The following is a 393,754-nucleotide window of genomic DNA, read 5'->3' on the forward strand; positions in this document are numbered from 1 at the left end:
GGAATTTAATCTTGACGATGACCTACTCTCACATGGGGAAACCCCACACTACCATCGGCGATGCATCGTTTCACTACTGAGTTCGGGATGGGATCAGGTGGTTCCAATGCTCTATGGTCGTCAAGAAATTCGGGTACTGAGTCGTGGCCAGATGGCCTCGCTTCAGCAAATTGGGTATGTGACAGCTTTCGGTGTTTTCGTGAGATCGAACTTTCGGTTCTATCGTCTTCACACACCGCAATCTGATGCTCGTTAGAGTAGTCAAATTGCTTGGGTGTTATATGGTCAAGCCTCACGGGCAATTAGTATTGGTTAGCTCAACGCCTCACAGCGCTTACACACCCAACCTATCAACGTCGTAGTCTTCGACGGCCCTTCAGGGGACTCAAGGTCCCAGTGAGATCTCATCTTGAGGCTAGTTTCCCGCTTAGATGCTTTCAGCGGTTATCTATTCCGAACATAGCTACCCGGCAATGCCACTGGCGTGACAACCGGAACACCAGAGGTTCGTCCACTCCGGTCCTCTCGTACTAGGAGCAGCCCCTCTCAAATCTCAAACGTCCACGGCAGATAGGGACCGAACTGTCTCACGACGTTCTAAACCCAGCTCGCGTACCACTTTAAATGGCGAACAGCCATACCCTTGGGACCGGCTTCAGCCCCAGGATGTGATGAGCCGACATCGAGGTGCCAAACACCGCCGTCGATATGAACTCTTGGGCGGTATCAGCCTGTTATCCCCGGAGTACCTTTTATCCGTTGAGCGATGGCCCTTCCATACAGAACCACCGGATCACTAAGACCTACTTTCGTACCTGCTCGACGTGTCTGTCTCGCAGTCAAGCGCGCTTTTGCCTTTATACTCTACGACCGATTTCCGACCGGTCTGAGCGCACCTTCGTACTCCTCCGTTACTCTTTAGGAGGAGACCGCCCCAGTCAAACTACCCACCATACACTGTCCTCGATCCGGATAACGGACCTGAGTTAGAACCTCAAAGTTGCCAGGGTGGTATTTCAAGGTTGGCTCCACGCAGACTGGCGTCCACGCTTCAAAGCCTCCCACCTATCCTACACAAGCAAATTCAAAGTCCAGTGCAAAGCTATAGTAAAGGTTCACGGGGTCTTTCCGTCTAGCCGCGGATACACTGCATCTTCACAGCGATTTCAATTTCACTGAGTCTCGGGTGGAGACAGCGCCGCCATCGTTACGCCATTCGTGCAGGTCGGAACTTACCCGACAAGGAATTTCGCTACCTTAGGACCGTTATAGTTACGGCCGCCGTTTACCGGGGCTTCGATCAAGAGCTTCGCGTTAGCTAACCCCATCAATTAACCTTCCGGCACCGGGCAGGCGTCACACCCTATACGTCCACTTTCGTGTTTGCAGAGTGCTGTGTTTTTAATAAACAGTCGCAGCGGCCTGGTATCTTCGACCGGCATGAGCTTACGGAGCAAGTCCTTCACCCTCACCGGCGCACCTTCTCCCGAAGTTACGGTGCCATTTTGCCTAGTTCCTTCACCCGAGTTCTCTCAAGCGCCTTGGTATTCTCTACCCAACCACCTGTGTCGGTTTGGGGTACGGTTCCTGGTTACCTGAAGCTTAGAAGCTTTTCTTGGAAGCATGGCATCAACCACTTCGCTAACTAAAAGTTAGCTCGTCATCAGCTCTCGGCCTTAAGATCCCGGATTTACCTAAGATCTCAGCCTACCACCTTAAACTTGGACAACCAACGCCAAGCTGGCCTAGCCTTCTCCGTCCCTCCATCGCAATAACCAGAAGTACAGGAATATTAACCTGTTTTCCATCGACTACGCTTTTCAGCCTCGCCTTAGGGACCGACTAACCCTGCGTCGATTAACGTTGCGCAGGAAACCTTGGTCTTTCGGCGTGGGTGTTTTTCACACCCATTGTCGTTACTCATGTCAGCATTCGCACTTCTGATACCTCCAGCAAGCTTCTCAACTCACCTTCACAGGCTTACAGAACGCTCCTCTACCGCATCACTTACGTGATACCCGTAGCTTCGGTGTATGGTTTGAGCCCCGTTACATCTTCCGCGCAGGCCGACTCGACTAGTGAGCTATTACGCTTTCTTTAAAGGGTGGCTGCTTCTAAGCCAACCTCCTAGCTGTCTAAGCCTTCCCACATCGTTTCCCACTTAACCATAACTTTGGGACCTTAGCTGACGGTCTGGGTTGTTTCCCTTTTCACGACGGACGTTAGCACCCGCCGTGTGTCTCCCATGCTCGGCACTTGTAGGTATTCGGAGTTTGCATCGGTTTGGTAAGTCGGGATGACCCCCTAGCCGAAACAGTGCTCTACCCCCTACAGTGATACATGAGGCGCTACCTAAATAGCTTTCGAGGAGAACCAGCTATCTCCGAGCTTGATTAGCCTTTCACTCCGATCCACAGGTCATCCGCTAACTTTTCAACGGTAGTCGGTTCGGTCCTCCAGTTAGTGTTACCCAACCTTCAACCTGCCCATGGATAGATCGCCCGGTTTCGGGTCTATTCCCAGCGACTAGACGCCCTATTAAGACTCGCTTTCGCTACGCCTCCCCTATTCGGTTAAGCTCGCCACTGAAAATAAGTCGCTGACCCATTATACAAAAGGTACGCAGTCACCCAACAAAGTGGGCTCCCACTGCTTGTACGCATACGGTTTCAGGATCTATTTCACTCCCCTCTCCGGGGTTCTTTTCGCCTTTCCCTCACGGTACTAGTTCACTATCGGTCAGTCAGTAGTATTTAGCCTTGGAGGATGGTCCCCCCATATTCAGACAAAGTTTCTCGTGCTCCGTCCTACTCGATTTCATGACTAAGAGATTTTCGCGTACAGGGCTATCACCCACTATGGCCGCACTTTCCAGAGCGTTCCGCTAATCTCAAAGCCACTTAAGGGCTAGTCCCCGTTCGCTCGCCACTACTAAGGGAATCTCGGTTGATTTCTTTTCCTCAGGGTACTTAGATGTTTCAGTTCCCCTGGTTCGCTCCATACACCTATGTATTCAGTGTAAGGTAACCATCTTATGATGGCTGGGTTCCCCCATTCAGACATCTCCGGATCAAAGTCTGTTTGCCGACTCCCCGAAGCTTTTCGCAGGCTACCACGTCTTTCATCGCCTCTGACTGCCAAGGCATCCACCGTATGCGCTTCTTCACTTGACCATATAACCCCAAGCAATCTGGTTATACTGTGAAGACAACATTCGCCGAAAATTCGATAATACTCAAAACTGAGTAACTCACAAATTTTACCTTAGCCTGATCCGTTACCAGTGAAAGTAACGTTCAGTCTATCTTTCTATCACATACCCAAATTTTTAAAGAACGATCTAATCAAAGACTAGAAATCAACATTCACCATCATAACGATGGAATGCTCATTTCTAAGCTTTCATAACGTAGAAGCAGTAGTGGTGGAGCCAAACGGGATCGAACCGTTGACCTCCTGCGTGCAAGGCAGGCGCTCTCCCAGCTGAGCTATGGCCCCGTATTTCTACAGGCGTTTCCCACACAAAATTGGTGGGTCTGGGCAGATTCGAACTGCCGACCTCACCCTTATCAGGGGTGCGCTCTAACCAACTGAGCTACAGACCCAATTTCGGGCTGCTTCTTATCGTCTTCTTCAATGAATCAAGCAATTCGTGTGGGAACTTATGGAGCAGCTGATGTCGTCGATTAAGGAGGTGATCCAGCCGCAGGTTCCCCTACGGCTACCTTGTTACGACTTCACCCCAGTCATGAATCACACCGTGGTAACCGTCCTCCCGAAGGTTAGACTAGCTACTTCTGGTGCAACCCACTCCCATGGTGTGACGGGCGGTGTGTACAAGGCCCGGGAACGTATTCACCGCGACATTCTGATTCGCGATTACTAGCGATTCCGACTTCACGCAGTCGAGTTGCAGACTGCGATCCGGACTACGATCGGTTTTCTGGGATTAGCTCCACCTCGCGGCTTGGCAACCCTCTGTACCGACCATTGTAGCACGTGTGTAGCCCAGGCCGTAAGGGCCATGATGACTTGACGTCATCCCCACCTTCCTCCGGTTTGTCACCGGCAGTCTCCTTAGAGTGCCCACCATTATGTGCTGGTAACTAAGGACAAGGGTTGCGCTCGTTACGGGACTTAACCCAACATCTCACGACACGAGCTGACGACAGCCATGCAGCACCTGTCTCAATGTTCCCGAAGGCACCAATCTATCTCTAGAAAGTTCATTGGATGTCAAGGCCTGGTAAGGTTCTTCGCGTTGCTTCGAATTAAACCACATGCTCCACCGCTTGTGCGGGCCCCCGTCAATTCATTTGAGTTTTAACCTTGCGGCCGTACTCCCCAGGCGGTCAACTTAATGCGTTAGCTGCGCCACTAAAAGCTCAAGGCTTCCAACGGCTAGTTGACATCGTTTACGGCGTGGACTACCAGGGTATCTAATCCTGTTTGCTCCCCACGCTTTCGCACCTCAGTGTCAGTATTAGTCCAGGTGGTCGCCTTCGCCACTGGTGTTCCTTCCTATATCTACGCATTTCACCGCTACACAGGAAATTCCACCACCCTCTACCATACTCTAGTCAGTCAGTTTTGAATGCAGTTCCCAGGTTGAGCCCGGGGATTTCACATCCAACTTAACAAACCACCTACGCGCGCTTTACGCCCAGTAATTCCGATTAACGCTTGCACCCTCTGTATTACCGCGGCTGCTGGCACAGAGTTAGCCGGTGCTTATTCTGTCGGTAACGTCAAAACAATCACGTATTAGGTAACTGCCCTTCCTCCCAACTTAAAGTGCTTTACAATCCGAAGACCTTCTTCACACACGCGGCATGGCTGGATCAGGCTTTCGCCCATTGTCCAATATTCCCCACTGCTGCCTCCCGTAGGAGTCTGGACCGTGTCTCAGTTCCAGTGTGACTGATCATCCTCTCAGACCAGTTACGGATCGTCGCCTTGGTGAGCCATTACCTCACCAACTAGCTAATCCGACCTAGGCTCATCTGATAGCGCAAGGCCCGAAGGTCCCCTGCTTTCTCCCGTAGGACGTATGCGGTATTAGCGTCCGTTTCCGAACGTTATCCCCCACTACCAGGCAGATTCCTAGGCATTACTCACCCGTCCGCCGCTCTCAAGAGAAGCAAGCTTCTCTCTACCGCTCGACTTGCATGTGTTAGGCCTGCCGCCAGCGTTCAATCTGAGCCATGATCAAACTCTTCAGTTCAAACATCTTTGGGTTTTTAAGAAACCCTAAACTTGGCTCAGCAATCGTTGGTTACATCTTTGATTTCTCGCGGAGTAACTTGTGATGCTGATAATCTTGTTGACTATCAGTCTGACTCCACAAGCACCCACACGAATTGCTTGATTCAGTTGTTAAAGAGCGGTTGGTTAAGATCTTTCGTCTCAACCGAGGCGCGCATTCTACAGCAGCCTCATTTGCTGTCAAGTGATTATTTTCAGAAGTTTTCGAAGAATTCTTCAACAACTTCAACCACTTGCGCTTCCGATCTCTCGTTAGCGGGAGGCGAATTCTACAGCGTTACACGCTGCTGTCAACACCTCTTTTTCTCCGCTTTCGACCGAGAGGATCGAAACGTTAATAGAGCCAAACAACACTGCTCTACCAACTCCTTCTGGGCTTCGATGAACTGAAGCAACTCGCTGCCGAATCTCGCATAACTCTTTGTTTACCAAGGAGTTTTCCGTTTCGACTGCGCCGGAAGTGGGGCGAATTATAGACAGATATAAATCGCCGTCAACACTTAATTTCAGGTTTATTCGGATTTAAGCGTAATACGCGCAAATGCCTTCTTTCCAGCCTGGCAAACGTGGGTAGCGCCCAGCTCGTATATAAAGGTGCGATCTACAACCTCACCATCTATACGCACACCACCTGAACCCAACAGATCACGCGCAACCGCCGAGTTCTTCACCAAGCCCACCTTGTTAAGGACAGCAGCGATCGGCATCGCCTCGGCTGCGGACAGCTCAATCTCAGGCAGATCATCCGGCAGCTCGCCATCCTTCATACGGTTACCCGCCGCACGGTGAGCATTGGCCGCAGCCTCTTCACCATGGAAGCGCGCAACGATCTCTTCCGCCAGCTTGATTTTCACGTCACGCGGGTTAGCGCCCGCCTCTACCTCAGCACGCAGCGCGTTGATCTCGTCCATCGAGCGGAAGCTCAGCAACTCGAAGTAGCGCCACATCAGCGCATCAGGAATCGAAACCAGCTTGCCGTACATCACACCCGGCGCTTCCTGGATACCGACATAGTTACCCAGGGACTTGGACATCTTCTTGACGCCATCCAACCCCTCCAGCAACGGCATGGTCAGAATGCACTGAGCCTCCTGCCCATACGCACGCTGCAGTTCACGCCCCATCAAGAGGTTGAATTTCTGATCAGTACCACCCAGCTCAACATCAGCACGTAACGCTACCGAGTCGTAGCCCTGAACCAGCGGATAGAGGAACTCATGAATAGCGATCGGCTGGTTGGTGGAGTAACGCTTGTCGAAGTCATCACGCTCAAGCATGCGCGCAACGGTGTACTGGGAGGTCAAGCGAATGAAGTCCGCCGGCCCCATCTGATCCATCCAAGTGGAATTGAACGCCACCTCGGTCTTGGCCGGATCAAGAATCTTGAATACTTGTGTCTTGTAGGTCTCGGCGTTATCGAGTACCTGTTCACGGGTCAACGGCGGGCGCGTGGCACTCTTGCCACTTGGGTCACCGATCATCCCGGTGAAATCACCTATAAGGAAGATGACCTGATGCCCCAGCTCCTGGAACTGACGCAGCTTATTAATAAGCACGGTGTGACCCAGGTGCAGATCCGGCGCGGTCGGATCAAAGCCAGCCTTAATACGCAGGGGCTGACCACGCTTGAGCTTTTCGATCAGCTCAGCTTCGACCAACAGTTCTTCCGCACCACGTTTTATCAGCGCTAGCTGCTCTTCAACCGACTTCATAACAGACCCGCAAGGCTCAGATTCAAAAGGGAACCAACCATACAAGATCAGGGACTAATTACAAGTTTTGCCCTGCGAACGGACACCGTTCAGCAAGCCCAGCGTTCGCGAGCTTGCGCCACAGATGATTTGGTTATATTTTATACAGTTATTTCATCTTCATCATGTCATTCATCTTTTCCATTTCATCTTCAAAGTCAAAATTACCTATGACCACTGAACCGTCTAAAGCGCCGCCGCTTTACCCGAAGACCCACTTGCTCGCCGCAAGTGGCATCGCCGCCCTTCTCAGCCTGGCACTCCTGGTATTCCCTTCCAGTGACGTAGAAGCCAAACGAACATCCCTGAGCCTTGACCTGGAAAGTCCAGTTGAACAACTGACACAAGATCAAGACGCTTCCGACGCGCAACAAGCCACAAATGCACCCGCCGACTCACCGTTCGCCCAGATAGAAAACAGCCCGGAAGACACACAGCAAGCTGCCGCGACGCAGTCTGCGCCGACTGTTGAGGTGGCCAAGAGTCCTCAGCACCGCGAAGTCATCGTGGGTAAGGGCGATACACTTTCGACACTGTTCGAGAAAGTCGGCCTGCCTGCCGCTACCGTCAACGACGTACTGGCAAGCGACAAACAAGCCAAGCAATTCACCCAGCTCAAACGCGGTCAAAAACTTGAATTCGAACTGACCCCCGACGGCCAGCTCAACAACCTCCACAGTACCGTCAGCGACCTTGAAAGCATCACGCTGACCAAAGGCGCCAAGGGCTTTGCCTTCAACCGCATCACCACCAAACCGGTGATGCGCTCCGCTTACGTTCACGGCGTGATCAACAGCTCCCTGTCGCAATCTGCCGCCCGCGCCGGACTGTCCCACAGCATGACCATGGACATGGCCAGTGTGTTTGGCTACGACATCGACTTCGCACAGGACATCCGTCAAGGCGACGAATTTGATGTGATCTACGAGCAGAAAGTCGCCAACGGCAAAGTGGTCGGCACTGGCAACATCCTCTCCGCACGCTTCACCAACCGCGGCAAGACCTACACCGCCGTGCGCTACACCAACAAGCAAGGCAATAGCAGCTACTACACCGCCGACGGCAATAGCATGCGCAAGGCCTTCATCCGTACTCCGGTAGACTTCGCTCGCATTAGCTCGCGTTTCTCCATGGGTCGCAAGCATCCAATTCTGAACAAAATCCGCGCCCACAAAGGCGTCGACTATGCCGCGCCACGTGGCACGCCGATCAAGGCAGCAGGCGACGGCAAAGTGCTGCTGGCCGGCCGTCGTGGTGGCTACGGCAATACCGTGATCATCCAGCACGGCAACACCTACCGTACGCTGTATGGCCACATGCAAGGCTTTGCCAAGGGTGTGCAAACCGGCGGCACCGTGAAGCAAGGCCAAGTGATCGGCTATATCGGTACCACTGGCCTCTCTACCGGGCCGCACTTGCACTATGAGTTCCAAGTCAATGGCGTACACGTCGACCCGCTCGGCCAGAAGCTGCCGATGGCCGACCCGATCGCCAAGGCCGAGCGTGCACGCTTCATGCAACAGAGCCAGCCATTGATGGCACGCATGGACCAGGAGCGCTCCACCCTGTTGGCTTCGGCGAAGCGTTAAGGTATGGCGCTCTATTTAGGCGTGATGTCCGGGACCAGCCTCGATGGACTGGACATTGCCTTGATCGAGCAAGATCCGGCGATCAAGCTGATCGCCACGCACTACATTCCCATGCCGGAAACCCTGCGCGCGGAGTTGCTTGCTCTGTGCGCCAGCGGCCCAGATGAGATCGCCCGTTCAGCCATTGCCCAACAGAACTGGGTGAGTCTTGCTGCTCAAGGCATTCACACGCTGCTCGATCAACAAAACCTCAAGCCTCAGGACATTCGCGCAATTGGCAGCCATGGCCAGACCATCCGCCATGAACCCGCCCGGGGCTTCACCGTGCAAATCGGCAACCCAGCCCTGCTCACCGAGCTGACGGGTATCACCGTGGTCAGCGACTTCCGCAGTCGTGATGTTGCCGCCGGCGGCCAGGGCGCCCCGCTGGTGCCTGCATTCCATGAAGCACTGTTCGGTGAACACACCGGTAACCGCGCGGTATTGAATGTGGGAGGTTTCAGCAATCTCAGCCTGATCGAGACCGGCAAACCTGTAGCCGGCTTCGACTGCGGCCCAGGCAATGTCCTGCTGGATGCATGGATACACCAACAACGCGGCGAACACTTTGATCGTGATGGACAGTGGGCGGCGAGCGGCAAAGTAGAGCCTCAACTACTCAACGACTTGCTCAGTGACCCATTCTTCGTGACCAAGGGCCCTAAAAGCACCGGGCGCGAAGTGTTCAACCTGGGATGGCTGCACCAACACCTCGGCCACTTACCCGCTTTCGAGCCTGAGGATGTGCAGGCCACGCTGCTGGAGCTGACCGCCCTGACCATTGTCGATTCCCTACAGTCCGCCCAGCCCCAGACAGAAACGCTGCTGGTGTGTGGTGGCGGCGCTCACAACGCCACGCTGATGAGTCGGCTGGCCGCGTTGTTGCCATCAACCCAGGTCAGCAGCACCGCCACCTACGGCGTGGACCCCGACTGGGTAGAAGCCATGGCCTTCGCCTGGCTGGCCCATTGCTGCCTTGAAGGCATTGCCGCCAACCGCCCCAGCGTCACCGGTGCACGCGGGCTTCGGGTACTGGGCGCGATCTACCCTGCCTGACCGCTTCCAGGATCCGCAGACAGCAAAACGCCGCTTGGCCTATCACAGCCAAGCGGCGTTTTTGCATGCCCTGTCGATCAGATCGAGAACGAAGACCCGCAACCACAGGTGGTGGTAGCGTTAGGGTTCTTGATCACGAAACGCGAACCTTCCAGACCTTCCTGATAATCCACCTCGGCGCCTGCCAAATATTGGAAGCTCATCGGGTCCACGACCAAACTCACGCCTTCGCGCTCAACGATGGTGTCATCATCGGCTACATCTTCATCGAAGGTAAAACCGTACTGAAACCCTGAACAACCGCCGCCCGTAACAAATACGCGCAGCTTCAAGCGATCATTACCCTCTTCATCGACCAGGCTCTTCACCTTGTGCGCAGCACCGTGGGTGAATTGCAAAGCCGTGGGGGTGAAGGATTCAACGCTCATGCTGATAATCTCCCGGCGTACCGCCGCCATATGCGTAATGGCGGGCATTATCCGCTTCTCCTAGAAAAGCGGTCAACTATTGTTACGGTATATCAATCTGCGCTGCCGCCATTAAAAACACAAAAGGCCCGATCAACGGGCCTTTTGCTTAACCGCTGAACAGCGTTAAGGCAGCATGCCTGCGTGGGACAAGCCCAGCTTCTCATCCAGGCCAAACAAGATGTTCATGTTCTGCACCGCCTGGCCCGACGCGCCCTTGACCAGGTTATCGATCACCGACAGCACCACGACCAGATCGCCATCCTGCGGACGATGCACGGCAATCCGGCACACATTGGCGCCGCGCACGCTGCGGGTTTCCGGATGGCTGCCGGCGGGCATAACGTCGACGAACGGTTCGTTGGCATAACGTTTTTCGAACAGCGCCTGCAGGTCTACCGAGCGATCAACCACCGTTGCGTACAACGTAGAGTGAATGCCGCGAATCATCGGCGTCAGGTGCGGTACGAAGGTCAGGCCCACGTCTTTACCGGCCGCGCGACGCAGCCCCTGGCGGATTTCCGGCAAGTGACGATGCCCTTTTACCGCATAGGCCTTCATGCTTTCCGCCGTCTCGGAGTAAAGCGAACCGACCGCCGCGCCACGACCAGCGCCGCTCACGCCCGACTTGCAGTCTGCGATCAAGCGCGAAGCGTCCGCCAACCCAGCTTCCAGCAATGGCAGGAAACCCAGCTGAGTCGCTGTCGGATAGCAACCCGGTACCGCGATTAAACGCGCTTGCTTGATCTGCTCACGATTGACTTCCGGCAGGCCATAGACAGCCTCTTTCAGCAATTCCGGCGCACCGTGAGGCTGGCCATACCACTTGGCCCACTCATCAGCGTCCTGCAAACGGAAATCCGCCGACAGATCGATCACCTTGGTGCCCGCGGCCAGCAGCTCACCGGCCAAGGCATGGGCAACACCATGAGGGGTGGCGAAGAACACCACGTCGCAGGCACCCAGGGTCTTGATGTCCGGAACGCTGAACGCCAGGCCATCGTAATGGCCTCGCAGGTTCGGATACATGTCGGCCACGGCCAGGCCGGCCTCGGATCGGGAGGTGATGACCACCACCTCAGCTTGCGGATGTTGAGCCAACAGACGCAGCAATTCGACACCGGTGTAACCCGTGCCGCCGACGATACCGACCTTGACCATAAACCTGCCCTCAACGAACCACTGGAAAGCCGTCGATAATAGGGGCCGTATCGTCCTGCGACAACCGTCAACGTGACGTACGGGCGCATGAGCCACTACTATCTTCAGTTACCGTGAACCTGGGAATAACTAGAAATGCTCTATCTATGGATCAAAGCCTTCCACATTGTCAGCATCGTCTGCTGGTTTGCCGGGCTGTTCTACCTGCCACGCCTGTTCGTCTACCACGCCCAAAGCGAGGACACCGTCAGCAAGGAACGCTTCAGCGTCATGGAGCGCAAGTTGTATCGCGGCATCATGGGACCGGCGATGGTGGCCAGCCTGGTATTCGGTATCTGGCTGATCGCCCTTAACCCTGGCATCTTTCAATCGGGCGCCTGGATCCACGCCAAGCTGACGCTGGTGGTGTTGCTGATCGGCTACCACCATATGTGCGGTGCGCAGGTAAAACGTTTCGCCCGTGGCGAAAACACCCGCAGCCATGTCTTTTATCGCTGGTTCAATGAAGTACCCGTTCTGATATTGCTGGCTATCGTAATTTTGGTCGTGGTCAAACCGTTCTAACTTCAATTACCCGGGGTACCTCCAATGTCGCTGCCCGCTCTGCTTGAACAACGTCTGCGCCTGCCCGTCGTGGTTGCGCCGATGTTTCTGATTTCCAACCCGCAACTGGTCCTGGCGTGCTGTCGCAATGGGGTGGTCGGGAGCTTCCCGGCGCTTAACCAACGCGAAAGCAGCGGGTTCAAGGCGTGGCTGGAGGAAATCGAAGCGGGCCTGGCAGCGCTGGACAATCCTGCGCCCTACGCCGTCAACCTGATCGTGCACAACAGCAACCCGCGCCTGGAGGCAGACCTGGCGATCTGCGTTGAACACAAAGTGCCGATCGTCATTACCAGCCTGGGCGCTGTGAAGGAATTGGTAGACGCCGTGCACAGCTACGGTGGCCTGGTGTTCCACGACGTCACCACTCGGCGCCACGCTGAGAAAGCGGCCGAAGCCGGCGTGGATGGCCTGATCGCCGTAGCTGCAGGTGCCGGCGGCCATGCTGGCACTTGGAGCCCCTTCGCACTGATCGCCGAGATTCGCCAGTTCTTCGACAAAACACTACTGCTGGCCGGCTGCCTCAACCACGGGCACGAGATGCTCGCCGCCCAACTGCTCGGCGCCGACCTGGCCTATTTCGGCACTCGCTTTATCGGTACCACCGAAAGCCATGCCCCGGATGCCTATAAAGAGATGCTGCTCACATCGCGCGCCGCCGACATCGTGCACACTCCTGCTGTCTCCGGCGTCCCCGCCAGCTTTATGCGCCAGAGCCTGGAAAACGCCGGTTTCGACCTCGCAGCCCTGCAAGGCAAAGGCGAAGTCAATTTCGGCTCCAAGCTCAAACCGTTGAGCGACGAGGCTAAAGCATGGAAGACTGTATGGTCTGCCGGCCAAGGCGTCGGTGAAATTGATGATTTGCCAAGCGTCGATGAACTGGTTGCGCGCCTCGATGCCGAATACCGCAAGGCACGCGAACAGGCCGCTCAACTGCGCTGGCCACGCTGACCCAACCGCAAGTCCCGCCAATTGAGCGGGCCTGCACCACCTCCCTGAACAAGTGACAAGGAAGCCCGCATGAGCGACAACCGTTTCAAGATTGTGTTTGATGGGGCCTTGCTCCCGGGTGTCGAAAGCACCACGGCCAAACTGAACCTGGCCGAGCTGTTCAAGAGCGAAGTTGAAGCCATCGAGAAGCTCTTCACCGGCCGCCCGGTTGCGCTCAAACGTGACCTGTCGCGCCCGGATGCGGAAACCTACCTCACCGCGCTGAAAAACGCCGGGGTCGACGCACGCATCGAAGCCGAACAACCCGTAGCCTTCAGCCTCGCCGAAACCCATGAGACGGATTCCGGCGCTTCCGACTTCTCCCGCCCGGCCGCTTCACCCTATGCACCGCCGCGCGCTGCCGTAGGTGAAAACCTGCCGGAGTATTCCACTCTTAAAGTCTTCACTATCCACGGGCGCATCGGGCGACTGCGGTATCTCGCCTGGACCCTGGTGTTGACCCTAGCGATGCTGGTCGCGGGTGGCATCATCAGCACCGTCAGCTTTGCGGTAGCCACCGCCTCGCCAACCGCAGGTACCATCCTTGGGGTGTTGCTGGGTCTCGCGTTGTTTGTTGCGCTTGTGTGGGTCAGTGTACAAATCGGTGTGCAGCGCCTGCACGATCTGGGGTGGTCAGGCTGGCTGTATTTCCTCAACCTGGTACCGCTGGTGAACAGCGTCTTCCCGATCCTGTTGCTGGTATTGCCAGGGAATGCAGGCGCCAATCAATACGGCGCGCCACCACCCCGCAACTCCACGGCGGTAAAAGTCCTGGCCACGCTGTGGTTGGCGTTTATCCCAGTCATGCTCGCCATCGTGGTGACCCTGGGCATGAACGGTTACCTGAACCAACTCGAAGCCAACATGGACAGCAGCTACGAAAGCAGCTCCATCACCGCCGATGAAGATGCCGACCAAGCCACGGCCGTAGAAGAAGACGAAGCGCAAAGTGCTGACGAAGCGGGCGAACCTGTAGACTCTCCAGAACAGTAAAGAAACGCCCCGGCCTGTGATGCCTTTGTCACAGGCGCGGCGGTGTTGCGATGGAGAAAGGCATGACCCGTTACGCTCTGATCACCGGCGCCTCCAGCGGCATCGGCCTGGCCTTGGCCGAAGCGCTGGCCCGTCGCGGCCGCAGCTTGATTCTGGTGGCCCGCCAGCGTGATCAGTTGGAAAGCATTGCAATCGAATTGACTCAACGCTTCGGTGTCGAGGTGCTGTTCCGGGCCTGCGACCTGGGCGAGCCACTGCGCTTGTCCGGGTTCCTGCTGGAGCTTGAAGAAGGCGAACGGCAGATCGACTTGCTGGTGAACTGCGCCGGCATCGGCACCAGCGGCCCCTTCCTGGCTCAGGACTGGATGACCGAGCAGGACCTCATGGAGGTCAACATCCTGGCCCTGACCCGTATGTGCCATGCCCTCGGTAACACCATGGCCCTGCAAGGCGGCGGGCAGATTCTCAATGTGGCGTCCGTCGCGGCATTCCAGCCAGGCCCGTGGATGAGCACCTACTACGCCAGCAAAGCCTACGTACTGCACTTTTCCGAAGGTCTGCGCGAAGAATTGAAGACCTGCGGCATCAAGGTCTCGGTCCTCTGCCCCGGCCCGACACGCACCGCATTCTTCGGCACCGCGCAAATGGACACCGCCAAGCTCGACGGCAGCCAACAACTGATGAGCCCCGAAGAAGTGGCGCTTTATACCGTGCGCGCCCTGGAAAAGAACAAAGCCATCATCATTCCCGGCCGACGCAACCGCTGGATCGCCTTCAGCCCACGTTTCAGCCCCCGATGGCTGACCCGCAAGATCGCCGGCGCCATTAACAAGGCCTATTGCCCGCGCTGACCGGCTGAGTACACTCACCCTGCACATTCATAATGGAGAAACAGCTGTGGATACTCTGTTCACCAAGATCATCAACAGAGAAATACCCGCGAAGATTATCTACGAGGATGACCAGGTCCTGGCCTTCCACGATATTGCACCGCAGGCACCCGTGCATTTTCTGGTCATTCCTAAGAAACCTATCCGCACGTTGAACGACCTGACTGAAGACGACAAAGCCCTAGCAGGCCATATTCTGTTCACCGCCCAGCGCCTGGCCGTTGAGCAAGGCTGCGAAAAAGGTTTTCGTGTGGTGATGAACTGCAACGAAGACGGCGGGCAGACCGTTTATCACATCCATATGCACGTGCTGGGTCAGCGCCAGATGAACTGGCCGCCGGGCTGATCGGCCCTCGAGCAAGGGTCGTGCCCCAGGCTGCGACCCCATGCCCTTGACGCGGCGCAAACGCTTCCCCCTCTCTTGCGGTAAACTGGCCGCCGAGATTCTTCCCGGAGGTCAGCATGACTACCCAACGTCACTACTCGCCGATTGACCGTTTGTTGCTGCAAGCCGACACGGCCATGCGCACGCTGCTGCCATTCAGCGGCCAACCGTATCGCCCCTCGCCCGCCATCGTGCGCCCCGACGCCCAGATGAGTGAGACCGAGACCCGCCACGTCGCCGGCCTGATGCGCATCAACCACACCGGTGAAGTCTGTGCCCAGGCGCTGTACCAGGGCCAGGCGCTGACCGCCAAGTTGCCGCAGGTACGCGCCGCCATGGAACATGCCGCCGAAGAGGAAATCGATCACCTGGCCTGGTGCGAGCAGCGCATTCGCCAACTCGGCAGCCATCCCAGCGTGCTGAACCCGCTGTTTTATGGCTTGTCGTTTGGTATCGGCGCTGCTGCCGGGCTGATCAGCGACAAGGTCAGCCTGGGTTTTGTCGCGGCGACCGAGCGTCAGGTGTGCAAGCACCTGGATGAGCATCTGGAACAACTGCCGGCGGAAGACGAAAAGTCCCGGGCGATTCTTGAGCAGATGCGTATCGATGAAGAACACCACGCCGAAAGCGCACTGGATGCTGGCGGTTTCCGCTTCCCGGCGCCGGTAAGGTTAGGCATGAGCCTCTTGGCCAAGGTCATGACCAAAAGCACCTATCGTATCTAAGCGTATAAAATCCAGGCCAAAAAAAGGGCGCCGTCACAGCGCCCTTTCTTTTTGCCTGCCGATTGAGCGATCAGCCCAATTCGATGATTTCGTAATCATGGGTGATGGCCACACCGGCCGCGCCGAGCATGATCGACGCCGAGCAGTACTTCTCAGCCGACAGCTCGATAGCACGCTTGACCTGGGCTTCCTTCAACGCCCGGCCCTTCACCACGAAATGCATATGGATCTTGGTGAATACCTTGGGATCTTCGGTGGCGCGCTCGGCTTCCAGGAAGGCTTCGCAGCTTTCCACGGCCTGGCGAGACTTTTTCAGAATGCTGACCACGTCGAAATTGCTGCAACCGCCTACACCGAGCAGGAGCATTTCCATCGGGCGTACGCCCAGGTTACGGCCACCGGCTTCCGGCGGGCCGTCCATGACCACCACGTGGCCACTGCCCGACTCACCGAGGAACATGGCTTCGCCCGCCCATTGGATGCGTGCCTTCATCGCCCAGACTCCACTGCTAAAAAAGGGTCGCCAGCTTAGCACAGGGCCCGCACGCGTCAGCGTTTCACGCAAAAGCGATCAATAGCAGGGTTTGCGCTGAAAATGAGCTAATCGAGACAGGATGTGTCTGTTAAGCTGGCGCCAAATGAGTGGCGCATCGCCACCATTTATACAACGTGTATCAATGCCGATACCGACGAATACAACAACTCCAACTACCTCGCGCAGTTTTTTCGGGATACAACCATGGTTGCCCTTACTCCCATATCCAAGATCAAGAATCTCGACAAACTGTTGATGCACTGCCAGCGCCGTCGCCATCCGGCCAAGCACAACATCATCTGCGCCGGCGAACGTTCAGAAACACTGTTCTTCATTATCAAAGGCTCGGTCACCATTCTGATCGAGGATGAAGACGGCCGCGAAATGATCATCGCCTACCTGAACACCGGAGATTTTTTTGGGGAGCTGGGGCTGTTCGAACAAGCCGGCAAGGAACAGAAACGCAGCGCCTGGGTGCGTGCCAAGATCGAGTGCGAAGTGGCTGAGATCAGCTACGCCAAATTCCGCGAACTGGCCCAGCAGGATCCCGACATCCTCTACGCCCTCAGCGGGCAGATTGCCCAGCGCCTGCGTGACACCACGCGCAAGGTCGGCGACCTGGCATTCTTTGATGTCACCGGCCGAGTAGCGCGCTGCCTGCTGGAGTTGTGCAAACAGCCCGACGCCATGACTCACCCCGACGGCATGCAGATCAAGGTCACACGCCAGGAAATCGGGCGCATTGTCGGCTGTTCACGGGAGATGGTCGGTCGCGTGCTCAAGGACTTGGAAGAGCGCAGTCTGGTGCACGTCAAAGGCAAGACGATGGTGGTGTTCGGCACCCGTTAACCCGGCAGGACGCTGGCCAGCATTTGACGATACAAGGTATCCAGCCGGCTGATCGCATCCGGTGCTGGGAAGGCTTCGTGCAGAGCGATATGGCTGTCGGCGCGAACCCGCTGCTCGAGACCGCAGGCTTCGTTGAAGCGGTTGACCGCCGCGATCAACGCATCCCGGTCGTTATCCAGCAACAAGGCACCGTGCACCAACCCCACCGGGCGGCCACCGCTTTGGCGCCAGCGCTGCGCGGTGCCGACCATTTTGCGGCCGTTAAGGTTGACGTTGTAGCGACCGTCGCAAAATGCCCCGTCGATTTCGCCGACAGAGGCGTCGCCACCCAGCTCGATCAGCAAGTCGCAGATCGGCTGGCATAAACGCAAGTAGCCGGTTTCGATGCGGTTCTGATCGCCCTCGCTGCGCGGTGGCGCGTAGACCAGGGCGATATTGACCGTGGCACTTGATTGCGGCACCGGCTCACCACCGGTCTCGCGTAGCAATACAGGCCAACCGGCGGCGGCCGAAACCTGGCTGGCGGTTTCGAACGCCGGCAGCCGACTTAAACGACGCGGCATCACCAAGGCTTGATCGCTGGGTTGCCAGAACAGCAGGCCGAATTCCTGCTCACCAGCGCAAACGGCTGCCAGCAAGGCTTGCTCGGCGGCCAGCCCAGCTTCAACAGTCATCGACACCGGCTTAGCCATCAAACACCTATATCCCTAGGTAAACACAAAACCAGATGTGGGAGCCGGGCTTGCCCGCGATGCAGGCACCTCGGTCCTTCAGTTACTCCGAGGTGATGCTATCGCAGGCAAGCCAGCTCCCACACAAGCCCGCTCCCACATTTAGACCGCACTTCAAATCCTGACCGTGTTCACGTCAGTCTAATGTCGAACCACTGACCGCCACACCACGCTCCGGGAAGAACAGACGCTGCAACTCCGCCCCAGGGTTCTCGGCACGCATGAAGGTCTCACCCACCAGGAACGAATACACACCACTGATCTCCATCAACTCCACATCAGCACGGTTGGCGATGCCACTCTCGGTGATCACCAATCGGTCGCGCGGAATTCGCGGCAGCAGGTCCAGTGTGTTTTCCAGGCTGACTTCGAAGGTGTGCAGGTTACGGTTGTTGACGCCCACCAGCGGTGTGTCGAGGGTTTTAAGTGCGCGTTCCAGCTCATCGCCGTCGTGCACTTCCACCAACACATCCAGGCCGACGCTTTTGGCCACGGCCGCCAGTTCGGCCATCTTCACGTCATCCAGGGCGGAAACGATCAGCAACACGCAGTCAGCGCCCAACGCACGGGCTTCGACGATCTGGTACGGGTCGACCATGAAGTCCTTGCGGATCACCGGCAACTTGCACGCGGCGCGGGCTTGCTGCAGGAACAGGTCGGAACCCTGGAAGTAGTCGATATCGGTCAGTACTGACAGGCAGGTGGCCCCGCCCTTCTCATAGCTCTTGGCAATGTCTTCAGGAATGAAGATCTCGCGAATCACGCCCTTGCTGGGCGAAGCCTTTTTGATTTCAGCAATGACGGCGGGCTGCTTTTCCCTGGCCTGCTTGATAAGCGCATTGGCGAAGCCACGCGGCGCATCAGCGATCTTTGCCTGAGCTTCCAGTTCGGCGAGGCTCACTCGGGCGCGGCGCTCGGCGACTTCTTCAGCCTTGCGCGCCAGGATCTTTTCCAGAACGGTTGGCACACTCATCCTTCATTCTCCATCTTGAATACCGCGGTGAATGCTCCCAGCTCTTCCAGCTTCTCGCGAGCCAGGCCGGTGTGCAGCGCATCGTGGGCCAAGGCGACCCCTTCCTTAAGACTATAGGCATGGTCGGCTGCATAAAGTGCCGCGCCAGCATTCAAAACAATCATCTCAGCGGCTTTTTGACCATTCTCGGTCTTGCGACGCCCCAAGGCATCGCGGATCAGCTCGAGGGACGCCGCCGGGCTTTCCACTGCCAGGCCGTGCAGGCTCTGGCTCTTCATGCCCAAATCTTCCGGCTCGACCCAGTACTCTGTGACTTGGTCATCTTTGAGCTCCGCCACGAAGGTCGGTGCCGCCAGGCTGAATTCGTCCAGGCCATCCTTGGAATGCACCACCAGCACATGCTTGCTGCCCATGCGCTGCAACACTTCCGCCAACGGCCGGCACAGCGCCTGGCTGAATACGCCCACCACCTGGTGCTTCACACCGGCCGGATTCGTAAGCGGGCCGAGCATGTTGAACAGGGTGCGCAGGCCGAGGTCCTTGCGCGGGCCAGCAGCGTGTTTCATTGCGCCATGGTGGGATTGGGCAAACATGAAGCCGATGCCGACGTTATCGATGCAGCGCGCCACTTGGACCGGCGTCAGGTTCAGGTAGATGCCGGCAGCTTCCAGCAAGTCGGCACTGCCGCTCTTGCCAGACACTGCACGGTTGCCGTGCTTGGCCACGGTGCATCCGGCCGCCGCGACCACAAACGATGCGGCCGTCGACACGTTGAAGATGTTGGCACCATCACCGCCGGTGCCGACCACGTCGACCACGCCGTCGAGGGTCTTGAGCTCAACCTTGTCCGCCAGCTCGCGCATCACCGACACGGCGCCGACGATCTCGTCGATGCTCTCGCTCTTCATACGCATTGCCATCATGAAGGCGCCGATCTGCGCATCGGTGCATTGACCGGTCATGATCTCGCGCATCACATCGCTCATTTCAGCGGTGCTCAGGTCCAGATGGCCGACGATACGGCTCAGGGCAGTCTTGATATCCATGGAAAGTCCTTAGCGCGTGCCGCCGCTCTGCTTGAGAAAATTAGCGAACAGCTCGTAGCCCTGCTCGGTCAGGATCGACTCGGGGTGAAATTGCACCCCTTCGATATTCAGTGTCTTGTGGCGCAGGCCCATGATCTCGTCGACCGAGCCGTCTTCCAGCTGGGTCCAGGCGGTCAGTTCCAGGCACTCCGGCAGGGTTTCACGCTTGACCACCAACGAGTGGTAGCGGGTTACCGTCACCGGCAGGTTCAGCCCGTGAAACACACCCACGTCATTATGGAACACCGGGCTGGTCTTGCCGTGCATCACCTGGCGCGCGCGCACCACGTCACCGCCAAACGCCTGGCCGATGGACTGGTGGCCCAGGCACACGCCCAGGATCGGCAGCTTGCCGGCGAAATACTTGATCGCTTCGAGGGAAATACCCGCTTCGGTCGGCGTGCAGGGGCCTGGCGACACCACGATGCGCTCCGGATTCAGCGCAGCGATTTCAGCCACGGTCAGTTCGTCGTTGCGCACTACCTTGACCTCGGCACCGAGCTCACCCAGGTACTGCACAACGTTGTAGGTAAAGGAGTCGTAGTTATCAATCATCAGTAACATGGGGAAACCTCAAGAATTGGGGGTCTGTTCAGCCAGCGCAACGGCGCGGAACATCGCGCGGCGCTTGTTCAGGGTTTCTTCCCATTCGAGGGCCGGCACCGAGTCGGCGACAATCCCGCCACCGGCCTGCACGTGCAGCTCCCCGTCCTTGATCACGGCCGTGCGGATTGCAATGGCCGTGTCCATGTTGCCGTTCCAGGCGAAATACCCCACGGCGCCGCCGTAGACACCGCGCTTGACCGGCTCCAACTCGTCGATGATTTCCATCGCACGGATCTTCGGCGCGCCCGACAAGGTGCCCGCCGGCAGGATCGCGCGCAGTGCGTCCATCGCCGTCAAGCCGGCTTTCAGCTCGCCGGTGACGTTGGACACAATGTGCATCACGTTGGAATAACGCTCGATCACCATCTTCTCAGTGAGCTTGACCGAACCGATTTCCGAGACGCGCCCGGTGTCGTTACGGCCCAGGTCGATGAGCATCAGGTGCTCGGCAATTTCCTTGTCGTCGCTCAGCAGGTCTTCTTCCAGCGCCAAATCCGCCTCTTCAGTCGCGCCACGTGGGCGCGTCCCGGCGATCGGGCGCACGGTGATCAGGTTGTCTTCGACGCGCACCAGCACCTCCGGCGAACTGCCCACCACGTGGAAGTCACCAAAGTTGAAAAAGTACATGTACGGCGTCGGGTTAAAGCAGCGCAATGCGCGATACAGATCGATCGGCGCGGCCTTGAAGTCGATGGACATGCGTTGCGACGGCACCACCTGCATGCAGTCACCGGCGAGGATGTATTCCTTGATGGTATCGACGGCGCGCTCGTAGTCATCCTGGGTAAAGCTGGAGCGGAAAACCGGGTCGGCTGCCGGTGGACGACTGAGGTCCAGGCCGCGACGCGGGGTGATCGGCTGGCGCAGTTTTTCCAGCAGCGCTTCGAGGCTGGCCAGGCCGCTCTCGAAAGCGTCGGCCTGGGCCGGGTCGGCGAGCACAATCGCGTGCATTTTGCCGGCGAGGTTGTCGAACACCACCACCGCGTCGGAGACCATTAGCAGAATGTCCGGGACACCCAATGGATCCGGGTTCGGGCACTTGCCCAGGCGTTTTTCCACGTAACGCACACAGTCGTAACCGAAGTAACCCACCAGGCCACCGTTGAAACGCGGCAGACCCGGGATGGTCGGCACGTTGTAACGCGCTTTGAACGCCTCGACGAACGCCAGCGGGTCTTCTACATCGTGGCTTTCGATCTCGACGCCATCATGGGTAATGCTCACATGATGGTCGTGCACACGCAGCACGGTGCGGCACGGCAGGCCGATGATCGAGTAACGGCCCCACTTCTCGCCGCCCTGTACGGACTCGAGCAAGTAGGAATTGGGCTCGTCGGCCAGTTTCAGGTAGATCGACAGCGGCGTGTCGAAGTCGGCCAGCGTTTCGCAGGCCAGGGGAATGCGGTTGTAGCCGGCAGCGGCCAAACGCAGGAATTCTTCGCGGGTCATGATGTGCCTCGTGGCTTGAGGGTCTAACAGTCAGGTATGCAAACGTGCCGCATAGCGCGGCCAGGATCAGTCAGGCGCGCCAACGCCAGCGGGCCAGGGCCTTGATGACTTTCATCCAGAGTTTGCGAGTGACCACCACGATGGAATTTCCAGAAGGGGACGGATCGGTATCGGGCAACGTTATCTCAGCGCCCGCTCCCAAGCAACCGGGGATTAACAGGCGCAGGTCATCAATTACCAATGAAGGCGACTCTTCGGCAATCGGCCGGCCATGGTTGTAGCCGTAACTGAGGGCCACACACTGCACGCCCGCGGCCTTTGCCGCCAGCACATCACTGCGCGAATCACCCACAAACAGCGACTGCGAGGCCGGGATATTGGCCATTTTCATCACGAAAAACAGCGCCGCCGGGTCGGGTTTTTTCTGCGGCAAGGTATCGCCACCGATGATCCAGCGGAAATACCGGCCGATTTTCATCTGGTCCAACAGCGGCGCGACGAAGCGTTCCGGCTTGTTGGTGATGAGGGCCATTTCCACGCCCTGCTTGCTCAGCCACTTGAGGGTGTCGCGCACGCCGGGGTAAACCATGGTCAGTTCGTGGCCGTCTTCATAGGCGGCGTTGAACAGTTCCAGGGCGTGTTCGGCCTCCACCTCATCCACCCCTTGGGCATCAATGTTGTCGGCCAACGCCCGGCGCACCAGCATCTGCGCGCCGTTGCCCACCCACTCGCGCACCGACTCGATCCCGGCGGGCTTGCGTCCCAGCTTGAGCAGCATCTCGTCCACCGCCGCCGCCAGGTCGGGCACCGAGTCGATCAAGGTACCGTCCAGATCGAACATCACCAGCCGTGGCAATTTGCCGGGGAACAGTTGCTCAAAGCCACTCACGGACGTGCCAGCGCCAATTCGGCGCGCATCTTGGCGATGACTTCCTGGTAGTCCGGCGCGTTGAAGATCGCCGAGCCGGCCACAAAGGTGTCGGCGCCAGCCGCTGCGATTTCGCGGATGTTATTGACGTTGACCCCGCCGTCGATTTCCAGGCGGATGTCACGGCCAGAAGCGTCGATCAACGCACGGGCTTCGCGCAGTTTGTCGAGGGTGCCGGGGATGAACTTCTGCCCGCCGAAGCCTGGGTTGACGCTCATCAGCAGGACCATGTCGACCTTGTCCATCACGTATTTGAGCACGTCCAGCGGGGTGGCCGGGTTGAACACCAGGCCCGCCTTGCAGCCGCCTTCGCGGATCAGTTGCAAGGTACGGTCGACGTGCAGCGAGGCTTCCGGGTGGAAAGTGATGTAGGTCGCGCCGGCTTCCACGAAGTCACCGATGATGCGGTCCACCGGGCTGACCATCAGGTGTGCATCAATGGGTGCAGTGATGCCGTACTTGCGCAGCGCGGCGCAGACCATCGGGCCGATGGTCAGGTTGGGCACGTAGTGGTTGTCCATGACATCGAAGTGTACGAAGTCGGCACCGGCGGCCAACACCTTGTCCACTTCCTCACCCAGGCGGGCGAAATCGGCGGAGAGAATCGATGGAGCAATGACGAAGGGCTGCATGACGCACCTTTTTTGAGCTAAATCACGATGGCGCGCATTGTATACCTCATGCTTTGCCGCGCGCACCGTGACCTGGCTCAATGGCTAGTACGCGGCCCGATAGATTTTCTCGATATCGGTTGCGCTGAGCTTGCGCGGGTTGTTGCGCATCAGCCGTTCAATCCCCGCCGCTTCAACAGCCATGGCCGGGATGGCGTCCTCAGGCACCCCGAAACTGTGGAGCCCCGCCGGGATCTCGACAGCGGCACACAGCCGCGTCATTGCCTCGACGGCTTGGTCGGCGGCATCGTTGACGCTCAACCCCGTGACATTCACGCCCATGGCCTGGGCAATGTCCTGCATGCGCTCCACGCAGGCCAACTTGTTCCAGTGCATGACATAGGGCAGCAACAGCGCGTTGCTCACGCCATGGGCGATATTGAAACGTCCACCCAGCGGGTACGCCAATGCATGCACCGCGCCGACCCCGGCATTCCCAAAGGCCATGCCCGCCATCAGGCTGGCGGTGGCCATGTCGTCGCGGGCCTGCAGGTTAGCCGGGTTGGCGTAGGCCTTGGGCAACGCGTTGGCAATCAGCTTGATGGCGCCAATGGCCAATGCATCGGTAATCGGCGAGGCGTTCAGCGACAGGTAGGATTCAATGGCATGCACCAGCGCATCCACGCCGCTGGCGGCGGTGACACTGCGCGGGCAGGTCAGGGTCATTTGCGGGCTGATCAGCGCCACATCCGGCAGTAGATAATCGCTGACGATGCCCTTTTTCAGCTGCGCGACCTTGTCGGAGAGGATCGCCACATTGGTGACTTCCGAGCCGGTGCCGGCTGTGGTGGGAATCGCGATCAGCGGCGGCCCCTTGCGCGGTACCTGGTCGACGCCGAACAAGTCCGCCAGGGCGCCGTGGTAGCCGGCATAGGCGGCCACGCTTTTGGCAATGTCGATGGCACTGCCGCCGCCCAGGCCGATCAAGCCGTCATGCCCGCCGTCGCGGTAGACGCGCATGCAATCTTCGACAATGGCGATTTCCGGGTCCGGCAGCACGCGGTCGAAGATTTCATAGCTGCGTTCGCCCAGGTGTTCGAGTGCCAACGCCACGGTGCCGGACTTGACCAGCGCGGCGTCGGTGACGATCAGCGGGTTATCCACATCCAGGCGCGTGAGCTCAAAGGCCAGTTGTTCGATGGCGCCCGCGCCGGTCAGCAGTTTATGGGCGATCTTGAATGAGGAAGTACTCATGTGCGCGGCCTCTTATTCGGAAATGGGCTGGGACAAGAGTAGCTGATTGAGGCTGGTTGTCTTGCATTCAGCAACTGAATAGACACAGAACCAATGTGGGAGCAGGCTTGCTCGCGAATGCGGTCTGTCAGTCACTAAATGTTTAGCTGACACACCGCGTTCGCGAGCAAGCCCGCTCCCACATTTTGATTTCTGTGTGGCATCAGACCTGCGCAGTACGCAGTTTCTCGCTTCGCCCACGCAGCCATTCCAGGGTCAGCAACAGCAACACCGAGAAGGCAATCAACAAGGTCGCCGCAGCAGCAATCGTCGGGCTGAGGTTTTCGCGGATGCCGCTGAACATCTGGCGCGGCAGGGTCGCTTGCTCGGGGCCGGCGAGAAACAGCGTGACCACCACCTCATCAAACGAAGTAGCGAAAGCAAACAGCGCCCCGGAAATCACCCCTGGTGCGATCAATGGCAAGGTCACCCGGCGAAACGCGGTCAATGGCGAAGCACCGAGACTGGCCGCCGCCCGCACCAGGTTATGGTTGAACCCCTGCAAGGTCGCCGACACGGTGATGATCACAAATGGCACGCCCAACACCGCGTGCACCACGATCAGCGAGAAAAAGCTGTTGCCCAGGCCCAGTGGCGCAAAGAACAGGTAACTGGCCACGCCAATGATCACCACCGGCACCACCATCGGCGAAATCACCAGCGCCATAACCAGCGCCTTACCGGGGAAATTCCCACGGGTCAGGCCAATCGCTGCCAAGGTGCCGAACACCATGGCCAGCACCGTGGCCGCTGGCGCAACGATGATGCTGTTCTTGAGTGCACGCATCCACTCGGCCGAGGCGAAGAAGTCGTGGTACCACTGCAGCGAGAAGCCTTGCAGCGGGTACACCAGGAAACTGCCGCTGTTGAACGACAGCGGGATGATCACCAGCACCGGCAGTATCAAAAACAACAGGATCAAGCCGCAGAGGATCCGCAAGCTGTAGAACCAGACCCGCTCAACGGGCGACATATAAGGGCTCAGCATCGCAAGGTCTCCTTAGCTCAGGCGCAGGCGACTGGCGCCCACCAGCCGGTTGTAGATCAGGTACAGCACCACGGTCGCCAGCAGCAGCAAGCCGCCCAACGCCGTCGCCATGCCCCAGTTAATGCTGGTGTTGGTGTAGAACGCCACGAAGTAGCTGACCATCTGGTCGTTCGGGCTGCCGAGCAGCGCCGGAGTGATGTAGTAACCAATTGCCAGGATGAACACCAACAGGCAACCGGCGCCCACGCCGGCGTAGGTCTGCGGGAAGTACACGCGCCAGAAGCTGGCGAACGGATGGCAGCCCAGGGAAATCGCTGCACGCATATAAGTGGGCGAAATACCCTTCATCACGCTGTAGATCGGCAAGATCATGAACGGCAGCAGGATGTGCACCATGGAGATGTAGACCCCGGTGCGGTTGAATACCAGTTCCAGAGGTGTGTCGATCAGGCCCATGCCTATCAGTGCACTGTTGATCAGGCCGCCGGATTGCAGCAGTACGATCCATGCCGCTACCCGCACCAGGATCGAGGTCCAGAACGGCAGCAACACCAGGATCATCAGCAAGTTGCTTTTACGCGCCGGCAAATTGGCCAGCAAATAGGCCAAGGGATAAGCCAGCAGCAGGCAGATGGTGGTGATCACCAGACCCATCCAGAAGGTGCGCGCAAAAATGTCCAGGTAGATCGCTTGGTCTGGCGTGGCCGGCGCCACTTCGCCGAGGTCATCGATACGGTGATCGACGGCCGCCAACAAATAGAACGGCGTCAGGCTGCTGGTGTTACGCCGGATCGCCTGCCAGTACGCCGGGTCGCCCCAGCGTTCGTCGAGGTTTTCCAACGCTTCTTTATAAGAGGCCGGCGTTTCGCTGAACGGCAGCGCCCGCGCGGTTTTGGTCAGCAGGCTGCGGTAGCCGGCCAGTTCCATGTTCAGGCGCTTTGACAGATCGCCCAGGGTCTGGTTTTTGCGCGCTTCGCCCAGGTCTTCACTGAGGGCCTGGTACACCGGCTCGCCCGGCAGGCCGCGACCATCCCAGGCCGTCACCGCCACCACGGTGCGCGGCAGACCGCCCACCACTTCCGGGTTGCCCACGCTTTTGTAGAGCAGCGCAACGATCGGCACCAGGAACACCAGCAGCAAAAACAGCACCAGAGGCGCAATCAAGGCCTGGGCCTTCCAGCGGTTAAGCCGCTCGGCACGCGCAAGACGCTGCTTGAGGGTGGGGCTGTTGACCTCGTTCGAGGGAACGGCGATGGCCATGGCTGACTCCGAAAATCTGAAAAAAGACTACACCTATGGCTGGGCTCTGATTTGTAGTGAGCGGGCTTGCCCCGCGCTGGCGGCGAAGCAGCCCCTATTACAGTCACCGCTTTCCGTCAGACAGAATGCAGTGCCTGGTTTGGGGCTGCTTCGCAGCCCAGCGCGGGGCAAGCCCGCTCACTACAACAAGCCTATCCACCACAGCAGGCGGTGTTACTTGGCAGCCCAGGAATTGAAGCGCTGCTCGAGCTGCTCACCGTTATCCGCCCAGAAGCTCACGTCGATCTGCACCTGGTTGGCGATGTTCTCCGGGGTGGTCGGCATATCCTTGAGGATGTCCTTGGCCAGCAACGGTACGGCTTGGGTGTTGGCCGGGCCGTAGGCGATGTTTTCCGAGTAGATCTTCTGCTGCTGCGGTTGCACCGAGAACGCGATGAATTTCTTCGCTGCTTCGGCACGGTCCTTGGCCAGGCCTTTAGGAATGGCCCATGCGTCGAAGTCGTAGATGCCGCCGTTCCACACCACTTTCAGGTTGCTTTCTTTTTGCACAGCGGCGATGCGACCGTTGTAGGCCGAGCTCATCACTACGTCACCCGAGGCCAGGTATTGCGGCGGTTGTGCACCCGCTTCCCACCACTGGATCGACGGTTTGAGTTCGTCGAGTTTCTTGAACGCACGGTCCTGGCCATCTTTGCCGGCCAACACTTTGTAGACGTCCTTCGGCGCGACGCCGTCGGCCATCAAAGCGAATTCCAGGGTGTACTTGGCGCCTTTACGCAGGCCACGCTTGCCGGGGAATTTCTTTGTGTCCCAGAAATCCGCCCAACTGGTTGGCGCGGAGGTCAGTTTGTCAGCGTTGTAGGCCAGCACGGTCGACCATACGAAAAAGCCCACGCCGCAAGGCTGAATGGCGCCCTTCACGTAGTCGGCGGTATTGCCGAACAGTTTCGGGTCCAGCGGTTCGAACATGTCCTCGTCGCAGCCACGGGACAGCTCCGGGGATTCCACTTCCACCAGGTCCCAGGACACGCTCTTGGTGTCGACCATGGCTTTGACCTTAGCCATTTCACCGTTGTACTCACCGGCGACGATCTTGCCGTTGCCCGCGCTCTCCCACGGTGCGTAGAAAGCCTTGACCTGAGCGGCCTTATTCGCGCCACCAAAGGACACGACGGTCAGGTCCGGGCCTGCCATGGCCTGTGTCGCGCCCATCAAGCTCAAGGCCAGGGCTGAATATTTAAGGGATCTCAACATTGTTGTTCTCTCCACGTGCAGGGTTGGTGAAGCCATGGGGGCGATCAATTCGCCTCTAGAAGTGGGTCGAGTGCGCGAACGTGCTCGACTTGCCAGCCAATCGGTACCACGTCGCCGACCGCCAATGCTGGGTCCAGCTCGGCAATCGGTTGTTTCACAAAAAAATCGGCTTTGCCGCAGACTTCCAGGCGCACACGCACGTGGTCGCCCAGGTAGATGAATTCCGCCACCCGCCCAGAGAAGCGGTTGACGCAACTTTCGCTGGAACCATTGAGGCTGACGCGTTCCGGGCGCACCGACAGGGTCACCGGGCCGCCGATCTGGCCGACGTTGACCGCCAGTGCCTCGACCTTCTCGCCACGTGCCAGCTCCACCACGCAGCGCTCGCCGGTGTGGCTGTGCAGGCGACCATTGAGGCGGTTGTTCTCGCCGATGAAGTTTGCAACAAAGGTGTTCTTCGGTTCTTCGTACAAGGTGCGCGGCGCGGCGATCTGCTGGATTTCGCCCTGGTGGAACACCGCCACGCGGTCGGACATGGTCAGCGCTTCGCCTTGGTCGTGGGTCACGTACACCACGGTCACGCCGAGGCGCTGGTGCAGGTGCTTGATCTCCATCTGCATGTGTTCGCGCAGTTGCTTGTCGAGGGCGCCGAGAGGTTCGTCCATCAGTACCAGCTGCGGCTCGAACACCAACGCACGGGCCAGGGCCACGCGCTGTTGCTGGCCGCCGGAGAGTTGCGCCGGGTAGCGCTGGGCGAAGGCGTCGAGCTGGACCATGCTCAGCACGCGTTTGACCCGCTCACTGATATCGGTCTTGCTCAAGCCGCGCACCGACAGCGGGAACGCCAGGTTCTCGGCGACGGTCATGTGCGGGAACAGCGCGTAGTTCTGGAACACCATGCCGATGTCGCGCTTGTGCGGCGGCACGTTGTTGATGGAGCGACCGGCCAGCTGGATCTCGCCTGCCGTCGGCGTTTCAAAGCCGGCCAGCATCATCAGGCTGGTGGTCTTGCCCGAACCGGAAGGCCCGAGCAAGGTGAGGAACTCGCCCTTGCGAATCTCCAGGTTGAGGTCTTTGACGATCAGGTTCTCGCCGTCGTAGCTCTTCTGCACGCCACGAAAGCTGACCAGCACATCATTTGAATCCACCTCGCTCATACCCGCACCTTTGTATTTTGGACTGCTGTGAGACAAGCGTAGTCCAGGCGCGAGCCCCCGGAAATCGGGGGCCAGGAGAGAATCGCATCAGCCGGATGGAAGGTTTGGGGTAGGGATCGCCCTACACCGATGGCGGGGATGGGACAGTGCAACGGCGCCATGCGCCGGGAATGGGTTCAGCGCCTCTCACCGGTAGTCGCAAACAGGCATGTCATCACAACAACTTGTGCTCCATGGCGTACTTCACCAGTTCAGCCAGCGAAGTGATATGGAGTTTTTGCATCAACCGCGCCTTGTGGGTGCTGATGGTCTTGCTGCTCAACGCCAACTGCTGGGCGATATCGTTGACGTTGGCGCCCTGGGCCAAGCGTTCGAATACCGAGAACTCGCGCTCCGACAGCAGCGAGTGCAGCGGCCGGGTATCGGTGAGGCCGACTTCGAAAACCATGCGGTCGGCCAGGTCCGGGTCGATATAACGCCCACCGGCCGCCACCTTGCGAATCGCCGTGAGCAACAGCGCCGGATCGCTGTCCTTGGTGGCATAACCCGCGGCGCCGACCTTCAAGGCACGGGCGGCCATTTGCGCTTCGTCGTGCATCGACAGCACGAGGATCGCCGGCGGATTGTTCAGCGCACGGATGCGAGCAATCGCCTCCAAGCCGTTGACGCCAGGCATTGAGATATCCAGCAACACCACTTCACACGGCACATGGCGCAAGGTCTCCAGCAGTTGCTCGCCATTGCTCGCTTCGCCAACGACCAACAGGTCTTTGGCCAGGCCGATCAATTGCTTGATGCCTTCACGAACGATGGTGTGGTCTTCAGCTACCAGTACGCGGATCACAGGGACTTCCTCTTGGTGTTATGCATCCAACGGCACCGTGACACTCAGGGTGGTGCCCTCCCCCAATTCGCTGTCCAGGCTCAGTTGCCCGCCCATGATCAGCACCCGCTCGCGCATGCCCACCAGGCCAAACGACACCGGGCGCCCCTGGGCCTGGACGAAACCGACGCCATCGTCGCTGATGGTCAGCCGCAAATCGGTGCCCTCGACGGCGAGGGTCAGCTCCACAGTATGCGCCTGGGCATGACGCATCACATTGGTCAGCGCCTCCTGCAGGATCCGGAATAGGCCAATGGCCTTGGCATCGCTGAGGGCCGGCAGGTTATCCGGGACTTGTACCAGGCAGGGAATTTGCGTGCGGGCTTCGAAGCGCCGGGCCTGCCATTCGATGGCCGAGGCAATGCCGGCATCGAGAATCGGCGGGCGCAGCGCCGTCGCCACATCGCGCACCAGTTGGAATAGCTGCGCGATCAGGCGCTTCATGCTGTTCAAGCGATCATGCAAACCAGGGTCGAGTTGCGCATAGCTCAGCTCGCACATTGAGGTCTCGAGCTTGAGCACCGTGAGCATTTGCCCAAGTTCGTCGTGCACCTCACGGGCGATGCGCGCCTTTTCTTCTTCGCGCACGGTTTCCAGGTGGGCGGACAGCTCGCGCAATTGCGCTTCACTTTGCAGCAAGGCCGCCAGGGTACGGCGTAGCTCAGTGACATCGTTGAGGTAGACCACCAGGTATTCGGCCTCGGCAAAACGCAGGAAGCTCAAGGACACGTTTGTCGGCAGGATGCTGCCGTCTGCACGCAGGCAATCGGTGGCGAAATTCTGCGGACCGTCTTCGCTGGCCCGCGCGCGCTTCCACAGGTTGAGCCAGCGGTCCATATGCAGGCTTGGATCAAGGTCGACCAACGGCCGCTCGATCAACGCACCGGGGCCGTAGCCGAGCATGCTTTCGGCCGCCCGATTGGCGTAGCGCACATGGCTGTCCCAGTTGACCCAGAGGATGCCGACAGTGCTTTGGTCGATGGAAAACTGCGTCAAGCGCAAGGCTTCGGCACCGGCGGCGCGGGCCGCGCTTTCTTCGCGGGCGGCCAGCAAGCCGTGTTCCAGCACCCGCTGCTGGCGACGCTGCCAGAACACAGTGGCCAGGCTGGCGAGCAACAACAAGCTCAGCAACAGGCTTAGGTTTTGCCACAGTCCTGGGGATTCTGTGAGGTGTGGGTATTTGGGTTGCAGCCAGCGGCTGTGCAGTTGGTCCAGGTCGCGGGCTGGGATGGCGCGCAAGGCGCTTTCCATGATGCTGGCCAACTCTGGCCATTCCCGCCGCGTAGCCACCCGCAGCAATTGCGGCAGGCCAATATCGCCCACCACCGCCAGCCCGGCGAATTCCGCTTCGCCGGACAAACGGCTCAATTGCGCTTCGTCCACCACCGCGTAGCGTGCCTGCTGGCTCACCAGCAACTGCAGAGCCTGGCGCTCCATGGGCACGCCTTGCAGGTTGAGGCCGGGATAGGTGCTGCGCAGGTAATCGGCCACGGCGCTGGGCATGCGCACGGCGACGCGGGACTGCTCATCGAGTTTTTCCAACTCCACGGCCCCACCGCCATCGCGGATACCGACAATGTGCTGCGGCACGCGCATATAAGGGTCGGTGAACAACCACAGACGCAAACCGGCAGGGGTTTGTTGCAGGCCGGGGGCGATGTCCACTTCGCCGTCGCGTACGGCGGCCTCCAACTGCTCCTGATTGGGGAAGTTACGCCACGTCAGCTCGATGTTCAGCGCCTTGGCCAACCCTTGCATCAACTCGACATTGGCCCCGGACAGCCGCTGCAAACGCCGATCGTATTGCGCGTAAGGTGCCTGCAACACCAGGCCCACCCGCAGCTCCGGGTGTTGGGCCAGCCATTCGCGTTGCTGCACATCAAGCTGCGCCTGGGGAACGGCGGGCGCAGGGGCGGCGTTTGCCATCAAGGCAAGGCACAAACAGCCGATAACCAGCAGACAGCGAAAACCCATGATCCACGTCTCACATCACTGACAAACACTGACCAACCCATTAGGCTGCTGGAATCACTTCTGGCCGGGAATTAACGATGCCCTTTTTCCACCGTTCGGCACTGCCAGCATTGTGCCTGTCGCTGCTTTTTACCAGTGCCTTTTCTGTACAGGCCGCTGACGCCCCTGAGCCTGCCGCAGAAAAACCCGTCGAGCGCCAGCCTTTGCCTGAGCGCAGCCTCGCAGAAGCCAGCGCCCTGGAACGCAAAATCCCGCAACAGGAGCAGCAACAATTGCAGGCAGGCAGCGATTCATTCCTCGCCCTGTGGAAACCGGCCAACAGTGCCGAACCCGAAGGTGTGGTGATTATCGTACCGGGCGCCGGCGAGAATGCTGACTGGCCGCAAGCGATCAGTCCGTTGCGGCACAAATTGCCGGATGCCAACTGGGGTAGCCTCAGCCTGTCGTTGCCGGACGTGAGCGTGGATACCCTGCCGCCGCGCGTGATGGAAGCGCCCAAGGCCACCGTCGATACCAGCAGCAAGGAAGCGAGCACCGCCGACAAACCCATCGAACAGGCTGCCAGCGCTGAGGCCGAGGGCACTGACCCGGCAGTGGTTCCTGGGTCCGATGAGCAGGACAAAACCGATGCTTCGCGCATTTTTGCCCGCATCGACGCTGCCGTGGCCTTCGCCCAGACCCAGAGCGCGCGCAGTGTGGTGCTGGTCGGCCATGGCACCGGCGCCTGGTGGGCGGCGCGTTATTTGAGCGAGAAGCAGCCGTCCCAAGTGCAGAAGTTCGTCATGGTCGCGGCGCAGACGCCAACCGGGCGCCATCCGGACATCCAGCAGCTGGCCCCCGGCCTGAAGCTGCCGACCGCCGATGTGTTCTATCAAGATGACCCGCAGTTACGCAAAAACGCCCTGGCCCGCGCCCAGGCGGCCAAGCGTTTGAAGAATGACGGTTATAAACAGGTGTTGTTGACAGCCTTGCCCGGCAACAGCGCGGCTGAGCAGGAGCAGTTGTATCGACGGATTCGCGGGTGGTTGAGCCCGCAGGCGACAGCTGACTGAAACCGGATTGGCAACCCGGTCGAAATGTGGGAGCTGGCTTGCCTGCGATGGCGGGCTATCAGTGCCAAAGGCTTTGCTGACCCGCCGCTATCGCAGGCAAGCCAGCGCCCACAGTAGATCGGTTTTTCACGCAAAAATAATCAGCGAAAATCCCGCCGTTCGCGAATCAATGCATAGGCATTGTGCAGTTCGCGCGTGCGCTCGGTGGCTTCATGCACTTGCGCAGCGCTCGCGCCACTGCCGGCAACCTTGTCCGGGTGATGGCGGCTGAGCAGGCGGCGATAAGCGCGCTTGATCACCGACGGTTCGGTGGTGGCCGTCACACCCAGCAAGCGCAGCGCGTCCTGATAGGTGGGCCCACGACTGACCAGCGGCTTACGCTCCGGTGTGTAGTCGGCGGCCAGCGCCTGGAGCTGTTGCGGCGTCCAGCCCAGCCATTTGCCCCACAGGTCGATCAAGTCACGCTCGGCGTCATCCGCCTTGCCATCTGCCCAGACCATGCGCCAGCACGCGCGCAATACCCCTTCCGCCGCATGGGGTTGCGCCTTGAGCACACGCAAATAGCGGCGCACCCGATCGGAGCCGGCCTTGCCACGATTGAACGCTGCGATGGCACGGCGCTGGGCTGACTCGGTCATGTCCAGCGAGCGCATCTCCTGACGCGCCTGTTGAATATGTCCGTCCACCACTCGCCCATTGCTCTTGGCCAAACGCCCCAGCAACACAAACAACAGCTCGTCATTACGCAACGCCGGGCGCCCGCCCAGTCGCTCGCGCAACTGCGCCCAGCTTTGCAGTTGCAGGCGACGGTCCAGCGCCTGCCCCAACAGCGCACCCAACAAGGCCCCCGGAATACTGGCTATGGCAAAGCCAGCCCCCGCGCCGATCAGCGTCCCTGGCCACAGCATGTTACTGCCCCGCTGTCAGCAGGGTTTCGACTTGCGCCAGGCGCTCCAGCGTGCCGACATCAATCCAGCGTCCCGCCATGTGTTCCCCCGTTACCAGACCTTTAGCCATGGCCGCCCGCAACAGCGGCGCCAGCTTGAAGGCACCCGCACTGCAACCCGCGAACAGCTTGGGGTCGAGCACTGAAATGCCACTGAAGGTCAGGTTATCGGCACCGGCCGCAGCATCATGAAGCAAACCTTGATCAAGGTAGAAATCGCCACCTGAAGGGTGATGCGCCGGGTTGTCGACCATCACCAGATGGGCCAGGCCCTTGAGCGGTCGCTTGAGTTGGGTGAAGTCGTAGTCGGTCCAGATATCGCCATTGACCACCAGGAAGGGTTCGTCGCCCAACAACGGCAATGCCTGGAAAATCCCACCGCCGGTTTCCAGCGGCTCGCCCTCGGGGGAGTAACGGATGCGCAAGCCAAACTGCGCGCCGTCCCCCAGATAATGTTCAATCTGCTGGCCGAGCCAGGCATGGTTTATCACGATGTCAGTGAAGCCGGCCTTGGCCAACGCCTCCAAGTGATACTCGATCAGACGCTTGCCGCCGGCCTGCACCAGCGGCTTGGGCGTGTGCAACGTGAGCGGACGCATCCGCTCACCTTTGCCTGCGGCCAGGATCATCGCCTTCATACGCTTGCCTCGGCAGGTGGGCGCAGGCTGGCCAGCAATTCACCCAGTTCGCTCAACTCCGGGCGATCCGCCAATACCGCTTCTATATAAGCAAAGAAGCGCGGCACGTCGGCCAGGTAGCGTGGCTTGCCGTCGCGATGGCAGATGCGTGCGAAAATACCGATCACCTTGAGGTGGCGCTGCACGCCCATCAGGTCGCTGGCACACAGGAAGTCGTCGAAATCGGCCTGCACCGGGATGCCCAGTCGTCCCGCGCGCTCCCAATAGCCGCGCTGCCATTCCCGCACGCGGGCCTGGGGCCAACTGAGGAAGGCGTCCTTGAACAGGCAGGTGATGTCGTAGGTCACCGGGCCGTAGACCGCGTCCTGAAAATCCAGCACGCCGGGGTTCGGCTCGCTGATCATCAGGTTGCGTGGCATATAGTCGCGGTGCACCAGCACCTTCGGCTGCGCCAGGGCACTGTTGATCAGGTGGTCACTGACGCGCTGCCAGAGCGCCCGCTGTTGCGTATCGAGTTCGATACCCAGATGGCGACGCACGTACCACTCCGGGAACAATTCGAGCTCACGGCGCAGCAGAGCAACGTCATAGCTTGGCAATGGCGCGTCCATCGGCAACTGCTGGAAAGCCAGCAAGGCATCGATGGCTTCAGCAAACAAGGGGTCGGCGTTTTTGTCGTCAATCACGTCCAGATAGGTTTTTCTGCCCAGGTCATTGAGCAAAAGAAAGCCTCGCGGCAAATCTTCTGCATAAATTTTTGGAACATTTATCCCTGACTTCGCCAGCAAATGTGCGATATCGACGAAAGGTTTGCAGTTTTCCTGGGGGGGGGGCGCATCCATTACCACGAATGTATGACCGCCACCTTCCCAACGGAAATAGCGCCTGAAACTCGCGTCGCTGCTGGCCGCGGTCAATGTGGCCGGGGGTACGGCACCCCAGCCTTGAGCGTTGAAAAGGATCGGCAACTGCTCATCCAGCCAGACTTGCAGCTGTTGTAAACGTAGATCTTGCTCGGGCATTACAAGGGTCTCCGACGGCGCTAGCCGTCAAGCGGGGCATGCTTTATTATCACGCATCTTTTTCAGACCATCGAGAGGCGTGCGGCCCAAACCGCGGGCAGATGGCACGCAGGAAGCCCGGACTAATAAGATGGCATTGAAATCCCCCGCGTTTCGTAGAAAATTTCCGTTGCTGGTAACCGGCAGTCTGCTGGCCTTGCAACCCTTCGCCACCTCATTCGTGGTCGCCGCGGAACAGTATGACTGCTCAGTCTCTGCTTCGGGTGCCTGGGATTGCGCGCCGAAAACCGCCGCAGCCCCTCTGCCACCACGCCCGGTGCATGACGGCGCAGCCGTCAGCTCCGCCAACAGCACGGCGCAAGCCGATGCTGGCGGCAAAGCCGAGGCCGTGCCGCAGACCGCACTGGTCACCGATTCCAAGGGCCGTGGCCTGCGCTCGCGCAGCGCCGACTACAGCCACCTGGACTGGGTACCGCGCGACAAACTGACCGCCGCACAGTTGGCCGAAACCGGCCCGTACTGCGGCGGTGCGTACATCGAGCCGATTCGTCCTGGCATGAACGACAAGACGAACAAGAGCGATGCGCCCACCTTCATCGGTGCCAAAGCCTCGCGTTACGAGCAGGAGTCGCAAGTCGCGACCCTGGCCGGTGACGTCGTCATGCGCCAGGGCAGCATGCAGCTGGAGTCCGAAGAAGCCAGCCTGTACCAGGCCGAGAACCGTGGCGAGCTGAACGGCAAAGTCCGTCTGCGCGACAACGGTGCACTGATCGTCGGCGACCATGCCGAAGTGCAACTCGATACCGGCGCCGCCCAGATCGACAACGCCGAATACGTGCTGCACAAGTCGCGTATCCGCGGTAACGCGCTGTACGCCAAGCGTGCCGAAAACGCGATCATCCGTCTCAAGGACGGTACGTACACGACGTGCGAGCCCGACAGCAACGCCTGGCAGCTGCGAGGCAACAACATCACGTTGAACCCGGCCACCGGCTTCGGTACGGCTACCAACGCGACGTTGCGGATCAAGAACATCCCGATCCTGTACACCCCTTACATCTATTTCCCGATCGACGACCGTCGTCAATCCGGCTTCCTGCCACCGAGCTTCAGCAGCGGCAGCGAAACCGGCTTTACCCTGGTTACGCCGTACTACTTCAACCTGGCGCCAAACTACGACGCCACGTTGTACCCGCAATACATGACCAAGCGCGGCATGATGATGGAAGGCGAATTCCGCTACCTCACCAAGTCCAGCGAAGGCCAGTTCGGCGGCGCGTACCTGAACGACGACAACGACGAGCGCAAGCGTCAGACCGATTACGAAAAAACCCGCTACATGCTCAACTGGCAACACCAGGGCGGGTTGGATTCGCGTGTAATGACCCAGGTCGACTACACGACGATCAGCGACCCTTACTACTTCCAGGACCTCAAGTCCTACCAGGAAGGTGTCGAGAGTCGCGACTACGTCAACCAGCAGGGCTCCGTGACGTATCGCGGCGACACCTTCCAGGCTCGCTTGAACCTGCAGGCCTACCAGCTGGCGACGATTTCCCAGGTCACCCCGTATGACCGCCTGCCGCAGATCACCTTCAACGGTACCCTGCCGTACCATCCGGGTGGCTTGAACTTCAGCTACGAGACCGAAGCCGTACGCTTCGACCGCGACCTGGAGAACGGCAACTTCACCAATGAAAACGGGGACATCGAGCGTCGCCTGGACACCTACGTCCGTGGCCTGACCCGTGCCAACGGTACCCGCCTGAACGTGGCGCCGGCCGTTGAATACCCGATGAACTGGACCTACGGCTTCGTCACGCCGAAGCTCAAGTACGTGTACACCAAGTACGACCTGGACCTGGACAACATCGGCAAGAACCAGATCGTTGCGGATCAGGCTGCAGCAACCGCAGCCAACCCGTACGCGGGCGGCACCTTCAAAAGCTCCCAGGACCGTGCGGTTCCGGTGGCCAGCGTCGACAGCGGCCTGTACTTCGACCGCAATACCAACTGGTTCGGCAAAGACTATCGCCAGACCCTCGAGCCGCGTGCGTTCTACCTGTACGTGCCGAACAAGGACCAGGCGGACATCCCGGTCTTCGACACCAGCGAGTACTCGTTCAGCTACGCGTCGCTGTTCCGCGACAACCGTTTCAGCGGCTCCGACCGTATCGGCGACGAGAACAAGCTGTCGCTGGGCTTGACCAGCCGCTGGATCGAAGACAACGGTTTCGAGCGCCAGCGCGTATCCGTGGGCCAGGCGCTGTACTTCAAGGATCGTGAAGTTCAACTGCCGGGCATCCTGGCCTCCGACCGTGCCGATGCACAGTCGGACGTATCGCCAGTCGCCCTGGACTACGAGTTCCGCTTCAACCGCGATTGGCGCGCCACGGCCGACTACAACTGGGACACAGAAGAACACAGTCCTCGTTCCGGCAGCGCGATGCTTCACTACCAGCCGGAAGACAACCCGAACAAGATCATCAACGTCGGTTATCGCTATCGTAACGACCAGGTCGTCTACAACCAGCTGACCGGCAAATGGCAGTTCGGTGGTGACTACGGCCAGCCAGGCGACGCGAACTACGTGAAGGATTACTACAAAATCCAACAACACGACTTCTCGATGATGTGGCCGATCATTCCTCAGTGGAACCTGATCACCCGCTGGCAGTATGACTACGCCCGCAACCGTACCCTGGAAGCCTTCGGTGGTTTCGAGTACGACAACTGCTGCTGGAAACTGCGCCTCATCAACCGTTACTGGGTTTCCAACGACGAATACAGCCAGATCGCCCCGCTTAACGAAAAGGGTGACCACGGGCTCTTCCTCCAGATCGTCCTCAAAGGACTCGGCGGCCTGACCGGCGCCAAGGTAGAGAGCTTCCTCGACAAAGGCATTGAAGGTTATCGTGAACGTGAAAACCAAGCTTTCTGATTGTCTGCGCCCGCTAGTGCTGGGCGCGCTGTTCCTGGGGACCGCATCGGCACACGCTGCGGTTCAACAGCTGGATAAGGTAGTGGCCATCGTCGATAACGACGTGATCATGCAGAGCCAACTGGACCAACGCGTCAAGGAAGTCCAGCAAACCATCGCCAAGCGTGGCGGTGGCGTGCCACCGACCAGCGTCCTGGACCAACAGGTTCTGGAGCGCCTGATCGTCGAAAACCTGCAATTGCAGATCGGTGATCGTTCCGGCATCCGTATTTCGGACGAAGAACTGAACCAGGCGGTAGGCACCATTGCCCAGCGCAACAACATGAGCATTGACCAGTTCCGTGCAGCCCTGGCCCACGACGGTTTGTCCTATGAGGACGCCCGTGACCAGATCCGCCGTGAAATGATCATCAGCCGTGTGCGTCAGCGCCGTGTCGCCGAGCGGGTTCAAGTGTCCGAGCAGGAAGTGAAGAACTTCCTGGCGTCGGACCTGGGCAAGATGCAGCTTTCCGAAGAACTGCACCTGGCCAACATCCTGATCCCGACACCGGACAGCGCCAACTCCGAGCAGCTCAATGCAGCCGCCGCTAAAACCCAGGCTATTTATGATCGCTTGAAGGCCGGTGCCGACTTCGCCCAAATGGCGATCGCCCAGTCCGGCAGCGACAACGCCCTCGAAGGCGGTGACATGGGCTGGCGTAAAGCCGCTCAATTGCCGCCTCCGTTCGACCGCGAGCTGAGCGCTATGGAAGTGGGTGGCATTACTCAACCAGCCCGTACCCCAGGCGGTTTCATCATTCTCAAGTTGCTGGAAAAACGCGGTGGCGAGACCTCACTGAAAGACGAAGTACATGTTCGTCACATCCTGGTCAAACCAAGCGAAATCCGCACCGAAGCGCAAACCAAGGAACTGGCCCAGAAGATCTATGACCGCATCGAAAGCGGTGAAGACTTTGCCACCCTGGCCAAAAGCTTCTCGGAAGACCCGGGTTCTGCCCTCAACGGCGGCGACCTGAACTGGATCGACCCGAAAGCCTTGGTGCCAGAGTTCCAGCAAGTGATGGCCGATACTCCGCAAGGTGTGCTGTCCAAGCCGTTCAAGACCCAATATGGCTGGCATGTGCTGGAAGTCCTTGGCCGTCGCGCCACCGACAACACCAACCAGGCCCGCGAGCAACAAGCACTGAACGTATTGCGTAACCGCAAATACGACGAAGAGCTGCAAACCTGGCTGCGTCAGATCCGCGATGAAGCCTACGTTGAGAACAAGCTGCCAGGCGCCGAGCAAACAGGCACCGACCAGGCTACTCAGTGAAACCCCAGCGTTTCGCGGTGACACCCGGCGAGCCGGCCGGCATTGGTCCTGACCTGTGCCTGCTGCTCGCCTCGCAATCCCAGCCACACCCCCTGATCGCCATTACCAGCCGTGACCTGCTCCTCGAGCGGGCCGCGCAGCTGGGTGTGGCCGTCAATTTGCTGGACGTGGCGCCGGGTTACTGGCCCGACCTGCCCGCTCCCGCCGGCAGCCTGTATGTGTGGGACACCCCGCTGCAGGCCAAGGTAGTGGCCGGGCAACTGGACAAGGCCAATGCGGCGTTCGTGCTGGAAACCCTGACTCGCGCAGGGCAAGGCTGCATCGACGGCGACTTCGCCGGCATGATCACCGCCCCAGTGCACAAGGGCGTGATCAATGAGTCTGGCATCGCCTTTTCCGGCCATACCGAATTCCTTGCCGAGCTGACCCACACCGCTCAAGTCGTCATGATGCTGGCCACGCGCGGCCTGCGAGTCGCCCTGGTGACCACGCACCTGCCCCTGCGTGAGATTGCGGACGCCATCACTGCCGAACGTTTGGAGCGTGTGACGCGCATCCTGCATGCCGACCTGCAACAGAAATTCGGCATTGCCCAGCCGCGCATCCTGGTCTGTGGGCTCAACCCCCACGCGGGTGAAGGCGGCCACTTGGGCCATGAAGAAATCGACATCATCGAACCAACCCTGGAGCGTCTGCGCCAAGAAGGCATGGACCTGCGTGGCCCACTGCCTGCGGACACTCTGTTTACCCCCAAATATCTGGAGCACTGCGATGCAGTGCTGGCGATGTACCACGACCAGGGGCTGCCGGTCCTTAAATACAAAGGCTTCGGCGCCGCCGTCAACGTGACACTGGGCCTGCCGATCATCCGGACGTCCGTCGACCATGGCACCGCCCTGGACCTGGCGGGCAGCGGCAAGATCGATACCGGCAGCCTGCACGTGGCCCTGGAAACCGCCTATCAGATGGCCGAGACCCGTATATGACCGAGCATTACCAACACCGGGCGCGTAAGCGCTTCGGGCAAAACTTCCTGCACGACGCTGGCGTGATCGACCGTATCCTGCGCTCTATCCATGCCAAGCCCGAAGACCGCCTGCTGGAAATCGGCCCGGGCCAGGGCGCACTGACCAAAGGCCTGCTTAACAGTGGCGGCCAACTGGATGTGGTTGAGTTGGACAAGGACCTGATCCCGATCCTCAACCAGCAGTTCGCCGACAAGCCCAACTTCAACCTGCATCAGGGCGATGCACTAAAGTTCGACTTCAACAGCCTCAACGCAGCGCCCAATAGCCTGCGGGTGGTGGGCAACCTGCCATACAACATCTCCACGCCGCTGATCTTCCACCTGCTGAACAACGCCGGGATCATCCGCGACATGCACTTCATGCTGCAAAAGGAAGTGGTCGAGCGCCTGGCTGCAGGGCCTGGTGGTGGTGATTGGGGTCGTTTGTCAATCATGGTTCAGTACCACTGCCGCGTCGAACACCTGTTCAACGTCGGGCCCGGCGCGTTCAACCCACCGCCGAAGGTCGACTCGGCCATCGTGCGCCTGGTGCCTCACGCCGTGCTGCCCCACCCGGCCAAGGATCACAAATTGCTGGAGCGAGTCGTGCGCGAAGCGTTCAACCAGCGCCGCAAAACCTTGCGCAATACACTCAAGAACCTGCTGAGCACCGCTGAAATCGAAGCTGCTGGCGTCGACGGCAGCCTGCGCCCCGAGCAACTGGACCTGGCGGCGTTCGTGCGCCTGGCCGACCAGCTTGCCATCCAGCCTGCGCCAGCCGCGGACTGAAGCCGGCCGTACCTGGGCCAGACACCATGTCTGGCCTAGTGCCCCGTTCTTGGCCTAGACTGACCCGCATCTGCTGTCCTCCGCTTTTGCTTTTAAGGCCTCTTGCATGTCCGATCCTCGCTACCAGATCGACGTCAGCGTCGTCACCCGCTTCCTGGCGGATCAATCGCAACCTGAACAAAACCGCTTCGCCTTTGCCTACACCATCACGGTGAAAAACAACGGGCTGGTGCCGGCCAAGCTGCTGTCCCGCCACTGGGTGATCACCGACGGTGACGGCCAGGTCGAGGAAGTACGCGGCGCAGGCGTGGTAGGCCAGCAACCGCTGATCGACATCGGCGCGAGCCACACCTACAGCAGCGGCACGGTGATGACCTCCAAAGTCGGCACCATGCAGGGCTCCTATCAGATGAAGGCCACCGACGGTAAATTGTTCGACGCCATCATCCCGCCCTTCCGCCTCGCCGTGCCCGGAGCCCTGCACTGATGGCGACCTACGCGGTCGGAGACCTGCAAGGGTGCCTGGAGCCCCTCAAGTGCCTGCTTGACCGCGTAGCCTTCGACCCAGCGAAAGATCGCCTGTGGCTGGTCGGTGACTTGGTCAATCGCGGTCCCGAGTCCCTGGCGACGTTGCGCTACTTATATAGCCTGCGCGATTCCTTGGTGTGCGTACTGGGCAACCACGACCTGCACCTGCTCGCGGCCGGCCGTAACATTGAGCGTCTGAAAAAGGGCGATACCCTGCGGGAAATCCTCGAAGCACCGGATCGCACCGAGTTGCTCGACTGGCTTCGCCGGCAAAAAATCCTGCATTACGACGAAGGCCGCAATATGGCCTTGGTCCATGCTGGCATCCCGCCCCAGTGGACACTGAAGAAAGCGCTCAAGTGCGCCGCGGAAGTCGAAAGCGCCCTGGCCGATGACAACCTGTACACCGCCTACCTCGACGGCATGTACGGCAACGAGCCAGTGAAGTGGGACAACGATCTCACCGGCGTTGCGCGCCTGCGGGTGATCACAAACTACTTCACGCGCATGCGCTTCTGCACCGCCGAGGGCAAGCTGGACCTCAAAAGCAAGGAAGGCGCCGACACCGCATTGCCAGGCTACAAACCCTGGTTCGCGCACAAGGACCGCAAGGCCCGCGACACCCAGATCATTTTCGGTCACTGGGCGGCCCTTGAGGGCAAATGCGATGAGCCCGGCGTGTTCGCCCTAGACACCGGTTGCGTGTGGGGCGGCGCCATGACCCTGATGAATATCGATACCGGCGAGCGCCAGAGCTGCCAGTGCGAATCGCCCCAACCTATCACCGCCAAGCCCTAGGAGCCCGCCATGAGCGAATTCAAACGTATCCCTCCCGAACAAGCCCAGGCCCTGCGCGAAAAAGGCGCCGTAGTGGTCGACATCCGTGACCAGCCGACTTATCTGGCGGCCCACATCCGCGGCGCCCAGCACCTGGACAACGTCAACATCGCCGATTTTATCCGTGCCGCCGACCTCGACGCGCCCGTGATCGTGGCGTGCTACCACGGCAACTCCAGCCAGAGTGCAGCAGCCTATCTGATCAGCCAGGGCTTCTCCGACGTCTATAGCCTGGACGGTGGCTTTGAACTGTGGCGCGCGACTTATCCTGCGGAAATTTCTTCAGGCAATTCGCAATAATTTTTTTCAAACCCCGCTACCCCGCGTGACGCTTGGGCTCGCGCCGTTTCTGACGAACGGCGCAGCCAAACTAATTGCGCATCGCGCCTTGACCTCTCCGATTCCGAACTATCCTTAAGCGCAGGCCATCCGAATCAGGGGAGAGCCGGTACACCGGCGTGCGGGTCATCGGTAGTGTTTCAGGGTGTTTGGGGGGAAAACAGTCATTGGCGTCTGCCAATGTCTGCCAGCATCGACTGATTGATCCGGCGTCGGCTCCACGTATCGAGCGAGGTGACGACGTCATGAGTATCTTTAGCCACTTCCAACAACGCTTCGCGTCCACACAGCAAGAAGAACTCACGCTGCAAGAGTATCTCGAGCTGTGCAAACAGGACCGCAGCACCTACGCGTCTGCCGCCGAACGCCTGCTACTGGCAATTGGCGAGCCGGAGCTGGTGGAAACCGCCAACAACTCGCGGCTGTCGCGAATATTCTCCAACAAGGTGATCCGCCGCTATCCGGCCTTTGAAGACTTCCACGGCATGGAAGAATGCATTGACCAGATCGTCTCCTACTTCCGCCACGCCGCCCAGGGCCTGGAAGAGAAGAAACAGATCCTCTACCTGCTGGGCCCCGTCGGCGGCGGTAAGTCGTCCCTGGCCGAAAAGCTCAAACAACTGATCGAGAAGGTGCCTTTCTACGCCATCAAGGGATCACCGGTCTTCGAATCGCCCCTGGGCCTGTTCAACGCCACGGAAGATGGCGCAATCCTCGAAGAAGACTTCGGCATCCCGCGCCGTTACCTCAACACCATCATGTCGCCTTGGGCCACCAAGCGCCTGGCCGAATTCGGTGGTGACATCAGCCAATTCCGCGTGGTGAAACTCTACCCGTCCATCCTCAACCAGATCGGCGTGGCGAAGACCGAACCGGGTGACGAGAACAACCAGGACATCTCGGCACTGGTGGGTAAGGTCGATATCCGTAAACTCGAAGAATTCCCGCAGAACGACGCCGACGCCTACAGCTATTCAGGCGCACTGTGCCGGGCCAACCAGGGCCTGATGGAGTTCGTGGAGATGTTCAAGGCACCGATCAAGGTGCTGCACCCACTGCTTACCGCCACCCAGGAAGGCAACTACAACAGCACCGAAGGGCTGGGCGCGATTCCGTTCACCGGGATCCTGCTGGCCCACTCCAACGAATCGGAATGGCACACCTTCCGTAACAACAAGAACAACGAAGCCTTCATCGACAGGATCTACATCGTCAAGGTGCCGTACTGCCTGCGCGTCAGCGATGAAATCAAGATCTACGACAAGTTGCTGTTCAACAGCTCCCTGGCCAAGGCCCATTGCGCCCCCGACACCCTGAAGATGCTCGCCCAGTTCACCGTGCTGTCGCGCCTCAAGGAACCGGAGAACTCGAATATCTATTCGAAGATGCGCGTGTACGACGGCGAAAACCTCAAGGACACCGATCCCAAGGCCAAGTCGATCCAGGAATACCGCGACACGGCGGGTGTGGACGAGGGCATGAACGGCCTGTCGACGCGCTTCGCGTTCAAGATCCTGTCCAAGGTTTTCAACTTTGACCCCCACGAAATCGCTGCCAACCCGGTGCACTTGCTTTACGTGCTGGAACAGCAGATCGAACAGGAGCAATTCCAGGCGGAAACCCGCGAGCGCTACCTGCGCTTCCTCAAGGAGTACCTGGCGCCGCGCTACATTGAATTCATTGGCAAGGAAATCCAGACCGCGTACCTGGAGTCCTACAGCGAGTACGGCCAGAACATCTTCGACCGTTACGTGCTGTACGCCGACTTCTGGATCCAGGACCAGGAATACCGCGACCCGGAAACCGGCGAGATCCTCAACCGCGTCGCCCTCAACGAGGAACTGGAAAAAATCGAAAAACCGGCCGGCATCAGCAATCCGAAGGATTTCCGCAACGAAATCGTCAACTTCGTGCTGCGCGCCCGGGCCAACAACAATGGCAAGAACCCGACCTGGCTCAGCTACGAGAAGCTGCGAGTGGTCATCGAGAAGAAAATGTTCTCCAACACGGAGGATCTGCTGCCGGTCATCAGCTTCAACGCCAAGGCCAGCAAGGAGGATCAGCAAAAGCACAACGACTTCGTCACACGAATGGTCGAGCGCGGCTACACCGACAAACAGGTACGGCTGCTCTCCGAGTGGTACCTGCGGGTTCGCAAATCGCAGTAAGGCAGCGACAGGCGTGCGCTGCCGGGCCCCAGGCCTGGCAGCTGACCGCTTGTCTCTAAGCTTCCAGCTCGCGGCTTGAAGCTTGTAACGTGAAGCTGCCCGGAGGGCTCCCCATGAGCTATGTGATCGACCGACGCCTCAATGGCAAGAACAAGAGCACGGTAAACCGCCAGCGTTTCCTGCGGCGTTACCGTGACCACATCAAAAAAGCCGTCGAGGAGGCCGTCAGCCGCCGCTCCATCACGGATATGGAGCATGGCGAGCAAATCAGCATTCCCGGACGGGACATCGACGAACCGGTGCTGCACCACGGCCGGGGCGGCAAACAGACCGTCGTGCATCCGGGCAACAAGGAGTTCACCACCGGTGAGCACATCCAGCGCCCACAAGGCGGTGGCGGCGGTAAAGGCCCTGGCAAGGCGGGCAATTCCGGCGAAGGCATGGATGAGTTCGTGTTCCAGATTACCCAGGAAGAATTTCTCGAATTCATGTTCGAGGACCTGGAGCTGCCTAATCTGGTCAAGCGCAACTTGACCGGCACCGACACCTTCAAGACCGTTCGCGCCGGGATCAGCAACGAGGGCAACCCTTCCCGCATCAATATCATCCGTACCCTGCGCTCGGCCCATGCGCGGCGCATCGCCCTGTCAGGCAGCAGCCGCGCCAAACTCAGGGACGCCAAGGAAGAGCTGGCTCGACTGAAGCGTGAAGAACCGGACAACTTCGGCGATATCCAGGAAATAGAGGCGGAAATCGAGAAACTCAGCGCACGTATTCACCGCGTACCATTTCTCGACACCTTTGACTTGAAATACAACTTGCTGGTCAAACAACCCAACCCCAGCTCCAAGGCAGTGATGTTCTGCCTGATGGACGTGTCCGGCTCCATGACCCAGGCCACCAAGGACATCGCCAAGCGCTTCTTTATCCTGCTTTACCTGTTTCTCAAGCGGAACTACGACAAGATCGACGTAGTGTTCATCCGCCATCACACCAGCGCGCGGGAGGTCGACGAGGAGGAGTTTTTCTATTCACGGGAAACGGGCGGGACCATCGTCTCCAGTGCCTTGAAGCTGATGCAGGAGATCATGGCCGAACGCTACCCCGCCAACGAGTGGAACATCTACGCGGCCCAGGCCTCGGACGGTGACAACTGGAACGACGACTCGCCCATCTGCCGCGACATTCTGATCAACCAGATCATGCCTTTCGTGCAGTACTACACTTACGTTGAAATCACCCCCCGTGAGCATCAGGCCCTGTGGTTCGAATACGAGCGCATTGGCGAAGCCTTTGCCGACACATTCGCCCAACAGCAACTGGTCTCGGCCGGCGATATCTACCCGGTCTTCCGTGAACTCTTCCAGCGCAGGTTAGTGACATGACCGCCAAAAAAGAGCATAAGCGCCAACCCATATCCACGGGGTCCGAGTGGACCTTTGAACTGATCCAGGCCTATGACCGGGAAATCAGCCGCATCGCGGCGGGTTATGCCCTGGATACCTACCCCAACCAGATCGAAGTGATCACCGCGGAACAGATGATGGATGCCTACGCCTCGGTCGGCATGCCGTTGGGGTATCACCATTGGTCCTACGGCAAACACTTTCTCAGTACCGAGAAGTCCTACACCCGAGGCCAGATGGGCCTGGCGTACGAGATCGTGATCAACTCCGACCCGTGCATTGCCTACCTGATGGAAGAAAACACCATCTGCATGCAGGCGCTGGTGGTCGCACACGCCTGCTACGGACACAACAGCTTCTTCAAGGGCAACTACCTGTTCCGCACCTGGACCGATGCCAGCTCAATCATTGATTACCTGGTGTTCGCCAAGCAGTACATCATGCAATGCGAGGAACGCCACGGCATTGATGCGGTGGAAGACTTGCTCGACTCCTGCCATGCGCTGATGAACTACGGGGTCGACCGCTACAAACGCCCCTACCCGATTTCCGCCGAAGAAGAACGCCTGCGCCAGAAGGAACGCGAGGAACACCTGCAAAAGCAGATCAACGACCTGTGGCGCACCATTCCAAAACGTGCCGGCAAAAACAGCGACAAGGACAATGCGCGCTTCCCCGCCGAACCTCAGGAAAACATCCTGTACTTTCTGGAAAAACACGCACCACTGCTGGAACCGTGGCAACGGGAAATCGTGCGCATCGTGCGCAAGATCGCCCAGTACTTTTATCCACAGCGCCAGACCCAAGTGATGAACGAAGGCTGGGCGACGTTCTGGCACTACACGCTAATGAACGACCTGTACGACGAAGGCCTGGTCACTGACGGTTTCATGATGGAGTTCCTCACCTCCCACACCAGCGTGGTGTTCCAGCCGGGGTTCGACAGCCCGTACTACAGCGGTATCAACCCCTACGCACTGGGCTTCGCCATGTACCGCGATATCCGGCGTATGTGCGAACACCCTACCGAAGAAGACCGCCACTGGTTCCCGGAAATCGCTGGCACCGATTGGTTGTCCACCATCAAGTTCGCCATGAGCAGTTTCAAGGACGAGAGTTTTATCCTGCAGTACCTGTCACCCCAAGTGATTCGGGACCTCAAGCTGTTCAGCATCATGGATGACGACCTCAAGGATGACCTAGTGGTACCGGCCATCCACGACGAGCCCGGCTACCGCACCATCCGCGAAACGCTGGCGGCGCAGTACAACCTGGGCAACCGCGAGCCGAACGTGCAGATCTACAGCATCGATGTGCGCGGCGATCGCTCGTTGACCTTGCGCCATCAGCAACATGACCGCAAACCCCTGGGCGAATCCACCGAGGAAGTACTCAAGCACCTGCACCGCCTATGGGGCTTCGACATTCATTTAGAAACCCTGCAGGGCGACCAAGTGATGAAGACTCACCATGTACCGCCGCGCAGCGAGCATAGCGACAACGACTACGGCCGACTGGACCTGGCCGTCGTTCATCTCTGAAACAGCAAAGCCTCCATTGGCCAGGCACAGGCGGTATCCTGTGCTGCTAATGGAGGCTTTTTCATGAAAATCTATAAAGTCGGCGGTGCCGTGCGTGACCGCCTGCTGGGCATCAAGGTCACCGATGTTGACCGCGTCGTCGTGGGGGCGACCACCGAAGAGATGCTGGCCAAAGGTTTCAAACCCGTCGGCGCTGACTTTCCCGTGTTCCTCGACCCGAAAAATGGCGATGAATACGCCCTCGCCCGTACCGAGCGCAAGAGTGGCCGGGGTTATGGCGGTTTTGTGTTTCACGCCAGCCCCGAGGTGACCCTGGAAGAAGACCTGATCCGTCGCGACCTGACCATCAACGCCATGGCGGAAGACGATGATGGTAATTTGACCGACCCTTATCATGGCCAGCATGATCTTGAAGCGCGCATCCTGCGCCACGTTTCCCCGGCGTTCGCCGAAGATCCGCTACGAGTGCTCCGCGTTGCGCGCTTTGCTGCACGTTACGCGCACCTGGGTTTTACGGTCGCCCCGGAAACACTGGCGCTGATGCGTCAACTCAGCGAATCCGGCGAACTGGAAGCCCTGACACCTGAGCGCAGTTGGAAAGAAATCTCCCGAGCGCTGATGGAAGACCAACCTCAAGTGTTTATTCAAATACTGCGCGACTGCGATGCATTGAAAACCTTGATGCCCGAGGTCGATGCACTGTTCGGCGTACCGCAACCCGAAGCCCATCACCCTGAAATCGACACCGGCATCCACACCTTGAGCGTGCTGCAACAAGCCGCCGTGCACAAACAGCCGCTGACCGTGCGCTGGGCCTGCCTACTGCATGACTTGGGCAAGGGTCTGACGCCGGCGGATAAGCTGCCGCAGCATATTGCTCACGAACACACCGGCTTGAAGCTGATCAAGGCTGTCAATGAACGCTTCAAAGTACCGAAGGACTGCCAGGAGCTGGCGCTGCTGGTGGGCCAATATCACACCCACGGCCATCGGGCGCTGGAGTTGAAAGCCTCGACGTTGCTGGAATTGCTGCACAGTTTCGATGTGTACCGTCGGCCGCAGCGCTTTGAAGAATTTGTGGTCGCCTGCGAGATGGATGCCCGAGGCCGAAAAGGCCTGGAGCAGCGAAGTTATCCACAGGCGGATTATTTGCGCGGGGCGGCGAAGGTGGCGCGCGAAGTGGCCGTCGCGCCCTTGCTGGAGAAGGGCTTCAAAGGCCCGGAACTGGGTGAGGCGCTGAAGCGCGAAAGGCTTAAGGCGTTGAAGGCCTACAAAGAACAGCCCATTCTCTAGACGCTGCCCATCCGTGGCGAGGGCGCTTGCTCCCTCGCCACAGGAAGCTCGGCGCCTATAAGAGTGCGTCTGGGGTGAGTTGCTGGCCTTGCCATTCAAACCCGACAGGCGCGAGCACCTGGTCAATTTGCGCATTGCGCCATAACTCAGCCAGGGTCTTGCCCACCTCAGGGTGCACGCGCTCTGGCGCCATCAACGACAGCGGCCACAGCACAAACGCGTTTTTCAGGATCTCTGCACGCGGCAGGACCAAGCCATCGAAGTTACCCACCAGCTCGCCATACAGCAGCACATCGATATCCAGCGGCAGGCCCTTGCGGTCCGGCGCATAGCGGCCATTGTCGGCTTCGATGAATTTCAACCGGCGATCCAGTTCCATCAGCGGCAGGTCGGTGTAGGCCGATACCACCAGATTGAAAAACGGACCGCTCTTGATGCCCACCGGCTGGCTTTCGAACACTGGCGAGCAGCGCACATCCGTCAAAAAGCTCGCCAGCGCGTCAAGGCCGGCGCGTAGATGGGATTCGCGCTCGATATTGCTGCCTAGGCCAAGGTATACCTGAGTTAGCGACATCCGCGCTCGATCTCCACGCCCACGCCCTTGGCAGCCGGCACGGCGCCGGGCTTGGTCAACTTGAGGTGCAACCAGGGAATCTGGAACTCACTCATCAGCACTTGCGCCAGGCGTTCGGCAAAGGTTTCCACCAACTGGTACTGGGATTGTTCGGCAAACGCCTGGATGCGCGCGGAGACGCTGGCGTAATCCAGTGCCAAGGTCAGGTCGTCACCGGCGGCGGCCGGGCGGTTATCCCAGGCGAAGCTCAGGTCCAGGCGCAGGCATTGGCGGATTCCGCGTTCCCAGTCGTAGGCCCCGATGACGGTGTCGACTTCCAGGCCTTCGATAAACACTCTGTCCAAGCACTCTTCTCCGCAGCACGACAAGGGCGCAATGCCCCGTTAGAATCAGGGCGTCCTCGCCCGGAATAGTTAGCATGTTTTGGTCACTGGCGATCCTCGCCTACCTGCTCGGCTCGCTGTCCTTCGCCATTTTGCTCAGCCGCCTGACGGGAAACCCCGATCCGCGAATGAGTGGCTCAGGCAATGCCGGCGCCACCAATATGTTGCGCCTGGCCGGTAAGAAACTCGCCGTACTCACGCTGCTGGGCGACGTGTGCAAGGGCTTGCTGCCCGTGCTGATCGCCAGCCTCGCCGGCCTTACCCTGCAACAACAGGCCTGGATCGGTGTATGCGCCGTCCTCGGCCATCTGTTTCCACTGTACTTCCGCTTTCGCGGTGGCAAAGGCGTCGCAACGGCAGCCGGCATGCTGCTGGGGATTTACCCACCGGCGGCATTGCTGGCCGTACTTGCCTGGCTCCTGACGTTCTACCTGACCCGCACCAGCTCACTCGCCGCGCTGATCGCCACCCCGCTCACCCTGCCGCTATTGGCCTGGCAAGAACCGGCGGCGTTGTTGCCGATGAGCGCACTGACACTGCTGATCGTCTGGCGCCACCGGGGCAATTTACGCGACCTGTTTGCCGGGCGCGAACGGCATTTTTAAATACGTCCGATGAGCCCGGCTCACGTTGCGGCCCTAGAGCGGCGACAACTGCTCCATCGGCCAGCGCGCCTGCACGCTGATCGCCAGGCTTTCGTGCTGACCCGCCTGCAAGCGTTGGCAACCGGCATAGGCGATCATCGCGCCATTGTCGGTGCAGAACTCTGGCCGCGCGTAGAACACGTCGCCCTTCATCTCGCCGAGCATTTTTTCCAGTGACGTGCGTAAAGCCTTGTTGGCACTGACGCCGCCTGCGATTACCAGGCGCTTCATGCCCGCCTGTTTCAGGGCGCGCTTGCACTTGATGGTCAAAGTCTCTACCACGGCCTGCTGGAACGCCAGCGCGATGTCGCAACGGGCTTGCTCACTGTCGTCCCCGGCGCTGACGCTTTGCTGCCAGGTGTTCAGCGCAGAGGTTTTCAAACCACTGAAACTGAACATCAGGCCAGGCCGATCGCACATCGGGCGTGGGAAGGTATAACGGCCGGCAACACCTTTTTCGGCAAGACGGGCGATTTCCGGACCGCCGGGATAATTGAGGCCCATCATCTTCGCAGTTTTGTCGAACGCTTCACCGGCGGCGTCATCCAGGGATTCACCCAAAAGGGTGTATTGGCCGATTCCATCCACCTGAACCAGCTGCGTATGGCCGCCGGAAACCAACAAAGCGACGAACGGGAACTCTGGTGGTGTTTTTTCCAGCATGGGCGCCAATAAATGGCCTTCCATGTGGTGCACACCAAGGGCTGGAATGCCCCAGGCAAAAGCCAGCGCCTGGGCGCAAGAGGCCCCAACCAGCAGGGCTCCGACCAATCCGGGGCCAGCAGTGTAGGCGATCGCGTCGATCTCGGTCGGCACGCAGCCGGCCTCATCCAGCACCTGGCGAATCAGGGGCAGCATGCGTTTGACGTGATCACGGCTGGCCAGCTCCGGCACCACGCCGCCATAGGCGCGGTGCAGGTCGATCTGACTGAACAGCGCATCGGCCAAGAGCCCGCGTTCACTGTCGTAAAGTGCGACACCGGTTTCGTCGCAGGAGGTTTCAAGTCCCAGTACTAGCATGGGTTTGCGCCTTGTAGAGGCTAGATTCGAAGGCGCGCATAATAGTCGCCACTCCCCCTCCCGACTAGCGGTTTTCGATCAGAGGCTTTGCATTCCGGGCAATGAGGGGTTAACATCCGCAACCCTTAAAAACCGACGACCTCAGCCGCGAATTTTTTGCGACGAGAACGTTGATCCCGGTAATGAAAGAAGGTAGCTCTGGATGCCAGCCGTCAAAGTTAAAGAGAACGAACCCTTCGACGTAGCTCTGCGTCGTTTCAAGCGCTCCTGCGAAAAAGCCGGTGTACTGGCTGAAGTTCGTAGCCGCGAATTTTACGAGAAGCCAACTTCTGAGCGTAAGCGTAAAGCAGCAGCCGCTGTTAAGCGTCACGCCAAGAAAGTTCAGCGCGAACAGCGCCGCGCCGTTCGTCTGTACTAATACACAGACGTCCGTAGCAAGCTTCTGCCAAGCCCGGCCCTCAGCCGGGCTAATGGCATTTGCGGATATCGCTTGATGCTTCACTGTTGACGCCGCACATGCGACCGAGACAACTGCTTCACACGTCAGGACTGGCTCTTTTGCCAGCGGTGCACGTCTCTTCTGACGAGCCTAACAAGGCTACTGACGCGCACACTTATTATTCAAGCAGGCGATCAACTGTATCGACTGTGCCCGACAATGCGCTTCCGAGGCCCGCCATTGGCCAAGACCGGAGGCCGGGGCAACATTTCCATGCCGAAAACCTGATTGAAATTAACGTCAGTGAACCATCGGCAGATACACTTCCTGAAAGCCCAAGCAGACAACCGATGATCGAGCCAGACGATACGTGCGCTTGAGCACTTAGCGGGCCCTCATTTACACGCAGTGATGACGAGAACGCCATGGCCGGGCTGATTCCCCAGAGCTTTATTGACGACCTTCTGAACCGCACCGACATCGTCGATGTTGTCAGCTCGCGCGTGCAGCTGAAAAAAGCCGGCAAGAACTACACCGCCTGCTGCCCGTTCCACAAAGAGAAAACCCCATCGTTCAGCGTCAGCCCCGACAAACAGTTCTACTACTGCTTCGGTTGCGGCGCAGGCGGTAACGCTCTGGGCTTTCTCATGGACCACGACAACCTGGATTTCCCCCAGGCGATCGAGGACCTGGCGAAAGCCGCCGGCATGGAAATCCCTCGCGAAGAAAGCGGCCGACCGCACAAACCGCGGCAACCCACCGATTCGCCGCTGTACCCGCTGCTGACCGCCGCTGCCGACTTTTACCGTCAGGCACTTAAAAGCCATCCGCAGCGCAAGGCCGCCGTCGATTACCTCAAGGGCCGCGGCCTCACCGGTGAAATCGCCCGTGACTTCGGCCTCGGCTTCGCCCCGCCCGGCTGGGACAACCTGTACAAGCACCTGAGCAGCGATACCCTCCAGCAAAAAGCCATGATCGACGCCGGCCTGCTGGTTGAAAACGCCGAAACCGGCAAACGCTATGACCGCTTTCGCGACCGCGTGATGTTCCCGATCCGCGACAGCCGTGGCCGCATCATCGCCTTTGGTGGTCGAGTACTGGGAGATGACAAGCCCAAGTACCTGAACTCCCCGGAAACCGCGGTATTCCACAAAGGCCAGGAACTCTACGGCCTGTTCGAGGCGCGCAAGAACAACCGCAACCTCGATGAGATCATCGTGGTTGAAGGCTATATGGACGTGATCGCGCTCGCCCAACAGGGCCTGCGCAACGCCGTGGCCACACTCGGCACCGCCACCAGCGAAGAACACATGAAACGCCTGTTCCGCGTGGTGCCCAGCGTACTGTTCTGCTTTGACGGCGATCAGGCCGGCCGCAACGCCGCCTGGCGCGCGCTTGAGGCAACGCTGTCGAGCCTGCAGGATGGGCGTCGCGCACGCTTCCTGTTCCTGCCTGAAGGCGAAGACCCGGACACCTTGGTGCGCTCCGAAGGCACCGACGCGTTCCGCGCGCGCATCAATCAACATGCACAGCCCCTGGCAGACTATTTTTTCCAGCAACTGACCGAAGAGGCCGACCCGCGCTCCCTCGAAGGCAAGGCACACATGGCCACCCTCGCGGCGCCGTTGATCGATAAAGTCCCAGGCGCCAACCTGAAATCACTGATGCGCATGCGCCTGCTGGAAATTACTGGGCTGAGCGGCGAAGCCGTCAGCCAGCTGGTGCACAACGCACCGCAGGAGGCGCCGCCGGCCTATGACCCAGGCATGGATTACGACGCCATGCCCGACTACGCCGACTTCCACCAACCGCAGGAGGCCTACACGCCCCAGCAGGAGTGGACACCGAAGAAGCCCGGCGCCGGCGGCAAGAAATGGGACAACAAACCCTGGAGCAAGAACGGCAAGCGCGGCGATCGCGATGAGGCCTTCGCCCCGCGAACGCCTGTGGCCGTTGAAGCGCCAACGCTCATTGCGTTGCGCACGCTCATCCATCACCCGCAACTGGCGGGCAAGGTCGAGAGCGCCGACCATTTTGCCAATGCGAGCAATACCTATGCTCAGGTTCTGATCGCCTTGATCGAGGCGGTACAGAAAAATCCTAAGCTAAACTCAATTCAGCTGATGGCTCGCTGGCATGGCACCGAGCAAGGCCGCCTATTGAAAGCCCTCGCGGAAAAGGAGTGGCTAATTGACGGCGATAACCTTGAACAACAGTTTTTAGACACCATTACTAGGTTATCCGCGGGTCAGCACACGCAGACCCTCGATGAACTCATCAAGAGAGCAAGGCAGCCTGGATTATCGGCTGAAGAGCAAATTCAGATAGCAAAACAGATGCGCGACCTCTTAAAACAGAATGTTTCCGCATCAAACCCGACCTCAGCTGGCGTGTGAGGTCATAGCTCGGGTATAATCCTCGGCTTGTTTTTTGCCCGCCAAGACCTTCAGTGGATAGGGTGTTATGTCCGGAAAAGCGCAACAGCAGTCTCGTATCAAAGAGTTGATCGTTCTCGGTCGTGAGCAGGGTTACCTGACTTACGCGGAGGTCAACGACCACCTGCCTGAGGATATTTCAGATCCAGAGCAGGTGGAAGACATCATCCGCATGATTAACGACATGGGGATCAACGTATTCGAAGCTGCGCCAGATAAGGATTCTCTTATGCTGGCGGACGCCGATACCGACGAGGCTGCAGCTGAAGAAGCTGCTGCCGCGCTGGCTGCTGTGGAGACCGATATCGGTCGTACCACCGACCCTGTGCGCATGTATATGCGTGAAATGGGTACCGTCGAGCTGCTGACACGCGAAGGCGAAATCGAAATCGCCAAGCGTATCGAAGAGGGCATCCGTGAAGTGATGGGCGCAATCGCGCACTTCCCTGGCACGGTTGACCATATTCTCTCCGAGTACACCCGCGTCACCACCGAAGGTGGTCGCCTGTCCGACGTGCTGAGTGGCTACATCGACCCGGACGACGGCATTGCGCCGCCTGCCGCCGAAGTGCCGCCGCCTGTCGACCCGAAAGCGGTGAAAGCCGACGACGATTCCGAAGACGACGATGCTGAAGCCAGCAGCGACGACGAAGATGAAGTTGAAAGCGGTCCGGATCCGATCGTGGCTGCCCAGCGTTTCGGTGCGGTTTCCGATCAAATGGAAATCACCCGCAAGGCGCTGAAAAAGCACGGTCGCGGCAATAAGCTGGTCATTGCCGAGCTGGTGGCGCTGGCCGAACTGTTCATGCCGATCAAGCTGGTACCGAAGCAATTCGAAGGCCTGGTTGAGCGTGTTCGCAGTGCCCTTGAGCGTCTGCGTGCACAAGAGCGTGCGATCATGCAGCTCTGTGTCCGTGATGCGCGCATGCCGCGTGCCGACTTCCTGCGCCAGTTCCCGGGCAACGAAGTTGACGAAAGCTGGTCCGACGGCCTCGCCAAAGGCAAAGGCAAATACGCCGAAGCCATTGGTCGCCTGCAGCCGGACATCATTCGCTGCCAGCAAAAGCTGATCGCACTGCAGACCGAAACCGGTCTGACGATTGCCGAGATCAAGGACATCAACCGTCGCATGTCGATCGGTGAGGCCAAGGCCCGCCGCGCGAAGAAAGAGATGGTCGAAGCGAACTTGCGTCTGGTGATTTCCATCGCCAAGAAGTACACCAACCGTGGCCTGCAATTCCTCGACTTGATCCAGGAAGGCAACATCGGCTTGATGAAGGCTGTGGACAAGTTTGAATACCGTCGTGGCTACAAATTCTCGACTTATGCCACCTGGTGGATCCGTCAGGCGATCACTCGCTCGATCGCCGACCAGGCCCGCACCATCCGTATTCCGGTGCACATGATCGAGACCATCAACAAGCTGAACCGCATTTCCCGGCAGATGTTGCAGGAAATGGGTCGTGAACCGACCCCGGAAGAGCTGGGCGAACGCATGGAAATGCCTGAGGACAAAATCCGCAAGGTATTGAAGATCGCTAAAGAGCCGATCTCCATGGAAACGCCGATTGGTGATGACGAAGACTCCCATCTGGGTGACTTCATCGAAGACTCGACTATGCAGTCGCCAATCGATGTCGCCACCGTTGAGAGCCTTAAAGAAGCGACTCGTGACGTACTCTCCGGCCTCACTGCTCGTGAAGCCAAGGTACTGCGCATGCGTTTCGGCATCGACATGAATACCGACCACACCCTTGAGGAAGTCGGTAAGCAGTTTGACGTGACCCGTGAACGGATCCGTCAGATCGAAGCCAAGGCGCTGCGCAAGTTGCGCCACCCGACGCGAAGCGAGCATCTACGCTCCTTCCTCGACGAGTGATACCAGAACCCCCGGCCCAGGCCGGGGGTTTTGTTTTGTATCGATAAAACCTTCCGCAACACCCCTCCCCCCGTAATGCCCGTCTACACTCGAAACATTCCCCGTGCCATAACGAGACCGTTATGCCCAGACTGCCGGCTGTGTTTTTACTGTGGCTGCTGACCTGGACCGCAACGGCTGGCGCGTTGAGTCTCAGCGATGATGAGCGCGGCTGGCTGGCGGACCATCAGGAGTTGCGCCTGGGAGTGGACGCGTCATGGCCACCCTTTGAATACCGTGACGAAGATGGCCGCTACCAAGGCCTGGCGGCGGATTACGTGCGCCTGATCCAGGATCGCCTCGGCGTGCGAGTCAAGTTGATCGAGCCGGCGAACTGGGGCGCCGTGCTGGAGCTGGCCCGGAACAACCAAATCGACCTGCTGCCTGGCATCATGTCCACGCCGGAACGCCAGAGCTACATGGCGTTTACCCGCCCGTACCTTGATTTCCCCATCGTCATCCTGGCCCACGAAGGCGGCGCGAAACCACGCACCCTTAAGGACCTCTACGGATTGAAGATTGCCGTGGTGGAAAACTACGCGCCCCATGAGTTGCTCCGCACCCACCATCCCGACCTCAATCTGGTGGCCATGCCGAATGTCAGCTCGACCCTGCAAGCCTTGGCCACCGATGAGGTGGATGCGGTGGTCGGCGACCTGGCCTCAAGTGTCTGGAACCTGCGCCAACTCAAGCTCGACGGTTTGTACGTCAGCGGTGAAACGCCCTACCGCTACCAACTGGCGATGGGCGTACCGCGCGACAACAAAGTACTGGTGGGCATCCTCGATAAGGTACTGGCCGACCTCAGCCCGGAAGAAACCGATGCGATCCAACAACATTGGGTTGGCAGCCTTACCGATCACCGCACCTTCTGGAGGGATCTGCTGACTTACGGCCTGCCTGCGGTACTGTTGCTGAGTACCGTGCTGGCCGTGGTGATTCGGATCAACCGCCGGCTCAGTTCGGAAATTTCCCGCCGCGGCGCCCTCGAACAGGAACTGCGCAGCAGCGAATATCACTACCGCGGCTTGGTGGAAAGCCTGTCCGCCATCGCCTGGGAAGCCAGTATCACCGATTTCACCTACAGCTATGTTTCGCCCCACGCGGAGGAATTACTGGGTTATCCGCGTGCCCACTGGCTGATCCCGGGGTTCTGGCGCAACATCATTCACCCCGCCGACCTGACCCGCACCGAGGCCTACTGCTACCGGGAAACCCGCGCCAATCGCGACCACAGCATCGACTACCGGGTGATCACCGCCGACGGGCGCTGCTTATGGGTGCGCGACATCGTCAGCCTGATTGAGCACGGCCATGAGCCCGTACTGCGCGGCTTGATGATCGATATCAGCGAGGCCAAGCGCACTGAAGAAGCCTTGCAACTGTCTGAGCAAAAATTTGCCTCGGTGTTCCAGCAATGCCCAGACATGCTAGTGATCGCACGGCTGTCTGATGGCTGCTTGCTGGAGGTGAACAAGGCGTTCGAAGACCAGATTGGCCTGACGGCGCAACAGGTCGTCGGCAAAACCGCCACCGAACTGAATATCTGGGGCATCCAGGGTGTCGGCCCCGACCTGCTGCAACAGGTGCAGACCACCAGCATCCGCAATCTCGAAATGCCCTTTCTGCGCAGCAATGGCCAAGCCTTCACCGGGCTGATTTCCGCCGAGCCGTTCCAATTGGACACCACCGAGGCCATCGTGGTGGCGGTGCGAGACATCACTCAACTCAAGGAAACCCAGCAACAACTGCAAACCTCCGAAGAGAAATTCGCCAAGGCCTTCCACGCCTCCCCCGACGGCTTGCTGCTGAGCCGACAGCATGATGGACTGTTGATTGAAGTGAACGATGGTTTCAGCCGAATCACGGGGTTCACTAGCGCAACATCCCTCGACCAATCAACCCTGGACCTGGGCATCTGGGTCGACCTCAACGAACGCAAAGACATGCTGGAACTGATGCAGCGCGATGGCTTTGTGCGTGATTTCATCTGCCATATTCGTCGCAACGATGGGCAGATTCGCCTGTGCGAATTGTCCAGCCGCCCGCTGCCTATCGGCGACGACGACTGCATGCTGACCATTGCGCGGGACATCACCGAACGCCAACTGATGCAGGAAAAACTGCAACAGGCCGCCACGGTGTTCGAGAGCACGGCCGAAGGCGTCTTGATCACTGATATCCGGCAGAACATCAGCGCCGTCAACCGCGCCTTCACCGAGATAACCGGCTACAGCGAGGCCGAAGCCCTTGGCCATACGCCGCGCCTGCTCGCCTCCGGCCTGCATGACAGCGCCTTCTACGCGGCGATGTGGCACCAACTGACAACTCAAGGGCATTGGCAGGGCGAGATCTCCAACCGACGCAAGAACGGCGAGCTGTACCCCAGCTGGCTGACGATCAGCGCAGTGCGTAATCGCGATCAGTTGATCACGCACTTCGTCGCGGTGTTTGCCGACATCTCCAGCCTCAAACTGGCCCAGGCCCGCCTAGATTACCAGGCGCATCACGATCCATTGACCGGCCTGCCCAACCGCACTTTGTTCGAAAACCGACTGCAGGCCGCCCTCAATGGGCATCAAGAAACCGGCAAACAGGGCGCCGTACTGTTTCTCGATCTGGACCGCTTCAAACACATCAACGACAGCCTCGGCCACCCGATCGGCGACTTGCTGCTCAAGGACATCGCGGTGCGCCTCAAGGAACAACTGCGCGACATCGACACCGTTGCTCGCCTGGGCGGCGACGAATTCATCATCCTGCTCCCCGGCTTGCAGCACCCCAGCGATGCCCAATACCTGGCCAATAAACTGCTGGCCTGCTTCACCCCACCCTTCCAGGCAGGTGAACACGAGTTCTTCATCAGCGCCAGCATCGGCACCAGCCTGTACCCGCAGGACGGTACCGACGTCGCGACGCTGGTCAAAAATGCCGACGCTGCGATGTACCGCTCCAAGGCCAAGGGACGTAACCGGGTCGAAAGCTATACCCGCGACCTGACTGCGCAGGCCAACGAACGCGTGGCACTCGAACATGAACTGCGCCGCGCCATCGAGCGCGATGAACTGACCCTGTACTACCAGCCAAAACTGAGCCTGAATACTCAAGCACTGATCGGCGCCGAAGCGCTGATCCGCTGGCGCCATCCCACCTTTGGCGACGTGCCGCCCGAACACTTCATTGCCCTCGCCGAAGAGAACGGCATGATCCTGCAGATCGGTGACTGGGTGCTGGAACAGGCCTGCCGACAAATGCATGCCTGGCAAGGCACTTTCGACGAATTCGGCCCCCTGTCGGTCAACCTGGCCGGCGCCCAACTGCGTCACCCCGGCTTGCTGGCTCGCATCGAACAGCTATTGCGCGACTACCGGCTCGACCCAGGCTGCCTGCAACTGGAGATCACCGAGAACTTCATCATGAGCCAGGCCGAAGAAGCGCTGGAGGTACTGCACCAGCTCAAAGACTTGGGCGTACAACTGGCCATCGATGATTTTGGCACCGGCTATTCATCCCTCAGCTACCTCAAACGCCTGCCGCTGGACTTCCTCAAGATCGATCAATCCTTCGTCCGCGGCCTGCCCGACGACCCCCACGACGCAGCGATCGTGCGCGCCATTATCGCCCTGGGCCACAGCATGCAATTCACCATCATCGCCGAAGGCGTGGAGAACCCCGCACAGCAAGCCTTCCTGGCTGCCGAAGGCTGCGAACAGATGCAAGGCTACATCGTCAGCCTGCCGCTACCGCCCGAGCTTTTTGCCGCGACTTTTCTTCGTATGAGCATTGAGGATTTTTCGGATAGCACAGCGGGGAAACCATCGCTATAATCCGCGACCTACTGAGGGCCTATAGCTCAGTTGGTTAGAGCAGGGGACTCATAATCCCTTGGTCGTAGGTTCGAGTCCTACTGGGCCCACCAAACTAGAAAGCCGCGCAATGCGCGGCTTTTGTGTGTCTGGAAGACTGTAATATGCTCCCATCGCCGCCCTTATCGGAGCCCCCCCCTTGCCCGCCCTAGATGAAATCGACCGCCAGCTAATAGCCGCCCTGCAAATCAACGCGCGCGAAAGCGTGGCCATGCTTGCCCGGCAGCTCGGCATCGCGCGCACCACGGTAACGTCGCGCCTGGCGCGCCTGGAGAAAACCCAGGTGATCACCGGTTATGGTGTGCGTCTCGGCCAGCGGGTGGTGGATGGTGGTTTGCAGGCGTATGTTGGCATCACCGTGCAGGCACGCTCGGGTAAAGAAGTGTTACGCAGGCTGAGTGCCATGGCGCAGGTGCAACAATTGTGCGCGGTCAGTGGCGAGTACGATTACGTGGCCTGGCTTCGCACTGACTCGCCGGAGCAGTTGGACCAATTACTCGACCAGATCGGCAGTGTGGACGGCGTGGAGAAAACCACGACCTCAATCATCTTGAGTAACAAATTGGATCGCGGACAGCCAATTTGACCATCAACTTCGTCATTATGACTAAAAACAATCCAATACGACGACACTTTGCGTCTTATTAATGAACGCTACGCTCCCTAAACTGGCTGCCATCTTTTCCTATACTCAGCGGGCCACGTCCGCCCAGTCGCCAGTAAGGTCAGCCATGAGCATTCCGTCCAGCACCATCAGCAAGACCAATCGCCACCCTGCAGACGGTAAGAAACCCATCACCATCTTTGGCCCGGATTTTCCGTTTGCCTTTGATGACTGGATCGAGCACCCGGCCGGCCTGGGCAGCATTCCCGTCGCCAACCATGGCGCCGAAGTGGCGATCGTCGGCGCAGGGATCGCTGGCCTGGTTGCCGCCTACGAACTGATGAAACTGGGTCTCAAGCCGGTGGTGTATGAAGCTTCGAAAATGGGCGGCCGCCTGCGCTCCCAAGCCTTCGAAGGCGCCGAAGGCATCATCGCCGAGCTGGGTGGCATGCGCTTCCCGGTGTCGTCCACCGCGTTCTACCACTACGTGGACAAACTCGGCCTGGAAACCAAACCCTTCCCCAACCCGCTGACCCCAGCCTCCGGCAGCACGGTGATTGACCTGGAAGGCCAGACTCACTACGCACAAAAACTGTCCGATCTTCCTGCACTGTTTCAAGAAGTCGCCGACGCCTGGGCCGACGCCTTGGAAGCCGGCTCGCAGTTCGGCGATATCCAGCAAGCCATCCGCGACCGTGACGTGCCACGCCTCAAAGCGCTGTGGAATAAGCTGGTACCACTGTGGGACGACCGCACCTTCTACGACTTCGTTGCCACTTCCAAGGCTTTCGCCAAGTTGTCGTTTCACCATCGCGAAGTATTCGGCCAGGTCGGTTTCGGCACTGGCGGCTGGGATTCGGACTTCCCCAACTCGATGCTGGAAATCTTCCGCGTGGTGATGACCAACTGCGACGATCACCAACACTTGGTCGTCGGCGGCGTGGCCCAGGTGCCGATGGGCATTTGGCGCCATGTGCCGGAGCGTTGCGCCCACTGGCCGGCCGGCACCAGCCTCAGTTCGTTGCACCGTGGTGCGCCGCGGGCCGGGGTGAAACGCATCGCACACGCCGCCGATGGCCGCTTTGCCGTCACCGACAATTACGGTGACACCCGCGAATACGCCGCCGTGCTCACCACGTGCCAAAGCTGGCTGCTGACCACCCAGATCGAATGCGACGAAACCCTGTTCTCGCAAAAGATGTGGATGGCCCTGGACCGCACCCGCTACATGCAGTCATCAAAAACTTTCGTGATGGTTGACCGCCCGTTCTGGAAAGACAAAGACCCGGAAACCGGCCGCGACCTGATGAGCATGACCCTCACGGATCGCCTGACCCGTGGCACTTATCTGTTCGACAATGGTGACGATAAGCCGGGTGTGATTTGCCTGTCTTACTCGTGGATGAGCGATGCGCTGAAGATGCTGCCGCAGCCCATCGATAAACGCGTGAAACTGGCCCTCGACGCGCTGAACAAGATCTACCCGAAAGTCGACATCAAGGCGCGCATCATCGGCGACCCGATCACGGTGTCCTGGGAAGCCGACCCGCATTTCCTCGGTGCCTTCAAAGGTGCATTGCCCGGCCACTATCGCTATAACCAGCGTATGTATGCGCACTTCATGCAGAAGGACATGCCCGCCGAGCAACGTGGGATTTTTATCGCAGGTGACGACGTTTCCTGGACCCCGGCCTGGGTCGAAGGCGCAGTGCAAACCTCATTGAACGCGGTATGGGGCATCATGACCCACTTCGGCGGCAGTACTCATCCGGAGAACCCAGGGCCGGGTGATGTGTTCGACGAAATCGGGCCGATCGCCCTGGCCGAATAAGGAGCTGAGCATGCGCGTTGCCCTGTACCAATGCCCACCACTGCCGCTGGACGTGGCCGGCAACCTCAAGCGCCTGCACCAACTGGCGCATGAAGCGTCCGGCGCCGATGTACTGGTGCTGCCGGAGATGTTTCTCAGCGGCTACAACATCGGCGCTGAAGCGGTGGGCGCGTTAGCTGAAGCGCAAGACGGGCCGTCCGCACAGGCGATTGCCGAACTGGCCAAAGCCGCCGGGCTGGCAATCTTGTACGGTTACCCGGAACGTGCCGAGGACGGCCAGATCTACAACGCCGTGCAGTTGATCGACGCCCACGGCCAGCGCCTGTGCAACTACCGCAAGACGCATCTGTTTGGCGATTTGGACCACTCGATGTTCAGTGCCGGCGACGACGATTTCCCGCTGGTGGAATTGAATGGGTGGAAGCTCGGCTTCCTGATCTGCTACGACCTGGAGTTCCCGGAAAACACCCGGCGCCTGGCCCTTGCGGGTGCCGAGTTGATACTGGTGCCCACCGCCAATATGGTGCCGTTCGACTTTGTGGCCGATGTCACCGTGCGGGCGCGGGCCTTCGAGAACCAATGTTATGTGGCCTACGCCAATTACTGCGGGCACGAAGGCGAGATCCAGTACTGCGGGCAAAGTAGCATCGCGGCACCGAACGGCGAGCGTATAGCCCAGGCTGGCCTGGATGAAGCCTTGATTGTCGGTACGCTGGAGCGCCAATCGATCATCAATGCGCGCGCTGCCAATCACTATCTGCAAGATCGCCGCCCCGAGTTGTACGGCGCGCTGTACAAGCCCTGACCCGACGGGTTGGGTAGCGGTTTGTTAACATAGCCACTTCCTATGTTTCGGAAGTGCCCATGCCTGCGCCGGCCCACCCTCATCACCTTCACCTGACCCTGGCCAATGGCTTGCGGGTTTCCTTGCATCATGCCCCGCGTTTGAAGCGTTGCGCTGCCGTTTTGCGGGTGTCGGCCGGCAGCCATGACGTGCCATTGGCCTGGCCGGGGTTGGCGCACTTTCTGGAACATTTGTTGTTTCTCGGCACCGAGCGTTTTCCCACCACAGAGGGGTTGATGGCCTACGTGCAACGTCATGGGGGCCAAGTCAATGCGAGCACCCGTGAGCGCACCACGGCGTTCTTCTTTGAGCTGCCGGCGTCAACGTTTACCGGTGGCCTGGAGCGCTTGGCGGACATGCTGTCCCAACCACGCCTGGCGCTGGAGGATCAGCTACGCGAACGCGAGGTGCTGCACGCAGAGTTCGTCGCTTGGTCCAAGGATGTCGGGGCGCAGCAACACGTCGCGCTGCTGCAAGGCCTGGCCGCGGACCATCCGCTGCGGGGTTTTCATGCGGGCAACCGCGACAGCCTGCCGGTGGAGCGTGAGGCATTCCAGCAGGCATTGCGGGAATTCCACGCGCATTTCTATCAGAGCGGGCAGATGACGCTGAGCTTGGCCGGCCCACTGTCGCTGGATGAACTGCAATGCCTGGCACAGCAGTTCAGTGAACAACTGACCTCAGGACCTCTACGCCCACAATCTGCGCCACCGGCTTTGATGCAGGGTGAAGCGCGCAGCTATCAGCACATCGCCAATGACCACCTGCACCACGTCATCACGTGTGACGCGCCGCGTGAAGCACTGGATTTTCTCTGTGCCTGGCTGAATGCCTCGGCCCCCGGCGGATTGCTGGCTGAACTGAAAGCGCGGCAACTGGCGAGAGCACTGCAGGCGTCGGTGCTTTATCACTTCGCCGGGCAAGCTGTGCTGGATATCGACTTCACGCTTAGCGCCCAAGATAAGTCGGCTACGCAGATAGAGGCGTTGCTGCACGATTGGCTGAGCTTTTTCGCACAGAGCGATTGGACTTCACTACGGGAAGAGTTCGCGCTGTTGGCCGTTCGTCAACAACAGGTCCAAGGCGCGCTGGCATTGGCCAGACACGACAGCCAGGCTCTTTCGGAACAGGATGTCGTCGCCCTCAAGGCCATGCTTGATTCGCTGCGCCTGCCACCTTCCGCGCACACTTGGCAACTGCCGCCGAACAACCCGTTCCTACGACCATCAGTCAAGGAAGAACGCGCCGGCCTGATTCGCGGCCAGACCAGCGCCCACCGGGGGTTGCGCACCTTCGCCCAGGATCGCTCCCGCGGGCGTCGGGAGGTGTCGGCATTGAACTTCAGCCAGGCGCTGGCGGACGACAGTGGTGAAGGTGCCCTGTATGTGCAATGGCAGTCGGCCCCCACCGGCCTGGAGAGCGCATTGCAGGCGTTGTGTGAAAATGCGCGTCAGGCGGGTGTCGAATTGTCGTTCGAAAGCCTGGGCAATGACGCGCTGGTAAAAATGATAGGGCTGCTGGAACCCATACCCGCCGTGCTGGAGGTTTTGGCGCAGAGTCTGACTCAACCGCAAGAGGCGCAACCTGCCTCACCGCCGATGATCGCCATTCGAGAGTTCCTAAAGGCCCTGCCCGCTTGCTGCTCCGCCAGCACTCCTCGTTCTGAATCGTGGGCCACCGCACGTTGGAAAGGCCTGGGGATGGGTTTCCCCGCGACGTATGAATCCGCAATCAAAACAGCAGCGGCCCGCTTGCCAGGGCAGCCTGCGAGCCTCGATCAAGTACTCCCGTCCCTCAGCGGTCAACGCGTGTGGCATGAGGTGAAAATCGGCTCTGACGAAGCTGCGTTGCTGTTGTTTTGCCCAACACCCAGCCAATCCCTGGCAGACGAAGCCGCGTGGCGACTGCTCGGCCATCTGCTCCAAGGGCCGTTCTACCAAAAGCTGCGGGTAGAACTGCAAATCGGCTACGCCGTGTTCAGCGGCATCCGACAGATAAACGGCCAGACCGGCCTGCTATTCGGCGTACAGTCCCCCAGCGTTTCCCTGGAAGGCATCGCAGATCACCTGCAAACCTTCCTGGCGCAACTGCCAGCACTGATCAATGGCTGCGACGACCTCGGCAACCTGGATCTGGCGCAACAGTTTTCAGCCCAGGCACTGCCCAACGCTCAAGCTGCAGACCTGCTCTGGCATGCCCATCTGGCTGGCCATTCGTCGGGTTACCTGGAGCAGCTTCAATCCAGGATCCAAGCCTGTTCCCGCGAAATGCTGCAGCACGCCGCCCAGCAATTGAACGACGCCACAGGCGGCTGGCGCTGCGTCGCCAACGGCGCGCGCATCTCGGCGACCTGGCAAGCGGCAGACTGATCATTGCCGCCCCTGCAAAAGGCTTTTTCCACCAAGACAGCGCTAACTTGAAAATAATTGCGTAACATTCCCACGCACACCTCTGAACATCTCCGACTGGAGGTGGACTATATGTATTACTTGGTAGTGAACGTCCCATCCCTTCGTAGGAGTAAGAACATGACTTGGTCCAAACCTGCTTACACTGATCTGCGCATCGGTTTCGAAGTCACCATGTACTTCGCCAGCCGTTAATCCGCTGGGTAATACAACGCCTCGGTTCGCCCGGGGCGTTTTTGTTTTGAGCTTGATGGAGCGACCATGTTTGTCCAGATCTTAGGTTCCGCCGCCGGCGGTGGTTTCCCGCAGTGGAACTGCAACTGCGTGAACTGCGCTGGTTTCCGCGATGGCAGCCTGCGGGCGCAAGCGCGTACCCAGTCATCCATTGCGATCTCCGACGATGGCGTGAACTGGGTGCTGTGCAATGCCTCGCCGGATATCCGCGCGCAACTCCAGGGTTTCGCGCCGATGCAACCGGGCCGCGGCCTGCGTGACACCGGCATCAGCGCGATCATCCTGATGGACAGCCAGATCGACCACACCACCGGCCTGTTGAGCCTGCGCGAGGGTTGTCCGCACCAGGTGTGGTGCACCGACATGGTCCATGAAGACCTGAGCACCGGCTTCCCGCTGTTCACCATGCTGACCCACTGGAACGGCGGCCTGGCCTGGAACCGCATCGAGCTGGACGCCAGCTTCAGCATCCCGGCCTGCCCCAACCTGCGTTTCACCCCGCTGCCACTGCGCAGCGCCGCACCGCCTTATTCGCCGCACCGTTTCGACCCCCACCCCGGTGACAATATCGGCCTGATCGTCGAAGACCTGCGCACCGGCGGCAAACTGTTCTACGCCCCAGGGCTGGGCAAGGTCGACGCGCCACTGCTGGAAATCATGGCCGGCAGCGACTGCCTGTTGGTGGACGGCACGATGTGGGATGACGATGAAATGCAGCGCCGTGGTGTTGGCACCCGCACCGGCCGCGAGATGGGCCACCTGGCACAGAACGGCCCCGGTGGCATGCTCGAGGTGCTGGAGCAATTGCCCGAGCAGCGCAAGGTGCTTATCCATATCAACAACACCAACCCGATCCTCGATGAAGACTCCCCCGAGCGAGCGGAATTGGTGCGGCGCAATGTCGAAGTGGCCTACGACGGCATGAGCATTGAATTGTAGGAGCAGACAATATGACTGACGCACCGCTAACGCCCGCCGAATTTGAAGCAGCCCTGCGCGCCAAGGGCGCCTTCTACCATATCCATCACCCGTACCACGTGGCGATGTATGAAGGGCGCGCCACTCGCGAGCAGATCCAAGGCTGGGTCGCCAACCGTTTCTACTATCAGGTGAACATCCCGCTGAAGGACGCCGCGATCCTGGCCAACTGCCCGGACCGTGAAATCCGTCGCGAGTGGATCCAGCGCCTGCTCGACCACGATGGCGCACCGGGTGAGGACGGCGGTATCGAAGCCTGGCTGCGCCTGGGCCAAGCAGTCGGCCTCGACCCGGACCAACTGCGCTCCCAGGAACTGGTGTTGCCCGGCGTGCGTTTTGCGGTGGATGCCTACGTCAACTTCGCCCGCCGTGCCAGTTGGCAGGAGGCCGCCAGCAGTTCATTGACTGAGCTGTTTGCGCCGCAGATCCACCAGTCGCGCCTCGACAGTTGGCCACAGCATTACCCGTGGATCGACCCAGCCGGTTATGAGTATTTCCGCACCCGCCTGGGCCAGGCCCGGCGCGACGTGGAGCACGGCTTGGCGATCACCCTGCAGCACTACACCACCCGTGAAGGCCAAGCGCGCATGCTGGAAATTCTCCAGTTCAAACTGGACATCCTGTGGAGCATGCTGGATGCCATGAGCATGGCCTATGAACTGAAACGCCCGCCGTATCACAGCGTCACCGAGCAGCGGGTGTGGCATAAAGGGATCGCCCTATGAGCTTTGATCGCAGCAAAAAACCCACCTGGCGCCAGGGCTATCGTTACCAGTACGAGCCTGCGCAAAAAGGCCATGTGCTGCTGTATCCCGAGGGCATGATCAAGCTCAACGACAGCGCCGCACTGATTGGTGGTTTGATCGACGGCGAGCGCGACGTGGCCGCGATCATCGCCGAGCTGGATAAACAATTCCCCGGCGTGCCCGAGCTCGGCGAAGACATTGAGCAATTCATGGAGGTCGCCCGTGCTGAGCACTGGATCACCCTTGCCTGAGAAGCCAGCCATCGGCCTGCCGCTGTGGCTGCTGGCTGAACTGACCTACCGCTGCCCGTTGCAGTGCCCGTACTGCTCCAACCCGCTGGATTTTGCCGAGCAGGGCAAGGAGCTGAGTACCGAGCAGTGGATCAAGGTGTTTCGTGAGGCTCGCGAGATGGGTGCCGCACAACTGGGGTTTTCCGGCGGTGAGCCGCTGGTGCGCCAGGACCTCGCCGAGCTGATCGCCGAGGCGCGCAAGTTGGGTTTCTACACCAACCTGATCACTTCCGGCATCGGCTTGACCGAGCAGAAGATCAGCGATTTCAAGAAGGCTGGCCTGGACCATATCCAGATCAGTTTCCAGGCCAGCGACGAACAGGTGAACAACCTGCTGGCCGGCTCAAAAAAAGCTTTCGCGCAAAAATTGGAAATGGCCCGTGCGGTGAAAGCCCACGGCTACCCGATGGTGCTGAACTTCGTCACCCATCGGCACAATATCGACAAGATCGACCGCATCATCGAGTTGTGCATTGCGCTTGAAGCGGACTTTGTCGAACTCGCCACCTGCCAGTTCTACGGCTGGGCGCAGCTCAATCGTGTGGGGTTGCTGCCGACCCGGGAACAACTGGTGCGCGCCGAACGCATCACCAATGAATACCGCGCCAAGCTGGAAGCCGAAGGCCACCCATGCAAGCTGATCTTCGTCACCCCGGATTACTACGAGGAGCGTCCGAAAGCCTGCATGAACGGCTGGGGCAGTATCTTTCTGACAGTCACGCCAGACGGCACCGCCCTACCCTGCCACGGCGCCCGACAGATGCCGGTGCAATTTCCCAACGTGCGTGACCACAGCATGCAGCACATCTGGTACGACTCGTTTGGCTTCAACCGCTTTCGCGGCTATGACTGGATGCCCGAGCCGTGCCGTTCATGCGATGAAAAGGAAAAGGACTTTGGCGGATGCCGTTGCCAGGCCTTCATGCTCACGGGGGATGCGAGCAATGCCGACCCGGTGTGCAGCAAGTCTGATCAGCACGGCATCATCCTGCAGGCGCGGGAAGAAGCCGAACACGCCACCCAGACCATCGAGCAGTTGGCCTTTCGCAATGAGCGCAACTCACGGCTCATCGCAAAAGGCTGACGGCCTCAGCGCTTGGCGATGATGTACACCGCGTGGATAACGCCAGGGAAGTAACCGCACAGGGTCAGCAGGATGTTCAGCCAGAACGCGCCGCCGAGACCCACTTGCAGGAACACACCCAGTGGCGGCAGCAGAATGGCGATGATGATACGAATGATGTCCATGGGTAAGCTCCAAAAAATCGGCTCGTGCGAGCCGTGTAGCTAATCGACCTTGGGCGTTCGTGAGGGTTCAGTGGATTCTGGCGTTGAGCCATCTTGAAATGAAGAACCAAAAAAATGCCCCCAGCCAAAATAATCAGGCCGGAGGCGCCGCGTATGCCGCGAGACGGTTCAGGAACATAGGGGGTTAAACGGCGATGCCCTTGCGGCATTGCAGTTGCGCGGTGCGCACGCGGGAGAAGGCGCGGGCCAGGCGCAGGAGCATTTCGTCGATGTTGCTTTTGCTCACGGTTAAAGCAGGAGTGAATCGCAGGCAGTTGGGTTGTGGGGCGTTAAGGATCAGCCCTTCGTGCAGTGCTGCTTTTACGACAGCATCTGCGGAATCATCCGACAACATCAGCCCCCACATCAGGCCATCGCCGCGCAGTTGTCCATGGTCGTAGCGGTAGGCCAGGCGGGCGAGGCCTTCGCCGAGATAGACGCCGGACTCACGCACTTGCTCCAGAAAACCGTGTTGCAGCACCGTATCGAGCACCGCCAACCCCGCCGAGGCCATTAGCGCATTGCCATGATGGGTGCCTTCCAGCTCGCCCACTTCAAAACAGCACGCTTTGCCGCGTGCCAGCAGCGCTGCGAGGGGGACGCCGCCGCCCAGGCCTTTGCCAAGGGTGATGATGTCGGCGCGGACGCCGTATTGCTGTTCGGCGAGCAACGTGCCGCAGCGGCCAATGCCGGTTTGCACTTCGTCGAGAATCAGCAGGATCCCCAGTTCGCGACACAAACGTTCTACACCTTTGAGATAGTGCTCCGTCGCGGGAATCACCCCGGCTTCGCCCTGGATCGGCTCGAGCATGATCGCGACGGTTTGCGCGTCGACTGCGGCGTGCAGGGCTGGCAAGTCGTTGAAGGGGACATGGCTGAAGCCCGGCAACTGCGGTTCGAAACGGTTTTCTAAGGCACCCGCCGAGGCCGACATTGCCGCGAAGCTGCGACCGTGACAGGCACTGCTGGCGCTGATGATGCGGTAGGCACCGCCGCGATACAGCTGGCCCCACTTGCGCGCCAGTTTGATCGCGGCTTCGCAGGCTTCCGCACCACTGTTGAGCAGGTACGCCTGATCGCTGCCGGTGCGATGGCACAGGCGGTCGACGAGGTTGAGTTGGGCACGGTTGTGCAGGCCGTTGCCAGGGTTGATCAGTGTCTGAGTCTGGTCGGCCAGCGCTTTGATCAACACTTGCGGGCTGTGGCCGAGGCTGTTGGCGGCGCTGCCCTGGCTGAAATCCAGATAGGCACGGTCGTCGCTGTCCCACAACCAGGAGCCTTGGCCGCGCACAAATACTTGAGGCGGCCGGGCCACCGTGGGCATCAGAGCGGCGCTGGAAAGACTGTCGCGCGGGGCGTCGAGGATCAGGTCGTCCAGGCTCGGCACGGGGCGGCGCAGAGTGAACAGGTTCACAAGCCACCCCCTTTGGCAACCGGACCTTGGTCGGTACTCGCCGCGTAACCTGGTTGAAGATTGTTAGCCTTGCCTATGTAAACGCCATCAACATAAACACTGTTCATTGCCCGATCCGGCCCTGTAAGCCCTGCGAATAGGCGCTAGACTAGGCGGCTCGGGGGCCACCGGCCATTTCGTTTTTCCAGCTTTTTCGATAAGTAAGCCTTATGGATTTCAAGCAACTGCGTTATTTCGTCGCGGTGTATGAGGAAGGCCACGTAGGCCGTGCTGCGGAACGCCTGTCGATCTCCCAACCGGCACTGTCCCAGCAGATTCGCCAGTTGGAACAGAACCTCGATGTGAGCCTGTTCGAGCGCAGCAGCAAGCGGCTATTACCGACACTGGCGGCGCACACGCTGTACAACCATGCCCTGCCGCTGATTGATGGCTTGCAACAGGCGGTCGAGGCGTTGCGTAACTTCAAGGGCCAGGCAATGCGCACGTTGGCTATCGGTGTGCTGCAAACCGTGCACACCAGCCTGGTGCCGCAGATGCTCGAGCGCGTGCGCAAGGCCCAGCCGCACTTGGTGGTGCAGATCTACGAGTTGACCGGGATTGAAATTGAACGGCGCCTGCTCAACGGTTCGCTGGACATCGGTATCAGCTACCTGCCGCCCCGCCAGCCGGGGTTGCACGGCGTGTTGTTGTATGAAGACGAATTGAAGGTGGTCCTCCCGGAGGATCATCCCCTGCGGGAATTCAAGAAGGTTTCGCTGAAGCAGGCGGCGGAGTTACCCATGTTGCTGCTGGGCGAGGAGTTCCAGGTGAGGCAGATCTGGCAGGGCCAACTGGCCAACCTCGGCCGTCGCCCGCAAGTGCAGGCCGAGCTCAATACCATGGTGGGGATTCTCGACAGCTTGCCTCACACAAAGCTTGCGACAGTACTGCCAGGGCGCTCCCAGGACGAACACAACAGCCAGTCGCTGTTGTGGAAACCCTTGAGTGAACCCAGGGTGCCGCTGAAAGTGGGCTTGGTGTGTCGCGACGTGCAACGTCAGCAAGCGACAATGGCGTTACTGCGCACCTTGCTGGAAGACGTGATGAATGCACCGCAGGCACCGGCATGACTTTTTCGCAGGCAAAAGAAAACCCCGCCGAAGCGGGGCTTTGCAGACTGTTTCCCTGACATCCATTTCACTCCGCCGTCCTGGCAGAATCCTACGTGTCCGTGTTGTTGCTTTGCGCTTCCTGCGCGACGTCCATGTGAAGTAGATTATCCGTGGATCCAATATGGCGATAGAGGACGAATAGCAGCACGTCATGTAAGAGAATGCTTACACGCCCTCCATTCCCTTAGAACAGGGCTTCATCCAGCAGAAACAGCGATTCGCTGCCGGCTTTTACCGACGCACTCAGCGAATGGATACGTGGCAACAGGCGCGCAAAGTAGAAGCGCGCAGTGCCCATCTTGCTGGCGTAGAAGTCTTCTTCAGACTCCTTGCCCAGCGCCGCCTTGGCCATGCGCGCCCACATATAGGCGTAGGCCATGTATCCAAATGCATGCAAATACTCAACGGACGCCGCGCCGATTTCATTCGGGTCTGTCTTGGCGCGATCCAGGACCCAGGCGGTCAGTTCATCCAGGTTATCCACCGCCGCGCTCAGCGGTGTGGTGAATTCAGCCAGCTCGGCACCGGCCGAGGCAATGAACGCGCGGATCTCATCGGCAAACAAGGTGTAGAACGCCCCGCCGCTGCCGACGATCTTGCGCCCCATCAGGTCCAGCGCCTGGATGCCGTTGGTGCCTTCGTAGATCTGGGTGATGCGCACATCGCGCACCAGTTGCTCCTGGCCCCACTCGCGAATGTAGCCGTGGCCGCCAAACACCTGCTGGCCAAGCACCGTGGTTTCCAGGCCCAGGTCGCTCAAGAACGCCTTGGCCACTGGGGTCAGCAACGCCACCAGGTTATCCGCACGTTCGCGGGCCGCGGCATCGTCGCTGAACTTGGCGATATCCAGTTGCGTCGCCACGTAGGTGGAGAAGGCACGCCCGCCTTCATTCGCAGCCTTCATGGTCAGCAGCATGCGGCGCACGTCCGGGTGCACGATGATCGGGTCAGCCGCTTTGTCCTTGGCCTGCGCGCCGGTCGGCGCACGGCTTTGTAGGCGGTCACGCGCGTATTCAATGGCATTCTGGTAAGAGCGCTCGCCGGATGCCAGGCCCTGGATACCCACACCCAAACGCTCGTAGTTCATCATGGTGAACATCGCCGCCAGACCACGGTTCGGTTCGCCCACCAGAAAACCCACGGCTTCGTCGAAATTCATCACACAGGTCGCGGACGCCTGGATCCCCATTTTATGCTCGATCGAGCCACAGCTCACCGGGTTGCGTGCGCCCAGGCTGCCGTCGGCATTCACCATGAACTTCGGCACCAGGAACAGCGAAATGCCCTTGGGACCGGCCGGCGCATCCGGCAGTTTGGCCAGCACCAGGTGAATGATGTTGTCGGTGAGGTCGTGTTCGCCACCGGTGATAAAGATCTTGGTGCCGCTGACTTTGTAGGAACCGTCCGCCTGCGGCTCCGCCTTGGTACGGATCATCCCCAAGTCGGTACCGGCATGGGATTCGGTCAGGCACATGGAGCCTGCCCATTCACCGGAATACATCTTCGGCAGGTAGGCGGCCTTGAGTGCTTCGCCGGCGTGCGTGGCAATCGACACGCAGGCGCCGGAGGTCAGCATCGGGTACAAACCGAATGCCAGGCTTGACGAGTTGATCATCTCTTCGACCTGGGCTGACACGGCCTTGGGCATGCCCATGCCACCGAAGGCAGGGTCGCCGCCTACGCCAACCCAACCGCCTTCGGCGTAGGTTTTGTAGGCCTGCGGGAAACCGTCCGGCGTAAACACCGCGGTGTTGTCCCAGCGGCAACCTTGTTCATCGCCACCGCGGCTGAGCGGGGCGATGGATTTGGCGGTGACCTTGCCGGCTTCTTCGAGGATGGCCTCTACGGTTTCGGCGTCAACGGTGTCTGCCAATGCCGGCAATTGGGCCCACGTGTCGGCGACCTCAAAGACTTCGTTGAGGACGAAGCGCATATCACGCAGCGGCGCTTTGTAATCAGCCATGGCAAACCTCGTAAGAACGTGAAAAGTGATTCGGTAGGATCGGTTTTACAGGCTCCGAGTGTACCCGAACAACTTTTCAGACACATAGGGTCCACTTGTGACTGATAGGTATTTTTAAGTCATCACAGCGCAAATGCCTCCGCAGGCAGACTCATCAGGCATTCGCTGCCCGCCTCCACCGCCGCGCGGTGCGTGGCAGTACGCGGCAGCAGGCGCTTGAAGTAGAAGTCGCAAGTGGCCAGCTTGGCCTTGGCGAAATAAGCGTCTTGCTGGTCAAGGGCAGCAATCGCCATGCGCAGCCACAGGTAAGCGAGCACCACGTAGCCGCTGTACATCAAGTAATCCACTGCCGCCGCACCGACTTCATCGGGGTTCTTCATCGCGGCCATACCGACCTGGGTGGTCAGTTCGCCCCATTCCCCGTTCAGTTGATTGAGCTGCGCTACATAGGCCCTGAGTTGCGGATGCTCGGCATGCGCGGCGCAGAACTTGTGCACGATTTTGGTAAACCCGCGCAGCAACTTGCCCTGGCTGCCCAGCACCTTGCGCCCCAGCAAGTCGAGGGCCTGGATGCCGTTGGTGCCTTCATAGATCGGCGCAATCCGCGCATCGCGGGCCAGTTGCTCCATGCCCCATTCGCGGATGTAACCGTGGCCGCCGAAGACCTGCATGCCGTGGTTGGTCACCTCCAACCCGGTATCGGTCATAAAGGCTTTGCAGATGGGCGTGAGGAACGCCAACAGGTCTTCGGCGTCCTGGCGTTGGGCGGCGTCGCTGCTCAGGTGTGCGGTGTCGAGCAATTGCGCGGTGAAGTAGGTCAGCGCGCGGTTGCCTTCGTTGAAGGCTTTCATGGTCAGCAACATGCGGCGCACATCGGGGTGCACGATGATAGGGTCGGCGGCTTTTTCCGGAGCCTTGGCGCCGGTCAGCGAGCGCATTTGCAAGCGATCGTTGGCGTACTTGATCGCCCCCTGGAAGCTTGCCTCGCCATTGCACAGGCCCTGCATGCCGGTGCCCAGGCGCGCATGGTTCATCATGGTGAACATGCAGTTGAGGCCTTTGTTCGCCTCGCCTATCAGGAAACCTCTGGCACCGTCGAAATTCAGCACACAGGTGGCCGAGGCCTTGATGCCCATCTTGTGTTCGATGGAGCCGCAGTGCACCGCGTTGCGCTCGCCGGAATCGGCATGGAACTTGGGCACGATAAACAGCGAGATGCCCTTGGTGCCCGCCGGCGCATCCGGCAGCTTGGCCAGCACTAAGTGGATAATGTTGGCACTCATGTCGTGTTCGCCGGCCGAGATGAAGATCTTGCTGCCGGTAACCGCATAGCTACCGTCCGCCTGGGGCACGGCGCGAGTCTTGATCAGGCCCAGGTCGGTGCCGCAGTGGGCTTCGGTGAGGCACATGGTGCCGGTCCATTCGCCGGCGGTGAGTTTGTTCAGGAACGTATCTTTTTGCTCGGCGGTGCCATGGGCATGGATCGCCGACATTGCGCCGTGGGTCAGCCCTGGGTACATGCCCCAGGAGGTGTTGCTGGAGCCGATCATTTCGCTGAGCACCAGGCCCAGCGACTGCGGCAAGCCTTGGCCGCCATACGCCGGGTCCGCCGCCACACCGTGCCAGCCACCTTCCACGTACTGGGCGAAGGCTTCCTTGAAGCCCTTCGGCGTGGTGACGACGCCATTGTCGAAATGGCAGCCTTCTTCATCACCGCTGCGGTTGAGCGGCGACAGCACGTTCTCGCAAAATTTGGCGCCTTCTTCGAGGATCGCATTGACCATGTCCGGGCTGGCGTCGGTTGCTCCCAACGCGGCGTAGTGGCCGTGGAAATCAAATACGTTGTCGATCAGAAAGCGCATGTCGCGCAGGGGAGCTTTGTAGTCAGGCATGGCGATGTCTCCGGCAGCAGATGGTTTAAACCTACTGCCGGCCACGGCCCTCGACAATCACTGTAGGGCTGCTGAATACAGCACCATTACTCAACCGGCAGCGCTTTCCCGCACCGCGCCACGGCGGGTCTGGCCAGCCGCGACCACACAGTTACGCCCGGCGCCCTTGGCAGCGTACAGCGCCTGGTCGGCAGACTTGAGGACTTCCTCCGGTGTGCGCTGCTCAGCCTGGCGTTCGGCCACGCCGATACTGATGGTCACCGAAACACTCGAGGCGCCACTGCCCGCCCGCCGCTGACGGCCTTGGTGGTCGTCTTGAGGGCGGTCCAGGTTGCGTAATTTGATAGCGTAATCGGCGATGATCTCGCGGATTTCTTCCAGGTGCGGCAAGCATTCCTCCACCGTCTTGCCGGCGAACACCACGGCAAACTCTTCACCGCCATACCGGTAGGCGCGCCCGCCGCCGTTGACCTTGGACAGCTTGCTTGCCACCAGGCGCAGCACCTGGTCGCCGACGTCATGGCCATGGGTGTCGTTGAAGCGCTTGAAGTGGTCGACGTCACTCATCGCCAGCACATAGTTGCGCCCCAATCGCTGCATACGCTCGTTCAGCGCACGTCGTCCCGGCAAGCCGGTCAGCTCATCGCGGAAGGCCATTTGATAGGCCTCGTGGGCGACGCCAGCGGCGATCATCAGCATCACCTGGCTGCACATGATATTCAGGGTGAACGGCAGGATGAACGTCTGCGGCAACATCCAGAACAACCCCAGCAAACCCACCAGTTGCGCGGCGTGCAGCGGGCGCGGCTGGTACCAGTACTGTGCGGCCAGGGTCAGGAAGCCGATCAGGAACATCGGATACGACAATTGGATCAGGCTCATCCAGGCGCCATGCAGCACGGGCCAGCGAATCTCCGCCAGCCAGTTCAGCACCGCCACGGGGAAACTCTGCTCAAGTGCCAGCGCCACACTGCCTATCGCCAGCAACACAGCGCCACGGGCGACGAAATCACGGAACAGGTGGGTCTTCTCCTGCCACAGCGCGTAAATGCTGAACAACAACGGCAGCAACAAGCAGCACAGGTGAAACACCACGGCCGCGTCTTCGCGCACGCGGCCGTGGTCGCGGTAGAAGTCGGTCTGGGTATCGAGCAGGAAGTAGGCGATATACACCGTGATCATCAGGAACAGTTCACGCTGACGGCGGTACACCGCGCAGTACGAACCGCCGAGCAACAGCACCAAGGTCGGCAACACATTGAACAGTGACGTGAAGAAAACGCTGAGGTCTTTGATATATGCAGCCGAGAGCCCGGCCAGCAATAGCAGTAACGAAGGGAGGAAATGACTGAAACTGACAGCGGACACGCGCGACAAGGGTAAAACTCCGACCCGCAAAAAAATAATGGCAATGTGCCTCTACCCGGACAGTTAAGCACAACCCGTCGTGCATGTATCACATTGCCATCACTGTAACGGCAGCCGGCAGCAATCCCTGAGTGCTGTGCTGCGGTTTTTTATCGCGCACAAAAAAGCCGCTGCTCCTGTCACGGAGCAGCGGCTGTGGAAGTGAACCCGGTGAGGCTTAGTAAGCCAGGCCGAAGTCTTCTTCTTTCATGTCCATCAGGTTGTTGGCGCCCGACAGCATGGTGGCTTTATGGGTCTGGGTACGCGGCAGGATTCGCTGGAAGTAGAAGCGCGCGGTCTGCAGCTTGGCGGTGTAGAACGCCTCTTCGGTGGTGCCGGCAGCCAGTTTTTCGGCAGCCAGGCGCGCCATGTCAGCCCAGAAGTAAGCCAGGCACGCATAACCGGAGTACATCAGGTAGTCCACCGAGGCGGCACCCACTTCTTCACGGTCTTTCATCGCGGCCATGCCGACCTTCATGGTCAACTCGCCCCACTCTTTGTTCAGCGCGGCCAGCGGAGTAACAAACTCCTGAACGGCCTCGTTGCCTTCGTTGGCCTGGCAGAACTTATGCACGATCTTGGTGAAGCCCTTGAGCGCTTCGCCCTGGGTCATCAGCACTTTGCGGCCGAGCAGGTCCAGCGCCTGGATACCGGTGGTGCCTTCGTACAGCATCGAAATGCGGCTGTCGCGAACGTTCTGCTCCATGCCCCACTCGGCGATGAAGCCGTGGCCGCCGTAGATCTGTACGCCGTGGTTGGCAGACTCAAAACCGACTTCGGTCATGAACGCCTTGGCGATCGGAGTCATGAAGGCCAGCAGGCCGTCAGCCTGTTTCTTGGCTTCGTCGTCGGTGCCGTATTTGACGATGTCCACTTGCTTGGCGGTGAAGTACACCATCGCACGGTTGCCTTCGGCGAAGGCTTTCATGGTCAGCAGCATGCGGCGCACGTCTGGGTGCACGATGATCGGGTCAGCGGCCTTTTCCGGCGCTTTTGGGCCAGTCAGCGAGCGCATTTGCAGACGGTCGCGGGCGTATTTCAGGCCGCCCTGGAAGCCGATCTCGGCGTGGGCCAGGCCTTGCAGCGCGGTGCCCAGGCGAGCGGTGTTCATAAAGGTGAACATGCAGTTCAGACCTTTATTCGCCGGGCCGATCAGGAAACCGGTGGCCGCGTCGAAGTTCATCACGCAGGTGGCGTTGCCGTGGATACCCATCTTGTGTTCCAGGGAGCCACAGGTCACTGCGTTGCGTTCACCCACCGAACCATCGGCGTTTGGCATGAATTTCGGCACGATGAACAGCGAGATGCCTTTGGTGCCAGCCGGTGCGTCCGGCAGGCGGGCCAGTACGATGTGGACGATGTTGTCGGCCATGTCGTGTTCACCGGCCGAGATGAAGATCTTGGTGCCGGAGACTTTGTAGGAACCGTCAGCCTGAGGCTCGGCCTTGGTGCGCAGCATGCCCAGGTCGGTGCCGCAGTGTGGCTCGGTCAGGCACATGGTGCCGGTCCATTCACCCGACACCAGTTTGGTCAGGTAGGCCTCTTGCTGCTCAGGGGTGCCGTGCTCGGAAATGGTGTTCATCGCACCGTGGGACAGGCCCGGGTACATGCCCCACGACCAGTTGGCTTCGCCAACCATTTCGCTGACTGCCAGGCCCAGGGACTCCGGCAGGCCTTGGCCACCGTGCTCCACGTCGTGGGCCAGGCTTGGCCAGCCGCCTTCAACGAATTGTTTGTAGGCTTCTTTGAAACCAGCAGGGGTCTTAACGCCTGACTCACTCCAGGTGCACCCTTCGATGTCGCCCACGCGGTTCAGCGGTGCCAGCACTTGCTCACAGAACTTGGCGCCTTCTTCAAGGATGGCGTCAACCATGTCCGGGGTAGCGTCCTGGCAAGCCGGCAGGCTCTGATAGTGCGCTTCATAGCCGAGCAGTTCGTCACGAACGAAGCGAATATCACGCAAGGGGGCCTTGTAGTCAGGCATAGCGATAAACCTCTGCTGATGTATCTGGAATGAACAACCGCGTGGATGTGTTGTGGCGGTCAAACAGGTGTTTGAAACATACGTTTACCACCTAGGGATGTCAAGCGTCGTCCGGATGCCGTTTGTCATGACGTGGGTCAATGGCGCGCACGGCAACGATTGCGGCAAGACGCCACATGATTAGAAGAGAGTAGAAGTTCAAAAGGAGAACGCAGGGCAAATGTGGGAGCTGGCTTGCCTGCGATACAGGCGCCGCGGTGTATCAGGATAACTGGGTAGATGCTATCGCAGCGATGCGGCGACCCGACAAGCCAGCTCCCACAAAAGAGCCGGCATACCTTGGTAGAGGGAGTTAAGCGTAGGTATCGATCAACGTGCCGAGCATTTCATCCGAAGCCTTGGCGACTTTTACGCCGAGCTCGACTTGGAACTTGCCTTGGGCCATCTCCACCATGTTGCTGGCCGAGTTGGACGGCTGGGCGCGGTCGTTGGCTTGCAGACGGTCGCTTTGCGCATCCGATGGCTGGGTCGTCGCGGCGCTGGCAATCTTGCCCGCAGCCTGGTCGACACGGTTCTGCCCGGCCTGAATAGTGCTCAGCCCCGAGTAAAACGCGCTGCTTCCAGAGATTTCCATGGCGTAAGCCTGCCTTTAGAGAATCGTGAGCGGTGATTGAAGCAGAGTTGCCCACAAAACGCCCGACAAAAACCCTAATGGCATAATGCCTTAGCGATAGCCAAAATCAGTCAAGCAGGTCTAATTGCAGGTACTCCGCCACCGTTTCAGCCCCCGCATGCTTAAGTTTCGGCACACGGCCCAGGCATGGCGCAGGCAACCGCTCTGCCAAGGTGGCGAGGTTTTCTTCCAGACGGGAGGTCTTGGGGTCGATGATATTCGCCACCCACCCGGCCAACTGCAAACCGTCTCGCGCGATGGCTTCGGCGGTAAGCAAGGCATGGCTGATGCACCCTAGCCGCACGCCCACCACCAGGATCACGGGCAGTTTGAGCGCCATGGCCAGGTCCGACAAATTCGCCTGATCGGCCAATGGCACACGCCATCCGCCGGCGCCTTCGATCAGGGTGAAATCCGCTTGCCTGGCCAGAACCTGCTGCATAGGTTTGAGCAAAGAGTGAACGGTGAGCGAGACACCCGCCTCCCGCGCCGCCAGATGGGGCGCGATGGCCGGCTCGAATGCCACCGGGTTGACCTCGGCATAACTCAGGGGCAATGAGCATTCGGCCAACAGTGCCAATGCATCGGCGTTGCGCAAGCCTTTGGGGGTGACCTGGCAGCCGGAGGCTACCGGTTTGCCGGCGGCGGTGCTTCTGCCGGCTTGTCGGGCTGCATGGAGCAGGCCTGCAGCGATGGTGGTCTTGCCGACATCGGTGTCGGTGCCGGTGATGAAGTAAGCGGCAGTCATAGCGGTTTCTCCAGTACGGCATACACCACTTGGTAAGTCGCCGGCAGGCCCTGAGCCTGACGGAACTGCTCATACGCTCGCACCAGTGCAACAATCCGCGCACGCCCCGTCAAGCCTCCCGGCCGGCCGGGGTTGAGGTTGTGCGCGCCCAACGCTTTCAGCTCGTGGGTCAGGCTGCGTACGTCCGGGTAGTGCAACACATGGGGGCGGCGCTCCAGGCTCACTACTCGCAGGCCACTGGCCGCGCACCGCTGCTGATAAGCCTCGAAGGTGCGAAAGCGGTTGACGTGGACCAAGCCATCCGCGGCGCGCCAGCTTTCGCGCAGTTCTTCCAGGGTGCCCACGCAAAGACTGGCAAACGCCAACACCCCCCCCGGTCGCAGCACACGATAGGCCTCACTGAGCACCGCCTCGAAGTTCGCGCACCATTGCACCGCCAGACTGGAGAAGATCAGCCCGCAACTGGCGTCTTGCAGCGGTAAACGCTCGGCGTCCCCCGCAATGAAATGTCCGGCGCCACCCAACGGCCGCGCGTGCTTGAGCATGCCTTCGGCGATATCCAGCGCCACGCCTTGGCTGGCGGGCAACCGTTCACTCAACACACGGCTGAAATAACCGGTGCCGCAGCCCATGTCCAGCCAGCGTTGAGGCGCAATGCCTGCTGGCAGACGCGTCAGCAATTGGCTGCCCACCGCCCGCTGCAACTCGGCAACGCTATCGTAACTGGCCGCCGCACGGGAAAAGGAGGCCGCCACCTGGCGCTTGTTCGGCAAGCCACCCGGCAACGGGGCGTGGGATAAATCAGTCATCGACGCACTCATGCAAAAAGGCCTGGATGGCCCCCGCTACACCGTGGGGGTCTTCCAGAAGAAAAGCGTGGCCGGCCTGTTCAATCAGGCCGATTTCAACATCGGGGAGCAGGGCCAGCAGCGCGCTGGCAGCTTCGGCGGGCACCAGTTCGTCCATACCGGCAAACAGGTGCAACTGCGGGCCACGAAAGGCCAGCAAAGCGTCGCGGGTGTCGAGTTGGGCAAGCAACTCAAGCCCGGGCATCAACACACTCGAAGGCGTATTCGGCGCGCCACTGACCAGCAGGCGCGACAGCCCGCGTGGGTCCTCCGCGCCCTTGGCGCACAACAGGCCGAAGCGCTTGAGGGTGACCTGAGAGTCGGCATGGCAGCCGGCGAGGAAGGCGTCAAAGGTCTCGGCGGGCATCGCGCTCGGCCAGCCGTCATGGGCAACGAAACAGGGGTTGCTGGCCAGGGTCAGCAGGCCGCAGCAGCGCTCTGCGCGTCGCGCCGCCAGCTCCGAAGCCAGCATGCCACCCAGCGACCAACCGCCCAGCCAGGCGTTGTCCGGCAGCGTGGCGTCGAGTTCGTCGAGCCATTCATTCAGGTCACTGGCGTCCAGCGCCGGCAACGGCTCGATCTGCACCCGCAGGTGCTCGTCCAGGCCTTGCAAGGCGGCGGCCAAAGGTTCCAGCGGCGATACGCCAAGGCCCCAGCCGGGCAGTAATATCAGTCGATCACGCATGGCTGGGCTCCGAGGCGCCTAACAAGTGGAAACACTCTTCCAATGCATTTAACAATAGCCGCACCTGCGCCTCGCTGTGGGCTGCCGTCAAAGTCACGCGCAAACGCGCGCTGCCGGCCGGCACGGTAGGTGGGCGGATCGCGGTCACCATCAAGCCGCGTTCGCGCAGCATGTGCGACAGGCGCATGGCTTTGGCACTGTCGCCAATCAAGATCGGCTGGATCGGCGTAAAGCTGTCCATCAAGTCCAGGCCGAGCTGCTCCGCGCCCTGGCGGAACTGGCGAATGAGGTTGTTGAGGTGCTCGCGCCGCCAGTGCTCGGTACGCAACAGCTCCAGGCTTTTCAAGGTGGCGCAGGCCAGGGCGGGCGGTTGGCTGGTGGTGTAGATGTAGGGCCGGGCGAATTGGATCAGGCTTTCGATCAGTTCTTCGCTGCCGGCCACAAAGGCCCCCGCCGTACCGAAGGCCTTGCCGAGGGTGCCGACCAGCACCGGCACGTCGTCCTGGCTGAGGCCGAAATGCTCGACGATCCCGCCGCCGTGGGCGCCCAAAGGGCCGAAACCGTGGGCGTCGTCCACCATCAGCCAGGCGCCTTTGGCCTTGGTTGCACGGGCCAGCGCGGGCAAATCCGCCAGGTCGCCGTCCATGCTGAACACACCGTCGGTGACCACCAGCGTATTACCGGTCGCCTTCTCCAGGCGCTTGGCCAGGCTGTCAGCGTCGTTGTGCAGGTAGCGATTGAAGCGCGCACCGGACAGCAGGCCGGCATCCAGCAACGATGCATGGTTGAGCCGGTCTTCCAGCACCGTGTCGCCCTGCCCCACCAACGCCGTGACCGCACCGAGGTTGGCCATGTAGCCGGTGGTAAACAGCAAGGCGCGTGGGCGACCGGTCAGGTCCGCCAGGGCTTCTTCCAGTTCATGGTGCGGCGTGGCATGCCCGACCACCAGGTGCGAAGCGCCACCGCCGACACCCCAACGGGATGCACCGGCGCGCCAGGCTTCGATCACCTGCGGGTGATTGGCCAGGCCCAGGTAATCGTTATTGCAGAACGCCAGCAACGGCTGGCCGTCCACCACCACTTCCGGGCCTTGGGGGCTGTCCAGCAGCGGGCGTTGGCGATAGAGGTGTTCGGCACGGCGGGCAGCGAGGCGCGCGGCGAGATCGAAAGACATGCAGGCCTCGGATATATCTGGATAAACACAGTTTCAATGTGGGAGCCGGCTTGCATTCCAATAGAGAGATAGGCGTCAAACCACCGCGTTATAGAACTGCTCGCTGCTCTTCTGCTCCACCAACGCCTGCTCGATCGCGGCCTGATGCACCTCATCCGCGTGCTCTTCCCGCGCTTCCGGCAGGATGCCCAGGCGCGAGAACAGTTGCATGTCCTTGTCAGCCTGTGGGTTAGCGGTGGTCAGCAATTTGTCGCCGTAGAAGATCGAGTTGGCCCCGGCAAAAAACGCCAACGCCTGCATCTGCTCGTTCATCGCCTCACGGCCGGCCGACAGGCGCACGTGGGATTGCGGCATCAGGATGCGCGCCACGGCCAGCATGCGGATGAAGTCGAACGGGTCGATATCCTCGGCATTTTCCAGCGGCGTACCGGCGACCTTCACCAGCATGTTGATCGGCACCGACTCAGGATGCTCCGGCAGGTTGGCCAGTTGGATCAGCAAGTTGGCGCGGTCGTCGAGGGACTCGCCCATGCCAAGGATGCCACCGGAGCAGATCTTCATCCCCGAGTCACGCACATAGGCCAGGGTTTGCAGGCGCTCGCCATAGGTGCGGGTAGTGATAATGCTGCCGTAGAACTCCGGCGAGGTATCGAGGTTGTGGTTGTAGTAGTCGAGGCCAGCCTGGGCCAGGGCCTCGGTCTGGTCCTGGTCCAAGCGGCCGAGGGTCATGCAGGTTTCCAGGCCCATGGCCTTCACGCCTTTGACCATCTGCAGCACGTAGGGCATGTCTTTGGCCGACGGGTGTTTCCAGGCGGCGCCCATGCAGAAACGCGTCGAGCCGATGGCTTTGGCGCGAGCGGCCTCTTCCAGCACCTTCTGCACTTCCATCAGCTTTTCTTTTTCGAGGCCCGTGTTGTAGTGGCCCGACTGCGGACAATATTTGCAATCTTCCGGGCAGGCACCGGTTTTGATCGAGAGCAGCGTCGACACTTGCACACGGTTGGCGTCGAAATGCGCGCGGTGCACGGTCTGCGCCTGGAACAGCAGGTCATTGAACGGCTGCACGAACAGCGCTTTGACTTCGGCGAGGGACCAATCGTGACGCAAAGTGGCGGTGGTGCTGGCGCTCATGGGCGATTCCTTGATTATGCTTTGGCAAACGCTGTGGGAAGGGCAATACCCACAGGTACGACACGGATGCTCGGCATATTTAAGGAAGATTCATGCACTGTCAACCAGAGTACAAACACCAGGTTTACATCTGGTTAAAAACCGTACAAATCTGTTTAATCTGCGATGAAGCGACGGAATCAACCCATTGTGTGTGCAACGTCTGCGAAACCGAGCTGCCCTGGCTGCTGGAGCACTGCGACGTGTGCGCCCTGCCGCTACCGATGGAGGGTTTAATATGCGGCCAGTGCCAGAAACAACCACCGGCCTTTAAACAGGTGATCGCCCCCTGGTCCTACAGCTTTCCCATCGACAGCCTGATCAGCCGCTTCAAACACCAGGCGCGCTGGCCCTTCGGGCAGATGCTTGCACGACTATTGGCGCAACACCTGCAACACCGCCTGGACAACACTGAACTCACACGCCCGGATTGTTTGCTGCCGGTGCCCATGGCGCGCAAACGCCTGCGCGAGCGCGGCTATAACCAGGCCTTGATGCTGACGCGTTGGCTCAGCAGCGACCTGAACCTCCCCCACGATGAACATCTGTTGTTACGCCCTCATGATACGGTCGCCCAGCAAGCCCTCGACGCCAAGACCCGTAAACGCAACCTGCTCGGCGCCTTTGCCCTGGCACCCGGCGCCCAGGTGCAAGGCCGGCACTTTGCCTTGGTGGACGACGTACTCACCACCGGCGCCACCGCCCACAGCCTGGCGCAGCTGTTGATGAATGCCGGCGCGCGCCAGGTCGATGTGTACTGCCTGGCGCGCACGCCCAAACCAGGCAGTTGACTTGACTCCAGCCAACCTTGCCCGCAACGTTCGGCCCATCTCATCGAAGCGTACCCACATGTCTCTGCCAGCGTCCCTCAGCCAGCACATCATCCGTCGCCCACAGCGCATTGCCTTGCTGGCGCATATCGCCGAGCAAGGCTCCATCACTCGCGCGGCGAAAAGCGCTGGTTTGAGTTACAAGGCGGCATGGGATGCCATCGACGAGTTGAACAACCTTGCGCAAAAACCGCTGGTGGAACGCAGCGTCGGCGGCAAGGGCGGCGGCGGCGCCAAGCTGACGGCCGAGGGTGAGCGCGTATTGCGTCTTTACCAACGCCTGCAAGTGTTACAGGCCGAAGTGCTGGGCTCTGATGAAGCCGCCAGTGACTTCAACCTGCTCGGCCGCCTGATGCTGCGCACCAGCGCGCGTAATCAACTGCATGGCCAAGTCGTCGCCATCGAGCATCATGGCCGCAATGATCTGGTGCGCCTGCAACTGGCTGGCGGGCTGTCCCTGGATGCGCAAATCACCCACGACAGCACGCAGCGACTGGAGCTGGAAACTGGCGTGGAGGTGGTCGCACTGATCAAGGCGGGCTGGTTGGAATTGCTGGCACCCGAGGACTCTGCAACAACTGGACACAATTGCATGGGCGGCACCGTCGACGCCATTCTCGAGGCCGACGACGGCCCCAGCGAAGTCCGCATCGTGCTGCCCAACGGCCAGGTTCTATGCGCCCTGGCGCAACTCGACACGCTCAACGCCATCGGCGCCGCCAGAGGCCAGGCGATCCAGGTACAGTTCGCGCCGAGCAATGTGCTGCTGGGAACACCGGTGTAAGTCGCCACCTTCTTTTAACTGCAACAATTTCGTCACGCCCGCTCCTTAAGGTGTCTGCAAAAACCGCAGGGAGCCTGAGATGAGCCTATTAGAAGAAAACCAAGCCACCGACCTCGAACAGATGGTCGGCCTCACCCGCCGCCGCTTTATCGGCGCCGGCGCTTTGTGCGGTGCCGCGATGTTCCTGGGCGGCAACCTGCTGACCCGTAGCGCCCTGGCCGTCAACGCCGCCACCGCCAGCCCGCTGCTGGGTTTTACCAGCATCGCCGCCGCGACCAGCGACGCTATCACGTTGCCGCCGGGCTACAGCGCTTCGGTGTTGATCAGTTGGGGCCAGCCGCTGAGCAAGAGCGCGCCGGCGTTCGACCCGTCCGGCAACGGCACGGCCAATGCTCAGGAACAGCAGTTCGGTGACAACAACGACGGCATGAGCCTGTTCGCCTTCCCCGGCGACGACAACCGCGCACTGATGGCGATCAACAACGAATACACCAACTACCGCTACCTCTTTGCCCACGGCGGCGCGCCGCAATCGGCCGAAGATGTGCGCAAGGCGCAGGCCAGCGAAGGCGTGTCGGTGATCGAAGTGCGGCGCAAGGGTGACACCTGGCAGTTCGTCCAGGACTCGCGCTACAACCGGCGCATCCACGGCAACTCGCCGATCCGCCTGAGCGGCCCCGCCGCCGGTCACGAATGGCTGAAAACCAGCGCCGACAAATCCGGCAAGAAAGCCCTTGGTACATTCCAGAACTGCGCCAACGGTAAAACCCCGTGGGGCACTTATCTGACCTGTGAAGAGAACTTCACCGACTGCTTTGGCAGCAGCAACCCACAGCAAACGTTTGATGCCGGGCAGAAACGCTACGGCGCCGTCGCCGCCAGCAAAGACATCAACTGGCACCAGCACGACCCGCGCTTTGACCTGGCCAAGAACCCCAACGAGCTCAATCGCCATGGCTGGGTCGTGGAAATCGACCCGTTCGACCCGCAATCCACCCCAGCCAAGCGCACCGCCCTGGGCCGCTTCAAACACGAGAACGCCGCCCTCGCTGAAACCCGCGACGGCCGCGCCGTGGTGTACATGGGCGACGACGAGCGCGGTGAGTTTATCTATAAGTTCGTCAGCCGCGACAAGATCAACCACAAAAACCCCAAGGCCAACAAAGACCTGCTCGACCACGGCACCCTGTACGTGGCGATCTTCGACGCGGGCGACGGCAATGCCGACCACCCCAAAGGCAAGGGCCAGTGGGTCGAGCTGACCCATGGCAAAAACGGCATCGACGCCAGCAGCGGTTTCAACAGCCAGGCCGAAGTGCTGATCCACGCACGCCTCGCCGCCAGTGTGGTGAAAGCCACGCGCATGGACCGCCCGGAATGGATCGTGGTCAGCCCCACCGATGGCCAGGTCTATTGCACCCTCACCAACAACGCCAAGCGCGGTGAAGACGGCCAGCCCGTCGGCGGCCCCAACCCCCGTGAGAAAAACGTCTACGGCCAGATCCTGCGCTGGAAAGCCGACGCCGATAACCACGCCAGCATGGCATTTACTTGGGACCTGTTTGTGGTGGCCGGCAACCCTGGCGTTCACGCCGGCACGCCGAAGGGCGGTTCGTCGAATATCAACCCGCAAAATATGTTCAACAGCCCTGATGGCTTGGGTTTCGACAAGGCCGGGCGGCTGTGGATTCTGACCGATGGCGACTACAGCAACGCGGGTGATTTCGCGGGGATGGGCAATAACCAGATGCTCTGCGCTGACCCGACCACCGGGGAAATCCGTCGTTTCATGGTTGGCCCTGTGGCCTGTGAAGTAACGGGCATCAGCTTCTCGCCGGATCAGAAAACGTTGTTTGTGGGGATTCAGCATCCGGGTGAGACCGGCGGCTCCACCTGGCCGGAGCACCTGCCGAATGGCAAGCCGCGTTCGTCAGTGATGGCGATTCGACGGGATGACGGCGGTATCGTCGGCGCCTGATAGGGCCTCATCGCAGACAAGCCAGCTCCCACACTTGACCGCGTTGTCATGACTGACACGGACCAAATGTGGGAGCTGGCTTGCCTGCGATGGCGTCTGCACTGCCGCCCCCTATCTCAAGCCGTGTGCGTTACCATACCCGGCCGGACGCGGCGACCTGCTGCGCGCAGGAGTTCGCATGGCCCATCCGTTTGAAACACTCACCCCCGACCTGGTGCTCGACGCTGTCGAAAGTATCGGCTTCCTCAGCGATGCGCGCATTCTCGCGCTCAACAGCTACGAAAACCGCGTCTACCAAGTGGGCATCGAAGACTCGGAACCGTTGATCGCCAAGTTCTATCGCCCACAGCGTTGGACGAACGAGGCGATCCTTGAAGAACACCGTTTCACCTTCGAACTGGCCGAATGCGAAGTGCCGGTGGTGGCACCACTGATCCACAATGGCGAAAGCCTGTTCGAACACGCCGGCTTCCGCTTCACCTTGTTCCCACGCCGTGGCGGCCGTGCACCGGAGCCGGGCAATCTGGATCAGCTGTATCGCCTTGGGCAACTGCTTGGCCGTTTGCATGCGGTGGGTTCCACCCGCCCGTTCGAACACCGTGAAGCCTTGGGCGTGAAGAACTTCGGTCACGATTCCCTCACCACGCTGTTGGAAGGCAACTTCATTCCCAAGAGCCTGCTGCCGGCCTACGAGTCCGTGGCCCGCGACCTGCTCAAACGCGTGGAAGAGGTGTACACGGCCACGCCGCACAAGAACATCCGCATGCACGGCGATTGCCATCCCGGCAACATGATGTGCCGTGACGAGATGTTCCATATTGTCGACCTTGATGACTGCCGCATGGGCCCGGCGGTGCAGGACCTGTGGATGATGCTCGCCGGAGACCGTCAGGAATGTCTGGGACAGTTGTCGGAATTGATGGACGGCTATCAGGAATTCCATGACTTCGATCCGCGCGAACTGGCGTTGATCGAACCGTTGCGCGCCCTGCGCCTGATGCACTACAGCGCCTGGCTGGCACGGCGCTGGGATGACCCGGCGTTTCCCCACAGTTTTCCTTGGTTTGGCAGTGAGCGCTATTGGGGCGACCAGGTGCTGGCATTGCGCGAACAACTCTCGGCCCTGAACGAAGAACCCCTGAAACTCTTCTGACGGCTTCTCTGTGGGAGCCGGGCTCCCACAGAAAGCAGATCCCAATGCCTGAGAAATATCCCTACAATTGCGCTTTGTTAGCTGCCTAAGCAAGGATTCCGCATGCAAGCCGCCAACCCCCGCAAGGGATACATTCTAGGCCTGAGCGCCTATGTCATCTGGGGTCTGTTCCCGCTCTACTTCAAAGCCATCGCCAGCGTACCCGCCGCCGAGATCATCGTGCACCGCGTGCTGTGGTCAGCGCTGTTCGGCGGTTTGCTGCTGATGGTGTGGAAACACCCCGGCTGGTTCCGCGAACTGCGTGACAACCCCAAGCGCCTGGCGATCCTGGCCCTCAGCGGTTCGCTGATTGCGGCCAACTGGCTGACGTATGTGTGGTCGGTGAATACGGGGCGCATGCTGGAAGCGAGCCTGGGTTACTACATCAACCCGCTGGTCAATGTGCTGCTGGGCATGCTGATCCTGGGTGAACGCCTGCGCCGTCTGCAATGGGTCGCCGTCGGGCTGGCTGCAGCGGGTGTGGCGCAACAGGTGTGGCAGGTGGGCAGCTTGCCGTGGGTGTCGCTGGTGCTGGCGTTAACCTTTGGCTTTTACGGATTGATCCGTAAACAGGCGCCGGTGAAAGCATTGCCGGGGCTGGTGGTAGAAACCTGGATGCTGGTGCCCATTGCTCTCGCATGGCTGCTGTTCAACCCAACGGCCCACAGTGCGCAGCTGGCGTTTTGGAGCACCTCAGAAGCCTGGTGGCTGGTAGCTGCGGGCCCGGTGACGCTGATCCCGCTGGTGTGTTTCAACGCCGCCGCACGGCATTTGCCTTACACCGCGCTGGGCTTCCTGCAGTATGTGGCGCCGACGCTGGTGCTGCTGGAAGCCGTGCTGCTGTTCGGCGAACACCTGGCGCCGAGCACGTTGACTGCCTTCGCCTTCATCTGGGCGGGCCTGGTGGTGTACAGCGTGGATATCTGGCTGAGCGTGCGCAAACGCTGATCAAATAACGTACAAACCTCTGCAAGGCACGGTCGGCGTGACTTGCAGACACCCATCCCAAGGTTATCCACAACCTGATCCCCGCCATTTGTGCACAACCCCTTGAAACTGCTCGTTTTTTACTCAGTTTACGGAGAAGCCCGGCCGGTCTGGCCTGGCGCCGGGTCTCTACAGGTTATCCACAGGCCCATGCAAGATTTCCATGCATAACCTCGTGGAAAGATTATTCCTCGTGGTGCAGCTCCACCATCAGGTCATCCGCCAGGGTTTCCAGGGATAACTGCAATACATCCAGGGATAATGCTGTCGGCACCTGCAACAGCGCCTCGGCAGTGAACAACGGGTCACCGCTCATGGGAGCCGGGCGAACGTCAGTGCTCAGACTCGCCAGGTTGACCCCCTGCTGGCTCAGCAGCGCCGTGATCTCGCGCACGATGCCCGAACGGTCGTTACCCACCAGCGTCATCACAATCGATTTGGATGCTGAAGCCTGGCCAGTGCTGCCCTCACCCACCAGTACGCGAATGCCGTGTGTGGATAAATCCTCGAGCGCGCCCACCAAAGCCTGACGGCTCTCCGCCGGCACACTGACCCGCAGGATCCCGGCAAACTGCCCGGCCATGTGCGCCATGCGGCTTTCGAGCCAGTTGCCGCCGTGGGCGGCGATGTTCTGCGCAATGCGTTCAACCAGCCCGGGTTTGTCGGCGGCGATAATTGTGAGTACAAGATGGTCCATGGCAAAGCCCTCTGGAATTCAATCTACAAGGTGGACCCGGAAGCCCTTGAAAACAAATCGTGTACCATTTTTATATTTATCTGGAACAATCCAATAGTTTTTTGAGAACATCCGATTCTCCGCTGTGACCGTACGACCAAAGTGGGTCGCTAAACGACGTATTTAGTCTAATTTTCACAACCGCAAGTCATCATGTAGTATGCCCAACCGTGCACTACATAATGAAAATCTGAAAAAGCGCATTAGCTCCGCAGAGTGAGGCAAGCAATGACTGAACACGTTCAAGTCGGTGGCCTGCAGGTCGCCAAAGTCCTGTTCGACTTCGTGAACAACGAAGCCATTCCCGGTACGGGCATCACTGCCGACCAGTTCTGGGCCGGTGCCGACAAGGTCATCCATGACCTGGCACCGAAGAACAAAGCCCTACTCGCCAAACGCGACGATTTCCAGGCGCGCATCGATACCTGGCACCAGACCCACGCCGGCCAGGCTCACGACCCGGTGGCCTACAAAGCCTTCCTGCAAGACATCGGCTACCTGCTGCCAGAAGCTGCAGACTTCCAGGCCACAACCCAAAACGTCGATGACGAAATCGCCCGCATGGCCGGCCCGCAGTTGGTCGTGCCGGTGATGAATGCGCGCTTCGCACTAAACGCCTCGAATGCGCGCTGGGGTTCGTTGTATGACGCGCTGTATGGCACCGACGCCATCAGTGAAGCCGATGGCGCCGAGAAGGGCCAGGGCTACAACAAAGTGCGCGGCGACAAGGTCATCGCCTTCGCCCGCGCTTTCCTCGATGAGGCCGCCCCGCTCAGCGCCGGCAGCCACGCCGAGTCCACCGGCTACAAGATTGCCGATGGCAAGCTGATCGTCAGCCTCAAGGGCGGCAGCAACAGCGGCCTGCGTGACGACGCGCAGTTGATCGGTTTCCAAGGCCCTGCGGCTGAGCCGATTGCGATCCTGCTGAAACACAACGGCCTGCACTTCGAAATCCAGATCGACGCCAGCACCCCGGTCGGCCAGACCGATGCCGCCGGCGTCAAAGACGTGCTGATGGAAGCGGCGCTGACCACCATCATGGACTGCGAAGACTCCGTCGCCGCCGTCGATGCCGATGACAAGGTGGTGATCTACCGTAACTGGCTCGGCCTGATGAAGGGCGACCTGGCCGAAGAAGTAGCCAAGGGCGGCAAGACCTTCACCCGCACCATGAACGCCGACCGCGTCTACACTGGCGTGGATGGCAAGGACGTGACCCTGCACGGCCGTTCGCTCTTGTTCGTACGCAACGTGGGTCACCTGATGACCATCGACGCGATCCTCGACAAAAACGGCAACGAAGTGCCGGAAGGCATCCTCGACGGCCTGCTCACCAGCCTGGCCGCGATCCACAGCCTCAACGGCAACAGCAGCCGCAAGAACAGCCGCACCGGCTCTGTGTACATCGTTAAACCGAAAATGCACGGCCCCGAAGAAGCGGCGTTCACCAACGAGCTGTTCGGGCGCATCGAAGAGGTGCTGAACCTGCCGCGCAACACGCTGAAAGTCGGGATCATGGACGAGGAGCGCCGCACCACGGTCAACCTCAAGGCCTGTATCAAGGCGGCCAGCGAGCGTGTGGTGTTTATCAACACCGGCTTCCTCGACCGTACCGGCGATGAAATCCACACCTCCATGGAAGCCGGCGCGATGGTGCGCAAGGCCGCGATGAAGGCGGAAAAATGGATCGGCGCCTACGAGAACTGGAACGTCGATATCGGCCTGAGCACCGGCCTGCAAGGTCGCGCGCAGATCGGTAAAGGCATGTGGGCCATGCCCGACCTGATGGCCGCGATGCTCGAACAGAAAATCGCCCACCCACTGGCCGGTGCCAACACTGCCTGGGTGCCGTCGCCAACGGCAGCCGCATTGCACGCGTTGCACTACCACAAGGTCGACGTTTTCGCCCGCCAGGCCGAGCTGGCCAAGCGCGAGCGCGCCTCGGTGGACGACATCCTGACGATTCCTCTGGCCAGCAATACCGATTGGTCCGACGAAGAAATCCGCAACGAGCTGGACAACAATGCCCAAGGCATCCTTGGCTATGTCGTGCGCTGGATCGACCAGGGCGTCGGCTGCTCGAAAGTGCCGGACATCAACGATGTGGGCCTGATGGAAGACCGCGCCACCCTGCGCATCTCCAGCCAGCACATCGCTAACTGGCTGCGCCACGGCATCGTCACTCAGGATCAGGTGATGGAAAGCCTCAAGCGCATGGCGCCGGTGGTGGACCGTCAGAATGCGGGGGACAAGTTGTACCGTCCGTTGGCGCCGGATTTCGATAGCAATATCGCGTTCCAGGCGGCGGTGGAGTTGGTGGTTGAAGGGACCAAGCAGCCAAATGGATATACCGAGCCGGTGTTGCATCGTCGGCGGCGGGAGTTCAAGGCCAGGAATGGTCTGTAATTAATCGCGGATATGAAAAGCCTTGGTCGTAAGATCAGGGCTTTTTTCAAAACGGCCAAATCAATAATGGCTCAGTACTCATGACAAACTCCTGTTCATAGGGTTTCGAGGTACGGTCATCACACAATGCTCTCCAGACCACTGAACAAAAATTCCCTCTTAACGCCTACGGTCATAAATGACAGTCTCGACCAACGGTCCCTACTGCCCCATCCCCAACTCCCGCTTCACTAATTTCGCCAACTTCACGCTATCAATCGGCTTCAGCAAAAAGTCCACCACACTCAAATGCATCGCATCAATCACATCCGGCGCTTCCGCGTCCCCCGACATGATGATGATCGGCAAAGCCGCGCGAGTGGATTCGCGTACCTGCCTGATCAGCTCCAGGCCGCTGCTCGGCTGCATGCGCAGATCGGTGATCAACAATCCAATAGAGCTGCTGGACTTCAATAAATCCCACGCCGCCTCACCACTGTCGGCAGTCATGCAGCGAATACCGTCCAGCCCCAGGATCTCCGCCAACAATTCACGCGCGTCCTTGTCGTCGTCAACAATCAAAACGCGTTGTGGCGGTAAATCAGGCTCCAGCATCACGGCGCTCAGCGCCTCGCGCTCGGCATCGCTTAAAATATCGTGATCGGACATACGGTTCTCAGCAGTTCTCATCAATCCCCTCCGCTCAGACGTCAGACATCACAGGAGGGTCGAACAATGTGCACTTCGTCGGAAAGTTTGACTAGTGGGCGTTCTACGGGGTTTGGACGATAGTCATGTAAGGTTTTTCCCTAGGTTTGTGCGGTCTGTATCGACCTAGACTTACGTCCAATGGGCACCCGCCGCGCGGGAGTCGACCATGAGGGACGATAACGACAAAAAACGCGGCCACTGTTATGAGTAAAGCTGATGCCTTCGCCCAGGCGGGGAAAACTGCTGTGTTGCAGAACATTCACGGCACCCTGCAGTTCTTGCAACGCTTCCCGCCGTTCAACCAAATGGAAAACGCACACCTGGCGTTTTTGGTGGAACAGTGCCAGCTGCGCTTTTACGGCCCCGGAGACAGCATCCTTAAACCGTCGGGCGGGCCGGTTGAACATTTTTATATCGTCAAGCAGGGCAGGGTCGTGGGTGAGCGCCCGGACAGCGCCGAAACCACTTTTGAAATCGCGACGGGCGAGTGCTTTCCCCTCGCGGCACTGTTAGGTGAACGGGCAACCCGCACCGAGCACAAGGCGGCCGAAGACACCTTCTGCCTGCAACTGAACAAACCGGCGTTTATCAAACTGTTCGCGCTTTCCAGCCCGTTTCGCGACTTCGCCCTGCGTGGCGTCAGCAGCCTGTTGGACACGGTTAATCAACAGGTTCAACAAAAAGCCGTGGAAACCCTCGGCACTCAATACTCACTGAACACCCGCCTCGGCGAATTGGCCATGCGCCACCCTGTGATGTGCAGCCCAACCACGCCGCTGCGCGAGGCGGTGACGCTGATGCACGAACAACAGGTGGGCAGCATTGTGATCGTCGATGAGGGCCAGGCGCCCCTGGGAATTTTCACCCTGCGCGACCTGCGCCAAGTGGTGGCCGATGGCACCAGCGACTTCACCCAGGGCATCGAAGGCCACATGACCCAGGCGCCCTTCTTCTTGACCCCGGACCACAGCGCCTTCGACGCCGCCATCGCCATGACCGAACGGCATATCGCCCACGTGTGCCTGGTCAAAGACCAACGCCTGTGTGGCGTGGTGTCCGAGCGCGATCTGTTTTCCCTGCAACGGGTGGACCTGGTGCACCTGGCGCGCACCATCCGTAACGCGCCACGCGTGGAAAACCTAGTGGCGATTCGCGGCGAGATCGGCCAGTTGGTCGAACGCATGCTGGCCCATGGCGCGTCGTCTACCCAGATCACCCACATCATTACGCTGCTTAACGATCACACCGTATGCCGGGTGATCGAACTCACGCTGGCTGAAAAAGGCGACCCCGGCGTGCCATTCAGTTGGTTGTGTTTTGGCAGCGAAGGTCGTCGCGAGCAGACGCTGTACACCGACCAGGACAACGGCATTCTGTTCGATGCCAAGGACACCGCCGAAGCGGCGCAGATCCGTGGATTGCTGTTGCCGCTGGCACAGCAGATCAACCAGAGCCTGGCGTTGTGCGGGTTCAGCCTGTGCAAGGGCAACATCATGGCCGGCAATCCAGAGCTTTGCCTGTCCCGGGCGGAATGGGCGCGGCGGTTTGCAGCCTTCATTCGCGAGGCGACGCCGGAGAACCTGCTGGGCTCCAGCATTTATTTCGACCTGCGCGTGGTGTGGGGCGATGAGCGCGGTTGCGAACAATTGCGCCAGGGCATTCTTGACCAGGTCGCGGATAACCGCTTGTTTCAACGCATGCTGGCTGAGAACGCGTTGCGCCAGCGGCCGCCTGTGGGACGTTTCCGCGAGTTTGTGCTGACGCGTAAAGACGGCGAAAAAGCCACCCTCGACCTCAAGGTGCAAGGCCTGACGCCGTTTGTCGACGGCGCGCGCCTGCTGGCCCTGGCCAACGGCATCCACGCCAATAATACCCTGGAGCGCTTGCGCCAACTGGTGGTCAAGGAAGTGATCGAGCCCCTGGACGGCGCCGCCTATGAAGAGGCCTACCACTTCATCCAGCAGACCCGCATGCAGCAGCACCAACTGCAAACCCGCGAGAACCAGCCGTACTCCAACCGCGTCGACCCGGACAGCCTCAACCACCTGGACCGGCGCATCCTGCGTGAGTCCTTGCGCCAGGCTCAACGCCTGCAAAGCAGCCTGACATTGCGGTATCAGCTGTGAGCCTGTTCAGCTGGCTGCGTACGAAAAAGCCTGGGCTGGATACCGCGCAACAAAAACGCCTGGAGCAACTGCGCAAGCCCACCGCGCTGGGCGACGGTTCCTTGCGCAGTCAGCGCTGGGTGGTGGTGGACCTGGAAACCAGCGGCCTGAACCTCAACCGTGATCAGGTGCTGTCCATCGGTGCGGTGGTGATCGAAGACGGCGCGGTGGACTTTTCTCAATTGTTCGAGCGCACGCTGCAACGCGCCGACACCAAGCTCAGCCCCAGTGTATTGATCCACGGCCTCGGCCCCAGTGCCATTGCTGCCGGCAGCGACCCGGCCGAGGCGTTGCTGGACTTCATGGCGTTTGTCGGCGACAGCCCATTGTTGGCCTTCCACGCACCGTTCGATCAACACATGTTGTGTCGGGCGCTCAAGGACAGCCTGGGTTACCGCCTGACGCATCCGTTTCTTGATGTTGCCGACATCGCCCCGCTGCTGTGCCCCGAGGCGCATATACGCGAAGCCGGGCTGGACGACTGGATCAACCACTTCAACCTGCACGTGGGCGAGCGCCATCATGCCAGCGCCGATGCCCTGGCCACGGCGGAGCTGATGCTCATCCTGTTCAGCCGCGCACGCCAGCAACAGATCGACACCCCCCACACGCTGCAAGAGCGCTTGAGCCAATGGAAGCGGCGTAAACACGCGCCATCGTTTTAATACCATCTCCCGACAGACGCCAATTGCACCCACCCCACGGCTCTGACACAATCGCGAATAATTCTCGTTAGTTTAAACCTCCTGTTTATTCGGTGATGCCTTGTCGTCGGTCCAGAACCCACACAGTGAGCTTGTTGGCGCGTTGTATCGCGACCATCGTGGCTGGCTGCTGGCCTGGCTTCGACGCAACGTGGCCTGCCCAAGCCGCGCCGAAGACCTGAGCCAGGACACGTTCATGCGCTTGCTGGGCCGTGACGAGCTGCGCGAACCCCGCGAACCTCGGGCGTTCCTGGTCGCCATCGCCAAGGGCTTGCTGTTCGACTACTTCCGCCGCGCCGCGCTGGAACAGGCCTACCTCACCGAACTGATGCTGATCCCGGAAAGCGAGCACCCCTCGCCGGAAGAGCAGCAACTGATCCTCGAAGACCTCAAGGCCATCGACCGCCTGCTCGGTAAGCTGTCGAGCAAGGCCCGCGCCGCCTTCCTCTATAACCGCCTCGACGGCATGGGCCATGCAGAAATCGCCCAGCGCCTTGGCGTGTCCGTGCCGCGCGTGCGCCAGTACCTGGCCCAGGGCATTCGCCAGTGCTACATCGCCCTGTATGGCGAGCCGACGTGACAATGATCAGTTCCAGACCCGTCTCGGCCCGCGTGCTGGATGCCGCGATTGCCTGGCAACTGTCCCTCGATTCGGGTGATGGCAGCCTGGTTGAGCGCGAAGAATTCGATAAATGGCTGGCCAGCAACGAAGAACACGCCCGCGCCTGGCGCCAACTGGGCATGCTCGACCAGCGTTTCAGCGCCGCTTCGGGCCCGGCGCGGGTGGCGTTGTTGCAATCGCGGGAAGGCATTCGCCAGCGCGTGCGCAAGTTGGGCAGCGGCTTGGCGAGCATTGCACTGGTCATTGGCGTGGCGTTGTTTGCCGGTGAGCGCTATGTGCCGATCCACTATTGGCTGGCCGACCAACGTACCGCCACCGGTGAGCAGCGCACGCTGAAGCTGGCGGACGGTACGCTGATCAACCTCAATACCCACAGTGCTATCGACGTGCGTTTTGATCAGAAACGCCGGCTGATTGTGTTGCAGGAAGGCGAGATCCTCGTCGAGACCGGCCACAACGATGCGCGCCCGTTCTATGTACAAACCCGCGACGGCAGCCTGCGGGCGCTGGGCACGCGGTTTATCGTCAAGCGTGAAGACGACGCCACGCGCTTGAGCGTGTTGCAGTCCGCCGTGGCCGCACAGCCTGAGGCACTGCACCAGGAACAGATCTTCAAGGAAGGCCAGCAAGTGCTGATGCGCAGCGACGGCCTCGGCCCGCTGCTGGCTGTCACCCCCGCCACCGACGCCTGGACCCGCGGCATGCTGGTGGTCGACAACGCCCGCCTGGGGGATGTGGTCGAGGAGCTCGGCCGCTACCGCACCGGTTACCTGGGTGTGGATAAAGATGTGGCCGACTTGCGTATCACCGGCAGTTTCCCGTTGCACGACACCACGCTGGCGCTGAATGCGCTGCTGCCGACGTTGCCGGTGCAGATTGAGCAGCACACGCCGTGGTGGGTGACGGTGAAGGGCAAGCCTTAGGTTCGCGGTGCCCGTGCTATCGCTATTGCAGGCAAGCCAGCTCCCACCGTTGAAATGCATTCCAAGGTGGGAGCTGGCTTGCCTGCGATGAGGCCCTCAAGAACACCCTGGAAAAATATTTTCACCCCGCCCTATCACTTTTCGATTCTCGTTCGGCACCTAGGCAATTGAGAAATATTTCCATTCAGGAGCCGCCCTATGTCCCGCACCCTAGACACCTTGTTGCGCCCCAGCCTGTTAGCCGTGGCCATCGCCCTCAGCGCCCCGCTGACCAGCACTGTGCTGATCGCCGCCGAGCAGGCGTCCAGCGTGCGTGCTTACAACCTGCCGGCGGCGCCACTGGCCAGCACCCTGAACCAGATCGCCAGCCAGGGCGGCCTGGCGCTGACCCTCAGCCCGGCGCTCGCCGCCGGCAAGACCTCGGCACCGGTCCAGGGCCAGTTCGATGCGCCGGGTGCGCTGCGTGAAGCGTTGCGTGGGACGGGGTTGCAACTGGAGCAGAGCAGCGCGGGGACTTACACCTTGGTGGCGATTCCGGAGGGCGTGATGGCGCTGCCGGTCACCAACATCACTGGCCAAGACGGCAGCCAGGAAAGTGCCTGGGGCCCGGTGCAAGGCTATCTGGCCACGCGCACTGCCGCCGGCACCAAGACCGACACTGCGCTGGTTGAAGCGCCGCGCTCGATCTCTGTCGCCACCCGCGAGCAGATGCAGGACCGCAACGTGCAGAACCTGGATGACGCCGTCAAATACATGCCGGGCATCGTGTCTGCCAGCTACGGCAGCGACACCCGCTACGACTGGATGCGCGTGCGCGGTTTCGAACCGACCCAGTTCCTCGACGGCCTGCCGCTGCCACGCGGTGTGTACGCCAACCCGAAAGCCGAAACCTGGAACCTCGACCGCCTTGCCCTGCTGCGCGGCCCGGCCTCATCGGTGTACGGCCAGACGCCACCGGGCGGCCTGCTGGACATGGTCAGCCGGCGTCCCAGCGAAGAGTCCAGTCATGCCATCCAAGTGCAATACGGCAGTGACAACTACCGCCAGATCAACTTCGCCAGCACCGGCAAGATCGATGATGAAGGCCAGTTCCTGTATGGCGTCAGCGGTGTGGTACGCGATGCGGGCACCCAAGTCGACCACATCGACAACAAGCGCTACAACATTGCGCCGAGCCTGACCTGGAACATCGACACCGACACCAAGCTGACACTGCTCTCGCAGTTCACGCGTGACGATACTGGCGCCACCAGTCAGTTCCTGCCGATCGTGGGCACCAAGATCAAATCGCCATTGGGCGACGTATCACATCACAAGAACCTGGGCGATCCAGATTACGAGTTCTACGACCGCACTTACTACGCGCTGGGCTATGCCTTCGAGCATCGCTTCAACGATACCTGGCAGTTCAAGCAGAACCTGCGTTACACCAAGTCGGAGTTGTCGTTCCAGCAACTGACCGTGGGTTCCTATGCCTTCGCTCCAGTGGATGCAGCGGGCAACATGGATCGCCTCTCGACCAACGTCGACGAGAACATCGGACAGTTCGCGGTGGATAACAACTTCCAGGCCGACTTCGCCACCGGTGATGTCACCCACACCCTGTTGCTGGGACTGGACCACCAGCGGACCGACACCTCGTACCTGTCGATCTTCGGGGGTGCCGGGCGTGTCAATATCTTCAACCCGGTCAATACCACGCCGGTAGTGCGCCCGGCGCGCTCCGATGCGTTCTACGACTACAACCAGAAAACCGTGCAGACCGGCCTCTACGTGCAAGACCAGATGGCCCTCAACAACTGGCGCCTGACCCTCGGTGGTCGTGAAGACTGGGTGCACCAAGGCACCACGTACTTCAACAAACAAGACGCGACCAACACAGACCGCAACAAAAACTTCAGCGGCAACGCGGCAGTCAGCTATGTGTTCGATTCGGGCTTCGTGCCATACCTGTCCTACGCCGAATCCTTCCAGCCAGCAAGCAACGCCAGCGCCGACCCGGTCAAGTCGTATAAGCCCACCGAAGGTAAGCAATGGGAACTGGGAATCAAGTATCAGCCACCTGGCTCCAATACGTTGCTGAGTGCGGCGATCTATAGCCTCACGCAGAAAAACGTACTGGTCACCAGCACCGGAACGAGCGGCACCCCGATCACCGATCAGACCGGCGAAGTGAAAGTCAAAGGCCTGGAACTGGAAGCCGTTTCTGACGTGACCGAGAACCTCAAGGTTATCGCGGCGTACACCCTGGCCAAATCCGAAGTGCAAAAAGGCGACTTCAAGGGCAACCGCCTGCAACTGATGCCCAACCAGCAGGCTTCGCTTTGGACCGACTACACCTGGCACACCGGCGTACTCGACGGCTTCGGTATTGGCTTCGGCGCCCGCTACACCGGCAACACCTATGGCGACCAAGGCAACACCTGGCTGGGTAAGGCCAACGCCTACACCGTGTTCGACGGTGCGGTGCATTACGATTTGGGCCGCCTCGACAACAGCCTCAAAGGTGCATCGGTCAAACTCAACGCCACCAACCTATTTAACAAGGACTACATCTCCACCTGTGACGGTTCCTACTGCTACTTCGGCGACCAACGCAGCGTAGTCGCCAGCGCCACCTACCAGTGGTAATCGGCTGAGCCAACAACCAGGCCGCTCCCTTGAGCGGCTTGGGTGTGTCTGAAGGTTAGAAAATGAAAAGCAAAACCATCCGCCGCTGGTCCTTCATCCACACTTGGACCAGCCTGATCTGCACGGTATTCCTGCTGCTGCTCGCCCTGACTGGCCTGCCGCTGGTGTTTCACCATGAGATCGACCACCTGCTGGGCAATGAGCCTGAACTGGCGCAGATGCCCGCCGATACGCCACGGCTCAACCTCGAGCAGCTTGTGGCTAAAGCTCAGGCTCATCGCCCCGGCGAAGCCATGCAGTACCTGGCCTGGGACGAAGACGACCAGAACGGCGTGATCGCAATCATGGCCGCTACCGCCGGCACCGAACCCAACTCGTCGCACACTTTCATGCTGGATGCGCGCACCGGTGAAGCGGTGGAAACCCCGGCGGCCAACGGTGGGTTCACCCTGTTCCTGTTGCGTTTGCATGTGGATATGTTTGCCGGTCTGCCAGGCAAGTTGCTGCTGGCGTTCATGGGCATTCTGTTTGTGCTGGCGATTATCTCCGGCACGGTGCTGTACCTGCCGTTCATGCGCCGCCTGACATTCGCCACCGTGCGCCAGGACAAGTCCACCCGTCTGCGTTGGCTCGACTTGCATAACCTGATCGGTGTGGTCACGTTGACCTGGGCACTGGTGGTGGGCGTGACCGGCGTGATCAGCGCCTGCGCCGACCTGATCATCGCCGCCTGGCGCCAGGACAGCCTCAGCGCGATGATCGAGCCCTATAAAAGCGCGCCCCCCCTGACCCAACGCGCCCCGGCCACCGAGTTACTGACCATCGCAGCAAAGGCTGCGCCAGGCATGCAGCCGGACTTTATCGCCTTCCCCGGCACGCGCTTTTCCAGTGAGCACCACTACGCGGTGTTCATGAAGGGCAGCACCCACCTGACGTCGCACTTGCTCACACCGGTGCTGATCGACGCCAGTACCCTGGCCGTCACCGCCATCGCCGAACGGCCGTGGTACATGGACGCCATGGGCATGTCCCAACCGCTGCACTTTGGCGACTACGGCGGCATGCCGATGAAAATCCTCTGGGCCGTCTTGGATGTGCTGACCATCATCGTGCTGGTGAGCGGGATTTATTTGTGGATCGTGCGGCGCAAGGCGGGCAAGGCATGAAGCCGCGCCGGTCGAATTTCTGGAAGGTGTTTGGCATTCCCCTGGGGATTGGCGTGCTCAGCGCCGCCGGGTTGTTTGCGGCGTTGCTCGGGGATGGGATTTGGGATTCGCTCGGTTGGGTGGGTTTAGGGGTGCCAGCAGTTATAGGCGTGTACGCGTTGTTCAAACGGCGCGGCTAAGGGCCTCGCCAGCCGTCTTGCAACCCTCTAGGCTAGCCACTGCCCATCTTGAGGAATGCCCATGTCCGCTCCCAGCATGACCCTGTTCCACAACCCCGCTTCACCGTTCGTGCGCAAGGTCCGTGTGCTGCTGGCCGAAACCGGCCAGCAAGATCGCGTGACCCTGCACGGGTGCATGCCGACCCCGGTCAACCCGGACGCCCACGTGGTGCAAGGCAACCCGGTGGGCAAGATCCCGGCCCTGCGCCTGGCCGACGGCACGGTGCTGCACGACAGCCGGGTGATCCTTGATTACTTCGACCACCAGCACGTCGGCAACCCGCTGATCCCTCGCGACGGCTCGGCCCGCTGGCGCCGCCTGACCCTGGCTTCGATGGCCGACGGCATCATGGATGCCGCCGTGCTGGTGCGTTACGAGACCGCGCTGCGCCCAGCGGAAAAACACTGGGACCAATGGCTCGATGAGCAGCGCAACAAGATCCGTCGCAGCCTCGCTGAGTTAGAAGCGGATGCGATCGCCGAACTGACCAGCCACTTCGACATCGCCGCCATCAGCGTGGCCTGCGCCTTGGGTTACCTGGATTTCCGTCATCCGGATATGCAATGGCGCTCGGATAACCCGCAGCTTGCCGCGTGGTACGCCGAAGTCAGCCAGCGGCCTTCGATGCTGGACACCCAGCCGCCCATCTAAGATTCACCGTCATTCCCCTGTGGGAGCGGGCTTGCTCGCGAATGCGGTGGCTCAGTTGAAACATCTGTGGCTGACATACCGCCTTCGCGAGCAAGCCCGCTCCCACATTGTGCGGCGGCGTTATTGAGGAAGTCGACCATCCTCGCCTTCATTTGCTGGTCCTCTCGCAACCCGATCATTGCACTGCCTCCAGGTCAAACTGCAGTGGCTCGGCCTCTTTGCGCTTGCCCACGCCATACCAATCCAGTTTGCGCGTCAGCACCATCACCGTGCCCAACAAGCCGAACAGCAGCAACGACCCCATCAGCAACGCATAATCTTCGGCACTCAACAGCCCGTACAACAAGCCATACAACGCCGCCAACCCCGCCGAGAAACCCAACCCATGGGCCACGCTGCGCAGCACATGGCAAACGTAGAAACCAATCAACAACACACAGGCACTGGCGGAGATGAGGTAGGCCATGGCGAAGCCTATGTGCTCGGACAACGACAACAGCAGCAGGTAGAAAAACGCCAGCGCAAAGCCCACCAAGGCGTACTGGATCGGGTGCACCGCCAGGCTCTTGAGCACTTCGAACAGGAAGAAACCGGCAAAGGTCAGGGCGATAAACAGCAACGCGTATTTGATCGCACGGTCGCTCTTGAGGTACTGGTCCACCGGGTCGATGAAGTTGACGCCGAAGCTGCGGTTGTTGAAGTCGTCACAGCCTTGCCCGTCCAGGCAGGTCTGCAGGGCTTGCTCGAGGTTGGTGGAGAAGAATGAAGTCTGCCAGTTGGCGCTAAAGCCTTTGTCGCTGATCTCGCGTTGCGCCGGCAGGAAGTTGCCGATAAAGCTTGGGTGCGGCCAGTTGGACGCGAGTGACACTTGGCTGGTCTTGCCCACCGGCACCACTTGCAGTTGCTCGGTGCCTTGCAGGCGCAGGTCAAAGGCGAAATCCACCACGTAGGGCTTTTTAGTGTCCTGCTCCGGCAGCGCCACGTGAACGCCCTCACCGAGCCAGTCGACCTGGGAGCCCGGTTCGAACTCCAGCTGCTGGCTGCCCAGCTCAAGCTTCAATGCGTTTTCAATGCCGCGAATATCGCTGATACCCACCGCCAGAAATGCCGGCTCAAAACGGTAATCGGCAAAGCTCTCGGTGATCCCCAACTGCGCAGGCAGCTCGAAACGCCCGCTGATGCGGTTATCGGCATGGAACAGCCGCGCCTGGTAGATACCCCGCGCACGCAGTTCGGTCTGCACTTTGCCGTCGAGCTCAAAACGATCCGGCAGGAAATACAGACGACCACGCTCTTCGCGGATGACTTCGTAGCGCTTGTTGAGCTTTTCATTGAGCTTCCACTCGCGCACGGTCTTGCGATACGGCACCACCATCACTGGGCCGGTGAGGCGCTGGGCATAGCTGGAGCTGCGGGCGATGTCCATCAGTACGCCGTCGCGCAGTTGCTGGCGATCACTGATGATGCCGTTGATCATCAGCAACGGAATCAGCAACAGCAGGATCAGTAGCGCAATCGCGCCAAGTTTGAAAAGCAGGCTGCGGTTCATGGGTCTCTCCCTGTTTTGATGGGGAGAGTCTGAGCAGCCTGTGTGGGAGATTTATGTGGGCAATGTGGAGACTGTGTGGAGATGCAGCACCACTTGCACACCGCCTTGCACGTTGCCGATCTGCAACGCGCCGCCGTGCAGCTTCATCACTTCCTCAACAAAGTTGAGGCCCAGCCCGGTGCTTTTGCGCCCGCTGGACGGGCGTGGCAGCGAGTAGAAACGCTCGCTCAGGCGTGGCAGGGCGTAGTCGGGAATCGGCGTGGCCTGGTTGAACAAGCTCACCTGCACGTCGTTGTGACGCGTCTGCGCGCTGAATTTCAACTGGCCACCGGGCGGTGTGAAGTCCAGGGCGTTGTCCAGCAGATTGCCCAAGGCCTGACGCAGCAGGAAGGGCTCGCCACACACCTGCACATCCGCCGCAATCGTCTGTTCAACGCACAATTGGGCGCCTTCAATGCGCGCGCATTGGGCCTTGATGACCTCATCGACCATCGCGGCCAACGGGATACTCGCCTGCTCTTCCAGGCCTTGGCGTTGCTCGACTTGCGCCAGGTTCAGCAAGCGCTCGATCAACTGCTGCAGGCGCGCACTTTCGCTGTCGATGTTGCCGACAAAACGCTGTTGTTGTTCGCGGGTCATATCGCCCTGCAACAACTCCGCCGCGCCGCGTATCGCCGCCAACGGGCTTTTCAATTCGTGGGTCAGGGTGTGCACGTAATGTTCGACATAGGCCTTGCCCTCCAACTGCGTACGCATGTGCTCCACGGCAGTGGATAACTGCTTGAGTTCGCCGCCCCTATAATGCGGCAACTCGGCACGCCGGCCTTCGCTGACCGCTTCGGCATAAGCCGTCAACCGGCGCAGCGCGGCGCTCAACCACCACGACAGCAGTGCGCCCAGCAGCAGACCCAGAATCACCAGGCCCGCGCCGTACCACAGCAGGCGCCGCTCGGTGCGGTCGACATAGGGCTGCAATGAGCTGTTCGGTTTGGCCACGGTGACCACGCCGATGATCTGGCCGTTGTCACGGATCGGCGCGCCCACGTGCATCACCGATGAGGTGGCGTCATCCGCTGCGCTGCGAGTGGACCGGGCGCCGTATTCACCGCGCAGGGTCAGGTACACGTCGTTCCACTTGGAATAGTCCTGGCCCACCGCGTCGCCCGTGGAGTCGAGCAACACGGTGCCCTTGGCGTCGGTCACATAGATGCGGTGGTTGACCTGGTTTTTCGGCAGACCCCAGATGGTCGCGCCCGGCTGGCGACTGCCGTAGGCCTTGAGCAAGGCCGGCCAGTGGCTTTGGCCGAGGGTGCCGTTCTTGACGTCATCGCGCAGTATCTCGGCCAGCAGGTTGGCGGTGTCCACCAGGGTTTCTTCGGTGGACTGGCGCACACCGGGGCGGATTTCCTTCATGACAGTGCTGAGCACGAAGTAGCCGGTGAGGCCGATAAACAGCGCATACACCAGGAAAATCCGCAGCCCCAGGCGCATCAGCTATTGCTCGGGCTGTAGCTGTAGCCGAGGCCGCGATGGGTCTGGATCGGCTCGGCATCGGCAGCCACGCTGCGCAATTTGCTGCGCAGACTTTTGATATGGCTGTCGATATTGCGCTCGTAGCCGGCATCCGCCGCCACACCGACCGCGTCCAATAATTGCTCGCGGCTGAAGACACGCTCAGGTTGTTCCAGCAAGCTCTGCAGCAGGCGGAATTCATGGCGCGTCAGGCTCAAGGGCTGGCCGCGATAAGCAATCTGCATGCGTTCCAGATCAACCTGGAACACCGTGGGCGCAGCCCCTGGGCCAATCCGCTTGAGGATCGCCCTGACCCGCGCGGTCACCTCCCGAGGGCTGAAGGGCTTGACCACATAATCGTCGGCGCCGATCTCCAGCCCCACCACGCGGTCGATCTCGCCATCCCGCGCGCTGAGAAACATCACCGGTACTTCACTGAAGCGACGCAGTTGCTTGCAGGTTTCGAACCCCGTGATGTCCGGCAGGCCGATGTCGAGGATGACTAGGTCAGCCGGCGTCTGGCGCTGGTGGGCCAGCGCCTCCTGGCCAAGGCTCAGCCAGGTGGTGGTAAAGCCCTCGCCTTGCAGGGCGAATATCAGCGTGTCGGCTATCGCCGCTTCGTCTTCGACAATCAGGATATGCGCCATGGTGTTCCGTCAGCAGTCCGGTTTGTCAGCAGTGTAACGACGGGCCGGATTTACCGCAGCGCCGAATTCACGCAGGGCCTTGGCACCGATCAGCAACGGGTAGTTGAAGCTGCTGCGGTCGGTGAGGTTAACCTCGACGGTACGCTTGACGTTGCCCAGGCACATTTCCAAGTCGATCACCGGGCGCTTGGCCACGCTGGCTTCATCCTTGTCCTCGTCTTCGTCGGCGCGGCTCTTGATCTTGCTGATGCGCGAGACTTTGTGTTCGTAGACTTTGTTGGAGGCATCCTTGCCGCCGAGGCGGAAGCGCACCCAGTCGTCGCCATCACGGGTGAAGGTTTCGATATCACGCGCCGACAGCGAGGCGGTCAACGCGCCGGTGTCCATCTTGGCCTTGAAGGTTTCGCCGATCTCCGGCAATTGGATGTATTCGTAGCGACCGTAAAGGGTCGGTTCGGCGGCCATGACAGGCAGGGCAGCCAGGGCGAGGGAGGCAAGGAGCAGTTTCACGAAGTGATTTCCTCGGAAAGAAGTAGGCGGATTCTAGACCGCAAAGGCAGCACTTAGTTAGCTCGTCCCAGCATACCCGGCACATTGTGAAACATTCGTCCGGCCATTTGCGATTTGGCCTCTAGACTCAAGCTGCTTATCATGACCCGCCCACACGATTGCAAGAGTTGCTTATGCGCCGCCTGCTCACCGGCTGTTTTGTCTCATTGCTGTTATTGCTCAACACCCTGGTCCTGATCGGCCCGCTGATGGTGTTTGCCCTGCTCAAGGTGGCGGCCCCTGGTCGCGCTCGTGACGCCATGTCGTGGGCGGTCATGTGGATCGCCGAAACCTGGGCCGAGATCGACAAGCTGATCTTCGCGCTGTGCATCCCGACCCAATGGGACATTCGCGGTGGCGCAGACCTGCGCGGTGATACCTCCTACCTGGTCATCAGCAACCACCAATCCTGGGTGGATATTCCGGCGCTGATCCAAGCCCTCAACCGTCGCACGCCGTTCTTCAAATTCTTCCTGAAAAAAGAGCTGATCTGGGTGCCCTTCCTCGGCCTGGCCTGGTGGGCGCTGGATTATCCGTTCATGAAGCGCTACACCAAGGCATTCCTCGCCAAGCACCCGGAACTGGCCGGGCAGGATTTAAAGATCACCAAAGAGGCTTGCGAGCTGTTCAAGCGCCAGCCAGTGACGGTGGTCAATTATCTGGAAGGCACGCGGTTCACCGAAGCCAAGCGTAGGCAACAGGATTCGCCGTTTACCCGGCTACTCAAACCCAAGGCGGGTGGCGTGGCGTTTGTGCTGGCAGCCCTGGGAGAACAGCTGGATGCGGTACTCGACGTGACGGTTGTCTATCCGCAGCAAAAAATCCCTGGGTTCTGGGATTTGATCAGTGGCGCAGTGCCAAAGGTGATCATCGATATCCGTACCCGTGAGCTGGACCCGGCATTGTGGCAAGGGGATTACGAGAACGATCCGGCCTTTCGCCAGACCGTCCAGAACTGGGTAAACCAGCTCTGGAAGGAGAAGGATGCGCGCATCGAACAACTGCGCGCACAAAGTCGTTAGCTGCCAGTACCCCACGCCTGGGCCAACTTGCCCAGCAAGGAACTGTTGGCACCCTGCCCGCCGAGGTATTGCAGGATTACCGGCGCAAACTGGCTAACCATGCCGCTGTCCATGCCCAGGGCGCTGAACGCGGTGTTCAGGTCATTGGTGTTCTTCACGTTACCCAGCAGGCCGTCGAGGCCACTGGTCTTGCTGCCACCGGCCTGGCCGAGCATCCCGCTCAAGGCCCCGAGGCTGCCCAATGCGTTGTTGCCCGACAACTGGTCGAGGCCCGGCACACTATTGCCCAGTTGCGAGTAGTCATTCCCGCTCAGCTTGTTCTTGGCCAGGCCCAGCATGGCGCCAGTGCCGCCGACCGCTTGTTCGGGGGTGATGTTCAGTTGAGAGGTCAATGCACTCAGCAAACCGGCCGTCTCGGAAGACGGTGCGGCAGCGGCAGCCTTGTTGTTGCCACCCTGCATACCGGAAATGGCATTGGCCGCGTCGCCAAGGCTGAAACCTGCGGCGAGCACCGGGCCGGCTGCCAGGGTCATCAGGCAGGAAAGGGCGAAACCGCGTGAAATCTTCATCGAAACAACCTCTGGGTGTAGGGGTGAAAGCAGGCGTTTGACTGGGCATCCAGCCCATTGTTCCGGGCCGGCCGAGGAACCCAATGGCAGGGTGGCAGTCCATGGAATGAATTCAAAAAATGCCAGGAACAGCCGTATGAGCGCCAGCCGCCCCCAAGTGATTGAACAAAAACCCCCGTTCTGGAGCCGCCCGCGCGTGTTCATCGGCGTGTGCGTGGCCATCGTCACCGGGCTCGGCGGCGCGCTCTACACTCAGGACACCGTCAAATCCGCCGCGACCCTGGTGACCACCACCCAGCAGCCAGCAGCGCAGGTCATGGCGCACAAGGATTACCTCGAAATTGAACCCATTGCCGCGGCGGCGCCTGAACCCGACCGAAGCCTGGAACTGTGGGCCATGCCAGAAGACGGCGCACCGGTTTCCCTGGGGCTGTTACCGGAAGATGGCAAGGGCATCATTGGATTGAACCCACGCCAGCAAGCCAGCATTCGCAAGCCAGTGGAATTGATGGTGAGCTCGGAGACCAAGGGTGGATCGTTGAGCAAGCAGCCAACCGGCCCGACGGTGTACCAAGGCGCTCTGGCCAATCGCTGACACGCAAACCATGTAGTGCGTCATCCAGGCTGATCACCTGTACGCGCGTCGTTTTTTCATATCTGGCAATAAAAAACCGCACCTTAATCTCGATTTCTTCTAAATCACTGTCACTTCTAACAGTAGCTGCCGCCCGCACACCACCTGCAGCATAGGGCCTTCCACGCCCCACAGGAGGTGGGCTATGAAAAGTGCACTGCTTGCAGGCGTGTTAGCCATGGTGTCACTGATGGACAGTACCCACGCGGCGACTTCCACCTGCCCGCCGATCCAAGACATCAAACAAACGGAGATGGCCAATGGAGGTTACCGCTATGAAGCGTCATATCCCGATGGTCGCACCTGGGTAGGCGCAAACCCGCAGGCGACAGCGTCGTACCTTATTGATTCGACGTTTCACGATGCCCGCTACGATGCAACCGACCAATCCGTCACCTGCACCTACAAAGGGCCAATGAACAACGACGCGAGCTTTTCGGTCACGCTCAAACCTGTCTTCCATTGGAACCTTCTCCCGATAGGCGATTGGAAAGGCACGTATTGCGAAGCCATGGAAGTTGCCAAGTGCTCATTTACGCATCGGTGAAAAACGCTACCGAGACATTCCTACAGTTACCGCCCACAAACCCACAGTCAGCGGACCAGGTTGTGGCGGAACTCATCCATCCAGACAGCCCACTCAAGGCAGCCTTCCCATTCACTTTCAACGGAGAGGCTCGGCCACAAAACAAGGAGCTGTAACGATCATGATCGGATTGATACCCAATTTTTATGCTGTCTTCAGCGCAATCAACAACCTGCATTCTCGCACGCGAGACCAGGCCTCACCGCACCAGGCCACGGGCCTCGACCAATGCCCGGCCACTCGCGACCTTCAATCCAAACCCTATACAGACCCTGACCTTCCGGCGCCCTATGGCAAGGGTTATCAGTACACTGCCACGACCAACGACAAGGCGTGGACAGGGCAAACGGCAGCCACCAAGGACGACTATCTGGACCCGGAATACGCGCTCAAGGCCGAGGAGTTCAGTGAGCGCAACGGCAAGGTCTATTGCGACTACGGTGGCAAGCGCCTGATCAAAAACGGTGAGGTGGCCGATCCCTATCTGCGACTTTCAACCATCAGTGACCCATAAAAAATGGCGACCTCCGGGTCGCCATTTTTTTCAGCCTTGAACGTTATGCCGCGCTGAACAGCTTATGCGGATCAATCACAAACTTCTTCGGCACACCCGCATCGAACTCGCCATACCCGCGTGGCGCGTCATCCAGGCTGATCACCTGCACGCCCACGATCTCGGCAATGTTGATGCGGTCCCACATGATCGCCTGCATAAGAGCGCGGTTGTACTTCATCACCGGGGTCTGGCCGGTGTGGAAGCTGTGGGATTTGGCCCAGCCCAAGCCGAAGCGAATGCTCAGGCTGCCCATTTTCGCAGCGGCATCCACGGCGCCCGGGTCTTCAGTTACGTAGAGGCCCGGGATACCGATCTTGCCCGCCACGCGCACTACGCCCATCAGCGAGTTGAGTACGGTGGCCGGGGCTTCCGCCTTGACGCCTTCATGGCCGTGGCCGCGCGCTTCGAAGCCTACGGCGTCGACGGCGCAATCCACTTCCGGCTCACCCAGCAGCGCAGCGATCTGTTCGTGCAGCGGAGTGTCCGTGGACAGGTCGGCAATCTCGAACCCTTGTGCCTTGGCGTGGGCCAGGCGGATTGGGTTGACGTCGCCGATGATCACCACCGCAGCGCCCAACAGGCGTGCAGAAGCGGCAGCGGCCAGGCCGACCGGACCAGCGCCGGCGATGTAGACGGTGCTGCCAGGGCCAACACCGGCAGTGACGGCGCCGTGGTAGCCGGTCGGGAGGATGTCGGAGAGGCACGTCAGGTCGCGGATTTTCTCCATGGCCTTGTCGCGGTCCGGCAGTTTCAGCAGGTTGAAGTCGGCGTACGGCACCAGCACGTATTCAGCCTGGCCGCCGGTCCAGTCGCCCATGTCGACGTAGCCGTAGGCGCCACCGGCACGGGCCGGGTTGACGGTCAGGCACACGCCGGTGTGTTGTTCTTTGCATGAGCGGCAACGGCCGCACGCGACGTTGAAGGGAACGGAAACCAGGTCGCCGATCTTCAGGTTCTCGACGTCGCTGCCCTTCTCGATCACTTCACCGGTAATTTCATGACCAAGCACCAGGCCGGTCTGGGCAGTGGTACGGCCGCGCACCATGTGTTGGTCGGAGCCGCAGATATTGGTGGAGACCACGCGCAGAATGACGCCGTGCTCAATCTTCCTGCCACGGGGGTCCTGCATTTTGGGATAGTCGATTTTCTGTACTTCGACCTTGCCGTTGCCGAGATACACGACACCACGATTACCAGACATGCTTTCACCTCGCTGTTGTTTTTATGGAACCGCGTTGCCCGTTGGGTGGGCAGCGCGTTTAAGTGCTCGGGTACAGATGCTGTTTTTGCGTTGCTAGTGAGGGCCTCATCGCGGGCAAGCCCGGCTCCCACATTTGATTGGGTTTACATACTCCCAATGTGGGAGCTGGCTTGCCTGCGATAGCGTCAGTCAGAGCACCACAGTTCTATTGGCGTTCAAGAACACCCTTCGCTCAATGTGATACCCCACTGCACGGGCCAGTGTCAGCCCTTCAATATCACGCCCCTTGGCAATCAAGTCCTCGGGGTAGTGACTGTGATCCACCACCTCCACACCCTGGGCAATGATCGGGCCTTCATCCAGGTCGTTGTTGATGTAATGCGCCGTGGCGCCAACCAATTTCACGCCCTTGTTGTACGCCTGGTGATACGGCTTGGCGCCCTTGAACCCCGGCAACAACGAGTGATGGATATTGATGGCCTTGCCATCCAGCTTGCGGCACAACTCCGGTGACAGCACTTGCATGTAGCGCGCAAGGATCACCAATTCGGCGCCGGTGTCTTCCACCACCTGCCACACCTGACGCTCCTGGGACGGTTTGTCGTTGGGGTCGAGGGGGAAATGGTAGTAGGGAATCTGGTGCCAGTCGGCCAAAGGTTGCAGATCGGGGTGATTGGACACCACCGCCACCACGTCCATCGACAGTTGACCGATACGCTGGCGGTACAGCAGGTCGTTCAGGCAGTGATCGGCCTTTGAGACCATGATTACTACTTTTGGCCGGTAGTTCGGCGCCGTCAGCTCGAAGATCATGCCAAAGGCTTCACCGCGAGAGGCCAGGCCATCGCGAAAACCTTGCTCGTCAAAACCGTCGGGCTGGCGAAATTCGACGCGAATAAAAAATCGCCCGGAAAGCCGATCATCGAACGAGTGGTGCTCGGTAACGTAGCAGCCCTGCTCGAACAGGTAGCGGGTGACCGCGTCCACCGTGCCGAGCACGCTGGGGCAGTCGGCGGTCAAAATCCATGTATCAGGTGCGCGGCTCATGGGTCACTCCTCAGGCTTGGACGCTCAGACCGAATTCAGCCGAGGCATCCTGCAACCACAACCACCAGTAATCCGAGAAGCTGCGACGAATCAGCAGCTCCCAGGTGTCTTCAGCGGTGTGGCGGATCACCAGTTGCGACTTGGCGAACACCGTGCCCACTGCCTTGCCCACCGGGAAATTGTTGGGGTGCACGTCGTAGCTGGTGGACTTCATCAGCACCTCGCGCACGTTCGGGCCGCTGAGCTCAAGGATCTGCTGGCCGCCGCTGACGTTGACGATCTGGATATGCAGGTCACCCAGGGCGGCACGCAGGTTTTGCTCGGCGGCGAATTCTTCACCGCTTGGCACGATCAAAAGCCACTCATCCGGACCGAGCCATTGCAGGCTGGTTTCGCCTTTGACGATCACCGTCAAAGCGGCTGGCAGCTCAATACCGAGAGCCTTGTGCACGCCGGCGGCAAAAGCAGCGTCATGGCCGTCGCCGCGGATAGTCAGGTGGCCGAGAAGTTTCTTTTCACGCACGGTCACACCGGCGTTCTTGCGGCCCTTGCCGACCAAGCTGGCGAGGTCGGCATGGTGCAGCGACGACTCGGCCTTGGCGCCGGTAGTGGGGCGTTGTTGGTAAACGTTGGCTGCTGTCATAAAGCACCTTTCCTGAATTCTGTTGTGCGGCTACTGACGTCATCGGGAGCAAGCCCCCTCCCACATTCTTGAAGGGTGAATGCATTCAAGTGTGGGAGCTGGCTTGCCTGCGATGCCGTCGATCAGATGTTCTGACGATCGCCTTTCGGGTCGAAGAACACCGAAGACACAATCTCCGCCTCGATCACACTGCCATCCGCCTGCGGTGAGAAGACCCGCTCGCCGACGCGCTTCAAGCCGCCCTTCACCACGCCCATGGCAAACGAATAACCCAGGGAGTTGTGCGCATAACTTGAGGTGACGTGACCCACCATCTTCATCGGAATCGACTGCTTCGGATCGAACACCAGCTGCGCGCCTTCCGGCAGCCACACGGTCGGATCGATCGGTTTGAGCCCAACCAGCTGCTTACGCTCTTCACGCACGCAATCTTCACGGTTCATGCCGCGCCAGCCGATCCACGAGAATGGCTTGGTGCGGCCTACGCACCAGCCCATGTTCAGGTCGTCCGGGGTCATCGAACCGTCGGTGTCTTGGCCGACGATGATGAAGCCCTTCTCGGCCCGCAGTACGTGCATGGTTTCGGTGCCGTACGGGGTCAGGTTGTACTTCTTGCCGGCCTCGACGATTTTTTCCAGCACGCCCATGGCGTAGTCGGCCTGCACGTTGACTTCGTACGACAGCTCACCGGTAAACGAAATCCGGAACACGCGAGCCGGTACCTCGCCGACCAGGCCTTCCTTCCAGGTCATGAACGGGAAGCCGTCCTTGTCCAGGTCGATGTCGGTCACTTCGGCCAGCAGCTTGCGGCTGTTGGGGCCGGACAGGGTCATGGTGGCCCAGTGGTCGGTGACCGAGGTGAAGTACACCTTGAGGTCTGGCCACTCGGTCTGTTGGTAGATTTCCAGCCATTGCAGCACACGGGCGGCGCCGCCAGTGGTGGTGGTCATCAGGAAGTGGTTGTCGGCGAGACAGGCGGTTACGCCGTCGTCGAAGACCATGCCGTCTTCCTTGCACATCAGGCCATAGCGCGCCTTGCCCACATCGAGCTTGGTCCAGGCGTTGGAGTAGATGCGGTTGAGGAACTCGCGGGCATCCGGGCCCTGGATATCGATCTTGCCGAGGGTCGACGCATCGAGCAGACCAACGCTGTCGCGCACGGCCAGGCATTCACGTTTTACTGCGGCGTGCAGGTCTTCACCATTGCGCGGGAAATACCAGGGGCGTTTCCACTGGCCGACGTCCTCAAACTCGGCGCCGTTTTTCACGTGCCAGGCTTGCAGCGCGGTGTAGCGCACCGGCTCGAAGATGTGCCCACAGTGACGGCCCGCCACCGCGCCGAACGTCACCGGCGTGTAGTTCGGGCGGAACATGGTGGTGCCCATCTGCGGGATGGTCACGTTCAGCGAGCGCGCGGCAATCGCCAGGCCGTTGACGTTACCCAGCTTGCCCTGGTCGGTGCCGAAGCCCAGCGCGGTGTAGCGTTTGACGTGCTCAACCGACTCGAAACCTTCGCGGGTCGCCAGTTCGATGGCGGCGGCAGTCACGTCGTTTTGCAGGTCGACAAATTGCTTTGGCGCCCGTGCGGTGGGTTTGTCGTGCGGCACTTGGTAAACAGCCAGCGTCGGTTCTTCCAGGCGGCTCAGAGCTTTTGGCAGTGTGCCTTCCACCGGCGCAAAACCGGCTTCGCTGGCCGCGCGCACGCCGCCTTCAAAACCATCCGCCAGGGAATCGCCAAGGCCGTAGACACCGTTGATACCGCCGACGCACACGCGTTTCTGCGGTGCTTCGCCCGGTACAAAACCGAGGATATCTTCACGCCAGGTCGGCTTGCCGCCCAGGTGTGAGGCCAGGTGGACCACCGGGCTGTAGCCGCCGGAGCTGGCCACCAGGTCGCAGTCCAGCCATTCGCCTGGGCTGGTGACTTTGTGTGCTTTCAGATCAATCGCGGCCACGCGGGCAGCGGTCACATGCTTGCTGCCACGGGCTTCGATCACGGCGCTGCCGGTGAGGATGCGAATGCCTTTGGCACGGGCTTCTTCAACCAGCGCGCCGCGTGGGTTATGGCGCACATCGGCCACGGCCACCACTTGCAGGCCGGCGTCGAGCCAGTCCAGCGCAACGCGATAGGCGTGGTCGTTGTTGGTCGACAGCACCAGTTTCTTGCCCGGTGCCACGCCGTAGCGGCGCACGTAGGTGGAAACTGCGCCGGCCAGCATGTTGCCCGGCACGTCGTTGTTGCCGTACACCAATGGACGCTCGCACGCACCGGTCGCGAGGACGACACGCTTGGCACGCACACGGTGAATACGCTGACGCACCACGCCAATCGGCGCACGGTCACCGAGGTGGTCGGTGAGGCGTTCGTGGATGGTCAGGAAGTTATGGTCGTGATAACCGTTGACGGTAGCGCGGGGCAGCAGCACCACGTCCGGCAGGGCTTTGAGTTCAGCGATCACGCTGGCAACCCAATCAGTAGCGGGTTTGCCATCGAGGCTTTCACGCGAGTCGAGCAGCGAACCACCGAACTCTTCCTGCTCATCGGCGATGATCACACGTGCACCGCTGCGCGCAGCAGCCAGTGCAGCGGCCAAACCCGCAGGGCCTGCGCCGACCACCAGCACGTCGCAGTGACGGTTGAAGTTGTCGTAGGTGTCCGGGTCGTTCTCGGTCGGCGAGCGGCCAAGGCCAGCCGCCTTACGGATGTACTTCTCGTACGTCATCCAGAACGATTGCGGGTACATGAAGGTTTTGTAGTAGAAACCCGGTGGCATCAGCTTGCCGCCGACCTTGCCGAGAATGCCCATCACGTCGGTATTCACGTTTGGCCAGCCGTTGGTGCTGGTGGCGACCAAACCTTGGTACAGCGCTTGTTGCGTGGCGCGCACGTTGGGAATCTGGGTGGCTTCGGTGGCGCCGATCTGCAGCACCGCGTTCGGCTCTTCGGCGCCCGCGGCAAAGATGCCGCGTGGGCGCGAATACTTGAAGCTGCGGCCGATGATGTCGACGCCGTTGGCGAGCAAGGCCGCGGCCAGTGTGTCGCCTTCAAAGCCTTTGTAGCTCTGGCCGTTGAAGGTAAACGTGAGGACTTTATTGCGGTCGATCCGGCCACCGTTGGACAGGCGATTGGTCTGGCTCATACCTTCTCTCCAGCAGCCTTGGCGGTGAATTGCGGCTTGGTGCCGATCTTGTAGGTTTCAAGAATTTCGTAGGTCACGGTGTCGCGTGTGGCGTTGAAATACTGGCGGCAACCGGCGGCGTGAATCCACAGCTCGTGGTGCAGGCCGCGCGGGTTGTCACGGAAGAACATGTAGTCGCCCCACTCTTCATCGGTGCAGGCGTTCGGGTCCAGCGGGCGCGGGATGTGCGCTTGGCCGGACGCGTGGAATTCCTCTTCGGAGCGCAGTTCGCCACAGTGAGGACAGAAGATATGCAACATAGGGAATTTCTCCTGTTAGTGGGCGACGGCCGCAGCGCCGTGTTCGTCGATCAACGCACCGTTGTGGAAACGGTCGATGGAAAAAGGTGCAGCCAACGGGTGCATTTCACCCTTGGCGAGGCTGGCGGCAAACACGTTGCCTGAGCCCGGAGTCGCTTTAAAACCACCGGTGCCCCAACCGCAGTTGAAGAACATGTTCGGAACCGGTGTCTTGGAGATGATCGGGCACGCATCCGGCGTGGTGTCGACGATGCCGCCCCACTGGCGGTTCATGCGCACGCGGGACAGCACTGGGAACATCTCGACGATGGCCTGGATGGTGTGCTCGATCACCGGGTACGAACCGCGCTGGCCGTAGCCGTTGTAGCCGTCGATACCGGCGCCGATCACCAGGTCGCCCTTGTCGGACTGGCTGATGTAACCGTGCACGGCATTGGACATGATCACGCTGTCGATAATCGGCTTGATCGGCTCCGACACCAACGCTTGCAGCGGATGGGATTCGATCGGCAGGCGGAAACCGGCCAGCGAGGCCATGTGCCCAGAGTTACCGGCCGTGACCACACCGACGCGCTTGGCGCCGATAAAGCCCTTGTTGGTTTCCACGCCAATGCACACGCCGTTTTCCTTACGGAAGCCGATCACTTCGGTCTGCTGGATCAAGTCCACACCGAGCGCGTCAGCCGCGCGGGCGAAGCCCCAGGCCACGGCATCGTGGCGGGCCACGCCGCCGCGACGTTGCACGGTGGCGCCGAGGACCGGGTAGCGGGTGTTTTTCGAGCAGTCGAGGTACGGGATCTCGTCCGCTACCTGTTTGGCGTTGAGCAGCTCGCCGTCCACGCCGTTGAGGCGGTTGGCGCTGACGCGGCGCTCGGAATCACGGATGTCTTGCAGGGTGTGGCACAGGTTGTACACGCCGCGCTGCGAGAACATCACGTTGTAGTTCAGGTCCTGGGACAGGCCTTCCCACAGTTTCATCGCGTGTTCGTAAAGGTGCGCCGACTCGTCCCACAGGTAGTTGGAACGCACGATGGTGGTGTTGCGCGCGGTGTTACCGCCGCCCAGCCAGCCTTTCTCGACCACGGCCACGTTGGTGATGCCGTGCTCCTTGGCCAGGTAGTAAGCGGTCGCCAGACCATGCCCGCCGCCGCCGACGATGACTACGTCGTAGACCTTTTTAGGGGTCGGCGTGCGCCACATCTTCTGCCAGTTTTCGTGGTGGCTGAGTGAGTGCTTGAAGAGGCCGAAGCCTGAGTAGCGTTGCATAGTCATTACTCCAAAACCGCGCTCAGCGATAAACCGGGAAATCAGCGCACAGGGCAGACACGTGCTTGGCCACGTTGGCCTCGACATCGGCGTCGCCGAGGTTGTCGAGGATGTCGCAGATCCAGCCCGCCAGTTCGATGCACTGCGGCACTTTGAAACCGCGCGTGGTCACCGCCGGGGTGCCGATGCGCAGGCCCGAGGTCACGAACGGCGACTGCGGGTCATTCGGCACGGCGTTCTTGTTGACGGTGATGTGGGCGCGTCCGAGAGCAGCGTCTGCCTCTTTACCGGTGAGGCCCTGACGGATCAGGCTGACGAGGAACAGGTGGTTGTCGGTGCCGCCGGACACTACGTCGTAGCCGCGCTTGATGAACACCTCGGCCATGGCCTGGGCGTTGTCGATCACCTGTTGCTGGTAGACCTTGAAGCCAGGCTCCTGGGCTTCCTTGAAGCACACGGCCTTGCCGGCGATGACGTGCATCAGCGGGCCGCCCTGGGCGCCGGGGAATACAGCGGCGTTGAGTTTCTTTTCAATGGCTTCGTTGGCCTTGGCCAGGATCAGGCCGCCACGCGGACCGCGCAGGGTCTTGTGGGTAGTGGTGGTGACCACATCGGCGTACGGCAGCGGGTTCGGGTACAGGCCGGCGGCAACCAGGCCGGCGACGTGGGCCATGTCGACAAACAACAGCGCGCCGACTTTGTCGGCAATCGCGCGAAAGCGTGGGAAATCCAGGGTCTTGGAGTAGGCGGAAAAACCGGCCACCACCATCTTCGGCTGGTGTTCCACGGCCAGGCGTTCGACTTCGTCGTAGTCGATCAGGCCGGTGTCGGTGTTGATGCCGTATTGCACCGCGTTGTACAGCTTGCCTGAGGACGACACTTTGGCGCCGTGGGTCAGGTGGCCGCCATGGGCCAGGCTCATGCCGAGGATGGTGTCACCGGCGTTCAGCAGGGCCAGGTACACCGCGCTGTTGGCGGACGAGCCGGAGTGCGGCTGCACGTTGGCGTAATCGGCACCGAACAGCTGCTTGGCGCGCTCGATGGCCAGGGTTTCGACCTTGTCCACGTGCTCGCAGCCACCGTAGTAGCGCTTGCCCGGGTAGCCTTCGGCGTATTTGTTGGTGAGGCCGCTGCCCTGGGCTTCCATCACGCGCTTGCTGGTGTAGTTCTCCGACGCGATCAGCTCGATATGATCTTCCTGACGCTGCTCCTCGGCATTCATGGCCGCCAGCAGTGCGTCGTCATATCCCTGGATCTGGTCTTGTTTGCTGAACATCGCGTCTCTCCCAGCCTTTCGTATTGTTGAGGCCCGTGCAGAGCCCTTTGATGCGATGGTAGGGCTGACGCCAGCAGGTCAAATGCCTACGGACGCCACGCAAAGGTGCGTTTACGACATGGCGTGAACAACACCGAAACAAATGTGGGAATGGGTTTGTGTGGGAGCTGGCTTGCCTGCGATGCAGACACCTCGGTCTATAAGCAGAACCGACGTAATGCCATCGCAGCGGTTCGACGATTCGACAAGCCAGCTCCCACAAGGGTTACGCGATGATCTTGCGAACGAGCAGCAGCAGGAGGAAATGCAGGGGGTAGAGGGCGTAAGCCCAACGGCGCATGGCCGGGGGCGCGACATCTTTGGCATGTCGCAACAGGACTAATCCCGCCAATGGCGCGATCAGGCAGGCGGCCAACCCCATCAACGCGACAGGCGTGCCGCTATTGAGCAATACCTGCCATTGATTGGCGGCCACACACACCAACCCCGGCAACACGCTTAAATACCAGGGCCGGCGAAACACCAACAGCATCGCCAGCGGCAGCAACACACCAAAAAAACCGAACATCAGGTGCGTGGAAAATACAGCGCCGATTACGACGGCAATCAACGCCAATCCTCGATCAAAAAGCGCCTTCTGCTGCCATCCTCGCGCAACCAGCAACCCCAACGCCAAGGTTGGCAGCACGTTCAACGTATCGGCATCATCGATAAACATCCGATACGGCACTTCGCTGATCACGCTGAACAGCAACAACCATCCCAGATACCGCCACTGGCCCGTGACAGGCGCGATTCTCGTCCGATGCAAATTCGCCGCAATCGCCAGGCAAAACCACGGAAACGCCAGGCGCCCCGGCACATACAAGCCATCCAGGTTCAAACCGACATAACGCAGGTGGTCCAGCACCATGCTCAACAGCGCCAGCCACTTGAGCAAATCCAAGGCGCCATCACGGACGCGTCCGACAGGAATCGTTTCAGTAGCGTGCATAATTCCCCAGTGACTTTGCATTTACAGTGCGTGCGCACCCGCGACAATCTTGGTTACAGTGCGCACCAACATCGACCATAGGAATGGGCCATGACCGACAAGAGCCAACAATTCGCCAGTGACAACTATTCCGGCATCTGCCCGGAAGCCTGGGCCGCCATGGAACAAGCCAACCAAGGCCATCAGCGCGCCTACGGCGATGATGAATGGACCCACCGCGCCGCCGACGGTTTCCGCAACTTGTTCGAAACCGACTGCGAAGTGTTCTTCGCCTTCAACGGTACAGCGGCCAACTCCCTGGCGCTGTCCTCTTTGTGCCAGAGCTACCATAGCGTGATTTGCTCGGAAACCGCCCACGTCGAGACCGACGAATGCGGCGCGCCGGAGTTTTTCTCCAACGGCTCCAAGCTGCTCACCGCACGCACCGAAAACGGCAAACTGACCCCGGAGTCGATCCGCGAGATCGCCCTCAAGCGCCAGGACATCCACTACCCCAAGCCGCGCGTGGTCACGCTTACCCAGGCCACTGAAGTCGGCAGCGTGTACACCCCGGAAGAAATCCGCGCCATCAGCGCCACCTGCAAGGAACTGGGCCTGAACCTGCACATGGACGGCGCGCGTTTCTCCAACGCCTGCGCCTTCCTCGGCTGCTCGCCAGCGGACCTGACCTGGAAGGCCGGCGTAGATGTGCTGTGCTTTGGCGGTACCAAAAACGGCATGGCGGTGGGCGAAGCGATCCTGTTCTTCAACCACAAACTGGCGGAAGACTTCGACTATCGCTGCAAACAAGCGGGCCAGCTGGCCTCGAAAATGCGCTTCCTCTCCGCCCCCTGGGTAGGCCTGCTGGAAAACGACGCCTGGCTCAAACACGCCCGTCACGCCAACCACTGCGCACAACTGCTGAGCAGCCTGGTGGCGGATATTCCTGGCGTTGAGCTGATGTTCCCTGTGCAGGCCAATGGCGTATTCCTGCAACTCTCGGAACCGGCGATTGCCGCGTTGACCGCCAAGGGCTGGCGCTTCTACACCTTTATCGGCAAAGGCGGCGCACGCTTCATGTGTGCGTGGGATACCGAGGAAGAACGTGTAAGAGAATTGGCGGCGGATATTCGGAAAGTGATGGAGGCCTGAAACCACGGGGCTTTCAGCAGCGTTTCAGAGACTGTTTGTACGTATTTCTGACAGTATCTATCTACCCCCTTCCTTGAGTAGGATCTCGTCACCCCGAACAGACGGACGCGTTTTTCGGGGCTGACTGCCTGCCGAACAATCGGCTGGAAATGGAAATCCTATAGAGGGCAACATCATGGAAATTCAATGCTACACCACTGATTCTCAGCTGCGTGCCGACGTCGATGCTACATTCGTCAGCCTGGACGACCTCAGGAAGCTGGCCAACGTCGGCGACACCATCATCGAGCCGTCCAGAACCTTTACCGTGACTGGAAAAGAGTTCGAAATGACAGCATCCGGCGGATACATCATCAACCTTTTCGTGCGCTAACCACTAACGCCCGCGCCGCAGACTCATGACCTGCGACGCGGGACTGATGTGATTTCGCTCACAAGGCCTTCGGCTGAAGCGCTTGCCAATCATCAATGGGGCCGCGGTTTGTGAGAAAGGTCCCACCGTTGAATTTCAACGCCAGCTTATTGACGGCATTCAAGGCCGTCGTCACCGCTCCTTCTGCCCAGCCTCCCGTGAACGAAACGTCGTCACCCGCCAGAATGAACCCATCGGGTTTCGGACCCTGCACACCGTTCATAAACTGAGAAAACAGCAAGCGCTGGTACTCGTACTGGCCCGGCAGATTCATTTTGAACGCGCACAGGAAAAACGGCTGCTCCTCCCAGTTGATTTCGACAAAGGGGTTGGTCATGCCGAACTCAGCCGCCAGGTTCAACTGATGAGGGGCATACACGCTGTCCAGCAAGCTTGTGCACACCTGCACGTGGGACGGCTGCGGCGCACTGCGATCCCCCAGGAATTTGAGGCTGTCGTCATTCCAGGTATAAGACAAAAACATACCGCTCCCCCTGTAAGGCCCGAGGCCTTGACTGTAGTCCAGCAGGTAGGTGCCACGGGTGATGCGATCCGACAGGGTCACGCTCATCTTGTGTTGAAAATCTGCTTCCACATCAGTCCAGAAGGGCCGCTGGGTTTGCGCGAAGATTTTGGCGGATTGCATGTAGTGCGTGTACATCACCGCTTCCCATTCCTTTGGGGATAACAGGTCATTCATTTGATTGAAGCGGGCGGCCCCATCCATGTAGCGGAATTTGTCGAGGATCCGCTTGTGAGGGGTGTAGACCACGGCAGGAAAAGTGTATTGACGATCGTCTCCCAGATTATGGTCGTACACCCATACGTCGAACTCGCCATCCGGGCGACGTATAATCTGCCGCACCTCCTGCTTTAAAGGCTGGGCAATGACTTGGGTCGTCAGGCCTTGGACAGTGGTGCCCGCAGGCCAATGCGCCATGGCGTCACCAAAGGTATCCGGGGCGCGACTCCATAACCGTGTTGGCAGCTCGCTGGAACCGTCGAACATCAACTTATGGTTGGTATCCAGCCCGGTATACAGCACCCGCAGCACCTCCAGGAAACAATTGGGATAGTCGGTGTTCCAACCGCCGGTGCCGAAGCCGATCTGGCCGAACAGATCAATGTCTTCGCGACTCCACCCCGCCTGCTCGACCATCGCGGCAAAAAAACTGAGGTTGTCCCAACCCGCATCCAGGATTGCGTTCCACAAGGTCTTGATCTTGGCCTGATCAATGCTGCCCTCGGACATTGCCGCTTCCATCTCGGTGAACTTGATCGGGTCCTGCTCAAGGAACACCTCGAACAACAACCGCTCAATCTCGGCGTATTCCGGCGGCAGGTTATTGCCTTCGTAATAGGTCTGTTTTTGCTGGTAGTCGACTACCGTACTGGAGGTTGCCGCCGAACCAGGGTTGGGAAAATCCGCCGAGTTGGCCGTCATGCCGACCTTCTCGAAATAGTGCATCAACGCCTTGCCTGACACAGGAAAGCGCATCGCCCCCATTTCACAGATCACACTGTTCGCCGGATCTTGCGGATCACCCGCCACGTAGGAATACAGCCGCCCACCAATACGATCACTGGCCTCTACCACCACAGGGTGTAAACCCATGCGCATGGCTTCATAGGCCGCCACCATTCCCGCAACGCCTGCGCCGACGATCAACACCTTGCTGCCATACGCCAGGCTGGAAACCTGCGCCAACGGAGTGCCGTTACTCACGGCGGTATCAAGGAACCGACGGTAATGAAAAGGAAAGTCAGGAACCAGTGCACTGACATCGTTGGCAAGCAAGCGCGCAGCGCCTTTACTTCGGGAGGGAATAGCAGACATGGCAATCATCCTTGGTGTGCAAACAGGACGTCCACCTACTGCTTCACTGCGAAAGGTGACTACGACGAATGTGTTCTTCAGCGTAGTGACTCGTAGGAAATGTCTCTATATCCGTTGGAAATAAAAAAGTGAATCAGTAAGGCAAACCTTATTCCAGAGGGTTTTGCGCACTCAGTTCAGAGATTCATAAAGTGATTATTTGAAAATGCCGATTCAATTGTTTTTTTGCTTACAAGACTCTGCGCAACTCACTCAATAAAAACAGACCGTGATACCTATGAACATGCCCTCCGACCGATCGGCTGCTCCCGCCTCCAGCACGCTGAAAATCGAAACCCGCTCCATCGACTACGTGCCGCGCAATGAACGCCACGGCAAGGTGTGGCATCAGGCGCCGTTCTGGTTCACCGGCAACTTCGTGCTCACCACCATGGTCACCGGGTTTACCGGCGCAGCCTTGGGGCTGAGCCTGATGTACGCGATCCTGGCGATCGTAATCGGCGTGTGCCTGGGCACGTTCGCCATGGCGTTCCACGCCAACCAGGGACCGCGCATGGGCTTGCCGCAGATGATCCAGTCGCGCGCCCAGTTCGGCCTGCGTGGCGCCATCGTGCCGTTTGTCGCAGTGGTCTTCGTGTACATCGGTTTCAACGTGTTCAACGTCATCCTGGCCACCGACGCCATCAATACTGTGCTGCCCGGCCACCGCGCGCCCTGGTATGCATTGATGATCATCCTTGCGGTGGTGATCGCCGTCATCGGCCACGACCTCCTGCACACCGTGCAACGCTGGCTGACCTACGTGATGATCAGTGTCTTCGCGGTCCTGACCGTCGCGGCCTTGCTGCACCTGCAGGCCGATTCAGCCGTGGCCGACGCACATTTTTCCTGGTCGGCCTTCCTGATCCAATTGTCAGCCGCTGCGGGCTATCAGATCAGCTACGCCGTGTATGTCTCGGATTACTCGCGCTACCTGCCCCACAGCACGCCGTCGCGCAGTGTCATCCTCTGGACCTACCTGGGGGCTGCGGGCTCGGCGCTGTGGTTGATGTCGTTGGGCGCATTCCTGGCCTCGGCGCTGCCCTCACCCGACGCCATTGGCAGTGTCCAGGCCGTGGGCAACCAACTGTTGCCTGGGTTTGGCACCTTTACCGTGCTGATTGCCGTGCCGGCGCTGGTCGGCATCATGGCCGTCAACTGTTATGGCGCGATGCTCACCGGGATCAGCGCCATTGACGGTTTTGTCCCGATCAAACCCAGGATCAAGAGCCGCATCGTCGGGATCAGCCTGGTGGCCGCAATCATTTTCGTGATTGCCTTGAGCATCCCTGAGAGCTACCTGAGCAGCTTCAACACCTTCGTGCTCTTGATGCTGTATTTCCTGGTGCCCTGGACGGCCGTCAACCTCGCAGACTTCTACGTCGTACGAAAAGGGCACTACGCAATCAGCGACATATTCAACCCGGCCGGCATCTATGGGCGTTGGTCGGGTGCCGGGCTCACCGCGTACTTCCTCGGTTTAGCCGCTATGATTCCTTTTATGGCTCTGGATTTTTACCAAGGCCCCATCAGCACGATGTTGGGCGGCGCCGATATTGCGTTCGTGATAGGCCTGGCAGTCTCGGCGCTGGTTTACTGCGTGATGACTCGCCACCTCGACCACGCTGCCGAGTCGCTGGCCATGCAGGCCAGCGAACATCAATTAGAAGGAGACTAGTCATGGAGACGCTACGCGTCGTTTGCCATCAACTGGCGCCGCGTATCGGCGAGGCCGACTACAACCGCGCGCTGACCGAACGCTCGATCCGCGCGGCCGCCAACCTCAACGCCCACGTAGTTGTCCTACCAGAGCTGATCCAAAGCGGTTACGTATTCACCGACCAGGACGAAGCTCACACGGTCTCCGAGACACTTGACGGCCCGACCCTTAGCCTGTGGAAAAGCCTGGCGCTTGAGCTGGGAATCATCATCGTCGCAGGGTTCTGCGAGCGCCTGAGCGCGGGACGCGTTGCCAACAGTGCCGCACTGGTCGAACCCACCGGGCGGCTGACGGTATACCGCAAGGCGCATTTGTGGGACCGCGAGAAGCTGATATTCACCCCCGGCGACTCGCCGCCGCCAGTGGTCGACACCGCCGTCGGACGGATCGGCGTGATGATCTGCTACGACCTGGAACTGCCCGAGTGGGTACGTCTGCCAGCGCTGGCCGGCGCGGACCTGCTTTGCGCGCCGGTGAACTGGCCAGAAGGCGCGCGGCCTGCAGGTGAAAGGCCGGCAGAGATCGTGCGGGTCCAGGCCAACGCGGCAGTCAACCGCATGTTCATCGCCGCGTGCGACCGCTATGGCGAGGAACGCGGCGTCAACTGGGTGGGCGGCTCGGTCATCGTCGACGCTGACGGCTACCCATTGGCCGGCGCGACCTCCCATCCGGAGGAACACCAGCTAGTGGCTGACTTGCCACTGGCGCAGGCCCGGGACAAGTCAATCAGCGGCCACAATCACGTTCATCAGGACCGTCGGCCTGGGCTGTATTGAGCATCAGAACTCAATGCGCACATCCCCCTTCGGCACACTGCAGCACGACAGGATGTAGCCTTCGGCTTCATCTTCCTCGGTGATCCCGCCGTTGTGGTCCATCTCGACCTCGCCACCCAGCTTCATCACCTTGCACGTTCCGCAGATGCCCATGCCGCAGGCTTTCGGGATCAACAGCCCAAGCTTGGCCGCCGCCGCGTGCACGGTTTCGCCCGGTGCCACGCGAATGCTCTTACCCGACGCGATGAACTCCACTTGGTGCAGATCCGCCAGATCGATTTCCGGCGCGTCGGCGGCTTGTTCGGCTTGTTCCACCGCATCCGCACGGGCTTCCGCTGGCGTCGCGCCGAAGGATTCCTCGTGGTAACGCGCCATGTCGAAACCCGCAGCTTCCAGCAGGCGTTTCACCGCGTTCATGTACGGCGTAGGGCCGCAGCAGAACACTTCGCGCTCCAGGAAGTCCGGCACCATCAGTTCGAGCATCTTGTGGTTCAGGTAACCGCGATACCCCGCCCAAGGCTCACCCAACCCATGTTTCTCGCAGATCAGGTGCAGGCTGAAGTTGTCGATCCGCGATGCCATGTGCTCCAGCTCGCGGTGGTAGATGATGTCTTTGGGCGAACGGGCGCTGTGGATAAACGTCATGTCGACGTTGGCGTTGGTGTCATAGAACCAGCGCGCCATGGACATCACCGGCGTGATGCCGACGCCGCCGCTGAGGTACAACACTTTCGGGCTCGGGAAGTCGATGGCGTTGAACAAACCGACCGGCCCGTGCACCGCCAACTCTTGCCCTTCATGAAGGGTATCGTGCAGCCAGTTGGAAACCTTGCCGCCCGGCACACGCTTGATGGTCACCGAAAAGCTGTAAGGCACCGACGGTGAACTGGAAATAGTATAGGAGCGCATGATCGGCTGGCCTTCGATTTCCAGCTCCAGGGTGACGAACTGCCCTGGCTTGAAAAAGAACAGGATCGGCTGGTCGGCCATGAAACAGAAGGTGCGCACGTCCCAGGTTTCCTGGATGACTTTGACGCAACGGACAATGTGCCGACCATTGGCCCAGGTCTGGGTGGTTACCGGATTCAGGAAATTACTGGACATGTTGTTCTCCACCGCCGACGTCGGCCTTATGGTGGCGATTCTGCGTAACGCGAGAACCACCCATTTACCTATCTGCGACATTCACATACTTATCGCGACCAGCCCCCAACGACCTAGGCTTGCGCGTCGGGATCAGGTTGGGCCATGTCGCCCATGGATAAGGTTCGGCGCATCGGCGGCCCCACACTCGCTCCCAACACAGACGCTTTCTTTACGCCTTGCTGCAAACCTGATTAGCCACTTATCTCGGCCACACAGAATGGCCATGAGGACCCACACGATGGACGTCACCGCAACCTTAAGCTTGGGCGATCCGCTGGAACCCGCACGCAAGGCCACCGCGCAGATGCTGCAAGAGCGCGAGCGCACCTTTTCACTGCCACAGCCGTTCTACTCTGATGAACGGCTGTTTGATATCGACATGCAGGAGATCTTCCAGAAAGAGTGGTTGATTGCCGGCATGACCTGCGAGATCCCCACCAAGGGCAACTACCTGACCCTGCAAGTGGGCAAGAACCCGATCATCGTGATCCGTGGCGCCGACGGCGTGGTGCATGCGTTCCACAACGTGTGCCGCCACCGTGGTTCACGTTTGTGCACCAGCGACAAGGGCAAGGTTGCCAAACTGGTCTGCCATTACCACCAGTGGACCTACGAACTGGACGGCCGCCTGCTGTTCGCCGGCACCGAGATGGGCGCCGACTTCGACATGAAGCAATACGGCCTCAAGCCGGTGAACGTAAAGACCGCCGGCGGCTACATCTTCATCAGCCTGGCCGAGAACCCGCCGGCCATCGATGACTTCCTGTCGACGCTGAGCCATTACATGGAACCCTACGACATGGAAAACACCAAGGTGGCCATTCAGACCACCTTGTTCGAAAAAGCCAACTGGAAACTGGTACTGGAAAACAACCGCGAGTGCTACCACTGCAACGCGTCGCACCCGGAACTGCTGAAAACCCTGCTGGAATGGGACGACGTCACCGACCCGCGCGCCGACCAGGCCTTCAAGGACCACGTGGCCGCCTCCGCTGCCGCCTGGGATGCCGAGAAAATCCCTTACGCACACGCCAGCTTTGGCCTGCGCAACCGCATCGTGCGCATGCCGCTGCTCAAGGGCACCGTGTCGATGACCCTGGATGGCAAACAGGGCTGCGCCAAACTCATGGGCCGCATCAAGAACCCGGACCTGGGCTCGATGCGCATCCTGCACCTGCCGCATTCGTGGAACCACTGCATGGGCGACCACATCATCGTGTTCACCGTGTGGCCGATCAGCGCCCAGGAAACCATGGTCACCACCAAGTGGATCGTGCACAAGGACGCCGTGGAAGGTGTGGACTACGACGTGGACCGCATGCGCCAGGTGTGGGACGCCACCAACGACCAGGACCGTCGCCTGGCCGAAGAGAACCAGCGCGGGATCAACTCCACCGCCTACCAGCCCGGCCCGTACTCCAAAACCTACGAGTTCGGTGTGGTGAACTTCGTTGACTGGTACAGCGAGCGCATGTTGAGCAACCTGGGCGCGGCGCCGGCGCCTTACCTCAAAGGCGTTGCCGCCCACGAGTAATTGACACCCACAGATCAAACGGTGGGAGCGGGCTTGCTCGTTCCCACCGTTGAATGTCTTAACTGTTCAAAATTTGAGCAAGCCTCGCTAGCGCCTGTAGATACCCGCCCTCCAGCCTTTACCCAACAACTTATCCACAGAGCCACCCACAGCAATTGTGGGCAAGTACGTCTCCCGCCTAAAATTAAATGAAGAAAATCCGTGACTTATTCAAGCCAGCGGTTTTCACCCGCTCCTGATCACTTATTGATCAACTCACTGAAAGCCACGAATCACGTGCCCTGTAGCGGTAGGCGAACACCTTATCCACAGAAGCACCAACAGACTTTGGGGGCAACTTTGACAGCGCTGTGGAAAACCACCTCAAACCTTCATAAATCGCGGTATGCAGGGATTTTATTTGCGTAAAAGCTTAAATCGATCAGACTTTGATCAATCTCATGAACGCCTTTAATCATAAGGGCTGTGGCCGATAGCGAACACCTTATCCACAGAAGCGCCAACAGAGTATGGGGGCAAGTCTGATGTGTTAAATGGCGGAGTGCAGGGAAAAACCCAAGCAAAAACGGCCAGTTAGCTTGGTTGTTTTTCGTACAGAGGGCTGGAGGGCTTGATTGACAGGGGCTGTGGACAACCGCGAACAGGTTATCCACAGACGGGTCAACAGGGATTGTGGGTAAGCCCAAGGGACGTTAAGAAGTGGGCGCTGGCTTCCCTGCTATAGCCCTTGGAATCTACACATCCTTGTGGTGAGCGGGCTTGCCCGCGCTGGGGGGCGAAGCCGCCCCAAACTAGGCGACTTGGTTTTATCTGAAACTCAGCGGCGTATTTATTGGGGCGGCTTCGCCACCCAGCGCGGGCAAGCCCGCTCACTACAGGTACAGATACGCCAGCGCCCACAGGGGATCAGCGTACGACGCCTTCCTCAACCAACAACTTGAGAATGGCCTCGGCACCCGCTTCCGGGCTAAGGCCCTTGAGCACTTGCCCACCGCCGCCGCTGGCCTTGGCCGTGGCGGCTTTCATACGATCGGCGCCGCTCTTGGCCTTGATCACCTTGAGCCGCTTGGGGCGAGGCTTGGCCGGTTGCAGCACGGCCCCTGTGTATAACGCGTCCTGCTCGACTTCAACTTCGTGAGCCGCCAGTTCACCGCGCTGCGCCGGGCCATACGCACTTTGCCGAGGCTTGGGCGCGGCGTTATCCACGGTCGCCAGAAATGGCAAACGCACCTTCAACCGGCGCCGCTGGCCGCGTGGCAGGGCTTGCAGCACATGGGCCACGCCCGCTTCGATCGATTCAACCTGCGCCAGCCCGACTATCAGCGGCCAGCCCAACTGCTCGGCCAGCAAGAACGGCAACATGCCCGAGCCTTCACCGGTTTCGGCCTGGCTGCCGGTGAGCACCACCTGGGCACCGGCATCGCGCAAGTATTCACTGAGTACCGGCAACGCATCGCTGCCAGCCGGTTGCTCCAGTACATGTAACTCTGGCAAGCCCATGCCCAGGTAACTACGCAGGGTCGGTTCGGCGATGTTGCCGGCATGCAGCACCTGCAACTTATCCCCAGCCATCTGCAAACCCAGTTCGACAGCGCGGGCGTCCTGCTCCGCACGGCGCGGGCGCCCGGAGGTAGGGTGGGCGCCGATGGAAACCAAACTGATTACATTCGTGGTCATGGCCATATCCTTAAGCCGCATCGCGCTTGGCGCCGTTGCGGTAGGCCTCGACCGCATCGATCAAGGCTTGCAGTATCGCGTTACTTTCGCCAATGACCGAGAGGTCGGCCCGCTTGATCATGTCGCAGCCGGGGTCTAGGTTGATCGCCACCACCTTGTCGCAGGCACCGATGCCTTGCAGGTGCTGGATGGCCCCGGAAATACCCACGGCCACATACACCCGCGCGGTGACCCAGGTGCCGCTGGCGCCGACCTGGCGATCACGCGCCATAAAGCCGTCGTCCACGGCCACCCGCGAGGCGCCCTCGGTGGCACCCAATGCGGCGGCGGTCTGGTGGAAAAGCGTCCAGTCCTTCACGCCATTGCCGCCGGAGAAAATGAATTCCGCCTCGGCCATGGGAATCGCCGCCGGGTCAACCGCCACCGCGCCAAGATCTTCAATGCGCGGCAAGCTGCGCGCCAGGGCTGTGGATAACTCCACGGGCAACACTTCATGCCGGGTTTCGCTGACCGGTTCAGCGCACTCCACGGCCGCCAGGATCAGGCGCGCCAACGGCCGGGCCAAGTCTTCCTGGCCAGCCCCGGCGCGGCCGATGCACTCGTCGCCCTTGATCTGCCAGACCCGCGTGGCCGGGCGTTCCTTGAGGCTGGCGGCAAAGCGTCGGCCCAGTTCGCCACCACCGCTGCGGCTGTCCGGCAGCAACCAGTGGCGCGGGTTGAACTGGTTATCCACAGCGCGCAAACCTTGCACCCGTTGCTCCGGTGAATAACCGTCGAATTCGTGACCTTCCAGCACCAGCAGGCGGTCGACGCCCGCCGTGGCAAACGCATTTTCCTTGTGCTCGCCAAACACCACCGCCAACACCGCGCCATCGCTGCCAGCGAGTTGCCGCGCCAGGCCCAGCAGGTCGCGGTCGTGGCTGCTCAGGCGACCGCCGACCATGTCCGGCACCACGTTGATGTAGAACGCCGGCGCCGGCACCTGATGCAGTGGCAACTGCACTTCCACCGCTGCCGTACGCTTGGCCGCACCGCCCTGCTGGGCGCCGCTGCGGTCGATACGCTTGATGCCGTTGGGACCGATAAAACCAACACCGTGGACGTTCTTGCGGATGACGCCGTTAGGCCCCATCCAACTGTGTTGCACCGGCTGCATCGCCGCGTGCAGCGGGTGCAGACGGTTGCGGGCGATCCATTCGGCCCGTGGGTCGCGGCGGATAATGTCGCTCATCAATGCACCTCCGCAGACTTTTGTTGGACAGGGCGTTTAGTCGGCGAAGTGGCAGGCGCGGCGTCTTCCAATAAAGCGTCGGCCACCAATTCGGCGATGTCCTTGATCAATGGGCGCGGCTCGACTACACCTTCGAGCATTGCCGTGCACTGCGGGCAGCCCACAGCCACCAGCTCGGCGCCGGTTTCGCGGATGTCTTCCATGCGCATGTCCGGAATCCGTTGCTTGCCGGGAATGTCGGTGATCGGCGCACCGCCGCCGCCACCGCAGCAGCGTGAACGGAAGCCCGAACGTTGCATCTCTTTGACCTCAATGCCCAACGCCCGCAGCACTTGGCGCGGCGCCTCGTACTCGCCGTTGTAGCGGCCCAGGTAGCATGGGTCGTGGTAGGTCACGCTGTTGCCTTTGTGTTGGCCCAGGTTCAACGCGCCCTCGCCGATCAACTCGGCCATGAACGTACTGTGGTGTTGCACGAGGTAGTTGCCGTTAAAGGCGCCGTACTCGTTTTTCAGCACATGGAAACTGTGCGGGTCGCAGGTAACGATGCGCTTGAAGCTGTACTTGGCCAGGGTCTGGATATTGCGCGTGGCCAGCAACTGGAAGGTCGCTTCATCACCCAGGCGCCGCGCCACGTCGCCGCTGTCGCGTTCTTCCAGGCCAAGCACGGCAAAGTCGACGTTGGCCGCTTTGAGTACTTTGACGAACGCTCGCAGGGTACGTTGGTTGCGCATGTCGAAGGCACCGTCGCCAACCCAGAACAGTACCTCGGCGCTGCCCTTTTCGCTGAGCAGCGGCAGGTTCAGATCCGCCGCCCAGTTCAGGCGACCGCCCGGTGCAAAGCCGCCCGGGTTATCGGTGGCGATCAGGTTCTCGAGGACTTCGGCGCCCTTGTTCGGAGTCGCGCCTTTTTCCAGGGTGAGGTAGCGGCGCATGTCGACGATGGCGTCCACGTGCTCGATCATCATCGGGCACTCCTCCACGCAGGCGCGGCAGGTGGTGCAGGACCACAGGGTTTCGGCGTCCACCAGGCCGTTGACGATGGGCTGGTGCGGGTTGCCGCTGTGCTCGCCTACCGGTTTGCCTGGATAGGGGCTGCCGGCGAACTTGGCATCAGTGCCGCCAGCCAGGCCGACCACCATATCCTGGATCAGCTTTTTAGGGTTCAGCGGCTGGCCGGCGGCGAAGGCCGGGCACGCGGCTTCGCACTTGCCGCACTGCACGCAGGCGTCAAATCCGAGCAGTTGGTTCCAGGTGAAATCCTTGGGTTTTTCCACGCCCAGCGGCGCGGTTTTATCGCCGAGGTCCAGCGGCTTCAAACCGGTGGAACGGCCACCGCCAAAGCGCTCGGCGCGGCGGTGCCAGGCCAGGTGCAGGGCACCGGCGAAGGCGTGCTTCATCGGGCCGCCCCATGTCATGCCGAAAAACATTTCCGACACGCCCCACAGCACGCCCACACTGAGCAGCGCAGCCAACAGCCAGCCGCCGAAGTCGGCCGGCAGGATCCCGGCCACCGGCAGCGTCACCAGGAAAAAGCTCACCGAAAACGCCATCAGGCTTTTCGGCAGGCGCATCCAAGGGCCTTTCGACAGGCGTGACGGCGGGTTACGGCGGCGCAGATAGACAAACGTGGCGCCGACAAACATCAGCACCGAGGCCAACAGCAGGGCATAGCCGAGGATGCGGTTATGCAGGCCGAAACCGTGCACCAGAATCGCCAGCAGCGCTGACAGCACAAAGCCCAACGCCGTGGCGACGTGGGTGTTGGCGATGTATTTGTCGCGGGCAACCACGTGGTGTAAGTCGACCACGTAGCGCTTGGGCATGGCCAGCAGGCCACCGAGCAGGTCGACTTTGGAGGCGCGGCCACGGCGCCACATGTTCACCCGGCGCAGGGCGCCGAGGACGGCAAGGCCAAGGGCTGCGAATAATAAAATGGGAAGCAAGGTGTTCAACATGGTGAAGCTCCCAAAGACCATACAGGTCTACTGTGAAACTGGCCCCCAATGTGGGAGCGGGCTTGCTCGCGAAAGCGGTGGGTCAGCCACCGGATGTATCGACTGACACACCGCCTTCGCGAGCAAGCCCGCTCCCACATTGGGCCGAGTTCACCTCGTCAGAAATCCTTGCACAGGCGCAGGGCGTCGTAGATCGCAGCGTGGGTATTTCGCTGCGCCACACAATCACCAATGCGGAACAGCAAGTAGCCCTCGCCCGCCTCGCTCAGGCACGGCTGCGGCTGGATCGCGAACAAGGCTTCAACGTCGATCTGGCCCTTGTTGCGCGATCCGTCCTTGAGCCCGTAGTAAAGGGCTTCATCCGGACGCACGCCGTTTTCCACCACCACCTGGTCCACCACCCGCTCCTCTTTGGCACCGGTGTATTCGTTCTCCAGCACCGCCACCAGCTTGTCGCCTTCGCGGTAGACCTTTTCCAGCATCATGTCGCCGGTCATGATCACTTCCTTGGGGTACATGCTGCGGTAGTAGGTCGGGAATGACGTACCGCCGATGGCCACACCGGGCTTGATATCGTCAGTGACGATCTCGACCTGGCAGCCTTTGTCCGCCAGGAAATCCGCCACCGACATGCCGGTGAATTCGCAAATGGTGTCGTACACCAGCACGTTCTTGCCCGGCGCAACCTTGCCGTCGAGCACGTCCCAGCTACTCACTACCAAGCCTTCGGCGGCGCCCCAGTGTTCGTTCTGTTCGATAAACGGATGCCCGCCCACCGCCAGCACCACCACGTCCGGGCGCAGGTCGAGGATGGTCTCGGCATCAGCGGCCACGCCCAGGCGCAAGTCGACTTTCAAGCGTGCCAACTCCAGCTGGAACCAGCGGGTGATACCGGCGATCTGGTCACGTTGCGGCGCTTTCGAGGCGGTAGTGATCTGCCCGCCGATAAATTCTTTCTTTTCCAACAGGGTCACATCGTGGCCACGTTCAGCGGCGACGCGCGCGGCTTCCATCCCTGCCGGGCCGGCACCCACGACCACGACTTTGCGCTTGGGCCCGGTGGACTTCTCGATGATGTGCGGCACGCCCATGTATTCACGGGAGGTCGCGGCGTTCTGGATGCACAGCACATCCAGGCCCTGGTACTGGCGGTCGATGCAGTAGTTGGCGCCGACGCACTGCTTGATCTGGTCGATCTGGCCCATCTTGATCTTGGCGATCAGGTGCGGGTCGGCGATGTGCGCACGGGTCATGCCGACCATGTCCACATAACCGCCTTCGAGGATGCGCGTGGCCTGGTTCGGGTCCTTGATGTTCTGCGCGTGCAGCACCGGGACCTTGACCACTTCCTTGATCCCGGCGGCCAAGTGCAGGAACGGCTCCGGTGGATAACTCATGTTGGGGATAACGTTGGCCAGGGTGTTGTGGGTGTCGCACCCCGAACCCACTACGCCGATAAAATCAAGCATGCCGGTGTCGTCGTAATACTTGGCGATCTGCTTCATGTCCTCATGGGACAAGCCGTCCGGGTGGAACTCGTCACCGCACAGGCGCATGCCCACGCAGAAGTCGTCACCGACCTCGGCACGCACGGCTTTCAGGACTTCCAGGCCGAACTTCATGCGCCCTTCAAAGGTGCCACCCCATTCGTCGGTACGTTTGTTGACCCGTGGGCTCCAGAACTGGTCGATCATGTGCTGGTGCACGGCGGACAGTTCCACGCCGTCGAGGCCACCGGCCTTGGCACGACGCGCGGCCTGGGCGTAGTTGCCGATCACGCGCCAGATTTCTTCCGGTTCGATGGTCTTGCAGGTAGCGCGGTGCACCGGCTCACGCACGCCGGACGGCGACATCAGGGTCGGCCAGTTAAAACCGTCCCAACGCGAGCGACGGCCCATGTGGGTAATCTGGATCATGATCTTGGCGCCATGCTTGTGCATGGCGTCAGCCAGGTTCTGGAAGTGCGGGATGATGCGGTCGGTGGACAGATTGACCGAGCTCCACCACTCCTGCGGGCTGTCGATGGCCACCACTGAGGAGCCACCGCAGATCGCCAGGCCGATGCCGCCCTTGGCTTTCTCTTCGTAATATTTCACATAGCGGTCAGTCGTCATCCCGCCGTCGGTGGCATACACCTCGGCGTGGGCGGTACTGAGCACGCGGTTGCGGATGGTCAGTTTGCCGATTTGAATCGGCGCAAACATTGCTTCGAAAGCCATGGCACGGTCCTCGGCTTACAACGGCTTGACGGTGAACAGGCCGTCATCGTGGCCCTCTTCGGAGCCTCCGTAGACTTGTTCGGCGACGGTACGGATTTGGCTGCCACGCGCCTGCAGAATCTGGTCCATGGCACCGGCAAACCAGCCGGTGAACATGTAGTCGACCTTGCGCCCGACCTTGCCGTACACGTAGACAAACGCCGAGTGTTCAAGCGTGACGCTGGCAGTGCCTTTGTCGAGGTCGATGTCCTGGATCTTGAACAGGCCCCAGCCACGCTGCGACAGGCGCTTCATGTAGTGTTCGAACACTGCGACGCCTTCCAGGCCGTGGCATTCGGCTTCTTTTTCACACCAGTGCCAGGCGGACTTGTAGCCGGCTTTGTAAAGGATGTCGGCGTAGGCGTCAGCGCCGAGGACTTCTTCGATACCCATGTGGTTGTTGACGAAGAAATGGCGTGGCACGTACAGCATCGGCAGGGCGTCGGAGGTCCAGACACCGGTTTCGCTGTCGACTTCGATAGGCAATTGCGGGGCGATCTTGGCCATGGAAACTTAACTCCAGAAAATTCGTTGTGTTGATGTTCCGCGACAGTGCGGTGGCTTATTCGCCCCAGACGTCCTTGAGGACGTTGACCCAGTTCTCACCCATGATCTTGCGCACCACACGCTCAGGGTGACCGCGCTTGAGCAGGGTCTCGGTGAGGTTGGGAAACTCGCCCACAGTGCGGATGCCCAGCGGGTTGATGATCTTGCCGAAGCTGGTCAGGCGGCGCGCGTAACCCTTGTCATGGGTCAGCATTTCGAAGAAATCCTGGCCATGGCCCTGGGTGAAGTCGGTGCCGATGCCGATGGCGTCTTCGCCGACGATGTTCATGGTGTATTCGATGGCTTCGGCGTAATCGTCGATGGTCGAATCGATGCCCTTGGCCAGGAATGGCGCGAACATGGTCACGCCGACAAAACCACCGTGGTCGGCAATGAACTTGAGTTCTTCATCGGACTTGTTGCGCGGGTGCTCTTTAAGGCCCGACGGCAGGCAGTGGGAGTAGCACACCGGCTTTTTCGATTCGAGGATGACTTCTTCGCTGGTCTTGGAGCCCACGTGGGACAGGTCGCACATGATCCCGACGCGGTTCATCTCGGCCACGATTTCGCGACCAAAGCCCGACAGGCCGCCATCGCGCTCGTAGCAACCGGTGCCCACCAGGTTCTGGGTGTTGTAGCACATCTGCACTACGCCGACGCCGAGCTGCTTGAAGATTTCCACATAGCCAAGCTGGTCTTCAAAGGCATGGGCGTTCTGGAAGCCGAAGATGATGCCGGTCTTGCCCTGCTCCTTGGCTTTGCGGATATCGGCGGTGGTTTTCACCGGTATCACCAGGTCGCTGTTCTCACGGATCAGGGTCTGGCTGGCCACGATGTTGTTAATGGTGGCCTGGAAGCCTTCCCACACCGACACCGTGCAGTTGGCAGCGGTGAGGCCACCTTTGCGCATGTCCTCGAACAGGTCGCGGTTCCACTTGGCAATAATCAACCCGTCGATAACGATGCTGTCGGCGTGCAATTCGGCTGGGCTCATCAGGCGTCCCCTTATTGGCGATTCATGCGCCGAATCGTCTGCCGGCGCTTTGGGGCCAGCATATGCCCAGGGGCCGACAGAGCCGGGTGCAAAAACGACAGGGGAATTGCCGAAAGCGTCAATCCACGACAAAGGCTGTTAAGAGGTGTCTGACTGGCGGCTGTTATTTGTCTTACGCTTGGGCCAGAATTCAGCCATTACCTGATATGAGACGGCGCAATGAAATCGATTTTCCTGGCTTTGGCACTCATCGCAACCGGCGTCCACGCCGCCGAAGACACCGACAGCACGCCGTGCGACGGCATCGAAAACGACAAGCAAACCCTGGAATGCGCCACTTACAATAAAACCACCGCCGATCAGTTGCTCAAGGATAACTATCAGGGCCTGTTGGAACGCATGGCTTCGACCTACGGCAGCGACAAGACCAAGCTGGCGGACATTACCGCTCGTCTGAAGGATGCCCAACAGAAGTGGGAAAAGTTACGCGACGCCGATTGCGCCGTGGACACCTTTCCGGCGGTGAACGGCACCAAGGCGTACGCGATTGCGCAGAATGACTGCCTGGCGCGGATGAGTGATGAGCGGTCGGAGTTTTTGGAGTCGATTGGGCAGGAATAAGCAGGCTTTATCGTTTAACACCCTTGAAAAGGACTTCACATGTACTACCCACGCGAAGCGCAACGGGACTTCCTGTTCACGCGCGCCACGCTGCTGTTTTTCTTCATGCTCGTACTCTGCCTGATGCTATTTCTGTCCAAGGACCGGGGCGCACCCTACGCCTTGATCAAAGCGGCGCCCGTAGAAACAATGGGGCAGATCACCCAGCTTGAAAGTGTTGGCCCCCGAGCCTCTAGCACCAACGTTTATTACACGTTCACCCATGACGGCCAACGCGAAGAAGGCATGGTGAACAACAGCAGCTACGTTGACGACCCAGGCTACGTAGTGGGCGGCCCGGTGCCAGTGGTGTATTCGAAGTGGTTTCCGACAGTGCATAACATCAAGGCAAACCTCAAATCGAGCTCGCCCAATTTCTACATCATGAGCGCAAGTGCTGGCCTGATGATTTTATGCTTGATGCTAATGTTCTGGACGGTGCACCGGATCTACCAGCACAAAGAAGAAGATCGGCATTACTGACACCCTCTCATCCCCATAGGCTTGAACATGACTATCTGCGGCATCGAAATCAAAGGCAGCGAAGCCATCATCGCCGTCGCCGCCCTGGACAACCAGGTGTTGACTCACATCGCTCTGGCCACGAAAAAAATCGCCCTTGAAGACGACGATGAAGCGGCCAACGTCAAAGCCTTCGCCGCTCAGGTGAAGGCGTTTGTGCAGTCAAATGCTATCGAACGTATCGCGATCAAGAAGCGCAGCAAGAAAGGCGAATTCGCCGGTGGCCCGACCACGTTCAAGATTGAAGGGGTATTTCAGTTGCTGGACGGTGTTGAGGTGACGCTGTTGTCGCCGCAGACCATCAATGCACAGAACAAGAAGCACACCTTTGACTTGCCGGTGACGCTGAACAAATATCAGCATGAGGCGTACAAGGCGGCGTGTTCGGCACTGGTCAAGAAGTAAGCCACACTAAAAATCCACATTTGATCTCTGTGTTCTTCAGGCAGCTGTACGGCGCCGGTGCTGCAGCCAATCCCCGAAGGATTTGTCTTCCAGCGCATAGCCCCCCCGGCTCGACTTCCATACCAGCTCTTTATCGCGCAAGGCCTCGATACAGGCCTGAATGGTCTGGGTGCCCGGCACTACGTCGCTGCCCATGTCTTCCAACGCCTTGCTGACGGCCGTGATGGTGCTGTCGGTAAACGGCGCGAACGGTTCGTTGTTCTGGGAGCGCTCCACCATCACTTCCAGCACCGCACGCTGGGGAATGGTGAGGGCGTTCCAGGCACTTTCGAATTCGGTCCAAACGCCGGCGCGCAGCAGTTCGGCGCGACTGTGCAGCAGTTGGCCGAGATTGCTCGCCTCCCCCAGTTCCAATGCCACTTCACCAATAATGGTGCGCAACATTTCCGGGCGACGGCCCACCAGCTCGAACGCTTCATCGATGTCGGCCGCATTGAACTGGTTGGTCTTGGCCAGAAGGCCGTTGAGGTACACGGTGTAGGCCTGTGTGAATGCTTTGCCCAGCAGTGGAAATGGCGTGATGCTGGACCCGAAGAACGGCTGGCTTTTACCTAATACCAGATGGGCAAGCTTGTCGCGATTTGACCCCGTGAACACCAGGCGCAACCCGCTGCCCTCGCCTTCACGACCTTGGTTGAGCTGGTCTCGGGCGGCCTTGAGGGCAAACATCGCGTTAACACCCGCTTCGGTGGTGAGCGCGTGCTGGGCTTCGTCGATCACCAGCACGACGGTTTTCTCGGCAGCGCTGTGAAGCAGCTCCAGCGCTTGCGTCAGTGTCGCGCCTGCAGGCAATTGCGGCTTGGTGAAATCCCAGGACAAGGTGCGTAGGAAGCTGAGCTTTTCAATGCCGATATTCTTGGCCAGTTTGCGGATGCCCTTTTCAAACGGCACCAGGGCACCGGCAATGGCGCTGGAGATCAGGTCGGCGGGGTCTTTTTCCTTGTCGGCCCACAGGTCGACATACACCGCCAGCCAACCACGCGCCTGGCATTCAGGTACAAGGTCCTCACGCAAAAAAGTACTTTTGCCCGTGCGACGCGGCGCCGCGAGAAACAGGCCAGAGGTGAAATCCTGAATACCAGCCCCCACCAGGCCATCGGCAATGCTGCTTGCCAGGTCGGGGCGGCGGAACACAAAGCCGCTGTTCTTGGACATGCTTTTATACTCAATTATGGAAAGGGCTATAAATTATAGTCACGAGTATAATTGACTATAATCAGCCGTCAAACCACCTCCCGTCGCCGATCCTCCCTCGGGCATTTCGCAAACCGTGCCCGATAACTCCGCGTGAAATACGACGGTGATTCAAACCCGCAGGCAATACTCACTTCCAGCACACTCAGATCGCTCTGGCGCAGCAACTGCCGGGCTTTTTCCAGGCGCAGGCCGAGGTAGAAGTTGCTCGGGGTGTCGTTCAAATGCAGGCGAAACAGGCGCTCCAGCTGACGCCGCGTTACGTTGATCGCGTCGGCCAGCGCCAATGTGCTCAGGGGCGGCTCGGTGTGTTGCTCCATCTCGCCGATCACTTGCACCAGTTTTTTGTTGTTGATGCCGTAGCGCGTGGCGATCTGCATGCGCTGGTGGTCTTTGCGTGGGCGGATACGGCCGAGCACGAATTGTTCGGAAACCTGGATCGCCAGCTCCGAGCCATGAGCCTGGGCGATCAGGTCGAGCATCAGGTCGATGGACGCGGTGCCGCCGGCGCAGGTGATACGGCGACGGTCGATTTCGAAGAGTTCCTGGGTCACTGTGAGCTGCGGGTAGGATTCCTTGAACGCGTCGATGGCTTCCCAGTGCAGCGTCAGGCGGTGACCGTCGAGCAAACCTGCTTCGGCGAGCACGCAGGCGCCGGTGTCGATGGCGCCGAGGGTCACGCCGTCATGGTCGAGGCGGCGCAGCCAGTGTTCCAGCGTGGGCGTGGCGAACTGCAAGGGTTCAAAGCCCGCCACCACCAACAACGTCGCGCCTTTTTTCAGCGGTTCCAACGCGGCGTCGGCGTTGACCGACATGCCATTGCTCGCCAGCACCGCGCCGCCGTCCGCGCTCAATATGTGCCAGCGGTACAACTCGCCGCGAAAGCGGTTGGCCACTCGCAGCGGCTCCAGCGCGGAGATAAACCCGATGGCCGAAAAACCCGGCATCAGCAGAAAGTAGAAATCCTGGGACATGGTGGCGCTCTCGTAGTACGGGCAGCGTGCTCACTGTGATACGCCAGTTCAACGGGCCATTCAAGAGCACAGGTCGCTGCAGTGCAAGAGCGGGTCGCCGCCGTGCGTTTTGTCGCCCCCAAAGCTACGTAACGTGATCCCACGGCGCACAAAGACGCCGGCCCCCACAATAACGACCTGCCGAGGGATCCACCATGAACCGACTGATCCGCCGCTGCGTGCTCGCACTCAGCGCCAGCGCCATCTTGAGCACCCACGTAATGGCCGCCGATGCGGCGTCCTGCCAGAACGTGCGCATGGGTGTGGTGAACTGGACCGACGTAATCGCCACCAGCGCCATGACCCAAGTGTTGCTCGACGGCCTCGGCTACAAGACCAAACAGACCAGCGCCTCTCAGCAAATCATCTTTGCCGGCATCCGCGACCAGCGCCTGGATATGTTCCTGGGCTACTGGAACCCGCTGATGACCCAGACCATCACCCCATTCGTCGACGCCAAGCAGGTCAAGGTCCTCGACAAACCGAGCCTGGAAGACGCGCGCGCCACCCTCGCCGTGCCGACCTACCTGGCGGACAAGGGCCTGAAAACCTTCGCCGACATCGCCAAATTCGAAAAAGAGCTGGGCGGCAAGATCTACGGCATCGAGCCCGGCTCAGGCGCCAACACGCAGATCAAGGCGATGATCGCCAAGAACCAGTTCGGCCTGGGCAAGTTCCAACTGGTGGAATCCAGTGAAGCCGGCATGCTCGCCGCCGTCGACCGGGCGGTACGCCGCAAGGAGGCCGTAGTGTTCTTTGGCTGGGCGCCGCACCCGATGAACGTCAACGTCGCCATGACTTACCTCACCGGCAGCGACGACGCCCTGGGCCCGAACGAAGGCATGGCGACCGTGTGGACCGTGACCGCACCCACCTACGCCGAGCAGTGCCCCAACGTGCACAAACTGCTGACCAACCTCACCTTCACCGCCGCCGACGAGAGCCGGATGATGCAGCCGTTGCTGGATCACAAGGACGCCCTCGAATCCGCCAAACAGTGGCTCAAGGATCACCCGCAAGACCAGGCTCGTTGGCTGGAAGGTGTGACCACCTTCGATGGCAAACCGGCTGCGGCCAACCTGCAATTGACCAGCAAGTAACCCCTATTCAATCACCGTTTCGCAGCCACAAGCGGCTGCGAACGGCACCACTACGCCTGTAAGGAACCGCCCCATGAACCATGACGTCATCATCACCTGCGCACTCACCGGTGCTGGCGACACGACCAGCAGAAGCCCGCACGTGCCGGTCACCCCTAAACAAATCGCCGCCGCTGCGGTGGAAGCCGCCAAGGCCGGCGCCACCGTGGTCCACTGCCACGTGCGCGACCCCGAGACCGGCAAGTTCAGCCGTGACGTGGCCCTGTACCGCGAAGTGATGGAACGCATCCGTGAGGCCGACATCGACATCATCGTCAACCTCACCGCCGGCATGGGCGGCGACCTGGAGATCGGCGGCGGCGAGCACCCGATGGAGTTCGGCCCCAACACCGACCTGGTCGGCCCGCTGACCCGCCTGGCCCATGTGGAAGAGCTGCTGCCGGAAATCTGCACCCTGGACTGCGGCACCCTGAACTTCGGCGATGGCGACACCATTTACGTGTCCACCCCGGCGCAACTAAGGGCTGGCGCCAAGCGCATCCAAGAGCTGGGCGTTAAGCCCGAACTGGAAATTTTCGACACCGGTCACCTGTGGTTTGCCAAACAGATGATCAAGGAAGGCCTGCTCGACAACCCCCTGTTCCAGCTGTGCCTGGGCATTCCCTGGGGCGCGCCGGCCGACACCACCACCATGAAAGCCATGGTCGACAACCTGCCCGCCGACGCGGTGTGGGCCGGTTTCGGCATCGGTCGCATGCAAATGCCAATGGCCGCGCAAGCGGTGCTGCTGGGCGGCAACGTGAGGGTAGGCCTGGAAGACAACCTGTGGCTGGACAAAGGCGTGCTCGCCACCAACGGGCAACTGGTGGAGCGCGCGAGTGAAATCCTCAGCCGGTTGGGTGCTCGGGTCATGACCCCGGCGGAGGGCCGAATCAAGATGGGCCTGACCAAACGCGGCTGACTCCCAAACACCACAAAACCCTGTGGGAGCCGGGCTTGCCCGCGATTGCGGTACGTCAGCCGTCAAATACATCAACTGACACACCGCTATCGCAGGCAAGCCAGCTCCCACAGGTGATCACCGAACTCTTTAGGAATTTCCCATGCGTTTTATCACTGACATCAAAACCTTCGCCGCCCTCGGCAGCGGCGTTATCGGCAGCGGCTGGGTGTCCCGCGCCCTGGCCCACGGCCTGGATGTAATCGCCTGGGACCCGGCGCCCGGTGCCGAAGCCGCCCTGCGCAAGCGCGTCGCCAACGCCTGGGGCGCCCTTGAGAAACAAGGCCTGGCACCGGGCGCGTCCCAGGACCGCCTGCGCTTTGTCGACACTATCGAAGCGTGCGTGAAAGACGCCGACTTCATCCAGGAAAGCGCCCCGGAACGCCTGGAGCTGAAGCTGGCGTTACACAGCAAGATCAGCGCGGCAGCCAAGCCGAATGCGTTGATTGGTTCGAGTACCTCCGGCCTGTTGCCAAGCGAGTTCTACGAGAGCTCGACTCACCCTGAGCGTTGCGTGGTCGGCCACCCGTTCAACCCGGTTTACCTGTTGCCGCTGGTGGAAGTCGTCGGCGGCAAGAACACTGCGCCTGAGGCCATTCAGGCGGCAATCAAGGTGTATGAATCCCTCGGCATGCGGCCCTTGCATGTGCGCAAGGAAGTGCCTGGGTTTATCGCCGACCGCCTGCTGGAAGCGCTGTGGCGTGAGGCGCTGCACCTGGTCAATGACGGCGTGGCCACCACGGGCGAAATCGATGACGCCATCCGCTTTGGCGCGGGGCTACGATGGTCGTTCATGGGCACCTTCCTGACCTACACCCTGGCGGGTGGCGATGCCGGCATGCGGCACTTCATGGCGCAGTTCGGCCCGGCGTTGCAACTGCCGTGGACTTACCTACCGGCGCCGGAACTGACCGACAAGCTGATTGACGATGTGGTCGATGGCACCAGCGATCAGCTGGGTAAACACAGCATTTCTGCGCTGGAGCGCTATCGTGATGATTGCCTGCTGGCGGTGCTGGACGCGGTGAAAACCACTAAGGCCAAGCACGGCATGAGCTTCGCCGAATAACCAATGTGGGAGCTGGCTTGCCTGCGATAGCGATGTAAGCCTCACCACCGCTATCGCAGGCAAGCCAGCTCCCACATTTTTGACCGCGTACATCTTCGGAATTTATGTGATGCCTGCTCTGATGACCTACACGACCAAAATCCAGCCTGACTGGGTGGATTACAACGGCCACCTGCGCGATGCGTTCTACTTGCTGATCTTCAGCTACGCCACCGACGCGCTGATGGACACCCTGGGGCTTACCAGTGAAAACCGCGAAGCCAGCGGTCACTCACTGTTCACCCTGGAGTTGCACCTGAACTACCTGCACGAAGTGAAGCTCGGCGCCGACGTCGAGGTACGCACGCAACTGATCGCCCACGACGCCAAGCGCCTGCACCTCTATCACAGCCTGCATTCAGCCGGGGATGAGAAAGAGCTGGCCGGCAACGAACAGATGTTGCTGCATGTCGACCTCGCCGGTCCGCGCTCGACGCCGTTCACCGAGGCCACGCTGGCGCGGCTCTCATCCCTCATCGCGGCACAGGGCGAGCTGCCCAGGCCTGCCCTGCTCGGCCGCGTCATCGGTTTGCCGGGCCGATAAAAAAGCCCCGACCAGCCGTGACTGGATCGGGGCGCAAGTGCCTTGTGTGAGCGGTACATCTCGAGGGTGACCAAACCGTCAAGCTGTGTGCCTGGGTTCAGTGTGCCGGTAAGTGCCTTCGCTGCATGACCCGAAAACGACACATTCATAGCCATACGAGGCATTCGCGCATTCTGCCCTTGCCGACTGTTTGAGCGACTACCAGAATCAAGGTCGAACCCCGCTTCACTCACCAGGATTAAACGTCATGATGCACGCGGATTTGATTGACCAGGATGACCTGCTGGGCCAACTGCGCTCGCTGGGTTTCGAAGTGTCCAGTGGTGCCACCGCCGAGCAGGCCTGCGAGTGTGCGGTGCGCGGCTTGAGCCCGGCGCGGGCCAAGGCACTCAAGGGCATGGTTGAGCAGATGTACACCGGCAGCGCGACGATCTTGCCGGCGGTGCGGCAGGCGATCGACAAGCAGTTGTTGCCGGCTTTGGTGCAGTTCAAGCAGAACTCGGGCACCTGATAGTTCGCTATCGCAGGCAAGCCAGCTCCCACATTTGACTGTGTTCACAAATCAAAATGTGGGAGCGGGCTTGCTCGCGAATGCAGGCGACTCGGTCTAGAGCCTTACGCTGGCGAAAGTCGACTCGTTCCTGGCCTGGCTCAACGCCGACATCGGCCCCGACAACGGTGACAACACCAATGCCTGCGGAATCGGCATCATCGCCACCTGTTGGGTGGTGTTGGAGCCAACGCGCTCATCCCGTGGCGGAATGCCGAAGTATTCGCGGTAGCACTTGGAGAAGTGCGGCGTGGATACAAACCCGCATACCGACGCCACTTCGATGATCGACATCGGCGTTTGCTTGAGCAACTGCCGTGCGCGAATCAGGCGCAGCTTGAGGTAGTAGCGCGACGGAGAGCAGTGCAGGTACTTCTGGAACAACCGCTCCAACTGGCGACGGGACACGGCGACGTATACCGCCAGTTCGTCCAGGTCGATCGGTTCTTCCAGGTTGGCTTCCATCAGCGCGACAATTTCCTGCAGCTTCGGCTGGTTGGTGCCCAGCATGTGCTTGAGTGGCACACGCTGGTGATCCTGTTCGTTGCGAATGCGTTCGTAGACAAACATTTCCGAGATCGCGGCCGACAGTTCACGGCCGTGGTCGCGGCTGATCAGGTGCAGCATCATGTCCAGCGGCGCGGTGCCGCCGGAGCTGGTGAAACGGTTGCGGTCGAGGGTGAACAGGCGTGTGCTCATGGCCACGCGGGGGAAGGCTTCCTGCATCGAGGCCAGGCATTCCCAGTGCACGCTGCAATCAAAGCCGTCGAGCAGACCGGCGCAGGCCAGGGCCCAACTGCCAGTGCACACCGCGCCCAGGCGCCGGGACTGGCGCGCCTGGCTTTGCAGCCACGACACATGCTCACGGGTAACCGTGCGCTGGATACCCACGCCGCCGCAGACGATCACCGTGTCCAGGGCCGGGGCTTTGTGCATGGAGGCGTCGGGCGTGATTTGCAGACCGTCGCTGGCCCACACCTGGTTTCCGTCGACACTCAGGGTCGTCCAGCGATACAGCTCGCGGCCGGAGAGCTGGTTGGCCATGCGCAGGGGTTCGACTGCGGACGCCAGGGAAATCAGCGTGAAATTGTCCAGCAGCAAAAAGCCGATGGATTGAGGCGCACGGTTCTGGGGTTGGGCCCCTGAGTTGAACGACGTCATCGCGGTATCTCCTCACACAAAGCGGGTGATGGCCTCAGGCGAGGCTCTTGTTATGGCGCTCTTCATCCCTGCCTGTAAAAAACGGAGCGAGAGGCTTTGAATGGATAGAGCAAATGCCATGCCTAAAATTGAATGGCCGTCCAATAACTCCTAAAAACGACCTCATGACGCGTCTAAATAAGCCCGCGCAGCACGTACGGATATAGCCGGAATTAGTCGTAGGAGCGAACCTGCTCAAGGGCTGTGAGCAGTTCGGTAGCACTTGTGGGAAGGCGCTTTGCGGGTGTGGGAAACGTCTGTCACCACAAGCACGGGTGACAGGTGGTCAGGCGCGGAATCGTTTGGAGGCTACTTATCTGTTTGCGACGCGCTAAAAGGTGGCGTTTTTGGTTCGGGTGTTCACTTGTAGTGAGCGGGCTTGCCCCGCGCTGGGTGGCGAAGCCGCCCTAAAATCAGGCGACTCGGTATTAACTGACACTATGTGGTGCCTTTATTGGGGCGGCTTCGCCACCCAGCGCGGGCGGTGCGACGATTCGACAAGCCCGCTCACTACAAAACCATCAACACTCCACAGCACTCACCGCCAACCCACCCCGCGACGTCTCTTTGTACTTGTCATGCATATCCGCTCCGGTATCGCGCATGGTGCGGATCACCCGGTCCAGCGAGATAAAGTGCTGCCCATCACCGCGCAGCGCCATCTGCGCGGCGTTGATCGCCTTCACCGCGGCAATCGCATTGCGCTCGATGCACGGCACTTGCACCAGCCCGCCCACTGGGTCGCAGGTGAGGCCGAGGTTATGTTCCAGGCCGATTTCGGCCGCGTTGCACAGTTGCTCCGGCGTGGCGCCGAGGATCTCCGCCAGCCCGGCGGCGGCCATCGCGCAGGCCGAGCCTACTTCGCCCTGGCAGCCCACTTCGGCACCGGAGATCGAGGCGTTCTTCTTGCACAGGATCCCCACCGCCGCCGCGCCGAGCAGGTAGTCGACCACGTTGGCTTCGGTAACTTCCTCGCTGAACTTCATAAAGTAGTGCAGCACCGCCGGGATGATCCCCGCCGCGCCGTTGGTGGGGGCGGTGACCATGCGCCCACCGGCGGCGTTTTCCTCGTTCACCGCCAGGGCGAACAGGTTCACCCACTCCATGGCGCTCAAGGTCGAGCCGATCACGTTCGGCTTACCCAACTCTTGCAGGCTGCGATGCAACTTGGCGGCGCGTCGCCGCACGTTCAGGCCGCCAGGCAGGATGCCTTCGTGCTTGAGGCCCTGCTCCACGCAATCCTGCATGGCGCGCCAGAGTTTCATCAGGCCGCTGCGGATTTCTTCTTCAGAGCGCCAAACTTTTTCGTTAGCCAGCATCAACTCGGCAACGCGCAGGTTGTGGGTCTTGCACAACTGCAGCAGCTCCACCGCGCTGGAAAAGTCGTAAGGCAACTCGGTACGGTCCATATCGGCCACGCCGCTTTGCGCCTGGGCTTCATCCACCACAAAACCGCCACCTACTGAATAGTAGGTATCGCGGTGCAGTTCGCCGTTATCGCCGTGCACCACCAGGGTCATGGCGTTGGGATGGAACGGCAGGTTTTCGTCGAGCAGGCGCATGTCCCGCGCCCACACAAACGGCACCGGCAAACGCCCGTCCAGCAACAGGGTGTCGGTCTCGCGCAGGGTGTGGATACGGCCGCCGATTTGCGACGGATCAATTGCGTCCGGCCATTCGCCCATCAGGCCCATGATGGTCGCAGTATCGCTGCCGTGACCGATGCCGGTGGCCGACAAGGATCCGTACAGCTGAACTTCGACGCGGCGAACCTGTTCCAACAGTTCACGTCCACGTAATGCCTGGACGAACAACGCCGCGGCGCGCATGGGGCCGACGGTGTGAGAACTCGAAGGCCCGATGCCGATCTTGAACAGGTCGAAAACGCTGATAGCCATTAACGTGGAACTCCGCAGGTGAGCAGGCCGGACACCAAGGAGCTGCTACGCTCAGATCGCCCAGATGGCGGCATCATCAAGCTTTTACTGGCCGTCACGGCGTCTCACACCGACGCACTCATGCTCACGAGCGTCGCTTGCGTACGATCACTGGTTTTGGCCGTTTTTAACGGTGCAGATGGGCAAAAACTGCAGTTTTGCCTCGTGAAAAATCTGTAAGCGACGTCACCGACACTGGATACGACCATCCCTGTACTGGATACGACGCCCCCTGTAGGCGTCAGATTTTCACTGGTACATGATCAGTCTCGACTCGTTTGCAAGGCACCGTGCCAGAGCTGTTGTCGCACGCACCAACCGCAACACTTATAAAGCGCGGCAGATGCCGCCAGAAAAAACACAGGAGTCTACCCAGATGAAAGGTTCACCCCAGTTGTTGTTGGCCGCCATGCTGAGTTTGCCAGTCGTGGCGCATGCTGCAGAACCGGCACAATGTCAGACCGTCAACTTCTCTGATGTCGGCTGGACCGACATCACCGTCACTACCGCGACTACCAGCGAAATTCTCAAGGGCCTGGGCTACAAGCCACGCACCACGATGATTTCGGTACCGGTGACCTACAAGTCACTGGCCGACGGCAAGAACATGGACATTTTCCTCGGCAACTGGATGCCGACCATGGAAAACGACATCAAGCAGTACCGTGATGCCGGCACCGTGGAAACCGTGCGCGCCAACCTGGAGAACGCCAAATACACCCTCGCGGTCCCGGAAGCGCTGTACAACAAAGGCCTGAAGGACTTCGCCGATATCGCCAAATTCAAGGATGAGCTGGGCGGCAAGATCTACGGTATCGAGCCGGGCAACGACGGTAACCGCACCATCCAGACACTGATCGACAAAGACGCCTTCGGCCTGAAAACCGCCGGTTTCAAAGTGGTCGAGTCCAGCGAAGCCGGCATGCTCTCCCAGGTTGAACGCGCGACCAAGCGCGACCAGGCCATCGTGTTCCTCGGCTGGGAGCCGCACCCGATGAACACCCGTTTCAAGATGAAGTACCTGACCGGGGGTGACGATTCGTTCGGCCCCAACTACGGCCAGGCCACCATCTACACCAACGTTCGCAAGGGCTACACGCAGGAATGCAGCAACGTTGGCCAGTTGCTGAAAAACCTGTCGTTCACCCTGAACATGGAAAGCACCCTGATGGGTAATGTCCTGGACGACAAGATGAAACCCGACGCCGCCGCGAAAGCCTGGCTGAAGAAAAACCCTCAAGTACTCGACACCTGGCTCGCCGGTGTCACCACCGTTGACGGCAAACCTGGGCTCGACGCCGTGAAAGCTTACCTCGCCAAATAGCAACCGCTGACCCCGGGGCGGTGCGCTGCCCCGGGATGTTTTCCCTCTTCGCATGTGGACATTCACTACCATGCTGACTGAACAGAAAATCCCACTAGGCCAGTACATCGCTGCCTTCGTTGAATGGTTGACCCAACACGGTGCCAACTACTTCGACGCGATCGCATCGACACTGGAAACGATGATCCACGGCGTGACGTTCGCGCTGACCTGGTTCAATCCGCTGGCATTGATCGGTCTGATTGCGCTGTTGGCTCACTTTATTCAACGTAAATGGGGACTGACTGTTTTTGTCATCGCCTCGTTCCTGCTGATCCTCAACCTGGGGTACTGGCAGGAAACCATGGAGACCCTGGCGCAAGTGCTGTTCGCCACCCTGGTCTGCGTGGTCATCGGCGTGCCGCTGGGCATTGTTGCCGCGCACAAACCGATGTTCTACACCATGATGCGGCCGGTGCTCGATCTGATGCAGACCGTACCGACCTTCGTCTACCTCATCCCTACCCTGACCCTCTTCGGGCTGGGTGTGGTGCCTGGGCTGATTTCCACGGTGGTATTCGCGATTGCCGCACCGATCCGCCTGACCTACCTGGGTATCCGAGACGTACCGCAAGAGTTGATGGACGCCGGCAAGGCCTTTGGCTGCTCGCGCCGTCAGTTGCTCTCGCGCATTGAACTGCCCCACGCCATGCCGAGCATTGCCGCCGGCATTACCCAATGCATCATGCTGTCGTTGTCGATGGTGGTAATCGCGGCCCTGGTCGGCGCCGACGGCCTCGGCAAACCGGTGGTCAACGCACTCAACACCGCGGACATTGCCCTGGGCTTTGAAGCCGGCCTGGCAATCGTATTGCTGGCGATCATGCTCGACCGCATCTGCAAACAACCCGACGCTAAAGTAGGGGGTGATGCATGAGCATTATCCGATTCGACAATGTCGACGTAATCTTCTCCAAAGACCCACGCGAAGCGCTCAAGCTGCTGGACCAGGGCATGAGCCGTAACGAGATCCTGAAAAAGACCGGGCAGATTGTCGGCGTTGAAAAAGCCAGCCTGGATGTCGAGAAAGGCGAGATCTGCGTGCTGATGGGTCTCTCCGGCTCCGGCAAATCCAGTTTGCTGCGCTGCATCAACGGCCTCAACACCGTGAGCCGTGGCCAATTGTTCGTGGAGCATGAAGGACGCCAGATCGACATCGCGTCCTGCACGCCCGCCGAGCTGAAAATGATGCGCACCAAACGCATCGCCATGGTGTTCCAGAAGTTCGCCCTGATGCCTTGGCTGACCGTGCGCGAGAACATCAGCTTCGGCCTGGAAATGCAGGGTCGTCCGGAGAAAGACCGGCGCAAGCTGGTGGATGAAAAACTCGAGCTGGTGGGCCTGACCCAGTGGCGCAACAAGAAGCCGGACGAACTCTCCGGCGGCATGCAGCAACGCGTTGGCCTGGCCCGCGCATTGGCAATGGACGCCGATATCCTGCTGATGGACGAACCCTTCTCCGCGCTCGACCCGCTGATCCGCCAAGGCTTGCAGGATGAATTGCTGGAGCTGCAGCGCAAGCTGAGCAAGACCATCGTGTTTGTGAGTCACGACCTTGATGAGGCGCTCAAACTGGGCAGCCGAATCGCGATCATGAAGGATGGCAAGATCATCCAGTACAGCGTGCCGGAAGAGATCGTGCTGAACCCGGCGGACGACTATGTGCGCACGTTTGTCGCGCATACCAACCCGCTGAATGTGTTGTGCGGTCGCAGCCTGATGCGCACGGTGGACAACTGCACCCACGTCAACGGCTCGATCAGCCTGGACCCGGGCGGTGACTCGTGGCTGGACCTGACTGAAGGCAACGTCATCAAGGGCGCACGCCAGAATGGCACGCCGTTGAACCTGCAGAACTGGGCGCCGGGGCAACCGGTGGAAGGTTTGGGTCGAGTGCCGACGCTGGTGGACTCGAACATCGGCATGCGTGATGCACTGCAGATTCGCTATCACACGGGGAATAAGTTGGTGTTGCGGGACAATGACAAGGTGGTGGGGATTCTGGGGGACAGTGAGTTGTATCACGCGCTCTTAGGCAAAAACCTGGGTTAAGCCACACCGCAAAGCAAATGTGGGAGCGGGCTTGCTCGCGAATGCGGTGTGTCAGTCAGCACATCTGCCACTGATACACCGCATTCGCGAGCAAGCCCGCTCCCACATTTTGATCTATGTACGACATAAGAAAGCGGTGCCAGTGAGGGCGCCGCTCGTTTCAACTATCAGCTATAGACCCGGCCAAGGAGTTGCCGATGGCTTTCAAACTGATCGAGCACATCCCGGGTGATCTGTTCCTGGGTGAAGCCCATCAGGTCGTATTCCTGAGGCCCGTTGTGCAGGTAAACCTCGGCGCGGTAGTAACGCGTACGCTCCTCCTCAGGCACATCGTTGGGCGCCGACGAATAAGCATCAAGGCTCACTTCGTAAACAAACGGGTTGCCCTCCTCCATCTCGATCCGCACCCCGATGCACCGCTTGGATTTACCCAGCAACGTCTGCACTTCCAGCCCCTGATCACGCAACGCAATCGCCGCTTCGTCCAGCGCCGGCGTGACGTGCTTGTCCATAAAGCGTTGCACGGTGCCCTGGCTCGGTTGCAGGTCCAGCGCGGTCAAACGCTCGCTGAAACCACGGCGGCCACGCTCGGCCAATTGCGCCTGCTCCTGTTCCATCGCCACGTCCTGGCGCATGGCTTTGTGCAAGCCGAACATAAACAGGATCAGCACCACCGAGAACGGCAGCCCCGCCAGCACCACCATGGTCTGCATGGCTTCGAAGTTGCCGGCAAACAGCAGGCCGATAGTCACCAGGGTGATCACCGCCGACCAGAAGATCCGCAACCAATGCGGCGCGTCTTCGTCCACATTGCCGCCTTTGCAGGAAAGGTTGGCCATCATCACCGCGCCAGAATCCGCCGGGGTCAGGAACAGCACAAAGCCCACAAAGATCGACACCCCGATGACGATTTTCGACGCAGGGTAATGCTCAAGCAGTTGGTAGATAGCCATCGACGGCTGCTCCAACGCCGTCTTGCCCAGTTCCACCGCACCGTGATTCAGCACCAGGTCCAACGCCGAGTTGCCGAAGATCGACAGCCACGCCAGGGTAAAGCCCAGCGGGATCAGCAACACGCCGGCGACCAGTTCACGCACCGTGCGACCACGGGAAATACGCGCGATGAACATGCCCACGAATGGCGCCCAGGAAATCCACCAGGCCCAATAGAACAGCGTCCACAGGCCCATCCAGCGTTCGGTCTTGTCGGCGTCGCCTTCGTACACGTAGAGGTCGAAGGTTTTCAGGATGATGCCGTTGAGGTAGTCACCGGTGTTCTGCACCAGGCCGTTGAGCAAGTGCAGGGTGGGGCCGAACAACAGCACGAAAATCAGCAACCCGCTGAACAGCACGATGTTGAGGTTGGACAGGCGGCGAATGCCGTTCTCCACGCCCGACACAGCAGCGATGGTCGCCACCGTGCTCATCACGATGATCACGATCAACAGGTTGGTGTTGCTGTGCTGCATGCCGAACAGGTTTTCCAACCCGGACGACACCTGCATCGCGCCGATCCCCAGGTTGGTCACCAGGCCGAGCAGGGTCACGAACATACCGAAACCGTCCACCGCGTGGCCGGCCGCGCCTTTCACCCAACGCTCGCCCACCAGCGGGTACAGCGCCGAGCGCAAGGCCAGCGGCTGGTTGTGACGGTAGGCAAAGTACGCCACGGCCAGGCCGACCAGGGCATAGATCGCCCAGCCATGCAGGCCCCAATGCAAGAAAGTCAATTGCAACGCCTGGCGAGCGGCGCCATTGCTGGCCGCTGCGCCTTCAGGCGGGTTGAAGTAGTGGTCGAGCGGCTCCGAAGCGCCGAAATACAGGAGCGAGATGCCAATACCCGACGAGAACAACATGCCGGCCCAGGCGCCGTAGCTGAAGTCCGGGGTGTCGTCCTTGCTGCCCAGTTTCAACTTGCCATAGGACGAAAACGCCAGGCCGACCACAAACACCAGGTAGGCGGCGATGACCACCATGTAATACCAGCCGAAGCTTTTCGACAGCCAGGCCTGGGCGATGCCGAGCATGCGCCCGGCCTCCTGCGGGGCGATGATCAGGATGGCAGTCAACAGCAGAATCAGCGCGGTGGAGGTGTAGAACACCCAACCGTTGACCCTGACCTTTTCCGGCGGGGTCTTTATAAGAGAGGCAGAACTCATGGCGCAGATGCTCCGGGCAGTGCGAGAGAGAAACACAAGGCAACGGTTATCCCGGAACATCGATTTTTCGGCAGTCGACGGACGGGTGTTATAAAGACACCCCGAAAATCCTTGTGCCCCGCCGAGGCGGTGCCAGGCCCATATATGGCCCGTTTCAGGGGTTTTCGCAGGTGTCAGATGTCGCCGCCCATTTGTAGGAAATACCTGTAGGCAGCGACCATTTGTCGCAGAGCTTATTCTTTGTTGATTGAACGTTCAATCAAAACAAAATAGACTGGCCTTCAAGTCGACGAACGTTCATCGCTCGTCGGCAGGCCTAAGGAGAGGTGCTACATGCCCAAGGTCGGTATGCAACCCATACGCCGCCAGCAGTTGATCGAAGCCACGCTGACGGCGATCGATCAGGTCGGGATGGGAGATGCCAGCATTGCGCTGATCGCCCGTTTGGCCGGCGTCTCGAACGGCATCATCAGTCACTACTTCAAGGACAAGAACGGCCTTATTGCAGCGACGATGCGCTATTTGATGAACGCGCTGATCGAGAACGTCCACGAACGCAGGCTTGCGCTGAAGGACGACAGCCCACGGGCGCACCTTCGGGTGATCATCGAGGGCAACTTCGACGCCAGCCAGGTCAACGGACCGGCAATGAAAACCTGGCTGGCCTTCTGGGCCACCAGCATGCATCACCCGTCATTGCACAGGTTGCAGCGGATCAACGATCAACGTCTGTATTCCAACCTGTGCTGCCAGTTCCGCCGAGTGCTGCCACTGCCGCACGCACGCAAAGCAGCCAGAGGCCTGGCAGCCCTGATCGACGGTTTATGGTTGCGCGGCGCCCTGTCGGGAGACGCTTTCGACACGGAACAGGCGCAACGGATCGCTTACGAATACATGGATTTCCAATTGGCCAAGCAGGTGAGTTAGAGCACACATAACCGCTCAACCCCTGAACTGCTGCCGCTCAGTGTTGCCACACCCTTATGGCTCACTTTTCGGCGGTTAACGCCAACCACTTATGCACTTGCGAGGACTTTATGGCCCGTTTCGAACTGCAAAAACTCTACATTGACGGCGGCTACAGCGACGCTGGCAGCGATGCCACCTTCGAAGCCATCAACCCGGCTAACGGTGAAGTTCTCGCCCAAGTGCAACGCGCAACCAAAGAAGACGTTGAACGTGCCGTGGTCAGCGCCGAAAAAGGCCAGAAAATCTGGGCGGCGATGACCGCCATGGAGCGTTCGCGCATCCTGCGCCGTGCCGTCGACATCCTGCGCGAGCGCAACGATGAACTGGCCGCCCTGGAAACCCTGGACACCGGCAAATCCTTCTCCGAAACCAAGTACGTCGACATCGTCACTGGCGCTGACGTACTGGAATACTACGCAGGCCTGGTGCCGGCCATCGAAGGCGAGCAGATCCCACTGCGCGACACGTCGTTCGTCTACACCCGCCGCGAGCCGTTGGGCGTGGTCGCGGGTATCGGCGCGTGGAACTACCCGATCCAGATCGCCCTGTGGAAATCCGCACCGGCCCTGGCCGCCGGTAACGCGATGATCTTCAAGCCCAGCGAAGTCACCTCGCTGACCACCCTGAAACTGGCCGAGATCTACACCGAAGCCGGCGTTCCGGCTGGCGTGTTCAACGTACTGACCGGCAGCGGCCGTGAAGTCGGCACCTGGCTGACCGAGCACCCGCGCATCGAGAAAGTCTCGTTCACCGGCGGCACCGACACCGGCAAGAAAGTCATGGCCAGCGCTTCCAGCTCCTCGCTGAAAGAAGTGACCATGGAACTGGGCGGCAAGTCGCCATTGATCGTGTTCGAAGACGCCGACCTGGATCGCGCGGCTGACATCGCGATGATGGCCAACTTCTACAGCTCCGGTCAGGTCTGCACCAACGGCACTCGCGTGTTTGTACCCAAACACCTGCAGGCGGCGTTCGAAGCCAAGATCGTTGAACGTGTTGCACGTATCCGCGTTGGCAACCCGGAAGACGACAACACCAACTTCGGCCCGCTGGTCAGCTTTGCCCACATGGAAAGCGTGCTGGGCTACATCGCCAAGGGCAAAGAGCAAGGCGCCCGCCTGCTGTGCGGCGGCGACCGCCTGACCGACGGCGACTTCGCCAAAGGCGCCTTCGTGGCCCCAACGGTGTTCACCGACTGCACCGACGACATGGTCATCGTGCGTGAAGAAATCTTCGGCCCGGTGATGAGCATCCTCACCTACGAGACCGAAGAAGAAGTGATCCGCCGCGCCAACGATACCGACTTCGGCTTGGCTGCCGGCCTGGTTACCAAGGACCTGAACCGCGCCCACCGCGTGATTCATCAACTGGAAGCGGGTATCTGCTGGATCAACGCCTGGGGCGAGTCCGACGCCAAGATGCCAGTGGGTGGCTACAAGCAATCCGGTGTGGGCCGTGAGAACGGGATCAGCTCGCTGAACAACTTCACCCGCATCAAATCGGTACAGGTTGAGCTGGGCGATTACGCCTCGGTGTTCTAAACCCGAGCCTGGTGTTGCCTGCGAGGCCGCCATCGCAGGCAAGCCAGCTCCCACATTTGGAATGCGTTCCCCTGTGGGAGCGGGCTTGCCCGCGATGAGTGCGAAGCCCTCGCCTCTCCTGACCATCTCAATAGAGGGTGCATTTATGTCCCAAGAATACGATTACATCATTGTAGGTGCCGGTTCCGCCGGTAACACCCTGGCGACCCGTCTGACCGAAGACGAAGGCGTCACCGTTCTGCTGCTGGAAGCCGGCGGCCCCGACTACCGTCTTGACTTCCGTACCCAGATGCCAGCCGCCCTGGCCTTCCCGCTGCAAGGCCGCCGCTACAACTGGGCCTACGAGACCGATCCAGAGCCACACATGGACGGCCGTCGCATGGAATGCGGTCGCGGTAAGGGACTGGGTGGTTCTTCGCTGATCAACGGCATGTGCTACATCCGTGGTAACGCCATGGACTACGACAACTGGTCGAAACTGCCAGGTCTGGAAGACTGGACGTACCTGGACTGCCTGCCGTATTTCCGCAAAGCCGAAACCCGTGACATCGGCCCGAACGACTGGCACGGCGGCGATGGCCCGGTCAGCGTGACCACCCCTAAAGCCGGCAACAACCCGCTGTTCCACGCGATGGTTGAGGCTGGCGTACAAGCCGGTTACCCGCGTACCGAAGACTTGAACGGCTACCAGCAAGAAGGCTTTGGTCCGATGGACCGTACCGTGACGCCTAACGGTCGTCGCGCCAGCACCGCGCGCGGTTACCTGGACACGGCTAAAAAGCGTTCGACCCTGACCATCGTCACCCACGCCCTCACCGACAAAGTGTTGTTTGAAGGCAAGCGTGCGGTTGGCGTGCGTTACCTGATCGGCGCAGCCGAAGAGCGCGTTGAAGCCCGCGCTCGCAAGGAAGTGCTGGTGTGCAGCGGCGCAATCGCTTCGCCGCAACTGCTGCAACGCTCCGGCGTTGGCCCGGCCAAACTGCTGGAAAGCCTCGACATCCCGGTGGTACACGACCTGCCGGGCGTCGGCGAAAACCTGCAGGACCACCTTGAGCTGTACCTGCAATATGCGTGCACCCAACCGGTGTCGCTGTACCCGTCGCTGCTCTGGTACAACCAGCCGGCGATCGGTGCCGAATGGCTGTTCAACGGTACCGGCATCGGCGCCAGCAACCAGTTCGAAGCAGGCGGATTCATCCGTTCACGCCCGGAATTCGAATGGCCGAACATCCAGTACCACTTCCTGCCGGTCGCGATTAACTACAACGGCAGCAACGGCGTAAAAGAACACGGTTTCCAAGCGCACATGGGTTCCATGCGTTCGCCAAGCCGCGGCCGCATCCAGTTGAAGTCGAAGAACCCACGGGACTACCCGAGCATCCTCTTCAACTACATGGCTACCGAGCAGGACTGGCAGGAATTCCGCGACGGCATCCGCCTGACCCGTGAAATCATGCAACAGCCGGCGCTGGACCCGTACCGTGGCCGCGAAATCAGCCCGGGCATCGACGTGCAAACCGATGAGCAACTGGACAAGTTCATCCGCGAGCACGCCGAAACCGCGTTCCACCCGTCCTGCTCGTGCAAGATGGGCACCGACGAGATGGCTGTAGTGGATGGCGAAGGCCGCGTGCATGGCATGCAGGGTCTGCGTGTGGTCGATGCGTCGATCATGCCGATCATCACCACCGGCAACCTGAACGCGCCGACGATCATGATCGCCGAGAAAATCGCCGACAAGATCCGTGGCCGCCAGCCGCTGCCGCGCAGCACCGCCGACTACTACGTGGCAGGCGATGCGCCGGTGCGTGGCAAGCCGATGCGTGAAGTGGGCCCGACTGCGCAGTAACTGATACACCGCGGTGCTCCCTTCGCGAGCAAGCCCGCGCCCACATTTGATCGGGTTCACACGGTCAAAATGTGGGAGCGGGCTTGCTCGCGAAGGGGCCCGACCATTCACTGCAAAACCTCTCCTTGATCAGCTACTCTGTCTGCCTGCCCGCGACGAGCCGCCCACAAGGAAGGCCCCATGTTCGACCACCACGCCACACTCAAACAGCATTTCAGTGCCCTGCGCACCACCGCCGAATTTTTCTCCCTGCGTTACGTGCGCGAGTCCGGCCACTACCTGGCCGTACGCAAGAACGTCGCCGAACCACCCCACCTGAACCACGACGAAGGCGCCATGCTCACCGTGCGTCTCAATGGCGTGGAAGCCTACGCCGCGACCCACGACATTTCCCTGCCTGGCCTGCAAGCCGCCCTTGCGCGTGCCGAACAGCAAGCCCGGTTGATCAAGCCCCACGCGCTGCTCGACCTGCGCGACCAGCACGTCTCCAGCGATGTGGCGGACTACCTGTCCCCCGACCTTGACCAACCCTTCCCGTCCTTGAGCGACTGTTACCAACTGCTGGGTGACGAATCCGCCGCCGTGCCCAAGGACGAGCGCCTGGTGAACTGGGAAGTCAGCCTCGGCCTGACCCACGTCGAGCAGATCTACCTCAACAACGCGGGCGCCGAACTGCGTCAGGCCCAGCGCTTCGTGTTCCCCGGCGTCAACGTCACGGCCTATGACGGCAATGACAGCCAGAGCCGCACCCTGGGCGGCAGCAACTTCGGCCAACAAGGCGGCTTTGAGGTGATCAGCCGCTTCGGCCTGATCGGTGCCGCGCCACGCATCGCCGACGAAGCCCTGCAACTGCTGCTCGCACCGAACACCCCCAACGGCCCGCGCGACCTGCTGCTGATGCCCGATCAGATGATCCTGCAGATCCACGAATCCATCGGCCACCCGCTGGAGCTGGACCGCATTCTGGGGGACGAGCGCAATTACGCCGGCACCAGTTTTGTGAAGGCCAGCGACTTCGGCCATCTGCAATACGGCTCCAAATTGCTCAATGTAACGTTCGACCCAGACATCCCCGAGCAACTCGCCAGCTACCGCCATGACGACGACGGCACCCGCGCCAGCAAGCAGTTCCTGATCCGCGAAGGGCGGTTGCTCAAACCGCTGGGCGGGGCGCTGTCGCAATACCGCTCCGGCATGCCAGGCGTGGCCAACAGCCGGGCCAGCAGTTGGAACCGTGCACCCATCGACCGCATGGCCAACCTCAACATCGAAGCTGGCGACAAGAGCCTTGCACAACTAATCGGCGGCATAGAAAACGGCATCCTGATGTCGACCAACCGTTCATGGTCCATCGACGATGCGCGCAATAAATTCCAGTTCGGCTGTGAATGGGGCCAGTTGATCGAAAACGGTGAGCTGAAAGGTGTGGTGAAGAACCCCAACTACCGGGCTATTTCCGCACACTTCTGGCGCAATCTCAGTGCGGTTGGCGATGCCAGCACCTTCAAGGTCCTGGGCACACCGAACTGCGGCAAAGGCGAACCTAACCAGGTGATCCGCGTCGGCCATGCGTCGCCCGCCTGCGTATTCAGTGATGTCGACGTATTTGGGGGAGACGCCTGATGAACAACTTCAAGGCATTGGTGGAGTGGCTCAAGCACGCCATCACCGATCGCGAACAATTCCACCTGGGCTATGCGGATGAAGCGTCCGAGTTCGTACGCTTCAACCACGCCAAGGTGCGCCAGGCCGGCCAGGTGCAACAGGCCAGCGTCAACCTGAAACTGATCAACGACGGCCGCCACGCCGACCTGGGCATCACCCTCGCCGGCGAGCCGGAGTTGGACCGCCAACGCTTGGCCGCTGGCCTGAAACAGCTGCGTGAAACCCTGCCGTTGCTGCCCCAGGATCCGTACCTGTTGCTGAACCACAACGCCTGGCAAAGCAACAACGCACACCCCCGACCGCTGCCGGCACTGGCTCAGGTACTGGAAGAGATCAGCCAGGCCGCGCAAGGCGTCGACCTGGTCGGTTTCTATGCGGCGGGCCCCATCAGCCGAGGCTTCGCCAGTTCGTCGGGCGCCTTCGGCTGGCACCAGGCCAATAGTTTCAACTTCGATTTCAGCCTGTTCCACGCCAATGGCGAAGCGGTGAAAGCCAGCTACGCCGGACACACCTGGGACAGCGCCGAGTTTGCCGCGCGCTTCCAGCAGGCCCGCGAACAGCTTGAGTTCCTCGGCCGCCCACTGCACAAGCTGGCACCTGGACAATACCGCGCTTACCTCGCCCCGGCGGCGATTGAAGAAATCATCAGCCTCATCACCTGGGGCGGGTTTTCCGCCCAGGCCATCGCCAGCAAGGGCAGCTCGCTGCAAAAGCTGTATGCCGGCGAACAGTCCCTGAGCCCGCTGGTGACGGTGGCTGAACAGATCAGCGGTTCCCTGAGCCAGGCGTTTTCCACCGAAGGTTACCCACGCGGCGATGTCACGCTGATCAAGGCGGGGAAAGCCGATGGCCAACTGGTCAACTCACGCAGCGCTGCCGAATACGGCTTGAGCACCAATGGCGCGAGCAGTGATGAATCGCCCAGCGCCTTGCAGATGGCTGCCGGTAGCCTGGCCCAGGCCGATATTCTCAAGCAGTTGGGCACCGGGCTGTACATCAGCAACCTGTGGTACCTGAACTACTCGGACCTGCCGGCGGCACGCCTGACCGGCATGACGCGCTTCGCCACCTTCTGGGTGGAAGACGGCGAGATCAAGGCGCCGGTCAGCACCATGCGCTTTGATGACAGCGTCTACAACCTGCTCGGCTCGCAGTTGGAAGCCCTGACCGCCGATCGGGAACTGCTGTTGTCGGCCAGCACCTATGGCCAGCGCAACACCGCTTCCAATCTGCTGCCGGGCGCCCTGATCAAACGCTTGACCCTGACCCTCTAGACCCATCCCTTGCAGGAACCGGCATCCCGGCTCCTGCAAGGGATTTCTCCTGCATCGAGATATAGGCAAACACCCCTGCATCTCGGAACAGTCTTATTTCAAAATATCCGATCATTCACCTCCGGTAACGCATCACCTCACAGGCAACCGGAACGCATCACTGCCACTGGCCACTGACTGAGCGTCACTCCATCGGTCAGAGAACGCCCATGCACTTAGGAATATCACCGCTCTTCAGCGGCTACTCGTCACAACCCAGTCGCTTTCAGCACGCTCCCATGACTTATCAGCGTTACGCGTCAACTTCAGACACGTCACGGTTTCCGCCAGCGGAAAAAACATTCTTTTCTGATAAAGGCAAACATCAGCCACCCGATGACCTCTGGTCAGGGTTGTATGCAACGTATGAGCATTATCCCTTTATGGGCGCTGACGACCACGATGATTGGGTGGCGGGAATCAAAGCCGCCATGTCGGGACTCGGCCAAAGCCCGTTGAGTGTCTTCGATGAAGTAGCCGCCACCGGACAGGGTTACAACATCACCATGAAGGATGGCTTCAAACTGCATATCTCCCACAAAGAGTTAACGCAGGCAGGAGACTATGCGAAGTTCTCAGGCAATGACGCGGGGATGGTAAAAGACGCACGCTTTATGTTTGCAGTCATGATTAAGCGCAAACACGTCGAAGCCGAACTCGATCAGGAAAAAATTGGCTATCGCATCGACCTGCATAAAAAGAGTTTCGGGGCGACGCTGCAAGCAGCCGACGACGGCATCGGCGGGCATGCGGCCCTGACACTGTTGGGACTCGGCTACCAGCTGCAACACGTGTGGTCTCAGACCGCTGGAAACCAGGTCGCCGTGCCGGCCATGAAAGTGTTCGGGCATAAGCGCGGCATGATAAAGGACGGCGCCATGGAATCGTACGGGCATAAGCAGCCGGTGCCCAAATGGATAGAGAGTTTCATAGTACTCAAGGAGCCGCCCCGCTCACCGCCGCCCCTGGCCCCCACTGCCGCCGTTAAACCGTTCACCTTCGAGCTGGATCCTGAGCCCGATGCCGAGGTTGAGACCGCCAAGGCGCTTCCTGACCTGTCTTCAAAAAGGAACGGACAGAAACCCGATGACCCCTTGCTGGGGTTCCACACACAAAGGCCTTATGGCTTCCAAGGCGAGACAGCCACTCATGCCGATGTCATCAAGCTACTGATGTCCCGATTCGGGCAAAGCCCGACCGATGTCTTTTCACGCGTGACGTTCACAGACAATAGTTACCAGGTCACTTTCAGGGATGGATTTGAACTGCAGCTCTCCCGCGCGGAACTGGAACTTGCCAGTGAGCAGTCGTTATTCCTGGGCAAGGACGAAGGGCTGCTCAAGGATGCACATTTCATCTTCGCTGCGTATATCAAGCGCCAACAACTTCAACCGCCCCGCCCTTCCTTCGGGCTCAGTTTCGAGGCAGCACTGGAGGGCAACCTTCACGGTCGTACCGTCAAAAACATTCTGGAAGGCATGGGCGTCACTCGCTCCATTAAATACGTAGAGCGGGCGGGTGATGCACAGGGCCTGGTGTTGATGATTGGAAGCAACGCCGGCGGGTTATTCCAGGACGGCCTATTGGCCAAAGAAGGGAAAATACTGCCCGAGCAAGGTGCAACCCAAACACATGGGTACCAACTCGTGTAATCAACGGTTATGCCAAGGTCTCTCAATCCAACATCATTCATGGGCCACTCACTTATGCAGCTCAACATCGCTTCGCCTGTTAACTCAAACTTCGCCATCCCCTACGACAATAGTCGCGTCAATAACCGCCACATGAACAACGGTCAGTACGAGGCTTATTACACTCAAGGAGATGAAAACCCAGCCATCCCACCCCGCTCCGTGACCGATTCGGGTATTCGACCCAAAAATATATGGGGCGACTTCTTTCAAGTCGCCGAGGGAAATTGTGTCACCGTCTCTGCCATCAAAGCGGCAATGGTCAAGTTCGGCAGTCACCCGAGGGGGATTTTCAACCAGGTGACAAAGACCCCAGCAGGCTACGAGATCTTGATGAAAGACAACGTCAGTGTCTCCCTCACCCATGAAGAGCTTAGGCAGGCAGGAGACAAAGCAGGATTCCTCGGCAGGGGCACGGTCTTGCAGCATGCGATTTTTTTGTATGCCGCCAGCGCAAAGCGCGCCCAGCTCGAAAATAATGACGGCCGGGCCGTGCGCAGTTTTGACGCCGCGATGCAGACACTCAACGACGGTGAACACCCTGGCGAAGCGTTAACGCGCCTGGGGCTCAAGCAGCACTTTCGCCGGGGCACGGTGGAGGCATTGAAAAACGGTGCAATCGGCACGCTCGCCGACGCCAGGCATTCGGTTGCCGTCGTTGATGGTCATATGGATCTGTGGGGCATTAGGAGACGACTTGCCAACTCGGATTGGGAAAGCGCCCCGGTTGCATTGATCCTGGTTTGAATATCCCCGCTTGCCTGCTGGGGCGTTGTGTCCGACAGGTAATTTCCTTGCGCCTGGAAGAACCGTCTCATCCTCCGAAAATTGGCCGCTTGCCCGGTTGTTCGCCTCCAGATTCCCCGTTATAACGGTTGGTGGCATCCCGCCAACCACCCCACGTGCCCGCACGTGATGCATGACCTTGCCTGGTAAACGGCAAGCTGGAGCGTTGACATGAACCATGGAAGTTTTGTCATTGAAAAGCTGTTCAAGCACTACAACGTTCATGTTGAGCAGCTAGGAAACGATTCGGAAAAGAAGACCGTACTGATGGTAAACGGTGCGCTGTCCACCACGCGCTCATTTGCGCGCACCAGCAAATGCCTGGCGGAACACTTCAATGTGTTGCTGTTCGACTTGCCATTCTCCGGCTACTCACGCGAGCACAACACTGACCTCGACCTGGTGACCAAGGACAACGAGGTGCAAATCCTGCGCGCCCTGGTCGAGCGCTTCCAGGTCAACCATCTGGTGTCGGCCTCGTGGGGCGGTATCTCCACGCTGCTGACCCTGGCGCACAACCCACCCTCCATCGAAAGCTCGGTAGTGATGGCCCTGGCGCCCAACCTCAACCAAGCCATGCTCGACTATGTGGAGCGTGTACGCGTACTGATCGAGGCCGACGACAAGTCTGCCGTCGGCCACTTGCTCAATGAAACCGTGGGCAAATACCTGTCACCTCGGCTCAAGCGCAACAACCATCGGCACCTGTCGAGCATGGCGACCACCGAATATCGCCAGGCGCGTTTTCATATCCACCAGGTACTGGCTTTGGGTGATGGCAACTACCTGCCGGCACTCAAGCAGATTGAAACACCGGTGCACTTCCTCAACGGCGCGCTGGACGAATACACCCCCGCCGCCGAGGCGCAGCTATTCAAGCACTACGTGGGGCGCAGCAGCTTTGCTGTGGCCGAACATACTGGGCATTTGCTCGACCTCGAGTCCAGCGAAGCCGCCGTGGCGGTGCACCGCGAACTGCTGGATTTCCTGGTGGGAAAAGGAGCGACGGATGGCGCATAATCGCCAACACATAGCCTGCTAACAAAAGGTTTTCCATGCCCAACCGCGTTCCGCTTGATGCCAAGACCGCCCGCTGGCTGCCGTGGGTAGTAGCGATTGCCTTCTTCATGCAGTCGCTGGACGGGACGATCCTGAACACCGCACTGCCGGCCATGGCCCGGGACCTCGCGGAAAACCCGCTGCGCATGCAAGGGGTGGTGATCGCCTACATGCTCACCGTCGCCTTGCTGATCCCGGCCTCGGGCTGGATCGCCGACCGCTTCGGCACCAAGAAAATCTTCTTCGGCGCAATCATGCTGTTCAGCATTGGCTCGCTGCTGTGCGCCTTGTCCAGCAGCTTGAGCATGCTGGTGGGCGCACGGGTGATCCAGGGGTTGGGCGGTGCGCTGATGCTGCCGGTGGGACGGTTGGTGGTGTTACGCGCGTACCCCCGCTCCGAACTGGTACGTATCATGGGCTTCATTACCATCCCCGGGCTGCTCGGCCCGTTGCTCGGGCCGACCATGGGCGGCTGGATGGTGCAATACCTGACCTGGCACTGGATCTTCTTGATCAACTTGCCGGTGGGCATGATCGGCTGCTACGCCGTGTGGAAATTTATCCCCGACCTGCGCGGCAGTGAGCGCACGCGATTCGATGGGATCGGCTTCCTGTTGTTTGGCGCCGCGATGGTGCTGATCACCATCGCCATGGAAGGCCTGGGCGAATTGCACCTGCCGCACCTGCGCGTGATGTTGCTGCTGTTCGGCGGGTTTGCCTGCCTCGCGGCGTATTGGCTACGCGCCGGGCATATCGATAACCCGTTGTTTTCGCCGGTGCTGTTCAAGACCCGTACCTTTGCCGTGGGCATTCTCGGTAACCTGTTTGCGCGCCTGGGCAGCGGCGCCCTGCCGTTCCTGGTACCGCTGCTGTTGCAGGTAGCGCTGGGTTATTCGCCGTCGGAAGCCGGGATGAGCATGTTACCCCTGGCGGCGGCGGCGATGTTTGCCAAGTCCGTCGCAAGGCCGCTGATCGAACGCCTGGGCTACCGCATCGTGCTGACCGGCAACACCCTGGCGCTAGGCATCATGCTGGCGAGCATGGGGCTGGTCACTGAAAACACGCCGTACCCGCTGCTGCTGGGGATGCTCGCGGTGCTGGGCGCGATCAACTCCCTGCAATTCACCGCCATGAACACCGTGACCCTGATCGACCTTGATGACGCCCAGGCCAGCAGCGGCAACAGTTTGCTATCGGTGGTGGCGCAACTGTCGCTCAGCCTCGGGGTGGCGTGCGCCGGTGCATTGCTGGGTGGGTTTACGGCCGAAACCGGCAACGATGGTGTGGAAAGCGTACTCGGCGCCTTCCAGCTGACCTTCCTCACCGTGGGCATCATGGCGATGCTGGCGGCGGCGATCTTCCTGCAATTGTCGCCAAAAGACGGCAAACGTGTGGCCAGCCCGGAGCAGCACATCGAGCATTAACAGGCTTCTCGTCTAGAACTTGCAGGGAAATTCCCACGAGGCTGGTACACTGCGCGACATTTTGTTTTGCAGAGCCAGTCCCGTGACTACCATCGCCACCGCTTTTAATACTTTGCCCCTGTCCGCCGCCATGCTGGCTAACCTCGACTCGCTGGGTTATGTCGAGATGACGCAGATCCAGGCGCAAAGCTTGCCGGTGATCCTCAAAGGGCTGGACCTGATTGCCCAGGCCAAGACCGGCAGCGGCAAGACCGCCGCGTTCGGCATCGGCCTGTTGAACCCGATCAACCCGCGCTACTTCGGCTGCCAGGCGCTGGTGATGTGCCCGACCCGTGAGCTGGCCGACCAGGTCGCCAAGGAAATCCGTCGCCTGGCCCGTGCCGAAGACAACATCAAGGTGCTGACCCTGTGCGGCGGCGTGTCCCTCGGCCCACAGATCGCTTCCCTGGAACACGGCGCCCACGTCATCGTCGGCACCCCGGGCCGTATCCAGCAGCACCTGCGCAAGGGTTCGCTGGTACTCGACGGCCTGAACACGCTGATCCTCGACGAAGCCGACCGCATGCTCGATATGGGCTTCTACGACGCCATCGAAGACATCATCAGCAAGACCCCGCCGCGCCGCCAGACCCTGCTGTTCTCGGCCACCTACCCGGTGAGCATCAAGCAGTTGGCCTCGAAATTCATGCGCGCGCCGCAGCAAGTGAAGGCCGAAGCCTTCCACTCCGACGACCAGATCGAGCAGCGTTTCTACGAGATCTCGCCGGAAGAGCGCATGGACGCCGTGACCAAGGTACTGGCGCACTTCCGCCCGGCATCGTGCGTGGCGTTCTGCTTTACCAAGCAGCAAGTGCAGGAAACCGTGGATCACCTGACGTCCAAGGGCATTTCCGCCGTTGGCCTGCATGGCGACCTGGAACAGCGCGACCGTGACCAGGTGCTGGCGATGTTCGCCAACCGCAGTACCTCGGTGCTCGTTGCCACCGACGTGGCCGCCCGTGGCCTGGACATTGACTCGCTGGACATGGTGATCAACGTCGAACTGGCCCGCGACTCGGAAATCCACATCCACCGCGTCGGCCGTACCGGGCGCGCCGGTGAGACCGGCATCGCGATCAGCCTGGTGGCACCGTCCGAAGCGCACCGCGCCCAGGCGATCGAGCAGTTGCAGAAGTCGCCGTTGAACTGGGACCAACTGGACAACCTCAAGCCGCAAAGCGGTGGTCCGTTGCTGCCGGTGATGAGCACCCTGTGCATTGCTGCCGGGCGCAAAGACAAGGTTCGCCCAGGCGACATCCTCGGCGCGCTGACCGGTGATGCTGGCATTCCGGGGGCCCAGGTTGGCAAGATCGCGATCTTTGATTTCCAGGCATTCGTGGCCGTGGAGCGCGGGATCGCCAAGCAGGCATTGCAGCGTTTGAATGACGGCAAGATCAAAGGCCGTTCGTTGCGCGTGCGGATCCTGTAAAGCTCTCAAGCTATATAGAGATCAAAATGTGGGAGCTGGCTTGCCTGCGATAGCGGTGGCACATTCACTGAATAGGTTGAATGGGCCGCCCTCATCTCAGGCAAGCCAGCTCCCACATTTGATTGCATTTCAGATCGATATTTTGTGAGGACATTGCTGTGCGCTCGACCGAAGTTGTGATCATTGGCGCCGGCGCCGCAGGCTTGATGTGCGCACTGACCGCCGCCGGGCGTGGGCGCAAGGTGATGCTGATCGACCATGCAAACAAGGCCGGCAAGAAGATCCTGATGTCCGGCGGTGGCCGCTGCAATTTCACCAATATGTACACCGAGCCGGCCAATTTCCTTTCGCACAACGCGCACTTCTGCAAGTCCGCCCTGGCGCGCTACACCCAGTGGGATTTTATCGGCCTGGTGGCCAAGCACGGCGTGCCGTACCACGAGAAAAAGCTCGGCCAGCTGTTCTGCGATAACAAATCCAGCGACATCCTCGGCATGCTGCTCGACGAGTGCATCCAGACGGGCGTGGAGATGCACCTGGACACCTCGATCCAGGAGATCGCCAAAGTCGACAGTGGTTACCAGTTGCAGACCACGCTGGGTGAGCTGCGCTGCGAGTCGTTGGTGATTGCCACGGGCGGCTTGTCGATTCCAACCCTCGGCGCGACCGGTTTCGGCTATCAAGTCGCCAAACAATTCGGTCATGAGCTGCTACCAACCCGCGCCGGGCTGGTGCCGTTCACCATCACCGACCAGCTCAAGGACTTGTGTGCAGAGCTGTCTGGCACCTCGGTGGATTGCCTGGTCAGCTGCAACGACCAGAGCTTTCGCGAGAACATCCTGTTTACCCACCGCGGCCTGAGCGGGCCGGCGATTTTGCAAATTTCCTCGTACTGGGAGTCCGGCGACACGGTGGAGATCAACCTGCTGCCCGACCACGACGCCCACAGCTGGCTGCAACAGCAACAGACCGAGCGCCCTAACAGCGAGCTGAAAACCCTGCTGGGTGAGATCTTCACCAAGAAGATGGCCAACCTGCTGGCGGAAACCTGGTTTGTGTCCAAGCCGATGAAGCAGTACACCCATGCCGAGATTGCCGATATCGCGCAAAAGATTGGCAGTTGGCAACTGGTGCCGGCGGGCACCGAGGGCTATCGCACCGCCGAGGTGACGCTGGGTGGGGTGGATACGCGGGAAGTGTCTTCCAAGACCATGGAGTCGCTGAAAAGCCCTGGTTTGTACTTTATTGGTGAAGTGTTGGATGTAACCGGTCACCTGGGTGGCTTTAACTTCCAATGGGCGTGGGCCTCAGGTTACGCGGCCGCACAGTACGCCTGACGAAAGGATGTACTCGGTCAAAATGGGGTGTGGCTGGAATAAATTTTGCTGTTAGATGTGATCGCTACGCTTGCCGTGGCGTCCTTGATAGCTCAATTTAACGGCATCGTCCCGGAAGACTCCAGACTTCATGTCATCGACCTCGTTCAAGCAGTCCATGCGGCGCCTGTGGGCGCTGGATAAATTCAGCTACAGCATTCGGGTGTTCATCGCCCTCACCGGCAGCATGGCGTTGTGCTGGTACCAAGATGAAATGACGCTGCTGATCCCGCTGTTCCTGGGGATTATCGCCAGTGCACTGGCCGAGACCGATGACAGTTGGCAGGGCCGCCTCAACGCCCTGGCAGTCACGCTGGTGTGTTTCAGCATCGCCGCACTGTCGGTGGAGCTGCTGTTCCCTTATCCCTGGATCTTCGCGATCTCCCTGGCACTGGCCACCTTCTGCCTGACCATGCTCGGCGCCTTGGGCGAACGTTATGGCGCGATTGCCTCGGCGACATTGATTCTGTCGGTGTACACCATGATCGGTGTGGACCAGCGCGGTGGCGCCGTCTCGGACTTTTGGCATGAGCCGCTGCTGTTGGTGGCCGGCGCCGCCTGGTACGGCGTGCTGTCAGTCCTGTGGCAGGCGCTGTTTTCCAACCAGCCGGTGCAGCAGAGTCTGGCGCGGTTGTTTCGCGAACTGGGGCGTTACCTCAAGCTCAAGTCGTCACTGTTTGAACCGATTCGCCAGTTGGATGTAGAGGCGCGACGCCTGGAACTGGCCCAGCAAAACGGCCGGGTGGTGGCGGCGCTCAATGCGGCGAAGGAAATCATCCTGCACCGCGTGGGCAATGGCCGCCCAGGCTCGAAAGTCAGCCGTTACCTGAAGCTGTACTTCCTCGCCCAGGACATCCACGAACGCGCCAGCTCATCCCACTACCCTTACAACGCGCTGGCCGAAGCCTTCTTCCACAGTGACGTGCTGTTCCGTTGCCAGCGCCTGCTGCGTCAACAGGGCAAGGCCTGCCAGGCCCTCGCCGAGTCGATCCAACTGCGCCAGCCGTTCATCTATGACGACAGCTTCGCCGAAGCGCTGGGCGACTTGAATGCGTCCCTGGAACACCTGCGCATCCAGAGCAACCCCGCCTGGCGCGGCCTGCTGCGGTCGTTGCGCGCCCTCGCGGCCAACCTGTCCACACTCGACCGCCTGCTGGGCGACGCCAGTAACCCCGACAGGCTGGCTGATGCCACCGACAGCAACCTGCTGGACCGTGCGCCGCGCAACCTCAAGGAAATGTGGACGCGGTTGCGCACCCAACTCACGCCAACATCACTGCTGTTCCGCCATGCCTTGCGCCTGTCCCTGGCGTTGACCATTGGCTACGGCACCCTGCATGCCATCCACGCTTCCCAGGGCTACTGGATCATCCTCACCACGCTGTTCGTGTGCCAGCCCAACTACGGCGCGACACGGCGCAAGCTCGGCCAACGGATCATCGGCACCGCCATCGGCCTCACTGTGGCCTGGGCACTGTTCGACCTGTTCCCGAGCCCCCTGGTGCAGTCGATGTTCGCCATCGCCGCCGGCCTGGTGTTCTTTATCAACCGTACGACCCGCTACACGCTGGCCACGGCCGCCATCACCCTGATGGTGCTGTTCTGCTTCAACCAGGTGGGTGATGGTTACGGGCTATTCCTGCCACGCCTGTTCGATACCTTGCTCGGCAGCTTGATTGCGGGCCTGGCGGTATTCCTGTTCCTGCCGGACTGGCAGGGCCGACGCCTGAACAAGGTGCTGGCCAACACCCTGACCTGCAACAGCATCTACCTGCGTCAGATCATGCAGCAATACGCCGCCGGCAAGAGCGACGACCTGGCCTACCGCCTGGCCCGTCGCAATGCGCACAACGCCGATGCGGCGCTGTCCACCACCTTGGCGAACATGCTGATGGAGCCTGGGCACTTCCGGAAGGAGGCGGACGTAGGATTCCGCTTCCTGGTGCTGTCGCACACCTTGCTCAGTTACTTGTCAGGGCTGGGTGCGCATCGCGAAACACAGTTGCCGGCCGAGGTGCGCGAGCATCTGATCGACGGCGCCGGCAATACCTTGGCGGCGAGCATCGATGAAATCGCTACAGGGCTGGCGAACAAACAGCCGATTGCGATTCAAAGCGATGCCGAGGAAGCGTTGGCGGCCGATCTGGAGCAGATGCCGGATGAGATTGATGAAGGGCAGCGGTTGGTGCAGACGCAGTTGGCGTTGATTTGTCGGCAGTTGGGGCCGCTGCGCACGTTGGCGGCGCATCTGATCAAAGATACCAGCGCGGTCTAAACCGCTTGCTCGCGAAGAGGCCCGCGGGAGCCCTACATCCCATGCTGCTTCATCAACCGCGCATAACTCCCATCCGCCTTCATCCTGGCAATTTCCCGATCAAAGCTGGCGACAATCTGCGCATGCTCAGGGTTTTTCAGGCTGACCAGAATATGCAGGCTGTTTTCACTTAGCGGCTTGGGTAAAAACTCCACCGCATCGCGCACCCGTGCCGACTCCCGGGAAAGGAAAAAACGCGCCACATATTCATCCTCCACCGTCATCCGAACCCGCTGCGCCGCGAGCATACGCACGGCCATGGCGAAGTTATGCACTGGGACTTTCTGCAACTGCGCATCCCCATCGAACGCCGCCGAATAGGCATACCCGCGCACCACAGCGATGGGATAGTCGTGCAGCTGCTCTAGGTTCTGGAAATCGATGGGGTCGTCCCGGCGCTTGATGAAACGCACGCGGTTGAGCAGGTACTCGCCGGAGAACTGCCCCAGTTGAGTGCGAGCATCGTCGTACCAGGCGTTGACCAGCACGTCGTAGCGCCCATCGCCCACGCCCATCAACGCACGGGCCCAGGGCACCTGTTCAAAATCACTGGCATAACCCGCACGGGCCAACGCGGTGCTGACGATATCGGTGGCAAGCCCGCCGTTGATCAATGTGGCGTCAGTAAAAGGTGGCCATGCATCCGCTACCAGGCGCAAACGCTGTGCAAATGCAGGCTGGGCCAGCAACAACACTCCAATCAAAGCAACGGCACGAGAGAATCGCGGCATGCTCAAGTCCTAGGCAGGCAGGCGGTGGCCTTAGCTCAGGCAGCGCCTGAGGTTCTAACAGTAGCTCAGATTACACAAAGAAACCGGTGCCGAGCGCACTCAATGATGGCAATTTGATTTCACTCACAAAAATAACGGATTTAGACACACACGGCGGTCGCGCTTACTATCCGGAACAGACATTTATAAGAGAACACGTCATGACAGTTGAATGGGTCTGCAAACATCACGACGACTTGGGCAAGGAGCAGCTTTACGCCATCTTGCGCTTGCGCAACGAGGTCTTTGTCGTGGAGCAAAAATGCCTTTACCAGGATCTTGACGGGCAGGACTTGTCGGGCGACACCCACCACCTGATGGCCTGGCAGGATGATCAACTCGTGGCGTACCTGCGCCTGCTGGACCCGGAGTCCCAGGGCGGCGATGTGGTGATCGGCCGAGTGATTGTGGCGCCCGTGGCGCGCGGCACCGGGCTGGGGCATCGGATGATGGAAGAGACGCTGGAGCGGATTGCCGATATATGGCCGCAGACGCCGATATTTCTGTCAGCCCAGGCGCATTTGCAGGGGTACTACGGGCGGTATGGGTTCGTGGTGGCGGGTGACGAATACCTTGAGGATGATATTCCACACATTGGTATGCGGCGCGCTTGAGGGCCTCATCGCAGGCAAGCCAGCTCCCACACTTGAGTGTACTCACACGTCAAAAATGTGGGAGCGGGCTTGCCCGCGATAGCGTCAGCCCAGTCGCCGCCGACCTTCAGGGATAACCCAACACCTGCTTGATCACCGCCAGATTCTTCTCGATCCAAACCCGATCAATCGCCCCCCAGTTGCGAATCCGATAGTGCCCCGCATGATTGCGCGCACCGTCTTCCTGCTCGAACTCACACACGATATCCAGATCGGCCAACGCCGCAATCGTATCCTGCGCCGTGCGCCGGGGCATGCCGGTGGCGTCGGTCAGCGCCGGGACGTTGCTCGCCTGCCCACTGTCGATCAAGTAGGCCACATACAGGCGGCGGTAAAAGCTGCTCTTGGTCTTGCTCACATCCATGGTCGGTCACCTTGTGCGGTCAGGGTTTGCCCTGCAGGTCGCGGTACGTGAGGTAGACCCGCAGGTCGAATTCCACCTGATGGTAGCCCGGCATCATGTACTCACAGAGTTTGTAGAACGCCTTGTTGTGGTCCGATTCCTTGAAGTGGGCCAGTTCGTGCACCACGATCATGCGCAGGAACTCTGGCGCGGCCTCCTTGAACAGCGCGGCAATGCGGATCTCTTTCTTGGATTTCAGATTGCCGCCCTGTACCCGCGAGATCGTGGTGTGCAGGCCGAGGGCGCGGTGGGTCAGGTCCAGGCGGTTATCGAACAACACTTTGTCGATGGCCGGCGCATTACGCAGGTGTTCCTGCTTCAAGGCCAACGCGTACGCGTACAGGGCCTTGTCGCTCTGCACGGCGTGGCGTTCAGGGTAACGTTGCTCCAGGTAAGCACCCAACTGGTCCTTGGCGATCAGCTGGCGCACTTGCTCTTGGAGAGCTGTGGGATAAGCCTGGAGGTACTTCAGCGCGGTCATGGGGTCTGCAACAGGGTTCGGATGGGCGCCAGTGTAGCGAATTCAGCGCACGCGAGCGCGCGACCAGTTGGCGACTTCCTCGGCCATCAATGGCTGCGCCGCCAATGGGCCCTGGATAAACGTGCACCCATTGGCCTTGAGCCATTGAGCTTGTTCTTGGGTTTCTACGCCTTCGGCGATCACCAGTACATCGAAATGCCCGCATAGCTCGATAATGCTACGGGCCATCACCGCGTCCCGTGCGGAGCCCGGCAGGCGCGCGACCAATTGCGGGTCGAGCTTGAGGGTGTCGAACGCTAAATCGCGAAGATGCGCCAGGGAACAGTTGCCTAAACCAAAATCGTCCAGCGCAGTGCGCACACCGAGCTGGCGCAGCAACTTCAGTTGCTTGGTCGACTCTTCCAGGTTACTCATCAGGCTGTCTTCACTGATTTCCACCTCCAGCTGGCGCCCCTGCAACCCATGTCGTTCGAGTACCTGCTGCAGTTGGGTCGCCAGGTTGGGCATATTGAACTGGTTACTGCTCAGGCTCACGCTCAGCACCAGCTCATTATCAAAGCTGGCCTGCCATGCCTGAAGCTGGGCGGCGACCTGCTGGTAAATCCAGGCGCTCAGTTGGCTGATCAACCGCGCTTCTTCCAGCAATGGCAAGAACAACCCAGGCGGCACATCGCCAACACTCGGATGCTGCCAGCGCAACAGTGCTTCGACACCGCGCAAACGCCCGTCATCCAGGGACACCTGAGGCTGATACACCAAGATGAAATCCTTGTTGTGTATCGCCGTGCGTACGCTGTCTTCCAGCATCAGGCGCGAACGGGCGCGGCCATTCATTTCCTGGTCGTAATAGCGATATTGCTGACGGCCCGCACGCTTGGCCTCGTACATGGCGATGTCGGCGGCGCGCAGCAGGCCATTCAAGTCCGAGCCGCAATCCGGAAAAGTGGCGATACCAATACTGACGCCGAGCATCACTTCCAGGCCGTCCACCTGATGGCAGATCGACACGCGCTCGATCAGTTTTTCCGCAATCTTCGCCGCCTGTTCTGGGAATTCCAGCTCCAGCAGCGCGGTAAATTCATCGCCGCCCATGCGCCCGAGAATGTCGTAGGAGCGCAGGCAACCTTGCAATTGCTCCGACACCCAACGCAGTACCCGGTCGCCTGCGTCATGCCCAAGGGAGTCGTTGACGCGTTTGAAGCCATCCAGGTCCAGGTACAGCAACACCAGGGCCTGGTCAGTTCGCTCGCTGCGCAGCAGGGTGTTCTCCACTGCCTGGTGGAAACCGCGCCGGTTCAGCAGCCCGGTCAACGGATCCGTAACTGCCTGGAACTCCAGTTGCTGATGCAGGTGGCGCACCTCGGACATGTCCAGCACCGTCACTACCATCGCCTTCTGCTCGGCGGGCAACGGCGCGCAAGACAACGCCACCGGCACCTGCTGGCCACGATTGGTACGCAGGAGCGCATCGTGCAGGCGCCAGGTGTCACTCTGGCGGTAAGCGGCATACATCAGCGAGTCCGGCCAGGTCTGAACATGAGGCTTTTGCAGGAACCCCAGGAATTCCTGGCCCTGCAGTTCGTCCATCGGGGCATTGAGCAAACGTGATATCGCCGGGTTGGCGTACTCGATCACGCCCTCCTCACTCACCACTAGGATGCCTTCGGCGGCGTTGTCCAACACCGAGGCATTAAAGGCGCGAGCGGACTCCAAATCATGACTCAGGCGCTGCAAGGCCCGGCGATTGCGCTGATGCTCCAGTAACGCCTGGACCTTGGGCTTGAGGATGTGCGGGTCAAAGGGTTTGAACAGGTAATCGATGGCGCCGATGGCGTAGCCTTCCTGCACGGCGGCAGGCGACTGGACGTTGGCGCTGAGGAAGATGATCGGCGTCATCCGCGTACGTTGGCTGCCGCGCATCAGGCGGGCCACTTCAAAGCCATCCATGCCGGGCATCATCACATCCAGCAACACCAGGTCGACTTCGTGCGCCAGCAACAACTCCAAGGCCTCTACGCCGGAGCTCGCAGTGACGACCTTCCAATCGTCACGCTGTAAAAGTGCACGCATGCTGATCAGGTTTTCCGGATAGTCATCGACCACCAAGAGAACCGAACTGCCATCGCCGTGGTGTGGAGCGCATTCCATGCTACGAATCTTCCTTAGGAGCTGCTCCGGTCACTTCTGGGAAAAAACCCGGACATACAATGAGGCCTCACTCTATCCCCGGTTCCGAAAAATCAGAAGTAACCGCAGTGCCATCATTGCGTCAAAGTTCAGGAAGCCGACTAACGGTCAGTGCCTGGAGGCCACGGCCCATGGGAAACATGGCTTTTTGGCATTCCCCTGGCGCCAATAATTTGCCAGCGTTTAATTAACAAGCGGGTGGCGACCGCCTATAAAGAACCTGTCTGGCCCAAGGGCCATAGCCTACACCCCTCTGTAAAAAGGCCTACGCCCATGATTGACCTTTCCACCTGGAACCTGAGCATCCCCGTCGGCTCCCCGCCCGCGACCATCGACACCCCCAAGCTGATGAGCGGCTTCAAAGACCAATACTTCCAGGCCGAAGGCAGCAACGTGCAATTCTGGACCCCCGTCACCGGCACCCGCACGGAAAACGCCGTGTACCCACGCAGCGAACTGCGCGAAACCTACGCCGACGGGCGTCTGCGCAACTGGACCTACCCGGATGCCGACAACTTTTTGCGTGCCACCCTGACGGTCAACCAAGTGCCCTCCACCGGCAAGGTCGTGATTGGGCAGATCCACGCCTATGACAGCCAGAAACCGTTGATCAAGCTGGAGTACCAATTCAAGGAGAAGACCCAGGCCGGCAACATCGTCGCCAAGGTGCGCATGCGCCCGGATGACGGTGAAGGTCGGGTGATTACCGTCGCGTCGAATGTGCCGCTGGAGAAGAGCTTTACCTATGTGATCAATCTCAACAAAGCCGGGCTGCTCAGTGTGTATGCGGCGGATGGAGAGTGGAATGAACGCATTGGTGCGGCGTGGGGGTCAAAGCCGTTGTACTTCAAGGCCGGGGCGTACGTACAGGACAACAGTGGGAATACCAAGGAAGGCGCGCGGGTGACGTTTGCTAAATTGGATATTGATCACGAGTAAGCATCGACTCCTGTCTTGCAGGCCTAGTCCTAACGAGCCCACAGATCATTCGCACGCTTGAATACGCCAATGATCCGTGTGGGAGCCGAACTTTGGCGAGCGCGACCTGAACAACGTAGCCAATACGGCGCGGATTCTGGTGCAGGACGTGAGTGATGCGTTTCGCGTAATCGAATACCGTGGTTTTGATAAGCCCACCGCAGCCTGATCAAATTCCAGGCAAAAAGAAGCCCGCATCACTGCGGGCTTCCTTTTAAACGCCTAGGCTCAATTCACCTTAGCGTTCAACTCACCTTTCAGGTAACGCTGATACATCGCCTCCAACGAAACCGGCTTAATCTTCGAAGCATTCCCCGCCGTGCCAAACGCTTCATAACGCGCGATGCACACATCACGCATAGCGGTCACGGTGGCACCGAAGAACTTACGCGGGTCAAACTCGCTTGGGTTGGTGGCCATCAGGCGACGCATCGCACCGGTGGAGGCCAGGCGCAGGTCGGTGTCGATGTTGACCTTGCGCACGCCGTACTTGATGCCTTCGACGATCTCTTCAACCGGTACGCCGTAGGTTTCTTTGATGTCGCCGCCGTACTGGTTGATGATCGCCAGCCACTCTTGCGGCACCGAAGAAGAACCGTGCATCACCAGGTGGGTGTTGGGGATGCGTTTGTGGATTTCCTTGATGCGGTCGATGGCCAGCACGTCGCCAGTGGGCGGCTTGGTGAACTTGTAGGCGCCGTGGCTGGTGCCGATGGCGATGGCGAGGGCATCAACTTGGGTCTTCTTGACGAAGTCGGCGGCTTCTTCCGGGTCGGTCAGCATTTGGCTGTGATCCAGCACGCCTTCGGCGCCGATGCCGTCTTCTTCGCCGGCCATGCCGGTTTCAAGCGAACCCAGGCAGCCCAACTCGCCTTCAACCGACACGCCGCAGGCGTGAGCCATGGCGACGGTTTGTTGGGTAACGCGTACGTTGTACTCGTAGTCGGTTGGGGTCTTGCCGTCTTCGCCGAGGGAGCCGTCCATCATCACCGAGCTGAAGCCCAGTTGGATGGAGCGCTGGCACACGTCAGGGCTGGTGCCGTGGTCCTGGTGCATGCACACCGGGATGTGCGGGAATTCTTCGATCGCGGCGAGGATCAGGTGACGCAGGAACGGTGCACCGGCGTATTTGCGCGCACCGGCCGAAGCCTGGACGATCACGGGGGAGTCGGTCTTGTCAGCGGCTTCCATGATGGCGCGCATCTGCTCAAGGTTGTTGACGTTAAAGGCTGGGACGCCGTAGCCGAACTCGGCTGCGTGGTCCAGCATTTGACGCATGCTGATAAGTGCCATTGTGTTGTCTCTCCCGGTCGAGGGTCGTTAATCGTGCAAGCCTGCCGTAGCGGCGGCTGCTATTCAAGTTATTGCGGGTCAGGGTTTGCATGCCTGGCCTGCTGAATCGTTATTGCAGTGTCCGGTTCGCAACTTATGTCACTGTGGAACCGGATTAATGTGCGAGCTGGCTTGCCTGCGATAGCGGTGTATCAGTCAATATTTTTTTTGCTGACCCTCCGCCATCGCGGGCAAGCCCGCTCCCACAGTTGGATCTCATCAAATTTGAGACCTTATTGGGCTTTGCAACCGCGCCCGATCAAATCATCAGTCGCGACCCAGTAAACCAGGCCTTCCTCACCCTTTGTGTGAAACGCCAATTGGTCGTTGGCATACAACACGCCCGAGGCGGCAACGTCCTGTTTGAGGCGGTAGACCTGATCAGAACCGCCGAGGCGTACATCCACCTCACTGCGGGCCTGGTTGGCAAAGCGCCAGTTGACCTCGGCCTTGCTGTCGCAGGTCCAGGTGGTCCACTTATCGGCCGTTTCTGCCTTGTTGAACATATTCATGCTGCTGCAGCCGGCCAACAGGGCCAGGGCTGCCAGGGCGAAAACACCTTTCATTGCCAATCCTCACACGGGGGCCTTGGGCCACCGATGCAGTCGGTTAGTTGATCAGACCCGTCAAGGGCAACCCTGTTCCTGACCGTTGGGCGCGGAGTCGTATTGCTCCAGCCGCTCGTTGCCAAGGCGCTTGTTAATCACCGGCATGGTCTCGGCTTGCCAGTCAGCCTGGTAGCAGCTTTTTTTCGGCTGCGCTCCCGGCTTTCCAGGCTCAGGCGCAGCGCTTGGCGTGCTACCGCAGCCGGCCAGCAGGCCCGCTGCGATCACCAATGCCAACGACTTGATCATGGGAATACTCCTTTTCCGGATCACGCGCCTTAACCTTTGGCTCGGGTTTCCAGCACTTCAACGGCAGGCAGCACTTTGCCTTCGACGAATTCAAGGAATGCGCCGCCACCGGTAGAAATGTAGGAGATCTGGTCAGCAACGCCATATTTATCGATGGCGGCCAGGGTGTCGCCGCCGCCGGCGATGGAAAATGCCGAGCTTTCGGCAATCGCCTTGGCCAGCACTTTGGTGCCGTTGCCGAACTGGTCGAATTCGAACACGCCAACCGGCCCGTTCCACAGGATGGTTTGGGAGGCTTTCAGCAATTCGGCGAAGTTGGCGGCGGTTTGCGGGCCGATATCCAGGATCATATCGTCGTCAGCCACGTCGGCGATGAGCTTGACGGTGGCTTCGGCGCTTTCAGCAAACTCCTTGGCAACCACCACGTCGACCGGCAATGGCACGCTGACTTTGGCGGCAATGGCGCGGGCGGTGTCGAGCAGGTCCGGTTCGTACAGGGACTTGCCCACCGGATGACCGGCGGCAGCCAGGAAGGTGTTGGCAATGCCGCCGCCGACGATCAGTTGGTTGCAGATCTGGCTCAGGCTGTTGAGCACGTCCAGTTTGGTGGACACCTTGGAGCCGGCAACGATGGCAGCCATCGGTTGCGCCGGAGCCCCCAGCGCCTTGCCCAGTGCATCCAGTTCAGCGGCCAGCAACGGGCCAGCAGCGGCGACCTTGGCGAACTTGGCCACGCCGTGGGTCGAGCCTTCGGCGCGGTGGGCAGTGCCGAACGCGTCCATCACGAACACGTCGCACAGCGCAGCGTATTGCTGGGCCAGTTCGTCGCTGTTCTTTTTCTCGCCTTTGTTGAAGCGCACGTTTTCGAACAGCACGATGTCGCCGGCTTTAACGTCGACGCCACCCAGGTAGTCAGCCACCAGCGGTACGTCGCGGCCCAGGGCTTTGCTCAGGTAATCGGCGACAGGCTTGAGGCTGTTTTCCGCGCTGAACTCACCTTCGGTCGGGCGACCCAGGTGGGAGCAAACCATCACGGCCGCGCCTTTTTCCAGGGCCAGCTTGATGGTCGGCAGCGAGGCCAGGATTCGCGCATCGCTGGTGACAACACCGTCCTTGACTGGGACGTTGAGGTCTTCGCGGATCAGTACGCGCTTACCTTGCAGATCGAGGTCGGTCATCTTCAACACGGTCATGGGTCGCAGTTCCTGAATTACTGTTGAGGTTGTTTAGAGGCAATGTGCAGATAATGTTCCGCAACATCCAGCATTCGGTTGGCAAAGCCCCATTCGTTGTCGAACCAGGCCAGGATGTTCACCAGCCTCGGGCCGGAAACGCGGGTCTGGCTGGCATCGACAATCGCCGAATGCGGGTCATGGTTGAAATCACAACTGGCGTGGGGCAACTCGGTGTAGGCCAGCAAACCTTTGAGCGGACCGCTGGTGGCGGCGTCGCGCAGGATTCGGTTGACCTCCGTCGCATCGGTGTCGCTGACGGTCTGCATCGTGATATCCAGACAGGACACGTTCACCGTCGGCACCCGTACGGCTTTGGCCTGGATTCGCCCGGCAAGTTCCGGCAGCAGTCGCTCGATGCCACGCGCCAGGCCTGTAGACACCGGAATCACTGACTGAAACGCAGAACGCGTGCGGCGCAAGTCTTCGTGGTGATAGGCGTCGATCACCGGCTGGTCGTTCATCGCCGAGTGAATCGTGGTGATCGACACGTAATCCAGGCCAATCGCCTGATCCAGCAGGCGCAACAGCGGCACGCTGCAGTTGGTGGTGCAGGAGGCGTTGGACACCAGCAACTCGGCGCCGGTCAGGCAATCCTGGTTGATGCCGTAGACGATGGTGGCATCCACGTCCGCCTCGCTGGCCATCGGCTGGGAAAACAGCACACGCGGTGCGCCGGCGTCGATAAAACGCTGGCCGTCGGCGCGGGTGTGATAGACACCGGAGCATTCCAGCACCAGGTCGACGCCCAGTGCTTTCCAGTCGATGCCTTCGGGGGTGGCACTGCGCAAGACTTGCACGCAGCTGCCATTAATATGGAGACAGTCGTCCTCAACCCGCACTTCGCCGGGGAACCGGCCGTGGGTGGAGTCAAAACGTGTCAGGTATTCGATGCTGGCCATGTCGGCCAGATCGTTGATCGCGACAATTTCAAACCCGGCTGCCGCCCCTCGCTCGAACAGCGCACGCAAGACGCAACGACCAATGCGGCCGTAGCCGTTGAGTGCAACTTTGTAGGGACGCGGTTGAGGCATGGGGTTCTCGATCAATGTGAGTTCGGTGTTGAATGTTCTGACGCCATCGCGGGCAAGCCCGCTCCCACATTAGACCGCGATCCAAATGTGGGAGCGGGCTTGCCCGCGATGGCGCCAGTACAGACAACGCAGACTGACTTAGTCTTCCAGCAGCTCTTCAGCCTGACCCAGGATGTTTTCCAGGGTAAAGCCAAACTCTTCGAACAATGCTGGCGCCGGCGCCGACTCACCGTAGGTGGTCATGCCGATCACGCGGCCTTCCAGGCCCACGTATTTGTACCAGTAGTCGGCGTGCGCCGCTTCGATAGCGATACGCGCGCTGACCTGCAACGGCAATACCGACTGCTTGTAGCCCGCGTCCTGGGCTTCGAACACGCTGGTGCACGGCATGGACACGACGCGTACGTTGCGGCCTTGCTCGGTCAGCTTGTCGTAGGCCTGAACGGTCAGGCCGACTTCGGAACCGGTGGAGATCAGGATCAGCTCCGGCTCGCCAATGCAGTCCTTGAGTACGTAGCCACCACGGCTGATGTCGGCGATCTGCGCATCGGTACGCACTTGGTGTTGCAGGTTCTGACGCGAGAAGATCAGCGCCGAAGGGCCGTCCTTACGCTCGATCGCGTGCTTCCAGGCCACCGCGGATTCGACGGCGTCGGCTGGGCGCCAGCAATCCAGGTTGGGCGTGGTGCGCAGGCTGGTCAGTTGCTCGACCGGCTGGTGCGTCGGGCCATCTTCGCCCAGGCCGATGGAGTCGTGGGTGTAGACATGAATCACGCGCTTCTTCATCAGCGCGGCCATACGCACGGCGTTGCGCGCATATTCCATGAACATCAGGAAAGTCGCGCCGTAAGGCACCAGGCCGCCGTGCAGGGACACGCCGTTCATGATGGCGCTCATGCCGAACTCACGTACGCCGTAGTACATGTAGTTGCCGCTGGCGTCTTCAGCCGAAACACCTTTGCAGCCTTTCCACAGGGTCAGGTTGGAACCGGCCAGGTCGGCGGAACCGCCGAGGAACTCAGGCAGCAGCGGGCCAAAGGCGTTCAGGGTGTTCTGGCTGGCTTTACGGCTGGCGATGGTCTCGCCCTTGGCCGCGACTTCGGCGATGTAGGCCGAGGCTTTTTCCGAGAAGTCGGCAGGCAAGTCACCGGCCAGGCGACGTACCAGTTCGTTGGCCAACTCAGGGAATTCGGCAGAGTAGGCAGCGAAACGCTGGTCCCACTCGGCTTCGGCGGCCAGGCCTTTTTCCTTGGCGTCCCACTCGGCATAGATGTCGGCCGGGATGTCGAACGGGCCGTGGTTCCACTTCAGCGCTTCACGGGTCAGGGCGATTTCCGCGTCACCCAGTGGGGCGCCGTGGCAGTCTTCTTTACCTTGCTTGTTCGGCGAACCGAAACCGATGGTGGTCTTGCAGCAGATCAGGGTCGGCTGCGCGCTCTTGCGGGCGGTGTCGATGGCGATCTTGATCTCTTCCGGATCGTGGCCGTCGACGTTGCGGATCACCTGCCAGTTGTAGGCTTCGAAACGCTTAGGGGTGTCATCGGTGAACCAGCCTTCGACTTCGCCGTCGATGGAGATGCCGTTGTCATCGTAGAAAGCGATCAGTTTGCCCAGGCCCAGGGTGCCGGCCAGGGACGCGACTTCGTGGGAAATGCCTTCCATCATGCAGCCATCACCCAGGAACACGTAGGTGTGGTGGTCAACGATGTCGTGACCAGGGCGGTTGAATTGTGCGCCCAAGACTTTCTCAGCCAGCGCGAAGCCAACGGCATTGGCCAGGCCTTGGCCCAGGGGACCGGTGGTGGTCTCGACGCCTGGGGTGTAGCCGAATTCCGGGTGGCCCGGGGTGCGGCTGTGCAGCTGGCGGAAGCTTTTCAGATCGTCGATGGTGACGTCATAGCCAGTCAGGTGCAGCAGCGAGTAGATCAGCATCGAACCATGGCCGTTGGACAGCACGAAGCGGTCGCGGTCGGCGAACGACGGGTTGCTCGGGTTGTGTTTCAGGTAGTCACGCCAAAGTACCTCGGCGATATCCGCCATGCCCATCGGGGCACCGGGATGGCCGCTGTTGGCTTTTTGCACGGCATCCATGCTGAGGGCACGAATGGCGTTGGCACGCTCACGACGGCTGGGCATCGCTGATCTCCTGAGGTTTGAATATAAAGAAACGGAAAAAAGGACCGGCATTTTCCCTCAGCCACCGCTTGCGGGCAATGACAGATACTCACTTGGGCGGTTTTTCCTGTGCTTTGGGCGCCAATCCCTTGCATAAACCTTTAACCGGTTCGTCTAAAGGTTATAGCGGCTGCTTGTAACCACCACTTATCGACCAATATCAAAACTTTTTGATATTGGCCTTGCGGGGTTATCCACCCATCACTAGACTGCTGGCCTTATGAATCTACCCATGCCCTCACTGCGCCCCGACGACGGCGATGAACTGGCAGCCTTGTGCAAGGCCGCTGGCGATCCGCTGCGTTTGAACGTATTACGCGCGCTGGCCAACGATTCCTTCGGCGTACTGGAACTGGCGCAGATCTTCGCCATTGGCCAGTCCGGCATGAGTCACCACTTGAAGGTATTGGCCCAGGCCGACCTGGTGGCCACCCGCCGTGAAGGTAATGCGATTTTCTACCGCCGCGCCCTGCCCCACACCGAACTGCTCGGTGGCAAGCTGCACGCCGCCCTGCTTGAAGAAGTGGACAGCCTGCTGCTGCCGGGGGATGTGCAGTCCCGCATCGGCCAGGTCCACGGGCAGCGGGCTGCCGCGAGCCAGGATTTTTTCGCACGGGTTGCCGACAAGTTTCGCGCCCAGCAAGACCTGATTGCCGGCCTTGCCCAATATCGCGACAGCGTACTGGCGCTGCTCGACAAGCTGAGCTTCAGTGATGAGGCCACGGCACTCGAAGTCGGCCCAGGCGATGGCGGTTTCCTGCCGGAACTGGCTCGGCGTTTTCACCAGGTCACGGCGCTGGACAACAGCCCGGCGATGCTCGAACTGGCGCGCCAGCTCTGCGAGCGCGAGGCACTGGGCAATGTGCGCCTGCAACTGGCTGATGCATTGAATAGCACAGCGATTAAAGCCGACTGCGTGGTGTTGAACATGGTCTTGCACCATTTCGCCGCCCCCGCCGACGCGCTCAAACAAATGGCCGGGTTGCTGCACCCCGGCGGTAGCCTGTTGGTTACGGATTTATGCAGCCACAACCAGAATTGGGCCAGGGAGGCCTGCGGTGATCTCTGGTTGGGTTTTGAACAGGACGATCTGGCCCGTTGGGCCACCGCTGCGGGACTCGTTCCCGGGGAAAGCCTCTATGTAGGTTTACGTAATGGTTTCCAGATCCAGGTCCGCCATTTTCAGCGGCCGGCTGGCGACACTCACCATCGGTAAAATCAGGAAAACATCGAGATGAGCGAATACTCCCTTTTCACCTCCGAGTCCGTGTCTGAAGGGCATCCGGACAAAATCGCCGACCAGATTTCTGACGCGGTGCTGGACGCCATCATTGCTGAAGACAAGTTCGCCCGTGTGGCGTGCGAGACTCTGGTGAAAACCGGTGTAGCGATCATCGCTGGCGAAGTGACCACCACTGCCTGGGTTGACCTTGAGCAGATCGTTCGTGACGTGATCACCGACATCGGCTACAACAGCTCCGACGTCGGCTTCGACGGCGCGACCTGCGGCGTGATGAACATCATCGGCAAGCAATCCCCGGACATCAACCAGGGTGTCGACCGCGCCAAGCCGGAAGACCAGGGCGCAGGCGACCAGGGCCTGATGTTCGGTTACGCCAGCAACGAAACCGACGTGCTGATGCCAGCACCGATCACCTTCTCGCACCAACTGGTGCAGCGCCAGGCCGAAGCCCGTAAATCCGGCCTGTTGCCGTGGTTGCGTCCGGATGCCAAGTCCCAGGTGACCTGCCGTTATGAAGGCGGCAAAGTCGTCGGTATCGACGCTGTGGTTCTGTCGACCCAGCACAACCCGGACGTGTCCTATGCCGACCTGCGCGAAGGCGTGATGGAGCTGATCGTCAAGCACGTGCTGCCTGCCGAACTGCTGAGCAAGGACACCCAGTTCCACATCAACCCGACTGGCCAGTTCATCATCGGCGGCCCGGTAGGCGACTGCGGCTTGACCGGTCGCAAGATCATCGTCGACAGCTACGGCGGCATGGCCCGTCACGGCGGTGGCGCGTTCTCGGGTAAAGACCCTTCCAAAGTTGACCGTTCGGCCGCCTACGCCGGCCGTTACGTGGCCAAGAACATCGTCGCAGCCGGCCTGGCCGAGCGTTGCGAGATTCAGGTTTCCTACGCCATCGGCGTGGCCCAGCCTACGTCGATCTCGCTGAATACCTTCGGCACCGGCAAGATCGGCGATGACAAGATCGTGAAACTGGTGCGTGAGATCTTCGACCTGCGCCCTTACGCGATCACCACCATGCTCGACCTGCTGCACCCGATGTACCAGGAAACCGCAGCCTATGGCCACTTCGGTCGTACCCCTGCGCAGAAGACTGTCGGCGACGACACCTTCACCACCTTCACCTGGGAAAAAACCGACCGCGCCAACGACCTGCGGACTGCCGCCGGCCTGTAATCGCTCCTGGTACACAAAAGCCCTGCCGGGTTCGCCTGGCGGGGCTTTTTATTGCACGGCAATTCGCGCGACGACCTTCACATTTTTTGGATCCAAACCTTGCAGGCACAATGATGGCGCTCTAGAATCCGCGCCCTCTCGGGCCCTCTACCTTATTTGGATATTGCCCTGCGCCAGCCCGGGATAGACACGTGCGCAGGCAATCGAACATTGAGGTTTTTCATGCGCATCTCCACGCTCGCCCCTGCCGCCCTGCTGCTCAGCCTGTTCGCCCTGCCGGTAAACGCCGCCGACCTGAGCGCACTGAGTGGCGCCCTGGGCGCCCAACTGGGTGGCGGCAATTCCGGCGACTGCCAGAAGCAATCTGCAGACCTGCAAACCAAGATCGATGTCGCCGAAGCCCAAAAGGACAAGCTGACAGTGAAGGCTTTCAAAGCCGCGCAGGACCAGATCAACAAAGGTTGCAACAAACTCTCTGAAGCCCAGGCCAAAGCCGACGCCAAGCAGCAAAACCAGGAGGCCAAGGCCGATAAGCCCGACGCAGTGAAAGCCCTGGGCGGTCTGTTCAAGTAAATAGAAACACCCAGTAAAAAGCCTCGCACTGTCGGGGCTTTTTTGTGCCCGCGAGGATCATTTAGGCTGGGCACCCTTTCCGAGCAAGGATGCTCATGATGCGTTTATTGTTTGCCCTTTTACTCAGCGCATTACCCTTCTGGGTGTGGGCCGAAGGCTGCCCGGACGAAGCCCGCTCGCAGGTCGGCACCCTGGCCGAACAGATCCGCCAGTGGGATGACAGCTACCACCGGCTTGGCCAATCCCCGGTCGGCGATGAACTCTACGACCAGGCGCGCCAGCGCTTGGCCCACTGGCGTCGGTGCTTTCCCGAACCCACTGCGACGCCCAACACCCCTCTCGCGAGTTCACGCGGAACCCTGCCTCACCCCGTTGCCCACACCGGCCTGGAGAAACTGCTGGATGAACAGGCAGTCGGTATCTGGCTGGGTACACGCGAGGATGTCTGGATTCAACCCAAGGTAGACGGTGTGGCAGTGACTGTGGTGTATCGCCAGGGGCGCCTGAGTCAAGTCATCAGCCGAGGCGATGGCGTCAAGGGCCACGACTGGTCTGCCTCCGCGCGAAAAATCCCCAGCATTGTCCAGCAATTGCCAGAGCCTATCGACGTGGTGCTGCAAGGCGAACTCTATTGGCACCTCGACGACCATGTGCAATCGGCAAGCGGAGGGCTTAATGCCCGCAGCAAGGTGGCCGGGCTGATGAACCGCAAACAATTAAGCGACACCGACGCCGCCGGCATTGGTCTGTTCGTCTGGGCCTGGCCCGAGGGGCCGGCAGGGTTCACCGAGCGCCTGGCCACGCTGGCAAGTTGGGGTTTCACCGATAGCCGGCGATACAGCCAGCCCATCCGCGACATCAACGAAGCCACGCACTGGCGTGCCTATTGGTACAACCACCCTCTACCGTTCGCCAGCGATGGGGTGGTGTTGCACCAGGCGCAGCGCGCACCCGCCGATCGCTGGCAGGTCAGCGCGCCCTACTGGGCGGTTGCCTGGAAGTACCCGGCGGCCAAGGCCTTGGCGCTGGTGCGTAACGTGCAATTCAAGATCGGCCGCACCGGGCGCGTGACCCCCATGCTGGAGTTGGAACCGGTGCGATTGGATGACCGGCAGATCAGCCGGGTGAGCGCGGGCTCATTGAGGCGCTGGCAAGCGCTGGATATCCGCCCCGGTGACCAGGTTTCCATCAGCCTGGCGGGCCAAGTCATCCCTCGGTTGGATGAGGTCATTCTGCGCAACACCACAAGGGCGGAGCTGCCAGTGCCCAACCCAGGAAAATTCCACGCGTTGAGCTGCTGGCAACTGGACCCCGGTTGTGAAGAACAATTGCTGGCACGCCTTACCTGGCTGAGCGGCAACGAGGGCCTCGCTTTGCCACACATAGGCCGCGAGACCTGGAACGTATTAATCCAGGCCGGTCTAATCGCAGGCTTTCTCGATTGGTTGACCCTGGATGCGGCAGAGCTTGCTAACATTGATGGCTTCGGTGATCGCAGCCGCGCGCGCGTCCTCGAAAGCCTTCACAGCGCGCGGCAACGGCCCTTCGCACAATGGCTCAAAGCCTTGGGGGTACCGCCTGCGGCACGTAACAACCTGGAAGGCGACTGGCAGACGCTGGTCGCCAGAGATACCCAAGCCTGGCTGGCCATCGAGGGCATCGGCCCGGGCCGCGCAGCGCAATTGAGCGCCTTTTTCCGCGACCCGCAAGTACAGGCCTTGGCAGACACATTACGCGCGGCCGGCATCGACGGGTTTTAGACCGCAGCCGGCCACCAGATTGCGACCTTGGAGCCCCACATGAAATTTCTAGCACCGCTTGCCCTATTGACCGTCGCAAGCTTCATGACCACTCCGCTGCTGGCTGCGGAGGACGTACCGCAGCTCACCGGCTGCGCCGCCAAGCGCCAAGCCATCAGCACCCAGATCGAACAGGCCAAGGCCCACGGCAACAGTGCGCAACAAGCCGGCCTGGAAAAAGCCCTGAGCGAAGTCACCGCCAACTGCACCGACGCATCCCTGAAGAAGGAGCGGGAAAACAAGGTGCTCGACGCCAAGCATGAGGTCAGCCGCCGTCAGGCCGATCTGGACAAGGCCATGAAAAAAGGCGACGCGGACAAGATCAACAAACGTAAGGACAAGCTCGCCGAGTCCCGCAAGGAACTGCAGGATGCCGTGGAGGAGCTCGACCAGTAAAACCGATCAGTGGTCGCGGAACTGCTTATGGCAGGCGCTGCAGGCATCTTCAACTTTTTGCACCGCTGGCCCCAGGTTGCTCGCCTTGTAAGGCTGCACTTGGCTGGCGGTCACCAATTCACCGGTGGCCGCCTCAAGGTCGCGGGCCAATTGCTGGAATTGCGCCTGTTTCTGCCAGACATCGTCCTTGGCGCTGGTGTGATCTTCTTCGCGCACGCTTGGAAAATGCTTCCACGGCTCGTGGGACAACGCATCCAGTTTGACCGCACCTTCGGCAAATTTCGCGCCGTCGAACGGGAGGCGTCCACGCAACATGCCGCCCAGGTCTTCGCCGGTCTTGAGCATCTGCTTGAAGATCGCCTTGCGTTGGCCCAGCGGCGAATTCGGATCAACGCCGCCACAGGCGGACAGTGTCAGGCAGGCCAGCAGTACAACGGTCAGTCTTTTAAAAGTCATGGTGGCTTCGAGGTCACGGGAAACGGCGGCCAGTATCCTCGCCCCGCCCGCAAAGACCAATAGCCCTATTATTAATAAGGGTTGCCAAAAAGCGCTGCGACGTGGGCAATCGCTTCAGGAATTATTTGTATGAATGTCAGCTTGAAACCCTGGAGCCGCCGCCTGGCGTGGGCTCTACCGATGATCGCGCTACTGGCCGGCTGCGACGCGGGCAAAGAAACAGCCAAGGATGAAACGTCCAAGCCTCACGCCGTCGCCACCTATGTCAGTGCGCCGTGGGAAGCCTTGCCAGCAGTGTCCGACAGCGACCTGCTGGCCGGCTTCGAATCCTGGCGCAGCGCCTGCCAACGCCTCAAGGCCGACCCGGTATGGGGCGCGACCTGTGCGGCAGCCGCCACGGTCCCGAGCAACGCAGTGGCAGTGCGCGGTTTTCTAAAAGAGCGCCTGGATGTGTTCGGTCTGCGCTCGGCCGACAACACCCCGAACGGTTTGATAACCGGCTACTACGAACCGGTCTACCCCGGCAGCCTGACCAAGACCGCCAAAGCCAACGTGCCTGTGTACGGCGTGCCAGACGACCTGATCATCGTCAACCTGGAAAGCATCTACCCCGAGCTCAAGGGCAAGCGTCTGCGGGGTCGCCTGGAAGGTCGCGTACTCAAGCCCTATGACGATGCCAGCGCCATCAACGGCCAGGGTTCAACCGCCAAACCGATTGCCTGGCTGACAGACCCGATGGACCTGCAATTCCTGCAAATCCAGGGCTCGGGCCGGATTCAACTGGCGGGCGGGCGCCAACTTCGTGTCGGTTACGGCGACCAGAATGGCTACCCTTACCGCCCGATCGGTCGCTGGCTGGTGGAGCAAGGCGAGTTGAAGAAAGAAGACGTGACCATGGATGCCATCAGCGCCTGGGCCAAGGCGCATCCGCAGCGTATTCCGGAACTGCTGGCGAGTAACCCGAGCTATGTGTTCTTCAGCGCCCGCCCCGATAGCAACGAAGGCCCGCGCGGCTCCTTGAACGTGCCGCTGACCCCTGGCTACAGCGTAGCGGTGGATCGCAAGGTGATTCCGTTGGGCAGTCTGTTGTGGCTGTCGACCACCAAGCCGGATGGCTCGCCGATCACGAGACCCGTGGCCGCACAGGACACCGGCGGAGCAATCACCGGTGAAGTGCGCGCGGACCTGTTCTGGGGCACCGGCGATGCAGCCGGTGAACTGGCGGGCAATATGAAACAGCAGGGCCAGATCTGGATGCTGTGGCCCAAGGGCGCAGCGTTGCCGCAAGTGCCGGATGCACCTGTCGGAAGCTGACAGACACTGAAGATCAAATGTGGGAGCGGCGGTGCGACTTGCTCGCTCCCACAGCAGGATTCGCGTCAACCGTTAGATCGAGACAAAGAAGAAGCTCGCAATCAACGCCATGCCCACCGCCCACACCACCGAGCGCAGCATCGCCCAGTCCGCCAGGTAGCAAATGATGTACAACAAGCGGCTGGTGATAAACAGCACGGCCAGCACGTTAATGGTCACCAATTCAGCCGTACCGGCCAGGTGCGCGACGATAACCGCCGCCGCAAATGCCGGGGTGACTTCAAAGCTGTTGAGTTGTGCACTGTGGGCTCGCTTGGCAGCCCCGTCGAGCGTCTCGAGGAATGCACGCGGGTCGTGGTTGTGGCGCGGCCGAAACTTTCCGCCGCTGAACTTGGCCACGCCGGTACACAGGTAAGGCAGAAAAATTGCGATCAACACACACCAGAAAGCGACCGTCATGACTCATTCCTTTTTTAGTTTTAAACAGCGATTAGAGTTTTAGCGCTAAAAACACCAGGCCGCACCCTACCGCTATGAACCGTAGCGTGTGGAAAGGTTCTATGGCCTTTTACCTCGCAGTTTGCAACATCCCGCCGTCGCGGCGGTCCATCCCCTCACCCACGTTTCCCCCTCAACTTCCAAGGACCCCGGATGCTTGAACTTGTCGCCGCCTTCATTTGCCTCACCAGCCTGCTCACCTATGTGAACTTCCGATTTATCGGCCTGCCGCCCACCATCGGCGTGATGGTCACGGCCCTGATATTTTCCCTGTTCTTGCAAGGCTTGAGCCTGCTCGGCTACCCAGGACTGGAAGAGCGCATCCAGCAGTTGATCGGCCAGATCGACTTTGGCGATTTGCTGATGAACTGGATGCTCTCATTCTTGCTGTTCGCCGGCGCGTTGCACGTCAACCTGAACGACCTACGCAGTTACCGCTGGCCCATCGGCCTGCTGGCGACCTTTGGCGTATTGATCGCCACCGCGGTGATCGGCAGCCTGGCGTATTACATTTTTGCCCTGTTCGGCTGGCACGTCAGTTTCCTCTACTGCCTGCTGTTCGGCGCACTGATCTCGCCCACCGACCCGATTGCGGTGCTCGGTGTGTTGCGTACCGCCAATGCCTCAAAACCGTTGAAAACCACCATCGTCGGCGAATCATTATTCAACGACGGCACTGCAGTGGTGGTCTTCACCGTGCTATTGGGCATCGCACAGCTGGGCGAAACGCCGACCGTGGGCGCCACCGCGATGCTCTTCGCCCATGAAGCCATTGGCGGCGTGGTGTTCGGTGGCCTCATCGGCTACCTGGTGTACCTGATGATCAAGAGCATCGAGCAGCACCAGATTGAGGTAATGCTGACACTCGCTCTGGTGATCGGCGGCTCAGCGATGGCCACCGAGCTACACGTCTCCGCTCCAATTGCGATGGTGGTAGCCGGCCTGATCATCGGCAACCTGGGCCGCCAGTTGGCGATGAACGACATGACCCGCCGCTACCTCGACGGTTTCTGGGAATTGCTCGATGACATGCTCAACGCCCTGCTGTTCGCCTTGATCGGCATGGAGCTGCTGTTGCTGCCCTTCAACTGGCTGCACGTGTTCGCTGCCAGCTTGCTGGCGGTGGCAATCCTGTTGTCACGCCTGTTGACCGTGGCCCCGGCGATCCTGTTGCTGCGGCGCTGGCGCACGGTGCCACGCGGCACCATCCGCATCCTCACCTGGGGTGGTTTGCGCGGCGGAGTTTCCGTGGCACTGGCATTGGCCTTGCCGCTGGGCCCGGAGCGCGACCTGCTGCTGAGCATCACCTACATCGTGGTGCTGTCATCAATCCTGTTGCAGGGTTTGAGCATCGGCAAGCTGGTCAAGCGCGTAACCCGGGACGAGCCCCAGGCTACGCCTGACGCTCACTGATCCTTGTTGATCTGCTGCGGATGCCTAGGGTCCGCAGCTTTCTTGCCCGGCAGGCTGCCTTCGCTGCGAATCTGCGCATGACTGATCAGCGCAAAGATAAAGCTGCCACCAATGATGTTGCCGGCCAGGGTCGGCCCGGCAAACACCAACCAGAAATCCTTCCACGGCAACTCGCCTGCAAATACCAGATACGAGACCTCTGCCGAACCCACGACGATGTGAGTGAAGTCCCCCAGCGCCATGAGATAGGTGATCAGGATAATGATGAACATCTTGGCGCTTTCCATGGAGGGGATCATCCAGACCATGGTGGCGATCATCCAGCCGGAAATGATGCCCTTGGCAAACATCTGACCGGCATCGTTTTCCATGATCTTGCGCCCAATGTCGAGGAAGGCCATGTCGGTCTTGGTGTCAAAGATCGGCAGGTGCAACATCACGTAAGCCACCAGCAAAGTGCCACACAGGTTGCCCACCAGCACCACGGTCCATAACCGTAACAGGCGTCCCGCGTTGCCGAGGGTGGGCTTGCTCATCACGGGCAGCACGGCGGTCAGCGTGTTTTCGGTGAACAGTTGCTGGCGCGCCAAAATGACCGCCAGGAAGCCCGCGCAGTAGCCGAAGCTGGCAATAACCTTGAATCCTTCGCCGTCCGGCAGGCGCGAATTGAGTAGCCCCATCGCCATCAATGAAAGGCCCATGGTCAGGCCAGCAGCCAACGCCGACCACCACAACGCAGCCACATTACGCTCCAGCTCCTGGTCGCCCTGAGTGCGGATGATTTCATGCAGCACCGCCGCACGGGGCGGCTGGTTTTTGTCGACGTCCTGCTGCTCTTCCTGCGACAGATTAGCGGTTTTGCCTGATTCGTCAGTGGCCATGATTATCCAGAGTCCAAGGGGTGCCTGTAGCTACGACACGCCGCCACAGTGGCTGTTCAGTGGCCAAGCAACTAAACCTGCACACGCCAGGCCTTGGCCATCTCCACAGTGGTCGAACTGGACGCCTTGTCCCAGGGTTTGTTACGCGCTTTGTAGCCGTCACTGAGGGTATCGAGCACCCGGTTGAATTCGGCGGGCGTGTCTGCCCGCGCCAGGTCTTGAGCTGTGCGGTACAACAGCTCCACGTTGGACTCGGGTTGGCCCGGCCGAAACAACGAGGGATAAATGACTTCCCGTGTGAAGTTCTCAGCCTTCATCGCTATATCACGCAGTTTCATCTCGGCGACAGCGCCGCCGATGACGTTGGACATCGGCACCGCATCGCTTGCGATCTGCCTGGCCGCCACTTGCAGCAACTGCTGGAAATTGCGCTGGCCTGCAACATTGAGGCGCCGCGCCAACCAATCGATCTGCTCAGGCCGTTGGGCGAGGGCATCCAGATTACGCAATGCCGTTGATATTTTCGGCGTGAACACCAACACGACCTGTGACTGATTGGCCTCGCCAATCGCGTCATCCAGGGTTTTCAACACCTGCTGCGCGCTCTTTCGAAACATGAGGACATCAGCAGCGGCCGGGTCCTTGTGCAGTGTCGGTTGCACACTGGCGAGCATTTCATCATCCATGGCCAGCACTGCCTCATCCAGCGAATGGAACGCGTGATGCTCAAGTGCCGTCGTGCGACGTTCCAAATGTGCCCCCACCGCTTGACGCGCCTTTGCCTGCAGGTGTTGCTTCTGTTCATCCAGCATAGTGAAGTTGACCGTGCCCGTGAGCAGGCCACGAAAGTCACCTTTTTCGGTCTTGAGGGGCAATGTCACAATCTGATCGGCAAACGCTTCGAGCTTTTTGTCTTGAAAGGCGCCAGCGGCCGAATGCGCAACGCCTGTAATGCGGTCGGCCACACGGCTGAAAAAACTGCCACTGCGCACTGGCGCATCAGTGATGCCAGCCTCGAACTTGACGATCAACGATTCAGATTTGTTCAAGGGGCTATCAGGAAATAACCGTTCCACCACGCCTGGCGCCGGGGTATTGAGCAGCAAGCCGCCGTCTTTGAACGCGGTGGTTTCAGCTGACGCCTGGAAACCATGACCTTGCTCCACCGGGTTCTTGAACAGCACCGGCAGCGCACCCGAAATATGCGCCGCCCTGGCGATGTCCATCTGCGGGGTCAGACTGGCATTGAACATCACCAGCTGCGGGCGGCCGCCAAACATGCCGGTACCGGTGATATTGAGTTGCTTGATCGCAGGAATATGCCGGCTCAACACCTCGAGATCACCAAACGTGGGAGCGCCACCGGCACTCAGTTTGTCAGCAATGTCGATGACTTCGGCGGGCCGGGTTTCCCGAGGGGTTTGCGCGATGTGGCCAAGAATCGACTCGCGCGTCTCTTTGCGGATCAATTCTTCCAGGGGCAAGGCTTCAGTCTGGAAGCGGGGCAGCAAGGTCATCAACAACTGAGAAACAGTGCCGACGGAGCCGGGCAAGTGGCCAGCGAGTTTGCCAAGTGTCGTACTGACCTCCTGCATCCAGGCTGTCACGGCACCTTTGCTGTTCAACAGGCTTGGCAAATTGATGCTGTCCGACAACCTGTCGAACGCCGCAGCCCCCATTCCGCTAGCAATCAGCGCCGCTGAAATCGCACCGGCAGATGAGCCGGAGGTCGATTGGATACCTTGCAGCTGTCCGACGTCCTCAAGTGCCTGCACCACCCCCGAAAAAGCGATGCCCTTGGCCCCACCACCACTGAGCACCAAGCTCGTGACGGGCGGTGCCGATAAAATCACCTCTACCCGTCCCTGGTTATCACGCAGGAGCGTCAGGTTGCGCTCGCCAACGCCCTCCACCAGAGGCGTCTTCTCAGCTTGATGGGGCGGGAAATGACCCTCTTCACCCAATGAGGGATGAATCTGCGCAATCGAATTAAACACTTTCATCCACGGGCTCTCTCTACAGGGTGTGGTCCTGAGTGATGAGCGCGCCGCGCAACGATCCATGCGGAATGATTTGGTAAAGCAAATCAAACCGCGGCGTGGTTATTCGGGAAGGCTGTCGTCCTGAAACTGATCCTTCACGTATTTGATCTCGGTGCGGCCGTGAGGTGCAGGCAACCCATCTTCACCGAGGTTGACGAAGACCATTTTCTCGACCGTCAGGATGCTTTTGCGGGTGATCTTGTTGCGCACTTCACAGGTCAGGGTGATGGAGGTGCGGCCGAACTCGGTGGCGGTGATGCCCAGTTCAATAATGTCGCCCTGGCGCGAGGCGCTGACGAAGTTGATTTCGGAGATGTACTTGGTCACGACGCGCTGATTGCCCAATTGCACAATGGCGTAGATCGCCGCTTCTTCGTCGATCCAGCGCAGCAGGCTGCCGCCGAACAGGGTGCCGTTGGGGTTGAGGTCTTCGGGTTTTACCCATTTGCGGGTGTGGAAGTTCATGGTCACTCCAAAGCGTGTTGCGAAATGATGGGCAACATCATGGCAGAGCCCGCCCCCAAGCTCTATGAGCCATTGCCTATCAACCCCATGAGCGATCTTCATATGGCCGACAGAAAGGCTTGGGAAGTCTGGCGCACACAGCTATAATCGCCTCCGTTTCAAAACGGTCATCTCTGGTTGATACCGTTCTCCCGCCACCTGTCCGAGGGGCGCTGCAGCAGGTTCAACCTGTCAGGCTCGGATGGGGCGTTGTCCGGCCTGGTTTATTCGGCCTGATACTAAACGCACAACGGCGCCCATTCGCACACTACGAATGGAGGCTCTTCATGAGCGCTGTCAACACGCCTGCAGATTTCACCGACTACAAAGTCGCCGACATGTCCCTCGCCGCCTGGGGCCGTCGCGAAACCTTTATCGCCGAATCCGAAATGCCTGCCCTGATGGGCCTGCGTCGCAAGTACGCCGCTGAGCAACCGCTCAAAGGCGCGAAGATCCTCGGCTGCATCCACATGACCATTCAGACTGCCGTGCTGATCGAAACCCTGGTAGCCCTGGGTGCCGAAGTGCGTTGGTCGTCCTGCAACATTTTCTCGACTCAAGACCAGGCCGCTGCCGCTATCGCTGCTGCCGGTATCGCGGTTTACGCCTGGAAAGGCGAGACCGAAGAAGAGTACGAGTGGTGCCTGGAGCAAACCATCCTCAAAGATGGCGCGCCTTGGGATGCCAACATGATCCTCGACGACGGCGGCGACCTGACCGAGCTGCTGCACAAGAAGTACCCGCAGATCCTCGACCGCGTCCACGGCGTGACCGAAGAAACCACCACCGGCGTACACCGCCTGCTGGACATGCTGGCCAAGGGCGAGCTGAAAATCCCTGCCATCAACGTCAACGACTCGGTGACCAAGAGCAAGAACGACAACAAGTACGGCTGCCGTCACAGCCTGAACGATGCCATCAAGCGCGGCACTGACCACCTGCTGTCGGGTAAGCAAGCCCTGGTGATCGGCTACGGTGACGTGGGCAAAGGTTCGTCCCAGTCCCTGCGCCAGGAAGGCATGATCGTTAAAGTCTCCGAAGTTGACCCGATCTGCGCCATGCAAGCCTGCATGGACGGCTTCGAAGTGGTTTCGCCGTTCATCGATGGCGTCAATGACGGCACCGAAGCAAGCATCGACAAAGCCCTGCTGGGCAAAATCGACCTGATCGTGACCACCACCGGCAACGTGAATGTTTGCGACGCAAACATGCTCAAAGCCCTGAAGAAGCGCGCCGTTGTCTGCAACATCGGTCACTTCGACAACGAGATCGACACTGCTTTCATGCGCAAGAACTGGGCATGGGAAGAAGTGAAGCCGCAGGTGCACAAGGTTCACCGTACCGGCGCTGGTGATTTCGACCCGCAGAACGATGACTACCTGATCCTGCTGGCCGAAGGCCGTTTGGTTAACCTGGGTAACGCCACCGGCCACCCAAGCCGCATCATGGACGGCTCGTTCGCCAACCAGGTACTGGCGCAGATCTTCCTGTTCGGCCAGAAGTACGCCGACCTGTCGCCAGCCCAGAAAGCCGAGCGCCTGACCGTGGAAGTACTGCCGAAGAAACTCGACGAAGAAGTGGCCCTGGAAATGGTCCGTGGCTTCGGCGGCGTAGTGACTCAACTGACCAAGACCCAGGCCGATTACATCGGCGTGACCGTTGAAGGTCCGTTCAAGCCGCACGCTTACCGCTACTGAGTCACAGCCCCCTGCTTTGCTGGGGGCGGGCTTGTTGTGGCGAGGGAGCTTGCTCCCTCGCCACATCAAGCTCGCTCCTACAGGGGGGCACCGTCGGCCTTCTGAGTTTCAAAGGGTATTACCATGTCCCAAGACCGTCGCTACAGCTTCGAGTTCTTCCCGACCAAGACCGATGCTGGGCATGAAAAACTGATGGCGACTGCTACGCAGCTGGCCAGCTACAACCCCGACTTCTTTTCCTGCACCTACGGCGCCGGTGGCTCGACCCGTGATCGCACGATCAACACCGTGTTGCAGCTGGAAAGCCAAGTCAAAGTTCCCGCCGCGCCGCACTTGTCGTGCGTGGGCGACAGCAAGAGCGACCTGCGCGGCCTGCTGACCCAATACAAGGCAGCCGGCATCAAGCGCATCGTTGCCCTGCGTGGCGACCTGCCGTCCGGCATGGGCATGGCCAGCGGTGAGCTGCGCTACGCCAATGACCTGGTGAGCTTCATTCGTGAAGAAACCGGCGATCACTTCCATGTCGAAGTGGCGGCTTATCCGGAGATGCACCCGCAGGCACGCAATTTCGAAGACGATCTGCAAAACTTCGTCCGTAAAGCGAACGCCGGTGCCAATAGCGCAATCACCCAGTACTTCTTCAACGCCGACAGCTACTTCTACTTCGTCGAGCGGGTACAGGCCATGGGTGTGAACATCCCGATCGTGCCGGGCATCATGCCGATCACCAACTACAGCAAGCTGGCGCGCTTCTCTGACGCCTGCGGTGCCGAGATTCCACGCTGGGTGCGCAAACAACTGGAAGCCTATGGCGACGACGTCAAGAGCATCCAGGCGTTCGGCGAACAGGTCATCACCAATATGTGTGAAGATTTGTTGCAAGGTGGCGCGCCAGGCTTGCACTTCTATACCCTTAACCAGGCTGAGCCGAGCCTTGCGATCTGGAACAACCTCAAGCTGCCGCGCTGAGGTCGTTTGAGTAGCATCCAGGCCCTCGTTCATACGGGGGCTTTTTTTGTTCAAACATCCTTGGAATGGAAGCCCGCAGTAAATGAATACAGCGTCCCCGACACCTCGCCCGCAGTTGGTTTACCTGGTATTCGGCGCCGAGACCTACCATCAGGAAGCCGTATTCAGCATCGCCAGCGCGCTGTCTCATTTGGGCGGTGCCCAGGACATGCCGCTGGACATTCAGGTGTTCAGCGACAACCCGGCGCCCTACGTGGGCTTGCCGGTGCAGGTCCGCACACTAGACGAAGCCACGCGCAAACAGTGGAGCGAGCCCCACGGCTACCACTTTCGAACCAAGCATGTGCTGCTGCGCCAGGTACTGGAAACGGCGGAACAGGCGCTGTTGATCGACACCGACACGTTTTTCCACGACTCGCCCATGGCGCTGTTCGAACGCGTCGCACCCGGCACCTTGTTGTGCAACGCCTTCCACGCCAAGTACGGCGATAACCGCGAAAGCGTGCTGTATGAAACCCTGGCCAAACACCTCGCAGAACAAGGCGCAGCCGACGATGAGATGTGGCTGCTCAACTCCGGCGTCATGGGCATGGCCCGGCAGGATGCGTACCTCCTTGACCGCTCGATCGCGCTGATGGACGAGCTGTTCCCGATGGCCCGCGGCGCCTACACCTTGGAAGAGTTCTGCCTGTCGGTGGCCGCGTACCGTGCGCTCAACGTACGCCAATGCCCGGACCTGATCCATCATTACTGGAGCCGCAAACAGCTGTTCCGCGCCAAGGTCCTGGCGTGGGTCGCCAAGCACGCCGCCGCCCCCACCAGCGCCGTGGCACTGGCCGATACCCGCAAGGTATCCGCCCACCTGCCACGCCCGCCGCGCCTGCAACGCCAAATGTACAAGCTGATCACCCTGGCTTTGCCCAAGCGTAAGCAGCAGTTCATCCGCGAGATTCTCTACGGCTGCTACGAGCACGAAAACGAATTCGACCAGGCGTGCGGCCCGGTGTGGTGGGACAAGGCCCTGCAAAATCAGGAAGAACGCCAGAAATGCCCGGTCGACGCGCACCAACTGGAGCACTGGTTCGCCAACCCCCTGGTGCGCTTGATACTTGGCAAGCGGCGCTCGGCCATCTACGAACACCTGATGACCTCAGAGGCCAAATAGCAGCGTCCGCAGATGCGTGTGCCAGAGCTTCTCTTTAATGCAGGAGCGTCGTAACCTCAGGGCATGTCCATCATTTTGAAGCTTGCGACCGCTGCCCTTTTTACTTGCCTGAGTCTGGCCGCTTATGGCGAGAAATTGCGCATTGTGACCGAGCCCTGGGCACCCTACGTGTATGAGGAACACGGCAGCATGCAGGGGCTGGACTACGAAACCACAGTCATCGTGTTCCAGCGCCTGGGGGTCGAGGTGCAATGGCAATTCCTGCCCTGGAAGCGCTGCCTGGCGATGCTGGACCAGGGACAGGCCGATGGCGCCTTGGACATTTTCCACAGCCATGAGCGCGACGCCTTGCTGCTCTACCCCAGCGAACCGCTGTCGGAGGTGGAGTTCGTGCTGTTCTACGCCAATGAGCGCCCTCATCCCGCCGAAAGCCTCGAAGCGCTGCGCGGCCTTACCGTCGGTACGTCACCGGGCTACCTGTACGGCGCAGAATTCAGCGATTCGACCCTGTTCAACCGCGAAGCAGCCCCAAGTCATGAGGCCAACTTCGGCAAATTGATGCTCGGGCGCATCGATCTGCTGATTACCGATCGCCGGGTGGGTCAGCATGTGATCAAGGCACTGGGCCTCGAGGGCAAGGTCAGCCAGGCGCCGGCAGTGGTCAGCCGCCAGCAGCAGTACCTCGCCGTGCGCCGTGGCGCGGGCATGGACCTGCTGGTACAACGCTTCGCCGCAGAACTTAAACGCTTCAAACAAGAGCCGGCCTACACCGCCTTGAGTGCAAAATATGGTGGAATCCAAGCGATTACGGGGTCTGTACACACCGTTGAGCAGCAGGAAAGCAGCGCGCAGTGATTGCTCTGTTATACTCCGGCCTTTCCGCCAGGCTTACGCCCGGCCGCTGAGGTCTTGAAAAAGGCACCCAACCCCGCTACTGCGCAGCTTTCAGCCCGCGCGAGCCGGTGGAGTGCCCGCCAGACGCAGCAGGACCGGACGGGATTGCGCTCCCCTAAGCGCCATTCACGCCCGGCAAGATTATCCCTTTGGGCCAAGCCCTAACTAAAACAGGATTACTCATGTCCTTTGCTTCCCTCGGTCTCTCCGAGGCTTTAGTCCGCGCCATCGAGGCAGCGGGCTATACCGAGCCTACTCCGGTGCAACAGCGGGCCATTCCCGCCGTGTTGCAAGGTCGCGACCTGATGGTTGCGGCTCAGACAGGTACTGGTAAAACCGGCGGTTTCGCCCTCCCGATTCTGGAGCGGTTGTTCCCCAACGGTCACCCGGACAAATCCCAGCGTCACGGCCCGCGCCAACCGCGCGTACTGGTCCTGACCCCAACCCGCGAACTCGCCGCCCAGGTGCACGACAGCTTCAAGCTGTATGCCCGCGACTTGAAGTTCGTCAGTGCCTGCATCTTCGGCGGCGTTGGCATGAACCCACAGGTTCAGGCCATGTCCCGTGGTGTAGACGTGCTGGTGGCGTGCCCGGGTCGTTTGCTCGACCTGTGCGGCCAAGGCAGCGTCGATTTGTCCCACGTGGAAATCCTTGTGCTGGACGAAGCCGACCGCATGCTCGACATGGGCTTTGTCCATGACGTGAAAAAAGTCCTCGCCCGCCTGCCGGCCAAACGTCAGAACCTGCTGTTCTCGGCAACGTTCTCCCAGGACATCACCGCCCTGGCCGGCAAGTTGCTGCACAACCCGGAGCGCATCGAAGTCACGCCGCCGAACACCACGGTCGAGCGTATCGAGCAACGCGTATTCCGCCTGGCCGCCAGCCACAAGCGTTCGCTGCTTGCCCACCTGATCACCGCCGGCGCGTGGGAACAGGTGCTGGTGTTCACCCGCACCAAGCACGGCGCCAACCGTCTGGCCGAGTACCTGGACAAGCACGGCCTCACCGCCGTCGCCATCCACGGCAACAAGAGCCAGAACGCGCGCACCAAAGCCCTGGCCGACTTCAAGGCCGGTAGCGTACGCATCCTGGTTGCCACCGATATCGCCGCTCGCGGCCTGGATATCGACCAGTTGCCACACGTGGTCAACTTCGAGCTGCCAAACGTCGACGAAGACTACGTGCACCGTATCGGCCGTACCGGCCGCGCCGGTCGCTCGGGTGAAGCCATTTCCCTGGTTGCACCGGACGAAGAAAAACTGCTGAAAAGCATCGAACGCATGACCAAGCAGAAAATCGCCGACGGCGACCTGATGGGCTTCGATTCCAGCGCCGTGGAGGCTGAAAAGCCTGAAGCGCGCGAGCGCCCAGACGTGCGTAACCCACGCAACCCTCGCGGTCCGAAGGGCGATGGCCCGAACGGCGGCGGCGGTGGCGGTGGTCGTCGCGACAAGGGCAAAGACAAAGGCGGCAAGGAAAAAGCGCCAACCAACGGCCGTGGCGAGCGCCCAGCCCGCGAGCAAAAGCCCCGTGAAGGTACCCCAGCCCGCGAACAGCGCCAGCCGAGCCAGCCGCCACGCGCCGCTGCCGATCGCGCCCCGGACGAGTTCCTTGACGACGATATCGATAACTTCGGTAACCGCGCTGACTACGTACCTCAGGCAAAACCCGCCCAAGGTCGTGGCCGTCGCCCAGGTGCTCCGGCACAGGGCGCAGGTACCGGCGCACCACGTGGCGGCCAGCCTCAGGGCGGTCGTCAGAACGGCCCGCGCAACAGCAGCGGCGGTACCACCGGCACGCCACCTGCCAAGCGCAGCGGCCCGCGCAATGGCGCACCGCGTGACGGTCAAGCCCGTCGCGAAGACTCGCGCAGCAACAACCGCCGCCCAGCCCGTGACGACCAGCCTCGCTCGTCCGAACCAGCCGTGCAGAACCCGCGCGGTGGCCCGGCGCCGAAGATCATCCACAAGGAGTCGAAAGCGGATCGCTTCCCGACACCTGAGCAGTTGGATCAACTGCCAGGCCGCCCTCGTGGTGAAAAACCAGCGCTGCTGACTCGCAACCGCTGATTTTCAAAGCCTCATAAAAAATGCCCTGCATCGAAAGATACGGGGCATTTTTTTGGACGTCACATAAATCGAATGTGCCTTTCTGTGAGAGCTGGCTTGCCTGCGATAACCATAGGTATCTCCACGTCTAGAACGAGCCCTCTGCGTAGCAGCTGTCGAGCCCTGGCGAGGCTGCGTCAGCGGTGTGTCAGACAGGCCGCCAACGCAGCCTCGCCGGGGCTCGACAGCTGCTACGCACTCTCACATTGAAAATGTGTAGATACCTATGCTGCGATAGCGGTATCGCAGGCAAGCCAGCTCTCACACTGACCACATTCCAGGCATAAAAAAACCGGATACTGAGATCCGGTTTTTTTTGTGCAGGCAAAAATTACTTCTGCTTAACACCTTCCAGCGAAATTTCCAGGTCTGCCGTCTGGGAAGTCGGACCTGGGCCTTTGATCCCGAAGTCGTTCAGGTTCAGCGTGGTGGTGGCGTTGAAGCCAGCACGTTCGCCGCCCCACGGGTCCTTGCCTTCGCCGTTGAACGTGGCCTTGAAGGTCACAGGCTTGGTCACGCCGTGGAAAGTCAGGTCGCCCGTCACGTCAGCGGTTTTCGCGCCGGTGGACTTAACAGCGGTGGAGACGAACTTGGCGTCGGCGAACTTGGCAACGTCCAGGAAGTCTTTGCTGGCGATGTGCTTGTCACGCTCTGCGTGGTTCGACCACAGGCTGGCGGTTTTCACGTCGACCGCGATTTTGCTGGCTTCTGGCTTGGCGGCATCCCAGCTGAACGTACCGTCCCAATCCTTGAAGGTGCCGTGAATGTAGCTGTAGCCCAGGTGGCTGATTTTCCAGTCGATGAAGGCGTGCTGGCCTTCCTTGTCGATCTTGTAGTCAGCAGCCATCACCTGGCCTGCGGACAGCAGGGCAGTACCGATTGCCAGAGCGGCGAGGGTCTTTTTCAACATGCTTTCTATTCCTTGTGAGTCGAGGTTGAACATCAGGCTTTGCGCCCCAGCATTCGCGTGAGGGTCACATCACGATCGATAAAGTGGTGTTTCAACGCAGCCACGCCATGCAAACCGGCGAAGACCACCAACACCCAAGCGAGGTACAGGTGTACCAAGCCGGCGTTATCTGCCTGGTCCGGTAGCCCGGAAACCACGGCAGGAATCTCAAACAGGCCAAACACCGGGATACCGACACCGTCTGCGGTGGAAATCAGGTAACCGGCGATCATCACGGCAAACAACCCGAGATACAGGAACGCGTGGCCAAACGCGGCACCCATACGCGTCATGCGGCTGTAGCTGGTCAACGGTGGTGGTGGTGGGCTGACCAAGCGCCAGACGATACGCACCAGCATGATTGCGAATAGCGTGATGCCAATGCTCTTGTGCAGGTCCGGAGCCTCTTTGCGCCAGGCGCTGTAGTAGTCGAGGCCGACCATCCACAAGCCCAGAGCGAACAGGCCGAACACCACCAAGGCCACGCCCCAGTGCAAAACGATGCTGACCCAGCCATAGCGGGCCGGTGAATTGCGTAACTGCATGTACTTAATCCCGTAATAGCTGCGCCCAAGACTAGCGATTTACCTATCGAATTAAAGCGGAAAATCCTGCTTTGAAATATCGAGAAATACGATCTTGAGGGTATGAAGAGTAAATTAACAACGGATTAAGGACTATCCAGAAGAAACGTGACAGACCGTCCTGCGTTTACAACCAATTCACAGGTAATGTCTTGTGACACAGCCGCCCATTGCATAGGCTTGCGCGATTGTTTTACCTGCGCCAGCCGCAGGACCGCTTCGAGGAGATAACCGATGGGCTTGAACAACCAGTGGATGCAACGCGACCTTGCGGTGCTTTGGCATCCCTGCACCCAGATGAAAGACCATCAGCAATTGCCGCTGATCCCGATCAAGCGCGGTGAAGGGGTTTGGCTGGAAGACTTCGAAGGCAAGCGCTACCTCGATGCCGTCAGTTCCTGGTGGGTCAATGTGTTCGGCCACGCCAACCCACGCATCAACCAGCGCATCAAAGACCAGGTCGATCAGTTGGAGCACGTGATCCTCGCCGGTTTCAGCCACCAGCCGGTGATCGAGCTGTCCGAACGCCTGGTGCAGATGACGCCTGAAGGCCTGACACGCTGCTTCTATGCCGACAATGGTTCGTCGTGTATCGAAGTCGCGCTGAAAATGAGCTTCCACTATTGGCTCAACCGCGGCCTGCCTGACAAAAAGCGTTTCGTCACCCTGACCAACAGCTACCACGGCGAAACCATCGCCGCGATGTCGGTGGGCGACGTGCCGCTGTTTACCGAGACCTACAAGGCGCTGCTGCTCGACACCATCAAGGTGCCCAGCCCGGATTGCTACCTGCGCCCCGAGGGCATGAGCTGGGAAGAACACTCGCGCAACATGTTCCTGGCCATGGAACAGACCCTGGCGGACAACCACGACACCGTCGCCGCCGTCATCGTCGAACCGCTGATCCAGGGCGCCGGCGGCATGCGCATGTACCACCCGGTGTACCTCAAGCTGCTGCGCGAAGCCTGCGACCGCTACGGCGTGCACCTGATCCACGATGAAATCGCCGTGGGCTTCGGCCGCACCGGAACGATGTTCGCCTGTGAGCAGGCCGGTATCCGCCCGGACTTCCTGTGCTTGTCCAAAGCGCTCACCGGCGGCTACCTGCCGTTGGCCGCCGTGGTCACTACCGATGACGTGTACGACGCCTTCTACGACGACTACCCGACATTGCGCGCGTTCCTGCACTCCCACAGCTACACCGGCAATCCGCTGGCGTGCGCGGCGGCGTTGGCGACGCTGGATATTTTCGAAGAAGACAACGTCATCGAAAACAACAAGGCCCTGGCCCAGCGCATGGCGACCGCCACTGCGCACCTGGTGGACCACCCTCACGTCTCGGAAGTGCGCCAGACCGGCATGGTGCTGGCCATCGAGATGGTCCAGGACAAAGCCACCAAGACCGCCTACCCGTGGCAGGAGCGCCGTGGCTTGAAGGTGTTCGAGCACGCCCTGGAACGTGGCGCCCTGTTGCGACCATTAGGCAGCGTGGTGTATTTCCTGCCGCCGTACGTGATTACGCCGGAGCAGATCGACTTCCTGGCTGAAGTCGCCAGTGAAGGGATCGACATCGCCACCAATAGCAACGTCAGTGTCGCTGTGCCAAAAGACTTCCACCCAGGCTTCCGCGATCCAGGTTGATTGCCTAACCCACCTTTCCAGAGAACAGAAATGAGACTGTCCCGCTTTTTCACCGACACCCCGCTGAGCCTCGGCGACCACGAATTACCCGAAGCCCAGGCGCATTACATCAGCCGCGTGCTGCGCATGGGCGAAGGCGATGCCGTGCAACTGTTCGACGGCTCCGGCCAGGAGTTCCTCGGCAGCTTGCTGGAAGTCGGTAAGAAACGCGTCACCGTGCAACTCACCGAGTGCTTCGCTGGCCAGACCGAATCACCGCTGCATATCCACCTGGGCCAGGGCCTGTCCCGGGGCGAGCGTATGGATTGGGCGATTCAGAAAGCCACCGAACTGGGCGTTAATGCGATCACGCCGATTTTCAGCGACCGCTGCGAAGTACGCCTCAAGGATGAACGCGCCGACAAACGCCTGCTGCACTGGCGCCAGGTGGCCATCAGCGCCTGCGAGCAATGTGGTCGCTCAACGGTGCCGGTGATTCACCCGCCACTGTTGCTGGCGGACTGGTTGAAACAGACCGAGGCGGATTTGAAGCTGGTGCTGCACCCGGTGGCCGAGCCGATGGTCAGCCATGCCAAGCCCTCGAGCCTGGCCTTCTTGATCGGGCCTGAGGGTGGGCTGACCGACCAGGAAGTCGAAACCGCGCAAGCGGCCGGCTACCACGCCGCCCGTCTGGGGCCGCGGGTGTTGCGTACCGAAACGGCGCCGGTAGTCGCGCTGAGTGTGGCCCAACAACTCTGGGGCGATTTTTAAACCTCTTCCGTTGCAACCCCAATCAAAACTGTGGGAGCTGGCTTGCCAGCTCCCACATTTGGAATGGGTTACCACGCCATTACATCACTCCACCGGGTCGCTGACTGGCTTGGCAATAATCGCCTTCAACTCACTGGTCATCGGGAATTCCAGGTTCAAGCCCTTGGGCGGAATGGGGGACTCAAACCAGCGCTGGTAAATCCCGTTGATCTCCCCACTGCGATAAAGGTCGCCAAGTGTCTCGTTGACCACTGCAAGAAACTGCGGGTCGTCCTTGCGCACCATGCAGCTGTAGATTTCCCGCGACTGCTCCTCCCCCACCACCACCCAATTGTGCGGGTCCTTGGCCTTGGCGCGCTCGCCGTAAAGCAACGCGTCATCCATATAGAACGCCGCTGCACGGCCGGTCTCTAGCATCTTGAAGGCTTCGCCATGGTCCTTGGCGCTGATCACGAACATATTGGCCTTGTGCTCGGCGTTGTAGCTTTTGAGGAAACGCTCGTTGGTGGTACCCGCGGTGGTCACCACGTTCTTGCCCGCAAGATCAGCAAAGCCTTGGATACCACTGTCCTTGGCGGTCAGCAATTGCCCCTTCACATAGATAAACCCGTAGGAAAACGCCACCTGCTTCTGCCGCTCGGCCGTCACCCCGGTAGAACCGCATTCCAGGTCGACAGTGCCGTTCTGCACCAGCGGGATACGGGTTTGGGAGGTCACCAGGTTGTACTTCACATTGAGCGTGCCCTCCCCGATTTTCTGCTGAATGCGCTCGACGATCTTATCTGCCAGCTCCACCGAGTAGCCCATGGGCTTGCCACTGTTATCCCCCACGTAGGAAAACGGCACCGACGCATCGCGATAGCCCAAAGTGATGGACTTGGCGTTAGCGATCTTGCCCAGCGTGCCGTCCAACGGCGCTTGGTTCGCATGGGCTTGTGCGCCCAGCAAAAGCGCCAGGGTGCAGCCGGTCAACAGGATTTTTTTCATTGTTATTCTCCGTTGGTTTTTCGATTATTTACGTACAGCAATCACGCTGATTTCCACCAGCACACTCGGCCGCGCCAGTTCCGCTTGAAGGGTCGTGCGCGTCGGCGCCATGCCCGGTGACAGCCAGGCGGACCACACCTCGTTCATCGGTGCAAAACCGCTGCCGATATCTTTCAAATAGATCGTTGCGTTGAGCAGATGATCCTTATCGCTGCCCGCCTGGGCCAGCAGCGCATCGATCCTGGTCAGCACCTCCTGGGTTTGTGTCGCCACGTCCTTGCCATCACCGGGCACCTGGCCCGAGAGGAACACCAGGTCCTTGAAGGTCACTGCGCCCGAGAGGCGCTCATTGCTGCGGATTCGGCTGATGGTCATCCATACATCCTCATGCGGCGCGGGGCGCAAGGCCCTGCATATCAATGGAAGGCGCGTGTTGCCCAATCAACTCAGCCAGCAACTGGCCGCTGCCGCAGGCCAGGGTAAAACCAAGGGCGCCGTGGCCCAGGTTCAGCCACAGGTTGCGATACACACTGGCACCAATCAGCGGCACGCCAGTGGGGGTGGCCGGGCGCATACCCGCCCACTCCACCGCATGGGCGTAATCGCCGGCCTGCGCAAATGTCTCCAGTGCCTGGCGTTTCATCAGCGCCAGGCGCTTGGGTTCAAGGCTGGCGTCGAAGCCGACGATGTCCACCATGGCCGCCACCCGCAGTTGTTCGCCGATGCGCGCATAGACGATCTTGCGGTCGTAGTCGGTAATGCTCACGTTCGGCGCCTGGTGCTGCGCGCCAATCGGCACACTGAGGCTGTAACCCTTGAGCGGGTACAGCGGCAGCGACACACCCAACTCGGCGCTGCGATAGCCGGCCGCCAGTACCAGATGCTCGACCGGCACCACCTCAGCGCCCAGTTCGATAGCCTGCACCACACCGTCAGCGTGGCGAATGCCGGTGACTTTGCGCCCCAGCAAAAAGTGGCAGCGGCCGGACGCTTCCAGGCGCGCCGCCAAGCGCTGGCAGAAAGCATGACAATCAGCCACCTCCTCATTCGGCGTGTAGATCCCGCCGACAAAACCACCGCCCGCCAGCGCCGGCTCCAGGCGTGCGCAATCGGCGGCCGACAGCACCTGCTGTTGAAGGATATCGGTGACCTTGCTGCGGGCATGCGCAAAGGAGCTGGCGTTGCGGAAGGTGACCAGTTTGCCGTTGCGCCGCCAGTCGAAGCCGTCCAGGTGATCATCCTCGCGCCATTGCTGCAACGTGTCCTGGCTCAGGGAGGCAAGTCGCAGCAGGTGGGCGGCATTGCGTTTGTTCACCGAGCTACGGCATGCACCGAGGAACGCGGCCATCCAGCGCCATTGCTGAGGGTCGAGGCGTGGGCGCAGCTTTAACGGCGAGTCACCGCGCAACAGCCAACCGATGGCCTGAAGCGGCACGCCGGCATCGGCCAGCGGCGCCACGTAGCGATAGGACAACTGCCCGCCATTGGCAAAGCTGGTTTCACTGCCCAGGGTCTCGCGTGCGTCGATCACCGTCACCTCGTGGCCCGCACGCACCAACGCATACGCGCTCGCCAGACCAATCACCCCACCCCCAATGATGTGCACCATTCCCGCCGCCCGCCGCTGAATCAAGAAGCCACAAGCCTAGGGGCAGGTGACAGGCCACCGACAATGAATAAAGATGGGTCACCCATAAACAAAGGTTATGGACTTGCCATGCGTTTGCGTCATATCGAAATCTTCCAGGCCATCCGCCAGACCGGCTCCGTCAGCGCCGCCGCGCAACTGCTGCATGTGTCGCAACCGGCGGTGACCAAGGTGTTGCAGCACGCCGAATTGCAGCTGGGCTTCCCGCTATTTCTGCGCGTGCGCGGCAAGTTGCAGCCCACGCCGGAAGCCCTGGCGCTGGAAAGCGAAGTGGAAAAAGTCACAGAAAGCCTGCAAGGCGTGCGGCGCCTGGCCAAGAGTTTGCGCCGTGCACCGGGCCAGAGTGTGCGCATCGGCGCGATCCCGGCGTTGGCCTTGTCGCTGCTGCCGCCAGCCATTCTTGAGTGGAAGCGCGATTACCCGGACATGGCCTGTGAGTTGTCCAGCGACCACAGCCGCGAGCTGGTGCAGAAGCTGCTGATGCGTGAGATTGACCTGGCGCTAACCCTCAACTTTTCCGGCCATCCAGGGCTGACCACGCAAGTGCTGGCCAACGGGGTGTTGGTGGCATTGGCGTCCAAAGGCTATTGGTCTGATGCGGAGCTGAGCAGCCCACTGCCCCTGGCTGATCTGGCGGGTACGCTGCTGATAGGTCTTTCCAGCGCCGACCCGCTGGCGGCTAAACTCGACAGCTACCTGGAAAACGTCGATCCGCCGCCAAGGGTGACGATCTCCGTACAAACCTACTCCCTGGCCCGTGCGATGGTGGAATCCGGCGCCGGCCTCACGGTGATCGACCCCTTCACCGCGCTCGGTGCTTCGACCGCCACCACCTGCATCCGCACGCTCACTCCGCCGCTGCCGATCACGCTGTACGCCCTGACCCGCGCCGATGAACCGCCGCCGCATATGTTGGCTAATCTGCTGGAGATTTTCGGCCACCGCGCCCGAGAGCTGCTGGAACGGCTCTAACAGCGTACCGATGATCAAATGTGGGAGCTGGCTTGCCTGCGATGAGGGAGTGTCAGTCACAAGGTTATTGACTGAAACACCGCAATCGCAGGCAAGCCAGCGCCCACAGGGTTACAGCACGTAATGCATGATCGCCACAAAGTGCAGCAGGCTGCCGCCAATCACAAACAAATGCCAGATCCCATGGGAGTGCCGCAGGCGGTCCTCCAACGCAAAAAAGATGATGCCGACGGTGTACAACACCCCGCCCGCCGCCAGCCAGGTAAACCCTGCCGTGCCCAGCGCGGCGATCAGCGGCTTGACCGCCACCAGCACAATCCAGCCCATCACCGCATAAATCACGATCGACAGGATGCGCGCCTCGGAGCGCGGCTTGATCTCTTGCAGGATGCCGATCACCGCCAGCCCCCACACGATGCCGAACAGCGTCCAGCCCCACGGCCCTCTCAAGGTCACCAGACAAAACGGCGTGTAACTGCCGGCGATCAACAGGTAGATCGAAAAGTGATCAACCTTCTGCATGATTTCTTTACGGCGGCCCTGCACGCTGTGATACACGGTGGACGCGCTGTACAACACCAGCAGCGTAAAACCATAAATTGCCACGCTCACGATCTTCCAGGGACTGCCATCCAGGCTCGCCACCACCAACATCCACACTGCGCCTACAAACGCCGCGATTGCACCGAGCAAATGGCTCCAGGCGTTGAATCGTTCCCCGTGGTACATCGTTCATCGACCTCCCGTAACCGTTATGGGTTGGCCGCCAAGCGTCCAGCCTTGCGCATAAGAGTGCAAGCGGCTTATGACGTTCCGGGGACGCCGGGCGGTTTTGCGGGCACAATTGTCGGCATTCGAACAAGAGCCCACGGCCATGCTGATCGACGAAGAATTCACCCTCAAAAAGCTCGAAATCTTCCTGGCGTTCATGCGCACCGGCAACCTGGCCCGCGCCGCCGCCGAGCTGCAAACCAGTAACGTCAGCGTGCACCGCGCCATCCACTCCCTGGAAAATGCGCTGCGCTGCCCACTGTTCAAACACGAAGGGCGCAACCTCACCCCGCTGGAAAGCGCCTACGTGTTGGAAGAGCGCGCACAGAAACTGGTGGCCGATGTGGTCGACAGCGTGCGCCTGACCCGCGAGGCCGCAGGTTTCTCCGCCGAACGCTTCAAGCTCGGCTCGCTGTATTCGCTCACGGTGAAGACCGTGCCGCAGCTGATCATGGGCCTGAAAATCCGTCGCAGCGAACTCAACATCGACCTGATCCTGGGCTCCAACTTCGACCTGCTCTACAAGCTCAAAAACATGGAGGTGGACGCGATCCTCATCTCGCTGGATGAGCACGCCAACGACCCCGACTGCGAACAGATCGCGCTGTTTACCGACGACATTTTCCTCGCCACTCCGGCCGAATCACCGTTCGACCGCGAGCAGGAAATTGACCTGGCCGATGTGCGCGACGCCACGTTCATCACCCTCACCCAAGGCTTCGCTACCCACCAGGACGGCAATCGGGTGTTCAAGCAGGCGGGGTTCGAGCCGAAGGTGGCGATGCAAGTGAATGACATCTTCACCCTGCTGAGCATGGTCAGTTCAGGGGTGGGCTATGCGTTGCTGCCGGGCAGGATTGCGGCGGTGTATGAGAACCGCGTGAAGCTGATACCGCTGCAACCCAGGTATCGGTTGCAGCAGCAGATTGGCGTGGTGTTCTTGAAGGCCAAGGAGCGCGACCCTAACTTGCTCGCGCTGTTGGCGGAGTGTCGGATGTATGCCAACCGGGGCGCTAACCCACCAGCCCGCGCATGATCAGAAACAACAGCGAAGGCCCCAGCAAACAGCCCAGCGCGGTATAAAACGCCGCGGTCAGGCAGCCGTAGGGCACCAGTTTCGGGTCGGTTGCGGCCAAGCCGCCAGCCACACCGCTGGAGGTGCCCATGAGCCCGCCGAAAATCACCGCGCTACGAGGGTTATTCAAACCGATAAGCGGGGCAACGAACGGCGTCATCACCATCACCAGAATGGCCTTGATCAACCCGGCGGCGATCGACAGCGCCATCACTTCGGAACTGGCGCCAATCGCCGCACCGGTCACCGGGCCGACAATGTACGTCACGGCGCCGGCGCCGATGGTGGTCAGGCTCACGGCATCGGTGTAGCCAAACGCCATGGCCACCCCGACGCCCGCGATGAACGATGAGCCCACGCCCACGAACAACGCCAATACCCCGACGTATCCTGCCCGTTTCAGCTCATCGACACTCACGCCAAACGCCGTGGCAACAATGGCAAAGTCGCGCAGCATCGCCCCGCCCAGCAGGCCAATACCCGACAACAACGGAATATCCACCACCCCCTTGGAGCCACCGGTAAACGCACCGCCGACGTAAGACAGCACCAGACCCAACAGAATAGCGATGGCCGAGCCGTGCAGGCGGCCTTTGGTGAAGGTGTCAGAGATCCAGTAAGAGACCCACATGGTCAGCCCGATTACCGCAAAGCCACTGATCAGGCCGTAGCCAGTGATCACTTTCATCATTGATTCGTACATGGCAATCACCCGGCTTCTTTGGTGGGGACAACCGCGCTTGGCTCACGGTTGCCGATGCGCACCAGCACTGGCACCAGGGCAAAACCCAGCACCACCGCGAGTGTCCCAGCCAGAATCGCCATCGGGCCGCCACTGATTGCACCGTAGACGTTTTGCTGGGCAGCCATGGCCACCACGATCGGGATATAAATGGCCGCCCAGAAGCTCACGCCCTGCTCCGATTTACCGGTGAACAAGCCGCGCTTGGCGAGGTAACTGCCCAGCCCGATCAACAGCAACATAGCGATACCCACCCCGCCGACGTTGGCCGGAATGCCCATCCATTTGCCCAGCAGTTCACCGACGAACAGGCCGGCCAACGTACAGAGCGCCAAAAACGCCACACCGTAAATAATCATTGTTGTTGTCCTCAAAGTGCTCGATCGAAATTGTTGTTTTTGTGCTTCGACAGCCTTGGGTGGTGCTTTATCGGTGGCGGCGTTCCTCCTCTTGCAGCAGGGCCTGCAAGGTATCCAGGCGGGCGCCTTCATAGGCGATCACCGTGCCTTGTTCAAACACGCGGCGCGACAGGCCGGTGAGTACGGCGCCGGGGGGTAGTTCGATTTGCAGGCGCACGCCGCGCTCATAGGCGCTTTGCACGGTGCCGCGCCAGTCGACGACGCGGCACATATTGAGGGCCAGGTCGTCGCGTAGCTGTTCCGGGTTGTGAATAGGCCGCGCGCGCGTGCTGCTCAGGTAGGTAATGCGCGGCGCCTTGAGCGTAACGAATGCCTCGGCCAGCTCCTGCGCCGGTTGCTCCAGCAGCGCGCAATGGGACGGCACGCTGACGGCCAGGCGTTTGGCGATGCCGTTGCCTTTGATGCGGCTGGCGACCTGCCTCATGGCGGCGTCGCTCCCGGCGATCACGGTTTGGTTGTCGGCGTTGATATTGGCCAGGTACACCGGGGTTTCGGGGCTGTGGATATCGGCCAACAGATGTTCGACTGTGGATAACTCCGGGCCAATCAGGGCGGTCATTCCGTAGCCCTGTGGATAAGCGTTTTGCATCAGCTCACCGCGCAGGCTGACCAGTTTGATTGCGTCGTTGAAGTCCAGCGCGCCTGCGATCACCGCCGCCGGATAGGCACCGATGGACAGGCCCGCGACATAATCCGGGGTGTGTTGCAGCAGGCGCGCGTGGGCCACGCCAGCGATCAGCAGGCAAAGCTGAACAGCGCGGGTATTCACCAGGGCTTGCGCCGAATCCAATGCGCGAACGTCCTCACCCAAGGCATCGCTGGCTTGCTCCAACACAGCGGCCGGCAACGCCTGGAGCATGCCTGGGCGTTGGGCGCCCTGGCCGGGGAAGACGAGAAGGCTGCTCATGCCACGGCCTGCCAGGGATCAAGCACGAGGTGCGCACCGCTGACGGTTTTGAGCAGCACACGGCGTGACCCGCTCGCCCATTCGCGCAAGGCGACTGCACCGAAAGGGGTTTGCAGTTGCAGGTCCACGGCGCACTCCGCCGTTTCAAGAATCGCCAGCAAATCTTCGGCATCACCTCGCGCCAATGGCTCGGGCGTGCGCACAATCAAATCCAGGTCGCTCTGGGCATGCAGCGCTTCGATACCCGTGGCCAGTTCGAAACCGGCGCTGCCAGTGACGCCCCAAGTTTCGTTCGCCAGCACCGTCTGCAGCGCCGCAAGTGCTCGCAGTGCGGGCAAGTTCCGTGGCGACACCACGGCGCGCAAAGCTTCCGGTACTACGCACCGCTGCACCGCCGCGAAGGGCATTTCAGCAGTAAGCCGCTGCTCACGCAAACGCCCGCGCACACCCACTGCAACCAGGCCCGGCTCGACGATGGCGCGACGCACCACCACCGGGTGACCGGCACCAATCACCTCCACTGCCCAGGCCGGCGCATCAGCAGGCAGGTGCGCCGGGGTCATGCCCCAGAGCAGGTCGTGCGCGTTCACCATTGTTCCCGCAGCAGTTGGCGAACATGGCTGGACGCAGCGCGATTGGTTGCACCAAGGCGCCCGCTCAAATCACTGCCCCCGATATCCTTGATCGCACTCACCAGGCAATCGCTGACGCGCGCCACGTCTTCCGCCGTTGGCTGTTCGATCTGGCTGACCGACAAGGTCTCCCAAAGCAAACCGAGGCTGGCATAACTGTCGATGTCATAGGCCATCGGCGGCACGCTGGCGGCCAAGGCTTCCAGTTCTTCGACACTGCGCAGGGTCACCCGCGCCGCCGACGCCTTGCCCATGGCGTGCACCATCACACCGGGGTCGCGCAGGGCGATCAGGCGGTTGGCCTGGTACCCGTGGGCGAGGAATGCACCGGACATGGCTTTACCTACCAGCAGCGCAATCACCGGATGCCCGGCCAGTCGCGCGCGGGCGTAGCTGTCAGCGGCGGCGGCCAGCGCCTGGTGGATGCCGAGGGCTTCTTCGCGACGGCCGTAGGCTTGGCTCGGCACATCGACGATGGCGATCAGCGGGCGTTTGTCGCCTTTCTCGATGGCTTCATCCACCGCCTTAGCGAGCCCCCAACCTTCCAGCAACCCGACTTCACCACTGCGTGCGCGGGGGAACCGATTGTGTTCGTCGGTGACCACGGCCAGAAAGCGCACGGCGTGTTCGCCCACTACGCCGTCGGCCACTTTCAGAGAATCCGGCAAACCCGAAACAGGCGTCGCGCCGACGCTCAATGCGTTGAACCACTGCAAACCTCTCATGAGCGTTCTCCTTGATACAGCTCGCGCACCGCCGCCGGGTCGATTTGCGGTGTGGTGTCCAATTCGGCCAGGCGCGCCAGGTAATATTCGGCCTGACGGCTGCGTTGCTGGGCGGGCAGGCCTTGTTCCAGCAGTGCGCTGACGGTCTGCTGAATCTGCGCCACATCGTCTGCCACATAACGGTCGGCCAGGCCGCTGTTGAAGCGCTGCTCACCGCCGGTAAGGCTCCAGATGAAAGGCCGGTCGCGGGAGTCATATTCTTCAAGCCCCGCTTCCTGTTCGATCACTTGCGGGCCATTCAGGCCCAGACGCGCTTCACGGGTGACCACGAGATAACTGCACAGCCCGGCCGCAATCGACATACCGCCAAAGCAACCGACACTGCCCGCCACCACGCCAACTACCGGCTGGTATTGGCGCAGGTCGACAATCGCCGCATGGATATCCGCAATCGCCGCCAGGCCCAGGTTGGCCTCCTGCAAGCGCACGCCACCGGTTTCCAGCAGCAGGATTGCGCGGGTCGGAATGCCCTTGCGATTGTCTTCAGCCGCCAGCTCCAGAGCGCCTGCGATTTTTGCACCGCCGACTTCACCCAGGCTGCCGCCCTGGAAATTGCCTTCGATCGCCGCGATCACCACCGGCAAGCCAGCGATGCAGCCCTTGGCGATCACCACGCCGTCATCGGCTTGCGGCACCACGCCTTGACGGCTGAGCCACGGCGACATAACGCGCTGGAACGGGTCGATCAATTCGCGATAGGAACCTGCATCCAGCAGCGCCTTGGCCCGCTGCCGCGCACCCAATTCAACAAAGCTGTGTTTAGCGAGCAAGTCAGTCATGACCAACCTCCTCGAAGCCTTGTTCCAGACGCAAACGCACCACGCCGGGGGTCGCGCCGAAATCGTGGATATCAATCTTCAACGCCGGTGGCGTCTGCTCCTGGAAGATGCGTTCGAACAGATGCTGCCAGCGTTGCTCGGCGCCCTTCACCGAAGTCTGCACCTGGATGGTCAGCGTGCCCGGCGTGCCTGGTTCCAGCAGCACTTCCAGGTCGCCCGAGCCGACACAACCCACCAGCGCGCGGCCTTTTGGCGGCTGCCCGGCGGGGAATTCAAAGGATAAGGTTTCCATCAAAACGCTCCGTCGAGACGATCGATAAACAGGCAGGCGGCCAACAGGTCAGCGGCGCCACCGGGGGAGGCATTCAGGGCCAGCAACTGGTTGTCCAGTTCGTGCAAGCTGCGACGCCCAGCGAGGCTTGCGCTGCCACCGGCGTCCAACACCTTTTGAGCGCCTTTTTGCATGGCGTTCAACCCCTCGATACCCGCGCGGTAGAGCACGCAGGTGTCGGCCAGGTCAGTCATGATCGCGAGCAAGGCATCCAGGCGAGCGTTCTGTTCGCCGGTATTTTGCTGACGGCTTTTGCGCAGTTGCGGCAGGCCACGTTGCATCACGGAGGGGAAGCCGAGTTGCGCTTCCTCGCGGGCGCCGCGGGCGCCGTAGCGTTGGGCAACCTGGGCGCCATGGCTCATGGGTTGGGGCGCGAAGCGGTCGTTGAGCAAGGCTAATCTGGCGGCGGTCAGCGTTATGGCGCGTGGTTCCAGAGCGGCGGCGGCGGTCAGCAAGCCGAGCGCCCAGATGGCACCACGATGGGTATTCACGCCGTTGGTGGTAGCGAGCATCGCCAACTCCCCTTCCCGGCCAATGCGCCCAAGGGCTTCGCGCAGGGGTAAACCGACCTCACCGAATTCGATAGCCGCCTCGGCCATCTCCTTGAACATCGGCCACAGCGACAGTGCCGAGGCGTGCATCAGGCCCAGGTGCAGATCGCTGTGGGCGCCGTTGCCACGCCGGTCCACCAACGCAGGTTTGGGTGACAGGTCCGCCTCGTCGATCAGCGCATCGACGGCCATATCCGCCAGGCGTTCAGCCAGGCTCAGTTCATGCAGTTTGAGGGCGCGCATTTACCAGCTCCTGAATTTGGCGGGCGGGTTGTACAGGCCACCGGACCACTCCACCAAGTCAGCCACGCTTTTGGCGGCCAACAGTTCGCGGGTGGCGTCGGTGCGACGGATGCCTAAGTCTTCGGGCAAGGCGATCAAGCCTTCGCGGCGCATGCGTGCGGTGTCCTTGGGGTTGTGGCGCATGCCAATGGCAGTCACCCCCGCAACGGCGGCGATCATCGCCTGGCGCTCCTCAAGGGAACGCGCCTTGTACAGGTAGGCAATGCCTTCTTCGGTGAGCAGGTGAGTCACGTCGTCGCCGTAGATCATGATCGGCGCCAGCGGCATGCCGCTTTTGCGCGCCACTTCCACCGCGTCGAGGGTGTCGACGAAGGTCGGTTTACCGCCTTCCTGGAAGGTCTCGACCATTTGCACGACAAGCTTTTTGCCGCGTTCTAGCAAAGCTTCCGGGGCGTCGCCGTGGCGCATATCGAGCCAGGCTGGCGTGCCATGGCGACGGCCGCGCGGGTCGTGCCCCATGTTCGGCGCGCCACCAAAACCGGCGAGGCGGCCACGGGTCACGGTGGAAGAATGGCCGTCGCCGTCGACTTGCAGGGTGGCGCCGATAAACAGGTCCACCGCGTATTGGCCGGCGAGTTGGCAGAACATCCGGTTGGAGCGCATCGAGCCGTCGCGTCCGGTGAAGAAAATGTCTGGCCGTGCGGCGATGTAGTTCTCCATGCCCAGTTCAGTGCCGAAGCAATGCACGCTTTCCACCCAACCGCTTTCGATGGCGGGGATCAGGGTTGGGTGCGGGTTGAGGGTCCAGTTGCGGCAGATCTTGCCCTTGAGGCCGAGGGATTCGCCGTAGGTCGGCAGGATCAACTCGATGGCGGCGGTGTTGAAGCCGATGCCATGGTTGAGCGACTGCACATTATGTTTTTCGTAGATGCCGCGGATCGCCATCATCGCCATCAGCACGTGGACTGGCTTGATGTGACGCGGGTCGCGGGTGAACAGCGGTTCGATGTAGAACGGCTTGTCGGCCACCACCACAAAATCCACCCAGCTCGCCGGGATGTCGACGCGGGGCAAGTCGGTGACGTCGTCGACCAACTGGTTGACCTGCACGATGACGATGCCATCGCTGAACGCGGCGGGCTCGATCAACGCCGGAGTGTCTTCGGTGCTGGCACCGGTGTAGATATTGCCGGCGCGGTCGGCCATGAAACCGGCGGAGAGCACCACGTTGGGGATCAGGTCCACCACCAGCCGTGCGTAGAGTTCGATATAGGTATGGATCGCACCGATTTCCAGCAGACCGTCTTCCAGCAGCTGGCTGATGCGCAGGGATTGGGTGCCAGCAAAGGAGAAGTCGAGCTTGCGTGCGATACCTTTTTCAAACAGGTCCAAGTGCTCGGAACGGCCGACACTGGGCATGATCATGTGCAAATCGTGGAGCTTGGCCGGGTCGGCCTTGGCCAGGGAGCGCGAGAGAAAATCCGCCTGCTTTTGGTTGTTGCCCTCCAGCACCACGCGGTCGCCGGGCAGGATCAGCGCCTCAAGCGCCTCGACGATCCTGTCGCTGGGCAACACCGCCCCGTCTGCGTATTTTTTGACCAGCCCGAGCCGCCGTTGCTTCTCGTCGCGCCGCCGCGTCCAGCGCGAGTCGGGGGTGATTGTTGTTGTCATGGTCGCTCCACGGAGGTTGCTGTCGTGGGGCTTACCTTAGGAGTGATCCGGAGGACCATCAATCAAGCTGGATGTTGGACTGTTACGTCTGGGTTAATGATAAGCCAATGAACGCGGGTTCAGGTTCTGCGCCACTCGACCCGGTGGAACCATAGGGTCCTGAACAATGCCAACGCCGCAAAAACGTGCAGCCCCAACACGGCTGCCCAACTCCAACTCCACAGGCCCGAGAGCGACTGCGCGTAAACCGGCAATAGCAACAAGAGCAGCGCCACCATCGCACAGGCCCCCAGTTGCTCCCAGTTTTTCAAGCGACTAGGATGGGACCCTATCGCGTAACCCAGCAATGCGCCCAGGCACACAAGCAGCAGGCTCAGCAGGTCATGCTCGCCGACGGGAGGCCACCCCAGCAGATTGAGAGGCAGGCAGACCGCGAACAACGTGAACGAGCAGATCGCGACATACACAAAGGCGTACTCAAGCGCATCCAGCAGACGATCACGGATAAACCCACGGGCCTGTTTGTCTTCATCCGGAGTCGGCCCCCGGGATATCGCAACCGCCAACAGACCTGACCCGAGACCACCCAGGGTCATGACCACTAAGTTGCTGACTACGCCCTTGATCGCCTTATCGTCATCGATCAGCTTGAGGCTTTCTAGATACATCAAAATAAACACCGCACCTGCGGAAGTGATTACGAACCCCCACAGCTTCCCACGATTGGACTGCACGTTCATGGTTACAGCCGCCGTGAGCACCAGCACCCCAAACCACATCAGCAACGCGCCAGTGAAACGGTTGAGGTCGTACATCCAGGCAAACCCATCCAAAAGCCACATTGCGTCGATCTTCTGTCGAAAAATTCCCCTCGCTATCGGCAGTGGAGCGGGGATCTTTACGATGGGGAAGCAAGTGTTCCGTGGCTCGTCGCAATTCCCCAAGACGTCCTCCCCACACTTTGACCCAGTCACCCCCACTGATAGCTAGCCAACAGGTCCTCCACATTTCCCAGCAAGGTAGTGCCGCCGTCAATCAAAATGTGGGAGCGGGCTTGCTCGCGAATGCGGTGGGTCAGTAATAGTTGCATGGACTGACACCCTGCCTTCGCGAGCAAGCCCGTTCCCACATTTGCCCGGTGTTGTTTGTTAGATAGCAGTCCCATTAAGGGACCGATCAGTCCCTTTTTGGGACCACCTCCGGCGACGGGCTGACTTGCTCCAACGCCCTTTCGACCAACAATTGTCCGAACTCAGCCATTTGCTGAATCCCCAGCATGACTGCGCGCTGGGAAGCGTCCAGATCGAAAGCCAGGTTGCAGGTGAGTGCGTTGAGGGAGGATAGGGTTTCGCTGGCATTGACCAGCAGGGTTTCGGTGTTTTGGGCGGGGTTTACAGTGAAGAGGGGCGGATTGGGGGGTAGGTTTGACCATGATTTACAGCTCCGATATGTGATGGAGACTGCCCTCTTTCACTTGCACGCAAATTAAGGTGGCAGCCGTGCGCAGGTGTGCAAGACCGGGCATATCGGACCCCGGCAGACCCCGAAGGATCTCCCACGCACAGCCGCCATAACAAATACAGCAGGCATAAAAAACGCCCGTTGGTTGGCTGGGCGTTTGCACGCCTAAACAGTTTCGTCGGACTTGCACGTCCGTGTCACCGTTTTTTGCGATGACGGGACGAAGACTAGGTGCGCTGACCGCACACGACAAGTTCACGCACTGCCCAAAATCTTGCAGGAAAAATCCGAAGCCAGCCGCTCTACAACTTCATGTCTATGCTCACAGCCCCCAAACCTTCAAGCGGATAGCTGCGGTACTCATAAACCTCACCACGAACAATGAGGTGGATGACGCCATCCTGCCGGATCACTTGAACATCCGGCGCGTTGGTTTTCAGAAAAGGATATTTCGAGACCAGCCCGGTAAGTATCTCCTGATCAGTATCCATGTCCTCATGAATGTAATACCTGTAGGAAAATCCGACCGTCGCACCACCCTGACCATCCCGAACCCCGTAGATCGACTTGCCGTTACTCAGAGAGTACTTGAGCACCACCTCATCCAACTCCGGCGCTCCAGGGCTCATCAGCCAACCAAAGCCCAAATAGCCCAGACACACCACCAACAGCCCATTGAGCAGACCTTGCACCATCCACTTAGTACCCTTGGGCCCTGGCATATTCGATACCCTCCTTTATCCAGTGCTGGTCACTATGATCGTCGCCATAAGGCGCATCACCCCACCAGTCTCCAAACTCTACCCGAGACGTACCCGCCGCTTTTTGCGCTGCTCCTGCCGCTCGTAACAACACACCCTCGGGAATACCCAACACCGTTCCGGTAACGCCATAGTTGAAGTTACCGAATGCCTCGTACTCACGGCTTTTCTGTTTATAGTCCCAAGGACCGCGCCCCCTGACCTGTGAGTAAAACCACGAATAGGTGAACGCCGAGCCCGGCTTAAGATGCATCCTACGGTTGTTGGCCAAGGCGATGTTGTCTTGCAGCGAAACGCCCGAAGGCATGGGAGGGACGGCCATTTGCGAATCCTTGCTGATGGGGTTGAGCGATAAAAACTAGCACTCAAAAATCAGTAAAAATACGGAGGTGAGACTTACAGAAATTTCAGACACGCTATCAGTCCGAGCCCTACATTGATGGCGCACGATAAGGAACGATCAAACAAAAGCGGCGGTAGGTTTTGGGGCCGCTTCGCGCCCCAGCGGGAGCAAGCTCCCTCGCCACAAAAGAGGTATGCAGGAAGCGGTTTGCGCGGATTGAGTGAATATCTGAGACGAGCGCAATCCAGTGTGGGAGCGGGCTTGCTCGCGAATGCGGACTGACAGTTGATACTTGTGTAGCTGACCCACCGTATTCGCGAGCAAGCCCGCTCCCACATTTTGATCTCCACAGGGTTTGAGGGTGGAGGCTCAGGCCAGGCCGGACTCTACCAATAGCGCTTCAAGCCCCATCAAATCCGGCACCTTCGCCACATGTTCCCCCACTTGCACCGCCGCCAACTCCAGCGGGCACAGCGGCACATCCACGTAGCTCAACTCGCTGTCGAGCTTGTAGGAGCGCGGAATCCCCTGGATCACCAGCGCAATAAACTTCAATGTCGGCCGGCCGCCCAAGGCATTCAACACCACAATCCGTGAGCGTTCGCCGGTCACACTGGCTTCACCGCACACCGCTTCAAAGCTGATCAATGGGATTTGCCGGTCCCGCCACGTCACTTGCCGCAAATACCACGGCGGCGCATCGCTGGCCGGTTCGCCGCGCTGGAAGTCGATCAACTCGGCGATGGCGACGTTGGGCAGCACCAGGTGGCGGTCGGCCAGGGGCAGGAGCAGGCCGGTGAGTTGGCTGGTGCGGTGGTCAAGCATGGGACTTGCTCCAGTAGGCGATGCTTTCCAGCAGCACCGACTCTTGATACGGCTTGCCGAGGTAGTCATTCACGCCGATGGCCATGGCGCGGTCGCGGTGTTTCTGGCCGGTGCGCGAGGTGATCATGATGATCGGCAGGCGCATCAGCCGCGGGTCATTGCGCACCTGGGTCGCCACTTCGAAGCCGTCCATGCGCGGCATTTCGATGTCGAGCAGCATCAGGTCCGGGGTGTGTTCTTCAAGCACAGCGAGCGCGTCGATGCCGTCTTTGGCAGTGAGCACGTTCATGCCGTTGCGCTCCAGCAGGCGACTGGTGACTTTGCGCACGGTAACCGAATCGTCCACCACCAACACCAGCAGCGGGCGCTTTTTCAGGGGGTCGTTGAGGATCAGCGGCACGTCAGCCGCTTGAGCCGGCAACGCGGGTTGACGGGCGCGGATAGGTGCCAGCAAGTCGATGATCAATACCACACGCCCATCGCCCAGAATCGTCGCGCCGGACAAGCCCTGTACACCTGCAAACTGCGGGCCGAGCCCCTTGACCACGATTTCCCGCGTGCCGGCCATGGCGTCCACATGGATGGCAACGCGCCGCTCATTGCACTGCACCAACAGCACCGGCACCGGCTGGTACTGGCCTAACAGTTTCGGGCGGCTGACGGTCTGCAACAAGTCGCCGAGATAGAACAACTCATGGCGCTGGCCGGCGTACTCATAACACGGCGGATCCTGCTGATAGTGCCCGGCCAACTCATGCGGCAGCACGCGCACCAGGCCTTCGATGGTGTTGAGCGGGATCGCGTATTGATCGTCCGCACACTGCACCATCAGCGCGCGGTTGACCGACACGGTAAATGGCAGGCGAATGCGGAAATGCACACCCTCGCCCGGCGTCGAGTCAATGACCATCGAGCCACCCAACTGACGCACTTCCTCATGCACCACGTCCATGCCCACGCCGCGCCCGGAAATCTGGGTGATCTTCTCCGCCGTGGAGAACCCAGGCTGCAGGATGAACTGCAACACGTCGCGGTCGCTGATCTCTTGATTGGGGTCGAGCAAGCCACGCTTGATCGCCTTGCGCCGCACCGCTTCCAGCGGCACACCGGCACCGTCGTCACGCATGTCGAAGACAATGTCGCCGCCTTCATGGGTCAGGTCCAGGGTGATGCGACCCTTTTCCGGCTTGCCGGCCAGCAGCCGCACATCGCGGGGTTCCAGGCCATGGTCGACGGCATTGCGCAGCATGTGTTCCAGCGGCGCCGCCATGCGCTCCAGCACGTTGCGGTCCATCTCGCCCTCGGCGTTGCCGACGATGAACTCCACGTCCTTGCCCAACTCGCCCGCCACCTGGCGCACGATGCGCTTGAGGCGCGGCAGCATGCGTTCGAACGGCACCATGCGCGTGCGCATCAGGCCTTCCTGCAACTCGGTGTTGATGCGGGCCTGTTGCTGCAACAGGTCGTGCGCATCCTCGTTGCGGCGCTCAAGGGTGTCCTTGAGGTCGAGCAGGTCGGAGGCGGATTCGGACAGCGCACGGGACAGCTGCTGCAACTGCGAATGGCGGTCCATTTCCAGCGGGTCGAATTCTTCGTAGCCCAGGCGTTCGGCCTCGGCTTGCTGACGGCTGAGGATGCGGCCCTGGGTTTCGGTGTCGAGACGGCGCAGTTGATCGCGCATGCGTTCGATCGTGGTTTCCACTTCCGTCAGGGCAATGCGTGCGTCGTTGACTTGCTGCTCGATTCGGCCACGGAAGATCGAGGTTTCACCGGCCAGATTGACCAAGTCGTCGAGCAGCTCGGCGGAGATTTTCACCATGTCGGCCGCCGGGTCGACGACTGCTTCCGTCTTGCCGGCTGGCAACGCCACGGGCGTTACCGGCTCTACGTTTGGGTGCACCAGGCCTTTGATGCGTTCGATGAGTTTGTCCACCGAGCCTACAGGCAGGCCATCCGCCACAGCGTCGATCATCTGCGCCAGGCGGTCATGGCAACCTTGCAGCAACGCGAACAGCTCCGCAGAGGGCGCGAGCAAGCCGGCGGACAGGCCCTCGTAGAGAAATTCCAGCTCATGGGCCAAGTCGCCAATGGGCGCAATTTCGACCATGCGTGCGCCGCCCTTGAGGGTGTGCAAGTCGCGCAGCAAAGTTTCCACTTCCTGTCGATTACCGGGCTCGGCCTGCCAGCGCAGCAATGCGCTGCCTGAGCTGTCGAGAATGTCGGCGGCTTCTTCGAGGAAAATATCCAGTAATTCAGGATCAGCGCCCGACGCTTGAGGCGCCTCGGCCGGTGCGGAAGGTGTGCTGTTCTGGCGGAACTCACGCAACGGGGCGATCAGCTCATTGGCATCGCTCAGGGGCTGGTGCTGTTGCAGTTCTTCAAGCTGCAAGGCCAGCCGCTCATGACTGGCCATCAGCAACAGGGACAGCTCGGGGGAGTAGCTGTAGCGGCGGTCCACCAACCCTTCGTACAGGCACTCCAGCTCATGGGCCAAGTCACCCACCGGCCCGATTTCGGCCATGCGCGCACCGCCCTTGAGGGTGTGCAAATCGCGCTGCAACGACGACAACGGTGCGGCGCTGTCGGGCTCCAGCAACCAGCGTTTGAGCGACTGCCCGGCGCTGTCGAGGATGTCCACGGCTTCTTCGAGGAATATTTCGACAATCTCGTCGTCTATCGCCGTTTCATGCTCCAACTGCTGCGTGGCGGCGCCCAGCTCGGAAATGCTCAGCGTGCGGCTGCCGTCGCTTTTGATCAGGCCGGTGGCGGACGGATCGAGGGCTTCGTCCAGCAGACCGCGCAGGGCGTGGACCCGTGCCGGGGCCGGGCTGACTTCCTGGCCGGCGGCCAACTGGTCGAGCATGCTGATCAGCGCTTCATGGGCTTGCTCAGCTTCTTGGAAAAACCGCTCGCTGACGGCCAGGCTGCTCTCTTCCACGGCACCATAGAGGTCGAGCAGGGCTTCGCAGAGTTCGTCGATGGCGTGCAGGTCGGCAACGTGCGCGCCCTCCCCCAACGTGGTCAATTCGTCCAGCAGCGCGGTGAGTTCCTGGCGCTCGCCGGGGTGCTCTTGCCAGCGGCGCAGCAGGCTTTCGGCGTCGAGCAGGATGTCCATGCCCTGGGCCAGAAAGTTGGCGATCAGTTGCGGGTCACGCTTGATGTGCAAGCCGGTACTCGGCGCGTCGAGCAGTGCTTCGAGCTGGTGATCCAGCAGGCGTTGGGTGCGGCTGATCAAGTCCTCTGCGCCTTTGATCGGCGCCAAGGGATCGCTGCCCAAATCACGCAGCCCGCGTTGGAACAGGTCTTCGGCTTCCAGCAACAACTCCACTTCGTCCAGGTCCAGCGGCAGGCGGTGAGCTTTATATTCGCGGGTCAGGTGGTCGAGGGGGCGCACCAGTTCGGCGATGGGCAACACGCCGGCCATGTAGGCGCTGCCCTTAAGGGTATGCAAGGCGCGTTGCAGCTCATCGCTGACTTGCAGCGGCACATGCTCGGCAGCCTGTTGCAGGAAGTGGTTGAGGCTGTCCAGATGGCTTTGGGCTTCGTTGCGGAAGATCTCCAGCAACATCGGGTCGTGGGACTCTGCGACCGGCGCTTGCGTACCGCTGGCGAAGGCGTGGGCACGTGCAGCCAGGGCGTCGACTTCATCGCGCTGGTGTTGGTCGTCGGTGGCGAAGTCGGCGATCAGCTCCGGCAGCAAGGCCACCGCTTCATCAAGCACCTGTTGCACCTCGGGGCCCAGGACAACGCTGCGTTCCAGCACGCGGTTGAGCAAGTTTTCCACGGCCCAGGCCAGCTCCGCCAGGACCAAGGCGCGCACCATGCGGCCACTGCCTTTGAGGGTATGGAAAGCACGGCGCATTTCGCCCTGGGCGGTTTTGTCGGTGCTGTTGGGCAGATTGCGGTGCAGCGCCTCGAGGACTTCGTCGGTTTCTTCGAGGAAGACTTCGCGCAGCTCATCGTCGATGGGTTCTTCATCGGCCGGTGGCGGCAACAGGCTGCCGGGGCGTTGCAGGGCCGGCGGGTTCAGGCGCGACGTTGGACTGGCCAGTGCATCGAACTGGGACTGGCTGGGCGTTATCTCACCCGAGAGTGCGCCATCCGGTGCAGCCAAGGCTTGGCGCCAGGGCTTCTCGGCGGGCAGGTAACCCAGTGCGGCCAGGCCTTGGGTGGCCAGTTCCAGCACCCGTTCGCCGACGGCGTCCGGGTCTTGGAGCATACGTTCGAGGTAGTACTCCAGGCTGCTGATCACGTCAGCAAAATGCGCAAGCTGCATCTCGGACGGCGGCGCATCGGTGCCCATCAATTGCTCGTCGACGTAATCAGTGCATCCGCGCATCAGGCTCGCCGCGCGGGGCAGCGGGATCATCGCAAGGGCGCCGCGCACCTGACTCAGCAGTTCCGGTAGGGACTCAAGGCGCTGGCGGTCCCAGTCGGCTTCGATGCAGTCGATCACCAGTTCCTTGGCTTGCTTGAGGCACTGGCAGGACTCGCGGATCACCAGTTGGTGGATCTGGGTCAGGTCGGTAGTCGGCAGGCGGCTTTCTTCGCGGCTTTCCGGCTCGACGGTACCGACCATGCCGGCCAGTGTGGCTTCGACATAGAGCAAGGCTCCAGCGACGTCCATCAACACGGCATCGTTGGGCTCGCGCTGACCTTGAGCCAGGCTCAGCACCACAGCAAGCTGGTCGATGATGACTTTGCGCGGTTGGCCGAAGCCCAGCACGGCCAAGGTGTCGGCGATCTGCCGCAGCGGCGCGAGCAGCGCATCCAAGTCATTGGTGTGCTGGCGGTCGCTGCGTACGAACAAGTCGAGGCGTTCTTTTACCCGTACCAACTCCTCACACAACGCGCCGAGTACCGAGCCCATCGCATTGCGATCCGGCCCGGCCAGGCGGGCGCGCTCGGCGTCGACCACCGCGCTGTCAGGCAAGGCCTCATCCAAACCGTAGCGTTCCTTGAGGCTTTGCATGCGCGGCGTCGGTCGGGTGACCTTGGCGACATAGAACAGCAAGCTTTTGAGCAACTCATCCGGCGCCGGCTGGTTGACCCCGCCGATCCCCTGGGCGAGCAGGCGCTTGAGCTGTTTGTCGCTGGCCTTGAGCAAGCTGCGCAGGGCCGGGCTGTTGGCGATCACACCGGTGAGCATCCCTTCGACCAAGGCCGAGGTGACTTGCCACAGTGGCAACAGCGGCGCGCCCTGGCACAACGCTTCAAGACGCGCGAACACTCGCGCCATGTCTTCCAGGTTGCTTGGGCCGTGGTCTTCGCGCAACAAACCCGCCAAGGCTTGTTGCAGCAGTTGGTGCCACCGGCGCAGTTGCTCTTTCAGGTCAGGCGCCGCGCGTTGCGCCAGCGTTTCGTCGGGCAGCGGCGCAATCGACAGCAGTTGCGGGCTGAACAGGCTGGTCTCCGACAGCAGGCTTTCGCCGCGTGCGCTGCGCAGGTCGTTGAGCAGCGGCAACACCACCAGCGGCAGGTCGCGTCGGGCGCTGTGCACACGCTCCAGATACAGCGGCAATTGGTTGAGGGCCTGTTGCAGCAGACGGATGCTTTCATCGTGCTGGCTGACGCGCCCGGCTTGCAGGGCCAGGGCGAGTTCTTCGATTTCCTCAGCCAGCAGCGCTGCGCCGTAGAACTCGACCATTAGCAGCGCGCCATGCACCTGGTGGATGCCGGCCAGGCACTCGCTTATTGCGTCGCCGTCAGTGGTTTCGACATACGCGTCCAGCGCCGAACGGGCCTGTTTCAGGGTTTCGGCAATGTCGCCCTTGACCCATTCGAGGGCCACGTAGTCGTGCCGATCAACCATAACTGCTCCGCTTAGAATTCGTGGGTTGCTGGTGCTGCCAAGAACAATGGAGATCAACTGTGGTGTTCTTTAGAAAGCATTTCAATCGTCGACTTGCTTGGGGGGCGGGAGGGTGAAACCCGACACCGACCGGCGCAACTGGCTGGCCATTTTTGCCAGGTTACCGATACTTTCGGCCGTAGCCGTGGAGCCCGACGAGGTCTGCGTAGTGATCTGCTGAATCACATTCATCGTCAGCGAAATCTGCCCCGCCGACGAGGTCTGTTGCTGCGCCGCGTTGGATATGCTCTGGATCAGCGCCGCCAGGGTCTTCGACACGCCTTCGATTTCTTCCAGCGCCACCCCGGCGTCTTGCGCCAGCCGCGCGCCGCGCACCACTTCGGTGGTGGTCTGCTCCATGGAGATTACCGCCTCATTGGTATCGGCCTGGATCGCGCGCACCAGGGTTTCGATCTGCCGGGTCGCGGCCGACGAACGTTCGGCCAGGCGCTGAACTTCATCCGCCACCACGGCAAAGCCGCGCCCTGCATCCCCAGCCATGCTCGCCTGGATCGCGGCATTGAGCGCGAGGATGTTGGTCTGGTCGGCAATGTCGTCGATCAGGCTAACGATGTCGCCAATCTCCTGGGACGATTCGCCCAGGCGCTTGATGCGCTTGGCGGTGTCCTGGATCTGCTCGCGAATGTTGTCCATGCCGTGGATGGTGTTGTGCACCACCTCGTTGCCTTTGTTGGCAATCTCCACCGAACGCTCCGCCACTGCCGACGATTCGGCGGCGTTGGCCGAGACCTGATCGATGGACTGGGCCATCTGGTTGATCGCGGTGGAGGCTTCGGCGATCTGCTGGGCCTGATGCTCCGACGCCTGGGCCAGGTGCATGGCGGTGGCCTGGGTATCCTGCACCGCTCCGGCGACTTGCCCGGCGGTGAGGTTGATGGTGGCGACGAGATCGCGCAACTGATCCACGGAATAGTTGATGGAGTCGGCGATGGTACCGGTGAAGTCTTCGGTCACCGATGCGGTCACCGTGAGATCGCCGTCGGCCAAGTCTTCGATTTCATCCAGCAGACGCATGATTGCGTTCTGGTTGCGCTCGTTCTTCTCGGCGGTTTCATGCAGTTGACGGTTGGTCTCTCGCACCATCACCAGGCCGATCAGGATGATCGAGGTCAGCGCCAGCAAGCCCAGCACATAGCCACCGATGGTGTCCAAGCTGCGCCCATCGGCGAGATTTTCAAACCCGGTGGCCAGGTGTGAGGCTTCATCGAGCAGGGTTTGCGACAAGTTGAAGATGTTGCTCGCCGATGCGCGCACTTGGAACAGTTGCGGCGAGGTCTCAAGAATTTCATCCACGGAGCCGGAGACAAACTCAAACAGCTCGGCAATTTCCGCCAGCCGCGCGCGGGCGTCGCGGTCTTCGACCTGGGTGATGCGCAGGCCGGGGTTGCCCTGGAGCATGCCGTTGAGCACCTGCCCAAATCGGTTGGCATCGCGGCCAAAGGCGTCGGCGGCCTGCGCGGCGGTTTCGTCGCCGGCGAGCACGGTGTTCACCGCCCCCAGGATACGTTCAGCCAGCAATGACTGGCGCTGGGCCAACGCCACTTGGCTGGCCGGGGCGCCACGTTGCAGCAGGATGTCGACGACCTTTTCCGACTCGATCTGCAATTGCGGCACGGTCTCGGCCAGCGTCGCGGCAACTTGATGCAACGACAGCACGGTCTGTTCGCTGGCGAGAATCGCATCGGTATTTTTCAGCAGCGCCTCCCAGTCGGTCTGTACGGCGCGCATTTCGGCACGTACCGCACTGGGCGCGGCGGGCAGCCCGGTTTGCGGGTCGCCTTTTTTCAGGTAGCCCCAGCGCTGGGCGAAATCGTTGCGCGCCTCGCCCAACAGCTTGAACGCAGCCGCCTTGCCGGCGGCGGCTTCGGTGGCGTTCTTGGCAATGCGCTGGGACAGCACGCGCAATTCACCGGCGTGGCCGATGTACTGTTTGTCATAGGTCGACTGGGTGTTGAGGTACGCAAAGTTGGCGAACAGCAACATGATGAACACGATCAGTGCAATAAACAGCACGATGATCTGCGAGCGGCTGCGCGAGCCGGCCTGGGGTTTGGGCGTGGTGGCGGTGGTCATGCGGCAACGTCCATGAAGCCTGGGGCCTGGGCCAGGGCGAAGGGGCTGAAAACCTGCCACTGCTGGTCGCCGTCGAACCAGCCTTGGATATACGGTGCGTCGGGTGCGGCGTTCGCCAGCCACGCGTCTTGTGCAAAATGCTGCATCCCCACCACCTCGTCCACCAGCAGCCCGACAAACAGGTCGTTACATTCCACCACCAACACCCGCCGCTGTTTGCGCGCCTTGGACAGTTCAAGGCCGAGGAACCCACCCAGGTCCATCACCGGCAATAATCGCCCACGCAGATTAGCCACGCCTTTGACCCAGGCCTTGACCCCGGGCATTAAAGTGCAACGCGGCTCATGCAGGACTTCGGCGACTTCACCCATGGGCGCCACATACCAGTGCTGCCCCAGGCGAAAGCCGATACCGCTCCAACGTTGCAGGCGGGTTTCCTGGGACGGCAGGTCGGCGGCCAGCAGGCGGCAGCGGCGGTCGATGTCCAGCAACAGCTCAAAGGCGGTTTGCGACTCGGTCATGATGACGTGCCGTCAGCCGGCCAGCACCTTGTTCAGGGTGGCGATCAGGGTTTCTTCATCCACCGGCTTGGTCAGGTAATCCTTGGCGCCCTGGCGTGCCCCCCAGATCTTGTCGGTTTCCTGGTCCTTGGTGGTGATGATGATGATCGGGATGCCGTTGGTTTCCGGCTCCTTGGACAGCTGGCGCGTGGCCTGGAAGCCATTGAGGCCCGGCATCACGATGTCCATCAGCACGGCGTCGGGTTTTTCCTGGCGGGCCAGAGCCACGCCGTCCGCACCGTTTTCAGCCTTGAGGACTTGGTGGCCATGCTTTTCCAGCATGCCGGTGAGTTTGTACATTTCGGTCGGCGAATCGTCGACGATCAGAACACGTGCCATGGTTTTCCCCACTACATAGGTGGACACCGGCCCTTGTGAGGCGGTGTCAGTGTGCTTGTTCTACTGCGGCGAAGGCAGGCACGTAGGCCTTGATTGCGCCCAGCAGTTCTTCCTTGCTGAAAGGTTTGGTCAAAAACTGATCGACACCCACGGTACGGCCCTTGGCCTTGTCGAACAGGCCGTCCTTGGAGGACAACATGATCACCGGGATCGACTTGAACGCCGGGTTGTTCTTCACCAGCGCGCACGTCTGATAGCCATCCAGGCGCGGCATCATGATGTCGACAAAAATAATGTGCGGGTGATGATCAACAATCCGGGCCAGGGCATCAAAACCGTCGATGGCCGTGATGACATCGCACCCCACGTTCTTCAACAGGGTCTCGGCGGTGCGGCGGATCGTCTTCGAATCGTCGATCACCATCACTCTCAAGGCGTTGGATTGCTGTTCCATATCTGCTCTGCCATCGCCACAGCGAATCGGTTTTCGGTGTGTACTGCCTGATGTTGCACAGGATGAACGCCGCAAGCCTTGGAATTCAAGGGCTGCTGCGCTGTGGCAGTCTTTTTAGCACAGTCTCCGGGCGCAATCTATCGAGCAACCGGCCGGGTGGTTTTTCCTTGACCCACAACAGCCGCAGCGCCACTCTGACGCCACTTTTGTGTGCCCTTATTTGCTAGAGGAAATCCCCCATGAGCGTTCGCGTCGGCATTGTCATGGACCCTATCGCCAGCATTTCCTATAAAAAGGACAGCTCGCTGGCCATGCTCCTGGCCGCCCAGGCCCGCGGTTGGACGTTGTTCTATATGGAGCAGCGCGATCTTTACCAGGGCGACGGCGAAGCCCGCGCACGCATGCGCCCGCTGCAGGTGTTTGCCAACCCGCAGAAGTGGTTCGAGCTGCAAGATGAAATCGACAGCCCGTTGAGCGATCTGGACGTGATCCTGATGCGCAAGGACCCGCCGTTCGACATGGAATTCGTGTACTCCACCTACCTGCTGGAGCAGGCCGAACGCGCTGGCGTGCTGATCGTCAACAAGCCGCAGAGCCTGCGCGACTGCAATGAAAAGCTGTTCGCCACGCTGTTCCCGCAGTGCACGCCGCCGACCGTGGTCAGCCGCCGCGCCGATGTGCTGCGTGAATTTGCCGCCAAACATGGCGATGTGATTCTCAAGCCGTTGGACGGCATGGGTGGCACCTCGATCTTCCGTCACCGCGCGGGCGACCCGAACCTGTCGGTGATCCTGGAAACCCTGACCGCCCTGGGCACCCAGCAGATCATGGGCCAGGCCTACCTGCCGGCGATCAAGGACGGCGACAAGCGCATCCTGATGATCGACGGCGAGCCGGTGGATTACTGCCTGGCGCGTATCCCGGCAGCCGGCGAAACCCGTGGCAACCTGGCGGCCGGTGGGCGCGGCGAAGCACGGCCTTTGTCGGACAAGGACCGTTGGATCGCCTCCCAAGTCGGTCCAACGCTGCGTGAAAAGGGCTTGCTGTTTGTCGGCCTGGACGTGATCGGTGAGAACCTGACTGAAATCAACGTCACCAGCCCGACCTGTATCCGCGAGATCGACAATGCATTTGGCACGAACATCGGCGAAATGCTGATGGCCGCCATTGAGCGCAAGCTACAAGCCAAGTGACATAGAACAGCCGGACACATACCAACATTGCGTTATCATGCGCCACCTGTGAAACGCGCGATGTTGGTTTTTTTGTCATGACACTCCCGTCCGAACTGCCCCCCGAACTCTCCCATAGCGGCGTGCGCCCGGCTGATCGGCTCGGATTTACCCTGTTCCTGGCGGCCTTGATTCACCTGGCCCTGATCCTCGGCGTGGGGTTCACGATGGTCGAACCCAAGCAGATCAGCAAAACCCTGGAAATCACCCTCGCCACGTTCAAGAGCGAAAAGAAGCCCGAGAAGGCCGACTTTCTCGCCCAGGACAACCAGCAAGGCAGCGGCACCCTGGACAAGAAAGCCGTGCCCAAGACCACCGAAGTGGCGCCGTTCCAGGACAACAAGGTGAATAAAGTCACCCCGCCGCCGACGCCTAAGCCCGAGGTCAAGCAAGCCGCACCCAAGCCTGCGGTGACTACTGTCGCACCCAAACCGCAAAAAGCCCCGACCCAGCGCGAAAAGGCCAAGACCGAACCCACGCCCGAGCCCGTAAAGCCAGCACCGACCTTCGACAGCTCGACCCTGTCCGACGAAATCTCCAGCCTCGAAGCCGAACTGGCCAACGAACAGCAGCTGTACGCCAAGCGCCCGCGCATCTACCGGCTAAACGCCGCCTCGACCATGCGCGACAAAGGTGCCTGGTATAAGGACGAGTGGCGCAAGAAGGTCGAGCGCATCGGCAACCTCAACTACCCCGAAGAAGCCCGACGCCAGCAGATTTACGGAAATTTGCGACTATTGGTATCAATCAACCGTGACGGCACGCTATATGAAGTGCAGGTTCTGGAGTCCTCCGGCCAGCCATTGCTGGACCAGGCTGCCCAGCGCATCGTGCGCCTGGCGGCACCGTTTGCCCCGTTCAGTGGGGATTTGAACGACGTCGACCGCCTGGAAATCATCCGCACCTGGAAGTTCGCCAAGGGCGATCGGCTTTCCAGCAATTGATGACAATTGCCGGATGCGGCACATCCCCACCTTGTCAGTTCGCCCCTCCAACGCCACACTAGCGGACATGAAAAATGTCAGCCCGACCTACCTCAAGCACCAATTCCTGATCGCCATGCCCCATATGGCCGACCCGAACTTTGCGCACACCTTGACCTACATTGTCGAGCACACGGCCAATGGTGCTATGGGACTCGTGGTAAACCGCCCGCAAGAGCTGAACCTGGCGGATATCCTCGAACAACTGCGACCAGACGTCGACCCGCCGGCCCGTTGCCAGGACGTGCCGATCTACATCGGCGGGCCGGTGCAGACCGATCGCGGTTTTGTACTGCACCCCACCGGGCCGAAGTTCCAGGCCACGGTTGATCTGGAAGGCGTGTCGCTGTCGACCTCTCAGGACGTGTTGTTCGCCATCGCTGACGGCGCTGGCCCCGAGCAAAGCGTGATCACCCTGGGCTATGCGGGCTGGGAAGCCGGGCAACTGGAGGCTGAGTTGGCGAGCAATGCCTGGCTGACCTGCCCCTTTGACGCCGACATCCTCTTCAACACCCCCAGCGAACTGCGCCTGGAAGCCGCGGCGGCGAAGCTGCGGGTCAACCTCAGCCTGCTGACCAGCCAGGCGGGGCACGCCTGATGGCCTTGCGTCTGATCCTCGGCTTTGACTACGGCACCAAGCAGATCGGCGTAGCCGTCGGCCAGGTGATTACCGGGCAGGCCCGCGAGCTGTGCACCCTCAAGGCCCAGAACGGTATCCCGGACTGGAGCCAGGTCGAGGCCCTCATTAAAGAGTGGAAGCCCGACGCCGTGGTGGTCGGCTTGCCTTTGAATATGGATGGCACGCCCAGCGACATGTGCCTGCGCGCCGAAAAGTTCGCACGCCGCCTCAATGGCCGCTACAACATCCCCTTCTATACCCACGACGAGCGCCTGACCACTTTTGAAGCCAAGGGCGAGCGGCGCGACCGTGGCGGGCAGAAAGGCAGCTACCGCGACAACCCCGTGGACGCCATTGCCGCCGCCCTGCTGTTGCAGGGTTGGCTGGACGAAAACACTGCTTTATTTGAATCCTGACTGACGCGGCTTGCCGCGTCTTTTTACGTTTACGCCCGGACCTTGCCCCCGCCAAGGCCTTGAAGGAGCCACCATGAGCTTGCCGAACCCCGCCGAACTGATCAGCCAGATGGCCAAAAGCCTCACGACCCATCTGCAACACCGCGCCATCAGCGAACCGCGTTTCATCGGCATTCGCACGGGCGGTGTGTGGGTGGCTCAGGCACTGCTGGAGGCGCTCGGCAGCGATTCGCCCCTGGGCACCCTGGACGTGTCCTTCTACCGCGATGACTTCAGCCAGAACGGCCTGCACCCGCAAGTACGCCCCTCGGCCCTGCCCTTCGAGATCGAAGGCCAGCATCTGGTGTTGATCGATGACGTGCTGATGAGCGGCCGCACCATTCGCGCCGCCCTGAACGAACTGTTCGACTACGGCCGCCCGGCCAGCGTGACCCTGGTGTGCCTGCTGGACCTGGAAGCCGGCGAATTGCCGATCAGCCCGGATGTGGTCGGCGCCACACTGTCGCTGGAAGCCCACCAGCGGGTAAAATTGTCCGGTCCCACGCCGCTCGAACTCGAACTGCAAGACCTTGCCCTTTAAACCGCCTTGTACAGAGTCCCCGCGATGACGCCTCTAGATGCCAAGCGCCCGCTGCAGCTCAATGCTCAGGGCCAGTTGCAACATTTCTTGTCCCTCGACGGTTTGCCCCGCGAACTGCTCACCGAAATCCTCGACACCGCCGACTCGTTCCTCGAAGTCGGCGGCCGCGCGGTGAAGAAGGTCCCGCTGCTGCGCGGCAAGACCATCTGCAATGTGTTCTTCGAGAACTCCACGCGCACCCGTACCACCTTTGAGCTGGCCGCCCAGCGACTGTCGGCCGACGTAATCACGCTGAACGTGTCGACCTCGTCGGCGAGCAAGGGCGAAACCCTGCTCGACACCCTGCGCAACCTGGAAGCCATGGCCGCCGACATGTTCGTGGTGCGCCACGGCGATTCCGGCGCTGCGCACTTCATCGCCGAGCACGTGTGCCCGCAGGTAGCGATCATCAACGGCGGCGACGGCCGTCACGCCCACCCGACCCAGGGCATGCTCGACATGCTCACCATCCGTCGGCACAAGGGCAGCTTTGAAAACCTCTCGGTGGCCATCGTCGGCGACATCCTGCACTCGCGGGTGGCGCGCTCGAACATGCTGGCCCTGAAGACCCTGGGTTGCCCGGACATCCGCGTGATTGCACCGAAAACCCTGCTGCCGATCGGTATCGAGCAGTATGGCGTGAAGGTCTACACCGACATGACCGAAGGCCTCAAGGACGTGGACGTGGTGATCATGCTGCGCCTGCAACGCGAGCGCATGGCCGGCGGCCTGCTGCCGAGCGAAGGTGAGTTCTACCGCCTGTTCGGCCTGACCACCGCGCGCCTGGCCGGTGCCAAGCCGGATGCCATCGTGATGCACCCGGGCCCGATCAACCGCGGGGTGGAGATTGAGTCGGCGGTGGCCGACGGCAACCAGTCGGTGATCCTTAACCAGGTGACCTACGGCATCGCCGTGCGCATGGCGGTGTTGTCCATGGCCATGAGCGGACAAACCGCGCAACGTCAATTCGAGCAGGAGAACGCCCAGTGAAGCTCAGCATTCTCGGCGCCCGAGTCATCGATCCAGCCAGTGGCCTGGATCAAGTTACCGATCTGCATCTGGAAGCCGGCAAGATCATCGCCATTGGCGCTGCCCCTGCTGGCTTCAGCGCGGTTGAAACCATCGACGCCAAAGGCCTGGTGGCCGCGCCTGGCCTGGTGGACCTGAACGTCGCCCTGCGCGAGCCGGGTTACAGTCGCAAGGGCAACATCATCAGCGAAACCCGCGCCGCTGCGGCCGGTGGCGTGACCAGCCTGTGCTGCCCGCCGCATACCAAGCCAGTCCTGGACACCTCGGCGGTGACCGAACTGATCCTCGACCGCGCCCGCGAAGCCGGCAATTGCAAAGTGTTCCCCATTGGCGCCCTGAGCAAAGGCCTGGACGGCGAACAACTCGCCGAGCTGATCGCCCTGCGCGACGCCGGTTGCGTAGCCTTTGGCAACGGTTTGGAGAGCTTTCGCAGTACCCGCACCCTGTGCCGCGCCCTGGAGTACGCAGCCACCTTCGACCTGACGGTGATCTTCCACTCCCAGGATCGCGACCTGGCCGAAGGCGGCCTGGCCCATGAAGGCGCCGTGGCCAGCTTCCTCGGTTTGCCGGGCATTCCGGAAACCGCCGAAACCGTGGCCCTGGCCCGTGACCTGCTGCTGGTGGAACAAAGCGGCGTGCGCGCGCACTTCAGCCAATTGACCAGCGCACGCGGTGTCGCCCTGATCGCCCAGGCCCAGGCCCGTGGCTTGCCGGTGACGGCGGATGTGGCGTTATATCAGCTGATTTTGACCGATGAGGCGCTGATCGACTTCTCCAGCCTGTACCACGTGCAACCGCCGCTGCGCACCCGTGCCGACCGTGAGGGTTTGCGCGCGGCGGTGAAGTCGGGTGTGATCTCGGCGATTTCAAGCCACCACCAGCCCCACGAGCGCGATGCCAAGCTGGCACCGTTCGGCGCGACAGAGCCGGGTATCAGCAGCGTTGAGCTGTTACTGCCGTTGGCGATGACGCTGGTGGAAGAGGGTTTGCTGGACTTGCCGACATTGCTCACACGACTGAGCGCCGGCCCGGCCGAGGCATTGCGCTTGCCGGCGGGTAAGTTGGCGGTAGGTTCGGCGGCGGACTTGGTGCTGTTTGATCCGGCCAGCTCCACGGTAGCTGGGGAGCACTGGCTGTCCAAAGGTGAGAATTGCCCGTTCATCGGGCATAGCCTGCCGGCGACGGTGCGCTACACCTTGGTGGATGGGCGGATCAGCTACCAGGCCTGACGCTGGCCTAGGGGTGGGCACAGTAAGTGTGGGAGCGGGCTTGCTCGCGAATGCGGTGGATCAGTCAGCATATTCGTTGGCTGACACACCGCTTTCGCGAGCAAGCCCGCTCCCACATTTGGCTTTGTATCGACCTCTAGGGACTTATCGCCCGTTATTGCGCTCCGCATTCCGAATCGAAATCTGCGTATTCAGCGTCCAGAAGTCATACAGCACGCCCACCAGGAACAAACCGCCGGTCAGCAGGTAGATCAGGCCGGAGATCCATTTGCCCTGATACATACGGTGCACGCCAAATACGCCCAGGAACGCCAACAGGATCCAGGCCACGTTGTATTCGATAGGCCCGGCGGTAAAACGCAGGTCCGCTTCACGGTCCATGGCCGGGATCAGGAACAGGTCGATCAGCCAGCCAATCCCCAGCAAGCCCAAGGTGAAAAACCAGATCGTGCCGGTCACCGGCTTGCCGTAATAGAAGCGATGCGCGCCGGTAAAACCGAAAATCCACAACAGGTAACCGATCACCTTGCTGTGGGTGTCTTGTTGCTGGCCAATCTGTTGATAGGTGTTCATCGCGTACCTCTTTTGCCTCGATAGAAAAAAATTTTCACTTTCTTTGTGACTTTTTTACAGGCGCCCGACGTACGGCAAATGGTATCTTCCCTGCCCTGAAAGCCTTATGCCACCTGCCTTGTGTAGGACAATTGCGGCGAATCGTCGCGTTTTTCCTGATTTTGACGTCAAGGTTCAGTCGACAAACGGCCTGAGAACGACACTAAAACCTGTTATAAAGTTGCGCGCAAACCCATAAGAGCCACGCCTAATGCGACCATTTTTCAAGACATGGCTAACCATTTGCCTATTAATGCCACTGGCCGCCCACGCCACCAATCGTGAGCAACGACTTCCTAACGTTAACGGTTTCACCCCTAAAGTCCACAGCACGCCAGGTACTACCAAGTCGGTAAAGCTGACTGTCAACCGCCCGACTCAACTGAGCAAGGCCCACAACGGCAAAGCAGTACCGGGCCTGGTAGGCGTCAACACCAAGCAGAGCAGCACCGTCCTCAGCCGCGCCGTCAACGTGCTCGGTACTCCTTATCGTTGGGGCGGTAGCAGCCCAAGTAAAGGGTTCGACTGCAGTGGTTTGGTGAAATATGCGTTTAATGATGTTGCAGCGGTGGACTTGCCGCGCACGTCCAATGCCATGGCCGCCGGCCACGGGCAGAAGGTTGATCGCAAGGACCTGAAACCGGGTGACCTGTTGTTCTTCAAACTGAAGAGCCGCCAGGTGAACCACGTTGCCATCTACCTGGGCAATGACCGTTTTATCCACGCACCGCGCCGTGGCAAATCGGTGAGCATCGACACGCTGAAAAAGCCGTTCTGGGATAAGAACTACGTGATTGCCAAGCGGGTTCTGCCGAAAGAGCAGAACAACTTGCGGATCGTTCAGCGCTAAGTTCAATGCCACCAGACTCCCCATTTGGAATGCAGCCAAATGTGGGAGCTGGCTTGCCTGGGATAACGGTGTGTCAGTCGCAAAAATATCGTCTGACAGTGCGCTATCGCAGGCAAGCCAGCTCCCACACTGATCTCACTGCTCTCTAGATATCTGCAGGCACCCTCGCCTTCTCCCGCGCTTCCTCCCTGCTGATCACGCCCTCCCCGACCAACGCCTTCAAACTCATATCCAGCGTCTTCATCCCCAACGCGCCACCCGTCTGGATCGCCGAGACCATCTGCGCCACCTTGTCCTCGCGGATCAAATTCCGAATCGCCGGCGTGCCCAGCATGATCTCGTGAGCCGCCACCCGCCCGCCGCCCATCTTCTTCACCAGCACTTGGGACACCACCGCCTGCAACGACTCCGACAGCATCGCGCGGACCATGGCTTTTTCCCCGGCCGGGAACACATCCACCAGCCGGTCTACGGTCTTCGCCGCCGAGCTGGTGTGCAATGTGCCAAACACCAGGTGCCCGGTCTCCGCCGCCGTCAGCGCCAGGCGGATAGTTTCCAGGTCGCGCAGTTCACCCACCAGGATCACGTCAGGATCTTCCCGCAGCGCCGAGCGCAGTGCGGTGGAAAAGCTATGGGTGTCGCGGTGCACCTGGCGTTGGTTGATCAACGCCGTTTTCGGTGTGTGGATAAACTCGATCGGATCTTCGAGCGTAAGGATGTGCTGACGCCGATGCTGATTGAGAAAATCGATCATCGCCGCCAAGGTTGTGGACTTGCCCGAGCCAGTGGGGCCAGTCACCAACACCAAGCCGCGTGGTAGCTGGGCGATACGCTGAAATACATCTCCCAGGCCAAGGCTTTCCAGGCTCTGCACCTCAGAGGGGATGGTGCGAAACACGGCGCCCATGCCACGATCCTGCTGGAACACATTCGCCCGGAACCGCGCCACGTCGGGTAGCTCGAAAGCAAAATCCGTTTCAAGAGATGTTTCGAAATCCTTTTGTTGGTGCTGATTCAGTAAGGGGCTCAATAAGTCCGCAACTTGCGTAGGTGAGAGCACCGGCCAATCCAGCGGCCACACCTCGCCATCCACCCGCAACATCGGCGCCAGGCCAGCCGACAAATGCAGGTCGGAGGCGCCACGGCGCACGCTGGCCGTGAGTAATTCAGTGATATCCATAGGGCTTTCCATTTCCAGTAGAATGCCGCGGACTCCATATCCACGGGCGCATCTTGAATGTCGACGATAGCAGACAACATCGGCCTGGTTAGCCAGCGCATCCGCGCCGCAGCCGACGCCGTGCAACGTGACGCAAGCAGCATCCACCTGCTGGCCGTGAGCAAGACCAAACCCGCACTCGCAGTGCGCGAAGCCTATGCCGCCGGGATGCGCGATTTTGGCGAAAACTATCTACAGGAAGCGTTGGGAAAACAGGCGGAATTGACCGACCTGCCCTTGAGTTGGCACTTCATCGGCCCCATTCAATCGAACAAGACTCGTGCGATCGCCGAGAACTTCGCTTGGGTGCATTCCGTGGACCGTTTGAAAATTGCTCAACGTTTGTCCGAACAGCGCCCGGCCAACCTGCCGCCGCTGAATATCTGCATTCAGGTCAACGTCAGTGGCGAAGCCAGCAAGTCCGGCTGCACACCCGCCGACCTGCCGGCCCTGGCCAATGCGATCAGCGCCCTGCCGCGCCTGAAACTGCGTGGCTTGATGGCGATCCCCGAGCCGACTGAAGATCGGGCGGCCCAAGATGCGGCGTTCGCCACCGTACGCGAGCTGCAAGCCCGTTTGAATCTGCCGTTGGACACACTTTCCATGGGCATGAGCCACGACCTCGAGTCGGCCATTGCCCAAGGCGCCACCTGGGTGCGGATCGGTACCGCCCTGTTTGGCGCCCGCGACTACGGCCAGCCTTGAAAATGGCTGACTTCTATTTAACCAAGGACCTGTCATGACAGACACGCGTATAGCTTTTATCGGCGCCGGCAACATGGCGGCCAGCCTGATCGGTGGCCTACGGGCCCAAGGCCTGGGCAGCGCGCAAATTCGCGCCAGCGACCCGGGCGCCGAGACCCGTGCCCGCGTCAGCGCCGAGCACGGCATTGAAACCTTTGCCGACAACGCCGAGGCCATCCAGGGCGTCGATGTGATCGTGCTGGCAGTCAAGCCGCAAGCCATGAAGGCCGTGTGCGAAAGCCTGCGCCCGAGCCTGCAGCCGCAGCAACTGGTGGTGTCCATCGCCGCCGGGATCAACTGCGCCAGCCTGAAGCAATGGCTCGGCGCCCAGCCGATCGTGCGTTGCATGCCCAACACCCCTTCGCTGCTGCGCAAAGGCGTGAGCGGCCTGTATGCCACCGCCGAAGTCAGCGCTGCCCAGCGTGACCAGGCCCAGGAGCTGCTGTCCGCCGTGGGCATCGCCCTGTGGCTGGAACAGGAGCAGCAACTGGACGCGGTCACCGCTGTGTCCGGCAGCGGCCCGGCGTATTTCTTCCTATTGATCGAAGCCATGACCGCCGCCGGCGTGAAACTGGGCCTGTCCAAGGACGTTGCCGAGCAACTGGCTGAACAGACCGCCCTGGGCGCCGCACATATGGCGGTGGCCAGCGACGTGGACGCGGCCGAGTTGCGCCGTCGCGTGACCTCCCCTGGCGGCACCACACAGGCAGCCATCGAGTCGTTCCAGGCCGGGGGCTTTGAAGCCCTGGTTGAAAAAGCATTGGGCGCCGCTGCGCACCGCTCGGCCGAACTCGCCGAACAACTTGGCAAATAAGGAGCCAACATGATTGGTTTGAACACCGCAGCCGTCTACGTGCTGCAAACCATCGGCAGTCTGTACTTGCTGATCGTATTGATGCGCTTCGTGCTGCAACTGGTGCGCGCGAACTTCTACAACCCGCTCTGCCAGTTCATCGTCAAGGCCACCCAGCCGCTGCTCAAGCCATTGCGCCGGATCATCCCGAGCCTGTTCGGCCTGGACATGTCATCGCTGGTACTGGCGATCCTGGTGCAGTTGGCCTTGATGGCGCTGACCCTGCTGCTGACCTACGGCACCACCGGCAATTTCGTCCAGTTGCTGGTCTGGGCAATCATCGGCGTGACCGCGCTGTTCCTGAAGATCTTCTTCTTTGCCCTGATCATCAGCGTGATCCTGTCCTGGGTTGCTCCGGGCAGCCATAACCCTGGCGCTGAGCTGGTGAACCAGATCTGCGAGCCGGCCCTGGCGCCGTTCCGCAAGCTGCTGCCGAACCTGGGCGGCCTGGATATCTCGCCGATCCTGGCGTTCATGGTGCTCAAGTTGCTGGATATGCTGGTGATCAACAACCTGGCGGCCATGACCTCAATGCCGGACATCCTGCGAGTGCTGATCTAACACTTGGCGCAGCAACGTGTGGGAGCTGGCTTGCCAGCGATAGCGGTGTATCAGTCAACGGATTGGTCGACTGGCACACCGCTATCGCAGGCAAGCCAGCTCCCACATTTTGTATCTGGGTATCGAATTCAATCCGTGCAGGCCTTTGCTTGCCGCTAGGTGCAGCGGTCTTTAGACTTACGCCTCATTTAAACGAGAGCAGGGTCGATGCCAACTGCCTTTCCCCCCGATTCTGTTGGACTGGTCGTGCCCCAAGTGGCGCACTTCAGCGAACCGCTGGCCCTGGCCTGCGGCCGTTCGCTGCCTGCCTATGACCTGATCTACGAAACCTACGGCCAACTGAACGCCACGGCGAGCAATGCCGTGCTGATCTGCCACGCCTTGTCCGGCCATCATCATGCAGCCGGTTTCCACTCCGTCGACGAGCGCAAGCCTGGCTGGTGGGACAGTTGCATCGGCCCTGGCAAACCCATCGACACCAACAGATTCTTTGTCGTCAGCCTGAATAACCTCGGCGGCTGCAACGGCTCCACCGGCCCCAGCAGTATCAACCCGGAAACCGGCAAGCCGTTCGGCGCCGACTTCCCGGTGCTGACCGTGGAAGACTGGGTGCACAGCCAGGCGCGCCTTGCCGACCTGTTGGGTATCAATCAATGGGCAGCGGTGATCGGCGGTAGCCTGGGTGGCATGCAGGCGCTGCAATGGACCATCACTTACCCGGATCGCGTGCGCCATTGCCTGGCTATCGCTTCGGCGCCCAAGTTGTCGGCGCAGAACATCGCCTTCAACGAAGTGGCGCGCCAGGCCATCCTCACCGACCCCGAGTTCCACGGTGGTTCGTTCCAGGAAGCGGGTGTGATTCCCAAGCGCGGCTTGATGCTGGCGCGCATGGTCGGGCACATCACCTACCTGTCCGATGATTCCATGGGTGAAAAATTCGGCCGTGGCCTCAAGAGCGAAAAGCTCAACTACGACTTCCACAGTGTTGAGTTCCAGGTGGAAAGCTACCTGCGTTATCAAGGCGAGGAATTCTCGGGACGTTTCGACGCCAACACGTACTTGCTGATGACCAAGGCCCTGGACTACTTCGACCCGGCCGCCAACCACGACGACGACCTGGCAAAAACCTTCGAAGGCGCCACGGCCAAGTTTTGCGTGATGTCCTTCACCACCGACTGGCGCTTCTCGCCGGCGCGCTCGCGTGAGCTGGTGGATGCGCTGATGGCTGCGCGCAAAGACGTCTGCTACCTGGAGATCGATGCTCCGCAAGGCCACGACGCCTTCCTGATCCCGATCCCACGCTACTTGCAGGCCTTCAGCAATTACATGAACCGCATAACTTTGTGAGAACGCCATGAGAGCCGACCTGGACATCATCCAAGACTGGATCCCCGCCGGCAGCCGCGTGCTCGACCTGGGCTGCGGCGATGGCGAACTGCTGAGTTGGCTGCGCGACCACAAGCAAGTCACCGGCTACGGCCTGGAAAACGACCCGGACAACATCGCCCAGTGCGTGGCCAAGGGCATCAACGTGATCGAACAGGACCTGGACAAGGGCCTGGGCAACTTTGCCAGCAACAGTTTCGACATCGTGGTGATGACCCAGGCGCTACAGGCGGTGCACTACCCGGACCGCATCCTTGACGAAATGCTACGCGTGGGCCGCCAGTGCATCATCACCTTTCCCAACTTCGGTCATTGGCGTTGCCGCTGGTACCTGGCCACCAAGGGCCGCATGCCGGTATCGGACTTCCTGCCCTACACCTGGTACAACACGCCGAACATCCACTTCTGCACTTTCGAAGACTTCGAAGCCTTGTGTAGCGAGCGTGAAGCCAAGGTGATCAACCGCCTTGCCGTCGATCAACAGCATCGCCACGGTTGGGCGAGTAAGCTATGGCCCAATCTGTTGGGTGAAATTGGTATTTACCGGGTCAGTAGTCCTGGCCTGACCGACCACAAAATTGCCGTCTAATCATCTTTCAAGAGGGACGTTCATGAGTCGTTTGGCTGTTTTTCTATTGACCGCTTGCCTGGGTGCCAGCGCCATGGCCGCGGACGCTATCGACGCAAATCGCAAGAAAGACTTCGGCGATATCACTGTCCACTACAACACCTTCACTTCCAGCTTCCTGCAGCCGGAAACCGCCCAGAAGATCGGCGTGGTGCGCAGCAAGGAGAAGGGTTTGATCAACGTCACCGTGATCAAGGGCGTAACCCCGGTGGCGGCGCAAGTAACGGGCACCATCAAGGATTTGGGCGGTAAGAGCGAGATACTGACGTTCAAGCAAATCGAAGAAAAAGGCGGGATTAATTACCTCGCGCCTTACTCCGTGACGCAGCGCGAATACAAGACGTTTACCATCAATGTTGAAACCGGTGGCAAAGCCCATAGCTTCCAATTCAACCAGGAACTGTTTCCGGCGCAATGATGAACCTAACCCAACTCGTACTCGCCAGCCACAACGCCGGCAAGCTTAAAGAACTCCAGGCAATGCTCGGCGAATCCGTGCAATTGCGCTCGATTGGCGAGTTCAGCCAGGTGGAGCCGGAAGAGACCGGCCTGTCGTTCGTCGAGAACGCCATCCTCAAGGCACGCAATGCGGCACGTATTTCCGGCCTGCCGGCGCTGGCGGATGACTCGGGCCTGGCGGTGGACTTCCTCGGCGGCGCCCCCGGCATTTACTCGGCACGCTACGCCGACGGCAAAGGCGACGCGGCCAACAACGCCAAGCTGCTCGACGCCCTCAAGGATGTACCGGACGCGATGCGCGGCGCGCAGTTCGTGTGTGTGCTGGCCCTGGTGCGACATGCCGATGATCCATTGCCGATCCTGTGCGAAGGCCTGTGGCACGGGCGCATTCTGCATGCGGCCAGCGGCGAGCATGGTTTTGGCTATGACCCAGTGTTCTGGGTGCCGGAACGTAATGTCTCGAGCGCCGAGTTGAGCCCTGCCGACAAGAACCAGATCAGCCACCGTGCTCGCGCAATGGATTTGCTGCGCCAACGCCTGAGCCTGAAATGACCCAGAACACCTCCGCGCAGCCGCTGATCCATGGCGGCGCGCAAACACCCCGGGCGGCCCTGCCTGTGCTGCCGCCCCTGGCGCTGTATATCCACATCCCGTGGTGCGTGCGCAAATGCCCCTATTGCGACTTCAACTCCCACACCGCCAGCAAGGTGCTGCCGGAAGAAGAGTATGTGGACGCCTTGCTGGCCGATCTCGATCAGGACCTGCATGCGGTTTACGGTCGCGAACTGAGTTCGATCTTCTTTGGTGGTGGTACGCCCAGCCTGTTCAGCGCCGCAGCGCTGGGCCGCTTGCTTGAGGGCGTGAAAGCGCGCATCCCGTTTGCCAGCGATATAGAGATCACCCTGGAAGCCAACCCCGGGACGTTCGAGCAAGAGAAGTTCGTGGCTTATCGCAAGCTGGGGATCAATCGCCTGTCCATCGGCATCCAGAGTTTCCAGCAGGAAAAGCTCCAGGCCTTGGGACGTATCCACAATGGTGATGAAGCCGTGCGTGCAGCGGGCATGGCGCGCCTGGCCGGGTTTGATAACTTCAACCTGGACTTGATGCACGGTTTGCCCGATCAGTCCCTGGACGACGCGTTGAGCGATTTGCGCCAAGCCATCGCGCTCAAACCCACGCACTTGTCGTGGTACCAACTGACCCTGGAGCCCAACACCGTATTCTGGAACCAGCCGCCCGCGCTGCCGGAAGACGATACGCTGTGGGATATTCAGGAAGCGGGCCAGGCGCTGCTTGCTGAACACGGTTACGCGCAATATGAAGTCTCGGCCTATGCCCAGCCAGGTCGTCCGGCGCGGCATAACCTGAACTACTGGAGCTTCGGTGACTTTATCGGCATCGGCGCCGGCGCCCACGGCAAACTCAGCCATCCGGACGGGCGCATCGTGCGCACCTGGAAGACGCGAGCGCCGAAGGACTATCTCAACCCGGCTAAAAGCTTTCAGGCTGGGGCGAAAGAGCTGACTAACGAGGAACTGCCGTTTGAATTCCTGATGAACGCTTTGCGCCTGACCGACGGTGTCGAAGCCAAGCTCTACGCCGAGCGCACCGGCCTCGATCTGGCAAGCCTGGATGACGCACGCACGGATGCAGAACAAAGCGGCTTAATGCAGGTCGAACCGTCACGCCTGGCGGCGACCGACCGCGGGCAACTCTTTCTCAATGACCTGCTGCAAAAGTTTTTGAGCTGACGCTCTAAGGAAATCGAATGGATTTGGTACTCGACCTGCTCGCCACCGTATCCCGCTGGAGCCGCAGCAACCTGTCGGAAATATCCTTGGCCCTTGTCGGCTGTTTGCTGGTGCTGTTTGGCGCTGATATCAAAGGCTGGGTAGAAGCCCGCCTGGGCAGCGTCGCCGGCGCATTGCGCGTACCGTTGATGGCGCTGCTGTGCATGATCGGCAGCGGCGCAGCGTTGATCTATGCCACGCCGTGGATTGTGCGAGGGTTGAGCCAGTTCAATAACTACAGCCTGGCACCGGTGTTGGTGGTGGTGCTGGTGTTGATTGGCGTGGTTGCCGACCGTCGCTGACCTCAGCTACAACACAAAAGCAAATGTGGGAGCGGGCTTGCTCGCGAATACGGTGGATCAGTCGACATTTTCAGTGACTGACACACCGTATTCGCGAGCAAGCCCGCTCCCACATTTTTGACTGCATTCCAAGCTAGTGGCCTGTCAGTCAACCTTCTCGAACTTCAAATCCCAAACCCCATGCCCCAATCGCTCGCCGCGACGTTCGAACTTGGTGATCGGGCGTTCAGCCGGGCGTGGCACGCATTTGCCGTCTTCGGCCAGGTTGCGGTAGCCAGGGGCCACGCTCATGACTTCAAGCATGTATTCCGCGTAAGGTTCCCAGTCGGTGGCCATGTGCAAGATGCCGCCGACTTTGAGCTTGCTGCGCACCAGCTCCGCGAAGGACGCCTGGACGATACGACGCTTGTGGTGACGGGATTTATGCCAAGGATCAGGGAAGAACAGCATCAGGCGATCAAGGCTGTTGTCGGCGATGCAGCGGTTGAGCACTTCGATCGCGTCGCAGTCGTAGACCCGCAGGTTGGTCAACCCTTGGGTCAACACGCCGTTGAGCAGCGCGCCAACACCCGGGCGGTGCACTTCAACACCGATGAAATCCTGTTCTGGCGAGGCTGCGGCCATTTCCAGCAGGGAGTGGCCCATGCCGAAGCCGATTTCCAGGGAACGCGGGGCCGAACGGCCGAATACCTGGTCGTAATCCACCGGCGCGTCGGCCAGGGGCAGCACAAACAATGGCGCGCCTTGCTCCAGGCCCTTTTGCTGGCCTTCGGTCATGCGACCGGCGCGCATCACAAAACTCTTGATGCGGCGGTGCTTGGACTCGTCGGCTTCGTCCAGAGTGTTCGGCGTTTCGTTTGATTCAGTCATCAATGGCTCTTACTTGATCAGACCATCCAGCGGCGAGGAGGCGCTGGCGTAGAGTTTTTTCGGCATGCGACCGGCGAGGTACGCCAGGCGGCCCGCGACGATGGCGTGTTTCATGGCTTCGGCCATCATGATTGGCTGTTGGGCATGGGCGATGGCTGAGTTCATCAGCACCGCGTCGCAGCCCAGTTCCATGGCGATGGTAGCGTCGGACGCAGTGCCTACGCCCGCGTCCACCAGTACGGGAATCTTGGCTTCTTCGAGGATGATCTGCAGGTTGTACGGATTGCAGATACCCAGGCCGGAACCGATCAGACCGGCCAGCGGCATTACGGCGATACAACCGATTTCGGCCAGTTGGCGCGCGATGATCGGGTCATCGCTGGTGTAGACCATCACGTCGAAGCCTTCCTTGACCAGCGTTTCAGCAGCCTTGAGGGTCTCGATCACGTTGGGAAACAGGGTTTTCTGGTCGGCCAGCACTTCCAGCTTCACCAGATTATGGCCGTCGAGCAGCTCACGGGCCAGGCGGCAGGTGCGCACGGCTTCGATGGCGTCATAGCACCCGGCGGTGTTCGGCAAGAAGGTGTAGCGATCCGGCGAGAGGACTTCGAGCAGGTTCGGCTCGCCTTCTATCTGGCCGAGGTTGGTGCGGCGCACGGCGAAGGTGACGATCTCGGCGCCCGAGGCTTCGATGGCCAGACGGGTTTCTTCCATGTCGCGGTACTTGCCGGTACCCACTAACAGGCGGGACTGGTAGGTACGACCGGCCAGGACGAAGGGCTTGTCGCTACGAACGATGCTCATGGGAAATCCTCGAAATGGGGGTGAGGTTCTGCAGAATTCAGCAAGCTGCGCGACTAGCCGCCGCCGATGGCGTGGACCACTTCGACCTGGTCACCGTCGGTGAGCGCGGTCTCGGCGTGCTGGCTACGCGGGACGATATCCAGGTTGAGTTCCACTGCGACGCGACGCCCGGTCAGGTCCAGACGGGTCAGCAGGGCCGCAACGGTTTCACCGTCGGGCAGTTCAAGGGATTCGCCGTTCAACTGAATGCGCATGCCAGGGGCCGCCATCGTTTTTAGGGGCCAGCATTCTAGCCCGATTGACGTAGCGGGCCCAAGTCCCTCGGTCAGATCGCCTGCAAACGCCAGGCAGCCAAACCAAGGAAGAACCAGCCGAGCAGAAAAGCCAGGCCACCAAATGGCGTGATGATGCCGAGCTTGCTGATACCGGTCATCGTCAGCACATACAGGCTGCCGGAGAACAGCAGGATGCCAATGACAAAGGAGATGCCCGCCCAGGTGACCAGCCGACCCGGAATGTGCGCAGCCAACAGTGCCACGCCAAACAGGGCCAGGGTGTGCACCAGTTGGTAGGTCACGCCGGTATGGAAGATCGCCAGGTATTCGGCGCTCAGACGATTCTTCAGGCCGTGGGCGGCGAAGGCGCCAAGGGCGACACCGGTGAAGCCGAAAAAGGCAGCCAGCATCAGAAAGCTACGCAGCATGAGGAACTCCAGTCAGACTCATCGGGCAGGGTCTGTATAATGGCCCGCTCAACGGGTTCGGCCAAGCCATCTCTATGCTGCGTGTCCTCTTCAAACGCTTTCTCAACGTCGTCAAATGGTTCGCCATCGGCAGTGTGCTGTTGGTGCTGCTGTTTCGCTTCGTCCCGCCGCCCTTCACTGCGCTGATGGTGGAGCGCAAGGTCGAATCCTGGTTTGACGGCGAGCCCATCGACCTGCAGCGCAGCTGGGTGCCGTGGGACGAGATCTCCGATGACCTCAAAATGGCGGTGATGGCCGGTGAAGACCAGCGTTTCCCGCAGCACTGGGGCTTTGATTTCGGCGCAATCCAGGCGGCGATCCAGCACAACGAGCGCGGCGGTTCGATACGCGGCGCCAGCACATTGAGCCAGCAGGTGTCGAAAAACCTGTTCCTGTGGGCCGGCCGCAGTTATTTGCGTAAAGGCCTGGAGGTTTGGTTTACCGGGCTGATCGAGGTGTTGTGGCCCAAGCAGCGGATTCTTGAGGTGTACCTCAACAGCGTTGAGTGGGATGAAGGGGTGTTTGGCGCAGAAGCGGCAGCGCGGCATCACTTTGGGGTAAGTGCCAAGGGGCTTTCGCGTCAACAGGCCAGCTATTTGGCCGCCGTACTGCCTAACCCTCGGGTCTGGAGTGCCAGCCACCCGACGGCGTATGTGGCAAGGCGCGCGGCGTGGATTCGGCAGCAGATGAGCCAGCTGGGTGGGGAGGGTTATCTGGTTGAGTTGAATAACTCGCGCAAAGCCCCCTGGTCCGACTGACACCACACGGTTCCTGTGGGAGCTGGCTTGCCTGCGATAAGGGCCTGCCAGATAACCCTTTGGAAACTGACACACCGCTATCGCAGGCAAGCCAGCTCCCACAGTGAACCGCGTTGAGCTTCAGGTTTTCTAATACATACAAAAATGCCCCGATCTTTCGATCGGGGCATTTTTTTGGCTTTTCGCAGCGTTTTAGGCGGCGATCGACAACTTTAGCTTATTCATCGCGCTTTTCTCAAGCTGACGAATCCGCTCGGCCGACACGTTATACTTCTGTGCCAGGTCGTGCAGCGTGGCTTTTTCTTCTGCCAGCCAGCGCTGGTAGAGGATGTCACGGCTGCGGTCGTCCAGCACTTCCAACGCTTCGTGCAGGTTGTGGTTGGAATTGTCGCTCCAGTCCGCATCCTCCAGTTGACGCGCCGGGTCGTACCGGTGGTCTTCCAGGTAATTGGCCGGCGATTGGAAAGCGCTGTCGTCGTCCGCTTCGGCGGCCGGGTCGAAGGCCATGTCATGGCCGGTCAGGCGGCTTTCCATCTCGCGCACTTCACGAGGTTCCACGCCGAGGCTTTCGGCCACGCGGTGGACTTCCTCGTTGTTCAACCACGCCAAACGCTTTTTCTGGCTGCGCAGGTTGAAGAACAGCTTGCGCTGGGCCTTGGTGGTCGCGACTTTCACGATGCGCCAGTTGCGCAGGATGAACTCGTGAATTTCCGCCTTGATCCAGTGCACAGCAAACGACACCAGACGCACACCCATCTCAGGGTTGAAGCGCTTTACAGCCTTCATCAGGCCGACGTTGCCTTCCTGGATCAGGTCAGCCTGGGCCAGGCCGTAGCCACTATAGCTACGGGCGATATGTACGACAAAACGCAGGTGGGCGAGCACCATCTGCCGAGCCGCCCCCAAATCCTGCTCATAGTAGAGACTCTCGGCCAGTTCACGCTCCTGCTCAGGCGTCAGCAATGGAATGCTGTTCACCGTGTGCACATAGGCTTCCAGGTTCGCACCTGGCACCAAGGCATAAGCAGGTTGCAAAGAAGTGGTCATACGAAAAAACCTCCGACTCACATAACTCGTGCAGTTCAGCACTGCGAAAATTGACCGGGAACCGTAGGACAAGTTCCCTAAACCACTGATACGGTCAATACAACGTAACCACATTAATCTGACATTAACTACTTCGGTGCCAACTCACGTAAGTGCCGCGCAACCGCAATCCACGCACCGATATACCCCAACAATACTGCGCCAAGCAAGAGGCTCAAACCATCGGCGACCGGCACACCGGCCAAGGCGAAATCACTGCCATACAGCCCAGCAAGCCCGACAACCGCGTCGTTCAGCCAATCAAGGCCAAACGCCAGTACGCCCCAGGACAAAATCCCGGCACCGAAGCCATAAAGCGCGCCCATGTACAGAAATGGACGACGCACATAGCTGTCCGTGCCGCCGACCAGTTTAATCACTTCTATCTCGGTGCGACGGTTTTCAATATGAAGACGAATGGTATTACCTATCACCAAAAGTAATGCAGAGACCAACAGCACCGTCAAACCGAACACAAACCGGTCGCCCAGCTTAAGGATCGCCGCCAGCCGCTCAACCCAGACTAGATCAAGTTGCGCCTGTTGCACCTTGGGCATCTCTGCGAGTTTTTGTCGCAGGGCTTCCAGCGCTGGCTTATCGACTTCATTCGGCGTTACCAGAACCACGCCCGGCAGCGGGTTCTGCGGCAGCTCCTTGAGCGCCTCGCCCAGGCCGGACTGCTGCTGGAACTCCTCAAGGGCCTGATCGCGGCTGATGTACTCAGCCTCTGCCACGCCCGGCATATTCTTGATGTCATCGCGCAAGGACTCGCCGTCTTTGGCGCTGGCGTCGATGTTCAAGTACAGGGAAATCTGCGCCGCGCGCTGCCAGGAACCGCCCAGGCGCTCCACATTGTTGAGCAACAACGACAAACCCATCGGCAGGCTCAAGGCCACGGCCATCACCAGGCAGGTGAAAAAGCTGCCAATCGGCTGCTTGCCCAGGCGACGCAGGCTGTCGAGCAAGCTGGCGCGATGGCTTTCGATCCAGGCACGCAGCAAGGTGCTGAAGTCCGGGCCGTCATCGTCGTCGTGTTTTTTCTTCTTCTGCGGTTGCGGGTCGGCCGGTTTCGGCGCCACGCGCTCGGAGACTTTAGGGCTGCGTGTCGCACTCATACGCCGGCCTCCCCGTCACCGATCAGGCGGCCGCGTTGCAGGGTCAGCATGCGATGGCGCATGCGTGCGATCAGCGCCAGGTCATGGCTGGCGATCAGCACGCTGGTGCCCAGGCGGTTGATGTCTTCGAATACCCCCATGATCTCGGCCGCCAGTCGCGGGTCGAGGTTACCGGTGGGCTCATCCGCCAGCAGCAAGGCCGGGCGATGCACAATGGCGCGGGCGATACCGACGCGCTGTTGCTGGCCGGTGGACAGGTCGCCGGGGTAGAGGTCGGTCTTGTCCGACAGCGCCACGCGCTCGAGGGCCGAATCCACACGTTTGACGATCTCGGCCTTGGACAGCCCGAGGATCTGCAACGGCAGCGCGATGTTATTGAACACCGTGCGGTCGAACAGCAACTGGTGGTTCTGGAACACCACGCCGATCTGGCGGCGCAGGAAGGGAATCTGCGCATTACTGATGGTGGCCAGATCCTGGCCCGCCAGCAGCAGTTTGCCGGTGGTTGGGCGCTCCATGGCCAGCAGCAGGCGCAGCAAGGTACTTTTGCCTGCACCGGAATGGCCGGTGACAAACAAGAATTCGCCGCGACGCACTCGAAAACTCAGCTCATGCAAGCCGACATGCCCGTTGGCATAGCGTTTACCGACCTGTTCGAATCGAATCATGAACGCTCCCGCTCGGCAAACAGTGCCTGTACAAAGGGTTCGGCTTCAAAGGTGCGCAGGTCGTCGATGCCTTCACCGACGCCGATGTAACGAATCGGCAACCCGAACTGTTTGGCCAGGGCGAAGATCACACCGCCCTTGGCCGTGCCGTCGAGCTTAGTCAATGCCAGGCCGGTCAGTTGCACCGTCTGGTTGAATTGTTTGGCTTGGCTGATGGCGTTCTGGCCGGTACCGGCGTCGAGCACCAGCAGCACTTCGTGCGGGGCGTCTGCATCGAGCTTGCCGATCACGCGGCGCACTTTCTTCAGCTCTTCCATCAAATTGTCTTTGGTGTGCAGGCGACCGGCGGTATCAGCGATCAGCACGTCGATATTGCGCGCCTTGGCGGCTTGCACGGCATCGAAGATCACCGAGGCGGAATCGGCGCCGGTATGCTGGGCGATGACCGGGATCTTGTTGCGCTCGCCCCAAACCTGCAATTGCTCCACCGCGGCAGCACGGAAGGTATCGCCCGCGGCCAGCATGACCTTCTTGCCTTCCGACTGCAGTTTCTTGGCCAATTTACCAATGGTGGTGGTCTTGCCGGCGCCGTTGACGCCCACGACCAGGATCACGAACGGCTTGTTCGGGGTGATCACCAGCGGCGCTTCCACCGGCTTGAGCATGGCGGCCAGCTCGGCCTGCAGGGATTTGTACAGCGCGTCGGCGTCGGTCAGCTGCTTGCGCGCGACTTTCTGGGTCAGGCTCTGGATGATCACGGCGGTGGCTTCGACACCCACGTCGGCGGTGAGCAGACGGGTTTCGATGTCTTCCAGCAGTTCGTCATCGATGACTTTTTTGCCGAGGAACAGGCTGGCCATGCCTTCGCCGATGCTGGCGCTGGTTTTGCTCAGGCCTTGCTTGAGGCGGGTGAAGAAGCCGGCTTTGCTGGTTTCTGCAGTGGCGGCGACAGGCTCGGGCTCGACGGCGGCAGGCGCGGCAACTGCAACGGCAACAGGCGCGGGTTCGACGACCACTGGCGCAGGCGCTTCAACGACGGGCGGCGCTTCGACCACAACGTCAACCGGCTCAACCACGGCCGGAATCGGCGGTGCCACATGCTCGGCCTGCACATCTTCAACCAACGCCACAGGCTCTTCGGCCACCGGCAACTCAGGCCACGGCTTGTGCTCTGGCTCGGGTTCCACCTCTGCCACCGGCTGCAACACCGGCTCAGCCATCGGCAATACCACCGGCGCTGGCGTTTCAGCGACCGGCTCGGCTTCTACTATAGGGTCGGGGATCGGTTCAGCTGGAACCTGCGGCTGTTCGACGACGGTTTCCTGCGGCTTTTTGCGCAGCCATCCGAACAGGCCTTTCTTCTCGCCAGCCGCAGCTGGGGTCTTCTTGTCGTCGTTGGAACCAAACATGGAGACGGCTATCTCAAGGTAGCGACGCGCCAAGGGGCGCTTCGGTAAATAAAATTCGATGCGTAACAGACTGTTTTTTAGCCAGCTCGTTCATGCGCAACATTTTGTAAGGCCTAAATAGGGCCTCATCAGGACCGCCGCAGTGGCCGTCCCTTAGTCGGATCAGTATCCTAGCACCTCCTCGCCCGCCGACGCTAAGACCAAGCGGGCAGCCCAACAGGTTTAAAAACGAATGAATGCTCTAGCCCGCCGCGCCGCAGGCCTGCTGTTCGGTACAGTTTGTCTGCCTCTTTCAGCCTTGGCTGCCGATCCACAACCCACCCATGAATTCACCCTGGATAACGGCCTCAAGGTGGTCGTGCGCGAAGATCATCGCGCGCCAGTGGTGGTTTCCCAGGTTTGGTACAAGGTCGGTTCGAGCTACGAAACCCCGGGCCAGACTGGTTTGTCCCACGCCCTGGAGCACATGATGTTCAAGGGCAGCGCCAAAGTCGGCCCTGGCGAAGCCTCGCTGATCCTGCGCGACCTCGGCGCCGAAGAAAATGCGTTCACCAGCGATGACTACACCGCCTACTACCAAGTGCTGGCGCGTGACCGCCTGGGCGTCGCCTTCGAGCTGGAGGCCGACCGCATGGCCAGCCTGCGCCTGCCGGCCGACGAGTTCAGCCGCGAGATCGAAGTAATCAAGGAGGAGCGCCGTCTGCGCACCGATGATAATCCGATGTCCAAGGCCTATGAGCGCTTCAAGGCCATGGCCTTCCCGGCCAGCGGTTATCACACGCCGACCATCGGCTGGATGGCCGACCTGGACCGCATGAAGGTCGAAGAGCTGCGCCACTGGTACCAGTCCTGGTACGTGCCGAACAACGCCACCCTGGTGGTGGTCGGCGACGTCACCCCGGACGAGGTAAAAAACCTTGCCCAGCGCTACTTCGGCCCGATCCCCAAGCGTGACGTACCACCGGCCAAGATCCCGATGGAACTGGCCGAACCCGGCGAGCGCCTGCTGACGATGCATGTGCAGACCCAACTGCCGAGCGTGATCCTGGGTTTCAACGTCCCTGCCCTGGCTACCGCCGAAGACAAACGCTCGGTACAAGCCCTGCGTCTGATCTCGGCCTTGCTGGACGGCGGCTACAGCGCACGCATCTCGGAACAGTTGGAACGTGGCGAGGAACTGGTCTCCGCCGCCTCCACCAACTACGACGCCTACACCCGTGGCGACACCCTGTTCATGCTGACCGCCACCCCCAACCAGCAGAAAAAGAAAACCGTGGCCCAAGCCGAAGCCGGCCTGTGGCGCCTGCTGGAAGAGCTGAAAGCCAAACCACCGACCGCCGAAGAACTGGAACGCATCCGCGCCCAGGTCATTGCCGGCCTGGTCTACCAGCGTGATTCCATCACCAGCCAGGCTACGGCCATCGGCTCGCTGGAAACCGTCGGCCTGTCCTGGAAGCTGATGGACAGCGAACTCGCCGACCTGCAAAGCGTGACCCCGGAAGATATCCAGAAAGCCGCGCGCACCTATTTCACCCGCGAACGTCTCAGCGTCGCCCATGTCCTGCCCCAGGAGACCGCTCATGAGTGATCGCAAAAACAGCCGCCTGATCTTTCCCGGCCTGATCGCTGTCACCTTGATCGCCGCCAGCGCCGTGTACTTCCTGCGCCCGACTGAATCGGTTGCGAGCCCGGCGCTGGAAAAAGCCCAATCGGGCAACACACTGCAATCCCTGGCGGAACTGGACGGCAAGGCGCCGACCAACCGCAAGCTCGACGTGCAAACCTGGAATACCGCCGAAGGCGCCAAGGTGCTGTTCGTCGAAGCCCACGAACTGCCGATGTTCGACGTGCGCATCCTGTTCGCCGCTGGCAGCAGCCAGGACGGCGACGTGCCTGGCCTGGCGCTGATGACCAACGCCATGCTCAACGAAGGCGTGCCGGGCAAGGACGTGAGCCAGATTGCCCGCGACTTTGAAGGCCTGGGCGCGGACTTTGGCAATGGCGCATTTCGCGACATGGCGCTGGTTTCCCTGCGCAGCTTGAGTGACAGCGACAAACGCGACGCAGCCTTGACCCTGTTTGATCAAGTGATCGGCAAGCCCACTTTCCCGGCCGATTCCCTGGCGCGGATCAAGAACCAGATCCTGGCCGGCTTTGAGTACCAGAAGCAAAACCCAGGCAAGCTGGCGAGCCTCGAGCTGTTCAAGCGCTTGTACGGTGACCACCCTTACGCTCACCCGAGCGAAGGCACGCCGCAAAGCGTGCCGAAGATTACCCTGGCGCAGTTGCAGGCGTTCCACGCCAAGGCTTATGCAGCGGGCAACGCAGTGATTGCGGTGGTGGGTGACCTGACCCGCGCCGAAGCTGAAGCCATGACGGCCAAGATTTCCTCATCGCTGCCCAAAGGCCCAGCCCTGGCAAAAATCGCCCAGCCGACCGAGCCCAAGCCCGGCCTGACCCGTATCGAGTTCCCGTCCAAGCAGACGCACCTGCTGTTCGCGCAACTGGGTATCGACCGCGCCGACCCGGACTACGCAGCCTTGTCCTTGGGCAACCAGATCCTCGGCGGCGGCGGTTTCGGCACTCGCTTGATGAGTGAAGTGCGTGAAAAGCGCGGCCTGACCTACGGCGTGTACTCTGGTTTCTCGCCGATGCAGGTGCGCGGACCGTTCATGATCAATCTGCAGACCCGCGCCGAAATGAGCGGCGGCACCCTGCGCCTGGTTGAGGATGTGGTGGCCGACTACCTCAAGACCGGCCCGACGCAAAAAGAACTGGATGACGCCAAGCGTGAGCTGGCTGGCAGCTTCCCGCTGTCTACCGCGAGCAACGCCGATATCGTCGGGCAGCTGGGCGCGATGGGTTTCTACAACCTGCCGCTGAGCTATCTGGAAGATTTCATGAAACAATCCCAGGCCCTGACCGTAGAACAGGTCAAGGCTGCAATGAATAAACACTTGAGCGCCGACAAGATGGTCATCGTGACCGCCGGCCCGACGATTGCGCAAAAGCCACTACCGCCCCCCACTGATAAACCCGCCGAGCAGCCGCTCGGGGTTCCGGAGCATTAATGGCCAGTTCATCTCGCCCGAAAAAACCTGTCCACAACGTGCATAACGGTGTGGGCCAGCTGCGCATCATTGGCGGCGAATGGGGCAGCCGCAAGCTGAGCTTCCCCGACGTCGTAGGCCTGCGCCCGACGCCGGATCGCGTGCGCGAAACCCTGTTCAACTGGCTCGCGCCTTACATCGCGGGAGCCAAGGTGCTGGACCCGTTCGCGGGCAGCGGCGCGCTGTTCCTGGAGGCGCTGTCCCGTGGTGCCGCCCAAGCGCAGGCACTGGACGCCAGCAATGTGGCCGTCTCCAGCCTCAAGGAACACTTGGGCACCCTGCGTTGCACCAACGGCCAGGTGCAAACCGCCGACGCGCTGCGCTACCTGGAAACCCAAGCCGCCAGCGAGTACGACGTGGTGTTTCTCGACCCACCGTTCAACCAGAACCTGCTGCCGACCGTGTGTGCGCTGCTGGAAGAACGCCAATGGCTGGCGCCGGATGCGTGGATCTACACTGAAAGTGAGACTGCGCCGTCGACGCTGGGCTTGCCGGGCGCGTGGCGCCTGCACCGGGAGCAGAAGTCCGGCCGGGTGTATTACGCGTTGTGGCACCGTGTGGTCGAAACCGCCGCCTGATCTTTCTGGCTGGATTCAATTGGGGTGAAAGGGCTTGTTGTGGCGAGGGAGTTTGCTCCCGTTGGGCTGCCCAGCAGCCCTAATACCTGCAACTGAGTTCTGACTGAAGAACCGAGGTGTTCTTGATGGGGCTGCTGCGCAGCCCAACGCGAGCAAGCTCGCTCGCCACCGTTAAATGTGCCTGCCGCAGAGAGTGTCATGACCCCTTCCGCCGACCCGTTCACCCCCGCCTTCGGCCTCGGCAACCCACACTTGCAAACGCTGTGGGGGCCGCTGTGCCGCCCCACCACTCATATCGAACGCCAACGCGAACGCCTGTGGCTGGACGACGGCGACTTCCTCGACCTCGACTGGCACGGGCCTCATGACACGCAAGTACCTCTGGTGCTGGTGCTGCACGGGCTGACCGGTTCGTCCAACTCACCCTACGTAGCGGGCTTGCAAAAAGCCCTCGCCGCTCAAGGCTGGGCCAGCGTGGCGCTGAACTGGCGCGGTTGCTCGGGTGAGCCGAACCTGCTGGCACGCAGTTACCACTCTGGCGCCAGCGAAGACCTGGCGGCAGCGATTGCTCATCTGCGCGCCAAGCGGCCTTTGGCGCCGTTGTACGCGGTGGGTTATTCCCTGGGCGGCAATGTGCTGCTCAAGCATTTGGGCGAAACCGGAAAGGCGTCGGGGCTGCAAGGCGCGGCGGCGGTGTCGGTGCCGTTTCGCCTGGACCAATGTGCAGACCGGATCGGCCTGGGCTTTTCGCGGATTTATCAAAAGCACTTCATGCGTGAAATGCTCGCGTATATCCGCGTCAAGCAAAGCCGTTTTCTACAGGATGGTCGGGCTGACGGGCTTAAAACCCTGGAAGCCCTGGGCTCACTGGAGAAGATGCGCACATTCTGGGACTTCGATGGCCGCGTCACCGCGCCGCTGCACGGCTACCTGAGTGCAGAGGATTATTACCGCCGCGCATCGAGCCGTTATTACCTGGGCGGTATCCGCACGCCGACCCTGATTATCCAGGCGGCGGACGATCCGTTTGTGTTTGCCCATAGCCTGCCAGAGGCCGGCGAACTGTCGGACTGCACTGAGTTTGAGCTGACGGCCAAGGGTGGGCATGTGGGGTTTGTGGAGGGTTCGCTCAAACGCCCAAGCTACTACCTCGAGCGCCGCATCCCCCAATGGCTACTGACACAACACAGTTAAAAAATGTGGGAGCTGGCTTGCCTGCGATAGCGGTGGGTCAGCCAACCCACCGGTGACTGACACTCCCTCATCGCAGGCAAGCCAGCTCCCACATTTTGATTGGGTTACATCCCAACAGGCTCAGTCGCCGGTAGCAATCGCCCGCTGCGGATCCGTAATCCACTCACTCCAAGACCCCGCATACAACTTACCTAACGGGTAACCCGCCAGGCTCAGCGCAAACAAGTTATGGCACGCCGTCACCCCCGAACCGCAATACGCCACCAGCTCATCCGGCGAGCGGCCTTGCAGGTGTGCGGCGAAACGCTGCTTAAGCTGATCAGCCGGCAGGAAGCGACCGTCGCTGCCCAGGTTTTCGTTAAACGCCGCGCATTGTGCGCCAGGGATGTGCCCGGCAATCGGATCGATAGGCTCCATTTCGCCGCGAAAGCGCGGTTGAGCGCGCGCATCGATCAGCGTCAATCCCGGCTGGCCCAGGCGTTTTTGCAGGTGTTCGGCATCGAGCAGCAGGCGATTGTCCGGCGTACCCGCGAAAGTCCCAGCTTCAACGACCGGCGCATCCAGGCTCAACGGGAAACCCGCGGCGTGCCAAGCCTTAAGGCCACCATCCAGAATAAACACGCCATCACGCTTGCCCAACCAAACCAACAACCACCATGCCCGCGCGGCGTAGGCGCCAGGACCGTCGTCATACAGCACCACATCGGTGTCAGCGCTGACGCCCCAGGCCCGTAATTGCCGAGCGAATGTCTCCGCCGCCGGCAACGGATGACGCCCGGTCACGCCCTTGGTCACCGGCCCGCTCAGATGCCGTTCCAAGTCAGCATACTGCGCGCCCTCGATATGCCCTTCGGCGTAGCTGCAGCGCCCGTAATCCGGGTCTTCCAGGGCAAAGCGGCAATCCAGGATCACCAACCCGCCAGCCTTCTGGCGCTCGGCCAGTTGCTGGGGACTGATCAGTTGGGCAAGCGGCATGACGGCCTCCTATGAATAGATTCGAGAAAGGTCCTACTTCACTTCTTCCAATGCCTGATTCAACGGCACGTAAAACTCTTTGAATAAGGCGTCCACGGCTTCTTTCGCCTGGGGCGTGACAAACCCAGCCTCCAGCACCAACACCTGATACACCCCGCGCTTGATGGCCTCGGCGCTCAAGTGGGCGGAATTTTCGTTGGTCGTGCACAAAAAACGCACCCAGGAGGTCAGGATAATCCACGCATTGAGGGTCAGCGCCTCGGTTTGCACCGGGTCCATATTCAGGATGCCGGCATCGACAAACCCCTGGTAAATCGCGCCGCCCTGGATCAGGCAGCGCTGGGAAAAACGCCGATAGCCGGTGGCCAGTTCTGGATCGCTTTCCAACAGGTGTTCGAGGTCGCGGTGCAGGAAACGATAACGCCACATGCCGGCCAATACGGCTTGCAGGTAGAAGCGCTTATCCGCCACGGCCATGGCGCGACCTTGAGGCGGGCGCAAGAAACTGTCCACCAGGGCTTCGTATTCGCGAAACAGTACGGCGATGATCGCCTGCTTGTTGGGGAAGTGGTAGTACAGGTTGCCCGGCGAAATTTCCATATGGGCGGCGATGTGGTTGGTGCTCACACTGCGCTCGCCCTGCTGGTTAAAAAGCTCCAGGCTGGTTTGCACAATGCGCTCGCTGGTCTTTACTCGTGGTGCCATAGGGGATCAGCTTCTGTACACGTGATGGGGCATCTTACGGCCTATCCTTGCCAGGATAAATCTGCATGTGGCTGCAATGTTATTTGACAATTTAGAGTAATGACTCTAAAAACCCAGGCAGACCTATAACAATCGGGAACGCCGCCATGTCTGCCAACGTTGCCTACTTGCAAGATTCCCAGGCGCTGGATCAACTCCAGACCCTGTTCGATGCGCAACGCTGCGCCTACGCCGCCAACCCGATGCCACCGGCCGCACAGCGCCAACAATGGCTGAAGGCGCTGCGTGATTTGCTCAGCGACGAGCGCCAGGCGTTGATCAACGCGATCAGCCAGGACTTCAGCCACCGCAGCGCCGACGAAACCCTGTTCGCCGAACTGATGCCCAGCCTGCATGGCATTCACTATGCCAGCAAACACCTGAAGGGCTGGATGAAACCGTCCCGGCGAGCTGTAGGCATTGCCTTCCAACCGGCTTCGGCCAAAGTTATCTACCAGCCCTTGGGCGTTATCGGCGTGATCGTGCCCTGGAATTACCCGCTGTACTTGGCCATCGGTCCGCTGGTCGGCGCGTTGGCGGCGGGTAACCGGGTGATGCTCAAGCTCAGCGAATCTACCCCCGCGACCGGCGAACTGCTCAAGGCGCTGCTGGCAAAGGTCTTCCCGGAGGATTTGGTGTGCGTGGTGCTGGGTGAAGCCGAAGTAGGCATGGCGTTTTCCAAGCTGCCCTTCGACCACCTGTTGTTTACCGGTGCCACCAGCATCGGCAAGCATGTAATGCGTGCAGCGGCCGAACACCTCACGCCGATCACACTCGAGTTGGGCGGCAAGTCGCCAGCCATCGTGTCCGCTGATGTACCGCTCAAGGACGCTGCCGAGCGCATTGCCTTCGGTAAAGCGTTGAACGCCGGCCAGACCTGCGTGGCGCCCGACTACGTGCTGGTGCCGGAAGATCGTGTCGAGGGTTTCGTCGAGGCCTACACCCAGGCCATTCGCGGGTTTTATCCGACCCTGGCCGACAACCCGGACTACACCGCCATCATCAACGAGCGACAACTGGCCCGGCTCAACGCTTACGTGAAAGACGCCACCGACAAGGGCGCCACCCTGATCCCGCTGTACGACCAGGGCCAGGCGCGGCGCATGGCTCACAGCCTGCTGCTGAATGTCAGCGATGATATGACCGTGATGCAGGACGAAATCTTCGGCCCGGTGCTACCGATCGTGCCGTATCGCGGCATCGACCAAGCCTTTGCCTACATCAACCAGCGCCCTCGCCCACTGGCCCTGTATTACTTCGGCTACAACAAGGGCGAGCAAAACCGCGTGCTCCACGAAACCCATTCCGGTGGCGTGTGCCTGAACGACACCTTGCTGCACGTGGCCCAGGACGATATGCCGTTTGGCGGCATCGGACCGTCGGGCATGGGCCATTACCACGGTCACGAAGGTTTTCTTACCTTCAGCAAAGCCAAGGGTGTGTTGGTGAAACAACGCCTGAACGCGGCGAAGTTGATCTACCCGCCCTACGGCAAATCAATCCAGAAGTTGATCCAGAAGCTGTTCGTTCGCTGATACCGCCACCCACGGGATAACAATAACAATGAACCCTAGCCTGACTGATTCACCTGCGCTTTCACGGCGCGGCGTCTTGAAAATCGGCTTGTGTGCCAGCGCCTTCCTGGCCACCGCCGGGCTCGGCGCCAGCCTCAGCGGTTGCTCCAGCAGCACGCCGGCCAGCGGCTTTGCCATGTTGCGCAGCAGTGACTTGCCCTTCTTGCGCGCGGTTATCCCAGTGCTGCTCGAAGGCGTCGCCAGCGCCCAGGAAGTCGCCCGCGGGATTGAAGACACGCTTAAGAAGCTCGACTTCAGCCTGCAGCGCCTGTCGCCGGAGATGTTCAAGCTCACCCAGCAACTGTTCGACGTGCTGGGCATGGGCATTACCCGTGGGCCGTTGACCGGGATCTGGGGCAGTTGGGAAAACGCCAGCGGCGAACAGATCCGCAACTTTTTGCACCGCTGGGAAAACAGCTACCTGAACCTGCTGCGCATGGGCCAAGGCTCGCTGCTCAAGCTGGTGATCATGGCCTGGTACTTCCAGCCGGCGTCCTGGGCGCATTGCGGCTATCCGGGCCCGCCGAAGATTTAGCCTTGATAACCCAATCAAATGTGGGAGCTGGCTTGCCTGCGATAGCGGTGGATCAGCCATAAATGCACTGCCAGACAGACCGCCATCGCAGGCAAGCCAGCTCCCACATTGACCGCAACTCCGTACAAAAATAAGAGTGCATACCTATGCCCGTACCTGATCTGTTCCGCGACGGCATGGCCCGTGGCTGGAAAACCTATAACGGCGCCGCCCTCGACAGCGACCTGACCCTGGAAGCCGACGTGGCGATCATCGGCAGCGGCGCAGGTGGCGGCACCACCGCCGAAATCCTCAGCGCTGCTGGCTACAAAGTGCTGCTGATCGAAGAAGGCCCGCTCAAGACCAGCAGCGATTTCAAGCTGCTCGAGGACGAGGCCTACACCAGCCTGTACCAAGAGGGCATCGGCCGCATGAGCAAGGACGGCGCGATTACCATCCTGCAGGGTCGGGCGGTAGGTGGCACCACCTTGATCAACTGGACGTCGAGCTTTCGCACCCCGGACGCCACCCTCGCCCATTGGGCCAGCGAATATACGGTGAAGGGTCACAGCAGCGCCGAGATGGCGCCCTGGTTTGAAAAGATGGAACAACGCCTGGGCATCGCGCCCTGGGCCCTGCCGCCCAACCCGAACAATGATGTGATCCGCAAAGGTTGCGAAAAGCTCGGCTACAGCTGGCACGTGATCCCGCGCAATGTGCGCGGCTGCTTTAACCTGGGCTATTGCGGCATGGGCTGCCCGGTCAACGCCAAGCAGTCGATGCTGGTGACCACTATTCCCTCCACCCTGGAAAAGGGCGGCGAGCTGCTTTACCTGGCACGCGCCGAACGCCTCGTCTACAACGGCGACACCATCAACAGCCTGGAGTGCGTAGCCCTGGACGACCTGTGCGTGGCGCCGACCGGACGTAAGATCACGGTAAAAGCCAAGCATTACGTACTCTCGGGCGGTGGTATCAACAGCCCGGCACTGCTGATGCGCTCAAGTGCTCCGGACCCGCATTCGCGGTTGGGCAAGCGCACCTTCCTGCATCTGGTGAATTTCTCCGCGGGTCTATTCGATGAGGTGATCAACCCGTTCTACGGCGCCCCCCAGTCGATCTATTCCGACCATTTCCAATGGCAGGACGGCACCACCGGCAAAATGTCCTACAAGCTAGAGGCGCCACCCTTACACCCCGCGTTGGCGAGCACCCTACTCGGCGGCTATGGCACCCAGAACGCTCTGGATATGAGCCAATTGCCCAACACCCACGCGATGCTGGCGTTACTGCGCGACGGCTTCCACCCCGACAGCCCGGGCGGCCGCGTGGAATTGCGCGGCGACGGTACGCCAGTGCTCGACTATCAGGTCTCGGATTACGCCTGGGACGGCCTGCGCCGCGCGTTCCACAGCATGGCCGAGATCCAGTTCGCGGCGGGCGCCAAGTCAGTCAAGCCGCTGCACCACGACGCGCGCTACGTGAAAACCCTGGCCGAAGCGCGCAGCCTGATCGACGGCCTCAACCTGGAACTGCACCGCACCTGCCTGGGCAGCGCCCATGTGATGGGCGGTTGTGCCATGGGTGAAGACCCGAAAAACGCCGTGGCCGACAGCCTCGGTCGTCATCACCAACTGCGCAACCTGTCGATCCACGATGGCTCGCTATTCCCCACCAGTATTGGGGCCAATCCACAATTATCGGTGTACGGTTTGACCGCGCAACTGGCGACGGCTTTGGCCGAACGTCTGAAAACAGCATGAAAAAACGCGCGATAAGCGGCATGTATCTACATAAGTCGACTTGGCCGACCGGGATGGCTGCGATACCATCCGGTTCCCCAACGGACTCCGCCAGGACGACGCGATGAACCGAGTGTTGTACCCAGGTACCTTCGACCCGATTACCAAAGGCCATGGCGATCTGGTCGAACGCGCCTCACGCTTGTTCGACCACGTGATCATCGCGGTCGCGGCCAGCCCCAAGAAAAACCCGCTGTTTCCCCTGGAACAGCGCGTGGAGCTGGCGCGTGAGGTCACCAAACACCTGCCCAACGTGGAAGTGGTGGGCTTTGCCACACTGCTGGCGCACTTCGCCAAAGAGCAGAACGCCAATGTGTTCCTGCGTGGCCTGCGCGCGGTGTCGGACTTCGAATATGAATTCCAGCTGGCTAACATGAACCGCCAATTGGCGCCGGACGTGGAAAGCCTGTTCCTCACGCCGTCGGAACGTTATTCGTTCATTTCCTCGACGTTGGTCCGTGAAATTGCCGCTTTGGGCGGCGATATCACCAAGTTCGTGCACCCGGCCGTGGCCGATGCGCTGACACTGCGCTTCAAGAAATAAGACCGCTGAATCGGCGCCTGCTCGCACTGCGGGCGCCAATGCGGCACAATTGCGCGCATTAGTTTTCAGATGCCTTGGCTGACAGCCCTGGCAGGAGTTTCCATGTCCCTGATCATCACCGACGATTGCATCAACTGCGACGTCTGCGAACCCGAGTGCCCGAACGCCGCGATTTCCCAAGGCGAAGAGATCTACGTGATCGACCCTAACCTGTGCACCCAGTGCGTCGGCCACTATGACGAACCTCAGTGCCAGCAAGTGTGCCCGGTAGATTGCATTCCGCTGGATGAAGCCCATCCGGAGACGGAAGAGCAGTTGATGGAGAAGTACCGGAAGATTACCGGTAAGGCTTGAGCTTTTTCAGGGCCTGGAAGGGCCTCATCGCAGGCAAGCCAGCTCCCACATTGGATGTGTGAACACATTCAAATGTGGGAGCAGACAGGCCTGAGATGGCGATTTCAGCCATCACACAGGTTCAGCGCTGACACTTGGGGCAAAACACACTCGCCCGCTGCCCCAGCACCACATTGCGCAACTCAGTCCCGCAGACCTTGCACGCCTCGCCGCCGCGGCCATAAACGAACAGCTCCTGTTGGAAATACCCCGGCTGCCCATCACCGCCGATAAAGTCCCGCAGCGTCGTACCACCGCGCTCGATAGCGGCGGCCAGGATGCGCTTGATCTCAATCGCCAGCTTCAAATAACGCGCTCGCGAAATGCCGCCCGCCTCGCGACGCGGATCGATCCCCGCTGCAAACAGCGCTTCCGTCGCGTAAATATTGCCCACGCCCACCACCACCGCGTTGTCCATGATGAACGGCTTCACCGCCATCGACCGTCCACGGGACAGTTGAAACAAGCGATCGCCATCAAACAGGTCCGTCAGCGGCTCTGGCCCCAGGCGAATCAACAGCTCATGGTTGTGCGGGTCCTGGCTCCACAGCATCGCGCCGAAACGCCGCGGGTCGGTGTAACGCAGGGCCAGGCCGGATTCGAGCTCGATATCCACATGCTCATGCTTGGCGGCCGGCATGCCGACTTCCACCAGGCGCAGGTTGCCCGACATGCCCAGATGGCTGATCAGGGTGCCCACTTCGGCATTGATCAACAGGTACTTGGCCCGCCGCTCCACCAGCACGATGCGCTGCCCGGACAGGCGCACATCAAGGTCTTCCGGGATCGGCCAGCGCAGGCGCCGTTCACGCACCACCACACGGCTGACGCGCTGGCCTTCCAAGTGCGGTGCAATGCCGCGCCGGGTGGTTTCGACTTCTGGTAACTCGGGCATGTGTACCTCGTGAAGGAAGGGTCAGTGCGCGCCCAGCTCGCGGATCGACAACTTCATGCTCTCGAAGTCGTAGTCCGACAGCCCCACGTAGTCCAGCACCAGGTGGCCGATGGTATTCCACTCATGGTCGACCGCCTGGTTGCCCAGCACGCGGTAGGACGAGCAGACGTGCTCGGCCATTTTCAGGATCGCCAGCAGGTTTTTCAGTTGGGAATTGCGCGACGACTCATCGCTGAAAATCGCCAGGGCATTGTGGTGGTTGGCGATGGCATCGGTTACATGTTCCGGCAGGCGCCAGGACTTGGCGGTGTAGTAACCCACCACCGCATGGTTGGTGTTGAACGCGTTGTTCTCGGTGTCGACCACGCGGGAGTCGGGGCCGGCGTTGGCGTATGCCTGTTCCAGCACCGTCATATAGTTGGGGAAGCGCTTGAGCATCAGCGGCACGCCGCAATCGTGGAACAGGCCCAAGGCATATGCCTCGTCTACGGCTTGCGACCCGGTGCGCTTGGCCAGAGTGAGGCAAGTCATGGCCACATCCTGGGCGGTGTCCCAGAAGCGGTTGAGGGTGACGATGGTGTCGTCGCTCATCTCGCCTTTGATCGACAAGGCGTTGATCAGGTTGATGATCGAACGGCTGCCCAGCAGGTTCACTGCGCGCTGGATCGAGGCGATCTTGTTGCTGAGGCCGTAATAGGACGAATTGACAATCTTCAGCAGCGCGCCGGACAGGCCCGGGTCCTGGGAGATCAACCGCGCGATCACCTCCAGGTCCGGGTCGGGCATGTACTGCTCCATCTGCAAATCCACCATGATCTGCGGTTGAGGCGGCACGCTGATGCCTTGCAAGGTCTGCTGGATCTGTTCGGCGGAAAGCTCTTGGGACATAAGTACATACTCCGGGCTAGGCGGGGATTCTAACCCCTATGAAGACTTGACCGACACCTCAAAAACCCGAACTGAAACCCGATTCAATGTGGGAACCGGGTTATGTGGGAGCTGGCTTGCCTGCGATAGCATCTCCTCGCAGTAACAGACATACCGAGTCGCCTGCATCGCGGGCAAGCCCGGCTCCCACAGGGGCATCACAGCCCACATGTCCGGCGGCGTCACAGAGTCCTGTGCAACACGGTATACTCCCGCTCTTTTTTCCGGAGCGACGTCATGTCCCTGCCAAGCCTGCGCCTCAAACCCAACGCTGATCGCCGTTTGCGCAACGGCCACCTGTGGGTCTACAGCAACGAAATCGACGTGGCGGCCACCCCACTTCACGGCTTCCAGGCAGGCGACCAGGCTATCCTGGAAGCAGCCGGCGGCAAGACCCTGGGCATCGTGGCCATGAGCCCGAACAACCTGATCTGCGCCCGCCTGCTGTCGCGCGACATCAAGCTGCCTTTGGACAAGTCGCTGCTGGTGCACCGGATCAACGTGGCGCTGTCACTGCGTGATCGCCTGTTCGACAAGCCGTTCTACCGCCTGGTCTACGGCGATTCCGACCTGCTGCCGGGCCTGGTAGTCGACCGTTTCGGCGACATCCTGGTGGTGCAGATCGCTTCGGCGACCATGGAAGCGCATAAGGAAGACGTGATCGCTGCGCTGACCCAAGTGCTCAAGCCGAGCGGCATCCTGTTCAAGAACGACTCCGCCGCGCGCGACGCCGAAGGCCTCAACCGCTACGTCGAAACCGTGTTCGGCCTGGTACCTGAATGGGTCGCCCTGGAAGAAAACGGCGTGAAATTCGAAGCCCCGGTCATCCAGGGCCAGAAAACCGGCTGGTTCTACGACCACCGCATGAACCGCGCCCGCCTGGCCCCGTATGCCAAAGGCAAGCGTGTACTCGACCTTTACAGCTACATCGGCGGCTGGGGCGTGCAAGCAGCAGCTTTCGGCGCCAGTGAAGTGTTCTGCGTCGACGCCTCCGCCTTCGCCCTCGACGGCGTGGAGCGCAACGCGGCACTGAACGGCGTTGCCGAGAAGATGACCTGCATTGAAGGCGACGTCTTCGAAGCCCTCAAAGAGCTGAAAGCCAGCGAAGAACGCTTCGACGTGATCGTCGCTGACCCACCGGCCTTCATCAAACGCAAAAAAGACATGAAAAACGGCGAAGGCGCCTACCGCCGCCTCAACGAGCAAGCCATGCGCCTGCTCAGCAAGGACGGCATCCTGGTCAGCGCGTCGTGCTCCATGCACTTGCCGGAAGACGACCTGCAAAACATCCTGCTGACCAGCGCCCGCCACCTGGATCGCAATATCCAGATGCTAGAGCGTGGTGGCCAGGGTCCGGATCATCCGGTGCACCCGGCGATTGTCGAGACGCGGTATATCAAAAGCATTACGTGCCGGTTGTTGCCCAATAGCTAAGTAACACGCAGATCAAAGGTGGGAGCGGGCTTGCCCGCGATAGCGGTGTATCAGTTACAGATTTTTAATCTGTTACACCGCTATCGCAGGCAAGCCAGCTCCCACATTTTTTTGTGTTGTGCCAGAAGGATTTTTCCTACCGCCGCAAACCACGTGGATCCAAGAGGCCTCCCACAATAGTTTTAATTGAATTCCATTTTTCGCAGACTAGTATCGGTTTCTGGTGTTACTCCGGAAAACAAAAACAATGTCTGGCTCCATGCGCTCCCGCTTCATCCTGATCACCTGCATTTCCCTGATCAGCTTCTTCCCGATCAATATCCTGCTGCCCTCATTCCCCGCCCTGGCCGCCAGGTTCGACACACCTACCGCAGACGTCGCACTGTCCATCAGCCTGTTCACACTGGTCTTTTCGATCTCTCAATTGGTCGCCGGCCCGTTATCGGATAAATGGGGCCGCAAGGAAGTCCTGATCGGCTGCATCACCCTTTCTATCCTGGGTGCTATCGGTTGCGCGCTGGCGCCGGACTACCTGACCTTCCTGCTGTTTCGCAGCGTCCAGGCAATGGGTTGTGGCTTCTTCGTACTCGGCCACGCACTGGTAGAAGACCTGTTCGACGAACAAGACCGCGCTCGCGTACGACTCTATTACATGACCCTCAGCGGCTCATTTGTCGCGCTGTCACCGCTGATCGGCTCATGGCTGCAAACCACCTTCGACTGGCAAGGCAGCTTCTACGGCTTTGCGCTGATGGCGCTGGGCATGTTGATCCACGCGTTCTGCATCCTGCCGTCCAAGTCCGCCAGCCCGCACCGCGCGCCTGTATCGATCTTCGGCACGCTGAAAGCCGTCGCACGTCATCGCGACTTCCTGCGCTACTGGTGGATCGCAGCGCTGGTGTTTGCCTGCTACTTCGCCCTGATCAGCGTGACACCGCTGATTTTCATGGATGCGTTGAAGCTCTCCGAATACCAGTACGCGCTGGTGCTGATGGTGTACGGCGTGGCCTATTTGCTCGGTGGCGTGGCGGCCTCCTATCTGCAAAAACACATTCCATTGGCCCGGCAAATCAATATCGGTCTCGGATTGTTACTTATCGCGGGGGTGCTGCTGACGCTGATCGTCAGCCTTGATGCCATCAACACCGTGAGCCTGTTGATCCCCATGCTGATCAGCGCACTGGCCGTGACGCTGGTTCGGCCCGCGGCGATTTCAGCGGCGATGCTGCTGTTTTCCAGCAGCGCAGGGACGGCGGCATCGGCGGGGAACAGCATCATGTTCCTGACCGCAGCCGCCAGCAGCGCTGCGCTGGCGCAAACCGGGACTCATTTGTTGTTGACCATCGGCGTGAGCTTCATTGTCTTCAGCCTGTGGGGTTGGATGACAAATGCGCGCTCCTGCGGGTAGACGGCCATTCCCTCCAGCCGCCAGCGGTGTAGAATCGGCCTATTCATCGCCAGTCATCCCCCGGCGGGTTTATGAGCTCAAGGCCAATGCGCACGGCGATCCCGTCACGTTTGCGGCAACTTCCGGACACCAGTGCCATTTTTCGGGTGTTCCAGACGTCAATAGAAGCTCACTCCCCTTTGATACCGATTAGCCGCCCGGAGTGCTCCAATGCCTGATTACCGCTCGAAAACATCCACCCATGGCCGCAACATGGCCGGCGCGCGCGCACTGTGGCGTGCCACGGGGATGAAAGATGACGACTTCAAGAAGCCGATCATCGCGATTGCCAACTCGTTCACTCAGTTCGTACCCGGCCACGTCCACCTCAAGGACTTGGGCCAACTGGTCGCCCGCGAGATCGAGCGCGCTGGCGGCGTAGCCAAGGAATTCAACACCATCGCCGTGGATGACGGCATCGCCATGGGCCACGACGGCATGCTGTATTCCCTGCCGAGCCGCGAGATCATCGCCGACTCCGTGGAATACATGGTCAACGCTCACTGCGCCGACGCCATCGTGTGCATCTCCAACTGCGACAAGATCACCCCTGGCATGTTGATGGCCGCCCTGCGCCTGAACATCCCGGTGATCTTCGTCTCCGGCGGGCCGATGGAAGCCGGCAAGACCAAACTCGCGTCCCACGGCCTCGACCTGGTCGACGCCATGGTGATCGCCGCCGATTCCAGCGCTTCTGACGAGAAGGTTGCGGAATACGAGCGCAGCGCTTGCCCAACGTGCGGTTCGTGCTCCGGCATGTTCACCGCCAACTCGATGAACTGCCTGGTGGAAGCCCTGGGCCTGGCCTTGCCGGGCAACGGTTCGACACTGGCCACCCACAGCGACCGCGAGCAGCTGTTCCTGCAGGCCGGCCGCACCATCGTCGAGCTGTGCAAGCGTTACTACACCGAGAACGATGAATCGGTGTTGCCGCGCAATATCGCGAACTTCAAGGCGTTCGAAAACGCCATGACCCTGGACATCGCCATGGGCGGTTCCACCAATACCATCCTGCATTTGCTGGCCGCGGCCCAGGAAGCCGAGATCGATTTCGACCTGCGCGACATCGACCGTCTGTCCCGTCACGTGCCGCAGCTGTGCAAAGTCGCGCCGAACATCCAGAAGTACCACATGGAAGACGTGCACCGCGCCGGCGGGATCTTCTCGATCCTTGGCTCTCTCGCCCGTGGCGGCCTGCTGCACACCGACCTGCCAACCGTGCACAGCAAGACGCTCGCCGAAGGCATCGCCAAGTGGGACATCACCCAGACTGACGATGAAGCCGTGCATCACTTCTTCAAGGCAGGCCCAGCGGGCATCCCGACGCAAACCGCGTTCAGCCAGTCGACCCGTTGGGACACCCTGGATGACGACCGTGAGAACGGCTGCATCCGCAGTGTCGAGCACGCCTACTCCCAGGAAGGCGGCCTGGCCGTGCTGTACGGCAACATCGCCCTCGATGGCTGCGTGGTGAAAACCGCCGGTGTGGATGAATCCATCCACGTCTTCAAAGGCCGCGCCAAGATCTACGAAAGCCAGGACAGCTCGGTTCGCGGCATCCTCGCCGACGAAGTGAAGGAAGGCGACATCGTGATCATCCGCTACGAAGGCCCGAAAGGCGGCCCGGGTATGCAGGAGATGCTGTACCCGACGTCCTACCTGAAATCCAAAGGCCTGGGCAAAGCCTGCGCGCTGCTGACCGACGGTCGTTTCTCCGGCGGCACCTCGGGTCTTTCCATCGGCCATGCTTCGCCAGAAGCCGCTGCCGGTGGCGCGATTGGTTTGGTGCAAGATGGCGACAAGGTGCTGATCGACATTCCGAACCGTTCGATCAACCTGTTGATCAGCGATGAAGAACTGGCGGCACGCCGGGTCGAGCAGGACAAGAAAGGCTGGAAACCGGTGGAGAAGCGTCCGCGCAAAGTCACCACGGCGTTGAAGGCGTATGCGTTGTTGGCGACCAGTGCCGACAAGGGCGCTGTGCGTAACAAAGCGATGCTCGACGGCCTGTAAGCCTCGCGCATACAAATGCCCCGCCATGTGCGGGGCATTTTTTTGCCTGGCCGAATCTCCAATCTACCGGAGATCAAATGTGGGAGCTGGCTTGCCTGCGATGCAGACACTGCGGTGTACCTGATACACCGGGGCGATGCCATCGCAGGCAAGCCAGCTCCCACACTGACCGCACTTCGACTGAAGACGCTTACTGAATATCCTCAGGCTTCACAATCACCCAATTCTTGTCCGCCGTCACCGGCAACCCTTCCTTGGCCTGCGCCGCTGCGTGCTTGGCGATCATGCCGTTAAGCTGCGTCATGTACTTGTCCTTGCGGTTGATCCACAGGTGGATGCCGCCTTTGGCTACGTCCACATCGTGAAACAGCATGTAGCCGTCGCTGGTCGGGGTATCGCCGCCGACGATCACCGGTTTTTTCCACTCATCGATGTAGGTGAGGATCGCCGCGTGCTTACCGGCCATCCAGGTGGCCGGGGTCCACAGGTAGGGGGTCAGTTCCAGGCCGAGGTTGGCCTTCTCGTCATACTTACCGGCGCTGATCTGTTTGCGCGCGGTGGTCAGCTCGCCGGTCTTGCGATCCTTGAGCAAAGTGGTCACGCCGATGACGTTCTCGGGTTTGACGTTGTAGCCGTACTTCGGATCGGCGGCGACCATGCGCACCAGCTCTTCCGAAGCCGCGGTCATCACATACACCTCGATGCCATTTTCCATCAGTTTGTTGTACAGCTCGGCCTGGCCGGTGAAGACTTTCGGCGGTTGCACCTCGGATTTCTTCACCACGTCGCCTTCGAAATAGCTGACGGGCACGGGCTTGCCGGAGGCCATCAGCTCATCGACCTGCACCTTGAGCTCCTTGAGGGTAAAACCCGAAAACACTTGGGCGACCCATGGGTAGCAGACCATGTCGTCCACTTCGCAAAGGCGATAGTAGTAACTGAACAGGCTTTCCTTATGGTCGGCCGTGTCTTTGAACGGCATCAGTTTGAGCGATGGATCAAGGCTGTCACGGGTGATCAGGCCCTTGTTTTCCATGTAGGGCAGCAGGGATTCTTCGAGGTCGTAGCGGTAGCTGGTGTTGTCCATGTCGAACACCGCGAAATTACCCTTGTTGGCGTTGGCGGCGATCATTTCATTCAGTTGCTTGGCCGCCGGCGCGGGCCAGTGCTTCAGCTCGGTGGCGGCGAACGCCTGGCTGACGAGTCCGAGGCAGAATGCGGCGGCGAGTAATTTCGGCACGAACTTCATAGGCGTTGTCTCCCTGAGTGAAAGACGTCGACGCTAACAAATCCCTGTGACAGTTCCCACTTCGAGCACGACCGTGCGCGTCCTGATCCCGTCACACTCATACGCCTGAGCGGCAAATGCTTATTCCAAAAACGACACTGACCATTCCATATCGGTATTAAATCAATATATTTCAAGCTGTTAGGCTTGCCGGTTCGCAATCGCAGGCTCACGCGATTGGCTGCCTTCTCAACGGAGCTCTAATGAATCTGCCCCTGATTCTCAACTTACTGGTGTTCGTGGCCCTGTTGCTGGGCCTGGCACAAACCCGTCGCACACACTGGAGCCTCGCCAAGAAGGTTCTATTCGCCCTGGTTCTCGGCGTGGTGTTCGGCACCGTGCTGCACACGATCTACGGCGATGGTAATCCGGTACTCAAAGCGTCCATAGGCTGGTTTGACCTGGTCGGCAACGGCTACGTGCAACTGCTGCAAATGATCGTGATCCCGCTGGTGTTCGCCTCGATCCTCAGCGCCGTGGCGCGTCTGCACAATGCCTCGTCCCTGGGCAAGATCAGTTTCCTGACCATCGGCACGCTGCTGTTCACCACCGCGATTGCCGCGCTGATCGGTATTGGCCTCACCAACCTGTTCGGCCTCACCGCCGAAGGCCTGGTGGCCGGCACCCAGGAAATGGCACGCCTGCAGGTGATCCAGAGCGATTACGCCGGCAAGGTCGCCGACCTGAATATCCCGCAATTGCTGCTGTCGTTCGTGCCGGCCAACCCGTTCGCCGACCTCGCGCGCGCCAAGCCGACGTCGATTATCAGCGTGGTGATTTTCGCGGCCTTCCTGGGCGTTGCCGCGCTGCAGCTGCTCAAGGATGACGTGGAAAAAGGTCAAAAAGTACTCAACGCCATCGACACCCTGCAAGCCTGGGTGATGCGCCTGGTGCGCCTGGTCATGAAGCTGACGCCCTACGGCGTATTGGCGCTGATGACTAAAGTGGTCGCCGGCTCCAACCTGCAAGACATCATCAAGCTCGGCAGTTTTGTGGTGGTGTCGTACTTGGCGCTGGGCCTGATGTTTATGGTGCACGGCCTGCTGCTGTCTTTAGCCGGGATCAACCCGCTGCGTTTTTTCCGCAAGGTGTGGCCGGTATTGACGTTTGCCTTCACCAGCCGCTCCAGCGCCGCGTCGATCCCGCTGAGCATTGAAGCGCAGACCCGTCGCCTGGGTATCCCGCAGTCTATCGCCGGTTTCGCCGCCTCGTTTGGCGCGACCATTGGCCAGAACGGTTGCGCGGGCCTTTATCCCGCGATGTTGGCGGTGATGGTCGCGCCAACCGTGGGCATCAACCCGCTGGACCCGCTGTGGATCGCGACGCTGGTGGCGATTGTGACCTTAAGTTCGGCAGGTGTTGCAGGCGTGGGCGGCGGGGCGACATTTGCCGCGCTGATCGTACTGCCGGCCATGGGGTTGCCGGTGTCACTGGTGGCGCTGCTGATTTCCGTGGAGCCGCTGATCGACATGGGCCGCACGGCGTTGAACGTGAACGGTTCGATGACGGCGGGGGCAATTACCAGCCAGATCATGGGCCAGACGGATAAGGAATTGTTGAATGCGGATGAGCATGCGGAATTAGCGCAGGCCTGAAGCCAAGAACTGTAGTGAGCGGGCTTGCCCCGCGCGGGGCGGCTTCGCCACCCAGCGCGGGGCAAGCCCGCTCACTACAAGAAGTTAGATTTTTTCCCAGACCTCGAAGTTGTACGCTGGCTTATCGCCTTCAGCTGGGTTCTCCAGATTTGAAACCAGCTTCCACTGGTCCGCATCAAACTCCGGAAACCATGCGTCCCCTTCCGGGCTCAACGCCACCCGCGTCAAATACAACCGATCCGCCTGCTCCAGCCCCTGCGCATACAACTGCGCCCCACCGATCAGCATCAGCTCATCCACGCCCTGCTCCAGCGCCCACGCCTCAGCGCGTTCAACCGCAGCCTCCAATGACGGAAAAACTTCCGCACCTTCAAGCGCCAGATCGGTCTGACGGCTAACCACAAGATTCAAGCGCCCCGGCAGCGGTCGGCCCAGAGAATCCCAGGTCTTGCGCCCCATGATGATCGGCTTGCCGAGCGTAGTGGCTTTGAAATATTTGAAATCCCCCGGCAAGTGCCAGGGCATGCTGTTGTCGACGCCGATCATGCGGTTTTCACCGAGGGCTGCGATCAGGCTTAAAGGGAGAGTTTTTTTCATGGCGACGAGAATACCAGAGGCGCAGGCCAGCGGTTATGCTCCACGTTCACTTGCTCAACAGGACGGCGCGTGACTGCACTGAACCCCCTGCAAAAACTCTGGCTGACAGAAACCGTGCGCCTGCGTGAAGAACACGCCGGCCCGCTGGAAGACCTGGAAGCCAACCGCCTGGCCCGCTCGGCCGGTGGCGACTTGCCGACGCGCATTCAACAGCGCGCCCTGCACCTGGCCGAGCGTGATGGCCTGACCGCCGCGCTCACGCGCTGGCTGCAAGGTGCGCGACTGGCGCTGGTGCTGCTGGTGATCGTCGCCGTGATCAGTGGCGCCGGCCTGGCCTTTGCGGCAATGGGCAACGGCCTGACCCCGGTGAATGTGTTCTGGGCCTTGGGCAGCCTGCTTGGTTTGAACCTCATCCTGTTGATCAGTTGGGCCCTGGGCCTGCTGTTTGCCGGCGAACACAGCGCCAGTCTTGGGCGCCTGTGGCTGTGGCTCAGCGAGAAGCTCGCGCGTGACGCCAAGGCTGCACAGCTGGCACCAGCGCTGTTGCTGCTGTTGCAGCGCCAGAAACTCAATCGCTGGGCGGTCGGTGTGCTGGTCAACAGCCTGTGGTTGTTGGCGTTGCTCAGCGCCATGGTGATTCTTCTTACGCTACTTGCCACCCGCCGTTACGGCTTCGTGTGGGAAACCACCATTCTTGGCGCCGACACCTTCGTCGCCGTCACCCAGGCCCTCAGCACCTTGCCGGCTATGCTGGGTTTCAACGTGCCGACCGTCGATATGATCCGCGCCAGCGGCGATTCCGCGCTGAATATCGAAAGCGCCCGCCAAGCCTGGGCCGCCTGGCTGGTGGGCGTGCTGCTCGTCTATGGCCTGCTGCCTCGCTTGGCCCTCGCCCTGCTGTGCCTGTGGCGCTGGAAACGCGGGCGCGCCGCCCTGCGCCTGGACCTCAACCTGCCCGGCTACAGCCAGCTGCGCGAACGCCTCATGCCGAGCAGTGAGCGCCTCGGGGTCAACGACGCAGCGCCGGAACAACTGCACCACGTCAGCGGGGGTGTCAGTGAATTGGAAAGCGAAGGCGCGCTGCTGGTCGCCATCGAACTGGACGACCGGCACACTTGGCCGCCCAAACTGCCCGCCAGCGTGAAAAACGCCGGCATTCTCGACAGCCGCGAATCACGCAACAAGCTGCTGGAGCAGCTCACGCGCTTCCCTCCTGCACGCCTGGCCATCGCTTGCGACCCGCGCCGCTCGCCGGACCGTGGCAGCCTCGCGCTGATCGCCGAACTCGCGCGCAGCGCCACCGCCACCCGCGTCTGGCTGCTGCAAGCACCGCCCGGCCAGGCGCTGGACGCCGAGCGCCTGGGCGATTGGCACGCCGCACTGCAACAACTTGAACTGCCCTTCGCCGACTGCGCGCCGCTGAACTGGCTGGAGACCGGTCATGACTAAGCCACTGAAACTCGCCGTGGTGGGCCACACCAATGTCGGCAAGACCTCGCTGCTGCGTACGCTGACCCGTGATGTCGGCTTCGGCGAAGTCTCCCATCGCCCCAGCACCACGCGGCATGTCGAAGGGGCGCGCTTGTCGGTGGATGGCGAAGCCTTGCTGGAGCTGTACGACACGCCCGGCCTGGAAGATGCCATCGCCCTGCTCGACTATTTGGAACGCTTGGATCGCCCCGGCGAACGCCTCGACGGCCCGGCCCGGCTGGCGCGCTTCCTGGAGGGCAGCGAAGCCCGCCAGCGTTTCGAACAGGAGGCCAAGGTGCTGCGCCAACTGTTGGCGTCTGACGCGGGCCTGTATGTGATCGACGCCCGCGAGCCGGTGCTGGCCAAGTACCGCGATGAGCTTCAAGTACTGGCCAGTTGCGGCAAGCCGTTGCTGCCGGTGCTCAACTTTGTCAGCAGCAGCGACCACCGCGAGCCGGATTGGCGTGAAGCCCTGGCCCGCCTCGGTCTGCATGCGCTGGTGCGTTTCGACAGCGTCGCGCCACCGGAAGACGGCGAACGGCGACTGTATGAAAGCCTCGCCCTGCTGCTGGAAAACGCCCGGCCACAATTGGAACGCTTGATTCTTGATCAGGAGGCCCAGCGTCAGGCCCGCCAGCAAAGTGCTGCCCGCTTGATCGCCGAGCTGTTGATCGACTGTGCAGCGTGCCGACGCAGCGTGGTGACTGAAGATGAGCCGCAAGCCATCGGCGACCTGCGCAAAGCCGTGCGTCAACGTGAGCAGAAGTGTGTGGAAGCGCTGCTCAAGCTGTTCGGCTTCCGCCCGCAGGACGCCGCCGCCAGCGACTTGCCGCTGCTGGATGGCCGCTGGGGCGATGACCTGTTCAACCCGGAAACCCTCAAGCAGCTCGGCGTGCGCGTCGGCGGCGGGATCGCCGCAGGCGCGGCGGCGGGTGCAGGCGTGGATTTACTGGTCGGAGGGTTAACGCTGGGCGCCGCCGCACTGGCCGGTGCAATTGCTGGTGGTGCACTGCAAACCGCACGTAGCTACGGCAGCCGCCTGTTGGGCAAGATCAAGGGCCAGCGTGAGCTGACCGTCGACGACGCCGTGCTGCGCTTGCTTGCCCTGCGCCAACGCCAGTTGCTCAAGGCCCTGAACCTGCGCGGCCATGCGGCTATGCACAGCATCAAGGTCGACACGCCCCAGGACAAAACCTGGCGCGAAGGCAAGCTGCCTGACGCGCTGCACAAGGCTCGCGCGCATCCGCAATGGTCTTCTCTTAACCCCCACGCCAAACTCAGTCAGGCCGAGCGTCAGGACCTGGTAGAAAGCTTGGCCACGCAGCTCTGATTTGCGCCAAGGGGTAATTGCTCGTACCACAGCATGGCCAGGAAAGAAGTGGCAAGCGCCCGAACCCACTCTTTGTCCGCTTTGTCTGCGACACCATTTCTATCGACATCACTGTTGGTGAATGACTCAAGCACCCCATTCCCATCAGCGTCATAAGCGGCTGCACTGTAAGCCAGGCTTTGCTTGCGGATAGCGCCCAGCACATCGTGAAACTCCAGTTTTACGGCGTTCGGTGAGCTGGTCTTACCGTAATGATCAACATACACAGACAAACTCCGTTGAGCACTTTCACCCTGGTTAAACCAGTTAAGCTTCAAGAACGTATTCGCAAACTCCTTCAGTAATTGCTTATCCCGAATGTTGCACCGCCCATCACGGTTGATGTCTCCCGCGCACTGCATATCAATAACACCATCGGCGTTCATATCAACGGCCAAGGCCTCGTGACTTAACTCATCCGGCCCGCCTTCATGGCTCTCATAAAAATGCAATATGACCGTATCGGCCCTGCAGTTTCCGCTACGGTCCTGAGCGATCGCTTTTAAATAACGCATACGCCTGTCTCAATAAAGGGATGAGACAAGAACTTAAATCACCCCCATCGACCGGCACAGGTAACAACACCACAGCACACTGTCAGAAATCGCGACGCGGCATCAGTAACTTGCGCGCCTTGGCCTTGAGCACTTCAAGGTCGAGCACCGGCACATGGATTTTCTTGGCCTGCTCATCCCAATAACGCATACGCAAGCTCACCGCGCACAGCGGATCCTGTTCGAAAGCCACGGCCTCTTCGGCGTTCATCACCCCGCCCTGGTAAGCCAACGTACGGCGGCTTGCGTCGCTCAGGCGGGCGTAATAGCCCGGCTGGCTGAAGGTCAGGTAGCGCTTGGCCTGCACGTGATACTCCACCAACCTGGTCATGCGTTCGCTGAACCCTGCACGGCGCAGATAATCCGCCCCCAGCCGCTCATGGCTGACCACGCCATAACCGCCCATGTTCGCGTCGCCCCTGCCGCAGAGATGGCCGATGTCATGGAAAAACGCCGCCAGTACCACTTCGTCATCAAAGCCTTCGGCCATGGCCAGTTGCGCGGCCTGGGACATGTGTTCGATCTGCGACACCGGCTCGCCGATGTAATCCGCCGTGCCGTGCGCCTCGTACAGGCCGAACACTTCGGCTATCGCCTGCTCCGGGCTCATCACGCCGCGCCCCACAATGCAGTGATATTTCGCTCGGCCATCGCCGGCCCCACGCTCATGCCGACACCGGTGTGCATCAATGCCGCACTCACTCCAGGCGCCGCGCGCAGGAACGAGAACGGCGCCGGCCCCCGCGAGCCGTACACACCCTGCCAGCGTTCCAGCACCTGGATCTTGCAGCCCAGGGTCTGCTCAGCCAGTTCGATCATCCAGTCATCGACCTGCTCGGCATTGAACGGCGAAGCATCGCTGCCGTAGTCATGGGAGTCGCCGATGATCAGCTCGCCGTGAGGCGTCGGGCTGATCAGCAGGTGAATCCCGTGTTCATGCAGGTGCGGTGCTTCACGCAGGATCTGCGCCTGTACCGGCGCGGCTTCCGGCAGATCGGCGAATGCGCCGTAGTGCACGCAACTCAGGCCGGTGAGCAACGCGTGTTGCAGGTTCAGATTCACGGCTGGCCGCGCGCGCAGCATTTGCAGGCGGCAGATACTCGGGTTGAGTTCGGCCATCGCTTCGGCCAGCAAGGTTTGGTAGTCGTGACCGGAACAGACAATGATCTGCTCGCCACGAAAGCTGCCCGCCGTGCTGTGCAACTGGCCCGGTTCGACGTCGCGCACCAAGGTGGAAAAGTAAAAATCCACGTTCAGTTCCTGCGCCAGGTAGTTGATCAGCGCCGGGATCGCTTCGCGGGAATACAGTTGCTGATCGTCCTTGCCATGCAGCGCGGCGCGGTGATGGCGGAACTGGCCGCCGTACAGATCCCGCATTGCTGAACCTTGCAGCAGTTCGACGTTGTAGCCGTATTGTTTTGCACGACCGGCGCAGAACGCTTCCAGCAGATGCTCCTCGGCTTCGGTGCGAGCGAACAGGTACGAACCGTTGCGCTTGAGTTGCAGCCCGGCTACCTGGGCCCAATGCCCCCAGATGTCTCGGCTTTCCCGCGCCAGGTCGAGCATCGGTCCCGGCGGTTGGCCGGTGACCAGGGCTTGGCCGAAGTTGCGCACCGAGGCGCCCAATGGTGTGGCGCTACGTTCGAAGACTTTGACCTTGAGGCCGCGCTTGGCGGCAGCATAGGCGTGAGACAGGCCGAGGATGCCGGCACCGATAATCAGCAGGTCGCTGTGGTGTGTCATTGAATGATGTCCTGAATTCGAGACCGCTATCGCAGGCAAGCCAGCTCCCACACGTTGACTTGCGAACACCTTCAAATGTGGGAGCGGGCTTGCCCGCGAAGAGGCCATCAGCCCAAACGAAAATATTACTGACCCGCCACCTTCTCCGACTTGCCGTCATAGCGCTTGCGCCACTCAGCCAAAATGCTGTCGCGGTTTTTCGAGGCCCAGGCAAAGTCGTTCTTGATCAGGCGCTGCTCGTAATCGGCCGGCAATTCAGTCTGCGGCTTGGCAATTCCCGGCTGGGCAAGGACGGCGAAGTTGTCCTTGTACAGGTCCATGGCAGCAGGGCTGGCCGAGAAGTCGGCGAGTTTTTTCGCCGCGTCGGCATGGGCAGAGCCCTTGAGCACGGCGGTGGCTTCAATGTCCCAGCCCAGGCCTTCTTTGGGCAGGATGATATCCAGCGGCGCACCCTGGCGTTTCAGTTGTACGGCCGGGTACTCGAACGAAATCCCGATCGGGAACTCACCCGACGCCGCCAACTTGCACGGCTTGGAGCCGGAGTGAACGTACTGGCCGATGTTCTGGTGCAGGTCGTCCATGTACTGCCAGCCCTGTTTCTCGCCGAAGGTTTGCAGCCAGGCGCTCACGTCCAGGAAACCGGTGCCGGACGAGGCCGGGTTGGGCATGACGATCTTGCCCTTGTATTCAGGCTTGGTCAGGTCCTGCCAGCTCACCGGCTTGGTCAGGCCCTGTTTCTCGGCTTCGACGGTGTTGAAGCAGATGGTCGCGGCCCACACATCCATACCGACCCAGGCTGGTGGGTTGGCAGCGTCGCGGTAGTTTTTGCCAATCTTGTCCAGGTCCTTGGGCGCGTAGTTATCCAGCATGCCCTGCTGATCGAGGATCGCCAGGCTCGACGCGGCCAGGCCCCAGACCACATCGGCTTGCGGGCGGTCTTTCTCGGCCAACAGCTTGGCGGTGATGATCCCGGTGGAATCACGCACCCACTTGATTTCAATGTCCGGGTTGGCCTGTTCGAAGGCTTTTTTGTAGGTCTTCAACTGCTCGGCTTCGAGGGCCGTGTACACCGTCAGCTCGGTTTTGGCGAAGGCATTCAGACTGAATGCGGTCAGTACGGCAGCGACCAGCGCCAGGGGCTTGAACATGGAGCACCTCCTTCAGGGATGTTTATTGGCCGGGCGCGGTCTGGCGCCAGGCTTGGGACCGGCGCAACGCGCTACGTGAGGCCCACGCCAGCAGCAGCGAGACGCCGGCCGACGTGAACAGGATCAGGGTCGACATGGCCGCCGCACCGCCCACGTTGCCGGCGTCGTCCATGTTCAACACGGCAACGGCGGCAAGGATGGTGTCGGGGCTGTAGAGGAAGATCGCGGCGGACACGGTGGTCATCGCCGACACAAACAGGTAGCGCACGATGTCCAGCAGCGCCGGCAGGCAGATCGGCACCGTGACGTTCAAGTAATGGCGGTACAACGGCGCCTTGAGCGACAACGCAGCGGCTTCGAATTCGGCGTCGAGCTGGCGCAACGCCGTGGTCGCGGTCATTTGCGCGGTGGTCAAATAGTGAGCAATGGTGCACACCACCAGCAGGGTCATGGTCCCGTAGAACACATGCAGCGGGTTGCCGTTAAGGTTGAAAAAGAACACGTAGCCAAGGCCCAGCACCAGCCCAGGCACCGCCATCGGCACAAAGCTGAGCATGCGCAGCGCCAGGTTCAGGCCCTTCTGGCCCTTGGTCTTTTCCATCAAATACGCGCCCGTGAAGATCAGCACGCTGCCGATCAACGCGGTGCACAGCGCCATGGTCAGGCTGTTGCGATAGGCCAGCCAGCCGCCGCCGGCGGTATCTTCGAACTGGTAGTGATTGAGCGACAGCGACAGGTTGTACGGCCAGAACTTCACCAGCGAGGAATACACTGCCATGCCGAATACCAGCAGCAACACGGCGCAGATCAGCAGCACGATGGCCAGGTAGCAGCCATCTCTTGGGCGCGATGGCAACGGTTGGAAGACTTGGGCACGACCGCTCATGGAATCGCCGTGGCGACGGCGTAGCCAGGCATCCACACCAAAGCTGAACAGTGCTGGCAGCAGCAACACCATGCCGATCAGCGCACCGCGGCCGAACTGTTGTTGACCAACCACAGCCTTGTAGGCTTCCAGGGCCAGCACCTGATAATCGCCGCCGACCACGACGGGCACGCCGAAGTCGGTGATGGTCAAGGTGAACACCAGACAGAACGCAGCGAACACCGCCTGGCGTGTGGCCGGCCAGGTAATGCTGCGGAACGCCCGGGCCGGGCTGGCCCCCATGCTCGAGGCCGCATCAAACAGCCGCGCATCCGCCAAGGACAGCGCCGACAGCAGAATCATCAAGGCCTGTGGGAAGGTGTAGATCACCTCGCCCAGCACAATGCCCCAGAAGCCGTAGATATTGTCCGAGAGCAGCCCGCGCAACATGCCCTGGTTGCCGAACAGATACACCAGCGCAATGCCCGGCAACATCGACGGCGCCATCAGTGGCAGCAGCGACATGCCGCGCCAGATCGCCTTGCCGGGAATCAACGTACGCTGCAATGCGTAGGCAAACAGGTAGGCCAGCGGTACGACGATGGCCCCGACGCTGAGGGAAACTTTCAAGCTATTGCCCAGCAGCCAGTGGAAGTTGTCACTGGTGAGCAGTTCCCGCGCCGCCACCAGGCCGCCGCCCTGCCCGGCTTCGCTGCTGAAACCGCGCCAGAAGATCGCCAGCAATGGCAGCAGTACGGCAACACCCAACAGGCACAGCCAAAGCAATTTGCCGCCGACCACAAAAACACGATCACCCAGCTCGGCGCGGGAGACCTGACGCGGCTCAGGCAATGTCATGACAGCAGCCATCTCAGGCAAACACCTGCAGGCTGCGCGGCGGCAAGGCGACCCAGATATGCTGAGCGCCCAGGCGTGGCATGGCTTCCGGAGCCACTTCGGCCAGCAGCGGATGGCCGGGCAATTGCTCCAGCTCGAAGCTCATGCGGCAGCGGTTGCCGAGAAAGGTGATCTCGCGGACCTTGGCCGGGAACAGGTTTTCTTCGTGCACTGGCGGGTTGACGCTGATCGCTTCCGGGCGGCAAAACAGACGGCCGGACTTGGCGATGCCAGCATCGTCGGCCAAGCGCATGTTCATCCCGCCGACCTGCGCGTGGCTGGCACTGTTGCGACTGAACGGCAGCCAGTTGCCCTGACCGACAAACTCCGCCACGAACGGGGTGGCCGGGCGGTCATAGATCTCCTGGGGCGTGGCGTATTGCTCGACCTTGCCGTTGTTCATCACCGCGATGCGGTCGGCCATCAGCATGGCTTCGTCCTGGTTGTGGGTGACCATCAGCGTGGTGATGCCCAGGCGGCGTTGCAGTTGGCGCAGCTCGGTGCACAGATGTTCGCGCACGCGGGCATCGAGGGCCGACATCGGTTCGTCCAGCAACAGCAATGAGGGCGCCGGCGCCAATGCCCGGGCGAGCGCAACGCGTTGCTGCTGGCCGCCGGAGAGTTGGCCCGGGTATTTCTTTTCACTGCCGACCAGGCCGACCAGTTCGAGCATCTGCCCGACGCGCTTGCGCACTTCATCGCGGCCGCTGCCGGCGAGGCCGTAGCCGATATTCGCTTCGACAGTCAGGTTGGGAAACAGCGCGTAGGACTGGAACAGAATGCCGTAGTCCCGCGCCTGGGGTGGCAGCAGGGAAACATCGCGACTGCCCAGGTAAAGTTCGCCGCTGTCCTGGCGCTCCAGGCCGGCGATGCAACGCAACAAGGTGGTCTTGCCGCAGCCGGACGGGCCCAGCAGGCACACCAGCTCGCCAGCGGCGACGTCCAGGGAGACGTTATCCAGCGCGGTAAAAGCGCCGAAGCGTTTCTGGATACCGCGCACCTTCATTGGCGCGCCGGGTTGGGTCAGGGCTGTGTTCATGGAGGCACCTCATCAAACTGATGAAGGCCATGCTAGGCAGGCAATGCGTCGCTGGTGTGGCAGGAAGGCAAAAGGCAGTGATAGTGGTATTCGTGGATTTGTGTAGGACTGATGGAGATGGGCTGCCTGGGCAGGCCTCATCGCGGCATGGGTATCTACACATTCTAAATGTGATATCGCGTAGCAGCTGTCGAGCCTTGGCGAGGCTGCGTTTGCGGTCTGTCTGACACACCGCTGACGCAGCCTCGCCAAGGCTCGACAGCTGCTACGCAGAGGCTCGCTCTAGATATGTAGATACCCATGCTCATCGCGGGCAAGCCCGGCTCCCACAGTGTTGATCGGTGAACACATTCAACTGTGGGAGCTGGCTTGCCTGCGATGGCGATTCAAAGGCCACCACACAACCTTAAATCGGTGACATTTCCTGCGCCAACCCCAGAAACGCCGCCGGCAGCCGCGCGCCTTTGCGCTCCTTGAGGCAGTACAAATACTCCGGGATCTGCGGCGCATTCTCGATGGTCAACACCCGCAACTGCGGATCATGCGGCACTTCCTGGCGAGCAATGATGCTGATGCCAATATTGCGCAGCACCGCCTCGCGAATCGATTCCCGGCTGCCGATTTCCAACAGCGGGCCGTAACTTACGCTTGCGCCCTGTAGCATTTCTTCGGTCAGGCGCCGCGTGGTGGAGCCGGCTTCACGCATCAACAAGGTATGCCCGGCCAACGCAGTGAGCGGTACATGATCGAGCTTGGCCAGTGGATGATTGCGATGCACCGCCAGCACCAAAGGGTCGGTGCCCAGCACGCGGCGAATAAGGCGCGGGTCTTCCAGCAGCTGCGACGACGCAGCGACATCAACGCGGTAATCGTCCAGCGCTTCAAGCACCTGCTGGGAGTTGCCGATTTCCACCGACACCTCCACCTGCGGCAGGCGTTCGCGAAAGGCTTTGACCAGGTCGAGGATGTAATACGGCGCCGTCGCGGCGATCCTCAGCGCACCCTGGACCTGGCCACTGTTGCGCAGGAAAAACTCGATGTCCGCTTCCTGCTGCAACAGCGCCTTGACCATCGGCAGCAGGCGCGCACCTTCGTCGCTGACAGTGAGGCGACGGCCGCCCCGGTAGAACAGCTCAACACCGTATTGGCTTTCAAGGTTGCGGATCTGGGTGGTAACGGTGGGTTGGCTCAGGCCGAGTTTCTTCGCCGCCTGGGTAATACTGCCCAGGCGGGCGACCATGAAAAAAGCCTTCAACTCGGCACTCAGCACACCACCCTCACCTCAATTATTTGCGCAACAGGCGCAGGCCGTTGAACACCACCAGCAGGCTCACGCCCATGTCGGCGAACACCGCCATCCACATGGTGGCCATGCCCAGGAAAGTGACCGCGAGGAAGATCGCCTTGATCACCAGCGCCAGGGCGATGTTCTGCTTGAGGATACTCGACGTTTGCCGCGACAGACGAATGAATGCCGGAATCTTGCGCAAATCATCGTCCATCAGCGCCACATCGGCGGTCTCAATGGCCGTGTCGGTGCCGGCTGCAGCCATGGCAAAACCGATCTCGGCGCGAGCCAGGGCTGGCGCATCGTTGATACCGTCGCCGACCATGCCCACGCGGAACCCTTGGCCATACAGGGCTTCAATGGCTTGCAGCTTATCCGTAGGCAACAGGTCGCCCTGGGCCTGGTCGATGCCGACCTGGGCAGCAATCGCCTGGGCGGTGTGGGTGTTGTCGCCGGTGAGCATCAGGGTTTTGATGCCCAGGTCATGCAACTGCTGGATCGCTTCACGGCTGCTGTCCTTGACCGTGTCGGCGACGGCGAACAGCGCCAGCGGGCCGGACTTGTCGAGCAGCAGCACCACGGACTTGCCCTGTTTTTCCAGGGCGAAGAGTTTCTCTTCCAGCTCCGGTGAGCACAGGCCCAGGTCTTCTACCAGGCGGTGGTTGCCCAGGTGGTAGGTTTCGCCGTTGATATCGCCACGCACGCCACGCCCGGCCAAGGCTTCGAAGTTATCCACAACGTGCATCGGCAGGTTTTTATCCACAGCCGCGTTGGCAATCGCCAGCGACACCGGGTGATCGGAACGCACGGCCAAACTGGCGGCCAGCGCCGGTGCGCTGTCTTCGATGTTGGGGAAGAGCGCCAAGTAATCGGTTTGCACCGGTTTGCCGTGGGTGATGGTGCCGGTCTTGTCGAGGGCCAGGTAGTCGAGCTTGTAACCACCCTCCAGGTACACGCCGCCCTTGATCAGGATGCCTTTGCGCGCCGCCGCCGCCAGGCCACTGACGATGGTCACAGGCGTGGAAATCACCAAGGCACAGGGGCACGCAACCACCAGCAGGACCAGGGCGCGGTAGATCCAGTCGAACCACACGCCGGCCATGAACAGCGGCGGAATCACCGCTACGCCCAGCGCGAACAGGAACACGGCCGGGGTGTAGATCTTCGAGAAGCGGTCGACGAAACGCTGGGTCGGTGCCCGTGCGCCTTGGGCCTGTTCCACCGCGTGAATGATACGCGCCAAAGTGGAGTTGTTCGCCGCTGCGGTGACTTTGTATTCCAGGGAGCCGGCCTGGTTGATGGTGCCGGCGAAGACTTTATCGCCCACGGTCTTTTCAATTGGCAGGCTTTCACCGGTGATCGGTGCCTGATCGATGGTGGATTGGCCAGCGGTGACTTCACCGTCCAGGCCGATGCGCTCGCCGGGCTTTACCCGCACGATTGCACCCAGATCAATGCTTTTGACCTCTTTTTCAGCCCATGATCCATCAGCCTGCTGCACCGTGGCCTGCTCTGGTGTCATCTGCATCAAGCCACTGATGGCGTTACGCGCTCTGTCCAGGGACTTGGCTTCGATCAACTCGGCCACGGTGAACAGGAACATCACCATCGCCGCTTCCGGCCATTGGCCGATCAGGATCGCGCCGGTCACGGCGATGCTCATCAGGGCATTGATGTTCAGGTTGAGGTTTTTCAGGGCAATCCAGCCCTTTTTATAGGTGGTGAGGCCGCCGCTGAGAATCGAGATCAGCGCCACCACCGCGATCACCCACGTGGGCGCGGCATTGGTGAAGTGCAGCACTTCGGCGCCCAACGCGCCCACACCGGACAACGCCAGCGGCCACCAGGGTTTCTTGGCGGGCGGCGCGGCGGCCGGAGTGCCTTCCTCAATGGGATCAGCCTGCATGCCGATGGATTTGATCGCGTCGATGATCGGTGCAGTGCTCGGCAGGTCATGGGTGACGCCAAGGATGCGGTTGATCAGGTTGAATTCCAGCTGCTGCACACCGGCCAGCTTGCCCAGTTTGTTCTGGATCAGCGTCTGCTCGGTGGGGCAGTCCATGGCTTCGATGCGGAAAGTGCTCAGGCGCGAGCCGGCGGTGGGCGCTTCGCTCAGTTGCACCCGCGCAGGTGCGGGTGTACCGGAGCAGCACGCGCCGCCGTGGCCATGGTCATGCACAGGCGTGAGTTTTTTCGGGCCATGATCGTGGTCATGGTCGTGTTTATGCGGGGTGTGGAGGGAATCGCTCATTCTGTCGCGTCCATAAAGGTGCCTGTTGCCAAGTAAAGACCCTGTAGCCACTATAGGGTCAAGCACCCATTTGGAGATTGCCGCAATGAAGATCGGCGAACTGGCCAAACTGACCGACTGCCCGGTTGAAACCATCCGTTATTACGAGAAGGAAGGCCTGTTGCCGCCCCCGGCACGCACCGAGGCCAACTACCGTGTGTACACCCAGGCACACACCGAGCGGCTGATCTTTATCCGCAATTGCCGCAGCCTCGACATGACCTTGGAAGAAATCCGCAGCCTGCTTGGGCTACGCGACAGCCCCCAAGACCAGTGCGAAAACGTGAACGCGTTGATCGATGAGCATATCCACCACGTGAAAGCGCGGATTGATGGGTTGTTGGCATTGCAGGAGCAGTTGCTGGACCTGCGCCAACGCTGTGGCGGCGGGCCGGAATGCGGGATTCTGCAGCGGCTGGAAGTCAGTGGGAGTGTGGCGGCGAGCGAGGCTGAGCCCTCACATGTGGGCAGAAGCCACGGCCATTAACTCAAGTGAGCACGGACCAAATGTGGGAGCGGGCTTGCTCGCGAAGGCGGTGTGTCAGTAACTGAATGTGTATCTGATGTACAGCTTTCGCGAGCAAGCCCGCTCCCACATTTGATCGAGATAATCTTTAGATCGCGACGTCGGCCTTGATGCTTGGGTCGGCGTCGTAGCCCACGATCTCGAAGTCTTCGAACTTGTAGTCATAGATCGACGCAGGCTTACGCTTGATCACCAGTTCCGGCAGCTTCTTCGGCGTGCGCGCCAGTTGGGTCTTGATCTGCTCCATATGGTTGCTGTACGCGTGAGTGTCGCCGGTGGTGACGATGATCTCGTGGGGGATCAGGTCGCATTGCTGGGCCAGCATATGGGTCAGCAATGCCAGCGCGGCGGTGTTGTACGGCAGGCCGAGGAATACGTCGGAACTGCGGATATACAACTGCATCGACAGGTGACCGTCGTGCACGAATGCCTGGTACAGCAGGTGGCACGGCGGTAAGGCTTGTTTGCCATTGCGCGCGTTTTCCTGCGGGCTCTTGGTCTCGTCCGGCAGGTACTCGACGTTCCAGCCGTGGAACAGGATGCGGCGGCTGTTCGGGTTGGTCTTGAGCGTGTGGACCATGTAGTCGATCTGGTTGATCGTGCCGCCATCCTTGGTCGGCCAGGCGGTCCACTGCTCGCCGTACACCGGGCCCAGGTCACCTTCTTCGGTCGCCCATTCGTCCCAGATCTTTACGCCGTTTTCGTTGAGCCACTTGATGTTGGTGTTGCCACTCAACATCCAGATCAGCTCGTTGGCGATGCTTTTGAAGTGAAGCTTCTTGGTGGTCAGCAGCGGGAAGCCGTCGGCCAAGTTATGCCGATACTGACGGGCAAACACGGCCTTGGTGCCGGTGCCGGTGCGATCGCCCTTGGTCAATCCATTGGTCACGACGTCGTTCAGTAGTTCGAGATATTGCTTCATTTGTTTACCCGTATCGTTGAAGCCGAGACCTTGCAGGCCTCGGCATTCGAATTTAAAGCGCGGTGTTCTTCAAAGGCTGCGGGCGATTGTACGCCCACCACAGCAAGCCCAGGCCGCCCAGGATCATCGGCAGGCTGAGGATTTGACCCATGGTCACCCAACCGAACGCCAGGTAGCCCAATTGCGCATCCGGCACGCGCACGAACTCGACGATGAATCGGAAGATCCCGTAGAACAACGCGAACATGCCGGACACGGCCATGGTCGGGCGCGGCTTGCGCGAGAAGAGGTACAGGATAAGGAACAGTGCCACGCCTTCCAACGCGAACTGGTAGAGCTGCGACGGGTGGCGCGGCAATTGCGCCGGGTCGCTGAACGGCGGGAACACCATCGCCCACGGCACGTCGGTCGGCTTGCCCCAGAGTTCGGCATTGATGAAGTTACCGATACGCCCAGCGCCCAGGCCGATCGGCACCATCGGTGCGATGAAGTCCATCAGTTGGAAGAACGACTTGCCGTTACGCCGGCCAAACCACCAGGCGGCGATCATCACGCCGATAAACCCACCGTGGAACGCCATGCCGCCCTTCCACACTTCGAAAATCAGCGTCGGGTTGGCGATGTACGCGGAGAGGTCGTAGAACAGCACATACCCCAGGCGCCCGCCGACGATAACGCCCATCGACAACCAGAAGATCAGGTCGGAGAGCTTCTCCTTGGTCCAGGTCGGATCGAAACGGTTCAGGCGTCGGGAAGCCAGAAACCAGGCACCGCCGATGCCGATCAGGTACATCAACCCGTACCAGTGGATTTTCAGCGGACCGATAGCCAAGGCCACCGGGTCGATCTGCGGGTAAGGCAGCATTGCGACTCCTCGTTAAATCATTCGTTATAGCGCCCGGACCATGCCCGGGCGCGATTAAGCCTGCATTACAACAAAAAGTTTAAACCGACACAGAACAGCAGCCCGGCGAACAACCGCTTGAGCAAACGCGGCGACAACCGATGCGCCAGGCGTGCGCCGAAACGGGCGAACACCATACTGGTCAGGGCAATGCCCAACAGTGCCGGCAAATACACGAACCCTAGACTATGAGCGGGCAACAGCGGGTCATGCCAGCCCAGAATCATGAAACTTAATGCACTGGCCAGCGCAATCGGCAGGCCACAAGCCGATGAAGTGGCCACAGCCTGCTGCATCGGCACGCTGCGCCAGGTCAGGAACGGTACGGTCAGCGAGCCGCCGCCAATCCCGAAAATCGCCGAAGCCCAGCCGATAAATGTGCCGGCGATGGTCAGGCCAACCTTGCCCGGCACCGTTCGGTTGGCCTTGGGCTTGACCTCCAGGGCCAGTTGCACGGCCACCAACAAGGCAAACACGCCGATGATCTTTTGCAGGTGGGGGCCGGAAATCGCCTCGGCGGTCAGTGCACCAAAGCCTGCGCCGATCAGGATACCCACGGTCATCCACACAAAGATCGGCCAACGCACCGCGCCACGCCGATGGTGCTCACGCACGGCATTCACCGAGGTAAAGATGATCGTCGCCAGGGAAGTGCCCACGGCCAGGTGGGTCAGCACTTGCGGATCAAAGCCCTGCAAGGTGAAGCTGAACACCAGCACCGGCACGATGATAATCCCGCCGCCCACGCCAAACAGCCCGGCGAGCACGCCCGCACAGGCGCCGAGCAGCAAATACAGCAGAAATTCCATGGGAGCCCCCAGACCAAGTCCGGCATGTTAACGGATGGAAGGCATGCAACCCAACTGGATACGATGGAACGCCTGCGTTGCTGCCGGTAGAGTGGCAAAAAACACAAAAGGGAATCGCCTGATGTGCCTGATTGTTTTCGCCTGGCGGCCGGGCCACGCCCAACCGCTGATCGTCGCGGCCAACCGTGATGAGTTCTACGCCCGCCCCAGCCTGCCGCTGGCCCAATGGCCGGACGTGCCCGAAGTCTTCGCCGGCCGCGATCAGGAAGCAGGCGGTACCTGGCTGGGGGTGAATGCCGACGGGCGCTTTGCCGCCTTGACCAATATCCGCGACCCGCACCAGCCGCCGGCACGTAAGTCGCGCGGGGAGTTAGTGGCGCGGTTTCTCAGTGGTTCGTTGCCGATTGAAGCGTATCTGGCCGATGTTAACGGTCGATCGATTGAATATGCCGGGTTTAACCTGCTGGTGGGTACGCGCAATGAGTTGTGGCACTACAACGCTAATCACACTGAGCCGACGCGTTTGGAGGCCGGGGTGTATGGGTTGTCCAATGCCGGGCTGGACACGCCGTGGCCCAAGCTGATCAAGGCCAAAGCGGCGTTGAGCGAGATGCTGGAGGACCCGCAGCCTGAGGCGTTGTTGGATATTTTGAGTGATCCGCAGACGGCGCCGTTTGCGGATTTGCCGGATACCGGGGTGGGCTTGGCGACTGAGAGTTTGTTGTCGAGCGTGTTTATTGCCAGCCCGAGTTACGGCACGCGGGCGAGTACGGCGTTGATTGTGAATGCAGATGGGTCGCGGCGGATGGTGGAGCGCAGTTTTGGGCCGCATGGTGGGCGACTTGGCGAGGTAGAACTCAGCTTGTAGTGAGCGGGCTTGCCCCGCGCTGGGTGGCGAAGCCGCCCCAAAACCAGCTAACCGGCTCTATCTGAAAGCATGCGGTGATTGTATTAGGGCTGCTTCGCAGCCCAGCGCGGGGCAAGCCCGCTCACTACAAAAGCCCACCATCTGAAGTCAGAGGCTCTTCGCGGAGCCCGGGTTGATCATCCGCGTCAGCCCCAGGTTCTTCAGCGCCAGTTGCAGCGAGCTGTGGATAACTTGCGGGTTATCGATGGTCATCAGCTCTGCCAGCAGATCCTTGGCCATGCTCAGTTCGACCTGACGCAGCATCCACTTCACCTTCGGCAAGTTGGTAGCGTTCATCGACAGGCTGTCAAAGCCCATCGCCATCAACAGCACCGCCGCCGCGGGGTCGCCGGCCATTTCACCGCAGATGCTCACCGGCTTGCCTTCGGCATGGGCGTCGCGCACCACGTGTTGCAAGGCTTGCAGCACCGCCGGGTGCAGGTAGTCGTAGAGGTCGGCCACCCGTGGGTTGTTACGGTCCACGGCCAGCAGGTATTGGGTCAGGTCGTTGGAACCCACCGAAAGGAAATCCACCTGCCGCGCCAGCTCTTTAGCCTGGTACACCGCCGCCGGGATTTCGATCATCACGCCAATCGGCGGCATCGGTACGTCGGCGCCTTCATCGCGCACTTCGCCCCACGCACGGTGAATCAGGTGCAGCGCCTCTTCCAGCTCATGGGTGCCGGAAATCATCGGCAGCAGGATGCGCAGGTTATTCAGGCCTTCGCTGGCCTTGAGCATGGCGCGGGTTTGTACGAGGAAAATTTCAGGATGGTCGAGCGTGACGCGAATGCCGCGCCAGCCAAGGAAGGGGTTGTCTTCCTTGATCGGGAAATACGACAGTGACTTGTCGCCGCCGATGTCCAGGCTGCGCATGGTCACCGGTAGCGGGTGGAAGGCCTGCAGTTGCTCGCGATAAATCGCCAGCTGCTCCTTCTCGCTCGGAAAACGCTGATTGATCATGAACGGCACTTCGGTGCGGTACAGGCCCACCCCTTCGGCGCCGCGCTGTTGCGCACGGGCTACATCCGCCAGCAAGCCCGTGTTGACCAGCAGCGGCACACGATGCCCATCGGTGGTCACGCACGGCAGTTCGCGCAATGAGTCGAGGCCCAGCGCCAGCTGTTTCTCTTCTTCAACCACTTCGGCGTATTGCTTGCGCAGCACGTCGCTGGGGTTGGTAAACACTTCGCCGCGATGGCCATCGACGATCATGTCGATGCCATCCACTTTTGAATACGGCAGGTCCACCAGGCCCATCACCGTCGGGATACCCATGGCACGGGCCAGGATCGCGACGTGGGAGTTACCCGAACCGAGTACCGAGACCAGGCCCACCAGCTTGCCCTCCGGCACTTCGCCGAGCATGGTGGCGGTCAGCTCCTCACTGATCAGGATGGTGTTGTCGGGGTAGACCAGGTTGGTGGTGCGGTCTTCCTGCAGGTAGGCCAGCAGACGGCGACCGAGGTCACGCACATCCGAGGCGCGCTCGCGCAGGTAGGCGTCGTCCATCATTTCAAAACGGTTGACGTGATCGGTGACCACTTGGCGCAACGCGCCCTGGGCCCACTGGCCGGTCTTGATCACAGTCTTGACTTCGTTACCCAGGGACGCGTCATCGAGCATCATCTGGTACACGTCGAACAGCGCGCGCTCTTCGGGCCGCAGCTGGGTCGCCAACTTGGTCGAGAGGTTGCGCATGTCGGCGCGCACGCCTTCCAGGGCGGTCTTGAACAGTTTGATTTCGGCGTCGATGTCTTTGACGGTCTTGTCCGGCACCACATCCAGGTCCGCCGGCGGCAACATGACCACCGCCGTACCAACCGCAGCGCCCGGCGAGCCCGGCACGCCGACGAACTTGGCTTCCTGGATGCCCTTGCCTTCACGCCCCAGGCCGCGAATCGAGCCCGTCGCCTCGGCGTGGGCGATAACTCCGGCCAATTGCGCACTCATCGTCACCAGGAAGGCTTCTTCACCTTCGTCGAACTGACGGCGCTCTTTTTGCTGGATGACCAACACGCCCACAACGCGGCGGTGGTGAATGATCGGTGCGCCGAGGAACGAGGCGTAACGCTCTTCGCCGGTTTCGGCAAAGTAGCGGTAACGCGGGTGATCGGCTGCATGTTCGAGGTTCAGGGGTTCTTCACGCGTCCCCACCAGGCCCACCAGACCTTCATTGGGCGCCATGCTGACCTTGCCGATGGAGCGCTTGTTCAGGCCCTCGGTGGCCATCAGCACAAAACGGTTGGTCTCGGGGTCCAGCAGGTAAACCGAGCAGACCTGGCTGCCCATGGCTTCCTTGACGCGCAACACAATAATCCCCAACGCCGCCTTGAGATCCTTGGCGGAGTTAACTTCCTGGACGATCTTGCGCAGCGTATTGAGCATGGCTCGGGGTCGAACTCCGTCGTCAGTCGCGCGCTAAAAGGCGCGGGGCAAGCTCTTTGAGAGCGCGACGATACACTTCGCGCTTGAATGTCACCACCTGGCCCAACGGGTACCAATAGCTGACCCAGCGCCAGCCATCGAACTCCGGTTTACCGGTCAAATCCATCCGCACCCGCTGCTCGTCGGAGATCAGGCGCAGGAGAAACCATTTCTGCTTCTGGCCGATGCACAGCGGTTGGCTGTGGGTACGCACCAGGCGTTGCGGCAAACGATAGCGCAACCAGCCACGGGTACAGGCCAGAATCTGCACATCTTCACGCTCAAGGCCGACTTCTTCATTCAACTCACGGTACAAGGCGTCTTCAGGGGTTTCGTCGGGGTTGATTCCGCCTTGAGGAAACTGCCAGGCATCTTGGTTGATTCGGCGAGCCCATAGCACCTGTCCGGCATCATTCGTAAGAATAATCCCGACATTAGGACGGAAACCATCGGGGTCGATCACGGCAACAACCTCGCAAACGCATGTCGCCGCATTGTTCCACAAAGGTTGTTCCAGCGGCAACGAGGCTTCTTACCTTATGTGCACTCTTGTGAAAAGACCGTATTCTGGACGCCTTTTTACAGACTTTTCAGCGAGTAACTGCAATGCGCCTGGCTTTATTCGACTTGGACAACACCCTTCTTGGCGGTGACAGCGATCACGCCTGGGGCGATTACCTCTGTGAACGCGGGATTCTCGACCCCATCGCCTACAAGGCGCGCAACGACGAGTTCTACCAGGATTACCTGGCCGGCAAGCTGGACAATGCCGCCTACCTGAACTTCAGCCTGGAAATCCTCGGCCGTACTGAGATGGCCCAACTGGATGAGTGGCACAATGACTTCATGCGAGACTGCATTGAGCCGCTGATGCTGCCGCTGGCCGCCGAACTGCTGGCCAAGCACCGCGACGCCGGTGACACGCTGGTGATCATCACCGCCACCAACCGTTTCGTCACCGCGCCGATTGCCGCACGCCTGGGCGTGGAAACCCTGATCGCCACCGAGTGCGAGATGGAAAACGGCCGTTATACCGGGCGGAGCACCGACGTGCCGTGCTTTCGCGAGGGCAAGGTGACACGTTTGAATCGCTGGCTGGCAGAGACCGGGTTCAGCCTGGAAGACAGTTACTTCTACAGCGACTCGATGAATGATTTACCGCTGCTGGAGCAAGTGACTCATCCGGTGGCAGTGGATCCGGACCCGAATTTGCGGGCCGAGGCCGAGAAGCGTGGCTGGCCGGTCATCACGTTGCGCAGCTGACCTGTAGTGAGCGGGCTTGCCCGCGCTGGGCTGCGAAGCAGCCCTAATACAGACAATACCGAATTCCAGATGAATCCAATTCGCCTGGTTTGGGGCGGCTCCGCCACCCAGCGCGGGGCAAGCCCGCTCACTACATAGGCTTGGCCACCATCAAGTAGAAAATCGCCATAAACGCCAGGAACGCCGGCCACCCCAGGCCAAACCACCAGCGCATATAGGTCGTGGCCTTGATCGGCATCGCCGTCCCCTCCCGCAACGCCCGCTCCGCCATCTTGTGTACGCGAATCTGCAACCACACCACCGGCAGCCAGCAGATCCCCGCCAGCACATACAAACCGAACGTCCACTGCAACCAACTCTGCTGCAGCGACCAGCCCGCCAGATGCATCAAGCCAATCCCGCTCAACGGCTGGAACACCGCCGTGGTCGCGGTAAACGCCCAATCGGCGAACACCAAGTGCTTGAAGGTCACGGCGATCACTTCCACGTTGCCGGTGCGCCAGGCGCGTAACGCGTAGTAAGCCGAGCCCGCGCCCAGCCCGAACAGTACGGTCGACGAGAGAATATGCAGGGTTTTCAGCAGCAGGTAGGCACTCATTCAGACAGGCTTGGCACCCATCAAACCGGCAATCGCCACAAACCCCACCAGGCTGATTACCGCCAGCACCAACGTGAAGTTCAAGCTGCCGCCCTCGCCCTTACGCAGGCGATTAAGCCGCGCCACCAGCCAGAACCACGCCAGCGCCGCCACGGTGTAGAGGATGCTGGAACCGAGGATCCAGGTCTGGCCCAGCGGCCAGCCGGTCAGGTGCACCAGCCACCAACCGGTAAACGGCATGCTGACGACGCAAATGCCCATCAACAACCAGACAAACGCCCACGGGCGTTGCACGGTCACCGCCGGGCCGGCGCTGCGCTTGCGCCAGGCCAGCAACGCCAAGCCCAGGCCGCTGAGCAGCAGCAATACGGTGGCCGCGATGTGGATAACTTTCAGGGTGGTCAGGGTTTCCATGTGTCGTCTTCCTTAAGGCCGCCCCAATCAGCGTAGTCGCTCATCCGAGGAACAGTGTGTAGGCCGGGTTATCGCTTTCATCCCAGTACGGGTAGCCGATGGCTTCCAGGGCTGCCGGTACCAGGTGGCGCTCGTCCGCCGGCACTTGCAGGCCGGCGACCACACGGCCGTCTGCTGCGCCGTGGTTGCGATAGTGGAACATCGAGATGTTCCAACGCCCGCCCAATTTGTTAAGAAAGTTGAACAAGGCGCCCGGACGCTCCGGGAATTCGAAGCGAAACACCACTTCATTGCTGACGTGGGCCGCATGGCCGCCGACCATGTGGCGGATGTGCAACTTGGCCAGCTCGTTCTCGGTCAGGTCCAGCACCGGGAAACCCTGGCTGGTGAGGCTGGTGATCAGCGCGCTGCGCGGGTCGGTTTCCGGGTGGGTCTGCACGCCGACAAAAATGTGTGCCTCACTGCCGGAGTGGAAGCGATAGTTGAATTCGGTGATCTGGCGCTTGCCCACAGCCTCGCAGAACGCCTTGAAGCTGCCGGGCTTTTCGGGGATGGTCACGGCGATGATGGCTTCGCGGCCTTCACCCAACTCCGCGCGCTCGGCCACATGGCGCAGGCGGTCGAAGTTGACGTTGGCGCCGGAGTCGATCGCCACCAGAGTCTGCCCGGTAACGCCACGGGTCTCGACGTATTTCTTGATACCTGCCACGCCCAAGGCGCCCGCTGGTTCGGTGATGGAGCGGGTGTCGTCGTAGATATCCTTGATCGCCGCACAGATTTCATCGGTGCTCACGGTGATCACTTCATCGACGTAGTCCTTGCAGATGTCGAAGGTGTGCTGGCCGATCTGTGCCACCGCCACGCCATCGGCAAAGAGGCCCACGGTCGGCAGCACCACGCGCTCACCCGCCGCCATCGCGGCTTGCAGGCAATTGGAATCGTCCGGTTCGACGCCGATGATTTTGATCTCTGGGCGCAGGTATTTCACATAGGCCGCAATACCCGCGATCAGCCCGCCGCCGCCCACCGGTACAAAAATCGCGTCCAGCGGCCCCGGGTGCTGGCGCAGGATTTCCATCGCCACGGTGCCCTGCCCGGCAATGGTGTGCGGATCATCGTAGGGGTGAATGTAGACGTAGCCTTTTTCGTCGACCAGTTTCAGCGAGTAGGCCAGAGCTTCCGGGAAGGAATCGCCATGCAGCACCACTTTGCCGCCACGCGAGCGCACGCCTTCGACCTTGATCTCCGGAGTGGTCTTGGGCATGACAATAGTGGCTTTCACCCCCAGTACCTTGGCCGCCAGGGCCAGGCCCTGGGCATGGTTGCCCGCCGACGCCGTGACCACACCGCGCGCACGCTCTTCGGCGCTCAGTTGGGTCAGCTTGTTGTAGGCGCCGCGAATCTTGAACGAGAACACCGGCTGCAAGTCTTCACGCTTGAGCCAGACCTTGTTGCCCAGCCGCTCGGAAAGCTGGCGGGCGGTCTGCAACGGGGTTTCTACGGCAATGTCGTAAACGCGCGAGGTGAGGATCTTTTTGACGTACTGTTCAAGCATCGGCGGAAATCACTGGGCGGGATGGGCAGGGCCAAGGAGTCTAACCCAGCGTTCGGCCGGGCGACCACACGAATCCAGAGGTTTTGTTGGGTTATACTCGCGCCCCTCTTTACTCCCCGCCCGTTCCGGAGCCCGCATGACCCAGGATCAACTCAAACAGGCAGTGGCCCAGGCCGCCGTCGATTTAATCCTTCCTAAACTCGACGACAAGAGCATCGTCGGTGTCGGCACCGGCTCCACCGCCAACTGCTTTATCGATGCACTGGCTCAGCACAAGGGCGCATTCGACGGCGCCGTGGCCAGCTCCGAAGCCACCGCCGCGCGCCTCAAGGGCCATGGGATTCCGGTGTATGAGCTCAACACCGTGAGCGACCTGGAGTTCTACGTTGACGGCGCCGATGAAAGCGACGAACACCTGAACTTGATCAAAGGCGGCGGCGCAGCCCTGACCCGCGAGAAGATCGTCGCGGCCGTGGCCAAGACCTTTATCTGCATCGCGGACGCCAGCAAGCTGGTGCCGGTACTCGGCGCGTTCCCGTTGCCGGTTGAGGTCATCCCGATGGCCCGTAGCCACGTGGCCCGCGAGTTGGTGAAACTGGGCGGCGACCCGGTGTACCGCGAAGGCGTGTTGACTGACAACGGCAACATCATCCTCGACGTGTTCAACATGCAGATCACCAATCCGGTGGCGCTTGAGACGCAGATCAACGCGATCGTTGGTGTAGTCACCAATGGTTTGTTCGCGGCGCGTCCGGCGGATGTGTTGTTGCTGGGCACTTCCGACGGTGTGAAAACCCTCAAGGCCTAACCCCACCGGCTGTGCTTTATGTGGGAGCAGGCAAGCCAGCTCCCACATTTGGTTCTGTGGTGCTTCAGGGATTTGGCTTCTTGAACACGTAGAACAGGTTCGGCTCGCTGGTCAGGTACAAGTTACCGTCATCATCCATCGCGATCCCTTCCGCCTGGGGCACGCGCTTCTTCAGGCCATGGCGCCCGTTCAGCAGCGACAGACTGCTCAACGGGCGACCGTCGATATCCAGTTCCAGCACCAGAAACGACTCATCCGACAGCGCCAAGAGATGGCCGCTGCGCTCGTCGTATTGCAGGCTCGAGAGGTCACGCACAAACAGCCCGGCGTCACGCTTGGGGTTGTTGATCACGTGCACCGAGTAGGTTTTTTCCGGTTTGAAATGGGGAAAGCCATGGACCTCATAGATCAGCATCGGGTCGCGCTCCTTGGCGACGAACAGGCGCTTGCCCACCGAGTCGTACGCCAGGCCTTCAAACCCCTTATTGCCGCCAACGTGCAGGCCCAGCGTCATTTGCTCCGCATCGGCGGCGTCGAGGAATTGGGTGTCGTCATCCACATGGACCTTGATCAAGCGCTGCTGGCGCTCATCGCTAATGACATAAGTGTTGTCGCTGATAAATTCCACCGCCTCGGCATCGCCAAATCCCACCAAGGGAATACGCCGCAGGATCTTGCCCTCCAGCGACAACTCGATCAGTTCGGCGTTTTTATTGGTGACGGTAAACAGGCTTTTGCGCACTGGGTCGTAGGTAAGAGCCGAGACGTCGTCGTTGAGCCCCTCGATCACCTGGGCCTCCAGGGCTACCCGATAGTCCGCCAGGCCGATGGAGCGCTCATTCACCGGCTTGCGCCACACTTGCCAGTTGAACCAAGCGCGCTCGAACAGGCGAAAATGCTGCGCAACGACCCCGGCGCTGACCAGGGCGATCAGTGCAAGAATAAAGAACATAGGTTTGGGGCGGGCTAGTCGTCGCATCGGAGGGGCTCAAGTTCAAAAGTAGCGAATGAATATCACGCCTGTCTGAATTTAAACTTAAACGCAGCCCAGTGTCTGGCGAATGCCGCTGATAGAGAAATATCCGACGCAATCTGTCCGTTATTTCTGTTTTTCGAAGCGATAGAACAAGTTTGGCTCACTGACCATGTACAGCGTGCCGTCGTCGCCCATGGTCACGCCCTCTGCACGGGGAATGGTGTTTTTAAGGCCGTTGAAACCGCCGAGCAAGGTCATGAAGCTGACTTGCCCGCCCTTCTCGTCCAGCTCCAGCAACAGGTGGGAATCAGCCGACAGCACCAGTAAATGGCCGGTCCGCGGGTCGACGGCCAGGGCCGAGAGGTTACGCATATCCAGCTCGGTGCTGGCGAGCTTTTGCTTGCTGCCGACCAGGGCCTGGCTGCCGTCGCTTTTCCAGGTAAACAGTGCCGGCGGGCGTTCCTCACCGAACACCAGTTGCTGGTTAGGCTTGTCCCAAGCCACGGCCTCAAACGCTTTGTTTTGATCCTTGGAGGGGCCCAGGTCGTAACTCGGGAAGTCAGCCTTGTTCAATTGCTGGGTGGTGGCGACGACCTTGACGAGGGTCACCGTGTGCTGGCGCTCATCGACCACCGCCATCAAACCGTTTTCCATCACGGTGATACCTTCCGGGTTATCCCAGCCATTGAGCGGCATCTTGCGCAACACATCGCCTTGCAGGCTCAACTCGACGAGGAATGGGTTTTTGCCCATCACGGAAAACAGGGTTTTGGTCTGAGGGTTGTAGGAGACGTCCGAAGCCTCGTCCTTCTCCATCCCCGGCAAAAGCTTGCCATCGATGACGGCATGATAGTCCGGCAGCCACACGCTCTCTTGGCGCTCGGCGGGGGTTTCGAAGCGTTCCAGCATCCACAGTACGCCGCGATCATCCCAGTGCATGGCCCAGGCAACGCCGTACACAATCACGCCCGCCAGCAATAGCCAGGAATACCAGCGCAGGGCAAGGCGGGAACGCAGCTTGGGGGTGACGGTAGGCAGGGGCACGGCCATTGGGTGCTTTTTCCGGAAAGTCAGCGTTAGGTGATAGCACAGGATCGAGGTGCCCGTGTGCAAGTGGCTGAGGATTATCCGGATGATGTGTGAAAAAAATGCAAAAAACTGGAAACTCCAGGCGCACACAAAACCCTGTGGGAGCCGGGCTTGCCCGCGATGCAGGCGACTCGGTACGTCAGATGACCGAGGTGCCTGCATCGCGGGCAAGCCCGCTCCCACATTTTTAACCGCGTTTCGCCAGGGTTTAGCGAACGCTGCTTTCGAAGCGATTCACACCCGACAGCTCCAGCACCAGCTCATCACCCACATTCAGCGGGCCCACGCCGGCCGGGGTGCCGGTGAGGATCACATCACCCGCTTGCAGCGAGAAGCAGCCGGCCATGTGCTGGATCATCGGAATGATCGGGTTGAGCATTTGCGCGCTGTTGCCATCCTGGCGCACTTCGCCATTGATGGTCAGGCGGATGCCGATATCGGTCACGTCCGGGAACGTACTGCCCACCACGAACGGTGCGATGACTGCCGCGCCGTCGAAAGACTTGGCGATTTCCCACGGCAAGCCCTTGGCTTTCAGCTCGGCCTGCTTGTCGCGCAGGGTCAGGTCCAGGGCCGGGGCGAAGCCGGAGATGGCGTCGAGCACTTCTTCACGGCTGGGCTTGTTCGACAAAGGCTTGCCGATCAATACCGCGATTTCCGCTTCGTAATGCACCGAGCCGCGCTCGGTTGGAATGCTGAAACCGCCTTCCAACGGCACCACGCAACTGCCCGGCTTGATGAACAGCAACGGCTCGGTAGGCACCGGGTTGTCCAGTTCCTTGGCATGTTCGGCGTAGTTACGCCCGATACACACCACTTTACCGACCGGAAAGTGGATGTTGGTGCCGTCGACATACTTGTGCTGGTAGCTCATGAAACGACTCCTTCAGGGGCGGTTAAACAGCGAAAATCTTGCCGGGGTTCATGATCCCGTTCGGGTCGAACACCGCTTTCACTGCTTTCATGTATTCGATTTCAACCGGCGAGCGGCTGTAGGTCAGGTAATCGCGCTTGGTCATGCCCACGCCGTGTTCAGCGGAGATTGAGCCGTTGTACTTCTCGACGGTTTCAAACACCCACTTGTTCACGGTGGCGCACTTGGCGAAGAACTCATCCTTGCTGAGGTTTTCCGGCTTGAGGATGTTCAAGTGCAGGTTGCCGTCGCCAATGTGACCGAACCAGACAATTTCGAAATCCGGGTAGTGTTCGCCGACGATCGCGTCGATTTCCTTCAAGAAAGCCGGTACTTTGGAGACGGTGACCGAGATGTCGTTCTTGTACGGCGTCCAGTGGGAAATGGTCTCGGAGATGTACTCGCGCAGTTTCCACAGGTTGTGCAGTTGGGTTTCGCTCTGGCTCATCACGCCGTCCAGCACCCAACCCTGCTCGACGCAGTGTTCGAACGTTTCCAGCGCATGGTTGGCGACTTCTTCGGTGGTGGCTTCGAATTCCAGCAGCGCATAGAACGGGCATTCGGTTTCGAACGGCGCCGGCACGTCGCCACGGCCGAGGACTTTGGCCAGGGCTTTGTCGGAAAAGAACTCGAAGGCGGTCAGGTCCAGCTTGCTCTGGAACGCGTGCAATACCGGCATGATCGAGTCGAAATCGGTGGTCCCCAGCACCATGGCCGTCAGGTTTTTCGGCGCACGGTCCAGGCGCATGGTGGCTTCGACCACAAAGCCCAAGGTGCCCTCGGCGCCGATAAACAGCTGGCGCATGTCGTAGCCGGTGGCGTTCTTGATCAGGTCGCGGTTCAGTTCAAGCACATCACCCTTGCCAGTGACGACCTTCATGCCGGCCACCCAGTTACGGGTCATGCCGTAGCGAATCACCTTGATCCCGCCGGCATTGGTGCCGATATTGCCGCCAATCTGGCTGGAACCGGACGAAGCGAAGTCCACCGGGTAGTACAGGCCTTTTTCTTCGGCGACGTTCTGCAATTGCTTGGTAACCACGCCCGGCTGGCACACGGCGGTGCGGTCAGTGAGGTTCATGTCGAGGATCTGGTTCATATAGTCGAATGACACAACCACTTCGCCGTTGGCCGCCACAGCGGCTGCCGACAAGCCAGTACGCCCACCGGACGGCACCAGCGCCACCTTGTGCGCATTGGCCCAACGCACGATGGCCTGGACCTGCTCAATGGTCTTGGGAAAGACGATGGCGGTCGGCGCGGGTGCGAAATGCTTGGTCCAATCCTTGCCGTAAGCCTCCAGGGAGTCTGCATCGGTCAGCACTTTGCCGGGCTCAACCAGGGTCTTCAGCTCATCAATCAGGGCAGGATGGGTCATCGACAGAACTCTCGAACAATTCATGGTCATCCTGAGAACGCTTCACGTCGCAGGAATAGGTGTTTAGCGGGGCGCGTATGCTAGCATACCGCCCCCGCAGGACAGAGCCCAAGGGCGTTTCTGCGGTGACGGCTTTCCTGCCGTCCGGGTCAGCTTACTCGATCCGATTCCCTGCCATTTTTCTCCGGGATACAGGTTTACGCAGATGAGCAAGACTTCTCTCGATAAGAGCAAGATCAAGTTCCTTCTTCTGGAAGGCGTCCACCCATCGGCTGTCGACGTTCTGAAAGCTGCCGGGTACACCAGCATTGAGTACATCACCAGTTCTCTGCCGGAAGCCCAGTTAAAGGAAAAGATCGCCGACGCGCACTTTATCGGCATTCGCTCCCGCACTCAGCTGACCGAAGAGATCTTCGACCACGCCAAAAAGCTCGTGGCTGTCGGTTGTTTCTGCATCGGTACCAACCAGGTCGACCTCAACGCAGCGCGCGAGCGCGGCATCGCGGTGTTCAACGCACCGTACTCCAACACCCGTTCCGTTGCGGAGCTGGTGCTGGCCGAGGCCATCCTGCTGCTGCGTGGCATTCCTGAGAAGAACGCTTCCTGCCACCGTGGCGGCTGGATCAAGAGCGCAGCCAACTCCTTCGAAATCCGCGGCAAGAAGCTGGGTATCGTCGGTTACGGCTCGATCGGTACGCAGTTGTCGGTACTCGCGGAAGGCCTGGGCATGCAGGTGTTCTTCTACGACACCCTGACCAAGCTGCCATTGGGCAACGCCACGCAAGTGTCGAGCCTGACCGAGCTGCTGGGTATGTCCGACATCGTGACCCTGCACGTTCCGGAAACCACTGAAACCCAGTGGATGATCGGCGAGAAGGAAATCCGCGCTATCAAGAAAGGCGGCATCCTGATCAACGCAGCGCGCGGCACTGTGGTCGAGCTGGACGCCCTGGCCGACGCGATCAAGGACAAGCACCTGATCGGCGCCGCTATCGACGTGTTCCCGGTGGAGCCGCGCTCCAACGACGACATCTTCGAAAGCCCGCTACGTGGCTTGGACAACGTGATCCTGACCCCGCACATCGGCGGTTCCACCGCTGAAGCCCAAGCCAACATTGGCCTGGAAGTGTCGGAAAAACTGGTCAAGTACAGCGACAACGGTACGTCCGTGTCCTCGGTCAACTTCCCGGAAGTGGCGCTGCCGGCCCACCCTGGCAAGCACCGTCTGCTGCACATCCACCAGAACATTCCTGGCGTGATGATGGAGATCAACAAGGTCTTCGCTGAAAACGGCATCAACATCTCCGGTCAGTTCCTGCAGACCAACGAGAAGGTCGGCTACGTGGTCATCGACGTCGACGCCGAGTACTCGGACCTGGCGCAAGAGAAGCTGCAGCACATCAACGGCACGATTCGTAGCCGCGTGTTGTTCTAAGGTTTCGATCGCACCACGAGAAAGGGAGCCCCTCGGGGCTCCCTTTTTTTCATCTGAACAAATCTTACTTAACGTTAACCGTGATGACTTTCGACGCTACAGTCGGGTTGAACTGCATGTGCAGTTTGTCGCCGGCCACCAGTTGCAAGGTGTGCTTGCCTGGGGTGAGGGTCAGTTCGGTTTCGGTCTGGGCCTTGCCGTAGTGGATCACGGTGTCGGTGGCCGGGATGGGCACGCTGGCGTCAGGCAGTTCTTTTTGGTCGATCAGCAGATGGTGGTGGCCAGTGCCTGGCGCCTGGTCAGTGGCAGGCGCGAGTTTCAAACCTTCCATGCCGAATTTGACGGTGAAGGTTTTATCGACAGTGGCGCCGTCTTTTGGCGACACGATGAATACTTTGGCGCCTTCAGGCGGCGCACTGCGCGGAATGCCGTCTGCGGCGGTAGCCAACATAGACGCACCCAGCATCAAGGAGGCCAGGGTGGCACGGGACAAAAAGGCTTTCATTCGCTTCTCCAGTTTTTCCATGAAATCTGTAGGTTGATGACAACTTCGCGACAAATTGCTGTCCAAGGCACTCAACACCATAGCAAAGCGATGCTGAACGGCGCCTCGCACATTCGAATTCTCTAGGAGTGACCATGCGCTTTTCGCCTGGCCTGTTACTTTTGCTTCCCCTTCTGAGCCCTTTGGCTCATGCCGAACTGATCGACGACGTCAATGACCGTGGCGAACTGCGCATCGCCCTTGAAGCCAATACCCCGCCCTTCAACTTCAAGGAAGGCGACAAACTCACCGGCTTCGAAGTGGAACTGGGTGAACAACTGGCTAAAGAGATGGACGTGCGCCCGTCATTTATCACCACCGATGATGCCGACCTGTTGCCAGGTGTGGAAAGCGGCAAGTACGACGTAGCGATCAACCATATCGCTATGACTGCCGAGCTGCAGGATCGGTTCGATTTCAGTGAGCCTTACAGCGATAAGCCTGAGTTGGCGATCCCGTTCCAGAAAGGTAACCCGGCATTCAAGGCGAGTCTGGATAAGGCGCTGGGGCGGGTGAAGGCAGATGGCCGATTGAAGGCATTGGCCCAGAAGTGGCTTGAGAGCGAGACCCCGGTAGCCAAGGCACAGTGATTTTTCGGATTTGACTCGGTCAGCCCCCACATTTTGACCTACACAGGTTTCGATAGCTGCGCCAGCGCTACTAACGCCTCAGGCAACTCCAACTCACTGAACACCTGCACGCCATGCTGTTTGAGCAGCGCTGCCGTCACGCCTTCGCCGCTCACCTTCACGCCGCTGAAGGTGCCGTCGTACGTCAGCAAGTTTCCACAAGACGGACTATTCGCCTTGAGCACGGCGATGCGGATGTCATGGCGCTGCACCAGCGCCAAGGCCTGGCTCGCGCCATCGAGAAAGGCAGCGCTGAAGTCTTCGCCCTCGGCGGTCAACACCTGGGCGCGGCCTTCCCACACCTCTGCACCCTGCCCGCCCGAGATCTCGGCGGGTGGGCGCGGCGTTGGCAAGCCACCGGACACTTCCGGGCAGATCGCAACCACTCGCCCTTCGGCTTGCCACGCCGCCAGTTGGTCGAACGGCCCGCTCGCCGCGCCGTCGTAGCGCACCTTGTGCCCAAGCAGGCAACGGCTGACCAGAATCTTTTGCATGCTCAAAACGGCTCGTTGCCCCGCCGGCGAAACCAGCCAGTGAGGGACAGGCGTTCGCGCGTAGCGGGCATGACTTCGTGGGGCACCTCGCCCGACAGGAACACCACCAGGCTACCACCGGTGGGCACCACATCGTATTCGACGCCGTCCTTGAGGTACATGCGCAACTGGCCGCCATGCTCGGGCAGCCAGGCGTTGTTCAAGTAGATCACCGCCGAGACCATGCGCCTATCATCGTCACGGAACCGGTCCAGGTGCTTGAGGTAAAACGCGCCCGGCGGGTACATCGCGAAGTGGCTTTCGAAGTCTTCGAGGCCGAGAAACAGGCCACGGTTCATTGCCAGGCGCAGGCTGTCCATCAACGCCATATAGGTGTCGCAGACTGGTGCATCGCCCTCTTCCAGCCATTGGATATGGTCACCGCGAATACCTTCGCGAATCTCTTGGGCCGGTCCGCGCCCGACCGCCGCCGGGGCCAATTCACCTTCGGCCGCACGTTTACGGCACTCAGCCGCCAGTTCCAGGGTCAGAGCCTGGGGCAGAAAGCCGTCTTGTCGGGACCAGCCTTTTTCGGCCAGGTCGTCGACAATGCGTTGCAACAGCGGGTGATCGAGGGGTATTTGCATGGCGCGCATAGTATCCATACGCCTGTGAATCCGACAGAGCCGCCGAGCGTCTGAATACACTTTAGTCAGGTGACCGATAGGACTTCTCGACAAATCCTACGCCCGACACGGACAATAGTGGCCGACTGACAGGAGTCCATATGCGTCGTTTGTTTTTTTCCTTGCTGATGTTCTGCGTTTTGCCCGCCTGGGCAGACGGCCATGACCAGTTGTACAAGGTCGCCGGCTGGGCCGAACAACGTGCGCATTTCAATGACGCCCTCAGTGCGGCCCAGCAGCGCTACCGCAACAGCCTGCCGCCAGCGGTGTATCAGGCGCTGGTGGACAACAGCAATAAACGCTTTGCCGCCCAGGCCATGGACCAGCGTGCCGAGGCGCAATTGCGCAAGAACCTGGCGGACCCGAAGCCTGCCCTGGCGTTTTTTCAATCGCCCTTGGGCCGCAAGATTGTCGCCGCCGAGTTGCTGGCGACGCGCCGCGACCAACTGGCGAAAAACGCTCAGGGCCTGCCAAAAATCCAAGCCGACGCCACCCGCAGCCTGATCATCGGCCACCTGGCCCAGGCCTTGCCAGCCCGTGAGGCCGGTGCGGAAGTCAGCCTGGCGATTGCCGGCGTGGCGGCCGACAGCCTGAGCCAGATGATCCCCGGCCTGTTGGGCGGCGGTCAGGCCCAGGGCATGTTGAATGGCCAGCGTGAGCGGTTGATGCAGCAGATCGACAAGGATCTGAACAACACGCTGCTGTACGTTTATCGGGATTTATCTGACCCGGAGTTGGAAGAATTCGCTACGTTTGCGGAGTCGTCGGAAGGTAAGGCGTATTACCAGGCGGCGTTGGCGGCGATTCGTGCAGGGCTGGCAGTCGGCCAAAGCACTTCAAGCTTGGCACCGTAACAAGTGTGGGAGCTGGCTTGCCTGCTCCCACATTTGCATCGCGTTACTTCAGGTGGTCCGTTAAATAGCGGAAGTACGCCTCACGAATCTCCGCAATCTCATTCGCCAAATGATGCCTGCCACGCGGCAGCATCAACACCTCGGGCCTGTCGAACTTGCCGCGCAGCACCTGCAGGTTGTGCTGCCAGTCCACCGTCATGTCTTCCTCACCCTGCACAATCACCGGGCGCCGCAAACTGCGCGGTGCAGCCTCGATACGCTTGATCCAGCGCGCCAATGCACCGACCCAGGCGGTAGGCAGTTGGCGCGGCTGTAGCGGATCAGCCTCAAGAAACGGCTTGAACTCGGGATCGTGGGTGTTCTCGCTGAAGCGCCGCGCAATGCCTTTGACGAACGGCCGCAGCACGTAATAGCTGACTTGCGACCAACCCCAGGCACGCGGTCGCACCAACGGTGACAGCAGAAAGGTCTTGCCCTGGGCCGGGCTGTCGGCGCCATGGTTGAGCAAGTGATCCACCACCACCGCCCCGCCGGTGCTTTGCCCGAACAGGTGCCAGGGTTGCGGCAGTTGCAGCGCTTGGGCCTCGACGAACAGTGCCTGCACCACATGCTGGTACACCGCAAAATCATCAATGCTGGCGCGCTCGCCACTGGACAACCCGTGGCCCGGCAAATCGCACGCGATCACCACAAACCCCTGGTCCAGCGCCCAGTCCACCACATGGCGATACAGCCCCATATGGTCGTAGAAGCCGTGGAACATAAACATCGTCGCCACAGGCTTGGGCGGCCACCACACCTGCGCGACCACCTGAAACCCATCCACCTCGAAACGCCCCAGACGGCTGACCGCCGGTACTGCGCGCGCGGCCAGATCCAGCCCGTAGAAACGCTGGTAGACCCGCGCCTCAGCTGAAAGCGGTTGCGCATCCACCAGGGGCCGCAAGCTTTCGCGCAGATGATCGGGGTCAAAGGTCACAGGCATAAAGGGTTCCAGACTTACGGCAGAGATGAATATCGAGCTGCGATATTCATCTGTCAGGACAAGCATGGCAAGCTACGCGACCTCTGAGGATACATCTGAATGCGACAGCCCTACCGCACCGCCCTGTTCGCCAGCCTTATCGTGGTTATCTGCACCGGCGTGCTGTGGGCCGCGTATGACTGGTTCCAGGGCCGCTACCTGCGCGCCTTCAGCGAACACACGGCGGTGTTTTCCGGCGACCCATTGAAGCTGCCGGCCGAGCTCGCCGGCCCAGGCCCGATCCGCTTGGTCCACTTTTGGGACCCGGCCTGCCCGTGCAATGTCGGCAACCAACAACACCTGGGCGAACTGATCGAGCACTACGCCCCCCAAGGCGTCGAGTTCTATGCGCTGCAAAAACCCGGCAGCCACGGCCAACTGCCTGACAACCTGCGCACAATGAAAACCCTCACCGCCCTGCCCGGCGCCGACCAAGTGCCCGCCAGCCCGGCGGTGGGCATTTGGGATCGCAGCGGCAAACTCGCGTATTTCGGGCCCTACAGCGAAGGCCTGACGTGCAATTCCAGCAACAGTTTTATTGAGCCGATCTTGAAGGCCCTTGGAGCGGGGCGCGAGGTGAATGCCACGCACACCCTGGCGGTGGGCTGCTATTGTTCCTGGCCAAAAGGCTCGTAACTCGCCACCCCTCTCTTGGTAAGGAATGTTCATGAAGCGCGTCTTGCGGACTCTCGCGGTTCTTGTAGTGCTGGCGGCTCTCGGCGCCGGCTGGTACGTGTACAGCAAGCAGCCAACCCGCCAGGGCACGGTTGAGCTGGCCAACCTGCAAGGCTCGGTCACCGTGCGCTACGACGACCGTGGCGTGCCGCATATTCGTGCCGAGAACGAAACCGACCTGTATCGCGCCCTGGGCTACGTGCACGCCCAGGACCGCTTGTTCCAGATGGAGATCATGCGGCGCCTGGCCCGTGGCGAGCTGGCCGAGGTGCTTGGGCCCAAGCTGCTGGAGACCGATAAGCTGTTCCGTAGCCTGCGCATTCGTGACCGCGCCGCCACTTATGTGGCGCAGCTGGATCATGATTCGGCGCACTGGAAGGCCCTGCAAGCCTACCTGGACGGGATCAACCAATATCAAGACAGCCACGCCCGCCCGATGGAGTTCGACGTGCTGGGCATCCCCAAGCGGCCGTTCACCGCCGAGGACAGCATCAGCGTCGCCGGGTATATGGCCTACAGCTTTGCTGCCGCATTTCGTACCGAGCCTCTGCTGACTTACGTACGCGATCAACTGGGCAGCGACTACCTGAAAGTCTTCGACCTCGACTGGCAACCTCAGGGCGCCCTCAACCTCGCCGCCAGCGATTGGCAAACCCTCGGCGCCATCGCCGCCCTGAGCGAACAGGCCTTGGCCGACAATGGCTTGCCGCAGTTCGAAGGCAGCAACGCCTGGGCCATCAGCGGCAACCGCACCAAGAGCGGTAAACCGTTGCTGGCCGGTGACCCGCATATTCGCTTCTCGGTGCCGTCGGTGTGGTACGAGGCGCAGCTGTCGGCGCCGGGCTTTGAGCTGTATGGCTATCACAACGCGCTGGTGCCGGTGGCGTTCCTGGGGCACAACCTGGATTTCGGCTGGAGCCTGACCATGTTCCAGAACGATGACCTCGACCTCATCGCCGAGAAGGTCAACCCGGAAAACGCCAATCAGGTCTGGTACCACGACCAGTGGGTCGATATGACCAGCACCGAGCAACAGATTGCGGTGAAAGGCCAGGCGCCCGTCACGCTGACCCTGCGCCAATCACCCCACGGCCCGGTCATTAATGACGTGCTCGGCGAAAGTGCCGGCAAGACGCCGATTGCCATGTGGTGGGCGTTCCTCGACACCCAGAACCCGATCCTCGAAGGTTTCTACCAGCTCAACCGCGCCGACACCCTGGCCAAGGCGCGCGCGGCGGCGTCGAAGGTGTCTGCGCCGGGGCTGAATATTGTGTGGGCGAATGCCAAGGGCGATATCGGCTGGTGGGCGGCGGCGCAATTGCCGATTCGTCCGGCCGGTACCAATGCCGGCTTTATCCTCGACGGCAGTAGCACACAGGCCGACAAGCTGGGCTTCTACCCCTTCAGCGCCAACCCCCAGGAAGAAAACCCCGCGCGTGGCTACGTGGTGTCGGCCAACGCGCAACCCGTCTCGCCCACCGGCATGGAGATCCCCGGTTATTACAACCTGGCCGACCGTGGCCAACAGTTGAACGCGCAGTTGAGCGACAAGAGCGTGAAGTGGGATGTCGACAACAGCCAGGCCTTGCAACTGGGCACCGCCACCGCCTTCGGCCCGCGCCTGCTGGCGCCGCTGTTGCCGGTGCTGCGTGAAGTGGTCAAGGACCCGGCGCAGTTGAAACTGGTGGAGCAACTGGCCGCCTGGAAAGGTGACTACCCGCTGGACTCCACCAGCGCCACGCTGTTCAACCAGTTCCTGTTCAACCTGGCCGACGCCGCCTTCCATCCGAAACTCGGCGACGCCATGTTCAAGACCCTGCTCAGCACCCGCGTGATCGACGCCGCACTGCCACGCCTGGCCGCCGCGCCAGATTCGCCGTGGTGGGACGGCAAGCGCGCCGACACCGTCAAGCTCGCCTGGGACAACAGCCTCGCACACCTCAAAGCCACTTTCGGCGATGACCCAAGCCAATGGCAGTGGGGCAAGGCCCACACCCTGACCCATGGCCACCCGCTGGGCTCGCAGAAACCGTTGGACCTGATCGTGAATGTCGGCCCGTTCCCGGCGCCGGGAACCCACGAAGTGCCCAACAACCAGTCGGCCCCTATCGGCCCGGCACCGTGGCCCGTGACCTACGGGCCTTCCACCCGCCGCCTGATCGATTTCGCCGATGCGGCTCACGCACTGACCATCAACCCGGTCGGGCAAAGTGGGGTGCCGTTCGACAAGCATTATGGCGACCAGGCAGAAACCTACATCGAAGGTGGCTATGAGCAGGCGCATTTCAGTGATGAGGAAGTGACGGCGAATATGCGAGGCACTCTTAAATTACTCCCTGCGAGATAGCGGCCTGTAAACCCGATCAAGCCAGCTCCCACACTTTGACCGGTGGTGCGGCGGCTACCGTGCCCGCACCCGCCCCGGCGCCTCACCATAGGTTTCCTTGAATTTCTTGCTGAACGCCGCCTGGGACTGGTAACCCACCTGGGCGGCGATATCCAACAGGCTCAGGCGTGACTGGCGCAGCAGGTTGAATGCCCGCTCCATGCGCAACTGGGTCAGCAACACCCAGGGCGATACGCCCGCCACTTTTACAAACGCGCGCATGAACGTAGCGCGCGACATCGTCGCGGCGGTGGCCAGGCTGTCGATGGTCCACTCGTGCCCGGGGTCGGCCAGCATCGCCTGCCAGGCCTTGCTCAGGCGCTTGTCGGCAAGCAGCGCGAAGGTGCCGGCAACTGGCGCCTGGCGGTTCAGCCAGGCACGCAGGATCAGGGTGAACAGCGCTGAAGAGAGCGCATCGATAAACGAACGTGCGCCGAGTTGCTCGCCGTCCGCTTCGCTGCGCAGCAACGCAATCAACGCAGCCAATTGCCCATCAGCCTGCCATTCGCGGCTGGACACCACCAGGTAATCGGGTAATGCACCGAACAACAGCGATTGGCGGTTGTAGTGAAAGCTGCCGCAGAGCATGTCCAAATCCGGCTGGTCACCGCCCAGGCGGTGCACCTTGAGTACGCCGCCTTCGATCACCCGCGGCTGCATCGGTCTGATACTCGCGCCCTGGCTGCGCAGCAAGTGCGTGGCGCCGCCAGGCATCAGCAGGATGTCACCCTCTTCCAGAGTCACCTGCTGGCCGCCCGACAATTCGGCGCGGCAGGTGCCTCTGAGCACGATGTGATACGGCGCCACACCGAGATTCTCGGGTGCATGCTCCAGCGCCCAGTCGCCCTGGAACTGGCACCGCAAATCCAGACTGCCGCGCAGGTTGGCCAGCGCGATAAGGGTGTCGATCGAATTCATTTGCGAGCATCGGTCAAAAAGATGAGCGGATTGAACAATTACCCCAACCTCAAACAGAACAGACTGGCTTCACACCCAACCTGTTGAGGAGTTACCGCAATGTTCAATAACTGGTCCGACTTGCTGCCCACCGTGAAGAATGCCTTTGGCGCGCTGGGCAAGAGCAACCCGAAGATGGTCAAAGCCTACATGGCACTGGGCGAGGCTGCCGAGGAAAACAATGTACTCGACGCCAAGACCCGTGAGCTGATTTCTATTGCCGTGGCCATCACCACCCGCTGCGACGGTTGCATCGGCGTGCATGCCGACGCCGCAATCAAGGCCGGCGCGACCCGCGAAGAGGTAGCCGCTACATTGGCCACCGCGATTTCGCTGAATGCCGGCGCGGCATACATCTACTCGCTGCGTGCGCTGGAAGCCTACGACACGCTCAAACCGGCGCCGCAAAGTTAAGCCGGAACTGTTGTGGCGTCACGCCCAGCCGGCGGTTGAACACACTGCGCATGTGCTGGGCGTCGCGAAACCCGCATTGATAAGCCACCGTCTTGAGAGGTGCGTGGCTGCTTTCGAGCAGCACCCGCGCCGCGTCCACCCGCGCCCGCTCGACAAACTCCGCCGGCGTAATCCGCGCCTCACGGGCAAACACCCGAGAGAAATTGCGCGGGCTCATATTGGCCGCCTCGGCCAGGTCGGCAATGCTCAGGTCGCCGGTCAGGTTCGCCAATACGTACAGCTGCACCAACGCCACCGCCGAGGTGGTTTCGGCGTGGGGCGTGAGGAACGGGCTGAACTGCGACTGCCCGCCCGAACGCTGGGTAAACACCACCAAGCGCTTGGCCACGCTCAGCGCGACTTCCGGGCCGTGGTCCTGAGCCAGCAAATAGAGCGACAAGTCGATACCCGCCGTGACCCCGGCCGAGGTGTAGAGGTTGCCGTCCTGCACGTAGAGGCGGTCGGCCTCAACCTGGGCGGTGGGGCACAGGCGCGCCAGATCAGCCGCGTCGTTCCAATGGGTGGTGACGGTTTTCCCATCCAGCAGCCCGGCTCGGGCCAGCATGAACGCGCCATTGCAGATCGAACCGAAGCGTTGTGCCCTTGCAGCGGCGCCCCGCAACCAATCATCGAACTGCGTGCCGAAGTCTTCGAAGGGTAACTGCGGGCCGCCAGCGACCAGCAGCAGGTCATAGGCGTGCAGGGCTTCGCTGTAGTGCCGGTGGGCCTGCAATGACAGACCGTTGGAGGCGGCCATGGTGCCGAGGCCAAGGCCAATCACTTCAAGCTGGTAATGGTCCTCAGGCGCTAGAAACCGGTTGGCCTCGCAAAACACATCCAAGGGGCCGGTCACGTCCAGTGACTGGACGCCGGGGAAAATCAGGATGGCAACGGTTTTGCCCATGAACAACACACCTTTGATTGGATGAACACAAGCCCGCTCCCACATTTTTGATTTTCGCAGGCTTCAAAGGATCAATCGCCTGCTACACCCTAGCTGATTTTGCCTTGGCACGATGTGGCTGCACATTGGCCGACATCGCTCCCTCGCCGTGCTAGCCCCTCCACGGGCACACGACCAGACTGGATGCTTCCCAGAGGAGAACGACCATGACCACCACCATCGCCGGCATCCAGATCCCTGACAGCGCCCTGGCCAAGGCCACCACCGAATACATCCGCGACGTCGAATCCGACCTGCTCTACCACCACTCTCGCCGGGTGTTCCTGTTTGGCGCATTGAGCGGTGAACGCAAGCAACTCGCCTACAACCCGGAGTTGCTCTACGTTGGCGCAATGTTTCATGACCTTGGCTTGGTCGAAGGCCATCGCAGTGACAACGAGCGCTTTGAAGTGGACGGCGCCAACGCAGCCGCGGCCTTCCTCAAGCCTTACGGCCTGAGCGATGACGACATCGAACAGGTGTGGTTATCCATCGCCCTGCACACCACACCGGGCGTGCCGCAGCATCTGCGCCCGACCGTGGCGCTGGTGACGGCCGGCGTGGAGATGGACGTGCTGGGCATGGACTACGCCGCGTTTTCCAGCGTGCAGCGCGAAGCCGTGGTGCATGCGCATCCACGTGGAGAAGGGTTCAAGGAGTGCATCATTTGCGCGTTTGCCGACGGCTTGCGCCATCGCCCGCAGACCACGTTTGGCAACGTGAAGACTGACGTGTTGGTGGATCAGGAGCCGGGGTTCAAGCCGATGAATTTTGTGGAGGTGATCCGCAAGTCGCCGTGGGTGGCTTAGTTGACCTGAAATGCAATCAACTGTGGGAGCTGGCTTGCCTGCGATAGCGGTGTATCAGTCGACAGATGAGTCGACTGGCACGGCCTCATCGCAGGCAAGCCAGCTCCCACATTTTTTACCGCGTTCCGTCAGTTAGACCGGTGCAGGCGCCCGGCGCTTGTCCGGCTGTTTCCAGCCATCCGCCGCCGCTTCTTCAATCGCTTGCTGGATAGCCTTCTTGCGGTGTTCTTCGGCACGGCGGCTGAAGAACCACACCAGGAAGGTCACCAACGACACCGCCAACAGGATCAAGCTCGCCACGGCGTTAATCTCGGGCTTAACCCCAAGGCGCACCGCCGAGAACACTTCCATCGGCAAGGTGGTCGAACCCGGCCCCGACACAAAGCTGGCCAGTACCAAGTCATCCAGCGACAGCGCGAACGACATCATGCCGCCCGCAGCCAGCGACGGTGCAATCATCGGGATGGTGATCAGGAAGAACACCTTCCACGGCCGCGCACCCAAATCCATCGCCGCTTCTTCGATCGACAGGTCCAACTCACGCAAGCGCGCCGACACCACCACCGCCACATAGGCTGCGCAGAACGTGGTGTGGGCGATCCAGATGGTGACGATGCCACGCTCTTGCGGCCAACCGATCATCTGCGCCATCGCCACAAACAGCAGCAACAGCGACAGACCGGTGATCACTTCCGGCATCACCAACGGCGCGGTCACCAGGCCGCCGAACAGCGTGCGGCCCTTGAATTGGCTGATGCGAGTCAGCACAAACGCTGCCAACGTGCCCAGCGCTACCGCAGCCACCGCCGTGTAGCAGGCGATTTCCAGGGAGCGGGCCACCGAGCCCATCAACTGGGTGTTGTCGAGCAGGCCCACGTACCACTTGATCGACCAACCGCCCCACACCGTCACCAGCTTGGATTCGTTGAACGAGTAGATCACCAGGATCAGCATCGGCAGGTAGATAAACAACAACCCCGCTACCAGCATGAAACTCGAGAAACTGAAGCGCTTCATATCTTGCCCTCCAACTCTTTGGCTTGGCTGCGGTTGAACAGGATGATCGGCACAATCAGGATCGCCAGCATCACCACCGCCAGGGCAGACGCCACCGGCCAGTCACGGTTGTTGAAGAACTCTTGCCACAACACTTTACCGATCATCAGGGTTTCCGGGCCGCCCAGCAGTTCCGGGATCACAAACTCGCCCACCACCGGGATGAATACGAGCATGCAGCCGGCGATGATGCCGTTCTTGGACAGCGGCACGGTGATTTTCCAGAAGCTATTGAAGGTGCTCGAACCCAGGTCCGATGCGGCTTCCAGCAGGCTCTGGTCATGTTTCACCAGGTTGGCATACAGCGGCAGGATCATGAACGGCAGGTACGAATAGACCACGCCGATGTACACCGCAATGTTGGTATTAAGGATCTGCAGCGGTTCGTTGATAAACCCCATGGACATCAGGAAGCCATTGAGCAAACCGTTGTTGCTGAGAATGCCCATCCACGCGTACACGCGGATCAGGATCGCAGTCCAGGTCGGCATCATGATCAGCAGCACCAGCACGGTCTGCATCTCTTTGCGCGCAGAAGCAATGGCATAGGCCATCGGATAGCCGATCAGCAGGCACAGCAGCGTGCTGAAAAACGCCATCTTGAGCGAGCCCAGGTACGCGGCGATATACAGCTCATCGCCCGCCAGCAAACTGTAGTTCGCCAGGTTCAGCACCAGTTGCAGCTTCTGCTCAACGTAGGTGTAGATCTCGGTGTACGGCGGGATCGCCACATCGGCTTCGGCAAAGCTGATTTTCAATACGATGAAAAATGGCAGTGCGAAAAACAGGAACAGCCACAGGAAAGGAATCCCAATGACCACCTGCTTGCCACTGGGGATTATGCGATCCAAGCGCCGCTTGAACTTCTTCATATTCATGAGCGAAGTACCACGCCGCTGTCGTCTTCCCACCAGACGTAGACCTGGTCACCCCAGGTCGGACGCTGCCCACGGCGCTCGGCGTTGGCGACGAAAGACTGCACCAGCTTGCCGCTCGGCAGCTCCACATAGAACACCGAGTGGCCGCCCAGGTAAGCAATGTCGTGCACCTTGCCGCTGGACCAGTTGTGCTCGCAGGTCGGCATTTCGGTGGTGACCAGCAGCTTTTCCGGGCGGATGGCGTAGGTCACCGACTTGTCTTCCACCGCGGTGGCGATGCCGTAGCCCACGTAGATGTCGCGGTCCAGGTCCGGGCACTTGAGCACCGCGTGGCCTTCGGCGTCATCCACCACTTGGGTGTCGAAGATGTTGACGTTGCCGATGAACTCGCACACCAGGCGGCTGGTGGGGGTTTCGTAGATGTCGATCGGGCTGCCGATCTGGGCGATCCAGCCCAGGTGCATGATCGCGATGCGCTCGGCCATGGTCATGGCCTCTTCCTGGTCGTGAGTCACCATCACGCAGGTCACGCCCACGCGCTCGATGATCTCCACCAGTTCCAGCTGCATCTGCGAGCGCAGCTTCTTGTCGAGGGCGCCCATGGGCTCATCGAGCAGCAGCAGTTTCGGGCGCTTGGCCAGCGAACGCGCCAGGGCCACACGTTGGCGCTGGCCACCGGACAACTGGTGCGGCTTGCGCTTGGCGTACTGGCTCATCTGCACCAGCTTGAGCATCTCGGCCACGCGGGCGTCGACTTCGGCTTTGGGAATCTTGTCCTGTTGCAGGCCGAACGCAATGTTCTGCGCCACGGTCATGTGTGGGAACAAGGCGTAGGACTGGAACATCATGTTGATCGGCCGCTCGTAGGGCGGCATGTCGGTGATGTCCACACCGTCGAGGTAGATGCGCCCTTCAGTCGGGCGCTCGAAACCTGCGAGCATGCGCAGCAAGGTGGACTTGCCCGAACCCGAACCGCCGAGCAAGGCGAAGATTTCGCCTTTCTTGATTTCCAGGGACACATCGTCCACGGCAATCGTCTCGTCGAACTTCTTTGTGACCCGGTCGATTTTGACCAGCACCTTTTTCGGTGTCTGGTCGCCCTCGAGGGCTTTCTTATAGGCGCCGGAGGCAACTGCCATTTACGAAACTCCCAAAAAAAAACAGTGCAGTTCGCCAGAGGCGGGCGAACCTTGGATAGTTTGAGCCTTACTTGCCCGTCTTGACCTTGGTCCAGCTACGGGTCATCAAGCGTTGCACTTTCGGGGGTAGCTCGAAGTTGACGAATGTCCGGTCGAGAACCGCCTGCGGTGGGTAAACCGCTTCGTCGGTGCGTATCGATTGCTCCATCAGTTTGTCCGCCCCTGGGTTAGGGTTGGCGTAACCGACGTGATCACTGACCTGAGCGATCACCTCAGGCTGCAGCAAATAGTTGATGAAGGCGTGGGCTTCCTTGACGTTGGCGGCATCCTTGGGGATCGCCAGTACGTCAAACCACAGGTTGCCGCCTTCTTTCGGAATCGCGTAGGCGATGTTCACGCCCTTGCCCGCCTCGGCCGCGCGGGCCTTGGCCTGGAACACATCACCGGAAAAACCGGCGGCCACGCAGATGTTGCCGTTGGCCAGGTCGGAGATGTATTTGGACGAATGGAAGTAGGTCACGTAAGGACGCACTTTCAGCAGTTTTTCCTCGGCTTTCTTGTAGTCGGCCGGGTTTGTGCTGTTGGGGTCCAGGCCCATGTAGTTGAGCACCGCGGGCAGCATCTCATCCGCCGAGTCCATGAACGACACACCGCACGTGGCCAGCTTCTTCATGTTCTCCGGCTCGAACAGCACGGCCCAGGAATCGATCTTGTCGACACCCAGCACTTCCTTCACTTTATCGACGTTGTAGCCAATGCCGTTGGTGCCCCACAGGTACGGCACGGCGTACTGGTTGCCCGGGTCGTTTTTTTCCAGACGCTTGAGCAGCACCGGGTCAAGGTTGGCGTAGTTCGTCAGCAATGACTTGTCGAGCTTCTGGAACGCCCCGGCCTTGATCTGCTTGCCGAGGAAGTGGTTGGACGGCACCACCACGTCGTAGCCGGTACGCCCGGCCAGCAGCTTGCCTTCCAGGGTTTCGTTGGAATCGAACACGTCGTACACGGGCTTGATGCCGCTGGCCTTTTCAAAGTTGGCCAGGGTGTCGTCGCCGATGTAGTCCGACCAGTTATAAATATGCACAGTCGGTGCGGCCTGCACGCTGACAGCCAGCGTGATACCTGCACCCACCAGCAAGGCTTTGCGAAATAAAGAAATTGGCAAGTGGAGGTCCTCTTAAATAGTTGGGCCTTAAAGTTGTTGCACGGCAACAAAACCGGCGCGCAACTTACCCTCGATAAACCGATCCGGCAAAACTTTCTGTCATTTATTTGTTTCATTAACCACCGCGCCAGGCGCGGTGGTTAATGAAGACCGGTTACTTACCGGACTTGATCTTGGTCCAGCTGCGTGTCATTTCACGCTGGGTCGCCGCCGGCAAGTCAGCAATAGCGTAGAGCTTGGCCTGCACCTCTGCTGACGGGTAAATGCCTGGATCGCTTGTGATGTCCTTGTCGACCAGTGCGGTCGCCTTCTCGTTACCGTTCGGGAAACGTACGCTGTTGGTGATCGAAGCCATCACTTCCGGCTTCAGCAGGTAGTTCATGAACTTGTAGGCCGCGTCGACGTTTTCGGCATCTTTAGGGATGGCGACCATGTCGAAGAAGCTGCCGGCGCCTTCTTTAGGAATGTCGTAGGCCACTTTCACCTTGCCACCGGCTTCAGCCGCGCGGGACTTGGCCTGCTGGATGTCACCCGAGTAACCCACGGCGACGCAGATGTTGCCGTTGGCCAGGTCCGAGATGTACTTGGACGAGTGGAAATAGCCGATCGAAGGACGGATCTTCAGGAATAGCGCCTCGGCTTGCTTGAGGTCGTCTTTCTTCTGGCTGTCAGTCGGCAGGCCCAGGTAGTGCAGCGCGATCGGCAACATTTCGGTAGGCGAATCAAGGAAGCTCACGCCGCAGCTTTTCAGCTTGGCGATGTTCTCAGGCTTGAGCAGCACATCCCACGATTCGATCTTGTCCACGCCCAGCGCGGCCTTGACCTTCTCCGGGTTGTAGCCGATGCCGATCGAGCCCCACATGTACGGGAAGGCGTGCTTGTTGTCCGGGTCGCTGACCGACACGGCCTTGAGCAGGGATTTGTTCAGGTTGTCGTAGTTGGTCAGCTTGGACTTGTCCAGCTCCTGATACACACCGGCCTTGATCTGCTTGGCGAGGAAGTTGTTCGACGGTACGACGATGTCGTAGCCGGACTTGCCTGCCAGCAACTTGGCTTCCAGGGTTTCGTTGCTGTCAAAAACGTCGTACACCACTTTGATGCCCGACTCTTTTTCAAAGTTGGCGATGGTGTCCGGTGCAATGTAGTCGGACCAGTTGTAGACGTGCAGCACTTTATCGTCTGCCTGGGCCGCGCCCGCCATTGCGCCCATCAGGGACAAGGCGAGGAGGGTCTTGCCAGCGTTCTTCAAACCTAATGCCTTCATTTGGTGATGCTCCAATTTTTCTTTTTTGGGCCACGTTCTTACAAGGTTCTGCGGCCCGTCTAAAGGGCAACAAAACAGGGCGACAGTCTGGCAAGTTCTGAGGCCAGCTTTCAACCAAAGCCTCATTTATAACTACTCGATGCGCAACGCTCGAAAGCCGCTGCGCACTGAGCCTAGCACTTAGCCCTGCAATGCCGCCAAAGTCAGGTCCAGGCAGTGGCGAGCCTTGGTCACCAGCTCGTCAATTTCGGCCTTGCTGATCACCAGCGGCGGCGAAATGATCATGGTGTCGCCCACGGCGCGCATGATCAGGCCATTCTCGAAGCAGAACGTGCGGCAGATCATGCCGGCGCCCTTGCCTTCGTAACGTTTGCGCGTGGCTTTGTCCTGCACCAGCTCAATCGCACCGAGCATGCCCACGCCGCGCACTTCACCCACCAGCGGATGATCAGCCAGCTCCCTCAGACGTTTCTGCAAATACGGTGCCGTTTCGTCATGAACGCGACTGACGATTTTTTCATCGCGCATGATGCGGATGTTCTCCAGCGCCACCGCAGCAGCCACCGGGTGACCGGAATAAGTGAAGCCGTGGTTGAAATCACCGCCTTCGTTGAGTACTTCCACCACGTCATCGCGCACGATCAGGCCACCCATGGGGATGTAACCCGAGGTCAGGCCCTTGGCGATGGTCATCATGTGCGGCTTGAGGTCGTAGAAATCGCTGCCGAACCACTCGCCGGTGCGGCCGAAACCGCAGATCACTTCATCGGCCACAAACAGAATGTCGTACTTGGCGAGGATTTCCTTGATGCGCGGCCAGTAGCTGGCGGGCGGTACGATCACGCCACCGGCGCCCTGGATCGGCTCGGCAATAAAGGCACCGACGTTGTCCACGCCCAGTTCAAGGATCTTCTCTTCCAACTGATTGGCCGCCCACACGCCGAATTCTTCCGGGCTCATGTCGCCGCCTTCGCCAAACCAGTACGGCTGGGCGATGTGGGTAATGCCCGGGATCGGCAAGTCACCCTGCTCATGCATATAGGTCATGCCGCCCAGGCTGGCGCCGGCCACGGTAGAGCCGTGGTAGCCATTCTTGCGGCTGATGATGGTTTTCTTGTTGGGCTGGCCTTTGATCGCCCAGTAGTGGCGGACCATGCGCAACATGGTGTCGTTGCCTTCGGAGCCGGACCCGGTGAAGAACACATGGTTCATGCCGGCAGGCGCGATGTCGGAAATCGCCTTGGCCAATTCCAGCACCGGCGGGTGAGCGGTCTGGAAGAACAGGTTGTAGTACGGCAGTTCTTTCATCTGCTTGGCGGCGGCGTCAGCCAGTTCATCGCGACCGTAACCGATCGCCACGCACCACAGGCCGGCCATGCCGTCGAGGATCTTGTTGCCTTCGCTGTCCCACAGGTAAACGCCATGGGCTTTGGTGATGATCCGTGGGCCTTTCTCTTTCAATTGCTTGAAGTCGCTGAACGGCGCCAAGTGGTGATCGCTGCTCAAGGCTTGCCATTCACGGGTTTGCGGGTTGTTGCTGGACATACCAATCTCCTAGACTTTTCAGTGAAGGGCGCGCGGGTTGCCCCACACGCCCGGCGCATCAGACGGCAAAGAGCAGGAATTCCCGCTCCCACGAACTGATCACGCGCTTGAAGTTTTCATGCTCGGCCCGCTTGACCGCGACGTAGCCTGTGATGAATTTCTGACCCAGGTATTTTTCGATGGTCTTGCTGTTTTCCATACGCTCCAGGGCGTCCTCGATGGTCAACGGCAGGCGCAGGTTGCGTCGCTCGTAACCACGACCCACCACCGGCGCGCTCGGCTCATGGCCTTCGACCATGCCGATGTAGCCACACAATAAGCTGGCGGCAATCGCCAGGTACGGGTTGGCGTCGGCGCCCGGCAGGCGGTTTTCCACACGGCGGTTCTGCGGGCCGGCATCCGGTACGCGCAGGCCGACCGTGCGATTCTCTTCGCCCCATTCCACGTTCACCGGCGCCGAGGTGTCGGGCAGGAAGCGGCGGAACGAGTTCACGTTGGGGGCAAACAGCGGCAGCAATTCAGGAATGAATTTCTGCAGGCCGCCAATGTGGTTGAGGAACAGCTGGCTCATGCTCCCGTCTTCATTGGAGAAGACGTTCTTGCCGGTGGCGATGTCGATGATGCTCTGGTGCAAGTGCATCGCGCTGCCAGGCTCGCCGGTCATCGGCTTGGCCATAAAGGTGGCGGCCACGTTGTGCTTGAGTGCGGCCTCACGCATGGTGCGCTTGAACACCAGGATCTGGTCGGCCAGGGACAGGGCATCGCCGTGACGGAAGTTGATTTCCATCTGCGCCGTGCCGTCTTCATGAATCAGCGTGTCGAGGTCCAGTTCCTGCAGCTCGCACCAGTCGTAGACGTCTTCGAACAAAGGGTCGAATTCGTTGGCCGCTTCTATAGAGAAGGACTGCCGACCAGTCTCCGGGCGACCGGACCGGCCAATCGGCGGTTGCAGCGGGAAGTCCGGGTCTTCGCAACGTTTGGTCAGGTAAAACTCCATCTCCGGTGCCACGATGGGCTGCCAGCCTTTGTCGGAGTAAAGCTTGAGGACTTTCTTGAGCACGTTGCGCGGCGACAGCTCGATCGGGTTGCCTTGCTTGTCGTAGGTGTCGTGGATCACCTGGGCGGTGGGCTCGATGGCCCAGGGCACCAGGAATACCGCGTTCTGGTCGGGGCGGCAGATCATGTCGATGTCGGCCGGATCGAGCAATTCGTAATAGATGTCGTCTTCGACATAGTCGCCAGTCACGGTCTGCAACAGAACGCTCTCGGGCAGGCGCATGCCTTTTTCAGCAATGAATTTGTTGGTTGGCGAGATCTTGCCACGGGTGATACCCGTAAGGTCGCCAATCATGCATTCGACTTCTGTGATCTTGTGGTCTTTCAACCAATCGGTGAGCTGGTCGAGGTTGTTACTCATAAATGCCTCTGGGCTGGGTTTCCTGGCATCCGTTAAAGGCCAGGCGTTGTTTGACGCAGCATCCGCGTCGTTTTTTCATTCAGGGTAGGAGCTTACCTGCCATTTGCTGCAGCGTTGCATTCCTCAGGCCAAACTCGTGCAGAATCATGAGCAGCACCCTGCACGGGAGCCGCTCAGAAGCAGGCAAGAGGAAAGCGAATGGGCAAAGACGAGGTCAGCCGAGGCGTCAAGAATATTGACCGGGCTGCGGGTGTTTACACAGGAAGAATGGAATGATGACAAAGCCTGTCTGAAGCAGGCAGAGACGCCAAGTGGAGGCAGGCGAAACATGAAGCACCCCGGTATTATTGCTGTTATGGGTTTGAATCGAGCTTAGCCTTGTTCATTTTTTTACACAACACCCCCGTAAAAAATACAACACGGCCCGCTCAAGCCTGCGAGTCCCAAGCCTTTCAAACCCAAAAAACCGCCCCAAAAAGCCTCAAAAAAGCCCTCAGGGCGCTTTTTTAGGGCAAAAAAGGCCTCGCTTGACTTCGGCATGCCGTTCGGGTTGACTGAAACCAGAAAAGATCAATGATTGATATTTTTAACAACAAAGGTGTTGCATCATGTCGGTACCCCCGCGTGCCGTTCAGCTTAACGAAGCGAACGCGTTCCTTAAGGATCATCCTGAGGTTCTGTACGTAGACCTTCTAATTGCGGATATGAATGGTGTGGTGCGCGGCAAGCGCATCGAACGCACCAGCCTCCACAAGGTTTACGAGAAGGGCATTAACCTGCCTGCCTCTTTATTTGCCCTGGATATCAATGGCTCTACGGTGGAAAGCACCGGCCTGGGCCTGGACATCGGTGATGCTGACCGAATCTGTTATCCAATCCCCGACACCCTGTGCAATGAGCCGTGGCAAAAGCGCCCTACCGCGCAACTGCTGATGACCATGCACGAACTAGAAGGTGAGCCGTTCTTCGCCGATCCGCGCGAAGTGCTCCGGCAAGTTGTCAGCAAATTTGACGACCTCGGTCTGACCATCTGCGCTGCCTTCGAGCTTGAGTTCTACCTGATCGACCAGGAGAACGTGAACGGCCGCCCGCAACCGCCCCGCTCGCCGATCTCCGGTAAACGCCCGCATTCGACACAGGTCTACCTGATCGACGACCTCGACGAATACGTCGACTGCCTCCAGGACATCCTGGAAGGTGCCAAAGAGCAAGGCATCCCGGCCGACGCCATCGTCAAGGAAAGTGCCCCGGCGCAGTTCGAAGTGAACCTGCACCACGTGGCCGACCCGATCAAGGCGTGTGACTACGCCGTATTGCTCAAACGCCTGATCAAGAACATCGCCTACGACCATGAGATGGACACCACCTTCATGGCCAAGCCTTACCCAGGCCAGGCAGGCAACGGTTTACACGTACACATTTCGATCCTGGACAAAGACGGCAAGAACATCTTTGCCAGCGAGGATCCCGAGCAGAACGCCGCATTGCGTCACGCGATCGGCGGTGTGCTGGAGACCCTACCCGCTCAAATGGCGTTCCTGTGCCCCAACGTCAACTCCTACCGTCGATTCGGCGCACAGTTCTACGTGCCGAACTCGCCGTGCTGGGGCCTGGATAACCGCACCGTGGCGATCCGCGTACCGACTGGCGCGGCCGATTCCGTGCGGATCGAACACCGTGTGGCTGGCGCCGACGCCAACCCTTACTTGCTGATGGCTTCGGTTTTGGCAGGCGTGCATCACGGCCTGACCAACAAGATCGAGCCGAACGCACCGGTGGAAGGCAACAGCTACGAGCAGAACGAGCAAAGCCTGCCGAACAACCTGCGCGATGCCCTGCGCGAGTTGGATGACAGCGAGGTGATGGCCAAGTACATCGATCCTAAATACATCGATATCTTCGTTGCCTGTAAGGAAAGTGAGCTGGAGGAGTTTGAACACTCTATCTCCGACCTTGAGTACAACTGGTACCTGCATACCGTGTAAGCGGTGGCTGCAATAAGAGAACGCCGCAGGCTTAATGGCCTGCGGCGTTTTTTTATGGGTTTATTCCGGGAGACCGAGTTGGCCCCTTCGCGAGCAAGTCGAATCGTCGCACCGCCGCTCCCACATTTGACCGAGTTCTCCTGAAGAAACCGGTTCGAATGTGGGAGCGGGCTTGCTCGCGAAGGCGGCCTGGCAGACAACACACCTCCCTGCTCATACAATGCCCGCTGCCTTGTAGGAGACTTCCATGACCACCCGCCCCGCCGCCCCTCGCAAACCCCGCGCCCGTAGCCAGGCCCGGATCGACGCGATCCTCGACGCAGCCCGCACCTTGCTGGCCGCTGAAGGCGTGGCCGGTTTGTCGATCTACAGCGTGGCCGAACGGGCGCAGATTCCCCCTTCGTCGGTCTATCACTTCTTCGCCAGCGTGCCGGCATTGCTGGAAGCGTTGACCGCTGACGTCCACGCCGCTTTCCGCGCAGCCATCCAGGCGCCCATCGAGCATGACTCACTCAAACACTGGCGCGACCTGTCCTGCATCGTCGAACAGCGCATGCTCACCATCTATGATCATGACGCCGCCGCGCGACAGTTGATCCTGGCGCAGCACGGGCTCACCGAAGTGACCCAGGCCGACCGTCAGCATGATCTGGAATTGGGCGACCTGATGCTCACCGTGTTCAACCGTCACTTTGAAGTGCCGACGTTGCCCAGCGATGTGGATGTGTTTGCGTTAGCGCTGGAGCTGAGCGACCGCGTGTATGCGCGCTCAGTGCATCAACATGGGTTGATTACGCCGCGCATGGCGGAGGAAGGGATGCGGGTGTTTGATGCGTATGTGGGGCTTTATTTGCCGGCGTATTTGCCTAAGCGCCAAGTCCTGGTTTGACAGGGCCGGCTCTATCGCAGGCAAGCCAGCTCCCACATTTGAATGCATTCCAACCTTGGAACTCGGTCAAATGTGGGAGCTGGCTTGCCTGCGATAGCGGCCTCAAGAACAACGCCAATTACAACTTGGCAATCGACACCTCGGTGGACTTAACAAAGGCAATCACTTCGCTGCCAATCACCAGCTCCAGCTCTTTGACCGAGCGAGTAGTGATTACCGAAGTAACGATGCCGGACGCCGTTTGCACATCGATTTCCGACAGCACGTCGCCTTCGACGATTTCCTTGATCGTGCCTTTGAACTGGTTACGCACGTTGATGGCTTTAATAGTCATGGTGTTCTCTCTTCGTAGGACAAGTGAGTTATTGAGCCCAACGCAATTGCGTAGGCAGCGGTGAAACAGGTTCAGGTTCCGGCGGCGTGCCGGGTAACGACAACACACGGTTGAGCACTTCGGCTTCCAGCGCCGCCAAGCGATGCGAGCCGCGGGCCCGTGGGCGTGGCAGGTCGACGATCAGGTCGAGGCCGATTTCGCCGTCTTCGATCAGGATCACCCGGTCGGCAATGGCCACGGCTTCGCTGACATCGTGGGTCACCAGCAACACGGTAAAGCCGTGCTTCTGCCAGAGGTTTTCGATCAGTTGCTGCATCTCGATACGAGTCAGGGCATCCAGCGCGCCCAAGGGCTCGTCAAGCAACAGCAGGCGCGGTTGATGGATCAAGGCGCGCGCCAGGGCCACGCGTTGCTTCTGCCCACCGGACAGCGCCGCCGGCCACTCATTGGCGCGTTCGGCCAGGCCGACTGCTTCCAGGGCTTCCAGCGCTTTGGGGCGCCAGTTGCCTTTAAGGCCCAGGCCGACGTTATCGATAATCTTTTTCCACGGCAGCAGGCGCGCTTCCTGGAACATCAACCGCGTGTCTTCAATCGCTTCGCTCAGCGGCGCGGAGCCGGCCAGCAGCTCGCCGCCGCTGGCTTTGTCCAGGCCGGCCAGCAGGCGCAATAACGTACTTTTGCCGCAACCGCTGCGACCGACCACCGCCACGAACTGGCCGGCAGGAATGTGCAGGTCGATTTCCTTGAGCACTTCGCGCGCACCAAAAGCCTTGCGCAGTTTACGCACCGCCAAGGGAATCCCCTTCAGCAGGCGCGGGGGTTGTTGAGCTGTCATGCCGCACCTCCTTTATTCACTTGATACGCCGGGTGCCAGCGCAGCCACACACGCTCCAGGCCACGCGCGGCCAGGTCGGCCAGCTTGCCGAGGATCGCGTACATCACAATCGCGAGTACCACCACATCGGTTTGCAGGAATTCACGGGCGTTCATCGCCAGGTAACCGATACCGGAACTGGCCGAGATGGTTTCCGCCACGATCAGCGTCAGCCACATAAAGCCCAGGGCAAACCGCACCTCCACCAGGATCGACGGCAGCGCGCCGGGCAGGATCACCTGACGGAACAGGCTGAACCCGGACAAGCCGTAGCTGCGCGACATTTCCACCAGCGCCGGGTCGACATTGCGGATGCCGTGATACGTGTTGAGGTAGATCGGGAACAGCGTGCCAAGGGCGACCAGGAAAACCTTCGCCGTCTCGTCGATGCCGAACCACAGGATTACCAACGGGATCAGCGCCAGGTGCGGCACGTTGCGGATCATCTGCACCGAGCTGTCCAGCAGGCGTTCGCCCCACGCCGACAGGCCGGTGATAAAGCCCAGGGCCAGACCGATGCTGCCGCCGATCACAAAACCCAGGCCCGCACGCCAGCCGCTGATGGCCAGGTGTGTCCAGATTTCGCCGCTGGCCACCAGGTGGACGCCGGCTGCAATCACGGCGCTGGGCGCCGGCAGAATGCGCGTCGACAACCAGCCCGCCGACACCGACAACTGCCACACCGCCAGCAAGAGAATCGGCAGTACCCAGGGCGCCACACGATGGCTTAGTTTTTCAAAGTTCATGGCGCTGCCTCAGCTCTGTGACGCAGCTTTGGGAAGGATGTCGTTGGCGACCATCTCGCCGAACGGGCTGACGTACCCGGCGCTTTTTGGCAGCTCGGGACGCTCGATATCCAGGTGTGGGAACAGCAGCTCGGCGACGCGATACGACTCTTCCAGGTGTGGGTAACCAGAGAAGATAAACGTGTCGATGCCGAGCGCTGCGTATTCCTTCACACGTTCAGCAACCGTTGGGCCATCGCCCACCAGCGCCGTACCCGCGCCGCCTCGGACAAGGCCAACGCCGGCCCACAGATTGGGGCTGACTTCGAGGTTGTCGCGGTTGCCGCCATGCAAGGCAGCCATGCGTTGCTGACCGACGGAATCGAAACGCGCCAGGGAGGCCTGGGCACGAGCAATGGTGTCGTCGTCCAAATGAGAGATCAGTTTGTCGGCGGCTTTCCATGCCTCATCGTTGGTTTCACGCACGATCACGTGCAAGCGAATACCAAAGCGCACAGTGCGCCCGAGCTTCGCGGCCTTGGCCCGTACCTGCTCGATCTTTTCAGCGACGGCAGCCGGTGGCTCGCCCCAGGTCAGCACCATTTCCACTTGTTCGGCAGCCAGGTCCTGGGCGGCCTCGGAGGAACCGCCGAAGTACAGCGGCGGGCGTGGTTGCTGGATCGGCGGGTAAAGCAGCTTGGCGCCTTTGACGCTGATGTGCTCGCCGTCGTAATCCACGGTTTCGCCTTCCAGCACGCGGCGCCAGATGCGGGTGAACTCCACAGAAGCCTGGTAGCGCTCTTCATGGCTGAGGAACAGACCGTCGCCGGCCAATTCCTCCGGGTCACCACCGGTGACCAGATTGAACAACGCACGGCCGCCAGACAGGCGATCCAGGGTCGCAGCCTGACGCGCGGCCACCGTCGGGGAAATGATCCCGGGGCGCAACGCGACAAGGAATTTCAGACGCTGGGTCACCGGAATCAGCGAGGCAGCCACCAGCCACGAGTCTTCGCAGGAGCGACCGGTAGGGATCAGCACCCCGCCGAACCCCAGGCGGTCAGCGGCCTGGGCCACTTGCTGCAGGTAACCGTGGTCAACGGCGCGAGCGCCTTCGGCGGTGCCAAGGTAATGGCCGTCGCCGTGGGTAGGCAGGAACCAGAAAATAGTGAGGCTCATGGAGTTGTCTCCTGAAAAATCGGATTACGGCGCTTTGGCAACGGCGGCGGGTGGTGTCCAGATCACGTCCTTGATGCTCAAGGGCTTGGGGATCAATTTGAGTTGGTAGAAGGTGTCGGCGATTTTCTGCTGGGCAGCGACCACTTGCGGGGTCAGGAACAGCGCACCGTAGCCTTGGCGTTTCACCGAGGTCAGGGTGATGTCAGCCGGCAGGCCGAGCAGCGGAGCGACTTGTTCAGTCACTTCCTGCGGGTTGGCCTTGGACCATTCGCCCACGGCGCGCACTTCTTCGATCAACGCCTTGATCACTTCCGGATTTTTTTCAGCGTACGGCTTGGTCGCCAGGTAGAACTGATGGTTGTCGGCAATGCCGGTACCGTCACGCAGGGTGCGTGCTTGCAGTTGTTTCTCGGCGGCAGCCTGGTACGGGTCCCAGATCACCCACGCATCCACGCTGCCACGCTCAAAGGCGGCACGCGCATCGGCGGGCGGCAGGAACACGGTCTGCACGTCGGTGTATTTCAGGCCGGCGTCTTCCAGCGCACGTACCAGCAGGTAGTGCACGTTGGAGCCTTTGTTGAGCACGATTTTCTTGCCCTTGAGCTCGGCCACGGATTTGATCGGCGAATCTTTCGGCACCAGGATCGCTTCGCTGGTCGGCGCGGGCGGTTCGTAGGCCACGTAGAGCAAGTCGGCACCAGCCGCCTGGGCGAACACCGGTGGGGTTTCGCCGGTCACGCCGAAGTCGATGGAGCCGACGTTCAGGCCCTCGAGCAATTGCGGCCCACCGGGAAACTCGGTCCATTGCACGTTCACGCCTTGGGCGGCCAGGCGTTTTTCCAGGGTGCCCTTGGCTTTGAGCAGCACCAGCGTGCCGTACTTCTGGTAACCGATACGCAAGGTCTCGGCGGCTTGAGCTTGAACAATGGCGCCGAAGGACACAGCCGCAGCAAACAGTGCGACCAGACCACGACGCAAGATGACAGTGCGCATGGCGCTCTCTCCAAATATGCGAATAGGGTTTTGGCTGCACCTGCTTGGCCGTTGGCGGCTGAGTAAGGTGAGTGTTACTTGATGTCGGGTACCGCTTAAATGCTCCAGCGAGCACTCAACAAACGTTCATTCAACACATGCGGGTCCAGCGGTTTCGGGCGACGAGCCATGGCGCTGAGGAGCTGCTCAAGAGCTTCGTGCAACCGGTGTTCGAGCACCGGCACCAGCTGCGCTTGTGCGCTGCCTTCGGCATAAGCGATCTGGCTGTCCTCGGCAAAAATTCCGTGGAGCAATTCCTGGGCTTTCAGCGCCGACAACACCGGCTTCAAGGCGTAGTCCACCGCCAGCATGTGGGCGATGCTGCCGCCAGTCGCCATCGGCAACACGATCTTGTGGGCCAGGGCGCGTTCGGGCAGCAGGTCGAGCACGGTTTTCAGCGCGCCGGAAAACGAAGCCTTGTAGACCGGCGTGGCAATCACCAGGCCATCCGCATTCGCCACCTGTTGCAGCAGGTCGATGACCTTGGGGCTGTCGAAGCGAGCGTGCAGCAAGTCTTCAGCCGGGAAGTCCCGTATCTGGTAACTCACCACTTCCACGCCTTTGTCTTGCAACCACTGTCGGGTTTTATCCAGCAACACCCCGGAGCGCGAACGCTGGCTGGGACTGCCTCCAAGTGTTACGACCAACATGCAGGTATTCCTTGAGCAGGTGTCAGCGGTTCGCTGTGTGGCGACGGCGCCAAGATGGAACAGACCTTATCAGCAGATTTATATATCTTTAAATCTTATTTTTTCATTTGTTTATTCTTTAAATGCATATGCGGGTGATGAATCTCCGGGCGAAAAAAAAGGCCGTAAAAACGGCCTGAAAACCCCTGCTGTGTGTTTTGGTTCCAACTCAAATGCTGTGGTGCATGTACCGACGCCATCGCGGGCAAGCCCGGCTCCCACAGTTGAGCGCATTCCCCTGTGGGAGCGGGCTTGCCCGCGATTCGGTATCAACGGTTAGGCTGAGGTGTCAGGCGCAGATACGGCTTCACCGCCCGATACCCCTTCGGAAAGCGCTTCTTGATCTCGTCCTCATCCTTGAGCGACGGCACGATCACCACCTCATCACCGTCCTGCCAATTGGCGGGCGTGGCGACCTTGTGGTTGTCGGTCAGCTGCAGCGAGTCGATGACCCGCAGGATTTCGTGGAAGTTACGGCCGGTACTGGCCGGGTAGGTGATGGTCAGGCGGATTTTCTTGTTCGGGTCGATCACGAACAAAGAGCGCACGGTGAGGGTGTCACTGGCGTTCGGGTGGATCAGGTCGTAGAGGTCGGACACTTTACGATTGGCATCCGCCAGGATTGGGAAGTTGACGATGGTGTTCTGGGTTTCGTTGATGTCTTCGATCCACGTGTGGTGCGAGTCCACCGGATCGACCGACAGGGCAATTGCCTTGACGCCGCGCTGAGCAAATTCGTCCTTGAGCTTGGCGGTGAAGCCCAGCTCGGTGGTGCACACCGGGGTGAAGTCCGCCGGGTGAGAAAACAACACACCCCAACTATCGCCCAGCCATTCGTGGAAACGAATCGTACCGGCGCTGGAATCCTGTTCGAAGTCGGGGGCGATATCGCCCAGTCTTAGGCTCATGGTGGTGCTCCTGGTGAGTGCTTATGGATCCCACTGTGCATGGATTGCGAATTATTTAAAAAGAATAAATATCGATTTATCTAGACGATAAAGGAATATTAAAAATCTGTTCATTGGACGTGGGAGCAGGCGAGGAGCAACATCGATTCCAAGGTTCGAGAAGGCCTTGAGACGCTGTACACAGAGGGGTTCAGGAAGGGCTTGCGGGGGTTTAGCCCGACTTGAAAGTAAGACACCTTGCCCGGTGTTGCACCGGGCAAGGTTTTACACAGTTACAACAGCTTCACACTACTAGAACAGTGGCAGCGAGTAGCTGACGATCAGGCGGTTTTCGTCCTGGGAACGGGTGTTCGCCAGGTCGGTACGCCACATCGCGTTTTTCCAGGCGACGCCGAGGTTTTTCAGCGGGCCTTCTGGGATTACGTAAGCAACGGTGATGTCGCGTTCCCACTCGGACTGGCCGGTAGTTTCAGCACGACCAGCGTTGTTGGCGATGGTGTCGATGTCGCTACCTTTGAGGTAGACAACACCAGCGGTCAGGCCAGGTACACCGACTTTTGCGAAGTCGTAAGCGTAACGTGCTTGCCAGGTACGCTCGCCAGCACGGGCGAACTTCTGGATCTGCATGTCGGTAGTCAGGTAAGCCGACGAACCATCGCCCTGGTTCAACCAAGGGAAGTCGCTGCTGCCATTGCTGACTTGATAACCACCACCGAAGGTGTGACCGGCAACGGTGTACAGGAACAGGCCGCTGTACAGGTTGTTGTCGACCTTGCCTTTACCGGCGTTGAAGTTGTTGTAGTTACCGCTGGAGAAGTAAGCGGCGGTGTCGCCGTTTTTACCATCGTCCGAGCTGTTGAAATAACGCAGGTCAGACTTCAATACGCCCGGGCCGATCGACCAGTTGTGGGTCAGACCCAGGAAGTGCTGTTTGTAGAAGTCTTCCAGATTGCCGTAGTAGTACTGGGCAGTCAGGTCCTTGGTGAGCTTGTAGTCACCACCGGCGTAGTAGAACTTGTTGCTGAACTTGCCGGCATTGTAGTTGGAGCCACCGTTGGCGCCGCCGATCGACAGGTTTTCGTTGTTGCTGGAGTTACGACCCTTGGCCTTCTCGACTTGGCCGGCAACCAGGGTCAAGTCCTTGATGTCGTTGGTGGTGATCTGACCGCCTTGGAAGGTTTGCGGCAGCATACGACCATCGTTGGTCACGATAACTGGCAGCTTAGGCTGCAAGGTGCCCAGCTTCAGCTCGGTCTGGGAGACCTTCACCTTACCGGTCACGCCCAGGCTGGCGAAATCGTGGACCGCACGGTTGCCGTCGCTTGGGAACACAGTGCCGCCGGACGAAGTACCGGCGATGTTACCGCTGGTGCCACGGCCCGAATCGAGGCGAACGCCGTACAAGCCGATGGCATCAACGCCGAACTGAACGGTGCCTTGGGTATAGCCCGAAATAAAACGCAGATCGAAGCCTTGGCCCCACTCTTCGTTCTTGGACGGGTTTGCAGAGCCGTCACGGTTATCCGTGTTGATGTAAAAGTTACGCAGACCCAGGGTGGCCTTGCTGTCTTCGATGAAACCGGCAGCGCCTGCTTGCTGGGCGATTGCGCCCAAAGCTACAGCCAAAGCCAAGGTGGACTTATTCATGTACCGCTCCTCTCGTTTCTAATTTTTGTATTTCTTTGGTCTCGGGTCTGACGCCCTCGATCCACAGATGCGCGATTAGCGCCGCATAGTGACTGACAAGTCAATCGTAACCTTGTGTGTCTACTACCTTCGTCTAATCGCAGTTGATTTGGTCCCTGCAGGGTAATGAGTTTTTCATACACCCAAAAAGAATTATTTCATTCTTTTTCATACGATTCAGGAATAAGCATTTTCGCGAAACGACCCAATCTACGTAGACTGAACGTTACACAAGCTATTCCTAAAGGGTATTTACCAGCGCTTTTTTAGACCGTTTAGTCTGACTGTACGGCTTCATACGTCACTCACGATCAAAAAAGCGACGCCATGATGGCGAAACGCACATCCTCCCGTCAATTTGTTACAGTTTTTGTATCGCTAATACTTTCTTTTGATGTCAACACCGCTGGTTTCACGGTGTGCCTGCCATCGTATCGGCCCTGATCAATACTTCTGAAGGAATAGAAATGAGAAGGGGCTTGCTCCCGATAGCGGTGAGCCAGTCAAGTACTATCGACTGACACTCCGCCATCGGGAGCAAGCCCCCTCTCACACGTTGACCTGCTTGACCGCCGAAATCGGGCCTACAACGCCTTCTCAAAAATCTTCGAATTACGCTGGTAGTTGTACAGCGAAGCCCGCGCCGACGGCAGACGATCCACGCTGCTCGGTACAAACCCCCGCTCACGGAACCAGTGGGCGGTACGGGTGGTGAGGACAAACAACGTCTTCAAGCCCTGCGCCCGCGCTCGGGTCTGGATGCGCTCCAGCAACACATCACCCCGCGCACCGTGGCGATATTCCGGGTTCACTGCCAGGCACGCCAGCTCACCCGCATCCGAATCCGCGATCTGATACAGCGCTGCACACGCGATGATCATGCCTTCGCGCTCAACCACGCTGAACTGCTCGATCTCACGCTCCAGCACTTCCCGCGAACGGCGCACCAGGATGCCCTGCTCTTCCAGCGGGCTGATCAGGTCGAGCAAGCCGCCCACGTCTTCAATCGCCGCTTCGCGCACCAGTTCAAATTGCTCCTGGGCCACCAGCGTACCGCCGCCGTCACGGGTAAACAGCTCGGTGAGCAAAGCGCCGTCTTCGGCGTAGCTGACGATATGGCTGCGCCCTACTCCACCCCGGCAAGCTTCTGCGGCGGCGTCGAGCAATTCGGCCTGGTAGTTGCTGCCCAGGCGCTGCAGGTGGGCCGGCACTTGTTGCGGGCGCAGTTCACGCACCAGGCGACCATTTTCATCGATCAGGCCCAAGTCGGCGCCGAACAGCAGCAGCTTGTCGGCACCCAAGTCGATGGCGGCGCGCGTGGCGACGTCTTCGCAGGCCAGGTTGAAGATCTCACCAGTGGGCGAATACCCCAGCGGCGACAACAGCACGATGGAGCGCTCGTCCAGCAGGCGATTAATACCCTTGCGGTCGACCCGGCGCACTTCGCCGGTGTGGTGATAGTCCACGCCGTCCAATACGCCGATAGGGCGCGCGGTCACGAAGTTGCCGCTGGTTACGCGCAGGCGCGAGCCCTGCATCGGCGACGAGGCCATGTCCATCGACAGGCGCGCTTCAATGGCGATACGCAGGTGGCCGACCGCGTCGATCACGCACTCCAGCGTCGCCGCGTCGGTGATGCGCATGCCTTCGTGGTAAGTAGGGGTCAGGCCACGCGCTTCAAGGCGCACTTCGATCTGCGGGCGCGAACCGTGCACCAGCACCAGCCGCACGCCCAAGCTGTGGAGCAGCACCAGGTCGTGGACGATATTGCCGAAGTTGGGATGTTCCACACCATCGCCGGGCAGCATGACTACAAAGGTGCAGTCGCGGTGGGCGTTGATGTAAGGGGACGCGTGACGAAGCCAATTAACGTAGTCGGGCATAGAACCTGGGCCTGTAATAAAAAGCAGCCGAAAAAGGATGAATCGTGAAAGCGCACAGCGGGCTGATGGTTATCGTCGGAACAGGCTTGGCGACACGCTCACTCTCCTTATGTACGAATGGGCAGAGGTTAATTTATGCAGGTTTCAGGCAGTAATGTTCGATCAGTTCCCGTAATAGACGCACTGTAGGCGTCAAGCGTGACATTTCGAGGTACTCGCCCGGCTGATGGGCGCAAGCGATGTCGCCAGGGCCAAGTACCAGGGTTTCGCAACCAAGGCGCTGAAGATAAGGCGCTTCGGTGCCGAACGCTACTGCTTCAGCACGATGACCGGTCAATCGTTCCGCAACCCGCACAAGCTCGGCGTCTTCGGCTTGCTCAAACGGCGGCACCTCGGGGAACAACGGCGCGTAGTCAATCTTGACCTTATGCCGCTCGGCCAAGGGCTCAAGCTTCTGCCGGATGGCCGCGCGCAACACTTGCGGGTCCATGCCCGGCAAGGGCCGCAGGTCGAACTCCAGGGAACACTGGCCGCAGATGCGGTTGGGGTTGTCGCCGCCATGGATGCAGCCAAAATTCAGGGTCGGCTGCGGCACACTGAATTGCGGATTGCGGTACTCACGTTGCCAGGCCAGGCGCAGCCCGCGCAGTTCGCCCATGGCGTCGTGCATGGCTTCGAGGGCACTGTGGCCCAGGCTTGGGTCCGACGAATGGCCACTCTGGCCGAGGATGTCGATGCGCTCCATCATCACGCCTTTGTGCAGGCGGATCGGCTTGAGCCCGGTCGGCTCACCGATCACCGCCGCGCGGCCCAACGGGCGCCCTGCCTCGGCCAGCGCGCGGGCGCCGGACATAGAGCTCTCTTCATCGCAGGTGGCGAGAATCAGCAGCGGTTGCTTGAACGGTTGATCCAGTAGCGGCAGCACCGCTTCAATCGCCAGAGCAAAAAAGCCCTTCATGTCACAACTGCCCAGTCCTACCCAGCGGCCGTCGACTTCCGTCAGTTTGAGCGGATCAGTCTTCCACAGCGCGGCGTCATAAGGGACGGTATCGCTATGACCGGCCAGCACCAGCCCACCGGGGCCGCTGCCGTAACTGGCGAGCAGGTTGAACTTGCCAGGGCTGACTTGCTGGATGTCGATGGCGAAACCCAGGTCACCCAGCCAACTGGCGAGCAAATCGATCACCGGGCGGTTGGTCTGGTCGAGAGCCGCTTGGGTGCAACTGACCGAAGGCGCGGCAATCAGCGCGGCAAACTGCTCTTTCATGGAGGGTAACGGCATGCGCGGTCTCTCAACTTCACGGATGAGCCCCACTATAGAGCCATCTGCACGACACAATAAACCGTTGCGGCACGTTGCCGGGCTCAGTCCTGTACACTGCACGACCTTGGCAGCCACTCTTTTTCCCGGCTGCGCTCCCGATCCTGGATTTTCCGGCCATGCAGAAAGAAACCGAAATCAAGCTCCGCGTCAGCCGCGAAACACTCGCCGCGCTGCGTGAGCACCCGCTACTGAAAAAACGCAACAAAAGTGGCTGGGAACGCCGTGAGTTGATGAACCAGTATTTCGACACCCCTGAGCGCGACCTGGCCCAGGCCAAAGTCGCCCTGCGCCTGCGCAAGGACGGTGACGAAATCATCCAGACCCTCAAGACCCGTGGTCAGAGCGTCGCCGGTTTGTCGGAACGTAACGAATACAACTGGGACCTGCCCAAAGCCAAGCTCGACGTGAAGAAACTCGACGGAGAATGCTGGCCCGAGCAACTGGCTGAGCTGGACAAAAAGACCCTCAAGCCGATCTTCACCACCGATTTCGTGCGTGAACGCGCCGAGATCGCCTGGGGCCGTGGCAAGGCCAAGGTGGTGATCGAAGCCGCCCTGGACCTGGGCCACGTGGTAGTCGGCAAGCAGAAAGAAGAAATCTGCGAGCTGGAACTGGAACTGCGCGAAGGCGATCCGGCTGCCCTGCTGGAACTGGCCGCCGAACTGGCCGCGACCCTGGCGCTGATGCCTTGCGACATCAGCAAGGCCGAGCGTGGCTACCGTCTGTATGACGCCAGCAGCTACTCGTTGAGCCTGCCGGCGCCGCAGATCCACGCCGAAATGCCGCTGGACGATGCCTTCGCTGCGATCATGTGGCACCTGCTCGGCAGCAGCCAACGCCTGGCCGAGCAATACCGTTTCAATGGCCACTGGCGCCTGTTGCAAGACTGGGTCGACACCCTCGGCGAACTGCGTGCCCTGATCGGAAGCCTCGGCCAGGCCGCGCCGCGTCAATCCACCAGCGAACTGCGCAGCGCACTCGATGCTCTTCTGGAAGACTGGCGCCCACTGGTACAAGCCGGTGACGACGATGAAGACATCCGTAAAGCCGCGCCGGAACAGTTCGCCGAAGAACTGGAAGACGTGCGTTGGGGCCTGTTCTCACTGAGCACTTCGCGCTGGCTGCTGGCCCGCACCTGGACCGCCGACCGCAACGTGCGCGGCAATCGCCAGGGCGCTGCGCAAATCACCAACTGGCTGCCGCGCCTGCTGGCCGACGATGCTGTCGCCCTGCAACTGCCGCGCTACCAGCAGCAGCCGGAAGACCTGGCTGAGCAACTGCCGCGTATCGAACGCATCCAGGCCTGGCTGCACCATGCGCGTAACGTGGTCGACGTTCCGGAACTGGACCGCCTGTATGGCGAGCTGAACAAGTTGGCGCAACTGGCCAACCAGCCGATCACCGATGAGTCGCTGGATGCGCGGATGCATCAGGCGATTGCGGTGTATCAGAACCGTGCCTGGAAGACCCTTCTGCGTCTGTAATATCGCCATCGCGGGCACGCCCGGCTCCCACATTTGGAATGCATTCCCTGTGGGAGCCGGGCTTGCCCGCGATGAGGCCGGCTCGATCAGCGCAATACTGGCAGGCTGGTCGTGGACTTGATCTCGGATAGCGCCACAATCGAATTAACCTCCTGAATCCCCGGCACCATCGACAACTTCTCGAAGAAAAACCGCTCATACGCCTCAATGTCCGAAGTGACAATTCGCAACAGAAAATCCACCGCCCCCATCAGCACATAACATTCCAGCACTTCCGGAAAGCCGCGAATCGCGTCGGTGAACTCAGTGAAGTTGGAACGGCCGTGGGCGTTGAGTTTGACCTCGGCGAATATCTGCGTATTGAGACCGATCTTCTTGCGATCGAGCAAGGTGACCTGGCCGCGAATCACCCCCTCTTCCTTGAGCCGCAGGATGCGCCGCCAGCAGGGCGACTGGGACAGGCCCACCTGTTCGGCAATTTGTGCACTGGAAAGCGAGGCGTCCTCTTGCAGCAGGGCCAGGATACGGCGGTCGTAGGCGTCCAGCTCGCTGTGCATATAAATACCTTCTATGGCGCTTATCTTGAATTGATTGATTCGATTATTCGCAAAACAGGCTCATCTTAGATAAGAAATCTCCCATGGCGAATGTAAAAATTTCTCCAGTCGAATCTGGAGCTTTCCCATGCACGCCGTCGAAACCACTCACCCTGTCACTCGCGTCGACGCTTGGGCCGTCAACAACGCCCATTGTCAGGCGCATTACCAGATCGTCGCCGAGGCGGAGCCGGATGTGCTGTGCCGAGTGCTCAACTATTTCGCGCTGCAGTTTTTGACACCGCGACACGTCACAGTGAACAGGGAGCATGACCTGCTGAACATCGGCATTGTGATGGACGGCCTGAGCTGGCACCGCGCTCAGGTAATCGGTGAAAAGATTCGAAACCTGATCAACGTGTGCGCGCTGAATGTGTGGTCAGCTGACTCTACGGGGCCTCAAGCGATGGTGGCGGTCGCTCGGTAAAAATCTGCAATACACCCTGAGAGGCAGATATTCAGGGGCTGGCTAGCCTGGGATTTACGCCCACTGCCATCCAGGAAAATCTTCATGCCCGCTGACCAACGATTGGAACTGCACCAGCTGTTGCCGGCTTTGGTCGACGGAAAACTGATCACACCCGAGATAGCGCAACGCTTGTCGGCGCTACCGGCCAGCAACACCCAGCATCCCTTGGAAAGCATCGCAGCCCTTGGCCCCAACCTGGAAACACTGACCGAATGGCTTGCCCAGCATGCCGGGCAACCTTACCTGCGCATCGACCCGTTGAAGATCGACGTCGCGACGGTCGTGCCGCTGATGTCCCACGCCTTCGCTCAACGCCATGCCATCCTGGCGGTGGCGGTGGACGCACAGACCGTCACCGTCGCCAGCGCCCAGCCTCACATCACCAGCTGGGAAGCCGGGCTCGCCCAGGTACTCAAGCGCTCGATCAAGCGGGTGGTCGCCAACCCCCAGGACATCGCCCGCTGTATCGGCGAGTTTTACCGGCTGGCCAAGTCCGTCAGCGGCGCCGATCAAAAGGTCGCGGCCCCTGGCAATGTCGACCTGCTCAACCTTGGCGCCAGCGACCAGGAGCCGGATGCCAACGATGCGCATATCGTCAACATCGTCGACTGGCTGCTGCAGTACGCCTTTGCCCAGCGCGCCAGCGATATCCATATTGAACCGTGCCGTGAACAGGGCCGTGTGCGCTTTCGCATCGATGGGCTGCTGCATGATGTCTATCAGTTTCCGCCACAGGTCACGATGGCCGTGGTCAGCCGCCTGAAGAGCCTGGGCCGCATGAACGTGGCGGAAAAACGCAGGCCACAGGACGGCCGGGTCAAGACCAAAAGCCCGACGGGGGCTGAAGTCGAACTGCGCCTTTCCACGTTGCCGACGGCATTTGGCGAGAAACTGGTGATGCGGATTTTCGACCCGCAAGTGCTGCTCAAGGGCTTTGACCAGTTAGGCCTGTCCAGTGAGGACCAACAACGCTGGCTCGCCATGACTGGCCAGACCAACGGCATCATCCTGGTCACCGGCCCTACGGGTTCGGGCAAGACCAGCACCCTTTACACCACGCTCAGGCAACTGGCGACCCGGGAGGTCAACCTGTGCACCGTGGAAGACCCGATCGAGATGGTCGAACCCGCGTTCAACCAGATGCAGGTGCAACACAACATCGACCTGACCTTTGCCAGCGGCATCCGCGCCCTGCTGCGTCAGGACCCGGACATCATCATGATCGGCGAAATCCGCGACCAGGAAACTGCGGAAATGGCAATCCAGGCCGCGCTGACCGGGCACTTGGTGCTATCCACACTGCATACCAACGATGCACCCAGCGCCATCAGCCGTTTGCAGGAGCTAGGCATTGCTCACTATTTAATCAAGGCTACCTTGCTGGGCGTAATGGCGCAGCGGTTGGTGCGGGTTTTGTGCCCTCACTGCAAACGTGCGCAGGGTGAGGGCCATGAGGCCGTCGGGTGCGTTGAATGCCGAAACAGCGGTTATCGGGGGCGAGCCGGCGTTTACGAAATCATGGTGTTGAACGAAGCGCTCAAGGCGCTGATCACGCCCGGCGCCGACGTGCAGGCCCTGCGCCAGGCAGCGGTTGCACAAGGCATGTGCAGCCTGCGCCGCGCTGGCTTGCAAAAGGTCGAAGCGGGGCTGACCACTCTGGCGGAAGTATTGCGGGTGACGCCTGGGGATTCGGTAACAAATCCTTTGTTTGTTACGCGGTGAAACCGTTCTTATCGGTGACAACACCGTTACAATCGGCCGAACGTCGTTTCACTGACACCATCAGATAGGGAATCGCTATGCAGATCGGAACCGTACTGCTTCTTTTTGTGGGCTTGGCCATCGCCATCCTGTTCATGGGCTTCAAGGTCGTCCCCCAAGGGTACCAGTGGACAGTCGAGCGTTTTGGCCGATACACCAACACTCTCAAGCCTGGCCTGAACATCATCATCCCGGTCATGGACCGCATCGGTCGCAAGATCAACGTGATGGAGAGCGTGCTGGACATCCCGCCCCAGGAAGTGATCACAGCCGACAACGCCACCGTGCAGATCGACGCCGTGTGCTTCTTCCAGGTGGTCAACACCGCCCAGGCGGCCTATGAGGTCAATAACCTCGAACACGCCATCCGCAACCTGCTGCAAACCAATATCCGTACTGTGCTCGGCTCCATGGAGCTGGATGCCATGCTCAGCCAGCGTGACGGTATCAACGAAAAACTGTTGCGCACCGTTGATGAAGCTACTGCGCCATGGGGCATCAAGATCACCCGTATCGAGATCAAGGACATCAGCCCGCCCGCCGACCTTATGGCAGCCATGTCTGGCCAGATGAAAGCCGAGCGGATCAAGCGCGCGCAGATCCTGGAGGCCGAAGGCCTGCGGGCGTCGGCGATCCTGACAGCAGAAGGCAAGAAGCAGGCACAAATTCTTGAGGCCGAAGGTGGGCGCCAAGCTGCGTTCCTGGAGTCTGAAGCCCGTGAACGTCAGGCTGAAGCTGAGGCTCGTGCGACTCAAGTCGTTTCCGAGGCGATCGCCACCGGTAACGTTCAAGCCATCAACTACTTCGTCGCGCAAAAATACATCGACGCACTGGGCAAGCTGGCGTCCGCCAACAACAGCAAGGTCATCCTGATGCCGCTGGAAGCCAGCCAGGTGATCGGTGCGGTCGGCGGTATCGGCGAGATCGTCAAGGCGACGTTCGACAACAAGAAAGGCTGAGGCCAGCACCATGTGGGATTTCCTGCAGCATTTGTCGTTCTGGGATTGGCTGGCACTGGGTACGGTGCTGTTGATTCTTGAAGTATTTGGCGCCGGTGGGTACCTGTTATGGATGGGTATCGCAGCGGCTGCCGTGGGCGTGATCAAGTTCCTGGTGCCGCCCCTGGGGCTGGAGTGGCAGTTGCTGCTGTTTGCCGTGTTATCGATCCTGACGGCGGTGTATTGGTGGAAGCGTCAGCGCAGCAGCGCCAAGGCAAGTGACCAACCCGGGCTGAACGAACGGGGCTCGGAGCTTATCGGCCGTATGTTTATCGTGCATCAGGCGATCGTGGACGGCCGTGGCAAAGTGAAAGTCGGCGATGGCGTGTGGATGGTGACCGGCCCGGACAGCCCTGTAGGCGCCCAAGTCCGTGTGGTTAGTCAGGAGGGCGTGGTGTTAAAGGTTGAAACTGTTTAGTCAGTGATGGAACTCGGCTGGGCTATCTACAATCATAATGTACAGATAACCCACCGGAGTCACCCATCATGCGTCTCAAATATGCTGTCGCAACCCTTGCTGTGCTTTCCCTTCCTGTCGGTTCAGCCATGGCCGACAGTTTCTGGCGCAATGTCATCTCGTCGGGCGCCACTACTGGCTCGACGTACCTGACCTTCAAGGACCACAAGCTGGTGGTTGCCGCACAAGACGACGCCGGCAGCTTTGTTGCCAGCGACGGCGGCATCCGTGGTCCATACCTGGAAGCCGCAATGCAGAAAGTCCGCGCCGATAACCCTGGCCTACAGGCCACGGATATGGAGCTGGCCAACGCCATCCTTGCGAAAAACGCCGTTACCGAGTGATTTCATCGCTCTGAAAAATGCCGCTGTTGAAGCGGCATTTTTTTGCCCGCGTTTTAACCCGCAGTATGACAATTCATTCACGGACGACAGGCTATATTCAGTCAAGCCGTGCAACCATGCCGTACTGATACCTCGCTCACTCATCGCCAATCTGAAACGGATGCCTTCGTCGTCATGAGCCAACAGCCCTTCCTGCCGTTTTCCAAAGCTACCATTGACGAAGCCACCATCTCGGCGGTTGGCGATGTATTGCGCTCGGGCTGGATCACCAGCGGGCCGAAAGTGCAGGCATTCGAGGCTCAGTTATCGGAATACTTTGGCGGCCGCCCGGTGCGTACCTTCAACTCGGGCACCTGCACCATGGAGATTGCCTTGCGCATTGCCGGTATCGGGCCGGGCGATGAAGTCATCACCACGCCGATCTCTTGGGTTGCCACGGCCAACGTGATCCTGGAAGTCGGCGCTACGCCAGTGTTTGCCGATATTGACCCGATTACTCGCAATATCGACCTGGCCCAGGTAGAGGCTGCGATTACCCCGCGCACCAAGGCGATCATCCCGGTGTACCTCGCTGGCCTACCCCTGGACATGCCGATGCTGTATGCACTGGCCAACAAGTACAACCTGCGTATCGTTGAGGATGCTGCCCAGGCGCTGGGTTCAAGCTGGGATGGCGAGCGTATCGGCGCCACCGGGGATTTTGTGTCGTTCAGCTTCCAGGCCAACAAGAACATCACCTCTTCCGAAGGCGGCTGCCTTGTGTTGAACAATGCCGAAGAAGCGCGGCTGGCAGAAAAATACCGCCTGCAAGGCGTTACCCGCACAGGCTTCGACGGCCTGGATGTGGATGTGCTGGGTGGCAAGTTCAACATGACCGACATCGCCGCAGCCATCGGTTTGGGGCAATTTGCCCATATCGAAAAGATCACCGCTCACCGCCAGAACCTGGCGCAGCACTACTTCAAATGCTTTGGCGATGACTTTGAAGCGCAATACGGCGCGCAACTGCCGCCGGCGGATTTCGAAAACAGCAACTGGCACCTGTTCCAACTGGTACTGCCGGAGCGTCAGGACGGTCTGCCGGCCCGCGCCACCTTCATGGAGCAGATGCAGGCCCACGGCGTCGGCATTGGCTATCACTACCCGCCGATCCATCTGCTGAGTCTTTATCGGGCGCAGGGGTTCAAGGAAGGCATGTTTCCGGTGGCGGAAAAGGTTGGGCGCTTGATCGTATCATTGCCAATGTTTACGGCGATGACAGAGGCGGATGTGGAGCGGTCGGTGGCAGCGGTCAAGGCAGTCTTGAACGCAGGCTGAAAAATCTGGCTCACCACAATAAGATGTGGGAGCTGGCTTGCCTGCGATGGCATCACTGCGGTGTACTGATACACCGAGGTGTCTGCATCGCAGGCAAGCCAGCTCCCACACTGATTTGCATTGTTGTAACTCTTTGCGTTTACTCGCCGATGGCGGCTTTGTAACCGGCAGCATCCAGCAGTTTTTCCAGATCAGTCGGGTTGCTTGGCTTGAGCTTGAAGATCCACGCGCCGTACGGGTCAGAGTTCAGCAGTTCAGGGCTACCGCTCAGCTCCTCATTGACTGCAATCACTTCGCCTGCAACCGGGGCGTAGATATCCGAAGCAGCCTTCACCGACTCAACCACACCCGCCTGGCCTTCGGCTTCAAACGTAGCGCCAACTTCAGCCAGTTCAACAAACACCACATCACCCAACGCTTCCTGGGCATGGTCGGAGATCCCGACGGTCACGGTGCCGTCAGCTTCCAGGCGTGCCCATTCGTGGCTTTCGGCAAAACGCAGGTCGGCAGGGATATCGCTCATAGTCTGTGTCCTCAAGAAGTAATGTCAGCGGCCTTCGGCCTGCCGGGAATAGGTTAGATCAAGGTCTTGCCATGGCGCACGAAGGTCGGTTTGACCACTCGAACCGGGTACCACTTGCCGCGGATTTCCACTTCGGCCCGATCGGCGGTGGCCGTCGGTACACGCGCCAGGGCAATGGATTTGCTCAGCGTAGGAGAGAAACTACCACTGGTGATCTCCCCTTCGCCAATATTGGCGATACGAACCACCTGGTGAGCACGCAGAACCCCGCGTTCCTCCAGTACCAGCCCGACCAGTTTGAACTGCACACCCGCCGCTTTTTCCGCTTCCAGCGCGGTGCGACCAATGAAATTTCGCTCGGCAGGTTCCCAGGCAATACTCCAGGCCATGTTCGATGCCAGGGGCGAAACGTCCTGGTGGATGTCCTGACCATACAGGTTCATGCCAGCCTCCAGGCGAAGGGTATCCCGGGCGCCGAGACCGATGGGTGAAATACCTGCGCCCACCAGATCGTTGAAAAAGCCTGGCGCCTGATCAGCAGGCAGGACAATCTCCAGGCCATCTTCGCCGGTGTAGCCCGTGCGCGCGATAAACCAATCGCCATCGGCGTGGCCTTCGAAGGGCTTGAGTTGGTGAATCAGGGTGCCGCGGGACTGGGTGACCAACTCGGCAATTTTCTGCCGGGCGTGGGGGCCTTGAATGGCGAGCATCGCCAATTCGGGCCGCTCATGCAGCTGCACCTGATAATTACCCAGTTGCGCGTGCATCCACGCCATGTCCTGATCGCGGGTGGCGGCGTTGACCACCAGCCGATAGGCGTCCTCGGTGCGGTAGACAATCATATCGTCCACCACGCCGCCCTTTTCGTTGAGCATGGCGCTGTACAACGCACGGCCGCAGCCATGCAGACGTTCGACATCATTGGACAGCAAATACTGCAGCCATTCCTTGGCCTGGGGGCCGCTGACATCGATCACGGTCATATGAGATACATCGAACACCCCGCAGTCGCGTCGCACCTGGTGGTGTTCTTCAACTTGCGAGCCGTAGTGCAAAGGCATATCCCAACCGCCAAAATCGACCATTTTCGCGCCGAGGGCGAGATGCAGGTCGTACAGAGGCGTACGCTGTCCCATGGGTTTCTCCTTCCGGGCGTGGCGAAGGTGCGCAGCGTTGCCGTTCGTGCCAAACACCTTGAATTACAAGGCCCGCAGCCACGCCCAGCGACTCGACCCGAAAGACGGGCCGCACCGAATGCCGCGCATTGTAGCTGCAAGCTGTAGGACTGGCACCTAACCGATTTGCCGGGCAGAGCGTCGGATCAGCCCGATCACCGGTAACAGGCCCACCAGCACCAGGGTCAACGCCGGCAAAGAAGCCCGTGCCCACTCGCCTTCGCTGGTCATTTCGAAAATACGAACCGCGAGGGTGTCCCAGCCGAACGGGCGCATCAGCAAGGTGGCGGGCATTTCCTTGAGCACATCGACGAACACCAGCAGCGCCGCACTTAAGGTCCCCGGCAGCAGCAACGGCAGATACACTTTGCAAAACAGTCGCGGGCCGCTGACGCCCAGGCTTCGGGCCGCTTCCGGCAAGGACGGGCGGATGCGCGCCAGGCTGTTTTCCAGCGGCCCATAGGCCACCGCCAGGAAACGCACTAGGTACGCCAGCACCAATGCCGACAGGCTGCCCAGCAGCAACGGCTTGCCCGCACCACCGAGCCAACCAGACAGCGGCACCACCAGCTCACGATCCAGATAACTGAACGCCAACATGATCGATACCGCCAGCACCGAGCCCGGCAAGGCATAGCCGACATTGGCCAGGCTGATGCCGGAGCGGATCGCCCGGGTCGGCGCCAGGCGGTTGGCAAATGCCAGCAGCAACGCCACGCTTACGGTGATCAACGCTGCGATGCCGCCCAAGTAGAGCGTGTGGACGATCAGGCCCGAATAGCGCTCATCCAGGTCGAAGCGGCCGCGCTGCCAGAACCAGACGACCAGTTGCAGCATCGGGACGACAAACGCACAGGCGAACACCAGCCCGCACCAGCCGCTGGCCGCCGCTGCCTTGAGCCCACGCAAGTGATACAGCGCCTTGCCCCGTGGCCGCTCATTACTCGGCCGGCTGGCACCGCGTGCGCGACGTTCGCCGTACAGCACCAACATCACCACCAGCAGCAACAGGCTGGCCAACTGTGCCGCGCTGGAAAGGCTGAAGAAGCCGTACCAGGTTTTGTAGATGGCGGTGGTGAACGTATCGAAGTTGAACACCGAGACCGCACCGAAATCCGCCAGGGTTTCCATCAGCGCCAACGCCACCCCGGCACCAATCGCCGGCCGTGCCATGGGCAGGGCCACGTGCCAGAACGCTCGCCATGGCGATTGTCCCAGCACCCGCGCCGCTTCCATCAAGCCTTTGCCCTGGGCCAGGAACGCGGTGCGTGCCAGCAAATACACATACGGGTAAAAGACCAGCACCAGAACGATGATCACCCCGCTGGTCGAGCGCACGCGCGGCAGCCTCAAACCACTGCCAAACCATTCGCGCAGCAGGGTTTGCACCGGGCCTGCAAAATCCAGCAGGCCCACAAACACGAAAGCCAGCACGTACGCGGGAATGGCGAAGGGCAACATCAGCGCCCAATCCAGCCAACGCCGTCCGGGGAATTCGCAGAGGCTGGTCAACCAGGCCAGGCTGACGCCCAACAAGGTCACACCGACACCGACGCCCAACACCAGGGTGAGGGTGTTGCCCAGCAGGCGCGGCATCTGGGTTTCCCAGAGGTGGGACCAGATTTGCGCGTCGATGCTTTGCCAGGACAGCAACATCACGCTCAGCGGTAGCAGCACCAGGGCAGCGACGGTGAAGACCGGCAGGTACCAGCGGCGTTGGGCGGGGTGGGCCAAGGAAAAGCTCTCAGAGAAATGAAGGTTTTGAAGTCGCCGCTAACCAATGTGGGAGCTGGCTTGCCTGCGATGCAGACACCTCGGTATATCAGTCATACCGAGGTGATGCTATCGCAGGCAAGCCAGCTCCCACATTTGGACTGCAGTGTTTTTAAACTTGTATCAGTTCCAGCCAGCCCTATCCATCAACCGAATGGCCTCAGCCTGGCGCTTGCCCGCCACTTCCACCGGCAAGGTGTCCGCCACGAATTTACCCCAGGTTGCCACTTCGGCCGACGGCGGTACCGCCGGGTTCGCCGGGAACTCCTGGTTCACGTCGGCAAAGATCTTCTGCGCCTCAGGCGTGGTCATCCATTCCACCAACGCCTTGGCGGCTTCCGGGTGTGGCGCGTACTTGGTCAGGCCAATGCCCGACAGGTTCACATGCACGCCACGGTCGCCCTGATTCGGCCAGAACAGCTTCACCGCCAGGTCCGGCTTCTGCTTGTGCAGGCGACCGTAGTAGTAGGTGTTGACGATCCCTACGTCGCACTGGCCGGCATTGATGGCTTCGAGCACGGCGATGTCATCGGAGAATACGTCGGTGGACAGGTTGTTGACCCACCCCTTGACGATTTCTTCGGTCTTGGCCGCGCCGTGGGTTTCGATCAGGGTGGCGGTCAGCGACTGGTTGTAGACCTTTTTCGCCGTACGCAGGCACAGACGGCCTTCCCACTGTTTGTCGGCCAGGGCTTCGTAAGTGGTGAGGTCACCCAGTTTTACCCGGTCGGTGGAATAGGCGATGGTCCGCGCGCGCAGGCTCAAACCGGTCCAGGCGTGGGCCGACGAGCGATATTGCAGCGGAATATTCTTGTCGATCACACTTGAGGTGAACGGTTGCAGGATGCCCATTTGCTCGGCCTGCCAGAGGTTGCCGGCATCCACGGTGAGCAGCAGGTCGGCGGTGGCATTCTCGCCCTCGGCCTTGATGCGCTGCATCAGCGGGGCTTCCTTGTCGGTGATGAACTTCACCTGCACGCCGGTCTTCTGGGTGTAGGCGTCGAACACTGGCTTGATCAGTTCGTCGATGCGCGAGGAGTAGACCACCACTTCGTCGGCGGCCTGCACGGTGGTGCTGCCGATCAGGGTGAGTGCCAGGGCAGTCAGGAGGCGCTTGGGTGCCAACATGGGTGCGGTCTCTCATTTGCAAAAAGAGGGCAAATGATAAGGACTCACATTTGGTGGTGCTTGCTGGAGGCGTTACCAGATGTTGCATAGTCAACTTTTTGCGGTGGAGCTGATGGCCTCTTCGCGAGCAAGCCCGCTCCCACAGGGGACCGGGCGTCAATGTCAGGGTTTTGCCAGGTCAGGAAGATCGCCGGTCAGGCCCAGCGCCTGGCGTACAAACACGGCCTTGGCTTCGGGCATCTGGTCGACCAGCTTCAACCCCGCGTTGCGCAGCCAGCGCAGCGGCAATTGGTCGGCCTGGAACAGTCGCTCAAAGCCTTCCATTGCCCCCATCAACGCCAGGTTGTGCGGCATGCGTCGGCGTTCGTAGCGGCTCAGCACTTTCACATCCGCCAGGCGCTCACCGCGCTCGGTCGCCGACAACAGCACTTCAGCCAGTGTCGCTGCGTCAAGAAAGCCCAGGTTCACGCCCTGCCCCGCCAATGGATGGATGACGTGGGCCGCGTCGCCGATCAATGCCAGGCCTTCGGCCACGTAGCGTTTGGCGTGACGCTGGCGCAACGGCACACAAACGCGCGGGTCGGCGCTCAGCACTGTGCCGAGCCGGCCTTCAAAAGCCCGCTCCAGTTCACGGCAGAAGCTTTGATCATCCAGCGCCATCAGGCGCTCAGACTCAGCGGGCGTGGTCGACCAGACAATCGAGCACCAATCCTCCTGCCCATCCCGCACAAGTGGCAGGAACGCTAGCGGGCCGGTATCGGTAAAGCGTTGCCACGCCGTACGCTGGTGCGGCTCGCTGCTACGCACGCTGGTGACGATGGCGTTATGCAGGTAATCCCATTCGCGGGTCGCCGTGCCGGTCAGGCGGCGCACGGCGGAGTGGGCGCCATCGGCGGCAACCACCAACGGCGCAAGCAACTTGCGCCCATCGGCCAGGGTCAGCAGCCAGTCATCGCCGGAGCGGCGCATCTGTTCAAGACGCGCGTTGGCCAACAGGCCCAGGTCGCAGTCGTGCAGACGGTCGAGCAAGGCATCCTGAACCACGCGGTTCTCGACGATATGCCCGAGCACCTCAGCGTGCACGCTGGCCGCCGAAAAGTGGATCTGCCCGGTGCCACTGCCGTCCCATACCTGCATCTCGCCGTAAGGGCTGGCACGGCGCGACACGATGCCGTCCCACACACCCAGGCGCTCGAGGATGCGCTGGCTGGCGGCCGACAAGGCGCTCACCCGCGGCTCGAAAGTCGCGTCAGGGTCGAACGGTTTGACACTCAGCGGGCTGCCATCGAGCAGCAGCACCTGCAGGCCACTGCCCTGCAACGCCAGCGCCAGGGCGCTTCCGACCATTCCTGCCCCGACAACCAGCACATCTGCGCGCATGTCCATGCTTTAAGCCTGTCTCGCTGGCGGCTTGCGCCGCACGTAAAGGGTTTTGTCGACCCGCGCCACCAGGGTGCCGGAGCCGTCATGTATCTCGACCTTGAGGTGGGGCAAGTACTTCTCGCCACCTTCGGTGTGTCGACGCACCTCATCGAGCAAGGCGTCGTCGATGGAAAACTCGGCGTACACCGGGCCTTTGCCCGGCGAGATGAAATCGATGCTCGCGGCCTTGTCCCACACAATGTAGTCGCGGCCCAGGTTCTCCATCAGCATCAGCATGTAGAACGGGTCGACCATCGAATACAGGCTGCCGCCGAACTGTGTGCCGACGTAATTGCGGTTGTACCAGCCCAGGCCCATGCGCACTTTGACGTGGCGAAAATCGGCGCTCATCTGCTGCACGCTGATCCCGGCGCCCAAATATGGCGGATACAGGGTCATGATCCAACGCAACAACCGCGCCTTGCCCAGGCGCTCGATCAACCCCTTACGCATCGGGACGCGTGCCCAGGCCCATGGCCTGACGGGCGAACCAGCGCTTGGCCGGCGGTAACAGGTCCAGGCCCAGCAGGCCCATGTTGCGGCCCAGCGCCACCAGCGGTTGGGCGCTGCCAAACAGGCGCGTGACCTGGTCGGAGAAGCCCACGGTGAGTTTCTGGTCGAGGCGCTGACGCTCGCGATAGCCCTGCAAGGTTGCCAGGTCGCCCGGTACTTGCGGCCCGGCCAGCAAGGCCTCGGCCAAGGCGTTCGCATCGCGCAGGGACAAGTTGAAGCCCTGCCCGGCAATCGGGTGCAGGCTGTGGGCGGCGTTGCCAAGGATTGCCAGGTGCGAACGCACTTGTTCCTCGGCCTCAACCAACGTCAGCGGATACAGATGACGTGCGCCGACTTGCTTCAGGGTGCCCAGGCGGTAACCGAACACGCCCTGCAATTCACTCAAGAAGCTGCGTTCATCGAGGTTGGCCAGGCGCTGGGCATCCATACCGATGCGCGTCCACACCAGCGCGCAACGGTTGTCCGGCAGCGGCAGCAAGGCCATTGGGCCTTCATCGGTGAAACGCTCGAATGCTTCGCCGTTATGGGCTTCGCTTGGGGTGATGTTGGCGATCAGCGCGCTCTGGTTATACGGGCGGGTTTTAACGCCGATGCCCAGTTGCTCGCGCAAGCCGGAACGGCCGCCATCGGCCAGCACCGCGAGGTCGCATTCCAGCACGGTTTCATCGTTGAGGGTAAGACGGTAGCCATCGGACAGCGGCTCCATGCGCGTGACTTCCGCCGGGCAGCGCCAACTGACCACGTCTTTATCCAGGCCTTGCCACAGGCACTGGCCCAGCCAGGCGTTTTCCACCACGTAACCAAGGGCGGGCACGCCCTCTTCCATGGCCGACAAACGCGCCGTGGAGAAGCGCCCACGGTCGGACACATGGATCTGCTTGATCGGTTCGGCGCGGCGGGAAATGTCCTGCCACAGGCCCAAACGCTGATAGATCTGCCGGGCGCCGAAGGACAGCGCCGAAGAGCGCGCGTCGTAGCTCGGCTGGTAGCTGTCGCCCGGCGCGAACGGTTCGATCAGCACGATCTTCCAACCGCGCGCCTTGGCCCCCGCCTGCAACGCCAACGCCAGGCTGGCACCGACCAGGCCGCCGCCGATGATCGCCAGGTTGACCCGGCTCATCGCGCAGCCGCCATCAGCGCTTCAATATCGGCGACGGTCTTGGGCACGCCGCCGGTCAGGATTTCACAGCCTTGCTTGGTTACCACCACGTCGTCCTCAATGCGTACGCCAATGCCACGCCATTTCTTTGCCACGTTCTGATTGTCCGGCGAGATATAGATCCCCGGCTCAACGGTCAACGCCATGCCAACTTCCAGCACACGCCATTCTCCGCCCACTTTGTACTCGCCCACATCATGCACATCCATGCCCAGCCAGTGGCCGGCGCGGTGCATATAGAAGGGTTTGTAGGCTTCACTGGCGATAAGTTCGTCGACGTCGCCCTGCAACAACCCCAGCTTCACCAGCCCGGCGGTAATGACGTGCACTGTGGCCTCGTGGGCCTGGTTCCAATGCTTGTTGGGGGCGATCTGGGCAAAGGCGGCTTCCTGGGAGGCCAGCACAATCTCGTAGATTGCCTTCTGCTCGGGCGAAAACTTGCCGTTGATCGGCCAGGTACGGGTGATGTCACTGGCGTAGCAGTCGATCTCGCAACCGGCGTCGATCAGCACCAGATCACCGTCCTTGAGCAACGCGTCATTCTGCTGGTAATGCAGGATGCAGCTGTTGCGCCCGGCGGCGACGATGGAGCCATAAGCCGGCATTTTCGCGCCGCCCTTGCGAAATTCGTAGTCCAGCTCGGCTTCCAGGCTGAACTCGTGCAAACCGGCCCGGCTGGCCTGCATCGCCCGCACATGGGCGGCGCAGGAGATTCGTGCGGCCTCGCGCATCACCTTCACTTCTGCCGCCGATTTATACAGACGCATGTCGTGGAGCAGATGATCCAGAGCAACGAATTCGTTCGGTGGCTGGGCGCCGAGGTGCGCTTTAGAGCGGATCACGTTGATCCACTCCATCAGGTGCCGGTCGAATTCGGCGTTGCTGCCCATGGCCGAATACACCCGGTCGCGGCCTTCGATCAGGCCGGGCAGGATGTCGTCGATATCGGTGATCGGGAAGGCATCGTCGGCGCCAAAGTCGCGGATTGCGCCTTCGGTGCCGGCACGCAGGCCGTCCCACAGTTCGCGTTCGGCATTGCGTTCGCGGCAGAACAGCACGTACTCGCCGTGCTGGCGGCCGGGCATCAGCACGATCACCGCTTGCGGCTCGGGGAAACCGCTCAGGTACTGGAAATCGCTGTCCTGGCGGTACACGTGTTCGACATCACGGTTGCGGATCGCCACGGCGGCGGCCGGCAGGATCGCGATGCTGTTGGGTTCCATCTGCGCCATGAGCGCCTTGCGGCGCCGCGTGTATTCCGCTCGGGGGATATGAATCATGGACAGATGGGCTTCCTTTCTTAATGCAGCGACGGCTTGGGTGCAGCGGGTTCAGCAGACTTCTTGGTCTCTGTGAACAGCAGCAGCGGCGCGACGCGCAGGTATTCCATCACCTCCATGTAGTCGCCTTCACCGTCCTCGGATTCTTCCAGAGCGTCTTGCACCTGGGAGATGGCTGCCAGGTCCTGCAACACTTCCTTGGCGTCGGTGCTCAGTTCCAGGCCGCCGGCGTTTACGCCAAAGCCGTGGAGGAAACCTTGGCACCATTGGCCCAAGGCAGCAGCGCGTTCGGTGAGCGGCGCGTCGTCAGTCGGCAGCAGCAGGACCACGGTGACGTCATCACCGGTTAGCTCGCCCTTGACCATCTCTTGCAAGCCGATCAGCGCGTTACGCACGTTGTCGGTCGGCTCGGTTTCGAGCAGCTCGGCCACATCGGCCAGCCAGTTATCAGCGTCAAAGCCAACGCCGGTGCAACTACGGCCCAGCAGCACGCCGTGCAGTTCGGCAGGCGAGCAGGGGTGGCCGCTGGTGCTCAGCAGTTTGGAAAAAGCATCGTACGGGGAGTTCTGAATAGGCATGGTGAGCTAGGCGCCAGACGGCGCAATGTCTAGAATGGAGCGTTGTATCCTAGCACCGGCAGACGTACCAAGACTATCAAGGGCGTCAGATCGTTTATCCTGCAGTTGCCATTCATCAGACAAATCCAGTGGAACCCAATGGAAGACACCGACCTGCAAGCGCTGATGGCCAGACTCGAATTGCTAATTACCCGGGTCGAGCAACTAAAGAGTCAAAACGGACTCCTATTAGCTCAGGAAAAGACCTGGCGCGAGGAACGCGCTCACCTCATTGAAAAAAACGAAATCGCCCGGCGTAAGGTCGAATCGATGATTTCGCGCCTGAAGGCCCTGGAGCAAGACTCATGAGTTCAAGCAATAGCGTCACCGTGCAGATCCTCGACAAAGAATATTCGATCATCTGTCCCCAGGAAGAGCGCAGCAACCTGGTGAGCGCCGCCCGCTACCTGGATGGCAAGATGCGTGAAATCCGCAGCAGCGGCAAAGTCATCGGCGCCGACCGCATCGCCGTGATGGCCGCGCTGAATATTACTCACGATTTACTGCATAAGCAGGAACGCCCTGACGTGCAGGCCAGCGGCTCCACCCGTGAGCAGGTGCGTGACCTGCTGGAGCGTGTTGATCTGGCGCTTTCCAGCGACACAGACGCACCCAAGGGCTGATTGCCGCGACTCTTTAAGGTATACTCGCCCCACTCCCTGGCGTGTTTGCCAGTCGGCGATGTCCCTGAGCCGATTCGCACTACCCTGGAAGTTGCACGTTGGGCTGGTGTGCATGTCCGCTAGACGGAAAGCCTTAAAGCCTACTGCATCTTCCACCTTGAACTTTCGGGTTCAAGGGCTAAGTCGACAGCGGCTCTGTCGGGGAGCCTGAATTCCCAAACTCAATGCCAGTCCTCGGACTGGCATTGTTTTATGAGCCGGAAACCATGACCGAACCTGTGCCGCTTTCCCGTCCGCAACTTCGACGCATGTTGCGCCAGGCCCGCCGCGCCCTCACGCCGAGCGAGCAGCGCAAGGCCGCCCACGGCCTGTATCGGCAACTGGCACAGCACCCGCTGTTTCGCCGGGCCAAACATATCTCTTTGTATCTACCGACGGACGGTGAAATCGATCCGCGCTTGCTGCTGCGCGCAGCCCAGCGCCGGGGCAAGGCCACGTACCTGCCGGTACTCAGCGCCTGGCCGCGGACCAAGATGGTGTTCCAGCGCGTAAGGCCTGGGGAAAAACTGCTGCCGAACCGTTTTCGCATTCTGGAGCCACGGGTGAATATCAGCCGCCAACGCAAGGTCTGGGCATTGGACCTGGTGCTGCTGCCGTTGGTGGGGTTCGATGATGCCGGTGGGCGACTGGGCATGGGCGGCGGGTTTTACGACCGTAGCCTGGCCTACCTGGCGCGCCGCCAGAGCTGGCGCAAGCCGACGCTGCTGGGCCTGGCCCATGAATGCCAGAAAGTCGATCGTTTGGCGCAAGCGAGCTGGGACGTGCCGTTGGCTGGCACCGTAACAGATAAGACTTGGTATATCGCACAGACGCCACTGGAATCAGCGGCGCCTTGAGGAAGAGTTAACGCTTGAACGGTTGCGGCTGCTGCTGAGCCAGTTCAACGGGAGCATCGGTCTTGTTCGACCACAAGCTTTGGGCATACCCGGTGGTCACGACGCCCAGACCAAACAAAATCACCAAAATCCATAGTAAATCCGGTTTACGTTGCATCGATTGCCCCCCTGCAGGCACCTCGTACACGATGACAACAACGTTCCAAAGAAGTCCGTTGCAGCTGCGCCAAGCTTTAAAAGCCGGCATTCTGCGGTAACGTGAACCAACACGCAAACCTTGGCGCCAACCGACTGTCGGTTTGTCATCAAATTGCCTGACAACTTACCCACTCCCTGTTTCAGGAGCCCAAAAATGGCCTATTGGCTGATGAAATCCGAGCCCGACGAACTCTCGATCAACGGCCTGGAAAAGCTCGGTGAAGCGCGCTGGGACGGGGTGCGTAACTACCAGGCACGCAACTTTTTGCGCGCGATGGCGGTGGGTGACGAGTTTTTCTTTTACCACTCCAGCTGCCCCGAGCCTGGCATTGCCGGCATCGGCAAAATCGTCGAGGCGGCCTATCCGGACCCCACCGCGCTGGAACCAGAAAGCCACTATTTCGACGCCAAGGCCACCTCGGAAAAAAACCCGTGGAGTGCGATCAACGTCGCGCACCTGCAAACCTTTCCCAAGGTACTGGGCCTGGGCTACCTGAAACAGCAAGCCGCCCTCGCCGAACTGCCCCTTGTGCAAAAAGGCAGCCGGCTTTCGGTAATGCCGGTGACCCCTGAACAGTGGACGGCAGTGCTGGCGCTGCGTTAACCCCCGCATCAGCAGGAACGAGCTTGCTCGCGAAATAAGCGGACTTACACCTGTCCGAACGGCCAGTCGTCGCGCTCGCCAGGTTGGGGCAGAATCAGTGCCCCACCCACTGAGCAAAGGAAGCCCACGTGTCCTGCCCCACCTCCACCTACAGGCCAGCCATCGACGGCTTGCGGGCAATCGCCGTGCTGAGTGTGATCGTCTTCCATCTGGATTATTTCCAATGGCTGCCGGGCGGTTTTACCGGCGTGGACATGTTCTTCGTGATTTCCGGGTATGTGATCAGCCAGTCGCTATGGGAGCGGCGGGAGCTGACCTTGGGCCGCTACCTGGCAGATTTCTACCGGCGTCGTATGCTGCGCATCATGCCAGCTCTGCTTGTGATGCTGTGCGTCAGCGGCGTGCTCTCAGCGATGCTGATGCCGCCCTTCTGGCTCAGCGACCTGTTTAACCGCACCGGCCTGGCGGCGTTTTTCGGCCTGAGCAATTTTGTGCTGGCCTGGAACACCGATACCTACTTTTCGCCGAGCGCCGAACTCAATCCCTACCTGCATACCTGGTCGCTGGGCGTTGAAGAACAGTTCTACGTGATCTTCCCGGCACTGTTTTTCATCTGGCTGCGCGCCAGACCGCGCGCGTTGCTGCCGTTGGCGGCTCTGGTGTCGCTGCTGGTCGCTGCCTACCAGGTGAATGACCAACCGCTGGCAGCGTTTTACCTGCTGCCAGGGCGATTCTGGGAACTGGCTGCCGGGGCAATGTTGTTTCAGCTGATGTGCACGCGGGCTCCGGCGGCGCGTATCGCGCCCTGGTTACTGGGCGGTGGACTTGTGCTGGTCGTAATGGGCTTTATCTTTGCCGATCCGCGCCAATTTCCGTTTCCCTGGGCGCTGGTGACGGTTGCGGGCACGCTGCTAATGATCGCAGGGATTGTGCAGCAAGGTGACGCATCGCCGGGCCCCTTGCAGCGTCTGCTGCAAACGTCGTTGTTCACCTACATCGGGCGGCTGTCTTATTCGCTGTACCTGTGGCACTGGCCGGTACTGGTGTTCCTACGCTGGACCACCGGGCTGGAATTGCTGGCGGTACAGCTGCTCTATCCTTGCCTGGTGCTGGCGCTTGCCGCAGCGTCCTACCACTGGATCGAGACGCCGATCCGCAGCAGCAGGTCCGTGACCCAGCGCAGCGCATGGCTGACGTTGGCCACGACCGTGCTGGTGACCGGCCTGCTCTGGCGCGGCGCGATGTGGGTAGCGGAGGATCCTGCCGTACTGTCGATCAGCCAGACCCGCGATACCTACACTTGGTACGCCTATAAACATTATCCCCGGGAAGACTTCGAGGTCCTCAAGGACCCGCACCTGGCCGGTCGCCAGTTGTTCGTCATCGGCGACTCACACACGGCGGCCTATCGCACCCTGCTGAACCTCGTGTCGCTGAAGCTGGGCATCAAGGTGCATGACTATGAACAAGGCGGCTGCGGGGTCGTGAGCCTGATAGGCCCCGATCCGAAACACTGCGCGGCCTCCCGCGAAGTCCAGTTGAAGGAGATCGAAGCGCGGGCCAAGCCAGGTGACATCGTGTTTCTGGCCTCATTGCGCATGCCGGAGCTTGCGGGCCGCGAATGGAGAGAGGGTGAGCAGGCGATGGTCGATAAGGCGCTGACCGAACTGACCGCTTCAACGATGGAAGCGGCGCGCATTGACGCCCAAACCCTGTTGAACCGATTGCAGGCGGCACGCCTGACTGTGCTGATCGATGCGCCCAAGCCTCTGTTCAAGGCCGCGCCCAATCGTTGTTCCGATGGGTTCAACCGCATGAACCCGGTATGCGCGCCAGGTCTGACAATGCAACGCGCACAGCTTGAACGACTGCGCGCACCGCAAATGCAACTGTTGCAGGAGCTGAGCGCCGAGTATCCGGCGCTGAGGGTGTGGGACCCGCTGCCGCTGCTGTGCCCCGGCGTGACCTGTTGGGCCTATGACCAAAACGCCAAGCCGCTGTATTTCGACTCCAACCACCTGAGCGGCCACGGCAACCGCGTGCTGGAGCCCGACTTCATAGCGACCTTGCTCAAGATCTGGAGAGCGACACCGCCTGCTACTGAATGATCAGGTTATTGAACAACAAGTCTTCCACTACCGGTTTACCGGTCTCGTCATTCATTACCTGCTGAGTCTGCTTCAGCGCTTCCTGACGCAGTTTTTCCTTGCCTTCAACGGTGCTCATGCTCTCGTTGGTCTGCTGGGTGAACAGCGCCACCAGTTGGTTACGAATCAACGCGTCGTTGGCTTTGACCGCAGCGGCAGCTTCAGTGCCGGTCACGCGCAGCGCGATGTCGGCCTTGAATACTTTGAGCTTCGCCGTGCCATCCAGGCCGTAGTTGCCCACAAACGGCGGGCTTAGGCTGATATAGCTGACCTTCGGCGCCTCGCCTTCTTTGGCCTCTTCGGCCTGGGCTGCCATCGGCAAGGTCAGGGCCAGCATCAACAGGATCCACGCTTTCACAGTTCATTCCTCACATTCGGTTGCCAGGTAGCATAACGCTAGCAAGGCTGAGCACAAGCTTATGGCGACTTATCAGGCCCGGGCATGCTCGTTGACCCACGGGCGTACCCTCCTACACTTATCGGCCACGACGCCAAAAGGAATAGTCCGATGAAAGCTGTGCTGTGCAAAGCCTTCGGCCCTGCCGAAACCCTGGTGCTGGAAGAAATCGCCAGCCCGGCGATCAAGAAGAACGAAATCCTGCTGGACGTGCATGCCGCCGGGGTCAACTTCCCGGATACCTTGATCATTGAGGGCAAGTACCAGTTCAAGCCGCCCTTCCCGTTTTCGCCGGGCGGCGAGGCGGCGGGCGTGGTCAGTGAAGTGGGCGAAAAGGTCAGTCACCTGAAAGTCGGTGACCGGGTCATGGCGCTGACCGGCTGGGGCAGCTTTGCCGAACAGGTCGCGGTGCCGGCCTATAACGTGCTGCCGATCCCGCCGAGCATGGACTTCAACACCGCTGCCGCTTTCAGCATGACCTACGGCACCTCGATGCACGCGTTGAAACAACGGGCCAACCTGCAACCTGGCGAAACGCTGCTGGTGCTCGGCGCTTCGGGTGGCGTGGGCCTGGCCGCCGTTGAAATCGGCAAGGCCATGGGCGCGCGGGTGATCGCTGCCGCCAGCAGCGCCGATAAACTTGCGGTGGCCAAAGCCGCCGGCGCCGATGAGCTGATCAACTACAGCGAAGCCAGCCTGAAAGACGAGATCAAGCGCCTCACCGACGGCAACGGTGCCGATGTGATCTACGACCCGGTGGGTGGCGACCTGTTTGACCAGGCCATCCGCGCCATCGCTTGGAACGGGCGTTTGCTGGTGGTGGGGTTTGCCAGCGGGCGTATTCCGGAGCTGCCGGTGAACCTGGCGCTGCTCAAGGGCGCGGCAGTGGTCGGGGTGTTCTGGGGTTCATTTGCGCAGCGTCAGCCGCAGGAGAATGCGGCGAATTTCCAGCAGTTGTTCACGTGGTATGCCGAGGGTAAGTTGAAGCCGCTGGTGTCGCAGGTATACCCGCTGGAACAGGCCGCCCAGGCGATCAATGATTTGGGGCAGCGCAAGGCGGTGGGCAAGGTCGTCGTCCAAATCCGCTAATGGACTTGAATGCGGTCAATGTGGGAGCTGGCTTGCCTGCTCCCACGTTAGTTAATCAGTGGTCTCTAGACCCAATCCCGACCAGCACTTATCTATTCGCGACATGTTCATAAGAGAACATGCAATTGCTCTGATTTCCTGTGTTTGCAGATAAGAGGCGATGCTATTTTCGGTAACGAAACTGTAACATTCGCATCCGCAGTCAAAACAAGAAATCTGGAGCTCTTGAATGTTTGCTTTCTTTCGTCCTGCCGCACATCAGGCGCCCCTGCCTGAAGAAAAAATAGACAGTACCTACCGACGCCTGCGCTGGCAGATCTTCGCCGGTATCTTCATCGGCTATGCCGGGTACTACCTGCTGCGCAAAAACTTCTCCCTGGCCATGCCCTACTTGATCGACGAGGGTTACACCCGTGGTGAACTGGGCCTGGCGATGTCGGCCATCGCGATCGCCTACGGCCTGTCCAAGTTCCTCATGGGCCTGGTGTCCGACCGTTCCAACCCGCGCTATTTCCTGCCCTTCGGCTTGCTGGTTTCAGCTGGGGTCATGTTCATTTTCGGTTTCGCACCTTGGGCGACGTCCAGCGTGACCATGATGTTCATTTTGCTGTTCATCAACGGCTGGGCTCAAGGCATGGGCTGGCCGCCCAGTGGACGGACCATGGTGCACTGGTGGTCGCAGAAAGAACGCGGCGGCGTGGTGTCGGTATGGAACGTGGCGCACAACGTCGGCGGCGGCCTGATCGGCCCGCTGTTCCTGCTGGGCATGGCCTGGTTCAACGACTGGCACGCAGCGTTCTATGTACCGGCGACGGTGGCATTGGCAGTGGCGGCGTTTGCCTTCATCACCATGCGCGACACCCCGCAATCGGTCGGCCTGCCGCCGATCGAGAAGTACAAGAACGACTACCCGGAAGGCTACGACGCGAGCCACGAAGAAGAATTCAGCGCCAAGGAAATCTTCGTCAAGTACGTGCTGCGCAACAAAATGCTGTGGTACATCGCCTTCGCCAACGTGTTCGTCTACCTGCTGCGCTACGGCGTACTGGACTGGGCGCCGACCTACTTGAAAGAAGCCAAGCACTTCACGGTCGACAAATCGTCCTGGGCGTACTTCTTCTATGAGTGGGCAGGTATCCCGGGCACGCTGCTGTGCGGCTGGATGTCGGACAAGATCTTCCGTGGCAACCGTGGCCTGACCGGTATCGTGTTCATGGCACTGGTGACCGTGGCGACCCTGGTGTACTGGCTCAACCCGCCGGGCAACCCGATGGTCGACATGATCGCGCTGGTCTCCATCGGCTTCCTGATCTACGGCCCGGTAATGCTGATCGGCCTGCAGGCGCTGGAGTTGGCACCGAAGAAAGCCGCCGGCACCGCGGCGGGCTTCACTGGTTTGTTCGGTTACCTGGGGGGGTCGGTAGCAGCGAGTGCGGCCATGGGCTACACCGTGGACCACTTCGGCTGGGACGGTGGTTTTGTGCTGCTGATCGGCGCGTGCGTGTTGGCGATCGCCTTCCTGATCCCAACGTTGTGGCACACCAACAGCGTCAGCTCGGCGCGTTAACCGCCGCCTGAGCAATCCTTTGCACAACGCTTGAGCCGCGCCTCCAGGTTTTTATCTGGCATGGCGTGGCTACGCAGGGCGTTGACGGTCTGCTCGACATAATCGCGAGTTGTGCCGTAACGCCCGCAAGCGCTTTGCAGCACGTGGTTCAGCACGATATCTGGCAAGTTGCCGGCGTAGCTGGGCAAGTGCCGCTCCAACACAAACCCCAATGCCTGCACCGTGCTGCCATCTTCCAGGCGACAGCTGAGCCAGTGCGGCCGGTAAGAGGGGTAAGGCATCTCGCGCTGCCACAAGGCGTAAAGCGAGGCCTCCAGCTGATCTTCCGGCAAGCGGTAGGCAAACCCGCTGCAAGAGCCGCCGCGATCCAGACCAAAGACCAAACCTGGTAATTCCGGCGTACCCCGGTGCTCGTGGGACCACAAGTAAAGACCCCGGTGATAACCATGGACCCGTGCCCGCATGCGCTCGGTCGACGAGCATTCAGGGCGCCAGATCAGCGAACCATACGCAAATAGCCAGACCGGCCCACCCTTATGCCGGGCCATGGTGGCCTGCATCGAGCTCATCAATTGTTCGTGAGTGAGTTGCGGCCCAAGATCGAGACGCGGAGGGTAAGCCAATTGCAAAAGATCAGTTTCAATGGCGGTCATGGCGAAAAGCGGTACGCCTCCTATGTATTACCAGTTGTAAGCAACTCTACCGTAATAAAACCCGCAGCAATAAGCCGCCCGTCTCAGATATAGCTTAAGGACATTTGCCTGAGACACTAAATACCGTAAGCGAATAAGTACGAATATAAGCGCCACTGCCATTCGTCAGCATTACCCGTGCCAATCCCGTCGCTTTCAGCCCCGGTTCAGCCTGGGCACCCGCCAACCCATCAAAATAGCGCACACATCACGACCCACTTAGCCGCCCACCAAATCGACTATCGAGGTCGCACCCATGAAAAGATTCCGACTGCCTGGCCTTTTGTTCCTGGCCCAGGCCACCACCGCACTGGCTGGCGAAACACTCGCGAGCGAGGACGACAAAGGCTTCTGGTACGCGCAGACCAGCGTCTACACCCGGCATTTCGCGCCCGCCCCGGAGCACAACAACAACCAGGACCTGATCGGCCTGGAGCGCAACGAAGCGTCAGGTTTTGTGTATGGCGGGGCGACATTTCGCAATTCGTTCAGGCAGCGCTCGTATTACGCGTACGCGGGCAAGCGCTACGACATGGCGAACTATCCGGTGTATTTGAAGCTGACCGGCGGAGCGATCCAGGGTTATCGCGGCAAGTACCGTGACAAGATCCCATTGAATCGTTACGGCGTGGCGCCGGTGATCATTCCGTCGGTGGGCACGCATTATGGGCCCGTGGCGGCGGAGGTGGTGTTGCTGGGGTTTAATGCGGCGATGGTGACGACTGGATTACGATTCTGACCGCAACGCAAAATACTGTGGGAGCTGGCTTGCCTGCGATAGCGGTGTGTCAGCCACCTATTTGCAACTGATACACCGCTATCGCAGGCAAGCCAGCTCCCACATTAGATTCCGGTCAGATCAGGGCCGGGGGGCGTAGGCGAACACATCGGCACGCATCTGGTGCGCATCCATACCGGCATCCACCAGCGCGTCCAGGGTGCCGTAGATCATGGCCGGTGAACCGCTGGCGTAGACATGCACCGACTTGAGGTCGGTGATGTCTTCGCACACCGCTTCATGCAACAACCCACAGCGCCCTTCCCAACCACACAAGTCGCTGACGACTTTGTGCAGGAACAGGTTGGGCAGTTGCAGCCACTGGTCCCAATGCTCAATGTCGTAGAAATCTTCCGGGCGACGTACGCCCCAGTACAGGTGCACCGGGTGCTTGAAGCCAGAGGCGCGGCAATGTTCGATCAGGCTGTGCATCTGCGCCATGCCGGTACCGGCGGCGATCAATACCAGCGGCCCATCCGGCAGCTCGGCCAAGTGGGTGTCACCAAAGGGCATTTCGATCCGAGCCATCTGGTTGCGCTGCAGTTGCTCCAACAGGGTGCGCGCACTGTCCTCGCGGACCAGCACATGCAGCTCCAGCTCGCGTCCAGCATGGGGTGCCGACGCCAGGGAGAATGCCGATTTCTCGCCATTGTCGCGCTCGATCATCAAGTATTGCCCGGCGTGGTAACGCACCGCCTTGCCAGCCGGCGCGCGCAGGCGCACGCGCCATACATCGCCACCGACTTCTACGCATTCACTCAATTGGCACGACAACTTGCGCAATGGCAACTCTCCCGGCGCCAGCACGCCATCCCACAGCACAATGCAATCTTCCAACGGCTCGGCGATGCAGGTGTAGAACTCCCCGTGGTCGCGCACCTCACCGGCTTGCTGCACCCGACCTTCCACCAGCAGCGCGGCACACACGTGGCATACGCCGTTGCGGCAGGCCTGAGGGCAGTCGTAGCCCAGGCGGCGAGCGCCTTCGAGGATTCGCTCACCAGGGACTAGCTCCAGCACGGCGCCGGAAGGTTGCAGGGTTACACGCATCAATCTATTCCCAATTCTTTCCAGATCGCATCGACACGGGCGGTGACGGCTTCATCCTTGACGATTACCCGGCCCCATTCGCGGGTGGTTTCACCCGGCCATTTGTGGGTGGCGTCCAGGCCCATCTTCGAACCCAGGCCCGACACTGGCGAGGCGAAATCGAGGTAGTCGATCGGCGTGTTGTCGATCATCACCGTATCGCGCTTGGGGTCCATGCGCGTGGTGATGGCCCAGATCACGTCGTTCCAATCGCGGGCATTGATGTCGTCGTCGGTGACAATAACGAACTTGGTGTACATGAACTGTCGCAAAAACGACCACACACCGAGCATTACCCGCTTGGCATGGCCTGGGTACGACTTCTTCATGGTCACGATGGCCATGCGGTACGAGCAGCCTTCCGGCGGCAGGTAGAAGTCGGTGATCTCCGGGAATTGCTTTTGGAGGATCGGCACGAACACTTCGTTCAGCGCCACACCCAAAATAGCCGGCTCATCTGGCGGACGGCCGGTGTAGGTGCTGTGGTAGATCGGCTTGATCCGATGAGTGATGCGCTCGACGGTGAACACCGGGAAGCTGTCGACTTCGTTGTAATAGCCAGTGTGGTCGCCGTACGGCCCTTCATCGGCCATCTCGCCCGGATGAATCACGCCTTCGAGGATGATTTCGGCAGTGGCCGGCACTTGCAGGTCGTTGCCACGGCACTTCACCAGTTCGGTGCGGTTGCCGCGCAGCAGGCCGGCGAACGCATATTCGGAGAGGCTGTCCGGCACCGGGGTCACGGCGCCGAGGATGGTGGCCGGGTCGGCACCCAGGGCCACGGAAACCGGGAACGGCTTGCCGGGGTGCTTTTCACACCACTCGCGGAAGTCCAGGGCGCCGCCACGGTGGCTCAACCAACGCATGATCACCTTGTTGCGGCCGATCACTTGCTGACGGTAGATACCGAGGTTCTGGCGGTCTTTGTTCGGGCCTTTGGTGACGGTCAGGCCCCAGGTGATCAGCGGGCCAACGTCGCCTGGCCAACAGGTCTGCACGGGCAGCATGCCGAGGTCGACGTCATCGCCTTCGATGACGACTTCCTGGCACACCGCGTCCTTGACCACCTTGGGAGCCATGGCAATGATCTTGCGGAAGATTGGCAGCTTCGACCAGGCATCCTTCAGCCCCTTGGGCGGCTCGGGCTCCTTGAGGAAGGCCAGCAGCTTGCCGATCTCGCGCAGTTCGCTGACCGCCTCGGCACCCATGCCAAACGCCACGCGTTCAGGCGTGCCGAACAGGTTGCCGAGCACCGGGATATCAAAGCCGGTCGGGTTCTCGAACAGCAGCGCCGGACCCTTGTTGCGTAGGGTACGGTCGCAAATCTCAGTCATTTCCAGCACCGGGGAAATCGGCATCTGGATACGTTTCAACTCTCCGCGCTGCTCAAGTTGCTGCACGAAATCCCGAAGATCCTTGAATTTCATTAACCATGCCACCCGTAAAATAGGCGTACATCCTACCTGCTATGACGGCGGCTGGCAGCTTATCGCGGTGCATTTGGGTACAGAGAATGCTTAAAAAACCGACGAAAAAAAATGGCGCCCCTGAGGGCGCCATTCTTTCGGACCTGAAACGTCGTATTACTTACGCTTCATCGACAAGAAGAACTCGTCGTTGGTCTTGGTAGCTTTCAGCTTGTCGATCAGGAACTCGATGGCGGCGACTTCGTCCATCGGGTGCAGCAGCTTGCGCAGGATCCACATGCGCTGCAGTTCGTCGTCGGCGGTCAGCAACTCTTCGCGGCGGGTGCCGGAACGGTTGATGTTGATCGCCGGGAACACGCGTTTTTCCGCGATGCGACGGTCCAGGGGCAGTTCCATGTTGCCGGTACCCTTGAACTCTTCGTAGATCACTTCGTCCATCTTCGAGCCGGTTTCAACCAGCGCGGTGGCGATAATGGTCAGCGAGCCGCCTTCTTCGATGTTCCGCGCGGCGCCGAAGAAACGCTTCGGTTTCTCCAGGGCGTGGGCATCGACACCACCGGTCAATACCTTGCCGGAGCTCGGGATCACGGTGTTGTAGGCACGGGCCAGACGGGTGATGGAGTCGAGCAGGATCACCACGTCTTTCTTGTGTTCGACCAGGCGCTTGGCCTTCTCGATCACCATTTCGGCAACCTGCACGTGGCGGGTTGGCGGCTCATCGAACGTGGAGGCAACCACTTCGCCGCGCACGGTGCGCTGCATTTCGGTTACTTCTTCCGGACGCTCATCGATCAGCAATACGATCAGGTGAACTTCAGGATTGTTACGTGCGATGTTCGCTGCAATGTTCTGCAGCATGATGGTCTTACCGGCTTTCGGCGGTGCGACGATCAGGCCACGCTGGCCTTTGCCGATCGGGGCGCACAGGTCGATCACACGACCGGTCAAGTCTTCGGTGGAACCGTTACCGGCTTCCATCTTCATGCGCACGGTCGGGAACAGCGGGGTCAGGTTCTCGAAGAGAATCTTGTTTTTCGCGTTCTCTGGACGATCGAAGTTGATCGTGTCGACCTTGAGCAGGGCGAAATAACGCTCGCCTTCCTTAGGAGGGCGGATCTTGCCAACGATGGTGTCACCGGTGCGCAAGTTGAAGCGACGGATCTGGCTCGGCGAGACGTAGATATCGTCTGGGCCGGCAAGATAGGAGGCGTCTGCAGAGCGGAGGAAGCCGAAGCCGTCCTGGAGAATCTCCAGCACGCCATCACCGGAGATTTCCTCGCCGCTTTTCGCGTGCTTCTTGAGCAGGGAGAAAATCACGTCCTGCTTGCGCGAACGGGCCATATTTTCTATGCCCATTTCTTCGGCCAGTTGGAGCAGGTCGGTAATCGGCTTTTGCTTGAGTTCAGTCAGATTCATATAGGAATGACGTAATCATTTATGGAGGGGGGAAATTAAGCTTTTGGCTTAATGAGGCCGCGCCGCAGAGAAGGCGACAGGATCGCGTACTAATCGAAAAGGAATGCGTCGGCGACGGCTTGCAGGGGGCAGTGGAGAAACCAGTGCGGGGCCGAATGTACCACCTGAATTTCGGAGCGTCTAGCCCTGTTTTACGAAAAAGCCCCGCGATTTGCGGGGCTTTTTTGACGACGCTTAGATGTTCGCGTCGAGGAAAGCTTGCAGCTGAGACTTCGACAGCGCGCCTACTTTAGTGGCTTCGACGTTGCCGTTCTTGAACAGCATCAGGGTCGGAATACCACGCACGCCGTGCTTGGCCGGGGTTTCCTGGTTGTCGTCGATGTTCAGCTTGGCAATGGTCAGCTTGCCTTCGTAAGTGGTTGCAATGTCGTCCAGGACTGGAGCGATCATTTTGCAAGGGCCGCACCACTCAGCCCAGTAGTCAACCAGCACCGGGCCTTGAGCCTTGAGTACTTCGGCCTCAAAGGTCGCGTCGGTGACGTGCTTGATAAGATCGTTGCTCATGGATGTCTCCGGATTGTAAGCAAAAAAAACGTGGCCCATCATAGCCGCCCTTCCCCCGTTCAGGAAGCCGCCTCTGATTGAGTCTTGCTATGGTGCCGCATGAGTTTGGGTATCGCCCCACTCAGGGGGTTACGGGAGTCACGAAAGCGATACCCGTGCGCAACGCCGCATTGCGCACGTGTTCCTGCATGGTTTTCTGCGCCGCCGCACTGGCGCGCCGGGCCAGGGCACGCACTATCCTGCGGTGCTCCTGCCAGGTTTCCATGGCCCGCTCCGGCCGGATGAACGGTAGTTTCTGGCTCTCCAGGAACACTTCGGCACTCGCACTCAAAATACTCACCATCGCCTGGTTACCGCTGGCCAGCAGGATGCGTTGGTGAAATTCGAAGTCCAGCCTGGCAGCCGCTTCGAAGTCGCCGGCCTTGAGCACCTTGCGCATCGCTTCGACATTGTCTTCCAGGCTGTCCAGCTCATCGAGGGTCAAGGTCACCGCCGCCAACCCCGCTGCAAAGCCTTCAAGGGCGTAGCGCAACTGAAAGATATCCAGCGGCGTGGCCTGTGCCGCGAACGGCCAGGCAAACCCCGGCGACTCGTCAGCAGCCTGTACAAACACGCCCTTGCCCGGCTGCACATTGACCACGCCCAATGCGCTCAGGGACGACAACGCCTCGCGCAACGACGCCCGGCTCACGCCCAACTGCAGCGCAAGATCGCGCTGGGACGGCAAGGCATCGCCCGGCCCGAAGCCTTGCTCCTTGATCAGTTTGCGGATGGCCTGCAGGGCCGCTTCCGGTACGGCTTGGGCGATGGAATTCATAGAAAACTCAATGTTCCAGTCAACTGAGCGGCTAGTTGTAAAGCTATTCGGGGCGGGCGGCAAGCCACGCCCCAAAGGGGCTCGCCAGGTTTTACCGGCGCTCGAAAAGGGTGCGAAACGCCGAGTCACTGTTCAGACCAGTAAGACCACGGCAGCTCAACAAATCCCGGCCTCGCAGACGATTCCAGAGGTAATGGCATGGGCTGTGCACTGAGCAAATCCAGAAAAGTCCTTCGCCCTTCTCGGAGAGTTGCCATGACCAAGCGCTACAGCGCCCTGCTTACTGCCCTGTTTGCCAGCCTGATGCTGAGCCAGGCACCCGCCCAGGCCAATGGTCTGGACGACATCGTTGCCCGTGGCACCCTCAAGGTCGCCGTGCCTCAGGACTTCCCGCCGTTCGGCTCGGTCGGCCCCGACATGAAGCCGCGTGGCCTGGACATCGACACCGCCAAGCTGCTGGCCGACCAACTCAAGGTCAAGCTGGAACTGACCCCGGTCAACAGCACCAACCGTATCCCGTTCCTCACCACCGGTAAGGTCGACCTGGTGATTTCCAGCCTGGGTAAAAACGCCGAGCGCGAAAAGGTGATCGACTTCTCCAAGGCCTACGCACCGTTCTACCTGGCTGTGTTCGGTCCGCCTGATGCCGCCGTCAGTACCCTGGACGATCTCAAGGGCAAGACCATCAGCGTGACCCGTGGCGCTATCGAAGACATCGAGCTGACTGCCGTCGCGCCCAAAGAGGCGACCATCAAGCGCTTCGAAGACAACAACTCGACCATCGCCGCCTACCTGGCCGGCCAGGTCGACCTGATCGCCAGCGGCAACGTGGTGATGGTGGCGATCAGCGAACGCAACCCGAAACGCGTGCCTGCACTGAAAGTGAAGCTCAAGGACTCGCCGGTGTACGTGGGCGTGAACAAGAACGAGCCGGCGCTGCTGGAGAAGGTCAACCAGATCCTGGTCGCTGCTAAAGCCGATGGCAGCCTGGAAAAGAACGCGATGCAGTGGCTCAAAGAACCATTGCCTGCCGACCTCTAAAAGCGGAGCTGATTCATGGCGTATCAATTCGACTTTTTGCCGGTGCTGGCCAATACCGACCTGCTGTTGCGCGGTGCGCTGTTCACCCTTGAACTGACAGCCATTGGCGCGATTCTCGGCGTAGCGTTGGGCACCGTAGGCGCGGTGGTGCGGGCCTGGAAGATCCAGCCGTTTGCGTGGTTCTTCGGTGTGTACGTCGAGTTGATCCGCAACACGCCGTTCCTGGTGCAGTTGTTCTTCATCTTCTTCGGCCTGCCGTCCCTGGGACTGAAGATCACCGAATGGCAAGCCGCCGTACTGGCGATGGTGATCAACCTGGGGGCCTATTCCACCGAGATCATCCGCGCCGGCATCCAGGCGATTCCACGCGGGCAGTTGGAAGCTGCCGCAGCGCTGGCGATGACACGCTTCGAAGCGTTCCGCCACGTGGTGCTGCTGCCGGCGCTGGGCAAGGTGTGGCCGGCCCTGAGCAGCCAGATCATCATTGTGATGCTCGGTTCGGCAGTGTGTTCACAGATCGCCACTGAAGAGCTGAGCTTCGCCGCCAACTTTATCCAGTCGCGCAATTTCCGCGCTTTTGAAACCTATGCCCTGACCACCTTGGTGTACCTGTGCATGGCGCTGATGATTCGCCAGTTGCTCAACTGGATCGGCCGCCGGTTTGTGATGAGGAACAGCCGATGAGTGATTTCTCTTTCTGGGACATCGTGCGCAACCTGCTCACGGGCCTGCAATGGACGCTGTTGCTGTCGCTGGTGGCGTTTGTGGGTGGCGGCGTGATCGGCTTGCTGGTGATGACCATGCGCATCAGCCGCAAGGCGTTCCCGCGCAACGTTGCGCGCACCTATATCGAACTGTTCCAGGGCACGCCGCTGCTGATGCAGTTGTTCCTGGTGTTTTTCGGCGTTGCTCTGCTGGGTGTGGATATCTCGCCCTGGCTCGCGGCGGCAATCGCCCTGACCTTGTTTACCAGCGCCTACCTGGCTGAAATCTGGCGCGGCTGCGTCGACTCCATCGCCCACGGGCAATGGGAAGCGTCGGCCAGCCTGGCGCTCAACCCGCTTGAACAACTGCGCTACGTGATCCTGCCCCAAGCCCTGCGCATCGCCGTGGCGCCCACCGTGGGCTTCTCGGTGCAGGTGGTCAAAGGCACCGCCGTGACCTCGATCATCGGCTTTACCGAACTGACCAAGACCGGCGGCATGCTCGCCAATGCCACCTTCGAGCCCTTCATGGTCTACGGCCTGGTAGCGCTTGGTTACTTTTTGCTCTGCTACCCCCTATCCCTCAGTGCGCGCTACCTGGAAAGGAGACTGCATGCCTCTGCTTAGAATTTCCGCCCTGCATAAGTATTACGGCGATCACCACGTACTCAAGGGCATCGACCTGACCGTTGAAGAAGGCCAGGTGGTGGCGATCATCGGTCGCAGCGGCTCGGGTAAATCCACACTACTGCGCACCCTCAACGGCCTGGAATCGATCAACGACGGCGTGATTGAAGTCGACGGCGAATACCTCGACGCCGCCCGCGCTGACCTGCGCAGCCTGCGGCAGAAAGTCGGCATGGTGTTCCAGCAGTTCAACCTGTTCCCGCACCTGACCGTCGGCGAAAACGTGATGCTCGCGCCGCAAGTCGTCCAAAAAGTGCCCAAGGCCAAGGCTGCGCTGCTGGCCAAGCAAATGCTGGAACGCGTCGGGCTGGGGGAGAAATTCGACGCCTTCCCCGATCGCCTGTCCGGCGGACAGCAGCAACGTGTGGCGATTGCCCGCGCACTGGCGATGTCGCCCAAGGTGCTGCTGTGCGATGAAATCACCTCGGCCCTCGACCCAGAACTGGTCAATGAGGTGCTCAGTGTGGTGCGCCAACTGGCCAAGGACGGCATGACCCTGATCATGGTGACCCACGAGATGCGCTTTGCGCGGGAAGTCGGCGACAAGCTGGTGTTCATGCACCAGGGCAAGGTGCATGAAGTGGGTGACCCAAAGCAGCTGTTCGCCAACCCGCAAACTGCCGAACTGGCCAACTTCATCGGCTCTACGGAACAGTAGGACTGACCAGTACGAATTGGCCATGCCCCTCCAGCAGCACCTCCCGGCGCACCGAGAGGGCATCGGCGGGCAAGTGAACCTCAACCTCTACCTGGGCCGTCAACCGGCGGCCCATCATTGGCACACCGGCTGCGCTCGCAACCAATGTGCGGCCAGGTAACAGCCGCCCGTCAGCCGTTTCATCGGTTTGCCACGCCACCGGCCTGCCGTCGACCTGAGCCCGCCTCAGGCTCAACATGAAGCGTCCTTGTCGGCCAAACTGAAAACCCTGGGCATCGGCAGGCGCACCACTGAAGCGCAATGCCATTGCCGCCGGGTTGGCGCAGAGCACGCTCAGGTGCAGCGTACGCTGCGTATCCAGCCTCAGCGTCGAGCGACCGGACGACGTTTGCGAGGGACGAATTACCCCGTAATCGACCCGGGGCTCGCTCAAGGTCATCCGGCAGTCTTCAGCCCGTGCCTGGTTCACCAGCAGGGCGACTACCACCAGACACACGCCAGCGGCACGCGGGCCGTACATCCGTTCAGCGAACATGGCATACCACGGGTGCGGTGTCGTAGAGTTGGTCATCGTCAGGCTCTTGCTCCGGGTTGACTTGCAGCAGGCAGGATTGCGAATCCGGCAATGAAACCTTCAGGGTTTGCGGCCCATCAATGTTGCTGAGGAAAATCATGCCCTCACCCACCACGCTGGTTACAAAGTTGTTGTCCTGGCCAAACACAGCAGCCCCTTGAGGCAAGGGCCGACCTTGTTCATCCTGAGCTTCAAGCAACAGGCGACGGACTTTCACCACATCAAAGTTGAGGATGTTGACTGAGCCACGACCAGCGGCGAGCACCTTGGTCCCGTTCTTCAAGTCGACGCGCTTGGGCAGCGACTGGGTCTGTACCTGCAGATGGTTGTTGCTGTAGGCCTGCAGCCCGGAGATCACCGCCTGGCCGCTGAAATCCGTCCATACCGGCCCTTGGGCCGTGGAGACCTTGGCCTTAGCAATATCGCCCACCGAGACGATGCCAAACGTGTCCTGCACTGCATACGGCGAGAACGTCACGCCGTGTTCATGGGCGACAATGCCGCCTTGCAGTTGCCCGGAATAGCTGGTGCTTGACGGATCACGGCTGGCACCGAGGCTCACGCGGGTATAAAGCGGCAATACGTCCACCCGGCCGCGCACGCTCTGCTCCCGCTCGTTCACGTCTCGATCAACACCGACCTCGTAGTTCACATAGTCGTTGGCCCGCTCGCTTAGAGCGGTACCCGCATCCAGTCGGTCGCCTCGACGACTGACGTAAGAACTGACTCGGCGATCACCGCCCAGGGGCACCGTGACCTGCAGCCTGAGGGAGGTGTCTTCGTCCAGCCGGTCGTCGCGTCGGCCACCCGCAACCGCGTCACGGCGTCGAGGCCTGGCCCCACCGACCTGGGCGTCGGCGATCAGCGCCACCCCCACACCGTTAAACGTATTGTTCCACGAGGCAAAGAGGTGATCGGCGGACTGCCCGTCAAACTGCGAGCTACGCGTGAAACTGATGGAAAAACCACCCACAAACGGATCCGCCCAGCTTAACCCTGCCGTGTACTGGCGCTTGAAACGCGCATCGAAGTCGTACCCACGCGACGCCTGGCCTGCGTCCAGCACCTCCCGATAGCCTCGGCTTTGCGTAGAGGCGCTCAGGTTCATGTCGAGGTTGGCGAACAACGGGCTGCCCACAGAGAGTGTGCTGCGTGCGCCCCCTACGCCATCTTGGCCATCACGGGACAGGTTGTGGCGCATGCCCACCGTCATTTGATGGAAAAACACACTGCTCAGTGAGCCACCTGCCGACTGATACTCGTCGGTACTCAGCAAACCGAAACCCAGTGACGCGTTCTGGCCCAGCCCCCAGGTGCCGCTGCCCATGGCAACAACGGGCGCTTCCCGGCTGTCGAAGGACGTGTCACGCACCTTGCCGACGGAAAAGTAATACCCCGGCGTAACAGGAGCCCCACCTCGAAAGGACGCAGCGGGTACGACAAAACTGCGCTTTGCGCCCCGCACGTCAATCACGCTCACATCGAGGTCGCTGGTGCTGTTGAGCAACGGTAATCCGGTGAGCCTGAACGGCCCCTCCGGTACCAGCGTGGTATGGATCAATGCACCCGACTGACGCACCTCGACCCGTGACTGGCTTTGGGCCAGCCCTTCAACCACTACCTCGCTGCTGCCCCCGCCCGCGCGTTGTTGACCATCCGGAAAAAGCTGCAAGCCAGCCAGTTGTACCCCGCCAAATATCGGGTTGTTGCTGGAAATCTGCCCGACCTGGAAAGTCGACTGCAACGCCGCGATATCGCGCTGGGCGTAGGCGTCCACCTGCTCGGTTCGAGTCTGGCCATTGTCAGAGATAAAAAACTGGCGGCTACGAACAATCCAGTTACCCAGATTGAACCCTGCCTCGGTATAGGCCGATACAAAGCGACTTGGCCCACTTCGCGAGCGGGTATCGAAACCCAACACGTCATAGTTGAAGATGGCTGCCGCGCCGCCCTGAGAAAAATTCCCGGCCTCCCACTCTGGCGCGCGCAGGGACTGGGTCGGCACTACCAGGGTGACCTCATCGCTGCTCGGGCGCAGCCGTACCATGGTCGCCGGGTATTCCCCAACGAAATCATGGCAGGCCTGGTCAGGACTGATGCCTTCGCGTAGCACACGGGAGGGTGTGACCAGACCCGCCTTCGCCAGTAACGCCTCGGTGAAGCACAACTGGCCCTGGTAATCGAACCGCGCGTCCACCAACCCCAGCGGGGTGCCATTGACCCGCAGCCCGACCACATGCACACCTTCGCGAAAGCGCGCCGCGCTGCGAAAGTATTCGGACACCTGCGGGTCGATCCCAAGGGTTGTCAACGCGGCCAGGTCAAAACCTTCTCCGAGCTCCAAGGCCGCGCTGGAGCCTGGCAACCCCCACAGCGTCGCGAGCCCCAGCAAGACCCTGGAACGCGCCTGTAATACCTTGCCAGGCGCGCTTTTGGCAGAGCGACCTGAGTGCCTGATCTTTTTCATAGGCTCGTCAGTCCGCATCTGCCGTAACGGGTGCGCGGTAGCTGTCCACCGTAAACCCGTAGACCGTGGCCGGTTGAATCTCCACCGCGACCACTCCCGCCACTGAGTCGTCCGTCACGACTGTGAGCACTTCACCCGGCAGAATGTAGGTACGCGGTAACTTTCCCAGACGCGCCAGCGGATGCAGTTGGACTTCGAGTGCCATCCGCACAACGTAAGCGCTGTTGTTATAAGCCTTTATCTGGTCACCTTCGCGCTTCCAGGTGAGCAACTGCCACGGCGCATCGTGCTTGGGCAGGCCTTTGGGATGCAGGATCAACGGCAGGTTCTGGCGCAGGGTGATACCAATGGTCGCACCGCCGGGCGTGCGAGCCTGGGGGATACCTTCAAAGGAGACTCGCTTCAGGCGCTGGGTCTTGAGCGGTGCCTTCGCGGTCATGATGAAGCGTACAAGTTGAGTGTCGCCCGACTCGACCCGAGTAATGGGCGGCGTAACGATCAATAAGGATTCCAAATCTTCTGGTATGTTTTGTATGACCGAATGCAATAACGCCGCGCCAGGATCAGTGTTTTTTATATTAAGTGTCGCTTCACCGTCCTCTTCATTCAAAATCACAACTGTTGTCTCGGGTTGCATCCCGTCAGCTACTGCCATACCACACAAGCAAAGGCACACGCTTATATACCGTAGAAACGCCATCACTATTATTGAAAGAGCCTTCACTGAGTTTCCTCACAGCCATAAAGCCAACAATTAACGAACACCCACGCAAAAACAGCCGACACTTAACAGAGACGCGTCACTGCCTGTGCATTAAGGTCGGCCGTTAATAACGTATTTAGATGTAACTCAATTCCAGAGTGGCGCGGCCGTCCAGTGTCGTATCGCGGGTCAGGTCCAGATCTTGCGTGCGGTTGATAACGGCTTTCACAGCCAGAGTGCCCGTAAGTTGGGTGATGGATGCGGGTTGCAGGCTGGAGCCGTTGCCCCACGAATATTGACTCGGCTTTTGCGCGACTTTGCCGTCACTGCGCTGCCAGGAACCTGTGGTACCAACACGCACGAGAGGGCTCAGGGCCCCGGTGGACGAGCGTAGATTCGTCAGAGTCACGGAGTAGCCACCCGTACGCTTGCCGTTGGCAAGGCCAAGCCCGAAGTTCTGCGCCTCGGTGAACCCGGAACCGAGAATCCCGGTCACCTTGCTGCCCGATTGCAGGTCAGTCAGCGCCAGGCCGAACTGGGCTGGCGTCTTGCCGCAACTGACGGACAAGGCGACAGGTTTCTCTGTTAGAGGATTGAAGTTAGTGGCGGACAGACTTCCGGAGGGAATTATTCCGTAATCCACGATGCCGCCACCGGCGAGGCTGAGGTTGCAAGCCAACGGCTTGATCGTCCCTCGTACAATCAGTTCAGCAGCCGTTGTTGCATGAGCGCCGATACTCGCGACCAGACACAGAGTACTGACTGTCAAACCAAGCATTTTTTTCATGTTTATCCTGTCATCTATAGTGGGCAGGTGCGTTTACGATGGGCGGGTATCCTTTACCCCTCTCTTCATCCTTTAACATATGACCACACATAAATAACACCACGGCGAAATTGCCGAGTGACAGTCTGTCGCTTTACCCCCCGAATAAAGAATGAGAGAACACGCCACTCTTCGTGGGAGGTGTAGATAGAGAAAGTGGGCCAGAATTCATCGTCGAGTAAGCTTAAGTACAAAACCAACTAGTGAATATCCAACTCAGTGTAGGCAAAATCATAAACAGCCTGAAAACAACAAACGCTTAATTACGCCTACAAAAATGAAACATCATTCGCTGCGGGCCTAGAAAACCGCCCTACATTCCCCACAAGAATTCCTTACAGACAGTCAAAGGAAAATTACCGAAGCCGTACGCGTTGGCACCAAAGGTCGATCGTGGCACGATGGCTGGGTTATCGACCGAGACCCCCTAACCATGCCGCAATCCCAAGCCAAGAATCTGTCCCTGATCGCCGCCATCGACCTGGGCTCCAACAGCTTTCACATGGTCGTGGCCAAGGCCCAGAACGGCGAAATCCGCATCCTTGAACGGCTCGGCGAAAAAGTGCAACTGGCTGCCGGAATCGACGATGAGCGCCAACTCAACGAAGAATCCATGCAGCGCGGGCTCGATTGCCTCAAGCGGTTTGCACAATTGATCAACGGCATGCCCCTGGGTGCCGTGCGAATCGTCGGCACCAACGCCCTGCGCGAAGCCCGCAACCGTGGCGAATTCATCCGCCGCGCCGAGGAGATCCTTGGGCATCCCGTCGAAGTCATCTCTGGCCGTGAAGAAGCGCGCCTGATCTACCTCGGCGTGTCCCACACCCTGGCCGATACGCCCGGCAAACGCCTGGTCGCCGACATCGGCGGTGGCAGTACCGAATTCATCATTGGCCAGCGCTTTGAACCGCTACTGCGCGAAAGCCTGCAGATGGGCTGCGTCAGCTACACCCAGCGTTATTTCAAGGATGGCAAGATCACCCCGGCGCGCTATGCCCAGGCCTACACGGCGGCGCGACTGGAGATCATGAGCATCGAGCACGCCCTGCACCGCCTGACCTGGGATGAGGCCATCGGTTCATCCGGCACCATCCGCGCCATCGGCCTGGCCCTGAAAGCCGGCGGCCACGGCACCGGCGAGGTCAACGCCGAAGGCCTGGCGTGGCTCAAGCGCAAACTGTTCAAGCTGGGGGACGCCGAGAAAATCGACTTCGACGGCATCAAGCCCGACCGTCGTACTATCTTCCCGGCCGGCCTGGCGATTCTCGAAGCGATCTTCGACGCCCTCGAGCTGCAACGCATGGACCACTGCGACGGTGCCCTGCGCGAAGGTGTGCTCTACGACCTGCTGGGCCGACACCACCACGAGGACGTGCGGGAGCGCACGCTCACCTCGTTGATGGAGCGTTACCACGTCGACCTGGAACAAGCCGCCCGTGTGGAGCGTAAAGCCCTGCACGCCTTCGACCAGGTGGCCGAGGACTGGGACCTGGAAGACGGCGTATGGCGCGAGCTGTTGGGCTGGGCTGCCAAGGTGCATGAAGTGGGGCTGGATATCGCCCACTACCATTACCACAAGCACGGCGCCTACCTGATCGAGCACTCGGACCTGGCCGGTTTCTCACGCGAAGACCAGCAAATGCTCGCCCTGCTGGTGCGTGGCCATCGCCGTAACATCCCCAAGGATAAATTTGCTGAGTTCGGCGACGAGGGCATCAAGCTGATTCGCCTGTGCGTGCTGCTGCGCTTTGCAATCCTGTTCCACCATATCCGTGGCACCCAGGAAATGCCCCAAGTGACCCTGCGCGCCGACGGCGACAGCCTGGACGTAGTGTTCCCGAAAGGTTGGCTGGATGAGAATCAGCTGACCCAGGCGGATTTCGCCCAGGAAGCGGAGTGGCTGACGCGGGTGGGGTTCAGCCTGAACCTGCGTTAACCCGGCCCAAAGAACACTGCAAAAGCAAATGTGGGAGCGGGCTTGCTCGCGAATGCGGAGTGTCAGTCACTAGATGTACTGACTGATCTACCGCATTCGCGAGCAAGCCCGCTCCCACATTTGGTTTGTGTCGGCTTCAGTTCACCGACAGGATCGGGCTACCCAACTTCTCCAGCAACGTCGCCTGCGCACTGCGCGGGTTCTGGTTGCCGGTCGGCGTGTTGCGAATATAGCGGCCGTCCGACTGCAGGCTCCAGCTGTGGGTGTTGTCGGTGAGGTAGCTTTCCAGCTCCTTCTTGACCCGCATGATCAGCTTCTTGCCTTCCACCGGGAAGCATGTTTCCACACGCTTATCGAGGTTGCGCTCCATCCAGTCGGCACTGGAGAGGAACATCTGTTCTTCGCCACCGTTGAGGAAGTAGAAGACCCGCGTGTGCTCCAGGAAGCGGCCGATGATCGAGCGCACGTGAATGTTGTGCGAAACCCCGACAATGCCAGGACGCAGGCAGCACATGCCGCGCACCACCAGATCGATGCGCACGCCTGACTGGCTGGCCTTGTACAGCGCGCGAATGATCTTCGGATCGGTCAGCGAGTTGAACTTGGCAATGATGTGCGCCGGCTTGCCGTCGAGGGCGAACTGGGTTTCGCGGGCAATCATGTCGAGCATGCCCTTCTTGAGGGTGAACGGCGCGTGCAGCAGCTTCTTCATGCGCAAGGTCTTGCCCATGCCGATCAACTGGCTGAACAACTTGCCGACGTCTTCACACAAGGCATCGTCGGACGTCAGCAGGCTGTAGTCGGTGTAGAGCTTGGCGTTACCGGCGTGGTAGTTACCAGTGCCCAAGTGTGCGTAGCGCACGATCTCACCGGCTTCGCGGCGCAGGATCAGCATCATCTTGGCGTGGGTCTTGAAGCCGACCACACCGTAGATCACCACCGCGCCGGCTGCTTGCAGGCGACTGGCCAATTGCAGGTTGGACTCTTCGTCGAACCGCGCACGCAACTCGATCACCGCCGTGACTTCCTTGCCGTTACGCGCGGCGTCGACCAGGGCGTCGACGATTTCCGAGTTGGCGCCGGAACGGTACAGGGTCTGGCGCACGGCCAACACGTGTGGGTCTTTGGCGGCTTGTCGCAGCAGGTCGACCACTGGCGTGAAGGACTCGAACGGATGCAGCAGCAGGATGTCCTGCTTGCTCACCACGCTGAAGATATTCTCGCTGTTTTGCAGCAATTTCGGGATCTGCGGCGTGAACGGGGTGTATTGCAGTTCCGGATGGCTGTCCAGGCCGGTGATGCTGAACAGGCGTGTCAGGTTCACCGGGCCATTGACCTGGTACAACTCGGATTCGGCCAGGTTGAACTGCTTCAGCAAGTAGTCCGACAGGTGTTTAGGGCAGGTGTCGGCCACTTCCAGGCGCACCGCATCGCCGTAGCGCCGGGAGAACAGCTCGCCGCGCAGGGCACGGGCCAAGTCTTCGACGTCTTCGGAGTCCAGCGCCAGGTCGGCGTTACGGGTCAGGCGGAATTGGTAGCAGCCCTTCACCTTCATGCCCTGGAACAGGTCATCGGCGTGCGCATGGATCATCGACGACAGGAATACATAATTATCGCCAGCGCCCCCCACCTCCTCCGGTACCTTAATGATCCGTGGCAACAGACGCGGTGCCGGGATGATCGCAAGGCCTGAGTCACGACCGAAGGCGTCGATACCTTCCAGCTCGACAATAAAGTTGAGGCTCTTGTTCACCAGCAACGGGAACGGGTGCGTCGGGTCGAGTCCGATCGGGGTGATGATCGGCGAAATCTCGTCACGGAAATAACGGCGCACCCAGGTTTTGATCTTGGTAGTCCAGTGACGGCGACGGATGAAGCGGACCTGATGTTTTTCCAGTTCCGGCAACAGAATGTCGTTGAGGATCGCATATTGGCGGTCCACATGGCCGTGTACCAGTTCGCTGATGCGCGCCAGTGCCTGATGCGGCTGCAGGCCATCGGCGCCGGCTTGTTCGCGGGCAAAGGTGATTTGTTTCTTGAGGCCGGCGACGCGGATCTCGAAGAACTCGTCCAGGTTGCTGGAGAAGATCAACAGGAACTTCAGCCGCTCCAGCAACGGATAGGACTCATCCAGCGCCTGTTCCAGCACGCGGATGTTGAATTGCAGTTGTGACAGCTCGCGGTGGATGTACAGGCTGCTGTCATCCAGGTTGGTCACAGCGACCACCGGGACCGGCGCGGGCGGCTCAGCCACCACGACAGGCACGGCGGGCTCGTGCTCCGGCGGCGTTTCGGTGACTTGTTCAACCACCGGGTGAGCGTCTTTTACGGCAACTTCTGTGAGTCCTTCGGTATTCATCGAGTGTTCCTGTGAGGGCTATTGTTGCTCTCTAAGCAATTGGGCGGCGCGGGCGGCGAAGTAGGTCAGAATGCCATCAGCCCCGGCGCGTTTAAAGGCTGTGAGGGATTCAAGGATCACCCCTTCACTCAGCCATCCATTCTGTATTGCTGCCATGTGCATGGCGTATTCGCCACTGACCTGATACACAAAGGTCGGCACCTTGAATTCTTCTTTGACCCGATAAAGGATGTCCAAGTAGGGCATCCCCGGCTTGACCATCACCATGTCAGCGCCTTCGGCCAAGTCGGCCGCCACTTCGTGCAGGGCTTCATGGCTGTTGGCCGGGTCCATCTGGTACGAAGCCTTGTTGGCCTTGCCCAGGTTAAGCGCCGAGCCCACCGCATCGCGGAACGGGCCGTAATAGGCGCTGGCGTACTTGGCCGAATAGGCCATGATCCGCACGTTGACGTGGCCAGCCAGCTCCAGGGATTCGCGGATCGCCTGGATGCGGCCGTCCATCATGTCCGACGGTGCAACCACCTGGGCACCGGCTGCTGCGTGGGACAGGGCTTGCTTGACCAGGGCATCCACGGTGACGTCATTTTCAACATAGCCGTCCCGGTCAAGAATGCCATCCTGGCCGTGGGTGGTGAACGGGTCCAACGCCACGTCAGTGATCACCCCCAGCTCCGGGAAACGCTCGCGCAGCGCACGCGTGGCACGCTGCGCGATCCCTTCCGGGTTCCAGGCTTCGGCAGCGTCCAGGGACTTGAGTTCAGGAGGCGTGACCGGGAACAGCGCCAGCGCGGGAATCCCCAACTCAACCCAGCCCGCGGCTTCTTCAAGCAGCAGATCAATGCTCAGGCGTTCCACACCTGGCATCGAAGCCACCGCTTCCCGACGATTTTCACCGTCCAGCACAAACACCGGCAGGATCAGATCGTCGGTCGTCAGTACATTTTCACGCACCAGACGACGAGAAAAATCATCACGACGATTGCGACGCAGACGAGTGGCGGGAAACAGGCGATTGGCAGGGGTAAAGCTCACGACAGACTCCTGAGCCCGGGTTCACGGGCGAGCGTTGCAGTTATAAGCGGCCATTATGACGAAGGTATGACAGTTGTGCTTAACGATGCGACCTGTAGTCGCATTCGCGATTTACGTAGGAATTGTTCACTTCGTGACACATCTCGATACTTTCATGAATCTTCGTGAAGGCGTAGGCTGCGCGTTCATTTCGCCAGCACCCAGACCATGCTTCAACAATTTCTGCATGACTTCGGCTACTTTGCCCTCTTCCTAGGCACCTTCTTTGAAGGCGAGACCATTCTTGTTCTCGCAGGCTTCCTGGCGTTCCGTGGGTACATGGATATCAACCTGGTGGTGGTGGTTGCCTTTTTCGGTAGCTACGCCGGCGACCAGCTTTGGTATTACATGGGCCGCAAGCACGGCCGCAAGCTGTTGGCGCGCAAGCCGCGCTGGCAATTGATGGGCGACAAAGCCCTGGAGCATATCCGCAAGCACCCGGATATCTGGGTATTGAGCTTTCGCTTCGTCTACGGGCTGCGCACGGTCATGCCAGTGGCGATTGGTCTTTCCGGCTACCCACCGCTGCGCTACCTCATCCTCAACGGTATTGGTGCCGCGATCTGGGCGGCCGCGTTGGGCGCAGCGGCTTACCATTTCGGCGCCGTGCTGGAAGGCATGCTCGGTAGCGTGAAGAAATATGAGTTATGGGTATTGGGCGCGTTGCTGCTGCTGGGCTTTGGCCTCTGGCTGCGCCGCCGCTTCAAGAACGCCCGTATCGCTCGTCAGGCCTGTGCCGATGAAAAGGCCCGGCTTGCCGCCGAGCCTGCACGGGTTGAAGCGCCTAAGACACCAGTCGAGTAAACCGGCTGCTGCAGCAGTAGAGGCCAATCACGCTGAGCAGGCTGTAACTGAGCAGGCCCAGCCAGCCCAGGTTGCTGGCCGGCCACAGACCGACCAAAGGCGCCAGCCATACCAGCGGCACATTCAGCACCAGCCGTGAAAGCTCGGCCTTGAACGCCCATGGGCGGTTCTCCAAAGCCACACCCAATGTAAACAGCCCCAACGCCATGGCACTCCAACCCAGGATCAGCGCCGCCGTGGGCAAGCCTTCGCCGAAATTCATCAAATAGCTACCAAAGCTCACATACGCCGCGAACTGCAGGGCGATGTAGACCTGTTGGCGCACATCCAGCGCTACCTCGAACTTACGGAACAGGCTCAAGTCATGTTTCGCCAGCGGGTACTTAGCCTTCACGTCCGCCGGGCGCCAGCCGGTGCGCATGAACCAGATGCGCAGCTTGTCCCACCAGCGCTCTGTGCGCCGCGCATCACTCCACAGCTGTGCATAAAACTGCAGGTTAGCCCACAGCGGGTTCCAGCTGGACAACGGCGTGGTCACGCCGAAAATAACCGGCTCGTTGTCGTCTTCTTCCTGGAAGGAGCCGAACAGGCGGTCCCAAATAATGAACACCCCGCCGTAGTTGCGATCCATGTAGAGAGCGTTCTGTGCATGGTGGGCCCGATGATTGGATGGCGTGACGAAAAACCATTCGAACCAGCCGAGTTTGGGCACATGCCGGGTGTGCACCCAGAATTGATACAGCAAGTTAAGGGACGCCACGCTGATAAACACCACCAACGGCACGCCGAGTACGGCCAGCGGCAGGTAGAAGATCCAGCTCAGCAGGAAACCGGTGCTGGTCTGGCGCAGGGCAGTGCTGAGGTTGTAGTCCTCGCTCTGGTGATGCACCGAGTGCGCGGCCCACAAGATGTTGCGTTCGTGCCCCATGCGATGCAGCCAGTAGTAGCAGAAGTCGTAGAACACAAAGGCGAACACCCAGGTCCAGACGCTGTGGGCCGACAGCTCGATCACCGCGAGGTGCTTGAGGGCGAACGCATAGGTCAACAGCCCCACGCCCTTGGTCAGCAGCCCCGTGGTGGTAGACAGCACACCGGTGCTGAGGCTGTTGATGGCGTCCGCCACCCGGTAGTTACGCTGGCCGCGCCAATGATCAGCGAGCAGCTCCACCACAATCAGGGCGATGAAAAACGGTACCGCGTAAGGCACGAAGTCCATGGTCTGGTCCGGTCTATTTTTGTTACATCAGATTAGGTGCAGCGGCGCGAGATCCCATTGGCAACAGATGACAAATTAGTAGACATTTAACGCCAAGAACCCAGGAGAAATGCCCATGAGCAAAAAGATAGCAGTGATCCTTTCCGGCTGTGGCGTGTACGACGGCGCAGAGATCCAAGAAAGCGTGATCACGCTGCTGCGCCTGGACCAGCGCGGCGCTCAGGTCCAATGCTTTGCCCCGGACATCGCGCAACTGCACGTGATCAACCACCTCACCGGCGAAACGATGCCCGAGTCACGCAATGTGCTGGTGGAGTCGGCGCGGATCGCCCGGGGGGACGTGAAAGACATCCGCGAAGCCAATGCCGAAGACTTCGATGCGCTGATCGTGCCCGGCGGGTTTGGTGCGGCGAAGAACCTGTCGAACTTTGCCGTGGAAGGCGCCGGCTGCAGCGTCAACCCGCAGGTTCTGGAGCTGGCCGAGGCCTTTGCCGAATCGGGCAAGCCCGTGGGGCTGATCTGCATCTCCCCGGCCCTGGCGGCGAAAATCTACGGTCCTGGCGTGACCTGCACCATTGGCAACTGTGCCGACACCGCCGCCGCGCTGGACAAGATGGGCGCCACCCACCAGGAGTGCGCGGTGGAAGATATCGTCGAAGACCAGGCGCGCAAGCTGGTGAGCACCCCGGCCTATATGCTCGGCAAGAACATCAGCGAGGTCGCTTCGGGGATCAACAAGCTGGTGGATCGGGTGCTGGAGTTGACCCACGAAAACGACTGACCTGCTTGCCAAACACTTAATATAGTGAGCGGGCTTGCCCCGCGCTGGGTGGCGAAGCCGCCCCAAACCAGACGACCTGGTTTTATCTGGAACTCTGCGGTGTCTTTATTGGGGCTGCTACGCAGCCCAGCGCGGGCGGTGCGACGATTCGACAAGCCCGCTCACTACACAGGTCAGGCTTGGCGCATCAACCGGGTGAGGATTCGGTCCAGGGCATTGGCAAACGCCTGCTTGTCCTTCTCGCCATGGGGCGGTGGACCGCCGCCCATCTGGCCCTGCTCGCGCAGATCGGTGAACAGGTTGCGCACTGCCAGGCGCTCACTCATGTTGGCCGGGCTGAACTCCTTGCCTCGTGGATCGAGGGCCGTGACACCCTTTTTCACCAAGCGGTCAGCCAGCGGCACATCGCTGCAGATCACCAGTTCACCGGGCTCTGCGTGCTCTACCAGGTAGTCATCCGCCGCATCCGGGCCACTGGGCACCACAATTAGCTTCACACAGGCAAAGCTCGGCTTGATCTGGCTCTGACCGGCCACCAGCACCACTTCGAACTGGCGCTTGAGGGCGAACTTCACCACTTGGTCCTTGGCCGCCCGAGGGCAGGCGTCGGCATCGATCCACACGCGCATGTTATGCCGCCACCCGGCGCTTCTCCGCGATTCGACTGCGGCCATACAGCACCACAATCGCCAGGATCGCTACTGCCTGCGCACTCAGCGAGTAGGCATCGGCGTGAATCCCCAGCCAATCAAAGTCAAAGAATGCCACCGGCCGCGTGCCGAAGATCCCGGCTTCCTGCAACGCCTTCACGCCGTGCCCCGCAAACACCACCGACAGTGCACACAACAGCGCCGCGTTGATTCCGAAGAACAACGCCAACGGCAGCTTCGCCGAACCCCGCAGGATCACCCACGCCAGGCCCACCAGCAGCACCAGCGCCGTGGCGCCACCCGCCAGCACCGCGTTGTGCCCGGCCGGGCCGGCTTGCAGCCACAGGGTTTCGTAGAACAGGATCACCTCGAACAGCTCGCGGTACACCGAGAAGAACGCCAGCATCGCAAAGCCAAAACGCCCGCCACCGCCCACCAGGCTGCTCTTGATGTAATCCTGCCAAGCCGCAGCGTGGCGACGGTCATGCATCCACACGCCGAGCCACAGCACCATCACGCTGGCGAACAGCGCCGTGCAGCCCTCAAGCAATTCGCGCTGGGCGCCGCTCACGTCAATCACGTACGCGGCCAACGCCCAGGTCGCCAAACCCGCCAACAGCGCCAAGCCCCAACCTACGTTGACGCTGCGCACCGCCGACTGCTGGCCGGTGTTACGCAGGAACGCGAGGATCGCGGCCAGCACCAGGATCGCTTCCAGGCCTTCACGCAACAGGATCAACAAACCGGAGATGTAGCTCAATGACCAGCTCAGGCCGTCGCTGCCCAGCAAGCCGGCGGACTCGGTGAGTTTGCCCTTGGCCACGTCCAGACGCTGTTGCACCTGCTCGACCGGCAAACCGTCCTGCAACGACTGCCGGTAGGCCATCAGCGCCTTCTCGGTGTCTTTGCGCACGCTGGCGTCGACGTTGTCCAGGGAGCTTTCTACCAGTTCAAAGCCCTCCAGGTACGCGGCTACCGAGAGATCGTAGGCCTGTTCGTGATCACCGCTGCGGAACGCGGCCAGGCTCTTGTCCAGGGTCGTAGCGGTGTATTCAAGCAGTTGCGCCGGGCCACGCTTGACCTGCGGCGGTTGCGCACGCTGGGCGCGGAACGTCGCGGCGGCAGCCGGGCCATTGGCGGCCAGCACTTCATTGGGGGTCTGGCGAGCCAGGTCAGCGAGATTGAACGGCTGCTCGCTTTTGGCGGCGGCCGGGTCGGCGGTGAAGCCGGCGATGTAAGTGGCCAGGTCCCAGCGTTGGCGATCGTCCAGTTGGTCGGCAAAAGACGGCATGTCAGTGCCTTCCACACCCAGGCCCAGCGTGTTGTAGATCGCGTAGAGACTCAGGCGATCCAGGCGCACGGCGTCACGCAGATTAGCGGGCGGCGGCGTCATGCCAACACTGGCCGGCCCATCACCGGCGCCCGCTGTGCCGTGGCAGACCGAGCAGTGTTGGGCGTAAAGCGGCGCGCCGCGGGTTGGGTCAGGCGTGATCGCCGGTGCCTGGCTGACTTCATAGGCCACCGCCAGTTGAGCCCCCAATTGCCGGGCCTGGCGGGCGACTGTCGGGCCGTCCTGATGAGCGGTTACAGCCGCTAACAGTTCATCAACACCTTCGACCAACGCCACGCGTTCCGGGCGCTGTGGCAACTCTGCCACTAGGCCCTGCAACACCCCGAGAAACTCCAGCTGTTCGCGGTATTCGGATTCATCGATAACCTTGCCCGCCTCCACCGTCGGAGGATAGTCAGCACCAATGTAGTCCAGCAAATGCAGGGCTTGTGGGGCGCCCTCGGCAGTCGCGGCCAACAGGTTGAAGCTGCACGACATCAACGCCGGCACTATCAGCCAGGCGAGAAAACGGAAGGGGGCAGTCATGAACGAATCTCAAATGGAAATACGAAGTAACACATTGTTAGGGCTTTACGGGTTTGACTCAAGGCGTAAGTGATTTGTCGTTTGTGGGGGCGGAGCGTTTTAGATGCGGGATGGTGGCACTCCAGCCGATTTCACCGGATCAAATAGCCATTGTTTTGCCAGTAATGGTGCCTATAATGCCGCGCCCTGTTAGTGCGAAAGGGAATTTTGTTCCTCGTTTTTATGAGGAATTACCACATCGGTTGATACTTTCAGGGAAGAAGTTTGCATGGCATTTCGCGCCTTACCTTCGCTCGCGCTTGCGGCGGTCACCTTGCTGTCCGGCTGTTCGATGTTCCGCAACTACGACACCGAACTGCAAGCCACCAACCAGCAATTGGCCACCGGCAATGTCGACGCCGCGCTGACCCTGCTGGAAAAGAACAACACCGGCGACGACAAAGACCTGCTCTATTTCTTCGAAAAGGGCGAGTTGCTGCGGGCCAAGGGCGACATGACCGGCAGCCAGACCGCCTGGCGCAGCGCCGACCTGCAAGTCGCCAAGTGGGAGGATTCGGTCAAGTTCGACAGCGCCAGGTATCTCGCCCAGTTCGGCAGTTTCGTTGCCAACGACAAAGTGCGGCGCTACGAAGGCTATGACTACGAAAAGGTCATGCTGACCACGCAGATGGCCCTGAACCTCCTGGCCCTGAACGACTTCGGCGGCGCGCGCACCGAAATCAAGAAAACCCATGAACGCGAAACGGTGATCGCCGACCTGCGGGACAAGGAATACCTCAAGCGCGAGAACGAAGCCCAGCGTGAGGGCGTGACCACCCAGATGAAAGACTTGCGCGGCTACCCGGTGGAAGCCCTGGATGCGCCGGAAGTGGTCGGTCTGAAAAACAGCTACCAGAGTGCGTTCAGTCATTACCTGGCCGGTTTCGTCTACGAAGCCTTGGGCGAAAAAGACCTGGCAGCCCCCGGTTACCGCAAGGCCGCCGAGTTGCGCCCCAATACACCGTTGCTGGAACAGGCGCTGTTGAACCTGGATAAACCCAAGGTCGGCGCCAATGAAACCGACGTGCTGATCGTGGTCCAGAGTGGCCTGGCACCGGCTCGCGATTCGATTCGCCTGCCGCTGCCGATTCCGATCAATGGCAACCTGGTGATCACACCGCTGTCGTTCCCGGTGATCAAGGCGGATACGTCCACCGCGACCTTCGCCCAGATCGGCGTCGACGGCCAGCAACAGAGCCTCACCATACTCAACAGCACTACGGCCATGTCCCGCCGCGCACTGCGCGATGACATGCCGGGGATCATCCTGCGCACCACCGTGCGTGCGGTCACCCGTGGCGTGGCGCAGAACAACCTGAACAAGACCAACCCCATGGCGGGCTTGGTACTGGGTATCGCCTCGGCCGTTACCGAAGGCGCCGACACCCGCACGTGGCGCACCCTGCCGGACCTGACTCAGGTGACCCGTCTGCGCCTCAAGCACGGCGAGCATCAGGTCAGCCTGCCCAACGCCTTGGGCGGCACGCTGGTAACGGTCAAGGCGGATCAGCGCTATCAGGTGATCACCTTGCGCGTGGTCGGCAACCAAGTGTTCGCGGGCGGCCTGGCCGCCCATGTGGTACCGAGCACCGCTACCCAGGCCATCGCCCTCAAACAACCTTAAGGAGCACGCTATGCGTCACTTTATCCTCGGCGCCCTGGCGCTGGTCCTGCTTGCCGGCTGCGCCACCCCACCACCGCCGGAGCCCGGCAGCGCCGCGAGCAAAATCGTAGTGATGGGCAAGTTCAAGGGCATCGCAGTCGGTGCCATTCGTGTTGCCCGCGAGAACGGCTTTCTCACCGCCAAGGTGCAGTTGAGCAACATCACCAGCAGCAACCAGATGATGTATTACCGCTTTGCCTGGCTGGGCGCCGATGGCTTCCCGGTGGGCGATGAAGAAACCTGGAAGGTGCTGAACCTGTACGCCAACCAGGCGACCTTTCTGCCGGCCATCGCCAACCTGCCCCAGGCGGCGGACTTCCGCCTTGAAGTGAAAACGCCTTGAGCCGTTCACCCTTTTTGCTCCTGAGAGATTTCCCCATGTTTGCACGCTTCTCGATCCTCGCCGTAGTTGCCGTATTGGCCAGCGGTTGCTCTAACACTTCGCCGGTACTGGGCGGTAAAAACATCAGCTACGGCGATACCAAGGCCGTAGAACTGGTGACCAACGAGTTCGGCTCCACCGACCTGCAGATGATCGCCGAAAGCATGACCCGCTCCCTGGCCCAGTCCGGCATCCTGCAAGGCCGCCCGGTGGTGCAGGTGTACGACGTGAAGAATAAGACCAGCGAGTACATCGATACCCGCGAGATCACCACGTCGATCAAGACCCAGTTGATGAAGACCGGCACCGCGCGCTTTGCCAGCGACAACACCGACATGCAAAGCCAGGTTGACCAGCTCAAGCTGCAGAACCAGAGCGGCCTGTACAAGAAGTCCACCGTCAGCAAGACCGGCAACATGGTCGCCGCCAAGTACCGCCTGGAAGGCTCCATCAGTTCCATCGTCAAGCGCAGCTCAGACTACAAGGACGTGTTCTACAAGTTCAGCCTGCAACTGATCGACGTCGAGAGCGGCCTGGCCGAATGGATGGACGAAAAAGAAATCCGCAAGACCACGGAGCGCTAAGCAATGCGTGCATGGATCGGCATGATCGGCCTGCTGTGCGCCTTCGGCGCCTCGGCCGCCCCGAAGATCGCGGTGACCGACCTGGCCTACGAGGCGCGGGTCGAGGAATACATTCACCAGGTGTCGGCGAGCAATAACTTCCAGGCCAGCGCTTACCACGCCAGCGGCGCATCGAATTACAGCGAGTACGAAAGCCGTACCAGCTACATCGAACAGACCGAGCTGCGTAAATTCAGCGGTGACATCAAGGGCGAGATCCTCAAGTCCCGCCAGTTCCAGCTGGTGCAGGGCACGCCCTACACCGCCGATGCCAAGGGTGACGTCTACGATGTGATCAAGCGCATCAAGGCCGGCCACTTCAAGGGAGCTGACTATGTGCTGTTCGGCACGCTGTCAGACATCGACTTCACCCAGGACATCAACGCCCTGGACCACACCAACAGCTACTCGGCGGTATTGGGCCTGACGCTGGTGGCGGACTTCAGCCTGATCAACACCCGTACCTACGAGATCACCTCGGCGTTTACCGCCATGGGTGAAGGCCAGGACACCAAGCTGGTGAGCAGCCGCGATGTGCGTGTGAGCCTGAATCGGCCGCGGGTAGTGAAAGAAGTGTCGAAAGCGCTGGGGGAAGATGTGGCGCGGCAGTTGGCGGAGCAATTGGGTGGCGGGTATCAAGAGCCTGGCCAGCCGGTGTTGCGTAACAACCTGCCGAGGGATGAAGCGCCGAAGATACTGCGCTGAAACCCGATTTCACAAGCAACACAAAACCAATGTGGGAGCTGGCTT

Annotated in this window: 362 protein-coding genes, 3 tRNA genes, 3 rRNA genes, 1 other RNA gene, 2 pseudogenes and 1 riboswitch; of the genes and pseudogenes, 176 read left to right on the plus strand and 195 right to left on the minus strand. The window is 60.4% G+C overall.

Going from position 1 to position 393,754, the window contains the following annotated elements; translation table 11 throughout:
* Positions 1-9: 9 nt before the first annotated feature.
* The 6 genes from rrf to tyrS form a co-directional block, all read right to left on the minus strand.
* Positions 10-125, minus strand: a 5S ribosomal RNA gene (rrf, locus tag BFP95_RS09335).
* A 156-nt stretch (positions 126-281) separates the two neighbouring features.
* Positions 282-3,173 (minus strand): 23S ribosomal RNA (locus BFP95_RS09340).
* Positions 3,174-3,422: 249 nt separating this feature from the next.
* Positions 3,423-3,498, minus strand: a tRNA-Ala gene (locus tag BFP95_RS09345).
* A 30-nt stretch (positions 3,499-3,528) separates the two neighbouring features.
* Positions 3,529-3,605: transfer RNA gene (locus tag BFP95_RS09350), tRNA-Ile, on the minus strand.
* A gap of 82 nt (positions 3,606-3,687) precedes the next feature.
* Positions 3,688-5,224: ribosomal RNA gene (locus BFP95_RS09355) — 16S ribosomal RNA — on the minus strand.
* Together the 16S, 23S and 5S rRNA genes with 2 tRNA genes alongside form the textbook arrangement of a ribosomal RNA operon.
* Positions 5,225-5,777: 553 nt before the next feature.
* Positions 5,778-6,977, minus strand: a complete 1,200-nt coding sequence (gene tyrS / locus BFP95_RS09360) for a tyrosine--tRNA ligase (RefSeq protein WP_065871761.1) — start codon at positions 6,975-6,977, stop codon at positions 5,778-5,780.
* 209 nt (positions 6,978-7,186) lie between these two features.
* Between tyrS and BFP95_RS09365 the strand changes: the two genes are divergently transcribed.
* Positions 7,187-8,605: a peptidoglycan DD-metalloendopeptidase family protein gene (locus BFP95_RS09365; protein WP_065871762.1), complete on the plus strand. Its 1,419-nt coding sequence runs from the start codon at positions 7,187-7,189 to the stop codon at positions 8,603-8,605.
* Positions 8,606-8,608: 3 nt separating this feature from the next.
* A complete protein-coding gene (locus tag BFP95_RS09370; protein WP_065891387.1) occupies positions 8,609-9,700 on the plus strand; it encodes an anhydro-N-acetylmuramic acid kinase in 1,092 nt (363 codons plus the stop codon).
* Positions 9,701-9,777: 77 nt separating this feature from the next.
* Here the strand turns inward: BFP95_RS09370 and erpA are convergent, their stop codons facing one another.
* A complete protein-coding gene (gene erpA / locus BFP95_RS09375) occupies positions 9,778-10,128 on the minus strand; it encodes an iron-sulfur cluster insertion protein ErpA (protein ID WP_003176443.1) in 351 nt (116 codons plus the stop codon).
* 165 nt (positions 10,129-10,293) lie between these two features.
* Positions 10,294-11,328 carry an N-acetyl-gamma-glutamyl-phosphate reductase gene (gene argC, locus BFP95_RS09380; RefSeq protein WP_065871764.1) on the minus strand — a complete coding sequence of 345 codons (1,035 nt, stop codon included), beginning with the start codon at positions 11,326-11,328 and terminating at the stop codon, positions 10,294-10,296.
* Positions 11,329-11,463: 135 nt separating this feature from the next.
* Here argC and hemJ point away from each other — a divergent pair, with 135 nt between their 5' ends.
* The 6 genes from hemJ (at position 11,464) to coq7 (ending at position 15,911) form a co-directional block, all read left to right on the plus strand.
* Positions 11,464-11,892 (plus strand): protoporphyrinogen oxidase HemJ, encoded by a 429-nt coding sequence (gene hemJ / locus BFP95_RS09385; RefSeq protein ID WP_065871765.1) that lies wholly within the window; start codon positions 11,464-11,466, stop codon positions 11,890-11,892.
* Positions 11,893-11,916: 24 nt separating this feature from the next.
* Positions 11,917-12,879 (plus strand): NAD(P)H-dependent flavin oxidoreductase, encoded by a 963-nt coding sequence (locus tag BFP95_RS09390; RefSeq protein WP_065871766.1) that lies wholly within the window; start codon positions 11,917-11,919, stop codon positions 12,877-12,879.
* Between the two features lie 69 nt (positions 12,880-12,948).
* On the plus strand, positions 12,949-13,911 hold the full coding sequence (locus BFP95_RS09395; RefSeq protein ID WP_065871767.1) for a DUF805 domain-containing protein: 963 nt from the start codon (positions 12,949-12,951) through the stop codon (positions 13,909-13,911).
* 62 nt (positions 13,912-13,973) lie between these two features.
* The gene (locus BFP95_RS09400; RefSeq protein ID WP_065871768.1) at positions 13,974-14,762 is read left to right on the plus strand and encodes an SDR family NAD(P)-dependent oxidoreductase; all 789 of its coding nucleotides are present in this window, start codon (positions 13,974-13,976) and stop codon (positions 14,760-14,762) included.
* A 46-nt stretch (positions 14,763-14,808) separates the two neighbouring features.
* Positions 14,809-15,147 (plus strand): histidine triad nucleotide-binding protein, encoded by a 339-nt coding sequence (locus tag BFP95_RS09405; RefSeq protein WP_003194682.1) that lies wholly within the window; start codon positions 14,809-14,811, stop codon positions 15,145-15,147.
* A gap of 116 nt (positions 15,148-15,263) precedes the next feature.
* Positions 15,264-15,911 (plus strand): 2-polyprenyl-3-methyl-6-methoxy-1,4-benzoquinone monooxygenase, encoded by a 648-nt coding sequence (gene coq7, locus BFP95_RS09410; protein ID WP_065871769.1) that lies wholly within the window; start codon positions 15,264-15,266, stop codon positions 15,909-15,911.
* Positions 15,912-15,981: 70 nt separating this feature from the next.
* Here coq7 and BFP95_RS09415 read toward each other — a convergent pair whose 3' ends face one another.
* Positions 15,982-16,404, minus strand: a complete 423-nt coding sequence (locus tag BFP95_RS09415; protein ID WP_005792019.1) for an OsmC family protein — start codon at positions 16,402-16,404, stop codon at positions 15,982-15,984.
* A 246-nt stretch (positions 16,405-16,650) separates the two neighbouring features.
* Between BFP95_RS09415 and crp the strand changes: the two genes are divergently transcribed.
* Complete coding sequence (crp, locus tag BFP95_RS09420) at positions 16,651-17,295, plus strand: cAMP-activated global transcriptional regulator CRP (RefSeq protein WP_065871978.1); 645 nt, start codon at positions 16,651-16,653, stop codon at positions 17,293-17,295.
* Here the strand turns inward: crp and BFP95_RS09425 are convergent.
* The 14 genes from BFP95_RS09425 to BFP95_RS09490 form a co-directional block, all read right to left on the minus strand.
* Entirely contained in the window at positions 17,292-17,987 is a 696-nt protein-coding gene (locus tag BFP95_RS09425; protein WP_065881616.1) for a lipoate--protein ligase family protein, read from the minus strand. The two genes, crp and BFP95_RS09425, sit on opposite strands and share 4 nt — an antisense overlap.
* A gap of 175 nt (positions 17,988-18,162) precedes the next feature.
* Positions 18,163-18,999 carry an indole-3-glycerol phosphate synthase TrpC gene (trpC, locus tag BFP95_RS09430; RefSeq protein WP_065871771.1) on the minus strand — a complete coding sequence of 279 codons (837 nt, stop codon included), beginning with the start codon at positions 18,997-18,999 and terminating at the stop codon, positions 18,163-18,165.
* Positions 18,996-20,045 carry an anthranilate phosphoribosyltransferase gene (gene trpD / locus BFP95_RS09435; RefSeq protein WP_049711281.1) on the minus strand — a complete coding sequence of 350 codons (1,050 nt, stop codon included), beginning with the start codon at positions 20,043-20,045 and terminating at the stop codon, positions 18,996-18,998. The genes trpC and trpD overlap by 4 nt, the downstream gene beginning before the upstream one ends.
* A 9-nt stretch (positions 20,046-20,054) precedes the next feature.
* The gene (locus BFP95_RS09440) at positions 20,055-20,648 is read right to left on the minus strand and encodes an aminodeoxychorismate/anthranilate synthase component II (RefSeq protein ID WP_049711280.1); all 594 of its coding nucleotides are present in this window, start codon (positions 20,646-20,648) and stop codon (positions 20,055-20,057) included.
* Between the two features lie 9 nt (positions 20,649-20,657).
* Entirely contained in the window at positions 20,658-22,139 is a 1,482-nt protein-coding gene (trpE, locus tag BFP95_RS09445) for an anthranilate synthase component I (protein WP_065871773.1), read from the minus strand.
* Positions 22,140-22,209: 70 nt separating this feature from the next.
* Entirely contained in the window at positions 22,210-23,028 is an 819-nt protein-coding gene (locus BFP95_RS09450; RefSeq protein ID WP_065909911.1) for a phosphoglycolate phosphatase, read from the minus strand.
* Complete coding sequence (gene rpe / locus BFP95_RS09455) at positions 23,025-23,699, minus strand: ribulose-phosphate 3-epimerase (RefSeq protein ID WP_034101050.1); 675 nt, start codon at positions 23,697-23,699, stop codon at positions 23,025-23,027. Before rpe ends, BFP95_RS09450 begins: the two co-directional genes overlap by 4 nt.
* A gap of 84 nt (positions 23,700-23,783) precedes the next feature.
* On the minus strand, positions 23,784-24,932 hold the full coding sequence (locus BFP95_RS09460; RefSeq protein ID WP_065871775.1) for an iron-containing alcohol dehydrogenase: 1,149 nt from the start codon (positions 24,930-24,932) through the stop codon (positions 23,784-23,786).
* A gap of 202 nt (positions 24,933-25,134) precedes the next feature.
* Positions 25,135-25,959 (minus strand): ABC transporter permease, encoded by an 825-nt coding sequence (locus BFP95_RS09465; RefSeq protein ID WP_003176462.1) that lies wholly within the window; start codon positions 25,957-25,959, stop codon positions 25,135-25,137.
* Between the two features lie 12 nt (positions 25,960-25,971).
* Positions 25,972-27,219 carry an ABC transporter permease gene (locus BFP95_RS09470; RefSeq protein WP_065880128.1) on the minus strand — a complete coding sequence of 416 codons (1,248 nt, stop codon included), beginning with the start codon at positions 27,217-27,219 and terminating at the stop codon, positions 25,972-25,974.
* Between the two features lie 213 nt (positions 27,220-27,432).
* Entirely contained in the window at positions 27,433-28,473 is a 1,041-nt protein-coding gene (locus BFP95_RS09475; RefSeq protein WP_065871778.1) for an ABC transporter substrate-binding protein, read from the minus strand.
* Between the two features lie 44 nt (positions 28,474-28,517).
* Positions 28,518-29,630, minus strand: a complete 1,113-nt coding sequence (locus BFP95_RS09480; RefSeq protein WP_065871779.1) for an ABC transporter ATP-binding protein — start codon at positions 29,628-29,630, stop codon at positions 28,518-28,520.
* Between the two features lie 214 nt (positions 29,631-29,844).
* Positions 29,845-30,474 carry a response regulator gene (locus BFP95_RS09485; RefSeq protein WP_049711271.1) on the minus strand — a complete coding sequence of 210 codons (630 nt, stop codon included), beginning with the start codon at positions 30,472-30,474 and terminating at the stop codon, positions 29,845-29,847.
* 18 nt (positions 30,475-30,492) lie between these two features.
* Positions 30,493-32,487, minus strand: coding sequence for a PAS domain-containing sensor histidine kinase (locus tag BFP95_RS09490; protein WP_065880131.1), 1,995 nt, complete (start codon positions 32,485-32,487; stop codon positions 30,493-30,495).
* Between the two features lie 77 nt (positions 32,488-32,564).
* On the opposite strand from BFP95_RS09490, the gene BFP95_RS09495 reads away from it, so the two are divergent.
* On the plus strand, positions 32,565-33,539 hold the full coding sequence (locus BFP95_RS09495; RefSeq protein ID WP_065909913.1) for an alpha/beta hydrolase family protein: 975 nt from the start codon (positions 32,565-32,567) through the stop codon (positions 33,537-33,539).
* A gap of 140 nt (positions 33,540-33,679) precedes the next feature.
* Here the strand turns inward: BFP95_RS09495 and BFP95_RS09500 are convergent, their stop codons facing one another.
* The 3 genes from BFP95_RS09500 to BFP95_RS09510 are packed head-to-tail and all read right to left on the minus strand — an operon-like array spanning position 33,680 to position 36,145.
* Positions 33,680-34,447 (minus strand): TerB family tellurite resistance protein, encoded by a 768-nt coding sequence (locus tag BFP95_RS09500; protein ID WP_065871782.1) that lies wholly within the window; start codon positions 34,445-34,447, stop codon positions 33,680-33,682.
* Between the two features lies 1 nt (position 34,448).
* Positions 34,449-35,123: an N-acetylmuramate alpha-1-phosphate uridylyltransferase MurU gene (gene murU / locus BFP95_RS09505; protein WP_065871783.1), complete on the minus strand. Its 675-nt coding sequence runs from the start codon at positions 35,121-35,123 to the stop codon at positions 34,449-34,451.
* Positions 35,120-36,145 carry an aminoglycoside phosphotransferase family protein gene (locus tag BFP95_RS09510; protein ID WP_065880133.1) on the minus strand — a complete coding sequence of 342 codons (1,026 nt, stop codon included), beginning with the start codon at positions 36,143-36,145 and terminating at the stop codon, positions 35,120-35,122. The genes murU and BFP95_RS09510 overlap by 4 nt, the downstream gene beginning before the upstream one ends.
* A gap of 130 nt (positions 36,146-36,275) precedes the next feature.
* Here BFP95_RS09510 and BFP95_RS09515 point away from each other — a divergent pair, with 130 nt between their 5' ends.
* From BFP95_RS09515 to BFP95_RS09565, 11 genes are all read left to right on the plus strand, one after another.
* Positions 36,276-39,086, plus strand: coding sequence for an LPS-assembly protein LptD (locus tag BFP95_RS09515; protein ID WP_065909915.1), 2,811 nt, complete (start codon positions 36,276-36,278; stop codon positions 39,084-39,086).
* Positions 39,061-40,401 carry a peptidylprolyl isomerase gene (locus BFP95_RS09520; RefSeq protein WP_065871786.1) on the plus strand — a complete coding sequence of 447 codons (1,341 nt, stop codon included), beginning with the start codon at positions 39,061-39,063 and terminating at the stop codon, positions 40,399-40,401. The genes BFP95_RS09515 and BFP95_RS09520 overlap by 26 nt, the downstream gene beginning before the upstream one ends.
* On the plus strand, positions 40,398-41,387 hold the full coding sequence (gene pdxA / locus BFP95_RS09525) for a 4-hydroxythreonine-4-phosphate dehydrogenase PdxA (RefSeq protein ID WP_065909917.1): 990 nt from the start codon (positions 40,398-40,400) through the stop codon (positions 41,385-41,387). The genes BFP95_RS09520 and pdxA overlap by 4 nt, the downstream gene beginning before the upstream one ends.
* The gene (gene rsmA, locus BFP95_RS09530; protein ID WP_065891382.1) at positions 41,384-42,196 is read left to right on the plus strand and encodes a 16S rRNA (adenine(1518)-N(6)/adenine(1519)-N(6))-dimethyltransferase RsmA; all 813 of its coding nucleotides are present in this window, start codon (positions 41,384-41,386) and stop codon (positions 42,194-42,196) included. The genes pdxA and rsmA overlap by 4 nt, the downstream gene beginning before the upstream one ends.
* 106 nt (positions 42,197-42,302) lie before the next feature.
* Positions 42,303-42,683 carry a Co2+/Mg2+ efflux protein ApaG gene (apaG, locus tag BFP95_RS09535; RefSeq protein WP_049711262.1) on the plus strand — a complete coding sequence of 127 codons (381 nt, stop codon included), beginning with the start codon at positions 42,303-42,305 and terminating at the stop codon, positions 42,681-42,683.
* Positions 42,683-43,522: a symmetrical bis(5'-nucleosyl)-tetraphosphatase gene (locus tag BFP95_RS09540; protein ID WP_065871789.1), complete on the plus strand. Its 840-nt coding sequence runs from the start codon at positions 42,683-42,685 to the stop codon at positions 43,520-43,522. The genes apaG and BFP95_RS09540 overlap by 1 nt, the downstream gene beginning before the upstream one ends.
* Before the next feature lie 9 nt (positions 43,523-43,531).
* The gene (gene glpE, locus BFP95_RS09545; RefSeq protein WP_065871790.1) at positions 43,532-43,861 is read left to right on the plus strand and encodes a thiosulfate sulfurtransferase GlpE; all 330 of its coding nucleotides are present in this window, start codon (positions 43,532-43,534) and stop codon (positions 43,859-43,861) included.
* A gap of 284 nt (positions 43,862-44,145) precedes the next feature.
* Positions 44,146-46,068 carry a PrkA family serine protein kinase gene (locus tag BFP95_RS09550; RefSeq protein WP_003194732.1) on the plus strand — a complete coding sequence of 641 codons (1,923 nt, stop codon included), beginning with the start codon at positions 44,146-44,148 and terminating at the stop codon, positions 46,066-46,068.
* 113 nt (positions 46,069-46,181) lie between these two features.
* Entirely contained in the window at positions 46,182-47,453 is a 1,272-nt protein-coding gene (locus BFP95_RS09555; protein ID WP_015886179.1) for a YeaH/YhbH family protein, read from the plus strand.
* Positions 47,450-49,015, plus strand: coding sequence for a SpoVR family protein (locus tag BFP95_RS09560; protein WP_065909922.1), 1,566 nt, complete (start codon positions 47,450-47,452; stop codon positions 49,013-49,015). Before BFP95_RS09555 ends, BFP95_RS09560 begins: the two co-directional genes overlap by 4 nt.
* Positions 49,016-49,078: 63 nt before the next feature.
* Entirely contained in the window at positions 49,079-50,308 is a 1,230-nt protein-coding gene (locus tag BFP95_RS09565; RefSeq protein ID WP_065909924.1) for a multifunctional CCA addition/repair protein, read from the plus strand.
* Positions 50,309-50,363: 55 nt separating this feature from the next.
* Here the strand turns inward: BFP95_RS09565 and folK are convergent, their stop codons facing one another.
* A complete protein-coding gene (gene folK / locus BFP95_RS09570) occupies positions 50,364-50,882 on the minus strand; it encodes a 2-amino-4-hydroxy-6-hydroxymethyldihydropteridine diphosphokinase (RefSeq protein ID WP_065909925.1) in 519 nt (172 codons plus the stop codon).
* Positions 50,873-51,226 carry a dihydroneopterin aldolase gene (gene folB / locus BFP95_RS09575; protein ID WP_032883867.1) on the minus strand — a complete coding sequence of 118 codons (354 nt, stop codon included), beginning with the start codon at positions 51,224-51,226 and terminating at the stop codon, positions 50,873-50,875. The genes folK and folB overlap by 10 nt, the downstream gene beginning before the upstream one ends.
* Positions 51,227-51,300: 74 nt before the next feature.
* Here folB and plsY point away from each other — a divergent pair, with 74 nt between their 5' ends.
* Positions 51,301-51,870, plus strand: a complete 570-nt coding sequence (gene plsY, locus BFP95_RS09580; protein WP_065871796.1) for a glycerol-3-phosphate 1-O-acyltransferase PlsY — start codon at positions 51,301-51,303, stop codon at positions 51,868-51,870.
* A 33-nt stretch (positions 51,871-51,903) separates the two neighbouring features.
* Here the strand turns inward: plsY and tsaD are convergent, their stop codons facing one another.
* Positions 51,904-52,929 carry a tRNA (adenosine(37)-N6)-threonylcarbamoyltransferase complex transferase subunit TsaD gene (gene tsaD, locus BFP95_RS09585; RefSeq protein ID WP_065871797.1) on the minus strand — a complete coding sequence of 342 codons (1,026 nt, stop codon included), beginning with the start codon at positions 52,927-52,929 and terminating at the stop codon, positions 51,904-51,906.
* A gap of 202 nt (positions 52,930-53,131) precedes the next feature.
* Between tsaD and rpsU the strand changes: the two genes are divergently transcribed.
* From rpsU to pqqE, 14 genes are all read left to right on the plus strand, one after another.
* Positions 53,132-53,347, plus strand: coding sequence for a 30S ribosomal protein S21 (gene rpsU / locus BFP95_RS28890; RefSeq protein ID WP_002551877.1), 216 nt, complete (start codon positions 53,132-53,134; stop codon positions 53,345-53,347).
* 446 nt (positions 53,348-53,793) lie between these two features.
* Positions 53,794-55,764: a DNA primase gene (gene dnaG, locus BFP95_RS09595; protein WP_065871799.1), complete on the plus strand. Its 1,971-nt coding sequence runs from the start codon at positions 53,794-53,796 to the stop codon at positions 55,762-55,764.
* A gap of 67 nt (positions 55,765-55,831) precedes the next feature.
* Positions 55,832-57,682, plus strand: coding sequence for an RNA polymerase sigma factor RpoD (rpoD, locus tag BFP95_RS09600; RefSeq protein WP_065871800.1), 1,851 nt, complete (start codon positions 55,832-55,834; stop codon positions 57,680-57,682).
* 122 nt (positions 57,683-57,804) lie between these two features.
* Positions 57,805-61,548, plus strand: a complete 3,744-nt coding sequence (locus tag BFP95_RS09605) for a bifunctional diguanylate cyclase/phosphodiesterase (protein ID WP_065880136.1) — start codon at positions 57,805-57,807, stop codon at positions 61,546-61,548.
* Between the two features lie 15 nt (positions 61,549-61,563).
* Positions 61,564-61,640 (plus strand) — tRNA-Ile (locus BFP95_RS09610).
* Positions 61,641-61,726: 86 nt separating this feature from the next.
* Positions 61,727-62,173 carry an Lrp/AsnC family transcriptional regulator gene (locus BFP95_RS09615; RefSeq protein ID WP_065909926.1) on the plus strand — a complete coding sequence of 149 codons (447 nt, stop codon included), beginning with the start codon at positions 61,727-61,729 and terminating at the stop codon, positions 62,171-62,173.
* 166 nt (positions 62,174-62,339) lie between these two features.
* Positions 62,340-64,022, plus strand: coding sequence for a flavin monoamine oxidase family protein (locus tag BFP95_RS09620; protein ID WP_065871979.1), 1,683 nt, complete (start codon positions 62,340-62,342; stop codon positions 64,020-64,022).
* Between the two features lie 10 nt (positions 64,023-64,032).
* Positions 64,033-64,827 carry a carbon-nitrogen hydrolase family protein gene (locus BFP95_RS09625; protein WP_065880137.1) on the plus strand — a complete coding sequence of 265 codons (795 nt, stop codon included), beginning with the start codon at positions 64,033-64,035 and terminating at the stop codon, positions 64,825-64,827.
* A 59-nt stretch (positions 64,828-64,886) separates the two neighbouring features.
* Entirely contained in the window at positions 64,887-67,235 is a 2,349-nt protein-coding gene (gene pqqF / locus BFP95_RS09630; protein WP_065909928.1) for a pyrroloquinoline quinone biosynthesis protein PqqF, read from the plus strand.
* 159 nt (positions 67,236-67,394) lie between these two features.
* Entirely contained in the window at positions 67,395-67,469 is a 75-nt protein-coding gene (gene pqqA, locus BFP95_RS28895; RefSeq protein WP_003194766.1) for a pyrroloquinoline quinone precursor peptide PqqA, read from the plus strand.
* A 66-nt stretch (positions 67,470-67,535) separates the two neighbouring features.
* On the plus strand, positions 67,536-68,447 hold the full coding sequence (gene pqqB, locus BFP95_RS09635; protein WP_065871805.1) for a pyrroloquinoline quinone biosynthesis protein PqqB: 912 nt from the start codon (positions 67,536-67,538) through the stop codon (positions 68,445-68,447).
* 11 nt (positions 68,448-68,458) lie between these two features.
* Entirely contained in the window at positions 68,459-69,211 is a 753-nt protein-coding gene (pqqC, locus tag BFP95_RS09640) for a pyrroloquinoline-quinone synthase PqqC (protein WP_065871806.1), read from the plus strand.
* The gene (gene pqqD / locus BFP95_RS09645) at positions 69,208-69,483 is read left to right on the plus strand and encodes a pyrroloquinoline quinone biosynthesis peptide chaperone PqqD (RefSeq protein ID WP_046069808.1); all 276 of its coding nucleotides are present in this window, start codon (positions 69,208-69,210) and stop codon (positions 69,481-69,483) included. Before pqqC ends, pqqD begins: the two co-directional genes overlap by 4 nt.
* Positions 69,476-70,606, plus strand: a complete 1,131-nt coding sequence (gene pqqE, locus BFP95_RS09650; protein WP_065871807.1) for a pyrroloquinoline quinone biosynthesis protein PqqE — start codon at positions 69,476-69,478, stop codon at positions 70,604-70,606. Before pqqD ends, pqqE begins: the two co-directional genes overlap by 8 nt.
* 5 nt (positions 70,607-70,611) lie before the next feature.
* On the opposite strand, the gene BFP95_RS09655 is transcribed toward pqqE, so the two are convergent.
* Both BFP95_RS09655 and BFP95_RS09660 read right to left on the minus strand, forming a co-directional pair.
* On the minus strand, positions 70,612-70,770 hold the full coding sequence (locus tag BFP95_RS09655) for a YqaE/Pmp3 family membrane protein (RefSeq protein ID WP_049711246.1): 159 nt from the start codon (positions 70,768-70,770) through the stop codon (positions 70,612-70,614).
* Between the two features lie 184 nt (positions 70,771-70,954).
* Positions 70,955-72,223: an aspartate aminotransferase family protein gene (locus BFP95_RS09660; protein ID WP_065909930.1), complete on the minus strand. Its 1,269-nt coding sequence runs from the start codon at positions 72,221-72,223 to the stop codon at positions 70,955-70,957.
* A 209-nt stretch (positions 72,224-72,432) separates the two neighbouring features.
* On the opposite strand from BFP95_RS09660, the gene BFP95_RS09665 reads away from it, so the two are divergent.
* Positions 72,433-73,332, plus strand: a complete 900-nt coding sequence (locus BFP95_RS09665) for a LysR family transcriptional regulator (protein WP_065871809.1) — start codon at positions 72,433-72,435, stop codon at positions 73,330-73,332.
* Positions 73,333-73,558: 226 nt separating this feature from the next.
* On the opposite strand, the gene BFP95_RS09670 is transcribed toward BFP95_RS09665, so the two are convergent.
* The 10 genes from BFP95_RS09670 to bioB all read right to left on the minus strand — a co-directional run bounded on the left by BFP95_RS09670 (position 73,559) and on the right by bioB (position 85,879).
* On the minus strand, positions 73,559-75,337 hold the full coding sequence (locus tag BFP95_RS09670; protein ID WP_065871810.1) for an acyl-CoA dehydrogenase C-terminal domain-containing protein: 1,779 nt from the start codon (positions 75,335-75,337) through the stop codon (positions 73,559-73,561).
* A 122-nt stretch (positions 75,338-75,459) separates the two neighbouring features.
* On the minus strand, positions 75,460-77,229 hold the full coding sequence (locus tag BFP95_RS09675) for an acyl-CoA dehydrogenase C-terminal domain-containing protein (protein WP_065871811.1): 1,770 nt from the start codon (positions 77,227-77,229) through the stop codon (positions 75,460-75,462).
* Positions 77,230-77,319: 90 nt separating this feature from the next.
* A complete protein-coding gene (locus tag BFP95_RS09680; protein ID WP_065871812.1) occupies positions 77,320-78,606 on the minus strand; it encodes a GGDEF domain-containing protein in 1,287 nt (428 codons plus the stop codon).
* Positions 78,607-78,814: 208 nt separating this feature from the next.
* Positions 78,815-80,620, minus strand: a complete 1,806-nt coding sequence (locus BFP95_RS09685; protein ID WP_065871813.1) for a phenylacyl-CoA dehydrogenase — start codon at positions 80,618-80,620, stop codon at positions 78,815-78,817.
* 352 nt (positions 80,621-80,972) lie between these two features.
* Entirely contained in the window at positions 80,973-81,254 is a 282-nt protein-coding gene (locus tag BFP95_RS09690) for a pyrroloquinoline quinone biosynthesis protein PqqE (protein WP_065871814.1), read from the minus strand.
* 106 nt (positions 81,255-81,360) lie between these two features.
* Entirely contained in the window at positions 81,361-82,041 is a 681-nt protein-coding gene (gene bioD / locus BFP95_RS09695) for a dethiobiotin synthase (RefSeq protein WP_065871815.1), read from the minus strand.
* The gene (bioC, locus tag BFP95_RS09700) at positions 82,038-82,850 is read right to left on the minus strand and encodes a malonyl-ACP O-methyltransferase BioC (protein WP_065909931.1); all 813 of its coding nucleotides are present in this window, start codon (positions 82,848-82,850) and stop codon (positions 82,038-82,040) included. The genes bioD and bioC overlap by 4 nt, the downstream gene beginning before the upstream one ends.
* A complete protein-coding gene (locus tag BFP95_RS09705) occupies positions 82,843-83,574 on the minus strand; it encodes an alpha/beta fold hydrolase (protein WP_065871817.1) in 732 nt (243 codons plus the stop codon). The genes bioC and BFP95_RS09705 overlap by 8 nt, the downstream gene beginning before the upstream one ends.
* The gene (gene bioF, locus BFP95_RS09710; RefSeq protein WP_065909933.1) at positions 83,567-84,748 is read right to left on the minus strand and encodes an 8-amino-7-oxononanoate synthase; all 1,182 of its coding nucleotides are present in this window, start codon (positions 84,746-84,748) and stop codon (positions 83,567-83,569) included. Before bioF ends, BFP95_RS09705 begins: the two co-directional genes overlap by 8 nt.
* 75 nt (positions 84,749-84,823) lie before the next feature.
* Positions 84,824-85,879: a biotin synthase BioB gene (bioB, locus tag BFP95_RS09715; RefSeq protein ID WP_065871819.1), complete on the minus strand. Its 1,056-nt coding sequence runs from the start codon at positions 85,877-85,879 to the stop codon at positions 84,824-84,826.
* A 92-nt stretch (positions 85,880-85,971) separates the two neighbouring features.
* Between bioB and BFP95_RS09720 the strand changes: the two genes are divergently transcribed.
* From BFP95_RS09720 to rarD, 5 genes are all read left to right on the plus strand, one after another.
* Positions 85,972-86,709 carry a ComF family protein gene (locus BFP95_RS09720; protein WP_065871820.1) on the plus strand — a complete coding sequence of 246 codons (738 nt, stop codon included), beginning with the start codon at positions 85,972-85,974 and terminating at the stop codon, positions 86,707-86,709.
* Positions 86,710-86,767: 58 nt separating this feature from the next.
* Positions 86,768-87,532 (plus strand): TOBE domain-containing protein, encoded by a 765-nt coding sequence (locus BFP95_RS09725; protein ID WP_065880142.1) that lies wholly within the window; start codon positions 86,768-86,770, stop codon positions 87,530-87,532.
* 79 nt (positions 87,533-87,611) lie between these two features.
* Positions 87,612-89,510: a PhoX family protein gene (locus tag BFP95_RS09730; RefSeq protein WP_065880143.1), complete on the plus strand. Its 1,899-nt coding sequence runs from the start codon at positions 87,612-87,614 to the stop codon at positions 89,508-89,510.
* 178 nt (positions 89,511-89,688) lie between these two features.
* A complete protein-coding gene (locus tag BFP95_RS09735; RefSeq protein ID WP_065871823.1) occupies positions 89,689-90,663 on the plus strand; it encodes a serine/threonine protein kinase in 975 nt (324 codons plus the stop codon).
* A gap of 102 nt (positions 90,664-90,765) precedes the next feature.
* Complete coding sequence (gene rarD, locus BFP95_RS09740) at positions 90,766-91,650, plus strand: EamA family transporter RarD (RefSeq protein WP_065871824.1); 885 nt, start codon at positions 90,766-90,768, stop codon at positions 91,648-91,650.
* Positions 91,651-91,873: 223 nt separating this feature from the next.
* Here the strand turns inward: rarD and BFP95_RS09745 are convergent, their stop codons facing one another.
* On the minus strand, positions 91,874-92,386 hold the full coding sequence (locus tag BFP95_RS09745; protein WP_065880144.1) for a glycine cleavage system protein R: 513 nt from the start codon (positions 92,384-92,386) through the stop codon (positions 91,874-91,876).
* A 267-nt stretch (positions 92,387-92,653) separates the two neighbouring features.
* On the opposite strand from BFP95_RS09745, the gene BFP95_RS09750 reads away from it, so the two are divergent.
* Complete coding sequence (locus BFP95_RS09750) at positions 92,654-94,831, plus strand: malate synthase G (RefSeq protein ID WP_065909935.1); 2,178 nt, start codon at positions 92,654-92,656, stop codon at positions 94,829-94,831.
* Positions 94,832-95,032: 201 nt separating this feature from the next.
* On the opposite strand, the gene BFP95_RS09755 is transcribed toward BFP95_RS09750, so the two are convergent.
* The gene (locus tag BFP95_RS09755) at positions 95,033-95,479 is read right to left on the minus strand and encodes a response regulator (protein ID WP_065871827.1); all 447 of its coding nucleotides are present in this window, start codon (positions 95,477-95,479) and stop codon (positions 95,033-95,035) included.
* A 245-nt stretch (positions 95,480-95,724) separates the two neighbouring features.
* On the opposite strand from BFP95_RS09755, the gene BFP95_RS09760 reads away from it, so the two are divergent.
* The 8 genes from BFP95_RS09760 (at position 95,725) to BFP95_RS09795 (ending at position 104,602) form a co-directional block, all read left to right on the plus strand.
* Complete coding sequence (locus BFP95_RS09760; protein ID WP_065909937.1) at positions 95,725-97,647, plus strand: putative nucleotidyltransferase substrate binding domain-containing protein; 1,923 nt, start codon at positions 95,725-95,727, stop codon at positions 97,645-97,647.
* Positions 97,644-98,351: a 3'-5' exonuclease gene (locus BFP95_RS09765; protein ID WP_065871829.1), complete on the plus strand. Its 708-nt coding sequence runs from the start codon at positions 97,644-97,646 to the stop codon at positions 98,349-98,351. The genes BFP95_RS09760 and BFP95_RS09765 overlap by 4 nt, the downstream gene beginning before the upstream one ends.
* Positions 98,352-98,451: 100 nt before the next feature.
* Entirely contained in the window at positions 98,452-98,970 is a 519-nt protein-coding gene (locus tag BFP95_RS09770) for an RNA polymerase sigma factor (protein ID WP_049711220.1), read from the plus strand.
* Complete coding sequence (locus tag BFP95_RS09775) at positions 98,967-99,935, plus strand: FecR domain-containing protein (RefSeq protein ID WP_065891370.1); 969 nt, start codon at positions 98,967-98,969, stop codon at positions 99,933-99,935. The genes BFP95_RS09770 and BFP95_RS09775 overlap by 4 nt, the downstream gene beginning before the upstream one ends.
* Before the next feature lie 198 nt (positions 99,936-100,133).
* Positions 100,134-102,566 (plus strand): TonB-dependent siderophore receptor, encoded by a 2,433-nt coding sequence (locus tag BFP95_RS09780; RefSeq protein WP_065871832.1) that lies wholly within the window; start codon positions 100,134-100,136, stop codon positions 102,564-102,566.
* 62 nt (positions 102,567-102,628) lie between these two features.
* Complete coding sequence (locus BFP95_RS09785) at positions 102,629-103,732, plus strand: PepSY-associated TM helix domain-containing protein (RefSeq protein WP_065871833.1); 1,104 nt, start codon at positions 102,629-102,631, stop codon at positions 103,730-103,732.
* Entirely contained in the window at positions 103,729-103,911 is a 183-nt protein-coding gene (locus BFP95_RS09790; RefSeq protein ID WP_065871834.1) for a hypothetical protein, read from the plus strand. The genes BFP95_RS09785 and BFP95_RS09790 overlap by 4 nt, the downstream gene beginning before the upstream one ends.
* A 61-nt stretch (positions 103,912-103,972) precedes the next feature.
* The gene (locus BFP95_RS09795) at positions 103,973-104,602 is read left to right on the plus strand and encodes a glutathione S-transferase family protein (protein WP_065891367.1); all 630 of its coding nucleotides are present in this window, start codon (positions 103,973-103,975) and stop codon (positions 104,600-104,602) included.
* A gap of 175 nt (positions 104,603-104,777) precedes the next feature.
* Here BFP95_RS09795 and creD read toward each other — a convergent pair whose 3' ends face one another.
* From creD to BFP95_RS09820, 4 genes are read right to left on the minus strand one after another with little or no spacing between them, the layout of a single operon-like run.
* The gene (gene creD, locus BFP95_RS09805) at positions 104,778-106,151 is read right to left on the minus strand and encodes a cell envelope integrity protein CreD (RefSeq protein WP_065871837.1); all 1,374 of its coding nucleotides are present in this window, start codon (positions 106,149-106,151) and stop codon (positions 104,778-104,780) included.
* A gap of 51 nt (positions 106,152-106,202) precedes the next feature.
* Entirely contained in the window at positions 106,203-107,642 is a 1,440-nt protein-coding gene (gene creC / locus BFP95_RS09810) for a two-component system sensor histidine kinase CreC (protein WP_065909939.1), read from the minus strand.
* Positions 107,642-108,310: a two-component system response regulator CreB gene (creB, locus tag BFP95_RS09815; RefSeq protein ID WP_065871839.1), complete on the minus strand. Its 669-nt coding sequence runs from the start codon at positions 108,308-108,310 to the stop codon at positions 107,642-107,644. Before creB ends, creC begins: the two co-directional genes overlap by 1 nt.
* A gap of 9 nt (positions 108,311-108,319) precedes the next feature.
* On the minus strand, positions 108,320-108,820 hold the full coding sequence (locus BFP95_RS09820) for a retropepsin-like aspartic peptidase RloA2 (protein WP_065880150.1): 501 nt from the start codon (positions 108,818-108,820) through the stop codon (positions 108,320-108,322).
* 173 nt (positions 108,821-108,993) lie between these two features.
* Here BFP95_RS09820 and BFP95_RS09825 point away from each other — a divergent pair, with 173 nt between their 5' ends.
* Complete coding sequence (locus BFP95_RS09825; protein ID WP_065871841.1) at positions 108,994-109,881, plus strand: acyltransferase; 888 nt, start codon at positions 108,994-108,996, stop codon at positions 109,879-109,881.
* Here the strand turns inward: BFP95_RS09825 and BFP95_RS09830 are convergent.
* On the minus strand, positions 109,878-110,450 hold the full coding sequence (locus BFP95_RS09830) for a DUF2780 domain-containing protein (RefSeq protein ID WP_065871842.1): 573 nt from the start codon (positions 110,448-110,450) through the stop codon (positions 109,878-109,880). The genes BFP95_RS09825 and BFP95_RS09830 overlap by 4 nt on opposite strands.
* Before the next feature lie 136 nt (positions 110,451-110,586).
* Between BFP95_RS09830 and BFP95_RS09835 the strand changes: the two genes are divergently transcribed.
* The 3 genes from BFP95_RS09835 (at position 110,587) to BFP95_RS09845 (ending at position 112,184) form a co-directional block, all read left to right on the plus strand.
* The gene (locus BFP95_RS09835) at positions 110,587-111,045 is read left to right on the plus strand and encodes an anti-sigma factor domain-containing protein (protein WP_065909941.1); all 459 of its coding nucleotides are present in this window, start codon (positions 110,587-110,589) and stop codon (positions 111,043-111,045) included.
* Between the two features lie 184 nt (positions 111,046-111,229).
* A complete protein-coding gene (locus tag BFP95_RS09840) occupies positions 111,230-111,631 on the plus strand; it encodes a DUF3757 domain-containing protein (protein ID WP_065871844.1) in 402 nt (133 codons plus the stop codon).
* Between the two features lie 160 nt (positions 111,632-111,791).
* Complete coding sequence (locus tag BFP95_RS09845; protein ID WP_065909944.1) at positions 111,792-112,184, plus strand: hypothetical protein; 393 nt, start codon at positions 111,792-111,794, stop codon at positions 112,182-112,184.
* Between the two features lie 43 nt (positions 112,185-112,227).
* Here BFP95_RS09845 and fdhA read toward each other — a convergent pair whose 3' ends face one another.
* The 8 genes from fdhA to BFP95_RS09885 all read right to left on the minus strand — a co-directional run bounded on the left by fdhA (position 112,228) and on the right by BFP95_RS09885 (position 122,092).
* Positions 112,228-113,427 (minus strand): formaldehyde dehydrogenase, glutathione-independent, encoded by a 1,200-nt coding sequence (gene fdhA, locus BFP95_RS09850; RefSeq protein WP_049711206.1) that lies wholly within the window; start codon positions 113,425-113,427, stop codon positions 112,228-112,230.
* Between the two features lie 189 nt (positions 113,428-113,616).
* The gene (gene purU / locus BFP95_RS09855) at positions 113,617-114,474 is read right to left on the minus strand and encodes a formyltetrahydrofolate deformylase (protein WP_065871846.1); all 858 of its coding nucleotides are present in this window, start codon (positions 114,472-114,474) and stop codon (positions 113,617-113,619) included.
* A 10-nt stretch (positions 114,475-114,484) separates the two neighbouring features.
* Positions 114,485-115,117 carry a sarcosine oxidase subunit gamma gene (locus tag BFP95_RS09860; protein ID WP_065891364.1) on the minus strand — a complete coding sequence of 211 codons (633 nt, stop codon included), beginning with the start codon at positions 115,115-115,117 and terminating at the stop codon, positions 114,485-114,487.
* Between the two features lie 122 nt (positions 115,118-115,239).
* Positions 115,240-118,257, minus strand: a complete 3,018-nt coding sequence (locus BFP95_RS09865; protein ID WP_065880152.1) for a sarcosine oxidase subunit alpha — start codon at positions 118,255-118,257, stop codon at positions 115,240-115,242.
* Positions 118,254-118,556 carry a sarcosine oxidase subunit delta gene (locus BFP95_RS09870; protein ID WP_065880153.1) on the minus strand — a complete coding sequence of 101 codons (303 nt, stop codon included), beginning with the start codon at positions 118,554-118,556 and terminating at the stop codon, positions 118,254-118,256. The genes BFP95_RS09865 and BFP95_RS09870 overlap by 4 nt, the downstream gene beginning before the upstream one ends.
* A 15-nt stretch (positions 118,557-118,571) precedes the next feature.
* The gene (locus tag BFP95_RS09875; protein WP_010207084.1) at positions 118,572-119,822 is read right to left on the minus strand and encodes a sarcosine oxidase subunit beta; all 1,251 of its coding nucleotides are present in this window, start codon (positions 119,820-119,822) and stop codon (positions 118,572-118,574) included.
* A gap of 22 nt (positions 119,823-119,844) precedes the next feature.
* Positions 119,845-121,098, minus strand: a complete 1,254-nt coding sequence (gene glyA / locus BFP95_RS09880; RefSeq protein WP_065871850.1) for a serine hydroxymethyltransferase — start codon at positions 121,096-121,098, stop codon at positions 119,845-119,847.
* A gap of 265 nt (positions 121,099-121,363) precedes the next feature.
* The gene (locus tag BFP95_RS09885; RefSeq protein ID WP_065909946.1) at positions 121,364-122,092 is read right to left on the minus strand and encodes a TraX family protein; all 729 of its coding nucleotides are present in this window, start codon (positions 122,090-122,092) and stop codon (positions 121,364-121,366) included.
* A 90-nt stretch (positions 122,093-122,182) separates the two neighbouring features.
* Between BFP95_RS09885 and BFP95_RS09890 the strand changes: the two genes are divergently transcribed.
* Together BFP95_RS09890 and BFP95_RS09895 are read left to right on the plus strand one after the other, a co-directional pair.
* Positions 122,183-123,223 carry a threonine aldolase family protein gene (locus BFP95_RS09890; protein ID WP_058426659.1) on the plus strand — a complete coding sequence of 347 codons (1,041 nt, stop codon included), beginning with the start codon at positions 122,183-122,185 and terminating at the stop codon, positions 123,221-123,223.
* Between the two features lie 175 nt (positions 123,224-123,398).
* Complete coding sequence (locus BFP95_RS09895; RefSeq protein ID WP_065871853.1) at positions 123,399-123,596, plus strand: hypothetical protein; 198 nt, start codon at positions 123,399-123,401, stop codon at positions 123,594-123,596.
* A gap of 58 nt (positions 123,597-123,654) precedes the next feature.
* Here the strand turns inward: BFP95_RS09895 and BFP95_RS09900 are convergent, their stop codons facing one another.
* Positions 123,655-125,472, minus strand: coding sequence for a flavin monoamine oxidase family protein (locus BFP95_RS09900; protein WP_065880155.1), 1,818 nt, complete (start codon positions 125,470-125,472; stop codon positions 123,655-123,657).
* A 283-nt stretch (positions 125,473-125,755) separates the two neighbouring features.
* Between BFP95_RS09900 and BFP95_RS09905 the strand changes: the two genes are divergently transcribed.
* Positions 125,756-127,189: a purine-cytosine permease family protein gene (locus tag BFP95_RS09905; protein ID WP_175405802.1), complete on the plus strand. Its 1,434-nt coding sequence runs from the start codon at positions 125,756-125,758 to the stop codon at positions 127,187-127,189.
* A 2-nt stretch (positions 127,190-127,191) separates the two neighbouring features.
* Entirely contained in the window at positions 127,192-128,007 is an 816-nt protein-coding gene (locus BFP95_RS09910) for a nitrilase family protein (RefSeq protein ID WP_065871856.1), read from the plus strand.
* Between the two features lie 3 nt (positions 128,008-128,010).
* On the opposite strand, the gene gbcB is transcribed toward BFP95_RS09910, so the two are convergent.
* The gene (gene gbcB, locus BFP95_RS09915) at positions 128,011-129,111 is read right to left on the minus strand and encodes a glycine-betaine demethylase subunit GbcB (protein ID WP_065871857.1); all 1,101 of its coding nucleotides are present in this window, start codon (positions 129,109-129,111) and stop codon (positions 128,011-128,013) included.
* A 280-nt stretch (positions 129,112-129,391) separates the two neighbouring features.
* Here gbcB and gbcA point away from each other — a divergent pair, with 280 nt between their 5' ends.
* On the plus strand, positions 129,392-130,687 hold the full coding sequence (gene gbcA / locus BFP95_RS09920; protein WP_065871858.1) for a glycine-betaine demethylase subunit GbcA: 1,296 nt from the start codon (positions 129,392-129,394) through the stop codon (positions 130,685-130,687).
* A gap of 906 nt (positions 130,688-131,593) precedes the next feature.
* On the opposite strand, the gene BFP95_RS09925 is transcribed toward gbcA, so the two are convergent.
* The 6 genes from BFP95_RS09925 to BFP95_RS09950 form a co-directional block, all read right to left on the minus strand.
* Positions 131,594-132,364 carry an electron transfer flavoprotein subunit beta gene (locus BFP95_RS09925; RefSeq protein WP_015886252.1) on the minus strand — a complete coding sequence of 257 codons (771 nt, stop codon included), beginning with the start codon at positions 132,362-132,364 and terminating at the stop codon, positions 131,594-131,596.
* Between the two features lie 10 nt (positions 132,365-132,374).
* Positions 132,375-133,595 carry an electron transfer flavoprotein subunit alpha gene (locus BFP95_RS09930; protein WP_065871859.1) on the minus strand — a complete coding sequence of 407 codons (1,221 nt, stop codon included), beginning with the start codon at positions 133,593-133,595 and terminating at the stop codon, positions 132,375-132,377.
* Complete coding sequence (gene dgcB, locus BFP95_RS09935) at positions 133,595-135,550, minus strand: dimethylglycine demethylation protein DgcB (protein WP_065871860.1); 1,956 nt, start codon at positions 135,548-135,550, stop codon at positions 133,595-133,597. Before dgcB ends, BFP95_RS09930 begins: the two co-directional genes overlap by 1 nt.
* Before the next feature lie 158 nt (positions 135,551-135,708).
* On the minus strand, positions 135,709-137,769 hold the full coding sequence (gene dgcA / locus BFP95_RS09940) for a dimethylglycine demethylation protein DgcA (RefSeq protein WP_065871861.1): 2,061 nt from the start codon (positions 137,767-137,769) through the stop codon (positions 135,709-135,711).
* A 15-nt stretch (positions 137,770-137,784) separates the two neighbouring features.
* Positions 137,785-138,315, minus strand: coding sequence for a DUF5943 domain-containing protein (locus tag BFP95_RS09945; protein ID WP_065871862.1), 531 nt, complete (start codon positions 138,313-138,315; stop codon positions 137,785-137,787).
* A gap of 55 nt (positions 138,316-138,370) precedes the next feature.
* Complete coding sequence (locus BFP95_RS09950) at positions 138,371-139,348, minus strand: dipeptidase (RefSeq protein WP_010207105.1); 978 nt, start codon at positions 139,346-139,348, stop codon at positions 138,371-138,373.
* Between the two features lie 219 nt (positions 139,349-139,567).
* On the opposite strand from BFP95_RS09950, the gene BFP95_RS09955 reads away from it, so the two are divergent.
* From BFP95_RS09955 to BFP95_RS09965, 3 genes are read left to right on the plus strand one after another with little or no spacing between them, the layout of a single operon-like run.
* Complete coding sequence (locus tag BFP95_RS09955; protein ID WP_065871863.1) at positions 139,568-139,969, plus strand: lysozyme inhibitor LprI family protein; 402 nt, start codon at positions 139,568-139,570, stop codon at positions 139,967-139,969.
* A 39-nt stretch (positions 139,970-140,008) separates the two neighbouring features.
* Positions 140,009-140,491, plus strand: a complete 483-nt coding sequence (locus BFP95_RS09960; protein WP_065871864.1) for a hypothetical protein — start codon at positions 140,009-140,011, stop codon at positions 140,489-140,491.
* 27 nt (positions 140,492-140,518) lie between these two features.
* Positions 140,519-140,935 (plus strand): DUF3010 family protein, encoded by a 417-nt coding sequence (locus tag BFP95_RS09965; RefSeq protein WP_065909952.1) that lies wholly within the window; start codon positions 140,519-140,521, stop codon positions 140,933-140,935.
* A gap of 36 nt (positions 140,936-140,971) precedes the next feature.
* On the opposite strand, the gene BFP95_RS09970 is transcribed toward BFP95_RS09965, so the two are convergent.
* A complete protein-coding gene (locus tag BFP95_RS09970; RefSeq protein ID WP_065871866.1) occupies positions 140,972-142,150 on the minus strand; it encodes a hypothetical protein in 1,179 nt (392 codons plus the stop codon).
* A 68-nt stretch (positions 142,151-142,218) separates the two neighbouring features.
* Positions 142,219-143,163, minus strand: coding sequence for a GlxA family transcriptional regulator (locus BFP95_RS09975; RefSeq protein ID WP_065909958.1), 945 nt, complete (start codon positions 143,161-143,163; stop codon positions 142,219-142,221).
* Between the two features lie 194 nt (positions 143,164-143,357).
* Here BFP95_RS09975 and BFP95_RS09980 point away from each other — a divergent pair, with 194 nt between their 5' ends.
* The 5 genes from BFP95_RS09980 to BFP95_RS10000 all read left to right on the plus strand — a co-directional run bounded on the left by BFP95_RS09980 (position 143,358) and on the right by BFP95_RS10000 (position 147,465).
* Positions 143,358-144,302, plus strand: coding sequence for a choline ABC transporter substrate-binding protein (locus BFP95_RS09980; RefSeq protein WP_065871868.1), 945 nt, complete (start codon positions 143,358-143,360; stop codon positions 144,300-144,302).
* Positions 144,303-144,375: 73 nt separating this feature from the next.
* Positions 144,376-145,263 (plus strand): 3-keto-5-aminohexanoate cleavage protein, encoded by an 888-nt coding sequence (locus tag BFP95_RS09985; protein WP_065871869.1) that lies wholly within the window; start codon positions 144,376-144,378, stop codon positions 145,261-145,263.
* A 142-nt stretch (positions 145,264-145,405) separates the two neighbouring features.
* Positions 145,406-146,371, plus strand: coding sequence for an L-carnitine dehydrogenase (locus BFP95_RS09990; protein ID WP_065909960.1), 966 nt, complete (start codon positions 145,406-145,408; stop codon positions 146,369-146,371).
* 109 nt (positions 146,372-146,480) lie between these two features.
* A complete protein-coding gene (locus tag BFP95_RS09995) occupies positions 146,481-146,954 on the plus strand; it encodes a thioesterase family protein (protein WP_065871871.1) in 474 nt (157 codons plus the stop codon).
* A gap of 247 nt (positions 146,955-147,201) precedes the next feature.
* Positions 147,202-147,465, plus strand: coding sequence for a hypothetical protein (locus BFP95_RS10000; protein ID WP_065871872.1), 264 nt, complete (start codon positions 147,202-147,204; stop codon positions 147,463-147,465).
* Between the two features lie 96 nt (positions 147,466-147,561).
* On the opposite strand, the gene BFP95_RS10005 is transcribed toward BFP95_RS10000, so the two are convergent.
* Entirely contained in the window at positions 147,562-148,665 is a 1,104-nt protein-coding gene (locus BFP95_RS10005; RefSeq protein ID WP_005792167.1) for a choline metabolism transcriptional regulator GbdR, read from the minus strand.
* Between the two features lie 560 nt (positions 148,666-149,225).
* The gene (locus BFP95_RS10010; RefSeq protein WP_065871873.1) at positions 149,226-150,602 is read right to left on the minus strand and encodes an L-serine ammonia-lyase; all 1,377 of its coding nucleotides are present in this window, start codon (positions 150,600-150,602) and stop codon (positions 149,226-149,228) included.
* Positions 150,603-151,017: 415 nt separating this feature from the next.
* On the opposite strand from BFP95_RS10010, the gene BFP95_RS10020 reads away from it, so the two are divergent.
* The 3 genes from BFP95_RS10020 to choV all read left to right on the plus strand — a co-directional run bounded on the left by BFP95_RS10020 (position 151,018) and on the right by choV (position 154,056).
* Entirely contained in the window at positions 151,018-151,965 is a 948-nt protein-coding gene (locus tag BFP95_RS10020) for a choline ABC transporter substrate-binding protein (protein WP_065871875.1), read from the plus strand.
* Positions 151,966-152,035: 70 nt separating this feature from the next.
* Entirely contained in the window at positions 152,036-152,881 is an 846-nt protein-coding gene (choW, locus tag BFP95_RS10025; RefSeq protein ID WP_010207125.1) for a choline ABC transporter permease subunit, read from the plus strand.
* On the plus strand, positions 152,878-154,056 hold the full coding sequence (gene choV, locus BFP95_RS10030) for a choline ABC transporter ATP-binding protein (protein WP_065871876.1): 1,179 nt from the start codon (positions 152,878-152,880) through the stop codon (positions 154,054-154,056). The genes choW and choV overlap by 4 nt, the downstream gene beginning before the upstream one ends.
* 167 nt (positions 154,057-154,223) lie before the next feature.
* Here the strand turns inward: choV and BFP95_RS10035 are convergent, their stop codons facing one another.
* The gene (locus BFP95_RS10035; RefSeq protein WP_225930712.1) at positions 154,224-156,158 is read right to left on the minus strand and encodes a BCCT family transporter; all 1,935 of its coding nucleotides are present in this window, start codon (positions 156,156-156,158) and stop codon (positions 154,224-154,226) included.
* A 390-nt stretch (positions 156,159-156,548) separates the two neighbouring features.
* Here BFP95_RS10035 and betI point away from each other — a divergent pair, with 390 nt between their 5' ends.
* The 12 genes from betI to yccS all read left to right on the plus strand — a co-directional run bounded on the left by betI (position 156,549) and on the right by yccS (position 173,631).
* The gene (gene betI / locus BFP95_RS10040; RefSeq protein WP_065871878.1) at positions 156,549-157,142 is read left to right on the plus strand and encodes a transcriptional regulator BetI; all 594 of its coding nucleotides are present in this window, start codon (positions 156,549-156,551) and stop codon (positions 157,140-157,142) included.
* Positions 157,143-157,252: 110 nt separating this feature from the next.
* The gene (gene betB / locus BFP95_RS10045; protein ID WP_065871879.1) at positions 157,253-158,725 is read left to right on the plus strand and encodes a betaine-aldehyde dehydrogenase; all 1,473 of its coding nucleotides are present in this window, start codon (positions 157,253-157,255) and stop codon (positions 158,723-158,725) included.
* Between the two features lie 145 nt (positions 158,726-158,870).
* Positions 158,871-160,574: a choline dehydrogenase gene (betA, locus tag BFP95_RS10050; RefSeq protein ID WP_065871880.1), complete on the plus strand. Its 1,704-nt coding sequence runs from the start codon at positions 158,871-158,873 to the stop codon at positions 160,572-160,574.
* Positions 160,575-160,754: 180 nt separating this feature from the next.
* Positions 160,755-162,197, plus strand: coding sequence for a TldD/PmbA family protein (locus BFP95_RS10055; protein WP_065871881.1), 1,443 nt, complete (start codon positions 160,755-160,757; stop codon positions 162,195-162,197).
* Positions 162,197-163,513, plus strand: a complete 1,317-nt coding sequence (locus tag BFP95_RS10060) for a TldD/PmbA family protein (protein ID WP_065871882.1) — start codon at positions 162,197-162,199, stop codon at positions 163,511-163,513. Before BFP95_RS10055 ends, BFP95_RS10060 begins: the two co-directional genes overlap by 1 nt.
* Positions 163,514-163,791: 278 nt before the next feature.
* Positions 163,792-165,204 carry a hypothetical protein gene (locus BFP95_RS10065; RefSeq protein WP_139115305.1) on the plus strand — a complete coding sequence of 471 codons (1,413 nt, stop codon included), beginning with the start codon at positions 163,792-163,794 and terminating at the stop codon, positions 165,202-165,204.
* 54 nt (positions 165,205-165,258) lie between these two features.
* Positions 165,259-165,990: a hypothetical protein gene (locus BFP95_RS10070; protein ID WP_065871884.1), complete on the plus strand. Its 732-nt coding sequence runs from the start codon at positions 165,259-165,261 to the stop codon at positions 165,988-165,990.
* A gap of 210 nt (positions 165,991-166,200) precedes the next feature.
* Positions 166,201-167,049, plus strand: coding sequence for an alpha/beta fold hydrolase (locus BFP95_RS10075; RefSeq protein WP_065909962.1), 849 nt, complete (start codon positions 166,201-166,203; stop codon positions 167,047-167,049).
* 35 nt (positions 167,050-167,084) lie between these two features.
* Positions 167,085-168,512 carry a multidrug transporter subunit MdtD gene (gene mdtD, locus BFP95_RS10080; RefSeq protein WP_065871886.1) on the plus strand — a complete coding sequence of 476 codons (1,428 nt, stop codon included), beginning with the start codon at positions 167,085-167,087 and terminating at the stop codon, positions 168,510-168,512.
* Positions 168,513-168,642: 130 nt separating this feature from the next.
* Positions 168,643-169,980: an ATP-dependent RNA helicase DbpA gene (gene dbpA / locus BFP95_RS10085; protein WP_231982804.1), complete on the plus strand. Its 1,338-nt coding sequence runs from the start codon at positions 168,643-168,645 to the stop codon at positions 169,978-169,980.
* Between the two features lie 158 nt (positions 169,981-170,138).
* Positions 170,139-171,317, plus strand: coding sequence for an NAD(P)/FAD-dependent oxidoreductase (locus BFP95_RS10090; protein ID WP_065909964.1), 1,179 nt, complete (start codon positions 170,139-170,141; stop codon positions 171,315-171,317).
* 130 nt (positions 171,318-171,447) lie between these two features.
* The gene (yccS, locus tag BFP95_RS10095) at positions 171,448-173,631 is read left to right on the plus strand and encodes a YccS family putative transporter (protein WP_065871888.1); all 2,184 of its coding nucleotides are present in this window, start codon (positions 171,448-171,450) and stop codon (positions 173,629-173,631) included.
* A 32-nt stretch (positions 173,632-173,663) separates the two neighbouring features.
* Here yccS and BFP95_RS10100 read toward each other — a convergent pair whose 3' ends face one another.
* Positions 173,664-174,401 carry a substrate-binding periplasmic protein gene (locus tag BFP95_RS10100; RefSeq protein ID WP_065871889.1) on the minus strand — a complete coding sequence of 246 codons (738 nt, stop codon included), beginning with the start codon at positions 174,399-174,401 and terminating at the stop codon, positions 173,664-173,666.
* A gap of 200 nt (positions 174,402-174,601) precedes the next feature.
* Between BFP95_RS10100 and BFP95_RS10105 the strand changes: the two genes are divergently transcribed.
* Positions 174,602-175,054 carry a GNAT family N-acetyltransferase gene (locus tag BFP95_RS10105; protein WP_065871890.1) on the plus strand — a complete coding sequence of 151 codons (453 nt, stop codon included), beginning with the start codon at positions 174,602-174,604 and terminating at the stop codon, positions 175,052-175,054.
* A 106-nt stretch (positions 175,055-175,160) separates the two neighbouring features.
* Here the strand turns inward: BFP95_RS10105 and BFP95_RS10110 are convergent, their stop codons facing one another.
* Genes BFP95_RS10110 through BFP95_RS10120 form a run of 3 tightly spaced genes read right to left on the minus strand, consistent with a single transcriptional unit; the run spans position 175,161 to position 178,125 of the window.
* Positions 175,161-175,457 (minus strand): winged helix-turn-helix domain-containing protein, encoded by a 297-nt coding sequence (locus BFP95_RS10110; RefSeq protein ID WP_065909968.1) that lies wholly within the window; start codon positions 175,455-175,457, stop codon positions 175,161-175,163.
* 19 nt (positions 175,458-175,476) lie between these two features.
* Positions 175,477-175,977 carry a M48 metallopeptidase family protein gene (locus tag BFP95_RS10115; RefSeq protein WP_065871892.1) on the minus strand — a complete coding sequence of 167 codons (501 nt, stop codon included), beginning with the start codon at positions 175,975-175,977 and terminating at the stop codon, positions 175,477-175,479.
* Between the two features lie 42 nt (positions 175,978-176,019).
* Complete coding sequence (locus BFP95_RS10120; protein ID WP_065909970.1) at positions 176,020-178,125, minus strand: putative bifunctional diguanylate cyclase/phosphodiesterase; 2,106 nt, start codon at positions 178,123-178,125, stop codon at positions 176,020-176,022.
* A gap of 312 nt (positions 178,126-178,437) precedes the next feature.
* Between BFP95_RS10120 and BFP95_RS10125 the strand changes: the two genes are divergently transcribed.
* Positions 178,438-179,103: a polysaccharide lyase family 7 protein gene (locus BFP95_RS10125; protein ID WP_065871894.1), complete on the plus strand. Its 666-nt coding sequence runs from the start codon at positions 178,438-178,440 to the stop codon at positions 179,101-179,103.
* 85 nt (positions 179,104-179,188) lie between these two features.
* Positions 179,189-179,311, plus strand: a pseudogene (locus BFP95_RS10130) (fructose-bisphosphate aldolase); the annotation flags it as partial.
* Between the two features lie 59 nt (positions 179,312-179,370).
* Here BFP95_RS10130 and fba read toward each other — a convergent pair.
* The 6 genes from fba to tkt all read right to left on the minus strand — a co-directional run bounded on the left by fba (position 179,371) and on the right by tkt (position 185,730).
* Positions 179,371-180,435, minus strand: a complete 1,065-nt coding sequence (gene fba / locus BFP95_RS10135; protein WP_053128086.1) for a class II fructose-bisphosphate aldolase — start codon at positions 180,433-180,435, stop codon at positions 179,371-179,373.
* A gap of 272 nt (positions 180,436-180,707) precedes the next feature.
* A complete protein-coding gene (locus BFP95_RS10140; protein WP_065871895.1) occupies positions 180,708-181,040 on the minus strand; it encodes an MliC family protein in 333 nt (110 codons plus the stop codon).
* 60 nt (positions 181,041-181,100) lie between these two features.
* Positions 181,101-181,328 (minus strand): hypothetical protein, encoded by a 228-nt coding sequence (locus tag BFP95_RS10145; protein ID WP_065871896.1) that lies wholly within the window; start codon positions 181,326-181,328, stop codon positions 181,101-181,103.
* 29 nt (positions 181,329-181,357) lie between these two features.
* Positions 181,358-182,521 (minus strand): phosphoglycerate kinase, encoded by a 1,164-nt coding sequence (locus BFP95_RS10150; protein WP_065871897.1) that lies wholly within the window; start codon positions 182,519-182,521, stop codon positions 181,358-181,360.
* 17 nt (positions 182,522-182,538) lie between these two features.
* Positions 182,539-183,594 carry an erythrose-4-phosphate dehydrogenase gene (gene epd / locus BFP95_RS10155; protein ID WP_065871898.1) on the minus strand — a complete coding sequence of 352 codons (1,056 nt, stop codon included), beginning with the start codon at positions 183,592-183,594 and terminating at the stop codon, positions 182,539-182,541.
* A gap of 138 nt (positions 183,595-183,732) precedes the next feature.
* Entirely contained in the window at positions 183,733-185,730 is a 1,998-nt protein-coding gene (gene tkt, locus BFP95_RS10160; protein ID WP_065871899.1) for a transketolase, read from the minus strand.
* A gap of 259 nt (positions 185,731-185,989) precedes the next feature.
* Here tkt and BFP95_RS10165 point away from each other — a divergent pair, with 259 nt between their 5' ends.
* From BFP95_RS10165 to BFP95_RS10185, 5 genes are all read left to right on the plus strand, one after another.
* Positions 185,990-186,985 carry an ArsR/SmtB family transcription factor gene (locus BFP95_RS10165; RefSeq protein ID WP_065871900.1) on the plus strand — a complete coding sequence of 332 codons (996 nt, stop codon included), beginning with the start codon at positions 185,990-185,992 and terminating at the stop codon, positions 186,983-186,985.
* A gap of 18 nt (positions 186,986-187,003) precedes the next feature.
* A complete protein-coding gene (metK, locus tag BFP95_RS10170) occupies positions 187,004-188,194 on the plus strand; it encodes a methionine adenosyltransferase (protein WP_049711157.1) in 1,191 nt (396 codons plus the stop codon).
* A 222-nt stretch (positions 188,195-188,416) separates the two neighbouring features.
* Entirely contained in the window at positions 188,417-188,767 is a 351-nt protein-coding gene (locus BFP95_RS10175) for a hypothetical protein (protein ID WP_065909972.1), read from the plus strand.
* A 95-nt stretch (positions 188,768-188,862) separates the two neighbouring features.
* A complete protein-coding gene (gene ligB / locus BFP95_RS10180; protein WP_065909974.1) occupies positions 188,863-190,527 on the plus strand; it encodes an NAD-dependent DNA ligase LigB in 1,665 nt (554 codons plus the stop codon).
* Between the two features lie 39 nt (positions 190,528-190,566).
* Positions 190,567-190,962: a DUF1090 domain-containing protein gene (locus tag BFP95_RS10185; protein ID WP_065871903.1), complete on the plus strand. Its 396-nt coding sequence runs from the start codon at positions 190,567-190,569 to the stop codon at positions 190,960-190,962.
* Positions 190,963-190,968: 6 nt separating this feature from the next.
* Here BFP95_RS10185 and BFP95_RS10190 read toward each other — a convergent pair whose 3' ends face one another.
* The gene (locus BFP95_RS10190; protein WP_065871904.1) at positions 190,969-191,418 is read right to left on the minus strand and encodes a c-type cytochrome; all 450 of its coding nucleotides are present in this window, start codon (positions 191,416-191,418) and stop codon (positions 190,969-190,971) included.
* A 129-nt stretch (positions 191,419-191,547) separates the two neighbouring features.
* On the opposite strand from BFP95_RS10190, the gene BFP95_RS10195 reads away from it, so the two are divergent.
* Positions 191,548-192,732 carry a murein transglycosylase A gene (locus BFP95_RS10195; protein ID WP_065909976.1) on the plus strand — a complete coding sequence of 395 codons (1,185 nt, stop codon included), beginning with the start codon at positions 191,548-191,550 and terminating at the stop codon, positions 192,730-192,732.
* Between the two features lie 72 nt (positions 192,733-192,804).
* On the opposite strand, the gene BFP95_RS10200 is transcribed toward BFP95_RS10195, so the two are convergent.
* On the minus strand, positions 192,805-193,191 hold the full coding sequence (locus tag BFP95_RS10200) for an MAPEG family protein (protein WP_065871906.1): 387 nt from the start codon (positions 193,189-193,191) through the stop codon (positions 192,805-192,807).
* A 192-nt stretch (positions 193,192-193,383) separates the two neighbouring features.
* Here BFP95_RS10200 and BFP95_RS10205 point away from each other — a divergent pair, with 192 nt between their 5' ends.
* On the plus strand, positions 193,384-194,643 hold the full coding sequence (locus BFP95_RS10205; RefSeq protein ID WP_065871907.1) for a cation:proton antiporter: 1,260 nt from the start codon (positions 193,384-193,386) through the stop codon (positions 194,641-194,643).
* Here the strand turns inward: BFP95_RS10205 and BFP95_RS10210 are convergent.
* From BFP95_RS10210 to BFP95_RS10220, 3 genes are all read right to left on the minus strand, one after another.
* Complete coding sequence (locus BFP95_RS10210) at positions 194,637-195,524, minus strand: formate/nitrite transporter family protein (protein WP_065871908.1); 888 nt, start codon at positions 195,522-195,524, stop codon at positions 194,637-194,639. The two genes, BFP95_RS10205 and BFP95_RS10210, sit on opposite strands and share 7 nt — an antisense overlap.
* Positions 195,525-195,595: 71 nt before the next feature.
* On the minus strand, positions 195,596-197,527 hold the full coding sequence (locus BFP95_RS10215; RefSeq protein ID WP_065871909.1) for a patatin-like phospholipase family protein: 1,932 nt from the start codon (positions 197,525-197,527) through the stop codon (positions 195,596-195,598).
* 99 nt (positions 197,528-197,626) lie between these two features.
* Entirely contained in the window at positions 197,627-198,031 is a 405-nt protein-coding gene (locus BFP95_RS10220; protein WP_065871910.1) for an acyl-CoA thioesterase, read from the minus strand.
* 198 nt (positions 198,032-198,229) lie between these two features.
* A riboswitch (S-adenosyl-L-homocysteine riboswitch) is annotated at positions 198,230-198,336 on the plus strand.
* A 21-nt stretch (positions 198,337-198,357) separates the two neighbouring features.
* On the opposite strand from BFP95_RS10220, the gene ahcY reads away from it, so the two are divergent.
* From ahcY to BFP95_RS10245, 5 genes are all read left to right on the plus strand, one after another.
* The gene (gene ahcY, locus BFP95_RS10225; RefSeq protein ID WP_049711147.1) at positions 198,358-199,767 is read left to right on the plus strand and encodes an adenosylhomocysteinase; all 1,410 of its coding nucleotides are present in this window, start codon (positions 198,358-198,360) and stop codon (positions 199,765-199,767) included.
* A gap of 123 nt (positions 199,768-199,890) precedes the next feature.
* Positions 199,891-200,736: a methylenetetrahydrofolate reductase [NAD(P)H] gene (metF, locus tag BFP95_RS10230; RefSeq protein ID WP_065871912.1), complete on the plus strand. Its 846-nt coding sequence runs from the start codon at positions 199,891-199,893 to the stop codon at positions 200,734-200,736.
* Positions 200,737-200,818: 82 nt separating this feature from the next.
* Positions 200,819-201,901 (plus strand): hypothetical protein, encoded by a 1,083-nt coding sequence (locus BFP95_RS10235; RefSeq protein WP_065880172.1) that lies wholly within the window; start codon positions 200,819-200,821, stop codon positions 201,899-201,901.
* Positions 201,902-201,964: 63 nt separating this feature from the next.
* The gene (locus tag BFP95_RS10240) at positions 201,965-202,756 is read left to right on the plus strand and encodes a substrate-binding periplasmic protein (RefSeq protein ID WP_065871914.1); all 792 of its coding nucleotides are present in this window, start codon (positions 201,965-201,967) and stop codon (positions 202,754-202,756) included.
* A 221-nt stretch (positions 202,757-202,977) separates the two neighbouring features.
* A complete protein-coding gene (locus BFP95_RS10245) occupies positions 202,978-204,864 on the plus strand; it encodes a DEAD/DEAH box helicase (RefSeq protein WP_065871915.1) in 1,887 nt (628 codons plus the stop codon).
* 370 nt (positions 204,865-205,234) lie between these two features.
* On the opposite strand, the gene BFP95_RS10250 is transcribed toward BFP95_RS10245, so the two are convergent.
* Both BFP95_RS10250 and BFP95_RS10255 read right to left on the minus strand, forming a co-directional pair.
* Entirely contained in the window at positions 205,235-205,813 is a 579-nt protein-coding gene (locus tag BFP95_RS10250) for a YceI family protein (RefSeq protein WP_049711142.1), read from the minus strand.
* Between the two features lie 32 nt (positions 205,814-205,845).
* Positions 205,846-206,397 (minus strand): cytochrome b, encoded by a 552-nt coding sequence (locus tag BFP95_RS10255; RefSeq protein ID WP_065871916.1) that lies wholly within the window; start codon positions 206,395-206,397, stop codon positions 205,846-205,848.
* A gap of 273 nt (positions 206,398-206,670) precedes the next feature.
* On the opposite strand from BFP95_RS10255, the gene BFP95_RS10260 reads away from it, so the two are divergent.
* Together BFP95_RS10260 and BFP95_RS10265 are read left to right on the plus strand one after the other, a co-directional pair.
* Complete coding sequence (locus tag BFP95_RS10260) at positions 206,671-208,077, plus strand: adenosylmethionine--8-amino-7-oxononanoate transaminase (RefSeq protein WP_065880174.1); 1,407 nt, start codon at positions 206,671-206,673, stop codon at positions 208,075-208,077.
* A gap of 30 nt (positions 208,078-208,107) precedes the next feature.
* A complete protein-coding gene (locus tag BFP95_RS10265) occupies positions 208,108-208,827 on the plus strand; it encodes a 16S rRNA (uracil(1498)-N(3))-methyltransferase (RefSeq protein WP_065871918.1) in 720 nt (239 codons plus the stop codon).
* An 84-nt stretch (positions 208,828-208,911) separates the two neighbouring features.
* Here BFP95_RS10265 and BFP95_RS10270 read toward each other — a convergent pair whose 3' ends face one another.
* From BFP95_RS10270 to BFP95_RS10280, 3 genes are read right to left on the minus strand one after another with little or no spacing between them, the layout of a single operon-like run.
* Entirely contained in the window at positions 208,912-209,814 is a 903-nt protein-coding gene (locus BFP95_RS10270) for a transporter substrate-binding domain-containing protein (protein ID WP_065871919.1), read from the minus strand.
* A gap of 24 nt (positions 209,815-209,838) precedes the next feature.
* Entirely contained in the window at positions 209,839-210,189 is a 351-nt protein-coding gene (locus tag BFP95_RS10275) for a RidA family protein (RefSeq protein ID WP_065909978.1), read from the minus strand.
* Positions 210,190-210,199: 10 nt separating this feature from the next.
* On the minus strand, positions 210,200-211,423 hold the full coding sequence (locus BFP95_RS10280) for a D-amino acid dehydrogenase (protein WP_065909980.1): 1,224 nt from the start codon (positions 211,421-211,423) through the stop codon (positions 210,200-210,202).
* A 108-nt stretch (positions 211,424-211,531) separates the two neighbouring features.
* On the opposite strand from BFP95_RS10280, the gene BFP95_RS10285 reads away from it, so the two are divergent.
* Entirely contained in the window at positions 211,532-212,434 is a 903-nt protein-coding gene (locus BFP95_RS10285) for a LysR family transcriptional regulator (RefSeq protein ID WP_065909983.1), read from the plus strand.
* Between the two features lie 111 nt (positions 212,435-212,545).
* Here BFP95_RS10285 and BFP95_RS10290 read toward each other — a convergent pair whose 3' ends face one another.
* The gene (locus BFP95_RS10290) at positions 212,546-213,163 is read right to left on the minus strand and encodes a PAQR family membrane homeostasis protein TrhA (protein ID WP_065880176.1); all 618 of its coding nucleotides are present in this window, start codon (positions 213,161-213,163) and stop codon (positions 212,546-212,548) included.
* A 145-nt stretch (positions 213,164-213,308) separates the two neighbouring features.
* Here BFP95_RS10290 and BFP95_RS10295 point away from each other — a divergent pair, with 145 nt between their 5' ends.
* A complete protein-coding gene (locus tag BFP95_RS10295; RefSeq protein ID WP_065880177.1) occupies positions 213,309-214,241 on the plus strand; it encodes a LysR family transcriptional regulator in 933 nt (310 codons plus the stop codon).
* On the opposite strand, the gene madM is transcribed toward BFP95_RS10295, so the two are convergent.
* The 19 genes and pseudogenes from madM to pilG all read right to left on the minus strand — a co-directional run bounded on the left by madM (position 214,219) and on the right by pilG (position 234,028).
* The gene (gene madM, locus BFP95_RS10300; protein ID WP_049713463.1) at positions 214,219-214,983 is read right to left on the minus strand and encodes a malonate transporter subunit MadM; all 765 of its coding nucleotides are present in this window, start codon (positions 214,981-214,983) and stop codon (positions 214,219-214,221) included. The genes BFP95_RS10295 and madM overlap by 23 nt on opposite strands.
* Before the next feature lie 5 nt (positions 214,984-214,988).
* Positions 214,989-215,381: a malonate transporter subunit MadL gene (gene madL / locus BFP95_RS10305; protein ID WP_049711132.1), complete on the minus strand. Its 393-nt coding sequence runs from the start codon at positions 215,379-215,381 to the stop codon at positions 214,989-214,991.
* A 67-nt stretch (positions 215,382-215,448) separates the two neighbouring features.
* Positions 215,449-216,348 (minus strand): malonate decarboxylase subunit epsilon, encoded by a 900-nt coding sequence (gene mdcH, locus BFP95_RS10310; RefSeq protein WP_065871925.1) that lies wholly within the window; start codon positions 216,346-216,348, stop codon positions 215,449-215,451.
* The gene (locus BFP95_RS10315; protein WP_065909987.1) at positions 216,345-216,941 is read right to left on the minus strand and encodes a malonate decarboxylase holo-ACP synthase; all 597 of its coding nucleotides are present in this window, start codon (positions 216,939-216,941) and stop codon (positions 216,345-216,347) included. Before BFP95_RS10315 ends, mdcH begins: the two co-directional genes overlap by 4 nt.
* Positions 216,935-217,705: a biotin-independent malonate decarboxylase subunit gamma gene (gene mdcE, locus BFP95_RS10320; RefSeq protein ID WP_065871927.1), complete on the minus strand. Its 771-nt coding sequence runs from the start codon at positions 217,703-217,705 to the stop codon at positions 216,935-216,937. Before mdcE ends, BFP95_RS10315 begins: the two co-directional genes overlap by 7 nt.
* Positions 217,702-218,544 carry a biotin-independent malonate decarboxylase subunit beta gene (locus tag BFP95_RS10325; protein ID WP_065909988.1) on the minus strand — a complete coding sequence of 281 codons (843 nt, stop codon included), beginning with the start codon at positions 218,542-218,544 and terminating at the stop codon, positions 217,702-217,704. Before BFP95_RS10325 ends, mdcE begins: the two co-directional genes overlap by 4 nt.
* Positions 218,537-218,836, minus strand: a complete 300-nt coding sequence (locus tag BFP95_RS10330) for a malonate decarboxylase subunit delta (RefSeq protein WP_065871929.1) — start codon at positions 218,834-218,836, stop codon at positions 218,537-218,539. Before BFP95_RS10330 ends, BFP95_RS10325 begins: the two co-directional genes overlap by 8 nt.
* Positions 218,836-219,669 (minus strand): triphosphoribosyl-dephospho-CoA synthase, encoded by an 834-nt coding sequence (locus BFP95_RS10335; RefSeq protein WP_065909990.1) that lies wholly within the window; start codon positions 219,667-219,669, stop codon positions 218,836-218,838. The genes BFP95_RS10330 and BFP95_RS10335 overlap by 1 nt, the downstream gene beginning before the upstream one ends.
* Positions 219,670-221,340 (minus strand): malonate decarboxylase subunit alpha, encoded by a 1,671-nt coding sequence (gene mdcA, locus BFP95_RS10340; RefSeq protein ID WP_065871931.1) that lies wholly within the window; start codon positions 221,338-221,340, stop codon positions 219,670-219,672.
* A 119-nt stretch (positions 221,341-221,459) separates the two neighbouring features.
* Entirely contained in the window at positions 221,460-222,182 is a 723-nt protein-coding gene (locus BFP95_RS10345; RefSeq protein ID WP_065871932.1) for a hypothetical protein, read from the minus strand.
* 334 nt (positions 222,183-222,516) lie between these two features.
* Positions 222,517-222,772: pseudogene (locus BFP95_RS30020) on the minus strand (DUF6124 family protein).
* 331 nt (positions 222,773-223,103) lie between these two features.
* Positions 223,104-223,496: a hypothetical protein gene (locus tag BFP95_RS10360; RefSeq protein WP_371913952.1), complete on the minus strand. Its 393-nt coding sequence runs from the start codon at positions 223,494-223,496 to the stop codon at positions 223,104-223,106.
* Positions 223,497-223,500: 4 nt separating this feature from the next.
* Positions 223,501-223,884, minus strand: coding sequence for a polymorphic toxin type 44 domain-containing protein (locus BFP95_RS10365; RefSeq protein ID WP_065891354.1), 384 nt, complete (start codon positions 223,882-223,884; stop codon positions 223,501-223,503).
* A 390-nt stretch (positions 223,885-224,274) separates the two neighbouring features.
* A complete protein-coding gene (locus BFP95_RS10370) occupies positions 224,275-224,730 on the minus strand; it encodes a chemotaxis protein CheW (protein ID WP_010207210.1) in 456 nt (151 codons plus the stop codon).
* On the minus strand, positions 224,723-230,542 hold the full coding sequence (locus tag BFP95_RS10375) for an Hpt domain-containing protein (protein ID WP_065909994.1): 5,820 nt from the start codon (positions 230,540-230,542) through the stop codon (positions 224,723-224,725). The genes BFP95_RS10370 and BFP95_RS10375 overlap by 8 nt, the downstream gene beginning before the upstream one ends.
* Positions 230,543-230,623: 81 nt before the next feature.
* Positions 230,624-232,675 carry a methyl-accepting chemotaxis protein gene (locus BFP95_RS10380; RefSeq protein WP_065871937.1) on the minus strand — a complete coding sequence of 684 codons (2,052 nt, stop codon included), beginning with the start codon at positions 232,673-232,675 and terminating at the stop codon, positions 230,624-230,626.
* Complete coding sequence (locus BFP95_RS10385) at positions 232,672-233,196, minus strand: chemotaxis protein CheW (protein WP_065871938.1); 525 nt, start codon at positions 233,194-233,196, stop codon at positions 232,672-232,674. The genes BFP95_RS10380 and BFP95_RS10385 overlap by 4 nt, the downstream gene beginning before the upstream one ends.
* A gap of 12 nt (positions 233,197-233,208) precedes the next feature.
* On the minus strand, positions 233,209-233,574 hold the full coding sequence (gene pilH, locus BFP95_RS10390) for a twitching motility response regulator PilH (protein WP_014720320.1): 366 nt from the start codon (positions 233,572-233,574) through the stop codon (positions 233,209-233,211).
* Positions 233,575-233,620: 46 nt separating this feature from the next.
* A complete protein-coding gene (gene pilG / locus BFP95_RS10395) occupies positions 233,621-234,028 on the minus strand; it encodes a twitching motility response regulator PilG (protein ID WP_049711119.1) in 408 nt (135 codons plus the stop codon).
* Positions 234,029-234,267: 239 nt separating this feature from the next.
* Between pilG and gshB the strand changes: the two genes are divergently transcribed.
* The 7 genes from gshB (at position 234,268) to BFP95_RS10430 (ending at position 240,155) form a co-directional block, all read left to right on the plus strand.
* Positions 234,268-235,221, plus strand: a complete 954-nt coding sequence (gshB, locus tag BFP95_RS10400) for a glutathione synthase (protein WP_065909995.1) — start codon at positions 234,268-234,270, stop codon at positions 235,219-235,221.
* 77 nt (positions 235,222-235,298) lie between these two features.
* Positions 235,299-236,204 (plus strand): energy transducer TonB, encoded by a 906-nt coding sequence (locus tag BFP95_RS10405; protein ID WP_065871940.1) that lies wholly within the window; start codon positions 235,299-235,301, stop codon positions 236,202-236,204.
* 67 nt (positions 236,205-236,271) lie between these two features.
* On the plus strand, positions 236,272-236,841 hold the full coding sequence (locus BFP95_RS10410; protein WP_065909996.1) for a YqgE/AlgH family protein: 570 nt from the start codon (positions 236,272-236,274) through the stop codon (positions 236,839-236,841).
* Positions 236,841-237,278, plus strand: a complete 438-nt coding sequence (gene ruvX / locus BFP95_RS10415; RefSeq protein ID WP_065909997.1) for a Holliday junction resolvase RuvX — start codon at positions 236,841-236,843, stop codon at positions 237,276-237,278. The genes BFP95_RS10410 and ruvX overlap by 1 nt, the downstream gene beginning before the upstream one ends.
* Before the next feature lie 73 nt (positions 237,279-237,351).
* On the plus strand, positions 237,352-237,858 hold the full coding sequence (pyrR, locus tag BFP95_RS10420; protein ID WP_065909999.1) for a bifunctional pyr operon transcriptional regulator/uracil phosphoribosyltransferase PyrR: 507 nt from the start codon (positions 237,352-237,354) through the stop codon (positions 237,856-237,858).
* Positions 237,859-237,882: 24 nt separating this feature from the next.
* Complete coding sequence (locus tag BFP95_RS10425) at positions 237,883-238,887, plus strand: aspartate carbamoyltransferase catalytic subunit (RefSeq protein WP_025857712.1); 1,005 nt, start codon at positions 237,883-237,885, stop codon at positions 238,885-238,887.
* The gene (locus tag BFP95_RS10430; protein WP_065910001.1) at positions 238,884-240,155 is read left to right on the plus strand and encodes a dihydroorotase; all 1,272 of its coding nucleotides are present in this window, start codon (positions 238,884-238,886) and stop codon (positions 240,153-240,155) included. The genes BFP95_RS10425 and BFP95_RS10430 overlap by 4 nt, the downstream gene beginning before the upstream one ends.
* A gap of 144 nt (positions 240,156-240,299) precedes the next feature.
* Here the strand turns inward: BFP95_RS10430 and BFP95_RS10435 are convergent, their stop codons facing one another.
* Complete coding sequence (locus BFP95_RS10435; RefSeq protein ID WP_065871944.1) at positions 240,300-240,728, minus strand: NINE protein; 429 nt, start codon at positions 240,726-240,728, stop codon at positions 240,300-240,302.
* Positions 240,729-240,978: 250 nt separating this feature from the next.
* On the opposite strand from BFP95_RS10435, the gene BFP95_RS10440 reads away from it, so the two are divergent.
* A complete protein-coding gene (locus BFP95_RS10440; RefSeq protein WP_065871945.1) occupies positions 240,979-241,617 on the plus strand; it encodes a C40 family peptidase in 639 nt (212 codons plus the stop codon).
* Positions 241,618-241,762: 145 nt separating this feature from the next.
* Here BFP95_RS10440 and BFP95_RS10445 read toward each other — a convergent pair whose 3' ends face one another.
* Positions 241,763-242,797, minus strand: a complete 1,035-nt coding sequence (locus tag BFP95_RS10445; RefSeq protein WP_065871946.1) for a type IV pilus twitching motility protein PilT — start codon at positions 242,795-242,797, stop codon at positions 241,763-241,765.
* A 57-nt stretch (positions 242,798-242,854) separates the two neighbouring features.
* Between BFP95_RS10445 and BFP95_RS10450 the strand changes: the two genes are divergently transcribed.
* The 9 genes from BFP95_RS10450 (at position 242,855) to BFP95_RS10490 (ending at position 249,559) form a co-directional block, all read left to right on the plus strand.
* Positions 242,855-243,541 carry a YggS family pyridoxal phosphate-dependent enzyme gene (locus BFP95_RS10450; RefSeq protein ID WP_065871947.1) on the plus strand — a complete coding sequence of 229 codons (687 nt, stop codon included), beginning with the start codon at positions 242,855-242,857 and terminating at the stop codon, positions 243,539-243,541.
* A gap of 34 nt (positions 243,542-243,575) precedes the next feature.
* Positions 243,576-244,394, plus strand: coding sequence for a pyrroline-5-carboxylate reductase (gene proC / locus BFP95_RS10455; RefSeq protein ID WP_065871948.1), 819 nt, complete (start codon positions 243,576-243,578; stop codon positions 244,392-244,394).
* A gap of 9 nt (positions 244,395-244,403) precedes the next feature.
* Positions 244,404-244,994 carry a YggT family protein gene (locus tag BFP95_RS10460; RefSeq protein WP_065871949.1) on the plus strand — a complete coding sequence of 197 codons (591 nt, stop codon included), beginning with the start codon at positions 244,404-244,406 and terminating at the stop codon, positions 244,992-244,994.
* 207 nt (positions 244,995-245,201) lie between these two features.
* Positions 245,202-246,341 carry a homoserine O-succinyltransferase MetX gene (locus BFP95_RS10465; protein ID WP_065871950.1) on the plus strand — a complete coding sequence of 380 codons (1,140 nt, stop codon included), beginning with the start codon at positions 245,202-245,204 and terminating at the stop codon, positions 246,339-246,341.
* Positions 246,342-246,348: 7 nt separating this feature from the next.
* Positions 246,349-246,969, plus strand: a complete 621-nt coding sequence (gene metW / locus BFP95_RS10470; RefSeq protein ID WP_057006516.1) for a methionine biosynthesis protein MetW — start codon at positions 246,349-246,351, stop codon at positions 246,967-246,969.
* Positions 246,970-246,991: 22 nt separating this feature from the next.
* Complete coding sequence (locus BFP95_RS10475) at positions 246,992-247,426, plus strand: DUF4426 domain-containing protein (protein WP_065871951.1); 435 nt, start codon at positions 246,992-246,994, stop codon at positions 247,424-247,426.
* Positions 247,423-248,019, plus strand: coding sequence for an RdgB/HAM1 family non-canonical purine NTP pyrophosphatase (gene rdgB / locus BFP95_RS10480; RefSeq protein WP_065910003.1), 597 nt, complete (start codon positions 247,423-247,425; stop codon positions 248,017-248,019). Before BFP95_RS10475 ends, rdgB begins: the two co-directional genes overlap by 4 nt.
* Entirely contained in the window at positions 248,016-249,218 is a 1,203-nt protein-coding gene (hemW, locus tag BFP95_RS10485; protein WP_065880186.1) for a radical SAM family heme chaperone HemW, read from the plus strand. The genes rdgB and hemW overlap by 4 nt, the downstream gene beginning before the upstream one ends.
* A 17-nt stretch (positions 249,219-249,235) precedes the next feature.
* Entirely contained in the window at positions 249,236-249,559 is a 324-nt protein-coding gene (locus tag BFP95_RS10490) for a DUF3392 domain-containing protein (protein ID WP_010207241.1), read from the plus strand.
* A gap of 144 nt (positions 249,560-249,703) precedes the next feature.
* On the opposite strand, the gene trmB is transcribed toward BFP95_RS10490, so the two are convergent.
* From trmB to BFP95_RS10510, 4 genes are all read right to left on the minus strand, one after another.
* The gene (trmB, locus tag BFP95_RS10495) at positions 249,704-250,429 is read right to left on the minus strand and encodes a tRNA (guanosine(46)-N7)-methyltransferase TrmB (protein ID WP_065880187.1); all 726 of its coding nucleotides are present in this window, start codon (positions 250,427-250,429) and stop codon (positions 249,704-249,706) included.
* A gap of 9 nt (positions 250,430-250,438) precedes the next feature.
* Complete coding sequence (locus BFP95_RS10500; RefSeq protein ID WP_032884143.1) at positions 250,439-251,233, minus strand: thiazole synthase; 795 nt, start codon at positions 251,231-251,233, stop codon at positions 250,439-250,441.
* Between the two features lie 53 nt (positions 251,234-251,286).
* On the minus strand, positions 251,287-251,487 hold the full coding sequence (gene thiS / locus BFP95_RS10505; protein WP_163003275.1) for a sulfur carrier protein ThiS: 201 nt from the start codon (positions 251,485-251,487) through the stop codon (positions 251,287-251,289).
* A gap of 71 nt (positions 251,488-251,558) precedes the next feature.
* Complete coding sequence (locus BFP95_RS10510; RefSeq protein ID WP_065871957.1) at positions 251,559-251,936, minus strand: DUF423 domain-containing protein; 378 nt, start codon at positions 251,934-251,936, stop codon at positions 251,559-251,561.
* 74 nt (positions 251,937-252,010) lie between these two features.
* On the opposite strand from BFP95_RS10510, the gene mtgA reads away from it, so the two are divergent.
* Entirely contained in the window at positions 252,011-252,733 is a 723-nt protein-coding gene (mtgA, locus tag BFP95_RS10515; protein WP_065910004.1) for a monofunctional biosynthetic peptidoglycan transglycosylase, read from the plus strand.
* Between the two features lie 192 nt (positions 252,734-252,925).
* Here the strand turns inward: mtgA and rpoH are convergent, their stop codons facing one another.
* The 4 genes from rpoH to ftsY all read right to left on the minus strand — a co-directional run bounded on the left by rpoH (position 252,926) and on the right by ftsY (position 257,011).
* Positions 252,926-253,780, minus strand: a complete 855-nt coding sequence (gene rpoH, locus BFP95_RS10520) for an RNA polymerase sigma factor RpoH (protein ID WP_003176698.1) — start codon at positions 253,778-253,780, stop codon at positions 252,926-252,928.
* A gap of 128 nt (positions 253,781-253,908) precedes the next feature.
* Positions 253,909-254,934, minus strand: coding sequence for a permease-like cell division protein FtsX (ftsX, locus tag BFP95_RS10525; RefSeq protein WP_065871959.1), 1,026 nt, complete (start codon positions 254,932-254,934; stop codon positions 253,909-253,911).
* Positions 254,931-255,602 carry a cell division ATP-binding protein FtsE gene (gene ftsE, locus BFP95_RS10530; protein WP_003213784.1) on the minus strand — a complete coding sequence of 224 codons (672 nt, stop codon included), beginning with the start codon at positions 255,600-255,602 and terminating at the stop codon, positions 254,931-254,933. Before ftsE ends, ftsX begins: the two co-directional genes overlap by 4 nt.
* Positions 255,599-257,011, minus strand: coding sequence for a signal recognition particle-docking protein FtsY (gene ftsY / locus BFP95_RS10535; protein WP_065910005.1), 1,413 nt, complete (start codon positions 257,009-257,011; stop codon positions 255,599-255,601). Before ftsY ends, ftsE begins: the two co-directional genes overlap by 4 nt.
* 232 nt (positions 257,012-257,243) lie before the next feature.
* Here ftsY and BFP95_RS10540 point away from each other — a divergent pair, with 232 nt between their 5' ends.
* From BFP95_RS10540 to BFP95_RS10555, 4 genes are all read left to right on the plus strand, one after another.
* Positions 257,244-258,599, plus strand: a complete 1,356-nt coding sequence (locus BFP95_RS10540; RefSeq protein ID WP_065910006.1) for a M16 family metallopeptidase — start codon at positions 257,244-257,246, stop codon at positions 258,597-258,599.
* A complete protein-coding gene (locus BFP95_RS10545) occupies positions 258,592-260,082 on the plus strand; it encodes a M16 family metallopeptidase (protein WP_065910008.1) in 1,491 nt (496 codons plus the stop codon). Before BFP95_RS10540 ends, BFP95_RS10545 begins: the two co-directional genes overlap by 8 nt.
* Positions 260,082-260,699 (plus strand): 16S rRNA (guanine(966)-N(2))-methyltransferase RsmD, encoded by a 618-nt coding sequence (gene rsmD, locus BFP95_RS10550; RefSeq protein WP_065880192.1) that lies wholly within the window; start codon positions 260,082-260,084, stop codon positions 260,697-260,699. Before BFP95_RS10545 ends, rsmD begins: the two co-directional genes overlap by 1 nt.
* A gap of 198 nt (positions 260,700-260,897) precedes the next feature.
* Positions 260,898-261,893 (plus strand): hydrolase, encoded by a 996-nt coding sequence (locus BFP95_RS10555; protein WP_065910010.1) that lies wholly within the window; start codon positions 260,898-260,900, stop codon positions 261,891-261,893.
* A gap of 120 nt (positions 261,894-262,013) precedes the next feature.
* On the opposite strand, the gene BFP95_RS10560 is transcribed toward BFP95_RS10555, so the two are convergent.
* Together BFP95_RS10560 and BFP95_RS10565 are read right to left on the minus strand one after the other, a co-directional pair.
* Positions 262,014-262,868 (minus strand): sulfurtransferase, encoded by an 855-nt coding sequence (locus BFP95_RS10560; protein WP_065910012.1) that lies wholly within the window; start codon positions 262,866-262,868, stop codon positions 262,014-262,016.
* A gap of 33 nt (positions 262,869-262,901) precedes the next feature.
* Positions 262,902-263,573, minus strand: a complete 672-nt coding sequence (locus BFP95_RS10565; protein ID WP_065871966.1) for a TetR/AcrR family transcriptional regulator — start codon at positions 263,571-263,573, stop codon at positions 262,902-262,904.
* Positions 263,574-263,719: 146 nt separating this feature from the next.
* Between BFP95_RS10565 and BFP95_RS10570 the strand changes: the two genes are divergently transcribed.
* From BFP95_RS10570 to BFP95_RS10590, 5 genes are all read left to right on the plus strand, one after another.
* Positions 263,720-265,147, plus strand: a complete 1,428-nt coding sequence (locus BFP95_RS10570) for a coniferyl aldehyde dehydrogenase (protein ID WP_065871967.1) — start codon at positions 263,720-263,722, stop codon at positions 265,145-265,147.
* A gap of 28 nt (positions 265,148-265,175) precedes the next feature.
* Positions 265,176-265,721 carry a twin-arginine translocation pathway signal protein gene (locus BFP95_RS10575; RefSeq protein WP_065871968.1) on the plus strand — a complete coding sequence of 182 codons (546 nt, stop codon included), beginning with the start codon at positions 265,176-265,178 and terminating at the stop codon, positions 265,719-265,721.
* Positions 265,722-265,867: 146 nt separating this feature from the next.
* Positions 265,868-267,463 carry a GMC family oxidoreductase gene (locus tag BFP95_RS10580; RefSeq protein ID WP_065910013.1) on the plus strand — a complete coding sequence of 532 codons (1,596 nt, stop codon included), beginning with the start codon at positions 265,868-265,870 and terminating at the stop codon, positions 267,461-267,463.
* Between the two features lie 103 nt (positions 267,464-267,566).
* Positions 267,567-268,046 carry a pantetheine-phosphate adenylyltransferase gene (coaD, locus tag BFP95_RS10585; protein ID WP_049711086.1) on the plus strand — a complete coding sequence of 160 codons (480 nt, stop codon included), beginning with the start codon at positions 267,567-267,569 and terminating at the stop codon, positions 268,044-268,046.
* Between the two features lie 102 nt (positions 268,047-268,148).
* Positions 268,149-268,400, plus strand: coding sequence for a YfhL family 4Fe-4S dicluster ferredoxin (locus BFP95_RS10590; RefSeq protein WP_003195146.1), 252 nt, complete (start codon positions 268,149-268,151; stop codon positions 268,398-268,400).
* Positions 268,401-268,521: 121 nt separating this feature from the next.
* Here the strand turns inward: BFP95_RS10590 and mutM are convergent, their stop codons facing one another.
* Together mutM and BFP95_RS10600 are read right to left on the minus strand one after the other, a co-directional pair.
* A complete protein-coding gene (mutM, locus tag BFP95_RS10595; RefSeq protein WP_049711085.1) occupies positions 268,522-269,334 on the minus strand; it encodes a bifunctional DNA-formamidopyrimidine glycosylase/DNA-(apurinic or apyrimidinic site) lyase in 813 nt (270 codons plus the stop codon).
* A gap of 21 nt (positions 269,335-269,355) precedes the next feature.
* A complete protein-coding gene (locus BFP95_RS10600) occupies positions 269,356-270,168 on the minus strand; it encodes an HDOD domain-containing protein (protein WP_175403042.1) in 813 nt (270 codons plus the stop codon).
* A 330-nt stretch (positions 270,169-270,498) separates the two neighbouring features.
* Between BFP95_RS10600 and BFP95_RS10605 the strand changes: the two genes are divergently transcribed.
* The 3 genes from BFP95_RS10605 (at position 270,499) to ilvD (ending at position 275,155) form a co-directional block, all read left to right on the plus strand.
* On the plus strand, positions 270,499-271,695 hold the full coding sequence (locus BFP95_RS10605) for a class I SAM-dependent rRNA methyltransferase (protein WP_049711083.1): 1,197 nt from the start codon (positions 270,499-270,501) through the stop codon (positions 271,693-271,695).
* A gap of 247 nt (positions 271,696-271,942) precedes the next feature.
* Positions 271,943-273,103 (plus strand): MFS transporter, encoded by a 1,161-nt coding sequence (locus tag BFP95_RS10610; protein ID WP_065891350.1) that lies wholly within the window; start codon positions 271,943-271,945, stop codon positions 273,101-273,103.
* A 210-nt stretch (positions 273,104-273,313) separates the two neighbouring features.
* Complete coding sequence (ilvD, locus tag BFP95_RS10615) at positions 273,314-275,155, plus strand: dihydroxy-acid dehydratase (RefSeq protein ID WP_065910014.1); 1,842 nt, start codon at positions 273,314-273,316, stop codon at positions 275,153-275,155.
* Positions 275,156-275,345: 190 nt separating this feature from the next.
* On the opposite strand, the gene BFP95_RS10620 is transcribed toward ilvD, so the two are convergent.
* On the minus strand, positions 275,346-276,404 hold the full coding sequence (locus BFP95_RS10620; RefSeq protein WP_065910016.1) for a phosphorylcholine phosphatase: 1,059 nt from the start codon (positions 276,402-276,404) through the stop codon (positions 275,346-275,348).
* Between the two features lie 242 nt (positions 276,405-276,646).
* Between BFP95_RS10620 and BFP95_RS10625 the strand changes: the two genes are divergently transcribed.
* Positions 276,647-278,038, plus strand: a complete 1,392-nt coding sequence (locus BFP95_RS10625; RefSeq protein WP_065871975.1) for an L-cystine transporter — start codon at positions 276,647-276,649, stop codon at positions 278,036-278,038.
* Between the two features lie 84 nt (positions 278,039-278,122).
* Here the strand turns inward: BFP95_RS10625 and BFP95_RS10630 are convergent, their stop codons facing one another.
* On the minus strand, positions 278,123-278,635 hold the full coding sequence (locus BFP95_RS10630; protein WP_065910017.1) for a dihydrofolate reductase: 513 nt from the start codon (positions 278,633-278,635) through the stop codon (positions 278,123-278,125).
* Between the two features lie 69 nt (positions 278,636-278,704).
* Between BFP95_RS10630 and BFP95_RS10635 the strand changes: the two genes are divergently transcribed.
* Together BFP95_RS10635 and BFP95_RS10640 are read left to right on the plus strand one after the other, a co-directional pair.
* Positions 278,705-280,084, plus strand: coding sequence for a DUF2868 domain-containing protein (locus tag BFP95_RS10635; RefSeq protein WP_065891349.1), 1,380 nt, complete (start codon positions 278,705-278,707; stop codon positions 280,082-280,084).
* Entirely contained in the window at positions 280,077-281,435 is a 1,359-nt protein-coding gene (locus BFP95_RS10640; protein ID WP_065874382.1) for a DUF3482 domain-containing protein, read from the plus strand. Before BFP95_RS10635 ends, BFP95_RS10640 begins: the two co-directional genes overlap by 8 nt.
* Here the strand turns inward: BFP95_RS10640 and BFP95_RS10645 are convergent.
* From BFP95_RS10645 to BFP95_RS10680, 8 genes are all read right to left on the minus strand, one after another.
* A complete protein-coding gene (locus BFP95_RS10645; protein ID WP_065874383.1) occupies positions 281,399-281,989 on the minus strand; it encodes a hypothetical protein in 591 nt (196 codons plus the stop codon). The genes BFP95_RS10640 and BFP95_RS10645 overlap by 37 nt on opposite strands.
* Positions 281,990-282,071: 82 nt before the next feature.
* Entirely contained in the window at positions 282,072-282,638 is a 567-nt protein-coding gene (locus tag BFP95_RS10650; protein WP_065874384.1) for a phosphonate degradation HD-domain oxygenase, read from the minus strand.
* Positions 282,638-283,771: a TIGR03364 family FAD-dependent oxidoreductase gene (locus BFP95_RS10655; protein ID WP_065874385.1), complete on the minus strand. Its 1,134-nt coding sequence runs from the start codon at positions 283,769-283,771 to the stop codon at positions 282,638-282,640. The genes BFP95_RS10650 and BFP95_RS10655 overlap by 1 nt, the downstream gene beginning before the upstream one ends.
* A gap of 125 nt (positions 283,772-283,896) precedes the next feature.
* Positions 283,897-284,919 (minus strand): putative 2-aminoethylphosphonate ABC transporter substrate-binding protein, encoded by a 1,023-nt coding sequence (locus BFP95_RS10660; RefSeq protein WP_049711073.1) that lies wholly within the window; start codon positions 284,917-284,919, stop codon positions 283,897-283,899.
* Between the two features lie 22 nt (positions 284,920-284,941).
* Positions 284,942-286,654 (minus strand): putative 2-aminoethylphosphonate ABC transporter permease subunit, encoded by a 1,713-nt coding sequence (locus BFP95_RS10665; protein ID WP_065910019.1) that lies wholly within the window; start codon positions 286,652-286,654, stop codon positions 284,942-284,944.
* A 1-nt stretch (position 286,655) separates the two neighbouring features.
* A complete protein-coding gene (locus BFP95_RS10670) occupies positions 286,656-287,720 on the minus strand; it encodes a putative 2-aminoethylphosphonate ABC transporter ATP-binding protein (protein WP_065874387.1) in 1,065 nt (354 codons plus the stop codon).
* Positions 287,721-288,126: 406 nt separating this feature from the next.
* Positions 288,127-288,990, minus strand: a complete 864-nt coding sequence (locus tag BFP95_RS10675) for a LysR family transcriptional regulator (RefSeq protein WP_065874388.1) — start codon at positions 288,988-288,990, stop codon at positions 288,127-288,129.
* 16 nt (positions 288,991-289,006) lie between these two features.
* Positions 289,007-291,259, minus strand: coding sequence for a heavy metal translocating P-type ATPase (locus tag BFP95_RS10680; protein ID WP_065910021.1), 2,253 nt, complete (start codon positions 291,257-291,259; stop codon positions 289,007-289,009).
* A gap of 85 nt (positions 291,260-291,344) precedes the next feature.
* Here BFP95_RS10680 and cadR point away from each other — a divergent pair, with 85 nt between their 5' ends.
* On the plus strand, positions 291,345-291,785 hold the full coding sequence (cadR, locus tag BFP95_RS10685; protein WP_049711068.1) for a Cd(II)/Pb(II)-responsive transcriptional regulator: 441 nt from the start codon (positions 291,345-291,347) through the stop codon (positions 291,783-291,785).
* 127 nt (positions 291,786-291,912) lie between these two features.
* On the opposite strand, the gene BFP95_RS10690 is transcribed toward cadR, so the two are convergent.
* From BFP95_RS10690 to BFP95_RS10700, 3 genes are all read right to left on the minus strand, one after another.
* A complete protein-coding gene (locus BFP95_RS10690) occupies positions 291,913-292,746 on the minus strand; it encodes a thymidylate synthase (RefSeq protein ID WP_065874390.1) in 834 nt (277 codons plus the stop codon).
* Between the two features lie 52 nt (positions 292,747-292,798).
* On the minus strand, positions 292,799-293,611 hold the full coding sequence (lgt, locus tag BFP95_RS10695) for a prolipoprotein diacylglyceryl transferase (protein WP_065910023.1): 813 nt from the start codon (positions 293,609-293,611) through the stop codon (positions 292,799-292,801).
* A 65-nt stretch (positions 293,612-293,676) separates the two neighbouring features.
* Positions 293,677-294,459, minus strand: coding sequence for a sulfite exporter TauE/SafE family protein (locus BFP95_RS10700; RefSeq protein WP_065874392.1), 783 nt, complete (start codon positions 294,457-294,459; stop codon positions 293,677-293,679).
* A gap of 121 nt (positions 294,460-294,580) precedes the next feature.
* On the opposite strand from BFP95_RS10700, the gene BFP95_RS10705 reads away from it, so the two are divergent.
* Positions 294,581-295,327, plus strand: coding sequence for an NRDE family protein (locus BFP95_RS10705; protein ID WP_065874393.1), 747 nt, complete (start codon positions 294,581-294,583; stop codon positions 295,325-295,327).
* 147 nt (positions 295,328-295,474) lie between these two features.
* Here BFP95_RS10705 and ptsP read toward each other — a convergent pair whose 3' ends face one another.
* A complete protein-coding gene (gene ptsP / locus BFP95_RS10710) occupies positions 295,475-297,754 on the minus strand; it encodes a phosphoenolpyruvate--protein phosphotransferase (protein ID WP_065874394.1) in 2,280 nt (759 codons plus the stop codon).
* A 22-nt stretch (positions 297,755-297,776) separates the two neighbouring features.
* Complete coding sequence (locus tag BFP95_RS10715; RefSeq protein WP_049713461.1) at positions 297,777-298,256, minus strand: RNA pyrophosphohydrolase; 480 nt, start codon at positions 298,254-298,256, stop codon at positions 297,777-297,779.
* A gap of 143 nt (positions 298,257-298,399) precedes the next feature.
* Between BFP95_RS10715 and BFP95_RS10720 the strand changes: the two genes are divergently transcribed.
* Positions 298,400-299,056 carry a histidinol-phosphatase gene (locus BFP95_RS10720; RefSeq protein ID WP_065874395.1) on the plus strand — a complete coding sequence of 219 codons (657 nt, stop codon included), beginning with the start codon at positions 298,400-298,402 and terminating at the stop codon, positions 299,054-299,056.
* Positions 299,057-299,186: 130 nt separating this feature from the next.
* Here the strand turns inward: BFP95_RS10720 and BFP95_RS10725 are convergent, their stop codons facing one another.
* Genes BFP95_RS10725 through ilvA form a run of 3 tightly spaced genes read right to left on the minus strand, consistent with a single transcriptional unit; the run spans position 299,187 to position 301,623 of the window.
* Positions 299,187-299,654, minus strand: a complete 468-nt coding sequence (locus BFP95_RS10725) for a DUF2269 family protein (protein WP_065874396.1) — start codon at positions 299,652-299,654, stop codon at positions 299,187-299,189.
* Positions 299,655-300,068: a DUF2269 family protein gene (locus BFP95_RS10730; protein ID WP_065874397.1), complete on the minus strand. Its 414-nt coding sequence runs from the start codon at positions 300,066-300,068 to the stop codon at positions 299,655-299,657. It lies immediately after the preceding gene.
* A 40-nt stretch (positions 300,069-300,108) separates the two neighbouring features.
* Entirely contained in the window at positions 300,109-301,623 is a 1,515-nt protein-coding gene (gene ilvA / locus BFP95_RS10735; RefSeq protein WP_065874398.1) for a threonine ammonia-lyase, biosynthetic, read from the minus strand.
* Positions 301,624-301,759: 136 nt separating this feature from the next.
* Here ilvA and rpiA point away from each other — a divergent pair, with 136 nt between their 5' ends.
* Positions 301,760-302,431: a ribose-5-phosphate isomerase RpiA gene (gene rpiA, locus BFP95_RS10740; RefSeq protein WP_065874399.1), complete on the plus strand. Its 672-nt coding sequence runs from the start codon at positions 301,760-301,762 to the stop codon at positions 302,429-302,431.
* A 64-nt stretch (positions 302,432-302,495) separates the two neighbouring features.
* Here the strand turns inward: rpiA and BFP95_RS10745 are convergent, their stop codons facing one another.
* The 4 genes from BFP95_RS10745 to BFP95_RS10760 form a co-directional block, all read right to left on the minus strand.
* Positions 302,496-303,410 (minus strand): SdiA-regulated domain-containing protein, encoded by a 915-nt coding sequence (locus tag BFP95_RS10745; RefSeq protein WP_065874400.1) that lies wholly within the window; start codon positions 303,408-303,410, stop codon positions 302,496-302,498.
* A gap of 120 nt (positions 303,411-303,530) precedes the next feature.
* On the minus strand, positions 303,531-304,457 hold the full coding sequence (locus tag BFP95_RS10750; protein ID WP_065891341.1) for an SdiA-regulated domain-containing protein: 927 nt from the start codon (positions 304,455-304,457) through the stop codon (positions 303,531-303,533).
* A gap of 247 nt (positions 304,458-304,704) precedes the next feature.
* Complete coding sequence (locus tag BFP95_RS10755; RefSeq protein WP_049711056.1) at positions 304,705-305,370, minus strand: fumarylacetoacetate hydrolase family protein; 666 nt, start codon at positions 305,368-305,370, stop codon at positions 304,705-304,707.
* 22 nt (positions 305,371-305,392) lie between these two features.
* Positions 305,393-306,787, minus strand: coding sequence for an FAD-binding oxidoreductase (locus BFP95_RS10760; protein ID WP_065910025.1), 1,395 nt, complete (start codon positions 306,785-306,787; stop codon positions 305,393-305,395).
* A gap of 205 nt (positions 306,788-306,992) precedes the next feature.
* Between BFP95_RS10760 and serA the strand changes: the two genes are divergently transcribed.
* Complete coding sequence (serA, locus tag BFP95_RS10765) at positions 306,993-308,222, plus strand: phosphoglycerate dehydrogenase (protein WP_049711054.1); 1,230 nt, start codon at positions 306,993-306,995, stop codon at positions 308,220-308,222.
* Positions 308,223-308,286: 64 nt separating this feature from the next.
* On the opposite strand, the gene BFP95_RS10770 is transcribed toward serA, so the two are convergent.
* Positions 308,287-308,727 (minus strand): DUF4399 domain-containing protein, encoded by a 441-nt coding sequence (locus BFP95_RS10770; RefSeq protein WP_065874403.1) that lies wholly within the window; start codon positions 308,725-308,727, stop codon positions 308,287-308,289.
* Between the two features lie 134 nt (positions 308,728-308,861).
* On the opposite strand from BFP95_RS10770, the gene BFP95_RS10775 reads away from it, so the two are divergent.
* A complete protein-coding gene (locus BFP95_RS10775; RefSeq protein WP_065891340.1) occupies positions 308,862-309,356 on the plus strand; it encodes a transporter substrate-binding domain-containing protein in 495 nt (164 codons plus the stop codon).
* Between the two features lie 38 nt (positions 309,357-309,394).
* Here the strand turns inward: BFP95_RS10775 and BFP95_RS10780 are convergent, their stop codons facing one another.
* Both BFP95_RS10780 and BFP95_RS10785 read right to left on the minus strand, forming a co-directional pair.
* Positions 309,395-309,889, minus strand: coding sequence for a DUF523 domain-containing protein (locus BFP95_RS10780; protein ID WP_065910027.1), 495 nt, complete (start codon positions 309,887-309,889; stop codon positions 309,395-309,397).
* 2 nt (positions 309,890-309,891) lie between these two features.
* Positions 309,892-310,524 (minus strand): 2OG-Fe(II) oxygenase, encoded by a 633-nt coding sequence (locus BFP95_RS10785; protein ID WP_065910029.1) that lies wholly within the window; start codon positions 310,522-310,524, stop codon positions 309,892-309,894.
* Between the two features lie 131 nt (positions 310,525-310,655).
* Between BFP95_RS10785 and BFP95_RS10790 the strand changes: the two genes are divergently transcribed.
* Complete coding sequence (locus BFP95_RS10790; RefSeq protein ID WP_065874407.1) at positions 310,656-311,408, plus strand: DUF2059 domain-containing protein; 753 nt, start codon at positions 310,656-310,658, stop codon at positions 311,406-311,408.
* Between the two features lie 43 nt (positions 311,409-311,451).
* Here BFP95_RS10790 and BFP95_RS10795 read toward each other — a convergent pair whose 3' ends face one another.
* Entirely contained in the window at positions 311,452-312,393 is a 942-nt protein-coding gene (locus BFP95_RS10795) for an alpha/beta hydrolase (RefSeq protein WP_065910031.1), read from the minus strand.
* Between the two features lie 99 nt (positions 312,394-312,492).
* On the opposite strand from BFP95_RS10795, the gene BFP95_RS10800 reads away from it, so the two are divergent.
* Positions 312,493-313,068 carry a DUF6436 domain-containing protein gene (locus BFP95_RS10800; RefSeq protein WP_065880211.1) on the plus strand — a complete coding sequence of 192 codons (576 nt, stop codon included), beginning with the start codon at positions 312,493-312,495 and terminating at the stop codon, positions 313,066-313,068.
* A 31-nt stretch (positions 313,069-313,099) separates the two neighbouring features.
* Positions 313,100-315,454 carry a penicillin acylase family protein gene (locus BFP95_RS10805; RefSeq protein ID WP_065910033.1) on the plus strand — a complete coding sequence of 785 codons (2,355 nt, stop codon included), beginning with the start codon at positions 313,100-313,102 and terminating at the stop codon, positions 315,452-315,454.
* A 54-nt stretch (positions 315,455-315,508) separates the two neighbouring features.
* Here the strand turns inward: BFP95_RS10805 and BFP95_RS10810 are convergent, their stop codons facing one another.
* Complete coding sequence (locus tag BFP95_RS10810) at positions 315,509-316,411, minus strand: AraC family transcriptional regulator (RefSeq protein ID WP_065910035.1); 903 nt, start codon at positions 316,409-316,411, stop codon at positions 315,509-315,511.
* A 99-nt stretch (positions 316,412-316,510) separates the two neighbouring features.
* Between BFP95_RS10810 and BFP95_RS10815 the strand changes: the two genes are divergently transcribed.
* Positions 316,511-316,864: a carboxymuconolactone decarboxylase family protein gene (locus tag BFP95_RS10815; protein WP_065910037.1), complete on the plus strand. Its 354-nt coding sequence runs from the start codon at positions 316,511-316,513 to the stop codon at positions 316,862-316,864.
* Here the strand turns inward: BFP95_RS10815 and BFP95_RS10820 are convergent.
* Positions 316,842-317,807, minus strand: a complete 966-nt coding sequence (locus BFP95_RS10820; protein ID WP_065910039.1) for a GlxA family transcriptional regulator — start codon at positions 317,805-317,807, stop codon at positions 316,842-316,844. The two genes, BFP95_RS10815 and BFP95_RS10820, sit on opposite strands and share 23 nt — an antisense overlap.
* Before the next feature lie 206 nt (positions 317,808-318,013).
* On the opposite strand from BFP95_RS10820, the gene BFP95_RS10825 reads away from it, so the two are divergent.
* Positions 318,014-318,655 (plus strand): HD domain-containing protein, encoded by a 642-nt coding sequence (locus BFP95_RS10825; RefSeq protein WP_065910040.1) that lies wholly within the window; start codon positions 318,014-318,016, stop codon positions 318,653-318,655.
* A gap of 132 nt (positions 318,656-318,787) precedes the next feature.
* On the opposite strand, the gene BFP95_RS10830 is transcribed toward BFP95_RS10825, so the two are convergent.
* The 7 genes from BFP95_RS10830 to BFP95_RS10860 form a co-directional block, all read right to left on the minus strand.
* Positions 318,788-319,672, minus strand: coding sequence for an ABC transporter permease subunit (locus BFP95_RS10830; protein ID WP_010207334.1), 885 nt, complete (start codon positions 319,670-319,672; stop codon positions 318,788-318,790).
* Entirely contained in the window at positions 319,669-320,589 is a 921-nt protein-coding gene (locus BFP95_RS10835) for an ABC transporter permease subunit (RefSeq protein WP_065874415.1), read from the minus strand. Before BFP95_RS10835 ends, BFP95_RS10830 begins: the two co-directional genes overlap by 4 nt.
* On the minus strand, positions 320,586-321,728 hold the full coding sequence (locus tag BFP95_RS10840) for an ABC transporter ATP-binding protein (RefSeq protein ID WP_003176776.1): 1,143 nt from the start codon (positions 321,726-321,728) through the stop codon (positions 320,586-320,588). Before BFP95_RS10840 ends, BFP95_RS10835 begins: the two co-directional genes overlap by 4 nt.
* A 67-nt stretch (positions 321,729-321,795) precedes the next feature.
* Positions 321,796-322,890, minus strand: coding sequence for a polyamine ABC transporter substrate-binding protein (locus BFP95_RS10845; protein WP_065880215.1), 1,095 nt, complete (start codon positions 322,888-322,890; stop codon positions 321,796-321,798).
* 154 nt (positions 322,891-323,044) lie between these two features.
* Positions 323,045-324,139 (minus strand): polyamine ABC transporter substrate-binding protein, encoded by a 1,095-nt coding sequence (locus BFP95_RS10850; RefSeq protein ID WP_065874456.1) that lies wholly within the window; start codon positions 324,137-324,139, stop codon positions 323,045-323,047.
* Positions 324,140-324,334: 195 nt separating this feature from the next.
* Positions 324,335-325,699, minus strand: coding sequence for an aspartate aminotransferase family protein (locus BFP95_RS10855; protein WP_065880216.1), 1,365 nt, complete (start codon positions 325,697-325,699; stop codon positions 324,335-324,337).
* Between the two features lie 58 nt (positions 325,700-325,757).
* Positions 325,758-327,116, minus strand: coding sequence for a glutamine synthetase family protein (locus tag BFP95_RS10860; RefSeq protein WP_065874418.1), 1,359 nt, complete (start codon positions 327,114-327,116; stop codon positions 325,758-325,760).
* Between the two features lie 608 nt (positions 327,117-327,724).
* Between BFP95_RS10860 and BFP95_RS10865 the strand changes: the two genes are divergently transcribed.
* The gene (locus BFP95_RS10865; protein WP_065874419.1) at positions 327,725-329,101 is read left to right on the plus strand and encodes a glutamine synthetase family protein; all 1,377 of its coding nucleotides are present in this window, start codon (positions 327,725-327,727) and stop codon (positions 329,099-329,101) included.
* Positions 329,102-329,348: 247 nt separating this feature from the next.
* A complete protein-coding gene (locus BFP95_RS10870; RefSeq protein WP_065874420.1) occupies positions 329,349-329,990 on the plus strand; it encodes a TetR/AcrR family transcriptional regulator in 642 nt (213 codons plus the stop codon).
* A gap of 118 nt (positions 329,991-330,108) precedes the next feature.
* On the opposite strand, the gene BFP95_RS10875 is transcribed toward BFP95_RS10870, so the two are convergent.
* The 6 genes from BFP95_RS10875 to ssuE all read right to left on the minus strand — a co-directional run bounded on the left by BFP95_RS10875 (position 330,109) and on the right by ssuE (position 334,784).
* Entirely contained in the window at positions 330,109-330,324 is a 216-nt protein-coding gene (locus tag BFP95_RS10875) for a TOBE domain-containing protein (RefSeq protein WP_003213899.1), read from the minus strand.
* Between the two features lie 28 nt (positions 330,325-330,352).
* On the minus strand, positions 330,353-331,159 hold the full coding sequence (gene ssuB / locus BFP95_RS10880; protein ID WP_025857375.1) for an aliphatic sulfonates ABC transporter ATP-binding protein: 807 nt from the start codon (positions 331,157-331,159) through the stop codon (positions 330,353-330,355).
* Positions 331,156-331,944: an aliphatic sulfonate ABC transporter permease SsuC gene (ssuC, locus tag BFP95_RS10885; protein WP_065910042.1), complete on the minus strand. Its 789-nt coding sequence runs from the start codon at positions 331,942-331,944 to the stop codon at positions 331,156-331,158. The genes ssuB and ssuC overlap by 4 nt, the downstream gene beginning before the upstream one ends.
* Positions 331,945-331,953: 9 nt before the next feature.
* Entirely contained in the window at positions 331,954-333,102 is a 1,149-nt protein-coding gene (gene ssuD / locus BFP95_RS10890; protein ID WP_065874422.1) for an FMNH2-dependent alkanesulfonate monooxygenase, read from the minus strand.
* Positions 333,103-333,126: 24 nt separating this feature from the next.
* Positions 333,127-334,095, minus strand: a complete 969-nt coding sequence (locus BFP95_RS10895; RefSeq protein WP_065874423.1) for a sulfonate ABC transporter substrate-binding protein — start codon at positions 334,093-334,095, stop codon at positions 333,127-333,129.
* Between the two features lie 95 nt (positions 334,096-334,190).
* Positions 334,191-334,784: an NADPH-dependent FMN reductase gene (ssuE, locus tag BFP95_RS10900; RefSeq protein WP_065874424.1), complete on the minus strand. Its 594-nt coding sequence runs from the start codon at positions 334,782-334,784 to the stop codon at positions 334,191-334,193.
* Here ssuE and BFP95_RS29450 point away from each other — a divergent pair.
* Positions 334,783-335,103: a hypothetical protein gene (locus tag BFP95_RS29450; protein ID WP_139115306.1), complete on the plus strand. Its 321-nt coding sequence runs from the start codon at positions 334,783-334,785 to the stop codon at positions 335,101-335,103. The genes ssuE and BFP95_RS29450 overlap by 2 nt on opposite strands.
* Here the strand turns inward: BFP95_RS29450 and BFP95_RS10905 are convergent.
* From BFP95_RS10905 to argE, 4 genes are all read right to left on the minus strand, one after another.
* Positions 335,093-335,731: a peroxiredoxin gene (locus BFP95_RS10905; protein ID WP_065910044.1), complete on the minus strand. Its 639-nt coding sequence runs from the start codon at positions 335,729-335,731 to the stop codon at positions 335,093-335,095. The genes BFP95_RS29450 and BFP95_RS10905 overlap by 11 nt on opposite strands.
* Positions 335,732-336,022: 291 nt before the next feature.
* Complete coding sequence (locus tag BFP95_RS10910; protein ID WP_065874426.1) at positions 336,023-337,378, minus strand: OprD family porin; 1,356 nt, start codon at positions 337,376-337,378, stop codon at positions 336,023-336,025.
* Between the two features lie 623 nt (positions 337,379-338,001).
* Positions 338,002-339,300 carry an amino-acid N-acetyltransferase gene (argA, locus tag BFP95_RS10915; protein ID WP_049711030.1) on the minus strand — a complete coding sequence of 433 codons (1,299 nt, stop codon included), beginning with the start codon at positions 339,298-339,300 and terminating at the stop codon, positions 338,002-338,004.
* 133 nt (positions 339,301-339,433) lie between these two features.
* Entirely contained in the window at positions 339,434-340,582 is a 1,149-nt protein-coding gene (gene argE / locus BFP95_RS10920; RefSeq protein ID WP_065874427.1) for an acetylornithine deacetylase, read from the minus strand.
* 158 nt (positions 340,583-340,740) lie between these two features.
* On the opposite strand from argE, the gene BFP95_RS10925 reads away from it, so the two are divergent.
* Positions 340,741-342,108, plus strand: coding sequence for a CYTH domain-containing protein (locus BFP95_RS10925; protein WP_049711028.1), 1,368 nt, complete (start codon positions 340,741-340,743; stop codon positions 342,106-342,108).
* 86 nt (positions 342,109-342,194) lie between these two features.
* On the opposite strand, the gene BFP95_RS10930 is transcribed toward BFP95_RS10925, so the two are convergent.
* Positions 342,195-342,665 (minus strand): Lrp/AsnC family transcriptional regulator, encoded by a 471-nt coding sequence (locus BFP95_RS10930; RefSeq protein ID WP_065910046.1) that lies wholly within the window; start codon positions 342,663-342,665, stop codon positions 342,195-342,197.
* A gap of 127 nt (positions 342,666-342,792) precedes the next feature.
* On the opposite strand from BFP95_RS10930, the gene BFP95_RS10935 reads away from it, so the two are divergent.
* From BFP95_RS10935 to BFP95_RS10960, 6 genes are all read left to right on the plus strand, one after another.
* Complete coding sequence (locus BFP95_RS10935) at positions 342,793-343,131, plus strand: hypothetical protein (protein ID WP_065874429.1); 339 nt, start codon at positions 342,793-342,795, stop codon at positions 343,129-343,131.
* Positions 343,132-343,215: 84 nt separating this feature from the next.
* Complete coding sequence (locus BFP95_RS10940) at positions 343,216-344,895, plus strand: GspE/PulE family protein (RefSeq protein WP_065874430.1); 1,680 nt, start codon at positions 343,216-343,218, stop codon at positions 344,893-344,895.
* A gap of 77 nt (positions 344,896-344,972) precedes the next feature.
* Positions 344,973-345,893, plus strand: coding sequence for an SPFH domain-containing protein (locus tag BFP95_RS10945; RefSeq protein WP_046381704.1), 921 nt, complete (start codon positions 344,973-344,975; stop codon positions 345,891-345,893).
* A gap of 10 nt (positions 345,894-345,903) precedes the next feature.
* Positions 345,904-346,350: an NfeD family protein gene (locus BFP95_RS10950; protein WP_065874431.1), complete on the plus strand. Its 447-nt coding sequence runs from the start codon at positions 345,904-345,906 to the stop codon at positions 346,348-346,350.
* A 68-nt stretch (positions 346,351-346,418) separates the two neighbouring features.
* Positions 346,419-346,733 (plus strand): DUF2388 domain-containing protein, encoded by a 315-nt coding sequence (locus BFP95_RS10955; RefSeq protein ID WP_003176799.1) that lies wholly within the window; start codon positions 346,419-346,421, stop codon positions 346,731-346,733.
* Positions 346,734-346,907: 174 nt separating this feature from the next.
* On the plus strand, positions 346,908-348,050 hold the full coding sequence (locus tag BFP95_RS10960; protein WP_065910048.1) for a DegT/DnrJ/EryC1/StrS family aminotransferase: 1,143 nt from the start codon (positions 346,908-346,910) through the stop codon (positions 348,048-348,050).
* Positions 348,051-348,189: 139 nt separating this feature from the next.
* Here the strand turns inward: BFP95_RS10960 and gcvH are convergent, their stop codons facing one another.
* The 9 genes from gcvH to BFP95_RS11005 all read right to left on the minus strand — a co-directional run bounded on the left by gcvH (position 348,190) and on the right by BFP95_RS11005 (position 357,601).
* Positions 348,190-348,573, minus strand: a complete 384-nt coding sequence (gcvH, locus tag BFP95_RS10965) for a glycine cleavage system protein GcvH (RefSeq protein ID WP_065874433.1) — start codon at positions 348,571-348,573, stop codon at positions 348,190-348,192.
* Between the two features lie 53 nt (positions 348,574-348,626).
* Positions 348,627-349,709, minus strand: a complete 1,083-nt coding sequence (gene gcvT / locus BFP95_RS10970; RefSeq protein ID WP_065910050.1) for a glycine cleavage system aminomethyltransferase GcvT — start codon at positions 349,707-349,709, stop codon at positions 348,627-348,629.
* Between the two features lie 156 nt (positions 349,710-349,865).
* Positions 349,866-351,482: an ABC transporter permease gene (locus tag BFP95_RS10975; protein ID WP_065910052.1), complete on the minus strand. Its 1,617-nt coding sequence runs from the start codon at positions 351,480-351,482 to the stop codon at positions 349,866-349,868.
* Between the two features lie 162 nt (positions 351,483-351,644).
* Positions 351,645-352,649: an extracellular solute-binding protein gene (locus BFP95_RS10980; protein ID WP_065910054.1), complete on the minus strand. Its 1,005-nt coding sequence runs from the start codon at positions 352,647-352,649 to the stop codon at positions 351,645-351,647.
* 162 nt (positions 352,650-352,811) lie between these two features.
* Positions 352,812-354,029 carry a 2-octaprenyl-3-methyl-6-methoxy-1,4-benzoquinol hydroxylase gene (locus BFP95_RS10985; protein WP_175405975.1) on the minus strand — a complete coding sequence of 406 codons (1,218 nt, stop codon included), beginning with the start codon at positions 354,027-354,029 and terminating at the stop codon, positions 352,812-352,814.
* A gap of 9 nt (positions 354,030-354,038) precedes the next feature.
* Positions 354,039-354,524: a DUF4442 domain-containing protein gene (locus BFP95_RS10990; RefSeq protein WP_065874438.1), complete on the minus strand. Its 486-nt coding sequence runs from the start codon at positions 354,522-354,524 to the stop codon at positions 354,039-354,041.
* Positions 354,517-355,704, minus strand: coding sequence for a 2-octaprenyl-6-methoxyphenyl hydroxylase (gene ubiH / locus BFP95_RS10995; protein WP_065910058.1), 1,188 nt, complete (start codon positions 355,702-355,704; stop codon positions 354,517-354,519). Before ubiH ends, BFP95_RS10990 begins: the two co-directional genes overlap by 8 nt.
* Complete coding sequence (gene pepP, locus BFP95_RS11000; protein ID WP_065874440.1) at positions 355,701-357,023, minus strand: Xaa-Pro aminopeptidase; 1,323 nt, start codon at positions 357,021-357,023, stop codon at positions 355,701-355,703. The genes ubiH and pepP overlap by 4 nt, the downstream gene beginning before the upstream one ends.
* Positions 357,024-357,043: 20 nt before the next feature.
* The gene (locus BFP95_RS11005; protein ID WP_015886444.1) at positions 357,044-357,601 is read right to left on the minus strand and encodes a YecA/YgfB family protein; all 558 of its coding nucleotides are present in this window, start codon (positions 357,599-357,601) and stop codon (positions 357,044-357,046) included.
* A gap of 138 nt (positions 357,602-357,739) precedes the next feature.
* Between BFP95_RS11005 and BFP95_RS11010 the strand changes: the two genes are divergently transcribed.
* The 4 genes from BFP95_RS11010 to BFP95_RS11025 all read left to right on the plus strand — a co-directional run bounded on the left by BFP95_RS11010 (position 357,740) and on the right by BFP95_RS11025 (position 359,159).
* Entirely contained in the window at positions 357,740-357,949 is a 210-nt protein-coding gene (locus tag BFP95_RS11010; RefSeq protein ID WP_007982902.1) for a TIGR02449 family protein, read from the plus strand.
* Positions 357,946-358,263, plus strand: coding sequence for a cell division protein ZapA (locus BFP95_RS11015; RefSeq protein ID WP_049711015.1), 318 nt, complete (start codon positions 357,946-357,948; stop codon positions 358,261-358,263). Before BFP95_RS11010 ends, BFP95_RS11015 begins: the two co-directional genes overlap by 4 nt.
* 30 nt (positions 358,264-358,293) lie before the next feature.
* A non-coding RNA gene (gene ssrS, locus BFP95_RS11020) (6S RNA) lies at positions 358,294-358,472 on the plus strand.
* A 57-nt stretch (positions 358,473-358,529) separates the two neighbouring features.
* Positions 358,530-359,159 carry a 5-formyltetrahydrofolate cyclo-ligase gene (locus BFP95_RS11025; protein ID WP_065910225.1) on the plus strand — a complete coding sequence of 210 codons (630 nt, stop codon included), beginning with the start codon at positions 358,530-358,532 and terminating at the stop codon, positions 359,157-359,159.
* A gap of 7 nt (positions 359,160-359,166) precedes the next feature.
* On the opposite strand, the gene BFP95_RS29775 is transcribed toward BFP95_RS11025, so the two are convergent.
* A complete protein-coding gene (locus BFP95_RS29775) occupies positions 359,167-359,316 on the minus strand; it encodes a hypothetical protein (RefSeq protein ID WP_010207387.1) in 150 nt (49 codons plus the stop codon).
* A 195-nt stretch (positions 359,317-359,511) separates the two neighbouring features.
* Between BFP95_RS29775 and BFP95_RS11030 the strand changes: the two genes are divergently transcribed.
* The gene (locus tag BFP95_RS11030; RefSeq protein WP_065874441.1) at positions 359,512-359,961 is read left to right on the plus strand and encodes an EVE domain-containing protein; all 450 of its coding nucleotides are present in this window, start codon (positions 359,512-359,514) and stop codon (positions 359,959-359,961) included.
* Positions 359,962-360,089: 128 nt separating this feature from the next.
* Entirely contained in the window at positions 360,090-362,069 is a 1,980-nt protein-coding gene (locus BFP95_RS11035; RefSeq protein ID WP_065910060.1) for an acyltransferase family protein, read from the plus strand.
* Here the strand turns inward: BFP95_RS11035 and BFP95_RS11040 are convergent.
* Entirely contained in the window at positions 362,059-362,466 is a 408-nt protein-coding gene (locus tag BFP95_RS11040) for a flagellar basal body-associated protein FliL (protein WP_049711009.1), read from the minus strand. The two genes, BFP95_RS11035 and BFP95_RS11040, sit on opposite strands and share 11 nt — an antisense overlap.
* Positions 362,467-362,616: 150 nt before the next feature.
* On the opposite strand from BFP95_RS11040, the gene BFP95_RS11045 reads away from it, so the two are divergent.
* Together BFP95_RS11045 and glpT are read left to right on the plus strand one after the other, a co-directional pair.
* On the plus strand, positions 362,617-363,594 hold the full coding sequence (locus BFP95_RS11045; RefSeq protein ID WP_065874443.1) for an NADPH:quinone oxidoreductase family protein: 978 nt from the start codon (positions 362,617-362,619) through the stop codon (positions 363,592-363,594).
* A 229-nt stretch (positions 363,595-363,823) separates the two neighbouring features.
* Complete coding sequence (gene glpT, locus BFP95_RS11050; protein ID WP_065874444.1) at positions 363,824-365,161, plus strand: glycerol-3-phosphate transporter; 1,338 nt, start codon at positions 363,824-363,826, stop codon at positions 365,159-365,161.
* Here the strand turns inward: glpT and BFP95_RS11055 are convergent.
* A complete protein-coding gene (locus BFP95_RS11055) occupies positions 365,158-365,814 on the minus strand; it encodes a gamma-glutamylcyclotransferase (RefSeq protein WP_065874445.1) in 657 nt (218 codons plus the stop codon). The genes glpT and BFP95_RS11055 overlap by 4 nt on opposite strands.
* 295 nt (positions 365,815-366,109) lie before the next feature.
* On the opposite strand from BFP95_RS11055, the gene BFP95_RS11060 reads away from it, so the two are divergent.
* Positions 366,110-366,592 carry a sn-glycerol-3-phosphate transporter gene (locus BFP95_RS11060; protein ID WP_065910062.1) on the plus strand — a complete coding sequence of 161 codons (483 nt, stop codon included), beginning with the start codon at positions 366,110-366,112 and terminating at the stop codon, positions 366,590-366,592.
* Between the two features lie 120 nt (positions 366,593-366,712).
* Here the strand turns inward: BFP95_RS11060 and BFP95_RS11065 are convergent, their stop codons facing one another.
* The 5 genes from BFP95_RS11065 to BFP95_RS11085 all read right to left on the minus strand — a co-directional run bounded on the left by BFP95_RS11065 (position 366,713) and on the right by BFP95_RS11085 (position 371,944).
* A complete protein-coding gene (locus BFP95_RS11065) occupies positions 366,713-367,681 on the minus strand; it encodes a CDP-6-deoxy-delta-3,4-glucoseen reductase (protein WP_065874447.1) in 969 nt (322 codons plus the stop codon).
* The gene (gene ubiD, locus BFP95_RS11070) at positions 367,681-369,147 is read right to left on the minus strand and encodes a 4-hydroxy-3-polyprenylbenzoate decarboxylase (RefSeq protein WP_049711003.1); all 1,467 of its coding nucleotides are present in this window, start codon (positions 369,145-369,147) and stop codon (positions 367,681-367,683) included. Before ubiD ends, BFP95_RS11065 begins: the two co-directional genes overlap by 1 nt.
* 156 nt (positions 369,148-369,303) lie before the next feature.
* Entirely contained in the window at positions 369,304-370,563 is a 1,260-nt protein-coding gene (gene rho, locus BFP95_RS11075) for a transcription termination factor Rho (protein WP_048729328.1), read from the minus strand.
* 234 nt (positions 370,564-370,797) lie between these two features.
* Positions 370,798-371,127: a thioredoxin TrxA gene (gene trxA, locus BFP95_RS11080; protein WP_003213989.1), complete on the minus strand. Its 330-nt coding sequence runs from the start codon at positions 371,125-371,127 to the stop codon at positions 370,798-370,800.
* 121 nt (positions 371,128-371,248) lie between these two features.
* Positions 371,249-371,944, minus strand: a complete 696-nt coding sequence (locus tag BFP95_RS11085; protein WP_065880232.1) for a FadR/GntR family transcriptional regulator — start codon at positions 371,942-371,944, stop codon at positions 371,249-371,251.
* 255 nt (positions 371,945-372,199) lie between these two features.
* On the opposite strand from BFP95_RS11085, the gene BFP95_RS11095 reads away from it, so the two are divergent.
* The 4 genes from BFP95_RS11095 to BFP95_RS11110 are packed head-to-tail and all read left to right on the plus strand — an operon-like array spanning position 372,200 to position 375,034.
* A complete protein-coding gene (locus BFP95_RS11095; RefSeq protein ID WP_065874450.1) occupies positions 372,200-372,985 on the plus strand; it encodes a transporter substrate-binding domain-containing protein in 786 nt (261 codons plus the stop codon).
* A 15-nt stretch (positions 372,986-373,000) separates the two neighbouring features.
* Positions 373,001-373,669, plus strand: coding sequence for an amino acid ABC transporter permease (locus BFP95_RS11100; RefSeq protein WP_065874451.1), 669 nt, complete (start codon positions 373,001-373,003; stop codon positions 373,667-373,669).
* Positions 373,666-374,316, plus strand: coding sequence for an amino acid ABC transporter permease (locus BFP95_RS11105; protein WP_065880234.1), 651 nt, complete (start codon positions 373,666-373,668; stop codon positions 374,314-374,316). The genes BFP95_RS11100 and BFP95_RS11105 overlap by 4 nt, the downstream gene beginning before the upstream one ends.
* Complete coding sequence (locus tag BFP95_RS11110; protein ID WP_065874453.1) at positions 374,303-375,034, plus strand: amino acid ABC transporter ATP-binding protein; 732 nt, start codon at positions 374,303-374,305, stop codon at positions 375,032-375,034. Before BFP95_RS11105 ends, BFP95_RS11110 begins: the two co-directional genes overlap by 14 nt.
* Here the strand turns inward: BFP95_RS11110 and BFP95_RS11115 are convergent.
* From BFP95_RS11115 to BFP95_RS11130, 4 genes are all read right to left on the minus strand, one after another.
* Positions 375,021-375,554, minus strand: a complete 534-nt coding sequence (locus BFP95_RS11115) for a hypothetical protein (RefSeq protein WP_065874458.1) — start codon at positions 375,552-375,554, stop codon at positions 375,021-375,023. The two genes, BFP95_RS11110 and BFP95_RS11115, sit on opposite strands and share 14 nt — an antisense overlap.
* Positions 375,555-375,558: 4 nt before the next feature.
* Positions 375,559-378,075 (minus strand): fimbria/pilus outer membrane usher protein, encoded by a 2,517-nt coding sequence (locus tag BFP95_RS11120; RefSeq protein ID WP_065910064.1) that lies wholly within the window; start codon positions 378,073-378,075, stop codon positions 375,559-375,561.
* Between the two features lie 7 nt (positions 378,076-378,082).
* Positions 378,083-378,775 (minus strand): fimbria/pilus chaperone family protein, encoded by a 693-nt coding sequence (locus BFP95_RS11125; protein ID WP_083207167.1) that lies wholly within the window; start codon positions 378,773-378,775, stop codon positions 378,083-378,085.
* A 139-nt stretch (positions 378,776-378,914) separates the two neighbouring features.
* Entirely contained in the window at positions 378,915-379,565 is a 651-nt protein-coding gene (locus tag BFP95_RS11130; protein ID WP_065874455.1) for a DUF1120 domain-containing protein, read from the minus strand.
* A gap of 472 nt (positions 379,566-380,037) precedes the next feature.
* On the opposite strand from BFP95_RS11130, the gene ppx reads away from it, so the two are divergent.
* Positions 380,038-381,540, plus strand: coding sequence for an exopolyphosphatase (gene ppx / locus BFP95_RS11135; protein WP_028618414.1), 1,503 nt, complete (start codon positions 380,038-380,040; stop codon positions 381,538-381,540).
* Between the two features lie 136 nt (positions 381,541-381,676).
* On the opposite strand, the gene ppk1 is transcribed toward ppx, so the two are convergent.
* Positions 381,677-383,899 (minus strand): polyphosphate kinase 1, encoded by a 2,223-nt coding sequence (gene ppk1, locus BFP95_RS11140; protein ID WP_065875421.1) that lies wholly within the window; start codon positions 383,897-383,899, stop codon positions 381,677-381,679.
* 18 nt (positions 383,900-383,917) lie between these two features.
* On the minus strand, positions 383,918-384,931 hold the full coding sequence (gene hemB / locus BFP95_RS11145; RefSeq protein ID WP_065875422.1) for a porphobilinogen synthase: 1,014 nt from the start codon (positions 384,929-384,931) through the stop codon (positions 383,918-383,920).
* A gap of 207 nt (positions 384,932-385,138) precedes the next feature.
* Here hemB and BFP95_RS11150 point away from each other — a divergent pair, with 207 nt between their 5' ends.
* Positions 385,139-385,774, plus strand: coding sequence for a DedA family protein (locus tag BFP95_RS11150; RefSeq protein ID WP_065875423.1), 636 nt, complete (start codon positions 385,139-385,141; stop codon positions 385,772-385,774).
* On the opposite strand, the gene BFP95_RS11155 is transcribed toward BFP95_RS11150, so the two are convergent.
* Positions 385,755-386,990 (minus strand): sterol desaturase family protein, encoded by a 1,236-nt coding sequence (locus BFP95_RS11155; protein ID WP_065875424.1) that lies wholly within the window; start codon positions 386,988-386,990, stop codon positions 385,755-385,757. The two genes, BFP95_RS11150 and BFP95_RS11155, sit on opposite strands and share 20 nt — an antisense overlap.
* Positions 386,991-387,105: 115 nt before the next feature.
* On the opposite strand from BFP95_RS11155, the gene elbB reads away from it, so the two are divergent.
* Positions 387,106-387,771, plus strand: coding sequence for an isoprenoid biosynthesis glyoxalase ElbB (gene elbB, locus BFP95_RS11160; RefSeq protein WP_065875425.1), 666 nt, complete (start codon positions 387,106-387,108; stop codon positions 387,769-387,771).
* Between the two features lie 173 nt (positions 387,772-387,944).
* On the opposite strand, the gene BFP95_RS11165 is transcribed toward elbB, so the two are convergent.
* Positions 387,945-388,400, minus strand: coding sequence for a YaiI/YqxD family protein (locus BFP95_RS11165; protein ID WP_065875426.1), 456 nt, complete (start codon positions 388,398-388,400; stop codon positions 387,945-387,947).
* Position 388,401: 1 nt separating this feature from the next.
* Positions 388,402-390,297: an FTR1 family protein gene (locus BFP95_RS11170; RefSeq protein ID WP_065910065.1), complete on the minus strand. Its 1,896-nt coding sequence runs from the start codon at positions 390,295-390,297 to the stop codon at positions 388,402-388,404.
* A 268-nt stretch (positions 390,298-390,565) separates the two neighbouring features.
* Between BFP95_RS11170 and BFP95_RS11175 the strand changes: the two genes are divergently transcribed.
* The 4 genes from BFP95_RS11175 to BFP95_RS11190 are packed head-to-tail and all read left to right on the plus strand — an operon-like array spanning position 390,566 to position 393,709.
* The gene (locus BFP95_RS11175; protein ID WP_065910066.1) at positions 390,566-391,960 is read left to right on the plus strand and encodes a COG3014 family protein; all 1,395 of its coding nucleotides are present in this window, start codon (positions 390,566-390,568) and stop codon (positions 391,958-391,960) included.
* Between the two features lie 10 nt (positions 391,961-391,970).
* Entirely contained in the window at positions 391,971-392,342 is a 372-nt protein-coding gene (locus BFP95_RS11180) for a YcfL family protein (RefSeq protein WP_008439304.1), read from the plus strand.
* A gap of 35 nt (positions 392,343-392,377) precedes the next feature.
* Positions 392,378-392,965 (plus strand): penicillin-binding protein activator LpoB, encoded by a 588-nt coding sequence (gene lpoB, locus BFP95_RS11185; RefSeq protein WP_049710984.1) that lies wholly within the window; start codon positions 392,378-392,380, stop codon positions 392,963-392,965.
* A 3-nt stretch (positions 392,966-392,968) separates the two neighbouring features.
* A complete protein-coding gene (locus tag BFP95_RS11190; RefSeq protein WP_065875430.1) occupies positions 392,969-393,709 on the plus strand; it encodes a penicillin-binding protein activator LpoB in 741 nt (246 codons plus the stop codon).
* Positions 393,710-393,754 lie beyond the last annotated feature (45 nt).

This window comes from Pseudomonas sp. 58 R 12, from assembly GCF_900005865.1.
Taxonomy (GTDB): domain Bacteria; phylum Pseudomonadota; class Gammaproteobacteria; order Pseudomonadales; family Pseudomonadaceae; genus Aquipseudomonas; species Aquipseudomonas tritici.

Excerpts from the sequence above, each read along its gene's own strand:
- tyrS (WP_065871761.1), bottom strand. The coding sequence starts at position 6,977 with ATGAAGTCGGTTGAAGAGCAGCTAGCGCTGATAAAACGTGGTGCGGAA.
- BFP95_RS09365 (WP_065871762.1), top strand. The coding sequence starts at position 7,187 with ATGACCACTGAACCGTCTAAAGCGCCGCCGCTTTACCCGAAGACCCAC.
- BFP95_RS09370 (WP_065891387.1), top strand. The coding sequence starts at position 8,609 with ATGGCGCTCTATTTAGGCGTGATGTCCGGGACCAGCCTCGATGGACTG.
- erpA (WP_003176443.1), bottom strand. The coding sequence starts at position 10,128 with ATGAGCGTTGAATCCTTCACCCCCACGGCTTTGCAATTCACCCACGGT.
- argC (WP_065871764.1), bottom strand. The coding sequence starts at position 11,328 with ATGGTCAAGGTCGGTATCGTCGGCGGCACGGGTTACACCGGTGTCGAA.
- hemJ (WP_065871765.1), top strand. The coding sequence starts at position 11,464 with ATGCTCTATCTATGGATCAAAGCCTTCCACATTGTCAGCATCGTCTGC.
- BFP95_RS09390 (WP_065871766.1), top strand. The coding sequence starts at position 11,917 with ATGTCGCTGCCCGCTCTGCTTGAACAACGTCTGCGCCTGCCCGTCGTG.
- BFP95_RS09395 (WP_065871767.1), top strand. The coding sequence starts at position 12,949 with ATGAGCGACAACCGTTTCAAGATTGTGTTTGATGGGGCCTTGCTCCCG.
- BFP95_RS09400 (WP_065871768.1), top strand. The coding sequence starts at position 13,974 with ATGACCCGTTACGCTCTGATCACCGGCGCCTCCAGCGGCATCGGCCTG.
- coq7 (WP_065871769.1), top strand. The coding sequence starts at position 15,264 with ATGACTACCCAACGTCACTACTCGCCGATTGACCGTTTGTTGCTGCAA.
- BFP95_RS09415 (WP_005792019.1), bottom strand. The coding sequence starts at position 16,404 with ATGAAGGCACGCATCCAATGGGCGGGCGAAGCCATGTTCCTCGGTGAG.
- crp (WP_065871978.1), top strand. The coding sequence starts at position 16,651 with ATGGTTGCCCTTACTCCCATATCCAAGATCAAGAATCTCGACAAACTG.
- BFP95_RS09425 (WP_065881616.1), bottom strand. The coding sequence starts at position 17,987 with ATGGCTAAGCCGGTGTCGATGACTGTTGAAGCTGGGCTGGCCGCCGAG.
- trpC (WP_065871771.1), bottom strand. The coding sequence starts at position 18,999 with ATGAGTGTGCCAACCGTTCTGGAAAAGATCCTGGCGCGCAAGGCTGAA.
- trpD (WP_049711281.1), bottom strand. The coding sequence starts at position 20,045 with ATGGATATCAAGACTGCCCTGAGCCGTATCGTCGGCCATCTGGACCTG.
- BFP95_RS09440 (WP_049711280.1), bottom strand. The coding sequence starts at position 20,648 with ATGTTACTGATGATTGATAACTACGACTCCTTTACCTACAACGTTGTG.
- trpE (WP_065871773.1), bottom strand. The coding sequence starts at position 22,139 with ATGACCCGCGAAGAATTCCTGCGTTTGGCCGCTGCCGGCTACAACCGC.
- rpe (WP_034101050.1), bottom strand. The coding sequence starts at position 23,699 with ATGCAGCCCTTCGTCATTGCTCCATCGATTCTCTCCGCCGATTTCGCC.
- BFP95_RS09460 (WP_065871775.1), bottom strand. The coding sequence starts at position 24,932 with ATGAGTACTTCCTCATTCAAGATCGCCCATAAACTGCTGACCGGCGCG.
- BFP95_RS09465 (WP_003176462.1), bottom strand. The coding sequence starts at position 25,959 with ATGCTGAGCCCTTATATGTCGCCCGTTGAGCGGGTCTGGTTCTACAGC.
- BFP95_RS09470 (WP_065880128.1), bottom strand. The coding sequence starts at position 27,219 with ATGGCCATCGCCGTTCCCTCGAACGAGGTCAACAGCCCCACCCTCAAG.
- BFP95_RS09475 (WP_065871778.1), bottom strand. The coding sequence starts at position 28,473 with ATGTTGAGATCCCTTAAATATTCAGCCCTGGCCTTGAGCTTGATGGGC.
- BFP95_RS09480 (WP_065871779.1), bottom strand. The coding sequence starts at position 29,630 with ATGAGCGAGGTGGATTCAAATGATGTGCTGGTCAGCTTTCGTGGCGTG.
- BFP95_RS09490 (WP_065880131.1), bottom strand. The coding sequence starts at position 32,487 with ATGGGTTTTCGCTGTCTGCTGGTTATCGGCTGTTTGTGCCTTGCCTTG.
- BFP95_RS09495 (WP_065909913.1), top strand. The coding sequence starts at position 32,565 with ATGCCCTTTTTCCACCGTTCGGCACTGCCAGCATTGTGCCTGTCGCTG.
- BFP95_RS09500 (WP_065871782.1), bottom strand. The coding sequence starts at position 34,447 with ATGCTGTGGCCAGGGACGCTGATCGGCGCGGGGGCTGGCTTTGCCATA.
- murU (WP_065871783.1), bottom strand. The coding sequence starts at position 35,123 with ATGAAGGCGATGATCCTGGCCGCAGGCAAAGGTGAGCGGATGCGTCCG.
- BFP95_RS09510 (WP_065880133.1), bottom strand. The coding sequence starts at position 36,145 with ATGCCCGAGCAAGATCTACGTTTACAACAGCTGCAAGTCTGGCTGGAT.
- BFP95_RS09515 (WP_065909915.1), top strand. The coding sequence starts at position 36,276 with ATGGCATTGAAATCCCCCGCGTTTCGTAGAAAATTTCCGTTGCTGGTA.
- rsmA (WP_065891382.1), top strand. The coding sequence starts at position 41,384 with ATGACCGAGCATTACCAACACCGGGCGCGTAAGCGCTTCGGGCAAAAC.
- apaG (WP_049711262.1), top strand. The coding sequence starts at position 42,303 with ATGTCCGATCCTCGCTACCAGATCGACGTCAGCGTCGTCACCCGCTTC.
- BFP95_RS09540 (WP_065871789.1), top strand. The coding sequence starts at position 42,683 with ATGGCGACCTACGCGGTCGGAGACCTGCAAGGGTGCCTGGAGCCCCTC.
- glpE (WP_065871790.1), top strand. The coding sequence starts at position 43,532 with ATGAGCGAATTCAAACGTATCCCTCCCGAACAAGCCCAGGCCCTGCGC.
- BFP95_RS09550 (WP_003194732.1), top strand. The coding sequence starts at position 44,146 with ATGAGTATCTTTAGCCACTTCCAACAACGCTTCGCGTCCACACAGCAA.
- BFP95_RS09555 (WP_015886179.1), top strand. The coding sequence starts at position 46,182 with ATGAGCTATGTGATCGACCGACGCCTCAATGGCAAGAACAAGAGCACG.
- BFP95_RS09560 (WP_065909922.1), top strand. The coding sequence starts at position 47,450 with ATGACCGCCAAAAAAGAGCATAAGCGCCAACCCATATCCACGGGGTCC.
- BFP95_RS09565 (WP_065909924.1), top strand. The coding sequence starts at position 49,079 with ATGAAAATCTATAAAGTCGGCGGTGCCGTGCGTGACCGCCTGCTGGGC.
- folK (WP_065909925.1), bottom strand. The coding sequence starts at position 50,882 with ATGTCGCTAACTCAGGTATACCTTGGCCTAGGCAGCAATATCGAGCGC.
- plsY (WP_065871796.1), top strand. The coding sequence starts at position 51,301 with ATGTTTTGGTCACTGGCGATCCTCGCCTACCTGCTCGGCTCGCTGTCC.
- tsaD (WP_065871797.1), bottom strand. The coding sequence starts at position 52,929 with ATGCTAGTACTGGGACTTGAAACCTCCTGCGACGAAACCGGTGTCGCA.
- rpsU (WP_002551877.1), top strand. The coding sequence starts at position 53,132 with ATGCCAGCCGTCAAAGTTAAAGAGAACGAACCCTTCGACGTAGCTCTG.
- dnaG (WP_065871799.1), top strand. The coding sequence starts at position 53,794 with ATGGCCGGGCTGATTCCCCAGAGCTTTATTGACGACCTTCTGAACCGC.
- rpoD (WP_065871800.1), top strand. The coding sequence starts at position 55,832 with ATGTCCGGAAAAGCGCAACAGCAGTCTCGTATCAAAGAGTTGATCGTT.
- BFP95_RS09605 (WP_065880136.1), top strand. The coding sequence starts at position 57,805 with ATGCCCAGACTGCCGGCTGTGTTTTTACTGTGGCTGCTGACCTGGACC.
- BFP95_RS09625 (WP_065880137.1), top strand. The coding sequence starts at position 64,033 with ATGCGCGTTGCCCTGTACCAATGCCCACCACTGCCGCTGGACGTGGCC.
- pqqF (WP_065909928.1), top strand. The coding sequence starts at position 64,887 with ATGCCTGCGCCGGCCCACCCTCATCACCTTCACCTGACCCTGGCCAAT.
- pqqB (WP_065871805.1), top strand. The coding sequence starts at position 67,536 with ATGTTTGTCCAGATCTTAGGTTCCGCCGCCGGCGGTGGTTTCCCGCAG.
- pqqC (WP_065871806.1), top strand. The coding sequence starts at position 68,459 with ATGACTGACGCACCGCTAACGCCCGCCGAATTTGAAGCAGCCCTGCGC.
- pqqD (WP_046069808.1), top strand. The coding sequence starts at position 69,208 with ATGAGCTTTGATCGCAGCAAAAAACCCACCTGGCGCCAGGGCTATCGT.
- BFP95_RS09655 (WP_049711246.1), bottom strand. The coding sequence starts at position 70,770 with ATGGACATCATTCGTATCATCATCGCCATTCTGCTGCCGCCACTGGGT.
- BFP95_RS09665 (WP_065871809.1), top strand. The coding sequence starts at position 72,433 with ATGGATTTCAAGCAACTGCGTTATTTCGTCGCGGTGTATGAGGAAGGC.
- BFP95_RS09670 (WP_065871810.1), bottom strand. The coding sequence starts at position 75,337 with ATGGCTGATTACAAAGCGCCGCTGCGTGATATGCGCTTCGTCCTCAAC.
- BFP95_RS09675 (WP_065871811.1), bottom strand. The coding sequence starts at position 77,229 with ATGCCTGACTACAAAGCTCCCCTGCGCGACATGCGCTTTCTGATCGAC.
- BFP95_RS09685 (WP_065871813.1), bottom strand. The coding sequence starts at position 80,620 with ATGCCTGACTACAAGGCCCCCTTGCGTGATATTCGCTTCGTTCGTGAC.
- BFP95_RS09690 (WP_065871814.1), bottom strand. The coding sequence starts at position 81,254 with ATGGAAATCTCTGGAAGCAGCGCGTTTTACTCGGGGCTGAGCACTATT.
- bioD (WP_065871815.1), bottom strand. The coding sequence starts at position 82,041 with ATGACTGCCGCTTACTTCATCACCGGCACCGACACCGATGTCGGCAAG.
- bioC (WP_065909931.1), bottom strand. The coding sequence starts at position 82,850 with ATGACTGATTTATCCCACGCCCCGTTGCCGGGTGGCTTGCCGAACAAG.
- BFP95_RS09705 (WP_065871817.1), bottom strand. The coding sequence starts at position 83,574 with ATGCGTGATCGACTGATATTACTGCCCGGCTGGGGCCTTGGCGTATCG.
- bioF (WP_065909933.1), bottom strand. The coding sequence starts at position 84,748 with ATGTCTTTCGATCTCGCCGCGCGCCTCGCTGCCCGCCGTGCCGAACAC.
- bioB (WP_065871819.1), bottom strand. The coding sequence starts at position 85,879 with ATGAGCGCCAGCACCACCGCCACTTTGCGTCACGATTGGTCCCTCGCC.
- BFP95_RS09720 (WP_065871820.1), top strand. The coding sequence starts at position 85,972 with ATGCACTGTCAACCAGAGTACAAACACCAGGTTTACATCTGGTTAAAA.
- BFP95_RS09725 (WP_065880142.1), top strand. The coding sequence starts at position 86,768 with ATGTCTCTGCCAGCGTCCCTCAGCCAGCACATCATCCGTCGCCCACAG.
- BFP95_RS09730 (WP_065880143.1), top strand. The coding sequence starts at position 87,612 with ATGAGCCTATTAGAAGAAAACCAAGCCACCGACCTCGAACAGATGGTC.
- BFP95_RS09735 (WP_065871823.1), top strand. The coding sequence starts at position 89,689 with ATGGCCCATCCGTTTGAAACACTCACCCCCGACCTGGTGCTCGACGCT.
- rarD (WP_065871824.1), top strand. The coding sequence starts at position 90,766 with ATGCAAGCCGCCAACCCCCGCAAGGGATACATTCTAGGCCTGAGCGCC.
- BFP95_RS09745 (WP_065880144.1), bottom strand. The coding sequence starts at position 92,386 with ATGGACCATCTTGTACTCACAATTATCGCCGCCGACAAACCCGGGCTG.
- BFP95_RS09750 (WP_065909935.1), top strand. The coding sequence starts at position 92,654 with ATGACTGAACACGTTCAAGTCGGTGGCCTGCAGGTCGCCAAAGTCCTG.
- BFP95_RS09755 (WP_065871827.1), bottom strand. The coding sequence starts at position 95,479 with ATGTCCGATCACGATATTTTAAGCGATGCCGAGCGCGAGGCGCTGAGC.
- BFP95_RS09760 (WP_065909937.1), top strand. The coding sequence starts at position 95,725 with ATGAGTAAAGCTGATGCCTTCGCCCAGGCGGGGAAAACTGCTGTGTTG.
- BFP95_RS09780 (WP_065871832.1), top strand. The coding sequence starts at position 100,134 with ATGTCCCGCACCCTAGACACCTTGTTGCGCCCCAGCCTGTTAGCCGTG.
- BFP95_RS09785 (WP_065871833.1), top strand. The coding sequence starts at position 102,629 with ATGAAAAGCAAAACCATCCGCCGCTGGTCCTTCATCCACACTTGGACC.
- BFP95_RS09790 (WP_065871834.1), top strand. The coding sequence starts at position 103,729 with ATGAAGCCGCGCCGGTCGAATTTCTGGAAGGTGTTTGGCATTCCCCTG.
- BFP95_RS09795 (WP_065891367.1), top strand. The coding sequence starts at position 103,973 with ATGTCCGCTCCCAGCATGACCCTGTTCCACAACCCCGCTTCACCGTTC.
- creD (WP_065871837.1), bottom strand. The coding sequence starts at position 106,151 with ATGAACCGCAGCCTGCTTTTCAAACTTGGCGCGATTGCGCTACTGATC.
- creC (WP_065909939.1), bottom strand. The coding sequence starts at position 107,642 with ATGCGCCTGGGGCTGCGGATTTTCCTGGTGTATGCGCTGTTTATCGGC.
- creB (WP_065871839.1), bottom strand. The coding sequence starts at position 108,310 with ATGGCGCATATCCTGATTGTCGAAGACGAAGCGGCGATAGCCGACACG.
- BFP95_RS09825 (WP_065871841.1), top strand. The coding sequence starts at position 108,994 with ATGCGCCGCCTGCTCACCGGCTGTTTTGTCTCATTGCTGTTATTGCTC.
- BFP95_RS09830 (WP_065871842.1), bottom strand. The coding sequence starts at position 110,450 with ATGAAGATTTCACGCGGTTTCGCCCTTTCCTGCCTGATGACCCTGGCA.
- BFP95_RS09835 (WP_065909941.1), top strand. The coding sequence starts at position 110,587 with ATGAGCGCCAGCCGCCCCCAAGTGATTGAACAAAAACCCCCGTTCTGG.
- BFP95_RS09840 (WP_065871844.1), top strand. The coding sequence starts at position 111,230 with ATGAAAAGTGCACTGCTTGCAGGCGTGTTAGCCATGGTGTCACTGATG.
- BFP95_RS09845 (WP_065909944.1), top strand. The coding sequence starts at position 111,792 with ATGATCGGATTGATACCCAATTTTTATGCTGTCTTCAGCGCAATCAAC.
- fdhA (WP_049711206.1), bottom strand. The coding sequence starts at position 113,427 with ATGTCTGGTAATCGTGGTGTCGTGTATCTCGGCAACGGCAAGGTCGAA.
- purU (WP_065871846.1), bottom strand. The coding sequence starts at position 114,474 with ATGAGCCGCGCACCTGATACATGGATTTTGACCGCCGACTGCCCCAGC.
- BFP95_RS09860 (WP_065891364.1), bottom strand. The coding sequence starts at position 115,117 with ATGACAGCAGCCAACGTTTACCAACAACGCCCCACTACCGGCGCCAAG.
- BFP95_RS09865 (WP_065880152.1), bottom strand. The coding sequence starts at position 118,257 with ATGAGCCAGACCAATCGCCTGTCCAACGGTGGCCGGATCGACCGCAAT.
- BFP95_RS09870 (WP_065880153.1), bottom strand. The coding sequence starts at position 118,556 with ATGTTGCATATCTTCTGTCCTCACTGTGGCGAACTGCGCTCCGAAGAG.
- BFP95_RS09875 (WP_010207084.1), bottom strand. The coding sequence starts at position 119,822 with ATGCAACGCTACTCAGGCTTCGGCCTCTTCAAGCACTCACTCAGCCAC.
- glyA (WP_065871850.1), bottom strand. The coding sequence starts at position 121,098 with ATGTTCAGCAAACAAGACCAGATCCAGGGATATGACGACGCACTGCTG.
- BFP95_RS09885 (WP_065909946.1), bottom strand. The coding sequence starts at position 122,092 with ATGCACGCTACTGAAACGATTCCTGTCGGACGCGTCCGTGATGGCGCC.
- BFP95_RS09890 (WP_058426659.1), top strand. The coding sequence starts at position 122,183 with ATGACCGACAAGAGCCAACAATTCGCCAGTGACAACTATTCCGGCATC.
- BFP95_RS09895 (WP_065871853.1), top strand. The coding sequence starts at position 123,399 with ATGGAAATTCAATGCTACACCACTGATTCTCAGCTGCGTGCCGACGTC.
- BFP95_RS09900 (WP_065880155.1), bottom strand. The coding sequence starts at position 125,472 with ATGTCTGCTATTCCCTCCCGAAGTAAAGGCGCTGCGCGCTTGCTTGCC.
- BFP95_RS09905 (WP_175405802.1), top strand. The coding sequence starts at position 125,756 with ATGCCCTCCGACCGATCGGCTGCTCCCGCCTCCAGCACGCTGAAAATC.
- BFP95_RS09910 (WP_065871856.1), top strand. The coding sequence starts at position 127,192 with ATGGAGACGCTACGCGTCGTTTGCCATCAACTGGCGCCGCGTATCGGC.
- gbcB (WP_065871857.1), bottom strand. The coding sequence starts at position 129,111 with ATGTCCAGTAATTTCCTGAATCCGGTAACCACCCAGACCTGGGCCAAT.
- gbcA (WP_065871858.1), top strand. The coding sequence starts at position 129,392 with ATGGACGTCACCGCAACCTTAAGCTTGGGCGATCCGCTGGAACCCGCA.
- BFP95_RS09925 (WP_015886252.1), bottom strand. The coding sequence starts at position 132,364 with ATGACCACGAATGTAATCAGTTTGGTTTCCATCGGCGCCCACCCTACC.
- BFP95_RS09930 (WP_065871859.1), bottom strand. The coding sequence starts at position 133,595 with ATGAGCGACATTATCCGCCGCGACCCACGGGCCGAATGGATCGCCCGC.
- dgcB (WP_065871860.1), bottom strand. The coding sequence starts at position 135,550 with ATGTTGAACACCTTGCTTCCCATTTTATTATTCGCAGCCCTTGGCCTT.
- dgcA (WP_065871861.1), bottom strand. The coding sequence starts at position 137,769 with ATGGCTTTCGAAGCAATGTTTGCGCCGATTCAAATCGGCAAACTGACC.
- BFP95_RS09945 (WP_065871862.1), bottom strand. The coding sequence starts at position 138,315 with ATGGCCAAGATCGCCCCGCAATTGCCTATCGAAGTCGACAGCGAAACC.
- BFP95_RS09950 (WP_010207105.1), bottom strand. The coding sequence starts at position 139,348 with ATGAGCCCAGCCGAATTGCACGCCGACAGCATCGTTATCGACGGGTTG.
- BFP95_RS09955 (WP_065871863.1), top strand. The coding sequence starts at position 139,568 with ATGAAATCGATTTTCCTGGCTTTGGCACTCATCGCAACCGGCGTCCAC.
- BFP95_RS09960 (WP_065871864.1), top strand. The coding sequence starts at position 140,009 with ATGTACTACCCACGCGAAGCGCAACGGGACTTCCTGTTCACGCGCGCC.
- BFP95_RS09965 (WP_065909952.1), top strand. The coding sequence starts at position 140,519 with ATGACTATCTGCGGCATCGAAATCAAAGGCAGCGAAGCCATCATCGCC.
- BFP95_RS09970 (WP_065871866.1), bottom strand. The coding sequence starts at position 142,150 with ATGTCCAAGAACAGCGGCTTTGTGTTCCGCCGCCCCGACCTGGCAAGC.
- BFP95_RS09975 (WP_065909958.1), bottom strand. The coding sequence starts at position 143,163 with ATGTCCCAGGATTTCTACTTTCTGCTGATGCCGGGTTTTTCGGCCATC.
- BFP95_RS09980 (WP_065871868.1), top strand. The coding sequence starts at position 143,358 with ATGAACCGACTGATCCGCCGCTGCGTGCTCGCACTCAGCGCCAGCGCC.
- BFP95_RS09985 (WP_065871869.1), top strand. The coding sequence starts at position 144,376 with ATGAACCATGACGTCATCATCACCTGCGCACTCACCGGTGCTGGCGAC.
- BFP95_RS09990 (WP_065909960.1), top strand. The coding sequence starts at position 145,406 with ATGCGTTTTATCACTGACATCAAAACCTTCGCCGCCCTCGGCAGCGGC.
- BFP95_RS09995 (WP_065871871.1), top strand. The coding sequence starts at position 146,481 with ATGCCTGCTCTGATGACCTACACGACCAAAATCCAGCCTGACTGGGTG.
- BFP95_RS10000 (WP_065871872.1), top strand. The coding sequence starts at position 147,202 with ATGATGCACGCGGATTTGATTGACCAGGATGACCTGCTGGGCCAACTG.
- BFP95_RS10005 (WP_005792167.1), bottom strand. The coding sequence starts at position 148,665 with ATGACGTCGTTCAACTCAGGGGCCCAACCCCAGAACCGTGCGCCTCAA.
- BFP95_RS10010 (WP_065871873.1), bottom strand. The coding sequence starts at position 150,602 with ATGGCTATCAGCGTTTTCGACCTGTTCAAGATCGGCATCGGGCCTTCG.
- BFP95_RS10020 (WP_065871875.1), top strand. The coding sequence starts at position 151,018 with ATGAAAGGTTCACCCCAGTTGTTGTTGGCCGCCATGCTGAGTTTGCCA.
- choW (WP_010207125.1), top strand. The coding sequence starts at position 152,036 with ATGCTGACTGAACAGAAAATCCCACTAGGCCAGTACATCGCTGCCTTC.
- choV (WP_065871876.1), top strand. The coding sequence starts at position 152,878 with ATGAGCATTATCCGATTCGACAATGTCGACGTAATCTTCTCCAAAGAC.
- betI (WP_065871878.1), top strand. The coding sequence starts at position 156,549 with ATGCCCAAGGTCGGTATGCAACCCATACGCCGCCAGCAGTTGATCGAA.
- betB (WP_065871879.1), top strand. The coding sequence starts at position 157,253 with ATGGCCCGTTTCGAACTGCAAAAACTCTACATTGACGGCGGCTACAGC.
- betA (WP_065871880.1), top strand. The coding sequence starts at position 158,871 with ATGTCCCAAGAATACGATTACATCATTGTAGGTGCCGGTTCCGCCGGT.
- BFP95_RS10055 (WP_065871881.1), top strand. The coding sequence starts at position 160,755 with ATGTTCGACCACCACGCCACACTCAAACAGCATTTCAGTGCCCTGCGC.
- BFP95_RS10060 (WP_065871882.1), top strand. The coding sequence starts at position 162,197 with ATGAACAACTTCAAGGCATTGGTGGAGTGGCTCAAGCACGCCATCACC.
- BFP95_RS10065 (WP_139115305.1), top strand. The coding sequence starts at position 163,792 with ATGACTTATCAGCGTTACGCGTCAACTTCAGACACGTCACGGTTTCCG.
- BFP95_RS10070 (WP_065871884.1), top strand. The coding sequence starts at position 165,259 with ATGCAGCTCAACATCGCTTCGCCTGTTAACTCAAACTTCGCCATCCCC.
- BFP95_RS10075 (WP_065909962.1), top strand. The coding sequence starts at position 166,201 with ATGAACCATGGAAGTTTTGTCATTGAAAAGCTGTTCAAGCACTACAAC.
- mdtD (WP_065871886.1), top strand. The coding sequence starts at position 167,085 with ATGCCCAACCGCGTTCCGCTTGATGCCAAGACCGCCCGCTGGCTGCCG.
- dbpA (WP_231982804.1), top strand. The coding sequence starts at position 168,643 with ATGCTGGCTAACCTCGACTCGCTGGGTTATGTCGAGATGACGCAGATC.
- yccS (WP_065871888.1), top strand. The coding sequence starts at position 171,448 with ATGTCATCGACCTCGTTCAAGCAGTCCATGCGGCGCCTGTGGGCGCTG.
- BFP95_RS10100 (WP_065871889.1), bottom strand. The coding sequence starts at position 174,401 with ATGCCGCGATTCTCTCGTGCCGTTGCTTTGATTGGAGTGTTGTTGCTG.
- BFP95_RS10105 (WP_065871890.1), top strand. The coding sequence starts at position 174,602 with ATGACAGTTGAATGGGTCTGCAAACATCACGACGACTTGGGCAAGGAG.
- BFP95_RS10110 (WP_065909968.1), bottom strand. The coding sequence starts at position 175,457 with ATGGATGTGAGCAAGACCAAGAGCAGCTTTTACCGCCGCCTGTATGTG.
- BFP95_RS10115 (WP_065871892.1), bottom strand. The coding sequence starts at position 175,977 with ATGACCGCGCTGAAGTACCTCCAGGCTTATCCCACAGCTCTCCAAGAG.
- BFP95_RS10120 (WP_065909970.1), bottom strand. The coding sequence starts at position 178,125 with ATGGAATGCGCTCCACACCACGGCGATGGCAGTTCGGTTCTCTTGGTG.
- BFP95_RS10125 (WP_065871894.1), top strand. The coding sequence starts at position 178,438 with ATGATTGACCTTTCCACCTGGAACCTGAGCATCCCCGTCGGCTCCCCG.
- fba (WP_053128086.1), bottom strand. The coding sequence starts at position 180,435 with ATGGCACTTATCAGCATGCGTCAAATGCTGGACCACGCAGCCGAGTTC.
- BFP95_RS10140 (WP_065871895.1), bottom strand. The coding sequence starts at position 181,040 with ATGAAAGGTGTTTTCGCCCTGGCAGCCCTGGCCCTGTTGGCCGGCTGC.
- BFP95_RS10145 (WP_065871896.1), bottom strand. The coding sequence starts at position 181,328 with ATGATCAAGTCGTTGGCATTGGTGATCGCAGCGGGCCTGCTGGCCGGC.
- BFP95_RS10150 (WP_065871897.1), bottom strand. The coding sequence starts at position 182,521 with ATGACCGTGTTGAAGATGACCGACCTCGATCTGCAAGGTAAGCGCGTA.
- epd (WP_065871898.1), bottom strand. The coding sequence starts at position 183,594 with ATGCCTCAACCGCGTCCCTACAAAGTTGCACTCAACGGCTACGGCCGC.
- tkt (WP_065871899.1), bottom strand. The coding sequence starts at position 185,730 with ATGCCCAGCCGTCGTGAGCGTGCCAACGCCATTCGTGCCCTCAGCATG.
- BFP95_RS10165 (WP_065871900.1), top strand. The coding sequence starts at position 185,990 with ATGAATCTACCCATGCCCTCACTGCGCCCCGACGACGGCGATGAACTG.
- metK (WP_049711157.1), top strand. The coding sequence starts at position 187,004 with ATGAGCGAATACTCCCTTTTCACCTCCGAGTCCGTGTCTGAAGGGCAT.
- BFP95_RS10175 (WP_065909972.1), top strand. The coding sequence starts at position 188,417 with ATGCGCATCTCCACGCTCGCCCCTGCCGCCCTGCTGCTCAGCCTGTTC.
- ligB (WP_065909974.1), top strand. The coding sequence starts at position 188,863 with ATGATGCGTTTATTGTTTGCCCTTTTACTCAGCGCATTACCCTTCTGG.
- BFP95_RS10185 (WP_065871903.1), top strand. The coding sequence starts at position 190,567 with ATGAAATTTCTAGCACCGCTTGCCCTATTGACCGTCGCAAGCTTCATG.
- BFP95_RS10190 (WP_065871904.1), bottom strand. The coding sequence starts at position 191,418 with ATGACTTTTAAAAGACTGACCGTTGTACTGCTGGCCTGCCTGACACTG.
- BFP95_RS10195 (WP_065909976.1), top strand. The coding sequence starts at position 191,548 with ATGAATGTCAGCTTGAAACCCTGGAGCCGCCGCCTGGCGTGGGCTCTA.
- BFP95_RS10200 (WP_065871906.1), bottom strand. The coding sequence starts at position 193,191 with ATGACGGTCGCTTTCTGGTGTGTGTTGATCGCAATTTTTCTGCCTTAC.
- BFP95_RS10205 (WP_065871907.1), top strand. The coding sequence starts at position 193,384 with ATGCTTGAACTTGTCGCCGCCTTCATTTGCCTCACCAGCCTGCTCACC.
- BFP95_RS10210 (WP_065871908.1), bottom strand. The coding sequence starts at position 195,524 with ATGGCCACTGACGAATCAGGCAAAACCGCTAATCTGTCGCAGGAAGAG.
- BFP95_RS10215 (WP_065871909.1), bottom strand. The coding sequence starts at position 197,527 with ATGAAAGTGTTTAATTCGATTGCGCAGATTCATCCCTCATTGGGTGAA.
- BFP95_RS10220 (WP_065871910.1), bottom strand. The coding sequence starts at position 198,031 with ATGAACTTCCACACCCGCAAATGGGTAAAACCCGAAGACCTCAACCCC.
- ahcY (WP_049711147.1), top strand. The coding sequence starts at position 198,358 with ATGAGCGCTGTCAACACGCCTGCAGATTTCACCGACTACAAAGTCGCC.
- metF (WP_065871912.1), top strand. The coding sequence starts at position 199,891 with ATGTCCCAAGACCGTCGCTACAGCTTCGAGTTCTTCCCGACCAAGACC.
- BFP95_RS10235 (WP_065880172.1), top strand. The coding sequence starts at position 200,819 with ATGAATACAGCGTCCCCGACACCTCGCCCGCAGTTGGTTTACCTGGTA.
- BFP95_RS10240 (WP_065871914.1), top strand. The coding sequence starts at position 201,965 with ATGTCCATCATTTTGAAGCTTGCGACCGCTGCCCTTTTTACTTGCCTG.
- BFP95_RS10245 (WP_065871915.1), top strand. The coding sequence starts at position 202,978 with ATGTCCTTTGCTTCCCTCGGTCTCTCCGAGGCTTTAGTCCGCGCCATC.
- BFP95_RS10250 (WP_049711142.1), bottom strand. The coding sequence starts at position 205,813 with ATGTTGAAAAAGACCCTCGCCGCTCTGGCAATCGGTACTGCCCTGCTG.
- BFP95_RS10255 (WP_065871916.1), bottom strand. The coding sequence starts at position 206,397 with ATGCAGTTACGCAATTCACCGGCCCGCTATGGCTGGGTCAGCATCGTT.
- BFP95_RS10260 (WP_065880174.1), top strand. The coding sequence starts at position 206,671 with ATGGGCTTGAACAACCAGTGGATGCAACGCGACCTTGCGGTGCTTTGG.
- BFP95_RS10265 (WP_065871918.1), top strand. The coding sequence starts at position 208,108 with ATGAGACTGTCCCGCTTTTTCACCGACACCCCGCTGAGCCTCGGCGAC.
- BFP95_RS10270 (WP_065871919.1), bottom strand. The coding sequence starts at position 209,814 with ATGAAAAAAATCCTGTTGACCGGCTGCACCCTGGCGCTTTTGCTGGGC.
- BFP95_RS10275 (WP_065909978.1), bottom strand. The coding sequence starts at position 210,189 with ATGACCATCAGCCGAATCCGCAGCAATGAGCGCCTCTCGGGCGCAGTG.
- BFP95_RS10280 (WP_065909980.1), bottom strand. The coding sequence starts at position 211,423 with ATGGTGCACATCATTGGGGGTGGGGTGATTGGTCTGGCGAGCGCGTAT.
- BFP95_RS10285 (WP_065909983.1), top strand. The coding sequence starts at position 211,532 with ATGCGTTTGCGTCATATCGAAATCTTCCAGGCCATCCGCCAGACCGGC.
- BFP95_RS10290 (WP_065880176.1), bottom strand. The coding sequence starts at position 213,163 with ATGTACCACGGGGAACGATTCAACGCCTGGAGCCATTTGCTCGGTGCA.
- BFP95_RS10295 (WP_065880177.1), top strand. The coding sequence starts at position 213,309 with ATGCTGATCGACGAAGAATTCACCCTCAAAAAGCTCGAAATCTTCCTG.
- madM (WP_049713463.1), bottom strand. The coding sequence starts at position 214,983 with ATGTACGAATCAATGATGAAAGTGATCACTGGCTACGGCCTGATCAGT.
- madL (WP_049711132.1), bottom strand. The coding sequence starts at position 215,381 with ATGATTATTTACGGTGTGGCGTTTTTGGCGCTCTGTACGTTGGCCGGC.
- mdcH (WP_065871925.1), bottom strand. The coding sequence starts at position 216,348 with ATGAGCAGCCTTCTCGTCTTCCCCGGCCAGGGCGCCCAACGCCCAGGC.
- BFP95_RS10315 (WP_065909987.1), bottom strand. The coding sequence starts at position 216,941 with ATGGTGAACGCGCACGACCTGCTCTGGGGCATGACCCCGGCGCACCTG.
- mdcE (WP_065871927.1), bottom strand. The coding sequence starts at position 217,705 with ATGAGAGGTTTGCAGTGGTTCAACGCATTGAGCGTCGGCGCGACGCCT.
- BFP95_RS10325 (WP_065909988.1), bottom strand. The coding sequence starts at position 218,544 with ATGACTGACTTGCTCGCTAAACACAGCTTTGTTGAATTGGGTGCGCGG.
- BFP95_RS10330 (WP_065871929.1), bottom strand. The coding sequence starts at position 218,836 with ATGGAAACCTTATCCTTTGAATTCCCCGCCGGGCAGCCGCCAAAAGGC.
- BFP95_RS10335 (WP_065909990.1), bottom strand. The coding sequence starts at position 219,669 with ATGCGCGCCCTCAAACTGCATGAACTGAGCCTGGCTGAACGCCTGGCG.
- mdcA (WP_065871931.1), bottom strand. The coding sequence starts at position 221,340 with ATGACAACAACAATCACCCCCGACTCGCGCTGGACGCGGCGGCGCGAC.
- BFP95_RS10345 (WP_065871932.1), bottom strand. The coding sequence starts at position 222,182 with ATGTGGCTTTTGGATGGGTTTGCCTGGATGTACGACCTCAACCGTTTC.
- BFP95_RS10360 (WP_371913952.1), bottom strand. The coding sequence starts at position 223,496 with ATGGTGCAAGGTCTGCTCAATGGGCTGTTGGTGGTGTGTCTGGGCTAT.
- BFP95_RS10365 (WP_065891354.1), bottom strand. The coding sequence starts at position 223,884 with ATGGCCGTCCCTCCCATGCCTTCGGGCGTTTCGCTGCAAGACAACATC.
- BFP95_RS10370 (WP_010207210.1), bottom strand. The coding sequence starts at position 224,730 with ATGCTTGACCACCGCACCAGCCAACTCACCGGCCTGCTCCTGCCCCTG.
- BFP95_RS10375 (WP_065909994.1), bottom strand. The coding sequence starts at position 230,542 with ATGGTTGATCGGCACGACTACGTGGCCCTCGAATGGGTCAAGGGCGAC.
- BFP95_RS10380 (WP_065871937.1), bottom strand. The coding sequence starts at position 232,675 with ATGACCACCGCCACCACGCCCAAACCCCAGGCCGGCTCGCGCAGCCGC.
- BFP95_RS10385 (WP_065871938.1), bottom strand. The coding sequence starts at position 233,196 with ATGACCGAGTCGCAAACCGCCTTTGAGCTGTTGCTGGACATCGACCGC.
- pilH (WP_014720320.1), bottom strand. The coding sequence starts at position 233,574 with ATGGCACGTGTTCTGATCGTCGACGATTCGCCGACCGAAATGTACAAA.
- pilG (WP_049711119.1), bottom strand. The coding sequence starts at position 234,028 with ATGGAACAGCAATCCAACGCCTTGAGAGTGATGGTGATCGACGATTCG.
- gshB (WP_065909995.1), top strand. The coding sequence starts at position 234,268 with ATGAGCGTTCGCGTCGGCATTGTCATGGACCCTATCGCCAGCATTTCC.
- BFP95_RS10405 (WP_065871940.1), top strand. The coding sequence starts at position 235,299 with ATGACACTCCCGTCCGAACTGCCCCCCGAACTCTCCCATAGCGGCGTG.
- BFP95_RS10410 (WP_065909996.1), top strand. The coding sequence starts at position 236,272 with ATGAAAAATGTCAGCCCGACCTACCTCAAGCACCAATTCCTGATCGCC.
- ruvX (WP_065909997.1), top strand. The coding sequence starts at position 236,841 with ATGGCCTTGCGTCTGATCCTCGGCTTTGACTACGGCACCAAGCAGATC.
- pyrR (WP_065909999.1), top strand. The coding sequence starts at position 237,352 with ATGAGCTTGCCGAACCCCGCCGAACTGATCAGCCAGATGGCCAAAAGC.
- BFP95_RS10425 (WP_025857712.1), top strand. The coding sequence starts at position 237,883 with ATGACGCCTCTAGATGCCAAGCGCCCGCTGCAGCTCAATGCTCAGGGC.
- BFP95_RS10435 (WP_065871944.1), bottom strand. The coding sequence starts at position 240,728 with ATGAACACCTATCAACAGATTGGCCAGCAACAAGACACCCACAGCAAG.
- BFP95_RS10440 (WP_065871945.1), top strand. The coding sequence starts at position 240,979 with ATGCGACCATTTTTCAAGACATGGCTAACCATTTGCCTATTAATGCCA.
- BFP95_RS10445 (WP_065871946.1), bottom strand. The coding sequence starts at position 242,797 with ATGGATATCACTGAATTACTCACGGCCAGCGTGCGCCGTGGCGCCTCC.
- BFP95_RS10450 (WP_065871947.1), top strand. The coding sequence starts at position 242,855 with ATGTCGACGATAGCAGACAACATCGGCCTGGTTAGCCAGCGCATCCGC.
- proC (WP_065871948.1), top strand. The coding sequence starts at position 243,576 with ATGACAGACACGCGTATAGCTTTTATCGGCGCCGGCAACATGGCGGCC.
- BFP95_RS10460 (WP_065871949.1), top strand. The coding sequence starts at position 244,404 with ATGATTGGTTTGAACACCGCAGCCGTCTACGTGCTGCAAACCATCGGC.
- BFP95_RS10465 (WP_065871950.1), top strand. The coding sequence starts at position 245,202 with ATGCCAACTGCCTTTCCCCCCGATTCTGTTGGACTGGTCGTGCCCCAA.
- metW (WP_057006516.1), top strand. The coding sequence starts at position 246,349 with ATGAGAGCCGACCTGGACATCATCCAAGACTGGATCCCCGCCGGCAGC.
- BFP95_RS10475 (WP_065871951.1), top strand. The coding sequence starts at position 246,992 with ATGAGTCGTTTGGCTGTTTTTCTATTGACCGCTTGCCTGGGTGCCAGC.
- rdgB (WP_065910003.1), top strand. The coding sequence starts at position 247,423 with ATGATGAACCTAACCCAACTCGTACTCGCCAGCCACAACGCCGGCAAG.
- hemW (WP_065880186.1), top strand. The coding sequence starts at position 248,016 with ATGACCCAGAACACCTCCGCGCAGCCGCTGATCCATGGCGGCGCGCAA.
- BFP95_RS10490 (WP_010207241.1), top strand. The coding sequence starts at position 249,236 with ATGGATTTGGTACTCGACCTGCTCGCCACCGTATCCCGCTGGAGCCGC.
- trmB (WP_065880187.1), bottom strand. The coding sequence starts at position 250,429 with ATGACTGAATCAAACGAAACGCCGAACACTCTGGACGAAGCCGACGAG.
- BFP95_RS10500 (WP_032884143.1), bottom strand. The coding sequence starts at position 251,233 with ATGAGCATCGTTCGTAGCGACAAGCCCTTCGTCCTGGCCGGTCGTACC.
- thiS (WP_163003275.1), bottom strand. The coding sequence starts at position 251,487 with ATGCGCATTCAGTTGAACGGCGAATCCCTTGAACTGCCCGACGGTGAA.
- BFP95_RS10510 (WP_065871957.1), bottom strand. The coding sequence starts at position 251,936 with ATGCTGCGTAGCTTTCTGATGCTGGCTGCCTTTTTCGGCTTCACCGGT.
- mtgA (WP_065910004.1), top strand. The coding sequence starts at position 252,011 with ATGCTGCGTGTCCTCTTCAAACGCTTTCTCAACGTCGTCAAATGGTTC.
- rpoH (WP_003176698.1), bottom strand. The coding sequence starts at position 253,780 with ATGACCACTTCTTTGCAACCTGCTTATGCCTTGGTGCCAGGTGCGAAC.
- ftsX (WP_065871959.1), bottom strand. The coding sequence starts at position 254,934 with ATGAGTGCGACACGCAGCCCTAAAGTCTCCGAGCGCGTGGCGCCGAAA.
- ftsE (WP_003213784.1), bottom strand. The coding sequence starts at position 255,602 with ATGATTCGATTCGAACAGGTCGGTAAACGCTATGCCAACGGGCATGTC.
- ftsY (WP_065910005.1), bottom strand. The coding sequence starts at position 257,011 with ATGTTTGGTTCCAACGACGACAAGAAGACCCCAGCTGCGGCTGGCGAG.
- BFP95_RS10540 (WP_065910006.1), top strand. The coding sequence starts at position 257,244 with ATGAATGCTCTAGCCCGCCGCGCCGCAGGCCTGCTGTTCGGTACAGTT.
- BFP95_RS10545 (WP_065910008.1), top strand. The coding sequence starts at position 258,592 with ATGAGTGATCGCAAAAACAGCCGCCTGATCTTTCCCGGCCTGATCGCT.
- rsmD (WP_065880192.1), top strand. The coding sequence starts at position 260,082 with ATGGCCAGTTCATCTCGCCCGAAAAAACCTGTCCACAACGTGCATAAC.
- BFP95_RS10555 (WP_065910010.1), top strand. The coding sequence starts at position 260,898 with ATGACCCCTTCCGCCGACCCGTTCACCCCCGCCTTCGGCCTCGGCAAC.
- BFP95_RS10560 (WP_065910012.1), bottom strand. The coding sequence starts at position 262,868 with ATGCCGCTTGCCCAACTGATCAGTCCCCAGCAACTGGCCGAGCGCCAG.
- BFP95_RS10565 (WP_065871966.1), bottom strand. The coding sequence starts at position 263,573 with ATGGCACCACGAGTAAAGACCAGCGAGCGCATTGTGCAAACCAGCCTG.
- BFP95_RS10570 (WP_065871967.1), top strand. The coding sequence starts at position 263,720 with ATGTCTGCCAACGTTGCCTACTTGCAAGATTCCCAGGCGCTGGATCAA.
- BFP95_RS10575 (WP_065871968.1), top strand. The coding sequence starts at position 265,176 with ATGAACCCTAGCCTGACTGATTCACCTGCGCTTTCACGGCGCGGCGTC.
- BFP95_RS10580 (WP_065910013.1), top strand. The coding sequence starts at position 265,868 with ATGCCCGTACCTGATCTGTTCCGCGACGGCATGGCCCGTGGCTGGAAA.
- coaD (WP_049711086.1), top strand. The coding sequence starts at position 267,567 with ATGAACCGAGTGTTGTACCCAGGTACCTTCGACCCGATTACCAAAGGC.
- BFP95_RS10590 (WP_003195146.1), top strand. The coding sequence starts at position 268,149 with ATGTCCCTGATCATCACCGACGATTGCATCAACTGCGACGTCTGCGAA.
- mutM (WP_049711085.1), bottom strand. The coding sequence starts at position 269,334 with ATGCCCGAGTTACCAGAAGTCGAAACCACCCGGCGCGGCATTGCACCG.
- BFP95_RS10605 (WP_049711083.1), top strand. The coding sequence starts at position 270,499 with ATGTCCCTGCCAAGCCTGCGCCTCAAACCCAACGCTGATCGCCGTTTG.
- BFP95_RS10610 (WP_065891350.1), top strand. The coding sequence starts at position 271,943 with ATGTCTGGCTCCATGCGCTCCCGCTTCATCCTGATCACCTGCATTTCC.
- ilvD (WP_065910014.1), top strand. The coding sequence starts at position 273,314 with ATGCCTGATTACCGCTCGAAAACATCCACCCATGGCCGCAACATGGCC.
- BFP95_RS10620 (WP_065910016.1), bottom strand. The coding sequence starts at position 276,404 with ATGAAGTTCGTGCCGAAATTACTCGCCGCCGCATTCTGCCTCGGACTC.
- BFP95_RS10625 (WP_065871975.1), top strand. The coding sequence starts at position 276,647 with ATGAATCTGCCCCTGATTCTCAACTTACTGGTGTTCGTGGCCCTGTTG.
- BFP95_RS10630 (WP_065910017.1), bottom strand. The coding sequence starts at position 278,635 with ATGAAAAAAACTCTCCCTTTAAGCCTGATCGCAGCCCTCGGTGAAAAC.
- BFP95_RS10640 (WP_065874382.1), top strand. The coding sequence starts at position 280,077 with ATGACTAAGCCACTGAAACTCGCCGTGGTGGGCCACACCAATGTCGGC.
- BFP95_RS10645 (WP_065874383.1), bottom strand. The coding sequence starts at position 281,989 with ATGCGTTATTTAAAAGCGATCGCTCAGGACCGTAGCGGAAACTGCAGG.
- BFP95_RS10650 (WP_065874384.1), bottom strand. The coding sequence starts at position 282,638 with ATGAGCCCGGAGCAGGCGATAGCCGAAGTGTTCGGCCTGTACGAGGCG.
- BFP95_RS10655 (WP_065874385.1), bottom strand. The coding sequence starts at position 283,771 with ATGACACACCACAGCGACCTGCTGATTATCGGTGCCGGCATCCTCGGC.
- BFP95_RS10660 (WP_049711073.1), bottom strand. The coding sequence starts at position 284,919 with ATGTTCAAGCCCCTGGCGCTGGTCGCTGCCGTACTGACCGCATTCAGT.
- BFP95_RS10665 (WP_065910019.1), bottom strand. The coding sequence starts at position 286,654 with ATGGCTGCTGTCATGACATTGCCTGAGCCGCGTCAGGTCTCCCGCGCC.
- BFP95_RS10670 (WP_065874387.1), bottom strand. The coding sequence starts at position 287,720 with ATGAACACAGCCCTGACCCAACCCGGCGCGCCAATGAAGGTGCGCGGT.
- BFP95_RS10680 (WP_065910021.1), bottom strand. The coding sequence starts at position 291,259 with ATGAGCGATTCCCTCCACACCCCGCATAAACACGACCATGACCACGAT.
- cadR (WP_049711068.1), top strand. The coding sequence starts at position 291,345 with ATGAAGATCGGCGAACTGGCCAAACTGACCGACTGCCCGGTTGAAACC.
- BFP95_RS10690 (WP_065874390.1), bottom strand. The coding sequence starts at position 292,746 with ATGAAGCAATATCTCGAACTACTGAACGACGTCGTGACCAATGGATTG.
- lgt (WP_065910023.1), bottom strand. The coding sequence starts at position 293,611 with ATGCTGCCTTACCCGCAGATCGACCCGGTGGCCTTGGCTATCGGTCCG.
- BFP95_RS10700 (WP_065874392.1), bottom strand. The coding sequence starts at position 294,459 with ATGGAATTTCTGCTGTATTTGCTGCTCGGCGCCTGTGCGGGCGTGCTC.
- BFP95_RS10705 (WP_065874393.1), top strand. The coding sequence starts at position 294,581 with ATGTGCCTGATTGTTTTCGCCTGGCGGCCGGGCCACGCCCAACCGCTG.
- ptsP (WP_065874394.1), bottom strand. The coding sequence starts at position 297,754 with ATGCTCAATACGCTGCGCAAGATCGTCCAGGAAGTTAACTCCGCCAAG.
- BFP95_RS10720 (WP_065874395.1), top strand. The coding sequence starts at position 298,400 with ATGCGCCTGGCTTTATTCGACTTGGACAACACCCTTCTTGGCGGTGAC.
- BFP95_RS10725 (WP_065874396.1), bottom strand. The coding sequence starts at position 299,654 with ATGAGTGCCTACCTGCTGCTGAAAACCCTGCATATTCTCTCGTCGACC.
- BFP95_RS10730 (WP_065874397.1), bottom strand. The coding sequence starts at position 300,068 with ATGGAAACCCTGACCACCCTGAAAGTTATCCACATCGCGGCCACCGTA.
- ilvA (WP_065874398.1), bottom strand. The coding sequence starts at position 301,623 with ATGCTTGAACAGTACGTCAAAAAGATCCTCACCTCGCGCGTTTACGAC.
- rpiA (WP_065874399.1), top strand. The coding sequence starts at position 301,760 with ATGACCCAGGATCAACTCAAACAGGCAGTGGCCCAGGCCGCCGTCGAT.
- BFP95_RS10745 (WP_065874400.1), bottom strand. The coding sequence starts at position 303,410 with ATGCGACGACTAGCCCGCCCCAAACCTATGTTCTTTATTCTTGCACTG.
- BFP95_RS10750 (WP_065891341.1), bottom strand. The coding sequence starts at position 304,457 with ATGGCCGTGCCCCTGCCTACCGTCACCCCCAAGCTGCGTTCCCGCCTT.
- BFP95_RS10755 (WP_049711056.1), bottom strand. The coding sequence starts at position 305,370 with ATGAGCTACCAGCACAAGTATGTCGACGGCACCAACATCCACTTTCCG.
- BFP95_RS10760 (WP_065910025.1), bottom strand. The coding sequence starts at position 306,787 with ATGACCCATCCTGCCCTGATTGATGAGCTGAAGACCCTGGTTGAGCCC.
- serA (WP_049711054.1), top strand. The coding sequence starts at position 306,993 with ATGAGCAAGACTTCTCTCGATAAGAGCAAGATCAAGTTCCTTCTTCTG.
- BFP95_RS10770 (WP_065874403.1), bottom strand. The coding sequence starts at position 308,727 with ATGAAAGCCTTTTTGTCCCGTGCCACCCTGGCCTCCTTGATGCTGGGT.
- BFP95_RS10775 (WP_065891340.1), top strand. The coding sequence starts at position 308,862 with ATGCGCTTTTCGCCTGGCCTGTTACTTTTGCTTCCCCTTCTGAGCCCT.
- BFP95_RS10780 (WP_065910027.1), bottom strand. The coding sequence starts at position 309,889 with ATGCAAAAGATTCTGGTCAGCCGTTGCCTGCTTGGGCACAAGGTGCGC.
- BFP95_RS10785 (WP_065910029.1), bottom strand. The coding sequence starts at position 310,524 with ATGCGCGCCATGCAAATACCCCTCGATCACCCGCTGTTGCAACGCATT.
- BFP95_RS10790 (WP_065874407.1), top strand. The coding sequence starts at position 310,656 with ATGCGTCGTTTGTTTTTTTCCTTGCTGATGTTCTGCGTTTTGCCCGCC.
- BFP95_RS10795 (WP_065910031.1), bottom strand. The coding sequence starts at position 312,393 with ATGCCTGTGACCTTTGACCCCGATCATCTGCGCGAAAGCTTGCGGCCC.
- BFP95_RS10800 (WP_065880211.1), top strand. The coding sequence starts at position 312,493 with ATGCGACAGCCCTACCGCACCGCCCTGTTCGCCAGCCTTATCGTGGTT.
- BFP95_RS10805 (WP_065910033.1), top strand. The coding sequence starts at position 313,100 with ATGAAGCGCGTCTTGCGGACTCTCGCGGTTCTTGTAGTGCTGGCGGCT.
- BFP95_RS10810 (WP_065910035.1), bottom strand. The coding sequence starts at position 316,411 with ATGAATTCGATCGACACCCTTATCGCGCTGGCCAACCTGCGCGGCAGT.
- BFP95_RS10815 (WP_065910037.1), top strand. The coding sequence starts at position 316,511 with ATGTTCAATAACTGGTCCGACTTGCTGCCCACCGTGAAGAATGCCTTT.
- BFP95_RS10820 (WP_065910039.1), bottom strand. The coding sequence starts at position 317,807 with ATGGGCAAAACCGTTGCCATCCTGATTTTCCCCGGCGTCCAGTCACTG.
- BFP95_RS10825 (WP_065910040.1), top strand. The coding sequence starts at position 318,014 with ATGACCACCACCATCGCCGGCATCCAGATCCCTGACAGCGCCCTGGCC.
- BFP95_RS10830 (WP_010207334.1), bottom strand. The coding sequence starts at position 319,672 with ATGAAGCGCTTCAGTTTCTCGAGTTTCATGCTGGTAGCGGGGTTGTTG.
- BFP95_RS10835 (WP_065874415.1), bottom strand. The coding sequence starts at position 320,589 with ATGAATATGAAGAAGTTCAAGCGGCGCTTGGATCGCATAATCCCCAGT.
- BFP95_RS10840 (WP_003176776.1), bottom strand. The coding sequence starts at position 321,728 with ATGGCAGTTGCCTCCGGCGCCTATAAGAAAGCCCTCGAGGGCGACCAG.
- BFP95_RS10855 (WP_065880216.1), bottom strand. The coding sequence starts at position 325,699 with ATGTCCAGCAACAACCCGCAAACCCGTGAATGGCAAGCCTTGAGCAGC.
- BFP95_RS10860 (WP_065874418.1), bottom strand. The coding sequence starts at position 327,116 with ATGAGTAACAACCTCGACCAGCTCACCGATTGGTTGAAAGACCACAAG.
- BFP95_RS10865 (WP_065874419.1), top strand. The coding sequence starts at position 327,725 with ATGTCGGTACCCCCGCGTGCCGTTCAGCTTAACGAAGCGAACGCGTTC.
- BFP95_RS10870 (WP_065874420.1), top strand. The coding sequence starts at position 329,349 with ATGACCACCCGCCCCGCCGCCCCTCGCAAACCCCGCGCCCGTAGCCAG.
- BFP95_RS10875 (WP_003213899.1), bottom strand. The coding sequence starts at position 330,324 with ATGACTATTAAAGCCATCAACGTGCGTAACCAGTTCAAAGGCACGATC.
- ssuB (WP_025857375.1), bottom strand. The coding sequence starts at position 331,159 with ATGACAGCTCAACAACCCCCGCGCCTGCTGAAGGGGATTCCCTTGGCG.
- ssuC (WP_065910042.1), bottom strand. The coding sequence starts at position 331,944 with ATGAACTTTGAAAAACTAAGCCATCGTGTGGCGCCCTGGGTACTGCCG.
- ssuD (WP_065874422.1), bottom strand. The coding sequence starts at position 333,102 with ATGAGCCTCACTATTTTCTGGTTCCTGCCTACCCACGGCGACGGCCAT.
- BFP95_RS10895 (WP_065874423.1), bottom strand. The coding sequence starts at position 334,095 with ATGCGCACTGTCATCTTGCGTCGTGGTCTGGTCGCACTGTTTGCTGCG.
- BFP95_RS29450 (WP_139115306.1), top strand. The coding sequence starts at position 334,783 with ATGCAGGTATTCCTTGAGCAGGTGTCAGCGGTTCGCTGTGTGGCGACG.
- ssuE (WP_065874424.1), bottom strand. The coding sequence starts at position 334,784 with ATGTTGGTCGTAACACTTGGAGGCAGTCCCAGCCAGCGTTCGCGCTCC.
- BFP95_RS10905 (WP_065910044.1), bottom strand. The coding sequence starts at position 335,731 with ATGAGCCTAAGACTGGGCGATATCGCCCCCGACTTCGAACAGGATTCC.
- BFP95_RS10910 (WP_065874426.1), bottom strand. The coding sequence starts at position 337,378 with ATGAATAAGTCCACCTTGGCTTTGGCTGTAGCTTTGGGCGCAATCGCC.
- argA (WP_049711030.1), bottom strand. The coding sequence starts at position 339,300 with ATGCCCGACTACGTTAATTGGCTTCGTCACGCGTCCCCTTACATCAAC.
- argE (WP_065874427.1), bottom strand. The coding sequence starts at position 340,582 with ATGCCGTTACCCTCCATGAAAGAGCAGTTTGCCGCGCTGATTGCCGCG.
- BFP95_RS10925 (WP_049711028.1), top strand. The coding sequence starts at position 340,741 with ATGCAGAAAGAAACCGAAATCAAGCTCCGCGTCAGCCGCGAAACACTC.
- BFP95_RS10930 (WP_065910046.1), bottom strand. The coding sequence starts at position 342,665 with ATGCACAGCGAGCTGGACGCCTACGACCGCCGTATCCTGGCCCTGCTG.
- BFP95_RS10935 (WP_065874429.1), top strand. The coding sequence starts at position 342,793 with ATGCACGCCGTCGAAACCACTCACCCTGTCACTCGCGTCGACGCTTGG.
- BFP95_RS10940 (WP_065874430.1), top strand. The coding sequence starts at position 343,216 with ATGCCCGCTGACCAACGATTGGAACTGCACCAGCTGTTGCCGGCTTTG.
- BFP95_RS10945 (WP_046381704.1), top strand. The coding sequence starts at position 344,973 with ATGCAGATCGGAACCGTACTGCTTCTTTTTGTGGGCTTGGCCATCGCC.
- BFP95_RS10950 (WP_065874431.1), top strand. The coding sequence starts at position 345,904 with ATGTGGGATTTCCTGCAGCATTTGTCGTTCTGGGATTGGCTGGCACTG.
- BFP95_RS10955 (WP_003176799.1), top strand. The coding sequence starts at position 346,419 with ATGCGTCTCAAATATGCTGTCGCAACCCTTGCTGTGCTTTCCCTTCCT.
- BFP95_RS10960 (WP_065910048.1), top strand. The coding sequence starts at position 346,908 with ATGAGCCAACAGCCCTTCCTGCCGTTTTCCAAAGCTACCATTGACGAA.
- gcvH (WP_065874433.1), bottom strand. The coding sequence starts at position 348,573 with ATGAGCGATATCCCTGCCGACCTGCGTTTTGCCGAAAGCCACGAATGG.
- gcvT (WP_065910050.1), bottom strand. The coding sequence starts at position 349,709 with ATGGGACAGCGTACGCCTCTGTACGACCTGCATCTCGCCCTCGGCGCG.
- BFP95_RS10980 (WP_065910054.1), bottom strand. The coding sequence starts at position 352,649 with ATGTTGGCACCCAAGCGCCTCCTGACTGCCCTGGCACTCACCCTGATC.
- BFP95_RS10985 (WP_175405975.1), bottom strand. The coding sequence starts at position 354,029 with ATGCGCGCAGATGTGCTGGTTGTCGGGGCAGGAATGGTCGGAAGCGCC.
- BFP95_RS10990 (WP_065874438.1), bottom strand. The coding sequence starts at position 354,524 with ATGCGTAAGGGGTTGATCGAGCGCCTGGGCAAGGCGCGGTTGTTGCGT.
- ubiH (WP_065910058.1), bottom strand. The coding sequence starts at position 355,704 with ATGAGCCGGGTCAACCTGGCGATCATCGGCGGCGGCCTGGTCGGTGCC.
- pepP (WP_065874440.1), bottom strand. The coding sequence starts at position 357,023 with ATGATTCATATCCCCCGAGCGGAATACACGCGGCGCCGCAAGGCGCTC.
- BFP95_RS11005 (WP_015886444.1), bottom strand. The coding sequence starts at position 357,601 with ATGCCTATTCAGAACTCCCCGTACGATGCTTTTTCCAAACTGCTGAGC.
- BFP95_RS11010 (WP_007982902.1), top strand. The coding sequence starts at position 357,740 with ATGGAAGACACCGACCTGCAAGCGCTGATGGCCAGACTCGAATTGCTA.
- BFP95_RS11015 (WP_049711015.1), top strand. The coding sequence starts at position 357,946 with ATGAGTTCAAGCAATAGCGTCACCGTGCAGATCCTCGACAAAGAATAT.
- BFP95_RS11025 (WP_065910225.1), top strand. The coding sequence starts at position 358,530 with ATGACCGAACCTGTGCCGCTTTCCCGTCCGCAACTTCGACGCATGTTG.
- BFP95_RS29775 (WP_010207387.1), bottom strand. The coding sequence starts at position 359,316 with ATGCAACGTAAACCGGATTTACTATGGATTTTGGTGATTTTGTTTGGT.
- BFP95_RS11030 (WP_065874441.1), top strand. The coding sequence starts at position 359,512 with ATGGCCTATTGGCTGATGAAATCCGAGCCCGACGAACTCTCGATCAAC.
- BFP95_RS11045 (WP_065874443.1), top strand. The coding sequence starts at position 362,617 with ATGAAAGCTGTGCTGTGCAAAGCCTTCGGCCCTGCCGAAACCCTGGTG.
- glpT (WP_065874444.1), top strand. The coding sequence starts at position 363,824 with ATGTTTGCTTTCTTTCGTCCTGCCGCACATCAGGCGCCCCTGCCTGAA.
- BFP95_RS11055 (WP_065874445.1), bottom strand. The coding sequence starts at position 365,814 with ATGACCGCCATTGAAACTGATCTTTTGCAATTGGCTTACCCTCCGCGT.
- BFP95_RS11060 (WP_065910062.1), top strand. The coding sequence starts at position 366,110 with ATGAAAAGATTCCGACTGCCTGGCCTTTTGTTCCTGGCCCAGGCCACC.
- BFP95_RS11065 (WP_065874447.1), bottom strand. The coding sequence starts at position 367,681 with ATGCGTGTAACCCTGCAACCTTCCGGCGCCGTGCTGGAGCTAGTCCCT.
- ubiD (WP_049711003.1), bottom strand. The coding sequence starts at position 369,147 with ATGAAATTCAAGGATCTTCGGGATTTCGTGCAGCAACTTGAGCAGCGC.
- rho (WP_048729328.1), bottom strand. The coding sequence starts at position 370,563 with ATGAATCTGACTGAACTCAAGCAAAAGCCGATTACCGACCTGCTCCAA.
- trxA (WP_003213989.1), bottom strand. The coding sequence starts at position 371,127 with ATGAGCAACGATCTTATCAAGCACGTCACCGACGCGACCTTTGAGGCC.
- BFP95_RS11085 (WP_065880232.1), bottom strand. The coding sequence starts at position 371,944 with ATGAATTCCATCGCCCAAGCCGTACCGGAAGCGGCCCTGCAGGCCATC.
- BFP95_RS11095 (WP_065874450.1), top strand. The coding sequence starts at position 372,200 with ATGACCAAGCGCTACAGCGCCCTGCTTACTGCCCTGTTTGCCAGCCTG.
- BFP95_RS11100 (WP_065874451.1), top strand. The coding sequence starts at position 373,001 with ATGGCGTATCAATTCGACTTTTTGCCGGTGCTGGCCAATACCGACCTG.
- BFP95_RS11105 (WP_065880234.1), top strand. The coding sequence starts at position 373,666 with ATGAGTGATTTCTCTTTCTGGGACATCGTGCGCAACCTGCTCACGGGC.
- BFP95_RS11110 (WP_065874453.1), top strand. The coding sequence starts at position 374,303 with ATGCCTCTGCTTAGAATTTCCGCCCTGCATAAGTATTACGGCGATCAC.
- BFP95_RS11115 (WP_065874458.1), bottom strand. The coding sequence starts at position 375,554 with ATGTACGGCCCGCGTGCCGCTGGCGTGTGTCTGGTGGTAGTCGCCCTG.
- BFP95_RS11120 (WP_065910064.1), bottom strand. The coding sequence starts at position 378,075 with ATGAAAAAGATCAGGCACTCAGGTCGCTCTGCCAAAAGCGCGCCTGGC.
- BFP95_RS11125 (WP_083207167.1), bottom strand. The coding sequence starts at position 378,775 with ATGGCGTTTCTACGGTATATAAGCGTGTGCCTTTGCTTGTGTGGTATG.
- BFP95_RS11130 (WP_065874455.1), bottom strand. The coding sequence starts at position 379,565 with ATGAAAAAAATGCTTGGTTTGACAGTCAGTACTCTGTGTCTGGTCGCG.
- ppx (WP_028618414.1), top strand. The coding sequence starts at position 380,038 with ATGCCGCAATCCCAAGCCAAGAATCTGTCCCTGATCGCCGCCATCGAC.
- ppk1 (WP_065875421.1), bottom strand. The coding sequence starts at position 383,899 with ATGAATACCGAAGGACTCACAGAAGTTGCCGTAAAAGACGCTCACCCG.
- BFP95_RS11150 (WP_065875423.1), top strand. The coding sequence starts at position 385,139 with ATGCTTCAACAATTTCTGCATGACTTCGGCTACTTTGCCCTCTTCCTA.
- BFP95_RS11155 (WP_065875424.1), bottom strand. The coding sequence starts at position 386,990 with ATGGACTTCGTGCCTTACGCGGTACCGTTTTTCATCGCCCTGATTGTG.
- elbB (WP_065875425.1), top strand. The coding sequence starts at position 387,106 with ATGAGCAAAAAGATAGCAGTGATCCTTTCCGGCTGTGGCGTGTACGAC.
- BFP95_RS11165 (WP_065875426.1), bottom strand. The coding sequence starts at position 388,400 with ATGCGCGTGTGGATCGATGCCGACGCCTGCCCTCGGGCGGCCAAGGAC.
- BFP95_RS11170 (WP_065910065.1), bottom strand. The coding sequence starts at position 390,297 with ATGACTGCCCCCTTCCGTTTTCTCGCCTGGCTGATAGTGCCGGCGTTG.
- BFP95_RS11175 (WP_065910066.1), top strand. The coding sequence starts at position 390,566 with ATGGCATTTCGCGCCTTACCTTCGCTCGCGCTTGCGGCGGTCACCTTG.
- BFP95_RS11180 (WP_008439304.1), top strand. The coding sequence starts at position 391,971 with ATGCGTCACTTTATCCTCGGCGCCCTGGCGCTGGTCCTGCTTGCCGGC.
- lpoB (WP_049710984.1), top strand. The coding sequence starts at position 392,378 with ATGTTTGCACGCTTCTCGATCCTCGCCGTAGTTGCCGTATTGGCCAGC.
- BFP95_RS11190 (WP_065875430.1), top strand. The coding sequence starts at position 392,969 with ATGCGTGCATGGATCGGCATGATCGGCCTGCTGTGCGCCTTCGGCGCC.